Annotated in this window: 409 protein-coding genes, 10 tRNA genes and 3 pseudogenes (2 of these 422 cut by a window edge); 258 read left to right on the forward strand and 164 right to left on the reverse strand. The window is 62.9% G+C overall.

The window, feature by feature from the left end; genetic code table 11:
• Window positions 1-759, forward strand: partial view of an SMP-30/gluconolactonase/LRE family protein gene (locus tag ACN9MW_RS12775; protein WP_426171195.1) — the 3' portion only. The gene continues 333 nt to the left of window position 1, outside the view; the window shows 759 of its 1,092 coding nt (coding positions 334-1,092); the start codon falls outside the window, past its left edge; it ends in the stop codon at window positions 757-759.
• Here the strand turns inward: ACN9MW_RS12775 and ACN9MW_RS12780 are convergent.
• Window positions 732-980, reverse strand: a complete 249-nt coding sequence (locus tag ACN9MW_RS12780; protein WP_426171196.1) for a hypothetical protein — start codon at window positions 978-980, stop codon at window positions 732-734. The genes ACN9MW_RS12775 and ACN9MW_RS12780 overlap by 28 nt on opposite strands.
• Window positions 981-1,083: 103 nt before the next feature.
• Between ACN9MW_RS12780 and ACN9MW_RS12785 the strand changes: the two genes are divergently transcribed.
• The 3 genes from ACN9MW_RS12785 to ACN9MW_RS12795 are packed head-to-tail and all read left to right on the forward strand — an operon-like array spanning window position 1,084 to window position 5,463.
• A complete protein-coding gene (locus tag ACN9MW_RS12785) occupies window positions 1,084-2,985 on the forward strand; it encodes a TonB-dependent receptor plug domain-containing protein (RefSeq protein WP_426171197.1) in 1,902 nt (633 codons plus the stop codon).
• 4 nt (window positions 2,986-2,989) lie between these two features.
• On the forward strand, window positions 2,990-3,586 hold the full coding sequence (locus ACN9MW_RS12790) for a YfiR family protein (RefSeq protein WP_426171199.1): 597 nt from the start codon (window positions 2,990-2,992) through the stop codon (window positions 3,584-3,586).
• A complete protein-coding gene (locus ACN9MW_RS12795) occupies window positions 3,586-5,463 on the forward strand; it encodes an ATP-binding protein (RefSeq protein ID WP_426171201.1) in 1,878 nt (625 codons plus the stop codon). The genes ACN9MW_RS12790 and ACN9MW_RS12795 overlap by 1 nt, the downstream gene beginning before the upstream one ends.
• A 152-nt stretch (window positions 5,464-5,615) precedes the next feature.
• Here the strand turns inward: ACN9MW_RS12795 and ACN9MW_RS12800 are convergent, their stop codons facing one another.
• Entirely contained in the window at window positions 5,616-5,801 is a 186-nt protein-coding gene (locus ACN9MW_RS12800; protein ID WP_426171203.1) for a hypothetical protein, read from the reverse strand.
• A gap of 174 nt (window positions 5,802-5,975) precedes the next feature.
• Here ACN9MW_RS12800 and ACN9MW_RS12805 point away from each other — a divergent pair, with 174 nt between their 5' ends.
• The 14 genes from ACN9MW_RS12805 to ACN9MW_RS12870 all read left to right on the forward strand — a co-directional run bounded on the left by ACN9MW_RS12805 (window position 5,976) and on the right by ACN9MW_RS12870 (window position 18,574).
• A complete protein-coding gene (locus tag ACN9MW_RS12805; protein WP_426171205.1) occupies window positions 5,976-6,113 on the forward strand; it encodes a hypothetical protein in 138 nt (45 codons plus the stop codon).
• Window positions 6,114-6,180: 67 nt separating this feature from the next.
• Window positions 6,181-6,540 (forward strand): hypothetical protein, encoded by a 360-nt coding sequence (locus ACN9MW_RS12810; RefSeq protein ID WP_426171207.1) that lies wholly within the window; start codon window positions 6,181-6,183, stop codon window positions 6,538-6,540.
• Window positions 6,541-6,545: 5 nt separating this feature from the next.
• Window positions 6,546-7,409, forward strand: a complete 864-nt coding sequence (locus ACN9MW_RS12815; protein ID WP_426171208.1) for a class I SAM-dependent methyltransferase — start codon at window positions 6,546-6,548, stop codon at window positions 7,407-7,409.
• 156 nt (window positions 7,410-7,565) lie between these two features.
• Window positions 7,566-7,703: a hypothetical protein gene (locus tag ACN9MW_RS12820; protein WP_154668206.1), complete on the forward strand. Its 138-nt coding sequence runs from the start codon at window positions 7,566-7,568 to the stop codon at window positions 7,701-7,703.
• Between the two features lie 81 nt (window positions 7,704-7,784).
• A complete protein-coding gene (locus tag ACN9MW_RS12825) occupies window positions 7,785-8,759 on the forward strand; it encodes a TOMM precursor leader peptide-binding protein (RefSeq protein WP_426171210.1) in 975 nt (324 codons plus the stop codon).
• A gap of 3 nt (window positions 8,760-8,762) precedes the next feature.
• Window positions 8,763-10,091, forward strand: coding sequence for a YcaO-like family protein (locus tag ACN9MW_RS12830; protein WP_426171212.1), 1,329 nt, complete (start codon window positions 8,763-8,765; stop codon window positions 10,089-10,091).
• Window positions 10,088-10,954, forward strand: a complete 867-nt coding sequence (locus ACN9MW_RS12835; protein WP_426171213.1) for a SagB/ThcOx family dehydrogenase — start codon at window positions 10,088-10,090, stop codon at window positions 10,952-10,954. Before ACN9MW_RS12830 ends, ACN9MW_RS12835 begins: the two co-directional genes overlap by 4 nt.
• Window positions 10,951-13,275, forward strand: a complete 2,325-nt coding sequence (locus tag ACN9MW_RS12840; RefSeq protein WP_426171214.1) for an ATP-binding cassette domain-containing protein — start codon at window positions 10,951-10,953, stop codon at window positions 13,273-13,275. The genes ACN9MW_RS12835 and ACN9MW_RS12840 overlap by 4 nt, the downstream gene beginning before the upstream one ends.
• Window positions 13,272-14,381 (forward strand): ABC transporter permease, encoded by a 1,110-nt coding sequence (locus ACN9MW_RS12845; protein ID WP_426171215.1) that lies wholly within the window; start codon window positions 13,272-13,274, stop codon window positions 14,379-14,381. Before ACN9MW_RS12840 ends, ACN9MW_RS12845 begins: the two co-directional genes overlap by 4 nt.
• Window positions 14,382-14,404: 23 nt before the next feature.
• On the forward strand, window positions 14,405-14,848 hold the full coding sequence (locus tag ACN9MW_RS12850; protein ID WP_426172187.1) for a DUF2141 domain-containing protein: 444 nt from the start codon (window positions 14,405-14,407) through the stop codon (window positions 14,846-14,848).
• The gene (locus tag ACN9MW_RS12855; protein WP_426171217.1) at window positions 14,848-15,522 is read left to right on the forward strand and encodes an ABC transporter ATP-binding protein; all 675 of its coding nucleotides are present in this window, start codon (window positions 14,848-14,850) and stop codon (window positions 15,520-15,522) included. Before ACN9MW_RS12850 ends, ACN9MW_RS12855 begins: the two co-directional genes overlap by 1 nt.
• On the forward strand, window positions 15,519-16,748 hold the full coding sequence (locus ACN9MW_RS12860) for an ABC transporter permease (protein WP_426171218.1): 1,230 nt from the start codon (window positions 15,519-15,521) through the stop codon (window positions 16,746-16,748). The genes ACN9MW_RS12855 and ACN9MW_RS12860 overlap by 4 nt, the downstream gene beginning before the upstream one ends.
• Window positions 16,749-16,751: 3 nt before the next feature.
• Window positions 16,752-17,462 (forward strand): outer membrane lipoprotein-sorting protein, encoded by a 711-nt coding sequence (locus tag ACN9MW_RS12865; protein ID WP_426171219.1) that lies wholly within the window; start codon window positions 16,752-16,754, stop codon window positions 17,460-17,462.
• Entirely contained in the window at window positions 17,459-18,574 is a 1,116-nt protein-coding gene (locus ACN9MW_RS12870) for a hypothetical protein (RefSeq protein WP_426171220.1), read from the forward strand. Before ACN9MW_RS12865 ends, ACN9MW_RS12870 begins: the two co-directional genes overlap by 4 nt.
• An 85-nt stretch (window positions 18,575-18,659) precedes the next feature.
• On the opposite strand, the gene ACN9MW_RS12875 is transcribed toward ACN9MW_RS12870, so the two are convergent.
• Complete coding sequence (locus tag ACN9MW_RS12875; protein ID WP_426171222.1) at window positions 18,660-20,042, reverse strand: M16 family metallopeptidase; 1,383 nt, start codon at window positions 20,040-20,042, stop codon at window positions 18,660-18,662.
• Between the two features lie 3 nt (window positions 20,043-20,045).
• Complete coding sequence (locus ACN9MW_RS12880) at window positions 20,046-21,362, reverse strand: M16 family metallopeptidase (RefSeq protein ID WP_426171224.1); 1,317 nt, start codon at window positions 21,360-21,362, stop codon at window positions 20,046-20,048.
• A gap of 98 nt (window positions 21,363-21,460) precedes the next feature.
• On the opposite strand from ACN9MW_RS12880, the gene ACN9MW_RS12885 reads away from it, so the two are divergent.
• From ACN9MW_RS12885 to ACN9MW_RS12895, 3 genes are read left to right on the forward strand one after another with little or no spacing between them, the layout of a single operon-like run.
• Window positions 21,461-22,936, forward strand: coding sequence for a CheR family methyltransferase (locus ACN9MW_RS12885; RefSeq protein ID WP_426171225.1), 1,476 nt, complete (start codon window positions 21,461-21,463; stop codon window positions 22,934-22,936).
• Window positions 22,933-24,090 carry a PAS domain-containing protein gene (locus tag ACN9MW_RS12890; protein ID WP_426171226.1) on the forward strand — a complete coding sequence of 386 codons (1,158 nt, stop codon included), beginning with the start codon at window positions 22,933-22,935 and terminating at the stop codon, window positions 24,088-24,090. Before ACN9MW_RS12885 ends, ACN9MW_RS12890 begins: the two co-directional genes overlap by 4 nt.
• Before the next feature lie 28 nt (window positions 24,091-24,118).
• Window positions 24,119-24,601, forward strand: a complete 483-nt coding sequence (locus ACN9MW_RS12895) for an acyl-CoA thioesterase (RefSeq protein ID WP_426171228.1) — start codon at window positions 24,119-24,121, stop codon at window positions 24,599-24,601.
• A 60-nt stretch (window positions 24,602-24,661) separates the two neighbouring features.
• Here the strand turns inward: ACN9MW_RS12895 and ACN9MW_RS12900 are convergent, their stop codons facing one another.
• From ACN9MW_RS12900 to ACN9MW_RS12910, 3 genes are all read right to left on the reverse strand, one after another.
• Window positions 24,662-24,853 (reverse strand): hypothetical protein, encoded by a 192-nt coding sequence (locus ACN9MW_RS12900; protein WP_426171229.1) that lies wholly within the window; start codon window positions 24,851-24,853, stop codon window positions 24,662-24,664.
• A gap of 19 nt (window positions 24,854-24,872) precedes the next feature.
• Window positions 24,873-27,743 (reverse strand): bifunctional diguanylate cyclase/phosphodiesterase, encoded by a 2,871-nt coding sequence (locus ACN9MW_RS12905; protein ID WP_426171230.1) that lies wholly within the window; start codon window positions 27,741-27,743, stop codon window positions 24,873-24,875.
• Between the two features lie 61 nt (window positions 27,744-27,804).
• On the reverse strand, window positions 27,805-28,578 hold the full coding sequence (locus ACN9MW_RS12910; protein ID WP_426171232.1) for a transferase spermidine synthase: 774 nt from the start codon (window positions 28,576-28,578) through the stop codon (window positions 27,805-27,807).
• Window positions 28,579-28,732: 154 nt separating this feature from the next.
• On the opposite strand from ACN9MW_RS12910, the gene ACN9MW_RS12915 reads away from it, so the two are divergent.
• The 7 genes from ACN9MW_RS12915 to ACN9MW_RS12945 all read left to right on the forward strand — a co-directional run bounded on the left by ACN9MW_RS12915 (window position 28,733) and on the right by ACN9MW_RS12945 (window position 34,209).
• Window positions 28,733-29,008, forward strand: a complete 276-nt coding sequence (locus tag ACN9MW_RS12915) for a hypothetical protein (RefSeq protein WP_426171234.1) — start codon at window positions 28,733-28,735, stop codon at window positions 29,006-29,008.
• A gap of 21 nt (window positions 29,009-29,029) precedes the next feature.
• A complete protein-coding gene (locus tag ACN9MW_RS12920; protein ID WP_426171236.1) occupies window positions 29,030-30,199 on the forward strand; it encodes a GGDEF domain-containing protein in 1,170 nt (389 codons plus the stop codon).
• A 65-nt stretch (window positions 30,200-30,264) separates the two neighbouring features.
• Window positions 30,265-31,719 (forward strand): Ppx/GppA phosphatase family protein, encoded by a 1,455-nt coding sequence (locus tag ACN9MW_RS12925; protein WP_426172189.1) that lies wholly within the window; start codon window positions 30,265-30,267, stop codon window positions 31,717-31,719.
• A gap of 42 nt (window positions 31,720-31,761) precedes the next feature.
• Window positions 31,762-32,274: a hypothetical protein gene (locus ACN9MW_RS12930; RefSeq protein WP_426171237.1), complete on the forward strand. Its 513-nt coding sequence runs from the start codon at window positions 31,762-31,764 to the stop codon at window positions 32,272-32,274.
• An 83-nt stretch (window positions 32,275-32,357) separates the two neighbouring features.
• Window positions 32,358-33,113, forward strand: coding sequence for a GNAT family N-acetyltransferase (locus ACN9MW_RS12935; protein WP_426171239.1), 756 nt, complete (start codon window positions 32,358-32,360; stop codon window positions 33,111-33,113).
• Window positions 33,114-33,184: 71 nt separating this feature from the next.
• A complete protein-coding gene (locus ACN9MW_RS12940; protein ID WP_426171241.1) occupies window positions 33,185-33,655 on the forward strand; it encodes a DUF1348 family protein in 471 nt (156 codons plus the stop codon).
• A gap of 2 nt (window positions 33,656-33,657) precedes the next feature.
• On the forward strand, window positions 33,658-34,209 hold the full coding sequence (locus ACN9MW_RS12945) for a TetR/AcrR family transcriptional regulator (RefSeq protein WP_426171243.1): 552 nt from the start codon (window positions 33,658-33,660) through the stop codon (window positions 34,207-34,209).
• Window positions 34,210-34,276: 67 nt separating this feature from the next.
• Here the strand turns inward: ACN9MW_RS12945 and ACN9MW_RS12950 are convergent, their stop codons facing one another.
• The 6 genes from ACN9MW_RS12950 to ACN9MW_RS12975 all read right to left on the reverse strand — a co-directional run bounded on the left by ACN9MW_RS12950 (window position 34,277) and on the right by ACN9MW_RS12975 (window position 38,709).
• Window positions 34,277-34,564, reverse strand: a complete 288-nt coding sequence (locus ACN9MW_RS12950; RefSeq protein ID WP_055934583.1) for a hypothetical protein — start codon at window positions 34,562-34,564, stop codon at window positions 34,277-34,279.
• A gap of 135 nt (window positions 34,565-34,699) precedes the next feature.
• Window positions 34,700-35,380 (reverse strand): ABC transporter ATP-binding protein, encoded by a 681-nt coding sequence (locus ACN9MW_RS12955; protein WP_426171245.1) that lies wholly within the window; start codon window positions 35,378-35,380, stop codon window positions 34,700-34,702.
• 3 nt (window positions 35,381-35,383) lie between these two features.
• Window positions 35,384-36,172 carry a phosphonate ABC transporter, permease protein PhnE gene (gene phnE / locus ACN9MW_RS12960; RefSeq protein ID WP_426171246.1) on the reverse strand — a complete coding sequence of 263 codons (789 nt, stop codon included), beginning with the start codon at window positions 36,170-36,172 and terminating at the stop codon, window positions 35,384-35,386.
• Window positions 36,169-37,014, reverse strand: coding sequence for a PhnE/PtxC family ABC transporter permease (locus tag ACN9MW_RS12965; RefSeq protein ID WP_426171248.1), 846 nt, complete (start codon window positions 37,012-37,014; stop codon window positions 36,169-36,171). Before ACN9MW_RS12965 ends, phnE begins: the two co-directional genes overlap by 4 nt.
• A 3-nt stretch (window positions 37,015-37,017) precedes the next feature.
• Complete coding sequence (locus tag ACN9MW_RS12970; RefSeq protein ID WP_426171250.1) at window positions 37,018-37,839, reverse strand: phosphonate ABC transporter ATP-binding protein; 822 nt, start codon at window positions 37,837-37,839, stop codon at window positions 37,018-37,020.
• 3 nt (window positions 37,840-37,842) lie between these two features.
• Window positions 37,843-38,709 (reverse strand): putative selenate ABC transporter substrate-binding protein, encoded by an 867-nt coding sequence (locus ACN9MW_RS12975; RefSeq protein ID WP_426171251.1) that lies wholly within the window; start codon window positions 38,707-38,709, stop codon window positions 37,843-37,845.
• Between the two features lie 109 nt (window positions 38,710-38,818).
• On the opposite strand from ACN9MW_RS12975, the gene egtD reads away from it, so the two are divergent.
• Both egtD and egtB read left to right on the forward strand, forming a co-directional pair.
• Window positions 38,819-39,823 (forward strand): L-histidine N(alpha)-methyltransferase, encoded by a 1,005-nt coding sequence (gene egtD / locus ACN9MW_RS12980; protein ID WP_426171252.1) that lies wholly within the window; start codon window positions 38,819-38,821, stop codon window positions 39,821-39,823.
• The gene (gene egtB, locus ACN9MW_RS12985; RefSeq protein WP_426171253.1) at window positions 39,816-41,000 is read left to right on the forward strand and encodes an ergothioneine biosynthesis protein EgtB; all 1,185 of its coding nucleotides are present in this window, start codon (window positions 39,816-39,818) and stop codon (window positions 40,998-41,000) included. Before egtD ends, egtB begins: the two co-directional genes overlap by 8 nt.
• 94 nt (window positions 41,001-41,094) lie before the next feature.
• On the opposite strand, the gene ACN9MW_RS12990 is transcribed toward egtB, so the two are convergent.
• The 4 genes from ACN9MW_RS12990 to leuA all read right to left on the reverse strand — a co-directional run bounded on the left by ACN9MW_RS12990 (window position 41,095) and on the right by leuA (window position 46,493).
• Window positions 41,095-41,712, reverse strand: a complete 618-nt coding sequence (locus ACN9MW_RS12990) for a hypothetical protein (protein ID WP_426171255.1) — start codon at window positions 41,710-41,712, stop codon at window positions 41,095-41,097.
• A gap of 19 nt (window positions 41,713-41,731) precedes the next feature.
• Window positions 41,732-42,799 carry a HAMP domain-containing protein gene (locus ACN9MW_RS12995; protein ID WP_426171257.1) on the reverse strand — a complete coding sequence of 356 codons (1,068 nt, stop codon included), beginning with the start codon at window positions 42,797-42,799 and terminating at the stop codon, window positions 41,732-41,734.
• A 261-nt stretch (window positions 42,800-43,060) separates the two neighbouring features.
• On the reverse strand, window positions 43,061-44,689 hold the full coding sequence (locus ACN9MW_RS13000; RefSeq protein ID WP_426171259.1) for a methyl-accepting chemotaxis protein: 1,629 nt from the start codon (window positions 44,687-44,689) through the stop codon (window positions 43,061-43,063).
• A gap of 106 nt (window positions 44,690-44,795) precedes the next feature.
• Window positions 44,796-46,493 (reverse strand): 2-isopropylmalate synthase, encoded by a 1,698-nt coding sequence (gene leuA, locus ACN9MW_RS13005; protein ID WP_426171261.1) that lies wholly within the window; start codon window positions 46,491-46,493, stop codon window positions 44,796-44,798.
• A 277-nt stretch (window positions 46,494-46,770) separates the two neighbouring features.
• On the opposite strand from leuA, the gene ACN9MW_RS13010 reads away from it, so the two are divergent.
• Both ACN9MW_RS13010 and ACN9MW_RS13015 read left to right on the forward strand, forming a co-directional pair.
• Window positions 46,771-47,220 carry an Lrp/AsnC family transcriptional regulator gene (locus ACN9MW_RS13010; protein ID WP_426171262.1) on the forward strand — a complete coding sequence of 150 codons (450 nt, stop codon included), beginning with the start codon at window positions 46,771-46,773 and terminating at the stop codon, window positions 47,218-47,220.
• Between the two features lie 29 nt (window positions 47,221-47,249).
• A complete protein-coding gene (locus ACN9MW_RS13015; RefSeq protein WP_426171263.1) occupies window positions 47,250-47,888 on the forward strand; it encodes a hypothetical protein in 639 nt (212 codons plus the stop codon).
• Here the strand turns inward: ACN9MW_RS13015 and ACN9MW_RS13020 are convergent.
• The 3 genes from ACN9MW_RS13020 to senB all read right to left on the reverse strand — a co-directional run bounded on the left by ACN9MW_RS13020 (window position 47,866) and on the right by senB (window position 50,892).
• A complete protein-coding gene (locus ACN9MW_RS13020) occupies window positions 47,866-48,534 on the reverse strand; it encodes a flagellar brake protein (RefSeq protein WP_426171265.1) in 669 nt (222 codons plus the stop codon). The genes ACN9MW_RS13015 and ACN9MW_RS13020 overlap by 23 nt on opposite strands.
• A gap of 325 nt (window positions 48,535-48,859) precedes the next feature.
• Entirely contained in the window at window positions 48,860-49,909 is a 1,050-nt protein-coding gene (gene selD / locus ACN9MW_RS13025) for a selenide, water dikinase SelD (RefSeq protein WP_426171267.1), read from the reverse strand.
• An 11-nt stretch (window positions 49,910-49,920) separates the two neighbouring features.
• On the reverse strand, window positions 49,921-50,892 hold the full coding sequence (gene senB, locus ACN9MW_RS13030) for a selenoneine biosynthesis selenosugar synthase SenB (protein WP_426171268.1): 972 nt from the start codon (window positions 50,890-50,892) through the stop codon (window positions 49,921-49,923).
• 36 nt (window positions 50,893-50,928) lie between these two features.
• On the opposite strand from senB, the gene senA reads away from it, so the two are divergent.
• On the forward strand, window positions 50,929-52,131 hold the full coding sequence (gene senA, locus ACN9MW_RS13035; RefSeq protein ID WP_426171270.1) for a selenoneine synthase SenA: 1,203 nt from the start codon (window positions 50,929-50,931) through the stop codon (window positions 52,129-52,131).
• A gap of 65 nt (window positions 52,132-52,196) precedes the next feature.
• On the opposite strand, the gene ACN9MW_RS13040 is transcribed toward senA, so the two are convergent.
• Window positions 52,197-54,260 (reverse strand): prolyl oligopeptidase family serine peptidase, encoded by a 2,064-nt coding sequence (locus ACN9MW_RS13040; protein ID WP_426171271.1) that lies wholly within the window; start codon window positions 54,258-54,260, stop codon window positions 52,197-52,199.
• Window positions 54,261-54,336: 76 nt separating this feature from the next.
• Here ACN9MW_RS13040 and ACN9MW_RS13045 point away from each other — a divergent pair, with 76 nt between their 5' ends.
• Window positions 54,337-56,163 (forward strand): DUF885 domain-containing protein, encoded by a 1,827-nt coding sequence (locus ACN9MW_RS13045; RefSeq protein ID WP_426171272.1) that lies wholly within the window; start codon window positions 54,337-54,339, stop codon window positions 56,161-56,163.
• An 84-nt stretch (window positions 56,164-56,247) separates the two neighbouring features.
• On the opposite strand, the gene ACN9MW_RS13050 is transcribed toward ACN9MW_RS13045, so the two are convergent.
• The 5 genes from ACN9MW_RS13050 to ACN9MW_RS13070 all read right to left on the reverse strand — a co-directional run bounded on the left by ACN9MW_RS13050 (window position 56,248) and on the right by ACN9MW_RS13070 (window position 61,752).
• On the reverse strand, window positions 56,248-57,480 hold the full coding sequence (locus tag ACN9MW_RS13050) for a malic enzyme-like NAD(P)-binding protein (protein WP_426171274.1): 1,233 nt from the start codon (window positions 57,478-57,480) through the stop codon (window positions 56,248-56,250).
• A 106-nt stretch (window positions 57,481-57,586) separates the two neighbouring features.
• Window positions 57,587-58,870: a Glu/Leu/Phe/Val family dehydrogenase gene (locus ACN9MW_RS13055; RefSeq protein ID WP_057263199.1), complete on the reverse strand. Its 1,284-nt coding sequence runs from the start codon at window positions 58,868-58,870 to the stop codon at window positions 57,587-57,589.
• A gap of 230 nt (window positions 58,871-59,100) precedes the next feature.
• On the reverse strand, window positions 59,101-60,063 hold the full coding sequence (locus tag ACN9MW_RS13060) for a LysR substrate-binding domain-containing protein (protein ID WP_426171276.1): 963 nt from the start codon (window positions 60,061-60,063) through the stop codon (window positions 59,101-59,103).
• Window positions 60,064-60,073: 10 nt separating this feature from the next.
• Complete coding sequence (locus tag ACN9MW_RS13065) at window positions 60,074-61,327, reverse strand: MFS transporter (RefSeq protein ID WP_426171278.1); 1,254 nt, start codon at window positions 61,325-61,327, stop codon at window positions 60,074-60,076.
• Window positions 61,327-61,752: a MarR family winged helix-turn-helix transcriptional regulator gene (locus tag ACN9MW_RS13070; protein ID WP_426171279.1), complete on the reverse strand. Its 426-nt coding sequence runs from the start codon at window positions 61,750-61,752 to the stop codon at window positions 61,327-61,329. Before ACN9MW_RS13070 ends, ACN9MW_RS13065 begins: the two co-directional genes overlap by 1 nt.
• Before the next feature lie 98 nt (window positions 61,753-61,850).
• Between ACN9MW_RS13070 and ACN9MW_RS13075 the strand changes: the two genes are divergently transcribed.
• On the forward strand, window positions 61,851-62,387 hold the full coding sequence (locus ACN9MW_RS13075; protein WP_426171281.1) for a DUF882 domain-containing protein: 537 nt from the start codon (window positions 61,851-61,853) through the stop codon (window positions 62,385-62,387).
• A 1-nt stretch (window position 62,388) separates the two neighbouring features.
• Here ACN9MW_RS13075 and ACN9MW_RS13080 read toward each other — a convergent pair whose 3' ends face one another.
• The 3 genes from ACN9MW_RS13080 to ACN9MW_RS13090 all read right to left on the reverse strand — a co-directional run bounded on the left by ACN9MW_RS13080 (window position 62,389) and on the right by ACN9MW_RS13090 (window position 65,888).
• The gene (locus tag ACN9MW_RS13080; protein WP_426171282.1) at window positions 62,389-63,153 is read right to left on the reverse strand and encodes a M23 family metallopeptidase; all 765 of its coding nucleotides are present in this window, start codon (window positions 63,151-63,153) and stop codon (window positions 62,389-62,391) included.
• A 10-nt stretch (window positions 63,154-63,163) separates the two neighbouring features.
• Window positions 63,164-64,063 carry a L,D-transpeptidase family protein gene (locus tag ACN9MW_RS13085; RefSeq protein WP_426171284.1) on the reverse strand — a complete coding sequence of 300 codons (900 nt, stop codon included), beginning with the start codon at window positions 64,061-64,063 and terminating at the stop codon, window positions 63,164-63,166.
• Between the two features lie 103 nt (window positions 64,064-64,166).
• On the reverse strand, window positions 64,167-65,888 hold the full coding sequence (locus tag ACN9MW_RS13090; protein WP_426171286.1) for a DEAD/DEAH box helicase: 1,722 nt from the start codon (window positions 65,886-65,888) through the stop codon (window positions 64,167-64,169).
• Window positions 65,889-66,222: 334 nt separating this feature from the next.
• Between ACN9MW_RS13090 and ACN9MW_RS13095 the strand changes: the two genes are divergently transcribed.
• Window positions 66,223-66,786, forward strand: coding sequence for an ORF6N domain-containing protein (locus ACN9MW_RS13095; RefSeq protein ID WP_426171287.1), 564 nt, complete (start codon window positions 66,223-66,225; stop codon window positions 66,784-66,786).
• 71 nt (window positions 66,787-66,857) lie between these two features.
• Here the strand turns inward: ACN9MW_RS13095 and ACN9MW_RS13100 are convergent, their stop codons facing one another.
• Together ACN9MW_RS13100 and ACN9MW_RS13105 are read right to left on the reverse strand one after the other, a co-directional pair.
• Window positions 66,858-67,046 (reverse strand): hypothetical protein, encoded by a 189-nt coding sequence (locus tag ACN9MW_RS13100; RefSeq protein ID WP_426171288.1) that lies wholly within the window; start codon window positions 67,044-67,046, stop codon window positions 66,858-66,860.
• A gap of 6 nt (window positions 67,047-67,052) precedes the next feature.
• On the reverse strand, window positions 67,053-67,913 hold the full coding sequence (locus ACN9MW_RS13105; RefSeq protein WP_426171289.1) for an SPFH domain-containing protein: 861 nt from the start codon (window positions 67,911-67,913) through the stop codon (window positions 67,053-67,055).
• Window positions 67,914-68,020: 107 nt separating this feature from the next.
• Here ACN9MW_RS13105 and ACN9MW_RS13110 point away from each other — a divergent pair, with 107 nt between their 5' ends.
• Both ACN9MW_RS13110 and ACN9MW_RS13115 read left to right on the forward strand, forming a co-directional pair.
• Window positions 68,021-69,067, forward strand: coding sequence for an RNA-guided endonuclease InsQ/TnpB family protein (locus ACN9MW_RS13110; RefSeq protein ID WP_426171291.1), 1,047 nt, complete (start codon window positions 68,021-68,023; stop codon window positions 69,065-69,067).
• A gap of 159 nt (window positions 69,068-69,226) precedes the next feature.
• Window positions 69,227-72,067 (forward strand): VIT domain-containing protein, encoded by a 2,841-nt coding sequence (locus ACN9MW_RS13115; RefSeq protein WP_426171293.1) that lies wholly within the window; start codon window positions 69,227-69,229, stop codon window positions 72,065-72,067.
• A 2-nt stretch (window positions 72,068-72,069) separates the two neighbouring features.
• Here ACN9MW_RS13115 and ACN9MW_RS13120 read toward each other — a convergent pair whose 3' ends face one another.
• The 4 genes from ACN9MW_RS13120 to ACN9MW_RS13135 form a co-directional block, all read right to left on the reverse strand.
• A complete protein-coding gene (locus ACN9MW_RS13120) occupies window positions 72,070-72,810 on the reverse strand; it encodes a hypothetical protein (protein WP_426171294.1) in 741 nt (246 codons plus the stop codon).
• Window positions 72,807-73,343 carry a sigma-70 family RNA polymerase sigma factor gene (locus tag ACN9MW_RS13125; RefSeq protein ID WP_426171295.1) on the reverse strand — a complete coding sequence of 179 codons (537 nt, stop codon included), beginning with the start codon at window positions 73,341-73,343 and terminating at the stop codon, window positions 72,807-72,809. Before ACN9MW_RS13125 ends, ACN9MW_RS13120 begins: the two co-directional genes overlap by 4 nt.
• 264 nt (window positions 73,344-73,607) lie before the next feature.
• Window positions 73,608-74,399: an enoyl-ACP reductase FabI gene (gene fabI, locus ACN9MW_RS13130; RefSeq protein WP_426171296.1), complete on the reverse strand. Its 792-nt coding sequence runs from the start codon at window positions 74,397-74,399 to the stop codon at window positions 73,608-73,610.
• 96 nt (window positions 74,400-74,495) lie between these two features.
• Complete coding sequence (locus tag ACN9MW_RS13135; RefSeq protein ID WP_426171298.1) at window positions 74,496-75,809, reverse strand: transglycosylase SLT domain-containing protein; 1,314 nt, start codon at window positions 75,807-75,809, stop codon at window positions 74,496-74,498.
• Between the two features lie 172 nt (window positions 75,810-75,981).
• On the opposite strand from ACN9MW_RS13135, the gene ACN9MW_RS13140 reads away from it, so the two are divergent.
• Window positions 75,982-76,542, forward strand: coding sequence for a DUF1415 domain-containing protein (locus tag ACN9MW_RS13140; protein ID WP_426171299.1), 561 nt, complete (start codon window positions 75,982-75,984; stop codon window positions 76,540-76,542).
• The gene (locus tag ACN9MW_RS13145; RefSeq protein WP_426171300.1) at window positions 76,542-76,736 is read left to right on the forward strand and encodes a DUF1289 domain-containing protein; all 195 of its coding nucleotides are present in this window, start codon (window positions 76,542-76,544) and stop codon (window positions 76,734-76,736) included. The genes ACN9MW_RS13140 and ACN9MW_RS13145 overlap by 1 nt, the downstream gene beginning before the upstream one ends.
• 172 nt (window positions 76,737-76,908) lie before the next feature.
• Here the strand turns inward: ACN9MW_RS13145 and ACN9MW_RS13150 are convergent, their stop codons facing one another.
• Entirely contained in the window at window positions 76,909-77,424 is a 516-nt protein-coding gene (locus tag ACN9MW_RS13150; RefSeq protein WP_426171301.1) for a DUF1993 domain-containing protein, read from the reverse strand.
• An 87-nt stretch (window positions 77,425-77,511) separates the two neighbouring features.
• Between ACN9MW_RS13150 and ACN9MW_RS13155 the strand changes: the two genes are divergently transcribed.
• Entirely contained in the window at window positions 77,512-80,628 is a 3,117-nt protein-coding gene (locus ACN9MW_RS13155) for an EAL domain-containing protein (RefSeq protein WP_426171302.1), read from the forward strand.
• 10 nt (window positions 80,629-80,638) lie between these two features.
• Window positions 80,639-82,906 (forward strand): molybdopterin cofactor-binding domain-containing protein, encoded by a 2,268-nt coding sequence (locus ACN9MW_RS13160; protein ID WP_426171304.1) that lies wholly within the window; start codon window positions 80,639-80,641, stop codon window positions 82,904-82,906.
• Here ACN9MW_RS13160 and ACN9MW_RS13165 read toward each other — a convergent pair.
• Entirely contained in the window at window positions 82,892-83,314 is a 423-nt protein-coding gene (locus tag ACN9MW_RS13165) for a thioredoxin family protein (protein ID WP_426171306.1), read from the reverse strand. The two genes, ACN9MW_RS13160 and ACN9MW_RS13165, sit on opposite strands and share 15 nt — an antisense overlap.
• Before the next feature lie 40 nt (window positions 83,315-83,354).
• Between ACN9MW_RS13165 and tsaB the strand changes: the two genes are divergently transcribed.
• Genes tsaB through ACN9MW_RS13185 form a run of 4 tightly spaced genes read left to right on the forward strand, consistent with a single transcriptional unit; the run spans window position 83,355 to window position 86,743 of the window.
• Window positions 83,355-84,053: a tRNA (adenosine(37)-N6)-threonylcarbamoyltransferase complex dimerization subunit type 1 TsaB gene (gene tsaB / locus ACN9MW_RS13170; RefSeq protein WP_426171307.1), complete on the forward strand. Its 699-nt coding sequence runs from the start codon at window positions 83,355-83,357 to the stop codon at window positions 84,051-84,053.
• The gene (rimI, locus tag ACN9MW_RS13175; RefSeq protein WP_426172190.1) at window positions 84,053-84,523 is read left to right on the forward strand and encodes a ribosomal protein S18-alanine N-acetyltransferase; all 471 of its coding nucleotides are present in this window, start codon (window positions 84,053-84,055) and stop codon (window positions 84,521-84,523) included. Before tsaB ends, rimI begins: the two co-directional genes overlap by 1 nt.
• Window positions 84,520-85,782: a uracil-DNA glycosylase gene (locus ACN9MW_RS13180; protein ID WP_426171309.1), complete on the forward strand. Its 1,263-nt coding sequence runs from the start codon at window positions 84,520-84,522 to the stop codon at window positions 85,780-85,782. Before rimI ends, ACN9MW_RS13180 begins: the two co-directional genes overlap by 4 nt.
• Complete coding sequence (locus tag ACN9MW_RS13185) at window positions 85,766-86,743, forward strand: DUF1853 family protein (RefSeq protein ID WP_426171311.1); 978 nt, start codon at window positions 85,766-85,768, stop codon at window positions 86,741-86,743. The genes ACN9MW_RS13180 and ACN9MW_RS13185 overlap by 17 nt, the downstream gene beginning before the upstream one ends.
• Here the strand turns inward: ACN9MW_RS13185 and lplT (ACN9MW_RS13190) are convergent.
• Together lplT (ACN9MW_RS13190) and lplT (ACN9MW_RS13195) are read right to left on the reverse strand one after the other, a co-directional pair.
• Complete coding sequence (gene lplT, locus ACN9MW_RS13190; protein WP_426171313.1) at window positions 86,740-87,999, reverse strand: lysophospholipid transporter LplT; 1,260 nt, start codon at window positions 87,997-87,999, stop codon at window positions 86,740-86,742. The genes ACN9MW_RS13185 and lplT (ACN9MW_RS13190) overlap by 4 nt on opposite strands.
• 4 nt (window positions 88,000-88,003) lie before the next feature.
• Window positions 88,004-89,266 (reverse strand): lysophospholipid transporter LplT, encoded by a 1,263-nt coding sequence (lplT, locus tag ACN9MW_RS13195; protein ID WP_426171315.1) that lies wholly within the window; start codon window positions 89,264-89,266, stop codon window positions 88,004-88,006.
• A gap of 126 nt (window positions 89,267-89,392) precedes the next feature.
• On the opposite strand from lplT (ACN9MW_RS13195), the gene alr reads away from it, so the two are divergent.
• The 4 genes from alr to fliD all read left to right on the forward strand — a co-directional run bounded on the left by alr (window position 89,393) and on the right by fliD (window position 93,569).
• Window positions 89,393-90,481: an alanine racemase gene (gene alr / locus ACN9MW_RS13200; protein ID WP_426171316.1), complete on the forward strand. Its 1,089-nt coding sequence runs from the start codon at window positions 89,393-89,395 to the stop codon at window positions 90,479-90,481.
• A gap of 4 nt (window positions 90,482-90,485) precedes the next feature.
• Window positions 90,486-91,862, forward strand: a complete 1,377-nt coding sequence (gene radA, locus ACN9MW_RS13205; RefSeq protein WP_130313671.1) for a DNA repair protein RadA — start codon at window positions 90,486-90,488, stop codon at window positions 91,860-91,862.
• A gap of 66 nt (window positions 91,863-91,928) precedes the next feature.
• Window positions 91,929-92,249, forward strand: coding sequence for a PilZ domain-containing protein (locus ACN9MW_RS13210; protein WP_426171317.1), 321 nt, complete (start codon window positions 91,929-91,931; stop codon window positions 92,247-92,249).
• 27 nt (window positions 92,250-92,276) lie between these two features.
• Entirely contained in the window at window positions 92,277-93,569 is a 1,293-nt protein-coding gene (fliD, locus tag ACN9MW_RS13215) for a flagellar filament capping protein FliD (protein ID WP_426171319.1), read from the forward strand.
• Window positions 93,570-93,859: 290 nt separating this feature from the next.
• Here fliD and sixA read toward each other — a convergent pair whose 3' ends face one another.
• On the reverse strand, window positions 93,860-94,327 hold the full coding sequence (gene sixA, locus ACN9MW_RS13220; protein WP_426171320.1) for a phosphohistidine phosphatase SixA: 468 nt from the start codon (window positions 94,325-94,327) through the stop codon (window positions 93,860-93,862).
• 21 nt (window positions 94,328-94,348) lie between these two features.
• On the reverse strand, window positions 94,349-96,415 hold the full coding sequence (gene ppk1, locus ACN9MW_RS13225; RefSeq protein WP_426171322.1) for a polyphosphate kinase 1: 2,067 nt from the start codon (window positions 96,413-96,415) through the stop codon (window positions 94,349-94,351).
• 135 nt (window positions 96,416-96,550) lie between these two features.
• On the opposite strand from ppk1, the gene pstS reads away from it, so the two are divergent.
• The 15 genes from pstS (at window position 96,551) to ACN9MW_RS13300 (ending at window position 111,582) form a co-directional block, all read left to right on the forward strand.
• The gene (pstS, locus tag ACN9MW_RS13230) at window positions 96,551-97,594 is read left to right on the forward strand and encodes a phosphate ABC transporter substrate-binding protein PstS (RefSeq protein ID WP_426171324.1); all 1,044 of its coding nucleotides are present in this window, start codon (window positions 96,551-96,553) and stop codon (window positions 97,592-97,594) included.
• Between the two features lie 248 nt (window positions 97,595-97,842).
• On the forward strand, window positions 97,843-98,808 hold the full coding sequence (pstC, locus tag ACN9MW_RS13235) for a phosphate ABC transporter permease subunit PstC (protein WP_426171326.1): 966 nt from the start codon (window positions 97,843-97,845) through the stop codon (window positions 98,806-98,808).
• On the forward strand, window positions 98,805-99,662 hold the full coding sequence (pstA, locus tag ACN9MW_RS13240) for a phosphate ABC transporter permease PstA (RefSeq protein ID WP_426171327.1): 858 nt from the start codon (window positions 98,805-98,807) through the stop codon (window positions 99,660-99,662). Before pstC ends, pstA begins: the two co-directional genes overlap by 4 nt.
• Window positions 99,663-99,674: 12 nt before the next feature.
• A complete protein-coding gene (gene pstB, locus ACN9MW_RS13245) occupies window positions 99,675-100,439 on the forward strand; it encodes a phosphate ABC transporter ATP-binding protein PstB (RefSeq protein WP_426171328.1) in 765 nt (254 codons plus the stop codon).
• 24 nt (window positions 100,440-100,463) lie between these two features.
• A complete protein-coding gene (gene phoU, locus ACN9MW_RS13250) occupies window positions 100,464-101,162 on the forward strand; it encodes a phosphate signaling complex protein PhoU (protein WP_426171329.1) in 699 nt (232 codons plus the stop codon).
• Window positions 101,163-101,855: a phosphate regulon transcriptional regulator PhoB gene (phoB, locus tag ACN9MW_RS13255; protein ID WP_057263163.1), complete on the forward strand. Its 693-nt coding sequence runs from the start codon at window positions 101,163-101,165 to the stop codon at window positions 101,853-101,855.
• On the forward strand, window positions 101,852-103,165 hold the full coding sequence (phoR, locus tag ACN9MW_RS13260; protein ID WP_426171332.1) for a phosphate regulon sensor histidine kinase PhoR: 1,314 nt from the start codon (window positions 101,852-101,854) through the stop codon (window positions 103,163-103,165). Before phoB ends, phoR begins: the two co-directional genes overlap by 4 nt.
• A gap of 75 nt (window positions 103,166-103,240) precedes the next feature.
• Entirely contained in the window at window positions 103,241-104,221 is a 981-nt protein-coding gene (locus ACN9MW_RS13265; RefSeq protein ID WP_426171333.1) for a patatin-like phospholipase family protein, read from the forward strand.
• 18 nt (window positions 104,222-104,239) lie between these two features.
• Window positions 104,240-104,644: a heme-binding protein gene (locus tag ACN9MW_RS13270; protein ID WP_426171335.1), complete on the forward strand. Its 405-nt coding sequence runs from the start codon at window positions 104,240-104,242 to the stop codon at window positions 104,642-104,644.
• A gap of 49 nt (window positions 104,645-104,693) precedes the next feature.
• Entirely contained in the window at window positions 104,694-105,380 is a 687-nt protein-coding gene (locus ACN9MW_RS13275) for a substrate-binding periplasmic protein (RefSeq protein WP_426171337.1), read from the forward strand.
• Between the two features lie 2 nt (window positions 105,381-105,382).
• Window positions 105,383-106,024: a hypothetical protein gene (locus tag ACN9MW_RS13280; protein WP_426171339.1), complete on the forward strand. Its 642-nt coding sequence runs from the start codon at window positions 105,383-105,385 to the stop codon at window positions 106,022-106,024.
• A gap of 187 nt (window positions 106,025-106,211) precedes the next feature.
• A complete protein-coding gene (carA, locus tag ACN9MW_RS13285; protein WP_426171340.1) occupies window positions 106,212-107,375 on the forward strand; it encodes a glutamine-hydrolyzing carbamoyl-phosphate synthase small subunit in 1,164 nt (387 codons plus the stop codon).
• The gene (gene carB / locus ACN9MW_RS13290; RefSeq protein ID WP_426171342.1) at window positions 107,376-110,594 is read left to right on the forward strand and encodes a carbamoyl-phosphate synthase large subunit; all 3,219 of its coding nucleotides are present in this window, start codon (window positions 107,376-107,378) and stop codon (window positions 110,592-110,594) included. It abuts the gene before it with no gap.
• 98 nt (window positions 110,595-110,692) lie between these two features.
• Window positions 110,693-111,169, forward strand: a complete 477-nt coding sequence (greA, locus tag ACN9MW_RS13295; protein WP_426171344.1) for a transcription elongation factor GreA — start codon at window positions 110,693-110,695, stop codon at window positions 111,167-111,169.
• Window positions 111,169-111,582, forward strand: a complete 414-nt coding sequence (locus ACN9MW_RS13300) for a DUF4149 domain-containing protein (protein ID WP_426171345.1) — start codon at window positions 111,169-111,171, stop codon at window positions 111,580-111,582. Before greA ends, ACN9MW_RS13300 begins: the two co-directional genes overlap by 1 nt.
• A gap of 101 nt (window positions 111,583-111,683) precedes the next feature.
• On the opposite strand, the gene yhbY is transcribed toward ACN9MW_RS13300, so the two are convergent.
• A complete protein-coding gene (gene yhbY / locus ACN9MW_RS13305) occupies window positions 111,684-112,145 on the reverse strand; it encodes a ribosome assembly RNA-binding protein YhbY (RefSeq protein ID WP_426171346.1) in 462 nt (153 codons plus the stop codon).
• Between the two features lie 44 nt (window positions 112,146-112,189).
• On the opposite strand from yhbY, the gene ACN9MW_RS13310 reads away from it, so the two are divergent.
• The 6 genes from ACN9MW_RS13310 (at window position 112,190) to ACN9MW_RS13335 (ending at window position 117,426) form a co-directional block, all read left to right on the forward strand.
• The gene (locus tag ACN9MW_RS13310; RefSeq protein WP_130313709.1) at window positions 112,190-112,837 is read left to right on the forward strand and encodes an RlmE family RNA methyltransferase; all 648 of its coding nucleotides are present in this window, start codon (window positions 112,190-112,192) and stop codon (window positions 112,835-112,837) included.
• A 154-nt stretch (window positions 112,838-112,991) separates the two neighbouring features.
• Window positions 112,992-114,881: an ATP-dependent zinc metalloprotease FtsH gene (gene ftsH, locus ACN9MW_RS13315; protein ID WP_426171348.1), complete on the forward strand. Its 1,890-nt coding sequence runs from the start codon at window positions 112,992-112,994 to the stop codon at window positions 114,879-114,881.
• A gap of 62 nt (window positions 114,882-114,943) precedes the next feature.
• The gene (gene folP / locus ACN9MW_RS13320; protein ID WP_426171350.1) at window positions 114,944-115,768 is read left to right on the forward strand and encodes a dihydropteroate synthase; all 825 of its coding nucleotides are present in this window, start codon (window positions 114,944-114,946) and stop codon (window positions 115,766-115,768) included.
• Window positions 115,769-115,788: 20 nt separating this feature from the next.
• A complete protein-coding gene (gene glmM, locus ACN9MW_RS13325) occupies window positions 115,789-117,141 on the forward strand; it encodes a phosphoglucosamine mutase (protein WP_426171352.1) in 1,353 nt (450 codons plus the stop codon).
• 54 nt (window positions 117,142-117,195) lie between these two features.
• Window positions 117,196-117,272: transfer RNA gene (locus ACN9MW_RS13330), tRNA-Pro, on the forward strand.
• Window positions 117,273-117,349: 77 nt separating this feature from the next.
• A tRNA-Arg gene (locus ACN9MW_RS13335) sits at window positions 117,350-117,426 on the forward strand.
• A 594-nt stretch (window positions 117,427-118,020) separates the two neighbouring features.
• Here the strand turns inward: ACN9MW_RS13335 and ACN9MW_RS13340 are convergent.
• The gene (locus ACN9MW_RS13340) at window positions 118,021-118,155 is read right to left on the reverse strand and encodes a hypothetical protein (protein ID WP_426171354.1); all 135 of its coding nucleotides are present in this window, start codon (window positions 118,153-118,155) and stop codon (window positions 118,021-118,023) included.
• Window positions 118,156-118,378: 223 nt separating this feature from the next.
• Between ACN9MW_RS13340 and ACN9MW_RS13345 the strand changes: the two genes are divergently transcribed.
• Window positions 118,379-119,197: an RHS repeat-associated core domain-containing protein gene (locus ACN9MW_RS13345; protein ID WP_426171355.1), complete on the forward strand. Its 819-nt coding sequence runs from the start codon at window positions 118,379-118,381 to the stop codon at window positions 119,195-119,197.
• A gap of 10 nt (window positions 119,198-119,207) precedes the next feature.
• Entirely contained in the window at window positions 119,208-119,567 is a 360-nt protein-coding gene (locus ACN9MW_RS13350) for a hypothetical protein (RefSeq protein WP_426171357.1), read from the forward strand.
• A gap of 51 nt (window positions 119,568-119,618) precedes the next feature.
• On the opposite strand, the pseudogene ACN9MW_RS13355 reads toward ACN9MW_RS13350, so the two are convergent.
• From ACN9MW_RS13355 to ACN9MW_RS13375, 5 genes and pseudogenes are all read right to left on the reverse strand, one after another.
• Window positions 119,619-121,163: pseudogene (locus ACN9MW_RS13355) on the reverse strand (IS3 family transposase).
• Window positions 121,164-121,213: 50 nt separating this feature from the next.
• Window positions 121,214-122,263 (reverse strand): integrase arm-type DNA-binding domain-containing protein, encoded by a 1,050-nt coding sequence (locus ACN9MW_RS13360; RefSeq protein ID WP_426171358.1) that lies wholly within the window; start codon window positions 122,261-122,263, stop codon window positions 121,214-121,216.
• A gap of 86 nt (window positions 122,264-122,349) precedes the next feature.
• On the reverse strand, window positions 122,350-122,607 hold the full coding sequence (locus ACN9MW_RS13365; protein WP_426171360.1) for a hypothetical protein: 258 nt from the start codon (window positions 122,605-122,607) through the stop codon (window positions 122,350-122,352).
• 214 nt (window positions 122,608-122,821) lie between these two features.
• A complete protein-coding gene (locus ACN9MW_RS13370) occupies window positions 122,822-123,703 on the reverse strand; it encodes a DUF7305 domain-containing protein (protein ID WP_426171362.1) in 882 nt (293 codons plus the stop codon).
• Between the two features lie 142 nt (window positions 123,704-123,845).
• Window positions 123,846-124,496, reverse strand: coding sequence for an SOS response-associated peptidase (locus ACN9MW_RS13375; RefSeq protein WP_426171364.1), 651 nt, complete (start codon window positions 124,494-124,496; stop codon window positions 123,846-123,848).
• A 350-nt stretch (window positions 124,497-124,846) separates the two neighbouring features.
• Here ACN9MW_RS13375 and ACN9MW_RS13380 point away from each other — a divergent pair, with 350 nt between their 5' ends.
• Entirely contained in the window at window positions 124,847-125,479 is a 633-nt protein-coding gene (locus tag ACN9MW_RS13380; protein WP_426171365.1) for an NAD-dependent dehydratase, read from the forward strand.
• Between the two features lie 3 nt (window positions 125,480-125,482).
• Here ACN9MW_RS13380 and ACN9MW_RS13385 read toward each other — a convergent pair whose 3' ends face one another.
• Genes ACN9MW_RS13385 through ACN9MW_RS13395 form a run of 3 tightly spaced genes read right to left on the reverse strand, consistent with a single transcriptional unit; the run spans window position 125,483 to window position 128,569 of the window.
• Window positions 125,483-125,953, reverse strand: coding sequence for a Dps family protein (locus ACN9MW_RS13385; RefSeq protein ID WP_130313738.1), 471 nt, complete (start codon window positions 125,951-125,953; stop codon window positions 125,483-125,485).
• Window positions 125,954-125,987: 34 nt separating this feature from the next.
• Complete coding sequence (locus tag ACN9MW_RS13390) at window positions 125,988-128,003, reverse strand: spermidine synthase (RefSeq protein WP_426171367.1); 2,016 nt, start codon at window positions 128,001-128,003, stop codon at window positions 125,988-125,990.
• Window positions 128,004-128,011: 8 nt separating this feature from the next.
• Window positions 128,012-128,569 carry a LysE/ArgO family amino acid transporter gene (locus ACN9MW_RS13395; protein ID WP_426171368.1) on the reverse strand — a complete coding sequence of 186 codons (558 nt, stop codon included), beginning with the start codon at window positions 128,567-128,569 and terminating at the stop codon, window positions 128,012-128,014.
• A gap of 150 nt (window positions 128,570-128,719) precedes the next feature.
• On the opposite strand from ACN9MW_RS13395, the gene ACN9MW_RS13400 reads away from it, so the two are divergent.
• Complete coding sequence (locus tag ACN9MW_RS13400) at window positions 128,720-129,610, forward strand: LysR family transcriptional regulator ArgP (protein ID WP_426171370.1); 891 nt, start codon at window positions 128,720-128,722, stop codon at window positions 129,608-129,610.
• Window positions 129,611-129,686: 76 nt separating this feature from the next.
• Here ACN9MW_RS13400 and ACN9MW_RS13405 read toward each other — a convergent pair whose 3' ends face one another.
• Window positions 129,687-130,754: a type II asparaginase gene (locus ACN9MW_RS13405; RefSeq protein WP_426171372.1), complete on the reverse strand. Its 1,068-nt coding sequence runs from the start codon at window positions 130,752-130,754 to the stop codon at window positions 129,687-129,689.
• 83 nt (window positions 130,755-130,837) lie between these two features.
• Here ACN9MW_RS13405 and ACN9MW_RS13410 point away from each other — a divergent pair, with 83 nt between their 5' ends.
• The 10 genes from ACN9MW_RS13410 to ACN9MW_RS13455 all read left to right on the forward strand — a co-directional run bounded on the left by ACN9MW_RS13410 (window position 130,838) and on the right by ACN9MW_RS13455 (window position 139,966).
• Window positions 130,838-131,350, forward strand: a complete 513-nt coding sequence (locus tag ACN9MW_RS13410) for a DUF3305 domain-containing protein (RefSeq protein WP_426171374.1) — start codon at window positions 130,838-130,840, stop codon at window positions 131,348-131,350.
• Window positions 131,340-131,756 (forward strand): DUF3306 domain-containing protein, encoded by a 417-nt coding sequence (locus ACN9MW_RS13415; RefSeq protein WP_426171376.1) that lies wholly within the window; start codon window positions 131,340-131,342, stop codon window positions 131,754-131,756. Before ACN9MW_RS13410 ends, ACN9MW_RS13415 begins: the two co-directional genes overlap by 11 nt.
• Complete coding sequence (locus tag ACN9MW_RS13420) at window positions 131,731-133,836, forward strand: 4Fe-4S binding protein (protein WP_426171378.1); 2,106 nt, start codon at window positions 131,731-131,733, stop codon at window positions 133,834-133,836. Before ACN9MW_RS13415 ends, ACN9MW_RS13420 begins: the two co-directional genes overlap by 26 nt.
• Window positions 133,833-134,393 carry a TorD/DmsD family molecular chaperone gene (locus ACN9MW_RS13425; protein WP_426171380.1) on the forward strand — a complete coding sequence of 187 codons (561 nt, stop codon included), beginning with the start codon at window positions 133,833-133,835 and terminating at the stop codon, window positions 134,391-134,393. Before ACN9MW_RS13420 ends, ACN9MW_RS13425 begins: the two co-directional genes overlap by 4 nt.
• 68 nt (window positions 134,394-134,461) lie before the next feature.
• Window positions 134,462-134,659 (forward strand): hypothetical protein, encoded by a 198-nt coding sequence (locus tag ACN9MW_RS13430; RefSeq protein WP_426171382.1) that lies wholly within the window; start codon window positions 134,462-134,464, stop codon window positions 134,657-134,659.
• A 12-nt stretch (window positions 134,660-134,671) separates the two neighbouring features.
• Entirely contained in the window at window positions 134,672-137,638 is a 2,967-nt protein-coding gene (locus ACN9MW_RS13435) for a formate dehydrogenase subunit alpha (RefSeq protein WP_426171384.1), read from the forward strand.
• Window positions 137,639-137,648: 10 nt separating this feature from the next.
• Complete coding sequence (gene fdh3B / locus ACN9MW_RS13440) at window positions 137,649-138,251, forward strand: formate dehydrogenase FDH3 subunit beta (protein WP_426171386.1); 603 nt, start codon at window positions 137,649-137,651, stop codon at window positions 138,249-138,251.
• Window positions 138,248-138,469 carry a hypothetical protein gene (locus ACN9MW_RS13445; RefSeq protein WP_426171387.1) on the forward strand — a complete coding sequence of 74 codons (222 nt, stop codon included), beginning with the start codon at window positions 138,248-138,250 and terminating at the stop codon, window positions 138,467-138,469. Before fdh3B ends, ACN9MW_RS13445 begins: the two co-directional genes overlap by 4 nt.
• An 11-nt stretch (window positions 138,470-138,480) precedes the next feature.
• Window positions 138,481-139,626 (forward strand): formate dehydrogenase subunit gamma, encoded by a 1,146-nt coding sequence (locus tag ACN9MW_RS13450; protein ID WP_426171389.1) that lies wholly within the window; start codon window positions 138,481-138,483, stop codon window positions 139,624-139,626.
• Window positions 139,627-139,639: 13 nt separating this feature from the next.
• On the forward strand, window positions 139,640-139,966 hold the full coding sequence (locus ACN9MW_RS13455; RefSeq protein WP_426171390.1) for a hypothetical protein: 327 nt from the start codon (window positions 139,640-139,642) through the stop codon (window positions 139,964-139,966).
• A 49-nt stretch (window positions 139,967-140,015) separates the two neighbouring features.
• Here the strand turns inward: ACN9MW_RS13455 and ACN9MW_RS13460 are convergent, their stop codons facing one another.
• Window positions 140,016-140,567, reverse strand: a complete 552-nt coding sequence (locus ACN9MW_RS13460) for an FxDxF family PEP-CTERM protein (RefSeq protein WP_426171391.1) — start codon at window positions 140,565-140,567, stop codon at window positions 140,016-140,018.
• A gap of 477 nt (window positions 140,568-141,044) precedes the next feature.
• On the opposite strand from ACN9MW_RS13460, the gene ACN9MW_RS13465 reads away from it, so the two are divergent.
• The 5 genes from ACN9MW_RS13465 to ACN9MW_RS13485 all read left to right on the forward strand — a co-directional run bounded on the left by ACN9MW_RS13465 (window position 141,045) and on the right by ACN9MW_RS13485 (window position 144,268).
• Window positions 141,045-141,200: a hypothetical protein gene (locus tag ACN9MW_RS13465; RefSeq protein WP_426171393.1), complete on the forward strand. Its 156-nt coding sequence runs from the start codon at window positions 141,045-141,047 to the stop codon at window positions 141,198-141,200.
• A 163-nt stretch (window positions 141,201-141,363) separates the two neighbouring features.
• On the forward strand, window positions 141,364-141,720 hold the full coding sequence (locus ACN9MW_RS13470; protein ID WP_426171395.1) for a LiaF transmembrane domain-containing protein: 357 nt from the start codon (window positions 141,364-141,366) through the stop codon (window positions 141,718-141,720).
• Window positions 141,720-142,478, forward strand: coding sequence for a LiaF transmembrane domain-containing protein (locus ACN9MW_RS13475; RefSeq protein WP_426171397.1), 759 nt, complete (start codon window positions 141,720-141,722; stop codon window positions 142,476-142,478). Before ACN9MW_RS13470 ends, ACN9MW_RS13475 begins: the two co-directional genes overlap by 1 nt.
• Window positions 142,478-143,539, forward strand: a complete 1,062-nt coding sequence (locus ACN9MW_RS13480; RefSeq protein WP_426171399.1) for a sensor histidine kinase — start codon at window positions 142,478-142,480, stop codon at window positions 143,537-143,539. The genes ACN9MW_RS13475 and ACN9MW_RS13480 overlap by 1 nt, the downstream gene beginning before the upstream one ends.
• Before the next feature lie 3 nt (window positions 143,540-143,542).
• The gene (locus tag ACN9MW_RS13485) at window positions 143,543-144,268 is read left to right on the forward strand and encodes a LytR/AlgR family response regulator transcription factor (RefSeq protein WP_426171400.1); all 726 of its coding nucleotides are present in this window, start codon (window positions 143,543-143,545) and stop codon (window positions 144,266-144,268) included.
• A 71-nt stretch (window positions 144,269-144,339) separates the two neighbouring features.
• Here ACN9MW_RS13485 and ACN9MW_RS13490 read toward each other — a convergent pair whose 3' ends face one another.
• The 7 genes from ACN9MW_RS13490 to ACN9MW_RS13520 all read right to left on the reverse strand — a co-directional run bounded on the left by ACN9MW_RS13490 (window position 144,340) and on the right by ACN9MW_RS13520 (window position 156,712).
• Window positions 144,340-144,858 (reverse strand): hypothetical protein, encoded by a 519-nt coding sequence (locus ACN9MW_RS13490; RefSeq protein ID WP_426171402.1) that lies wholly within the window; start codon window positions 144,856-144,858, stop codon window positions 144,340-144,342.
• Between the two features lie 113 nt (window positions 144,859-144,971).
• Window positions 144,972-145,760 carry a hypothetical protein gene (locus ACN9MW_RS13495; RefSeq protein WP_426171403.1) on the reverse strand — a complete coding sequence of 263 codons (789 nt, stop codon included), beginning with the start codon at window positions 145,758-145,760 and terminating at the stop codon, window positions 144,972-144,974.
• An 836-nt stretch (window positions 145,761-146,596) separates the two neighbouring features.
• Window positions 146,597-147,169, reverse strand: coding sequence for a hypothetical protein (locus ACN9MW_RS13500; RefSeq protein WP_426171405.1), 573 nt, complete (start codon window positions 147,167-147,169; stop codon window positions 146,597-146,599).
• Between the two features lie 306 nt (window positions 147,170-147,475).
• Complete coding sequence (locus tag ACN9MW_RS13505; RefSeq protein WP_426171407.1) at window positions 147,476-148,066, reverse strand: SMI1/KNR4 family protein; 591 nt, start codon at window positions 148,064-148,066, stop codon at window positions 147,476-147,478.
• A complete protein-coding gene (locus ACN9MW_RS13510; RefSeq protein WP_426171409.1) occupies window positions 148,032-153,113 on the reverse strand; it encodes an RHS repeat-associated core domain-containing protein in 5,082 nt (1,693 codons plus the stop codon). Before ACN9MW_RS13510 ends, ACN9MW_RS13505 begins: the two co-directional genes overlap by 35 nt.
• A 6-nt stretch (window positions 153,114-153,119) precedes the next feature.
• Complete coding sequence (locus ACN9MW_RS13515; protein WP_426171411.1) at window positions 153,120-154,571, reverse strand: DUF2169 family type VI secretion system accessory protein; 1,452 nt, start codon at window positions 154,569-154,571, stop codon at window positions 153,120-153,122.
• A 2-nt stretch (window positions 154,572-154,573) separates the two neighbouring features.
• Window positions 154,574-156,712, reverse strand: coding sequence for a type VI secretion system Vgr family protein (locus tag ACN9MW_RS13520; protein ID WP_426171413.1), 2,139 nt, complete (start codon window positions 156,710-156,712; stop codon window positions 154,574-154,576).
• A 159-nt stretch (window positions 156,713-156,871) separates the two neighbouring features.
• On the opposite strand from ACN9MW_RS13520, the gene ACN9MW_RS13525 reads away from it, so the two are divergent.
• The 3 genes from ACN9MW_RS13525 to ACN9MW_RS13535 all read left to right on the forward strand — a co-directional run bounded on the left by ACN9MW_RS13525 (window position 156,872) and on the right by ACN9MW_RS13535 (window position 158,712).
• Window positions 156,872-157,438 (forward strand): dihydrofolate reductase family protein, encoded by a 567-nt coding sequence (locus ACN9MW_RS13525; protein WP_426171415.1) that lies wholly within the window; start codon window positions 156,872-156,874, stop codon window positions 157,436-157,438.
• Window positions 157,439-157,502: 64 nt separating this feature from the next.
• Window positions 157,503-157,934 (forward strand): hypothetical protein, encoded by a 432-nt coding sequence (locus tag ACN9MW_RS13530; RefSeq protein WP_426171417.1) that lies wholly within the window; start codon window positions 157,503-157,505, stop codon window positions 157,932-157,934.
• Between the two features lie 55 nt (window positions 157,935-157,989).
• Entirely contained in the window at window positions 157,990-158,712 is a 723-nt protein-coding gene (locus ACN9MW_RS13535; RefSeq protein WP_426171418.1) for an immunity protein Imm33 domain-containing protein, read from the forward strand.
• Window positions 158,713-158,752: 40 nt separating this feature from the next.
• Here the strand turns inward: ACN9MW_RS13535 and ACN9MW_RS13540 are convergent, their stop codons facing one another.
• The gene (locus ACN9MW_RS13540) at window positions 158,753-159,217 is read right to left on the reverse strand and encodes a hypothetical protein (protein WP_426171420.1); all 465 of its coding nucleotides are present in this window, start codon (window positions 159,215-159,217) and stop codon (window positions 158,753-158,755) included.
• A gap of 46 nt (window positions 159,218-159,263) precedes the next feature.
• Between ACN9MW_RS13540 and ACN9MW_RS13545 the strand changes: the two genes are divergently transcribed.
• Window positions 159,264-160,163, forward strand: a complete 900-nt coding sequence (locus ACN9MW_RS13545; protein WP_426171422.1) for a hypothetical protein — start codon at window positions 159,264-159,266, stop codon at window positions 160,161-160,163.
• Between the two features lie 48 nt (window positions 160,164-160,211).
• Window positions 160,212-160,703 carry a DUF4124 domain-containing protein gene (locus ACN9MW_RS13550; RefSeq protein ID WP_426171423.1) on the forward strand — a complete coding sequence of 164 codons (492 nt, stop codon included), beginning with the start codon at window positions 160,212-160,214 and terminating at the stop codon, window positions 160,701-160,703.
• Here the strand turns inward: ACN9MW_RS13550 and ACN9MW_RS13555 are convergent.
• From ACN9MW_RS13555 to ACN9MW_RS13580, 6 genes are all read right to left on the reverse strand, one after another.
• Complete coding sequence (locus tag ACN9MW_RS13555; RefSeq protein ID WP_426171425.1) at window positions 160,700-162,973, reverse strand: helicase C-terminal domain-containing protein; 2,274 nt, start codon at window positions 162,971-162,973, stop codon at window positions 160,700-160,702. The genes ACN9MW_RS13550 and ACN9MW_RS13555 overlap by 4 nt on opposite strands.
• The gene (locus ACN9MW_RS13560; protein ID WP_426171427.1) at window positions 162,970-164,610 is read right to left on the reverse strand and encodes a VRR-NUC domain-containing protein; all 1,641 of its coding nucleotides are present in this window, start codon (window positions 164,608-164,610) and stop codon (window positions 162,970-162,972) included. The genes ACN9MW_RS13555 and ACN9MW_RS13560 overlap by 4 nt, the downstream gene beginning before the upstream one ends.
• A gap of 61 nt (window positions 164,611-164,671) precedes the next feature.
• Complete coding sequence (locus ACN9MW_RS13565) at window positions 164,672-165,205, reverse strand: phasin family protein (RefSeq protein WP_426171429.1); 534 nt, start codon at window positions 165,203-165,205, stop codon at window positions 164,672-164,674.
• A gap of 49 nt (window positions 165,206-165,254) precedes the next feature.
• Window positions 165,255-165,455 (reverse strand): hypothetical protein, encoded by a 201-nt coding sequence (locus ACN9MW_RS13570; RefSeq protein ID WP_426171431.1) that lies wholly within the window; start codon window positions 165,453-165,455, stop codon window positions 165,255-165,257.
• Complete coding sequence (locus ACN9MW_RS13575) at window positions 165,452-167,587, reverse strand: ATP-binding protein (protein WP_426171432.1); 2,136 nt, start codon at window positions 167,585-167,587, stop codon at window positions 165,452-165,454. The genes ACN9MW_RS13570 and ACN9MW_RS13575 overlap by 4 nt, the downstream gene beginning before the upstream one ends.
• 12 nt (window positions 167,588-167,599) lie before the next feature.
• Window positions 167,600-168,007 carry a winged helix-turn-helix transcriptional regulator gene (locus ACN9MW_RS13580; protein ID WP_426171434.1) on the reverse strand — a complete coding sequence of 136 codons (408 nt, stop codon included), beginning with the start codon at window positions 168,005-168,007 and terminating at the stop codon, window positions 167,600-167,602.
• A gap of 82 nt (window positions 168,008-168,089) precedes the next feature.
• On the opposite strand from ACN9MW_RS13580, the gene ACN9MW_RS13585 reads away from it, so the two are divergent.
• Window positions 168,090-168,941, forward strand: coding sequence for an NAD(P)H-binding protein (locus tag ACN9MW_RS13585; protein WP_426171436.1), 852 nt, complete (start codon window positions 168,090-168,092; stop codon window positions 168,939-168,941).
• A gap of 72 nt (window positions 168,942-169,013) precedes the next feature.
• Here the strand turns inward: ACN9MW_RS13585 and ACN9MW_RS13590 are convergent.
• From ACN9MW_RS13590 to ACN9MW_RS13610, 5 genes are all read right to left on the reverse strand, one after another.
• Window positions 169,014-169,098 (reverse strand) — tRNA-Leu (locus tag ACN9MW_RS13590).
• A 33-nt stretch (window positions 169,099-169,131) separates the two neighbouring features.
• A tRNA-Leu gene (locus tag ACN9MW_RS13595) sits at window positions 169,132-169,216 on the reverse strand.
• 335 nt (window positions 169,217-169,551) lie between these two features.
• Window positions 169,552-169,636: transfer RNA gene (locus ACN9MW_RS13600), tRNA-Leu, on the reverse strand.
• A gap of 64 nt (window positions 169,637-169,700) precedes the next feature.
• Window positions 169,701-170,771 (reverse strand): NF038122 family metalloprotease, encoded by a 1,071-nt coding sequence (locus ACN9MW_RS13605; RefSeq protein WP_426171438.1) that lies wholly within the window; start codon window positions 170,769-170,771, stop codon window positions 169,701-169,703.
• 162 nt (window positions 170,772-170,933) lie between these two features.
• Window positions 170,934-171,018 (reverse strand) — tRNA-Leu (locus ACN9MW_RS13610).
• A 213-nt stretch (window positions 171,019-171,231) separates the two neighbouring features.
• On the opposite strand from ACN9MW_RS13610, the gene rnr reads away from it, so the two are divergent.
• The 11 genes from rnr to groL all read left to right on the forward strand — a co-directional run bounded on the left by rnr (window position 171,232) and on the right by groL (window position 182,830).
• A complete protein-coding gene (gene rnr / locus ACN9MW_RS13615; RefSeq protein ID WP_426171440.1) occupies window positions 171,232-173,793 on the forward strand; it encodes a ribonuclease R in 2,562 nt (853 codons plus the stop codon).
• 60 nt (window positions 173,794-173,853) lie between these two features.
• Window positions 173,854-174,585, forward strand: a complete 732-nt coding sequence (gene rlmB, locus ACN9MW_RS13620; protein WP_426172191.1) for a 23S rRNA (guanosine(2251)-2'-O)-methyltransferase RlmB — start codon at window positions 173,854-173,856, stop codon at window positions 174,583-174,585.
• Window positions 174,586-174,756: 171 nt separating this feature from the next.
• A complete protein-coding gene (gene cysE / locus ACN9MW_RS13625) occupies window positions 174,757-175,497 on the forward strand; it encodes a serine O-acetyltransferase (RefSeq protein WP_426171441.1) in 741 nt (246 codons plus the stop codon).
• A gap of 9 nt (window positions 175,498-175,506) precedes the next feature.
• Window positions 175,507-176,181: a YceH family protein gene (locus tag ACN9MW_RS13630; protein ID WP_426171443.1), complete on the forward strand. Its 675-nt coding sequence runs from the start codon at window positions 175,507-175,509 to the stop codon at window positions 176,179-176,181.
• A 102-nt stretch (window positions 176,182-176,283) separates the two neighbouring features.
• Window positions 176,284-178,170 (forward strand): methyl-accepting chemotaxis protein, encoded by a 1,887-nt coding sequence (locus tag ACN9MW_RS13635; protein WP_426171445.1) that lies wholly within the window; start codon window positions 176,284-176,286, stop codon window positions 178,168-178,170.
• A gap of 11 nt (window positions 178,171-178,181) precedes the next feature.
• Window positions 178,182-179,000, forward strand: coding sequence for an outer envelope protein (locus ACN9MW_RS13640; RefSeq protein ID WP_426171447.1), 819 nt, complete (start codon window positions 178,182-178,184; stop codon window positions 178,998-179,000).
• Between the two features lie 67 nt (window positions 179,001-179,067).
• Window positions 179,068-179,709, forward strand: coding sequence for a hypothetical protein (locus ACN9MW_RS13645; protein WP_426171448.1), 642 nt, complete (start codon window positions 179,068-179,070; stop codon window positions 179,707-179,709).
• A 105-nt stretch (window positions 179,710-179,814) separates the two neighbouring features.
• Entirely contained in the window at window positions 179,815-180,084 is a 270-nt protein-coding gene (locus ACN9MW_RS13650) for a hypothetical protein (RefSeq protein ID WP_426171450.1), read from the forward strand.
• 23 nt (window positions 180,085-180,107) lie between these two features.
• The gene (locus ACN9MW_RS13655; protein WP_426171451.1) at window positions 180,108-180,737 is read left to right on the forward strand and encodes a diguanylate cyclase; all 630 of its coding nucleotides are present in this window, start codon (window positions 180,108-180,110) and stop codon (window positions 180,735-180,737) included.
• A 144-nt stretch (window positions 180,738-180,881) separates the two neighbouring features.
• A complete protein-coding gene (locus ACN9MW_RS13660) occupies window positions 180,882-181,196 on the forward strand; it encodes a co-chaperone GroES (protein WP_426171452.1) in 315 nt (104 codons plus the stop codon).
• A gap of 29 nt (window positions 181,197-181,225) precedes the next feature.
• Window positions 181,226-182,830 carry a chaperonin GroEL gene (groL, locus tag ACN9MW_RS13665; RefSeq protein WP_426171453.1) on the forward strand — a complete coding sequence of 535 codons (1,605 nt, stop codon included), beginning with the start codon at window positions 181,226-181,228 and terminating at the stop codon, window positions 182,828-182,830.
• 101 nt (window positions 182,831-182,931) lie between these two features.
• Here groL and ACN9MW_RS13670 read toward each other — a convergent pair whose 3' ends face one another.
• The 4 genes from ACN9MW_RS13670 to ACN9MW_RS13685 all read right to left on the reverse strand — a co-directional run bounded on the left by ACN9MW_RS13670 (window position 182,932) and on the right by ACN9MW_RS13685 (window position 186,344).
• Window positions 182,932-184,029: an extracellular catalytic domain type 1 short-chain-length polyhydroxyalkanoate depolymerase gene (locus tag ACN9MW_RS13670; protein WP_426171455.1), complete on the reverse strand. Its 1,098-nt coding sequence runs from the start codon at window positions 184,027-184,029 to the stop codon at window positions 182,932-182,934.
• Between the two features lie 130 nt (window positions 184,030-184,159).
• Complete coding sequence (locus ACN9MW_RS13675; protein ID WP_426171457.1) at window positions 184,160-185,125, reverse strand: hypothetical protein; 966 nt, start codon at window positions 185,123-185,125, stop codon at window positions 184,160-184,162.
• A complete protein-coding gene (locus ACN9MW_RS13680; RefSeq protein ID WP_426171459.1) occupies window positions 185,122-185,979 on the reverse strand; it encodes an ABC transporter ATP-binding protein in 858 nt (285 codons plus the stop codon). The genes ACN9MW_RS13675 and ACN9MW_RS13680 overlap by 4 nt, the downstream gene beginning before the upstream one ends.
• A complete protein-coding gene (locus ACN9MW_RS13685) occupies window positions 185,976-186,344 on the reverse strand; it encodes a GntR family transcriptional regulator (protein ID WP_426171461.1) in 369 nt (122 codons plus the stop codon). Before ACN9MW_RS13685 ends, ACN9MW_RS13680 begins: the two co-directional genes overlap by 4 nt.
• A gap of 140 nt (window positions 186,345-186,484) precedes the next feature.
• Here ACN9MW_RS13685 and ACN9MW_RS13690 point away from each other — a divergent pair, with 140 nt between their 5' ends.
• Window positions 186,485-186,952 (forward strand): cupin domain-containing protein, encoded by a 468-nt coding sequence (locus ACN9MW_RS13690; protein WP_426171463.1) that lies wholly within the window; start codon window positions 186,485-186,487, stop codon window positions 186,950-186,952.
• 218 nt (window positions 186,953-187,170) lie between these two features.
• Here ACN9MW_RS13690 and ACN9MW_RS13695 read toward each other — a convergent pair whose 3' ends face one another.
• Window positions 187,171-187,947, reverse strand: a complete 777-nt coding sequence (locus ACN9MW_RS13695; protein WP_426171465.1) for a DUF72 domain-containing protein — start codon at window positions 187,945-187,947, stop codon at window positions 187,171-187,173.
• A gap of 47 nt (window positions 187,948-187,994) precedes the next feature.
• On the opposite strand from ACN9MW_RS13695, the gene ACN9MW_RS13700 reads away from it, so the two are divergent.
• The 10 genes from ACN9MW_RS13700 (at window position 187,995) to ACN9MW_RS13745 (ending at window position 198,057) form a co-directional block, all read left to right on the forward strand.
• Window positions 187,995-188,585 carry a DUF1439 domain-containing protein gene (locus ACN9MW_RS13700; protein WP_426171467.1) on the forward strand — a complete coding sequence of 197 codons (591 nt, stop codon included), beginning with the start codon at window positions 187,995-187,997 and terminating at the stop codon, window positions 188,583-188,585.
• A gap of 30 nt (window positions 188,586-188,615) precedes the next feature.
• Window positions 188,616-189,371: a hypothetical protein gene (locus ACN9MW_RS13705; protein WP_426171468.1), complete on the forward strand. Its 756-nt coding sequence runs from the start codon at window positions 188,616-188,618 to the stop codon at window positions 189,369-189,371.
• 20 nt (window positions 189,372-189,391) lie between these two features.
• Entirely contained in the window at window positions 189,392-189,775 is a 384-nt protein-coding gene (locus tag ACN9MW_RS13710) for a hypothetical protein (protein ID WP_426171470.1), read from the forward strand.
• Between the two features lie 56 nt (window positions 189,776-189,831).
• A complete protein-coding gene (locus ACN9MW_RS13715; RefSeq protein ID WP_426171471.1) occupies window positions 189,832-190,803 on the forward strand; it encodes a DinB family protein in 972 nt (323 codons plus the stop codon).
• A gap of 65 nt (window positions 190,804-190,868) precedes the next feature.
• Window positions 190,869-193,340, forward strand: coding sequence for an adenosylcobalamin-dependent ribonucleoside-diphosphate reductase (locus ACN9MW_RS13720; RefSeq protein WP_426171473.1), 2,472 nt, complete (start codon window positions 190,869-190,871; stop codon window positions 193,338-193,340).
• A 206-nt stretch (window positions 193,341-193,546) separates the two neighbouring features.
• A complete protein-coding gene (locus tag ACN9MW_RS13725; RefSeq protein WP_426171475.1) occupies window positions 193,547-193,798 on the forward strand; it encodes a hypothetical protein in 252 nt (83 codons plus the stop codon).
• Window positions 193,799-193,889: 91 nt separating this feature from the next.
• On the forward strand, window positions 193,890-196,160 hold the full coding sequence (locus ACN9MW_RS13730; RefSeq protein ID WP_426171477.1) for a nitric-oxide reductase large subunit: 2,271 nt from the start codon (window positions 193,890-193,892) through the stop codon (window positions 196,158-196,160).
• Between the two features lie 4 nt (window positions 196,161-196,164).
• Window positions 196,165-196,560 (forward strand): RrF2 family transcriptional regulator, encoded by a 396-nt coding sequence (locus ACN9MW_RS13735; RefSeq protein WP_426171479.1) that lies wholly within the window; start codon window positions 196,165-196,167, stop codon window positions 196,558-196,560.
• 10 nt (window positions 196,561-196,570) lie between these two features.
• Window positions 196,571-196,798 carry a DUF2249 domain-containing protein gene (locus tag ACN9MW_RS13740; protein ID WP_426171481.1) on the forward strand — a complete coding sequence of 76 codons (228 nt, stop codon included), beginning with the start codon at window positions 196,571-196,573 and terminating at the stop codon, window positions 196,796-196,798.
• Window positions 196,798-198,057, forward strand: a complete 1,260-nt coding sequence (locus ACN9MW_RS13745; RefSeq protein WP_426171483.1) for a permease — start codon at window positions 196,798-196,800, stop codon at window positions 198,055-198,057. Before ACN9MW_RS13740 ends, ACN9MW_RS13745 begins: the two co-directional genes overlap by 1 nt.
• Here ACN9MW_RS13745 and ACN9MW_RS13750 read toward each other — a convergent pair.
• The 6 genes and pseudogenes from ACN9MW_RS13750 to ACN9MW_RS13775 all read right to left on the reverse strand — a co-directional run bounded on the left by ACN9MW_RS13750 (window position 198,014) and on the right by ACN9MW_RS13775 (window position 203,248).
• Window positions 198,014-198,694: a Crp/Fnr family transcriptional regulator gene (locus ACN9MW_RS13750; RefSeq protein WP_426171485.1), complete on the reverse strand. Its 681-nt coding sequence runs from the start codon at window positions 198,692-198,694 to the stop codon at window positions 198,014-198,016. The two genes, ACN9MW_RS13745 and ACN9MW_RS13750, sit on opposite strands and share 44 nt — an antisense overlap.
• 80 nt (window positions 198,695-198,774) lie before the next feature.
• Window positions 198,775-200,175, reverse strand: coding sequence for a copper-containing nitrite reductase (gene nirK, locus ACN9MW_RS13755; RefSeq protein ID WP_426171487.1), 1,401 nt, complete (start codon window positions 200,173-200,175; stop codon window positions 198,775-198,777).
• A 177-nt stretch (window positions 200,176-200,352) separates the two neighbouring features.
• Window positions 200,353-201,087, reverse strand: coding sequence for a class D beta-lactamase (blaOXA, locus tag ACN9MW_RS13760; RefSeq protein WP_426171489.1), 735 nt, complete (start codon window positions 201,085-201,087; stop codon window positions 200,353-200,355).
• 11 nt (window positions 201,088-201,098) lie between these two features.
• Window positions 201,099-201,947, reverse strand: coding sequence for a class D beta-lactamase (gene blaOXA / locus ACN9MW_RS13765; protein WP_426172193.1), 849 nt, complete (start codon window positions 201,945-201,947; stop codon window positions 201,099-201,101).
• Between the two features lie 87 nt (window positions 201,948-202,034).
• Window positions 202,035-202,847: pseudogene (locus ACN9MW_RS13770) on the reverse strand (M56 family metallopeptidase); the annotation flags it as partial.
• A gap of 20 nt (window positions 202,848-202,867) precedes the next feature.
• Window positions 202,868-203,248: a BlaI/MecI/CopY family transcriptional regulator gene (locus ACN9MW_RS13775; RefSeq protein WP_426171491.1), complete on the reverse strand. Its 381-nt coding sequence runs from the start codon at window positions 203,246-203,248 to the stop codon at window positions 202,868-202,870.
• Between the two features lie 211 nt (window positions 203,249-203,459).
• On the opposite strand from ACN9MW_RS13775, the gene ACN9MW_RS13780 reads away from it, so the two are divergent.
• Window positions 203,460-204,926: a DUF6892 domain-containing protein gene (locus ACN9MW_RS13780; protein WP_426171493.1), complete on the forward strand. Its 1,467-nt coding sequence runs from the start codon at window positions 203,460-203,462 to the stop codon at window positions 204,924-204,926.
• A gap of 170 nt (window positions 204,927-205,096) precedes the next feature.
• Here ACN9MW_RS13780 and ACN9MW_RS13785 read toward each other — a convergent pair whose 3' ends face one another.
• Window positions 205,097-206,341, reverse strand: a complete 1,245-nt coding sequence (locus ACN9MW_RS13785) for an IS256 family transposase (RefSeq protein ID WP_426172194.1) — start codon at window positions 206,339-206,341, stop codon at window positions 205,097-205,099.
• A gap of 130 nt (window positions 206,342-206,471) precedes the next feature.
• On the opposite strand from ACN9MW_RS13785, the gene ACN9MW_RS13790 reads away from it, so the two are divergent.
• Window positions 206,472-206,822 (forward strand): hypothetical protein, encoded by a 351-nt coding sequence (locus ACN9MW_RS13790; RefSeq protein ID WP_426171495.1) that lies wholly within the window; start codon window positions 206,472-206,474, stop codon window positions 206,820-206,822.
• A 264-nt stretch (window positions 206,823-207,086) separates the two neighbouring features.
• Here the strand turns inward: ACN9MW_RS13790 and ACN9MW_RS13795 are convergent, their stop codons facing one another.
• From ACN9MW_RS13795 to ACN9MW_RS13810, 4 genes are read right to left on the reverse strand one after another with little or no spacing between them, the layout of a single operon-like run.
• Entirely contained in the window at window positions 207,087-207,683 is a 597-nt protein-coding gene (locus tag ACN9MW_RS13795; RefSeq protein ID WP_426171497.1) for a DJ-1/PfpI family protein, read from the reverse strand.
• 4 nt (window positions 207,684-207,687) lie between these two features.
• Window positions 207,688-208,425 carry a UDP-2,3-diacylglucosamine diphosphatase gene (locus ACN9MW_RS13800; protein ID WP_426171499.1) on the reverse strand — a complete coding sequence of 246 codons (738 nt, stop codon included), beginning with the start codon at window positions 208,423-208,425 and terminating at the stop codon, window positions 207,688-207,690.
• Window position 208,426: 1 nt separating this feature from the next.
• A complete protein-coding gene (locus ACN9MW_RS13805) occupies window positions 208,427-208,918 on the reverse strand; it encodes a peptidylprolyl isomerase (RefSeq protein ID WP_426171501.1) in 492 nt (163 codons plus the stop codon).
• 31 nt (window positions 208,919-208,949) lie between these two features.
• Window positions 208,950-209,633: a peptidylprolyl isomerase gene (locus ACN9MW_RS13810; protein ID WP_426171503.1), complete on the reverse strand. Its 684-nt coding sequence runs from the start codon at window positions 209,631-209,633 to the stop codon at window positions 208,950-208,952.
• 184 nt (window positions 209,634-209,817) lie between these two features.
• Here ACN9MW_RS13810 and cysS point away from each other — a divergent pair, with 184 nt between their 5' ends.
• From cysS to ACN9MW_RS13860, 10 genes are all read left to right on the forward strand, one after another.
• Entirely contained in the window at window positions 209,818-211,215 is a 1,398-nt protein-coding gene (gene cysS / locus ACN9MW_RS13815; RefSeq protein WP_426171504.1) for a cysteine--tRNA ligase, read from the forward strand.
• On the forward strand, window positions 211,215-211,862 hold the full coding sequence (locus ACN9MW_RS13820; protein ID WP_426171506.1) for a DNA-3-methyladenine glycosylase family protein: 648 nt from the start codon (window positions 211,215-211,217) through the stop codon (window positions 211,860-211,862). Before cysS ends, ACN9MW_RS13820 begins: the two co-directional genes overlap by 1 nt.
• 66 nt (window positions 211,863-211,928) lie before the next feature.
• On the forward strand, window positions 211,929-212,903 hold the full coding sequence (locus tag ACN9MW_RS13825; protein ID WP_426171507.1) for an acetyl-CoA carboxylase carboxyltransferase subunit alpha: 975 nt from the start codon (window positions 211,929-211,931) through the stop codon (window positions 212,901-212,903).
• Between the two features lie 108 nt (window positions 212,904-213,011).
• A complete protein-coding gene (tilS, locus tag ACN9MW_RS13830; protein ID WP_426171508.1) occupies window positions 213,012-214,334 on the forward strand; it encodes a tRNA lysidine(34) synthetase TilS in 1,323 nt (440 codons plus the stop codon).
• Between the two features lie 136 nt (window positions 214,335-214,470).
• A complete protein-coding gene (locus ACN9MW_RS13835; protein WP_426171510.1) occupies window positions 214,471-215,718 on the forward strand; it encodes an aspartate kinase in 1,248 nt (415 codons plus the stop codon).
• 91 nt (window positions 215,719-215,809) lie between these two features.
• A tRNA-Ser gene (locus tag ACN9MW_RS13840) sits at window positions 215,810-215,902 on the forward strand.
• A 66-nt stretch (window positions 215,903-215,968) separates the two neighbouring features.
• Window positions 215,969-216,475 carry a hypothetical protein gene (locus ACN9MW_RS13845; RefSeq protein WP_426171512.1) on the forward strand — a complete coding sequence of 169 codons (507 nt, stop codon included), beginning with the start codon at window positions 215,969-215,971 and terminating at the stop codon, window positions 216,473-216,475.
• Between the two features lie 76 nt (window positions 216,476-216,551).
• The gene (locus tag ACN9MW_RS13850; RefSeq protein WP_426171513.1) at window positions 216,552-216,911 is read left to right on the forward strand and encodes a hypothetical protein; all 360 of its coding nucleotides are present in this window, start codon (window positions 216,552-216,554) and stop codon (window positions 216,909-216,911) included.
• A 107-nt stretch (window positions 216,912-217,018) separates the two neighbouring features.
• The gene (locus tag ACN9MW_RS13855; RefSeq protein WP_426171515.1) at window positions 217,019-217,675 is read left to right on the forward strand and encodes a substrate-binding periplasmic protein; all 657 of its coding nucleotides are present in this window, start codon (window positions 217,019-217,021) and stop codon (window positions 217,673-217,675) included.
• A gap of 75 nt (window positions 217,676-217,750) precedes the next feature.
• Window positions 217,751-218,248, forward strand: coding sequence for a hypothetical protein (locus tag ACN9MW_RS13860; protein ID WP_426171516.1), 498 nt, complete (start codon window positions 217,751-217,753; stop codon window positions 218,246-218,248).
• A 32-nt stretch (window positions 218,249-218,280) separates the two neighbouring features.
• Here the strand turns inward: ACN9MW_RS13860 and ACN9MW_RS13865 are convergent, their stop codons facing one another.
• Window positions 218,281-218,529, reverse strand: a complete 249-nt coding sequence (locus ACN9MW_RS13865; protein ID WP_426171517.1) for a hypothetical protein — start codon at window positions 218,527-218,529, stop codon at window positions 218,281-218,283.
• Window positions 218,530-218,786: 257 nt separating this feature from the next.
• On the opposite strand from ACN9MW_RS13865, the gene ACN9MW_RS13870 reads away from it, so the two are divergent.
• The 3 genes from ACN9MW_RS13870 (at window position 218,787) to ACN9MW_RS13880 (ending at window position 220,756) form a co-directional block, all read left to right on the forward strand.
• Complete coding sequence (locus tag ACN9MW_RS13870; RefSeq protein ID WP_426171518.1) at window positions 218,787-219,866, forward strand: extracellular catalytic domain type 2 short-chain-length polyhydroxyalkanoate depolymerase; 1,080 nt, start codon at window positions 218,787-218,789, stop codon at window positions 219,864-219,866.
• 18 nt (window positions 219,867-219,884) lie between these two features.
• The gene (locus tag ACN9MW_RS13875) at window positions 219,885-220,358 is read left to right on the forward strand and encodes a hypothetical protein (RefSeq protein ID WP_426171520.1); all 474 of its coding nucleotides are present in this window, start codon (window positions 219,885-219,887) and stop codon (window positions 220,356-220,358) included.
• 107 nt (window positions 220,359-220,465) lie between these two features.
• Window positions 220,466-220,756, forward strand: a complete 291-nt coding sequence (locus ACN9MW_RS13880; RefSeq protein WP_426171521.1) for a hypothetical protein — start codon at window positions 220,466-220,468, stop codon at window positions 220,754-220,756.
• On the opposite strand, the gene ACN9MW_RS13885 is transcribed toward ACN9MW_RS13880, so the two are convergent.
• Window positions 220,753-222,888, reverse strand: coding sequence for a TonB-dependent receptor (locus tag ACN9MW_RS13885; protein ID WP_426171523.1), 2,136 nt, complete (start codon window positions 222,886-222,888; stop codon window positions 220,753-220,755). The genes ACN9MW_RS13880 and ACN9MW_RS13885 overlap by 4 nt on opposite strands.
• 219 nt (window positions 222,889-223,107) lie before the next feature.
• On the opposite strand from ACN9MW_RS13885, the gene ACN9MW_RS13890 reads away from it, so the two are divergent.
• The 6 genes from ACN9MW_RS13890 to ACN9MW_RS13915 all read left to right on the forward strand — a co-directional run bounded on the left by ACN9MW_RS13890 (window position 223,108) and on the right by ACN9MW_RS13915 (window position 233,998).
• On the forward strand, window positions 223,108-225,030 hold the full coding sequence (locus ACN9MW_RS13890) for a glycoside hydrolase family 97 protein (protein ID WP_426171525.1): 1,923 nt from the start codon (window positions 223,108-223,110) through the stop codon (window positions 225,028-225,030).
• Window positions 225,031-225,222: 192 nt separating this feature from the next.
• Window positions 225,223-226,485 (forward strand): hypothetical protein, encoded by a 1,263-nt coding sequence (locus ACN9MW_RS13895; RefSeq protein ID WP_426171526.1) that lies wholly within the window; start codon window positions 225,223-225,225, stop codon window positions 226,483-226,485.
• A gap of 37 nt (window positions 226,486-226,522) precedes the next feature.
• A complete protein-coding gene (locus tag ACN9MW_RS13900) occupies window positions 226,523-229,681 on the forward strand; it encodes a TonB-dependent receptor (protein ID WP_426171527.1) in 3,159 nt (1,052 codons plus the stop codon).
• 102 nt (window positions 229,682-229,783) lie between these two features.
• Window positions 229,784-230,914 carry an FMN-dependent L-lactate dehydrogenase LldD gene (gene lldD / locus ACN9MW_RS13905; protein WP_426171528.1) on the forward strand — a complete coding sequence of 377 codons (1,131 nt, stop codon included), beginning with the start codon at window positions 229,784-229,786 and terminating at the stop codon, window positions 230,912-230,914.
• Between the two features lie 81 nt (window positions 230,915-230,995).
• On the forward strand, window positions 230,996-232,633 hold the full coding sequence (locus ACN9MW_RS13910; RefSeq protein ID WP_426171530.1) for an alpha-L-fucosidase: 1,638 nt from the start codon (window positions 230,996-230,998) through the stop codon (window positions 232,631-232,633).
• 9 nt (window positions 232,634-232,642) lie between these two features.
• Complete coding sequence (locus ACN9MW_RS13915; protein WP_426171532.1) at window positions 232,643-233,998, forward strand: alpha-L-fucosidase; 1,356 nt, start codon at window positions 232,643-232,645, stop codon at window positions 233,996-233,998.
• A gap of 3 nt (window positions 233,999-234,001) precedes the next feature.
• On the opposite strand, the gene ACN9MW_RS13920 is transcribed toward ACN9MW_RS13915, so the two are convergent.
• Genes ACN9MW_RS13920 through ACN9MW_RS13940 form a run of 5 tightly spaced genes read right to left on the reverse strand, consistent with a single transcriptional unit; the run spans window position 234,002 to window position 238,639 of the window.
• Window positions 234,002-234,703, reverse strand: coding sequence for a FadR/GntR family transcriptional regulator (locus tag ACN9MW_RS13920; protein WP_426171533.1), 702 nt, complete (start codon window positions 234,701-234,703; stop codon window positions 234,002-234,004).
• Window positions 234,700-235,542, reverse strand: a complete 843-nt coding sequence (locus tag ACN9MW_RS13925) for an amidohydrolase family protein (RefSeq protein ID WP_426171535.1) — start codon at window positions 235,540-235,542, stop codon at window positions 234,700-234,702. The genes ACN9MW_RS13920 and ACN9MW_RS13925 overlap by 4 nt, the downstream gene beginning before the upstream one ends.
• Window positions 235,539-236,480 (reverse strand): sugar kinase, encoded by a 942-nt coding sequence (locus ACN9MW_RS13930; RefSeq protein WP_426171537.1) that lies wholly within the window; start codon window positions 236,478-236,480, stop codon window positions 235,539-235,541. The genes ACN9MW_RS13925 and ACN9MW_RS13930 overlap by 4 nt, the downstream gene beginning before the upstream one ends.
• Window positions 236,477-237,625 carry a mannitol dehydrogenase family protein gene (locus ACN9MW_RS13935; RefSeq protein WP_426171538.1) on the reverse strand — a complete coding sequence of 383 codons (1,149 nt, stop codon included), beginning with the start codon at window positions 237,623-237,625 and terminating at the stop codon, window positions 236,477-236,479. The genes ACN9MW_RS13930 and ACN9MW_RS13935 overlap by 4 nt, the downstream gene beginning before the upstream one ends.
• 3 nt (window positions 237,626-237,628) lie before the next feature.
• Window positions 237,629-238,639, reverse strand: coding sequence for a zinc-binding alcohol dehydrogenase family protein (locus ACN9MW_RS13940; protein WP_426172196.1), 1,011 nt, complete (start codon window positions 238,637-238,639; stop codon window positions 237,629-237,631).
• 115 nt (window positions 238,640-238,754) lie between these two features.
• On the opposite strand from ACN9MW_RS13940, the gene ACN9MW_RS13945 reads away from it, so the two are divergent.
• From ACN9MW_RS13945 to ACN9MW_RS13970, 6 genes are read left to right on the forward strand one after another with little or no spacing between them, the layout of a single operon-like run.
• Window positions 238,755-239,087 carry a UxaA family hydrolase gene (locus tag ACN9MW_RS13945; RefSeq protein WP_426171539.1) on the forward strand — a complete coding sequence of 111 codons (333 nt, stop codon included), beginning with the start codon at window positions 238,755-238,757 and terminating at the stop codon, window positions 239,085-239,087.
• The gene (locus tag ACN9MW_RS13950) at window positions 239,087-240,307 is read left to right on the forward strand and encodes a UxaA family hydrolase (RefSeq protein WP_426171541.1); all 1,221 of its coding nucleotides are present in this window, start codon (window positions 239,087-239,089) and stop codon (window positions 240,305-240,307) included. The genes ACN9MW_RS13945 and ACN9MW_RS13950 overlap by 1 nt, the downstream gene beginning before the upstream one ends.
• A gap of 1 nt (window position 240,308) precedes the next feature.
• Complete coding sequence (locus ACN9MW_RS13955) at window positions 240,309-241,322, forward strand: aldo/keto reductase (protein WP_426171543.1); 1,014 nt, start codon at window positions 240,309-240,311, stop codon at window positions 241,320-241,322.
• A 29-nt stretch (window positions 241,323-241,351) separates the two neighbouring features.
• On the forward strand, window positions 241,352-242,218 hold the full coding sequence (locus tag ACN9MW_RS13960) for a fumarylacetoacetate hydrolase family protein (RefSeq protein ID WP_426171545.1): 867 nt from the start codon (window positions 241,352-241,354) through the stop codon (window positions 242,216-242,218).
• Between the two features lie 59 nt (window positions 242,219-242,277).
• Complete coding sequence (gene fucP, locus ACN9MW_RS13965; protein ID WP_426171547.1) at window positions 242,278-243,591, forward strand: L-fucose:H+ symporter permease; 1,314 nt, start codon at window positions 242,278-242,280, stop codon at window positions 243,589-243,591.
• Entirely contained in the window at window positions 243,579-244,343 is a 765-nt protein-coding gene (locus ACN9MW_RS13970; protein ID WP_426171549.1) for an SDR family NAD(P)-dependent oxidoreductase, read from the forward strand. The genes fucP and ACN9MW_RS13970 overlap by 13 nt, the downstream gene beginning before the upstream one ends.
• A 12-nt stretch (window positions 244,344-244,355) precedes the next feature.
• Here the strand turns inward: ACN9MW_RS13970 and ACN9MW_RS13975 are convergent, their stop codons facing one another.
• Window positions 244,356-245,270: an FCD domain-containing protein gene (locus tag ACN9MW_RS13975; protein WP_426171551.1), complete on the reverse strand. Its 915-nt coding sequence runs from the start codon at window positions 245,268-245,270 to the stop codon at window positions 244,356-244,358.
• 78 nt (window positions 245,271-245,348) lie between these two features.
• Between ACN9MW_RS13975 and ACN9MW_RS13980 the strand changes: the two genes are divergently transcribed.
• Together ACN9MW_RS13980 and ACN9MW_RS13985 are read left to right on the forward strand one after the other, a co-directional pair.
• Window positions 245,349-245,678, forward strand: a complete 330-nt coding sequence (locus ACN9MW_RS13980) for an L-rhamnose mutarotase (RefSeq protein WP_426171552.1) — start codon at window positions 245,349-245,351, stop codon at window positions 245,676-245,678.
• Between the two features lie 81 nt (window positions 245,679-245,759).
• Window positions 245,760-246,518, forward strand: a complete 759-nt coding sequence (locus ACN9MW_RS13985) for a substrate-binding periplasmic protein (protein ID WP_426171554.1) — start codon at window positions 245,760-245,762, stop codon at window positions 246,516-246,518.
• Window positions 246,519-246,599: 81 nt separating this feature from the next.
• Here the strand turns inward: ACN9MW_RS13985 and ACN9MW_RS13990 are convergent, their stop codons facing one another.
• Complete coding sequence (locus ACN9MW_RS13990; protein ID WP_426171556.1) at window positions 246,600-248,945, reverse strand: hypothetical protein; 2,346 nt, start codon at window positions 248,943-248,945, stop codon at window positions 246,600-246,602.
• A gap of 231 nt (window positions 248,946-249,176) precedes the next feature.
• On the opposite strand from ACN9MW_RS13990, the gene ACN9MW_RS13995 reads away from it, so the two are divergent.
• The 4 genes from ACN9MW_RS13995 (at window position 249,177) to ACN9MW_RS14010 (ending at window position 252,945) form a co-directional block, all read left to right on the forward strand.
• Window positions 249,177-250,478, forward strand: a complete 1,302-nt coding sequence (locus ACN9MW_RS13995; RefSeq protein WP_426171558.1) for a GDSL-type esterase/lipase family protein — start codon at window positions 249,177-249,179, stop codon at window positions 250,476-250,478.
• A gap of 4 nt (window positions 250,479-250,482) precedes the next feature.
• Window positions 250,483-251,229: a GDSL-type esterase/lipase family protein gene (locus ACN9MW_RS14000; RefSeq protein ID WP_426171559.1), complete on the forward strand. Its 747-nt coding sequence runs from the start codon at window positions 250,483-250,485 to the stop codon at window positions 251,227-251,229.
• On the forward strand, window positions 251,226-252,149 hold the full coding sequence (locus ACN9MW_RS14005; RefSeq protein WP_426171561.1) for an alpha/beta hydrolase: 924 nt from the start codon (window positions 251,226-251,228) through the stop codon (window positions 252,147-252,149). Before ACN9MW_RS14000 ends, ACN9MW_RS14005 begins: the two co-directional genes overlap by 4 nt.
• A 115-nt stretch (window positions 252,150-252,264) precedes the next feature.
• Window positions 252,265-252,945 (forward strand): DsbA family protein, encoded by a 681-nt coding sequence (locus ACN9MW_RS14010; RefSeq protein ID WP_426171563.1) that lies wholly within the window; start codon window positions 252,265-252,267, stop codon window positions 252,943-252,945.
• A gap of 1 nt (window position 252,946) precedes the next feature.
• Here the strand turns inward: ACN9MW_RS14010 and ACN9MW_RS14015 are convergent, their stop codons facing one another.
• Window positions 252,947-255,079, reverse strand: a complete 2,133-nt coding sequence (locus ACN9MW_RS14015; RefSeq protein ID WP_426171565.1) for a beta-galactosidase — start codon at window positions 255,077-255,079, stop codon at window positions 252,947-252,949.
• Window positions 255,080-255,312: 233 nt separating this feature from the next.
• Here ACN9MW_RS14015 and ACN9MW_RS14020 point away from each other — a divergent pair, with 233 nt between their 5' ends.
• The 7 genes from ACN9MW_RS14020 (at window position 255,313) to ACN9MW_RS14050 (ending at window position 267,935) form a co-directional block, all read left to right on the forward strand.
• Complete coding sequence (locus tag ACN9MW_RS14020) at window positions 255,313-256,722, forward strand: glycoside hydrolase family 5 protein (protein ID WP_426171566.1); 1,410 nt, start codon at window positions 255,313-255,315, stop codon at window positions 256,720-256,722.
• The gene (locus ACN9MW_RS14025; RefSeq protein ID WP_426171567.1) at window positions 256,719-257,819 is read left to right on the forward strand and encodes an acyltransferase family protein; all 1,101 of its coding nucleotides are present in this window, start codon (window positions 256,719-256,721) and stop codon (window positions 257,817-257,819) included. Before ACN9MW_RS14020 ends, ACN9MW_RS14025 begins: the two co-directional genes overlap by 4 nt.
• 70 nt (window positions 257,820-257,889) lie before the next feature.
• Window positions 257,890-260,139, forward strand: coding sequence for a glycoside hydrolase family 3 C-terminal domain-containing protein (locus ACN9MW_RS14030; protein WP_426171569.1), 2,250 nt, complete (start codon window positions 257,890-257,892; stop codon window positions 260,137-260,139).
• 107 nt (window positions 260,140-260,246) lie between these two features.
• Window positions 260,247-261,455 (forward strand): helix-turn-helix domain-containing protein, encoded by a 1,209-nt coding sequence (locus ACN9MW_RS14035; RefSeq protein WP_426171570.1) that lies wholly within the window; start codon window positions 260,247-260,249, stop codon window positions 261,453-261,455.
• Between the two features lie 318 nt (window positions 261,456-261,773).
• Window positions 261,774-262,961 (forward strand): XylR family transcriptional regulator, encoded by a 1,188-nt coding sequence (locus tag ACN9MW_RS14040; protein WP_426171572.1) that lies wholly within the window; start codon window positions 261,774-261,776, stop codon window positions 262,959-262,961.
• 51 nt (window positions 262,962-263,012) lie between these two features.
• Window positions 263,013-265,394, forward strand: coding sequence for a VPS10 domain-containing protein (locus ACN9MW_RS14045; protein ID WP_426171574.1), 2,382 nt, complete (start codon window positions 263,013-263,015; stop codon window positions 265,392-265,394).
• A 192-nt stretch (window positions 265,395-265,586) separates the two neighbouring features.
• A complete protein-coding gene (locus ACN9MW_RS14050; RefSeq protein WP_426171575.1) occupies window positions 265,587-267,935 on the forward strand; it encodes a dockerin in 2,349 nt (782 codons plus the stop codon).
• A 36-nt stretch (window positions 267,936-267,971) separates the two neighbouring features.
• On the opposite strand, the gene ACN9MW_RS14055 is transcribed toward ACN9MW_RS14050, so the two are convergent.
• Window positions 267,972-269,528, reverse strand: a complete 1,557-nt coding sequence (locus ACN9MW_RS14055; protein WP_426171577.1) for a methyl-accepting chemotaxis protein — start codon at window positions 269,526-269,528, stop codon at window positions 267,972-267,974.
• A gap of 251 nt (window positions 269,529-269,779) precedes the next feature.
• On the opposite strand from ACN9MW_RS14055, the gene ACN9MW_RS14060 reads away from it, so the two are divergent.
• Window positions 269,780-270,721 (forward strand): substrate-binding domain-containing protein, encoded by a 942-nt coding sequence (locus tag ACN9MW_RS14060; protein ID WP_426172197.1) that lies wholly within the window; start codon window positions 269,780-269,782, stop codon window positions 270,719-270,721.
• Window positions 270,722-270,795: 74 nt separating this feature from the next.
• On the opposite strand, the gene ACN9MW_RS14065 is transcribed toward ACN9MW_RS14060, so the two are convergent.
• Window positions 270,796-272,475, reverse strand: coding sequence for a sodium:solute symporter family transporter (locus tag ACN9MW_RS14065; protein ID WP_426171578.1), 1,680 nt, complete (start codon window positions 272,473-272,475; stop codon window positions 270,796-270,798).
• Between the two features lie 341 nt (window positions 272,476-272,816).
• Here ACN9MW_RS14065 and ACN9MW_RS14070 point away from each other — a divergent pair, with 341 nt between their 5' ends.
• Window positions 272,817-273,650: a galactose-1-epimerase gene (locus ACN9MW_RS14070; RefSeq protein ID WP_426171579.1), complete on the forward strand. Its 834-nt coding sequence runs from the start codon at window positions 272,817-272,819 to the stop codon at window positions 273,648-273,650.
• Here ACN9MW_RS14070 and ACN9MW_RS14075 read toward each other — a convergent pair.
• From ACN9MW_RS14075 to ACN9MW_RS14085, 3 genes are read right to left on the reverse strand one after another with little or no spacing between them, the layout of a single operon-like run.
• Window positions 273,647-275,242 (reverse strand): family 43 glycosylhydrolase, encoded by a 1,596-nt coding sequence (locus ACN9MW_RS14075; RefSeq protein ID WP_426171580.1) that lies wholly within the window; start codon window positions 275,240-275,242, stop codon window positions 273,647-273,649. The genes ACN9MW_RS14070 and ACN9MW_RS14075 overlap by 4 nt on opposite strands.
• A complete protein-coding gene (locus ACN9MW_RS14080) occupies window positions 275,239-277,587 on the reverse strand; it encodes a TIM-barrel domain-containing protein (protein WP_426171581.1) in 2,349 nt (782 codons plus the stop codon). Before ACN9MW_RS14080 ends, ACN9MW_RS14075 begins: the two co-directional genes overlap by 4 nt.
• A gap of 22 nt (window positions 277,588-277,609) precedes the next feature.
• Window positions 277,610-278,506, reverse strand: coding sequence for an alpha/beta hydrolase (locus tag ACN9MW_RS14085; protein WP_426171582.1), 897 nt, complete (start codon window positions 278,504-278,506; stop codon window positions 277,610-277,612).
• Between the two features lie 182 nt (window positions 278,507-278,688).
• On the opposite strand from ACN9MW_RS14085, the gene ACN9MW_RS14090 reads away from it, so the two are divergent.
• From ACN9MW_RS14090 to ACN9MW_RS14115, 6 genes are read left to right on the forward strand one after another with little or no spacing between them, the layout of a single operon-like run.
• Window positions 278,689-280,257, forward strand: a complete 1,569-nt coding sequence (locus tag ACN9MW_RS14090; protein ID WP_426171583.1) for a GH39 family glycosyl hydrolase — start codon at window positions 278,689-278,691, stop codon at window positions 280,255-280,257.
• Complete coding sequence (locus tag ACN9MW_RS14095) at window positions 280,250-281,614, forward strand: glycoside hydrolase family 27 protein (RefSeq protein ID WP_426171584.1); 1,365 nt, start codon at window positions 280,250-280,252, stop codon at window positions 281,612-281,614. Before ACN9MW_RS14090 ends, ACN9MW_RS14095 begins: the two co-directional genes overlap by 8 nt.
• Window positions 281,614-283,578, forward strand: a complete 1,965-nt coding sequence (locus tag ACN9MW_RS14100; protein ID WP_426171585.1) for a sialate O-acetylesterase — start codon at window positions 281,614-281,616, stop codon at window positions 283,576-283,578. Before ACN9MW_RS14095 ends, ACN9MW_RS14100 begins: the two co-directional genes overlap by 1 nt.
• The gene (locus tag ACN9MW_RS14105) at window positions 283,575-284,324 is read left to right on the forward strand and encodes a polysaccharide deacetylase family protein (protein ID WP_426171586.1); all 750 of its coding nucleotides are present in this window, start codon (window positions 283,575-283,577) and stop codon (window positions 284,322-284,324) included. The genes ACN9MW_RS14100 and ACN9MW_RS14105 overlap by 4 nt, the downstream gene beginning before the upstream one ends.
• Window positions 284,325-284,348: 24 nt before the next feature.
• Window positions 284,349-286,247: a glycoside hydrolase family 97 catalytic domain-containing protein gene (locus tag ACN9MW_RS14110; RefSeq protein WP_426171587.1), complete on the forward strand. Its 1,899-nt coding sequence runs from the start codon at window positions 284,349-284,351 to the stop codon at window positions 286,245-286,247.
• Complete coding sequence (locus tag ACN9MW_RS14115; RefSeq protein ID WP_426171588.1) at window positions 286,244-289,165, forward strand: TIM-barrel domain-containing protein; 2,922 nt, start codon at window positions 286,244-286,246, stop codon at window positions 289,163-289,165. The genes ACN9MW_RS14110 and ACN9MW_RS14115 overlap by 4 nt, the downstream gene beginning before the upstream one ends.
• Here ACN9MW_RS14115 and ACN9MW_RS14120 read toward each other — a convergent pair.
• Window positions 289,162-291,144 (reverse strand): glycoside hydrolase family 2 TIM barrel-domain containing protein, encoded by a 1,983-nt coding sequence (locus ACN9MW_RS14120; protein WP_426171589.1) that lies wholly within the window; start codon window positions 291,142-291,144, stop codon window positions 289,162-289,164. The genes ACN9MW_RS14115 and ACN9MW_RS14120 overlap by 4 nt on opposite strands.
• A 131-nt stretch (window positions 291,145-291,275) precedes the next feature.
• Between ACN9MW_RS14120 and ACN9MW_RS14125 the strand changes: the two genes are divergently transcribed.
• The 5 genes from ACN9MW_RS14125 to ACN9MW_RS14145 all read left to right on the forward strand — a co-directional run bounded on the left by ACN9MW_RS14125 (window position 291,276) and on the right by ACN9MW_RS14145 (window position 300,938).
• Window positions 291,276-292,763 carry a tryptophan halogenase family protein gene (locus ACN9MW_RS14125; protein WP_426171590.1) on the forward strand — a complete coding sequence of 496 codons (1,488 nt, stop codon included), beginning with the start codon at window positions 291,276-291,278 and terminating at the stop codon, window positions 292,761-292,763.
• Window positions 292,764-292,786: 23 nt separating this feature from the next.
• Window positions 292,787-294,415, forward strand: coding sequence for an alpha-L-fucosidase (locus ACN9MW_RS14130; RefSeq protein ID WP_426171591.1), 1,629 nt, complete (start codon window positions 292,787-292,789; stop codon window positions 294,413-294,415).
• 314 nt (window positions 294,416-294,729) lie between these two features.
• Window positions 294,730-297,753, forward strand: a complete 3,024-nt coding sequence (locus ACN9MW_RS14135) for a TonB-dependent receptor (RefSeq protein WP_426171592.1) — start codon at window positions 294,730-294,732, stop codon at window positions 297,751-297,753.
• A gap of 58 nt (window positions 297,754-297,811) precedes the next feature.
• Window positions 297,812-299,455, forward strand: coding sequence for a DUF5597 domain-containing protein (locus ACN9MW_RS14140; protein ID WP_426171593.1), 1,644 nt, complete (start codon window positions 297,812-297,814; stop codon window positions 299,453-299,455).
• Window positions 299,445-300,938, forward strand: coding sequence for a tryptophan halogenase family protein (locus ACN9MW_RS14145; protein ID WP_426171595.1), 1,494 nt, complete (start codon window positions 299,445-299,447; stop codon window positions 300,936-300,938). Before ACN9MW_RS14140 ends, ACN9MW_RS14145 begins: the two co-directional genes overlap by 11 nt.
• On the opposite strand, the gene ACN9MW_RS14150 is transcribed toward ACN9MW_RS14145, so the two are convergent.
• Window positions 300,939-302,591, reverse strand: coding sequence for a DUF5597 domain-containing protein (locus ACN9MW_RS14150; RefSeq protein WP_426171597.1), 1,653 nt, complete (start codon window positions 302,589-302,591; stop codon window positions 300,939-300,941).
• Between the two features lie 105 nt (window positions 302,592-302,696).
• On the opposite strand from ACN9MW_RS14150, the gene ACN9MW_RS14155 reads away from it, so the two are divergent.
• From ACN9MW_RS14155 to ACN9MW_RS14175, 5 genes are all read left to right on the forward strand, one after another.
• Window positions 302,697-305,447 carry a glycosyl hydrolase 115 family protein gene (locus ACN9MW_RS14155; protein ID WP_426171598.1) on the forward strand — a complete coding sequence of 917 codons (2,751 nt, stop codon included), beginning with the start codon at window positions 302,697-302,699 and terminating at the stop codon, window positions 305,445-305,447.
• A gap of 138 nt (window positions 305,448-305,585) precedes the next feature.
• Window positions 305,586-307,253, forward strand: coding sequence for a sodium:solute symporter family transporter (locus ACN9MW_RS14160; protein WP_426171600.1), 1,668 nt, complete (start codon window positions 305,586-305,588; stop codon window positions 307,251-307,253).
• Between the two features lie 42 nt (window positions 307,254-307,295).
• Window positions 307,296-309,881: a TonB-dependent receptor gene (locus ACN9MW_RS14165; RefSeq protein ID WP_426171602.1), complete on the forward strand. Its 2,586-nt coding sequence runs from the start codon at window positions 307,296-307,298 to the stop codon at window positions 309,879-309,881.
• Between the two features lie 13 nt (window positions 309,882-309,894).
• On the forward strand, window positions 309,895-312,339 hold the full coding sequence (locus tag ACN9MW_RS14170) for a beta-galactosidase (RefSeq protein ID WP_426171604.1): 2,445 nt from the start codon (window positions 309,895-309,897) through the stop codon (window positions 312,337-312,339).
• Between the two features lie 13 nt (window positions 312,340-312,352).
• Complete coding sequence (locus ACN9MW_RS14175) at window positions 312,353-313,279, forward strand: Gfo/Idh/MocA family protein (RefSeq protein WP_426171605.1); 927 nt, start codon at window positions 312,353-312,355, stop codon at window positions 313,277-313,279.
• 10 nt (window positions 313,280-313,289) lie between these two features.
• Here the strand turns inward: ACN9MW_RS14175 and ACN9MW_RS14180 are convergent, their stop codons facing one another.
• Window positions 313,290-313,604 (reverse strand): hypothetical protein, encoded by a 315-nt coding sequence (locus ACN9MW_RS14180; RefSeq protein ID WP_426171607.1) that lies wholly within the window; start codon window positions 313,602-313,604, stop codon window positions 313,290-313,292.
• 184 nt (window positions 313,605-313,788) lie between these two features.
• Here ACN9MW_RS14180 and ACN9MW_RS14185 point away from each other — a divergent pair, with 184 nt between their 5' ends.
• A complete protein-coding gene (locus ACN9MW_RS14185; protein ID WP_426171608.1) occupies window positions 313,789-314,139 on the forward strand; it encodes a hypothetical protein in 351 nt (116 codons plus the stop codon).
• Here ACN9MW_RS14185 and ACN9MW_RS14190 read toward each other — a convergent pair.
• Entirely contained in the window at window positions 314,085-314,720 is a 636-nt protein-coding gene (locus ACN9MW_RS14190) for a cysteine hydrolase family protein (RefSeq protein WP_426171610.1), read from the reverse strand. The two genes, ACN9MW_RS14185 and ACN9MW_RS14190, sit on opposite strands and share 55 nt — an antisense overlap.
• A gap of 80 nt (window positions 314,721-314,800) precedes the next feature.
• Here ACN9MW_RS14190 and ACN9MW_RS14195 point away from each other — a divergent pair, with 80 nt between their 5' ends.
• Window positions 314,801-315,760 carry a GlxA family transcriptional regulator gene (locus ACN9MW_RS14195; RefSeq protein ID WP_426171612.1) on the forward strand — a complete coding sequence of 320 codons (960 nt, stop codon included), beginning with the start codon at window positions 314,801-314,803 and terminating at the stop codon, window positions 315,758-315,760.
• On the opposite strand, the gene ACN9MW_RS14200 is transcribed toward ACN9MW_RS14195, so the two are convergent.
• The 14 genes from ACN9MW_RS14200 to ccmA form a co-directional block, all read right to left on the reverse strand.
• Window positions 315,746-316,327, reverse strand: a complete 582-nt coding sequence (locus tag ACN9MW_RS14200) for a cytochrome c3 family protein (protein WP_426171614.1) — start codon at window positions 316,325-316,327, stop codon at window positions 315,746-315,748. The two genes, ACN9MW_RS14195 and ACN9MW_RS14200, sit on opposite strands and share 15 nt — an antisense overlap.
• An 11-nt stretch (window positions 316,328-316,338) precedes the next feature.
• Window positions 316,339-316,821 (reverse strand): nitrate reductase cytochrome c-type subunit, encoded by a 483-nt coding sequence (locus tag ACN9MW_RS14205; RefSeq protein WP_426171616.1) that lies wholly within the window; start codon window positions 316,819-316,821, stop codon window positions 316,339-316,341.
• Between the two features lie 5 nt (window positions 316,822-316,826).
• Window positions 316,827-319,322: a nitrate reductase catalytic subunit NapA gene (napA, locus tag ACN9MW_RS14210; protein ID WP_426171618.1), complete on the reverse strand. Its 2,496-nt coding sequence runs from the start codon at window positions 319,320-319,322 to the stop codon at window positions 316,827-316,829.
• The gene (locus ACN9MW_RS14215) at window positions 319,319-319,588 is read right to left on the reverse strand and encodes a chaperone NapD (RefSeq protein WP_426171619.1); all 270 of its coding nucleotides are present in this window, start codon (window positions 319,586-319,588) and stop codon (window positions 319,319-319,321) included. Before ACN9MW_RS14215 ends, napA begins: the two co-directional genes overlap by 4 nt.
• Before the next feature lie 2 nt (window positions 319,589-319,590).
• Window positions 319,591-319,752, reverse strand: coding sequence for a periplasmic nitrate reductase, NapE protein (gene napE / locus ACN9MW_RS14220; RefSeq protein WP_426171621.1), 162 nt, complete (start codon window positions 319,750-319,752; stop codon window positions 319,591-319,593).
• A 71-nt stretch (window positions 319,753-319,823) separates the two neighbouring features.
• The gene (locus ACN9MW_RS14225) at window positions 319,824-320,927 is read right to left on the reverse strand and encodes a tetratricopeptide repeat protein (protein ID WP_426171623.1); all 1,104 of its coding nucleotides are present in this window, start codon (window positions 320,925-320,927) and stop codon (window positions 319,824-319,826) included.
• Window positions 320,924-321,244, reverse strand: a complete 321-nt coding sequence (locus tag ACN9MW_RS14230; protein WP_426171625.1) for a cytochrome c-type biogenesis protein — start codon at window positions 321,242-321,244, stop codon at window positions 320,924-320,926. The genes ACN9MW_RS14225 and ACN9MW_RS14230 overlap by 4 nt, the downstream gene beginning before the upstream one ends.
• Window positions 321,237-321,764 carry a DsbE family thiol:disulfide interchange protein gene (locus ACN9MW_RS14235; RefSeq protein ID WP_426171627.1) on the reverse strand — a complete coding sequence of 176 codons (528 nt, stop codon included), beginning with the start codon at window positions 321,762-321,764 and terminating at the stop codon, window positions 321,237-321,239. Before ACN9MW_RS14235 ends, ACN9MW_RS14230 begins: the two co-directional genes overlap by 8 nt.
• Window positions 321,761-323,740: a heme lyase CcmF/NrfE family subunit gene (locus ACN9MW_RS14240; protein ID WP_426171629.1), complete on the reverse strand. Its 1,980-nt coding sequence runs from the start codon at window positions 323,738-323,740 to the stop codon at window positions 321,761-321,763. The genes ACN9MW_RS14235 and ACN9MW_RS14240 overlap by 4 nt, the downstream gene beginning before the upstream one ends.
• Window positions 323,737-324,186 carry a cytochrome c maturation protein CcmE gene (gene ccmE / locus ACN9MW_RS14245; RefSeq protein ID WP_426171630.1) on the reverse strand — a complete coding sequence of 150 codons (450 nt, stop codon included), beginning with the start codon at window positions 324,184-324,186 and terminating at the stop codon, window positions 323,737-323,739. Before ccmE ends, ACN9MW_RS14240 begins: the two co-directional genes overlap by 4 nt.
• A complete protein-coding gene (ccmD, locus tag ACN9MW_RS14250) occupies window positions 324,183-324,356 on the reverse strand; it encodes a heme exporter protein CcmD (RefSeq protein WP_426171632.1) in 174 nt (57 codons plus the stop codon). Before ccmD ends, ccmE begins: the two co-directional genes overlap by 4 nt.
• Window positions 324,353-325,123, reverse strand: a complete 771-nt coding sequence (gene ccmC / locus ACN9MW_RS14255; protein WP_426171634.1) for a heme ABC transporter permease CcmC — start codon at window positions 325,121-325,123, stop codon at window positions 324,353-324,355. The genes ccmD and ccmC overlap by 4 nt, the downstream gene beginning before the upstream one ends.
• 15 nt (window positions 325,124-325,138) lie before the next feature.
• Window positions 325,139-325,807 (reverse strand): heme exporter protein CcmB, encoded by a 669-nt coding sequence (gene ccmB, locus ACN9MW_RS14260; protein ID WP_426171636.1) that lies wholly within the window; start codon window positions 325,805-325,807, stop codon window positions 325,139-325,141.
• Window positions 325,801-326,421 carry a cytochrome c biogenesis heme-transporting ATPase CcmA gene (gene ccmA, locus ACN9MW_RS14265; RefSeq protein WP_426171638.1) on the reverse strand — a complete coding sequence of 207 codons (621 nt, stop codon included), beginning with the start codon at window positions 326,419-326,421 and terminating at the stop codon, window positions 325,801-325,803. The genes ccmB and ccmA overlap by 7 nt, the downstream gene beginning before the upstream one ends.
• A 144-nt stretch (window positions 326,422-326,565) precedes the next feature.
• Here ccmA and ACN9MW_RS14270 point away from each other — a divergent pair, with 144 nt between their 5' ends.
• Window positions 326,566-328,764 (forward strand): carbohydrate binding family 9 domain-containing protein, encoded by a 2,199-nt coding sequence (locus ACN9MW_RS14270; RefSeq protein ID WP_426171640.1) that lies wholly within the window; start codon window positions 326,566-326,568, stop codon window positions 328,762-328,764.
• A gap of 3 nt (window positions 328,765-328,767) precedes the next feature.
• On the opposite strand, the gene ACN9MW_RS14275 is transcribed toward ACN9MW_RS14270, so the two are convergent.
• Window positions 328,768-330,924, reverse strand: coding sequence for a TonB-dependent receptor (locus tag ACN9MW_RS14275; protein ID WP_426171642.1), 2,157 nt, complete (start codon window positions 330,922-330,924; stop codon window positions 328,768-328,770).
• Between the two features lie 92 nt (window positions 330,925-331,016).
• On the opposite strand from ACN9MW_RS14275, the gene ACN9MW_RS14280 reads away from it, so the two are divergent.
• From ACN9MW_RS14280 to ACN9MW_RS14300, 5 genes are all read left to right on the forward strand, one after another.
• Complete coding sequence (locus tag ACN9MW_RS14280; protein WP_426171644.1) at window positions 331,017-332,273, forward strand: PepSY-associated TM helix domain-containing protein; 1,257 nt, start codon at window positions 331,017-331,019, stop codon at window positions 332,271-332,273.
• Window positions 332,274-332,293: 20 nt separating this feature from the next.
• Window positions 332,294-333,298: a diguanylate cyclase domain-containing protein gene (locus ACN9MW_RS14285; protein ID WP_426171646.1), complete on the forward strand. Its 1,005-nt coding sequence runs from the start codon at window positions 332,294-332,296 to the stop codon at window positions 333,296-333,298.
• A 75-nt stretch (window positions 333,299-333,373) separates the two neighbouring features.
• Window positions 333,374-334,138: a TorF family putative porin gene (locus tag ACN9MW_RS14290; RefSeq protein WP_426171648.1), complete on the forward strand. Its 765-nt coding sequence runs from the start codon at window positions 333,374-333,376 to the stop codon at window positions 334,136-334,138.
• A gap of 10 nt (window positions 334,139-334,148) precedes the next feature.
• A complete protein-coding gene (locus ACN9MW_RS14295) occupies window positions 334,149-336,137 on the forward strand; it encodes a methyl-accepting chemotaxis protein (RefSeq protein ID WP_426171649.1) in 1,989 nt (662 codons plus the stop codon).
• The gene (locus tag ACN9MW_RS14300) at window positions 336,134-336,508 is read left to right on the forward strand and encodes a four-helix bundle copper-binding protein (RefSeq protein ID WP_426171651.1); all 375 of its coding nucleotides are present in this window, start codon (window positions 336,134-336,136) and stop codon (window positions 336,506-336,508) included. The genes ACN9MW_RS14295 and ACN9MW_RS14300 overlap by 4 nt, the downstream gene beginning before the upstream one ends.
• Here ACN9MW_RS14300 and ACN9MW_RS14305 read toward each other — a convergent pair whose 3' ends face one another.
• Window positions 336,509-338,188, reverse strand: a complete 1,680-nt coding sequence (locus ACN9MW_RS14305; RefSeq protein WP_426171653.1) for a diguanylate cyclase domain-containing protein — start codon at window positions 338,186-338,188, stop codon at window positions 336,509-336,511.
• A gap of 297 nt (window positions 338,189-338,485) precedes the next feature.
• Between ACN9MW_RS14305 and ACN9MW_RS14310 the strand changes: the two genes are divergently transcribed.
• On the forward strand, window positions 338,486-340,792 hold the full coding sequence (locus ACN9MW_RS14310) for an FdhF/YdeP family oxidoreductase (RefSeq protein WP_426171655.1): 2,307 nt from the start codon (window positions 338,486-338,488) through the stop codon (window positions 340,790-340,792).
• Here the strand turns inward: ACN9MW_RS14310 and ACN9MW_RS14315 are convergent.
• Together ACN9MW_RS14315 and ACN9MW_RS14320 are read right to left on the reverse strand one after the other, a co-directional pair.
• The gene (locus ACN9MW_RS14315; protein ID WP_426171657.1) at window positions 340,776-342,392 is read right to left on the reverse strand and encodes a sensor histidine kinase; all 1,617 of its coding nucleotides are present in this window, start codon (window positions 342,390-342,392) and stop codon (window positions 340,776-340,778) included. The two genes, ACN9MW_RS14310 and ACN9MW_RS14315, sit on opposite strands and share 17 nt — an antisense overlap.
• Complete coding sequence (locus ACN9MW_RS14320; protein WP_426171659.1) at window positions 342,389-343,138, reverse strand: substrate-binding periplasmic protein; 750 nt, start codon at window positions 343,136-343,138, stop codon at window positions 342,389-342,391. The genes ACN9MW_RS14315 and ACN9MW_RS14320 overlap by 4 nt, the downstream gene beginning before the upstream one ends.
• A gap of 192 nt (window positions 343,139-343,330) precedes the next feature.
• On the opposite strand from ACN9MW_RS14320, the gene ACN9MW_RS14325 reads away from it, so the two are divergent.
• The 10 genes from ACN9MW_RS14325 (at window position 343,331) to ACN9MW_RS14370 (ending at window position 358,534) form a co-directional block, all read left to right on the forward strand.
• Window positions 343,331-343,486: a hypothetical protein gene (locus ACN9MW_RS14325; RefSeq protein ID WP_426171660.1), complete on the forward strand. Its 156-nt coding sequence runs from the start codon at window positions 343,331-343,333 to the stop codon at window positions 343,484-343,486.
• A 23-nt stretch (window positions 343,487-343,509) separates the two neighbouring features.
• Complete coding sequence (locus tag ACN9MW_RS14330; protein WP_426171661.1) at window positions 343,510-344,016, forward strand: phage tail protein; 507 nt, start codon at window positions 343,510-343,512, stop codon at window positions 344,014-344,016.
• 12 nt (window positions 344,017-344,028) lie between these two features.
• Complete coding sequence (locus ACN9MW_RS14335; protein WP_426171663.1) at window positions 344,029-344,556, forward strand: phage tail protein; 528 nt, start codon at window positions 344,029-344,031, stop codon at window positions 344,554-344,556.
• A 10-nt stretch (window positions 344,557-344,566) separates the two neighbouring features.
• Window positions 344,567-345,094, forward strand: a complete 528-nt coding sequence (locus tag ACN9MW_RS14340; RefSeq protein ID WP_426171664.1) for a phage tail protein — start codon at window positions 344,567-344,569, stop codon at window positions 345,092-345,094.
• Entirely contained in the window at window positions 345,094-345,561 is a 468-nt protein-coding gene (locus ACN9MW_RS14345; RefSeq protein WP_426171665.1) for a GNAT family N-acetyltransferase, read from the forward strand. The genes ACN9MW_RS14340 and ACN9MW_RS14345 overlap by 1 nt, the downstream gene beginning before the upstream one ends.
• Window positions 345,551-345,970: a DUF6916 family protein gene (locus ACN9MW_RS14350; protein ID WP_426171667.1), complete on the forward strand. Its 420-nt coding sequence runs from the start codon at window positions 345,551-345,553 to the stop codon at window positions 345,968-345,970. Before ACN9MW_RS14345 ends, ACN9MW_RS14350 begins: the two co-directional genes overlap by 11 nt.
• A 9-nt stretch (window positions 345,971-345,979) precedes the next feature.
• Window positions 345,980-353,728, forward strand: coding sequence for a YDG domain-containing protein (locus tag ACN9MW_RS14355; protein ID WP_426171669.1), 7,749 nt, complete (start codon window positions 345,980-345,982; stop codon window positions 353,726-353,728).
• Between the two features lie 20 nt (window positions 353,729-353,748).
• A complete protein-coding gene (locus tag ACN9MW_RS14360) occupies window positions 353,749-355,461 on the forward strand; it encodes a ShlB/FhaC/HecB family hemolysin secretion/activation protein (protein WP_426171671.1) in 1,713 nt (570 codons plus the stop codon).
• Between the two features lie 121 nt (window positions 355,462-355,582).
• Complete coding sequence (locus ACN9MW_RS14365; RefSeq protein WP_426171672.1) at window positions 355,583-357,772, forward strand: NHL repeat-containing protein; 2,190 nt, start codon at window positions 355,583-355,585, stop codon at window positions 357,770-357,772.
• A 27-nt stretch (window positions 357,773-357,799) separates the two neighbouring features.
• A complete protein-coding gene (locus tag ACN9MW_RS14370; RefSeq protein ID WP_426171675.1) occupies window positions 357,800-358,534 on the forward strand; it encodes a substrate-binding periplasmic protein in 735 nt (244 codons plus the stop codon).
• Here ACN9MW_RS14370 and ACN9MW_RS14375 read toward each other — a convergent pair whose 3' ends face one another.
• On the reverse strand, window positions 358,535-358,834 hold the full coding sequence (locus ACN9MW_RS14375) for a putative quinol monooxygenase (RefSeq protein ID WP_426171677.1): 300 nt from the start codon (window positions 358,832-358,834) through the stop codon (window positions 358,535-358,537).
• A gap of 107 nt (window positions 358,835-358,941) precedes the next feature.
• Between ACN9MW_RS14375 and ACN9MW_RS14380 the strand changes: the two genes are divergently transcribed.
• On the forward strand, window positions 358,942-359,898 hold the full coding sequence (locus ACN9MW_RS14380; protein WP_426171678.1) for a GlxA family transcriptional regulator: 957 nt from the start codon (window positions 358,942-358,944) through the stop codon (window positions 359,896-359,898).
• Between the two features lie 6 nt (window positions 359,899-359,904).
• On the opposite strand, the gene ACN9MW_RS14385 is transcribed toward ACN9MW_RS14380, so the two are convergent.
• Both ACN9MW_RS14385 and ACN9MW_RS14390 read right to left on the reverse strand, forming a co-directional pair.
• On the reverse strand, window positions 359,905-362,316 hold the full coding sequence (locus tag ACN9MW_RS14385; RefSeq protein WP_426171679.1) for a CehA/McbA family metallohydrolase: 2,412 nt from the start codon (window positions 362,314-362,316) through the stop codon (window positions 359,905-359,907).
• Window positions 362,317-362,528: 212 nt separating this feature from the next.
• Window positions 362,529-362,972: a universal stress protein gene (locus ACN9MW_RS14390; RefSeq protein ID WP_426171681.1), complete on the reverse strand. Its 444-nt coding sequence runs from the start codon at window positions 362,970-362,972 to the stop codon at window positions 362,529-362,531.
• A gap of 99 nt (window positions 362,973-363,071) precedes the next feature.
• Here ACN9MW_RS14390 and ACN9MW_RS14395 point away from each other — a divergent pair, with 99 nt between their 5' ends.
• The 7 genes from ACN9MW_RS14395 to ACN9MW_RS14425 are packed head-to-tail and all read left to right on the forward strand — an operon-like array spanning window position 363,072 to window position 368,075.
• Window positions 363,072-364,088 carry an ABC transporter substrate-binding protein gene (locus ACN9MW_RS14395; protein WP_426171683.1) on the forward strand — a complete coding sequence of 339 codons (1,017 nt, stop codon included), beginning with the start codon at window positions 363,072-363,074 and terminating at the stop codon, window positions 364,086-364,088.
• Window positions 364,085-364,666, forward strand: coding sequence for an SCO family protein (locus tag ACN9MW_RS14400; RefSeq protein WP_426171685.1), 582 nt, complete (start codon window positions 364,085-364,087; stop codon window positions 364,664-364,666). The genes ACN9MW_RS14395 and ACN9MW_RS14400 overlap by 4 nt, the downstream gene beginning before the upstream one ends.
• Window positions 364,663-365,100, forward strand: coding sequence for a cupredoxin domain-containing protein (locus ACN9MW_RS14405; protein ID WP_426171687.1), 438 nt, complete (start codon window positions 364,663-364,665; stop codon window positions 365,098-365,100). The genes ACN9MW_RS14400 and ACN9MW_RS14405 overlap by 4 nt, the downstream gene beginning before the upstream one ends.
• Window positions 365,088-365,846: an ABC transporter permease gene (locus tag ACN9MW_RS14410; protein WP_426171689.1), complete on the forward strand. Its 759-nt coding sequence runs from the start codon at window positions 365,088-365,090 to the stop codon at window positions 365,844-365,846. The genes ACN9MW_RS14405 and ACN9MW_RS14410 overlap by 13 nt, the downstream gene beginning before the upstream one ends.
• Window positions 365,836-366,564 (forward strand): ABC transporter ATP-binding protein, encoded by a 729-nt coding sequence (locus ACN9MW_RS14415; RefSeq protein ID WP_426171691.1) that lies wholly within the window; start codon window positions 365,836-365,838, stop codon window positions 366,562-366,564. The genes ACN9MW_RS14410 and ACN9MW_RS14415 overlap by 11 nt, the downstream gene beginning before the upstream one ends.
• A gap of 1 nt (window position 366,565) precedes the next feature.
• On the forward strand, window positions 366,566-367,165 hold the full coding sequence (locus ACN9MW_RS14420; protein ID WP_426171693.1) for a glutathione S-transferase family protein: 600 nt from the start codon (window positions 366,566-366,568) through the stop codon (window positions 367,163-367,165).
• 22 nt (window positions 367,166-367,187) lie between these two features.
• Window positions 367,188-368,075, forward strand: a complete 888-nt coding sequence (locus tag ACN9MW_RS14425) for a LysR family transcriptional regulator (protein WP_426171695.1) — start codon at window positions 367,188-367,190, stop codon at window positions 368,073-368,075.
• A 12-nt stretch (window positions 368,076-368,087) separates the two neighbouring features.
• Here ACN9MW_RS14425 and gudD read toward each other — a convergent pair whose 3' ends face one another.
• The 3 genes from gudD to ACN9MW_RS14440 all read right to left on the reverse strand — a co-directional run bounded on the left by gudD (window position 368,088) and on the right by ACN9MW_RS14440 (window position 371,701).
• Window positions 368,088-369,428 carry a glucarate dehydratase gene (gene gudD, locus ACN9MW_RS14430; protein WP_426171697.1) on the reverse strand — a complete coding sequence of 447 codons (1,341 nt, stop codon included), beginning with the start codon at window positions 369,426-369,428 and terminating at the stop codon, window positions 368,088-368,090.
• A gap of 34 nt (window positions 369,429-369,462) precedes the next feature.
• Window positions 369,463-370,824, reverse strand: coding sequence for an MFS transporter (locus tag ACN9MW_RS14435; protein ID WP_426171699.1), 1,362 nt, complete (start codon window positions 370,822-370,824; stop codon window positions 369,463-369,465).
• Window positions 370,825-370,942: 118 nt separating this feature from the next.
• The gene (locus ACN9MW_RS14440) at window positions 370,943-371,701 is read right to left on the reverse strand and encodes a helix-turn-helix domain-containing protein (protein WP_426171701.1); all 759 of its coding nucleotides are present in this window, start codon (window positions 371,699-371,701) and stop codon (window positions 370,943-370,945) included.
• Between the two features lie 101 nt (window positions 371,702-371,802).
• Here ACN9MW_RS14440 and ACN9MW_RS14445 point away from each other — a divergent pair, with 101 nt between their 5' ends.
• Genes ACN9MW_RS14445 through ACN9MW_RS14470 form a run of 6 tightly spaced genes read left to right on the forward strand, consistent with a single transcriptional unit; the run spans window position 371,803 to window position 377,057 of the window.
• Window positions 371,803-372,747 (forward strand): 4-hydroxyproline epimerase, encoded by a 945-nt coding sequence (locus ACN9MW_RS14445; protein WP_426171702.1) that lies wholly within the window; start codon window positions 371,803-371,805, stop codon window positions 372,745-372,747.
• A 2-nt stretch (window positions 372,748-372,749) separates the two neighbouring features.
• On the forward strand, window positions 372,750-373,871 hold the full coding sequence (locus ACN9MW_RS14450; protein ID WP_426171704.1) for an NAD(P)/FAD-dependent oxidoreductase: 1,122 nt from the start codon (window positions 372,750-372,752) through the stop codon (window positions 373,869-373,871).
• Window positions 373,864-374,106: a 2Fe-2S iron-sulfur cluster-binding protein gene (locus tag ACN9MW_RS14455; protein WP_426171706.1), complete on the forward strand. Its 243-nt coding sequence runs from the start codon at window positions 373,864-373,866 to the stop codon at window positions 374,104-374,106. Before ACN9MW_RS14450 ends, ACN9MW_RS14455 begins: the two co-directional genes overlap by 8 nt.
• Entirely contained in the window at window positions 374,103-375,374 is a 1,272-nt protein-coding gene (locus tag ACN9MW_RS14460) for an FAD-dependent oxidoreductase (RefSeq protein ID WP_426171707.1), read from the forward strand. The genes ACN9MW_RS14455 and ACN9MW_RS14460 overlap by 4 nt, the downstream gene beginning before the upstream one ends.
• 1 nt (window position 375,375) lies before the next feature.
• Entirely contained in the window at window positions 375,376-376,287 is a 912-nt protein-coding gene (locus tag ACN9MW_RS14465; RefSeq protein ID WP_426171709.1) for a dihydrodipicolinate synthase family protein, read from the forward strand.
• 26 nt (window positions 376,288-376,313) lie between these two features.
• The gene (locus ACN9MW_RS14470; protein WP_426171711.1) at window positions 376,314-377,057 is read left to right on the forward strand and encodes a YoaK family protein; all 744 of its coding nucleotides are present in this window, start codon (window positions 376,314-376,316) and stop codon (window positions 377,055-377,057) included.
• On the opposite strand, the gene ACN9MW_RS14475 is transcribed toward ACN9MW_RS14470, so the two are convergent.
• From ACN9MW_RS14475 to ACN9MW_RS14485, 3 genes are all read right to left on the reverse strand, one after another.
• Window positions 377,054-377,458 (reverse strand): universal stress protein, encoded by a 405-nt coding sequence (locus ACN9MW_RS14475; protein ID WP_426171712.1) that lies wholly within the window; start codon window positions 377,456-377,458, stop codon window positions 377,054-377,056. The two genes, ACN9MW_RS14470 and ACN9MW_RS14475, sit on opposite strands and share 4 nt — an antisense overlap.
• Before the next feature lie 60 nt (window positions 377,459-377,518).
• Window positions 377,519-377,935, reverse strand: a complete 417-nt coding sequence (locus ACN9MW_RS14480; RefSeq protein WP_426171714.1) for a DoxX family protein — start codon at window positions 377,933-377,935, stop codon at window positions 377,519-377,521.
• 99 nt (window positions 377,936-378,034) lie between these two features.
• Window positions 378,035-378,490 carry a hemerythrin domain-containing protein gene (locus ACN9MW_RS14485; protein WP_426171716.1) on the reverse strand — a complete coding sequence of 152 codons (456 nt, stop codon included), beginning with the start codon at window positions 378,488-378,490 and terminating at the stop codon, window positions 378,035-378,037.
• Between the two features lie 79 nt (window positions 378,491-378,569).
• Here ACN9MW_RS14485 and ACN9MW_RS14490 point away from each other — a divergent pair, with 79 nt between their 5' ends.
• Entirely contained in the window at window positions 378,570-379,310 is a 741-nt protein-coding gene (locus ACN9MW_RS14490; protein ID WP_426171717.1) for an SDR family oxidoreductase, read from the forward strand.
• Here the strand turns inward: ACN9MW_RS14490 and ACN9MW_RS14495 are convergent, their stop codons facing one another.
• Window positions 379,311-379,730, reverse strand: coding sequence for an NUDIX hydrolase (locus ACN9MW_RS14495; RefSeq protein WP_426171719.1), 420 nt, complete (start codon window positions 379,728-379,730; stop codon window positions 379,311-379,313).
• Between the two features lie 230 nt (window positions 379,731-379,960).
• Here ACN9MW_RS14495 and ACN9MW_RS14500 point away from each other — a divergent pair, with 230 nt between their 5' ends.
• Genes ACN9MW_RS14500 through ACN9MW_RS14515 form a run of 4 tightly spaced genes read left to right on the forward strand, consistent with a single transcriptional unit; the run spans window position 379,961 to window position 384,946 of the window.
• Window positions 379,961-381,211 (forward strand): hypothetical protein, encoded by a 1,251-nt coding sequence (locus ACN9MW_RS14500; RefSeq protein ID WP_426171721.1) that lies wholly within the window; start codon window positions 379,961-379,963, stop codon window positions 381,209-381,211.
• A gap of 10 nt (window positions 381,212-381,221) precedes the next feature.
• Complete coding sequence (locus tag ACN9MW_RS14505) at window positions 381,222-381,644, forward strand: phosphate ABC transporter substrate-binding protein (protein WP_426171722.1); 423 nt, start codon at window positions 381,222-381,224, stop codon at window positions 381,642-381,644.
• Between the two features lie 2 nt (window positions 381,645-381,646).
• Window positions 381,647-384,292: a bifunctional diguanylate cyclase/phosphodiesterase gene (locus ACN9MW_RS14510; RefSeq protein WP_426171723.1), complete on the forward strand. Its 2,646-nt coding sequence runs from the start codon at window positions 381,647-381,649 to the stop codon at window positions 384,290-384,292.
• Between the two features lie 18 nt (window positions 384,293-384,310).
• Window positions 384,311-384,946, forward strand: coding sequence for an FABP family protein (locus tag ACN9MW_RS14515; protein ID WP_426171725.1), 636 nt, complete (start codon window positions 384,311-384,313; stop codon window positions 384,944-384,946).
• Here the strand turns inward: ACN9MW_RS14515 and ACN9MW_RS14520 are convergent, their stop codons facing one another.
• Genes ACN9MW_RS14520 through ACN9MW_RS14545 form a run of 6 tightly spaced genes read right to left on the reverse strand, consistent with a single transcriptional unit; the run spans window position 384,947 to window position 390,251 of the window.
• Entirely contained in the window at window positions 384,947-385,540 is a 594-nt protein-coding gene (locus tag ACN9MW_RS14520) for a hypothetical protein (RefSeq protein ID WP_426171726.1), read from the reverse strand.
• Window positions 385,537-386,214, reverse strand: a complete 678-nt coding sequence (locus ACN9MW_RS14525; RefSeq protein ID WP_426171728.1) for an SCO family protein — start codon at window positions 386,212-386,214, stop codon at window positions 385,537-385,539. The genes ACN9MW_RS14520 and ACN9MW_RS14525 overlap by 4 nt, the downstream gene beginning before the upstream one ends.
• Window positions 386,171-386,779 (reverse strand): c-type cytochrome, encoded by a 609-nt coding sequence (locus ACN9MW_RS14530; RefSeq protein ID WP_426171730.1) that lies wholly within the window; start codon window positions 386,777-386,779, stop codon window positions 386,171-386,173. The genes ACN9MW_RS14525 and ACN9MW_RS14530 overlap by 44 nt, the downstream gene beginning before the upstream one ends.
• Window positions 386,766-387,383 (reverse strand): cbb3-type cytochrome c oxidase subunit II, encoded by a 618-nt coding sequence (locus ACN9MW_RS14535; protein ID WP_426171732.1) that lies wholly within the window; start codon window positions 387,381-387,383, stop codon window positions 386,766-386,768. Before ACN9MW_RS14535 ends, ACN9MW_RS14530 begins: the two co-directional genes overlap by 14 nt.
• A gap of 1 nt (window position 387,384) precedes the next feature.
• Window positions 387,385-389,061, reverse strand: a complete 1,677-nt coding sequence (locus ACN9MW_RS14540) for a cbb3-type cytochrome c oxidase subunit I (RefSeq protein ID WP_426171733.1) — start codon at window positions 389,059-389,061, stop codon at window positions 387,385-387,387.
• Between the two features lie 2 nt (window positions 389,062-389,063).
• Window positions 389,064-390,251 (reverse strand): NnrS family protein, encoded by a 1,188-nt coding sequence (locus ACN9MW_RS14545; protein WP_426171735.1) that lies wholly within the window; start codon window positions 390,249-390,251, stop codon window positions 389,064-389,066.
• 93 nt (window positions 390,252-390,344) lie between these two features.
• Here ACN9MW_RS14545 and ACN9MW_RS14550 point away from each other — a divergent pair, with 93 nt between their 5' ends.
• Both ACN9MW_RS14550 and hmpA read left to right on the forward strand, forming a co-directional pair.
• Window positions 390,345-390,797, forward strand: a complete 453-nt coding sequence (locus ACN9MW_RS14550) for an RrF2 family transcriptional regulator (protein ID WP_426171737.1) — start codon at window positions 390,345-390,347, stop codon at window positions 390,795-390,797.
• 75 nt (window positions 390,798-390,872) lie between these two features.
• Window positions 390,873-392,054, forward strand: a complete 1,182-nt coding sequence (gene hmpA, locus ACN9MW_RS14555) for an NO-inducible flavohemoprotein (RefSeq protein ID WP_426171739.1) — start codon at window positions 390,873-390,875, stop codon at window positions 392,052-392,054.
• On the opposite strand, the gene ACN9MW_RS14560 is transcribed toward hmpA, so the two are convergent.
• Complete coding sequence (locus ACN9MW_RS14560; RefSeq protein ID WP_426171740.1) at window positions 392,051-392,887, reverse strand: HDOD domain-containing protein; 837 nt, start codon at window positions 392,885-392,887, stop codon at window positions 392,051-392,053. The genes hmpA and ACN9MW_RS14560 overlap by 4 nt on opposite strands.
• 130 nt (window positions 392,888-393,017) lie before the next feature.
• On the reverse strand, window positions 393,018-394,307 hold the full coding sequence (locus ACN9MW_RS14565; protein ID WP_426171742.1) for a D-amino acid dehydrogenase: 1,290 nt from the start codon (window positions 394,305-394,307) through the stop codon (window positions 393,018-393,020).
• A gap of 99 nt (window positions 394,308-394,406) precedes the next feature.
• Between ACN9MW_RS14565 and ACN9MW_RS14570 the strand changes: the two genes are divergently transcribed.
• The 6 genes from ACN9MW_RS14570 (at window position 394,407) to ACN9MW_RS14595 (ending at window position 399,060) form a co-directional block, all read left to right on the forward strand.
• Window positions 394,407-394,901 (forward strand): Lrp/AsnC ligand binding domain-containing protein, encoded by a 495-nt coding sequence (locus ACN9MW_RS14570; protein WP_426171744.1) that lies wholly within the window; start codon window positions 394,407-394,409, stop codon window positions 394,899-394,901.
• Between the two features lie 38 nt (window positions 394,902-394,939).
• Window positions 394,940-395,110, forward strand: coding sequence for a hypothetical protein (locus tag ACN9MW_RS14575; protein WP_426171745.1), 171 nt, complete (start codon window positions 394,940-394,942; stop codon window positions 395,108-395,110).
• A 54-nt stretch (window positions 395,111-395,164) separates the two neighbouring features.
• A complete protein-coding gene (locus ACN9MW_RS14580) occupies window positions 395,165-396,739 on the forward strand; it encodes a hypothetical protein (RefSeq protein ID WP_426171747.1) in 1,575 nt (524 codons plus the stop codon).
• A 111-nt stretch (window positions 396,740-396,850) separates the two neighbouring features.
• A complete protein-coding gene (locus tag ACN9MW_RS14585) occupies window positions 396,851-397,303 on the forward strand; it encodes a hypothetical protein (RefSeq protein WP_426171749.1) in 453 nt (150 codons plus the stop codon).
• Between the two features lie 54 nt (window positions 397,304-397,357).
• Window positions 397,358-398,656: an NAD(P)/FAD-dependent oxidoreductase gene (locus ACN9MW_RS14590; RefSeq protein ID WP_426171750.1), complete on the forward strand. Its 1,299-nt coding sequence runs from the start codon at window positions 397,358-397,360 to the stop codon at window positions 398,654-398,656.
• Window positions 398,653-399,060 (forward strand): hypothetical protein, encoded by a 408-nt coding sequence (locus ACN9MW_RS14595; RefSeq protein ID WP_426171751.1) that lies wholly within the window; start codon window positions 398,653-398,655, stop codon window positions 399,058-399,060. The genes ACN9MW_RS14590 and ACN9MW_RS14595 overlap by 4 nt, the downstream gene beginning before the upstream one ends.
• 3 nt (window positions 399,061-399,063) lie before the next feature.
• On the opposite strand, the gene ACN9MW_RS14600 is transcribed toward ACN9MW_RS14595, so the two are convergent.
• Complete coding sequence (locus tag ACN9MW_RS14600; RefSeq protein ID WP_426171753.1) at window positions 399,064-399,747, reverse strand: sensor histidine kinase; 684 nt, start codon at window positions 399,745-399,747, stop codon at window positions 399,064-399,066.
• A 115-nt stretch (window positions 399,748-399,862) separates the two neighbouring features.
• Between ACN9MW_RS14600 and ACN9MW_RS14605 the strand changes: the two genes are divergently transcribed.
• Window positions 399,863-400,357, forward strand: a complete 495-nt coding sequence (locus ACN9MW_RS14605) for a hemerythrin domain-containing protein (RefSeq protein WP_426171755.1) — start codon at window positions 399,863-399,865, stop codon at window positions 400,355-400,357.
• Here the strand turns inward: ACN9MW_RS14605 and ACN9MW_RS14610 are convergent, their stop codons facing one another.
• Both ACN9MW_RS14610 and ACN9MW_RS14615 read right to left on the reverse strand, forming a co-directional pair.
• Entirely contained in the window at window positions 400,358-401,443 is a 1,086-nt protein-coding gene (locus ACN9MW_RS14610) for a hybrid sensor histidine kinase/response regulator (RefSeq protein ID WP_426172199.1), read from the reverse strand. It lies immediately after the preceding gene.
• 228 nt (window positions 401,444-401,671) lie between these two features.
• Window positions 401,672-401,989: pseudogene (locus ACN9MW_RS14615) on the reverse strand (response regulator); the annotation flags it as partial.
• 123 nt (window positions 401,990-402,112) lie between these two features.
• On the opposite strand from ACN9MW_RS14615, the gene ACN9MW_RS14620 reads away from it, so the two are divergent.
• Entirely contained in the window at window positions 402,113-402,529 is a 417-nt protein-coding gene (locus ACN9MW_RS14620) for a hypothetical protein (protein WP_426171757.1), read from the forward strand.
• A gap of 47 nt (window positions 402,530-402,576) precedes the next feature.
• On the opposite strand, the gene ACN9MW_RS14625 is transcribed toward ACN9MW_RS14620, so the two are convergent.
• From ACN9MW_RS14625 to ACN9MW_RS14635, 3 genes are all read right to left on the reverse strand, one after another.
• A complete protein-coding gene (locus ACN9MW_RS14625; protein ID WP_426171758.1) occupies window positions 402,577-403,560 on the reverse strand; it encodes a diguanylate cyclase domain-containing protein in 984 nt (327 codons plus the stop codon).
• Between the two features lie 126 nt (window positions 403,561-403,686).
• The gene (locus tag ACN9MW_RS14630; protein ID WP_426171760.1) at window positions 403,687-406,431 is read right to left on the reverse strand and encodes an ATP-binding protein; all 2,745 of its coding nucleotides are present in this window, start codon (window positions 406,429-406,431) and stop codon (window positions 403,687-403,689) included.
• 47 nt (window positions 406,432-406,478) lie between these two features.
• Window positions 406,479-407,267, reverse strand: coding sequence for a response regulator (locus ACN9MW_RS14635; RefSeq protein ID WP_426171762.1), 789 nt, complete (start codon window positions 407,265-407,267; stop codon window positions 406,479-406,481).
• Window positions 407,268-407,675: 408 nt separating this feature from the next.
• Here ACN9MW_RS14635 and ACN9MW_RS14640 point away from each other — a divergent pair.
• From ACN9MW_RS14640 to ACN9MW_RS14665, 6 genes are all read left to right on the forward strand, one after another.
• A tRNA-Arg gene (locus ACN9MW_RS14640) sits at window positions 407,676-407,752 on the forward strand.
• 95 nt (window positions 407,753-407,847) lie between these two features.
• Window positions 407,848-407,924 (forward strand) — tRNA-Arg (locus tag ACN9MW_RS14645).
• Window positions 407,925-407,979: 55 nt separating this feature from the next.
• A tRNA-Arg gene (locus tag ACN9MW_RS14650) sits at window positions 407,980-408,056 on the forward strand.
• A 71-nt stretch (window positions 408,057-408,127) separates the two neighbouring features.
• Window positions 408,128-408,604 (forward strand): DUF3016 domain-containing protein, encoded by a 477-nt coding sequence (locus ACN9MW_RS14655; protein WP_426171764.1) that lies wholly within the window; start codon window positions 408,128-408,130, stop codon window positions 408,602-408,604.
• A gap of 70 nt (window positions 408,605-408,674) precedes the next feature.
• Window positions 408,675-409,052, forward strand: coding sequence for a hypothetical protein (locus tag ACN9MW_RS14660; RefSeq protein WP_426171766.1), 378 nt, complete (start codon window positions 408,675-408,677; stop codon window positions 409,050-409,052).
• Between the two features lie 229 nt (window positions 409,053-409,281).
• Window positions 409,282-410,178: a LysR family transcriptional regulator gene (locus ACN9MW_RS14665; RefSeq protein WP_426171768.1), complete on the forward strand. Its 897-nt coding sequence runs from the start codon at window positions 409,282-409,284 to the stop codon at window positions 410,176-410,178.
• 3 nt (window positions 410,179-410,181) lie between these two features.
• Here ACN9MW_RS14665 and ACN9MW_RS14670 read toward each other — a convergent pair whose 3' ends face one another.
• Complete coding sequence (locus ACN9MW_RS14670; RefSeq protein ID WP_426171769.1) at window positions 410,182-410,361, reverse strand: hypothetical protein; 180 nt, start codon at window positions 410,359-410,361, stop codon at window positions 410,182-410,184.
• Window positions 410,362-410,475: 114 nt separating this feature from the next.
• Here ACN9MW_RS14670 and ACN9MW_RS14675 point away from each other — a divergent pair, with 114 nt between their 5' ends.
• The 5 genes from ACN9MW_RS14675 to ACN9MW_RS14695 are packed head-to-tail and all read left to right on the forward strand — an operon-like array spanning window position 410,476 to window position 414,272.
• Entirely contained in the window at window positions 410,476-410,706 is a 231-nt protein-coding gene (locus ACN9MW_RS14675) for a hypothetical protein (protein WP_426171771.1), read from the forward strand.
• A gap of 12 nt (window positions 410,707-410,718) precedes the next feature.
• Complete coding sequence (locus ACN9MW_RS14680) at window positions 410,719-411,102, forward strand: response regulator transcription factor (RefSeq protein WP_426171772.1); 384 nt, start codon at window positions 410,719-410,721, stop codon at window positions 411,100-411,102.
• Window positions 411,099-411,833 carry a YaiO family outer membrane beta-barrel protein gene (locus tag ACN9MW_RS14685; protein ID WP_426171774.1) on the forward strand — a complete coding sequence of 245 codons (735 nt, stop codon included), beginning with the start codon at window positions 411,099-411,101 and terminating at the stop codon, window positions 411,831-411,833. Before ACN9MW_RS14680 ends, ACN9MW_RS14685 begins: the two co-directional genes overlap by 4 nt.
• Window positions 411,811-412,860, forward strand: a complete 1,050-nt coding sequence (locus ACN9MW_RS14690) for a HEAT repeat domain-containing protein (RefSeq protein ID WP_426171775.1) — start codon at window positions 411,811-411,813, stop codon at window positions 412,858-412,860. The genes ACN9MW_RS14685 and ACN9MW_RS14690 overlap by 23 nt, the downstream gene beginning before the upstream one ends.
• Entirely contained in the window at window positions 412,857-414,272 is a 1,416-nt protein-coding gene (locus ACN9MW_RS14695; RefSeq protein ID WP_426171777.1) for a glycosyltransferase family 2 protein, read from the forward strand. The genes ACN9MW_RS14690 and ACN9MW_RS14695 overlap by 4 nt, the downstream gene beginning before the upstream one ends.
• Here ACN9MW_RS14695 and ACN9MW_RS14700 read toward each other — a convergent pair.
• From ACN9MW_RS14700 to ACN9MW_RS14710, 3 genes are read right to left on the reverse strand one after another with little or no spacing between them, the layout of a single operon-like run.
• Complete coding sequence (locus tag ACN9MW_RS14700) at window positions 414,269-416,419, reverse strand: ATP-binding protein (protein WP_426171778.1); 2,151 nt, start codon at window positions 416,417-416,419, stop codon at window positions 414,269-414,271. The two genes, ACN9MW_RS14695 and ACN9MW_RS14700, sit on opposite strands and share 4 nt — an antisense overlap.
• Entirely contained in the window at window positions 416,416-417,366 is a 951-nt protein-coding gene (locus ACN9MW_RS14705; RefSeq protein WP_426171780.1) for a D-2-hydroxyacid dehydrogenase, read from the reverse strand. Before ACN9MW_RS14705 ends, ACN9MW_RS14700 begins: the two co-directional genes overlap by 4 nt.
• Window positions 417,363-418,310 carry a LysR substrate-binding domain-containing protein gene (locus tag ACN9MW_RS14710; protein ID WP_426171781.1) on the reverse strand — a complete coding sequence of 316 codons (948 nt, stop codon included), beginning with the start codon at window positions 418,308-418,310 and terminating at the stop codon, window positions 417,363-417,365. The genes ACN9MW_RS14705 and ACN9MW_RS14710 overlap by 4 nt, the downstream gene beginning before the upstream one ends.
• A gap of 167 nt (window positions 418,311-418,477) precedes the next feature.
• Here ACN9MW_RS14710 and ACN9MW_RS14715 point away from each other — a divergent pair, with 167 nt between their 5' ends.
• The 8 genes from ACN9MW_RS14715 (at window position 418,478) to blaSMB (ending at window position 427,557) form a co-directional block, all read left to right on the forward strand.
• A complete protein-coding gene (locus tag ACN9MW_RS14715) occupies window positions 418,478-418,645 on the forward strand; it encodes a hypothetical protein (RefSeq protein ID WP_426171783.1) in 168 nt (55 codons plus the stop codon).
• A complete protein-coding gene (locus tag ACN9MW_RS14720) occupies window positions 418,642-419,487 on the forward strand; it encodes an alpha/beta hydrolase (RefSeq protein WP_426171784.1) in 846 nt (281 codons plus the stop codon). The genes ACN9MW_RS14715 and ACN9MW_RS14720 overlap by 4 nt, the downstream gene beginning before the upstream one ends.
• Before the next feature lie 103 nt (window positions 419,488-419,590).
• The gene (locus ACN9MW_RS14725) at window positions 419,591-420,799 is read left to right on the forward strand and encodes an efflux RND transporter periplasmic adaptor subunit (protein ID WP_426171786.1); all 1,209 of its coding nucleotides are present in this window, start codon (window positions 419,591-419,593) and stop codon (window positions 420,797-420,799) included.
• Window positions 420,800-420,802: 3 nt separating this feature from the next.
• The gene (locus tag ACN9MW_RS14730) at window positions 420,803-423,982 is read left to right on the forward strand and encodes an efflux RND transporter permease subunit (RefSeq protein WP_426171788.1); all 3,180 of its coding nucleotides are present in this window, start codon (window positions 420,803-420,805) and stop codon (window positions 423,980-423,982) included.
• Window position 423,983: 1 nt separating this feature from the next.
• Window positions 423,984-425,423 carry an efflux transporter outer membrane subunit gene (locus tag ACN9MW_RS14735; protein ID WP_426171789.1) on the forward strand — a complete coding sequence of 480 codons (1,440 nt, stop codon included), beginning with the start codon at window positions 423,984-423,986 and terminating at the stop codon, window positions 425,421-425,423.
• Between the two features lie 107 nt (window positions 425,424-425,530).
• Window positions 425,531-425,965, forward strand: coding sequence for a hypothetical protein (locus ACN9MW_RS14740; RefSeq protein ID WP_426171791.1), 435 nt, complete (start codon window positions 425,531-425,533; stop codon window positions 425,963-425,965).
• A gap of 204 nt (window positions 425,966-426,169) precedes the next feature.
• On the forward strand, window positions 426,170-426,718 hold the full coding sequence (locus tag ACN9MW_RS14745) for a polyphenol oxidase family protein (RefSeq protein WP_426171793.1): 549 nt from the start codon (window positions 426,170-426,172) through the stop codon (window positions 426,716-426,718).
• Window positions 426,715-427,557: an SMB-1 family subclass B3 metallo-beta-lactamase gene (gene blaSMB, locus ACN9MW_RS14750; RefSeq protein WP_426171794.1), complete on the forward strand. Its 843-nt coding sequence runs from the start codon at window positions 426,715-426,717 to the stop codon at window positions 427,555-427,557. The genes ACN9MW_RS14745 and blaSMB overlap by 4 nt, the downstream gene beginning before the upstream one ends.
• A 65-nt stretch (window positions 427,558-427,622) precedes the next feature.
• Here blaSMB and ACN9MW_RS14755 read toward each other — a convergent pair whose 3' ends face one another.
• From ACN9MW_RS14755 to ACN9MW_RS14765, 3 genes are all read right to left on the reverse strand, one after another.
• Complete coding sequence (locus tag ACN9MW_RS14755) at window positions 427,623-428,474, reverse strand: transposase (RefSeq protein ID WP_426171796.1); 852 nt, start codon at window positions 428,472-428,474, stop codon at window positions 427,623-427,625.
• Between the two features lie 208 nt (window positions 428,475-428,682).
• Window positions 428,683-428,856, reverse strand: a complete 174-nt coding sequence (locus ACN9MW_RS14760; RefSeq protein ID WP_426172201.1) for a hypothetical protein — start codon at window positions 428,854-428,856, stop codon at window positions 428,683-428,685.
• 266 nt (window positions 428,857-429,122) lie between these two features.
• Window positions 429,123-429,506, reverse strand: coding sequence for a hypothetical protein (locus tag ACN9MW_RS14765; RefSeq protein ID WP_426171798.1), 384 nt, complete (start codon window positions 429,504-429,506; stop codon window positions 429,123-429,125).
• Window positions 429,507-429,696: 190 nt separating this feature from the next.
• On the opposite strand from ACN9MW_RS14765, the gene ligD reads away from it, so the two are divergent.
• On the forward strand, window positions 429,697-432,147 hold the full coding sequence (ligD, locus tag ACN9MW_RS14770) for a DNA ligase D (RefSeq protein ID WP_426171799.1): 2,451 nt from the start codon (window positions 429,697-429,699) through the stop codon (window positions 432,145-432,147).
• Window positions 432,148-432,347: 200 nt separating this feature from the next.
• Here the strand turns inward: ligD and ACN9MW_RS14775 are convergent, their stop codons facing one another.
• Both ACN9MW_RS14775 and ACN9MW_RS14780 read right to left on the reverse strand, forming a co-directional pair.
• Window positions 432,348-433,343 (reverse strand): Ku protein, encoded by a 996-nt coding sequence (locus tag ACN9MW_RS14775; protein WP_426171800.1) that lies wholly within the window; start codon window positions 433,341-433,343, stop codon window positions 432,348-432,350.
• Window positions 433,344-433,345: 2 nt separating this feature from the next.
• Window positions 433,346-434,329, reverse strand: a complete 984-nt coding sequence (locus ACN9MW_RS14780) for an SDR family oxidoreductase (RefSeq protein ID WP_426171802.1) — start codon at window positions 434,327-434,329, stop codon at window positions 433,346-433,348.
• 188 nt (window positions 434,330-434,517) lie between these two features.
• Here ACN9MW_RS14780 and ACN9MW_RS14785 point away from each other — a divergent pair, with 188 nt between their 5' ends.
• The 5 genes from ACN9MW_RS14785 (at window position 434,518) to ureB (ending at window position 440,436) form a co-directional block, all read left to right on the forward strand.
• Window positions 434,518-435,891, forward strand: a complete 1,374-nt coding sequence (locus ACN9MW_RS14785) for a diguanylate cyclase (RefSeq protein ID WP_426171804.1) — start codon at window positions 434,518-434,520, stop codon at window positions 435,889-435,891.
• Window positions 435,892-436,002: 111 nt separating this feature from the next.
• Complete coding sequence (locus ACN9MW_RS14790) at window positions 436,003-436,572, forward strand: TetR/AcrR family transcriptional regulator (protein ID WP_426171806.1); 570 nt, start codon at window positions 436,003-436,005, stop codon at window positions 436,570-436,572.
• Window positions 436,572-438,200 carry a SulP family inorganic anion transporter gene (locus ACN9MW_RS14795; protein WP_426171808.1) on the forward strand — a complete coding sequence of 543 codons (1,629 nt, stop codon included), beginning with the start codon at window positions 436,572-436,574 and terminating at the stop codon, window positions 438,198-438,200. Before ACN9MW_RS14790 ends, ACN9MW_RS14795 begins: the two co-directional genes overlap by 1 nt.
• Window positions 438,201-438,345: 145 nt before the next feature.
• On the forward strand, window positions 438,346-440,094 hold the full coding sequence (locus ACN9MW_RS14800; RefSeq protein ID WP_426171810.1) for a DUF885 domain-containing protein: 1,749 nt from the start codon (window positions 438,346-438,348) through the stop codon (window positions 440,092-440,094).
• A 69-nt stretch (window positions 440,095-440,163) separates the two neighbouring features.
• Window positions 440,164-440,436, forward strand: coding sequence for an urease subunit beta (ureB, locus tag ACN9MW_RS14805; RefSeq protein ID WP_057264856.1), 273 nt, complete (start codon window positions 440,164-440,166; stop codon window positions 440,434-440,436).
• Here ureB and ACN9MW_RS14810 read toward each other — a convergent pair.
• On the reverse strand, window positions 440,414-440,929 hold the full coding sequence (locus ACN9MW_RS14810; RefSeq protein ID WP_426171812.1) for a 1-acyl-sn-glycerol-3-phosphate acyltransferase: 516 nt from the start codon (window positions 440,927-440,929) through the stop codon (window positions 440,414-440,416). The two genes, ureB and ACN9MW_RS14810, sit on opposite strands and share 23 nt — an antisense overlap.
• Window positions 440,930-441,125: 196 nt before the next feature.
• On the opposite strand from ACN9MW_RS14810, the gene ACN9MW_RS14815 reads away from it, so the two are divergent.
• The 7 genes from ACN9MW_RS14815 (at window position 441,126) to ACN9MW_RS14845 (ending at window position 448,341) form a co-directional block, all read left to right on the forward strand.
• Complete coding sequence (locus tag ACN9MW_RS14815; RefSeq protein ID WP_426171813.1) at window positions 441,126-442,469, forward strand: sigma 54-interacting transcriptional regulator; 1,344 nt, start codon at window positions 441,126-441,128, stop codon at window positions 442,467-442,469.
• 255 nt (window positions 442,470-442,724) lie between these two features.
• The gene (locus ACN9MW_RS14820; protein WP_426171814.1) at window positions 442,725-444,521 is read left to right on the forward strand and encodes a hypothetical protein; all 1,797 of its coding nucleotides are present in this window, start codon (window positions 442,725-442,727) and stop codon (window positions 444,519-444,521) included.
• Window positions 444,522-444,534: 13 nt separating this feature from the next.
• Window positions 444,535-444,963: a hypothetical protein gene (locus tag ACN9MW_RS14825; RefSeq protein ID WP_426171816.1), complete on the forward strand. Its 429-nt coding sequence runs from the start codon at window positions 444,535-444,537 to the stop codon at window positions 444,961-444,963.
• Window positions 444,960-445,628: a C39 family peptidase gene (locus tag ACN9MW_RS14830; protein ID WP_426171818.1), complete on the forward strand. Its 669-nt coding sequence runs from the start codon at window positions 444,960-444,962 to the stop codon at window positions 445,626-445,628. The genes ACN9MW_RS14825 and ACN9MW_RS14830 overlap by 4 nt, the downstream gene beginning before the upstream one ends.
• Window positions 445,629-445,640: 12 nt before the next feature.
• Window positions 445,641-446,063 carry a hypothetical protein gene (locus ACN9MW_RS14835; RefSeq protein WP_426171820.1) on the forward strand — a complete coding sequence of 141 codons (423 nt, stop codon included), beginning with the start codon at window positions 445,641-445,643 and terminating at the stop codon, window positions 446,061-446,063.
• Window positions 446,064-446,100: 37 nt separating this feature from the next.
• Window positions 446,101-447,351 carry an acetate kinase gene (locus ACN9MW_RS14840; RefSeq protein ID WP_426172203.1) on the forward strand — a complete coding sequence of 417 codons (1,251 nt, stop codon included), beginning with the start codon at window positions 446,101-446,103 and terminating at the stop codon, window positions 447,349-447,351.
• 51 nt (window positions 447,352-447,402) lie between these two features.
• Window positions 447,403-448,341, forward strand: coding sequence for an MBL fold metallo-hydrolase (locus tag ACN9MW_RS14845; RefSeq protein WP_426171822.1), 939 nt, complete (start codon window positions 447,403-447,405; stop codon window positions 448,339-448,341).
• Between the two features lie 99 nt (window positions 448,342-448,440).
• Here the strand turns inward: ACN9MW_RS14845 and ACN9MW_RS14850 are convergent, their stop codons facing one another.
• The 3 genes from ACN9MW_RS14850 to ACN9MW_RS14860 form a co-directional block, all read right to left on the reverse strand.
• Window positions 448,441-449,496 (reverse strand): alkene reductase, encoded by a 1,056-nt coding sequence (locus ACN9MW_RS14850; protein WP_426171824.1) that lies wholly within the window; start codon window positions 449,494-449,496, stop codon window positions 448,441-448,443.
• Window positions 449,493-449,801 carry an ArsR/SmtB family transcription factor gene (locus tag ACN9MW_RS14855; protein WP_426171825.1) on the reverse strand — a complete coding sequence of 103 codons (309 nt, stop codon included), beginning with the start codon at window positions 449,799-449,801 and terminating at the stop codon, window positions 449,493-449,495. The genes ACN9MW_RS14850 and ACN9MW_RS14855 overlap by 4 nt, the downstream gene beginning before the upstream one ends.
• 80 nt (window positions 449,802-449,881) lie before the next feature.
• Window positions 449,882-450,241 carry a DUF1304 domain-containing protein gene (locus tag ACN9MW_RS14860; RefSeq protein ID WP_426171827.1) on the reverse strand — a complete coding sequence of 120 codons (360 nt, stop codon included), beginning with the start codon at window positions 450,239-450,241 and terminating at the stop codon, window positions 449,882-449,884.
• Window positions 450,242-450,364: 123 nt separating this feature from the next.
• Between ACN9MW_RS14860 and sugE the strand changes: the two genes are divergently transcribed.
• Entirely contained in the window at window positions 450,365-450,685 is a 321-nt protein-coding gene (sugE, locus tag ACN9MW_RS14865; protein ID WP_426171829.1) for a quaternary ammonium compound efflux SMR transporter SugE, read from the forward strand.
• Here the strand turns inward: sugE and ACN9MW_RS14870 are convergent.
• Both ACN9MW_RS14870 and ACN9MW_RS14875 read right to left on the reverse strand, forming a co-directional pair.
• A complete protein-coding gene (locus ACN9MW_RS14870) occupies window positions 450,682-451,470 on the reverse strand; it encodes a substrate-binding periplasmic protein (RefSeq protein ID WP_426171830.1) in 789 nt (262 codons plus the stop codon). The genes sugE and ACN9MW_RS14870 overlap by 4 nt on opposite strands.
• A gap of 39 nt (window positions 451,471-451,509) precedes the next feature.
• Window positions 451,510-452,454: a succinylglutamate desuccinylase gene (locus ACN9MW_RS14875; RefSeq protein ID WP_426171832.1), complete on the reverse strand. Its 945-nt coding sequence runs from the start codon at window positions 452,452-452,454 to the stop codon at window positions 451,510-451,512.
• Window positions 452,455-452,533: 79 nt separating this feature from the next.
• Between ACN9MW_RS14875 and ACN9MW_RS14880 the strand changes: the two genes are divergently transcribed.
• Window positions 452,534-452,893, forward strand: the beginning of a protein-coding gene (locus ACN9MW_RS14880; RefSeq protein ID WP_426171834.1) for an acyltransferase family protein. It continues 831 nt past the right edge of the window; the window shows 360 of its 1,191 coding nt (coding positions 1-360); its start codon is at window positions 452,534-452,536; its stop codon lies beyond the right edge, outside the window.

Raw genomic sequence — 452,893 nt, forward strand, 5'->3', positions numbered from 1 at the left:
GACTTCGACGCCGGCGGGCGCCTGATTGCAGCCGACGCGATGAAAGGCCTGCTGGCCATTTCCCCGGACGGCAAGGTCACCGTGCTGGCCGCGCAAGTCGCGCAAGGCGATCCAATCCGCTATGCCGATGGCGTCGTGGTGGCGCCCAGCGGCGTGATCTACTTCACCGACGCCTCGACCCGCTTTGCGCCCGCCGAGTGGGGTGGCACGTTCGAGGCCAGCGTGCTGGATATCCTCGAGCAATCGGCAACCGGCCGCGTGCTGGCCTACGACCCATCGAAGGGCAGTACGCGCGTGCTCGCCGGCGGTTTTTCGTTCGCCAACGGCATCGCGCTGTCGGAAGACGGGCGCACCCTGTTCGTCAGCGAAACAGGCCGCTACCGCATCTGGAAAATCGACGCGCAAAGCGGCAAGCGCGAAGTCCTGCTGGACAACCTGCCAGGCTATCCCGACAACCTGATGCGCGGGCGTGACGGCAAGATCTGGGCCGGCCTGGTCAAGCCGCGCAACCCGACCATCGACAAACTGGCGCAAAAGCCCTTCATGCGCAAGCTCACGCTGCGCTTGCCGCGCGCCCTGTGGCCGGTGCCGAAAGCCTATGGCCACGTGTTCGCCTTCAGCGAAGAAGGCAAGGTGCTGGCCGACCTGCAGGATCCTTCCGGCGCCTACCCGGAAGCCACGGCAGTTCTGGAAAGCCAGGACCGCCTTTATATCCAGAGCCTGCACGCAGCCTATATCGGCTGGATGCCACGGCCCTGACCGGCCGGCGCGTCGTCTGGCACCGCCGGCAGGGGCGCCTGCGGTGCCGGCGTCGGCACGACGATCGTCGTGGTATCGACGGCGCCGGTGACGCGCTGCTGGACGACCTGCATGGCGACTGCCTTGCGCGGCGGTTCGGGCCGGGGCGGTTTCGGGAACATGGCTTCTCCTGTCTGTGCGGTCCGGCCCATATTGGGCGCCCCTGTCAAATTTACAAGCACATACTGTTGCCAATATGGTCACAGCGAATCGTGCGCCGGATAGTTGTGTCTATAATTCCCTACGACAATTTTCCTCTTCGCCATGTACAGGAATCCCACTCCCTTGCTGTTGCTGGCCGTACTGTCCCTGGCGCCCGGCGCGCGCGCTACGGGCCTGGCCGATGGCGACATCGCCGACCTCACGCTGGAACAACTGAATGAAATTGTGGTCACCTCGGTCTCGCGGCAGGAAGAAAGGCTAAGCAAGGCCGCCGCTTCACTGTTCGTCATCAGCGCCACCGATATCCGCCGCAGCGGCGTGCGCTCGCTGCCGGAAGCACTGCGCCTGGCGCCAAACCTGCAAGTGGCGCGCATCGACGCGCGCAACTATGCGATCAGCGCGCGTGGTTTCAACGGCGCGTTCGCCAACAAGCTGCTGGTGCTGATCGACGGCCGCAGCGTCTACTCGCCATTCTTCTCCGCCGTGTTCTGGGACGCCCAGTCGGTGGTCATGGAAGACATCGAACGCATTGAGGTGATCAGCGGCCCCGGCGCCACCATCTGGGGCGTGAACGCCGTCAACGGCGTGATCAACATCATCACGCGCAGTGCGAAGGACAGCCAGGGCACGCTGCTGTCGGTCGCCGCGTCGAGTGGGGAGGGCGACGCCAGCCTGCGCTTCGGCGGGCGCCTGCCGCACAATGGCTACTACCGCGCCTACGCGCAAGCCATGGCTTCCGAAGACACCGAGACCGAAACCGGCCTCAATACCTACACCGGCATGCAGCGCCGCCAGGCCGGCTTCCGCGCCGACTGGGGACTGGAGCAAGGCAGCTTCGCCGTGTCGGGCGACGCCTACCAGGCCAACCTGGGCCAGCTCGGCACGCGCGATATCCGCCTGTCCGGCGCCAACCTGGTGGCGCGCTACATGCGCCAGCTGGGCGAAGACAGTGCGCTGCGCCTGCAGTTCGTGCTGGACCACACGGAACGCAACCAGCCCAACGCCTACGTCGACCGGCTCGATACGGTGGAGCTGGAAGGCCAGCACGACGTGCGCTTCGGCCTCCACAAGCTGTCGTGGGGCGGCGGCTATCGCCATTCGCGCGACGACAATACGCCCGGGCCGAACTTCGGCTTCTGGCCCTACGAGCGCAATATGCATTGGGGGAACCTGTTCGCACAGGACGAGGCGGCGTTGTCGCCGAACCTGCGCGCCACCGCCGGCGTGAAGGTGGAGCACAACACCTACACGGGCTCCGAAGTGCTGCCCACGCTGCGCCTCGCGTGGAGCCCGGATGCCAGGCAAACGGTCTGGGGCGCGCTGTCGCGCACGGTACGGGCGCCGGCGCGCGCCGACCGCGACTTCGTGCAGCCGCCCACGCCGGTCATGATCGGCGGCGTGCCGCGTTTCGCAGTCGGCGCCAGCCCCGAGTTCGAATCGGAGGTGGCCAAGGTGCTGGAACTGGGCTACCGGGCGCAGCCGGGGCAGAACTGGTCATACTCGGCCACGGCCTGGTACGCCGATTACGACAAGCTGCGCACCCTGGAGCCGAACGCCACGGCCGAACCTTACCGCGGCATCTTCGAATTCCGCAACCTGGCCGAAGGGCGCACGCGCGGCATCGAACTGTGGGCGCGCTGGCAACCGATGCTGCGCTGGCGCCTGAATGCCGGCTTGGTGGTGCAGGACATCGACACCAGGCTCAAGCCAGGCAGCAAGGACGCCAGCAGCATCGGCATCCTGATCAACGACCCGCACAGCTACTGGCAGTTGCGTTCTTCCCACGAAATTGGCGAACGCATCCAGTTCGACTGGACATTACGTTACAACGGCAGCATGCCTAAACCCCATGTTCCGTCGTATCATGAGCTGGATACGAACCTGGTCTGGAAAGCCAGCCAGCATATTGACGTCGCGCTCGCCGGACAGAACCTGCTGCATGCACGGCATGGCGAGTGGGGCGGCTACCCCGGCCGCAATGTGTTCGAACGGCGGGCGGTCCTGAAATTGACGATGCGATACTAAGGAAATGGTAAGCGCAAGCCTTACTTTATGGGCCGCGCCGCCGCTGGCGGCCGGCAGTTGGCGCAACCGCCTGCTGGCGCTGGCGCTGATGCTGTTCGCCTTCAGCTGCCTGGCGGTCGGCTCCCAGCAGAACGGCGCGACGCCGGTGCTCGAGCGCAGCGTCAAGGCTGCTTTCCTGTATAAATTCCTGGGCTATATGGAGTTTCCATCCGATCCCGGGCCGACGCTGGTGGTGGGCGTGCTGGGGGCGGACGAGGTGGCGGCGCAACTGGCGCAGATCAGCAGCGGCCGCAGCGTCGGCAACCGCAGCATCAGCGTGCGCAAGCTGAGCGAGGGCGATGCGCTGGGCGGCCTGAACCTGCTGTTCGTCGGCAGCGATGCCAGCCTGCCGGAAGCGGCGCTGCGCGCGGCGGAAAAGAACGGCACCGTCACGGTCACCGAGCAGGAAGATGGCTTGCAAAGTGGGAGTGTCATCAATTTCCGCCTGGTTGACGAGCGCGTGCGATTTGAAGTCTCGCTGCCGGCGGCCGAACGCTGCAATGTACGACTCAGTTCACGCTTGTTGTCGGTCGCCTATTACGTGCAGAAAGGCGGGCAGTAATGATCACCAGGGCGGCAGGATCAGTTCGCATCAAGCTGATCCTGACGGCACTGGCCACGACTTTTGTCGCGCTGGTGGTGACCACGGTGACCATGCTGGTGTACGACCTGCAAAGCTTCCAGCAAGGCTGGATCGATGACCTGACCACGCAGGCCGAACTGGTGGCTACGGCCTCGGCGCCGGCGCTCTCTTTCAACGATCCGCGTGCGGCGCGCCAGAACCTGGGGCTGCTGCGCGTGCGGCCGCAGATCGAGGCCGGCGCGATCTATGCCGCCAATGGCGCCTTGTTCGCATCCTATGTGCACGCGCCGTCGGAAATATCGGCCCTGCCGCAGAAGCCCGGCCCGCTCGGCTATTCCATCGAAGGCGGGCACATGGTGGTGACCCACCCGATCGTCGAGGAAGGTGAACGCATCGGCACGGTGTACCTGAGCGCCTCCTACCGCCTGCTCGACCGTGTGCAAAGCTATGCCCTGATCCTGCTGGGCGTGATGCTGGGCAGCCTGCTGCTGGCGGCCGTCGTCGCGCATCGGCTGCAGCAGGCCATCACGCGTCCGCTGCTGGCCATGACCGACGTGGCGCGCGCGGTGATGCAGCGCCGCGATTATTCGCTGCGCGTCGGCGAACGTGCCAGCGGCGAGATCGGCACGCTGGTCGACGCCTTCAATGACATGCTGGCCGAAATCGCACGCCGGGCCAATGCGCTGCAGGATGCCAACCTCACGCTGGAGCACGAAATGACCGTGCGCCAGGGCGCGGAGCGCGCGCTGCTGCTGGCTGATCGCCGCAAGGACGAGTTCCTCGCCACGCTGGCGCACGAGCTGCGCAACCCGCTGGCGCCGATCCGTACCGGCCTCGACATCATGCGCATCAATGCCAGCGACCAGGTGGCCTGCGAACGCGCCCGCTCCATCATGGAGCGCCAGTTGAAGCAGATGGTGCGGCTGGTGGACGACCTGCTGGACGTCTCGCGCATCAATACCGGCAAGCTGGCCATCCGCCGCGAGCAGCTCATGCTGCAGGACGTGGTGAACGATGCGCTGGAACTGGCGCGGCCTTTCATTGCTGCGCAGGGACATACCCTGCATGTGCAGGTGCCGGAGCAGGCGGTCTACCTGATCGGCGATGCCACGCGCCTGGCGCAGGTGATTTCCAACCTGCTGCATAACGCCGCCAAATACACCGCGCGCGGCGGCAGTATCGCGCTGGAAGCCGAGGCGCTCGCGGGCCAGGTCGAGCTGCGCGTGCGCGACAACGGCATCGGCATTTCGCCGGCGATGCTGCACGCTATTTTCGAGATGTTCATCCAGGCCGACTCCTCGCTCGAGCGCAGCACGGCGGGCCTGGGTGTCGGCCTGTCGTTGGCGCGCAAGCTGGTGGAGCTGCATGGCGGCAGCATCCGCGCCGACAGCGCCGGCGAAGGGCAGGGCAGCACCTTCATCGTCACGCTGCCGGCGCTGGCCGACGGCCATGCCGCAACGCCCGCGGCGCAAGCCTTGCCGTCCGATGCGCGCCTGCACCGCATCCTGCTGGCCGACGACAATGTCGACTTCGTCAATGGCATCGGCGGCCTGTTGCGGTCGATGGGCCACCAGGTGCATATCTCGCACGACGGCAAGCAGGCGCTGGCGGCCGCCGAAGCGTTCGCACCGGAATTCGCCTTCCTCGACATCGGCTTGCCGGAGCTGAATGGCTATGACCTGGCGCGGGCGCTGAAGCGCCTGCCGGCCCTGCGCCATACGGTGCTGGTGGCGGTGACGGGCTGGGGGCAGCAGAAGGACCGCCAGCAAGCGTTCGAGGCCGGCTTCCACCATCACCTGGTGAAGCCGGTCAGTATTGACCAGCTCCAGGAAATCCTGGCTCACGCTGGCCCTTGATATCCGGCGAAAACGCCCGATCTGCTTTGACAGGCAACGTTAATCGAGGAGTAATGCCATGCGAGCGCATATCACACCCGACCCGGAATCCCCTCCGCCCGAGCCGGAAAAAGATCCGCCGCCGGACGACCTGCCACGGCCGGCCGAGCCGCCTATCGAGGAGCCGGTGCCGAAGCCGCCCCCGATGCAGGCTTGACCCCCGCGTCGGGCAGGGGAGGAATCTGGCGAATCTGCTCGTCGGTATCCTGTTCGCCCGGCGTTTTCTCGCCGCTGCCGATGTCGGCTTCTTCAATGAAATGGCGGCCTTTTTCAGGCTGCGATTTTGCTGGCTGTTCCATGCTGGATCCTCCTTGTTGCCGATGCTACCAGCGCCCCACACCTGCTGTCGCTTGCTTGCTAAAGGGAAATAAGTGTTGTGCGCTGAGAATATATTTTGCGCTGTCACGAAAGCGTCACGATCCGCTATCTATAATAGGTCATCGACACACGCTTTTTCTTCGTCGGAGGCCGCGATGGGCAATTCCCTGCACAACAAGATCTACCTCAAACGCCGTATTGACCTGCACAGCCGCCGTCTCCAGGCGCTGGTCTGTGCGACTGCCGTGACGGGGCTGGCGCTGGCATGGCTGGCGCTGCGCGCGCTCAAGTAAGCTTGCCGCCTCCGGTGCAGGCGCGTACCATGATGGGTTGCAAAGGCACCATCATGGGATACGAGCAATGAAAAACGAAAAACTGAGCACCGACGAATTCAACGCACTGGAAGAGATTGCCCGCGGCATCAAGGGCAAGCCCAGCGCTTGCGTCGGGCGCAACAGCAAGCGCCTGTCCGGCATCAAGTTCATCAAATTCGAGCGCAGCGGGGCCATCATCCTGACCGATGCCGGCCGCCAGCAGCTGTTCCTGCGCCGCTGCGTGATGGCCTTGCGTGCGCTGGCCGTGGCGCCCGGTGCGGTGGCGGACAAGGACGTGGCCCTGTTCCTGGGCAAGAAGTCGCACATCGTGGCGACCGAAGGCGGTTTTGCCATCACTGAAAAAGGCCGCGAGTCGCTGGCCGATATCGAAGCGCAGGGCATGTAAGCCCCATGTCCAGCCACCTGCTCAGCGAAGGCCAGCCCAGCCGCAGCGCGCTGATGGTGGCGCGCTTGCGCGCAGCCCACCAGCTGCTGGACACGCCGGCCATTTTCGACGACCCGCTGGCGCTGCCGGTGCTGGGGCCGGAAGACTGCGTGCAAGTGCAGTCCAATGCGCGCGTCTACGACGCCGGCTTCAGCCGCATCCTGCGCGCTGCCATGGCCGTGCGCAGCCGCTTTGCCGAAGATGAACTGGCGCGCGCCGCTGCTGCCGGCGTGAGGCAATACGTGGTGCTGGGCGCGGGCCTGGATACCTTCGCCTGCCGCCGCCAGCATGACGCGGCGCTGCAGGTGTTCGAAGTGGACCACCCTGCAACCCAGGCGTGGAAGCGCAAGCTGCTGGCGGCCAGCAGCATCACCGTGCCGGACAGCCTGCGTTTCGTGCCGGTCGATTTCGAACGCGATGCGCTTGCCGATGCGCTGCGTGCGGCCGGCTGCCGCCTGGACCGGCCCGTGTTTTTCTCCTGGCTCGGCGTCACCCTCTACCTGACCGAACAGGCCATTTTCGACACCCTGGGTTTGGTCGCCAGCCTGCCTTGCGGCAGCGGCATCGTGTTCGATTACGGCATCAAGCCGGAGCTGCTCGATACGCTCGAGCGGGCCGGCGTCGAGTACTTCGCGCGCCGTTATGCCGAGCAGGGCGAGCCCTGGCTGTCGTATTTTGATCCTGCCGGACTGTGCGCGCGCCTGCGCGATTTGGGATTTTCCGCAGTGCAAGATTTTGGGCGCGATGCGCTGGAAAGCCGCTATTTTGCTGGGCGCGGGGACAATTTGCGCCTCGGCGGCGGCACGCATTTAATGCTCGCTAGCAACTAGAAAGTTAATATTTTTGGAATGTTTCTTCTACTAGATGTAGTTTAGTTTCATGCTACCTTCCGGAGCGGTCGTGCCCGATGCGGAATCCGCATTTGCTTATGCTGGTTTCGCATATGGCGCGGCCATTCTCTTAAAAACTCAAAAGGAAGCAGAGAAATGACCATTCTGATTGAAACCACCCACATCCAGATCACCGACTCCACCGAGCCGGAATACCTGATGGACGACATGAGCGGCGCCCTGGCCGACGTGAGCGTCTCCTGCTGCACCTGCTCCTGCTCTTGCTGCTGCTAAACGGTTAAGTCCGGACACCGGCGTCGTTGCCTCGTGCAGCAGCGCCGGTGCCACGCCTTTTTTCTGAGATTGGTTAAGAGAATGAGTGAGTCCCTGTACATCTCGCCGCTGGCCGAAGTGACCACGCTGGGCGAAGGCAAGATTGCCATTTCCGTCGTCGGGCGCCGCTTCACGGTGGAAGACCGGGTCGGCATCCTGAAAAGCATCCTGGCCGACGCCGCGCAAGGCGTCACGCTGAAAAAGCTGCTCGACGACCGCGCCGAGAGCTTCCCGCCCGAGGCGGTGGAAGCGGCGGTCAACGCCCTGGTCGAGGCGCGCGTGCTGCTGAAGCAGAACGGACGCAGCGGCGGCGATGCCACCTTCCACCACCTGCAGCACCGCCGCGAGCAGGACGGCATGTCCGGCCCGGCACAGCGCCCGCACTACGACAAGTCCAACTGGGTGCTGGCGCTGGCAGGCACCGGCTCCTGCGCCGATGCGCTGGCCGCTTCGCTGACCGAACTCGGCGTGCAGGTGGAGCGCGTGGTGCGCGACGGCCCCTTGCCGGACAAGGGCGAACGCCGCGCGCTGCTGCTGGTGGCGTCCGATTTCGACGACATCGCGCTGTTCCGCGCCATGAATGCCACGGCCGTTGCTGCCGGCTGGCCGGCGCTGTTCGTCGGCATCGACTGGAACACCGTGCATTGCGGCCCCCTGGTGCTGCCGAAAGCCACCGGCTGCTACGAATGCTATTTCCACCGCGTGCGTTCGACCCGCAAGTTCGTGGCGGAATTCGACATGCGCAGCCAGTCGGAGAACATCCTGTACCACGCGCTGCCAAGCCGCCTTGCCGTCCAGTTCGGCGTGGCCGAGGCGTCGCGCCTGGCGCTGCAGTTCCTGGCCGGCACGCTGGAAGGCCTGCAGCAAAGCGTGTTCAGCGAAATCGACAGCGCAAGCGGCGAGATCGTGCGTTCGCGCGTGCTGCGCTTGCCGCGTTGCCAGGTGTGCGGCACCGCCAGCACCGAGCGTCCGGTAGGCAGCGTATTCCAGCAGGCGCTGTTGCGCCGTCGGGCCTGAGCCATGGAGCGCCTGTCCGATGCGGGCCAGCTGGCCCTGGTGCACGACGCCCTGGTGCATCGCCGCCACGGCATCATCACGTCGCTGCTGGAAGAAACCGAGCACCCCGATGCACGCGGCCTGTTCGTCTTTAATGCCTTGATGGTCGACATCAAGAGCATGATGGTCGACCCGGCGCGCGGCAAGGCGAACAACCCGAACACCGATCGCGCCAGCCTGGCCGGTTCGGGCGCTGCGTTCGATCGCACCTCGGCCATGTGGGCGGCGTTTGGCGAAGCGGTGGAGCGCTATGCGGCGGCCGCGCATTTCGACGACCAGTTGCTGTATGCCTCGCAGGATTCCCTGGGCGACGCGGCGGTCGGCCCTGGCCAGTTCATCCTCTTCGCGATGGAGCAATATGGCGAGGGCTTCGAATTCGCGGCCGACGACACGTCGGTGGTGCGCGCCTGGGCGCCGGCTGCCGACCTGATGGACCCTGCGCGCGAGGCCTATGTGCCGGCGCAGATGGTCTACCTCGGCATGCAGGTCAAGGACAAGCGCGAGATCGTGATGCAATCCTCGTCCACCGGCCTGGCAACGGGCATGGACGAAGGCAGGGCCTTGCTGAGCGGCTTGGCGGAAGTGATCGAGCGCGACGCCTTTGCTGCCATGTGGCAGATGAAGCATGCGCCGCGCAAGCTGCTGGTGGCCCCGTCCACCATGGAACGCCTGCTGCCCGGCGTGCGCCGCCAGCTGGCGCACCCCAGCCTGGACGTGCATCTGTGGGACATCACGACCGATGTCGGCATGCCGGTGGTGCTGTGCCTGGCGCGTAGCCGCAACGACGGCACCATGTCGCTCGGCGCCAGCGCCCACCTCGACGTCGCCACGGCCATCAACAAGGCCGTGGTGGAAGCCTTCCACGGCTATGTGTGGGGCAGCTCCATCCTGGCGGCGGGCACGCCGCTGCCGGAGCAGGGCGCGATCCGCAACCCGGGCGACCATTTCGCCTTTTTCCTGGATCGTTCGCGCCAGGGGGCGATGGACTTCCTGTTCACCAGCGAGGCCACGGTTTCTTCCGACGACCCCGCGCTGCGCCAACTGGCCGGCATGGGCGACTTGCTGGCACGGCTGAAGGTCATGGGCCTGCGCGCGCTGGCGGTGGACGTGACTTCCGCCGACGTGGCCAGCCTTGGCTTCTGCGTGCTGCGCGCCTTCATTCCCGGCCTGCATCCGCTGCTGTTCGGCGACGGCCTGGTGAGCCGCGATGAGCGCCGCCTGCGCGCCATCGCTGCACACTGGGGCTTGCCGGGCGTGCCTGAACCTAACCTCGAACCGCATCCGTTCCCATGACCAAGACACTCCAGGAATTGCTGCCGCCGCAGGCCATGGCGGGCCAGTTCGACATCGACGACCCGGCCGAGATCCTGCATGAGCAGACCAAGTTCCACCGCGCCACCCTGATGGGTCAGGTGAAGAACATTGTGCGCTTCCTGCGCCATCCGGCGTATATCGCGCGCGGCGCGGCGGGCTATAACGCCTATCCGTCCTGCCCGGCGATTGAATTGCCGGAACCGGTGCTGGCGCTGGGCGAACTGGCGCAGGCCTTGGCGCAGCGCAAGAGCGCGCGCGCCTTTGCCGGCGCCATGACGCTGCAGGAGCTTTCCAGCCTGTTGCACCATTCGCTGCGCGTGCGCCGCATGGCCAAGAGCGATATCGCGCCGCATGTCAAGCTGGCGTTCCGCTCCTATCCGTCGCCGGGCGGCCTGTACCCGACCGAGTTCTATTTCTTCCTTAACCAGGTAGAGGGCATCGAGCCTTGCATCGCGCATTACGATGCGCGCAACCACTTGCTGCGCGTTTTGAAACCGCAGCAGGGCGACGCCTTCGGCAGCGCGGAAGTAAAGTCGGGCGAGTCGGGCGGGTCGGGCGTCCAGGCGCCGGTGGTGTGCGTGATGACCAGCGTGCCGCAGCGCGCGACCGCCAAGTACGGCGCGCGCGGCTATCGCATGTCGCTGCTGGAAGCCGGCCACGCTTCGCAGAACCTGTGCCTGGCCGCGCAAGGGCTGGGGCTGGGCTCCCTAGTCTACGGAGCCTATTATGACGACGAGCTGGCGGCCTTGCTTGATATCGATGGCGTGACGGAAACCGTGGCTTCCGTCATGCTGCTCGGCCGCGAAGCGCCGCTTGCACCTGCCGCCAGCGAGGACGAATGAACGACGCGCCGGGTTGGCAGGATAGTGAGTTGTGGCTGCGCGATGCGGCAGGTGCCGTGCTGCGCCTGGCCACGGCTGGCGATCGGGATGGCGCAGGGGATGCGCTGGAACGCCTGTTCGCGCTGCGCGGGCGCTTCCATGCCTATCCGGTCCTGCAGGACATCCTGGCCGGGCGGCGCGCCTGGCGTGCTTGCGGCAGCGTTTATGCGCTGGGCGAGCACGAACCGCCGCCTGCGCTGCTGCGCAATTTCGACGAGGCGGCCGCCGCCTGTGCCGCTTTTCTCGGCCTGCCGCCGCCGTGCATCCTGCTGCAATGCGTGCCGTCGGAGCGCGACATGCACCTGACGATGGAGAGCTTGCCGGGGCTGGCCATGGTGCGCCTCTCCACGCAAACTGAAGGCTATTCCGATGGCCTGCGCGCGGTGGTGTTCCATGAAGTCGCCCATTGCTTCCTGACGTGCGGCGTGCGCCTGCTCGACGAGGGACTGGCGCAACTGTTTGCCAACCGGTTCGGCGGCGCCACGCCGCTGCCGCAGCGCCCGGAACTTGCCCCGCCATTGCGCAGCATGCTGTCGCGCGACGGCGATGCCATGTTCGCTGCGTCGACAGGTGCCGGCATTGACGCCTACCGTGCTGCCTGCCGCCTCGGCGCCGACCTGCTGGATGCTGTCTGTGCCCGTGGCGGTGCGACGGCGATTGTTTCGCTGTTCCGTGCCGTCGCGCGCGCCGCCAGCGACGCACAGATCGCCGGGCTGGTGGAACAGGCCAGCGGCCTGGCGATTCCCGCCGCGCATGTCCAGGCCGTACAGCAGGCGGGGAACGAGACTACTGCCCAAGTGCAGCAAGCCATTTTCTCCGCGTGGAGCAGCAAGCGCGCCGAAGACCTGTCGGCCGGCATTGCTTTGCTTGAAGCGGAAGCGGTATTCACCCAGCCCGTGCTGCTGGACGCCTTGCTCAGCGCCCGCCTGAACCAGGCGTTGCTCCAGGTCCACGGCGGCGCCAGGCTGCCGGCCGAGCAGGAGGCAAGCATTGACGCGCTGCTCAAGGCTGCCGATATCCTCCCGGCGGGCCGCCAGTGGCTGTGGCGCGGCGTGCGCGCCATCCTCGCCATCCTGCTGGCCCAACCCAACATCATCAAGGTCGCGACGGCAGGGCAGAACGCCTTGCACGCCTTCGGCAAAGCGCAGGAATTGATTGCCGGCGACCCGGACCTGCTGATTCATCATGCTTCGCTGCTGTTGCATGCACCGCCCAATTACGGCGGTGATCGCGACCGCGGCGCCGGCATGTTGCGGCAAGCGATGCAGCACCCGCTGTACCGCGCCCACGCGCGCGAAATGCTGCTCGATAACGGCATCGATCCCGGCGACGAAGTCGTGGCCATCGCACCGTCGATACCCGAACCGGCGCCTTCCGCGACCGCGCACGCGCGCGAGCCCGCCGCCATCGCCCTCGAAGCGCTGGGCATCACGTTGCAGCTCCCGTCCGGCTTCAGGTTGAAACCAGGCGATCTGGCCCTGCGCAAGGGCGAGCGTGTCGCCATCGTCGGCCCCAATGGCAGCGGCAAGACCATTCTGCTGGAGACCCTGCTCGGCCTGCGCGCGCCCGACAGCGGCCAGATCCAGCTGGCCATCGGCGATCCGCGCGACGCCAGGGCAAGGCAGAAGCTGGGCGGCCTGCTGCAAAGCGCCGACCTGCCGGGCCAGATGCGCGTCAGCGAAGTCATGTCGCTGCACGAAACGATCTACGCCCGCACGGAACCGGCGGTGACCCGTGCCCTCGGCATGGACGAACTGCGCGGCAAACTCTGGCAGCAACTCTCGCGCGGCCAGAAGCAGCGCGTCATGCTGTGGCTCGCGCTATCCCACGTACCGGAACTGGCAATGCTCGACGAGCCATCGCTCGGCCTCGACGAATGGCATGCCCGCGCCCTGCGCGAGCTGTTGGCCGGCATGCCGACCACCGTGCTGCAGATCTCCCACGTCCCCGCCGACCTGCTCGGCATGGACCGCATCCTCTGCATGGAAAGGGGGGAACTGGTCGACGGCGGCACCCTGGACGAACTGCAGGCGCGCCGCGTCGGCCGCTTCAAGGCCCGCATCGGCCAGGCATTGCCCGGCGAGGCGGAACAATCCATGCACGCGCTGCCAGCGCTGCTGCGCGCCGAAGCAATGCAGGACGGCTGGCTGCTCCAGGGCGCACAAGGCTTCGACGCGGGATTCCGCCGCTTCATCGAGCAGCAAGGCATCGCCAACTTCAGTCTCGAAACTTCGACCATCGAAGACTTCCTGGCCGACCTGACCAAAGGTGGAACCGCATGAAAAACCTGCTGCACCTGGTGCGCGCCGACCTGGCGCTCTTCCTGCGCGGCCGGCTGGCCTTATTCTGGACCTTTGCCTTTCCCTTGCTGATGCTGATGATGCAGATGGCGCTGTTCGGGCAAGAGGCGAAGCTGGGTCCCGTCACGCTGGTCATCCATGACATGGACCGCAGCACGGAAAGCACAAGGTACGCCAGCGAGCTGTCGCGCGGCCTGCGCCTGCAAAACAGCGTTGAATTCCGCGTGGTCGCGCCATCCCGCACGGTAAAGCCCGACCTGGAGCTCACCATCCCCGCCGGTTTCGCCGAAGCCGTGCGCGCGGGCCAAAGCACCGAGATGAAGCTCGAAACCTCGCTCGCCGCCGGCCCCACGCTGGAAGCCAGTTACGGCATGCTGCGCGGCTTCAGCGACGGCTACAACCTGGCCGGCCTGCAGGACGAACCTCGCGTCGTGATGCCACCGCCGCCGGCGCCGGCCGCCGGCGCGCTGGACTACCGCCTGTTCCTGGTCAGCGGCCTGGCCGGCCTGGTCATCCTGTCCACCAGCCTGATGGGCTTCGCCGGGCCGCTGGTCGCCGCCCGCGAAGGCGGCATGTTCCGCCTCTACCAGCTGTTCCCGATGCCGACAGGCGTGGTGGTGCTGGCCTGGTGCCTGTCGCGCCTCGTCATCATCGTCCTGGCCAGTGCCACCATGTTTGCCGTGGCCTGGGCCGTCTATGGCGTGAAGCTGAATGCCGGTCCCGCCGGCATCGCGGCAGCTGGCGGCATGCTGGTCCTGGGCTGCGCCGCCTTCCTGGCATTGGGACTCTTGCTGGCCGCAGCGAGCCGCAGCGTGGCGGGCGTGACCATGGCCAGCAACCTGCTGTACTTCCCGCTGCTTTTTTCCGGAAACCTCATGATCCCGCTGGGCGGCTTGCCGCCGTTGCTGCGCGACGCACTCGAATTCCTGCCGCTGAATGCGATGATGGCCAGCATCCGGCACGCGCTGACCGGAAGCATGAGCTGGAAGGGCGACGCCTACAGCATCGTGGTACTGGCCGCAATGATGTGCGCCTGCCTGCTGCTGGCTGTGCGCCGCTTCGGCTGGACGCCGCGTGACCTGCACTGAGAAGGAGTCCTGGATTGAAGAAGATGAATATCCTGATGATCGCCGGCGTGCTGGCACTGGCCGCTGCCGCTGCCGCCTATGCCTTCGGCAACCGCCAGCCCTCGGCCTCCGGCACGGCAACGGTGAACGTAACCCTGGGCGGCGTCGCAGGGCAGAAGGGCGCGTTGATGGGCGCCATCTGCAACAAGGATTCCTTCCTGAAGACCTGCCAGTACTTCGCAGTGCAGCCAGCCATCGCAGGCAATGTGCTGAGATTCCCCGGCGTGGCGCCCGGCAGCTACGCCGTGATGGTCTACCACGATGAAAATGCCAACGGAAAGCTGGACAAGTCCGCCAACGGCATGCCGCTGGAAGGCTGGGGCTTCTCCCGCAACGCACGCGGCCATTACGGCCCGCCGGCCTTCGACGACGCCCGCATCGACATCACGTCCGGCGCCAACGATATTGCACTGGACATGGTGTATTGATGGCGCCCATTGTCGACGTCAGGCAGGTCAGCAAGCATTACCGGCGCGGCGAAGAAAGGATCGCCGCGCTGGACAGCGTTTCCTTCCAGGTCGGCGAGCCTTCGGTCGTGGCCATTGCCGGTCCCTCCGGCAGCGGCAAGACTACCTTGCTCGGCATGCTGGCGCGCTTCGAACGGCCGGACAGCGGCAGCATCCACCTTGACGGTGCTGCGCTGGATGCCTTGCCGGACCATGAGCTGGACACCTTCCGCAACCGCAAGCTCGGTTTCGTATTCCAGAATTTCAACCTGGTTGGCACCCTGACTGCGCAGGAGAATGTGGAACTGGCGCTGGCCACGTGCGCCTTGCCAAAGCGGGAACGGCGCAAGGCGGCAGCCGAAGCCCTGTCCCTGGTCGGCATGGAGCACCGCCTCGGCCACACCCCGGGACAACTGTCCGGCGGCCAGCAGCAACGCGTTGCCATTGCGCGCGCCCTGGTCAATCGCCCCAAGCTGGTGATTGCCGACGAACCCACCGGGAACCTGGACAGCAAGACCGCGCAACAGATGCTGGAGCTGGTCGATCGCCTCCACCGCGACCTCGGCACGACCTTCATCATCGCCACCCACGACCAGCGCGTGATGGACATGGCCGGCCAGGTGCTGCGCCTGGAAGACGGCAAGGTGGCGGCATGACGCAATGGCTGGTGCTCGCCCATCGCAACGTGCTGCGCAACGGACGCCGCTCGCTGCTGCTCGGCGGGACCATCGCCATCGGTACCCTGGCCTTGCTGCTGTTCGCCGCTTACATTGCCGCCTCGCTCGATGGCCTGCGCGAAAGCACCATCCGCGGAGGCCTGGGACACGCCCAGGTCAGCGCACTCCCGCCTGCTGACGGCTACGTGGAACAGCAGCTCCAGTATGGGCTGGACGATGCCGAGCGTAGCCGCATCGAGGGGCTACTGGGGAAAATGGACGGCGTGCGGCGCGTCGCCCCGCGCCTGCAATTCAGCGGCCTGGTATCGAACGGACCGCGCACGCTCACCTTCGAAGCCCAGGGCGTGGACCCGGTGCGCGAACTGCAGGCATTTGGCACTTTCCAGTTGCTGGCGCAAGGCGCACCGCTGCGCGCCGGCGACGAGGGGCGCTACCAGGTCCTGGTTGGCCGGGAAATGGCGCGCCGCCTAGGCGTTCGCCCCGGACAATCGCTGACGCTGATGACCACGACGGTGCAGGGCAGTGTGAACGCGATGGATGTCGAAGTCGCGGGCCTGCTCGCCACAGGCATTCCGGAGCGCGACCTGTATGCGCTGCAGATTCCGATCGAGACCGCGCAGGAGCTGCTGCGCACCAGGAAGATCTCCCACCTCTCCGTGCTCTACCAGGACACGGCCATCGCCGATGCGCAATCGGCCGCCATCGCACAGGCAATCGGCGGCAAGGTACGCCTTCAGCGCTGGCAGGAACTGGCGCCGCTCTATCCGCAGGTGATGGCCCTGTTCCGCAACCAGTTCATCGTCTTCGGCGCCATCATCGGCCTGATCGTCTTCCTTGGCGTGGCAGCGATGACCCTGGCCACCATCTATGAGCGCGGCAAGGAGATCGGCACGCTGCGCGCAATGGGCATTCCGCAAGCGATGGTGCGCCGCCTGTTCATGTTCGAAGGCCTGCTGCAAGGCGCCTTCGGCGCTCTGGCCGGCGGCACGGCTGCATGGCTTGCCACGTTGGCGATCAACGCCGCCGCCATCGAACTGGCGCCGCCGCCCGGCCGCAACGTCGGCGTGCCCCTGCACCTGCTATGGCTGTTCCAGCCAAGCCTGGTGATCGTGCTGGTATTGCCGCTGCTTGCGATGGCGGCAGCCTGGCTGACCAGTCGCCGCATCGGCCGCATGCCGGTGAAAGCCATCCTGACTTCCAACTAGACCATGCTGAAACGATTCCTGATCCTGATGGTGTACGCCGGTGCGGCACAAGCATCGCCGCCGGGCGCCACCGAAATCCTGCAACAGGTAGACCAGTACCGGATGCCCGTCAACAGCTTTGAAGCGAACGTGCGCATCGAAGCCGGCGACGGCCAGGAGCCAGGCACCTATGTGATCCGGGGCGCCAATTACAACCAGGTGCTGGTGGAAGCGACCAGCGTCGACCAGCGGGGCCAGAAGTTCCTGACTACGGACAGCGGACTGTTTTTCTATGCGCCACGTACGCGGCGCGCCATTCGCCTGACCCCCTTGCAAACACTGCTCGGCAAGGCAAATATCGGCGACCTGTCGCGCATCCGCTTCAGCCATGATTACGACGCTACCGTGCTGGAAGGCGAGACCGAGGGTTGCCCGGCGAAGTCCTGCATCGCGCTCGAACTGCGCAGCCGCAACGAAGCCGCCACCTATGCCAGGATCAAGCTGCTGGCCGCAAGGCAGGACGGGCGTTATGTGCCGCTCAAGGCAATGCTCTACGTCGCCAGCGGCAAGCTGCTGAAGATCGCCACTTTCGATGCAGCGCATGGCGGCCTGCCGCCGACCACGCGCTATGCCGACCCGCAACAGCCCGGCGGGGAGACGAGGGTGGTGTTTGAAAAGGTGAGGGCGGCTGAATTCCCCGCCAATATGTTCAACCCGCGCACGCTGGAGCAATGAAGCGCCTGCAATGCCTGCCGCTGGCGGCGGCCGTCGCTGCCGCCGCTCCAGGCGACGCCTCGGCCGGCGAAGACTGGACCGGCGGCTTCGTTCTGGGTGCGCAAGAGCGCACGATCTTGCAGAACACGCCGCTGAATCGCGACAACTTCCTCGGCATTGCAGGCAGCGGCACGCGAGCCGTCGCATTATTCGAGGGGCGCCAGCAGGACTTCACATGGCGCCTGCGCACCGAAGCACTGCGTACAGATCTTGACGGCACGCGCGGCAAGGCGGTGCTGCAGGAACTGAACCGCGTGTTCGACCTTGGCGCAGGCGCTTCGCTCTCGCTCGGCAAACGCCTGTATGCACTGGATCCCTCGTACATCAACCAGCCGCTAGGCTTCCTGCAAAAGCGCACGGACCTGAGCGACCCGCTGGACACGCTCGGCAATTCCGAAGGCATCCCGATGGCCGTCCTCTCCTGGAGCGGCGCGCGCGCCAGTGCAGCGGCCCTGCACGCCCGCGAAGCAGGCGGCCGCGTGCAAACCATCCTCAAATTCGGCTACGAATTCGACGCCATCAGCGCCGGCATGGTGCTGCGCCGCGCACATGGCGAACATGCCGGCATCGGCGCCACCATCAGTGCCGCGCCGGCCGATGCCCTATCCTGGTACGCCTCCGCCTACCGCGCCGGCGGTGCGGCCCGCTACACCCGCGCCACCGCAGGCCTGGTGCTGACACCCGCGGCCCTGCCGAAGCTGCAACTTGAATACGCCTACAATGGCCGGGGCATGCCGGACGGCGAATTCGAAGTACTCCAACAGCAAGCGCAATCAAGCCTGCCGCCCTATGTGCTGGCAACACTGGCGAGCCGCCTGCCCAGCCTGGGCGCAAGGCAGCACTACGCCAGCCTCACGATATCGAAAGCAGCAGGCGCCTGGGATGCCGGCGGTGGAATGTACCTGGGACTGGATGACAGCAGCAGGGTGTGGCACGGCCAGGTCGACTATGCCTTCAGCGCACGCACGCACCTGATGTTGTCAGCGATGCGCCAGCAAGGAAAGAACGGCAGCGAGCGAGCGCTCTCGCCGGTAAAGGAAACGCTGGCACTACGGTTACGCCATGCATTTTGAAAGTCGGGGTCAGGTCTGGCAATCCGCCACAAAACGCACGAACGTGCGTTTTGTGGCGGATTGCCAGACCTGACCCCGACTTTTATTATGGTTGGAAGCCGTCGGCGGTGATGTCGAGGTTGCTGACCTCGCCGTATTTGGCGGCGATCTTGCCGATCTCGGATGCTTTGCCTATCAGTACCATCTGCAGGTTTTTGCGCGGGAAATGTTTGTCTATCAATTGCCTGGCGCGCTCGGGCGTCAGGCTGTCGACGTCTTTCATGAAGTTGTCGATCTGGCTGCGGCCTACGTCGTTGGCATACATGTCGCCGAGCAGCGATGCCAGCTGTTCGCTGGTCTCATAGCGCGGCGGGAACTGGCCTTTCACGTAGGCCTTGGCGGAATCCAGCGTCGCCTTGTCGATGCCTTTGCTCCACAAACGGTCGTAGGTTTTCAGCGCCAGGTCCAGCGCGGCTTCCGTCGTCGGCAGTGCGGTGAAGCTGGAGATCGAGAACGTCCCGGTTTGCGACAGCGTGTTGAAGCCGGAATTGGCGCCGTAGGTCAGCCCGGAGTTCACGCGCAGTTCGTCGTTGAGCCATGAAGTGAAACGGCCGCCCAGCACGGTGTTCAGCACTTGCAGCGGCACGTAGTCGGGGTCGTTGCGCGCAATGCCGGCGCCGCCGATCAGGAACGTGGTCTCGATCGCATCGGACTTGTCCACCACCCAGACGCGTGCCTTGTCCGCTTTCACCGCTCCGTAATCGGCGTGTTGCGGGGCGGGGCCTTCGGCTTTCCATTGGCCGAACAGTGTTTCGACTTTCCTGCGCATCTCTGCCGGATCGAAATCGCCGACCACCACCAGCGCTGCGTTGTCCGGGCGGAAGTAGCGCTTGTGGAAGGCTTTCACGTCGTCCTGCTTCAACCCCGCCAGGCTGTTGACTGTGCCCGAGGGGGGATTGGCGTAGGGCGCATGACCGAACAGCATGGCGCGGTAATAGTTGCCGGCCACCATGCGCGGGCTTTCCTTGGCCTGTTTCAAGCCGTCGACCTTGCGCGCACGCAGCTTGTCCAGTTCCGCGGCATCGAAGCTTGGCTCCTGCACCAGTTCTGCGAACAGCGGCAGCAGGGTATCGGTGTCTTTGCGGGCGAAGTTGGCGGCGATGGTCGATTGCTCGACGCTGCCGCCACCTGCCAGGACGGCACCGCGGAAGTCGAAGGCCTGGTCGATTTCGGCCTTGCCATGCCTGGTGGAGCCGAGCAGCACGCCGTCGCCGGTCAGGTTGGCCAGGCCGGCCTGCGTGCCGTCGTTGACGGCGCCAGCCTTCACCACGGCGCGCACGGCGACCAGCGGCACGTCGTGGCGTTCCATCAGGTAGACGGTCAGGCCGTTTGGCAGCCTGGCGGTTTCAAACGCGGGCAGCTTGAATTCGGCGCCTTGTGCGGAAGCGGCAATTGCGCCGATGAGCGCGATGGAAATCAGTTTCTTCATCAATCAGTCCTCCTTCGCGGCCAGCACGCCGATGGTGCGCTGCGATTTTTTCAGGTACTTGGCCGCGGCGGCCTGGATGTCGGCGGTCGTCAGCTTTTCGTAGGCGGCAGGGGCGTCGAAGGCTTTCCTGTAGTCGCCGTTGAAGACTTCGTAATTGCCCAGCAACTGCGCCTTGCCGTTGATGGTTTCCTGCAGGCGGTAGATGCCCAGCAGGCGGGAATTCTTCACCTTTTGCAGTTCTTCCTCGCTCACGCCTTCCTTCACGACCTTGTCGATCGCTTCCAGCATCGCCTTCTCGATCCTGGACGGTTCGACGCCGGCGGCGGCCACTGTCATGATGTACAGCAGGCCGGGGTCGAATCCGTCGCTGCTGTTGGCGCCGACGCTGGTTGCCAGCTGGGTTTCCACCAGGGCTTTGTACAGGCGCGACGTCTTGCCTTCGGTGAGCACGGATTGCAGCACGTCCAGCGCGTAGGTGTCGGCGGAAGCCCGCTGCGGCACTTTGTAGGCCACGATCAGGTTGGCCGAAGTCGCGGACGGCTTGGCGACAAACAGGCGGCGTTCGCCTTTCTGTTCCGGCTCCACGGTGCGCACGGCGGGCGGCGCTGCGCGTTGCGGAATGCTGCCCAGGTATTTGGTGGCCAGCTTTTTCACTTCGTCCGCCTTCACGTCGCCGACGATCACGGACACCGCATTGTTCGGCGCATAGTAGGTGCGGAAGTAGTTCTCCAGGTCCTTCTGGGTCCAGGCCTTGATATCCGATTCCCAGCCGATGGTGGGAATCGCATAGGGGTGGGCCACGAAGGCGACGCTGTCCAGGTCTTGCATCAGCATCTGCACATTGGAGTTTTCCAGGCCGGTGCTGCGCTCGGACAGCACGACACCGCGTTCGCTGTCCACCATCTTCGGATCGATCGAGAGGTGGCCAATGCGGTCGCTTTCCAGCTTGAAGATGGTCTCCAGCGAAGAGGCGGGGAACCAGTCCTGGTATACGGTCACGTCGCTGTTGGTATAGGCGTTGTTGGAGCCGCCATGGGCTTCCATGGTGCGGTCGAACATTTTCGGCCCGTAGTGCTTCGAGCCGTTGAACATCATGTGCTCGAAGAAGTGCGACAGGCCGGTAATGCCCGGCGCTTCATTGCGCGAACCGACCTTGAAGTAAGTGTACATGGTCGCATTCGGAATGCTCGAGCTTTCCAGCACGATGAACTTCATGCCGTTCTTGAGCGTGAAGGTCTTGACCTGGTCGGCCGTCAGTGCGGCCTGGGCGTGCGAGGCGGCCGCGCAGGCCAGCACCGTTGCCAGCATTTTCAACCTCATCTGGGTTTCCTTTTCATGACAGAGTTGCCGAAAGAGTACTAGATCCATAGGGGAAATGCCATTTTTTCAGGAAGGGCTAGAATGGGCCAGGAGCTGAGATGCCGATGAATGCGCCGAATACACTGAAGGCTGAGATGGGCATGGCCAGCGTCACCTTTCCGCTAGTCGGGATTGGTGCGTCGGCGGGTGGCTTGGCGGCGCTGGAACGTTTGCTCCCAGGCCTGCCGGCGCAACCGGGTTTTTCCATCGTGGTCATCATGCATCTGTTGCCGGACCATCCGAGCCAGTGCGCCGAAGCCTTGCAGCGCTTCAGCAAGCTGCCGGTGTCGCAGGTGACGCAGCACCCGACCGAGGTGCTGGTCAACCACATCTACGTCATTGCGCCCGGCACGCTGCTGAAGGTGGAAGACCGCTACCTTTTCATCGATGAAGCCAACGCCGGGCATACGACGCTGGGCGCCATCGATTATTTTTTCCATTCATTGGCCTTGTCGCACCGCCAGCGCGCTGTTGGTGTGCTGCTGTCGGGCATGGGGCACGACGGTTGCGGCGGGCTGGCGGCCTTGCGCGAGCAGGGCGGCAGCACCATCGTCCAGTTGCCGCAGGACGCGCAGTTCGGCACCTTGCCGCAGGCGGCCATCAAGGCCAGCCAGGCCGACATCATCCTGCCGGCCAACGATATCGCGGCGCGCCTGCTAATGCTGTGCAATGCCGCTGTCAGCCCCGTACTGGTTGGCGACGGCACGGAAGCGGAAGCCGAGGCGCAAGCCTTGCAGGAAGTGCTGGAGATGGTGCACCGGCACACCGGGCACGATTTCCGCCATTACAAGCGGCCGACCATCCAGCGCCGCCTGGAACGGCGCCTGCATCTGCATGGGGTGCACAATGTGGCGGCCTATCGCACGCTGATGGCCAATGATGGCGACGAAGCGCGCAGGCTGATGAAAGACCTGCTGATTGGCGTGACCGGTTTCTTCCGCGACCGGCAGGCATTTGAGAAATTGCGCGAGACGGTGCAGCCGGCCGTGCTGGAGGCGCGCACCAAAGGCGAGTTCCGGGCCTGGGCTGCTGCCTGTTCGACCGGACAGGAGGCGTATTCCTTGGCCATGCTGCTGGCTGACGCGGCGCGCAATATGAGCGATCCGCCGCGCATCCACATTTTTGCTTCCGATATCGATGAACAGGCGCTGGGTGTGGCGCGTGCCGGCCTGTATCCGGCAACGATCCAGGACGAGGTGCCGCAGGAGAGCCTGGAGCGCTATTTTGTACGCTCCGGCAAGCAATACCGCGTGCGCCAGCCCTTGCGCGAACTGATCACCTTCGCCAGCCATAACCTGCTGCGCGATCCGCCGTTTTCCGACCTTGACTTGGTGAGCTGCCGCAACTTCATGATCTATCTCGACCGTGCGATGCAGAGGCATGTGCTGCAGCGTTTCCACTTCAGCCTGGGCCGCGGCGGCATGCTCTTTCTCGGCAGTGCTGAAACGGCGGGGGCGTGCCGGAACTGTTTTCACCGCTTGACCGCACGCACCGGATATACCGCGCGGGCGTCATCAAGAAACTCGCGCCGGTGACGGAACCAGGCGGCGAGGTGCTTGCCGCTGTCGAACCGCCGTTACCGCCTTTGCAGCACAACCCGCGCGCTGCCGGCATCTTCAGCCTGATCCCACGCGACGTGGGGCGCAGCCTGCTGGACATTACGAATCGCCTCGATTATCCCCAGCTCAAGGAGGACGTGCCCGCCACTTTTGGCAACCTGCAGCCGCTGGAGCGGGAAGTGGCCGCGACCGACGGCAATCACTACATTGTGCGGATGCGGCCTTACCGCACCGGGGAAGACGTCATCGCCGGCGCAGTAATGACTTTCTTCGACATCAGCCGCCGCCGCGCGGCCGAGGATGTGGCGCGCGCCCTGGCCAGCGACCAGGAATTCCTGCTGCAGCTGGGCGACATCCTGCGTCCCCAGTCGGACCCGATGCAGGTGCTGGCGCTGGGCTGCCGCTTGCTGGGCGAACGGCTAGCGGTGCCGCAGCTGGCCTTCGCCAGGATCCAGTCCGGTCGCTATGCCGTGCTGCCGGGCCACGCGGCCGGCGTGCCAGCGCTGCACGGCGAGGGCGAGGTGGAGGCGCTGGGGCAGCAGGCACTGGCCTGCTGGCGCGCCGGCGAGACAGCGGTGGAGGTGGACCTGTCGCGCGCCAGCGCCGGCGGCCTGGCCGAACTGGCCGGGGGGCGCGGCGCCTTGCTGGCGACCGCCTGCCGCAAGGGTGAGCAGTGGCTGGGCTTCTTCCTTGCCTGCCAGGCGGCTGCGCGCGAATGGAGCGCGACGGACATTACCTTGTTTTCCGAGGCGGTGGCCCGCATCGGTGTTGAATTCGAGCGTGCCCGTTCGCAGGCCGCCTTGTGCGCCAGCGAAACCCGCCTGCGCGACTTGCTGCGCGGGATCGCCAAAGTGTGCTGGGAGGCCGATGCCAGCGGCAAGGATGGCGAAGCCTGGCTCGCGGCTATCCATCCCGATGACCGAGCCCGCGCCCTGGCCATGTGGCGCGAGGCGGTGCGCACTGGCGGCAGCCGCGAAGCCGAAGTCCGGCTGGAAGATGCCGGCGGCGGCTGGAGCCGGGCCAGCGTGCTGGCCAACCCTTTGCTGGACGAGCAGGGCAACGTGCGCAAATGGACTGGCTGCATCATCGACATCGATGAGCGCATGCTCGCGCCATCGGGTAGCATATAGCCATCTATAACTACCCGTGGCAATAGCGATGGAAAATACGATGCACTGGTCGGCGCACGAGCTGTCGATGACGGTCTTGATGACGCCTGACATGGCAAACTTCTCTGGGAATGTGCACGGCGGCGCCATCCTCAAGCTGCTGGACGGCGTGGCCTATGCCTGCGCCAGCCGCTATTCGGGCAGCTATGTGGTGACGCTGTCGGTGGACCAGGTGATGTTCCTGCAGCCTATCCATGTCGGTGAACTGGTCACTTTCCTGGCCTCGGTCAACTACACCGGCACCAGTTCGATGGAAGTGGGCATCCGCGTCGTGGCGGAAGACATCCAGAAGCGCCTGGTGCGCCATGCGAACAGCTGCTACTTCACGATGGTGGCGGTGAGCCAGGACCGCAAGCCGCAGGCGGTGCCGCCGCTGGTGCCGCAGACGCCGGAACAGATCGCGCGCTGGGAAAAGGCAAAGCTGCGCAAGGCCGCGCGCCAGCAAGTGGCGGGCGCGGCCAAACAGGCTTAATTAAAAGCGACAGTAAAACCAGGCGGGTCTGGCCCTTGGGTCAGACCCGTCCAATCTGGCCTAGAGCGCGCGGCGGTGGGTCGGGTAGACCAGCGTGCGCAGCGCAATCGGCTGCGGCACGCCCATCGCGAACAGGAATTCGGCGGCGCGGCGCAAGCCCACTTCGGGCAGGGCGGCGACGGCCTGGTTGATGATGTCGCGCGTCCGGTGGTCGGTGCGCACTTGCTGCCGGTGCAGGTCTACGCTGTTCATGTCCACTCTCCTAATCTCCTCAGGCTCGCAGTCGGCGGGGCGCCGCGCTGGCTAGGTGCTTGCCTTCCTGCAACATCTGGCGCATGGCCGATGCGTCCACAGGACGGCTGAAATAAAAACCCTGGATCTCGTCGCAGCCATGGCGGCGCAGGAACTCAAGCTGCTCTTCAGATTCTACCCCTTCCGCAATCACGCGCAACTCAAGGTTGTGCGCCAGGGCGATCACCGACACCACGATGGCCGCATCGTCGGCGTCGGTGGCGATGTCGTTGACGAAGGAACGGTCGATCTTCAGCACGTCGATCGGGAAATTGCGCAGGTAGGACAGGCTGGAATAGCCGGTGCCGAAATCGTCGATCGACAGCGCCACGCCCAGTGATTTCAGTTCGTGCAGCAGGTTCACGCCTTGCGCCACGTCGTGCATGAACAGGCTTTCGGTCAGTTCCAGTTCCAGCGCGGAAGGCGGCAGGCCGGATTGCTCCAGCGCAGCGGCGATGGTGGACACCAGCTCCGGCTGCGCGAACTGGCGCGCCGACAGGTTGACCGCCATGCGCAAGTCCCTGAAGCCGGCATCGCGCAGCGTACGCGCCTGCTGGCAGGCCGTGCGCAGCACCCAGGCGCCGATCGGCACGATCAGGCCGGTTTCCTCGGCCAGGCTGATGAAGCGTGCCGGCGGCACCATGCCCAGTTCCGGATGCTGCCAGCGCAGCAGGGCTTCCATGCCGACGATCGCGCCGGAGGCCAGGTCCACCTGCGGCTGGTAATGCAGCACGAATTCATCGCGCTCCAGGGCATTGCGCAGGGCGCTCTCGATGCGCAGGCGCTCTTGTGCCTCGTCGTTCATTGCCGGCTGGTAGAACTGGTAGGTGTTGCGGCCCAGCTTCTTGGCCGAGTACATCGCGATGTCGGCGTGCTCGATCAGGTTCTGCGCCGGCGTGCCGCCGGCATCGTAGACCGCCACGCCGATGGAGCAGGTGACGAAGAATTCCTTGCCTTCCAGGAGCACCGGCTGCGCCAGGGCCTTCATCACCCGGTCGATGATGGCCGGCGACAGTTGCTCGTCCGGGTACTGGCTCAGGATCGCCACGAATTCGTCGCCCGACAGGCGCGCCACGGTATCGCTCTCGCGCACGCTCGATTGCAGGCGGCTCGCCACGGTCTGCAGCAGCTGGTCGCCGGCCTTGTGTCCCAGGCTGTCGTTGACGAACTTGAAGCGGTCCAGGTCGATCAGCACGACCCACATCGGCAGGCCGCTGCGGTTGGCATAGGCGATGGCTTGCTGCAGGCGGTCTTGCAGCAGTACGCGGTTGGGCAGGCCGGTCAGCACGTCGTGGTGGGCGATGTGCTGGATGCGCTGCTCGGCTTCCTTGCGCTCCGTGATCTCGCTGCCGGTGCCGCGGTACCCTTTGAATTCGCCCTGTGCGTCGTACACCGGCTCGCCGCTGGTGTTGAACCAGCGCGTCGCGCCGTCATGGCCGACGATGGCGTACTCGAAATTGGAGAAGGGCAGCCGGGCCTGTACCTTGTTGATGTGGTCGCGGCCGGCGCTGCTGGTGTACAGCTCCGGCGTGCATTCCCAACGGGTGCGGCCGAGGAAATTCTCCTTCGCCACATGGCCTTTTTCGAAGAAGCCGCCGGTGATATGGGTGAAGCGGAACTGCGTGTCCTGTTCCCAGTACCAGTCGGAGGACAGTGCCAGCAGGCGGCGGAAGCGGTGCTCGGATTCCTGCAGCGCGCGTTCGGTGCGCTTGCGCGAAGCGACGTCTTCGGCCAGGCGCTGGTTGGAGCGCTGCAGGTCGGCGGTGCGGGCATCGACCAGCCATTGCACGCGGCGCGAGCGTTGCACCAGGGTGTGCACGAAAGCCGCCCCCAGGGCGCTGAACAGCAGGCCGCCAAGCAAGGTGCCGAGCGAGCCGAGATGGTCGGCCAGGAAGGGGCGCGGCAAGTCGTCGCTGCGGATGTGCCAGGTGCGGCCCAGCACATCGAAGCTGCGCATTTCGCTGCCGTGGTAATCGAAGTCCAGCCAGCGATGCAGCCAGTGCTGCTTGCGGTCCGCCGGCAACGGGCCGTGGCGGTAGACCAGGGTGCCGTTTTCAGACGGGTCGCCGGCGTACACGCTCAGGCCCAGGCTTGCGTCGTCCAGCAAGCCGTTCTGCTGCAGGATGGTATGCACCAGGTGCGGCGTGCGGATCACGGCTGCCGTATCGCCAACCCAGGCCGCATGGCGCTCGTCGCGAGTGCCGGTCGGCATGCCGGGGCGGTACACCGGCATGATCATGATGAAGCTGTTGTGCTGGGCCGGGTCCTGTGCCAGTTGCAGCTGCTCGGTGGCGGAGGGGCGGCCGTTGTGCAGGATGCGGTCGATGGCGCCGCGCACATGCACGTTGTTGCCGGTATTCAGGCCCAGTGCAGGCTCGTTGCCGCGCATCGGCTCCAGGTATTCAACCACGTTGTAATAAGGCCGTTCCGGAGCGGGCACGGTCTTGCCTTCGGCAGAAAGCTCGGTGATCCGGAAGCCGGGGAAGCGCGCTTGCATGGAGGCTTCGAAATCCGGGCGCTCGGCTTGCGTCAGCACACGGTGGTAGTTGAAGGCCTGGATGAAAGGGTAGCGCTGCAGCAGCGGTGCCGAGAAGGTGTGGAATTGTTCACGGCTGACCGGTTGCACGGTGCGGAACAGTTCATTGATGACATTCAGTACTTCTTCGGCATCGGCCAGTCCGCGCTCGATGGCGGTCATGCGGGCATTGGCGCGCTGCTGGAAGCCCAGTTCCATCTTGCCGAATTCCAGGGCGCTGACGGAGACGAAAAGAACGGCAGTGGCCGCCAGGCCTGCGCCGAGCGTGAGTGCGGCTGCACCGTAGTGCGATAGTCTCCTGCGCCGACCTGCCATGGTGTCCCTTGCATAAAAAATGTAGTTTGTCACAATTCTCATGGCTTTGGGGCAATACCCATTAATTTCCCGTCAAATCTCCCTTGCGCAGGCGGGCAACGGTGTAAATTGCCAACAGTCGATTGGCCAGGCCAAAGCCAAGCCCGGGCGTCGGGCTGCCCCAGGCGGCCACGCGGCGCTGCATGGTGCTGGCCGGCGCACCGGGCGCGCGTCCTGGACGAATCGCAAACAGGATGTGGTTGTTGCCGGCGATGCCAGTGAACTGGCAGATGCGGTCATGGAAGGCATTGGACAGGCGCACCAGCACGCTGCGGTACTTGGGGTCATAGCTGAACACATTGGCCGCCAGCACGCCGTCCGGCCGCAGGGCGCGCCGGCAGTCGGCGTAGAAGTGCTCGCTCGCCAGGGCATTCGGCAAGCCGTCGGCATCGAAGCCGTCCACCAGCAGCACGTCGGCGCTGTCCTTCAATTCCTTCATGTAGCTGGCGGCATCGCAATGGATGACGCGGAAGCGCTCGCTGTCCGGCGGGATGGCAAAGCGTTCGCGCAGGGCGATGACGTCGGCGCGCAATTCGAGCACGGTAATGCGGGTGCGGGGCAGGTAACGATGGCAGAATTTGGCCAGCGAGCCGCCGCCCAGGCCCACCATCACGATATGCTCCGGGTTGGGCTTGAACAGGACAAAGCACATCATGGCCCGGGCGTAGGCCAGCACCAGCGCGTCAGGATCGGCCGGATCCATCTGGCTTTGCACTTCGCCGGGCGTGAATTCCAGCGACAAGCGACCGCGCCGGTGGCGAACCAGGGGACGGTGGTGGTCGGGGATGGAAGTCATTTTGTCAACTTGTTACGAGCCGTGATGATCTGCTAAGCTGCCGGGCTCCGGTTTCCTCCCCAGTGTACCGGATGAGCACTGCGTTTGGGCGCTCGCGTTTACATCGGCAACTTTTATAGGTACATTGCCAACATAGGCAGCTTGGAGACGATAAATGTTCTTAGACCATCCAACCATTACAGCGACCAACAGTTTTACCGAGCCGGATCGCATCGAGCGCCTGACCCGCGTGTATGGTTACGTGGCCGCACTGGCCGACCACGCCGGCAAGCAGCAGTTCATCGAAAAGGTCAGCCAGCTGCATGACCATAAAGGCACGCTGATCGTGTTCTGGCACGACGCGCCGACCGAAGACGAAAAAGAGTTCTTTTCCAAAGCCTGGGCCAGCAAGATCGGCGACGGCAGCAGCAACGTCGAACACGAAGTCTGATCGCGGCCCGTCCGCCAAGCAATGGATATCAAAACCCTGGTTCTCGCCCTGGCGCTGGGCAATCTCAGCCTGTGTGCAGCGCTGTTTTTCTTCGAGTATGAGAACAAGAAGTCGCTGACCCTGTCCACCTGGGCCATCGCGAAGCAGTGCCAGGCCGTGGGCTGGATCCTGCTGTATTTCCGTGGCGTGGTGCCGGAGCTGCTGGCCGGGCCGCTGGCCAATGCGCTGCTGCTGGCGGGCTTCGCGCTCGATGCCGGCGCCCTGTGGGAAGGCGTGGGCCGTCCGCGCTGGCGCAACATCCTGTACCCTGCGCTGTCGCTCGCTGTCGGCACGCTGCTGGCTTTCCACATCCTGGATACCTCGCCGGCGATCCGCATTTCCGTGGGTTCGCTGTTCGTCGGTTTCTTCTTCCTTGCCGGCGTGCTGGCGCTGGCGCGCGCTTGGCGCGGCGGCAGCATGCTGCGCCGCTACCTGGTGGTCGCCATGTTCGTGCTGGCGCTGGTGATCGTCGGGCGCGGCCTGCTGGCGGCGGCTTACCCTGAAGGCCTGTCCTGGATCAGCGCCAACGCGATGCAGCTGTTCGGCTTCGGCGGCTTCTACCTGATGATGCTGGTGAACGCTTTCGGCTACCTGCTGCTGTCGCGCGAAAAGCTGCAGATGGACCTGGCCCGCCTGGAAACCACCGATGCCCTGACGGACGTGCCGAACCGGCGCGGCTTCTACCAGGCGCTGGCGCCGTGGATGGCGCTGGCGCGCCGTCCCGGCCAGCCGACTGCCATGATCATCCTGGCGCTGGACCAGTTCAAGCGCGTCAACGACAGCTATGGCCATGCTGCGGGCGATGTTGCCCTGAAATCCATGGTGGAGACCTGCAAGAAGCAATTGCGCGATTCGGACCTGATGGGCCGCCTGGGCGGCGCCGAATTCGCCATCCAGCTGCCGCGCACGGAGCAGGAAGCCGCCATGATGGTGGCCGAACGCATCCGCCGCGCCATCGAGGCGACGCCGGTAAAGACCGAACGTGCGATTATCAAGCTGACCGCCAGCATGGGCGTCACCACCATCCGTGCCGACGACAGCACGGTCAGCCTGTTCAAGCGCGCCGACGAAGCATTGCAGGCGGCGAAACTGCGCGGCGAAAACCAGGTGGCGCAGCCGCCGGAGCCGCAATCCCTGGAGGCATTGTCATGACAGCGTAACACTGGCGGCGTACTGTGCTACCATTTTCGTTATAAACGATATAAATGGATTCCTCGATGTACGCCGCAGTGGACCTGGGCTCCAACAGTTTTCGACTCTCCATCGGCCAGCACGATGGAGGCAAGATCCGCGTGCTTAACAGCATGCGCGAACCGATCCGCCTTGCCGCCGGCCTGGATGCCGCCGGCAACCTCACCGACGAAGCCCTGCAGCGGGCGCTGATCTGCCTGAAGAATTTCCGCGTGGCGCTGGCCGCCTACCAGTTCGACGGCGTGCGCGTGGTTGCCACCGCCATCTTGCGCCAGGCGCGCAATGCAGCGGATTTCCTGCCGCAGCTGGAGCAGGCCATCGGCTACCCGATCGAGATCATTTCCGGCGAGGAGGAGGGGCGGCTGATCTACATGGGCGTGGCCAATGCGCTGGGCCAGCCGAACGAGAGCCGGCTGGTGGTGGACATCGGCGGCGGTTCGACCGAACTCATTCTCGGCCGCGGGCTCGATATCGAACGCGTGGAGTCGTTCAGCGTGGGCAGCGTCAAGCAGAGCCTGTCCTTCTTCGTCGGCGGCCGCGTCGATGCGCGCTCCTTCGAAGCAGCCGTGCTGTCGGCGCGCTCGCATTTCGAGGATGGCGCACCGCCTTATCATCCGGAGTACTGGAAGCGGGCCTATGGCTCCTCCGGCACCATCCGCGCCATCGGCGAGATCATCGAAAAGAACAAACTGGGCGAGGGCATCACCCTGGCCGCCCTGAATGCAGTGCGCAAGCGCTTCATTGAAATCGGCCAGGTGTCGAAGATCGACATGCCGGGCCTGCGGCCGGACCGCGCCAGCACCGTCATCGGCGGGCTGGCAATCCTGATTGCGGTGGTGCAGGAGCTGGGCATCGAAAAACTGGAGCCGATCGATGCCGGCCTGCGCATGGGGGTGATGTGGGACCTGTACCTGCGCTCGACCCGCCGCGACCGGCGCGACGAATCGGTGGGCGAATTCCTGGCGCGCTTCCATATCGAATCGGAACGCGGCGTTCGCGTGTCGGAGGCGGCAACCATCCTCTTCCAGCAGATGAAGCCCGCCAGCGACGCCTTGCTGCGCCACCTGTCCTGGGGCGCCCAGTTGCACGAAGTAGGGCTGGTGGTATCGCAGACCGGCTACCACAAGCATTCGGCCTACATGATCGAGAACGCCGACTTGCCGGGCTTCACCACCCGCGAGCAAAAGCTGATGGGGCGCCTGGTCCTGGCCCAGAAGGGCAATCTGCGCAAGGTCAGCGAGCACCTGGCCGACAGCGATTTCGCCAAGGCGGTCGTGGCTTTGCGCCTGGCCATCGTGTTCATGCACTGCCGCATCGAGGTCGACGATCGCGCCGTGCGCTTGCGCATGAAGAACCGCATCGACCTGGAATTGAAGCGCGACTGCGTTACCAGCCATCCGACCCTGTCCTACTGGATGGAGAAGGAGCAGGAGTTCTGGGATGAAATCGGGGTTGACTTCAGTGTTCGTACCGTTGCGTAATAATCGTATATACTGTTTATATTATTCAATAATGGAGTATCCATGAACGCAACCAAAGCGAAAGCCCCTGCCGCCAAGCCGGCAACCAGGACCACGGCCAAACCCGCCGCCAAGCGCGCGCCAGCCGCCGCGAAGGCCGCCGCAGCCGCCAAGCCGGCGCCAGTCAAGGCTGCAACCAGGCCGGCGGCAACCAAGCCCGCCGCCGCCAAACCGGCCGCGAAGGCTGCCGCCAAGCCTGCCGTGAAGCGCGCAGCCGCCGTCAAGCCCGCTCCAGCCCCGGCGCCAGCCGCCAAGCCGGCCAAAGTAGCCAAGGCCGAAAAACCAGCCAAGCAGCACAAGGAAAAACTGGTGCGCGACAGCTTCACCATGCCGGAATCTGAATACGCGGTGCTGGGCCAGGTCAAGAAGACCTGCCTGAAAAACGGCGTGGAAGTCAAAAAATCCGAGCTGTTGCGCATTGGCGTCGCCCTGATCAGCCGCCTGGACATGGCCACGCTCAGGGAAGTCCTGGCCTCCCTGCCGCAGCTGAAGACCGGCCGTCCGAAGAAGGCTTGATGTCATATTACTGACATGGAGTTGTCATGTTCGTGCAGCAATAGCGCAGCAAACTGGCTTCGTCACTACAGAAAGGACGAAGCATGCAAACTACGACGATTGCTACCGCCGAACAGCGGGTTTCCACCCCACGACTGGCATTGAGCATGGCAGCCACCCCGGAAGAGGTGCGCGAAGTCCAACGCCTGCGCTATAAAGTCTTCATCGAAAACCAGGGCCTGACCGCCCTGGCGACGCCGGATGGCCTGGATTGCGACGAATTCGACGCCGCCTGCGACCACCTGATCGTGCGCGACACCGCCACCCTGAAAGTAGTAGGCACCTACCGCCTGCTGAACCCCGCCGGCGCCCGCAAACTGGGCCGCCACTACTCCGAAAACGAGTTCGACCTCGGTCGCCTGAAGCACCTGCGCAGCCGCATCGTGGAAGCTGGCCGCGCCTGCATCCACCCGGATTACCGTGGCGGCAGCGTGATCATGCTGCTGTGGTCCGGCCTGGCCGAATACATGCGCCGCCACCAGTGCGAATACCTGATCGGCTGCGCCAGCATCAGCCTGGCCGACGGCGGCCACAATGCAGTTGCCGTGTACCAGCAACTGCGCGAGAAGCACATGGCGCCAATGGAATACCGCGTCACGCCGCACCTGCCTTTCCCGGTGGAGAAGGTGGAGTCGGCACGTGCGGCCCAGGTGCCGGCCCTGCTGAAAGGCTACCTGCGCTCCGGCGCCTGGATTTGCGGCGCACCGGCCTGGGACCCTGATTTCGAAAGCGCCGACCTGTTCGTGATGATGCCGCTGGCGAACCTGGACGGCCGCTACGCCCGCCACTACAACGTTTGAGAAAACGTGCTATTCTTTCTGTACCGATCGGTAAATTGTGATCCGATCGGTACATTTGAAAGGATAAAACCATGTCGGTCCGCCCACCTGTACCACCCTTCACCCGCGAAAGCGCCATCGAAAAAGTCCGCCTGGCCGAAAACGGCTGGAATACCCGCGACCCCGAAAAAGTCTCCCTCGCCTATACGGAAGACAGCTGGTGGCGCAATCGCAGCGAGTTCGCGCAAGGCCGCGCCGCCATTGTCGCCCTGCTGAAACGCAAGTGGGCGCGCGAACTGGATTACCGCCTGATCAAGGAATTGTGGGCCCATGACGGCAATCGCATCGGCGTGCGCTTTGCCTACGAATACCATGACGACTCGGGCCAGTGGTACCGCGCCTACGGCAATGAAAACTGGGAGTTCGACGAAAACGGCTTGATGCACCACCGCCACGCCAGCATCAACGAGCACCCGATCAAGCCTGAAGAACGCAAGTTCTTCTGGGATCGCAGCGGGCCGAGGCCTGACGACCACCCCGGCCTGAGCGAGTTGGGGCTGTAAGCATGGCACGCGTTGTCGCAGAACGGGAAGACGTCATCCCCCTGGTGGCGGAAGTGTTCCGCACCTATGGCTTTGAAGGCTCCAGCCTGTCCCGCATCACCGAGGGGACGAAGCTGGGCAAGGGCAGCATCTATCACTTCTTCCCAGGTGGGAAGGACGAGATGGCCGCGGCCGTGCTGGAGGAAATCGACCAGTGGTTCCGCCTGCACGTCTTCGAACCGCTGCGCGAGAGCGCAGATGCAGGGCAGGGCATCGCCGCCATGTTTGCGGAGGTGGAGCGCTATTTCCTGTCCGGACAACGTGTGTGCCTGGTGGGCGTGTTCGCGCTTGGCAATGAGCGCGACCGCTTTGCCGAAGCTGTGCGCGACTACTTCGAAGAGTGGATCGAGGCGCTGGCGGCAGCGCTGGTGCGCAGCGGGCGTAAAGGCAAAGAGGCCACGGCGCTGGCGGAAGAAGTCGTGGGCGGCATACAGGGGGCGCTGGTGCTGGCTCGCGCGTTCAACAGGCCGGCGACGTTTAGGGCGGCGTTGAAGCGCTTGCGGGAAAGGCTGTAGAACAGCCTGAAATGGCGCCGGTGAATGCGATGCCGGCGCCTGGCATCTATCTCAGTGTGAACCGAGCTCAGTGTACTGAGGCATTCGACAGCTCTTTGAGCTCACGGATAGAGAGCTCGGATTTCTCATGCATGCGCAGCAGGATGGTGGCCCCGACTGCGAGCTTGCGGTGACGGATCTTGCTGATAATAGGCGGTTGCACTTCCAGCACCCTGCAGAGTTCCGCATCATTCTTCAGGTGCATCTTCTCGATTAGCGTGTCGAGCAGTTTATTTGGTACGAAACTGGATGGCTCCAGCGCGCGCGCCCTGTTCATTGCCTCGATTAGTTCGAGTTTCTTCTGCCTGACGCTCATTTGCTCCTCCTTGACGTTGTTAACTACGTGGATAGAAAAAGCAGGCTTGCATCTTGTATTGATAACGAAGCAAGTTAATTAAATAATACTCCGCTTACCAAAAAAGCCAAGAATTTGTGAGAAAAATAATGAGTTTTATTGCGTGGCAGGGTTGACGACTGTTGTAACTTTGAGTCCATTTTTAGTGAGGCGCAGAACTTTGTCGGCGCGCGCAGCGGCGGCCGGCGAATGCGTCACCATGATGGTCGTTGCGCCGCTGGATTTAAGTTCCTGGTGCAACAGTTGCAGTATGGAATTTGCCGTGTCTGGGTCGAGGTTGCCGGTCGGTTCGTCCGCCAGCACCAGGGCCGGGCGGTGCACCAGGGCACGAGCTATGGCAACCCGTTGCATTTCACCGCCGGAAAGTTGATGGGGGTAGTCGTGGCCGCGGCCGCCGAGGCCAACGGCGTCGAGCATCTCGAGCTCGCGCCCTTGCGGCATGCCGTTCAGCAGCAGTGGCAGGGCCACGTTTTGCTGCAAGGTCAGGTGGGGCAGCACATGGAAAGCCTGGAAGATGAAACCCATGCGCGCCCGGCGCAGGCGCGTGGCGGCGTCGTCGTCGAGCGATGCGAGGGGCGTGCCATCGACGACGATCGCCGGCTCTTCGCTGGGGTCGGGCTGGTCAAGGCCGGCGATCAGGTTCAGCAACGTTGATTTGCCGACGCCGGAGTCGCCCATGATGGCGACGAATTCGCCGGGCTCGAAAGTCCAGCTCAGGCGATCGAGGACGCGCCGTTCGTTCGAGTAACTCTTGGTCAGGTTCTTTAACTGGAGCATGATTTAGCGGGTCAGGGAACGGCGCAGCGCAAAACTCAGGGCATCGACCACGGCCACCAGCAGCAGCATGGCCAGGATCACGGTGGCGGCGCGTTCCATCTGGAACAGCGACAGGTGATACTTGAGCATCTGCCCCAGGCCGCCGGCGCCCACCACGCCCAGCACTGCGGCGGCGCGGATATTGTTCTCCCACCGATAGAGCGTGTAGGACAGCATCTGCGGCAAGGTTTGCGGCAGCGTAGCGTAGAAGAAGGCCGCCATCGGGCTGGCGCCGTTCAGGCGCAGGCTTTGTTCCGGCAGCGGCGGGGCATTTTCCAGCGCATCGGCGAACAGGCGGCCCAATACGCCGGCGGTGTGCGCGGCCAGCGCCATGGTGCCGGCGAATGGCCCAAGGCCCGCCGCCACGAGCAGGATCGACGCCCACACCAGTTCCGGGATGGAACGCAGTACGTTCAGCATGCCGCGCACCAGCGCACGCGGCGCACGCCCAAAGCGCCCAGCGCCGGGAATTGCCAGCAACAGCCCGCCAGCAACCGCCAGCAAGGTGCCGAGCGCCGACATGGCCAGCGTTTCCATGGTCGCGATGCCGGTCTTGCGCAGGAAGCCGCTGGCCATCTCCGGCGGGGCGAAGCCGGCCAGGAATTCGCCCATGCTGCGCATGGCTTCAATGGTGAACAGGTCGCCCAGCTTGAGCGACAGCGTGGCGAAGCTGGCGATGACCAGCGCCATGAGCGCGGCGGCAAACAGCCAGCCGGACCAGTTGCGTGCAGGCGGTGCGGGCATATGGCTCATCCCAGCCTCCTGCGCAGGAACTTGGAAACCAGGTCGGCCGCGGCAACCAGCAGCACGAACACGATCAGCATGGTGGCCACTTCACCGCCGGCCAGCATCTTGGTCGATTCGTCCATGCGCTGCCCCAGGCCGCCAGCGCCGACAAAACCCATGATCACCGAGCCGCGAATCGCGCACTCCCAGCGATAAACCGTATAGGAAACGAGTTCGGAAGCCGCCTCCGGCAGTGCACCGTACAGCAGGGCTGCCAGCCGCCCGCTGCCGTTTTGCAGCAGGACTTCGCTGGCGTGATGGTCGGTCGATTCCAGGATTTCGGCGTACACCTTGCCCAGCATGCCGGCATAGGTCAAGGCGATGGCCAGCACGCCGGCGGTCGGCCCCAGGCTGAAGATGCGCACGAACAGCAGCGCCCACACCAGCTCCGGCACGCTGCGCAGCAGGACCAGCAGCCAGCGCACCAGCTGGCGCGCGGCGCGCGGGAAAGCAGCGATACGGCCGGTGCCGATGCGCGAGATCGACAAGCGCTCGGTGACGATCAGCGTTGCAGGGATCGCGCCGAGCAGCGCGAGCGTCAGGCCACAGGTGGCAATGGCCACCGTCTTCCATGCTTCGCGCGCCACCATGGCAAGGAATTCCGCGTCATGCGCCGGCTTCAGGAAATCGGACAGGAAGCGCCAGGTGGCCTGCAGGCTTTGCAGGTCGAACAGCGTCCACGGGTAGAACTCTGTCGCCACCACCAGCGGCCAGAGCAGCACGATGCCGACAGCAATAGCCGCCAGGCGCTGGCGCCACGCTGGATCGGGATGGTGGGGCGAAAGGGGAACGGCAGGAACGTTATGCATCGCTTACAGGCAGGCCCCAACGGCCAGCCTGGCTGCCATTTCTTCCGGTTGCGGCGAATTCGCCGGCGGCAGTTCGCCGAGATAGAGCTCATCGATCATCGCTTGCGTGACTTGCTCGCGCGGCAAGTCGAAGGCGACGCGGCCGTTTTTCAATGCCACGATGCGCGGGAAATAGGCCAGCGCCAGGTCGACCTGGTGCAGGCTGCACACCAGCAGCGCGTTGCGCTCGCGCGCTTCCTGCTGCAAGGTGTTCAGCGTCAGTTGCGACAGCGCCGGATCGAGCGCGGACAGCGGCTCGTCGACCAGCAGCGCCTGCGCTGACGACAGCAGCAGGCGTGCCAGGCCGCAGCGCTGGCGCTCGCCGCCGGACAGGCGGTCGACGCGCGAATACAGCTTGTCGCCAAGGTTGAAGCGCGCCAGCGCGCGGTAGGCCGCCTCCGGATCGGAGGGCTTAAACAGCGACAGCAGCGCCTGGCCCAGGCTCCACTTCGGCAGGCGTGCCGCCAGCACAGCCGTCACCACGCGCTGGCGCGGCGGCAGCGGCGGCGTTTGCGGCGCCAGGAAAAGGCGTGCCCGCATGGCGTGGCGCCCGGCGTCCGTCAGATGCCAGGGATCGGTGCCAAAGGCCTTGAAAGCGCCGCTATCGGGGCGATGCGAGCAAGCCAGGGTGGAGAGCAGGGTGGTCTTGCCGGCGCCCGAAGGACCGATCAGCGCCACCTGTTCGCCAGGCTCGAAGTTCAGCGAGATGTCTTGCAGCGCAAGGCCGCGCGAACCGCCGATATGGCGGACCGAGAGGCCTTGCAGTTCGTACCAGGCAGAAGACATTGATTACTTCAGCAGGCCGGCGTTCTTGGCTGCCGCTTCGATATTGGTGTAGTTGGCAGCCTTGGTCGGGATGAACTTCGACGCGCGCTGCAGGTCCAGGATCGCCTTGTCTTCAGGCTTGGCGCTGTCCAGCGCCAGGAAGGCGTCGGTGATCTTCTTTTTCAGCGCTTCCGGCATGTCGGAGCGGACGGTCCAGTTGTAGTCGTAGTAGGCCGGGGTGGTGTAGAACACGCGCACCACGGATGGGTCGACTTTCTTCTGTTCGTTCAGCTTTTCCCACACCGAGATATTCAGTGCGCCGGCATCGACCTTGCCGCCGGCAACGGCTGCCACGGTTGCATCGTGCGCACCGGAGAAGGAAATGCGTTTCAGGTCGGTGTCCGGGTCGATCTTGGCCGCCAGCAGGAAGGAGCGCGGCATCAGGTGGCCGGAAGTCGAGGACTCGGAGCCGAAGCTCAGGGTCTTGCCTTTCAGGTCGGCCAGCGAGTTGATCGACTTGTTGGTGGTCACGAAGACGGAGCGGAATTTTTCATCTTCCACACGCTGCACCAGCGGCACGACCTTGCCCTTGCTCATGTGGTTGGCCTGCACGAAGGTGAAGCCGCCGAACCAGACCATGTCCAGTTTGCCGTTCACCAGGCCTTCCACCGAAGCGGCGTAGTCGGTCACCGGGGTGAATTCCACTTTCATCGCCAGTTTCTTCTCGAGGTATTCGCCGAGGGGCTTGAATTTACGCTGCAGCTCGGTTGGCGCTTCATCAGGAATCGCGGAAACGCGCAGGACTTGCTGGGCTTGGGCGCCGGCAGCGGCGAAGAGCACACCGGCTGCAAACAGGGCCGATTGAATGGTGCGGAGGGAAAACAGGGACATGGAAGATCCTTTTTTATGTTAATGACGAGCCGCACGCCTCGGGCGAGGGTCCGGTACCTGGTCTTGGATATTCAGCTATGATAGCAAAAATGTCCCTGGAGCCTGAGCCATGACCTTGTCACGCACGGCTGCGATCCGCGTGGTCGCACCGGAAACGAGCAGTGTGTTGTCCCCCAGAACCGCCCACGGCGATGCCGCAACCATTGCAGAGATCAGCGCAGGGCTGCTGGCGCCGCAAGCTTCCACCTCGCCCAAATACTTCTACGACAGCCTCGGTTCGCACCTGTTCGAAGCCATCTGCGAATTGCCCGAGTACTACCCGACCCGTACCGAAGCAGCGATCTTCGCCCGCCACGGCGCCGACATGGCAGCACGCATCGGACCCGGCATGACGCTGGTCGACCTGGGCGCCGGCAATTGCGCCAAGGCTGCCAGCCTGTTCCCCTTATTGCAGCCAAGCCAATACGTGCCGGTCGACATCGCCGGCGAATTCCTGCAGCAGGCCGCCGCGCAACTGCGCCAGCGCTTTCCCGCCATCGAGATCACGCCGCTGGTGATGGACCTGTCGCAGCCCTTAATCTTGCCGCCGTCGTTGCCGGCAGCGCGGCGCCAGTTCTTCTATCCCGGTTCATCGATCGGCAACTTCACGCCCCACGATGCGGTAACCTTCCTGCGCCAGGTGCGCGAGAACGTGGGCGCGGACGGCGGGCTGCTGATCGGCGTGGACTTGGTCAAGGACCCGGCGGTGCTGGACGCGGCCTATGACGACGCGATCGGCGTCACCGCCGCCTTCAACATGAACCTGCTGCGCCACCTGAACCATCTCGCCGGCGCAGACTTTGATCCGGCGCAGTGGCGCCACGTGGCCTTCTTCAATGACGCGGAAAGCCGCATTGAAATGCACCTGGAAGCGCGCTGCGCATTGAGCGTGCACTGGTGCGGCGGCGAGCGCAGTTTCGCCCAGGGCGAGAGGATTCATACGGAGAACAGCCACAAATACACGCTGGAAGGCTTCCGCAGCCTGCTGTGGGAGGCCGGCTTCCGCGTCGACGGCACCTGGACGGACGATGCCCACTGGTTCGCAGTGATGCACGCCGCGGCGGCATATGCGTGACGCCAGCCCCTGGACCGAACGCTACGCGCAAGTGCGCGCGGCAACCATGGCGCTGGCCGCGCCGCTGTCCGACGAGGATTGCGGCGCGCAGTCGATGCCCGATGCCAGTCCGGTCAAATGGCACCTGGCGCATACCACATGGTTTTTCGAGACCTTTATCCTGGAACGCTTCGAGCCCGGCTTCCAGCCTTTCCACCCGGCGTTCAGGGTACTGTTCAACTCTTACTACAATGGCGTCGGCGACAAACACCCACGGCCGCATCGCGGCCTGCTGACGCGGCCCTCGATGGCCGAAGTGCGCGCCTATCGCGCCAATGTCGACGCCCGGATCGCGTTGCTGGCAACGCGGCTCGCGGCCACGGATTCCCGCCTCGCCGCGCTGCTGACGCTTGGACTGCAGCACGAACAGCAGCACCAGGAACTGATCCTCACCGACCTCAAGCACCTGCTGGCGCAGAATCCGATGGCGCCAGCCTACCTGCCCGGCCCGGGGCCGGCCGCGCCCGCTGCTACAGCCCTGTCCTGGCACCGCTTCGAAGGCGGCGTACAGGAAATAGGCCATCATGGCGACGGCTTCTGTTTCGACAATGAGCTGCCGCGCCACAAGGTCTTCATCGCCCCGTTCGAACTATCCACGCGCCTGGTGAGCAACGCGGAATACCTCGCCTTCATCGAGGCCGGCGGCTACCGCGACCCGAGCCTGTGGCTGGCGGAAGGCTGGGACTGGATTCGCGCCCAAGGCATCGAAGCCCCGTTGTACTGGCGGCGCGGGGAGGGGAGCGCAGGCTGGACCGCCTACACCCTGCATGGCCAACAGCCGCTGGAGATGGGGGCGCCGGCAAGCCACATCTCCCTGTTCGAGGCCGACGCCTATGCCCACTGGTCCGGCGCCCGCCTGCCGACCGAAGCGGAATGGGAGCACGCAGCCGGCGCCGGCGCACTCACGCAAATGTTCGACCATTGCTGGCAATGGACCAGCAGCAGCTACGCCCCATACCCCGGCTTCCGCCCGGCCGAAGGCGCCATTGGCGAATACAACGGCAAGTTCATGGTCAACCAATACGTACTGCGCGGCTCCAGCGTGGCGACCCCGCCAGGCCACGCCCGCTCCAGCTACCGCAACTTCTTCCCCGCCAGTGCACGCTGGCAATTCACCGGCATCCGCCTCGCAAAATAAAAGTCGGGGTCAGGTCTGGCAATCCGCCACAAAAGGCACGCATGTGCCTTTTGTGGCGGATTGCCAGACCTGACCCCGACTTTTTAGTTGCGAGTTACAGGCGGATGCCGAGGGCCTGGACGATCTCTGCCTTGAACTTGGCTGCCTGGTCGGCGTTAGGAATCTCGCCGGCCAGTTTCAATGCCAGCAGGCGCACGTCGGTGATCTCGTCGAAATAGTCCCCGCAGACGATCGCTGCCATCGGACCAATGTAGGTGGCCAGGGTGTTTTCGAAGATGCTGCGCTGCGCTTCCGTCAGTGCCGGCTTGCCGGCAGGCTTGCTGGCGGGGGCCGCTTCCGGTGCTGCTGCCGGGCGGCGTGCGACGCCGGCCAGCAGGGTGGACGCCGGGGAGCTGCCTTCCGGCAGTTCAGTGATGCTGCCGTACAGGTAGTCGAGAATCGCTTCGGTCGACCATGGCAGAGGCTCGTTATTGCCCACGCTCGGACGGTCCATGCTCATCCGTGCGCGCTGGATGGTGCGCAGGATGTCCAGGCCGTCACGGCCGCGGCGGCCGCGGCACAGGACGAACACGATGCGTCCGTTGTCGAGATGGATCTGCGCCATGCGGTTGTCATCGCTGACCAGCATGATGGTCGCGGTGTCGCCCTGGGCGCAGAAGCCGGCGATCTTGTCGAGCAGCTCTACGAAGGGAGTGAACTCTGGCTGTGCCATATCAGTTCGCCTTTATCAATTATTTCTTACGCAGGCGATCCATCGCCATCTGGATACTCACGCCCAGGCGTTCCACAGCACGCGCCAGCGAACCGATTTCGTCGCCGCGGCTGGTCTGTGGAATGGTCACGTCGAGCTGGCCCTTGCTGAGCTTCTCGGCGATGTCGGTCAGGTGGTTGATCGGGCGGGTCAGTTGCTTGCCCAGCACGAACGCCAGGGCGCCAACCAGGACGATAACGATGATGATCAGCAGGCGCGCTTCGCTGCGCATCTTGGTCATGGCAGCATAGGCTTCGTCGTAGCGCTGTTCAACCAGCACGGTCCAGCCTTGCGGCAGGTTGCGCACGAAGCCCACCATCTTCACGTCGCCGTCCATATAGACTTTTGGCTCGTCGGTGATGCCTTCCACTTGCAGGGCAGGGTGCTTGCTGAAGTCTTGCAGTGCGGATTTGATCTTGCTCGCGTCGCCGTGGGCGATGACTTTCTTGTCGCCGTCCAGCAGGATGGCGTGGCCGGTTTCGCCGATGCGGATGTCGGTGACGGTGCGCGATACCACGCCCAGGTCCATCGCCATCGCGAACACGCCGACGATGGTGCGGTTTTCATTGCGGATCGGGACGCCGATGTTCAGCGATGGCTTGCCGCTGGTCTTGCCGATTGCTACCAGGCGGCCTTCGTTCTTGCCGGACATGATGGCTTTGAAGTAGGAGCGGTCGCCGTAGTCGAGCATGGCGCTGCCGTCGCTGCGTGCCACGTCCTTGCCGGTGGTGTCCAGGGTGTGGATCAGGTACACCCATTCGTAGGACGCGGCGGTTGCCATCAGGACCGGGGTCTGGCGACCGGTGTTCATGGAAATGACGTCGTCCAGGCGGGCGGCCTGGCGCATGGCGCGCATATTGGTGTCGTCCCAACCGTTAACGCCAGTGGCCACGGTGTCCGTGGTGGCGATCAGGTTTTCCGAAATTTTCGTGGTCAATTCCTGTTCGGCGGAAGAATTGCCCAGGTACCAAAGGGCAAACAGCGGCACGAGGGTTACCACGAGCAGGGTGATCAGGACTTTTTGAAAGATATTAAGAGACAGTTTCATTTTTATAAATCGTTCGTAATAATCGAGCTGACACAACCGCATTCAGAATACGGACAACGTCTGCATTATGGCTGATTTCGAGGCAAAGCTGATGACTTGCCCGAGGCGGTTCGCAGCGCCAAGCACGCTACTTCGGGCATATGCCTGAGCAACTTTTTGTGAAACCACAGGCCGCTTCTGGGCCCTTGTTGGCGTGATTTCGCTGTTGCTCAGTTTATAAGTACACGATTATACATCAGCCGCTTTCCATGCGGAAATGATTTATGTGTCGCGCGAATTGGCCAGGCGCGGCGTGTTGCGCGCCTGCGCCGGCAGGGCCGGGCGCTGGCGTTGCTGGCCAGCTTCCCCGGACAGGCGGAATTGGCTGACCAGGTTCTCCAGCCCGACGGCCTGGTCGCTCATGGCCGCGGCGGCGGCCGCAGCTTGCTCCACCAATGCGGCATTCTGCTGCGTGGTCTGGTCCATCTGCATGATGGCCATGTTCATCTGCTCGATGCCGTCGGTCTGCTCGCGCGTGGCCAGGGAGATCTCGGCGACGATGCCGGTGACGCGCTGCACGGCCGACACCACTTCTTCCATCGTGGCGCCGGCCTGTGCCACAAGCCTGGCGCCGGCATCGACCTGTTCGACCGAGCTGGAAATCAGTTCCTTGATCTCTTTGGCGGCGCTGGCCGAGCGGGCTGCCAGGTTGCGCACCTCGCTGGCGACCACGGCGAAGCCGCGGCCTTGCTCGCCGGCGCGCGCCGCCTCCACCGCGGCATTCAGGGCCAGGATATTGGTCTGGAAGGCGATGCCGTCGATCACTGCGATAATGTCCACCACCTTGCGCGAGGAATCGTTGATCGAGCCCATGGTCGTCACGACCTGGGACACCACTTCGCCGCCGCGCTGGGCGATGGTCGAGGCGGAGCTGGCCAGCTTGTCCGCTTCGCGCGCATTGTCGGCATTGGCCTTGACGGTCGACGTCAGTTCTTCCATTGATGACGCGGTTTCTTCCAGCGCGGACGCCTGGTTCTCGGTGCGCGCCGACAGGTCCATATTGCCGGTGGCGATTTGGCCGGAGGCCGAGGCAATGGCGACCGTGCCATTGCGCACCTGCCCGACGATCTGCGACAGTGCATCGTTCATCTCGCGCAGGGCTTGCAGCAGCTGCCCGGCTTCGTCCTGCGAATGGGCCTTGATATGGCTGGTCAAATCGCCGGATGCGACGGTGCGTGCCACCTGCAGGGCATAGTTGATCGGACGCGTAATCGAACGGGTAACCCAGTATGCGCACGCAACGCCCAGCACCAGCGCCGCCACGCCCAGCGCGACCATCATGACCTGGGCGGAGCTGATGTGCTGCTTGATCTCGGCGCCGTTGGCGGTGACGATGCCGTCCTGCAGGTCGGCGAGTTTTTCCACGGTGGCCTGCAGCCTGGCCAGGCGCGGCATGGTGTCCGCCAGTGCGCGCTGCGTCGCCTGTTCGCGCTGGCCTTCCGCGAGCAGATTGAGCACGCCGGTAAACGATTGCACATAGGCGCTGCGCTCGCTGCCCACTTGCGCCAGCAGTTCGCGGCCGGCGGGCCGGTAGACCAGCTTGTCGAGCGTGGACAGGGCGGCTGTGATGGTGGCCTTGTTCCTGTCGACCTGCTTGCGCAGTTCCGCCGCTTGCGCGGCATCGGTCACCAGCAGCAGTTGCAGCACCAGCGCCGAATTTGCGCGGGTGGTGGCGGCAACGGTGGCGGCCGCATCTGCCTTCGCCCAGTCCTTGTCGATGATGGTGGAACTCAGCTCGCCGATACTGGAGAGGCGCAGGCTGGCTACGGCAATCAGCATGGCCATCAAGGCGAAGACAATCGCGAAACACAAGCCCAGGCGGGTCCCGATCTTCAGGTTGGCAATGCGCATGACTGCTCCTTCCGGCGGCGTGGAAAACGATTTACCAGTATAAATACTTGCCAAAAGGAGATAAATTCGGGGGCGGCGCGCAAGCCGTCCCCGAATGAAAAAGCGCTTAAGCTTCGGCTTGTGCGATGCTAGCCGAGGCCTCGGCCTTCAGCGCGATCTGGCGGTTGATGGCGCTGAGCACGGCCTTGAACGAGGCGGTGACGATATTGCTGTCGATGCCCGCGCCGAACAGGGTAGGGCCGCCGTCCAGGCGCAGTTCGACATAGCAGGCTGCCTTGGCGTTGGCGCCGTGGCCGATGGCGTGCTCGTGGTAGTCCATCAGCGTGACGTCCAGGCCGAGCGCGTCGACGAAAGCGTCGATCGGGCCGTTGCCGCCGCCTTGCAGGGACATTGACGCCTTGTTGTGCAGCAGGCCGATGTCGATCTGCACCGGCTCGTCGCTGGAACTGTCCTCCACCATCTTGTGCGATACGTAGGCGTATGGCGTGCCCTGGGCCAGGTACTCGCTTTCGAAGATCTGGTGGATGCCTTCGGAGGTGATTTCCAGGCCGGTCTGGTCGGCCACTTTCTGCACTGCGCGGCTGAATTCGATCTGCAGGCGGCGCGGCAATTCGAGGCCGTAATCCTGTTCCAGCAGGTAGGCCATGCCGCCCTTGCCGGACTGGCTGTTGACGCGGATGACGGCGTCGTAGCTGCGGCCCAGGTCTTGCGGGTCGATCGGCAGGTATGGGATTTCCCACGGCGCGCCTTCCTGTTGCTTGGCGAAGCCCTTCTTGATCGCGTCCTGGTGCGAACCGGAGAAGGCGGTGAACACCAGGTCGCCCACGTATGGATGGCGCGGATGTACCGGCAGCTGGTTGCACTCCTCGACCACTTTGCGCACGGAGTCGATGTCGGAGAAGTCCAGGCCAGGATGCACGCCCTGGGTGTAGAGGTTCAACGCCAGGGTCACCAGGTCGACGTTGCCGGTGCGTTCGCCGTTGCCGAACAGGCAGCCTTCGACGCGCTCGGCGCCGGCCATGACGGCAAATTCAGCGGCAGCGATGCCGGTGCCGCGGTCGTTATGCGGGTGTACCGAGATGATGATGGAATCGCGGCGCTCCAGCTTGCGCGACATCCATTCGATCTGGTCGGCGTACACGTTCGGCGTCGAGCATTCGACGGTGGCCGGCAAGTTGACGATCATTTTCCTGTCCGGAGTCGGCTGCCAGATGGCGGAGACTGCATCGACGATATGCTTGGCGAAATCCAGCTCGGTGGTGGAGAAGGACTCGGGCGTGTATTCGTAAGTCCAGTCGGTTTCAGGATGCTGGGCCAGCAGTTGTTTCACCAGCCTGGTGCCGTCCGTGGCGATCTTGGTGATTTCTTCGCGGCTGGCGCCGAACACCACTTTGCGGAATACCGGTGCGGTGGAGTTATACATGTGCACGATGGCGCGCTTGGCGCCAATGCACGATTCAACGGTGCGGCGAATCAGTTCTTCGCGCGCCTGGGTCAGCACGATGATGGTGACGTCGTCCGGAATGCGGTTTTCCTCGATCAGCTTGCGCACGAAATCGAAATCGGTTTGCGAGGCGGAAGGGAAGCCCACTTCGATTTCCTTCAGGCCCACCTTGATCAACAACTCGAAGAACTTGATTTTCTTTTCCACGCTCATCGGCTCGATCAGCGCCTGGTTGCCGTCGCGCAGGTCGGTGCTCATCCAGATCGGCGGCTTGGCGATGATGGCGTTCGGCCAGGTGCGGTCGCTCAAGCCGACGGTTGGGTATGGACGATATTTGGCGGCAGGGTTCTTCAACATCATGGTGATACTCCTGTGTTTTTCAAATTTTGGGAAACCGGGACGTGGCGCGAGGGAGGCCGACGTGGGGTACTGCAGGGGGAAATCAGGCGCGTGCCAGTAGTAGCGCGCCTGGTAGTAGGGCGCCTGGCAGGTGTGCAGAAATGTGCAAATGCGAGGTCATGTCGACCAATGTAAGGCACCGGATTTGACCTTGTCAAGAAAAAATCTCAACAGCAATTTGCGATGTTTTCGCACTTTATGCTGATAAAATGGTGGTCATGGCGAGGATAAATCGGATATGGATAAGATTGATCGAGAAATAATCGGACTTTTGCGCGATGATGCGAGGATAAGTTTTAAGGATCTGGGCGAGCGCGTAAGCCTCAGTGCGAACACGGTGGCGGACCGCGTGCGGCGCTTGGTGGCCGACGGCGCCATTCTCGGATTCGAGGCTCGCCTCGACCACGCGGCGCTCGGCCTGCACCTGCAAGCCTATATCGACGTCAAGCTGAAGTCGGGCACCAATACCCACGAGTTCGAGGAAATCGTCAAAACCATCCCCGGCGTGCTGGAAGTGGCGCTGCTGACCGGGAATTACGATGGCTTGCTTCGTGTGGCCTGCAAAGACCAGGCCCACTTGCTGCGCCTGATCGACACCTTGCGCGACCGGGCGGGCGTGCAGGATACCTACAGCCGCGTGATCCTGCACCAGACTCCGGTCAGCGCGCCGCTGACTGTGACAGAATAACGGCCCTGATGTTTGATTGCGGAATTCCGATGCAAAAGCTGAATGCAGAATTGACCCGGCTCTATCTCGCTCCACCGGCCGGTGGCACGCGCAGCATTTCCCTTGCGTTCAAGCGGCTGGCGGGCGACGGCGAGGCAGGACATTGGGAGCGCCTGTGCCAGGTGGCGAATGCACTGCATGCGGAGCTGGGCTTGCCGGCGCCTGCAGTGAGCATTTCGGGCGCCGGCGCTTTCGGGCTCTGGCTCTCGCTGGAAAAGCCGGTGACGGAGGCGCAAGCGCAGGAGTTTGCGGCGCTGCTTTGTCCCGAGGCCGAATCCGCTGCGGCAGCGCTGCCGCCATACCTGGACCAGGCGAGCGGTAAATGGGCGGCTTTCATTCACCCTGGCATGGGGGCGTCCTTTGCGGGCGATGAGGGCCTCGATATGCAGCCGCCGGAAGCGGGGCAGGTCGCCTTGCTGGAAGGGCTTGAGAGCATCGGCCCGGCCCCGTTTGCGCAAGCGCTTGACCAATTGCGGCGACCTGTTGGCACCGCGCTTCAGCCGTCCCCGCCAGCGCCCGAGGCCAGCGCCACGCCAGGAGGTTTGCTGTTGAAGGACGCGACGCTGGAAGACATCGTCAACTTCCTCCATTCAAAGAACATCGAGCCTACTTTCCGCTTCCTGAAATAAGCGGCAACTGCTCGACGAGTTGTGCTGTGGCCTCTGGCGTCATGTTGATGAATTTGCAGCCTATATGAAGCTGTTCGCCCAACAGGAAGGAGCGGAAACCTCGCGTGAAGCGCACTTCCAGCTCGGTGGGAATCTCAATGTCCGGCCCCAGCTCCAGTACCACGTCAGGAATCTTGCGGCCCTTGAGCAAACCCTTCGCTTCGATCTTCGAGCAGCGCAGCCCGATGCCGCCTAGCGAAAAATCGTAGATCGGCAGCTCGTAGCGGTGGCCGTTCAACTCGAAGGCGGCCATGAAATTCGCCCCCAGCGGCGTTTCCACGCGCTCTGATGCACGCCGGTTCAGGACCGTGCAGGTTTCAGGGAAGGTCATCGGAATGAGCTGGGGCTTGCCGGGCACCGGCTTCCATTCCTGGTCTGACAGCTTGAATTGCAGCTTCGCCGTGCGCAGCCAGCTTACAAAGGTGACCTTGCCCGGCTGAAGGACCGAGCCCGCGTTCAACTCCATCACGAAATGCGGCAACTGGGGATCGACCGACAGGATGCGGCCAAGGACCGGCTCACGGCTGCCGGGCACGTACATCGAGATCGCATCGCCGCTTGCGGCCAGCAGGGTCAGCGCGTCGCCGATGTCGTCTTCGCTCGTCATGTCAAACGAACTCGCGGAAGCGATGAATGGGGCTAACGCGTCCTGTGGCCGTGGCGGACCTTTGCGAATCGGGACCGCATGGTGCTCATTGAGCTGCATATCGCGTAGATGGGTCAGGTGATGACTTCATCATAGGACGTGAATTGCCAAATAGCAACCTAGTTTAAACCTTTGAAAATAAACTGGAACAAGCCCGCCCTGGCGGGCCTGCTGCATCAGGATGCGTAATTGCAGCGCTGCCTGACGTTCGCCCAGTTCCTTTTCCAGGGCGGGTGACGCGGCGAATGCCCTGCACCGGGGCGCGGCCTTCGGGAGCAGACGGTGCCTAGGCGGCGACCTGCACGCTTGCTTCGCCGGCGGCCATTGCGCCGATGACGGCGGCGTGTTCGAAGCCGTGGTTGCGGAACAGGGCCAGTACTTCGTCGACGCTCGCCGGATCGCAGGAGACCAGCAGGCCGCCGGAAGTCTGCGGGTCGGTCAGCAGGGTATGCTGCGGCTGGGTGATGTTCGGCGACAGCAGCACGTCCTTGCCGTAAGCATCCCAGTTGCGGCCCGAAGCGCCGGTGAAGAAACCGTCGTGCGCCAGCTTCTCAACCCCTGGCAGCAGCGGTATTTGCGACATATTCAGCTTGGCGGTCAGCTTGGCGCCTCGCGCCAGTTCCAGCAGGTGGCCAAGCAGGCCAAATCCGGTGACGTCGGTCAACGCATGCACGCCCGGCAGTTCGGACAAGGCCTTGCCCGGCTTGTTCAACTTGGTGGTGTTGTCGATCATGGCCTGGTAGCCTTCATCGCCGAGGACGCCTTTTTTCAGCGCTGCGGACAGCACGCCCACGCCCAGCGGCTTGCCCAGCACCAGCACGTCGCCGGCCTTGGCATCCGCATTGCGTTTCACTTTGGATGGATGCACCAGGCCCAGGACCACCAGGCCGTAGATCGGCTCCACGGAATCGATGGTATGGCCGCCGGCAATCGGGATGCCGGCTTCGTTGCAGATCGATTCGCCGCCCTTGATGATCTTGCCGATCACCTCGATCGGCAGTTTGTTGACAGGCATGCCGACCAGGGCTAGCGCCATGATCGGAGTGCCACCCATGGCGTAGACGTCGGAGATGGCGTTGGTAGCGGCGATGCGGCCAAAGTCGAACGGATCGTCGACGATCGGCATGAAGAAGTCGGTGGTGGCGATCAGGGCCTGCTCGTCGTTCAGTTTGTAGACGGCAGCGTCGTCGGCCGTTTCGATGCCGACCATCAGTTCCTTCGGCACTGGGAAGCCGTTGGTGTTCTTCAGGATCTCGGACAGCACGCCGGGCGCGATCTTGCAGCCGCAGCCGCCGCCGTGGGAGAAGGAGGTGAGTTTGATTGGTTCAGTGCTCATGATGGGGTCTTTCAGTTCGTATGGAGCAGATTATCCACCAAGTCGAGCAGGGCTGCCTGCTCGGCTTCGGGAGTGAAAAGCCTGGCGCGGCGGGCGCATTGCTCTTGCAGCCTGGCGTACCAGCCGGCGTCGTCGATGCTTTTGTCAACCAGGGCTGCCAGCGCTCGCGCGTCGCCCAGCGGGAAGTAGCCGAGGTAGTCGTCGCCCAGCATGCCGCGGTTGCCGCTGATATCGCTGGCCAGCACGGGCACGCCGCTGGTGACCGCTTCGATGATGACGTTGGCGCCCCCCTCCATGCGCGAGCAGATGGCCATGGCGTGGGCAGCTTTGAGCCGCTGGCGCGTTTCGGCATGGGGCAGGGGGCCAAGCCAATGGTAGCGTCCTGGCCAGGCCGCATTGGCTGCGGTGGCAGCCTCGCCCAGCGCGGGATCAAGCACGCCGCCGATATGCACCAGGCGCGCGCTGCGGGCGGTGACGTGCGAGGCGGCCAGCATGAACGTGCGCGGGTCTTTTTCCTCGCGCAGGTGGCCGACCATCAGGATGTCGTGGTGGTGCGGCGCCGCGGCACGGGCGGCCGGCTGGAGCGAGGGCGCGGATTGATAGATGACGCGGGCCTTGGCGCGCAGGTGCGGCGGCAGCTCGTCCAGGCCGGCCGGCTGCAGCAGGACCAGCGCGCTGGCGCGCTGCAGCGAAGCTTGCGCGTCGGCGTCGACGCGGATGTCGCGATACAGGTCGGTGCCGGTCAATACCAGGACCGTTGGACGCTCGGGATGCGCTGCGCAAAAATGCGCCAGCGGCGCCGCCGAGCGGCGCGCATGAAGGGCGATCAGCAGGTCCGGCGCGGCCTCGGCAGGCCAATCGGAAGCGATGTCGGCCTGGTAGCGCGGGCGCAGGAATTGCGCCCAGCGGCGCGCTGTTTGCCAGTTGCCGTTGTTGGCCTGTGCCAGCGCCGGGCTGACGATGCAGATTGTCTGCTTGCTCACTGGTGTAATTCGCTCAAATATCGCTACAATCGACCCATGAACGCCATCCATGCCTCGTTCCGGACCGCCCGAACACAGCAACTTGCCGATGCCATGCAGGCTGCGCGCAATTATACGCTGAGCCTTTTCGAATGCTTTGCCGCCGCCGGCATGGATGTACCGATGCGCGTGCCGCAGATGCGCATCGTCAATCCGCCGTTGTGGGAACTGGGCCATACTGCCTGGTTCGCCGAATGGTTCGTCTTGCGCGAAGCGATTTCCAGCCATCCGGCCGATGCGTTGTACATGTCCTTGCTGCGCAAGGGCGATGACTGGTTCGATTCCAACATGGTGCCGCACCGCAGCCGCTGGAGCCTTGACCTGCCCAGCACGGGCGGCGTGAAGACCTACTGCCACGAGGTCCTGGACCGCGTCCTGGACAAGCTGTCGCGCGAACCGAACACGGACGAAGCGCTGTACCCATACCGGCTGGCGCTGGCCCACGAAGACATGCATGGCGAGGCCTTCCTCTACACCTTGCAGACGCTGGGCTTGCAGGCGCCGGCGCACCTGACCCACGACGAACGTGCATCCGGCGCTCCCGGCGATATTGCTTTCCCAGGCGGCACGCTGCAACTGGGAAGCGCGCCGGAGACGGGCGGCTTCATCTTCGACAACGAAAAGTTTGCGCATCCCTGCTACGTGGCGCCATTCCGGATGGATGCCACGCTGGTCACCAACGCCCAGTATGCCGACTTCGTGGAAGATGGCGGCTACGAACGACGCGAGTTCTGGAGCAATTCGGGCGCCGACTGGCTGCTGCGGCAGGAGCGCTCGGCGCCGCGCTACTGGCGCCGCGACAACGGCCAGTGGCGCACGATGCGTTTCGGCCGGCTCACGACGCTGGCCGCGCACGAGCCTGTGCGGCACGTGTCCCTGTACGAAGCGCAGGCCTATTGCGCCTGGGCCAATCGCCGCCTGCCGACCGAGATGGAGTGGGAGTACGCGGCCTTGCACGGCCATCCTGCTTTCCGCTGGGGCCAGTTGTGGGAATGGACGGCATCGCCGTTCGAACCGTATCCCGGTTTTGTGGCAGACCGCTACCGCGAATATTCGGCTCCGTGGTTCAGTACCCACCAGGTACTGCGCGGCGCATCGTTCGCCACGCCATCCCGGCTTGGCTCCGCCAAGTTCCGCAACTTCTACCTGCCGGAACGGGACGACATCTTCAACGGCTTCCGCACTTGCGCATTTGAATAAGAAAGTCGGGGTCGGCAATTAAAATGGGGACGTACCCTTTGAAGGGGTACGTCCCCATTTAATTGTTACTTCTTCAGGTGGTCATCCAGCCAGCCGATCACGGTGTGGTGCCACAGGATCGAGTTGGCGGGCTTCAGGACCCAGTGGTTTTCGTCCGGGAACACCAGCAGCTTGGACTCGATGCCCTGGCGCTGCAGCGCCGTGAAGGTGCCCAGTGCCTGCGCGGTCGGGATGCGGAAGTCCAGGTCACCCTGTACCACCAGCATCGGGGTCTTCCACTTGGCCACGTGGTGAACCGGGTTGAACTTTTCGTAGCCGTTCGGGTTGGCGTAGTAGGTACCGCCATTGTCCCATTCAGTGAACCACAGTTCTTCGGTGGAGTAGGCCATGCCGCGCTGGTCGAACACGCCGTCGTGGTTGACGATGCACTTGAAGCCGTCGCTCCAGTTACCTTCGATCCAGTTCATCATGAAGCCGCCGTACGAAGCGCCCAGTGCGCAGGCGTTCTGGCCGTCCAGGAAGTCATACTTTGCCACGGCTGCCGCCAGGCCTTTCTGCAGGTCTTCCAGCGGCTTGCCGCCCCAGTCGCCGCTGATCGAATCGGTGAAGCCCTGGCCGTAGCCGGTCGAACCGTGGAAGTCGATGAACACCGAGGCGTAGCCTGCGCCGGCATACACCTGCGGATTCCAGCGGTAGCTCCAGCTATTGCCGAAGCTGCCCTGCGGGCCGCCGTGCACCAGGAAGGCGACCGGATATTTCTTGCCTGGCTCGTAGTTCCATGGCTTCATCACGTGGCCGTACACGGTCTCGCCGTTTGCGCCCTTGAAGGAGAACTGTTCGTACTCCGCCATCTTCACGTCTTTCAGGCGTTCGGCATTGGCCCAGGTCAGCTGCGTGCCTTTCTGCTCGGCGCCATCGGCCTTCAGCTTGACCAGTTGTGCGCCGCCGCCCAGCGAGGCTTGCGCGGAGATCACGGTGTCTTTCTGCACGTCGAACTCGCCGGCGTAGCCTTTGCCGGTCAGCGCGGTGACCTTGCCCGAGGCGACGTCCAGCGAGAACAGGCGGTGGTTGCCGATATCGTCGGCATTGGCCAGCAGGGCCTTGCCGTCAGGGCGCCATTTGTAGTCGGCGATGGAACGATCCCATTCCTGGGCCAGCACGCGCTTCTTGCCGGTGGCGACATCCATCAGCACCATATGGAAGCGGTCGGCTTCAAAGCCTGGGCGCTTCATCATCAGGTACGCGAGGGTCTTGCCGTCCGGGGAGAAGGATGGTTTGGCGTCCCATGCCGGGTTTTCGGCAGTCAGGTTGCGCGGGGCAGTGCCGCCGGCCGCAGGAACTTCGTACAGGTCGAAGTTGGTGGACCAGGATTCGGCCTTGCCGGCCACGCGTGCCGAGAACACGACCTTCTGGCCGTCCGGCGAGAACTGGTAGTCGGCGTTGTCGCCGAAAGGCTTGGAATGGACGTCGCCGTCCAGCGCGCCGCTCAGGCTGACCGGTGCACCAGCCTTGCCGCCGGCGTCGATCGGTGCCGAGTACAGCACGTTGCGGCGGCCGTCGGCCCAGGTATCCCAGTGGCGCACGAACATTTCGCTGTACAGCATGCCGGTGGCCTTGTTCCTGGACTTGTCGTCCAGGCGCTTTTTGGTGCAGGCCAGGTCGGCGCAATCGCGGAACACTTCGAAGGCCATGGCCAGGCGGTCACCTTTTGGCGACAGGCGGAAGCTCTCCACGCCCAGCGGGTAATCGGTGACGCGCACAGCTTCACCGCCGGCGTTCATTGGCAGGCGCCACACTTGCGCGGAGCCCGAACGGCCGCTCACGAAATAGAGCGCGTCGCCCGAAGGGGACCATTGCGGCTGGCTGCTGCTGGCATCGTTCTGGGTCAGTTGGACCGGGGCCGGCTTGGCGGCCCTCAGGTCGATCATCCACAGTTGCGTGATGCCGCGGTTCTTTTCCATATTGGTGGCGCGGACGGTATACACCACGCGGCTTGCGTCCGGCGACAGCACAGGGCTGCCAACACGGTCCATGCTCGCCAGGTCTTCGATGGTCAGGCCGCGCGGGGCGGCAACGGCATTGGTTGCCGCTGCGATGGCGGCGCCCAGTACCAGCAGGCGTAAGGTCATTCGGGATCTCCGGTCTGTTATCAAATCTGCCAGCGGGTGGCTGGCCAAGCGGGCATGATACTGTAATATTTCGCGCATGGAGATCAATACTAAGAAAATCGCGGTCTGGGGATTGACCGGCGCGACGGCTGTTTTGTGCGCCGGCGCCGTGCTGTTGACGCAAACGTGGTATTCGAAACCGCTCAAGCTCGAATGGTTTTACATGCGCGGTCTTGCAGCGGCCGCGCTGAAAAGCCCGGAGATGATGTCGCGGCTTCACGTGCTGCCGGGCTGGCTGGATTTTTCCGGCTCGCGGCTGGACGACGAATCGCCCCGGCGCCGGCATGAGTTTTACCAGGACATGAAAGACAACCTGGCCATGCTGGAGCGCTACGACCGCAATGAGCTGGGGCGCGAGGCCCAACTGTCCTACGATACGCTGCACTATTACCTGAACACCGTGACGGAAGGCGAGCGCTTCCAGCTTCATGAATTCCCTGTCAATCAGGTGCACGGCCTGCAAAGCGCGCTACCTGAATTCATGGCCGACGTGCACAGCGTGAGCTCCCGCAGCGAGGCCGAGAGCTATATCGCCCGCCTGCAGAAGTTCCCGCTCAAGTTCGAGCAGTTGATCGAGAGCCTGCGTGCGCAGGAAGCTGCCGGCATCTTGCCGCCGCAATTCCTCGTCGAGAAAGTGCTGCTGCAGATGCACGGCTTCGCGGGACGCCCGGCGCGCGAGAACATGCTGTACACCACCTTCAAAGCCAAGCTGGATGCGATCCCGCTGTCCGGCATGAGTGAGAAGGTGCGCAGCGAATTATTGCAAGGCGTGGGCGACGCAATCCAGAAAAGCGTCTATCCGGCTTATGCTGAACTGATCCGCCACTTCGTCGAATTGCAGGGGCGCGTTCGTTCCAATGACGGCGCCTGGTCGCTGCCAAACGGCGATGAATACTACGCCTGGTGCGTGCGCTATCACACCTCGACCAACCTGACGCCGCAGCGCGTGCACGACCTGGGACTGGCCGATGTCGATCGCCTCACCGGCATCATGGACCGCCTGCTGCGCCAGATCGGGTTGGAAGATGGGAGTATTGGCGAGCGGATGCAGCAACTGCAGCGCGATCCGAAGTACCGTTACCCAGACACTGAGGAAGGCCGCAAGGAAATGCTGGCCGACTACCGCGCCATCATGAAAGAAGCCGATGAAAAGTTGACCGGGGCCTTCCTCAAGCACCCCAAGGCTGCGATCGAAGTGCGTCCGGCGCCTGCCGAATCGGCCGCCACCGCGCCGACCGCCTATTACATGCCGGGAGCGATGGATGGCTCGCGTCCTGGCGTGTTCTATGCAAACATGCGCTCACTGAAAGACACGCCGAAGTACGGCATGCGCAGCACGGTATTCCACGAAGTCATGCCGGGCCATCATTTCCAGATATCGCTGGCGCAGGAGATGAAGGGTGTGCCGTTTTTCCGCCGGGTGATCGGTTTTTCTGCATACCAGGAAGGCTGGGGGTTGTACGCGGAACGGTTGGCGTCTGAAATGGGCCTGACGCCCGATCCGGTCGACCAATTAGGCCGCCTGCGCGACGACATGATGCGCGCCGCAAGACTGGTGGTCGATACCGGCATCCATTACAAACGCTGGTCGCGCGAAGAGGCCATCGACTACATGATGGACAACACCGGCATGGGCGAACAGGAAGCGACGGCGGAAGTGGAGCGCTACATCGTCTCGCCGGGCCAGGCGCTGGCATACAAAGTTGGCATGCTGTCGATCCTAGGCTTGCGCGAGAAGGCGCGCGCCGAATTGGGCGACAAATTCGACCTCAAGGAATTCCACAACGAAGTCCTGGGCCACGGCGCATTGCCGATGACCGTGCTGGAGCGTGTGGTGGACGACTGGATCGCCCTGCGCAAATGAAAGTCGGGGTCAGGTCTGGCAATCCGCCACATTTTTCGCATGGCGAAAAATGTGGCGGATTGCCAGACCTGACCCCGACTTTAATTACAGGAGCTGCTTGCCGAGCGCTTCCAGGCGCTCGAAGTAGGCGGTCATGTCCAGCTCTTTACGGGCTACGCCGCTGCGCATTGCTGCTTGCGCGATTTTCGGGGTGACGGTTGGCAGCAGGCGGTCGTCCAGCAGGCCGGGGACCACGTAGTCCTTGCCGAAGCGGGCGTCGCTATGCGCCAGGCCGGCCAGGGCGGTTACGCAGGCGCGCTTCATTTCCTGGTTGATCGTGGTGGCGCCGGTGTCCAGCGCGGCGCGGAACAGGTATGGGAAGCACAGTGCGTTGTTGATCTGGTTCGGGTAGTCGGAGCGGCCTGTGGCGATGATCGCGTCCGGCGCCACTTCGCGTACCAGTTCAGGGCGCAGTTCAGGCTCGGGATTGGCCAGGGTGAACACGATCGGCTGCTTCTTCATGCGCTGGACGTCGGCTTGCGACAGCACGCCAGGGCCGGATACGCCGAGGAATACGTCGGCGCCTTCCATCACGTCGGACAATGTGGTGGCAGTGGTGTCCTGCGCCCAGTCGGCTTTTTCGCCGGTCAGGTTGCGGGCCTTGGTCAGCACGCCTTTGGAGTCGCACACGAAGATGTTCTCGCGGCGCGCGCCGATGTCCACCAGCAGTTCCAGGCAGGCGATGGCTGCGGCGCCGGCGCCGGAGCAGACGATCTTCACGTCGGCGATGTCGCGGCCAGTCATTTCAACGGCGTTCAGCATGCCGGCGCCGACCACAATCGCGGTGCCGTGCTGGTCGTCGTGGAATACCGGGATCGACAGGCGTTCGCGCAGCTTGCGTTCAATGTAGAAGCACTCCGGCGCCTTGATGTCTTCCAGGTTGATGCCGCCGAAAGTGGGGTGCATGGCGGCGATGATGTCGACCAGCTTGTCCGGATTGGTTTCGTCCAGTTCGATGTCAAAGGAATCGATGCCGGCGAATTTCTTGAACAGGATGGACTTGCCTTCCATGACCGGCTTGCCGGCCAATGCGCCGATATTGCCCAGGCCCAGCACCGCGGTGCCGTTGGTGATGACTGCCACCAGGTTGCCCTTGGCCGTGTATTCGTAGGCCAGTGCCGGGTCACGCGCGATTTCCACGCAAGGCGCCGCTACGCCCGGCGAGTAGGCCAGGGCCAGGTCGTCCTGGCTGCCAACGCTCTTGGTCACTGCAATGGCCACTTTGCCGGGCGTGCCGGCCTTGTGGTATTCCAGTGCCTTTTGTTCAAGACTGCTCATTCTGTGCTTCTCCTTTAGTTCTGCGAAAAACGCCCGCTACAGGCCAGTTTAGCCTGTGCGGGCGTGCTTTGCAGGGCGCTACGCGGGCGCCCGGCTCAGTATTTGATTATGGATACAGGCCACGTACTTCGCGGGCAGCCAGCACGCGGGTGCATGCCAGGATGAAGGTTGCGGTGCGCAGCGATACCTTCTTCTCTTGCGAGACTTCCCACACGGAGTTGAACGCGTCCTGCATGATGCGGGTCAGGCGTGCATTGATTTCTTCCTCGCTCCAGAAGAAGGAGGAGAAGTCCTGCACCCATTCGAAGTAGGACACGGTCACGCCGCCGGCGTTACACAGCACGTCCGGAACGATCAGGATGTCTTTGTCGTTCAGGATGTCGTCCGCTTCAGGGGTGGTTGGGCCGTTGGCGCCTTCCAGAATGATCTTGGTGCGGATCTGGCCTGCATTCTTGGCGGTGATCTGCTGTTCCAGCGCTGCCGGTACCAGGATGTCGGACTCGATGCCCCAGAAGGAATCGCGGTCCTGGGTCGCTTCTGCGCCTGGGAAACCGGCCACGCCGCCGGTTTCAGCTACGTGCTTGTGCAGTTCAGCCACGTTCAGGCCGCCCTGGTGCACCACGGTGCCGGTGTGATCCTGCACGGCGATGATCTTGGAACCCGCTTCCGCGAACATGTTGGCAGCGATGCCGCCCACGTTGCCGAAGCCCTGGATTGCAATGCGTGCGCCCTGGATTGCCACGCCGCGCTTTGCAGCCGCTTCACGGCCGGTCACGAACACGCCGCGGCCGGTTGCTTCGCGACGGCCCAGCGAGCCGCCCATCGAAATTGGCTTGCCGGTGACAACGCCGGTCGACAGGTTACCTTCGATCATGGCGTAGGAGTCCATCATCCATGCCATCACCTGTTCGTTGGTGTTGACGTCTGGTGCAGGGATATCCTTGGTCGGGCCGATGATCAGGCTGATCTCGCTGGTGTAGCGGCGGGTCAGGCGCTGCAGTTCACCTTTGGACAGGGTCTTTGGATCGACACGGATACCACCTTTTGCGCCACCGTATGGCACGTTGACGGCGGCGTTTTTCACCGTCATCCATGCCGAAAGGGCCATCACTTCCGACAGGGTGACATCCTGGTGGAAGCGCACGCCGCCCTTGCCTGGGCCGCGAGACATATTGTGTTGAACGCGATAGCCTTCGTAGTGGGCGATCGAGCCGTCGTCACGTTCGATCGGAACGTCGACAACGAGGATGCGCTTAGGGCGCTTCAGGGTTTCAACCCAGCGGGACAGGCCGCCCAGGTGAGGGGTGACGCGATCAATTTGTTTCAGGTACTGGCCCCAAGGACCGAGATCTTCAGCGTTGAGGTAAGACGGCAAGGCGTGGTTGGTCATTGTGTGACTCGCTCAGGTTGTTCGGTAACGCGGCGAATCTTATTCCTGTGCAATTGCCGAGGCCAATGCCGAGTGCGCATTCGGTTATGCAAAATTTGCATAACATGTCTTTTTGGTATCGCTTGGTAGGCAAACTACAAACCGGTACCCCAGTGTCTGACCCGCGGGGTCAGACACTGGTACGCGGCCGCTGCGGGCTAGTGTCAGACCCTGTGGGTCGGACACCGGTTTTAGCGGTCCGAAGCCGGCACGCGCCGCTTCGCCGAAGCCGGCTTTTGTTTTTCCGCCAAATGCTCCCAAAGCCGCGCCACCACAGCCTTCCCAGGCCGCGCCGTGCTGGGCCGCTCGCGATAGAGCCGAATCTCCATCTCGATTTCCCACTCCGCCCGCCCGCCATCGGCCGGTGCCAGCAGCTTCTGTTTCACCTCGCGCGTCACCGCCGATTCGGGCAGGAACGCGATCCCGCGCCCCTCCAATGCCATCATCTTCAACCCTTCCGCCATATCGGTCTCGTAATGGGTCTCAAGGTGCAAAGCCTGCTTGGCATCGGACATGATCAGGTCGACCATGCGACCCAGGTAGGCATTGGTCGTGTAGGAAAGGAAGGGCAGGGGCGACGTCTTCCGCCCCGGCAGCACGAACTCCGGCTGCCTGGCCTTGTCGCAACGCGCATAGGCACGCAAAGCCTCGCGCCCCAGCACCAGCATGTCGTAGCGCCCCGGATCAAGCTGCACCGGCTGGCGCGGATGGTGGTAGCAAAGCAGCAGGTCGCAGCCGCCTTCCACCAGCTGCAGCACTGCATCGTGCACGTTCAGCGCCATCAGGCGCGAATTGATCGGCGCGAATTCCTCCTCGAGCTGCGCGATCCATTTCGGGATGAAGGTCAGCGACAGCGTGTGCGGCACGGCAAGATCGATGCTGTTCTGCGTCGCCGCCCGCTTGCCGCGCAACAGCTCGCGCACGCCGTTGATCTGGCTGAGCATCTCCAGCGCCTGCTCGTAGAACACCAGCCCCGCCGGCGTCACGCGCGTCGGGTAGGAGGTGCGGTCGATCAGGTCCATGCCCAGCCAGTTTTCCAGCGACTGGATGCGCCGCGAGAACGCAGGCTGCGTGACGTGGCGCAGTTGTGCGGAGCGGCTGAAGCTATTCGTTTCAACCAGGGAGATAAAGTCTTCCAGCCATTTTGTTTCCATGAACGAGATCCTAAGCAGCGGTTGCGATGCGGCGCATTGGCGTGAACAGCAGCGCAAGCGTAGCGCATACCACCAGGATGACGCCACCTCCAAAGAACATCTGCGGCAAGGTCGCGCTCTGCATGATCCAGCCGGTTGCGGCGGATGACAGCGGCGCCAGGCCGAACATGATGAACATGAAGATGCTCATCACACGTCCCATCATCTGCGGCGGCACACGCTTCTGGATCCAGGTGAACACGGCCACCTGCACCAGCCCGACCAGCGCGCCAAGCGAGAGCAGCAGCAAGCCGCCTTGCCACGCCGTGGTAATCAAGCCGAGCGGCATGATCAGCAGGCCGGCCATCGCATCGACCGACAAGGCGAGCAGGCCAATGCGCACCGGCTTGCCGGCATTGTACTTGGCCGTCATGCCGGAGAAGGCCATGCCCGCCAGCATGCCTGCGCCATGGACTGCCATCAGCATGCCAAAGGCCGAGCCGTCGTGCAGGCGCTCCTTGGCCAGCACCGGCAAGGCCACCTGCATGGTGCCGCCGATCAGTACCGATACCAGGCCCCAATAGGCGAAGCAGGTGCGCATCTCCACGTCGCGCCATACTGCCAGCAAGCCTTCGCCGACAGCATGCAGCACGTTTTGCGGCACCGCAGGTGCGCCGCCTGGCAGCGGCACCACGCGCGACAGGGTCCACGCGGAGACCACGAAGCTCAGGCTGTCGAACGCGAAGGCCATGCCCAGTGCGCGCATGCCGCCATCGGAGCCGCCGGCGTCGCCGATCGCCAGCAGCAAAGCGGCCAGCAAAGGACCCGCAAGCATGCCGACCTGGCGCACGCCCATGATGGCGCCGTTCGCTGCCTGCAGCAGGTCCGGAGGAATGGCGCGCGGCATGATCGAACTGCCGGATGGATAAGCAAACGCCTGCGCCAGCCCGATGCCTAGCGAGAGCGCATACACCAGCGGCAGCGTAGCTGCGCCGGCCAACGTCAGCACAGCCAATGCGCCTACCAGCAGCGCGCTGGCGTGCTTGGTCAGCATCAGTACGCGCTGGGGCGAATGGCGGTCCACCACGGCGCCGCCAATCAGGATGAAGATGGCGCGTGGTGTGCCCAGCAGGGCGAGTACCAGCCCGAGCGACAGCGGATCGCCGGTCAGTTTAAGCACGAGCCAGGGCAGGGCGATCAGGGTGAACTGGTCGCCTAGCATGGACAGGATGCCGCCGCTGAGCAGCCAGCGGAAATTGGCATTGTTTTTAAGCGTGGGAGTCATTATGGTGGTCCGATCAGGTTGGCGAGGACGGCGTTCAGCGGCGCCAATTCTTCATCCCTTGAATGGCGCAGCAGGTCCGTAGCGTATTCGGCGGCGGTGCGCTGGGCGTTATCCAGCAGTGCGTGGCCGGGCGCAGTGATGACGGCATAGCCGACGCGCGCATCACGTTCGTCAGCCTGGCGTGCCACCCAGCCGGTCTTTTCCAGCGGCAGCAGGGTACGGGTGACCCCTGATGCGGTCAGTCCCAGTCGGTCGGCCAGGTCGACGCGGCGCAGGCGGCCGCCTGGTGCGTTGGCCAGGCTTTGCAGCAGCATGAAGTCGCTGAAGCTCAGTCCATGGTGGCCGCCCAGGACGGTATCCAGGCGGCGAATAATGGTGGCGTGGGCCCGTGCGAGGCGCAGGCAGAATTCGAGTGCGTTATCCATGACTATTCATTGAAAAGTGCTTGAGTGATCAAGTATATCGAAACTTCTTGCTGCGCGCCATAAAAACTTCGAATCGGCGTCAGCGGTAGACTAGAGCCATGAATAAGCGCAGATCATTCCTCAAGAGTTCAGTCGCGGTGGCATCGGCTTTGGCGCTGCCGGCAATGGCTCGCGCTGCCATCGCTGCGCCGCACGAACGCAGCCTGCGCTTCTACAACACGCACACCGGCGAAACCTTGCGCACGATGTTCTGGGCCGAGGGGCAGTTCATTCCCGAGGCGCTGCAGGACATCAACCACCTGCTGCGCGACCATCGCAACGACAAGGTCGCAACCATCGATCCCGAACTGATCCTGCTGCTCGACCGCGTCAGTTCGCAATTCAGCAACCACGAAGTGATCCATGTGATTTCCGGCTATCGCTCGCCTGAAACCAACCAGATGCTGGCCGAAGCCAGCGGCGGCGTGGCGAAACACAGCATGCATATCGAAGGGAAGGCGATCGATGTGCGCCTCCCCGGACGCGACCTGGAACGCCTGCACAAGGCGGCGCTGGCGCTGAAGGGCGGTGGCGTTGGCTACTATCCCACGTCACAGTTCGTGCACATGGACACGGGACGCGTGCGTCACTGGTGAACTACTGGCGGCCCAGCAGCGGATAGGGATTGATTGGCTTGCCCTGCCACCAGTTCTTCTCCGGACCCAGTTCAAACATGGCGAAATGCAGGTGCGGCGCGGCGGGATCGGCATTGCCCGTGGCGCCTACATAGCCGATCAGGTCACCGCGCTTGACCTGCTGGCCTTCTTTCAGCGCCGTGGCGTAGTGGTCGAGGTGGGCGTAGTAATACGAATATTTTTCATTCGGATCGAACTGATAAATCGTCAGGCCGCCGGGCTTGCTGGTAAACAGCTTGGCGATCTTGCCGTCGGCTACTGCGTAGACTGGGGTCCCGACCGGTGCAGGGATGTCCAGCGCTTCATGCATCCGCTCCGAGCCGCGCGGCTGGGCGTAGGTGTCCTGGATCTGCTCCGGCTTCACGCCAGCCACGGGGATAAACAGGGAAGTGCCGCTGCCGCTGGCAAGCAGCCCGCCGGTGCCGCTGGTGTCGCCCGCGCGCATGCCGGCCAGCGAGTCGCCGGCCTTGCCGGTACCGGCGACATGCGGCGGATCGATCGGCGCCGCCTGGGCTGGCGTGAGCACCGGGGCTGTTGTTGTTGCTGGCTCGATGACTGGCGCGGATGCCGGCACGGTCTGCGGTACAGGCGCCGGCCGGTCGCCGGGAATCGTAATGGCAGCGGTCTCTCGGTTGTCCAGCGGCACGCGGCTAATCAGCAGCAGTGTGCCGCCGGCGCCAAGGACAATCCCGGCAATCAGGGTGCCGAATGCGCCTATGGGTCTCATGGCAGCCTCCTTATTCCTGTAGCACGGCTGGCGTTCCCGGCCCCACTGCATCGGCGACGCGCGCGGCGTCCCAGTTGGCGAGCCGGATGCAGCCATGCGACTGCGTTTGGCCGATCTTGCCCGGTTCGGGCGTCCCGTGGATGCCGTAATGGTCTTTCGACAAGTCTATCCACACGACACCAACCGGATTGTTCGGCCCGGGCGGGATGGTGGCCTTGCCGTCGCCCGGCTTCGCATCCCAGAATAGTTTCGGGTTGTAATGGAAGGGCGGATTCCGTGCCACGCCATTTATCTTCCAGTGACCGACCGGTAGCGGATCATGTTCGCTGCCGGAGGTGACGGGCATTTGTGCGATCACCTTGCCGCCGGCATCGAGCAGCGAAAGCGTGCGGTCGCTGCCGTCCACCACGATGCTGGCCGCTTTCGGCAGGGGCGGCGCGGCGCCCACGTTCGGCACCATGATTTGCGCGCCTGCCTGTTCGATGTCCCTGCCGGGGTTGAGCTTGCGCAGCAGCGCCGGGCTGGCGTGGAAGCGCTCTCCCAAGGCTTCGGCGGCGCTCGAGTAGCTCAGTGCCTGAAGCTTGGCCTTGTCGGCCATTTCTTCCGGTACCGGCACGAACGGTCCCGCGACGTCGGCATCGGTCACAGTGTAGGGAGCCAGCACTGGCTGGCCATCATCAAGCGCCGCCAGCGTAGCGTCATCTGCCTTGCCGGTCAGGGGCAAGCCGCGTGCACGCTGGAAGCCAAGCAAGGCTTGCCGCGTATTGCCGCCTGCGGTGCCGTCGATCTCTCCGACGGAAAAATTGGCCCGGTCCAGCAGCACCTGGGCGCGCACGGTTGGGGAGGGCGAGTCCTGGGCCGCATGCGCGCCCGTGCTGGCTAACAACAGGGCAATCAGGATTGTTCTCATGGGCGCAGTGTCGCGCTGATTTTGAGGCCGCTCCGTTCGGTAACGTACAAAAGAAAAAGGCCGCCAGGTTGCCCGGGCGGCCTTGCTCATTGCACGCTAATGATTAGCGATCGCCCCAAGGACGACGCGGCGCATCGGTGCGTGGACCCTTGAAGCCGCCGGCATCGCGGTCGCGGTTGCGGAAGTTGCTCTCGCCGCGCTCACGGAAACCGCCTTCTTTGCGGACGCCGCCTTCAGTACGCTCAGCGCGGAAGCCGCCTTCGGAGCGGAAACCTCCGCCATCGGCGCGATTGCGGAAACCGCCTTCGGCAGGACGCTCGGAGCGGAAGCCACCTTCATTGCGGTTGCGGAAGCCGCCTTCAGGGCGCTCGTTGCGGAAACCGCCTTCAGCACGGAAGCCGCCTTCGTTGCGATTGCGGTAGCCGCCCTCGCTGCGTTCACGGAAACCGCCTTCGTTACGATAGCCACCTTCCTTGCGCTCGCCGGCAAATGGATTGCCTTCGCTGCGATAGTGGCCGCCTTCCGAGCGCGGGTTGGAGAAGGAGCGCTGGCCCGGCTTGCTGTTGCGGCCATCGCCTGGCTTCCAGCCTGGGCGCGATGCGGAGCGCGAAGGCGCTGCGCGCTTAGGCTCGAAGCCCTCGATCACTTCGACCGGAATCGGCTGGCGGGTCAGGCGCTCAATGCGGCGCACCAGCATGTTTTCAGCGTGGTTCACCAGCGATACGGCGATACCGTTGCGGCCGGCGCGGCCGGTACGGCCGATGCGGTGCACGTAATCTTCCGGGAATTTAGGCAGGTCGTAGTTGAACACGTGAGTGATGTTCGGCACGTCGATGCCGCGTGCTGCCACGTCGGTTGCAACCAGCACTTTCACGTTACCGCGGCGCAGGCCGTCAAGGGTGCGGTTGCGCGCGCCCTGGTGCATGTCGCCATGCAGCGCAGCGGCGGAAAAACCGGCGATGTTCAGGCGGTCTGCGATGGTGTCTGCGTCACGCTTGGTGGCGGTGAAGACCACTGCCTGGTCCATGGTTTCGTCGCGCAGCAGGTGGTCCAGCAAGCGGTTCTTGTGCGACAGGTCGTCCACGAAGTGCACGCGCTGTGCAATGTTTTCGTGCTTGGTGGTCGCGGTGTTGATCTGGATGACCAGCGGGTCCTTGGTGATGCGGCGGGCCATATTGCCCACCACGCCGTCCAGGGTTGCCGAGAACAGCATGGTCTGGCGCGAATCAGGGGTGGCGGCAACGATCTTCTCGATGTCCTCGATGAAGCCCATGTCCAGCATGCGGTCGGCTTCGTCCAGCACCAGCACTTGCAATTGCGAGAAGTCGATCTTGCCCTGTTCCATGTGGTCGATCAGGCGGCCTGGAGTCGCAACCAGGATTTCCGGATTCTTCGCCAGCAGTTGCATCTGTTTAGGGTAAGGCATGCCGCCCAGGATCGCCACGGACTTGATGTGGCGCAGGTTGGCGCAGTACTTGGTGGTGTTGGTGGTGACCTGCAGGGCCAGTTCACGAGTAGGAGTCAGCACCAGCATCTTCGGCTGGGCAGGGCGGAAGCGCGGGCGCTCGCCGCGGGCACGCGCGGACTGCGCTTCCTGCGCTGGAGTCTTGCCGGCGCCGGTGAAAGGCGCGCTGGCCAGGCGGTGCAGCGATGGCAGCATGAAGGCCGCGGTCTTGCCGGAGCCGGTTTGCGAGGAAACCAGCAGGTCCTTACCCTCGATCGCGGCAGGAACGGCCTGCTGCTGGACTGCGGTCGGCGCGGTGTAGCCGGCTTCGGTCAGTGCGGAGAGGATGGACGCGTGGAGACCAAGTGCTTCAAAAGTCATGTAAATCTTTCGTAAAAAGCGAGAAAATAGCTACGCTAAACCAGAACGAAACGACTCTATTTGTATAGAAATTTCGGCACAAAAGCTTTGCGCCGGGACGGTGTCATTTGACTACGACACACAGGGCGGAGGGCTTTTTAGGCGGCATCCAGTGTTCAGGATGCGGCAGATAGTTTCGCGAAGCTGCTATTTGTGTTGTTATTTTCAGCTGCGTTATATGTGTTGCAGCGCACAAGCGTCGAATTATACATGGAATCCCGGTCGCGCGGTAGTTTTCTGTTGAGGTTTGCGGCAGAGCAAAATTGCAATGTTAGCCAAAAGGTAGAGTCTGGTGATGGACAATAAATCGCCGATTCTTGTCGAGAGCCGTATTTTGATCGTCCGTGGTCAGAAGGTGATCATTGATGCTGACCTTGCTCAGCTGTACGGTGTAACGACCAAGCGCCTCAATGAGCAACTCAGGCGCAACCTTGTACGGTTTCCCGCGGACTTTATGTTTTGCCTCACAACTGAGGAAAAACAAGAGGTGGTCGCAAATTGCGACCACATTGCGAAGCTCCGATTTGCCGCTTCTTTACCGCATGCTTTTACAGAGTATGGAGCGATTCAGGCAGCAAACATGCTAGCCTCTCCGTTAGCCATTGAAATGGGAATTCATGTAGTGCGGCCTTTTGTTCGGCTTCGTGAGCTGGCCGTGTCAAACACCGAATTGGCTTTGCGACTCGACGAGCTGGAACGGAAAACGGACTTGACCTCGTTCAAGCAAGATGTTTTCGAGCGCGATGCGCAACGCGAGTTCAAACGTATCATCGAGACACTCCGGCAATTAATGACTCCGCCTCAAATGCCGGCTAAGCGTCCAATCGGATTCGTAACACCTGACGACTCGCAACAGTAATGGCTGGTACGGTTCTGCGCTCAGTGGCCCAGCGGGCCGCCCAGCCGCCCACGGCGAGGCAAGTGATTAAATTACTCGTCATTGGATGACTCGCTTTTTGGTGCTTTCGGCTTGATGCCCCGGCGTGCAAGCGCCTCGCGCAGCAGGAACTCGATCTCCGCGTTCACGCTGCGCAGGTCCTGGGCAGCCAGACGTTGCAGTTCGTCCCACAACGCCGGGTCTATCCTCAGAGGGAAAGCTTTTTTGCCGGGGCTTGCCATCTTGCCTCAGTTATACAGTGTGCCTGTGTTGACGATAGGCTGAGTCTCTTTATCGGAGCACAGTACCACCAGCAGGTTGCTGACCATCGCCGCCTTGCGCTCCGAATCCAGCTCGACGATCTCACGCTCGGCCAGGGCATGCAGGGCGGATTCGACCATGCTGACGGCACCATGCACGATGCGGGAGCGGGCGCTGACGATGGCTTCGGCCTGCTGGCGGCGCAGCATGACTTGCGCGATTTCGGGAGCATAGGCGAGGTGGGTCAGCTTGGCGTCCACCGTCTCCACGCCGGCTGCTTTGAAGCGTTCCTGCAGCTCACTGCGCAGCGCAAACGAAACTTCATCCATGCCGGAACGCAGTGTCATTTCGCCTTTGGCGAGGTCTTCGCCGTCATCGTAGGCATAGCGCGAGGCGAGGTGGCGGATGGCGGCCTCCGCCTGCACCGCCACGTAGCGCTCGAAATCATCCACGTCGAAGATGGCCTGGGCCGTATCCTGCACGCGCCAGACGATGGCGGCTGAAATCTCCACCGGGTTGCCGCGCTTGTCGTTCACTTTCAGCGTTGGCGCATTGAGGTTGCGGGCGCGCAGCGACAAGCGCTGCTTGCGGTACAGCGGGAAGGCCCAGCGCAGACCCTCATTGCGGTCGGTGCCGATGTACTGGCCGAACAGGGTCAGGATGGCGCTTTCGTTCGGCTGCAGCATGTACAGACCTGGCGCGAGGAATACCGCCACGATGACGCAGGCTGCGGCCAGCAGCGGCTGAAATCCACGCAGCAAAAGGAAAGCGAATATCGCCAGCACAACGACAACGGTCAACGCCAGGTATCCACTGTAAGACGAAAACGGCTTTTCGGTTCGGTTCATCAGAATTGCTCCCAGAAACCCCGTCCTTCAGGGCGGGGAGTGAAAGGAGCCGGCCGCAAAGCGGCCGGGTTCCTTGAAATTAGTGAGATACTGTATAAAGTTACAGTATGATTATCGTCTACCGTTTCCGCGTGAAGTCGAAGAACGGGCTGCTTAATCAGCAAGCACGTAAAGTGAACTTCGTCTGGAATTACTGCAACGACCGGCAGAAGGATGCCTTGCGTTTTGGTCGTCCATGGCTGACAGGTTTTGATCTGAACAAGCTGACGACAGGCAGCAGCAAGGAACTGGAGTTGCACTCCGGTGTCATCAATGCTGTATGCGAGCAGTTCGCCAAGTCCAGAGCGCAGCACCATAGGCCTTACCTGCGCTACCGAGGCCGCAAATCGTTGGGCTGGGTACCGTTCAAAGGTCGCGACCTGCATCGGGAAGGTAACGCGTTTCGTTTTGCCGGCAATACCTTTCGTGTGTTTTACTCGCGCCCGCTGCCGGAAGGGAAGATCAAGGACGGCACGTGCTTCTCGCAAGACAGCCGGGGCAATTGGTTTCTCAATATTGTGATCGAGGTGGCCGAACCGCCGGTGTGTCCTCTTGAGCATGGTGTCGGCATTGACCTTGGCTTGAAAGATCTGGCCACTTTGTCCGAAGGCGAAAAGATTCCTGCGCCCTGCTTTTACCGCGCCGCCGAAGCGGCACTCGCTGTGGCGCAGCGTGCGCAAAAGCGACGCCGTGTGAAGGCTATTCAGGCGCGTACGGCTCGACGAAGACTGGATTTCCTTCACAAACGGTCGGCCGAGATCGTCCGCACCTTTGACCATATCGCAGTTGGCAACGTCAATGCCAGCGGACTCGCCCAGACCAGCCTGGCGAAGTCCGTGCTTGATGCAGGCTGGTCGTCCTTCCGGGCGATGCTGGCGTACAAGGCTGTTAAGCATGGCGCGCGGTACGTGGAAGTTGATGAGAGTTTTACCACCCAGACCTGCTCGAATTGTGGTGCATTGCCCGATTCGAGGCCGAAGGGTATCGCAGGCCTTGGAATAAGAGAATGGCAATGCAGCGACTGTGGTGTAGAACATGATCGTGATCGAAATGCTGCGTTAAACATTCTCCGTCGCGGACGTGCGACGCTGGAAGCAGGAATCCCCGTCGTTTAGGGCGGGGAGGACGTCAAGATCCATCCAGGTGGGTTAAATCAAAGTGATATCACTTTAGTCTCACTTTTTTGCGTTGTCAAATTATTCTCGTTTGTTTAACCCCTTTTTTCCCGCCAGCCCGATTCCTGTTCAGAAGCGTTCATTTTGAAGGGAGTAATCATGTTGGCAAGGCTCATCCTGGTGCTGTGCATGCTGGCCGGCGGCGCGGCCATGGCCCAGACACCACCATTAATCAGGTCGAACACGACCGGCGGCGAAGCGCCAGTCCGCGTACAAAGCGCGGCTGTGCAGACGGTCATTTCAGGCGGTATGGCGGAAACGACAGTGAAGCTGGTCTTTTATAACCCGAACCATCGCCAGCTTGAGGGAGACCTGCAGTTCCCGCTTGGCGAAGGCCAGCAGGTAACAGGCTTTGCGCTCGATGTCAGAGGGGAACTGCGCCCCGCAGTGCCGGTCGAGAAGGAGCGCGGGCGGCAAATCCTGGAGGCCGAAGAACGGCGCCGCATCGACCCGGCTCTGCTGGAGCAGACGCAAGGGAACAACTTCAAGCTGCGCATCTATCCGATCCCGGGCCGCGGCACGCGAACGGTGGAACTGAAATATGCGGCCATGCTGGTACGTCAACAAAAGAGCTGGAGCTACCGGCTGCCGTTGAAGCATTTCAGCATTCCGGCCGCGCTGGATGTCCGCGTCATGGAAAGCGAGGATGCGCCGGTCGCCATCGGCCTGCCGGAACGCTTCACCCGTGCGCAGGGCGGCTGGCAATTGGACGTGGCGAAGGCGAAAGGCGAAATCCTGGTGCGTGTGCCCGCGGCGCAGGACAAGCCGAAAACTTATGTGGAGGAGTTCAATGGCCAGCAATACTTCCTGGCGGAAGTGCCGGTGCCTGCCGAACGCAAGCCGCGTGCGTTGCCGAAAGTGCTTGGCGTGCTGTGGGATAGCTCCAGCTCCGGCGCGCACCGCGCCCTGAAAGCGGAATTGCGCGTGCTGGCGAGTTATCTCGATGCAGCAGGGAGCGTTGAAGTGCGCCTGGTGCGCCTGCGCGACAAGGCGGAGCCGGCCAAAGTTGTCAAAGTGGCGAAGGGGCAGTCCGGCATCTTGATTGATGAACTCGAATCGACCGTCTACGACGGCGCCAGCGCACTGGCCGACTGGCAGCCGCAGCCCGACGTCGACGAATACCTGATGTTCAGCGACGGCTTGCGAAACTATGGCACAGGCGCGTTCCCGCAGCTCGCCAAAGGCCGCCGCCTGTTCACCCTGAGCTCCAGTGCTGGCGCCGACACTGCACGCTTGGCGGCATGGGCCAATGCAAACGGTGGCCGGCATATCGCCATCGATCCGGTCGACGCACAGCACGCCTCGCAGGAACTGCTCACCGATGGCGTTCGGGTAAGCGGCGCGACCGGCATGCAGGCTGGCGATGTAGTGGTTGATGAAAGCCAGGTGCGTGCTGGCCTGCTGCGCGTGGCCGGCAAGGTTCGGGGCCGGGAACCGCTGGTTGTGACCCTGGATAACCAGGGCAGGAAATACGAGATTGCCCTCGATGCCGCAGGAAAAAGTACGCAGCATCCCCTGGCCGCGTGGTGGTGGGCCAACCGGCGCATTGCCCAACTGGAGGGCAACTACGAACTGAATCGGGCCGCGATCAGGCGCATTGGGCTGGAGTTCGGCCTGCCGACCCGCGAAACCTCCCTGCTCGTGCTGGAGCAATTGGAAGACTACGTGCGGCACGATGTGGCGCCGCCGGAGAAGTATCGCGCCGCCTTTGAAAAAATGAAGGCAGAAAACCGCAGCCAGATCGCCAGCCAACGCGTCAAGCACCTGGACAATGTGGTTCGGGAGTTCCAGGCCAAGGTAGCTTGGTGGGAGAAGCCATTTCCCAAGACCCGTCCGCCAGCGCCGAAGATGGAAACGACCGCCGACGGCACGGAAAAGCGGATTGTCGAGGCGCCGATGATGGAGGCAATGCCGGCGCCGCCGCCTCCGCCAGCTATGGCTGCGCGCGCTGCTCCTGCCGCGGCCCCGGTAGTAATCGACGAGCTGGATATCCCCGCAGATAAGCGAATCAACGGTGGTGTAAGCGTCCGTTTGAAGGCATGGCAGCCGGACGCGCCCTATACGGCGCGCATGCGCAAGGCAGCGGCAGGCGATATGTACCGCATCTATCTTGACGAACGTCCATCGCACTCGGGGAGCAGCGCCTTTCTGCTCGACGTGGCAGGGCTGATGCTGGAGCGCGGCCAGCGTGACCTGGGCCTGCGCGTGTTGTCCAACCTGGCCGAGATGGAGCTGGAGAATCGCCACGTGCTGCGCGTGCTGGCCTATCGATTGATGGAAGCAGGCGCTCCAAGATTGGCCGTTCCCTTGCTGGAGCGCGTGCAGGACATGGCAGAGGAGGAGCCGCAGTCCTTCCGTGACCTCGGGTTGGCGCTTGCCGCCAGCGGCCAGGAACAGCGAGCCATCGAACAACTGTACCAAGTAGTGTTGCGACCATGGGACGGGCGCTTTGCCGATGTGGAGCTGATCGCACTGTCGGAGCTGAATGCGATCGTTGCGCGCGCCAAAGCAGCCGGTCGCACGCTCGATACGCGCGGCATGGATTCACGCTTGTTGCGCAACCTGCCGGTGGACTTGCGGGTGGTGCTGACCTGGGATGCGGACAACAGCGATATGGACCTGCATGTAATTGATCCAGATGGCGAGCGCGCCTACTTTGGCCACCAACTGAGTTATCAGGGCGGCCGCATGTCACGCGACTTCACTGGTGGTTACGGCCCTGAAGAATTCATGTTGCGCAACGCCAAGCCGGGCATTTACCGCGTCGAGGTCAATTACTTCGGCAGCGGGCAGCAGATCGTCACCGGAGCTACCACGCTGCAGCTTCACTTTACGACCGGCTTTGGCACGCTGAAGGCGGATGACAAGATGGTCACCTTGCGCCTGAAGGAGCAGGGCAGCTCGATCCTGGTCGGCGAGTTTGAGGTAAAGCCGAAGTAGCGCTATTCGAGCGCGTTCAGGCGGCTTGCCAGGATATCCGGCACCGGATAGTCCGGGTGGGCTTTGCGGAAGCGCTTCCACTGCACGGCGGCAGACCCAGTGTCGCCGGCATCCAGCATGCGCTCGATGGCTTGCAGCCAGTCTTTCGGGCTTTCGGCATCCAGCGAACCTGAGGCTGGCTTGGGTGGAGGATCCAGTTCATCCATTTCACGGGCTTGCGCCGGTGGTGCGGCGCGCGGCGCTGCTGCGGGCACAGGAGGTGGCGGTGGCAGGGCAGCGGCTGCCGTCGGTTCCGCCTCCCGTATCGGCACTTCCGCTATCGGCACAGGCTGTGCCGGCTTCGCTTCAACAGTGGCGGATTCGCGTTTTTTGTCTGCAGCGGCGTCGGCATGGTCGTTGCTGATCATCGGCGCAGGCAGGGCTGCTGGCGCTTCTTCCGGAACGATTCGCACCTCAACAGGCTGCAATTCCTGATGCTGGTAGCTGCGCCAGACTGGGAACAGGATCGCGATGCCGGCCAGGCTCGCCGCAAATGCCAGCGGTGCGCGATAGCGATGCTTTGGTTTAGGGCGCGGGGCATCGGCAGCCGGATCGTTGGCTGCGGCAGGGCCGGGAGCCAGGTCTTTCTGGATTTGCGCGAAGATGGCCGCGTCGAGCTCTGCAGATGGCTCCGGCTGCGGCAGGGCGGCCAAGCGACGCGCCAGGTCCGCGTCTTCGAAATCGTCCTTGTCGACCGGCGTCATACCGTCTCCTCCTGCTTGAATTGCTCGCGCAGCTTACGCATGGCGTAGCGCAGGCGGCTCTTCACTGTCTCGGCTGGCGCGGCAACCACCAGCGCAATTTCGTCGATGCTCAAACCGCTGAAATGCTGCAGCACCAGTGCCTCCTTCTGCTCGGACGGGAGCTGGCGGATCGCAGCGTGCAACGCCAGGTTTTGCTGGCGGTCGAGTGCAGTGGCTTCGGCAGAGTCCTGCACCAGGCATATGTCGCCGCCATCATCGATATCGGGCTGGCGCTGCATATCGGCCAGCCGATTGCGGCCGATCTGGAACAGGTAGCTGCGGAAGCTGCCTTGCGCAGCATAGCGCGAGCGGGCATGGTGCACCGCCAGCCAGGTTTCCTGCGCCACCTCATCCGCCCACTCGGTACGCCCGCTGCGCCAGGCCAGGAAGCGGTACAGGCCGCGGCTATGGCGGCGATACAGTTCCTGAAAGGCCGACAGCTCGCCATCGCGGTAACGCAGCATCAATTCGTCGTCGGAATGGTCGGTGGGCATGCGGGGCGGGCAGCTTCTATAAGCAAAATCAAGGCGACCACTTTAGTCAATTCATTGATTCTGCGCAAGCCAGCTAAATTCGGGGTCAGGTCTGTCATTTGGACACGCGAGCATGAGCATTGATCTATCTCAAGACGCCCAAATAGCCGTTTTGACGTATTGAGATATATCAAAGGATTGGTTTGGGTGTCCAAATGACAGACCTGACCCCGAATTAAAAACAAAAGCCGCCCGGAGGCGGCTTCTGTTCTGCGGCGGGGATGATTATTCGTAATCGCTCGAGTTCAGGCCCATCACGTGCGAGAAGCCGCCGTCGACGTACATGATGTCGCCGGTGATGCCGGACGACAGGTCCGACAGCAGGAAGGCTGCGGCATTACCCACTTCTTCAATGGTCACATTTCGGCGCAGCGGTGCATGGCCGGCGGCAAAGCCGAGCAGCTTGCCGAAGTCCTTGATGCCGGAGGCTGCCAGGGTCTTGATCGGGCCGGCGGAAATGCCGTTGGAGCGGATGCCGTGCTGGCCCAGGTTCTCTGCCAGGTAACGCACGGACGCTTCCAGCGATGCCTTGGCCAGGCCCATGGTGTTGTAGTAAGGGATCGCACGAACCGCGCCCAGGTAGGACAGGGTCAGCACGGAGGAGCCTGGCTTCAGCAGCGGCAGGGCGGCTTTCACCATCGCTGGGAAGCTGTACGCCGAAATATCGTGGGCTACGCGGAAGTTTTCGCGGGTCAGGCCATCCAGGAATTCGCCGGCAATCGCTTCGCGTGGGGCAAAGCCGATGGCGTGCACGAAACCGTCCAGGCGGTCCCAGCTCTTGGCCAGGTCGGTGAACAGGTTGGCGATTTGTTCGTCGCTGGTCACGTCGCAGTCGAAGACCAGATTGCTGCCGAATTCGGCGGCGAATTCAGTGATGCGGTCTTTGAAGCGCTCGCCAACGTAGGTGAAAGCCAGTTCGGCGCCTTCGCGGTGGGCTGCCTTAGCAATGCCGTAAGCGATGGAACGGTTGGACAGGACGCCAGTAATCAGGATTTTTTTGCCTTGCAAGAAAGCCATATCTACTCCAATGGGGTTATACCGCAAGAACGGGATTGTAAACGTGCTGACGCTACCCCTGCAAGTTTGGCAAGGGGTAGCGTGTTGGCAACACGGTTAATTGCTGCGGCGGGACTTCGATTTGCCGGCTTCGTCACGCCTCACGCGTGCCTTGACCATGCTGACCGCTGGCTTGGAATCGCTGCGCGATGAGGAGGCTTGACGGTAGTTGCTGCGTTTTGGGCCGGAGCGTTCGTTTTCCACGGCCATCACGGCGTTTTCAATCACGTCGGTCGAAATGTCCGGGCCGGCGGCGGAGGCGGAAATATTCGGCACCAGGATGGTCGAGCCAGCCTTCAGCACCGACCGTTGCGGCATATTATTGGCCTGGCGGATGGCATCCGGGGTGGTGCCGAACTTGCGGGCCAGGGAGGCAATGCTCTCACGGGCGCTGGAAATCTTGTGGGTGGTCCAGCTCGACAGGGCGTGGGTCCACGAGGCCAGGTTGGCGGCGAACTTGGCGGCATTCTCGGTCGGCAGCAGGATCTTGGTCTGCTCGTTGCCGGTAATGACGGGTTTCTTGAACTGCGGGTTCAGGGCCTTGAACTCGTCGACCGAGATTTCGGCCAGCTTGGCAGCCAGCGCCATGTCGATGTCGCGGGTCTTGTCGATCGCGGTGAAATATGGCTCGTTGTCGATCACCGGCAGGTGTACGGCGTATTGCGACGGGTTGGCGACGATATTCTTCACCGCCTGCAGCTTCGGCACGTAGTTGCGGGTCTCGGCCGGCATGAGTTCGGCCAGGCTTTCGAAATTGGTCGGTTTGCCGGCGGCGCGGTTGCGCTGGACGGCTTTCTGCACATTGCCTTCGCCCCAGTTGTAGGCGGCCAGGGCCAGGTGCCAGTCGCCGAACATGGTGTACAGGCGCTGCAGGTAGCTCAAGGCGGCGTCGGTCGAGGCCAACACGGAGCGGCGGTCATCCTTGAAGGCGTTCTGCTTCAGGTCGTAGTCGCGGCCGGTGCCCGGCACGAACTGCCACAGGCCGGCGGCATTGGCGGTCGACAGGGCTTGCGGATTGAAGGCGGATTCGATGAAGGGAAGCAGGGCCAGTTCGGTCGGCATGCCGCGCTTTTCCAGCTCTTCCACCACGTGGTAGAGATAGAGCGAGGCGCGGGCGGTGGTGCGGTCGAGGTAATCCTGGCGGTCGGCGTACCACTTCACATGCTTGGCGACCAGCTCGTTGTTCACGTCGGGAATGGCGTAGCCGGAGCGGATGCGGCCCCAGACGTCGGTTTCCTTGTATTCTTCCACGGCAGGCACCTGCATCACCAGGGATTTCGCGGTGTCGGTGGAGGCCAGGGAGGAGGCTGCCGGGAGCGCGGCGCTCAGCGCCAAAGCGATCAGGACAGCACTTTTGATTCGTTCTTGCATAGCGTTTCGCAGTTGTCTTGTGGAAACAAAGGGCGGACTATCTAATGGCGGAGTGTAGGGTTGAAACCTTGTCGAGTCAAGGAAAAATTCGCTATGTGCCTGATTTTCTTGGATAATTATGTCGATCAAGCTATATAATTGGTGTCTTGGATAACGACTTTTGGATGTATAAATGAGCAACACCCCAGTGGATTACGAAGCCGTTATCGCGGCAACCGAGCAGTGGCTGGAGAAGGCGGTCATCGGTTTGAACCTGTGCCCCTTCGCCAAGGCCGTGCACGTGAAAAAGCAGGTGCGCTATGTCGTGTCGGAGGCTTCCTCGCCTGAGGAATTGCTGGACGACCTGATCAAGGAGCTGGAGTTCCTGGCTGAGGAAGATCCGGAAGTGGTCGACACGACCTTGCTGATCCACCCGCTGGTGCTGCAGGATTTTGGGGATTACAACGAATTCCTGGATGTGGCGGACGCAGCTTTGGAAGAGCTGAAGCTGGATGGCGAGCTGCAGGTGGCGAGCTTCCATCCCGAATACCAGTTCGCGGATACCGACAAGAACGATATTTCGAACTATACGAACCGTTCGCCTTACCCGACCTTGCACCTGCTGCGCGAGGCTTCGATCGACAAGGCGGTGGAGGCTTTCCCGGAGGCGGCCGATATTTTCGAGAAGAATATCGACACCATGGAAAAACTCGGCCATGAGGGTTGGGACAGGCTGGGCTTGCAGGTGAAGTGATGGCGGAAGAGAAATTACCTGAGCGGCCGGATACGCCTTGCGTGGCGGTTTGCTCGACGACCTTTGATGAGATCTGCCGCGGTTGTGGGCGCACTTATATCGAGGTGGCGCACTGGGTGGCCATGAGTGCGGAGGAGAAGGAGAAGGTTTGGCAGCGGATTCTGGCGCAGGGGTATCCGCGGCGGAATTCCTGAAACCGGTAATTCAGGGTCTGACCCGCAGGGTCAGACCCTTAACGGTTTCGCGGCCAGGGGTTAAGGTTGTCCGCCTTTGATCTTCGACGAACGTCAAAGGCCCAGAACCTACGCCCGAGGCCGACAATCTGACAGGGTCTGACCCTGCGGGTCAGACCCGGGTTTGCCGGTTTTACTCAGCCTTCCACGACCCAATAAAATCCTTCTTCCCAATCTCCAGCCCATTATGGCGCAGGATGTTGTACGCAGTGGTCGCATGGAAGGTGAAATGCGGCAACGCATAATGCATCAAATACTCCTGGCCAACCCACTGCTTGGCCTTTTCTCCGCTACCAGTAGTCACTGAACGTTGCGCAGAATCCTCAATCGCCTGGCGTGGCAGCGAGTCCAGGAAAGTCAGCGTGCGCTGGATGCGCAGTTTTAATTCACCAATGGTCTTTTCAGTATCTTCGTAAATCGGCACATCCGCGCCGGCCAGTCTTGCGCCTGCGCCCTTGGCAAAGTCAGCAGCAATCTGGATTTGACGGGTAAAAGGCAGCATGTCCGGGAACAAGCGGAACTGCAGCAGGGCATTCGGATCAATCTTCTTTTCCTCGATGTGGGCCTCGGTCTTGTCCAGGATGGCCAACAGGCTGCCGAGGATCTGGCGGAACACCGGAATCGAAGCGGAATACATGGAAAACGACATGGGTAAACTCCTCTGATATAGAGTAGCGATGATAGCGCGTTACGTGCATAATTGCTGCTGGATAATCTTTTCCACCAGACCCGCTGAATGGCTCGGAATTTTTATAACAAATTAAGGTCCCGCCTGAGCGCTCTGTATGGGCTGTCGATTTATGGCGCCTTGTTACTGGTGGTATTCGGCGGCCTGGTGATTCCTGCCATTATCGGCTCTTACCTGCTGATCGGGGTGCACGAACAGAAGTCCGCCCAGACCGCCCTCAACGAATCGCTGCAGCGCAACGCCGACATCCTGGCCCTGGGCATGCAGGAATCCCTGTGGAACATGAATGCGGAATCGGCTCACTCGCTGGTCGAATCCGTCATGCGCGACCGCTCGGTGCTGCAGGTGCAGGTCACCGGCCAGGCCGACACCCAGTTCATGCACGTCGAAGCGCCCAAGCGCGCCATCGGCAACGTGGTGCGGGCCGAGCGTGAAATCACGGTGCGCGGCGAAAAGATCGGCAAGATCATGGTCGAGATGGACGACGCCCGCAGCCAGCAGGAATTGCGCGAGAAGCAGCTTTCCTATGTCTTCGTGCTGGCGGCCCAGCTCACGGTGTCGCTGTTGCTGATCGTGCTGTTCCTGAACCAGCGCCTGCTGAAGCCCTTGCGCAAGCTGATGCGCTTCTCCGACCGCCTGTCGCATGGCGACTTCGAAACACGCATGGAGTTGAGCGGCAGCGATGAACTGGGGCGCCTGGCAGGCCAGCTGGACCAGATGCGAGTGGCGATCAAGCACCTGTTTGAAGATATTGCCCAGCGCGAGGAGCGCTTCCGCACCATCGTGACCCAGGTGCCGGGCGCCGTGTTCCGCTTCCGTCCCGACGGCCCGATCGATTTCGTGTCGGACGCCATCGAGGAGATCTCCGGCTATTCGGCGTCGCAGTTCATGCGCAGCACCACGCACGCTTGGGCCAACCTGATTTGCCCGGAAGACCGCAAGCGCCAGCGCCGCGTGGTGGTGCAGGCGATCCAGGACGGCAAGCCCTACGAAATCGAATATCGCATCATGGACTCCACCGGCACCGAGCGCTGGGTGGCCGAGAATGGCCAGCCGCAGGCGGTGGAGGCGGGCGGGGCGCCTTGGGTGGACGGCATCATCTCCGACATCAGCCAGCGCAAGCACAACGAAATGCGCATCGAAGCCCTGCTGGCCGAGCAGAGTGCGATCCTGGATAACGTGATGTTCGGCGTGATGTTCGTGCGCCACCGGACCATCGTCTCGGTCAACCGCCGCTGCGAAGAGCTATTCGGCTATGAGCCCGGCCAGATGATCGGCGCTTCCACCGCCATCGTGTTCCCCACCACCTTCGATTTCGAATCGGCCGGCGCGCGCCAGTATTCCACCCTGGGCAGCGGCGAGTACTTCAGCGAAGAGCGCAACTACCGGCGCCAGGATGGCTCGCTGTTCTGGTGCATGGTGTCCGGCTGCGCCATCGACCAGAACCGCCCGAACGAAGGTTCGATCTGGGTCTATGCCGACATCAGCGCCCGCAAGGAAGCGGAAGAAAAACTGCGCCTGTCGGCCACCGTGCTGGAACACATCGCCGACGGCGTGATGGTGATCGACGACAAGGGCACCATCGTGGCGGTCAACCCGGCCTTCACCCAGATTACGGGCTACACCGAAGCGGAAGCCTTGGGCCACGACGTTGGCCTGACGCGCTCCGGCCGCCACGACGAAGGTTTCCACGCCGAGTTGTGGAAAGAGCTGGTGGAGCATGGCTATTGGCGCGGCGAAATCTGGAGCATGCGCAAGAGCGGCGAGTTGTTCCTGGAGTGGCTGACGCTGACCGCGGTGCGCGATACGCGCGGCGTGACGACCCACTATGTCGGCGTGTTCAGCGACATTACCCTGGTCAAGCAATCGCAGGAAAAGCTGGACCACCTGGCCCACCACGACGCCCTGACCCAGTTGCCGAACCGCCTGCTGTTCCACGACCGCCTGCAGCACGCCATCCAGCGCGCCACGCGTGGCAACGAGCAGCTGGCGCTGCTGTTCATCGACCTGGACCGCTTCAAGAACGTCAACGACACCCTGGGCCACCACATCGGCGACGAGCTGCTGAAGCAGGTGGCGCATGCGCTGTCGGAAAAACTGCGCGAAGGCGACACCCTGGCGCGCCTTGGCGGCGATGAGTTCATCGTGCTGCTCGAGGATGTGGAAGGCCAGTATGGCGCCGGCCAGGTGGCTGAAAAGCTGGTGACGATGTTCGAACATCCTTTCATGGTGGCGGGCCACGAACTGTTCGTGACCTGCTCGATCGGCGTCTCGGTGTTCCCGACCGATGCGAGCGACCTGAATATGCTGATCCGTAATGCCGACGTGGCCATGTACCAGGCCAAGGCGCGCGGCCGCAACGGCTACCGTTTCTACCAGCCTTCCATGTCGGGCGAGGGCGTCGAGCGCCTGCGCCTGGAAACCTATTTGCGCCGCGCCATCGAGAAAGAGGAAGTGTTCCTGAACTTCCAGCCGCAGGTGGAAATCGATACCGGCAAGCTGCTGGGCGTGGAAGCCCTGGTGCGCTGGAACCATCCGGAACTGGGGCTGGTGCCGCCGAATCGATTCATCCCCCTGGCCGAGGATACGGGCTTCATCAGCCAGCTGGGCCAGTGGGTGCTGTACGAAGCTTGCCGGCAGATGGTGCGCTGGCAGGAGGCCGGCCTGCACGTGCCGAAGATCGCGGTCAACCTGTCCGCCAAGCAGTTCGAGCGCGGCAGCATGGTCACCACCGTGGCCGACATCCTGCGTGAAACCGGCCTGGAGCCGCATCGCCTGCAACTTGAAGTGACCGAGTCGGTAATCATGAATACCGGCGATGCGCTGGGCTTCATCAACGATCTGCACGCGGTTGGCGTGTCGCTGGCGATCGATGATTTCGGCACCGGCTATTCGTCCCTGGCTTACCTGAAGCAGATGCCGGTGCAGACTCTGAAGATCGACCGCTCCTTCATCAAGGACATTTCGACCGACGTCAACGACGAGGCGATCGCAATTGCCATTATCCAGCTGGGGCGCAGCATGAACCTGTCCGTTATCGCCGAAGGCGTGGAGACGGAGCAGCAGGCGGCCTTCCTGCTGCGCCACGGCTGCAACCAGGCGCAGGGATTCTATTACAGCCGTCCGGTCATGCCGGAGGATTTGCTGCAGCGCTGGCTGCCTTAACGAGAGTGCCATGCTCAAACCGAAGAAATTTTCCCGTCGCCGTTTCCTGCTGAGCGGCGTTGCCGTCGCCGGGGCGATGGTGGTGGGCTGGGGCGTGATGCCGCCGCGCCAGCGCGTGCGCGGGCAGGCGCCGCTGCCGCTTGAAAACGGCGCTGTCGCCCTGAATGGCTGGATCGCCATTGCCCCCGACGGCAGCGTACAACTGGCCATGCCGCGTGCGGAAATGGGGCAGGGCGTGCACACGGCGCTGTCCATGCTGGTGGCGGAGGAGCTGGATGTGAGCCTGGACGCGATCAAGGTCATCCAGGCGCCGGCCGACAAGATCTACGCCAACCTGGCGGTGATGCGTGAAACCCTGCCGTTCCATCCGGACGATACCGGCCGCTCGCGCGAGCTGGCGAGCTGGATGCTGGGCAAGGTGGCGCGCGAGATGGGCATTGTGATTACCGGCGGCTCGTCCAGCGTGAAAGATGCCTGGACTTCGATGCGCGAGGCCGGCGCCACGGCGCGTGCCATGCTGGTTGCCGAAGTGTCCCAGCAATGGAAGGTGCCGCCGGAGCAGGTGCGTGCCGAGAACGGCGTACTGTATCACGACATCAGCAAGAAATCGGTCGGCTATGGCGTGGTCGCCGCGCGCGCTGCGCTTGGCCAGCCGGGCAAGGTGACCCTGAAAGACCCGCACAGCTTCCGCCTGATCGGCACCAGCGTGCCGCGCCGCGATTCGCGCAGCAAGTCGGAGGGTACGGCGCTGTATGGCATCGATGTGCGCCCCGAGGGCATGGTGTATGCAGCGGTGCGCATGTCGCCCGTGGTGGGCGGCAAGGTCGCAGGCGTGACGCCGGGCGAGGTGGTGAAGATGTCGGGCGTGCTGTCGGTGATCGACTTTTCCAATGCCATCGAAGAGAACTATGGCGCCGGGGCCGGCGTTGCCGTCCTTGCGCGCAGCTACTGGCAGGCCAGGCAGGCAGCCGCCGCGCTGCCGATCCGCTGGGACGAAGGCCCGAACGCCAAGCTCTCCAGCGAGGAAATCTATGCATCGCTGACCAACGCCCTGGAGGCGGAGGACGGCGACAACTACCACAAGCGCGGCGACATGGCGCAGGCATCCAGCGCACTGCGCACCATCAAGTCGGTGTACCGCGTGCCTTACCTGGCGCATGCCTGCATGGAGCCGATCAACTGCACTGCGCAGGTCAAGGACGGCAAGGTCACGGTATGGGTCGGCACGCAGGCGCCGACTTTTGCCCGCGCCGCTGCCGCGCGCGTCGGCGGCGTCAGTGAAGCCAATGTGATCCTGCACGAATACCTGCTGGGAGGCGGCTTTGGCCGCCGCCTGGAAATGGACATGGTGGCGCAGGCGGTTGCCATTGCGCGTGAAGCCAAGGGCCTGCCGGTGCAGGTGATCTGGAGCCGCGAAGACGACACCACGCACGACGTGTACCGTCCGGCCGCGGTGGCGCGCATGACCGCGGGCCTCGATGCGGCCGGCAATATCATTGCCTGGGAAGCCAAGACGGCCGGCGGCGCGCTGACCCACCAGTTCACCAGGCGCAACCTGCGCATGCCCGCGGCAGGGCCGGATCGCTCGACTGCCGAGGGCGTGTACGACATGCAGTACGAAATCCCGAACCAGCAGATCAACCACGTCGTGGCGGACAGCGCCGTCCCGCTGGGCAACTGGCGTTCGGTAGGCCATTCGCAAAACGCCTTCTTCAAGGAGAGCTTTGTCGACGAAATGGCCAGTGCGGCCGGCAAGGACCCGGTGGAATTCCGCCGCACCATGCTGCTTGGCCACCCGCGCCACCTGGCGGTGCTGAACGCGGCCATCTCCAAGGCGGGCAAGGCGCCGGAAGGGCGCGCGTATGGCGTGGCGCTGCACCAGTCCTTCGGTACCATCGTCGCGCAGGTGGCCGAGGTGTCGGTGCAAGACAAGCAGATCCGCGTGCATCGCGTGGTGTGCGCGATCGACTGCGGCATCGCCGTCAATCCGAACATCATTGCGCAGCAGGTGGAATCGGGCGTGGTCTATGGACTGTCTGCGGCCCTGGGCGGTGAAATCACCATCAAGGACGGCAAGGTCGTGCAAAGCAATTTCGCCGACTATCCGGTGCTGCGCATGAACGAGGTGCCGCTGGTGGAAACGGTGATCGTGCTGAGCGCCGAGCCGCCGGAAGGCGTCGGCGAACCTGCTACCCCGCCGATCGCGCCGGCCGTGGCAAACGCGGTGTTCGCGCTGACGGGGCAGCGCCTGCGCAGCCTTCCTTTACGTTTGGCCTAACAGGGCGCGCAGGTTGCACTCCTGCTGCCATTGGCGGCGTTCCGGGGTGGACGCCGCCTGGCGTTCCAGTTCTTCGTCGGAGAGGTCGGCCTGGGTTTCGATCAGGCGGTGTGCCACCTTCGGATCGGGCAGCATGGTGCCGAAGAAGGCCACGTGCTCGTGGCGCTGGATCAGCAGGGTAGGGAAGTTTTCGACATCAAGGTCGCCGACCAGGTCGGCGTGGTCTTCGATATCGACCCACAGGAAGTATTTGTCCGGGTGGCGGCTTGCCAGTTCCTCGAAGACCGCGCGGTAGGATGCGCAGGTGCCGCACCAGGCGGCGCACAGGCAGGCCACGACCAGGTGGTCCTGCGCCAGCGCGGCGGCTACTTCGGCGCGGTTGTCGGCATGTAGGGTAGTGCTGTGCATGGGGTGCTATTGTACATGCCCACAGGGTAAAATACCGGCCATGGCTACCATTCTTGCAATCGAAACATCCTCTGAAATGGCTTCCTGCGCCCTGTTGCGCGGGGAGCGCGTGACTTTCCGCGAATCGTCCGGCGTGCGCACCCACTCGCAGGCAGTGCTGCCCATGGTCCAGGAATTGCTCGCCGAGGCAGGCATTGTCCTGCGCGATTGCGATGCCATAGCCTATGGCGCGGGCCCCGGTTCGTTTACCGGAGTGCGCACCGCTTGCGGCATCGCCCAGGGGCTTGGTTTTGGCGCTGGCTTGCCGTTGCTGCCCGTCGTCACGCTGGACGCCATGGCGCTGGCTTGCCGCGAACGCCACGGCTCCGGCGAAGTCCTCACGGTGCTCGATGCGCGCATGAACGAGGTCTATTGGGCCCAATACCGTTTTGAAGGCGGCCTGCCGGTTGCGATCCTGCCTCCGGCATTGTCGGCTCCTTCCGGTGTCGCTCCGGCCGGCCCGGCGCGCGCCTGCGGCAATGGCTTCGCCGCCTATGCCGAGGCGTTTGCCGGCCAGGCCTTTGCCGATGGCGCCGACGGCGAAGTGATGCCGCATGCGGTGCAGGTTGCGCAGCTCGGGCGTGCTGCTTTCGCCGCCGGCCACGCCGTGCCTGCGGCACAGGCGCAGCCGCTGTACTTGCGCAATAAGGTTGCCTATACCAAGGCGGAACGTGAAGAGATGAAGGCGTCGCAGGCATGATGCATCAGTTATGGGACCTGGCCCGGCTAATCTACGAGCCAATGCAGGAAAGCGACCTCGATGAGGTGGTGGCGGTGGAGCAGGAGGTTTACCCCTACCCATGGAGCCGCGCCAATTTTTCCGATTCGCTGTCGCAGGGCTATCACGCCTGGATTCTGCGCGCGCAGGATCGCCAGTTGATGGGATATTTCCTGGTGATGGGAATTGTCGACGAGGGGCATCTGCTGAATGTGGCCGTGTCGCGCAATTGGCAAGGCCGCGGCGTGGGACGGCTGCTGGTGAACCAGGCGGTCGCCTTGTCGCGCGGCCTTGGCATGGAGTCGATCTTGCTGGAAGTGCGGCCTTCCAACGTGCGCGCCCTGGAGATCTACCAGCGCTACGGATTTGCCGAAATCGGCCGCCGCAAAGGCTATTATCCCGCTGCCGATTCAACCCGCGAGGACGCTATCGTGATGCGTTTTGGCCTATGAGCGATCGCCGGTCTGCCGTGTTCCTGGAGGAGATGGGCGTGGGGCCGCAGTGGCGCCTGCGCAATCGCCCGGTTGCGGCTGATGCCGCCGGCGCCGGTGAAGTGGATGACGCGTTCGCCGACGCACAACCTGCGCCGGTCGCGGTGCAATTCGCTCCCGCTGCCGGCCAGCAATTGCCTGCCGCACAGCAGGAAGCCGCCGCCCTTGACCCTGCGCCGGCCGCAGGACTCGTTCCCGCCGCGCCACCGCGCCCGCCCGGCAACGCCCAATCGCCGGCCGCCGCCGCTGCCGCTGCCGCGCGTGCAGCTTCCAAGGCGCCAGGGGCGGCAACAAGCGCGCGCCAGGCGCCGCCGATCCCGCCTGCGCCTGATGCGCAGGCCGCTCCGGCTCCGGCCGCACCGGTTCGCGTGCCCGGCACGCCAAGCATTGCATCGACAGGCGAGGACATGTCCTGGTTTGACGACGCCCCAACGCCGGAATACAAGCCGCAGCGCAAGAAAGTGGCGGCTCCGGAGCAGCCCGCCGAAACGCCGCCACAGCGTCCTGCGCCGGCAGCAAGGCCCGCGCCAACGCCGCCGCGCACTGCCGGCGTCCCAGCCTACGACGATATCCCGATGGACGAGCCGCCATCCTGGTTCGACGAGGAGCAAACGCCGCGCGGCGCTGCCACGGCCGTCGCCAGCGCCCCGGCGCCCGGCGGTGCAACGGATGAACAAATCGCCCAGATGGACTGGCCTGCACTGCGAGCAGCAATCGCCTCCTGCACCCGCTGCGGCCGCTGCCAGTCCCGCCAGCAAGCCGTCCCGGGCCGCGGCGACGAGCAGGCGACCTGGATCGCCCTCGACACCGCGCCAGGCCAGGCTGAGGATGCGGAAGGTTACCAGTTCGCCGGCGATCCCGGCTACCTGCTCGACAACATGCTGAAGGCCGTCGGCCAGGTAGCGGAAAAGGGCGCCTACCTCACCAGCCTGGTGAAATGCCACGCCCCGCACGCGCCAGGCGCCGAAGAGTTGCAGGCCTGCCGCCCATACCTCCAGCGCGAATTGGAACTGACGCAGGCAAAAGTCATTGTCGCCTTCGGCCACAGCACCGGCAAAGGCCTGCTTGGCGGCGCCGCGCGCGGCCGCATCATGCTGCACGGCGCCGTGCCGGTCGTCGCTACTTACCACCCGGCCGACCTGCTGAAAAAGCCGGAAGAGAAGGCCAAGGCATGGCAGGACCTGTGTCTGGCCAAAGCCGCGCATGCCGGCCGACGCTAGGACATTCCACCGCAAATGGGGCCATCTCGCGCGGCCCCACGTCCGCGCGCTGGCTTGGCTGCTCGACTCGCCCGACCTGCTCGACCCGAACAGCCCGCACTGGCAGGGCAAGATCGCCACGCTCGGCCCCATGACGGCCGCGGTGGCAAACTGGCTGGACGACCTTGACGCCGATCCTGCGCCGCTCGAGGAAGCCCTTGGCAACCGTTTTTACTCGCGCCTTGGCCTGTATGCCGAGAAGCTGATGGCATTCTACTTCGCCCAGCACGGCGCGCTGGCTGCCCACGGCCTGCAAGTCCGCGACGGCAGGAACGGCACCATTGGCGAATTCGATTTCCTCCTGCGCGAGAAGGGCAGCGCCAACCTGCGCCATATCGAGTTCGCCACCAAGTTCTACCTGCTGGACGGCGATCCCGATACGGGCAACTACAACCGCCTGGTCGGCCCCAACCTGGCCGACACGCTGGGCCTGAAGATGCGCAAGATCTTCAACGCCCAGTTGCAGCTATCACAGCACCCGATCGCGCAAAAAGTCGCACCCGCGCCCGTCACCCGGGCCCAGGCCCTGGTCAAGGGCTGGCTGTTCTACCATGCCACCGAAGCTGCGCCGCAGATCGAAGGCATTTCGCCTGAACACTGCCGCGGCTATTGGCGCACCCACAGCGAACAAGCCGCCGCGCAAGGCGAGCAATTCATCGTCATGCCGCGCCTGCAATGGCTGGCGCCGCTGCGCACGCCAGTCCAGCGCAGCGAAAGCACGCCCACGCCGGCTCCGCTCACGCGCGCTGCGTTGCTGGACGTCCTGGCGGAAAAGTTCGTCGCCGATCCAGGCCCCGTGCTGGTGGCAACGGTGCGGGAAGAGGGCGGTTGGCTGGAAGAAGTGGAGCGCGGCTTTGTGGTGCCGGATGATTGGCGCGCCCGTGCCCAGGCGCGCCGCAGCGACGGAGGCCTGCCGTCCTAGTGGTGCTCGCCGATCAGGCCGAGCGAATCTTTCTTGCGCTGGTTGGCGGCATGCAGCGCCATGATGGCCAGCATCGATCCCGCCAGGAACAAGCCAAACAGCACGATGATGGTGTTCAGGCCCAGGCCAAGCTTCACCATCGTGGCATATACCGCCAGCATGGTAAGGATGGACAGGTTCTCATTGAAGTTCTGCACCGCGATCGAATGCCCGGCGCTCATCAGCACGTGGCCCCGGTGCTGCAGCAAGGCATTCATCGGCACCACGAAGAAGCCCGACAAAGCGCCGACCACCAGCAGCAATACATAAGCGATGCGCAAGTCGTGCACGAAAATCATCGACATCACGATCACGCCCATCGCGATCCCGAGCGGAATCACCGACAGCGCCTTGCGCAGGGTAATGAAGCGTGCAGACAGCACGGCGCCCAGCGCCACGCCGACCACCACGATGGCAACGGTGGTGGTGGCCTTGTTCAGCGGCATGCCCAGCGATTGCTTGGCCCATTCCAGAACGATGAACTGCAAGGTCGCGCCGGCGCCCCAGAACAGGGTGGTAACCGCCAGGGAAATCTGGCCCAGCTTGTCGCGCCACAGGATGCCGCAGCAGTCCGCGAAATCGCGCACCAGGCGGAACGGGTTGCGCTCTTGCCGCTCATAGACATAACCGGTGTCCGGTATGCGCAAGTTGAAAACGGTCGCCAGCAGGTAGACCACGCCCACCCAGGCCAGCGCTATCTCGCCGACCGTGTCGAAGCCGGTGTCGATGCCCGGCACGTCGAAGGCCAGCAGGCCCGCGGAGACCGGGCCGCCGATCAGGGCGCCGCCCAGCGCGGTGCCAAGGATGATCGAGCTGACGGTCAAGCCTTCGATCCAGCCGTTGGCTGCGACCAGCTTTTCGGGCGGCAGCAGTTCCGTGAGGATGCCGTACTTGGCCGGCGAATAGATCGCAGCGCCCAGGCCTGCGACAGCATAGGCGGCCAATGGGTGCACGTTGTAGAAGAACAGGGCGCAGCCGAAAATCTTGATCATGTTCCCGATCAGCATGACGCGGCCCTTGGGCAGGGCATCGGCAAAGGCACCGACAAAAGCAGCCAGCAGCACGTAGAACAGGACGAAGGTCTCCTTCAGCATCGGCGTCATCCACGCCGGCGCTTTCATGGCTCCCAACATATAGATTGCGATGATCAGCAACGCCGAATCGGCTAGCGACGAGAAGAACTGCGCCGCCATGATGGTATAGAAACCTCGTTTCATCGCCTTAGTGCTTATGCTCTCCGATCAGGCTGAGCGAATCGTGCTCACGCTGGTTAGCCGCATGCAGCCGCATGATGCCAAGCATGGAGCCGGCGACGAACAGGCCAAACAGCACGATGATGGTATTCAGGCTCAGGTGCAGCTTCACCATCAGCGAGTACACCGCAAGCATGGTCAGGATCGACAGGTTCTCGTTGAAGTTCTGGACCGCGATGGAGTGGCCTGCGCTCATCAGCACATGGCCGCGATGCTGCAGCAGCGCATTCATCGGCACCACGAAGAAGCCCGACAGCAGTCCGACGACCAGCAGCAGGGGATAGGCCAGGCGCACGTCATGCACGAAGATCATGCCCATCACGATCACGCCCATGGCAATTCCCAGCGGGATCACCGTCAGCGATTTGCGCAGCGTGATGAAGCGCGCCGACATGCCGGCGCCCACTGCCACGCCCACCGCAACGATGGCGATGGTGCTGGTCGCCTTGTTCAAAGGCATGCCCAGCGATTGCTTGGCCCATTCCAGCACGATGAATTGGAGGGTCGCGCCGGCGCCCCAGAACAGGGTGGTCACGGCCAGCGAAATCTGGCCCAGCTTGTCGCGCCACAGGATGCTGCAGCAGCCGGCGAACTCGGTGATCAGGCGCAGCGGGTGGCGCTCCTGGTGCTCGTAGACATAGCCCGTATCCGGAATGCGCAGGTTGAACAGCGCCGCCAGCAGGTAAGTGACGCCGACCACTGCCAGCGCGATTTCGGCCGTCGTGTCCAGGCCCGTTTCGATGCCCGGCAAATCGAAGTGGAGCAGCGCCGCAGCAACGGGCCCGCCGATCAGGGCGCCGCCCATTGCAATGCCGAAGATGATGGAGCTCACGGTCAGGCCCTCGATCCAGCCATTGGCTACCACCAGCTTTTCCGGCGGCAGCAGTTCGGTCAGGATGCCGTATTTGGCCGGCGAGTACACAGCCGCGCCAAAACCGACCACCGCATAGGCGGCCAGCGGGTGCACATGATAGAAAATCAGTGCGCAGCCGAAGATCTTGATCAGGTTGGAAATGAACATGACCCGGCCCTTCGGCAAGGCATCAGCGAAAGCGCCTACAAATGCTGCCAACAGCACGTAAAACAGCACAAAAGTCAGCTTCAGCAATGGGGTGACCCACGCCGGAGCTTGCATGGTCACCAGCAGGTCGATTGCCACGATGAGCAGCGCATTGTCTGCCAGCGACGAAAAGAACTGCGCGGCCATGATGGTATAGAAACCACGATTCATTCAGGACGCCAGATAATAATCTCGGCATGCTTTATACCATGGAAAGTAAGGTTTCCCAAGAATTCGGCCAGCATCCGGCAGGTACAAAAGGTAGAATGCTGCTTTCTTATTCTGCCGGTTTTAGACATGCCAAGGCCCATCGTCGCGCACATCCATCTCGCTGCAATGCAACATAACCTGGAGCGCGCCAAGGCCTGTGCGCCGGGCGCCAAGGCCTGGGGAGTGGTCAAGGCCAACGCCTACGGGCATGGGCTTGAGCGTGGCATGCGCGGTTTCGCCGCCGCAGACGGCCTGGCGCTGATCGAACCGGACAACGCGGTGCGACTGCGCGAGATGGGCTGGAGCAAGCCTGTTCTTCTTTTAGAGGGATGGTTCGACACCGCGGACTTGCTGGCAATGGCGGAACATAGTATCGAAGGCGCCGTTCACTGCATCGAACAGCTTGAAATGCTCGAGCGCACACCGCTGGGGCGCCCGCTCAATGTGCACCTGAAAATGAACACCGGCATGAACCGCCTCGGCTTCAAGCCAGGCGAATATGCCGCCGCCCACGCCCGCCTGCGCGCCATCCCGCACGTTGGCACCATTACCCTGATGACCCACTTCGCCAACGCCGACGAACTGCACCACCCGTGCATGCCGCTGGCGGAACAGGTGCGCCGCTTCAATGAGGGCACTGCCGGCTTGCCGGGCCCGCGCAGTTTGTGCAATTCGGCCGGCATCCTGCATATGCCGGAGCTGGGCGCCAGCCTGGCGACCGACTGGATCCGTCCGGGCATCATGCTGTACGGCGGCACCCCCGGCGGCCAGACGGCGGAAGAATTCGGCCTGCAGCCGACCATGACCCTCTCCAGCGAATTGATCGGCGTGCAGGAAATCGGCCCCGGCGACTATGTCGGCTACGGCAGCCGCTTCAAGGCCGAGCGCGCCATGCGCATCGGCGTGGTGGCCTGCGGCTATGCCGATGGCTACCCGCGCCACGCGCCGGTCGATACGCCGGTCCTGGTGGACGGCGTGCGCACCCGTCTCGTAGGCCGCGTCTCGATGGACATGCTGACGGTCGACCTGGGCAATATTCCAGATGCGCGCGTCGGCAGCAAGGTGGTGCTGTGGGGCGAAGGCATGCCGATCGATGACGTGGCGACGGCTGCCGGCACCATCGGCTATGAGTTGATGTGCGCCCTGGCGCAACGCGTGCGTGTGATCGAGGCGTAAGCAGATGGCCAAGGCAAAGACCAACTACACCTGCAGCGAATGCGGTGGCATCAGCAGCAAGTGGACCGGCCAGTGCTCGTCCTGCCAGCAGTGGAACACCATGGTGGAGACGGTGATCGAAGCCGCCGGCGCCAACCGCTTCTCGCAGGCCCAGCACCAGTCGCTGGCGCAGACCGCGCCCGTGCTGTCGCTGCAGGATATCGAAGCGCTGGACGTGCCGCGCTTTGGCACCGGCATTGAAGAATTCGACCGCGTGCTGGGCGGCGGCCTGGTGGCGGGCGGCGTGGTGCTGATCGGCGGCGACCCCGGCATCGGCAAATCGACACTGCTGCTGCAGGCGCTGGCCAATATGTCCAAGGTTAAGAGCGTGCTGTATGTCAGCGGCGAGGAATCCGGCGCCCAGATCGCGCTGCGCGCCAAGCGCCTGGCGGTCGATGCCAAGGACCTCAAGCTGCAAGCCGAAATCCAGCTGGAGAAAATCCTCGGCACGCTGGCCGACCTGAAGCCGCAGGTGGCGGTGATCGATTCGATCCAGACCCTGTATTCGGATGCGCTGGCCTCGGCGCCCGGCTCGGTGGCCCAGGTGCGCGAATGTGCGGCCCAGCTGACCCGCGTGGCCAAGATGAGCGGCACCACCATCATCCTGGTCGGCCACGTCACCAAGGAGGGCTCGCTGGCCGGTCCGCGCGTGCTGGAACACATTGTGGACTGCGTGCTGTATTTCGAGGGCGACAACCACTCCAGCTTCCGCCTGGTGCGCGCCATCAAGAACCGCTTTGGCGCGGTCAATGAACTGGGCGTGTTCGCGATGACCGAGAAGGGCCTGAAGGGCGTATCGAATCCTTCTGCGCTGTTCCTGTCTTCGCATGAAAACCAGGTGCCCGGTTCCTGCGTCATGGTGACGCAAGAGGGTACGCGCCCGTTGCTGGTGGAAGTGCAGGCCCTGGTCGATACCAGCCACCTGCCCAACGCACGCCGGCTGTCGGTCGGCCTGGAGCAGAACCGCCTGGCCATGCTGCTGGCCGTGCTGCACCGGCACGCCGGCATTGCGGCCTTCGACCAGGACGTATTCATCAACGCCGTGGGCGGGGTAAAGATCACCGAACCGGCCGCCGACCTGGCGGTCCTGATGGCGATCAATTCTTCGATGCGCAACAAGGCGCTGCCGAATGGCTTCGTGGTATTCGGCGAGGTGGGCCTGGCCGGCGAGATCCGGCCGGCGCCGCGCGGGCAGGAGCGCTTGCGCGAGGCGGCCAAGCTCGGCTTCTCGATCGCCATGATTCCCAAGGCGAATGCGCCCAAGCAGCCGATCGAAGGCATGACCATCATTGCGGTCGAGCGCATCGACGACGCATTCAATCGCTTGCGCGAGCTGCAGTAATGTAGATTTTTACGAAATATTGGCTACAATAACAGGCTCGATTCCAACCAGAAACCGGACAAGAAATTGTTAGTAGATTCAAGGCAAGGCGCCCGTAAAATCCTGCGCGTACGGGCAATGATCGTGATGGACGGCGGCGCGCCGATGGCGGCACGTACCTTCGACCTCGGCCTGGCGGGCATTTCCCTGACTTCCGAACATAAGGTGCAAGTCGGGGCCAGCGGCCAGATCGTGTTCGAAATGCTGGTCGATGGCAAGCCGCAAATCGTCAATACGCGTGGCAAGGTCAACAATTGCATTTTCAGCGGCGACGAATTCAAGATCGGTTTCACTTTTGCGCCACTCGACAACGAAGCAGCCGGAGCAATAACCAAGTTCATGCGCTAATATTAGGTTATGGACTATGTGAGCAGCTTGCTAAGCACAATGTACGGGACCTCGCTGGGCTTGGGGAATGCCAGCGTCATTGGTACGCCGTCGGAGGCAGTGCTAGCCCGGGTCGAACAGACGCTGGCGCCGCAGCGCAGTGCCGCGGCCAAGCTCAACGCAAGCATCAGCCTGACCCAGGCGCGTTTTTCCGGCCTGGGACAGCTGCAATCGGCTCTGTCGGTGTTCCAGGATATTGCAGAAAGCCTCGCCGGTACCGGCCTTAGCACGCGCGGCAGCAGTTCGGCGAGCGGCGTGCTGGGCGTGACGACTAGCGCCTCGGCGGCGGCCGGTTCGCATGATGTCAAGGTCAGCCAACTGGCCCAGCAGCAAATCCTCATCAGCCCCGAAGCGCAGACCGCTGATACGCGGCTCGGTACCGGCTCGCCGGCCGTGATCCGGATCGGCACCGGCGACAGCAGCAAGACCATCACGATTGATAGCCGCAACAACACCTTGCAGGGCATCGCCGATGCGCTCAAGGAGGCGGGCGTCGATGCCAGCCTGGTGCGCTCCAGCACCGGCACGGCGCTGCAATTGCGCAGTGCCAGCGGTGAAGCGAACAAGCTCAGCTTTTCAGTAGCAGGCGACACGACGATCCGCAGCCTGTTCAGCCAGGCGACCCAGACCCAGGCGGCGCAGGACGCCATCCTGACCGTTGACGGCAAGACCATCAAGAGCGCCGACAACACTGTGGAGTCGGCCATCGAGGGCGTCACGCTCAAGCTGACCGACGAAGGCGACACCACGGTCACCATCGCGCGCGACAACAGCCAGGTTGCCAAGAACGTGGAAGCTTTCGTCAAGGGCTTCAACGCGCTACAGGACCGGCTGGACAACCTGGGCAGAGGCGCGCTGCGCGGCAATCCGGCGCTGGGCCAGGTACGCACCCAGCTTGATCAGTTGCTGCGTTCAGCGGGCGGCAGCAGCGAGGCGCTGGCCAATGTCGGCCTGTCGATCGACACGAATGGCCGCCTCAAGCTGGATAATGGAATCCTGAATGCCGCGATGAACGCCAACCCCGATGCGGTGACCAAGGTCTTCACCAACGAGGGCAGGGGCTTGGCCGATGCCCTTGGTTCGCGCCTTGAAAGCCTCGGTGGCGAACGCAGCGTGGTATCGCGGGCCCTGGCGCAGGCCGACCGCGAAGTCGATACCCTGCAAAGCCGCAAATCCTCCATGGCCCAAATGCTCACGGTGCAAGCACAGGCACTGGTGCGCCTCTATACGCAGGACGAGCAACTGGGCGGCGCCTCGTCGCTCTTCGACCTGTTTGCCTGACCCCATAAAGACTGAAGGCCCCGACACCAGAATCCCGGAGGATCTGTTGCGGAGCCTCGCTTCTGCAGAAGCGCAAAGCTACTCGTGGTAGCGGTCGACCAACCTATGATGTCCGCCGCGATATTCAGCGACAATTTCGAACGCGATTAACGCGATCATGGCGCCGAAGATGCCCATGGTGAACAATACCCACATAACAAACCAGCCGACGTTTCCGGAGGCTGCTCCCTAGAGTTGATACAATTAAACTCTAGCATCCATTTAAGCAATTACAAGCCCAGCAGAAAGATCTATTTCGTCACGAGGTCAGGCTGCATCACTGCCTTGAGGTAAAAGCTCGATGGATCGCCCGCTTCACGCTGCACAAACCACCACGCAGCGCCTTTTTTCATCTCCCAATCGCTATCGTCGCCTGTCATCAACAGGGCTGCAGCCTGGCCCAGCGTAGGCTGGTGGCCAACAATGAGCACCGATTCCTTCGACGACGGCCAGTTGGCCGCCTTCAGGATATCGCCGGCGTCCGCCCCCGGCGCCAGGTCGGGGTGGACCTTGTACTTGCGTCCCAATCCCGCCACAGTCTGCACCGTGCGCGTGGCCGGGCTGACCAGGATGCGGCAATTTTCCGGCAATACGGAATCCAGCCACTGGCCCATGCGCCGCGCCTGCTTATGTCCTTTGGGCGTGAGCGTGCGTTCCAGGTCTTCCAGGCCGGGCTGGGATGGTTCGGCTTCTGCGTGGCGCCACAAGATCAAGTCCATGCTTCCTCCCGTGACCAGGCTTCAATCCGCCGGCGCATCGGCCGGCGTACCTAGTAACTCCATCAAATGCTGCTGGGCGCTGAAGGCCTTCTGCTTGCCGCGTGCTTTGCGGCGGTGATACTGGCCGTGCGAATCCAGCTCCCATGCGTTGGAGTTGTCCTTCAGGTAAGGCGTCAAACCTTCCGCAATGACACGCCGTTTCAGGCCCCGGTCCAGCACCGGGAACGCCACTTCAATGCGGCGCAGCAGGTTGCGGTTCATCCAGTCCGCGCTGGCCAGCATGACGTCATGGGCCAGGTCGTTGCGGAAGTAATAGATGCGGCTATGTTCAAGGAAGCGGCCGATGATGGAGCGCACCCGGATGTTTTCGGACAATCCCGGCACGCCCGGCATCAGGGTGCAGGCGCCGCGCACGATCAGGTCGATCTTGACCCCGTCCTTCGAGGCGGCATACAGCGCCCGGATGACCGGTTCATCGGTTAATGCATTGATTTTAGCGATAATCCGGCCCGGACGCCCGGATTTCGCGATTTTGGCTTCGTTCCGTATCGCTTTGATGATCTGGTCTTGCAGCGAGAACGGCGCCAGCCAGATGTGGTTCATGCGCTGCGGCTTGGTCAGGCTGGTCAGGTGCATGAAGACTTCGTTGACGTCGCGGCCCAGTTGCGGCTCGCAGGTCAGGATGCCGAAGTCGGTATAGAATTTGGTCGTGGTCGGGTGGTAGTTGCCGGTCCCGAGGTGGGCGTAGTAGCCGAGGCCGCCTTCATCGCGGCGGATCACCAAGGCGATCTTGGCGTGGGTCTTCAGGCCCACCACACCGTACACCACCTGGGCGCCGGCCTGTTCCAGCTTGTCGGCCCAGTTGATATTGGCTTCTTCGTCGAAACGCGCCATCAGTTCCACCACTACCGTGACTTCCTTGCCGCTGCGAGCGGCTGCAATCAGCGCTTCCATCAGGTCGGAATTCATGCCGGTGCGGTAGACGGTCTGCTTGATCGCCACCACCGCCGGATCGAAGGCCGCGCTGCGGATGAAGTCGATCACGGTCTGGAAGCTCTGGTATGGGTGGTGCAGCAGGATGTCATGCTTGCGGATGGTGGCGAAGATGTCATTGTTGACGGTCTTCGCTTGCACGCCCGCGATGAACGGCGGGAAGCGCAGCTCGGGCCGGCGCGCCTGCTCCACGATTTCGTTCAGGCGCACCATATTCACCGGGCCGTCGACGCGGTACAGGCGGCTCTGGTCCAGGCTGAACTGGTCGAGCAGGAATTGCGACAGTTCGGGCGGACAGTTCTTGGCCACCTCGATCCGGACCGAGCGGCCATAGGCGCGGCCTTGCAGCTCGCCTTTCAGCGCCTGGCGAAGGTTTTTCACTTCATCTTCATCCACCCACAGGTCGGAGTCGCGCGTGACCCGGAACTGGGAATACGCCATCACATCGCGCCCGGCAAACATTTCAGAGATGTGGGCATGGATGACGGAGGACAGCAGGCAGAACGACACGCCGCCTTCCTTGGATAGATGGTCCGGCAAGCGGATCACGCGCGGCAGCACGCGCGGCGCTTTAACAATAGCGATGGCGGTGCCGCGCCCGAAGGCATCCTTGCCGCTCAGCGCGACGATGAAATTGAGGCTCTTGTTTACTACTTGCGGGAAAGGGTGGGCCGGGTCGAGGCCGATCGGGGTCAGCAGGGGGCGTACTTCGCGGTCAAAATAATCCTTGACCCAGGCCCGTTGGGCTTCGTTGCGCTGGCTGTGGCGCACGATGTGGATGCCCTGGGCTTTCATTTCCGGCAACACTGCCGTATTAAATATTTCGTACTGGCGCTTGACCAGTTCATGACACTCGTGGCTGACCCGTTCCAGCGTGGCCGCGAGGGCAGGGTGATCGCCCAGGTCGCCATCGACGCTGGCGGCGGCCAGCAGGCTGGCGACCCTTACTTCAAAGAACTCATCCAGGTTGCTGCTGACAATGCACAGGTAGCGCAATCGTTCGAGCACAGGGATGGTGGCGTCTTCTGCCTGGGCCATCACGCGGCGGTTGAACGCCAGCTGTGACAGCTCCCGATCAAGGAATGCTGTTTTCATAACTAATAGTATATTTGAGAAATATGACAAGTTTGTGACCTTGTCCTAGACTTAATTTTGACGTGTCATAAAGCTGTCATATTGACGTCATACACTGCGCAGCATTCAACCCAACCCCTGAAAAGGACCTTTGATATGCGCATGAAACAGTTGTTGACCTCCTTCGTTGTTGGCGCTTCGGCGGCAATGGCATTCTCGACCGCTTTCGCAGCGGACATGACCGGTGCAGGCGCAACTTTCCCTTATCCGATCTACGCCAAGTGGGCTGAAGCCTACAAAGCATCCACCGGCAATGGCCTGAACTATCAGTCCGTCGGTTCCGGCGCAGGTATCAAGCAGATCAAAGCCAAGACCGTCGATTTCGGCGCTTCCGACATGCCGCTGAAAGCGGAAGAGCTGGACGCTGACGGCCTGATGCAGTTCCCGGCCATCATGGGTGGCGTGGTGACCGTGGTGAACCTGGACGGCATCGCTCCAGGCCAGCTGAAACTGACCGGCCCGGTTGTGGCTGACATCTACCTGGGCAAGATCACCCAGTGGAACGATGCAGCGATCGCTGCCCTGAACCCAGGCGTGAAGCTGCCAGCTGCTGAAATCACCGTGGTGCACCGCGCTGACGGCTCCGGCACCTCCTTCCTGTTCACCGACTACCTGTCGAAAGTGAACCCTGAGTTCAAGACCAAGATCGGTGCCGGCACCGCAGTGAAGTGGGTAACCGGCGTGGGCGGCAAGGGTAACGACGGTGTTGCCGCCAACGTGCAGCGTATCAAGGGCGCCATCGGCTACGTGGAATGGGCTTACGCCAAGAAAAACAAGATCGCTCACACCCAGCTGAAGAACAAGGACGGCAACTTCCTGCAGCCTGACGACGACAACTTCAAGGCCGCTGCCGCCAACGCAGAATGGACCAAGACCCCAGGCTTCGGCGTGGTGCTGACCGACCAGGCTGGCAAAACCTCCTGGCCAATCACCGGCGTGTCCTACATCCTGATGCACAAGCAGCAGGCTGATGCGAACAAGGGCAAGGAAGTCATCAAGTTCTTCGACTGGGCTTTCAAGAACGGCGATGCGGCAGCTGTCGAACTGGACTATGTGCCGCTGCCTGACACTGTTGTGAAGCTGGTGCAGGGTTCGTGGAAGGCTAACCTGAGGGATGCTTCGGGCAAGCCGCTGAACTGATCTTCTGAAACCGGCACCCCGGTGTCAGACCCGCAGGGTCTGACACCTAGGCCCGCGGCAGCCGCAGGCCAGGTGTCTGACCCTGTGGGTCAGACGGGGCGGCCATCCGATCGGGGTGCCGGTTTAAAGAGGAAGCTAAGCGGGGTGGCTTGAACAGAAGGCCTCCCCGGTTAGCTAAACCAAAAAACTAAATCATGAGTGCAGAAATCACCTCACCAGCTCCCCTCCAGTTATCGGAACCCGCCACCATGAGTGCCTCCGTTGCTGCCATGCAGTCCGTGGTGCGCAAGCAGCGCATCCAGGATTGGTTCTTCCACAAGATCACGATGGTCTTTGCGCTGACCGTACTGTTTGTACTGGTCGGCATTATCATTTCCCTGATCAATGGCGCCTTGCCTGCCCTGAAAGAATTCGGGCCTGGCTTCATCACCACCGTTGAATGGGACCCGGTCAACGACCAGTTCGGCGCCGCGATTGCCATCGTCGGCACCCTGGCCAGCGCCGGTATCGCCTTGCTGATCGCCTTCCCGGTCAGCTTCGGCATCGCGCTGTTCCTGACCGAGGTATGCCCGGTCTGGCTGCGCCGCCCGCTGGGCACCGCCATCGAGCTGCTGGCTGGCGTGCCATCGATTATCTACGGCATGTGGGGCCTGTTCGTGTTCGCCCCGATGTTCAGCGAATACGTGCAGCCGCTGCTGAAGTCCACCCTCGGCGCCTTGCCTTTTATCGGTGCGCTGTTCAAAGGCCCGACCATGGGCATCGGCATCCTGACCGCAGGCCTGATCCTGGCCGTGATGATCATTCCGTTCATCGCTTCCGTGATGCGCGATGTCTTCGAGATCGTGCCTGCCGTGCTGAAGGAATCGGCTTACGGCCTGGGTTGCACCCGTTGGGAAGTGGTGCGCAAGGTTGTGCTGCCGTACACCAAGACTGGCGTAGTGGGCGGCGTCATGCTGGGCCTGGGCCGCGCCCTGGGCGAAACCATGGCGGTCACCTTCGTGATCGGTAACGCGGCCAAGCTGCCTACCTCCCTGTTCTCGCCGGGCAGCTCGATCGCTTCGACGCTGGCCAATGAATTCGCCGAAGCGTCCAGCAAGCTGCACGTGTCCTCGCTGTTCGCGCTGGGCCTGCTGCTGTTCATCATTACCTTTATTGTCCTGTCCGGCGCCAAGCTGATGCTGATGGGCCTGTCGCGCAAGGAGGGCGTCAAATGATCCAGACCAAGAATCCTGTCTACCGCAAGCGCCTGTTCTTCCATCGCGTCGGCATGGCGCTGTCGGTCGGCGCCATGTCGGTCGGCCTGGTCGCACTGCTGTGGATCCTGGCGACGCTGCTGATCAACGGCTTCTCCGCCCTGAACGTGCTGATCTTCACCGGCGACACGCCTGCTCCAGGCAGTGATGGCGGGGGCCTGCGCAATGCCATCGTCGGCTCGCTGATGATGGTGGGCCTGTCGACGGCCGTGTCGACCCCGATCGGCATCCTGGCCGGCATCTACCTGGCTGAATACGGCGAAGAGAACAAGGTGGCGCAGCTGACCCGCTTCGTGACCGACATCATGTTGTCGGCGCCGTCGATCGTGATCGGGCTGTTCGTGTATGCGCTGTACGTGGCGAACGTGCAGCACTTCTCGGGCTACGCCGGCTCCATCGCGCTGTCGCTGATCGCGATCCCGGTGGTGGTGCGCACGACCGACAATATGTTGAAACTGGTGCCGAACTCGCTGCTGGAAGCGGCCTACGCCCTTGGCGCACCGCGCTGGAAAGTGTCCGTGATGGTGCGCCTGCGCGCCGTCAAGGCCGGCGTGATGACCGGCGTGCTGCTGGCCGTGGCCCGTGTCGCCGGCGAAACCGCGCCGCTGCTGTTCACCGCCTTGAACAACCAGTTCTTCAGCGCCGACATGAACCAGCCGCTGGCGAACCTGCCGGTCGTGATCTACCAGTTCGCCATGAGCCCATACGACAACTGGCGCGAGCTGGCCTGGGGCGGCGCGCTGATCGTGACCTTCAGCGTCTTGGCACTGAACATCCTGTCGCGCACCGTGTTTGCGCAAAAAGCACCAAAATAACGAGTACAGATCATGACCCAAGCTAGCAAAATCATTGAAATCTCCGGCCTGAACTTCTACTACGGTAAGACGCGCAGCCTGCACAACGTCAACCTCGACATCCACGAGAAGAAGGTGACCGCCTTCATCGGCCCGTCCGGCTGCGGCAAATCGACCCTGCTGCGCACCCTGAACCGCATGTACGACCTGTACCCGGGCCAGCGCGCCGAAGGCGCCATCCGCTACCGCGGCCACAACATCCTGGAAGCGGGCCTGGACGTGAACATGCTGCGCGCCAAAGTGGGCATGGTGTTCCAGAAGCCGACCCCGTTCCCGATGTCGATCTACGACAATATCGCTTTCGGCGTGCGCCTGTACGAAGACCTGTCGAAAGGCGAGATGGACGAGCGCGTCGAATGGGCGCTGAAAAAAGCCGCCCTGTGGGGCGAAGTGAAGGACAAGCTGGCCAAGAGCGGCCTGTCGCTGTCCGGCGGCCAGCAGCAGCGCCTGTGCATCGCGCGCGGCGTGGCGGTGAAGCCTGACGTCCTGCTGCTGGACGAACCGACTTCCGCGCTGGACCCGATTTCCACCTCCAAGATCGAAGAACTGATCTCCGAGCTGAAAGAGGACTACACGATCGCCATCGTGACCCACAATATGCAGCAGGCGGCGCGCTGCTCCGACTACACCGCCTATATGTACCTGGGCGAGCTGGTGGAATTCGGCGAAACCGACCAGATTTTCATGAATCCTGTGCGCAAAGAGACCCAGGACTACATCACCGGCCGCTTTGGCTAACCAGAAGAAGAGAGAGAAGAGATTATGATGGGCGAACATTCCTCCAAAGCTTACGACACCGAACTCGAAGGCATCCGCTCCAAAGTGCTGCTGATGGGCGGCATGGTCGAGACCATGTTCTTGGACGCGATGACCTGCTTCCGCATCGGCAACCTGGAGCGCGCCGAACGCGTGGTGGCCGAAGACGCCAACGTCAACCAGCTGGAAGTGCAGCTGGACGACCAGTGCAGCCACCTGATCGTCAAACGCCAGCCGACCGCCAATGACCTGCGCACCGTGATGGCCACCCTGAAGGTGATCACCGACCTGGAACGCATCGGCGACGAAGCAGCCAAGATCGCGCGCATCGCCAAAGCCCTGCACGGGCGCGGCGCCGTGACCCTGAACCACTATGAAATGGTGCGTACCATCGCCACCGCCACCAGCGACCTGCTGCACGATGCGCTGGACGCCTTTGCGCGCAGCGACGAAAAGGCCGCGCTGGACCTGATCGCCCAGGATGCCGTGATCGACCACGAATACCGCTCCATCATGCGCAACCTGATCACCTTCATGATGGAAGATCCGCGTACAATCTCGGCAGCGCTGGACACGATGTGGGTGGCCAAGGCCATCGAGCGCATCGGCGACCACGCCAAGAATATCGCCGAATACGTGATCTACGTGGTGGAAGGCAGGGATATCCGCCATTCCCACGGAGCGACCCAAGAAGCAAGCAAATAAATGGCATCCGACAAAACGACTGTACTGATTGTTGAAGATGAACCGGCGATCGTGGAGCTGGTGAGGTTCTCGCTGCGCGAAGCTGGCTGGAACTGCGTGGTGGCACAATCCACGCAGGAAGCCTGGGAAGTCATGCAGACCCGCACGCCGCAACTGGTGTTGCTGGACTGGATGCTGCCGGACCAGAGCGGCCTGCGCCTGCTGGCCCGCATCCGCGGCGACCGCCACTTCGCCGCCGTTCCTGTGATCATGCTGACGGCCAAGAGCATGGAAGAGGACAAGCTGGCAGGCCTGAATGGCGGCGCCGACGACTACATCACCAAGCCGTTTTCACCGCGCGAGCTGCTGGCCCGTGCCCGCGCACTGTTGCGGCGCAAGAGCCCCGAACTGGCCGAAACCCAGCTCAAGGCCGGTCCGGTGGTGCTCGATCCGGTCAGCTGCACCGTGTCGATGAACGACAACAAGATCGACATCGGGCACGCCGAATACAAGCTGCTCAAGTTCTTCATGGCCCACCCGGAGCGCGTGTTCTCACGCAGCCAGCTGCTGGACAAGGTGTGGGGCGACCATGTGGTGATCGAGGAGCGCACGGTGGACGTCCACGTGCTGCGACTGCGCAAGGCGCTGAAGGATGCCGAGCACCTGATCAAGACCGTGCGCAGCGTGGGATATATGCTGACCGAGAAGCCATGAATCCAAAAGTCGTGTTCTGGGTACCTGTCGCCATCCGGCTTGGCTTCCTGCTGGCAGGCGCGGGCCTGATGTGGTGGTGGTTTGGCCTGGCGGCCGGCATTGTCACCGCCTTTGCCGGCGTGCTGGCTGCCGTGTTCATTCAGCTCAAGTACCTCTATCAGCTGAGCGAATGGCTGGACAAGCCCGAGTCGGGCCGCCTGCCTGATGGCTGGGGCGAGTGGACCAATATTTTCTCGCGCCTGTACCGCCTGCGCCGCGACGACGAAAAGAACCAGGCCGAGTTGACCGAATGGCTGGCGCGCTTCCGCCAGGCCATGCACCTGCTGCCGGACGGCGTCGTGATCATGGACGACGTGCTGTTCCTCGAATGGTGCAATCCGGCGGCGGAAGAGCACCTGGGCCTGCAGCAAGCGCGCGACAAGGGCATGCGCGTGACCAACCTGGTGCGCAGCCCGGACTTCATGGATTACCTGATCCTGGGCCGCTACGACCAGCCGCTGACGCTGAACTTCCGCGGCCGCAAGCTGGTCGTGCACATCATCCCGTTTGAAAACCGGCGCCAGATCCTGGTCACGCACGACATCACCGAGACCCAGCGCGCGGAAATGATGCGCCGCGACTTCATCGCCAACGCCTCGCACGAGCTGCGCACCCCGCTGACCGTGATCGCCGGTTTCCTGGAAATCGCCGCTTCGATGGAGCTAGACGCGGAGACCCGCGCCGCCCACCTCAAGCTGATGACCGAGCAAAGCCACCGCATGCAGCACCTGATCGAGGACATGCTGACCTTGTCGCGCCTGGAATCGGTCGACCACCCGATGCGCCCGGAGCACGTCAACATCCCGGCCCTGCTGGAGCAGGTGCTGCACGAAGCGCGCGCGCTGTCCGGCGGCAAGCATGAAATTTCGCTGGAACTGCATGGCGGCGATGTCATGGGCAATATGGACGAATTGCACAGCGCCTTCGGCAACCTGGCCTCCAATGCCGTGCGCTACACGCCTGCGGGCGGCACCATCAAGCTGCGTTGGGAAGACACGCCGACCGGCGTGCAGTTCCAGGTGCAGGACACCGGCATCGGCATCAATCCGGAGCATATTTCCCGCCTGACCGAGCGCTTCTACCGCGTCGACAAGAGCCGCTCGCGAGAGACGCAGGGCACCGGCCTGGGCCTGGCCATCGTCAAGCACGTACTGCTGCGCCACAGCGGCAAGCTGAATATCAGCTCCGAGGCAGGGCAGGGCAGCACCTTCACGGTCAGCCTGCCAAAATCGCTGGTTTCCACTACCGTCGAACCGGCGCAAGCTGCCTGAGAAGAAAAATGGGGACGTACCCCATTTATTAGGTAAAATCTGCTCGCCTAAAAAAACGAGCAGATTAACCACTACATGCACTTGAAACGTTTCGCTTTTGCCATCCTGGCCGCCGCAGCGCTTGCCGGGTGCCAGACCAATCCCAATACCGTTACCACCGAACTCGATCCGCCGATCAAATCGACCGACGTGCCGCTGGTCTCCGTTGAACCGCCGGTGCAGCCCCCTGTGGTACCGCCGGTTGCGCCAGTGCAGCGCAAGGTGAAGATCGGCCTTGCCCTCGGTGGCGGCGCCGCCCGCGGTTTCGCCCACATCGGCGTGATCAAGGCGCTGGAAGCGCAGGGCATCGTGCCGGATATCGTGGTCGGCACCAGTGCCGGCTCCGTGGTCGGCGCCCTGTATGCGGCCGGCAACGATGCCAAGGCCCTGCAGAAGATGGCCGTCGACCTCGATGAATCGGCCATTTCTGACTGGGCGCTGCCCTTGTTCGGCAAGTCTTCCGGCGTGCTGAAGGGCGAGGCCCTGCAATCCTTCGTCAACAAGGCTGTCGGCAACCGCGTCATCGAGAAGCTGAAAATGCCGTTCGGCGCCGTGGCGTCGGACCTGAAGACCGGCCAGCCCATCCTGTTCCAGCGCGGGAATACCGGCATGGCGGTTCGCGCCAGCTCCGCTGTTCCTGGCGTATTCCAGCCGGTGAAGATCGGCGACCACACCTACGTCGATGGCGGCTTGGTGGCGCCGGTGCCGGTGCGCTTTGCGCGTGAAATGGGCGCGGAATTTATCATCGCGGTGAATATTTCGACCCAGGCCGAGGCGCAGGCCACCAATTCTTCGCTGGAGGTCATCATGCAGACCTTCTCCATCATGGGCCAGCGTATCAACCAGCTTGAACTGCGTGATGCCGACATCGTGATCCAGCCGCCGCTGGGCAAGATGGGTTCCGCGGAATTCACCAACCGCTCGGGCGCCATGCAGGCGGGCGAGCGTGCAACCCTGGCCGTCATGCCGCAACTGAAGCAAAAGCTGAAGGCGCGCCGCGAAACGCCGGCCCCATAATTATCAGGAAACGAGAGAATGATCACCAAGCCAGTGCTGTCCCTGGACGACATCAAGAAAATCGCCGCTGCCGCCGAGGCCGAAGCAAGCAAGAACAACTGGGCGGTCACCATCGCCATCGTCGACGACGGCGGCCACCTGCTGTGGCTCCAGCGCCTGGATGGCGCGGCGCCGCTGTCGTCGCACATCGCGCCTGCCAAGGCACGCCTGTCGGCCCTGGGCCGCCGCGAAACCAAGATCTATGAAGACATGATCAACGGCGGCCGAACTTCCTTCGTCGGCGTGCCGATGGTGGAAGCGCCGCTGGAAGGCGGCGTCAATATCGTGGTCGATGGCCACACCATCGGCGCGGTGGGCGTGTCGGGTGTGAAATCGAGCGAAGATGCACAAATCGCCAAGGCGGGTATTGCTGCACTGGCTTAAGTCTTGCAATTGAGGCAATGACTTCCTAGAATACAGGCAAGGGGGAGTTATGAGACTGCCGTTTGCCTTGCTGCTTTGTCCAATCATCCTGTCGGCGCCGCTGCGCGCTGAAGAGCTGCAGCTGTCCGTCATCTCGCGCAGCACCACGCATGCCGATTTGTGGAAGGCGGCGGAAGTCGCTTTCCAGCGCGCCGGCATCAATGCGGTGGTGCGCGAGGTGTCGCCCGAGCGCTCGGCGGTGCTGGCTAATGAAGGCACGACCGATGGCGACGTCGGACGTTCCTCCGGCCTCGAAAAAAACTACCCCAACCTGGTCCAGGTACCTGAGCCGATCTACCAATACGCGCCAACGGCGTTCTCTTATAAACGCTTCGACGTGACGGGCGGCTGGGAGTCCCTGCGCGCGCACACGGTCTGCATTCGCCGCGGCCTGCGCCAGACCGACCAGCGCACCAAGGACCTGGCGCGCCAGGTGCTTGCCGACGAGGCGACCATGCTGCGCATGCTGGCAGCCGGCGGTTGCGATGTCGCGGTCATGGAGCGCAATAATGCGCTGGCGCGCGCCGCCATGACGGCGGACCCGCCGCTCCAGCGCCTGCTGCCGCCGATGGAAATCATGCCCCTCTATATCTACCTGCACAAGAGCCATGCGGCGCTGGTGCCCAAGGTTGCCGCCGCCCTGAAGCAGATGCGGGCCGACGGCACCATGCATAAGCTGCTTGGCGAAGGGGAGTAGCGATGAAAGTCCTGGTCGCCTTGCTGTGCGCGCTGGCTTCAGCGCCCGTGCCAAGCCAGGACCTGCAGCTCTTCGTGATCCCCGATACGCCGGCCCATCTCGAGGCGTGGAAAACCGTTGAAGCCGCAGCCCACCGTGCCGGGCTGGGCGTCAAGGTGAGCGCCTTGTCCGCTGAACGCGGCATGGTGCTTGTCAATGAAGGCAAGCTGGATGGCGCGATCGGACGCACGATGCTGGCCGCCAGCAGCTATCCCCAGCTGGTGGCGGTTCCAGAGCCGATCTATATGTACGCGCCAACTGCCTATTCCTACAAGAAGATCGATGTGTCGCGCGGCTGGAAGTCGCTGCGCGGCCATACACTCTGCATGCGGCGGGGCTATAACTTCACGGAAGAGCGCACGGCCGGCATGCCGCGCCAGCGCCTGGACAACGATGCGTCCTTATTGCGCATGCTGAAGGCCGGCGGTTGCGATATCGCCATCATGGGCCGCAGCAACAAGGAGGTGCTGGCGATGCAGGGGCACGACCCGGACCTGCTGCAATTGCTGCCGCCACTGGAAGAAGTGCCGCTTTACCTGTTCCTGCACAAACGCCATGCGGCGCTGGTGCCGCGCCTGGCCGAGGGCCTCCGCCAAGGCCGGTGATGCTCCGGCAGGGGCTTGCCGTTGAAGGAACTTTGGGTTATAATTCAAAGGTTTAGCCAATTACCATTCGACCGTAGCGCCTACCTCACACATCCATCATCATCTGACCCGCGAGCCCGGCATTGCGCCCGTACACCCGTGGGTTGTCTGAGTGGCGTCGCTACGGTAACTTAATCAGGAGTTGCCCTTGCCGCCATTTTTTTCTGGCCCAGCCGTTCCAGCCATCCTGGCATTAGCCGACGGAACAATCTTTAAAGGTATTTCCATTGGCGCTGCCGGTCACACGACGGGCGAAGTCGTTTTCAATACCTCCATGACGGGTTATCAGGAAATCCTGACCGATCCATCGTATTCCCGCCAGATCGTCACCCTGACTTACCCCCACATCGGCAACTACGGTATCAATACCGAAGACGTCGAAGCTTCCAAAGTCCACGCCGCAGGCCTGATCATCCGCGACCTGCCGCTGATCCACTCGAATTTCCGCTCCAGCCAATCGCTGACCGACTACCTGAAGGCCGAGAACATCGTCGCCATCGCCGGTATCGACACCCGCAAGCTGACCCGCGTGCTGCGCGAGAAGGGCGCACAGGCCGGCGCCATCGTGACCGGCGTGCAGGGCAACGAGCCGTCCGTGCAGCAGGCACTGGAACTGGCGCGCAGCTTCCCTGGCCTGGCGGGCTTGGACCTGGCAAAAGTCGTGACCGTGCCGGAAGTGTACGAGTGGACCGAGACCGAATGGGAACTGGGCAAAGGCTATGGCAAGGTAGCTGACCCTAAATTCCACGTTGTCGCCTACGACTTCGGCGTCAAGCGCAACATCCTGCGCATGCTGGCTTCGCGCGGCTGCAAGGTGACCGTGGTGCCGGCGCAGACTTCCGCCGCCTACGTGCTGTCGCTGAACCCGGACGGCGTGTTCCTGTCCAATGGTCCTGGCGATCCAGAGCCATGCGATTACGCGATTGAAGCGACCAAAGTCTTCATGGAGAAGAAGATCCCGGTGTTCGGCATTTGCCTGGGCCACCAGATCATGGCGCTGGCGTCCGGCGCCAAGACCCTGAAGATGAAGTTCGGCCACCACGGCGCCAACCACCCGGTGCAGGACCTGGACAGCAAGAAGGTGATGATCACCTCGCAGAACCACGGTTTCGCCGTGGATGCGGACACGCTGCCGGCCAACTGCCGCGTGACCCACCTGTCGCTGTTCGACAATTCGCTGCAAGGCTTCGCCCGCACCGACGTGCCGGCATTCTGCTTCCAGGGCCACCCTGAAGCATCGCCTGGCCCGACCGACGTCGCCTACCTGTTTGACCGCTTCATCAACATGATGAATGCCGCGGAGAAGAAATAAATGCCAAAACGTTCTGACATTAAAAGCATCCTGATTATTGGCGCCGGCCCGATCATCATCGGCCAGGCCTGCGAATTCGACTACTCCGGCGCGCAAGCCTGCAAAGCACTGCGCGAAGAGGGCTACAAGGTCATCCTGGTGAACTCCAACCCGGCGACCATCATGACCGACCCGGAAATGGCCGACGTGACCTACATCGAGCCGATCACCTGGCAAGTCGTGGAGCGCATCATCGACAAGGAGCGTCCAGACGCGATCCTGCCGACCATGGGCGGACAGACTGCGCTGAACTGCGCGCTGGACCTGCACCGCAACGGCGTGCTGGACAAGTACAAGGTCGAACTGATCGGCGCCACCCCGGAAGCCATCGACAAGGCCGAAGACCGCGCCAAGTTCAAGGATGCGATGACCAAGATCGGCCTGGGTTCGGCACGTTCCGGCGTGGCGCACTCGATGGAAGAATCGTGGGCGGTGCAGAAGGAAGTCGGCTTCCCGACCATCATCCGTCCATCGTTCACCATGGGCGGTTCCGGCGGCGGCATCGCTTACAACGAAGAAGAATTCGAAGCGATCTGCAAACGCGGCCTGGAAGCATCGCCAACCAATGAGCTGCTGATCGAAGAATCGCTGCTGGGCTGGAAAGAGTACGAGATGGAAGTGGTGCGCGACAAGGCGGACAACTGCATCATCGTGTGCTCGATCGAAAACCTGGACCCGATGGGCGTGCACACCGGTGACTCGATCACCGTGGCTCCGGCACAGACCCTGACCGACAAGGAATACCAGATCATGCGCAATGCCTCGCTGGCAGTGCTGCGCGAGATCGGCGTGGATACCGGCGGCTCCAACGTGCAGTTCTCGATCAACCCGAAAGACGGCCGCATGATCGTCATCGAGATGAATCCGCGCGTGTCCCGTTCCTCGGCACTGGCATCGAAGGCCACCGGCTTCCCGATCGCCAAGGTGGCGGCGAAACTGGCCGTGGGCTTCACCCTGGATGAACTGCGCAACGAGATCACCGGCGGCGCGACCCCGGCTTCGTTCGAGCCTTCGATCGACTACGTCGTGACCAAGGTGCCGCGTTTCACCTTCGAGAAATTCCCGACCGCCGACCACCACCTGACCACCCAGATGAAGTCGGTGGGCGAAGTGATGGCGATTGGCCGCACCTTCCAGGAATCGTTCCAGAAAGCCCTGCGCGGCCTGGAAGTTGGCGTGGATGGCATGAACCAGAAGACCGTCGACCGCGAGAAGCTGGAAGAGGAGCTGGGCGAGCCAGGCCCGGACCGCATCTGGTACGTGGGCGACGCTTTCGCCCAGGGCTTCACCCTGGAAGAGGTGTACCAGCTGACCAAGATCGACATGTGGTTCCTGGTGCAGATCAAGGAAATCATCGACCTGGAACTGTGGCTCGACACCCAGAAGCTGGAAAACCTGGACAAGAACACCCTGTACAAGCTGAAACAGAAGGGCTTCTCGGACCGCCGCCTGGGCTACCTGCTGCAATGCGGCGACACCGCCGTGCGCAACAAGCGCCGCGAACTGGGCATCCGTCCGGTGTACAAGCGCGTCGACACCTGCGCCGCCGAGTTCTCGACCGACACCGCCTACATGTACTCGACCTACGATGAAGAGTGCGAGTCCAACCCGACCGACAAGAAAAAAATCATGGTGCTGGGCGGTGGCCCGAACCGTATCGGCCAGGGTATCGAATTCGACTACTGCTGCGTGCACGCCGCACTGGCGATGCGCGAAGACGGCTACGAGACCATCATGGTCAACTGCAACCCGGAAACCGTGTCGACCGACTATGACACCTCCGACCGCCTGTACTTCGAATCGCTGACCCTGGAAGACGTGCTGGAAATCGTCGACCTGGAAAAACCAGTGGGCGTGATCGTGCAGTATGGCGGCCAGACCCCGCTGAAGCTGGCGCTGGACCTGGAAGCCAACGGCGTGCCGATCATCGGCACCTCGCCGGACATGATCGACGCCGCGGAAGACCGCGAGCGCTTCCAGAAGCTGCTGCAGGACCTGGGCCTGCGCCAGCCGCCTAACCGCACCGCGCGCACCGAAGAAGAAGCGCTGGCGCTGGCACAGGAAATCGGCTACCCGCTGGTGGTGCGTCCTTCCTACGTGCTGGGCGGCCGTGCGATGGAAATCGTGCACGAGCAGCGCGACCTGGAGCGCTACATGCGCGAAGCGGTCAAGGTGTCGAACGACTCGCCAGTGCTGCTGGACCGCTTCCTGAACGACGCCATCGAGTGCGACGTGGACTGCATCTCCGACGGCGACACCACCTTCATCGGCGGCGTGATGGAGCACATCGAACAGGCCGGCGTGCACTCGGGCGACTCCGCCTGCTCGCTGCCGCCGTACTCGCTGTCGCAGGAAACCATCGATGAACTGAAGCGCCAGACCTCGCTGATGGCCAAGGGCCTGAACGTGGTTGGCCTGATGAACGTGCAGTTCGCGATCCAGAAGCAGGATGGCAAGGACGTCGTCTTCGTGCTGGAAGTGAACCCGCGCGCCTCGCGTACCGTGCCTTACGTTTCCAAGGCGACCGGCCTGCAGCTGGCCAAGATCGCCGCACGCTGCATGGTCGGCCAGAAGCTGGCAGAGCAGGGCATCACGAAAGAAGTCGTGCCGCCTTACTTCAGCGTCAAGGAAGCCGTGTTCCCGTTCGTGAAATTCCCTGGCGTGGACACCATCCTCGGGCCGGAGATGAAATCGACCGGTGAAGTGATGGGCGTTGGCACCACCTTCGCGGAAGCCTTCGTGAAGTCGCAGCTGGGCGCCGGTGTCAAGCTGCCGACCTCGGGCAAGGTATTCCTGTCGGTGAAAGCGTCGGACAAGCCGCGCGCCGTGAAAGTGGCGAAGGACCTGGTCGATGCAGGCTTCACCCTGTGCGCCACCAAGGGCACCGCCGCCGTGATCGAGGCAGCCGGCATTCCTGTCACCCCGGTGAACAAGAAGTCCGAAGGCCGTCCGCACGTGGTCGACATGATCAAGAACCACGAAATCGTCCTGGTGATCAACACCGTGGAAGAGAAGCGTACCGCGATCAACGACTCGCGCAGCATCCGTACTTCCTCGCTGGCGGCCCGCGTGACCACCTACACCACCATCGCCGGTGCTGAGGCCGCCGTGGCCGGTATCCGCCACCTGGACGAATTGCGTGTGTACGATTTACAAGGCCTGCATAAGTCTTTAAACTAAGACCCGGTAAAGTAGTACGCTTGACAATATAACCACAGAGCCCGCGCTGAAGCATGGCGCGGGCTCTGTGCTTTTTAGCAATTTGACTAGAGACAGATATGAATTCCGTTCCACTCACTAAATACGGCGCCGAACTCCTGAAAGAAGAGCTGCACCAGCTCAAGACCAAGGAACGCCGCATTGTCATCGATGCCATCGCCGAAGCGCGTTCGCACGGCGACCTGTCCGAAAACGCCGAATACGATGCCGCCAAGGAGCGCCAGGCCTTCGTCGAAGGCCGTATCGCGGAACTGGAAGGCAAGCTGAGCTCGGCCCAGATCATCGACCCATCCACCCTGGACGCGGAAGGCCGCGTGGTGTTCGCCTCCACCGTGGACCTGGAAGACCTGGAATCAGGCCAGAAGGTGAGCTACCAGATCGTCGGCACCGATGAAGCCGACCTGAAGATGAGCAAGGTGTCGGTGACTTCGCCGATCGCCCGCGCCCTGATCGGCAAATACGCCGGCGACGTGGTGGAAGTGCAGGCCCCGTCCGGCCCGCGCGAATACGAGATCATCGACGTACGCTACGTTTGATGCTGCTGGCGAAAGTACGCCTGCTGGTGGCCGCCCTGTGGGCTGGCAGCCTGTGGGCGGTCGGCTACCTGGTGGCGCCGGCCCTGTTCGCATCGCTGGACCGCGTACTGGCCGGATCGATTGCCGGCCTGATGTTCCATGCCCAGGCCATGCTATCGCTGGGTTGCGGCGCCGCCATGGGCGTGCTGCTGTTCTTTGGCACCCGCGACTGGACGCCAAAGCGCCGCCGCTCGGTGCTGCTGATCGTGGTGGCGATGGTGATGTGTACGGTGGTTTCGCACTTTGGCCTGCAGCCGATGATGGCTGCGGCGAAGGCTTCGGGCGACGGCAGCTTCGGCAAGCTGCATGGGATTTCGAGCAGTATCTACCTGGCGCAGAGCCTGCTGGCTGGCTGGCTGGTCTGGAAGCAGTAAAACCGGCAAGTCAATGTCTGACCCGCAGGGTCAGACACTTGGCCAGCGATCGTCGCGTGTCGGGTGTCTGACCCGGCGGGTCAGACACCGGACTACCGGTTTTAGGCAGCCGACTTCTTGGTGCCAACCTTCTTCTTGACGCGCTTGATAGTACCGCCGGCGGTAACGCGTTCGTTCCCCTTCAGCAGGACCTTGCTCACGGAAGGCTTCTTGGTGCCCGAAGCGCTAGGCTTGACGATGGTCACCATGCGCATGCCTTTGCCAGCCTTGCCGGTCGAAGCTTTCTCGGCTTCCACGCGCGGGCGATACAACACCAGCAGCTTGCCGATGTGCTGCACCGGCGCCGCGCCAGTTTTCTCGCAAATGGTTTCATACATTTCGATGCGGGCTTCGCGGTCATCGCCGAAAACGCGCACCTTGATCAAGCCGTGGGAATCCAGGCCCAGCTCGATCTCCTTCATCACGGAAGGGGTCAGGCCGGATTCGCCAACGAGGACGATAGGCTTCAGGCCATGGGCTTCGGCGCGCAGGACGCTGCGTTCGGCAGGAGTAAGGTTCAGCATAGTTATTTTTGGATAGGTTCTCTTAAAGGCAGTATTCTACGCTAATGGCTAAGAACAAAATAAACAAAAACTGGTTGCACGACCATATTAACGATCCGTACGTGAAAGCCGCCCAGAAGGACGGATACCGTGCCCGGGCAGCCTATAAGCTGAAAGAGATCGACGAAGATGCCAAGTTGATCAAGCCCGGCCAGGTGATCGTGGACCTGGGCTGCACGCCCGGCTCCTGGGGCCAGTACACCCGCCGCAAGCTGGCGGGCAAGGAGGGCGGGGGCATCAATGGCACCATGATCGGCCTGGATATCCTGCCGATGGAGCCGATTGCCGACATGCACTTCATCCAGGGCGACTTCCGCGAGCAGGCAATCCTCGACCAGCTGGCCGAAGTGCTGCAAGGCCGCAAGGCGGACCTTGTGCTATCCGATATGGCGCCCAATTTATCCGGTATTGCGGTAGCCGATGCTGCCCGTATGGAAGACCTTATCGATATCGCCATCGATTTCAGCCAGCATCATATGAAACCGGGTGGCGCTTTATTGGTGAAATGCTTCAAGGACCTGGGATTCAGCCAGATCGTCGAGAAATTCCGGCGCGAATTCAAGACCGTGGTGCAGAAAAAGCCGAAAGCCAGCCGCGATAAATCGTCGGAAATCTTCTTGCTGGGCCGCGGGCTGAAAAATCCGGTGGAATAATGCCATTTTCGCTCTTGATTTAGCTGGAAAAACCCACATATCCGGCGCAGGAGTGTGCACCATAGGGCCGGTTTGTAGCACGGCCCGGGTTTAACGAGTAAAATCGAATTTCTGCTACAGGTAACTGGTGCGCTTTCGCATCCAAGGAGTTTTCGTGAATAACATGTTTTCCAAATCGGCTATCTGGGTCGTTGTAGCCTTGCTGTTATTTATGCTGTTTAAGCAATTTGACAGCCACAGCATCGCCGGCGGCGCAAAGCCTATCGCTTATTCCGATCTGCTGGATGAGGTCAAAGCGAAGCGCGTGAAAGATGTCCTGATTGAAGGGCAGACCATTACTGCCACCCGTGTTGACGATTCCAAAGTCCGCACCACCTCCACCTTCCTCGACCGCGGCCTGATCGGCGACCTGCGCGACAATGGCGTGCGCTTCGACGTGAAGCCGCCGGAAGAGCCAGGCATCCTGCAACAGGTCTTCGTGTCCTGGTTCCCGATGCTGCTGCTGATCGGCGTGTGGGTATTCTTCATGCGCCAGATGCAGGGCGGCGGCAAGGGCGGCGCGTTCTCCTTCGGCAAGTCGAAGGCGCGCATGCTGGACGAAACGAATAACACCGTGACCTTCGCCGACGTGGCAGGTTGCGATGAAGCCAAAGAGGAAGTGACTGAGATCGTCGACTTCCTGAAAGACCCGACCAAGTTCCAGAAACTGGGCGGCCGCATTCCACGCGGCGTGCTGATGGTTGGTCCTCCAGGTACCGGTAAGACCCTGCTGGCGCGCGCCATTGCTGGCGAAGCCAAGGTGCCGTTCTTCTCGATTTCCGGTTCGGACTTCGTTGAAATGTTCGTCGGCGTGGGTGCATCCCGTGTCCGCGACATGTTCGAGAACGCCAAGAAGCATTCGCCTTGCATCATCTTCATCGACGAGATCGACGCTGTGGGCCGCCATCGTGGCGCCGGCATGGGCGGCGGCAACGACGAGCGCGAACAGACCCTGAACCAGCTGCTGGTTGAGATGGACGGCTTTGAAGCATCGTCCGGCGTGATCGTGATTGCCGCAACCAACCGTGCCGACGTGCTGGACAAGGCGCTGCTGCGTCCGGGCCGTTTCGACCGCCAGGTTTCCGTTGGCCTGCCGGATATCCGTGGCCGCGAACAGATCCTGAACGTCCACATGCGCAAGGTGCCGATCAGCACCGACGTGAAAGCCGACATCCTGGCACGCGGCACCCCGGGCTTCTCCGGCGCCGACCTGGCCAACCTGGTTAACGAAGCCGCACTGTTTGCCGCGCGCCGCAACAAGCGCCTGGTCGACATGATCGACTTTGAAGATGCGAAGGACAAGATCTTCATGGGCCCGGAACGCAAGTCCATGGTAATCCGCGAAGAAGAGCGCCGCAACACCGCTTACCACGAGTCCGGCCACGCCGTGGTGGCCAAGCTGCTGCCGAAGGCTGACCCGGTCCACAAAGTAACCATCATGCCGCGCGGCTGGGCCCTGGGCCTGACCTGGCAGCTGCCTGAGCACGACAATATTTCGGGCTACAAGGACAAGATGCTGGAAGAGATTTCCATCCTGTTCGGCGGCCGTATCGCGGAAGAGATCTTCGTCGGCCAGATGTCGACCGGCGCCTCCAACGACTTTGCCCGCGCCACCAAGCTGGCCCGTGCCATGGTCACCAAGTACGGCATGTCCGATGCGCTGGGCGTGATGGTATATGAAGACAGCCAGAACGACGGCTGGCTGGGCGGCGCCAACAAGACCATCTCGGAAGCGACCCAGCAGAAAGTGGATGCGGAAATCCGCACCATCCTCGACACGCAATACGCCCTGGCGCGCAAGCTGCTGGAAGAGAACCGGGAAAAGGTCGAAGTGATGACCAAGGCCCTGCTGGAATGGGAAACCATTGATGCGGACCAGGTGAACGACATCATGGCTGGCCAGGAGCCGCGCCCGCCGAAGGCTGGCACCACCATCCGCAAACAGCCAGGCGCTGACGGCGGCTCGGGTTCCAACCCGAACCCGAACGCCACCGCCCCAGCTTAATCGCCTTTCAAAAAAGGGGACGTAACACATTTAAATGTGTTACGTCCCCTTTTTCCGCCACTATGCCTCAACACAAGTTCGGCCGATTCAACTTCCCGACCAGCCGCGCGCTGGTAATGGGCATCCTCAACGCTACTCCCGACTCCTTCAGCGACGGCGGCCAATTCGCCAGCCTGGACTATGCGATCACCCACGCCGAGCAAATGATCCGCGATGGCGTCGACATCATCGACATCGGTGGCGAAAGCAGCCGCCCCGGCGCACCAGCCGTTCCCCTGGATGAAGAACTGCGCCGTGTCATGCCCCTGATTTTTGCGCTGCGCGATTGCGGCAAGGCGATCAGTGTCGACACCTATAAACCGGAAGTCATGCGTGAAGCAGTACTGGCAGGGGTCGACATGATCAACGATATAAACGGTTTCCGCTCCCCAGGCGCAATCGAAGCCGTCAAGGATAGCGATTGTGCGTTGTGCATAATGCACATGATTGGTAATCCGACAACAATGCAATCCAACCCCGAGTACAATGATGTTGTGCGTGAAGTCACGGATTTCCTGGCTGAGCGCATTACTGCCCTGACCGGGGCAGGCATCGACAGGGAGCGCCTGTGGATCGACCCGGGCTTTGGGTTTGGCAAAACGGTAGAACATAATTACGCACTGCTGAAGGCCGGCAAACAGATGGTTGCCGAGCTCGGCGTACCGCTGCTGGCCGGCCTGTCGCGCAAATCGATGATCGGGGCGATCACGGGCAAGCCGGTCGAGCAGCGCCTGGCCGGCAGTATCGGCGGCGCGTTGGCAGCGGTCGCGCATGGCGCCCAGATCGTCAGGGTGCATGATGTAGCTGAGACCGTCGACGCACTTCGTGTGTGGCAGGCGGCGCATTAAGAAAAGGAAGAGAAGACAATATGGCACGCAAATATTTCGGTACTGATGGCGTACGCGGCCTCGTCGGCCAGGCGCCGATAACCCCCGATTTCGTCATGCGCCTGGGCTATGCCGCAGGCAAGGTGCTGGCCAAGACTGCCGCGACTGGCACGGCGCGCCCAGCCGTGCTGATCGGCAAGGACACCCGTATTTCCGGATACATGCTGGAAGCTGCGCTGGAAGCAGGCTTTTCGGCTGCGGGCGTGGACGTCAAGCTGGCCGGTCCAATGCCGACCCCGGCAATTGCCTATCTGACCCGCGCGCTGCGCCTGCAAGCCGGCGTGGTGATCTCTGCGTCGCACAACCCGTTCCAGGACAACGGCATCAAATTCTTCTCCGACCAGGGCACCAAGCTGCCCGACGCAGTCGAGCTCGACATCGAAGCGATGCTGGAGCAGCCGATGGAATGCGTGTCGCCGGAAAAGCTGGGTCGCGCCCGCCGCCTGGATGACGCTCAGGGCCGCTACATCGAATTCTGCAAGAGCACCTTCCCGTACGAGCTGGACCTGCGCGGCCTGAAGGTCGTGGTCGACTGCGCCCACGGCGCCGCCTACAACATCGCCCCGCACGTATTCCACGAACTGGGTGCGGAAGTTGTCGCCATCGGCAACAAGCCTGACGGCCTGAACATCAACGACGGTGTCGGCGCCACGGCCCCGAAAGCCATGGCTGCCGCCGTGCTCGAGCACAAAGCCGACCTCGGCATCGCGCTGGACGGCGATGCTGACCGCCTGATCATGTGCGACGCAAGCGGCCGCCTGTACAACGGCGATGAGCTGCTGTATGTCATGGTGATGGATCGCGTGGCCAATGGCGGCGTAGCTGGTGCCGTTGGCACCTTGATGACCAATATGGCCGTCGAGGTGGCGCTGAAACAGAAGGGCATCGGCTTCGCGCGCGCCAAGGTTGGCGACCGCTACGTGCTGGAAGTGATGCAGGAAAAGGGCTGGATCCTGGGCGGCGAGGGCAGTGGCCACCTGCTGGCGCTGGACAAGCACAGCACCGGCGACGGCATCATCTCCGCGCTGCAAGTGCTGTCCGCGCTCAAGCGCAATGGCAAGACCCTGGCCGAAATCGCCGGCGAAGTCACGCTGTTCCCGCAAACCCTGATCAACGTGCGCGTGCCGGCCGGTTTCGACTGGCAGAAGAACGCAGCGATGGTCGCGGAAAAAGAGAAGGTGGAAGCCGAGCTGGGCGACACCGGCCGCGTGCTGATCCGTGCTTCGGGTACCGAGCCGCTGATCCGTGTGATGGTCGAAGCGCGCGACGCCGACGAGGCCCGGAGCATGGCGCGCCGCATCGCGGACAAGGTTGAGACGGCCCTGGCAGCATAAAGTTGCCGCCGCGACATTGACGGATGATGCCTCGCCGGGGTATTATTCGTTTATCGGAGTGTAGCGCAGCCCGGTAGCGCACCTGCTTTGGGAGCAGGGGGTCCAAGGTTCGAATCCTTGTACTCCGACCAGGAAATTCTCGAGCGGGTTGTCTTCGGACAACCCGCTTTTCATTTGCGGCATGGCTTTTTTTGCTTCGCCCGCGACTCTGCCCTTAGCTCAGTTGGATAGAGCATCGGCCTTCTAAGCCGAGGGTCGCAGGTTCGATTCCTGCAGGGCAGGCCAATAAAATCAAACACTTACACGACTTTTGTGCCTCGCAAAATGCGGCGAAAATGCTTTGCGTAGGCACTGCGTAGGCAAATTCCGTAAATGATTCGCCAGGCTTTACTAAGCATGGCCGTAGGGCGTCGGCCGCAAATTCTGGAATGAGGGGCAAAAAAGAAGCGGTACCGAACTGCCAGCTCGATACCGCCTTGTTTCCAATGACGAGAGGACGGGGCGGGAACCTTGCTGCGACGCGTGGTGTTAGCAGCCAATGGTCAAGGCCTGCGCTACGGCCGCTACAGGCCATAAAAGCAGCTTGCCACGCTTGACTGGGCGAACGCCAAAGCACTCGCCGGTCAGGCAATGGTTTTTGTGGACAGTTGCCACCGCGCGGCACATAGCGTGTGCGAATTCTTCCGTTCTGATGTAGTCGCGCCCTTGGGCTAATTCCGCCAAGCCAGGCGGAATGGTTGCAGGCGGATGGAATACTTTGTCTGGCATAGAAGTCTGGTCAGCCAGCGGGTAACGATCGCCGCCTATCCTGTGGGCGGGTTACCGTCGCCGCGTCACGCAGGTGGAATGAAAGTGGAGCCGCAACTAGTCTTATGGCCATCATATGCCACGGGAGTCCCCTCGAATCGATTGCTCGGAAACGCTTTCTAGAATCACGCAGGCGCGATGGCCAAGCAATGTGCAACTGCACTGATCCCCAACGCGGGTCACGGCGAGGTCGTCGACTGTGAACAAAGTCGCGCTGACGCTGACGATTGCTGCTCCATGAGAAGTCGGATCATTGCGGGGAACGGCGTTTGGTTATTGGGGCCAAATCTAGTTTAAAGACTGATGGATAAACGCCATTTTTTGAGGGACATAGAACGCTTCATCTTGCCGTGCGCCAAACGCAGGTCGGCAGGCTCCTTTTGCACATCGAAATCGATCGAGATCGAAGGCGTCAACACCATTGCATTAAGTGAAGGGTTTCGCGAAGCACGCCGAACTCGGTGTTGAGATTTACAATATCTATGCCGACCACATTGACGCGCCGCGTGTTATTACGTCGGCGACGTCGAAGGCAATGGTCTGGCGTTGGGACACTGCCGACCCATTCGGAGCCAGCATGCCAAATGAAAATCCGAACGGGGCCGGGATCTTTACATACAATCCGCGAATGCCTGGCCAGTTGTATGACAAAGAAACCAACCTCTTCTACAACTACTTCCGGGATTATGACCCGGCACTGGGACGCTATGTGCAGAGCGATCCGATTGGCTTGCGAGGCGGGATCAACACCTATGGATATGTGGGAGGCGATCCGGTTTCATTCGTCGATCCCGAGGGATTAGAGAAGATAGGCGTTTTCGGTACCTCACCGCACCCACCATACACTGCACCTGACAACCCTGTTTTCCAACAACGAGTGTCTGAATATACGGATCGTCGGGGCACCTTCTTTATTTATGGACACGGCTATCCTGGCGGAATTTGGGACGGCGTCAATAACCAATACATCACGACGCCTGATCAACTTGCAAATTTATTGAAGAAGAATGGTTGGAAAGTAGGGCAACCCGTTGTCATTTACGCTTGTCGAACTGGTAAGAAGCAAGATGATGGAAAGCCAGGGATCGCGGAACAGTTTGCGAAGAAATACAAGACCCCGACTCGCGCACCAACTCGTCAAGTCTGGTACAACCAAAATCCTTCTGCAAATGGCCCGAGTTGGATTTATGGGAAGAATAAAGATGGCTCGATGAATACCAATGACCCCGGCGAAATGAAAGACTTTTGAAATTCAGCTCATGAAAACAACTCTCTTGTTAATTCTCCTCAGTGGATTCGTAGGAGACAGTTTTGCTTACGACAATCAACTCAGTGACGCACCTCCGAAGGCCGAACAATACTCCGTTGAAGAAGTCGCCAAACTGCATGTTCGAGCAGAGAAAGGGGAGTTGCTTGCCGCGCAGTCGCTATTCACGCATTACTGCCTTGAGACGGATGATATGAAGTTGTGTGATTATTGGATGCTCAGAAGCGCACAGTTGGGTGACGAAAATATGCGTTGTTCGGTTATTCAGCAGTATCGTGAACTTGGAAAGTTCGCCAAATATAAAGCGGAAGTGAAAAAGCTAAGGAGGCGCGGTCAGTGTAAGCAGAGGTGAGTTGGCCGCATTGGCAAATCTCGGCGCGTGTCAAGGTAGTTGTCGCCCGATTCAAGCAGCAATTTGCTGAGTATGGCTCTCCTTTGCACTGGTGGAAACGACGTGATCGCGCTCTGGGTTCAAGGTAACGGCGCCACAAGGTGCCCAGTTGCGCGTATTACCCGACCAGCGGGCCGGATGGCGCGCCTGGGCGGCCAGATAGAGCTGATGCCGCGCTGCCAGAATAGCCTTGTCTTGCCCAGCATGGCGCTGTGCGGGGCTGACATAGCGAATGCCGCTGTGTCGATGTTCGACGTTGTACCACTGCACAAAGCGGGCGGCCCAGTCGCGCGTGGCGGCCAGATCGGCGAAGCCACCCGATGGGAATTCCGGGCGATACTTTGCGGTGCGGAACAGTGCCTCGGCGAACGCGTTATCGTCGCTCACACGCGGGCGCGAGTAAGAAGGCTTGATGCCCAGCCAATGCAGCATGGCCAACACCGTTATCGCCATGCACCACTGGCTTGTTGCGGTTCATAGCGACGCCTTCGGCCAATGCGGTGCGGCGCACCAAGTGACTGGCATGGTCGGCATCATCCTCGGCATGCACCTCCCAGCCAATGATCTTGCGGCTGTAGAGATCCAGGATCAAGTAGAGGTAAAACCAGCGGCCCGCCACCCGAGCCGGCAAATAGGTCATATCCCAGCACCAGACCTGGCCGGGCGCAGTGGCGATTTGTGTGGTCGGTGGCCGCTGCCGACGCGGCGCTTTGGCCCGACCGCGATGGCGAATCTGACCATGGGCGCGCAGGATACGACTGAATGTCGATTCGCTGGCCAAGTAGACGCCCTCGTCGGCCAGCATGGGGACGATGCGAGCCGGCGGCATGTCAGCAAAACGCGGTTCGTTCGCGGCGGCCAAAACGGCAGCGCGTTCGTTCTCCGTCAGCGCATGCGAAGGCAGAGGGCGTATTACCGTCGGCCGGCGGTCGCCGTTTTCCAAGCCGCCGTGCGCTTGCCAGCGTTGCAGGGTGCACGCATTCAAGCCGACTGTGGCACATGCCTCACTCAGGCGTGCACCGGCCTGGCAAGCGTCGGCGATATCTCGGGCCATGACTTGGCGATCTTCGAGTCCGATCATTCGTCCTCGGCCTTGTACTTGCTGAAGATCGCCTCGGCTTTTTTTGATAGCACGAGCAAAGCTGCCGTCTCCGCTAACGCCTTGTCCTTGCGGCGGATCTCGCGTTCCAGTTCCTTGATGCGGCGCCTGTCTTGCTTGGCCTCTGCCGCAGTCACGCGCTTCTCTCCAGGTTCGGCTAAAGCATTGATTGCATGCTCGCGCCACACTGCCAGCTCGTGCGGATAGACGCCATTACTGCGGCACCAAGCGCCTTTGTTTGCCTCGTCCATCATGGACGTCGCCAGCACCGCTTCAAACCGCGCGGCCGGCGTCCATTCGCGGCGTTGCGTCGGATTGGCCAGCGCTTCACTGCGCCAGCGTTCCAATGTCGATTCGCTCACGCCAATCGACAAGGCGACATCCTTGATCGACGCGCTCTCTGGCGGCAACAAACGCGCTACCGCCTTATCCTTAAATTCCTGTCCGTACCGTGCCACTTCACACTCCTGTTATCGCCCCCATTTTCTCAGATCTATCGGAGCGACAACTATTTTGACACTGGGGGCCAAGGCGAGGGTTCCCAGTGCTTGCCGGCCGCTGCCAGTTGTTGGATCCGTCGCTTAGTTGGTGGTGTTTCGTTCATTCGCTTTAGCGCCAGCAACAAGCTGGAAAAGTAGGGAGTGAGAGGAATTGTGCGGACACCTTCAATTTTGTCGCGGATGTTGAGGCTGCGCCATTTCAAGTCAACGTCCTCCCACCTAAGCAAGGCAAGTTCTTCGCGGCGTGCTCCGGTTAGCAATAGTCCTTGCAAATAAAAGCTGAATATTGGATTCGGGATCGCGCGCACTGCGGCGAACCAGTCCTTGAGTTGTTCACGCTGAAGGCAGTCGCCAGTTTTGGCGCGCGGCGGCGGCACGGCATCGCGCACCTTGCGCGCCTTGTAAGAATCGGCGGGAACAATACCGCAATACTCTTCCTGGCTGTCAGCCCAATGTATGAATGCCCTGAGCTTGCGGTAGCTCTGCGTGGTATTGGTAGGGCGGGCCGCAGATTCCTCAGCAGCCCATTCCGCCAGCACGGACGCGGACAAGTTCGCAAGTTTAAGCGGCATCAGTGGCGCAAGCGGGCCGGCCACCGTTTTCCCTTTGCCGCGCTTCTTGTTTAGGCCTCCCGGCGCGGCCAACTGGATATGGTCGGCGTAGTGTCGTTCGCTCCACCGGGGCTTTCTGTCCTCAAGATAAATCGGCCAGACCTCGCCAAGTGTCAAATCCCTGCGCTCAGCCTGAGATCTTGCCAATTCGTTCCTGGTGAGCTGCTCGACGCGCTGCTGGCGCGGATCGAGCCCAAGGTCGACCTGTGCTTTCAGGCGGGTCGCCTCTGCCTGTGCTTTGACCACGGTCCAGGTGCGAACGTCACCGATGGTTGTCCGTAATGTTTTGCCATTCAGGCGCGTCTCGAAGATGTATGATTTACTGCCGCCATCGCTGGCTCGGAGTCCCAACCCAGGGGTTTTTGCGTCCCAAAGCAGGGATTGTCGCTTACCTGGTTCGCATTGAAAGGCCGCGATCCGTTCTGTTGTGAAGTTGATTTTTGCCATGAGCCGATGGTCTGGAGCGCGCAGATTGCGTAGGCACTGCGTAGGCAAATTCTAGCAAAATAACGCCAAAAATCGGAAAGTATTGCTCAAGCGGCAAACCCTTTTTTCGCTTGTTTGTCGTTGAAAATCAAAGGTTTGTGAAGGAATCGGAAAACATTGAAAAGTGTGCAGGAGCGGACTTCTAAGCCGAGGGTCGCAGGTTCGATTCCTGCAGGGCAGGCCAATCTCAGCTTCGTTTCCAACTTGGAATTTTGGTATCCTCGCCCGATCGATAGATCATTGGCCAGAATTTGAACAAGTTGCGCTTTTTCGCCGCCTGTGCCGGCGCCCTTATTGTTTTCCAACCCATGCTGGCCAAGGCAACACCGCCACCAAGGCAGCCGCAGTGCATAGTCCCGCCTGCAGCAGCCCAGCCGATTTCAGCTGGCTATCGCTACAGTACGTCGCTGGTGGATGCGATGTTCAAGCGCTACCTGCAGGATTAGCCGAATTGTGCCGAGCTCCGCTTGGTCCTTGGCGAACCCAGTGGGCTGATCGGAAGCGAATTGAATGGGGAACTCAGCCGACGTTACGGCGGCGCAGGAGCGCCAGTGAAGCCAGGCCAATTGCCAGCAAGGGCAGTGAGCCTGGAACCGGCACTTTCGAGTTTTCCTCCGGCATGGCGGTCACGATGGTATCCAGGTCCAGCTGAATGTTCTTGCCTGCCATGAAGATGCCGCCCAGCTTGTTGCCCTGGTTGAAGTGCATATTGCTGTTGGCGCCGGAAGCGAACAGGGTGCCGAACCATTCACCCCAGGCGCCCTGCGTCCAGTTGCCAGTCGTTTCAGTGTAGATGTCGTTGGCGGTACCGTTCAGCATTTCGAAGTCGAAATTCGAGCCGATGTTCACGTGGTTTTTGATGAACAGCTTGATGGCGCCACCGGACAAGTCGAAGATGAACGCGCTCTCGGCACCGACAGTCAAGGAATCAAAGTAATACGTGCCTGCAGTCAGCTTCAGGGTGGAGTCGTACTCAAGGTTGACGTTGCCGTACTGGCCGCCCGCCAACACGGCCGTTGCGCCGGATTTGAGGCCGTATGCGTTTCCGCCCGACTTGAAATCGGTTGCAGGCGGCAAGGTATTCAGCGTTGGCGAATTCGTCTTGCCGGACACGTTGCCAGTCACATTGGCTTGATATTTCACTTCCACCTGGTTGCCGGCGGTGGCATTGCCTTTGATTTGCGAGTTCTGCTCAAGGGTGATGTTCCTGCCAGCTGCAACGTTGCCGGTTACCTGGGAGCCATACTTTACGGTGACGTTGCCTTTGGCGCCCACATCGCCAGTCACTTTGCTGCCTTGTTCCAGGGTGACGTTGTTGCCAGCGAAAAGGGTGAGTGGGGTGGCGTTAGCGAAAGCCGGGACCGTGAGAATGGCTGCGAGAGCGAGGAACTTTGGTTTCATGGATGGCATCTAAAATTTGCTTTTGGAAATTTTTAATAATCATAAGCAATTTTTAGGCCATGCATTTGTAAATCATTGATTTGTAGAGAAATGGCGTGGGTCAGGCATTCAGAAAGAATGCCGACTGTAAAGTTTCTCGACATTAAAAATCCAACAAAGATTGCTGTTTCTCTAATGTTGGCTTTTTCTTGGCAGCCGGGCGCGGATCTTCCCATGCCTGCATTAGTTCGTGCGGGTAGGGGCTGAGGAAGGCGCGGGCAACTTCAGGATCGCGGCAGGAGAGCCAGTCGCGGTAGGCTTCCGGGGGCACCACCACCAGGGTGCGCTTTTCCTCATCCGGCTTGTAGAAGCGCTTCAGTAAAGGGTGCTCATCGGCATTGATGGTCAGTTGCGTGAATGCGTGGCTAATGCTCCCGTCAGCTTCTTCCCAGCTGCGCCACATGCCGGCAACGGCAAAGGGGCTCTGGTCCGCCATGCTGATCTGCCAACGCACCGCCTTGCCGGACTCGTAATTTGGCTCGTAAAAACCGGTCATTGGAACCAGGCAAAGCTGGCTTGCACGCCAGTACTTGCTGTAGGAGCGCAGTTGGCCGATGGTTTCGCTGCGGGCGTTCATGGTGGTCAGCGATGGCATTGCGGCCGGAGCATGCCGGCGCGGCACAAAGCCGAAAGACGCGACCAGGCATTCCGGCTGGCCGTCGAGGCCAAGACGGATGATGGGGGCGTCGTAGTCCTTCCAGGTTTCATCGGGCCATTCCATGCCGGCGAGCGTGGAGAGGTCGAGATCCATCATCTCCTGCAGGAGGTCGCGTGAAGTCGGGCGGTAATTAGTGCACATCGGCCTATACTAACCGGGACGGGCTTGCTAAACTACTGTATATGCATACAGTTACACGAAAGCCGCTGACAGCCGCGCAACTTCGCGAAATCTGGCTTCGAAACCAGAATGAAGACATGCTCGCCGTGCTGTGGGAAGTCAAGCGCTTGCGTGGGCTGGTAGTGCGAGCGAGCCATCTGCATTGGACATTTCGCGATGAACTGAAGGACGAGCCGTGCTTGGAAGAGGATCGTCCGTTTGCCACGGAGAGGGAACTGCGGCGGCGGGCTAATGCAATCCGGAATGCGGACTGATAAGATCCCTGCATGAAAAAACTGCTCCTGGTGGGATCAACCGGCCTTGTCGGCCGTGAAGTGTTGAAGCTGGCGCTCGGCTCGCCGGAGGTTGGCCAGGTTGTCGCGCCTACGCGTCGCAGGCTGGAGCCGCATGCCAAACTGGTGGCGCCGATCGTGGACTTCGACCGGCTTCCGGCGCTGGAGCCCTGGTGGCAGGCCGATGCCGTGATCTGCACCCTGGGCACGACCATCAAGGTCGCGGGCTCGCAGGATGCCTTCCGCCAGGTGGACTACAGTTATCCGATGGCGGTGGCGCGATTGGCGCGCCAGCATGGCACGCCAACGTTTGTGCTGAATTCAGCACTGGGTGCGGACGCGGGATCGAGCGTTTTCTATAACCGCGTAAAGGGCGAGGCAGAGCATGGCGTGCGCTCGCTTGGCTTTGAAACGCTGGTGATTGCGCGGCCCGGTTTGATTGGTGGCATGAGGGAAGAATTCCGCCTCGGCGAAAAAATCCTGGTGCCGATCCTGTCGGCGCTTGGGCCGGTGCTGCCGCGCGCATGGCGCATCAACCCGGCCGGGAATATTGCCCGCGCCATGTTCGACGCGGCAATGCACCCGCAACCGGGTGAGCACATCATTACTTCGGACAGGATGGCCTGAGGCTCATTCTTCCAGCAGGCTGCGCAGCATCCACGCAGTTTTTTCATGCACGTCCAGGCGCTGGGTCAGCAGGTCGGCGGTCGGCTGGTCGTTGGCTTCGTCGACCACTGGCAGCAGCGAACGGGCTGTGCGGGCGGTTGCTTCCTGGGCGGTGACCAGGTGGCGCACCATGTCCATCGCCTTCGGCACGCCGGCCACTTCCTTGACGGTGCTTAGCTTGCCGAATTCGGCATAGGTGCCCGGCGCTGGATAGCCCAGCGCGCGGATGCGTTCTGCGATCAGGTCCAGCGCGGTCCACTGTTCGGTGTACTGCGTCATGAACATCTGGTGCAGGGAATTGAACATCGGGCCCTTGACGTTCCAGTGGAAGTTGTGGGTCATCAGGTAGAGCGAGTAGCTGTCGGCCAAGAGGCGGGACAGGCCATCGGCAATGCGTGCGCGGCTGTCGTCGGACAGGCCAATATCAATCTTCATTGCGTGTTCCTTTCGGTCAGTATTTGCCTGACGATTATTTCATGATTTCAAGCAGGCTGCTGTAATCGTCCGTCCATGGCCGCACATCCGGGGCGGGCGGCAGTTCGTGCAGGCCGGCGTATTGCAACAGCTTGTCGCGCTGGCCTATCAGCACCCAGGTGGCGGCGGTTGTTCCGCGCGATGGGTCGGATTTGTTCTGTGACAGGAAGGCCGTGCGGTGGAAGGTATCCGCAGCACGCCTCACAACGGGCGCCATGTCCAGGTAGCGGTTAGAGATATGAATGGCCAGCACTCCGTCCCGCTTCAGGTGGCGGAAGTAGATATTGAAGGCTTCCGTGGTCAACAGGTGTACCGGTACCGAGTCGCCCGAAAAAGCATCTACTGCCAGCACATCGAACTGCTGCGGCGCTTCGGCGCCCAGTACCAGGCGCGCATCGCCGAGGGCGATGTCTTTCCTGGCGGGGCAGTCGCGCAGGAAGCTGAAATAGCTTTCGGCGAAGTCGAGCACCAACGGATTGATTTCGTAGAAGCGGTACACATCGCCAGGCCGGCAATAGGCGGCCATGGTGCCGGCTCCAAGGCCGATCACGCCCACGTGTTGGGCGGCGCCATTGCGGCTGGCTGCGATGGCAATGCCGGCGCCGCTGTTGTTGCCGTAATAGCTTGTTGGCCAGCGCCGTTTCTGCGCTTCGAGAAACTGGCGTCCATGCACGATGGTGCCGTGGGTGAGCTGGCGGACCTGGCTTGGACCGGGTTCCGTATCCTTGATCTTGACCGTCCCATAGAAATTGCGGGCCTTGATGGTCGGTATCGCCGGCCAGATCGCGTTGGCGCCCCACAAGACGCCGACCAGGGTGGTGAAAAACACTGCCGCCTTGACGCGCGCGCCGCGCTTCACCGGCTCAGCGGGGCGGTGGTGGCATGCGGCTCCGACGATGCAAACGGCGGCAATGCAGGAAAGGGTCAGTTCGTAGTCGTCGTTGAACATGCGCGGCGCGAGCAGGCCGGTGAAGATGCCGCCGATTGCACCGCCAGTTGCGATCACCAGGTAGTAGCCGGTTAGCTGCGCGGGTTGCGGCTTGAGGCGCGCCAGCTCGCCGTGGCATGCCATGCAGAAGGTGAAAATGCTGGTGCTGAAGAGCAGGGTAGGCCACACAATCCCGCGTGGCATCAGGCTGGGGAACGTGGTGCAGGCAATCAGGAGCGGTGTCAGTAGTGCCATCAAGGGCAGGAACAGCCAGCGCCTGTACCAGCGCGCGCTTTCAAAGCAGAGGATGAACGTCAGGAGATAGATCACCAGCGGCAGTACCCAAAGCATCGGCACCGGGGCGATATTGGCTGTCAGGTGGCTGGTGGCTGCCATCAGGACCACCGTAGGCACGGCGGCCAGGCCACACCACAACAGGCTGTCGCGCAAGGTCGGCTTGCCCGCTATCGCATCTTCGCGCAGGGTATGGGGCACTGCGCTGCGGCCGCGCCCACTCAAGGCGAGGGCGGCGCAAAACAGGGCAAACAAGCCAAAGCCCGCCGACCAGAAAGTGGACATTTCCTTGACGGTAAAGCGTGGCTCGAACAGCAACGGGTAGCTCAGCAAGCCAAGCAGCGAAGCGAAGTTCGATAGTGCAAACAGCCGGTAGGGCACGCTGCCTGGGCGTTCCTGGGCGAACCAGTGCTGGACCAATGGCCCCGTGGTCGAAAGCAGGAAATATGGCAGGCCGATTGTTGCTGCCAGCAGGCCAAGCAGCAGGAAAGCCGGGTCGCTGCCGGTCGACGGCTTCCAGCTATCGCTCGGCATGATGGGAAGCGTGAGCGCTGCGGCCAGCAGCAAGCCTGCATGCAACCAGGCTTGCCGGCGCGGCGGCAGGTAGCGGCTGGTGAGGTGCGAGTAAAGGTAGCCCAGCAGCAGCGTGAACTGGAAGAACAGCATGCAAATCGTCCACGCAGCCGCGGATCCTCCGAACCATGGCAGGACCATTTTGCCGATAATGGGCTGCACCTGGAACAGCAGGAAAGCGCTGAGGACAATCGTTCCGGCGTAGAGAATGAGCATGCAAAATATTAACGCATGACGAGCCCCGCGGCGATGGTGAGCATGACCGCACCTGTCAGTCCTTCAATGCACTTCCAGGCCAGCGGGCGGCCGAACACGCCGGCCAGGCGCGTGGCGCCCCAGCCCAGTGCCGTGAACCACAGCAGGGAAGCGGTCATGGCGCCGGCCGAAAAGCCCACGCGCTGGCCGTCCGGATAGCTGCCGCCGACGGACCCCAGCAGCACGACCGTATCGAGATAGACGTGCGGGTTCAGCAGCGAAAGCGCGACGACGCTGGCCAGCGCCTGCCGGGCGCCCGGTGCCGGCGCACTGACGTCGACCGCCAGCGATTTTGGCGTCAACATCGAACGCCAGCTGCGCAGGCCATACCACAGCAGGAAGGCTGCGCCGCCCCAGCGCGCGGCCGCCAGCAAGAATGGCGAATCCTGGATCATCGCCCCGGCGCCAGCGACCCCCAGCGCGATCAGTATCACGTCAATCACGATGCAAGCGGCCACCGTCAACGCCACATGCTGGCGCTTGATGCCCATCCGCAGCACGTGCGCATTCTGGGCGCCAATTGCCATGATCAGACTCGCTCCGAGCCCCAAACCGTTCACATAACTCTGCATTTTTAACTCCTGTTGTGGAGCCGGAATTTTGCCGCCGCTAGCCACGCAAATGAAGCTGAATTAAGATGTTTCAGTGTTCATTAATTTTGCTAAAGGAGTGGTGCAATGATTCCGGACACGCGACAGGGCGAAGCTTTGCTGGCTGTGATCGATTCCGGCAGCTTCGAGCAAGCTGCCGCGGCCCTGCATTTGACGCCGTCGGCGGTGTCGCAGCGGGTCAGCGGGCTGGAGTCGGCAGTTGGCGCTCCACTGCTGATCCGCAGCCGCCCGATCCGCCTGACCAGCGCCGGGCAGCGCCTGGTGCAATACCTGCGCCGCAGCCGTTTGATGGAGCAGGAATTCCTGGCCGAATTAAAAGCCGATGAGGCCATGCCGCCGCGCATTCCGGTTGCGGTGAATAATGACACGCTCGGCACCTGGTTCCTGCCGGAATTGAGCGCTTTCCTGAATCGCGAAAACATCCTGCTGGAGATAATCCTGGACGATCAGGATCACACTTATTCGCTTTTTGAAAAGGGCTTGGTGCTGGCAGGGGTTTCCAGCGAGCCCCAACCAATGCGTGGTTGCCGCTCGCAGCACCTGGGTTTCATGCGTTATCGATTATTGGCGCAACCGGAATTCGTGAAGCGCTGGTTTCCGGAGGGGTTTACCCGAGAAGCAGCGCGTAAAGCGCCGGTCATGTTTTTCGATCGTAAAGATTCGCTGCAGGCGATATTCATCGAGCGTGAACTAGGGCTGCCGCTTGGGGCATACCCGGTCCATTACGTTCCTTCCAGCGACCCTTTCGTTGAATCCATCCGGCTGGGAATGGGCTATGGCATGCTGCCGCGCCAGCAATATAAAGATCTTCTGGAATCGGGAGAGCTGGTGGATTTGGTTCCAGGCAAATGTCTCGACATCCAGCTGTATTGGCATTCATGGCGCATTCAGTCGCCGAAGCTGGAGATGCTCACTGAACAGGTGCTTGCCGCCGCTGGGCGGGCACTGGATCGTTAGACTCGAAGTTGGTGCGAACGCGCCAATTGCTGGCGCGCGGCGGGCGTAAAAAAGCCCGCACTCGGCGGGCTATCGATTAATACGTGTAGAACATGCGCTGCAGTTCTTTGGTATTGCTGGTTTTGGTCATACCCAGCATCAGCAGGATGCGGGCCTTTTGCGGGCTCAGGGTATCGGAAACCACGAAGTCCAGTTCGTCGTCATTTGCTTCGCCATTACGAGCCAAGATGCCATTGCCAACGCGGCTGGCGCGAACAATAACAGTGCCGTTCTTGCGCGCTGCAATCAGTTCCGGTTTTACTTTGGCGGCCAGGCTGCCATCGCCAACGCCTGCGTGGACAATGCCTTTGGCCCCTGCGGCGATAAAGGCGTTCAGCGCAACCGCATTCATATTCGCATAGCCGTACACGATATCGACTTGCGGCAGGACGCTCAGGTTCGAAATATCAAATTCGGTGTCGACGGTATTTTTGCGAGTCGAGGTGCGATAGAAGAATGCCTTTGGACCTTGCACATAACCGAGCATGCCCAATTCCGGGGTCTTGAAAGAGTCCGGGGTGGAGGTATTGGTTTTCGTTACTTCGCGCGCGGCATGGATTTGATCGCCCAGGGCCACCATGACGCCTTTGCCAATTGCATCCTGGCTACCGGCAATCAATACCGCGTTGTACAGATTGATCGGGCCGTCTGCCGACAGCGCGGTACCCGGGCGCATGGCGCCAACCAGCACAACCGGCTTGCGCGACTTGACCACCAGGTTCAGGAAGTAGGCGGTCTCTTCCATGGTATCGGTGCCGTGGGTGATGACGATGCCATCCACGTTCGGTTGCGCCAGCAGCGTGTTGACGCGCTTGCCCAGGGTGAGCCAGTGCTCGTTGGTCATGCTTTCGGAAGCAATCTGGAACACTTGTTCGCCGGTCACGTTTGCAATCTTGGACAGTTCCGGTACCGCGTTTATCAATTGTTGGACGCCGACAGTCGCGGCAGTGTAGCCGACCGTTGTGGTGGAAGTGGCGCCCGAGCCGGCAATGGTGCCGCCGGTGGCAAGAATCGTGACGTTCGGCAGCTTCTCCGCGTGAACGCTGAAGGCAAGCAAGAAGGCAAACAGGGCAAAAATGAACTGCTTGGCTGTGTTACGTTGCATAAGTTCTCCTGTACTTAGTTTTAAGAATGTTGCGCATGTTACTAGATTTGGTGCAGTATGGCTGTAATTCCTAAGCAAGGACAATGCCAGTGGAAACAGACGAACTCAGTCTCGCTGTCGTTATGCAGCGCAAACCATTGAAGAGCACTTGGCAGCCATTCCAGTGGCTGCCCGCTGAGGTGGTGTTGTCTCCCTTGCCCGGTGGTGCTGCGCGCTGCCTGCGCGACGATCCTTCCGAGACGCTGTGGCTTTATCCGGGCATGTCGATGCGCCTGTATTCCGACGAGGCGGAAGGCTACTTCCTTAACCTGGATTCCGGCTCGCCGTGCTGGTTCATCATGTGGCGGCTGGAAGGCGAGGTCGGCGTGCCCCAGTGCGTGACCTTGTCGTATAACGAGGCTGCGCGCCTGATGGATGGGGGCGAGCAGGTCGATACGCTGCCTTTGCCGCCTTCGATGGTGGAACGGCTTGGCGCGTTCGTGGCGGAGTATTACCGGCCGGAGCCGAAAGGCAAGCGGCGCAGGCCGTCGTTCGAAGGCGGCGCCGCCGTTCAGCAAATGGCGCGCGAGGAGGGGGAGGGACGCCGTGGCCGCTGAAACCTTCTTCGCACGCTGGTCGCGCGTCAAGACCGAAGCCCAGGAGCAAACGGTGCGCGAAGCGGACGCCATCGTGTCAGGCGCCGAGGAGCAGCCCGCCGAGGCGCCCGCCGCACCGGTACCGGCTCCAACGCTTGAGCAGGTGGAGAGCCTGACCCCGGAGTCCGACTTCACGCCATTTATCGCGCGCGGCGTCGACGAAACGGTGCGCCGGGCAGCGCTGAAAAAACTCTTCGCCGACCCTCGTTTCAATGTGATGGACGGCCTGGACACCTACGTTGACGACTACAACAAGTTCGAACCACTGACGCCCTTGATGGTGGCAGCCCTCAACCACGCCAAGAACCTGATTGCGCGCGAATTCGCGGCGGAAGAAGACGATGAGCCAAAAGACGAGGATCTGTAACTGCAACAACACCATGCCGCTGGACGGTGCTGCCATCGGCAGTGCTTTGGGCGAAGCGCCACTGCCGATGGCCAGCCAGCTTTGCCGCCGCGAAGTCAACGACTACTTGCAAACGCTGGAGGGCGGCGAGCGCATCGTCATCGGCTGCACGCAGGAGGAGCCGCTGTTCCGCGAGCTGGCCGAAATGAAGTCCAGCGTGGCGCCGCTGCGTTTCGTAAACCTGCGCGAGACCGGCGGCTGGAGCGACGAGGCGCGCCACACCACGCCCAAGATGGCGGCCTTGCTGGCTGCTGCCCGCCTGCCGGACCCCGAACCGGTGCCCGAGGTCGAATACCAGTCCGAAGGCCGCGTCCTGCTGCTTGGTCCGGCGCGCCGTGTGCTGGCATGGGCGCGCAAGCTGGAGCGCCAGCTTCAGGTGAGCGTACTGCTCACCGATGGCGACGATGCGGCAATCGCAGGCCACTCCTGGCCCACCTTCAGTGGCAGCGCGCCTCGCGTGCAAGGCTGGCTTGGCGCATTCAAGGCCAGCTGGCAACAATCCAACCCGATCGACCTGGAGTTGTGCACGCGCTGCAATGCCTGCGTCAAAGCGTGCCCGGAAGGCGCCATCAGCATGGCATACCAGGTTGACCTGGACGCTTGCCGTTCGCATCGCGAGTGCGTCGCAGCGTGCGGTGCGGTTGCCGCTATCGACTTCGATCGCGCCGACAGGGATCGCGGCGGTGAGTTCGACCTGGTGTTCGATTTGGGAGATGCGCCGCTGCTGCGCATGCACCAGCTGCCGCAGGGTTATTTCGCACCCGGTGCCGACGAAGCGGCAACGGCCCTGGCAGCGATGCAGATGCTGGAGCTGGTCGGCACGTTCAGCAAGCCGCGTTTCTTCCAGTATAAGGAGAATATTTGTGCGCATAGCCGCAGCAGGCAACCGGGATGCAATGCCTGTATCGATATCTGCTCGGCGGAGGCGATATCGAGCGCGGGCGATCATATCAAGGTGTCGCCGCAGTTATGTGCGGGCTGCGGGGCTTGCACCACCGTGTGCCCTTCCGGCGCCCTGACGTACGCCTGGCCGCGCGCTCCTGACTTTGGCGAACAGATTCGGGCGATGCTGGCTACTTATGCGCGCGCTGGCGGCGCGCGGCCCGTGCTGATCGTGCATGGCGACGAGGAGGGCGGTGCGCTCGTACATGAACTGGGGCAGCTTGCGGCTGCCGGCGCTGCGCGCGGCGTGCCGGCGCGCGTGCTGCCTTTGCCTGTCCATCACGTGGCTTCGGTCGGGATGGATTTGTGGCTTGCCGGGGTTGCGTATGGCGCGGTTGGGGTGGCCGTGTTGGCCACTGGCTGCGAGGCGCCGCAATACCTGGATGCGATCGCGGAACAAATGACGTTTGCTCAGGCGATCCTCGATGGCCTGGGCCACAGCAGCATCCAGCTCCACCTGCTGCGCGCACGCGACGCCGCTGAACTTGACTGCGAACTGCAACGTTTCGCCGCCAGCGCTGGCGGCGTGGCGGGGCGGGGGGCGATGCTGCCGGCAGCCACTTTCCACGTTGCGGCGTCCAAGCGCGAGACGTTGGAATTCTCGATCACGCACCTGGCAAGGCATGCGCCAACTCCGCAAGACTGCATAGCCCTCCCACGAGGCGCACCGTTCGGAGCGATCGAGATCGACACAGGCAAATGCACGCTCTGCATGGCTTGCGTTGGCGCCTGCCCGGAGTCTGCCCTTTCCGATAATCCAACATTGCCGCAATTGCGTTTCACCGAGTCGAACTGCGTGCAATGCGGCTTGTGTGTGCGGACCTGCCCGGAGCGGGCGTTAAGCCTGCAGCCGCGCCTCGCGCTGGGCGCAGCAGCGAAGCAGGCGCGCGTTATCAACGAGGCTCAACCCTACCACTGCATCAAGTGTCAAAAGCCGTTCGGTACCTTGCAAATGGTGGAGAATATGGTCAGTAAGCTCGCGGGCCACGGAGCCTTCAGCGGCAATCTCGACCGCCTGCGCATGTGCCCCGACTGCCGCGTTATCGACATGATGCAGCCGGAGAAAGAAGTTTCCATCTTTGAGGTGAAACGCCAATGACCGAAGACGAAGAATATGCGCGTTCCGAACTGTACGGTGTGTTGTCCATGCTGTTCTACGGCCCGCCATCCCAGGCGGTGCTGGACTTGATCGAAGGCGCAGCCATCGAAGGCGACGGCGTGCTGGCCGACGCCTGGCGCGGCCTGCAAACGGCCAGCAGCAAGACCGATGCCGAGCGCGCGCGCGAAGAGTATGAAACGTTGTTCATCGGCGTCGGCAAGCCCGAGATCATGCTGTACGGGTCCTACTACCTGTCCGGTTTCCTGATGGAGAAGCCATTGGCCGCGCTGCGTGAAGACCTGGCGCGCCTGGGCCTGGAGCGCTCCGAGCACCTGTCCGAAAGCGAGGATCATTTCGCTGCCCTATGCGATGCAATGCGCCTGCTGCATGGCAGCATTGCAACACAGAAGGAATTTTTTAGCGCTCACATCCGGCCGTGGGCGCACCAGCTTTTTGACGCTATCGATGCGCATCCCGGGGCGGCTTACTATCGTGCAGTCGCAGGGCTGGCACGCAGCTTCGTCGAGGTGGAAAGCCAGGCGTTCGATATGGACTAGGCATTAGTGCATTGTTAAAACATTTGTGCTAGTGTTAAAAGAGAAACTGTTGTTGGTTATGGGAGACCATGATGTCAACGCAATCCAAGCCTGGAAGACGATCCTTTTTCGCTGGCATGGGGGCCGTGGCCGCCGCCGGCATCGCGGCAAAAATTGCCAGCAGTCCGCCTGACACGACGCCGCCTGCGGAACCGGAACCACCGCCGGGTTCCGGCTACCGCCTCACAGAACATATCCAGAAGTACTACCGCACCACCAAGATCTGAGTGGAGGGCAACATGACGCTCCTTACACGTAAAGGGCCTGCCGGCCCTCGCGCGTCTGGCCGTTTCGCATCCAGCCTGGAAGGCAGCCTGGCGCGGGCCTTGCCAACGATGGACCGGCGCGCGTTCCTGAAACGCTCCGGCATCGGCGTCGGCGTCGGGCTGGCGGCGTCGCAGCTTTCGCTGATGCGCAAGGCGCAGGCAAAAGATCCTGCCGCTGGTGATAGCGGTAGCAAGCAGGTCGTGCGGCGCACGGTCTGCAGCCACTGCTCGGTGGGCTGCGCGGTCGATGCGGTGGTGGAGAACGGCATCTGGATTCGGCAGGAGCCAGTGTTCGACTCGCCGATCAACCTGGGTGCGCATTGCGCCAAGGGCGCCGCGTTGCGCGAACATGGCCACGGCGAGTACCGCCTGAAATATCCGATGAAGCTGGTCAACGGCAAATACCAGCGCATCAGCTGGGACCAGGCCTTGCAGGAAATCTCAGCCAAGCTTCTGGACATGAAAAAGAAGGATGGCCCGGATTCCGTATTCTTCGTCGGCTCGTCGAAACACAATAACGAGCAGTCAGCTTTGCTGCGCAAATTCGTCTCCTTCTTCGGCACCAATAACTGTGACCACCAGGCGCGCATCTGCCACTCGACTACCGTGGCAGGCGTCGCGAATACCTGGGGCTACGGCGCCATGACCAACAGCTACAACGACATGCAGAACGCCAGGGCGGCCATGTATATCGGCTCCAACGCGGCGGAAGCGCACCCGGTGTCGATGCTGCACATGCTGCACTCGAAGGAAAACGGCTGCAAGATGATCGTGGTCGACCCGCGCTACACGCGCACGGCGGCCAAGTCGGACCAGTACATCCGCATCCGTTCCGGCTCCGACATTCCCTTCCTGTACGGGATGCTGTGGCATATTTTCAAGAACGGCTGGGAAGACAAGGAATACATTGCCGCCCGCGTCTACGGCATGGACAAGGTGCGCGAAGAAGTCACCAAGTGGACGCCGGACAAGGTGGAGGAAGCCTGCGGCGTACCGGAAGCACAGGTATTGCAGGCAGCGGAGACGATGGCAAAAAATCGTCCTTCCACCGTGGTCTGGTGCATGGGCCAGACCCAGCACTCGATTGGCAACGCGATCGTGCGCGCTTCCTGCATCCTTCAGCTCGCGCTGGGGAATGTCGGCAAGAGCGGCGGCGGGACCAATATCTTCCGTGGCCACGATAACGTGCAAGGCGCGACAGACGTGGGCCCGAATCCCGATTCGCTGCCCGCGTACTACGGCCTCGCAGCAGGCGCATGGAAGCATTGGTGCGCCGTCTGGGGCGTGGATTACGAATGGGTCAAGAGCCAATTCGCCTCGCAGGCCATGATGGAAAAATCCGGCACGACCGTATCGCGCTGGGTCGACGCGGTGCTCGAGAAAAACGAGCTGATCGACCAGGACAGCAATGTAAAGGCGGTCTTCTTCTGGGGCCACGCGCCGAACTCGCAAACGCGCGGGCTGGAAATGAAGAAGGCGATGGACAAGCTGGAAATGCTGGTGGTGATCGATCCGTATCCGTCCGCCACGGCTGCCATGGCCGCGATGAAAGTGGAAGGGCAGGAGGTCAACCCGAACCGCGCCGTCTACCTGCTGCCGGCGGCCACGCAGTTTGAAACCTCCGGCTCCGTCACTGCATCCAACCGTTCGGTGCAGTGGCGCGAAAAGGTGATCGAACCGCTGTTCGAATCGCGCACCGACCACATGATCATGTACCAGCTGGCCGAAAAGCTCGGCTTCGGCAAGCAATTGGTGGCGAAGCTGAAGCTTGTGCCGGGCAAGGGCAATCTGATGGAACCCGAGCCGGAATCGATGCTGAGGGAAATCAATCGCGGCAGCTGGACCATAGGCTACACCGGCCAGTCGCCGGAACGCCTGAAGGCACACATGCGCAATATGCACATGTTCGACGTGAAGACCTTGCGCTGCAAAGGCGGCAAGGATGCGGAGACAGGCTACGACCTGACGGGCGACTATTTCGGCCTGCCATGGCCGTGCTACGGCACGCCGGAACTCAAGCATCCTGGTTCGGCCAACCTGTATGACAACAGCCAGCATGTGATGGATGGCGGCGGCAACTTCCGCGCCAATTTCGGCGTGGAGCGCGACGGCGTCAACCTGCTGGCGGAGGATGGCTCGTTCTCCAAGGGAGCCGACATTACGACCGGCTATCCCGAATTCGACCACGTGCTGATGAAAAAACTGGGCTGGTGGGACGAGCTGACCGATGCCGAAAAGCTGGCGGCGGAGGGGAAAAACTGGAAGACCGACCTGTCCGGCGGCATCCAGCGCGTATGCCTGAAGGTACATGGCGTGCACCCCTTCGGCAATGCCAAGGCGCGTGCCGTGGTGTGGAACTTCCCCGATCCGGTGCCCTTGCATCGCGAACCGCTGTTCGGCACCCGGCCGGACCTGGTCGCCAAATATCCGACACACGACGACAAGAAAGCCTTCTGGCGCATGCCGACGCTGTACAAGACCGTGCAGCAGAAGGCTGTCGACGATGGCCTGGCGAAGAGATTCCCGATCATCCTGACCTCCGGACGGCTGGTGGAATACGAGGGCGGTGGCGAAGAAACGCGTTCCAATCCCTGGCTGGCCGAACTGCAGCAGGAGAACTTCGTCGAAATCAATCCGAATGCTGCGTCGGACCGCGGCATTCGCAATGGCGACTACGTGATCGTGTCGACGCCGACTGGTGCGCGCATCAAGGTGCGGGCGCTGGTGACGCAGCGCGTGGGCGTGGATACGGCCTTCATTCCCTTCCATTTCTCGGGCTGGTGGCAGGGCAAGGACATGCTGGAATACTACCCGGAAGGCGCAGCGCCGATCGTGCGCGGGGAGGCGGTCAACACGGCCACGACTTACGGCTACGACTCGGTCACCATGATGCAGGAGACCAAGACGACGATCTGCAATATCGAACGCTTCGCGGGCTGAGGAGATTGCCATGGCACGGATGAAATTCATTTGCGACACGGAGCGCTGCATCGAATGCAACGCCTGTGCGACGGCGTGCAAGAACGAGCACGAGGTGCCCTGGGGCGTAAACCGGCGCCGGGTAGTGACCATCAACGACGGCATCATCGGGCAGGAAAAGTCGGTATCGGTGGCGTGCATGCATTGCTCGGACGCGCCTTGCATGGCGGTGTGCCCGGTCGATTGCTTCTACCGTACCGAGGAAGGCGTGGTCCTACATAACAAGGATGCCTGCATCGGCTGCGGCTACTGCTCCTATGCCTGCCCGTTCGGGGCGCCGCAGTTCCCCTCCAACGGGACCTTCGGCCTGCGCGGCAAGATGGACAAGTGCACCTTCTGCGCGGGCGGCCCGGAGGAGAACGGCTCGCAAGCGGAATTCGAGAAGTACGGCCGCAACAGGCTGGCCGAGGGTAAGCTGCCGGCCTGCGCGGAGATGTGTTCGACCAAGGCGCTGCTGGGCGGCGATGGCGACGTGGTGGCGGACATCTTCCGTACCCGCGTTGTCACGCGCGGCAAGGGCAGCGAGGTCTGGGGCTGGGGCACTGCTTACGGCAAACCGGAGGCGAAACCATGAAGCTCTATCTGGTAGCGCTGCTGGCGCTGGCGGCCTGCGGCGAGGTCTCGCAGTCGAAGCAGGGCAGTGCGGTGAATCGCGGTGACGATCCGGCATACAAGGGCGCCAGCACGGCGCAGGTGGCCAAGGGATGGACGCCGGGCGAAAAGGCGTCCTGGGACAAGCAGGTGCGCGAACGCGGGCAGCTGCAGAATGAGTATGTGAAGACCAACCGGTAGGGAGGTTTGCCATGAAACGATGGTTGGCAATGCTGGCCGTGGCACTCGCCGCCGGCACGTCCCTCGCGGCGGATGCCACCGCGATTCGCCAGCAGGGCGCCGCCGCAAATGCAGCCAGCGCCCCCAACGCGGCGCCGCGCGTCGAATCGCTGGACATCCTCAAGCAGGACCCGGCCGAACGCACGCGCGACCAGCCTGGCAACAACGCGCCGGTGTGGCGCAAGGTGGTGGCCGGCGAAGCGCATTACAGCAGCCTGCCTTATCCCGAATCCGGCGTACTGATCCAACCCAAGGCCCAGCTCCCCGGCCAGCCCGTGGCAACGACGGCCGGCGAGGCCTGGCGCCGCTTCCGCAATGGGCCGATGATCAGCATTGGCGGCTGGCTGATTTTGGGTGTGCTCGCCGCGATCGCCGTGATGTACTTCGCCAAAGGCCCGATCAAGGTGCATGCGCCGCCAACCGGCCGCAAGATCCAGCGCTTTACGCCAACCGAGCGCTTTGTGCACTGGACCACCGCCATCACCTTCGTCGTGCTGGCTGTCTCCGGCCTATGCATGATGTTCGGGAAATTCGTACTGATGCCCATCATCGGCCACAGCCTGTTCGGCTACCTGACCTACGCCCTGAAAACCATCCACAACTTCGTCGGCCCGCTATTCACGGTCGCGATCATCGTCACCTTCATCCTGTTCGTGAAGGACAATTTCCCTATCGTGGCGGACCTCAAATGGCTGGCCCGGCTGGGCGGCATGTTCGGACAAGGGCATGCTCCCGCCGGCCGCTTCAACGCCGGTGAAAAGCTCTGGTTCTGGGGCGGCGTCACCTTGCTCGGCCTGGCCGCCAGCGGCTCCGGCTTCGTACTCGACAAACTGGTGCCCAACCTCGAATACACGCGCTTCATGATGCAGGGCGCGAACCTGCTGCACATCACAGCCACGGTGCTGATGATGGGCTTGGCGCTCGGCCATATCTACCTGGGCACCGTCGGGATGGAAGGGGCATACAAAGCCATGCGCGAGGGCTATGTGGACGACGCGTGGGCGCGCGAACACCACGACATCTGGTACCGAGAAGTAGTGGATGGCAAGGTGCCGCGCGTACGCGCCCCCGAACACGACGGCGAAGCAGTGCAGCCGCCTGCCCCCAAGACCATCTGAGGAGGAGTCAGCCATGAACAAGTCCCTATTCGCACTGGTCCTGCTGGCCGCCTGCACTGCCGTGCAAGCCAAGCTCGCCGCGCCCACTGAAGAGCAGAAGGCCGCCGCTGCTGCGGCCAAGGACAAGCAAGCCTGGACCGACAAAGTAGCCGCCTTCAAGCTTTGCCAGGCGCAGGATCGCGTTGCTGCCTATTATTTCAAAACCAAAGGCAGCGGCGGCAAGCCATCGGCGGCTCTGCCCGCATGCGTCGATCCCGGGCCATATGTGGCACAGGTGGCTGCCACCAAGGAAGTTGGCGTCGCCGATTCGAAACCTGTGCCAGAAGCCGGGAAGAAGTAGCAATGAAAAACCCGCCGCAGCGGGTTTCCACGGGGGGAGTGGTTGCGGCTTAGCCCAGCTTGTCGTTGGACTTGCGACGGGAAGCCAGGCCCAGCAGGCCAACGCCTACCAGCAGCATCGCATAGGTAGCAGGTTCCGGAATTGGAGCTGCCAGGCCCAGGTTACCGGCATAGGAACCGCCCAGACCTGCGATGGCGGTGCTGCCAGTGACCGTGAAGCCATAATTGCCCGACATCAGGGCATCGATCGGGAAGAACTCGATACCGGACGAAGTGTCGAAGGTCGTTGCCAGGGCGGTTTGGCTGCTGTCGGCTTCCACTTTGAAGAACTGGATACCCGTGATGCCATAGTTTGCCAGGCGGGAACCATCGATCCAGGTCTTGCCGACCACCACGTTACCGCTGGCATACGTGGCGTTGGTGTCGACTGAGAACAGATAGGTGTCGATATAGTCCCCGGCTGTTGCGTGCAGTGCGCCAAAGATGGCATTGCCCGCAGCATCAAAGGTCAACGTTGTCTGTGCCATGGCGCCCGAGCTGGCAAACAGCCCGGCCGATAGCATCAGTGTTCCGGCTACCTTGCTAAGAAACGCTTTCTTCATGTTAATACCCCTTGAGATAGTGTTGTTGTGAAGGTGAAGCGGTTTGTCAGCGCGCAAGAGATTGCCTGGTTATATCGTCAGTGGCCTGCTGAAAACATAACCTTTCCTGCTTGCCAACGACGATCAATATAGCCCACCCCCTCCGCCAATTAGTTCATTAGTGAAGTGTGTATGTTTTCAAGCGCACAGAGCTCGACGACGTTCGCGGGGCACGGGAAAAGCGCCGTAAAACGTCAAGGGAAAAATTTTTGCGTGCTCGAGGCCGCATGACTTGCAAACCACATTTCGTAGGCCGATTCCGACAGCAACAAGAGCCGAACTGACGGGGGAATTGTGAGCAAACGCACCGTATGCTAGCGGGGCGGGAAATAAGATGGAAGCGTGATCGAAGCGCCCAGCGCTCATCTACCAGACATCCTGGCCGGTTCCTTCCATAGCAAGGCACCCCGGCCCACAAACAGAATACGGAGGCCTATCATGACCCAGACCAACCACCCATCCAAGTACGTGGTAAGGGAGTACCTCGAACGCCGTTCTCAAGCCGTCAAGCCACCTCCATCGCCAGAGGAGATTCGCCGCCAGCTGGGCTGGGGCTTGATGCTGTTCGAGCCGAAGATGGAAACAGGGCGCTAGACCCCCGTACTGCCATATGACCCGCCGACTGGCGGGTTTTTTTTTCGCCGTTCGCTGAAATTTTCGCCATTCACCGAGCCGCCGCCGCCGTTCGCCGAAAAGCCGTTTCGCCGCCATTCGCTCCCCGGTATCGTTCATCCATCCAATCAACGGGGAGCAAGAAATGAGCAAAGAAATGCAATCGCGCAGCCAGCTGCTTTGGGGCCTGATCGTGATCGCCGTCGGCGTGCTGTTCCTGACCGATATCGACATTCCGCCAATTGGCCAGCTGTGGCGTTACTGGCCTTTCCTGGCCATGGCTTTCGGCGCCGTCAAACTGATCCCGCCGACCACGCCGAAGCATGTGGTGGATGGCCTGTGCCATATCGCCTTCGCCGGCTGGTTCTACATGTCGTTCGAGCATATCTGGGGCCTGACTTTCCACAACAGCTGGCCCATCCTGGTCATCATTGCAGGAATCTGCCTGCTGGTGCAGCCAGTTGTGATTAAATACAGCGCCAATAAAGAGGAGAACCAATAATGCGCAACCGCAGCCATCGCGAACGTAATACCGCATCCCAGATGCTGATCGGCGCCGCCGTCATCCTGGCCGGCTTCCTGTTCCTGATCGATAACCTGGGCTGGATCGACCTCGACATGCGGGTGCACTTCTGGCCCTTCATCCTGATGGTGGTCGGCGCCTCGACCCTGGCGCAAGCGCCGCGGCGCGGCAGCGGGGCAGCAGTGGCAGGGATCTTCATGATCGGCTTCGGCGCGCTGTCGCTGCTGAAAGGCCTCGGCCTGATCTACATCAGCTGGAAGGTCATCTTCCCGATCGGAATTATCGGCCTGGGCCTGATGATGGTGTTCCGTGCCAGCAAGCGCCGCAGGCAGCCGGACAGTGAAAGCTCTGTCGCCAGCGGCTTTGCCGACGATACGTCGCTGTTCGGCGTGTCGGAAGGCGAAACCAGTGAGCGCGTACTGGAATTGACGGCCGTTCTCGGCGGGTTCCAGCGCAAGGTGACCACCCAGGACTTCCGTGGCGGCGACCTGACCAGCATCATGGGCGGCATCGACCTCGATATGCGCACTGCGTCGCTGAACGGCGTTGCCGTACTCAATGTGTTCGCCTTGATGGGGGGCATCTCGATCAAGGTGCCGGCCGACTGGACGGTGGAGCTGGAAGGCACGCCGATCCTGGGCGGCTTTGAGGAAAAGACCATGGAGCCGAAGGACAACAGCAAGCGCCTGGTCATCCGCGGCACCGTGATCATGGGCGGCCTGGAAATCCGCAACTGATGCCGCGCGTGTTGACCAGTCGCAGCGGCGTGCTGCTGTACCTGACGGTATGGCTGCTGCTGGGGATCGGACTAGGCGGGGCTGTGGCCCAACTGGGCGACGAACCATGGCTGCGCGCCATGTTGTTTGCGGTGCCGGTGACCCTGCTGTTTTCGGTTGGCGCCGGGTTTTCGGCCTACTACATGTGCAAGGCCAATCCGTTGCGCGAGCGCAGCCCGTCGGTGATCCTGGTGTCGATGCTGACCGCAGCCGTCTGGGCCGGCTTCCTGTGGGTGTTCCTGATGCGCCTCTGGAACGTTGGGGCGGAATCGTTCGGCGCCGAAGGCATTGCGATCCGGCCCCAGTTGACGGCCTTGCTGTTTTCGCTCGGTGTCCTGATGTACGGCCTGCTGGCGAGCCTGAATTACCTGGTCAGCGAGTTTGTCCGGGCCCGCCAGGCTGAGCAGCGCGAACTGGAATCAAAGCTGCTGGCGCGCGATGCGGAATTGCGCATGCTGCGCACCCAGATCGACCCGCACTTCCTGTTCAACAGCCTGAACTCGATCAGCGCGTTGACCTCGATCGACGCCAAGCGGGCCCGCGACATGACGCAGCGACTGTCGGACTTCTTCCGCCAGAGCCTGGGGATTGAGGCGCAGGGCAAGATCACGCTGGAAGAGGAGGTGCGCCTGATCGGCCACTTCCTGGCGATCGAAAAAGTGCGCTTCGGCGCGCGTCTTGGCGTGCAGCAGGAAGTGGATGAAGCGGCGCTGCCATGCCTGCTGCCGCCGATGATCCTGCAGCCGCTGGTGGAAAACGCGGTCAAGCACGGCATCGGCGGCATGCCGGAAGGCGGCACAGTGCGCATCGACGCCCGCCGCGAAGGCTCGCTGTTGAAGGTTGAAGTCGAAAACGATACTGACCCGGACACGCCGCCCCGCAAGGGCAATGGCATTGGCCTGGTCAACGTGCGGGAGCGGTTGGCGGCGGCCTATGGCCACCAGGCCAGCCTGCACTGCAGGCACGAAAACAATAAATACCGGGTAGCCCTGACGCTGCCCGCCGAGACGAAGGAGTCCTGAACCATGCGCGTCATCATTGTCGATGATGAAGAATTAGCCCGCGGCGTCATGCGGGAATACCTGCGGGCCCACGCTGACGTGGAAGTGGTCGCCGAATGCGGCAACGGCTTCGAAGCCGTCAAGGCGATTGCCGAACTGGAGCCGGATGTCGTGTTCCTCGATATCCAGATGCCAAAGCTCGATGGCTTTGAAGTGGTGGAACTAGCGGGCAGCAAACCGCACTATGTGTTCGCCACGGCCTATGACCAGTACGCGCTGAAGGCGTTTGAGGTCCATGCGATCGATTACCTGCTCAAGCCCTATCCGCAGGAAAGGCTGGACCAGGCCGTGGCGCATGTGCGCACTCGCCTCGGTAGCGAGCGTCCGCCAGTGGCGCAGATGGCGACCGAGGCGGCGACCCGCAACGGCCCGCTGGAACGTGTGCTGATTCGTGACGGCTCTCGCGTGCACGTGATTGCCGCCGAGCGCATCGACACCATCGAAGCGCAGGACGATTACGTCGAGATCCTGGCCGAGGGCAAGCCATACCTGAAGAACCAGCGGCTGTCCGAGCTCGAGGAACAACTCGACCAGACCCGTTTCGTGCGGCTACATCGTTCGTGGATCGTCAATGTCGAGCGCATCGAGCGCATCGAGCAGGCCACCAAGGATAGCCATTGCGCCGTGCTGAAAGACGGGCGAAAGATTCCTGTGAGCCGCACCGGTTACCAGAAGGTGAAAGGGCTATAGCGAAGAATGTGCTTTTGCTGAAGCCTGTACAGGAAGTTGGCGAACGACTCGGCGGCAAAGAAAATGTTGCCTTAGTAAGGCTGGATTTCCGTATTGGCCTCTTGTTCGTGGTCCAGGTGGACTGCTGAAAATACTACCATTCGTCCTTCAGGATAGCGGCCCTCCCAGCCGCAAGGCATTCCTCCGTCAAGATAGGCTTGTTGTACTGCTTTCCACAGCTGATGCACGTCGCCGTAGGCATGGCAATGGAGTAACCTGGCAACATCGCCCTGCATATTGTTGATCAGGGTTTCGTTAAGTGCGCTGGGATACAGCTTGCTTGTCATCTGGTCAAGAAGCTCTATGGTTCTTCTTTCAATTTCACGAGGCATTTCCGGCCAAGCCGGCGTGACCGACTCCAGCAGGTCCTGCCAGTCTTCGAACCGTTCGCCAGAGTCATCCGTGGAGCGCGCGACAGCTTCTGATATGTCAAAAATTACCCGATGAGTTTTTAAGTCTCCAGTGTAAGGTTGGTCAAAGAAAGTAGGCCGGCTTAAGAAGTCGAGCAGTTGGCCTGCGGCAAGTCGGACTTCACTCCCATTTTTCTTCATGATTAATTGAACTATCTCGCTATGACCAGTCGCTTATAGAACTTGCAAAGACGATGTCTTCCGCCTGACGATCTTTTTCAAATGCAGCTCTGGCGTCGGATTCAATATTATAGTTAATGGGAGACCGGGTCTGGAAAGAAGATGCACAGCTTCCCGTTCGGAAATTCGCCTTTCCATCCACAGGGAAAGAAGCCGTTTTTGTAAGCTCTCCACATCTTTTTATACAAGTCCGGTTCGAAACCTACAAGTTTAGCCTTCGCGATCTGTATCAGGTCACCATAGACATCGTCAAAGAAGTGCATCATCTCGCCAGCTATGTTTTGCTCGCAGATTTCAACGATTTGGGATGCAATGCACTTATCAAAGGACTTTGTTTCTATCCCTTTTTCCCGGCAGTGCGAATACAGCTGGCGTGATGCATGAGCCCTCAATCCGTTCCAGGATTTAAATGGCTCTTCAATTCCTTGATGCCAGGCCAGCCACTGCGCTTGCTCGACGTCGTTGGTAAATATGCTATTGCGTAAGCCATTAGGATGTGCGCCAAAATCAAAAATGTGGCCCTTACGAATCAGGTTCATGAGGGCCTCCAGCTCGACATTGTCCAAGCTGGCGTCAATGGTGACGATGCTTATCTTTTTCTTGCAGACATATAAGGTGCCAAGAGCCCGATTTCTGACCTCAATTGAAATGTCAAGTTGCAAAAGACGTTCGAGCAACGGAATGGCTTCCGAATAAGCGCCTGTTTGATAACACAATTCAAGTGCAAGGATCGCCAGCAATAGAGCTTCCTGCTCGGTTCCTTGATACTGTTCAAGTAGCGAATAGAGCGAGCGACCTGCATCCACTACACGACCATATTTGATCTGGGTTCTGGTTTTCTTAATTGCGCAATCGAAATCCATAGAGGCAAAATCTTAAAACTATCAATAAATGGGGCGTCTAGGTCGTTTGGATAAAGAACAGGCCGCTTTCAGGTGAATCACACATTTGCCGCAGATACAGATACCCCAATGCATCAAGAATTCCAAATATATCCTTAAACTTTTCAGGAAAGTCTGAGCTTCTTAATCGAAGTACAAAGGACGTATCTTGCAAACCAAGAAATTCATCTTGAAGAAATTTGGGGTGCCACCGATTCTCGATCCGCAATCATTATCATCTGAACAAAATTCGCCCAGTTCGAACCGATGAGGTGGAATGCCAACGGATTGAGCTACGCAGGAGCCGGGACGATGCTGGAGTACTTTCGTGCCGCCGCGCCGCAAGCATTCAAGTTCTTCCCGAGTACCGTGGTAAGTGATTTCATCGAGAAAATAATCTACCTCCGAATAATACGAAAAGACAGAGGTGTAAAGATCAGGTGCAAGTCGAAGCCCGGTAGCATTTGAAATGAAGCTATTTGGTAATGATGCAACCAGAATTAATGGATTGCCTCTTGCATTTACAGGCCAACTTACAATCTCACCGATTAATGCTGGTCCTCCAATGCGGGGTTCGACGACGTCTGGCGTTGGCGAAGTAATTAATAGTTGTCTACCCAAAGTATAGCTCTTCCGTAACATGGGGGATGGACATTACTATTACGACTGAGCGCATGAAGTGCCCCTTGATTGTTCTGCCTCAGGACATCACCTCCATCTTTTGTCAAATAGTTTTTTACTTTCTGTGGAATCATAAAGAACGTCTCCTCACCGTTACGCTAAACAGAGGGCGATCTAAGACGGAAATAGGTCATGCTTCAATTATTTGAAAATACTACCAAATCACCTGATGGGTACATGCCATTCCAACCACAAGGGAAACCATCGCTTAGATAAACCTCCAATATCTCTGACCAGATTTTTGGGAAAAAGTCGTTTGCATAACAGTTTAGTAAAATCTTGATGTCCCTATGCATCAATTCATTAATTAGACAAACTCCAGAATCTGTCAACTTTACGTCTGCGCCGTTGAAATTTTTCTTTGATAGGTCGAAATAGTCGTTTTTGTTCAGGTTGTAGGTGATCCAGCTTTTCCATTCAAAGTTGTCCGGAAATATTTCAGATGAATCTGTTAACGACTCCCAGTCATCGAATCTGTCTCCCGAATCATCAATGGCGTAATCCATAGCAATACATGGGTCAGTGACGATGAGCCGGCCGGACGTAGTTCCCCAATACCTTACACGGTAAAATGAGTCACTCTCCAAATACGTTAGCAGGGGTAATGCGCGTACCAAAAGCTCGGCCCAGCCAATTTTCTCGTTAATGTCCATAATTGAAATTTGGATCAGAGGCCGAATCGTCGTTTTCCATATAGGGATCCTCAGCATGGTCGAATCATATTTGATCTTTATGTAAATAGGTCTAACTTGTCAAGTTGAAAAGCGCATAATTTTCCGGCTGGGTATTCACCTGTCCAGATAGACGCCATTCTCGACGGGTCTGCAAATTCGAGATCATTGCCAATATTCGTGCTCGATAGTCTTTTGCTGCAGTTGTACTCTCGTGGCTCGACCAAGTGATTCCATTGGCGATAGAGAATGCAGCCGTTTCTGTATTTGATCCACTTTGTAGTTCTGCCGCTCACTTGATCTCTAACAGATCCTGTTCTTCCGCACTTGGCTTTGAATATCTCATTATTGAAGTTTATTTAAAAATTCGGAGAAGGATTGGGCGACGATGGATATATTCTTAGCATATGGTTGATTTTCCATGTCAGCCTCTTGCTCGTGATCCCAGAAGAAGACTTTTCCGTAGTTTTGATCGTCGGCTATACCAATAAGGAAAAGATTTCCCGCTGGGTCATCGCCAATCGGAAGCATTGTTGTGGGAAGTCTGTTCCGATAAACTTCCAGGAAGTGCCCGATGGTGAATTGTTTTGACTGGTTCGTCAATGCATAGAGATGTTGAACGATTCTTTCCATATTGTCGTAAGTGCGTACTTTGGATTTGCTAGGAATTCCTCCGTTCTTTTCCAACAAGAATTTTCGGTAATCTCCTGGCAGCGGGTGACAAATTGCGTTTTCAAAGGCTGTGACCTGATGTTTTTCTGGTGGTGAACTTTTTCCTGCTGCAAGCATTTGCCTCTTTTGACGCTTATCATATTTCAGCCCAAGCTTAACTAGTTCGTTAAGTTCAATTTCGGTTGTGCCTAGCGGCTTGAAGGTAATCATTGTGATGGGTTGTAGGTATTTATCGAGTACGGCATCCTGATATGGAAGCTCCACCGGTGTGTTTTACTTCATCATGAATGTCTTGTGGAATTAATTGCAATTTCCCACTTTCTTGGTGGTGGTGCCACCTAAATCCTTCTGGGGCTTTATCGCCAAAAGGATTGCCTTTTCCAAAGGCAGCTTCATTAGCTTTCCTAAAATCGATGCTATCAGATTTGAATTGTTTAATGTTGACAGTTCGCGCTGCGTAGCGCGAAAAATCTGGGAAGCCAAGCATATTAAACGGTACTCCGTGCGGATACTTGCCTCTGATACTCACCGGAAGGTCATCCCCTTTCATTACCTTTCCAGCAAAGCAAGAGTTAATTGGCATCCGATTGTTATCTAGTTTCTTTGCATGATTCCCAGCAAAGGTTTCGTAGGATTTATTTGGGTTTAAACGCTTTCGTAATCCGAGTGGATCGATCCAAGTGACAGGATTTGGAGAATACTCGTACGTATTCACCCCACCATTGAGCCCAATCGGATCTTGCGACGTAAATCGTCCTACGTCTGGATCGTAATAACGGTGCCGGTTGTAATATAGCCCTGTTTCAAAATCCTCATATTGTCCTTGGAACCTGAGCGGTTGTGTCACCGCGCATGGCAAAGGCTGGAATATCCGTCCCCAGGCGCGATAGCGCCCCCTCCAAGCAACCGTGCCGTTCTCATCAAGCAACTGAAGTGGCGTACCCAAATGGTCGCATTGGTAGTGCAAGACACGGTCATTTTTTGCATTCATCTCTGAGCGTGCGAGCCGCCGCATCAAGTGGTCGGAATGTAGCTGAGCGAGATGAGCTTGGAGATGCAAATGCCGAGACTTCACATGTGCATCAGCGTCGTTTGGTGACGACGTTGGCTCCCATGCATCAACCTGCGGAATGTGTGTCGCGATTGACGGGTATTCGCAGCATCCATCTCCGGACTCAATTCGCGCGAGAGGAACAAAGCTGTCCGGTTCGTACAGATACGTGATGGTATTTCTCAGCTGAATCTCTTGCGCCAGAACGTCGCCATCCCAAATGAATAGAGTGAAAATGGCTGCGTGATTAGGTCCTGAAAACGGGGCAGTTTGACGGCCTTGCAACTGCTGTTCTTCGATCCGCTTGGCGATGCGACGCCCAAACGCGTCGTAACTGTAGCGCACCACCTGCCGCGAGTTTGCTAACGTGCGGGTGGCGGTGGTCAGACGGTTTTCCGAGTCATATTCGAACGCGAGGATACCCTCATCGTTGGCTCTTGTCGCTAGGCGAGGGCGTTTGATGACGGTATTTCCCTGCTCATCGTAGTGGTACTCATACCCGATGTACTGCCGAAGCAGGTTATGCGTGACTTTTGCAAGTCGAGGCGCAGCCGTACCGGGGGCGGGCTGCTCATCCAGCTCGCGTAATATCTGCCGTGTGCTGATGGGCTCTGCCATAGCGTCGGGATCGAGCAGGTTGCCGGCTGGATCGAAGGCGAACGTTTCGGTCAAGTCGGGCTGAATTGCAGAAAGCAATTGGCCTAACGGATCGTAGGTGTAGCGGATGCTGCCGCCGAATTTATCGTCGATGTGTACCAGATTGCTGGCTGCATCATATTCATAGCGGCGTTCGGCCAGGCGCTGGGCTCCTTTGTCGAGAGTGAACGAGTCCAGTCGCGACTGCGGATCGTAGGTGCGCCGCTCCGTAAGGCGTTCTTTGTCTCTACCCAACTGGCGCAGCGTCTCGCGGTGCAAGTGATCCCGCTCCAGGTCGACCAGCGATCTGCCTTGCCATAGGGTGCCGTGCCAGTGGCCACTGCCGTAACGCAGCGTATCAACCCTGCGGCCGTTCGGCAGGATGGTCTGGATACGATCGCCTAGATCATCGTAGGCGTGGGTCATCGTGAACGCAGCGATATATTCTTTAGGTTCGCCGGGTAGGCGCACAGGACCGGGAGAGTAGGCCATGCGCTCTTCCACGAGTTGTCCCACTGCGTCGTAGACGAAGCGATGTTCGGCTTGGGACGTGGCTGCGGCGGTGAGGCGGCCAAGCGCGTCATAGGCGTAACGTACTGCGCCGTCTGGGCTGCTTTTTGCGAGCAATCGGCCTAGTGCGTCGCGAGCGAAATCGGTGGTGATGCCTGCACTGTTGCTGGCCAGGAGATTGCCGGCGGGGCTGTACGTAAAGGTGGTGACCTTGCCGTCGAAACCAGTTTCGCTGACCAGACGACTCTCGGCGTCGTAGTTGAACAGGTAGGAGTCGCCATTGCCGTTGATAAGCTCAACGAGCCTCAGCGCCTTGTCGTACTTGTAGCGCAGAACCTGTTCTTTCGCATCGATCTTCTGGACCAGCGCGCCGTGTCCGTCGAAGTGGTAGCGCGTGCGCTGTCCTTTTGCATCGGTATGAGTAACCAGGTTGCCGTCTGCATCGTAAGCGAAGCTTTCAGTTGTGCCGTCGGGGTAGATGATCGACGTCATCTGACCGACTTGGTTGTATTGGTAACGGGTGGTGTTGCCAATGGCGTCGATGTATTCGCTCAGGCGTCCATTCGAGTCGTAGTTGTAGCGAGTAGTGAAGTTCGAACAGTCGGTGTATGAAGCAAGGCGGCCAGCAGCGTCGTACGACAGGCGCTTGTTGCCGCCGCGTGCATCTGTCACGATGGACAGGCGGCCTTTCGCGTCATAGTCATAGGCGGTGCGGCGGCCCAAGGCATCGGTGCGGTCGGCAATTCGGCCTGCGCCGTCATAAGCGGTGCGCGTGGTGTAGCCCAGCGCGTCCGTTACGGCGATCGGCTGGTTGTGCGCATCGTATTCGATTCTGGTTACATTCTGCTGCGCGTCAGTGATCGAAATGAGGTTGCCTGCGCTGTCGTAGCTATAGCGGCTGTCGTTGCCGTCGGCATCGATGTCGGCCAACAGCATGCCGTCGCGGTCCCATTCGCGCCTTCCCAGTGAGCGGGGGCTGCCGTCCGGGCCGATGCGGTGCACGCTGGTGGCCAGCCATTGTGAGTTGAACTGGTATTCCAGCACACCGCCATCGGGCTCGGTGACGCGGGTGGTGTCGGCGTCGATGTACGCGATCTGGACTTCATCGCGGCCGTCGGCCGTCGTGGTGCGGACGGCGCGGGCCTGGTAGCTGTTGCCAACTGTGATAGCGCAACGCTCGGACAGTTGCGCGTCGTCGAGGGCATTGTCGGCCCAGCGCTCGCGCAGGAAGGCGAGGCTGACCCATTCCAGGCCATGGGCGAAGCCGGAGTAGGTGGTGTAATGCACCAGCAAATGATGTTTGTACGTATAGCTGCGCGACTGGTCGGCGATATTGCTTTGCTCAACCAGGTTGCAGCGTAGCGGCAGCGCTTCGAAGGAGCCCGCTGGCGCAGTTGCCGTGACCAGGTCGGGCAGGTCGGCTTCGTAGCGGTAGCGCACGTGGCATAGACGGGTGCCATCCGGCAGCACTTGTTCGATGCTGCCGATGCGCGGCGCGGCGAACTGTGGCTCGGGGCCTGATTCAACCGGCAGGTAAGTGTCCCGCAGTGCTTCGATCGTCAGGCCGTCGTCGGTGCGCACGCGGAGAAGGACTTCGCCCGGCCGGGCCGCATGATTGCGCTCGATGGTGATGCCGCTGCCATCGCGTTCGGCGCGGCGAGCGAGGTAGTAGCGTTGCGTGCGAATGGGTGAGCGGGGCGCGAGCATGGCGTTGACGCCATCGTAGCCGTGCGGCAGCCATCCGTCAGGACCTGCGCTGAAGGTATCGGTGGCGCCGTCGCGCCAGGTCAGGGTGACTTGCTGGTCGCTGTCGCGCCGCAGGGTGAAGCCTTCGCCGCGGTGGTCGTGTTCCTGGCCGATGTCCAGCGTTGGCAGCCTTATTGCTCGGCCGCTGGCCTCGTGGTAGACGATGCCTTTCGCGCAAATGGAGATGCTGCTGGTGTAGGGCGTGCCCCAGCGTGCGCCCAGCAGGCCCCAATCTTCGGTCTCCGAGCCGGAACGGTAAGTGCGGGTCCAGGCCAGTGGCTTCGGTCCTTCCAGGACGAAGTCCGTTTGCGGCAGGATTTCCTCCCCGGTGCCGAAGTGTACGGGGTGGCTGCTCTTGACGGATTTGCCGCCAGGCGCGCCATCCTTGGGACAGCAGTCGGACGGCTTGTCGGACTTGGGTTCCTTGACCTGCTTGGTCTTGCCGCCGTCGTGACCGTCCTTGCCGTCGCCGCCGGTTGCCTTGGGCTGGGGTTTGGGCTGCGCCGGTGGTGTCGAGCCAGGCTTGGCTTTCTTCGTCGGCATGAGCTTCTTCAGGAAACTGCCGACCTTGGCGACCTTCTTGAATACCAGGTTTTCTGCCGCGCTGTAGGCCATGCCGGTTGCGGCGGTCACGATATCCGGCGTTTTGCCGGTGAGGATATAGTCGGCCGCCTGGTCCAGTACCGTGGCCGAGGTGTCGGCAGCATAGCCAGTCGCTGTCACTGCGCCGGCGGTTACGCCGCCGGCTGCCGCCGTCGTTTCCATCGCCGCGGCGACGGGCAGCCCGACGCCGGTGGCGCCGACTGCAAGTCCGCCTACACCCACGGCGGCACTGCCCATGGCGATGTCGCCGCCTTTGTCCATCGCGTCCTTGCCGAACTGGTGCAGGCTGTCCGATACGTTGTCCTTGTAGCCTTGGGCCGCGTCGTGCAGTGTTTCGCTTGCCGCTCTTCCAAGGTTTTGCAAGCGCGTGCGCGCCGCTTGCACACCGCGTTCGTAGATCCGGCCGATGGTGTTGCGGTTGTTCATCCAGACAATGCGCGACTCCTGGATGGTCTGCGTGCCGTTGGCGCCTTTGGTGGAACTGTAGTCTTTCGATTCAACCGTTTTGAGGTAGGTGCCGCTTTTGACGCCACCCAGCGTACCGCGTTCGTCGCCTTTGACGCTGGGGATCACGCTTTTGTTATGCAGGAAGACCGGGGCGCTTTGCGTCTTCACCGAGCGGGATACGTCCTTGGCATCCTTGAACTCCCCGGTAATCGTGTATGGGATGGGTACGACGGAATTGCCTACCGGAGTTTTGCAGATATCCGGAGTGAGGCTGACGCAGTAAAAGCGTTTGGACTTGGTGACGGTTTCGTGAGCCATGGAATCTTAGACGCTTTGCGTTTCGGTTTCGGCGTGCCAGGCATTCAGGCGCTCCAGCGCTTGCGGCGTGTTGGCATGGTGCAGTCGTACTTCCTGGAAGTCGTCGGCGGCGGAGATGGCGATGCGCCAGGTCAATTCAACTTGGCCGGCGTCGAGGTCGACCACCACCGTGTCGATGAGCATCGGCATGGCGGCGATGGCCGAATCGGCGTCGACCCCAAGCAGGAACAGGGATTCCTTCGGCATCGTGAAGGAGAGTGTGCTGTTGCCTTGGTCGTCAACGCGGGCGTAGGGAGCATTTGCAGCGCACAGGTTGGTGAGATGGAACTGCTCGCCGCCTTCGATGTATGGGCATTGCTGGTCGGCCGGGGCGCCGTTCCAGTAGCGGAAATCGAAATCCTTGGGCAGCAGGGGAACCTCGTCGTCTTTCCAGCTGGTTTTCATGTCGACCTGGCCTATCAGCTCCCGGCGCGGAAGCCAACCCCGGCCAACATAGCCCATTCCAGCCGGCGCTTGCGGCTTGCCGCCGCCCACCATTTGCCAGAACCCGCTGGCGGTAAAAGCCTGGTCAGAATATTCGATGCGCGGCGCAGGCAAGGATTCGGTGCGGCTGGCCTCCAGGTACCAGTTGGGGGCGAAGCCACGGCCAAGTGGATTTTGCTGGCAGCTGTCATGCGCCTCCGGAGCCGTTGCCGGGTCCGGATACGCTTGGCGTTGTTCTGTTGAGAGCCTGTGCTTGGCGGGAACCCGGCCGGCGTCGGCGCTGCCGGTTTCGATCCGGCAATTGCCGCCATAGGCTAGTTCGTAGCGCAGCGGCGTGCGTGCGGGGGCGCTGGCCGTGCTCAGGCGCCAGGGGACAGCATCCGCCATGCCCAGCGAGCACGCGCGCAAGGTGGATTTCAGCCAGCGCTCCGGAGCGGCGTTTCGGTATACGCGGCGTTCGCCGGTAACCCGCAGGGTCTTGTCGACCAGGACCTCGCCGGGCGTGACGGCGTTCTGCGCGGCGGCCACGCGCTGCAGCCAATCCTGCTCAACGTCGTGCGACAGGCGCATCATCGGATTGAGCGGCTGCGGGCGTTCCGGCAGCGGCGACGGCTGGCCAGGGCGCTGGACTCGCAGCGATACCTCGAACGCGCACACTTCAGCGCCGGCTGGCGCGTGGGCGTCGCCAACCACGACGATGTCGCATAGCGGCTTGAATGGCGCCAGGTCGCTTTCGTAACGGACGCTCTGCTCGATATCGTCCTCGTGATGAACATCGGTCACGTGCAAGGGCGCCGGCTCCTCAAGGGCGATCAGTTGAGCGCGGCCTTGCTCATCGCAGGGGCCAAGCGCGTAAGCCGTCTTGGCGGCGATCACATGGAAGAGCGCGCCATTCTGGTCGAGAGTATCGAAATGCAGCGCGTCGAACCCGGTGCGGTTGTCGAAGCGCAGGCTCGGGATTGCCGGGAGCTCCACGTTCAACCTACCGGATTGGTGTCGACGTCGTCGCCATGCAATTCGACTTTCTTCGAGCCGCGAATGATGATTTCCTTGCCCGAAATCTCGATGCGACCGTCCTTTTTCATGACGAAGGTGCTGGCGCCAACCTCAATACGGAACTCGTCGCCTGCGGTGTAGGAGATCTTCTGGCCGACCATCACCGTTTTCGACAAGCCCACTTCCTCGGCCTGCATCAGGGCCACGGTGGTGTTCATGGCCGCTCCGACCGAAGTCTGGTATGCGCCGCCGATGGTGACGATCTTTGCCAATCCCACGGTTTCAATTTTCATGTGGCCGATGGTGACATTGCGCGTGCCGCCGATGTCGATGGTCTCGTTCTTTCCAACGTCCTCGGTACGGTTGTCGCCGATGCTGATAGTTTCGTTATGATCGACGCGTTCCTTGCGGTCGTTGTGCACGGTGATGGTTTCGTTGTTGTCAACGGTTTCCGTGCGGTCGTGCTTGATGTGGCTGGTCTCGTCGTGGTCGATGGTTTTGCGCCGGTCGTTGCCGACCCACTTGTCCTCATCGTGTTCGACTTCGGTCAACTGGTCCTTTTCGGCGTGCAGCCAAAGCTGTTCGGCGCCTTTCTTGTCCTCGAAGCGGATCGCGTTCGCATTGTCGTAGCCACCGCCCGGCGTGGAGCGCGACAGGATGCCGCTTTGCGTCTTGTTGTCCGGCAGTGTCCACGGCGGCATGGTTTGCGCGTTGGGCACCATGCCTGTAATCAGGGGACGGTCGGGGTTCCCATCGAGGAACTGGACGATCACCTCGGTACCAATGCGCGGGATCGACGTCATGCCGAAATTCGGGCCGGACCATGCCGTGGCGACCCGCACCCAGGCGGAACTCTTTTCGTCATACTGGCCCACTCGGTCCCAATGGAACTGCACGCGCACGCGGCCATACTCGTCGGTATGGATTTCGTCGCCGGCCGGGCCAACCACGGTAGCTGTCTGCAGGCCATAGAGCTTGGGAGCTTCGCTGTTGAAGCCGCGTCCCGGACGCCATGGAACGTTCCTGCCGATGCAGGTCAGCGAGTTGCTGTAGTGGGCTGGGGCGAGGGCGCCGGTCTGGTAGTTATTGCTGGCACTGTGCCGCACTTCCAGGATCATGAACTCGCTGTCCTGGCTGTCGAAGTGCCCGGTCAGGCGGAACCAGCGGCCGGGTTGCGCAGTGCGGTCGTTGCCGCCGGCTTCGAAATGCTTGGCACCGGCTTCGATTTCTTCGGTGCGCCTGCGGGCTTGTGCGTCGCCGTCGTCGCCGGCCATGAATCCATACGCGCCCGTGTAGTCGTAAGTTTCGACCTGGTGCACCTTGCCTTGGTCGTTGAGCACGGGCAGGTTGGTCATCTCAGGGCGGGGGTTCTTGAAGTCGAAGCTGGCCAGCGCGACTTTGCCGGGAACGATGCGTCGCACTGGCGACCAGTCGCCGATGGCGTCGTCTTCCTGCGCCCCGGCTTCGCGCTGGAAAGGAATCTCTGGCGATTCGCCATCGATGGCGTCGGCGCGGGTCGTGTCGTCGGCCAGCACCAGGGTATGGCCGTCTGCACGGTGCTCATACCAGTAGTGCCAACCGCGTTCTTCCCAGCGGCGGTGAAGGTAGTTGTAATCGCTTTCCGCTGCCTGGCAGGCATCGGTCATCCCGGCGTCTTCGCCATGGATGCGCGCTTGCCAGTCCGCGACCGGGTAATCATTGAAGATGTCGGTGGTCTGTTGCTGGACCGTCTTGCTGTGGAAAAGGTAATAGTCGCGCCGGAGCCGCAGGTAGGATATCCATGGCGCCAATTGCATGCGGTAGAAAGCGTGGCCGCCGTCGGTCTTCACGAACTGGAATTCGAATACGTAGCCGTTGAAGTAGCGCAGGCTGCCGTCTTCGCGCACCAGCGATATGGTTACCATGCGTCCTTGTACGTCCGTGAGGGGTATGCTGGCGTCGTTCGACAGCACTTCTACGGTGAAGCGGAAGTCGCGCGACAAGCCTTCCTCGGCATCCAGCCGGTTGGCCAGCATGAGCGCGCGCGGACCATCCTCATGCGGGAAGGAAAGGCGTAACAGCCGGTTGGTTTGGGCCGTGCCGAGCAGGGCCTCTGGAACGGCGGCATTGAGGTAAGTCATGCTAGTTATCGATTTGATATCATTGGCGCAGAATTTAACATAGACCGGAAATGCATGGATCAGTTTCAATTCAACGGTGTGCGCCTTGTAGAGATTGGACGTACGCCCATTTCGAAAGTAGCGATTTGATTGTTAGTGTTTTGATGAGAGGAGGGCGCCATGGGGCTCTTGACCTTCAGTATCAACGTCACGCTTGACGGCTGCATCGACCATCAGGAAGGCATCGCCGACGATGAGACACACGCCTTCTTCACGCGGCTCATGGATGAGGCCGGAGCGATGCTCTGGGGCCGCGTCACCTACGAGATGATGGAGAGCTATTGGCCAGCGGTCGCCGGCGGCGACGTGGAGGCGGCACCGGCGATGCGCGAGTGGGCGGTCAAGCTGCAGGCCAAGCCGAAATACGTGGTGTCGTCGACGCGCAGGGATTACCCTTGGACCAATAGCCACCATATTCCGGGCGACCTGCGTGCAGGTGTTCAGAAGCTCAAAGACGGGACCCCGGGCGGAGTACTCCTTGGCAGCGGCAAGCTCGCGACCGAATTGGATCGGCTGGACCTGATCGATGAATACAAATTCCTCGTCCATCCCAGGATCGCCGGCCACGGCCCGACCCTGTACCAAGGCGGGCTGCCCAGCACGCGGCGGCTTGAGTTGATTTCAGCGGAGCCCTTGCGCAACGGTGCAATCGCCATGCACTATCGACGCGCGCAGCTTTCGTCGTGATGCGGTAAACTGCGTGGATTGCTAATTAACCAAACGCATAGGCTGGCCCTCTGCGACCGCCAACGTGATCCGAACCGATCGCATTCTCTTCGATTCTTTGGAGCCAGTTCCCGAAGGCTTCCTGGCATGCTCAGAGCTCGTTGAGGCTGATGTATCTGGCTTTTCCGTTCCTTATGGTCTGGTGCATATGAGGAAAGCCGCCTGGCCTGAACATGTGGAGCCTGATCCATTTTGGTCATGGAGCATGTCCCAGGACAGAAATCTTGATCATGGCGCCGGTAGGATAAGAGCGGTCGGGCCATCGGTACTGCAACGTATTCTGGGGACGATCGCGACTGGCCTCGCGCGAGCAAAGAAGTCGATGGATCTGCCGGAGCCGGCCAACGTTACTGAAGGATTTGTGCTTGAAGATGGATGTGAATACTGCTTCGGTCAGGTCTTGTTGGTGCGGGGGCGTGAGCATGCGCACTATTTCCACTACCACTGCGAGTCGTGATTGACTCGAATTCGCTCGTCGACGCGGCTCGTTTTCCCTTCAAACCACCACCCAAATGCTGAAGAATCTTTTACGCTTTATTTTCATCGCGGCCTTCATCGGGAGCGCTGCCGCCGCTCAAGACTATTCGACGACCCAGTGCACAAAGTACGGCCAGCCTGAATTTGTCTTCTCCGTGGATGATGGATCTTTAGGCGAAAAGGACGCGCAGTGGTTCCGTGAGACCTTGGAAGAGATGGTCGCAGCTGGCGAGAAGTTCAAGGCCGGCGAAACACTGCTCGTCGGCCCTGTGCCCCTGAAGCTTGAAGCTGCGGAGGATGGCAAGCTTCGGGTCCTGGAGCCTGACATGAAAACGATCCCGTTCAAGTTCGTGCCAAGCGTTACCAGGACGCTCAAGATCGTGCGGCGGCAGCGCTATGCAGCCGATAGCCTGGGCGCTACGAAGGCGATCCGGTTCGCGCCATTTCATCATCCCCTGATGGTGACGCCTGGTGCATTGCAAGCGCCTTCGATCATCATGATCCGGGCAAAGAAACAGGACGGCGTCACCGGCTGGGTCCTGACGGAATTGGGAACCAAGAGCAAGTCGAAGGACGATCTAGAGGTGATGTCCGTCTACGAGGCGATGCTCAAGCGGCCGGACATCATGGATTTCCTGGCACTCCCGGAGCAATTCTCGGTCGTCGTTTCAGGCCGCAAGAAGTTTGAAATATTCAAAGACGGCACTCCAGTCGAACCGCGCAAGGGCAGCTATCTCGACATGCGCTCAAAGCAATAACGAATCCGTTGCCGGGGACGCTGGTCTCCTCGGCTCTGGCCTACCTTGTCCCGCGTTCACGGCGGCATTGGGTTTCCAGCGTTTCGGTGCCGGATACCACGAGTCCCCGATAAACGCCGCAAGGCCAGACGAAGCCGCCGTATTGTTCCATGTACCAGTAGGGTGGCTCAGAGGCGCAAGGGTCCAGATGCTTGACGTGCCAGCCATCGTTCTTCTTTCTCAGCACAACCCACAACATACGGTCGAGATCCGCCCGGCAGGTGACGCTCTTGTCCCAATCGATGTACTTGCCAGGCGGTCCCACCAGGTTTCCAACCAGGACGGCCCAGCCGGAGTCGATATTTAAGGTGTTGACCTTGATCCTGACAGGTTGGTTGAGTTCTTCAGCAGCCAGCGGCCGGATGGCGTCCAGGATTTGTTGCCTGTCGCTTGGCCCCTTGGCATGTGCCGCGCCAATGATGGCAAACGCGACCAGCGTGCCGATGAGTGCTTTCAGGTAGTTCATTGTGTCGTGATAAAATTTGCAAGTAAGCAATTTTAAGGCAGATTCAATGAAGATGGGCCCGTTGGACCAGGACACCCTGGAGGATATTCGCTATAACGCCGAGTTCGTGGAATCGGTCATCAATAAGGCGCTTGGCAAGAAGGCCGGCTACAGCATGGAGGGCGTGACCTGGCTCGACGATTTCCTGCAGCGGCAACACGAGCAAGGGGACAAGAGCTATGTCGATCGTGTCGTCAGCGTCTACGGCTCCTATCTGGGCGAGTGCATCACACGGAACGTTGGCGGCCAGTGGGTAGAACTTGACGGCACCCATGCGATTGCGTTTGACGAAACGAATGGGACGTTCCCGTTCAATAAAGTGCACAAGCATCTTAAGAATGGGCGGGAAGGGGGCGATTCTGTGCTGGGCTACTACGACAGCGTTTCGGTGCTGTTCCAGTCATTCGCCCCGCCAGCAAAGATGGACATGAATGACCAAGCCCAGATGTACCTGAACGCATTCTTCACGAAGGCTGAAATCCCGGGCGGGCTCTCGTTCAGTACTGCGCTGGGCCAGTCGAACCTGGATGGCAGCCTGGAGAGCCTGGACCGCGTCGACCATTTGCTGGACCAGATCCGCATCAAGTTCAAGCCGGACTTCGACTCGTTCCTGGACAAGCACGCCAACCAGAATTTCCTGTACCTGCTGGCCTTCTACATGGGGCACGTGATTACCAGGTCCACCGGCGGCGCGGTCAAATGGCTGTCGTACGAAGACATGTTGAGGGAAATTCCGGACAACCGGGCGATGTTCCCCGAGTGCTTCCAGACGTCGGTCACGTGCATTACGCCGGCGATGTTTTTTGTTCCACTTTATTCCATCACCAGTCGCCTGTTTGATGAGGTGACGACCAAGAGCGTGAGAATGAGCGCGGAGCTGAACATTCGAGGCGGTGACAATGTGTGAGACACGGCAGGAACTGTTTTTCATATACTTCGCGTTATGAAAATCTTCTTGCTACTGATCCTCGCCCTGGCCGCCTTGCCGGCGCACGCACAACTCTATAAGTGGACCGATGCCGACGGCAAAGTCCATTATTCCGACCGTCCGCAGGACGGCGTCAAGAGCAAAGAGATTGCAGTGCAGCGCCCTGTGGCGAAGCCGGCTGCGGCGCCTGCCGGCGACTGGCAAAGGCAGGAACTGGAATCGCGCGAACGTCGTATCCAGCGTGAGGCTGCGAATCAGGAGGCAGCCGACACTGCGGCGCGCACCGCAGGGAAGGCGCCTTATAACCCCAGCCAGCACCGCAGCAACAAGCCGATGACTGACGATGAAGTCTGCAAGCGCGATGCACAGCAGATCGAATTTTCCGAGAAGGTCCCCAAGCTGGCCTTCGGCAATTCGAACGGATCGGTCAGTGTCAGTGAAGAAGAGCGCCAGGCCATCGTGCGCCAGCGCAAGGAGAATCACGCTTTACTGTGTGGCTCGGGCCAGCGTACGCGCTAGGACGCGCCGAGTTGCCACCAGGCGGGCAGCAGGGCCTGGACTTCAGGGCGGCCGAAGCGGTCGTCGATCAGGTGCACGGTGCCGCGGTCGCTGGTGGTGCGAATCACGCGGCCGGCGGCCTGCACCACTTTCTGCAGGCCGGGGTAGAGATAGGTATAGTCATAGCCGGCCCCAAATGCAGTTTCCATGCGGGCCTTGATTTGTTCGTTGACCGGATTGATCTGCGGCAGGCCGAGCGTGGCGATGAAGGCGCCGATCAGGCGGTCGCCAGGCAGGTCGATGCCTTCACCAAAAGAGCCGCCCAGCACGGCGAAGCCGATGCCTTCGCCGTCTTCCCTGAAGCGGGCAAGGAAGGCGTCGCGCGCGGTTTCATCCATGCGGCGCTCCTGGCGCCATAGCGGCACGTTCGGGTGGCGGGCGGCGAAAAGCTGGGCCACTTTTTCCATGTAATCGAAACTGCTGAAGAAAGCCAGGTAGTTGCCGGGCTGGCGCTGGTACTGCTCGCCCATCAGCGCGGCGATTGGCGCCAGCGAGCGCTCGCGGTGCTGGTAGCGGGTGGAGATGTGGCTGGCGATATGTACCTGCAGCTGCTGCGCGTCGAAGGGCGAGGCAACATCGATCCACGCCGTGTCGGCCGGCATGCCGAGCGTGTCGGCGTAGTAGTTCCACGGACTGAGCGTGGCGGAAAACAGGGCCACCACATGCGCGGCCTCGAAGCGTTGCTTGAGGAAGGGCGCGGGCAGGATGTTGCGGACGCAAAGCACCGAGTTTGCGCGTCCAGCCGCCGCGCCACGGCCCACGTCGGATTTTTCAATGTCGAACAGCGAGTGCTCGCCGAAGTTTTCCGCCAGGCGCCCGAACAGCAGGGCGTTGAAATAGAAGTCCAGCACGTCGGCGTCGAACCAGGCGGGGTGCTCGGCCATGTAGTCGCCGATCTCGGTGCAGGCTGTTTGCAGCGCGGCCATGAACTTTTCCGGCAGCTCGGCATGGCTGGCATATTCGGCTTCCTGCGCTTTTTCCAGGGCGCTCCATTGGCGATGTACGCGGTCGAGTGGCTTGCGCAGGGCTTCGGGCGCGGTCTTGCGCAGCACGCGCAGGCGCACGTGGTCCATTTCGGCGGAGTACATCTTGCGGGCGCGCGAGACCATATTGTGGGCTTCATCTGCCAGCACGCCGACCTTCCAGCCGTTCATCTGCGTCAGGCTGTACAGCATGGCGCTGATGTCGAAGTAGTAGTTGTAGTCGCCCACCACCACGTCGGCCCAGCGCACCAGTTCCGATTGCAGGTAGTAGGGGCAGACCTGATGGGCCAGGGCCACTTCGCGCACCGAGGCGCGGTCCAGCATGGGCTGCTGCAAGGCAGCTTCCCGGGCGGCCGGCAGGCGGTCATAGAAGCCTTGCGCCAGCGGGCAGGATTCGCCGTGGCAGGCTTTGTCCGGGTTCTCGCAGGCTGTGGTCTTGGCCGCCAGCTCGAGTGCGCGCAGCGGCAGCAAAGGCGCGCTGCGCTTGATGGTTTCGACGGCGCCAAGCGCCATGCTGCGGCCGCTGGTTTTCGCGGCGAGGAAGAACACCTTGTCCAGGCCATGCTCGGCGCTGGCTTTCAGCATCGGGAAAATGCTGCCGATGCTTTTGCCGATGCCGGTCGGGGCCTGCGCCAGCAGCGAGCAGCCGCGCGCGCTGGCCTTGAACATCGCTTCCGCAAGCTGGCGCTGGCCAGGACGGAAGTCGGCATGCGGGAAGCGCAGCGCGCGCAATTGCTCGTCGCGCGCAATGCGGTGCGCCAGTTCCTGTTCGGCCCAGGCGACGAAGCGGCCGCATTGCTCTTCGAAGAAGACGCGCAGGGTGGGGGCGTCCGCCTCTTCGGTCAATACGGTTTCTTTTTGCGTGCCAATGTCGAAGTAAACCAGCGCCAGGCGCAAGGCTGGCAGATTACGCGCGGCGCACAGCAGGTGGCCGTACACCTTGAGCTGGGCCCAGTGCAGGAGGCGGTGGTTGGCGGGCTGGCGCGACAGGTCGCCGCGGTAAGTCTTGATTTCTTCGAGCTGGTTCTGGCGCGGGTCGTAGCCGTCGGCACGGCCGCGCACGTGCAGCGGGCCGAAGTCGCCGGACAAGCCGAGCTCGCGTTCGTAGTCTTCGCCACGGCGGCTCGCGACGATGGCGTGGCCTTCGATGCCTTCCTGTGCGGTCGGCGTTGGGGTGAAGCGCAGGTCAAGGTCGCCTTGCTTGGCGGTGAACTCGCACAGTGCGCGAACGGCAATGGTGTAGCTCATTCTTGCCACGCCAGGTAGCACACGGACACCGGCATGCCATGCTCGGCGCAATAGTCGATCCAGCGCAGCTGGTTGTCCTGCAGGCGGTCGCCCGGGCCTTTGACTTCCACCATCTGGTAGCGTTGTTCCGCAGGCCAGAAGCGGATCAGGTCGGGAAAACCGCTGCGGTTGGCCTTGATGTCGAGCAGGATGCGCTCGAACCACAGCTTCAAATGCGCGGCGGGGATGCAGTCCAGCGCGAGGCCGAGCAGTTCCTCATCGATCGCGTCCCAGTAGACGAAGGGCGATTGCAGCCCGGCCTTGGCGGCGAAGTTGAGGCAGATCGCGTCGCGGTAGCTGCCGTCTTCCAGCCGCGCGAAGCAGGCCTGGAACAGGGCGGCGCGGCGGCGCTGGAAGTCGGCGCTGTGCAAATCCGCCGGGCCGTGGTGGAAGGGGTGGAAGAAGGCGCCGGGAATGGCGGCGAATACCGCGTCCCAGCACAGCAGCCCAAACAATGAGTTGGCCAGCGCGTTCTCCACGTAGAAGCAGGGCGCTTCGTCCCGCCACAGGTGGTCGCGCACCACGCCTTCCACCCACCAATCCTCGGCCGGCATCGGCAGCACCAGGTCGATGCGTTCGACCGGCGTCAGCTTGTGCGCCGGCTCGCGCATGTGGCCAAGCTTGCGGCGCAGCCGCGGCGCCATGCGCAGCAGCTGCTGGCGTTCGGCTTCGCTTTCGGGCGCGGCTTGTGCGCGCTGCAGCCATTCGTAGGCCAACCCGATACGCTCGTCTTTCTCCAGCACGCGGATGGCGCGCGCGCGGGCGCCGGGATAGGCGCATTGTTCGTACAGTTCGAAGGCGGCAGCCCAATTGCCCAGTTTTTCCAGCTGCTGGCCGAACTGGAACAGCATTTTCTGGCGGCGGCTATGCAGCCATTCGTTGTCATCGGCCGGCGCCGGCAGCTCGCGCGCCAACTGCAGCGGGTCTTCGCCTGCCGCGAATCGCTCGCGGCAGGCGTGCAGGGCGAGGTAGTCGTCGATGTCGCGGCGCGAACGGAAACCGCGTGCGGCGGGCGAGAATTCGACTTTTTCGTAGCGGTAGATGCCCAGGTTGGACAATACGAATTCCGACCAGTCCTGGTGGAAGTTACCGAAGAAGATCAGGCGCAGGCGGTCGCACAGGGGCTTCGACACAATGTGATAGACCTGGTCACCGGCGTCGGCATACCAGGACGTGAAGCGGTGGCTGCCTTCGTGGCGCTCGCGCAGGGCGGCCAATTGGTCGGCCTTGCGTGCGCTGCGTTCGGCGCCGCTGAGGGCGAACACACGGGTGATCTCGGGCTTTTGCAACAAGTCGAACAGCTCGTCCAGCGTCAGCTCGGGGTCTTGCACCACCCAGCCTTGCTCGACCAGTGGGCCGGCGGCGGCGATGGAACAGCCAATCTCGGGGTAGTTCAGCCTGGAGGCGCGGAACAGTTCCCCCTTGCGCATCACCATGCGCACGAACAGGGCGCGCGATGGCTGGGGCACGGTGGGGAAGCTGGCGAGGAACTGCGCTTCCTCGTCCGTCAACAGGTCGCTATAGCGCTCGCCAATCCAATGCAGGACCTGGTGGAAGTTTTCCAGGTAGTAGAACGGATTTTCAAGGACTGGGTTCATGCAGGCGAGGCGACGCGAAAACTGTATTTATATACAGTATAACGCGCCGCAGCCTGGATTGTCAGCCCTTCTTGCTGGCCGCGTTGGCTTTCTCGACCTGCTGCTCAAAGGCGGTGACGGCGTCGCGCGTGGCCTGCGTCACCTGTTCATAGCCTTTGAAGGCGTTTTCAATGGCGTTTTTGACAATCTCCACCGCGTTGTCCGAGCCGGGGCGCACGTTCTTGGTCACGTCGTAAATCAGGGCGCTCAGGTTGGATTTGGCCTCGGCCAGGTGGGCATCGGCCGCCTTGTGGAAGTCGTTCGACATTTCGGTCAGCAGGGCGCCCAGTTGCTGGTTATAGGCGTTGGTGGCGGCCATGCCGGGCTGCAGGCGGGCGTTGATCACATCCAGCGCTTCCTGGGGCGTGGCCGAGGCATTGACTTTGCGGCCCGCCTCGATCTGGTCATCCAGCGCTTTTTTCGCCGTGGCGATGTTCAGCGCCACCGCCTGTTCCACCCCTTGCATGGCGCGGTTGGTCAGGGTGTTGAAGGTCTCCAGCTGGAACTCAAACAGCGTCTTGGTGGCGTTGGCGAACTGCTCGGGATTTTGAAACATACGGTCTCCTTGTCGAGGTGGGATGGCGTTGCTTCTTGCTTTGACTTCATTATTTATTACGCACCAACTTTTCGCAATGGGCATCTTTAAACGGCCCGGCCATTTGCACCCAGCCTTCGCCCAGCGGGGTCTGCGAGCAGGCGCGCTGGCCGTCGATCCGGCTTTGGTACAGGTACCACCAGGCCGGGCGGGCGCTGGCGATGCCGGCTGCGGTGACGGCGATCAAGAGGATGGCGAGGTGTCGTTTCATAGCGGAGCAGTCGCCGGAAGGCGCATGGTGAAGGTGGTGCCCTGGCCGGGCGTGCTGGCCACGTCGATATGGCCCGCCAGGACGCCGGTCACGATATTGTGCGTGATGTACAGCCCCAGGCCCGACTGCCCGGCGCCAAGCCGCGTGGTGTAGAAGGGATCGAATACGCGGTGCAGGTGATCGGGCGCAATGCCGACGCCGTTGTCAGCTACCGACAGCAGCACGTCGCAGCCCTCGGCGCTGCCGGTAATGGTGACTGTTGGCTCGCCGCTTGCCGGGGCGCCAAAGGCGTGCACGATGCAGTTGTCGACCAGGTGCCCGATGGCCTGGGCCAGCGGAATCGGATAGCTGTCCAGCTGCAGGCCGGGCACCACGTCCAGCACCAGGTGGGGGCGCGGTTGCGGTAGGCTGGCCCACAGGGGCGCGAGCATTTCCTGCAGCAGCTGGTCGAGGAAGAAATGGCGGCGCTGGGCGTCGGTGGTTTCGACGGCGATCTGCTTGAAGCTGCCCACCAGGTTGGCGGCGCGCTGCAGGTTGCGCTGGATAATGTCGCCCGCCTCGCGTGCGCGCTCCAGGTAGGCGTCCAGTTCCGAGCGGCGAATGCCGGCGTCGACCTGGCTGCTCAAGGCTGCCGTGAGGTCGGCCAGCGTGGAGGCGGTGATCAGGCTGTTGCCGATCGGTGTGTTCAGTTCATGCGCCACGCCCGCCACCAGCGAGCCGAGGGCGGCCAGCTTGTCACGCCGTACCAGTTCATCCTGCGTCATGCTGAGGTTTTCCAGCGCAGCTTGCAGTTCTTCGCTGGTCAGCTCCGCATGCTGCTTGGCGCGTGTCAGTTCGGTAGTGCGGGCTTCCACCAGTTCTTCCAGGTGGCTGCGGTGGCGTGCCAGTTCCGCCTCGCGGCGCGCGCGCTCGATGGCGATGCTGGCCAGGTGGCTGGCGACGCCGATCAGGCGCTGTTCTTCCGCGTCCGGATGGCGTACGGTGCGGTAGTACATGGCAAATGAGCCCAGCACGGTGTTCTCGTCCTGCATGATCGGCATGGACCAGCAGGCGCGCAGGCCGTAGTCCCGGATCAGATCCAGGTATGGCGCCCATAGCGGGTCGTGTTCGATATCCGACACCACCACGGCTTCGCGGCGGTGCATGGCGGTCCCGCAGGAACCCACGCCGGGGCCGATTGCCATGCCTTCCAGCAGGGCGGCATACGAGGCGGGCAGGCTGGGACAGCAGGCGCAGCGCATATGCACGCCGTCTTCGTCGAGCAGCATGACGGAGCACAGCACGCCCGGCGATTGCGACTCGACCAGTTGCACCAGCTTGTGCAGCGTGTCTTGCAGCGGCACGCCGCGCGCCATCATCTCCAGCAGCTGTTCCTGGCCGATGCGCAGTTCGTCTGCGCGCTGCGTGCCGGTGACGTCCACCAGGCGGATGTGGAACAGGCGCCGGCCCGGCTTGGCGATCCGCACGCCCCGCGCGTTGCATTCGACCGCGCGCCCGCTACTGTGGCGGAAGGTGATGCGGTGCACGCGCAGCTCGCCGGCCAGCACGCTTTGCATCATCGCGTTCATTTCCAGCGGGTCGCAGAAGGCGGAAAACGGGGCGGTCAGCAGTTCCAGTGCGCTGCGGCCAAGCAGTTGTTCGGCGCGATGATTCAGGTCGACCGGGCGGCCGCTGTCCATGTCGATCAGCACCACTGCATCCGGCGAGGCGGCCGCCATCATATGGTAGTTCACTTCGAGGTCGAAGCCGCCGATGCGCTGGCCCTGCAGCGCGAACAGCACATGGTCAACCACGCTGGTGGTGGCCAGGGGCAGGGTGAAGTAGCCGTCGGCGCCGGCGCGGGCGGCGCGCTCCTTTTCGTCGTTCGACGGGCGATGCGACATGAGCAGCACCGGAATGCGGCGGTTGGCGTCAGCCTGGGTCAGCCGGCCGGTCAATTCCAGCGCGGCGCCGCCGGCCAGCGCGGTATCCAGCAGCACCAGCACCACGCCTCCGGCGGAAGCCACTTCCAGGGCGTGCTGGCCGCTGGTGACCGATTCGACGCGGTAGTCGTGCCGGGCGAGCGCCAGCTCCAGCGCCGCCACGTCGAGACTGGCGCCGGTTGCCACGAGGACGGTTTTGTTCGGTTCCACGCCGCCAGTGTATTACAAGCTGGACTCGGCCTCGACCTGCGGAACGAGGATGCGTGGCAGGTTGTCCTCAATCCAGTCGACCAGGACTTCCAGCCGCTCAGCGACTTCGCGGCCCAGCGGCGTCAGGCTGTACTCGACATGGGGCGGAATCACCGGCAGGGCAGTGCGCAGCACGAAGCCGTCACCCTCGAGCGCAACCAGGGTTTGGGCCAGCATTTTCTCGCTGACGCCGCCTACTTCCTTGCGCAACTGGCTGAAGCGGTGCATGCCGCCCAGGAGTACCACCAGCACCAGGACGCCCCAGCGGCTGGTGACGTGGCTCAATACCGCCCGTGACGGACACGCTGGCGCCAGCACATTGCCCGGTCTTGCCGAGCGGCGGGACAGCGAAGCCCGCAAGGATTTTGAAGTTTTTTCCATACTTACCAAAAAGTACGTACTTACGAAAAGTTAGTGTTGAGCCTATTATAGCCCTACATCGTTTTCAACCAAGGAGAAAAACATGATCGTCGTAACTGGCGCCTCGGGCGCATTGGGGCAATTGGTGGTGGAAGGTTTGCTGGAGAAAGTGCCGGCAGCGCAAATCGTGGCGGCTGTGCGTGATCCGGCCAAGGTGGCGCACCTGGCGGCGCGCGGCGTGCAGGTGCGCCGTGCGGACTATGAAGATCCGGCCAGCCTGGATGTTGCCCTGGCTGGCGCGGATCGCGTGCTGCTGGTTTCGGCCAACGAAGTGGGCAAGCGCACGGCGCAGCACCGCGCTGTCATCGACGCGGCAAAACGTGCTGGCGTGAAACTGCTGGCTTACACCAGCATCCTGCACGCAGACAGCTCGCCGCTGCGCCTGACCGAGGAGCACGTCGCCACGGAAGCAGCGATCCGCGCTAGCGGCCTGGCGTATTCTTTCTTGCGCAATGGCTGGTACGTCGAGAATTTCAATAGCCGGATCCAGGGCGCCGTCCAATGGGGCGAGCTGGTAGGGAGCGCAGGCGAGGGCCGCATTTCGGCAGCCGCGCGCGCCGACTATGCGGCTGCCGCGGTGGCTGTGCTGACGACGGAAGCCCCGCAGCCGGTGTATGAACTGGCCGGCAGCACCTCGTTCACGCTGGCGGAACTGGCCGCAGAGGCAGCGCGCCAGTCCGGCAAGGCTGCCGTGTACCGCGATGTCCCGCCGGCGGAATTTGCCAACGTGCTGGCTGGCGTCGGCGTACCTGCACCTTGGCCTGAATTGCTGGCCGATTCGGATGCCGGCTCGGCACTCGGCGGTTTGTTCGATGACGGGAAAGCGCTGGAGAAGCTGATCGGCCGCCCAACCCGCAGCCTGTCGCAAGCAGTGGAAGCGGCGCTGAACGCGTAAATGAAAAAAGCCCTTCAGCCTGAACGCGCTCTAGATCGCGCTCAGTGCAGAAGGGCTTTTTTGCGGAATTCTTGGTGCCCACGGAGGGACTCGAACCCCCACACCTCGCGGCACATGGACCTGAACCATGCGCGTCTACCAATTCCGCCACGTGGGCACTGGTACTGCATTTGTCTCAGAAGGTAGCGTTTGGTGCCCACGGAGGGACTCGAACCCCCACACCTCGCGGCACATGGACCTGAACCATGCGCGTCTACCAATTCCGCCACGTGGGCGCTAACTTCTTCAACTCTCTGTTGCGGTGTTGTGTGCAACAGAGGCACGCATATTAATGGTCGAGACCGAATCGGTCAAGCCTTAATTAATAATTTCGTGCAACTTTTTCCAATTCGGGGTCAGGTCTGTCATTTGGACAGCCGTGGCGCACCTTTGACATGTCTCAAGAGGTGGCGGAAAAGTCATGCTGCGGGTAGATTATTCGACTGCAGAAACTTGCAGATATGATTTGATGAAGATCAAATGCCTGGTCTCTGTGTCCAAATGACAGACCTGACCCCGAATTTGGCGGAAACAAAAAAGCCGCTTTTCAGCGGCTTTTCTGCGGAATTTTTGGTGCCCACGGAGGGACTCGAACCCCCACACCTCGCGGCACATGGACCTGAACCATGCGCGTCTACCAATTCCGCCACGTGGGCATTGTCGCGTTGTTCTGCAACGAGGCACGCATAGTAAAGGCCGGATCCACGCCCGTCAAGACATTTATGAAAGCTTGTTGGAGCGGCCACGCTGGCGCACCGCGAGCAGCATCAGTCCGGCGCCCAGCATGGCCCAGCCCGACGGCTCGGGAATCGCGGCCACGTTCCAGCCGATGGCGTCCATGGCCAGCACGTCATTGCCGGTAATCTGCAGCGTTTCGCCGAGGCCGGCGGTCGGGTCCATCAGGCCGATGAACAGGTTGTCCTTCCAGTGGCTGGCCTGGCGGCCGTCGCCAAAGTTGTCGCCAGTGGAGAACTGCGGCCCTACTGTCGTGCCGTCGAGCGAGAAGTATTTGCTGCGGTTGTCGGCGGTCCAGTCGATCACGCCATGCGCTGCGCTCATGGCGGAGTAGCGGAACAGGTCGAGCGCGGAGACGTAGGTGAACAGGTTGTCGTTGAACGGGCCGTTGTAGGGCGGTGAATTGCCGTCCAGGATGTCGACGCCGCTGATAAAGCCCAGCACGTGGCCGATCTCGTGCGCGGCTACGCCGACAAAGTCGAAGGCGTTGGCGTCCGTGCCGTTATTCGGATTGAAGTCGAAATTGAAATCGCTGTTGAACTGGATGAAGCCGTCGCAGTTGCCGATGCAGCCGGACAGGGTTTGCGGCGTGACGGCCAAACCGATGGCTTTGGCTTCGGCATTGGTGATGGAAAGGATCTGGTTGTTGGCGTCGCCGTCATTGTCGACATAGGGCAGGGCGCTGCCGGAGCCGTTGGGATTGTTGGCGGTGCGGTTGATCAGCATGCCGAAGCTTGAGCCGCCTGGGAGGTGGGCCACTGCCGTGGCATCAGCGGCGGAGGTGGCGTCGGCCGCCAGTGCATTGCGAACTGAGGCATAGGTGTGGAAGTCTTCGGCAGATGCTGCCTGTCCAAGAATGCCGCCGCCGAGGGAGTTAAAGCCGACCGTCAAATTTATCGTCACATTATCATTGAGCAAATTTGACCAGCGCGCGGCCGCGGCCTGGAATCCCTGCTGCGCCTGGAGCGAGGTGCCGGCGACGTAGTTGAAGTTGAAAACCGGGGCTGCAGATGCGGTGCTGGCAGCCAGCAAAAGGCTGGCGAGCAATGTTTTCATGGCGGTCTCCTACGGATTGGTGGGGTAGGGAGGATGCCGCAAGAAGTATGCGCGCCGCCGCTAGCGCGTGGCGCGCGACAGCCGGGAAGGCGGGAGCGTCAAGAAACTCGACGCCGGAAAACAAAAAAGCCGCTGAAATCAGCGGCTTCTCTGCGGAATTTTTGGTGCCCACGGAGGGACTCGAACCCCCACACCTCGCGGCACATGGACCTGAACCATGCGCGTCTACCAATTCCGCCACGTGGGCATTAGCAACAACATCTGCTATCATACTGCTTTGGAGAGTTTTGCGCCAGATGAACTTTCATTCCACGCTGCACATCGACTCGCCATTCCCGCATCGCTGCGAGAGCCAGAATTATAGAGGAAACTCTGCCGATGTCAAAGGGCCTGCGAAAGATTTTTGTGCACGGTCCTTCCTGTTACACTAACCACCAATAATAAGATTACTGAAGAACTTTTGAACTCCACTCATACCATTCCTAGCCGCGAAGAGATTCTCGGCATCTTCCGCAGCGCCAAAGCGCCGCTCGACCTGCGCACGTTGGCGCTGTCGCTCAAAGTCAAAGCCGATTCCCAAGCCGTCCTGACGCGCCGCCTGAATGCGATGGAGCGCGACGGCCAGATCCGTTCCGATACCAGTGGCTTCTATGTGCTGGCGGACCATTCCGAATTCATTGCCGGCCGCGTGTCCAGCCACCGCGACGGCTACGGCTTCCTGATTCCTGACGAACCGGGCGAAGACCTGTTCCTGGCCGAGCGCGAGATGCAGAAGGTGCTGCACGGCGACAAGGTGCTGGGCCGCATCATCGGCTACGACCGCCGTGGCCGTCCGGAAGGCACTATTGTCGAAGTGGTACAGCGCGGCACCACCCACATCATCGGCCGCCTGCTGAAGGAAAACGGCGTGTGGGTCGTGGCGCCGGAAGACAAGCGCATCAGCCAGGACATCCTGGTGCAGGGCGCCGTCGGCAAGGCCAAGTCGGGCCAGATCGTCAGCGTGGAGCTGACCGAGCAGCCGGGCCGCTTCAAGCAGCCGTCGGGCAAGATCGTCGAAGTGCTGGGCGACATGGATGACCCTGGCATGGAAATCGAAATCGCCGTACGCAAGTTCGGCGTGCCGCACATTTTCTCGGACGCCGCGCTGAAGCAGGCTTCCAAGCTGCCGGACGTGGTGCATGAAGCCGATTGGGGCGAGCGTGTCGACCTGCGCGACGTGCCGCTGGTGACCATCGATGGCGAAGATGCTCGCGACTTCGACGATGCCGTGTATTGCGAGCCGGTGAAAGTCGGCCGCAGCACGGCCTTCCGCCTGATCGTGGCGATCGCCGACGTGTCGCATTACGTGAAGCCGAACGACGGCCTGGATGGCGACGCCATCGAGCGTTCGACCTCGGTTTATTTCCCGCGCCGCGTGATCCCGATGCTGCCGGAGAAGCTGTCCAACGGCCTGTGTTCGCTGAACCCGCGCGTCGACCGTCTGACCCTGGTGTGCGACGCCGTGATCACCGCACAAGGTGAACTCAAGGCCTACCAGTTCTACCCGGCCGTGATCCACTCGGCCGCGCGCCTGACCTATACCGAAGTGGCGGCCATCCTCGGCAACACCAAGGGCCCCGAAGCGGCGCGCCGCGCGGAAATCGTGCCGCACCTGCAGAACCTGTACGACGTCTACCATGCGCTGCAGAAGTCGCGCCAGGAACGCGGTGCGATCGATTTCGAAACCACCGAGACCTACATCGTCTGCAACCCTGCCGGCAAGATCGAGAAGATCATCCCGCGCACCCGCAACGATGCGCACAAGCTGATCGAAGAGTGCATGCTGGCGGCGAACGTGTGCGCGGCGGACCTGCTGCTGCGCCACAAGCACCCAGGCACCTACCGTATCCACGCCGGGCCGACCAAGGAAAAACTGACCCAGGTCCGCGACTTCCTGAAGCAGCTTGGCCTGTCGCTGGGCGGCGGCGATACGCCGGTTGCCCGCGATTACGCCGACTTGATGAAGAAGATCAAGGAGCGCCCGGACGCGCAGCTGCTGCAAACCATGCTGCTGCGCTCCATGCAGCAGGCGGTGTACAGCCCTGACAATATCGGCCACTTCGGGCTGGCGTATGAGGCCTATGCCCACTTCACCAGCCCGATCCGCCGTTATCCGGACTTGCTGACCCACCGGGCCATCAAGGCGATCCTGGCGGGCAAAAAGTATGAGCCGAAGCTCGCCGACAAGTCGGTGCTGAACACCACCATCTCGAATGCGCAGCGCCGCCAGGCACTGAAAGACAAGCAGGAAGGCAAGGAAGCTAAAACGAAAGGCGACCAGACCATCTGGGACGCACTGGGCGTGCACTGCTCGGCCAACGAGCGCCGCGCGGACGAAGCCTCGCGCGACGTGGAGGCCTGGCTGAAGTGCTACTTCATGCAGGACAAGCTGGGCGAAGAGTTCAGCGGCATCATCACCGGCGTGACCAACTTCGGCATCTTTGTGCAACTGGACCAGCTGTTCGTCGAAGGCCTGGTGCACATCACCGACCTCGGCGCGGACTTCTTCGAATATGACGATGCCCGCCACGAACTGCGCGGCGAGCGCACCGGCAAGCGTTACCAGCTAACCGGCCGCGTGAACGTACAGGTGGTGCGCGTCGACCTCGAGTCGCGCAAGATCGACCTGCGCCTGGCCGACAGCGAAATCTCGACCCTGCCGCCGCAAGGCAAGAAGGGCTCGCGCAAGGGCGGCGGCCTGGTTGGCTCGCTCGGCGATTTCGACAGCTTCGATGATGAAGGCGAGAATCCAGCGGTAGCGCGCAAGCGCAAGGCAGCCCGCACTGCGCCGTCGATCTCGGCGCGCGACGAAGCGTCGACCCGCACTCCTGGCCGGGCACCGGCCAAGCGTGGCGCGGCATCTTCTGCTTATGCCCCCCCGGCTCCAGCTGCGCGCAAGGCAGCCAAGCCGAAGCCAAAGGCCAAGCCGAAAACCACCGCCAAGCGCGTGACCAAGGCTGCAAAGCCCAAGAAAAAACGATAAGCACCCGTCCGGCGCTTCGGCGCCGGACTTATTTTGAGAACTACGATGTCCAAGAACAAAATGATTTTCGGCTTCCACGCCGTTACCTCGCGCCTGCGCCACGAAGCATCCAGCGTTGAAGAGATCTTCTTTGACCAGGCCCGCGACGACCGCCGCATGAAAGACCTGATCGCCCACGCCAAGGCGGCCGGCGTGCGCGTGATGCCTGTGGAATCCGAACGCCTCGACAAGATCGTCGGCACCCGCCGCCACCAGGGCGTGATCGCGTTTGCCTCGCAGCTGGCGCTGGCGCGCAACCTGGACGAACTGCTGGATGCGGTGGAAGGCCCGCCGCTGCTGCTGGTCCTGGACGGCATTACCGATCCGCACAACCTGGGCGCCTGCCTGCGTGTGGCCGATGGCGCCGGTGCGCATGCGGTGATCGCACCGAAGGACCGCTCGGTTGGCCTGAATGCGACTGCGGCCAAGGTGGCTTCGGGCGCGGCGGAATCGGTGCCGTTTATTACCGTGACCAACCTGGCGCGCACCCTGCGCGAGTTGAAGGAACGCGATATCTGGCTGATCGGCACTTCGGATGACGGCGACAAGACCTTGTATGAAGGCGATTACAGCGGCCCGACCGCGATCGTGATGGGTTCGGAAGGCGAGGGCATGCGCCGCCTGACGCGCGAGACCTGCGATGTGCTGGTGTCGATTCCGATGTTTGGCTCGGTTGAGTCGCTGAACGTATCGGTCGCCTCCGGCGTCTGCCTGTACGAAGCGCGACGCCAGCGTATCGCACGCGAAGCCTGAAACCGGTAAACCGTTGCCTGACCCGCAGGGTCAGGCACCTTGGCCTGCGGCCGCCGCGTATCAGTGTCTGACCCTGCGGGTCAGACACTGGGGTACCGGTTTGACGGCCAGCAAACCACAGGCATATGCGCTATGATATTTGCCTGAACAACAGCATCCCAAAGCACCACCATGTTTGACCACCTCCGCGACGACATCCGCAGCATCATCGAGCGCGACCCCGCAGCTCGCAATGGCTGGGAGGTGCTGACCTGTTACCCCGGCCTGCAAGCCATCGTCATGCACCGCTGGGCGCACTGGTGCTGGACCCACGGCCTGAAATGGCCAGGCCGCTTCATCTCCTACCTGGCCCGCATCATCACCGGCATTGAAATCCACCCCGGCGCCACCATTGGCCGCCGCGTCTTCATCGACCACGGCTTCGGCGTAGTGATCGGCGAAACCGCGGAAGTCGGCGACGACTGCACCATCTACCAGGGTGTTACGCTCGGCGGCACCTCGCTGCATGCCGGCGCCAAGCGCCACCCCACGCTGGAACGCGGCGTCATCATCGGCGCCGGCGCGAAGATCCTGGGCGGCTTCACGGTGGGCGAATACGCCAAGGTCGGCTCCAACGCCGTCGTGCTGAAACCAGTACCGGCCGGCGCCACCGCCGTCGGCAACCCTGCCCACCTGGTACAGAAAGAGCACGCGCCATCGCCATCCTCGCGCTTCTTCTCCGCATACGGCGTGACCGCCAACGGCGACGACCCGCTGTCGAAGGCCCTGCATAGCCTGATCACCCACGCGGTGGCGCAGGAAGAACAGATTGAACGCCTGTCGGCAGCCATGAAGGCGGCGGGCTTGACCTGTCCAGACCTCAAGCCTTGCGACAAGCTGGATCAGGAAGAACTCAACAAACTGGTCGAATAAGGAAAAACCATGGACGACATTCTGGACCCGTTTGAAATCCGCGTACTCGCGGTACTGGCCGAAAAAGAAGGCCTGACGCCGGATAACTATCCGCTATCGCTCAACGCGCTGACCAACGGCTGCAACCAGCTCTCCAGCCGCGAGCCGGTCATGCAGATCAGCGAAGAAACCGTAGCCGACGTGCTGGCCCGCCTGGGCGAGCGCAAGCTGGTGGGCACCGTCAGCCAGTCCGGCGCGCGCGTGGTCAAGTACGAGCATCGCATGCGCATGAAGTGGACGCTGGAGCAGGACAAGCTGGCAATCCTGACCATCCTGATGCTGCGCGGCCCGCAAACGGCCGGCGAGATCCGCACCCGCACCGGCCGCCTGCACGAATTCAAATCAGTGGCCGAAGTTGAAACAGGCCTGCAATTCCTGATTGATAAGTATCCACCGCTGGTGCAGAAACTGCCGTTGGCGCCTGGTTCGCGCGAACCGCGTTACGGCCAACTTCTGGGAGGCGAAGAAGCACTGGCGCGCGATGCCACGGCAGGCGCCTACGGAGGCAGCGCCAGCAGTGCAGGCGAGGGCGGCGGCAGCCGTGCCGACCGCGTGACGCAACTGGAACAGGAAGTGGCCGCGCTGCGTGAAGAGGTGGCGGCCCTGGCAGCGCAAGTCGCCGAATTGAGGGCTGTAATCGAGTAGCAGTAGCTGTTGTGAGAATCCGCCATATTCGTTTGGATTGATTGTGGCGGCTCCCGGGCGTTGATATGCTGGACGCACAATATCAATACCCCGGGAGATCGAATGGAATTGCTGCACCGCTTGTCCATCCGGCACAAGCTTCTTCTCAGCATGGGCTTGACCCTCCTGCTGTTCATCATCATTTCCTCCACCCTCAGCATCATGAAGACCAGCCAGGCAGCGCGCGAACGCGTGCTGCGGCAGGAGCTTCCGGCGCAGGTAGCGGCCATCCGTAACGACGTGCTGCGCCAGATTGCAACTCCGCTGGCGGTCTCGCAAACGCTGGCCAACAACACCTTCCTGCATGCCTGGGAGGAAGCGGGCGTGCCGGACGAGGGCTTAAGCGCGTGGACGACCGAGGCGAAGAACCTCAAGGCCAAGAACAATGCCGCCACCGTCTTCTGGGTCTCGCGCTCCACCGGCAAGTACTTCACCGACAAGGGGTACGATCGCACGCTGAGCGAGAAAGCAGCCAGTGACCAGTGGTTCTACGGTTTCCTGTCCGGCAGTTCGCCCTACGCGCTCGACATCGACAAGGACGTCAGCGCCGACACTTATATGTTGTTCATCAATACCCGCGTGCAGACGGCTGGCGGCAAGCAGGCGGTGGCCGGCCTTGGCCTGTCCGTCAATGCGCTGGCGGAAGCGGTGCGCAACTACAAGCTGGGCCAGTCCGGCTACGTCTACCTGGTGCGCGCCAATGGCCTGATCCTGATCCACCGCGACCCGAAACTGGTCGACGGCAAGCATGCGCTGGCCGAGATGCCGGGCATGAACCCAGCGCTGGCCAAGCGCCTGCTGGGTGGGGAAGCCTTTGTCGCCGACAGCTTTAAAGCGACCGATGGCGAACACCTGGTGGCGTCGTCCTTCATCCCCGAGCTGAATGCCTACCTGGTCGCGCAGGTGCCGGAAGCTGAGGTGCTGGCCGGTATCGCGCGCGGCGCCGCCATGACTTCATTGATTGCTGCCATCATTGGCGGCGGCATCGGCATGCTGGCGATCTTCGTCATTGCCCGTGCAATCGCATCGCCGGTTGCACAGGCGGCCGAACTGCTGGAAGACATCGCCAGCGGCGGCGGCGACCTGACGCGCCGCATGCCAGTGCAGTCCCGGGACGAACTGGGCGCGCTGGCGGCGGCCTTCAACAAGTTTGTCGAATCGCTCAACGTCACCATCCTGCGCGTGCGCGACAGCAGCCGCGCCATCGGCGCCGCGACAGGCGATATCGCCAGCGGCAATATGGACCTGTCGGCCCGCACTGAAGCGCAAGCCTCCAACTTGGAGGAAACCGCCGCGGCAATGGAAGAACTGACATCGACCGTCCATAACAACACGGCCAACGCGGAACAGGCCAACAAACTGGTTGCCGGTACCGCCGATTCCGCCAAGCGGGGCGGCGTGGTGGTGGGGCAGGTGGTGGAGAAGATGGCCTCGATCACGGCCAGTTCGAACAAGATCTCCGACATCATCGGCGTCATCGACGGCATCGCGTTCCAGACCAATATCCTGGCGCTGAATGCGGCCGTCGAGGCGGCGCGCGCCGGCGAGCAGGGGCGCGGCTTCGCGGTCGTCGCCAGCGAGGTGCGCAACCTGGCCCAGCGCAGCGCCGCTGCGGCAAGAGAGATCAAGGAGCTGATCACCGAATCCGTACAACAGGTGGCCGACGGCGGCAAGCTGGCTGATTCCGCCGGCGAAGCCATGCAGGACATCGTCAAGTCCGTGCAGAACGTGGCGAGCCTGATGCAGGAAATCGCCAGCGCGAGCCAGGAGCAAAGCCTCGGCATCGACCAGGTCAACCAGGCCGTCACCCAGATGGACAACACCACGCAGCAGAATGCCGCGCTGGTGGAGGAAGCTGCCGCCGCCGCGCAATCGCTCAGCGAACAGGCCGCGCGATTGGAAGAAGTGGTCGGGCTCTTCAAGCTCGACGCCACCCCGAAATTACGCTAACAGGAGGACGCATGACCCGATTCGCACCGCTGGCGCGCACTGCCGCCGTTGTCTCCCTGGCGCTCGGCGCCGCCCAGCCGGCCCTGGCGCTGGACTGGATGGACAACTCCATCGGCTACCGCTTCGGCACCAGGTTCGCTGAACCGTACAACCCGCAGGACATCCGCAAGAACGTGATCAACCTGACCCACGCCAGCGGCTACCAGTACGGCAGCAATTACATGAACCTGGACATCCTGAAGTCCGACCGCAAGGACGACAGCGCAACCGAAACCTACCTGCTGTACCGACACACGCTCGATATCGGCAAGCTGTCCGGGAAGGAGTTCAAGGGCGCCGGCATGCGCGGTTTTGGCTTCACAGCGGGCTTTGACTGGAATCACAAGAACGACAAGGGCTACGCCTCGCGCAAGCAAATGCTGGTGGCCGGGCCGACCTTGATGGTTGACGTGCCGGGCTTCCTGAATATCAGCCTGCTGGCGCTGTGGGAAAGTAATGAACCGATCGGCGTATCCAAGCGCTATCACTACGACACGCACGCCATGCTGAACGCGGCCTGGGGCATCCCGCTGGGGAGCGGCTGGTCTTTCGAAGGGTATATGAATTACATCGGCGAGAAGGGCCGCAATGAATTCGGCGGGCCTACCTCGCAGGAGACCAACATCGATATGCAGGTGATGTATGACTTCAGCGCCGCAGCGGGACTGAAGCCGGGCAAGCTGAAGGCCGGCTTCGAGTATCAGTACTGGCGCAACAAGTTCGGAAATCCGTCGAATGTCCCGGGCAGCCTGGCGCAGACACCGATGGTCCGCGCCGAGTATCATTTCTAAAAGCTTCAGTGAATGGAAACCGATGGCGTGAAGTGGTCCTGCTTGAAATATTGCCATGTAGTTTCCCATGATGATTCTGTGCCAATATGGAATGGAAATGCAGAGACAAATACGAAATGCCATTCACTGCGCAATGCTATCCGCGCTTTGTGTGGGTACAGTGAATGCGACGGAAAGTCTGAACGTCGTCACACGTCACAATGCTCCCGAAGAGGTGGCGCTGAAGGCGCGGGTAGAAGCGGTCGTCGTTCGGTACCAGCTGGGGAAATGGCTGTATACGAAGGACATCAGGATAGATAAAGATGCGTGGCCCCCACATAGTCATCCTGTTCTGACGCTGGGCGTCCGCAAAGCGATGCCTGATGATGATCTCTATCTTGTCGGTAGTTTATTGCACGAGCAGTTCCATTGGCACATGGTATTGAACTCAAAGTTCATGCCCGACGAGACCAGAGCGCTTGTGCAAGCGAAATTTCCAGGGCTCGATCCCCGGCAGCCGAAAGGATCGGGCGACGAGTCGTCGACATACAACCACGTGCTGGTTTGCTATATGGAGTACAAGGCCCTGGCAGGGATTTTTGGCGAAGCAGCAGCGTTGAGTGCGATCAAGAGCCATCCGTTCTATACCGGCATCTATGCGCTCATAGCCGACAAACAAAATCAGGAAGTGATCGAAGACTTGTTGCGCCAGGAAGAGCTTAGCTTTTGACGCCTGGTGCGGAGGGCGCGCCGAATTTCGGTTCTTTCCGGCCTTGAAATTTCCGGAGCCGACCCAGAAATAATTTGCCTTGTTATGTGTTCTTAAGGAGTGATCATGGAACATAAAGAGGCATTGCTGGAAAGCCTGGCGGAATTGCGGACCGCGCATGACAAGGCCAGCCGGGCAATGGCGGAAATCACCGCCACGGGAGCGCGCGCACTGAAGGGCAGCGACAGCTTGCCGTCGCTGCACCAGCTGCGAAGTTACGCGCTGGCCCTGGCGCAGGCTCAGCGCCACCTTGCTTATTGCCAGGACCTGTTGCAGGGCAGGCCGCCCGTCGGCACTGACGCTGAGCAGGCAACTGGACGGTCTTACGTCCATTGACATGGCAGCTGGAGGACGTTGCCATGCATGTTTTTGATGCTGTGTCTGCGCAAATTTCTGCCATGGGCTTGCCGCTGTTTGCCGTCAGCGCCACGCGCGCCAACTGGCCCGATGCACCTTTGCTGTTGTTCCTCCACTGGCATGGCTTCCGGCGTGCTACGCCGCTGCAACTGCAAGGCGTGAACTTGCCGGCACGCGCGGTGGCCAGTTCGGCCTTGCAGTTTGACGGTCCCTGGGCCAGCAGTGCGGCGGCAGAGGATGCCTTGCTGGATGCGGCCTGGCGGCTTGGCGCCTGGCAGCTGGAGCGATTGCAACAGCGGGCCTGCAACACGGCGGGGGCTCCGGCCAGCGAGGCCTTCGCCTGCCGCCTGGCGTTTGGCGACAACGCTGCGGGCTACCCTGATGAACCGGTGCTGGGTGCAGACCAGGTTGCTTGCCTGGAGCAGATGGAACTGGCGGCCCGCAAGGGCTATCAGCAGTGGCTATTCCAGCCCATCAAAGGCGGCGTATGGGAGGGCATCGGTCCAGCGGATGACAGCCTGGCGGCGGACGGCGGGCGCCTTTCCGACTGCCCGGTGCGGCCCGTTCCGCCAAGTGCGGAGAAGCGTGTGGTCTACCAGCTGGGCCACCATGACCGCCTGATCCTGCCTTGAAACATTTTGTTACAAACTTGGCTGCGGCACCCATCTTGAAAATGAAAAAGCGAAAACATACTTTCGACGACGCTGAAGTCTGGCTCTAGCTTTGTCTGGACCGATTCACTTGTTAAATGATCTGACACCATTTGGAGATAAGAGATGAAAATTCGTCCCCTCTATGACCGGGTTATTGTTAAGCGAATTGAAAAACAACGCCAAACCGCGTCCGGCATCGTGATCCCCGATTCCGCTACCGAGAAGCCCGAGCAGGGCGAGGTGCTGGCGGTCGGTCATGGCCGCGCCCTGCCCGATGGCAGCGTGCGCCCGCTGGCTGTAAAAGTCGGCGACGAGGTCCTGTTCGGCAAATACGCCGGGCAGACCGTCAAGCTTGAAGGCGAAGAACTGTTGGTCATGCGCGAGGAAGACATCCTTGGCGTGATCGACCACGCTGCCGCCACTGCCAAAGCCGCTTGATTCCAGAACGTTTTAGGGAGATAAAAATCATGACTGCTAAAGACGTACAGTTCAACGAAGATGCCCGCGTCCGCATCGTCAAGGGCGTGAATGTGCTGGCCAACGCTGTGAAGGTCACGCTGGGTCCGAAAGGCCGGAATGTGGTGATTGACCGCAGCTTCGGCGCGCCGACCATCACCAAGGATGGCGTTTCGGTTGCAAAGGAAATCGAGCTGAAGGACCGCCTGGAAAACATGGGTGCGCAAGTGGTCAAGCAGGTGGCTTCGAAGACCGCCGATGTGGCCGGCGATGGCACCACCACGGCTACCGTGCTGGCCCAGGCCATCGTCCAGGAAGGCATGAAGTACGTGGCCGCCGGCATGAACCCGATGGACCTGAAGCGCGGCATCGACCAGGCCGTGGCCGCTGCCATCATGGAACTGAAGGCCATCTCGCGCCCCATCGCCACCAGCAAGGAGATCGCGCAAGTGGGCTCCATCTCGGCCAACTCCGACAGCGCCATCGGCGACATCATCGCCCAGGCCATGGAGAAGGTGGGCAAGGAGGGCGTGATTACCGTCGAAGACGGCAAGTCGCTGGAGAACGAGCTGGATGTGGTGGAAGGCATGCAGTTCGACCGCGGCTACCTGAGCCCATATTTCATCAACGATCCGGACAAGCAGCTGGCGCGCCTGGATGATCCGCTGGTGCTGCTGTACGACAAAAAGATCAACAATATCCGCGAACTGCTGCCGGTGCTGGAGCAGTCGGCCAAGGCCGGCAAGCCGCTGTTCATTGTGGCGGAAGATGTGGAAGGCGAGGCATTGGCGACGCTGGTGGTGAACTCGGTGCGCGGCATCCTGAAAGTGGCTGCGGTGAAGGCGCCGGGCTTTGGCGACCGCCGCAAGGCCATGCTGGAAGATATCGCCGTGCTGACCGGCGCCACCGTCATCTCGGAAGAGACCGGCCACACGCTGGAGAAGGCCACGCTGGAGCATCTGGGCAGCGCCAAGCGTATCGAAGTGCAGAAGGAAGCCACCACCATCATCGACGGCGCCGGCGAGCAGCGGCGCATCGATGATCGCGTGGCCACCATCCGCGCGCAGATCGAGCAGGCTACCAGCGACTACGACAAGGAGAAGCTGCAGGAGCGCGTGGCCAAGCTGGCGGGCGGCGTGGCTGTGATCAAGGTTGGCGCAGCCACCGAAGTGGAAATGAAAGAGAAGCGCGACCGCGTCGATGATGCGCTGCACGCGACCCGCGCCGCCGTCGAGGAAGGCATTGTGCCAGGCGGCGGCGTGGCATTGCTGCGCGCTCGCGCCGCCATCACCCAGCTGAAGGGCGCCAATGCCGACCAGCATGCAGGCGTGCAGATCGTGCTGCGCGCACTCGAGGCGCCGCTGCGCGTGATCGTTTCCAATGCCGGCGAAGAGCCTTCGGTGGTGGTGGCCAAGGTTGCCGAAGGCAAGGGTAACTTTGGCTATAACGCTGCCACCGGCGAGTATGTCGACATGGTGGAAAACGGCGTCATCGACCCGACCAAGGTGACCCGTACCGCGCTGCAGAACGCTGCCTCCATCGCTGGCCTGCTGCTGACCACCGAGGCGACCGTGTCGGACGCGGCGCCAGAGGAAAAGAACGCGTTGCCGGCCTGATGCCTGCTGGCGTATCCTGATGAGGGGGCGGTCGTGCCTGGTGGGCGACCGCCCTTGTGTTAAGAAGTCATCCGCGACCAGGACCTGGCTGTGAGGGAAAACTAGCGCCGGTGCTTCGCAAAGAAGTCCAGCATCATGCGGCTGGCATCCGGGCCTGCCGCTTCATTGAATTTGTAAGACGGGTCGCCGCCGCTCCAGGCATGCCCCAGGCCCGCAATGCTTGCAACGCGCAGCAGAATCTTGCGGCCGACGTGAAAATCGCGGATCTCGCAGGCATTCCGGCGAACGGTTTTCCCCTCGGGTTTGAGCGTTACTTGCGACGGCGTGTCGGCGCCCAGGCCGTTTAGCGCCAGCCATTGGCGCGCAAGATGCGCCTGGTTGACCGGCCGGACCACCTTGTCGGCTTCGCCCTGGATCAGGATTGCCGGCATCAGTTGATCCGCGCTACGGGCACCCGGCTTGGTTTGCAATGCGCGCTGGTGCAGCAGTTCGTGAATCACTCCCTCCGCGTTGAGGCTTGCCCCGTGGCGCATCACGTGCAACGCTTCGGCCGAGGACCTGGCAACGCCGGCCACCGGGCCGGAATGCAGGCCGATCGCGGCAAAAAGCTCCGGGTGCTGCAGCGCCATTACGGCGGTCATTCCTGCCCCGGCTGAGATACCGCATGCATAGATTCGACTGCGATCGATGTGATGCTGCTCGCAAATGTGGGCGATGAGTGAAGCAAGCTTGGCAGCGTCCCCGCTGCCTTCCTGGGTGGCCTGGCTATACCAATGCCAGCAGCGCTGGGCATGCGCGCTTACCGGCTGCTGCGGGTAGAGCACGGCATAACCCTTGTGTTCCGCCAGCAAATTCATGCGGGTGCCTTGTGCGAACTGGGTTGCGCTCTGGTGGCATCCGTGGAGCATGACAATCAGAGGCCAGCCATTTCGCGTGACGCTTTCAGGAACACGTTCAGGCAGGTAGAGCCAGTAGGCGAGAGAAGGGACGCCCGACGGGGCCGGGTAGCGCGCTGCCATCCATTTGCCGGGCGCCGCAGCCAGGCTGATTTGTGTTCGCCGTGCCGTGCGCCGGGGCTTTTTGGGCTTCGCTGTCTTCGGTGTCGAAGCGGTCAGGAAAGCGGTCAGCAATTTTTGCTGCGCCTTTCCTGCACGGGCCAGGCTGCGCAACAGGCGTACTCCTGGGGGCGACTTGGCCATCGGCAGCTCCTGTGTCGTGCGATCCCGGCACTATAGCGGTGAACCGATGGGATTTCAGTGCGCTGCCGAACGGGTGGCATGAGCGGCAGCTCGACGAGCATCGAGCTGCCGCGAACTACCGCCTGGCCGATCAGTTTTCTTCGCGCCAGCGGCGCAGCCAGATCGCGGCGGCAATCATCGCCACGCCTGCCGCGACACCAACCCACAGGGTCGGGCTGGCCAGCGAGCCGTATGCCTCGTTGAAGAAGGAAACAACCTTGGCTCCCTGCATGCCATCCATGTTTTCGGCATGGCGTATCGACTCCTGGGCCGAGCGGTCGAATATGAACCAGGCGCCCGGCAGCACGCTGCCCAGCAGGCGCAGCACCACTTGCGAGAAGAACCATTCGATGTTGAGGCCCATCTTGAATGCGTAGTTGCCCCAGGCCAGCAACGCACCGGTCATCAGCGGGGTGCCGACCGCCCACAGGAACGCCTTGCTGCGCGCCCAGCTCGACACCATCAGCAGCCAGCCCACGGTCGGCAGCGCCCACAGCAAGTACACTGGGATCAGCGACAGCACGCGGAACGGAGAAAGCCACAGGTTGGTGGAAGAGAGCAGGTCGCCAAACACGTTCACGCCGTGGAAGCTGAGGGCGATGGACGTCATCAGCATGATCGCGAGCGAAGCCACGAAGCCGATGGTTGCCACGATCAGCGGCGCGGCCACGGTTGCTACGGCCACTTTGGACAGCACGGTGGTAGTGTCCGACACCGGCAGCGACTTCCAGAACAGGATGCTGCGGTCGCGGCGGTCGTCGTACAGCGCGCCCAGGCAGTAGAAGAAGATCACGAAGCCCATCAGGATGTACAGGGGCGCGGCCATCATAGGGAAGGCGGCGCCAACGGCGCTGGCCAGTTCGTGCCGCTGCACGACGGTCATTTCATGGAAGCGCGACAGGCCTTCGCCGTCAAAGTGCAGTTCCATATTGTTGCCGATGATGAGCATCACGGCGAAGAAGGCGACCATCAGGCCGGCGACAATGGCAGGGGCCCAGAACAGCATGCCCTTGTTCTCCCAGTACTCGCGCTGCATCAGCCATTTCATCGTATTCATTGATATTCTCCTTGCATGCTGGCCACGAACAGGTCGGCCACGCTAGGGGTACGGGTTTCGCCAAACGTTTCCAGCTGCTTGCGCGAGACGCCGTCGAACAGCATCACTGCCTTGCCGAACACCGTGCGCTGGTGCAGCGGCTGCAGGGCGCTGGCCGCGGTCATGTATTCCGGCTGCACCATCACTTCGGTGTAGCGGTCGCCGATTTCGTCCATCGAGGCGGCGAGGGTGATCTTGCCGTCGCGGATGAACATCAGGTCGGTCAGGATGTTTTCGACTTCCTCGATCTGGTGCGTGGTGATCAGGATGGTCTTGTTCTCGTCGAAGTAGTCTTCCAGCAGCTGGTGGTAGAACTGCTTGCGGTACAGGATGTCCAGGCCCAGGGTCGGCTCATCCAGTACCAGCAGCTTGGCGTCGATCGCCATCACCAGCGCCAGGTGCAGTTGCACGATCATGCCCTTGGACATGGCCTTGACCTTCATGTCCGGCGACAGCTTGGTGTTGGCGATGTATTTCTCGGCGCGTTCGCGGTTGAAGCGCGGGTGAATGCCTTCGCAGAAGCTGATGGCATCCTTCACTTTCAGCCAGCGCGGCAGGATGGCGACGTCGGCGATAAAGCACACGTCCTTCATCAGTTCATCGCGCTGCTGGCGCGGGTCCAGGCCCAGTACATTGAGCTCGCCTTCGAAGCGGGACAGGCCGAGGATGGCTTTCAGGGTAGTGGTCTTGCCGGAACCGTTGGGGCCGATCAGGCCGACGATGCGGCCGGCGTTGATCTGGAAGCTGGCGTCATCCAGGGCCTTGGTGGCGCCGTAACGCTTGCTCAGGTTTTTCGCGGTGATGATCGCTGTCATGCCGGGGCTCCTTGTGGCGGCACATTCGTGCTGCGCAGCAGTTGTTCAATGTCCAGGCCCAGGCGGCGGATGCGTTCGACCATTGCGGGCCATTCTTCGCGGATGAAGCGTTCGCGTTCAGTGGACAGCAGTTTATCAACGGCGCCTTCGGTAACGTACATTCCTAATCCCCTTCTTTTTTCCACCAAGGTTTCGTCGACCAGCTCCTGATAGGCGCGGGAGACGGTAATCGGGTTCAATTGATAATCGGCCGCGACCTGGCGCACCGAGGGCAGGGCATCGCCGGGCTTGAGCAAGCCATCCAGCATCATGCCGACGACCCGCTCCTTCAACTGCAGGTAGATCGGGCGGTTTTCATTCCACATACATCGTTTCCTCCAGTGTTGGTGAATTAATGAACTGGTGTTGTAGTGAACTATAACACTGAATCTGTCCGCGGCAAGTGGTTTTTTTGCAAATGCGGACTATGATCAAACCTGGAGTACCCGTTTAAAAGGAGATTGCCATGTCCAGAATTACACCTCGCGCCCTGGCTGCTGTCTTTGCCGCTGCTGCTTTTGGGTGCCTGATTCCCGTTTCCGCTATGCATCTCGCCGATGAGATGAAATGGGGCGATGGCCCACCCACCTTGCCTAAAGGCGCCAAAGCGGCTGTGTTGCAGGGCGATCCCGGCAAGGCAGGTCCGTTTGTCATGCGCTTGCACGCCCAGTCGGGCTACAAGGTGCCGCCGCATATGCATTCGATGATGGAAAACGTCACCGTGATCAAGGGCACGCTGATGCTGGGCATGGGGGATAAGCTTGATGAAAAGGCGGCCAAGGCCCATCATGCGGGGGACTTTGTGGCGATTCCGGCCAAGACCAACCATTACGCGATCATGAAGGGCGACACCATCGTCCAGATCCATGGCGAGGGGCCGTTTGATATCACGTATGTGAACCCGGATGATGACCCGATGAAGGGGAAAAAATAGTATGTGGCATCAGGCTGGCGCGCATTTCAGCAGGAATTGGCCGATCTATCGGCAGGGGCTGGCAGGGATGGCCTGCCTCCTGGCGCTTTGGGGAGCTTTCGAACTGTTTCGGCAAAATCTGGATGTGTTCGGCCTGGGTGGAACCGATCCGGCGATCATCACGATGGCTTGGCTGGTTCTTTTGTGTGCCTGCTATGGCCACTTTGCGGGCAGGATCCTCAAGGAGGTAAAGAGGAACCCGGCGCGCGATGGGTGAGCAGGGCGTGAAGCTGCCTTGCCTGCCTGACCTGCGTGCCTGACATTGTGTTATCGAAGATGACCAGTGCGTTGCCGCGCTGGTTACGCAGCCAGGCGGCGACTTGCTCCAGCCGCTCGGGTTCGTAGCTTGAGCGATAGATCAGCGGGCTGCCGTGCAGGCGCACGTAACTGGCGTCATCGCGTGTCGGTATGAAAGGTCCTGGTTCTCCGGCGGGCGGATCGGCTACTGCCCGGATCACTTCCATGTCGCGCAGCAGCGCCGTGGCCTCGGCGCTAAACCATGTGCCGTGGCGGGCCTCGCAGGCCAGAAATACTGGCTTCTTGCCGCGGTCCTTGCCGCCAAAGCGCTCGCCGAGGGCCGTGAAGAGGGCTGCGGCCGCCGCTGGGTCGAAGCGCAGGCTGGGCGGCGTCTGCACCAATATCCATCCGAGCTTTTCGCCCAGCGCCCCGGCTTCGTCTGCGAAGCGGTCGAGGTCAGCACCGACATCCTGCAAGCGCTTTTCATGCGTGATGGAGCGCGGGAGTTTGACGGCAAAGCGGAAGCCGGCCGGCACGCTATCGGCCCAGCGCGCATAGGTTTCTGGCCGGTGAGGGCGATAGAACGAAGAATTGATTTCGACGGCGTCAAACACAGCGGCGTAGCGTGCCAGGTTGCTGCCAAAACTCGCCGGCGGAAACAAGTCCGCGTCAGCGCGCGGCAAAGCCCATCCAGCGATACCAATGGTTACAGGTTGCATATGCGATCCCCGTTATCATTGCTGCGACTATGACACAGGAGCCTGAAATGACCCCACACAGACGACTTGCCACGCGCGCCATCGCCGCTGCTGCGTTAGCCGCAGGAGGTGGCGCTGCCGTGCTGTTGTCCGGCTGCGCAAGCTTTGCCGGACCGCGCGATTACGAAGTCCCGCTGGCGCGCCTGCAACGCAATATCGACCAGCGCTTCCCGCTCGAGCACCGTGCGCTGGCAGTCTTTGAACTGCGGCTGGAGCAGCCGCGGCTTTCCACCTTGCCGAACGACCGGATCGCGCTTGGCGCCATGCTGTCTGTTTCGTCGCCGCTGATGCGGCAGCAAATTACCGGCAGCCTTTCGCTGTCGGGGCGCCTGAATATCGACCCTTCGCGCAATGCGGTCATGCTGGCCGATGCGCGCGTGGAGGACTTCACCCTGGACGGCCTGGATGAACGCACGCAGCGCCAGGTGGCTGGTGCTGCGCGCTTGCTTGCCGATAGCCTGGCGCGTGACACGCCGATCTACACCTGGCGTCCGGATGAGTTGCGTTATGCCGGCGTGCAGTTTGTGCCCACCGCTATCCGCACTTCAGCAAGCGGACTGAGCATTCATCTGGAACCCTTGCGGGACGGTCGTCTATAATCGAAACTTCAACTAATAGGAGAAAGAGAAATGCCGTTTTTCGGTCTGGGTCTGCATATTCTGGTTGCCATCTTTTTTGCCGTGCATGCGGTGCGCCGCGGGCGGGAATTGTATTGGCTGCTGATCCTGTTCTCCTTCCCACTGCTGGGTAGTCTGGTGTATTTCTTTGCCGTGTACCTGCCGAGTTCGCGCCTGGAAGTCGGTGCGCGCAAAGCCGTTGTGGCTGCCGGCCGCATGCTCGATCCGGGGCGTGAGTTGCGTGAAGCACGCGATGCGTTCAACTTCACCCCGACTGCGCAGAACCAGATGCGCCTTGCCTCGGCCTTGCTGGAAGCGGGCGAGGCTGCCGAAGCTGCTACCACGTACGAAGCTTGCCTGCAGGGTGCGTTTGGCTCGGACCTGGAAATTCGCCTTGGTGCGGCGCGCGCTAACCTGGCGATTGGCGCCCACGGCAAGACCATTGAGCACCTCGAGTTTATCCGCCGCGCGGATGCGAATTATCGTGCTGAGCAGTGCAGCCTGCTGTTGGCGAAAGCGTTGGGCGCGGCCGGTCGCCGTGAGGAGGCGCGCGCCGAGTTCGAAAACGCCGTCAACCGCTTCGGCAGTTTTGATGCGCGTGCCGAGTATGCGATCTGGGCCGCGGGCATGCGCGAGTACCAGCTTGCCCAGCGACTGCAGAGCGAGCTGCAACATACGATGGACCGCTGGAACCGGCACACGGCCTCGATGAATAACGATATGGTGCGGCGTCTGAATGCCGCTTTCGCGCAAGTGCCGCGTAGCTGAACAATGAAAGGAACATCAGAATGCATAGCCCGGTCCTGATGTTCCAGTCTTCCCGCTTCGAAATCGTCGCGGATGAAGACAAACTGACCAATCCCGGCATTTATGGCTTGCGCCTGGCCGAGTGGATGGCCCATGAACTGCCTACGCACGGCTTTCGCGCGCTCGGCGAGGTGATTCCCGAGGATTTCGCCTGGTGCGTGCCGGTGGAGGCTGAGGATTGCGAGCTGTACGTGGCTTGCACCAGAGCGGAAGAGGGCTGGCAGGCCTACGTCTTCGCTGACTGCGGCTTGATGGAGCGGCTTGCCGGCCGCGATCCGCGGGCGACGGTGGTGGCGCAGCTGTACACGGCGGTGCGCTCGATTCTTGAAGAAGCACCGGGCATCACTTATTTGCATATCCAATGACTTATCCAGTTTCAGTGAAGGGCGTGTTTTGCGCTCCTGACGGCAGGGTAGTGCTCTTGAAGAACGAGCGCGAGGAATGGGAACTGCCGGGCGGGCGCATAGAGGATGGCGAAACGCCGGCAGGCTGCCTGGTGCGAGAGGTCGAGGAAGAACTCGGCGTGCGCGTCCGCGTAGGGGCGCCGCTGGATAGTTACTTATTCGAGGTCGTGCCAGGGAAGACAGTGTTTATCGTCACCCATGCCTGCACTCTGGAGGGTAGTTTTGTACCGGTGCTGAGCCACGAACACAAGGAAGTCAGCTTGTTTGCTGCCGACGCGCTGCCAGGCCGGCTGCCGGAAGGCTATCGCGCCTCGATCGCCGCGTGGGCTGCGGCAGAGGCCGTGTCACCCTTCGCCCCTAGGGGCAACCCCAAGGTGGGACACGGGCTCGAGCGTAATCGGCTGTCGCGGCATTTGCTGGCTGAGGCGTATAACAATGGCTGGGCTAACCATCGGTTGCTGAGGGCTTGCGCGCGCTTGCCGCAGGAGGAGTTTGAGGCGCCGCGGTCGGGGTTTTTTCCGTCGATTAAGGCGACTTTGAATCACATCCTTACCGTGGACTGGTTTTATATCGATGCACTGGAGCGTGAGGCGCGCGGGGCGCCGCCGCATCCTGATTACTGCAGCGAGTTTTTCGCGGTGGAGGAGCCTTTTGATACCTGTGCGGCGCTTTGGGAGGCTCAGCGTGCCGCGGATCGCCGCCTGATCGCGTACTGCGAGGCTTTGCGCGATGAAGACCTGCGGCGGATCGTGGTCATTGATCGCGGCGAGGGCGAGTTCCAGCGCGATACGCGACAGCGTCTGCTAGCCCACCTTTTCGGGCACCAGATCCATCATCGCGGGCAGGTGCATGCCATGCTGTCGTCGACGCCCGTCGCGCCGCCGCAACTGGATGAATTCTTTTCTGTAGGCGAGGCGCCGCTGCGGGCCCAGGATTTCAGGGAACTGGGCTGGTCGGAAGAGGTGATCTGGCCGCCAAACTTATCCTGAATCAAGGAATTTACCCGGGCATTCGTGGATAGTCGGGCTCAGTTTTAACCTGAGCAGGACTATCCATGAATGCAAACGAAAAAATGTTCGGCAACCCCATGCCGCCCCAGGAAATCTCGCTGGACGTGCTGCGCGAAAAATACGCGAAAGGGGATGAGCAGGACATCATCGACGTCCGCCGCCGCGTAGCGCGCGCGCTCGCCGCGCTGGAGGCGCCGGAACTGCGCACCGAACTTGAAGAAAAATTCCTGTGGGCGCAGGAGAATGGCTTCGTGCCCGCGGGACGCATCAATTCTGCCGTTGGCCTGGGGCTGAAGGCGACCCTGATGAACTGCTTCGTGCAGCCGGTGGGCGATTCGGTGACCGGCGAGGACGATGGCCTGCCCGGCATCTACACCGCGGTGGCGGAAGCGGCGGAGACGATGCGCCGCGGCGGCGGCGTGGGCTACGATTTCAGCGCCATCCGTCCGGCCGGGGCCAAGGTGAAGGGCACCCAATCGCGTGCTTCCGGCCCGGTGTCGTACATGGACGTGTTCGACGCTTCCTGCAAGACAGTGGAATCGGCTGGCGCGCGGCGCGGCGCCCAAATGGGCGTGCTGCGCATCGACCATCCGGATATCGAGCGCTTTATCGCCGCAAAGGATGATGGGGGCTTCCGCAACTTCAACCTGTCGATCGGCGTGACGGACGCCTTCATGCGGGCGTTGGCTGCCGATTCCGGGTTCGAACTGGTGCACAAGGTCGAACCGGGCGATGAAGACCTGGCTGCCGGGGCATACCGGCGCGAGGATGGCCTTTGGGTGTATCGCCGCGTGCCGGCGCGCGAACTGTGGGACAAGGTGATGAGTTCCACCTACGACCACGCCGAGCCGGGCGTTCTGTTCGTGGACCGCATCAACGCCGAGAACAACCTGTATTACTGCGAGACCCTGCGCGCCACCAATCCTTGCGGCGAACAGCCGCTGCCTGGCTATGGCTGCTGCGACCTGGGTTCGCTCAACCTGACCTGCTTTGTGCAGCATCCTTTCACCGATCGCGCGAGCTTCGATTACGAGGCGATGCGCCAGGTGGCTGGCATCGCGGTGCGCATGCTGGACCTGGCCCTGGATGCGACCCAGTGGCCGCTGCCGCAGCAAGCGGACGAGGGGGCGGCCAAGCGCCGCATCGGCCTGGGCTTCCTTGGCCTTGGCAGCGCATTGGTGATGCTGGGCATGCGCTATGACTCCGAAAGCGGCCGCGCAATGGCGGCCAGCATTGCCGAGGCCTTGCGCGACGCAGCTTATACGGCCTCGGTGGCGTTGGCGCAGGAGAAGGGCGCTTTCCCGTTCTTCGACAAGGAGCAGTACCTTGAGGGCGCGTTCGTGCGCCGCTTGCCGGGCGCCTTGCGGGAGGCGATTGCAAGGCATGGCATCCGCAACTCGCACCTGCTGTCGATTGCGCCGACCGGCACCATTACGCTGGCCTTTGCGGACAATGCTTCCAACGGCATCGAGCCGGCGTTCTCCTGGGTTTACCAGCGCCGCAAGCGCATGCCGGATGGTTCGTCGCGCTCCTACGAGGTGGCGGACCATGCGTGGCGACTGTACCGCCACATGGGCTTCGACATGGGGCAGTTGCCGCCGCAGTTCGTCACCGCGCTGGATATGGCGGCGCTGGACCACGTGAGCATGATGGAGGCGGTGCAGCCTTTCGTCGATACGGCGATTTCGAAGACGGTGAATGTGCCGGAAGATTATCCGTATGAGGATTTCAAGGAGCTGTACACCGAGGCGTGGGTGGCGGGGTTGAAAGGGCTTGCGACTTTCCGTCCGAATACGGTGACGGGCAGCGTGCTGAGCGTGGCGCCGGAACCGGCGGCGGCTTCTGCGGCCGTTGCACCTGTGCTGCTTGATGACGATCCGCTGCGCAAGCGCTTCGATGGGCGTCCGTTGGGGGAACTGGAGTCGGTGACCTCCAAGGTCGAATACTGGACGCAGGAGGGCAAGAAGTCGGCCTACCTTACCGTGAGCTTCATCACCGTGGACGGCATGCTGGATGGGGCGCCGGTACGGATTGAGCGGCCGTTTGAGTTCTTCATGCCGGCGAACCAGCGTAGCGATGGCCAGCAGTGGATTACGTCGTCCATGCGCTTGCTGTCGATGGCGGCGCGGGCGGGCAGTTCGATCGCGAAGGCGCTGGCGGATATGCGCGAGGTGGCCTGGGAAAAGGGGCCGGTGCGCTGCGGCTTGCTGACGCGGGAGGATGGGGTGCAGGTGCCGGTTTATCACGATTCGGAGGTGGCGGCGATTGCGTTTACCTTGCAGCGGATTTTGATACGGCGCGGGTTCCTGGATGCTTTTGGCAACCAGGTGCCGGTGCCGCAACTGGCCTTGCGGTGCGCGTCGACGGGGCATGTGGCGCCCGAGGCGATGACGGCGGCGGGAGCGGCGCCGACGAAATCGGCGGGCAAGTGCCCGGAGTGCGGGGCGCGGGCGCTGCATAAGGTGGATGGGTGTACGCGGTGTGTTGAGTGCCACTATATGGGCGGGTGTGGGTGAAAACCGGTAAACCAGTGTCTGACCCGCAGGGTCAGACACTGTCTGCGGCGCGGCTGGTGGCGTAGGCCAGCAGCCGTGAGACCGTTGGGTGTCTGACCCTGCGGGTCAGACACCGATTTACCGGTTTTTGCTTAAGGTGCGTCAAGGACATCCCCTTCGCCACTCCATAAACTTCCTCCCACACTAACCCCGAGGAGGACTTACAAATGCATCATTCTTTCCAACTTGCTTCCGCCCTGGACGCCGCCAACGTCACCCGCGTGCTTGACCTGCTGCGTACCGTCCCCGGCATCCGCGGCGTGCACGCCCCAGCCGGCGCGGCCCACGTTGAAGTCGCCTTCGACGACTCCCTGACCAGCGTCCCCCAGCTCGGCAAACTGCTGGAAGAACACGGCTACCCGCCTGTGGCGCCGCAACAGCGCAGCCACACTTGCTGCGGCGGTTGCGGCGGCCATTGACCAAGACTTGACCTGGATCATGTGAGCTGCCCGAGTGGCGGCTGTATTCTGGCTAAAAACATACATTTGAAACACCACAAAAGGAGCTATCATGCACGCCACTAAGAAGTTATGGACGTGGCTCGCCATTATCTGCCTGCTATCGTTTACGGTACTGGGCTGGGTGGGCCGCGAAATTTACCTGAAAGCGCCTCCAATAGCGCAAGTCGTTGACGACACCGGTGCGGTGCTGTACACGCCTGACCAGGTCAAATACGGCCAGAGCGCCTGGCTGTCCGCTGGCGGCCAGCAACTGGGCACCGTCTGGGGCCATGGTTCCTACCTGGCGCCTGACTGGTCGGCCGATTGGCTGCACCGCGAAGCCGTCGCGCTGCAAGACCTGTTCGCACGCAAGAACTTCAACAAGGACTACGCCCAGCTCGAAGCCGGCGCCAAAGCCCACGTTGACGCCCTGGTGAAGACAGAGCTGCGCACCAACACCTACAACGCCGACACCAATGAAGTGAAGCTGTCGGCCATCCGTGCCGAAGCGGTGCGCACCGTGGCAAACCACTACGCTGGCCTGTTCGGCAACGCCGAGCAATACGACAAGCTGCGCGAACAGTACGCCATGGCGCCGAATTCGCTGCCTGAAGCGAGCGACCGCACTGCGCTGACCGGCTTCTTCTTCTGGTCGTCGTGGGCCGCCGCCGCCGACCGTCCAGGCGAAGTTGGCCTGAGCTACACCAGCAACTGGCCGCACGAACCGTTGATCGACAACACTCCGACCGCCGGCGCAGGCATCTGGTCGATTGCCTCGATCATCCTGATGATCGGCGCCATCGCCGGCATGCTGTTCTACCACGGTATGCACAAGGAGGAAGAAGATCCTGTGCCGCCGAAGAACGATCCGCTGTTCTCGCTGAAAGCCACGCCTTCGATGAAGGCCACCAAGAAGTACTTCCTGGTCGTGATCGGCCTGATCCTGGCGCAAGTCGGCATGGGCGTGATCACCGCGCACTTTGCGGTGGAAGGCTCGAGCTTCTTCGGTATTCCGCTGGCCAACGTGCTGCCGTTCACCGTCAGCCGCACCATCCACACCCAGTTCGCCGTGCTGTGGATCGCCACCGCCTGGCTGGCTACCGGCCTGTATATCGCTCCTGCGATTTCCGGCGTCGAGCCGAAATTCCAGAAGCTGGGCACCGATGTACTGTTCTACGCGCTGCTGTTCATCGTGGTCGGTTCGACCGCCACCGGCTGGCTGGGCACCCTGCAACACAAGGGCGTCGACTTCTCGTTCTGGCTGGGTAACCAGGGCCTCGAGTTCACCTCGATGGGCCGTGTGTGGCAGATCCTGCTGTTCGTCGGCCTGCTGTTCTGGGCCTTCCTGCTCGGTCGCGGCCTGTGGCCGGCTCTGAAGAAACCATCGGAAAGCCGCGGCATCATCGCCATGGTGTTCCTGGCTGCACTGTGTATCGGCGGCTTCTACGCTACGTCCCTGACCTGGGGCAAGGGCACGCACTACTCGATGATCGAGTACTGGCGCTGGTGGCTGGTCCACCTGTGGGTGGAAGGCTTCTTCGAAGTATTCGCAACCGCTGTTATCGCGCTGCTGTTCACCCGCCTGGGCCTGATCCGCGCTGCTTCGGCCAATAGCGCCATCATCCTGGAAACCATCGTGTTCCTGTTCGGCGGCATCCTGGGTACCTTGCACCATCTGTACTTCACCGGCACGCCTACTTCGGTGATCGCTATCGGCGCCATGTTCTCGGCCCTGGAAGTGGTTCCGCTGTCGCTCATCGGCATGGAAGCGTATCGCAACTACAAGCGCTCGAAATCGGCGCCCTGGATCGGCGCCTACAAATGGGCCATCCTGTGCTTCATCGCCGTCGGCTTCTGGAATACCGTGGGCGCTGGCCTGCTGGGCTTCTCGATCAACACCCCGATCGCGCTGTACTACATGCAAGGCCTGAACATGACCGCCGCCCACGGCCACGCTGCACTGTTCGGTGTGTACGGCATGCTGGGTATCGGCCTGATGCTGTTCTGCCTGCGCGGCCTGGTTGACCGCTTTGCATGGTCGGACAAGCTGCTGGCTTCGATGTTCTGGACCATGAATATCGGCCTGGCCATGATGGTGTTCATGTCGCTGGTCCCTGCCGGTATCTACCAGGCCGTGGCCGCGATCACCAAGGGCATGTGGTTTGCCCGTTCGCCCGAAGTCGTTCACTCGACCTTCATGGAAACCGCGGTCTGGCTGCGCGTTCCTGGCGACATCGTGTTCGCGGTTGGCTGCCTGTTCCTTGCCCTGTTCGCCCTGCGCCTGATCGGCAAGGCGAAGAAGGAAGAGACCGTGGCAGAAGGCGTGGCGCTGGAGAACTAGGCAAATGCGCCTCACGGGCCACACCGACTACGCCTTGCGCCTGCTGATGTACCTGGGCCGGCAGCAGGGCAGGTTGGTGACCGTGCAGGAGATCGCCAAGGCACACGGCATCTCCGAACATCACCTGCGCAAGGTGGCTCACCGGCTCGGCCAGGCCGGGCTGGTGGCCACCTGGCGCGGACGGGCCGGTGGCCTGCGCCTGGCGCAGCCGCCGGCTTCGATTTCGGTGGGCGCCGTGGTGCGCCTGGCCGAAGCCGACTTTACGATCGTCGAATGTTTCAATGCCACGCGCAATACCTGCCAGCTGGCCGGCGCCTGCCGCCTGCAGGAGGGGTTGCACAGGGCGACCGAGGCTTACCTCGGTCATCTCGACCGCCAGACCCTGGCGGACCTTATCTGAAGGAACCATCATGAGTGCGCCTGAAATTTTGTTAGAGCTGTGCGGCATGGTGCCGCCTGAACCGATGGAGCGCGTACTGGAAGCGCTCGACCTGCTGCAGCCCGACCAGCATATCCGCATGGTCATCGACCGTGAGCCGGTCCCTCTTTACCGCATCCTCGAGAAGAACGGTTACCGCTACCGCACGACGATGCGCGACGACTATATCTACGAAATCCTGATTTCCCAGAACGACTGATGCAACGCAAGCTGGCTTTCGAGCATACGCCCGGGCTGGCGCTGCCGCTGCGCTTCCTGCTGGCGGCGCCATGGTTCGGCGCCTTGGCTGGCCTGCTGCTGCTGTGGCAGGGCGCCGACGCAATGAGCACACGCTGGGCTCCGGCCACGCTGGCCGTGACCCATTTGCTGACGCTCGGTTTCCTTGGCATGGCCATGGCCGGTTCGCTGTTGCAGATGGTGCCGGTGGTTGCCGGCGTCGAGCTGCACTGGGCGCGCCGGCTTGGTCCCGTGATCTGGGGCGCCCTGGCCGGCGGCGCGCTGCTGCTGGCGGCAGGATTCCTGCATGGGTTGCCGTGGTGCCTGCGCGCGGCTGGCATCCTGCTCGCGGGCGCCTTCATTCTTCTTATTGCCGTCCTGGCGAGGGCGCTGTCGCAGCGCTCGGCGCCGAACGCATTGCCGGTCGTGGCGGGCATGCGCCAGGCCGTGGTGGCACTGGCCTGCGCCGTGACGATTGGCATGGCGCTGGCGGCCTTCCTGGTGGGCGCGGTGCGCCTGCGCGTGATGGAATGGACCAATGTGCATGCTGCCTGGGCCCTGGTGGGCTGGGTCGGCGTGCTGGTCGTATCCGTGGTGTTCCAGGTGGTGCCGATGTTCCAGTCCACCCAGCTGTTTCCGCGCCAGCTTGCCTTCACGCTGCCGCCGCTATGCCTTGGCGGCTTGGCGCTGTGGACCGCCGGCTACCTTCTTAACGCGCCATGGCAATGGATCGGGGCGGGGCTGGTGAGCGCCTGCCTGGCGCTGTTCGCGGTGTACACCCTGGTGCTGCTGTTCCGCCGCAAGCGCGCGGCCGACGTATCGACCTGGTATTGGTGGCTCTCGCTTGGCTCGCTGCTGGCCAGCGTCGCTGTCTTCCTTTGCCCGCGCGGCGTGGACAAGGCGCTGGTGCTTGGGGTGCTGTTTATCGGTGGCTTTGCCATGTCGGCAGTGAACGGCATGCTGTACAAAATCGTCCCGTTCCTGTTGTGGTACCACGGGCAGCATGCAGGCTGCGACGTGCCGGGCGTGCGCCAGTTGATGCCGGAGAGCGAACCGCGCGTGCAGTTTGCCTGGCATGCCGCCAGCGTGGTGATGCTGCTTGCTGCTGCCATCGCACCTGGCTGGCTTGCCCAGACGGCAGGTGCGGTACTGGCAGTTTCCTGCATGCGCCTGGGTTTCGACCTGGCGCTGGCTGCGATCAGCCTTCGTAAGCTCGCAAACGAGCAGAATCAAGAATCTTGATCTGGCGGCCGTTCACGGCAATCATGCCCTGGTCGGCCAGCTCGTGCAGCACGCGCGAGAAGTATTCCGGGGTCAGGTTCAGGCGCGAGGCCAGCAGCTTCTTGCTGACGGCCAGCGTAATCTCCGAACCGTCGGTCGCATCGTCATCCTTCAACAGATAGCCAATGATCCGCTGGCTGCCGGAGCGCAGCGAATAGGCTTCCACATCTGAAATCAGGCCGTGCAGGCGGCGGCTCATGCCGGCCAGCATGCGGCGTGCAAACTGCGGGTTGCGCGCCAGTTCGGCAAATACGGTGTGCTTGGAAATGTGCAGCAGCATGCAGTCGCTGACTGCGTGGGCGGTGACGATGTAAGGCTTTTCCATGAACATCAGCGCTTCGCCGAAACTGTGGCCCGGGCCGATGATCTCGACGATTTTCTCGTTGCCCTGGGCGGACAGGAAACTGAGCTTCACCTGGCCGAAGATGACCATGTGGAAGCCGACGCATGGATCGCCGCGCTGGAAGACGGCGCTGCCGCGCGGGATGTGGTGTTCGGTAGTGCCGGCAGCCACCAGCGTCAGCTCCTCCGGCGACAGGTCTGCGAACAGGGGCAGTCGCTTGAGGAACTCGCGGGGGTCGATTTTGGGGCTTGGCATTTGGTTCTCCTGAAATGGCAAAAGGACCCGCTGGGCGGGTCCTGTCCTGGTTAAGGTAATGTCGGTGTTAATCCTGTGGATCAGTGGCCCGAATCACCGTCAGGCTTGCTGGTGGTCCGGAAGATTTCCGGATTCTCCTTGCCGGTCACGTAGAGGAAGCCGACCAGGCCTTTCTCCATCCGCGACAGCGCGTGGTCGACCAGGATGAAGCGTCCCGGCACCTCGGTCTTGAACTCGACCATCGTTGCACCGCCTGGCGCCACGGTGGTGGTCTGCACGTTCTGCAGCGGAGGCGAGGTCAGGTCGCCCATGCTGTAGACGCGGTCGAACACTTCGCCGATCACGTGGAAGCTGGAGGTTGCGTTAGGACCGCCGACGCCGAAGAAGATACGGACGGTTTCGCCAACCTTGGCTTCCATGCGGTGGGTCTTGGTCAGCGCGTCATGGGTGCCGTTGAACATCAGGTGTTCCGGCTGTTCGGCCAGCAGTTTGTCCAGCGAGAACTCGGCTTCGCCTGGGGTGCCGTGCTTCTGCGCGGTGTACAGCTCGCCCTGCATCACGTAGAACTCGCGGTCCACTTTCGGCAGGCCGCCTTCAGGTTCGACCAGGATCATGCCGTACATGCCGTTGGAGATGTGCTGGGCAACCATCGGGGTAGCGCAATGGTACACGTACAGGCCTGGATTGATGGCCTTGAAGGTAAAGCTCTTGGCGCTGCCGGGAGCCGCCTGGGTTACGGCCGCACCGCCGCCAGGGCCGGTCACGGCGTGGAAGTCAACCGAGTGGATCATGTGGCTGTCCTTGGCGTTGGACATGTCCACGTTCACGGTATCGCCCACGCGAACGCGGATGAACGGGCCTGGAACCTTGCTGTTGAAGGTCCAGTATTTGTAGGTGGTGCCGTCCATCATCTGGCCGAGCACCTCGGTGGTATCCAGCTTCACGTTGACGGTTTGCGGGCCGCGTTTGCCGACCGGCGTGCCTACTTCCAATGGGCTGCGCGAAACATCGGCGCCTTTTGGCGCGGCTTTGAGTTCGCCTTCGCCCACGATAATCTTGCCGATCATGCCTGCCGCCACGTGGCCGGGCAGGGAGCAGATGTACGTGAATTCGCCCTTCTTGTCAGCCTTGAACACGACGGCGGTCGATGCGCCTTTGTCTTTCAGCTGGTTCGATTTGACTTTGAAATCGGGCACCGAAATGTCGTGGGTTGCGCCATCGCCGTTGACCAGGTTGATCTGCACCACAGCACCTTCCGGCACGCGCAAGGTCGGGTTAACCTTGCCCTTGGACTCGCCGGCGTCGCTGATGAAGACCAGCTTACCGTCTGCGATATCGGTATGCAGGGTAAAGGTCACGTCAGGACGATATTGGACGGCTGTGCTGCCGCCGTGCTGGCCATGTTGTGCATAAGCTGGCGCCAGTGTAGCGGCGCCGATCACCAGTGCTGCAATGGCTTTGGACATCAAGGTCGGTTTCATTTTCTTCTCACAGGTTTGTCCGGCACGGGATTGCGCCGTTTGACAACTAAATCTTATCTTTTACATGCATGTTATTGAATTGACGCAGGTCAAAAATTTGGAAAGAACTGCGTATTCTCAATGCAAGTCAGATATTTTTGATCTAGGTCAAGCGAGGAGAAGACCCGGCGCAACGCGCTAGGGGACCAACCGCGGCAAGCGTGCCAAAAAGTTATCGCGTTCGTCCATGCCGCTGGCGCTGCCGGCTTGCGCAAAGACGATGCGCTTGCCATCGCGTTCAATCCAGCCGACGTACCAGCCAACGTCTTTGCCACTGCCGGTCTTGCCGAAGACCTGCCAGCCCCCGGCAGGCTCAGGGCGCCGTACCAGAGCGGCGGACATGGCATAGGCTTGCGGCTTGACGCCGAGTTCACGATTCAGCACGCGGCGCAGGAAGCCGATTTGTTCGTCCGGGGAGATGCGCAACGAAGAGCCTAGCCACGATTCGGACAGACCGTTGTTCATGCCCGGATCGCCTCTGACATCTGCATTGCCGTAGCCAAATTGCTTGACGTAGCTGGCGAAGCGCTCTTCGCCCAGTTGCAGCGTAAGCTGCTGGGAGTACCAGACGACGGATTCCTTCATCCACGAGCTGGGATCATGTGCTTGCCGCCACGCGGGGCGCCAGTCCACGTAGCCTTCCTTGAAGGGCAGTACGGGCGAATGCTCATCCCACAGCACGCCAGCGTCGTAGCCCATGAGGGCGATCGGCAGCTTGAAGGTCGACATCGGCGGCAAGCGCTTATCGCACACGCCCTCGTGCACCAGCCACTTGCCGGTGGCCGCATCGGCCATCGCCAGGCAGTGTTCTGCAGAAAACGCGAGCAAAGGGAGGCCCAGCCCTGCAAGCAGGGCAAAGATTTTGCGTTTCATTTTGTTGGTCCTTAGAGTGCTTTGAGTTGTGCAGGCAGCTGGTTCAGGAAGGTTTCCTTGAGCCGCGGTCCTGCAGCGCCTTCCTCGAGTTTCTCGTCTTGCAGCAGGCGGGCGAACACGATGGTGCGTTCGCCATTAGTGGCCCAGCCTACGAACCAGCCGTAGGAGCGCGAGTAATCGTCCTTGCCGTCCGGGCCGAGGGGGGCGCCAGTGCCGGTCTTGCCAAAGACTTGCCAGCCGCCCGGCAGATCCTTCACCTTCAACAGGCCGGCTGTCTGCTCATAGGCGAGCGGCGAGAGGCCCAGCTCGCGCCGCACCAGACGACGCAGGAAAGTGGTCTGCTCGTCGGCCGAAATCTGCAGCGAGGAGCCGATCCATGACCAGGTCAGGCCGTTGTCCTTGCCCGCATCGCCGCTGGTATCGCCGTTACCATAGCCGAAGGCCTTTACGTAGCGGTTGAAACGTTCTCGGCCGAGATGTGTCGTGACTTGCTGTGCATACCAGGAAGCCGAGACGCGAATCCATTCTTGCGGATCGAGATCGCGCCGCCATTCGGGCCGGCCGGCATGGTAGCTGGCGAGGTAAGGCAGCGTCGGCGCGTGCTGGTCGCGCAGGAAGCCGCTGTCATAGCCCATCAGGCTGACGGCGATATTGAAGGTCGAAACAGGCGTGATGCGCGTCGAACAATCGCCCTTGCGCAGCAGGGCCTTTCCGGTGGCGGCATCGACAAAGCTGGTGCAATCGAGGGCTGCCATCGACTGCGCGGAAGGCGAGACGCTCCAGGCCAGCGCCGGCTGCAAAGCGAAATTCCCGGCCCCGATGGCAAGCAGTAGCGTGACGGTCGCAGCTCGGGCCCACATGGCACGGCGCGCGTTGCCTGGCGTGCGGATCAGCGATACGCGCTCGGTCAGCGTGTTGGCATCGATACTGCCGAATGCCAGGGCGCCTTGTGTGGGCACGTGCTGCAGTTTGAGCTGGGCTACCAGGGCGGCGGCATACGCCTTGCGCTGTGACGCTGGGCGACCGCGCAACACGTCACGGTCGCAGCCCAGCTCCTGGGCCCAGGTGAGGTTTGCGCGCAGAAACCGCATGAAGGGGTTGAACCACAACAGCGTCTGCAGCAAGACACCGGCGGCCATCCACTGCAGGTCATGGCGGCGCAAATGGGTCATCTCGTGTTCGACGATCAGCTCGCGCTGTAGCTGGTCAAAGCCGCCCAGATGGCGCGGCAGCAGCAAGCGAGGGCGCAACAGCCCAAGCAGCATTGGCGAAATCGGAGCGTCGATCTCAATGATGTCGGCATGTCCTGGCGCTTCCCCGGCGGCGCGCCTGGTGCCGCTGTCGGCAAGGCGTTCCAGCCAGCGCTGCGCACGGCGTAGATTGATGACCGCCCACGCCAGACCAATCAAGTAAATGGCCAGCCAGAACTGCGCGCCATGCAAAAGCCAGCCGCGCGCGTGAGTCGTGCCGCCTTCATTCTGTTCCGGCGCCGCTGCCGCACCGGTTGGCCGTGGCGCTTTGGGTGGCGTGATGTAATGCGTCACGGTTTCCGTTGCTATTTCGAGCGGTGGAATCAAGCGCACGCGCTCACTATGCGGCAGCAATAGCAGGGCGAAGGTCGCCAGCACGGTGAGTTGACCGAGCAGCCACAAGGACCGCTGCGCCGCCAGCGCCGGCAGGAAGCGCCGAAGCAGGGCGCTCAGCGCCCACACGCTGAAGCCTGCCGCAAGGCAGCCCAGGCTCGCGAGCAGGAAGCGCATCAACAGTAGGTCGAAGTCGCTCACTTTGCTTCATCCTCATCGGGCCAGTCGGACAGCATCTGCTCAAGCTGTGCCAGTTCGCTGGCATCAACGAGCTTACTGCCCGAGAACATGGTGACTGGCAGCGGTGACTCCAGTTCCATGATGCGGGTGCCGAAATCATGGGCATAAGCGGCCAGGGTTTCCACCTTGTCGAGCAAGGCTTCGTAGACCTGCACGCCGTGGCGGACGTGCTGCGCAACCATCTGTTTCTCCATCATCCGTTCCACCGTCTTACGCGTGGATGAGAACGACCAGCCCAGATCTTCTTCCACAGCCTCGTGGATTTCGCGCGCACTCAAAGGCGTTTGACGCCAGAGTGCTTTGAGTACGCATAATTCGGGGGTAGAAGGGATAAGCATGACAAAACGAGTCTGTGACGATTGATGTTAGTATGTGACATATGTCGCAAACATGTCAAGCATCTGGCAAAGTAACTGCATTGCAAAAAAACCATTGAAAATTGGCAACAGATAGCCCTTCAGTGCTACCATCGATTGCACGCGCAAGTTTGCTGCTCTTGTTCTACGCGAGCTGTGCAACGATATTCAGTCGATGGCGAAGTAAGTAAACATGATTAACAAAGACCTGATGTACGCGCTGCAGACCCGCAGCAAACAAATGATCCGGGTGTTGGACGATTTCGTGCAGGAATTGAAAAGCTACTCTCCTGAAGAGGGTTGGTCGGTGGTTGCCGAAACCATCAAGCTGGTAAAGGAGATTTCGCCGACCGAAGGCAAATACGGTCATTTGGTCAAAGCCGTCAATCGGGCATGGTTGGCGTTTGGCGAGACTTCCCCGGTTGCCGCTAATCGTCTGTACGACGACATCATCGGAAGACTGGAGGGCATCGATTGGACGAAGGCAGGTGATGCGCAAGTCGGGTACCAACTGGTCTTTTCATTCCACAAGAACCATCTCCGCTTTCCAGGGACGAATAACTGTTTGCATATCGCGCTATGGCAGCACTCGCCCAGGATCCTGGCTTTGATCAGGAAGATCGCTGCATATTCGACAGAAAAACTCTTCACCTCGCCAGTAAAGCCAGGCACCGGCACCGGTGCCGACGCGATTGAAATGCTGCTCGAGATTTACTTCTACCATGGCGGCCTTGGGCAAAGCGAAGAACTGCGGGCGGAAGCGGCCGAATTGATCTTGCCACTCGTTCGGGCGAATCCTGATATCGGCAACAACATTACGCTTTCCCTACTGGAGCATTGCGCCGAGCGTGCAACGATCCTGAGCCAGTTGATTAACCACTATCTATTCGCTGGCGTGCATGAGAAGCACGAGGGCATGTTCTTCGACATCATGCTGGCCCTGCTGGATAACGACGGCGGCAGTTTCATCTATGATGACCTGGACAAGATTGCGGCACAGCTTGAAGTAAGTTCGAGACAGTGGAATGCCAGCCAGTTCGACATATTTGCCGACCATGCCTTCTTCTATCGTTTGGATTCCGATGAGGACAGGCGCCTCCTGTTGACCAAATCGAAGAAAGCAAAGCGGCTGGCCAAGATGATCGTGGATAGCGGGCACTCTGGAGAGTACATCGACGAATTGAGGTCCTTGTATCAGTTAATTGGATTGCCTGAATCGGGTAAGGCTCCGGCCAATGCAGCAAGTCAGTTATTTAGTGACCTGAACTTCAAGCTGCTCGTCATCCAGGAGCTGATGTACGTGCAGGGTAAGCTCCTGCCGAAGTTTGAGGTCGAGGAATTCGTCCGCCGGTACACGGATCGTGAGATCCAGGTTAAGAAGGAAGGCTACGAAGTCATTCCCGAAGTGCTTGCCCACTTTAAGGAGTTACCGATTCCTCCATCGCTTTTGGCGCAAGTAGAGAAGCTTGACTTCGATGGCGGCAATGAGATCTATCGTCAAGTCTTCCCATACTGGGATGGGGAGTGCGACACGTTTGACGTGATATCTCCAGAGGACGTCAAGCTTGTTCCGAACTTGAAGCGCATGTCGTCCATGCCTACCGTGTTTGTCGCGCGACATGATGCAGAGTTGAACAAGAAATCGATCGAAGTGAGTTAATGGGAATAATGGAGCTCTGCCATACGTCCTTGGTGTCTATGTTTTCTTTGGATGCAATTCGAAAATCAACGGACCCACACTGCCTATATTCGGATGTGTCGAACATGGTAGCGGGATAGCTGGGGAGCGGGGACCTGTCAGGAATTTTGTGTGCCGGGGTCGCGGTTTAGTTAATTGATCGCGTTGGTAAAACGTTCCCCAAACAGGATGGCAAACTGGTTGGCGGCCATCTTCCAAGTCCGCTGCGGCATCTTCCAATCTTTTTCAATATTGCGCAAGGCCAGGTACAGTAATTTCGTCGCTGCCTCGTCGCTCGGGAAGTGTCCGCGGTTCTTGACGATCTTCCGCAAACGCATGTGTAGGCTCTCAATGGCGTTCGTTGTGTAGATGATCGAGCGTACTTCCGGCGGGTATGCGAAGAACGGAATCACTTGCTCCCACTGGCGCCGCCACATGGCGACCACGGTGGGGAAACGCTGGCCCCAAGGGCCCTGTGCAAAGGCATCTAGCGCCGCTGCGGCTGCATCAGCGTTGGCAGCCTGGTAGATTGGCTTAAGCGCTGCTGCGAGCTCCTTACGATCCTTCCACGACGCCAGCGTCATCGTGTTGCGGATCAGGTGCTCGATGCAGGTCTGGATATGTGCTTGCGGGAACACCGCTTCAATCGCTTCGGGGAAGCCGCGCAGGCCATCAACGACGGCGATCAGGATATCCTCCAGGCCACGGTTGCGCAGTTCGTTAAAGACCTTCAGCCAGAACTTGGCGCCTTCAGTTTGCTCAATCCACAGGCCCAGGACTTCTTTGCGACCATCGGCGCGAATGCCCAGCGCCAGGTACACTGCCTTGTTCTTGACGGTACCCTCGTCGCGGATCTTCAGGCGCAGCGCATCGAAATAGACAATTGGGTACATCGCTTCCAGCGGGCGCTGCTGCCATTGCGTCACTTCCTCCATCACTTCGCTGGTGATCGTGGAGATCAGGTCTGGCGACACCTCGGTGCCGTACAACTCCAGCAAATGGGCCTGGATTTCGCGTACCGTCATGCCACGGGCATACATGCCGATCACATGGTCATCAAAGCCCGGCATACGGCGCTGATGCTTGGCTACCAGCTTGGGTTCAAAGCTGGAAAGGCGGTCGCGCGGGATCTCCAGTTCCAGCTCGCCGCCCGGTGCCAGCACGGTCTTGCGGCTCTTACCATTGCGGTGATTTTTGGCGTCGCCTTCGGTGGCGAGATGGTGGGTCAGTTCGGCCGTCAGCATGCGCTCGGCGAGCATCTTCTTCAGCTGGCCGGCAAGGCCCGATTCGCCGAGAATCGACTCGGCATCCTTGTTCTCCACCTGGGCCAGCAACTGGTCAATCAGTTCAACGGGAAACGGGTACTGCTTCTTGGTTTTTGGTTTCTTCGTGGTCATTACGTCGGTCATGGACAATCCCTTTCGGTATTATTTCATGACCCCGGTCTCACACTAAATTTCTGACAGGCTCGGGAGCGGCGATGCACCTTGCCGGCCCCTGTTACACCTGTACACCTCGGACGTACGGTTGCAGAACCGGATCGACACGAAAACTCCGCGCACCATCCAGTTAGGGCTGCTGGTCGAGGTACTGACGTTCCTGAAGTACGTGCGCGCGTTCCGGGCGGACTTTATCCCGGGACTCGAGGCATTGAACAAGGAACTCAATTCGCCTCTAATGCATCTTGGCGTTGAGGGATATATCCAAATGGCCGATTTGGCCGTGCGCAGCGAGCGATTAATCGGAGAGAGCAATGATTTCCAATGCGCGTTGACGCCGGAAGCGTTGACCTATACGTGCAGGAGATATGCGGCATACCAACGGCAACCCTCACCAGCAACGGCGATCCGGGCGGACAAGGCATCCTGGGAATCATGAGCAGAGCAGACAAATTGGTGTATTGGGTCTACCGCGATAGCGGAGGGAATGTGTATAACTGGGGGAAGGTGATGTCTCCCCTCGAATGGCCTATCGATGGCAATTATGGATTGCGTGCGGAAGGGCTCGACCATGTTGGCTGCCACGTCTCGCTGTCCTGAGCGGGCGGTACATGGCGGCATTGACTTCTACCTTGATGCGGATAGGTGCAGCTTGGCTGTGCGCTTTTTGGCGGATTGCCAGACCTGACCCCGACTTTCGAATTTATAGGTAGGGGGTGATGTGGCTTAGGGCGCGGTCGGCGTAGCTGTCTTTTTCGCCGATGGGGGCGACATAGTGCAGGGCTGCGCGGGCTGACTCTGGGCCGTCAAGGCGTGCCAAAACCCAGGCTGCGAGATATTGGGAGGCGAGGCAGCCGCCGGCCGTGGCGATGTTGCCGCTGGCGTGGAAGGCTTGTGGCAGTACCTGCACACCTGCTTCGGACAGCCACGGGGCGGTTGTCGAGTCGGTGCAGGCGGGGAGGCCGGTCAGCAGGCCAAGGCGGGCCAGCAGCAGGGCGCCGGAGCATTGCGCGCCAATTAATTGGCGGCTTGGATCGAGTTGGAGCAGCGCCATCATCGCGGGATCGGCGGCGATGTCGCGGGTACGGATGCCGCTGCCAACCAGTACCGCGTCAGCCTGGCATGCGTCGGCCAGGCTGCACTGGCCGTGCAGCGTGACGCCATTCATTGAGGTCACCTGTTCGCTTGGCGTTGCCAGCGATACTTTCCAGCCCGGTTTCTTGTGCCGGTTCAGGATGCCAAGCGCCACCAGCGAGTCGATTTCGTTGAAGCCGTCGAAGGTGAGGATGGCGACGTGCATGGCGTCAGAGTATGGTGCCGTCGAGAGCGTGGCGGACGATGATGCCGTCGGTGGCGATGGAGATCCAGCCGCCGCGCGGGGGCGTGGATTCTGGCTCCCAGTCCGGCAGCACGTAGCGCCGGGTGCCGGCGACTTCGTGCAGGGCGGGGCGGTGGGTGTGGCCGTGGATCATGATCGCGGTGCCGGTTTGGGCGAACACGTCGGCAATCGCTTCGGGCGTCACATCCATGATTTCGTAGGATTTCTCGGCGTGGCCTTGCTTGCTCTGCTCGCGCAGGCCGGCAATGATCTGCTTGCGCTGGGCCAAAGGCATGGACAGGAACTGCCGCTGCCATTCCGGCTGGCGCACTTGCGCGCGGAAGGCCATGTATTTCACATCTTGCGTGCACTGGGCGTCGCCATGTACCAGCACGATGCGCTGGCCGTAGGCGTCGATGACCCAGGTTTCGGGCAGCAGGGTCAGGCCCGCTGCGGCGGCGAAGGCTTCGCCGACCAGGAAGTCGCGGTTGCCCGCGATCCAGAATAGCTGCACGCCCGCGTCGCTTACGCGGCGCAGGGCGGACACGATCTGCTGGTGGAAAGGATCGGGCAGGTCGTCGTCGCCTGCCCAATATTCAAAAATATCGCCCAGCAGGTAGAGCTGCTTTGCACCCAGCGCATGTTCGTCGAGGAAGCGCAGGAATGCTTCCGTCAGCACCGGCCGTGCCGGCTGCAAATGCAGGTCTGATACGAAGAGAATCAAATTAAGCCGCTTCGATCTTTTCGATGATGATGTCTTCCGCTGGAACGTCGGAGAACATGCCGGAACGGGTGGTTTTCACGCCCTTGATCGCGTCAACGACTTCGGTGCCCTGGGTGACTTTGCCGAATACGGCGTAGCCCCAGCCGTCCTGGCCTGGGTAGTCCAGGAAGCCGTTGTTCTTCACGTTGATGAAGAACTGTGCGGAGGCGGAGTGCGGTGCCGAGGTGCGTGCCATGGCCAGGGTGTATGGCTCGTTCTTCAGGCCGTTCTTGGCTTCGTTTTCCACGGTCTGGTCGGTTGGCTTTTGCTTCATGCCTGGCTCGAAACCGCCGCCCTGGATCATGAAGCCATCGATTACGCGGTGGAAGATGGTGTTGTTGTAGTGGCCAGCGTTCACGTAGTGCAGGAAGTTCTCAACGGTCTTCGGTGCCTTCTCTGCGTCCAGCTCGGCAACGATGGTGCCTTTGTTGGTGGTGATGGTGATGGTGGTCATCTTGTTGTCCTTTTGTGTTACTGAAAAAGAGTTATTTTACAGGCTCTGGCTGCGGAGCAGGAGTGGGCTCCTGAACCGGTGCAGGTTCCTGGGCTGGTGCGGGCTCGGCAACTGGCGGCGGCGGTGCCGGTGGGGCTGGCGGTACGATGCGGTTTTTGAGGACCGTGGCCGATTTGATCACGATCGGGTTGACCGGGATGTTCTGGAAGCCTGGCTTGTCGTCCACCAGCACGCCCTTGATCTTGTCGACGGTCTCTTTGCCCTGGATGACTTTACCGAAGACGGCATAGCCGTGGCCTTTCATGTTCGGGTAATCCAGGCCGATGTTGTCCACTACGTTGATGAACCATTGCGCATTGGCGGAGTTCGGCGAGTCGTGGCGCGCCATCGAGATGGTGTAGGCCAGGTTGGACAGGCCGTTCTTTTCTTCACTCTTGATGTCGGGGCGTAGCGGTTGTTTGGATTTCAGGTCGGCCGTATAGCCGCCACCCTGGATCATGAAGCCGTTGATCACGCGGTGGAAAATCGTGTCCTTGTAAAAGCCGCTCTTGACGTAGGCGAGGAAGTTGGCGGTCGTAATCGGGGCCTTTTCCTGGTCCAGTTCAACGATGATTTCGCCAACGTTGGTCTTGATCGATACTTGAGGGTTGTCGGCAGCTGCCGCGGCGCTGCCAATCAGCAGGCCGGCCAGCAGGGCAATCCATTTCTTCTGCATTCTTGTTTCCTTTATAAGAATTGCGACTCGCGTGCGCGAATTTTTCAGTGCTATACTTCGCCAGACGTTCCATTCTAACAAAGTAGAACTATAACAAAGGGACCAAACATCCCCCTGGTACACACCGAGCACCGGTGCGACGCCCCAGGCGCTTCGCACCAGTGACCCGTTTACTTCTAGTCCGATGAGCAATTTAAAGATCTTCAACACGCTGGCACGCGAAAAGCAGTCGTTCAAACCCATTGAGGCGGGCAAGGTCCGGATGTATGTCTGTGGCATGACCGTTTACGACTACTGCCACGTGGGCCACGGCCGCATGCTGATGGCGTTCGACGTCATTTACCGCTGGTTGAAGGCATCGGGCTATGACGTGCGCTATGCGCGCAATATCACCGACATCGATGACAAGATCATCAAGCGTGCGGTCGAGAATAGCGAGACGATTGGCCAACTGACTGGCCGCTTCATCAAGTACATGGATGAAGATTGCGAAGCCCTGGGCATCCTGAATCCGACCGACGTGCCGAAGGCGACCGAATACGTGCCGCAGATGCTGGGCATTATCGAGAAGCTGGAAGCCAAGGACCTGGCCTACAAGGCTGCCGATGGCGACGTTAACTACGCTGTGCGCCAGTTCGAAGGCTACGGCAAGCTGTCGGGCAAGTCGCTGGACGACCTGCGCGCGGGTGAGCGCGTGGACGTCAACACCGGCAAGCGCGATCCGCTGGATTTCGTGCTGTGGAAGGCCGCCAAGGAATCCGAGCCGGAAGAGGTGAAGTGGGATTCCAAGTGGGGCAAGGGCCGTCCGGGCTGGCACATCGAGTGCTCGGCCATGTCGTGCTCCCTGCTGGGCGAGACCTTCGATATCCACGGCGGCGGCGCTGACCTGCAGTTCCCGCACCACGAAAACGAAATTGCGCAGTCGGAAGGCGCTTCCGGCAAGACGCTGGCCAACTACTGGGTTCATAACGGTTTCGTGCGCGTGGACGGCGAGAAGATGTCCAAATCGCTGGGCAATTTCTTCACCATCCGCGAAGTACTGAAGCAGTTCGATGCGGAAGTGGTGCGTTTCTTCATCCTGCGCGCCCACTACCGCAGCCCGCTGAACTATTCGGACGTGCACCTGGAAGACGCGCGCGGCGCGCTCACCCGCCTGTACACGGCGCTGGATGGCGTGGAAGGTGACGGCCAGCCGCTGGACTGGAGCGAAGACAATGCCAAGCGCTTTGCCGAGGCAATGGATGACGACTTCAACACCCCGATCGCGGTGTCGGTGCTGTTCGACCTGGCTTCGGAAGTGAATAAGACCAAGTCGCCAGTTGCGGTGCGCCAGCTCAAAGGCCTAGCCGCCGTACTGGGCCTGCTGGAACGCAGCCCTGAGGAATACCGCAAGGCCGCACCGAAAGGAGCGGAAGGCGAGGGCATGGGCGAAGCGGCCATCGAAGCCGCCATTGCGACCCGTGCCGCAGCCAAGAAGTCGCGCGACTTCGCCACTGCCGACAAGGTGCGTGCAGACCTGCTGGCGGCCGGCATCGTCCTCGAAGACAAGCCTGACGGTACCACGAACTGGCGCCGCGCGTAATGGTTCTATCCAGGGATAACGGGGATCAGGCCCCGGTGCCGCCGTATTGGGAGGAAGCCAAGGCAGAGCTCATGAAGCGCGATCGCATCATGAACCGCCTGATTCCGCAATTCGGCGATTTGCACCTGGTCGGCCATGACGACCCGTTCATCACCCTGGCGCGCGCCATCGTCAACCAGCAGGTCACGACCCAGGTCGCCAATGCGGCGTGGGCCAAGCTGCTGGAAATCTGTCCCAAATTCACCCCGGCGGCGGTGCAAAAGGCAGGCGCCGCTGCGCTGGCAGGCTGCGGCCTCTCAAAGCGCAAGGCCGAGTACATCCTGGACCTGGCCGACCATTTCAAGAACAAGAAGGTCCATGCCGCCCAATGGGCGCAGATGGATGACGAAGCAGTGATCGCTGAGCTGGTTCAAATTCGCGGCATTACGCGCTGGACAGCGGAGATGTTTTTGATATTTAATTTGCTCCGACCCAACGTGCTGCCGCTTGATGACAGCCGGCTGATCAGTGGGATCAGCCAGAATTATTTTTCCGGGGAGCCCGTGTCGCGTAGCGATGCGCGCGAGGTTTCGGCCAACTGGGAACCCTTCCGGACGGTCGCTACCTGGTATTTATGGCGTAGCCTTGATCCGGTTCCGGTAAAATAGCGCAAATTCTCACCGGCAACCGCCAAAAGCAGTGTTGTCGGAGAAGCAAAAAACCTTGGAGGTACAATGATTAAAACGACTTTCCTCAATTTTGAGCAACCGATCGCGGAACTGGATTCCAAGATTGAAGAGCTGCGTTTCGTACAAGACGATTCGGCCGTCGACATTTCCGAAGAAATCGACCGCCTGGCCAAGAAGAGCCAACAGCTGACCAAAGACATTTACGCCAAGTTGACTCCTTGGCAAGTTTCCCAGATTGCCCGCCACCCACAACGTCCATACACCATGGACTATGTGAACGAAATCTTCACCGACTTCCACGAACTGCACGGCGACCGCACGTATGCGGACGACCAGTCCATCGTGGGCGGCTTCGCCCGTTTCAACGGCCAGCCATGCATGGTGATCGGCCACCAGAAGGGCCGCGATACCAAAGAGCGCGCCATGCGCAACTTCGGCATGCCGAAGCCGGAAGGCTACCGCAAGGCCATGCGCCTGATGAAGCTGGCCGAGAAGTTCAACCTGCCTATTTTCACCTTCGTTGACACCCCTGGCGCATTCCCTGGTATTGACGCGGAAGAACGCGGCCAGTCGGAAGCGATCGGCCATAACCTGTATGTGATGGCGGAACTGAAAGTGCCGCTGATCGCCACCATCATCGGCGAAGGCGGTTCCGGCGGCGCGCTGGCGATTGCCGTTGGCGATTCTGTGCTGATGCTGCAGTACGCGACTTACTCGGTGATTTCGCCTGAGGGTTGCGCTTCGATCCTGTGGAAGACTTCCGAGCGCGCATCCGATGCGGCTGAAGCGCTGGGCTTGACCGCGCACCGCCTGAAGGCCATGGGCCTGGTCGACAAGATCATCAACGAGCCATTGGGTGGCGCTCACCGCGATCCGAAGGAAATGGCCAAGCTGCTGAAGCGCGCGCTGGCGGATTCGCTGCGCCAGTTCCAGGGCGTGAAGACCAAGGACCTGCTGGCTGCTCGTCACGAAAAGCTGATGAGCTACGGCAAGTTCAAGGAAACTACTGCTTCCGAATAAAACCTGTAAAGCGGTGTCTGACCCGCAGGGTCAGAGACCGGACACGCGGCCGCCGCGTCTTAGGTGCCTGACCCTGCGGGTCAGGCACCGGTTTACCGGTTTTGAATTATGCGCGCCCAACAAATCCTCCTGCAATCCCTCGCCGAACTCCCGCAAGGCCCTACAGCCATCGCCTACAGCGGAGGCCTGGACAGCAGCGCCTTGCTGCACATGGCTGCAGCGAGCGGCCGCAAACTGTACGCCTTCCACATCCACCACGGCCTGAGTCCCAACGCCGATGCCTGGGAAGCCCATGCCCGCGCCGAATGCGAACGCCTGAACATCGCCTTCGCCAGCCGCCGCGTCACCCTCGACGACCGCAGCGAAGCCTCCGCCCGCAAGGCCCGTTACGCAGCCTTGGGAGCACTCTGCACTGAGCACAGCGTGCACCTGCTCCTGACCGCCCACCACCTGGACGACCAGGCAGAAACCATCCTGCTGCAACTGCTGCGCGGCGCCGGTCCGGCCGGCATGTCCGGCATGGATGCCTTCAATCGCGCCCCAACGTTGCTCGGCACCCCTGACGTGCTACTGGCCCGCCCGCTGCTGCAAGCCAGCCGTGCCGAACTCGAAGACTACGTACGCGAAAACGCCATTGCCTACATCGAAGACGAGTCCAACGCCGACACGCGCTACGCCCGCAACGCCTTGCGCCATGAAGTCATGCCGCGCCTGGCCGAAGCCTTCCCCGGGTACCAGGAGCGCTTCGCCCGCAGCGCGCGCCACGCGCAATCCGCGCAGCGCCTGCTGACCGAGCAGGCCGCCGAAGACCTGCGCGCCTGCCTGGCCGGCGAGGACAGCCTCGACATGGCCAAGGTCCGTACGCTCAGCGCCGACCGCACCTCCAACCTGCTGCGCCATTGGTTCGCCGAGCGCGGCATCCGCCTGCCATCGGCCAGCTGGCTGGCCGAAATGCAGGAGCAGGCCCTGACCGCGCGCGACGACGCCAACCTCAAGGTTACCCATCCCGACTGCGAAGTGCGGCGCCACCGCGACCGCCTCTACCTCGTGCCGCGCAAACCCGAGGCCGACGCCGGGCAGCGCGCAAGCTTCCGCTGGAACGGAGAGGGCAGCATCGACTTCCCGGCCTTTGGCGGCACGCTGCATGTTGAGCTGGCGCCGGTCGGCCTCGACCCCGACTGGCTGCGCCAGCAAATGCTGACGATCGAACTGCGCAAGGGCGGCGAAAAGCTCAAGCCCGCCCGCAACCGCCCCACGCGCACACTCAAGCAGCACTACCAGACCTTGGGCATCCCAGCCTGGGAGCGCGAGCGCCTGCCCATGGTATCGATTCCCGGCGATATCCTGTATGCCGCCGGTATCGGCATGGATTGCCGCAAACTGAGCTCGGGCGCCGGGCATCGTTTGGTGTTTCGCTGGGAAACCAAATAATTTTTGCCGACACCTGTCTAGACATATGAACTTATGCCAATTAGGTATGAGTGTATGAGCTTTTTGACTTGAGATTTTGCAACGCAGCATGTAGAGTAAAGGGCTCCCTTTATCACATCAATGCGGAAAAATCAGCATGGCTTTAATCGTTCACAAGTACGGCGGCACGTCGATGGGCTCGACGGAACGCATCAAGAACGTCGCGCGTCGCGTCGCCAAATGGCACGACGCGGGACACCAGGTGGTCGTAGTGCCGTCGGCAATGTCCGGCGAAACCAACCGCCTGATTGCCCTGGCCAAGGAAATCCAGAACCCGCCCGACCCACGTGAACTGGACATGATTGCCTCCACCGGCGAGCAAGTGTCCGTGGGCCTGCTGTCGATGGCGCTGCAAGCGATCGGCAAGGACGCCATTTCCTACACCGGCTGGCAAGTAGCGATTAAAACCGACTCCGCCTTCACCAAAGCCCGCATCCAGTCGATCGAAGACGGCCGCGTGCGAGAAGACCTGGAGAAGGGCCGCATTGTGATCATCACCGGCTTCCAGGGCGTGGACGAGAACGACAACATCGCCACCCTGGGCCGCGGTGGTTCCGATACCTCGGCCGTTGCGATTGCCGCCGCGCTGAAGGCTGACGAATGCCTGATCTACACCGACGTCGATGGCGTCTACACCACCGATCCGCGCGTGGTGTCCGAAGCGCGCCGCCTGAAAGCGATCACCTTTGAAGAGATGCTGGAACTGGCTTCGCTGGGTTCCAAAGTCCTGCAAACCCGCTCGGTGGAATTCGCCGGCAACTACCGCGTACCGACCCGCGTGCTGTCCTCGCTGACCGATCCGCTGATGGATCTGGCGGAAGAAGCCAACTCGGGCACCCTGATTTCGTTTGAGGAAGACCAAAACATGGAACAAGCAGTCATCTCCGGCATCGCCTTCAACCGCGACGAAGCCAAAATCACCGTCCTGGGCGTGCCAGACCGTCCAGGCATCGCTTACCACATCCTGGGCCCGGTGGCCGAAGCCAATGTCGAAGTCGACATGATCATCCAGAACCAGGCAGTGGACGGCAAGACCGACTTCACCTTCACCGTGTCGCGCAACGACTACCAGAAGGCGATGGACGTGCTGCACAACGAAAAGGGCGAGATCGGCCACCACACCCTGGTGGGCGACGCCAAAGTGTCCAAGATCTCCGTGGTCGGCGTGGGCATGCGTTCGCACGTCGGCGTGGCTTCCCAGATGTTCAAGACCCTGGCGGAAGAGGGCATCAACATCATGATGATCTCCACCTCCGAGATCAAGATTTCCGTCCTGATCGACGAGAAGTACATGGAGCTGGCCGTGCGTGCACTGCACAAGGCATTTGAACTGGAAAAAGAATAAATATTTCCAAAAAAACTTCCGTATTATCCTTGACCAAAGCGGTATCGGTCTTTAATATTGCGGTCGCGTTGACGCAGTAACAGTTCAACGAGGAGGCGTGGCCGAGTGGCCGAAGGCACTTCCCTGCTAAGGAAGCATACGGGCAAAACCTGTATCGTGGGTTCGAATCCCACCGCCTCCGCCAGATTCAAGCAAAAAGCCCCGAGGAAACTCGGGGCTTTTTGTTTTCATACTCAACAAAAGGAATGATATGAAGTTGATCTCTGCAATCTTGCTTGCCGCCTCGCTTGCAGTGAGCGCCCATGCAGCCAACCCGAATCCCGATGCCAGGCAGGTCAAGGCCACGCACGACCTCCTGGCGGCGATGCAAGCCGAGAAAATGATGCGCATGACCGCAGGCATGAGCCGCTACGCATCGGACGCTGAGCGCAACCGGGTGATGGACAAAGTGATGGCAACGCCGGCGGAAACCATCTACGCTGGACTGGCAACGCCGGTGGCCCGCCTCCTTAGCCCGGAGACGGTGACCGAGATGACGCGCTTCTACGAGTCCAGCTACGGCAAGAAGTCGCTGGACAGCATCTACAACAGCGGCGCCCAGCTTTACCCAGCCGTCCCCAAGGCAACGCCCGCCGAACAGGCCGCGATGAAGAAACCTGCCTACATCAAGGCCGATCGCGAATTCAAGGAGAACGAGCAGGCGATTCGCCACGAAGTGTTCGTGCTGCTGAAACAAATCATCAACCCGAAGAAGTAGGCCCTTGATGGGGCGCTTGCCGGGTGCGAAAATCGCGCGGCGCAGCGTCCCTTTTCAAATATTCGTGAGATTCTAAATGGCAGTTTCCAAAACCCGTCTCGATGCATCCCGCTTCTTCCTCCGCCTCGCCATTGGCGGCATGGCCATCCTCATGGGCTTCCAGGCCCTGCGGCATTCCGGCTTCCCATCCAGCCTTAACGGTGCCGGCTATTGGGCCTTGCACCTGACCGAGATGCTGTGCGGCGCACTGATCATGATCGGCCTCCTGATGCCTTACGCCAGTGCTGTCCTGACCCTGGTGGTGGGCTTGCCGATCGTGCTTGGCTGGATTCACGGCGCGCCCGTCCTGGGCAACCTGCATGCCCTGTTCCTCTTGCTCGTCGTGACTGCAACCGCGCTTGGCGGTGCAGGGCAGTGGTCGCTCGGCAAAGACTGAGGATTCTGCGCTATGCTGGAGTGATGCATTGGAAGTCACTCCTGGTTTGCTTACTCGCCGCACCGTGGGCGCGGGCGGAGACTATTACGCTCAGTAACGGCGAGTGGTTGCCTTACCTGTCCGAGACTTTGCCGCATTACGGCGCCGTGTCGCGCATCGTGTCCGAAGCGTTCGCGCTGGAAGGCATTACCGTCAAATATGTGTTCCGCCCCTGGCCGCGCGCTTATGCTGAAGCGCAGCGTGGGCTGGTCAACGGCTCGGTGGTCTGGAGCGTGGGGCCGTTGACGACTGAGCGGGCACGCGAATTCCTGTCCAGCGACACCGTGCTGGAAGCCCAGTCGGTGTTTTTCCTTCGCAAAGGCTACAACTTTACCTGGACCAAGGATGCCGACCTGGCCGGCCTGCGTATCGGCGGCGTGGCCGGCTACGAATACCGCTTCGAGGAAGTGCCGGGTGTTCGCCTGGACCGCGCCTCCACCGAAGAACTCAACTTGCGCAAACTGCTGGCCGGGCGCGTGGATGTCGTTCCTGCCAGCCTTGATGTGGGCCGCTACATCCTGCGCACGAAATTCAAACCGGAAGAAGCCGCCGGCATTACCGTGGCGCCGGGACGCTACAACAGCACCCAATACCGCCTGATCATGCGGCGGGCCGACGCCGAAAATGCCGGCTACATCGAGCGTTTCAACCGTGGGTTGCGTAAGCTGAAGGAATCGGGCAAGTACGACCAACACATGGCCGACCTGGCCGCCGGGCGATACTGATCGTGGCGCTACTTGCTGGAAATAAATAACTGTATATAATCACAGTATTTTCAGCAAGCTAACATTGGAGCCGCGATGATCGATGAATTGATGGAAGAGGAAGTGCTGGTGCAGGAAGACCGCGTCTGGCAGGACAACGGCTGGACTGCGCGCGTCATCAAGAATGAAGATGACGATGGCTGGGCGGTGGCGATGATCAAGGATGGCGAGGCGGAACCGGCGCTGGTCGGTCCCTGGACCATGGGCCGCGACAAGAAGAACCCGAAGCCGCTGGATGTGAATGCCTTCAACACCCTGGTGAAGACCGCCAGTGAAGTGATCCGCCGCCACGAGCAGCAACTGCACGCCCAACTGCACCGCAGCGTGCGCGTCCACACCGAGGGCGCCGCCTACATCACCGTCAACCTCGACATCACTCCGGATGAAGACGATCCCTTCGCAACCCTGACCGCCTTCGATCCATTTGGCGAAGAACAGGCACAGGTGCGGGTAGCGCCGAATTTCAAGCTGAGTGTCGCAAGTGCGACGGCGTGGATGGAATCGGGATACCGCAAGCCTTCCGGTTCGCAATAACTTCTCGCTTAGGAAATGAAATGCCCCGGCGGTCAATACAGGCCGAACAATTTGCCGCCGAGGCCAAGAATCATTGTCGTGTTGGCGAGCGTCAGCCCGATCATCCAGCGCTGGTTAATACTGATCTCGCGACGTATTTCTTTGAACCCATCCTCCAGGCGATCGGTTCGTTCAAGGATCAGCTTTCGCAGTTCAGTTATGGCAGCATACAGGCGATCAATGTCTTGTCGGTTGGTTTCCATAATTGCTTCAGTTCTCGCAATGCGTCCTTCGAAGTCCATGTCTTCCCCCATATATGAGTCTTAACTCTGACTCACCCATGAGCAACAGGATTTGAGATTAGACAGTACGCCGCGAAAAAAGTTCACGAGCTTAGCGCCCTGTTCGCAACAATGCGTGAACTTTCCAGTCGAATCCGCTGCTAATCTGGTTTGCGCAAGCTCAATTGTCGACGAGCCGCGCGACGATATAGTCGCTAGACGCCATTGCGGCGATTCCCATTCGGTCCATCAACCAACTGCTTATCAGGAGGCTCAGCATGGTCGCAAGCTCCAGCAGCAAGGTCGTCCAACTCGGTTCTTACAAGGCATCCAGGCGAAACAACTCGATCTCCGGCTTATCGTCAGGGGCATTCATGACGGTGCAGCTTCACCTGGCCCATTCGTCAAGCTTCGCTGGCGCGGGCATCATTGCAGGCGGGCCGTTCCGGTGTGCGGAGGTGTTCCGGCCGGACGACATGATGACTGCCGAAGATGCTTGCATCGAAAACTCGCTGTACATCTGCATGAATCCTCTGATCCCGCAGGTGTCGCCGGATGCGCATAAGCTCGCGGACATGGCCCGGCAGACGGCAAAGGCAGGGATGATCGATGCGGTGGCCAATCTTGCCGACGATCGCCTCTATATCTTCACTGGCAGCGCGGACGACGTGGTCGATTCGGACGTGGTGGCGCGGACCCGCAAGTTCTATGAGCTGCTGGGCGTGAAGCCGGCAAATATCCGTTACGTCGACAATGTGCCCGCAGGGCACAGCATCATCACCGACAACCCGGAGGATTCGGGCCTGTCCACCAACCAGCCGCCCTACATCAATAATGGCGGCTTCATGCAATCGCACGACATCCTGCGCCATATCTACAGCGACCTGCAGCCCGCGGCGGAAAGCCTTTCCGGCCAATTGCTGCGATTCGACCAGACCGAATTCTTTGCCGACGCGACTGACCGGGCCAGCATGAGCCAGTTCGGCTATATCTACATCCCGTCCAACGTCGCGGCAGGGAAGGTGAAAGAGCCGCGCGTGCACATCGCGCTGCATGGCTGCAAGCAGGGCTACAACTACACCGATTACGTCAACGGCCGCGCCGATATCGCCAACCAGCCGCCGTACGGCAACCGCTATTTCACCACCACCGGCTACAACCACATCGCGGAGAGCAACGACATCATCGTGCTGTATCCACAGGCCGAGGGTACGGACAATGACGCCGTGCAGAACCCGGATGGTTGCTGGGATTGGTGGGGTTATACCAGCGCTAATCCGCAAGCTCCCGACTACTATTCGCGCGAAGCGGTGCAGATCAAGGCGATCCACGCCATGCTCGACCGTCTTTGCGCCTGAGCGACCCTGGAGGACGATATGAGCAAACTTCCCGTTTCCGTCGGTTTGAAGTCGATCGATAAGCCAGGCGTTCCCGCCTTGCGCGAGTCCCGGGCCATCGCGCCGCTGGCTGTCTCAATCAAGGCCGGCAGGCTGGCGCAGCGGCAGGCATCGCGCATGCTGCACAACAGCGTATTGTCGGCGGGGCTGGCGAGCCGCTTCGGTGATCCGCAGGTCTGGAGCGAATGGCTGCAGCTGCAGGCGGCCGTCATGCAGCGCCTGCACCAGCAGAACCTCGATTGGCGCCAGGGCTGCGCCATCCTGGCCGAGGACTATGCCCTGATCCGCCATGCCAACACCATGTCCAAGATGGTGGAAAAGCAGGGCAACTTCTTTTCGCAATGGACGCTGCTGTTGACCAACCAGGCGACCAGCCTGTTTGAGCTGATGGAGAACATCCACGTCGATTACGGATATTGGGCGAGCCAGAAGACTTCAATCGAAGCAAGCTAGGCGTTATTGACAAGCTAATATCCGGCGACTTTCAGTTTCCGGATTTTAGATGCGTTACTTGTTCCTTGCCCTGATCGGCAAGGGACGGCTCACATCCGAAAAGGCCGTTGAAATGGACGCCTCCGGAAAGGCGATCCGGCTGGCCGATTCCGGTCGACGCCACTCCGGTCGCTGTGCGCGACAATCAGCTGATGTTCGAATATGGCGATAAGCGCTATTGGGTCGAGCCGGACGGAAAAGTCCAGCGCGCAGGCAAGCTTTCGCTGCCTGCGGTGACGGAAACGCAGTGCAAGACCGCCATTGAGTTCAAGGACGCCGACTACGTTCATTGCGAGGCGTTTCCCGATATGGGGACGCGCGCGCCGCGAACGATCGCTTATGAAGGCGCCTGCGCCTAGAAGCCCAGCGAATAGCCTAGTGTTACGCTGCGTCCACGTCCTGCGAAATAGCGGGCCGGTTCAACCAGGGCGCTTTGCGAATAGTAAGTGATGTAGTCCTTGTCGAACAGGTTGGCGATGCCGACGCGCAGCTCACCTTTACCCAGCTTGTAGCCGAGGGATGCGTCGGCCAGCGTATAGCCGCTGAATTCCTTGGCCGGATCGTCGAAGCTCTGGTTGAAGGCGTGCTGCACCTGGACGAAGGTGGACAGCTTGTCGCTCCAGTCGGCGCTCCAGCTTGCGATCAGGCGGTTGGGAGCCACGTTCAAGCCGTCCAGCTTAGCATCCAGGCTGCCGTCGCTGTTGCTGTCGTAGCGGCCCTTGGTGTAGGCGTAGGCAATGCTGGCGCGGTGCGCTTTGCTGAAGCGGTAGGTTGCGCTGGCATCATAGCCCTCCAGGCGCGTCTTCTCGCGCGCCATGTTGAAGACACCATTGACCGAAATCACGCGCGCGCCGAAATCGGAGTCGGAGCGGTAGTACGCGGCGTCCAGGTCCCAGTCGCCATTGCGCACGCGGGTGCCAAGCTCGATGCCCTCGGTCAGGATCGGCTCCAGGTTGCGCATACTGCTGATCTTCTGTCCGGGCGTGTTGATGGAACGCAGGGTGCGGCCGATGTCCGGCAGGCCGAAGCCTTCGGAATAGCTGGCATAGATGGTGACGTCCTTGGCGGGCGTGAGCACCAGGCCCGCGTTGGCCAGCGTTTCATTGAACTTGATCTTGCCGCCTTCGACGAAGGTATTGTTGTATGCGGCGAGCGTGCGGTAGCTGTCCACCTTCAGGTCGGCGTTTTCGCGGCGTACGCCGGCATGCAGGGTGAGGGTGTCGAACACCTTGTATTCGCCCTGGAGGAACAGCGAAAGATTGGTGTACTTCGATTCGGGCACGAAGGTGCGGCCGGTCAGGTACATGTCCTGTTTGCCTTTGTCGGACAGGGTATCGAAGCCTACGGTCAGCTTCATGCGGCCGTCAAGCAGGCCAGCCTTGGTCAGGCCGGTCTTGCTGCCGAACTTGGAAGCGACGGCGCGCGACTGATCGTATAAAGTGCCGCGCGGTGCGATCTTCACGTCCTGGAACGTAGCTGATCTGTCGGCGCCGAACAGGCCGACGAATTCCTGGTTGAAGACCATGGCGGACAATTCCATGCCCGCCAAATCGAAGTGGTTGTAGCTGGCGCTGCTGGTCGACACGTCGTTCCAGGCCGGAACGCCGGGCGGCGTGCCTTCCACCGAAGTGGAAGGAAAGCCGCGCGTGCGGTCGCCGGCCACGCCGAGGTAGCTGGCCTTTGACTTGATGCGGTAGCGGTTGACGGAGAACTGCAGCTTTTGCTGGTCGTCCGGACGGTAGCCGATCTTGGCCAGCACGTCGTAGCTGCGTGAGTCCATCAGGTCGCCCTGGGTGACGTCGACGCCGATGCTGCGGCCTTTGCCGTCCAGGTAAAGGCCCTGGTCTTCATAGGAAGCGGCGAACAGGTAGTCCAGCTTGTCCAGCCGGCCGTCAATGCGGTAGCTGGTCTTGTAGTTCAGGGTGTCGCCTTCGACATGCGTGGTCGGCGCGGTGACCTGCACGTCGACATGCTGGTTCATCGTTCCTTTTTCCGGGCGGCGCGTGATGATGTTGATGGTGCCGCCGGTTGCACCGAGGCCGTTGATGGCGTTCGGGCCCTGTACGATTTCGATGCGCTCCACCATGGAGTAGTCGATGGTGTGGGCTTCGCGGCCGGTCGGACGCACCGGATTCGATTGCGGCACGCCGTCGACCAGGATCAGCGGCGTGCGGCCTCGCAGCGTTTCGCCGGAGCCGTTCATCTTGCCGCGACTGGGCGTGTACGAGGGCAGGATGCTGCTCAATACATCGGACGAATTGCCCGAAATGGCCAACTGCCGTTCGATCTCCTTGCGGGTAATGACCACCACCGTTTGCGGCGCCTTGTCCGCTGCGACATTCGAGCGGGAAGCCTGGATGACGACGGTTTCGATAACGGGATCCTGCTGGTCCTGGCCCTTGGTTTGCGCCTGCGCTTGTGCGGACAGGCCAAACAGGACGGCTGCGGCCAGCGGGCGGTATTTGAACGGGAATGGCTGGTACGACTGCACTGGGAGCTCCTTGACGACTTGCGATGACCAAGGGCTGGCAGGTTGCTGGCTGAGGTGAGAATGTTTCTCATTATCATTCGCGCAAGCTGCTGCTGTCAACGCCGAGTGCGCGGGCCCCAGCCTGAAATATCGTTGTACGGCTCGGTGAATTTCGCAATTGTTTGGCGTGTGCCGTTGCTTGCACAATCCAGCCTACCGCCAATCTTCCCCCGAATCGACATGATAAAAACATCCTTGCCTGTAGCGCTGATCGCGTCCGCATTCTTGCCGCCGGCTTGCGCCGCGGCTGCACCGTTAATCGTTTCGTCGCCGGATGGGCGAACGGCAATCCGGATCGAACGGGATGCCAGCCGCTTCAGCGTTTCACGCGGCGGACAGACGGTGATTGCGCCGTCGCCGATCGGACTGGAGTTCGATGGCGTCCCTGAACTGGGCGCGCTCGTGCTGGAAAAGCGCAAGGACGTCAAAGTCGACCAGGTCATTCCGCTGATCGCTACCAAGTCGGCGCAAGCGGCGGACCGTTATCGCGGTGCGACGCTGGTGTTCCGCGAGCGGGGAGCTGCAGGGCGCCGCTTGTCGATCGACCTGCGGGCTTATAACGACGGCGTGGCCTTCCGATACCGTATTGATGGTACTGAGCCGGTGCGGCTGCGCGGGGAAAAGACGGCGTTCGTTCCGGCAGGCGATCCGGAATGCCTGGTGACTGTAGCGGACCGGGCACACGAAGCATCGTTCGAGCGCATGCAGCTGTCGCAACTGCGCGCCGGGCAGGCGTACGACGTGCCGGTAGTGTGCACCGCGCCTTCCAGCGGTACCGCCTACGCCATCACGCAGTCGAACCTGGGCGGCTACACCGGCGCATCGCTTATCCGCGAGGGCAATGCCCTGAAGCTGCGGCTGTCGGCGCCGCCGGAGCGCAGCGCGCCGGCCTTCGTCTCGCCGGCAGGACTGGCCACCGCGTGGCGCGTCGTGATGATGGGAGACCGCGTCGGCGACTTGATCGGCTCGCACCTGGTCGGCAACCTGAATCCGGCGCCGGCAGGGGACTTCAGCTGGGTCAAGCCGGGCAAGGCAGCCTGGGACTGGTATTCGGGCCCATTGGCCGGCATGAAGCCGGACATGGCGAGCTATAAGCGCTTCATCGATTTCGCCGCCGCCGCAGGATTGCCGTACTACCTGATCGATGCCGGCTGGGCGATGGGCAGCGGCCCGGAATGCTGGATAGCGCTGCCGGGCACCGATATCACCCGCGCGGCGGATGGCATCGACATGCCGGAACTGGTGCGCTATGCGGCCGCCAAAGGCGTGGGCCTGATTTTGTGGGCCCACTGGGAGCACGTGGCGCAGCGCATGGATGAAGTGCTGGACACCTATGCCCGCTGGGGCATCAAGGGCGTCAAGATTGATTTCATGAACCGGGACGACCAGGATATTGTGGCGTACTACTACCGGGTCGCGGAGGCGACGGCCAGGCGCAAGCTGCTACTGGACCTGCACGGCGCCTATGTTCCGGCCGGCTTGCAGCGCACCTATCCGAATTTCATTACCCAGGAAGGCGTGCGCGGCGCCGAGTGGAACAAGATGGACAAGAGCATCACGCCCCGTCATAACCTGATGCTGCCCTATACCCGCATGCTGGCCGGGCCGATGGATTACACGCCGGGCGGCTTCCGCAACGGCACGCCTGCCAGCTTCGCCGTGCGCGAGGTGAACCCGCAAGCGCAAACCACGCGGGGCCAGGCGCTGGCCATGTACGTGGTGTACGACAGCCCTCTGCAGATGGTGTCGGACGATCCCGGCGCATACCAGGATGCCGACGGCTTCGATTTCGTGCAGCGCGTGCCGACCGCCTGGGACGACACACGCTTCCTGTCCGGCACGCCGGGCCAGGACATCGTGCTGGCGCGGCGCAAAGGCGACAGCTGGTACCTGGGGGCGATGAGCGCGGAAGAGGGCGAGCGGGTCGAGCGCGTGGCGCTCGGCTTCCTGCCCGAAGGCCGCTACCGCGCCACCGTGTGGCAAGACGGCGACACGCCGAACGCGGTGTATCGCGTTGTGCGCGAGGTGACTTCACGCGATGTGCTGTCGCTGCGGCTGGCAGGGGCTGGCGGCGCGGTTGCGATCATCGAGCGCTTGCCTTGAGCAAAGGCAGCACGCCGGTCGCATGGCCGGGGGTGTTGAATTTCATCCATCGTTTTGCGAATTATCGCAATTGCGGCCGAGTACCAATGTTTGCAATATATAGTGAACCCGCGAATGGCTGCGGCCGTCGCGGGGGGACGCACAATTTAAACAAAAGCAGCAAACAGGGGATATTCCATGAGGAGACAAACGATGTGGTACCAGAATTCAGCATTCGCCATTGCCTGTGCCGCGATGCTGGCCGCCTGCGGCGGCGGTGGCGGCGGTAGCGATGGCGGAGCAGTGCAGACAATGGCTTTCAGCTTCCCGGGCGGCACCGAAGTCGCCATTCCACCTGAAGTGGCAAGTACTACCTTGAAGGCGACCGCCAGTTCCGGCGGTCCGGTCACGTTCACTTCGAACACGCCGGACGTTTGTTCGGTGAGCGGCGACAAGCTGTCGCTGCTGAAAGCGGGCGAGTGCTCGGTGACCGCCACCCAGGCCGGGTTCGAAGGCTACGCCCCGGTTTCGCAACGCCAGCTTTTCGTGATTCCCAAGCGGCCGCATATGGTCTCCTTCCGCAATCCGGGAGCGCAGGCGCTTGATTCGCAGCCGGTGGCACTGGCTGCAGTGTCCGACCTAGGCCGGCCCGTCACCTTCTCATCGAGCACGCCAACCGTGTGCACCGTCAGCGGCAGCACGATGACCAAGGTTGGCAATGGCCTGTGCACCATCACCGCCCAGTCGGACGGCGGCGATATCTATGCGACGGCGACCATGGTCAAGAATATTCCGATCGGTACCGAAAAGGCGCCGGTACTGACGCACTTCAGCGGCTTCAAGGACGCCTCGACCACCAAGGAAGGCGGAACCATCAACGGCTACGCGGGCGTGAACCTGAACGGCTGGTGGTGCAATGGCTGGTGCGACCAGGTCCTGTCGGAAGACGGCAACAATCTCAGGTTCACCTTCAACGTCAAGCTGGACAAGCCGAACGACGGCAGCTGGATTGGCGGCTACTACGGCTTGCATGTCCTGGGCGCCGGCCTGAAGGAAATCTCCAAAGTCGGCCCGATGATCAGCGGCGTGCGAATCGACTCGCAGGCGTCCATGAAGTTCCGGATCGCTCAGAACGCCGAATGGATCAACACCGGCAACAACACTGTCAACGTCGACCTGGTCCTCGGCCACTTTGCGCTAAAGAACGGCAAGGACGCCTGCAACGTGACGCTGCGCTCGAAAGTCAGGCCCGCCACCACCGACGCCACCGACTACACGGTCTCCTTGCGCGATGTGACGGTCGCCGAGTCGTGCGGCCTGAGCGACATCAACACCTGGAATGAGCTGCAGGACTACCCGATCGTCCAGGTCTCGTTCAACGCCGACAGCATGAACGTTTCGGTTTCCAGTACTCCGCTGGACAAGCCTACCTACCCGACCCGGATTACGTTGACCGGCCCGATTACCTTCCAGTGATGCGCCAGCAAGCAAAGCAGATAACAGGATAAATATAATGAAGAGAATAGAGACAACGAACGCCAGGCAGCCACTCAAGATGACCGCGCTGGCTTTCGCCGCAGCGCAGCTTGCAATGCTGTGCAGCAGCGCCGCGCAGGCCCAGGCCCAAGCAACGGAGCCGGCGGCCAAGGACACTCCGGCAGTGGTGGTGGTGACCGGCCAGCGCCGCCAGGTCGAAACCGCACAGCGCATCAAGCAGGAGTCTGAACTGATCGTCGACTCGGTGGTGGCCGACGAAGCCGGCAAGCTGCCCGACAAATCGATTACCGAAGTGCTGCAGCGCGTGGTGGGCGTCACCATGGACCGCAACCGCACGCGTACCGGCGCCAACCTGGCGGCCAATGGGCTGGGGTTCGACGTGGAAGGCTCGGGCATCCAGGTGCGCGGCCTGTCCTGGGGTTCCTCCACGCTGAACGGACGCGAAACCTTTTCGGCGGGCTGGCCCGGCCGTGAGCTGAGCTGGGGCGACGTGCCGCCGGAACTGATGGCGGGCGTGGACGTGTACAAGAACCCTTCCGCCGACCTGATTGAAGGCGGCATCAGCGGCCAGGTCAACCTGCGCACGCGGCTGCCGTTCGACACCAAGGGCCAGAGCGGCGCGCTGACCGTATCGGACAACTACGCGGTGCTGGGCAAGAAAAACTCGCCGGCTTATTCCGGCCTGTACTCGAACCGCTGGCAAACCGATATGGGCGAGTTCGGCGCGCTGGTGGATCTGTCGTACGGCAAGACCACCAGCCGTTACGACTCGATCGACCAATCCGTCTATTACCCGAGGAGCAACCTGGTTCCCGGCCGGACTGTGTGGGTGCCGGTGGGCGCGTCCTGGGGCACCAGCACAGGCGAGACTGAACGCAAGGGCTTCTACGGCGCCCTGCAGTGGAAAAAGAACGGCAAGGAATCGTCGCTGACCTATTTCGACTCTGCGTTTCGTTCCACGAACTTCGGCAACAATATTTTTACCGGGGGCGAAGATCCCTACCTGACGAAATATGCGGACGCCAAGTACGACAGCAATGGCGTCTTCCAGTCCGGCATCCTGAGCTATCCGATCGGCGGCAAGGGCGCAAACCAGTTCGCCGAGGGCGGCCTGCGCATGGGCACTACCCGCAATTACAGCGACGTGAAAGGGCGCACGCGCGAGCTGGCCTGGAACTTCAAGTGGCAGGCCAACGAGCGCTGGTCGTTCCAGAACGACCTTCAGTGGGTCCACTCCACCAATTCGGGCGATTTCGGCATGATCAATCTTGGCACCTTCGTGCCGAGCATGGGTGTGGACGTTTCCGGTGCGCGGCCTGCGTTCAATTTCGATGAGAAGGCGCGCAATTTCCTGGCCGATCCCGCCAATTATTACTGGGACATTTCGCAGCCTGACGTCAACAAGGCCAAGGCGGACCTGTATGCGTGGAAGGTGGACGGCAAATATGTCTTCGACCACCCGGTCCTGCGCGACGTGCGCTTCGGCATGCGCCTGACCAAGCGCTCTTCCAGGAAAGACAAGAACGCCGGGACCGGCTGGAAGTCCTTCTCCGAGGAATGGGGCGTAGCGACCACCAAGGTGGCGGGGCAATTGCCCAACCCGGCCGACCTGGGCTGGCAGCGCAGCAACTTCGGCTACCTGAGCGACCCGCGCTATGCGGCGCTCGGCAGCGTCGAAACCTTCGCTTTCCCGAACTTCTTCAATGGCCGCATGAGCTCACCGCCGACGATCGTGGTGCCGACCCGGGCCCTGATCCAGGACAAGCCGGCCGCCTACCAGAAATTGTTGACCGCCCTGCGCTATAACTGCGAGGACGCCAATGCGATCAAGGGCACCAGCACCGATTGCTCGCAGATGGGCAGCGACTGGGTACGCGATAGCTTCAGCGACGAGCCGAAGTACGTCAGTGAGCACAGCGAAGGCACGCAAGCGCTGTATGGCAGCCTGCGCTTCGGCTTCGACGACTGGAAATATCCGGTGGAAGGCAATGCCGGCGTGCGCGTGATCCGTACCAACACGGTGGCGCATGGCTATACGGTGTTCAAGCCTAGTTATAGCGATTCGACCCCGCCAAGCCTGCCGCGCTTCGGCACGATCGACGAGCCGATGGACCTCAAGTCGAATCACATCGACGTGGTGCCGAGCCTGAACCTGAAAGCCAACCTGACGGACAAGCTGCAATCGCGCTTGGCGCTGTCGCGCGGTATCTACCGCCCCGGCTTCGACCAGCTGCAGGAGTACATCACCCTGAGCCAGAACGTCACTATGGACAGCGGCGGCAAGAACATCAGCATGGTCACCTACACCGGCAAGAACGATGGCAACGTGAAGCTGAAGCCGCTCAAGGCGAACAACGTCGACCTTTCGCTGGAATGGTACCCTCAGAACGGGCAGTCGCTGACCGGCGTGGTGTTCTACAAGAACGTCAGGGACATCATCATGTCCGAGACTTACACCCGGACGATCAAGGACACGGCCGGCAACGAGCAGGACTTCGAGATCACCGGACCGGCCAATGCCGCCAAGCTCTGGCTTGCCGGCGTCGAGATCGCGGGCCTGACCTACTTGGACAAGCTTCCCGTCCTGGCCGAGCGTCTGCCGGAGTGGGCGAAAGGGTTTGGCGTGTCCGCCAACTTCACCTACACGCACGGCAAGCAGGAGCTGTATCACCCCTTCAATATGCCTTATTGCAATGCAGGCAGCCTGTCGATCGGCGGCAACCTGTATGGCTGCGACACCAACGGCTTGCCGTTCAAGGACTTGCCGGTGCCATACATGTCGAAGCGCGCCTTCAACGCGGCATTCATGTACGACCGCGGGCCGATCTCGGCGCGCCTGGCGTACAGCTGGCGTGACCGCACGCTGCTGGCGACCGGTGTGTACGGCGCTTCGGGCGACAAGGGCACCAGCGCCGATCCGGTGCGCATTGCCGCCAACGGCGGTGTCGCGCCGACGGACGTGGGCTGGGGCCTGCCGGTCTGGCAGGAGGCCGTGGGGCAGTGGGATGCCGGTATCAACTACCGCTTCGGCGAGCACTTGTGGGCCAGCTTCAACGTCAGCAACCTGACCAATGTCGTGACGCGGCAGACCAACCAGCAGGCCCCGGGCAACATGGGCCGCTCCTGGTACGACCCGGGCCGCAGCTATCGGGTGTCGGCAGGTTATACTTTCTGACGCTGATCGCCGCGCCGCCCTGGGCCGGCGCGGCAAGCGCTGCTGCCACTTGGCATAAACTTGGGGCATCGGCCCGTTGAAGGATTAACTTGCCGTAAATCGATGATCATTTCTTCTGCTACCGATTACCGGGAAGCCGCGCGCCGCAAGCTGCCGCCGTTCCTGTTCCACTACCTTGACGGCGGGGCCGGCACCGAAACCACGCTGCGGGCGAATGTCGACGACTTGCAGCAGGTGAACCTGCGCCAGCGCGTGCTGAAAGGTTCGGAGGAGCTTGACCTGTCCACCGAATGGTTCGGCGTGAAGCAGGACTTGCCTCTGGCGCTGGCGCCGGTCGGCCTCACCGGCATGTATGCCCGGCGCGGGGAAGTGCAGGCGGCCCGGGTGGCGGCGGAACGCAATATTCCCTTTATCCAGTCCACGGTTTCGGTCTGTCCCTTGAAGGAAGTGGCGGAACAGTCTTCCAGGCCGCTGTGGTGCCAGTTGTACGTGCTGAAAGACCGCGGCTTCATGCGCGATTACCTGCAACGGGCGCGTGACCTGGGCATCAAGACCCTGGTGTTCACCGTCGACATGCCGGTGCCCGGTGCGCGCTACCGCGATGCGCATTCCGGCATGAGCGGCCGTAACGGCCCGCTGCGCCGGGTGCTGCAGGCCATGCTGCATCCGCGCTGGGCGCTGGACGTGGGCCTGCTGGGCAAGCCGCTTGACCTGGGCAATATTTCGGCCTATCGCGGCAATCCCACCGGCCTCGCCGATTACCTGGGCTGGCTGGCCGCGAACTTCGATCCGGGCATCGACTGGAATGACCTGCAATGGATCCGCGACGAGTGGCAGGGGCCGATGGTCATCAAGGGCATTCTCGACGCGCAGGATGCGCGCGACGCCAGGTCCTTCGGCGCCGATGGCATCGTCGTCTCGAACCATGGGGGGCGGCAGCTCGATGGCGCCCTGTCAACGGCGCGGGCGTTGCCGGCCATCGCCGAAGCGGTAGAAGGGGACCTGACCATCTTCGCCGATTCCGGGGTGCGCACCGGCCTTGACGTGGTGCGCCTGCTTGCGTTGGGGGCGGACGGGGTACTCATTGGCCGTGCTTTCGTCTACGCGCTGGCGACCAGCGGTGCAGCGGGCGTGCGCAACCTGCTTGCCATCCTCGAGAAAGACATCCGTACCAGCATGGTGCTCACCGGCGTGAAGTCGGTGCGCGATATCGGCGCCGACATTCTCGCCTGAAGCGAAGCTGGTTTGGCCGGCGTTGCTTTTTCACGAGCTGCGTTGTACAGTATATATGCAAAACATAATCCAGGAGGAATAGTGAAGAGACGGGAAATACTGAAACACCTGGGCGCGGCCATTCCCGCATTGGCCGTGGCGCGCTACGGCCAGGCGGCGGCTGGCAGTGCACCGCAACATGAAGCCATGGCGCGCGGACCCTTCAAGCCCGACTGGGATTCGCTGGCTGCCTACCGCACGCCGGACTGGTTCTGGAACGCGAAGTTCGGTATCTGGGCGCACTGGGGGCCGCAATGCGAGCCCGAATTCGGCGACTGGTATGCGCGCGGCATGTACGAAGAGGGCAGCGATGCCTACAAATATCACCTGAAGAAGTACGGTCATCCATCGCAGTTCGGCTTCAAGGATGTCATCCATCAGTGGAAGGCGGAGCGCTGGGACCCGGACGCGCTGGTTTCCCTGTACAAGCAGGCCGGCGCCAGATATTTTGTGGCGCTGGCTAACCACCACGACAATTTCGACCTGTATGCCAGCAAGTACCAGCCGCAGTGGAATTCAACCCGGCTGGGTCCGAAGAAGGACCTGATCGCGGGCTGGGGCGTGGCTGCCAGGCGCCACGGCTTGCGCTTCGGCGTCAGTGTGCACGCGGCGCATGCCTGGACCTGGTACGAAACTGCGCAGGGCGCCGATAAAACCGGCCCATATGCCGGCGTCCCCTACGACGGCAAATTGGCTACAGCGGACGGCAAAGGCAAGTGGTGGCAGGGACTTGACCCGCAAGCGTTGTACGCGCAGAACCATGCTTTGAGCAAGACCCGCCATACCCACGAACTGTGGGATTGGGGGAACGGCGCCTCGGTTCCCGACCAGGCTTACTGCGAGAAGCTGTATGACCGCACCGTTGAACTGATCAACAACTACGACCCCGACCTGGTGTACTACGACGACAGCAAGCTGCCGCTCTGGCCGGTCAGCGACGTCGGCTTGCGCATGGCGGCGCATATGTATAACCGCAGCATCGCCAGGAAGGGCAAGCTGGACGCCGTCGTCAACGGCAAAATTCTCGATGAACAGCAGCGCAAGACCATGGTGTGGGACATCGAACGGGGCCAGAGCAATGTGATCGAGCCGTTGCCCTGGCAGACCTGCACCTGCATCGGTAGCTGGCATTACGATCGGCGCGTGTACGACAACAAGGCCTACAAGAGCGCGCAAACGGTGGTGCATACCCTGATCGATGTGGTCAGCAAGAACGGCAATTTGCTGCTGAGCGTTCCGGTGCGCGGCGACGGCACGATCGACGAACTGGAACGCGCCATCGTCGAGGAGATCGGCCGCTGGCTCGCAGTCAATGGCGAGGCGATCTACGACACGCGGCCATGGTCGGTGTTTGGCGAAGGGCCGTCCCTGGCCGAGTCGTCGCCGCTCAGCGGGCCTGGCTTCAATGAAGGCAAGAACAAGCCGTTCACTTCGGACGATATCCGCTTCACGACCAAGGGCGATGCGGTGTATGCCATCGTCATGGGCTGGCCGGCCAGCGGCAAGGTCGCCATCAAGGGCATGCAAAGCGGCAGCCCGCAGATGACGAAGGCGGTATCGCGGGTTGAACTGGTGGGTGGGAGCGCGCTGGCCTTCACGCAAGGGCCGGATGGTTTGCAGGTAGCCTTGCCGGCCAATGCGCCGGCGCTGCCATATGCCTTCGCGCTGAAAATTACCTGAAGGGGATGTATGAAGAAAGGTCTATTGGCTGCGGCTTGCCTGCTGTCGCTGCATTGTGCGCAGGGCTTGGCCCAGCAGGCGCCTGCGAACGCCACGGATGAAGAGCGCTCGGCGCTGAAGTCGAAGTCCGATTCGGGCAAGTTGGCTCCGGAATTGCGGCTGACTGCGGAAGACATGCGATGGTGGCAGGATGCGAAGTTCGGCATCTTCATTCACTGGGGGCTGTACGCCATCCCGGCCAAAGGGGAATGGCATATGCACAACGACAAGGTCGATCCCCAGGAATATGCCAGGCTGGCGAATCAATTCAAGCCAAAGCATTTCAATGCGGACAGCTGGGCACAGATGGCCAAGGATGCGGGCGCGCAGTACATGGTGATGACGGCGCGGCACCACGACGGCTTCGCCATGTTCGCCAGCAAAGCGAGCTACCGGAATTACGACTCCGGCCACTCGGCAGCGCACAAGGACTTCATCGCCGACTATGTCGCAGCGGTGCGGCGGCGCGGCATGCGGGTCGGCATCTATTATTCGCCCATGGACTGGCGCTTCCCCGGCTATTTCGATCCCAAGGGATTGCCGGACAACGCGGCCCTGATGAAGAGGCAGGGGTATGGCCAGGTGCGCGAATTGATGTCCAACTACGGCAAGATCGACATCCTCTGGTACGACGGGGGCTGGCTGGCGCATCGCGGCAGCGATGCCGATGCAGCCTGGTTCTGGCAGCCGGAGATCCTGAATGCGCAAGTGCGCAAGCTGCAGCCCAAGGTCGTGATCAATCCGCGTTCGGGGTGGCAGGGCGACTTCGATACCGAAGAAGGCGGCCAGCCCGTCACCGGACCGATACGCAAGAAACCCTGGGAGAAGACATTCTCGATCGGGCCGGCATGGGGTTACGTGGCGGGCGATGCCATGCAGCCGGGCCAGGTGATCCGCCTGGTGGTAGACGCCGTGGTAAGGAATGGCAATGCCCTGGTCAATATCGGGCCTGATGCGGACGGCCGGATTCCGGACAACCAGGTGCGGACGCTGCAAGGCATCGGCGCCTGGATGCGCGTCAACGGGGAGAGCATCTACAACACGCGGCCGGGACCTTTCCAGCCTGTTGACGGCGTCTATGGCTCGACCATGCGCGGCAAGAACGTCTATGTCCACGTGCTGTCCTGGCCTGGCGACAGCCTGAAGCTTCCTCCTTTGCCAGGAAAGGTGGTTTCGGCCAGCACCCTGGCTGGTACGCCGGTTCGCTTCAGCCAGAGCGGCAGCGGCATCGTCGTCAGCATGGAGGCCGCCAGGCACGATGCTGTCGATACCGTCATCAAGCTGGAAACCGATGCCGATCCTGGCATGGCCGCCGGCGCCGACTGACGATCAGGCGCTGCTGCCAGCGAAGGTGCGGCTCACCCGTTGCAGGTGCGCGCGCATGGCCTTGCGCGCACCTGCGGCATCGCGCGCAGCGATGGCGTCGAAGATGGCGCGGTGGTCGAGCAGGGTGGCCTTGCGCAGTTCTTCGGTTCGGTAGTGTTCCTTGAGGCGGTGCCACAGGTTGCTGCGCTGGCGCCAAAGGTAATCGATGACGCCGACCAGCGCTGCATTGCCGCTGGCGCGCGCAATCGCAAGGTGGAAGTTGCTGTCCGCCTGCTCGTTGGTGGCGCGGTCTTCGTGGCTGCGCTCCATCTCCAGCATGGCGGCCAGGATGGCGTCGAGCGCCGTCGCGCTGGCGTTCTTCGCCGCCATGGCGGCCACTTCGGTTTCGATGACGCTGCGGGCGGACAGCACCTCGAATGGTCCCGGGCCGGCTTCCGGCACGGCGGCCGGCGATGCCGCATCCTGGTTGACGTAGACGCCTGAGCCCCCGCGCACTTCGACTACGCCGCCCAGTTCCAGGGCAATCAGCGCCTCGCGCAGTGACGCTCGGCTGACTTGCAGCGAGGCGGCCAGCTCGCGCTCGGGCGGCAGGCGTGCTCCGGCGGCGATACCCTGTTGCCGGATCAGTTCCTGGATGCGTTCGGCGACCACCCGGTACATGCGGGCTTCCGGCTGGCGCGAAGTCGATGGCTGCGTGTCGGTCATGTCGTCATTCCTTCGATTCGGTAGAAGCGGCGGGCGTTGTTGCCGAACACCGCTGTCCGCTGCCGTTCATCCAGGCCTGCCAGCAAGGTTTCGCTGGCGTCGACCCAGGCCGCATAGTCGGTTGCCAGCAGCAGCACCGGCCAGTCGCTGCCCCACATCACGCGCTCCGCGCCGAACACCTGCAGCACGTGGTTCGCATAGGGTTGAAGCTGCTGCACGGTCCAGCCCGGGCCGGCTTCGGTGACCATGCCGGACAGTTTGCACTCGACTTGCGGCAGGGCGGCCAGGCGGGCCAGGTCGCGCAGCCATTGCGCATCCGGCATGCCGTCCATGGCCGGCTTGGCCAGGTGGTCGATCACGATTGGCAGCGCGGGGTAGCGCCGTGCGAAAGCGTATAGCGCAGGCAGCTGGCGCGGCAGCACCAGCGCATCGAAACCGAGGCCGTGGCGCAGCATGGCTTCCACCGCGGGCGCCAGGGCAGGATCGTCGATCCAGTTGTCGTCGGCCAGGTCCTGCAGCATGGGACGCAGGCCGCGCAGCCTGGGGTGGGCCGCCAGGGCGGCAATGCGCTGCGGCGCATCGGGCGCTTTCAGGTCGGTCCAGCCGACCACGGCCTGCACGAAATTGTGGCGGTCGGCCAGGTCCAGCATGTAGCGCGTGTCGGCCTCGTTGGGCATGGACTGCACCAGCACTGTGCCGGCAATGCCGCTTTCGCGCAGCAGGGCGGACAGGTCTCCGGGATGGAAGTCGCGGTGGATGGGCGCAAGCCCGGGCGGCGGCCAGGCGCCGTTGCGGGCGGCCAGTTGCCAGAAATGCTGGTGGGCGTCGATGCGTGTCATGATTCGGAGTCTAATAGGGCGGGGAGGGGCGGCATGGCGTGCGCCGGAATGATGGCGCCGTGGTGCATGACGACGGTGGCGGCAAGGGCGCAGGCGAATTCAGCAGCCTGGATGTAGGTTGCGTCAGCCAGCCGCTGCGCGAGATAGCCGGCATTGAAGCTGTCGCCGGCGGCGGTGGTGTCCAGCGCCTGGACTTGAACTGCAGGGACGTGCGCAGCGCGGCCACAGGAACCGCCAAGCAGGCAGCCGCCGGCGCCGAACTTGAGCACTACCTCCGGCACGCCCAGCGATTCGATGCGCTGCAACGCCCGCGCCGGATCGGCTGCGCCGTGCAGGACCACTTCGTCGTCAAGGCTGAACAGGGCATGGGTGCTGACGCGTGCGGCGCGGTCCATCCATTTGGCGGCGGTGGCGGCGTCCCACAGGGCGGCGCGGTAATTGTTGTCGAGAGCGACCCAGCCGCCAGCGGAGCGCACTGTTTCGGCCAGGGCCAGCAAGGCCGTGCGGCGGTCATCGTCCAGGATCGCCAGCGTGATGCCTGTTACCAGCAGGACGCGGCATTGGGCCAGCGCCGCGCCAAGTTGCGCCAGGTGCGCGGCGGACAGCATGGAGCGTGCCGCCGACTGGGCGCGCCAATAGGCGAAGCGGCGCTCGCCGCCGGCGTCGGTTTCGATCGCATACAGCCCGGGCGTGCCGCCTGGCCGCGTTTCGACCAGGCTGTCGTCGATGTGCTCGGCGTGCATGTGGTTGCGGATCAGGATGCTCATCGCGTCGTCGCCCAGTGCGCTGAGGTAGCGCACCGGCAGGGCAGGGACCAGCCGCTTCATGTAGACCGCCGTGTTGTAGCTGTCGCCGGCGGCCGCGTGGAGGATCGTGCCGTCCGGCTGCGGGCGCAGCTCCAGCATGCATTCGCCGGCCGACCAGAATTCGCCGTTCACGCTGCGTAATCCGTCACAGGCCGCGCAGCGGCAATGCGCAACGCTGCTCGCAGGCGCGGCTGGGCCAGCGGCAATTGCATCCGGTTGGCCAGCGCGAGCACGGGCAGCAGGCGGCGCCGCTTCTTCTCCTCGTGGTTCTGCGCGATATCGGCCAGGCGGTGGGCCAGGAAGGGATTGTTGAAGCGGTCGCGCACCTGCGCCAGGTAGGCGCGGGCGATATTGCCTTCGCCCCGCGCCTGGAACACGGGCAGCACTTCCTCTTCCCAGAGCGCCTCCAGTTCCGCACGCAATTTTGGATCGGACATGGCCTGCAGCACGGTTTCATCGTCGGGGCGGCCCCATTGCAGCCACTGTTCGGCCAGGAAGGTGTGACCCAGGTTCAGCAGGAACAGCTTACGTCGCTCATGCGGTTCCAGCTTGTCGGTCACCACGATCTGGGGATGAGTGCATGGCAGCACCATGTTCTCCTGCGCTTCGATGACCCAAATGGCATAGGGTTCGGCCACCGCGCCGGCCGGCTCGATCGGCTCGGAGACAATGCGGTCGACCAGCGAATTGACCCACACGCAAGTGTCCTCCAGGTAGGCCAGGAAGGCGTCGCCAAGCTGCCACTCGCGCGCCAGCTTGCAGACCAGGCCGCGCAGCACGCTGCCGTTATTGGCCACCAGTTCGCAAGGATACAGCGTGAGCGGCGCCGCGCCGTGCCGGAAGCGGTGGTGCAGCAAGTCCAGCAGCTTGGCGGGGTAGCTGCGTGGCGGCTCTGCGGCGCCGAGCAATGCCGGGACATCCTGCCCGGACAGCTCGTAGCCGCGGTCGCCTGTGTTGGAGATGATGACCTGCGCCGGTCCAGAAGCCAGCGCTCGGACTGCCGCCCAGTCGCGGTCGGCATGCAGGCCTGCTGCAATGGAATTGACGCGGTGTTCCTGGTCGACCACGGCGCCGCCTTCGAGGCCGCGGATGCGCACCGGGTAGCCGCCGGGCGCGTTGAACGCCGCCAGCCGCTGCGCGCTTTGGACGCTGCCGGTGGTCTGGACCACGGTGATCTTGCCAAGCGCCTTCTGCTGCTCCAGCGCCTGGTGCACGAACAGGTCGACGTGCGCCTGGAGGAAGCGGCTGGTGCCGAATTGCAGGATTGGAGTCGACATGGCTTATACCTCGACGATGGCCTTGATCACGCCGGCGGCGGGATCCATCCATTGCGGCAGCACGTCCACGAAATCGTCCAGGGTGGTGCGGTGGGTGTTCATCAAGCCGGTCGGAACCAGTCCTGCCTTCATTGCCGCCAGCACCGTGTGGAAGTCGTCCGCGGTGGCGTTGCGGCTGCCCAGCAAGCTGGTTTCGCGCTTGTGGAATTCGGGATCGGCAAAGGAAATGCGGTCCAGCACGATCGACACCAGCACATAGGTGCCGCCGTGGGCGACGAACTCCAGGCCGCGTTCCATCGCCTTCACATTGCCGGTGGCATCGAACACGACGTCGAAGAATTCGCCACTGGTCAACTCCGACAACCGGACCCTGTCTTCCGCGCCGACGGTGACTGTGTGCGGCACGTCGAGCGCCTTGCGGCAGAACGCCAGGCGGTCTTCGCGCGCATCCAGTACGGTCACCTTGCCGCCCTGGAGCTGGGCGAACAGGGCGGCGGCAATGCCGATCGGCCCGGCGCCGACCACCAGCACATTCTGTCCGGTACGGATATTGGCGCGGCGCACGGCGTGCGCCCCGATTGCCAGGAATTCCAGCATGGCGGCGTCGTCCAGGGAGATGCCGTCAGTCTTGAACACGAAGCGCTCCGGCAGCGCCAGGTACTCGGCCATGCCGCCGTCGCGGTGCACGCCCAGCACCTGGATATTGGTGCAGCAATTGGTCTTGCCCTGGCGGCAGGCGACACAGGCGCCGCAGGACAGGTAAGGCATCACATAGACCTGGTCGCCGGGCGCCATTTCGCTGCCGGCCGGCGCACTGACCACTTCGCCCGACAGTTCGTGCCCCATGACCCGCGGGTACTGGAGGAAGGGCTGGGTGCCGCGGAAGATATGCATGTCGGTGCCGCACAGGCCAATGCGGCGCACGCGCAGCAGCACCTCGCCTTCGGCGGGCTGGGGCAAGGGACGCTCGACCAGTTCCAGTTCGCCCGGCGACTGGCATACGACGGTTTTCATCATGGTTCTTTTTTCCGTATCGAAGTTTGGACGTGCTTGCATTGTACGGCATATATGCCATACAATCGAGACGTCAATGCAGCAATTTTGCCTATTTTTCCCGTAAGGAATTCTTATGCCTGACCCGACGCCTGCGGCGCCGCGCCTGCTGTTGATGGCTCCCGAAGATAACTGCCTGATTGCACGCATGCCGCTGTCTGCCGGCGAGGCGCTGGAGATCGATGGCGCGCCCGTCACCCTGCCGGAAGCTATTCCGCTTGGCTACAAGGTGGCGCGCCGCGCGCTCAAGGCCGGCGAGAAGGTGTTGCGCTATGGCGCCATCATCGGCACCGTGTCGGCCGACGTTGCGCAGGGCGCCATGCTCCACACGCATAATCTGGCCAGCGATTACATTCCAACCTATACACTGGCGTCGGACGCCCATTCTTTCATCGGGAGCACCCACTGATGCCGCAAGTTAAACTGCCAGCATTGTCCGGATACCCGCGCGCCGACGGGCGCAAAGGCATCCGCAACGTCGTCGCCGTTGCCTACACCGTCGAATGCGCGCACCACGTGGCGCGCCTGGTCGTCAATGCATTCCCGGGTCAGGAAGTGCACCTGATCGGCTTCCCGGGCTGCTATCCGAACGACTACGCCGACCGCATGATGAAGCGCCTGGCGACCCACCCCAACGTCGGCGCCGCGCTGATCGTGTCGCTAGGCTGCGAGAGCTTCAACCGGCGCGGCCTGGAAGAGGAGGTTGCCGCCAGCGGCCGCCCAGTGCATACCATCACCATCCAGCAGAACAGCGGCACCCGCACCAGCGTTGCCGACGGTATCGAGTGGGTGCGGTGGGCGCGCCAGTCGCTGGATGCGCAGGAACGCGTGCCGATGGGGCTTGATGAACTGGTGGTGGCGACCATCTGCGGCGGCTCGGACAGCACCAGCGGCATCACCGCCAACCCCGCTGTTGGCGTGGCCTTCGACCAGCTGGTGGCCGGCGGCGCCGCCTGCATCTTCGAAGAAACCGGTGAACTGGTGGGATGCGAATTCCATATGAAGCGGCGCGCCGCCACGCCTGAACTGGGCGACGCCATCGTCGCCTGCGTAAACAAGGCAGCCCGCTACTACACTGTTCTCGGGCACGGCAGTTTCGCCCCTGGCAATGCCGATGGCGGCCTGACGACGCAGGAAGAAAAATCGCTCGGCGCCTATGCCAAGAGCGGCGCATCGCCGATCAGCGGCATCCTGAAGCCGGGCGACCAGCCCGATGGCGGCGGCCTGTACTTGCTGGACGTGGTTCCCGATGGCGAGGTGCGCTTCGGCTTCCCGAACATTTCGGACAATGCGGAAATCGTCGAACTGATCGCCTGCGGCGCCCACCTCACGCTGTTCACCACCGGGCGCGGCTCGGTGGTCGGCTCGGCGATCGCACCTGTGATCAAGGTGTGCGCCAATCCCGATACTTACCAGCGCCTGTCTGAAGACATGGACGTCAATGCCGGCCGCATCCTGAGCGGCGAGGCATCGCTGGAGCAGGTCGGCACGGAAATCGTGCAACTGGTGGCCGAGGTGGCCGGCGGTGCGCAAAGCTGTTCGGAAGCGCTGGGGCACCAGGAGTTCATCCTCACCTATAAGCAGTTCGAGCCGTCCGGCCCCGGATGCTTTCCGTTGAAAGCGGCATGAGATGCAGGCGTACGACAAGCGCAGCCTGCCGCGCAGCGGCCTTCCGCTGAGCAGCCTGGGACTGGGCTGCGCCCAACTGGGAGGCTTGTACCAGGCGATGGGCGACGCCGAGGCGCGCGCCATCGTCGATACCGCCTGGGACCTTGGCATCCGTTATTTCGATACCGCACCATACTATGGCTACACGCTGTCGGAACGCCGGCTGGGCGCCGCGCTGCGCGAGCGGCCGCGTGACAGTTACGTGGTCAGTACCAAGGTGGGCCGGCTGCTGCTGCCCGACGCCGGCGTACAGCCCGGCGAAAACGGCTGGGCAGAACCGTTGCCGTTCCGTCCCCATTTCGACTACTCCTACGATGGCGTCATGCGTTCGCACGCTGATAGCTTGCAACGCCTCGGCATGGACCGGATCGACATCCTGTACGTGCACGATATCGGCCGGGTCACGCATGGCGAAAAACATGCCCATTACTGGGACCAGTTGACGCATGGCGGCGGCTTCCGCGCACTGGCCAGGTTGCGCGAGGAAGGCAGCGTCGCCGCCATCGGCCTGGGCGTCAACGAATGGGAAGTGGTAGTGGACGCGATGCGGGCCTGCGATATCGATTGCGCATTGCTGGCGGGACGCTACACCCTGCTCGAACAGGCTTCGCTGGCGCCGCTGCTGGACCGCTGCGTCGAGCGCGGTATCGGTATCGTGATCGGCGGGCCGTTCAACTCAGGCATCCTGGCCGGGACCGGGAAATTCAATTACGAGGACGCTCCGGCGGACATCATTGCGCGCGTCGAGGCCATTGCCGCCGCCTGCGCCCGGGCGGGAGCGCCGATCCAGGCGGCCGCGCTGCAATTTCCGATGGCGCATCCGGCTGTCGTGGCCTGCATTCCGGGCGCGCAAAGCCCGGCGCAACTGCGCCAGAACGCGGAATGGTTCGCGCAGTCGCTGCCTGCCGCATTGTGGGAAGCCCTGTCACAGGCGGGCCTGATCGACAGCCGCGCGCCGACGCCGCACGGCGCCTGACAATTTTGATAGACGTGTGAAGGAATGAAATGAAGCTGTTACGTTTCGGCCCCAAGGGCCAGGAAAAACCCGGCCTGCTCGATGCACGGGGCGTAGTACGCGACTTGTCCGGCCTGCTGCCGGACCTGACTTCGGCCCATCTCGGCAAGGCCTGGCTGGACCGCCTGGCTTCCGTTGACCCAGCGCAGTTGCCGCGCGTCGAGCAACCGGTACGTTTCGCACCTGTCGTGGCCGACATCGGCAAGCTGATTTGCGTGGGCCTGAACTACTCCGACCACGCCGCGGAATCGGGGATGGCGGTGCCGTCCGAACCTGTGCTGTTTGCCAAGGCGACCAGTTCGATCATCGGCTGCAACGACCCGGTCGTACTGCCGCGCGACTCGGTCAAGAGCGACTGGGAAGTAGAGCTGGGCGTGGTGATCGGCACCCGCGCACGCTATGTCGACATCAACAACGCGCTCGATCACGTGGCCGGCTATTGCGTGGTCAACGACCTGTCCGAGCGCGAATACCAGCTCGAACGCGGCGGCCAATGGGACAAGGGCAAGGGCTGCGACACCTTCGGCCCGGTCGGCCCCTGGCTGGTCACCGCGGACGAAGTGCCCGATCCGCAAAACCTCGACATGTGGCTGGACGTGAACGGCAAGCGCTACCAGGCAGGTAACACGCGCACCATGGTGTTCACCGTGGCGCACCTGGTCAGCTACATCAGCCGCTTCATGACGCTCAACCCGGGCGACGTGATCAGCACCGGCACCCCGCCTGGCGTCGGGCTGGGGCAAAAGCCGGAGCCGGTTTACCTGAAGCCGGGCGACCGCATGGCGCTGGGCATTGAAGGCCTGGGCCGGCAGGACCAGACCGTGCATGCCTGGGACCCTGCCTTGATCGATGGTTGAACGGCTGCTGGACCAATAAAACACCAAGGCGCAGAAAAAGCGCCGCACATGGAGACACCATGGCACCGACCGAACAAGCTGGCGGGCAATCCTGCAGGTTTGCCTTTGCGATGATCACCACGCTGTTTTTCATGTGGGGCTTCGTCCATAATCTCGACCCGATACTGATTCCCCACCTGAGGAAGGCATTCAGCCTGACCATGCTGCAGTCGGCGCTGGTCGATTCGGCGGTGTTCATTGCCTACTTCGTGATGGCGCTGCCGGCCGGCCTGCTGATCCGCAAGGCCGGCTACAAGAATGCCATGCTGTGCGGCCTGGGCCTGTTTGCGTTCGGCGCGCTGCTGTTCGTGCCTGCCGCCCAGACGCAGCGCTATGCCTTCTTCCTCGGCGCGCTGTTTATCATCGCTTGCGGCCTGACTGTCCTGGAAACGGCCGCCAATCCCTATATCACGCTGCTGGGACCAGCTGAAAAAGCTACGCAGCGTCTCAACCTGGCGCAATCGTTCAATGGCCTGGCCGCCACGCTGGCGCCGATTGTCGGCGCCCGTGTCATCCTGGCCGGCGGCAGCAGCGAAGAGCAACTGCAAGCCATGTCCGACAGCGCGCGCCAGGCTGCGCTGGCGGCGGAAGCGGCCAGCGTCAAGGCACCCTACATCTGCATCGCGCTGGTCATCATGGCGATCGCGCTGGTGTTCTATTTCCTCAAACTGCCGGCCGCCGGCGCCGGCGAGCGCGCGCAGGGGGCGCCCGGCAACGGCGCCATCCTGCGAGCCTTGCAGCGGCCATCGATCCGGCGCGCCGTGCTTGCCCAGTTCTTTTATGTCGGCGCCCAGGTCTGCGTATTCAGCTTCTTCATCCTGTACGCGGTGAAGTCGGCCGGCATTACCCAGGTCCAGGCGGCAGACTACCTGGGCTGGGGTTGCGGCGCGGCCTTCGTGGTCGGCCGCTTCGCCGGCACCTGGCTGATGCGGTTCTTCGCACCGGCGCGCCTGCTGCTGGCCTATGCGCTGGCCAGCATGGCGCTGTCGGTCGTGGCTATGGTCTCCGGCGGCCTGGCGAGCCTGGGCGCGGTGATCGGCATTGCGTTCTTCATGTCCATCATGTTCCCCACCATTTTCTCACTCGGCATCCGTAATGCCGGCGCCGACACCGAAATGGGCAGCAGCCTGATTATCATGGCCATCGTCGGCGGCGCGGTACTGCCGCTGCTGTTCGGCTTCATCAGCGACGCCACGCAAAACCTGCAATACGGCTTTGCCGCACCGTTCCTCTGCTTCATGGTGATCGCCTGGTTTGCGCGCGCCGAGCTGAAGGAAGCACGCGCGGCAGCCACCATCACATCCACAGGGAGTGTAGAAGCATGTTTGAATTGACCGGCAAGAAGGCCGTTATCACCGGCGGCGGCAGCGGGATCGGCAAAGCCATAGCCACGCTATTCGCGCAGCGTGGCGCGGAAGTCCACCTGCTCGATATCAGCGAAGCCGCCTGCGCGCAGGTGGCGGGCGAGATCCGGGAGGAGGGCGGCCGCGCTACATCGCACGCCTGCGACGTAACGCGCCAGGCCGACGTCCATGCCTGCCTGGGCGCGATCGGCCCGCTTGGCATCCTGGTCAACAATGCCGGCATCGCCCACGTGGGCAAGGCCGACAACACCGCCGAGGAGGATTTCGACCGGGTGATGAGCGTCAACGTGAAGGGCGCCTACAACTGCCTGCACGCCGCCATCCCGCTGCTGAAGGAAAACGGCGGCGGCGTGATCCTCAACATGGCGTCGGTAGCGGCCTGGGTGGCGGTGCCGGAGCGCTTCGCCTATTCGGCAGCCAAGGGCGCGCTGATGGCAATGACGCTGTCGGTGGCTAAGGACTACCTGCAGGACGGCATTCGTTGCAACTCGATTTCGCCGGGGCGTGTGCATACGCCCTTCGTCGATGGTTTCCTGGCGAAGAATTATCCTGGCAGGGAAGCGGAAATGTTCGAACGGCTGTCGCAAACCCAGCCGATCGGGCGCATGGCGCGTCCCGACGAAGTGGCGGCCCTTGCCTTGTACCTGTGCAGCGAGCAAGCCTCGTTCATCACCGGCAGCGACTATCCGATCGACGGCGGTTTCATCAAGCTGAACGCCTGACGCGCCGCGCGCTCAATCCTGCTGCGCCATGTTTTCCCGGTAGTGCAGGGCGTTGAGCATGGTGGAGCGGGAAGAGTGCAGGTGCGTGCGCATGGCCGCCAGCGCCGCCGTTACGTCGCCTTTGACCAGCGGCCGCAGGATGGCCAGGTGCTCCTGCACTGCGTACTGGTTGCGCGGCAGCTCGTCGCGCTTGTCCCACTGGTAGTGGTAGTGGTACACCATTGACACCGCTTCGTTCAGTCCTTCCGCGAAGCGGTTGTCCAGGAGGCTGATCAGGAAGGTATGGAACTCGCGGTCGAGCGCGGGGAATTCAGCGTGGCTCTCGGCTGATCCCTTGCCCAGGGCTTCGTGACGCGCCAGCAGCTCTTTCAGGCGGCCGAATGCCGGATCGCCCGGCGGCAGGGCGGCAATGCGTTCAATGGCCTTCAGCTCGAACATTTCGCGCACTTCGCCCAGTTCTTCGGCGTACTTGGTGTCAAAGGCGCATAGGCGCCAGCTGCCGCGCGGGGTTTTTTCGATCAGGCCATTGCGTGAAAAACCGATCAGGAACTCGCGCACGGCGATCGTGCTGACGCCGGCTGCGCGCGACAACTCGACCTCGGTGAACTCGGCACCAGGCGGCAGGTCGCGCTCGTAAATGCGCTCCATCAGGATTTGCTGCAGTTGCTCGGTGGCGCTGTGCAATTCCGCCACGTCGAAGTAGTCGGCAGCCTTTGGCTTGCGCAACAGGTGCCGTTCCTTCATGCCGGCGATCAACCCATGCTCCGCGAAATAAGCCAGGGCGCTGCGCACTACGGTGCGGCTGCTCTCGACGATTTCTGTCATGCGCATTTCAGTGGGCAGGGCGTCGCCGACCTTCAGGTTCCTGGAAACGTGGTCCAGCAGGAGGTTGATGCTGCGCCGGGTAGTGATTGGAAGTTTGGCCATGAAGCTATTTTACCTGCTCATTGAAGGTATTGAATATATACGATACACTGGGTTTTTCAAAAGAGTTGGGGATGGACAATGGAACGCATGGGCATGGTAATCGGGATCAAAGCCGGGAAGATCGATGAGTACAGGGCCTTGCATGCCGCTGTGTGGCCGGCCGTGCTGGCGAAGCTATCTGCCGCCAATGTGCGCAATTACACAATTTTCCTGCGGGAGCCGGAGAACCTGCTGTTCGGCTACTGGGAGTACCACGGCACTGACTTTGAGGCGGATATGCGCACTATCGCGGCCGACCCCGAAACCCGGCGCTGGTGGACGTTCTGCGGGCCTTGCCAGGAGCCGCTTGCCAGCCGCGCCGATGGCGAACACTGGGCGATGATGCGTCCCGTATTCCACATGGATTGAGCGCTTGCAGGGGATGCGTCCCGCTTCCTGCCAACTGCCTATAATTATGGGATTGGCACGAATAGCGATACGGGAGGGGACATGCGTCTGGCGGCACTGGGCATTTTTCTTGCCGGTTGCCTTTTCTCGTCCGGATGGGCTCAGGCAGAAGCGATCACCATTGCCACTGGTGAGTTTCCGCCCTGGACCTCTGAAAAAGAGAAGCATGGAGGCTTCGTCAATCGCGTCGTGGCCGAAGCGTTTGCGCGCGAGGGCATCCAGGTCAATTTCGTCTACCTGCCCTGGAAGCGTGTCGAAGCCGAAACAAGGCTGGGACGCTATGCCGCCAGCTCGTTCTGGTTTACCGGGCTCGGGCCGGAAGCCGATTTCCTGGTCAGCGATCCAATTTCCAACCATCGCGAGCTGCTGTTTCGCCTGAAGGAGCGGCCGCTTCCCAAATGGCGAACGCTGGCCGACCTGCGCGGCCGGAAGTTCGGTGCCACGCTGGGTTACACCTATACCAGTGAGTTCTGGAAAATGGCGAGGTCAGGGAAAATCAATGTCGAAGTGGCGTCGCACGACGAACTGAATTTCAAGAAGGTGCTGGCCGGGCGGATCGATGCCTTTCCGATGGAAGAAGTGTCGGGATGGATGCTGCTTGCAAACCCGGAGGCCTTCCCGCCCGGTACCAGGGAGCTCTTCGTCACCGAACAGCGGCCGTTGCGCGTGACCGAAGGGCACCTGCGCTTTCCCCGTCGCCTGGCCGGCTCGGCCACGCTTGCCGCCAGGTTCAACGCCGGCCTGGCCGAAATGAAAAAAGACGGAACCTACGACCGGTACCTGCAGGACTTGGTCAAATAACCCCTGGCCCGGATATCCTTGATGCGCGTTGCGCTGTATATCAAGCCGGTCGCATGGTTCCTCAAGGGCGCGAGCCCGTTGCTATTGCAGGTCGCCGACGATCACGCCGCCGCGGTTGGCGCCGATGTAGACCCGGCCGAAGATGCGCATATCGCCGGTTACATAGTTGACGCCGCCCCACTGGTGCTTGTCGTCGTTGATCCTGGCCCACGTGGCGCCGCGGTCGAGGGACTGGTAGATGCCGTACACATTGTTGATTTTGGCGGAGATGTAGACGGCTGGATAAGTCTTGCCGGCTGCAGCCTTGCCGAAACCTACACCGTACGCCGCCTGCACGTTGGCGATCTTCGCCGGCGCGGCGCTCGCACCATTGATGTGCCACAGGCCGTTCGGCGTCGCCAGCCACAGGTCTCGGCGCACGCTGCCCGGGACGGAGGCCAACTGGTGCTGGGAGGAATACGACGGCAGGATATCCAGGCCCTGGAAAATGGCCGTGAAGTCCTTGCCATTGTTGGCGCTCTCCAGGATGGTTCCCTTGGAGAAGTCGTAGGTATAGAAGTAGCCGTTGGCGACCTTGTCGGCAACCGGATTGAAGAAGCTGCCGGAATCGACCGCGCCCGTTACCGGATAGCCGGTCGAGCCGTTCCAGCTTGCACCGCCATCGGTCGAATAGAGGGCCGAAAGCCCACCCGGAACCCATAGCAGGGCGCTGCCGGCAGCCGATACCGCAACGCGGCCGGCATCGTAACCGGCGACGCTGGCCGCCTGGCGCCAGGTAACGCCATTATCCGATGAGAGCATGAGCGCACGGTTGTTGGCGGTTGTGCGCGCCACCACATTGGTGTTGAGGTCCGCTACATCGACGCTGTAATTGGAGTTATTCGGGCTGCTGTAGTAGCCGCTGATGCCGTTGAAGTTGGTGTCGTAGCGAGCCCCGGCCATGTCGCCAAGCGCGGTGAACAGGTGCGCGCCGCTGCTCGGGGAAACCAGCGGAGAATACAGGCCGCTTTCTTCGATGCCGTTGACATTGAAGCCCCATGCCACGCTTGCGCTGCCCAGGTTGTTGCTCTCCCACAGGCCGTAGCCGGTGTTGTACATGATGTTGTTGGAGTTGAACGGGTCGATGTCGACGTCGCTGATCCAGTGTCCCATCTTGCCCGCCAGCGAGCCGCCGTAATACGCCGTCATCCAGGGATATCCGGGCGCCGCGTGCGTGCTGATGGCGTTAAGCCCGGTCCAGGTGGCGCCGCCGTCGGTGGACTTGTACAGGTCATCGCCGGTAGACCAGCGGTCGATGGTCGAGACCACGATGGTATTGGGATTGCGGACATCGAGCGCCAGGCCGCCATAGCCGAACTGCCAGGAAGCGGTCGGCGCAGCAGGCGTGATATTGGCCCAGGTATTGTTCGCCGTCGTCAATTTGTAGACGGCACCGGCAGTGATGCCGTTCGGGCCCAGGCCATTGGCGTAGGTCAGCACCAGGCGACCGCTGCCATCCAAGGCGCCTTGCACCGGCATCAGGCCGGCCGGGCCGCCAGGTACCGGCGCCCAGGTCGTGCCGCCGTCGGTCGAGCGGTACAGCGTCTCGCCGCTGGTTGCTGCGACGCCGACGTACAGGGTCTTGCTGGCGATGCCGTTGCTGCCGCTGGCCTTGTCGAACAGGACGAAAGTGGTGCCGGCAGTGGTCGGGAAGCCGGGGACCTGCGACCAGGTCACGCCGGAATCTGTCGATTTGTACAGGCCATCCTGGTTGGTGCCGAGGAACAGGATCGAGCCTTTGTTCGGGTCCACCTGCAGCCGTTCGCCGGTGCCACGGCCGTCGGAGTTGCCGCCCAGGCGGATCGGCAGTTCGGTGCGCGACCATGTGGCGCCGCGGTCGCTGGAGCGCAGGATGGCGGCATTTCTGCCCCACGACGGCAGGTACATGCCGGCGGCCACATAGAGTTGTTGCGGGTTGTTCGGATCGAGGGCGATCGATTCGCCGCCATTTAGCTGGTTGTCGTCGCGATTCAGGTCGTCATTGAGCGGGATCCATGTCGAACTGCCTGGGTCGCGCCGATATACGCCGCCAACGTCGGTGCGGATGTAGGCCAGTCCCTGGACTGACGGATGATAGACGATGCCGGTAATGTAGCCGCCGGCGCCGAACAGCGCCGTCGACCAGGCATAGGCGCCGGTATTGGGCGAGGATGGCGTGGTTGTGCCGCCGGAGGCTGGCGGAGCGGTATTGCCGTCAGTGGGCGGCGCCGTCGTATCCGCTGTGGGCGGGGCGGTATTCCCGTTGGGCGGTGTTACCGTGACCGCGTTGGATGGCACTGCCGCATCATTGGCCGGATTGCCTGGCACACCCCTCCCACCACCGCATGCTGCCAGGGCAAGCGGCAGCATGATGATGCCGAGGAGGGCGGGATTGCTTGGCTTGTTCATTTCGTTGTCCTGCGCAATTCTAAAGGTCGGCATCTTGCCTGATATGTTTCCATGTGGCAATTATGAAATTTGCTAAACGCCGTTATATTTCCGCCTATTCGAAAGGGATCCTGGTGATGTGGGACGAAGAAAACAGCGGACCTGGCCTACTGAATTTCGTTCACCAGCCTGGCGGATTTCGTAATTGCCCGGCCTGTATCACGGCTGCAAAATCAGGTGATGAGGAATTTCATGCACCTATTCGCAGGCCTCACCCTGGCCGCGGCATCCGGGGCGACGCTTGCCGCTGAGCGCGAACTTATCCTCCACGGCGCCAGCACCTTGCCGTCCTGGCGTGTCACCATCGCGGGGTTCGAGGGGCCCGGGCAGGTACTGCAAGGTGATGCCGTCACGATTCCCAAGCCAGCGAATTCGCAGGTGCCCGGCGGTTCGGTGGGGGCGCACTCAGGCGAAGTGGCAGGCGTGCCCCAGGCACTCACCTTGCTATGGAAGGACGCCTGGTTTGCAGGCCTGCGGTTCGATGGCGCGTCGGCGCTGGATTTGCGGGCCTACGCAGCAGGCGGTACGCTGGAATTCGACCTCAACGTGCTGGACCTGGACCAGGGCGGCATCTATTTCAGCATGCGCTGCGGCCAGGAGTGCTACCGCAAGCTGCCTTTCGTAGCGGCGGCGCGCAGCATGCAGGGCAAGGGCTGGCAGCATCTGTCGTTCTCGCTGGCCTGCTTTGCGCGGGCCAACGATGACTTTGGCAAGGTGCCGGTTCCGTTTGCGCTGGAGGCGAACGGCAGCGGCCAGGTCGCCGTGGCCAACGTCAAATTCGTCAAGGGAGGCGAGCCGAATGCGGCCTGCCCGGATTACCGAACGCAGGCTGTGACACCGGAGCCGCTGTCCCATGCCTGGGCCTTGCCCCACTGGCTGCCGCGTCACCAGTTGAAACTCGAAGAAAACCGCAAACTGAAAGAGGCCGGGAAGAATCCGCAAGTGGTCTTCATCGGCGACTCGATCACGGAAGGCTGGGAAAAGGCCGGCAAGCGGGTGTGGCAGCGCTACTATGCGAACTACGATGCGGTGGCCCTCGGCTTCGGCGGCGACCACACGGAGAATGTGCTATGGCGCTTGCAGCACGGCGAAGTAGACGGCCTGGCGCCGAAGGTGGCAGTGCTGATGATCGGCACCAATAATGCCGGCGACCGCAATGACGAGCCCGAGGCGGTTGCGGCCGGCATCAAAGCCATCATCGATGATTTGCGCAAGCGTTTGCCTGAGTCGAAGGTACTTCTGCTTGCGGTGTTCCCGCGCGAAGAGCAACCGGCTGCGTTCCTGCGGCGGCTGAACGACAGAGTGAACACCCGTATCGCCGGATTTGCCGATGGACGCCACGTATTCTTTGCCAACCTCAATGCATCCTTCCTGAATCCCGACGGCACGCTGTCGCGCGAGGTGATGCCGGACCTGTTGCATCCAGAGGAGAAGGGATACGAAATATGGGCGCGCAGCATGGAACCGATCCTGCAAAAACTGCTAACGGAGTAGGCACGTGAACAAATCAAAGACGATGGCATGCTTCGCCGGGGCGCTTGTGTTGTGCGCCAGCGCTTCACAAGCCGCCTTCGCGGCCGCATGCGCCACCACGGCGGCGCCGCGCGCGGTCGAGTATCCCTGGATGTCTGTTGAGCGCTGGCGCCAGATGCATGCCGAGCAGGTGGTGCGGGCGGCGAAGGGCGACATCGACGTGATGTTCCTTGGCGATTCATTGACGGAGATGTGGCCCAAGCCGCTGTGGGAACGCAATTTCGGCAGCCTGAAAGCCGCCAACTTCGGCATCGGTGGTGACCACACCGGCAATGTGCTGTGGCGCTTGCAGGAGCCTGCAATCGCCGGCATCAAGCCCAAGCTGGTGGTCCTGATGATCGGCGTGAACAACATCAACCTTTGCAAGGAGCGCGCCGACGACGTGTTCAGCGGCATCCTGCTTGTCGTGGCAAGGCTGCGCGCGCAGTACCCGGCGGCGCGTATCCTGCTCAACGCCGTGCTGCCGGAAGGTGCACCGGATTCGGACGAACGCCGCCGCATCCTGGCGCTGAACCAGAAAATCAGGACAATGGACGATGGCAAGACGATCTTCTTCCATGATTACGGATCGCGATTCATGGATGCCGATGGCGTCTTGTCGAGGGAACTGCAGCCGGACCTGTTGCATTTTTCCGAGAAGGGCTACGGCATCCTGGCCGATGCGATCCGCCCCGATATCGAACGCTTGCTTGGGAAGGCGGCGCGCCCATGAAGCGCCGGTTCTTCCTTGCCTCCGCAGTGGGCGCCCTGGCAGGCGAGGCGGCGGTGCGCACGCTGCATGCAGCGCAGGCCTCCGACGATCCGGAACTGCGCGGTACAGCCAAGCCAGGCATCGCACTGGCGACGGACGACGTTGCCGCTTTCCCGGCCCCGCCAGCTGGATTCGATGACGAGCGCTCAGGCATTGCGCGCGGGGACGTCGTGGAGTTCAGCTACGCGTCGGCGGTGACTGGCACGCGGCGCAAGGCGCGCGTCTACCTGCCGCCCGGTTATTCCGGGAAACAGCGTTACCCCGTGCTCTATCTGTTGCACGGGATCGGCGGCAACCAGGACGAATGGCGTGGGTACGTGCGCGCCAATGTCGTCCTCGACAACCTGCTGGCCGATGGTGCCGTGGTGCCGATGATCGTGGTGATGCCGAATGGCCGTGCGCTGGCGGATGACCGCGTGCCGCCTGCGGAGAAAACCTTCACGCCGGATCATGTCGCCGGCTTTGCGCAGTTCGAGCGCGACCTGCTTGAATCCTTGATTCCTGCCATCGATGGCGCCTATCCGACCATGGCGGAACGCGGCAAGCGCGCAATTGCCGGACTGTCGATGGGCGGTGGCCAGGCCCTGAATTTCGGCCTTGGCCATCTCGATACGTTCGCCTGGGTTGGCGGTTTTTCTTCGGCACCGAACACGCGGGCCGGCACTGAATTGCTGCCCGATCCCGCCGCGGTGGCGCGCCGCCTTCAACTGCTCTACCTCTCGTGCGGCAAGAAGGACGGCCTGATCGGGACCTCGCAGGGCTTGCACCGCTACCTGCGGCAGCACGGGGTCAGGCACGTCTGGCATGTGGACGAGTTTGCGCACGTGAGGGAAAGCTGGGCAGAGAACCTGGTCCACTTTTCCAAACTGCTTTTCCGTTAGCAGCTGGGGCCGGGCGATTCGCCCGCCCTGTGCAACAGACTGTGTACCAGAAGTTCATATATCCGCGCGCCTTGCGCGAATAGAATCGGCGCTCCATCTTCAAGGAAGCACCGCAATGCAATCTGCCAGGTTGAAATACATATTTGATCCGCTCTGCGGCTGGTGCTATGCCAGCGCGCCTGCGTTGGAAGCGCTGTCCGAAGCGTATCCGGACCTGCTGGAGCTGATGCCCAGCGGCCTGTTTTCCGGTGCGGGCGCACGCGTCATGACGCCGGAATGGGCGCACCATGCCTGGAGCAACGACCAGCGCATCGAGGCCATGACCGGCCAACCGTTCAGCGCCGCCTACCAGCGCAACATTCTGCAAGGCCCGGGCACGCGCTTCGACCCCGGCGCAATGAACCGCGCCCTGACGGCAATCCATGCGCTTGACCCGCTGCTTGAACCCTTGGTGCTGCGCCGTTTGCAGTGGGCGCGCTACGTTGACGGCCTGGACACTTCGAACGCGACGGTTGTGGCGGCGGAATGCGCCCGCCAGGTCGCAGGTCTCGACGCCATCGAACTTGCCGGCCGCCTTGAGCATGACGCCGAACTGGCGCTACAGGCCACGGCCCGCATCAATGCAACACGGGACCTGATGCGTCGTGCGGGCGTGAACGGCGTGCCTGTCTTGCTGCTGCAAGGCGGGGAGGGCGAATACATCGTGAGCGGGGCGGCACTGTATGGGGACGGGGCGGAGCTGGTGAGCGGGATTGCACGGCTGCTGGCCGCGCCGTCCCCGGCCCGGGCCTGCTAGGTCAGCGGCCTTCTTCCACGATCGCCAGGTCCCATGGACCGAGGTACATTGTATCGTCCTCCTTCACCTGGCGCGACGTCAGCAAGTCGGTGCCGGGCTTGTACTGGTACCTGAAGGTGACCTGCGCCGCGGAATAGTTGAAGAGGTAGCGCACGTTGCGGCCGAAATCGTTGACGCCCTTGCGTGCGTGGACCTGGGGAGGCAGCTGCTGGTCGGGACCGGAAAGGCCGGCATCCTGCACGGCCGCCTTCAGCACTGCCTTCTGCAGCTTGTCAGACAGGTAGGTGCCTTCATAGGTCACCTTGCCGGCGCCATACTGGTTCTGCGTGATGGCCGGCCAGCGGCCGAAGAAGTGGTGGTCGTAGTAGGCCAGGGCTTTGGCGGTATCAAGTTGCAGGAACTCGGCCCAGTACTGCACCTTGTTGTCGCCGCCGGCATTGTATGGATCGCCTTTCAGCGTCAGCGGTTGCGCGAGATTGGAGAACTCCTGGTAGTGGAAGCCCAGCGCTTCGCGCAGCGGCCCGGGCGCCATGGTCCAGCGCACCGCCGTATTCTCGTTCGTGAAACCGCTCTTGAAAGTCATCACCACATGGCCGCCTTTGCGGATGTACTCCGAAATGCGCTTCAGCAGCGCATCGTCGGCCACGTACAGGGCCGGGACGATCAGCAGCTTGTATTGCGAGAAGTCCTGCACTTCAGGGAAGACGAAATCGGTGCCGACGTTCATGTCGTACAGTGTGCGGTGCATCTGCCTTACCAGGCTGCCGTAATCAGCCTTGCTGCCGTCGCCGCCCCATTGCGAATTCTTCGCGAACGGCATGTCGTTCAGCGCATTCAGCGAGTCGCGGCTCCAAAGGATGGCAACGTCGTTCTGCAGCTTCAGGTTCACCAGGCGCGGGCCGATCTTCTGCAGCTCGCGTCCCGTGTGGCTGATTTCGGCGTAGGCGCGGTTGGGTTCGAGGTCATGCGAGAGCACCCCTTTCCAGTAGGTCTCCTGGTTGGCATGGATCGAGGACCAGTGCCAGTATTCGACCATGTTGGAGCCGTTGGACAGGTGGGTGTAGACGTCTTCACGGAACTGTCCGTCATACGGCGGGTACTGGAATGAGGAGCTCCAGTCGGTCGACTGGGCATTGGTTTCCGTGACCAGGAAGTTGTTGCGCTTGAGCGAGCGGGTGAAATCAGCCTGCAAGGTCTGCTCGGCGCCATTATAGTACTCGCGCTGGCCCCAGTGATAGATGTTCACGGCCGGCATATCGAGGGCGGCCGACACGGCTTCCTCGTTGACGTCGGCGTGCATGGAGCCGGCAAAGTCGTGCGTGACGAACTGGCGCGGCGAAGCGTTTTCGCGCACCAGCCTGGCTTGCCAGTGCAGGAAGTTGGTTACGCGCATCTGGCCCCAGCGCGACCATTCCAGCTTGTAGCCCGTGCTCTGGGCGCCGTCCGGGCGCGGCAAGTCGGTCCAGGAATGCAGGTCCTGGCCCCAGTAGTTCAGGAACCAGGCCTTGCTCAGGTTCTCCGGCGTGCCGAACTTCTTCTCAAGGTGGTGCTGGAAGCGTACAAAGACATCCTCATTGGCCGCGCCGTAGCTGCCGGTCTCGTTGTCGACTTGCCAACCGATGACGTTCGGGTTGTCCTTGTAGCGGCTGACGATCTTGCGGATCAGGCGCTCCGCGTAGAAGCGGTAGGCTGCAGAATCGGTGTTCATGTTCTGGCGCATGCCGTACATATTCTGTGCGCCGTTGAACTTGCGGGCCAGGATTTCGGGGTTCTGCCTGGCCATCCAGGCTGGAATGGAGTAGGTGGGCGTGCCCATGATGACCTTGATGCCGGCCTTGCCCATGGCGTTGACCACGCGGTCCATCCAGGCGTATTCGAAGCGGCCATCCTCGGGCTCCCACAGGCTCCAGGTCGATTCACCCAGGCGCACCACGTTGAAGCCCGCGGCCTTCATCATCTGCACGTCCTTTTCCAGGCGCTCGGAAGGCATGTATTCATGGTAGTAGGCGGCGCCGTACAGGATGGTCTGCAGTGGCGGAACGGCCGTGGCGGGCGCTCTGTCGGCCGCCATGGCGCCGGTGGCAGCAGCGAGGGCGCAGGATAGTGCGCTCGCGAGCAGGGTGCGTTTCAGCATCGATTATTCCTTGGTTTTTTGACAGTGCCCCATTGTGCATAGCGACTGGCTGTGCGGGCAATGGCTTGCATGGAGGCTGTGCAATTTCATATTCCGCATTGGCGGTTTTTGCAATTGCGGCGCCGGGTTGCAGCTTCCACAATGCGTCCTATAAGAAAGCTGGTTGCCAACACTCCCAACCGCCCACCCACGGAGGAGACGCCGTGCGGGCACCTTCAAGGAAAGGTAGAACAATGAAGCCTGTGTTGATCAAGACCGTTCTGTCATTGGCGCTGTGTGCGGCGCCGTTTGCGCAGGCGCAGAATTGCGGCAGCGGCGGCGGCGCCACCGTCTGCCTGAGCGCCAGCGGTACCGGCAGCGACGTGCGTTTGAGCTGGAGTGTCAGCGGCAGCGTGAGCGGCCTGCAGGTGTATCGCGACACCGACAGCGATCCGAATGGACGCAGCCGGCTGGCGGTGCTGGGCAAGACCGCAACCAGCTACACCGACAGCAGTGCAAGCCCGGGGACGGTCTATTGGTACTGGGTCAAGTTCAGCGCAGGCGGCGGCAGCTTCAACTCGGGTACGGCGCACGCGGTGCGCGTAGGCGTGATGCGCAATATGACGAGCATGCAGATGTCGGGGCAGATGGCGCCGGGATGGAACCTGGGCAACTCGTTGGAAGCGACCGGTTCCTACGTCTGGGGCAGCACCAATTTCAACGAAACGGCATGGGGCAACCCGAAGGCCAGCCAGGCCCTGTTCAACAGCATCAAGGCGGCAGGCTTCAAGAGCGTGCGTATTCCGGTTGCGTGGAAACAGTATGCCGACGCCAACGACAACATCAGCCCGCAATGGATGGAGCGCGTGACGGAAGTGGTCAACTATGCCCACAACGCGGGGCTGGTCACCATGATCAATATCCACTGGGATGGCGGCTGGATGCAGCCGACCTATGCCCAGCAAGGCGTGGCCAACGCGCGGCTGACCAAGTTCTGGACCCAGATCGCCAACAATTTCAAGAACCACGACGACACCCTGCTGTTCGCCGGCACCAATGAAGTCATGGTTGACGGTAACTACAACCCTCCGACTACCGAATACTGCGACGTGCAGAAGGGTTTCAACCAGGCCTTCATTTCCGCAGTGCGGGCTACCGGCGGCAACAACAGCAACCGCCACCTCGTGGTGCAGGCATTCAACACCAACATCGATAACTCCATCAGCTGCAATGCGACCATGCCAAGCGACTGGGTGGCCAACCGCATGATGATGGAGATCCATTACTACGATCCGTACGACTTCACGCTGGACGCCAACAGCTCTTCGTGGAAGTGGGGCCAGGCCGCCAACCCGTCGGGATGGGCCAACGAATCCTACACCGATGGCCAGTTCCAGAAGATGAAAACCGGCTTTATCGACAAGGGCGCGCCGGTGCTGATGGGCGAGTATGCCGCCATCCTGCGCACCGAATACGATCCGGCCGGAACTTACCGCAAGCTGTGGGACCAGTACATTACCCGTGCATCCTTTACGCGCGGCATCGTGCCGATGTACTGGGATAACGGCTACGCCGACAACCATCAGATGGGCCTTTTCAACCGCAGCACCGGTGCGCAAGCCTTTCCTGACGTGATCAGCACCATTGTGAACGCCGCAAGATGAAATCGCACTACCACGTACTGGACGGCTTGCGCGGTACCGCTGCTTTCAGCGTGTTCGTCTTCCACATCCTGGAGATGCTGGTGCCAAGCCTGGAGCGGAATCCGATGCGGCATACGCATCTTGCAGTGGACTTCTTCTTCGCGTTGTCCGGTTTCGTGTTGGGCCATGCCTACGATGGCCGCGGCCTGGCGCCGGCGCAATTCTTTGCGCGGCGCCTGGTCCGGCTGCATCCGATGGTGGTGGTGGCGATGGCGGTGGGCCTGCTTGGCTACCTGCTGGACCCGTTCGTCGGCGATGCCCAACAGGTGGGCGTGGCGCTGTCGCCGGGCCGCCTGGCGCTGACGTTCTTGCTTGGCCTGCTGCTGTTGCCAGCGGCGACCCTGCCCAATTATTTCGGCGAGACGCACCCGGTCAACGGCCCGTCTTGGACCCTGTTCCAGGAGTACATCGCGAATATCCTGTTCGGGCTGTTTGCGGCACGCCTGGGGCGCCGCCTGCACATTGTCCTGTGCGTGGCCAGTGCGGGGGCACTGCTGTGGACCGCGAAAAAATTCGGGAACCTGGGCTTTGGCTGGGGCTGGGACCACTTCTGGGTGGCGCCGGTGCGCCTGGCTTGCTCCTTCCTGCTTGGCTTGCTGGTCTACCGCATGCGGCTGCGCATGGCGCTGCCAAGCCCGTTCATTGCATTGTCGCTGCTGCTGTTGCTGGTGTTTGCGGCGCCCGGCTTCGGCGCGGCCAACTGGCTGTTTGAGGTGCTGGCCGTGATCGTGGTCTTTCCCCTGGTGCTGGCGGCCGGCGCCGGCTCGCGTCAACCGGAAGGCCGTGCCGGGATGGTGACGCGCCTGGTGGGCGAGCTGTCCTACCCTGTCTACATTGTGCATTACCCGTTTATTTATGTTTTTGCGCACTGGAACTGGTCGACGCACCCGTCCAGGACCGAGCTGTCGATAGCCATCGTTGCGATCTACTGCGGCGTGACCCTGTTTGCACTGGCGCTATCGCGCTGGTACGACAGGCCGCTGCGCGCCTGGCTGTCGCGAACCTTGTTTGAACGTCCGGCAGGCCAAGGCCAGGCGAGCGTTCAGCCGATGCTGTAACCTGTAGTCTCCTCTACCTTTTCCGGTAGTTTTCGGGGCGGCCAAAGCCGCCCCTTTTTTCGAGGAAGCGATGAAATTGAAGAAAACGATCAGTCTCCTGTCCGCCGCAGTGGCAATGTGCTGCGGGACCGCGCTGGCCGCGCCTGATGGCAAACCCTGGATGAATACGCAGCTGGGCGCGGCGGAACGCGCCAGCCTGGCTGTGAAGGAAATGACGCTGGATGAAAAACTGAAGCTGGTCTTCGGTTACATGGGCGCGGACATGGAGCACAAGAAGTACAAGCGCCCCGAGGAATCCCACGTGCAATCGGCCGGCTTCGTGTACGGCGTGCCGCGCCTGGGCATTCCCAACCTGTGGGAGACCGATGCCGGCATCGGCGTGGCGAGCCAGGCCGGCCCGCACGCGCGTCCGGGTACCGCGCTGCCGTCTGGCCTGAATACTGCCGCCACCTGGGATGTGCAGACCGCCTACGCCGGCGGCGCCATGATCGGGGCCGAGGCGCGCGGCTACGGCTTCAACGTATTGCTGGCCGGCGGTGTGAACCTGATGCGCGACCCGCGCAACGGCCGCAATTTCGAGTATGGCGGCGAAGATCCGCTCCTGGCCGGCAAGATGGTCGGCGCCCAGATCAAGGGCATCCAGTCGCAGCGCGTGGTTTCCACCCTGAAGCACTTCGCCCTGAACGACCAGGAAACCGGCCGCACCACGCTGGACGTGAAGATCGACGACCAGTCGGCCCGCATGTCGGACCTGCTGGCCCTGCAGATCGCCAAGGAGGAGGGCAATCCCGGCGCCGTCATGTGCTCCTACAACCGCGTCAACGGTGTGTATGCCTGCGAAAACACCTACCTGCTGACCGAAGTGCTGAAAAAGGACTGGGGCTTCAAGGGCTGGGTGATGTCGGACTGGGGCGCGACCCACAGCACGATCCCGGCCGCCAATGCGGGCCTGGACCAGCAATCCGGCATGCCGTTCGACCTGGCCGACTATTTTGGCCCGCCGCTGAAAGAAGCCGTGATGAACGGCTGGGTGCCGCAAGCCCGCCTGGACGACATGGCGCGCCGCGTGCTGCACGCCATGTTCGAGCACGGCGTGGTGGACCACCCGGTGAAGGCTGAACCGGACAAGATCGACTTCAATGCCCATGCCGCGGTGTCGCTCAAGGACTCGCAGGAGGGCATGGTACTGCTGAAAAACAGCGGGGCGGTGCTGCCGCTGGATAAATCCGTCAAGCGCGTAGCGGTGATCGGCGGCTATGCCGACAAAGGCGTGCTGGCGGGCGGCGGCTCGTCGCTGGTGTACCCGGCCGGCGGCAATGCGGTGCCGGGCATGGAACCGAAGACCTGGCCGGGCCCGGTCATGGTCTACCCGTCCTCGCCTCTGAAGGCGATCCAGAAACGCCTGCCGTCGGCGACCGTTTCCTTCAACGACGGCGCCGACAAGGCCGCAGCCGCCAGGCTGGCGCAGGAAAGCGACGTGGTGCTGCTGTTCGCCACCCAGTGGACCGGCGAAGCCTTCGACGTGCCGAACCTGTCGCTGCCGAACAAGCAGGATGAACTGATTGCTGCGGTGGCCGCGGCCAACCCGAAAACCGTGGTGGTGCTGGAGACCGGCGGTCCGGTGACCATGCCGTGGCTGCCGAAGGTGCCGGCGGTGCTGGAAGCCTGGTATCCCGGCACCAGCGGCGGCGAAGCGATTGCCAGCGTGCTGTTCGGCGAAGCCAATCCTTCCGGCCACCTGCCGGCTACTTTCCCGGCTTCGGAGGCGCAGTTGCCGCGTCCTGCGCTGGACGGCTATCCTGAAGTGGAGAACAGGCGTTTCGAGGTCAGCTACCGCGAAGGCGCAGCAGTCGGCTACAAATGGTTCGAACAGAAAGGCCTGAAACCGCTGTTCCCGTTCGGCCACGGCCTCTCCTACACCGAGTTCGGCTTTTCCGGCCTGTCCGCCGGCGTGAAGGGCGGGGTGCTGCAGGCCTCCTTCACGGTGAAGAACACGGGCCGGCGCGCCGGCAAGGAAGTGGCCCAGGTCTATGTCGCGCCGCTGAAGGCAAAGTGGGAAGCGCCCAAGCGCCTTGCCGGGTTCCAGAAAGTCGACCTGCAGCCGGGCGCCGAGGCCAGGGCTTCGGTCACGGTCGATCCGCGCCTGCTGGCCATGTACGACTCGGCCAGCAAGACCTGGAAAGTCGCCAAGGGCGACTACAAGCTGATCCTGGCGGCCGACGCGGCCGAGGCGGACGACAACAAGGCGCTCAGCACGGTCGTGCACCTGGAGGCTGCCGCCTATGATGTGAACGGCAAGCCACTGCAACCGGCACGCTAGGGCGGGCGGGGCGAACGTGCCCCCCTTTCACTGGTTGAACTGTTATGATGCAACGAGCAAGCCCGGCAAGAGGTGTTGCAGAGAGACAGTTCAACCATCCTTAGACAATGCAACAGTTTTTCAAAAAAGCGCTTCTGGCGCTGATCGGCCTGGTCATTGCGGACGCATTGCTGGCCATTTTCATGATCTACAAGAGCTACTTGTCCGTCCCGCTGCTGGCAACGTCCAGGCCCGGGGCAGGCTGGCACTACATAACGAATTCGGATGTGGAAATTGGCGGCACGTCGACCGTTCGTATTCCCGACCGCCAGCGCCAGCAATTGCGCGTCGAGTTCAAGCTGACCGAAGTCGGCAAATACCCCTTCGCTTCCGCCGGCATGGCGATGCACGATGCGAAAAGCCGGCCGGCCCTGGTCGACTGGTCCAAGTACTCCGACGTCACTTTTCTTGCCAAGTGCAAGCCGGCGAATTCCATGGTGTTCGGCATTTCGACCTTCGATCCCAAGATTTCCAAGGTCGGGGATTACCTGACTTACCGCTCTCCCGTCACTTATTTTTCGTGCAATGAACGCGGCGTCCCGGTCTCGCTGGACCTGACCAGGCTGGCCATCCCCGATTGGTGGTTCTACCAGGTCAAGCTGGACCTGTCGCACCAGGGTTACGACCTGAGCAAGGTTTCGAAGTTCGTGTTCGGGTCCAGCAGCCAAAGCCCGCTGAATCTCGACTCCTACCTGGAGGTCAGCGAACTGATGCTCAATGGCCGCGACTATCGCTACATCGCGGCGCTGGTGCTGCTCCTGCTGGCGAGCTGGGTGGCATTTGCCTGGGCCTTCTTCCGCGCCCACGCGCGAGCGCTGACCGCCAGCCTGAATTCGAGGATGAAAAAAGACCTGCCCCTGGTCGCTTATCGCCAATTAACCCTGGAGCCATATAAAGATAAGGAAAAGGCAACGGTGCTGCGTTATATCGCCACCAATTACACCGATACTGAAATCGACCTGGAATCGGTGGTTTCTGCCACCGGAACCAATCGAAACAAGGTCAACGAAGTTTTAAAAACAGAGCTCGGCATGACATTTACGAGTTACCTGAATAAACTGCGGCTGACGGAAGCGGCAAGGTTATTGGCGGAGAAAAGCGGCGCCGCCATCGCTGAAATTGCCTATTCGGTGGGATATTCAAACGTTTCCTATTTTAATAAGCTGTTCAAGGAAGAATACGGCTGCACGCCCAAATCCTTCCGTTCCCTCGCGACCCAGCAGGATTCCCCCGCCGAGCCGGTCCCGGCCGAGATTTCCGGTAGCGAAGCCGGCTGATCCACTTGCACTCCCAGCAGAACTAATCGCAATTTCTGCATTTTGCTAGAAATTTCCCGCCTCGCGCTACCGTGCGGTAGCGCTCTCTCCCTATCCTAGTGCCCATGGTAGCTTAGCTTCCGCTAGCCACTGCGCTGCGGCAAATTTTGAAGTGACCCAGACCAGGGGGCGTATCGCGCCACCCCGGCAAGACGGAGACAAAATGATGAAAACCATGTTTGGCATTATTGCCTGCAGCGCAATGCTGCAGGCGCGTGCAATTCGGTTCGATTTCGAAACGCCGGCTGGCATTTTGAATACTGCCTGGTGAGCCGGTTTATGAATACTTCAAAAGCGCACCGTATTGCCCTGTTATTCAACGCTAACAAGAGTTTTGACCGCGAGGTTATTTCCGGGGTCGCCGCATATCTTGGCAGCACGCGGGCGGCCTGGGATTTATTTCTGGAAGAAGATTTCCGCCTGCGCCTGGCCGGCATTGAGAATTGGCAGGGCGATGGCATTATTGCCGACTTCGACGATCCGGCAGTGGCGGCCGCACTGTCGCGCTGCAACGTGCCGGTGGTGGCGGTCGGCGGCTCCTACGCCGACGAGGCGGAGTACCCGCGCGGCATTCCCTACGTGGCGACCGATAACTTCAAGCTGATCAAATTGGCGCGCGACCACCTGATCGACGTCGGCCTGCACCGTTTTGCGTTGTTCAGCCTGCCCAAGGCCAGGGAAAACCGCTGGGCACAGGAGCGCGAGACTGCGTTCCGCAGCCTGTTGCAAGCCGATAGCATGGAGCCCGAAATCTTCCGCGGCTGCGAGACCAGCGCCTCGGCGTGGGACGAGTCGGTGGAGGGGCAGATCGCCTGGCTGCGCAGCCTGCCGAAGCCGGTCGGCATCATTGCCGTGACGGACGCGCGTGCGCGCCAGCTGCTGCAGGCCTGCGTCATCGCCGGCATTGCGGTGCCGGAGCAGGTGGCCATCATCGGCATCGACAACGACCCGCTGGTGCGCATGCTGACCCGCATCCCGCTCAGTTCCGTGATCCAGGGCGCGCAGGAAATGGGCCGCACGGCCGCCCACCTGCTGGACCAAATGCTGCACGGCGTGCGCCTGTCCAATACCCGCATCCTGATGCCGCCGGCCGGAATCAATGTGTTCGCATCCAGCCAGCACCAGGCGGTGCGGCACCCCCATGTCGCCCGGGCGCGGCATTTCATCCGCCAATACGCCTGCCAGGGCATCAAGACGCACCAGGTGGCCGAGTATGTCGGCGTCTCGCGTTCCTCGCTGGAAGCCTATTTCCGGCAGGAGCTGGGCTGCAGCGTGCATGACGTGATCCTGCAGTTCAAGCTCGATGCCGCCAAGGCCGGGCTGGAATGCGGCGAACGCAGTATTGCCGATGTGGCGCTGGAGTGCGGCTTCACGTCGACCCAGTACATGCATCTGGTGTTCAAGCGCGAACTTGGCTGTACGCCGAGGGCTTACCGCGACAGGGCGCTCGCGGTGGAGCCGCAGTAAGCCAAGGGCCTTCGGGCCCTTTTTTCAGGAAGTCCATTTTTTGAGATAGACATGAAACAGAAGAATATCTTTGCATTGACTGCAATTGCAGCTAGCCTGCTGGCCGCGTGTGGCGGCGGCGGATCGGCAGGGACGGCGCCCGCGTCCGCGCCGCAAACCACGGCACCGGCACAGCAGCCGCCGGCGAACCCGCCGGTGAATCCACCAGTGAACCCGCCGGCAGATCCTCCGGTGAATCCGCCGGAAGCGCCGGCCACTGGCGCAACCACCTGGTCGAGCGTCAAGTTCGGCGGTGGCGGCTACGTCACCGGCCTGGTCTTCCACCCGACGACTGCCAACCTGCTGTACGCCAGGACCGACATCGGCGGCGCCTATCGCTGGAACCAGGCTACGTCGTCCTGGACCCCGATCACCGACGGCCTGGGCTTCGGCGCGACCGAGAGCCGCTTCCATGGCATTGAAAGCATCGCCCTCGATCCGAACAACGACCAGCTGGTCTACATGGCCACCGGCATGTACACGTTTGAAGGCAACGGCCGCCTGTACATCTCCAGCGACCGCGGCGCCACCTGGACCCATGTCGACCTGCCATTCCCGCTGGGCGGCAACAATCCCGGCCGGGCCATGGGCGAACGCCTGATGGTTGATCCGAACAAGCCGTCCACGCTGTTCTTCGGCTCGCGCACGGCCGGCCTGTGGACGAGTGTCGATTCCGGCAAGACATGGGCGCAGGTCACCTCGCTGTCGCCGGTCAAAATGACCGCCGACCAGATCAGCGCAGCCGGCGGCGGAATGGGTGTTGAACTGGTGGTCTACGATACCGGGACCAAGGGCACCGGCACGGCGACCCAGACCATCTACACCGCCATCGCTCCGGACTATGCCAGCGTGGCGGGCCTGGGTTCGAACATGTACAAATCCACCAATGGCGGCGCAACGTGGACGCCGGTGGCAACGCCGGTATCCGGCTACCACATCCCCCACATGGTGCGCGCCGATGACGGCATGTTCTACGTGGTGTTCACCAAGGATACGGGCCCGGGCGCGGGCGGTCCCGGGCGCCTGTACAAATTCGACGGCTCCAACTGGACCCTGCTCAAGAGCGTCGATCCGCAAACCGGCACCAACTTCGGCCTGGGCGGCGTGTCCGTCCAGGGCAGCGGCGCCACGACCCGCATCGCACTGGGCGTGACCAACTCCTGGGGCAACTGGAACGGCCAGCAGATCGTCCAGCTGTCGGACGACGCGGGCAAGAACTGGCGCGAAATCGAAGCGACCATGCCGGGCGAAGTCGCATCGGGCTGGGTCGACGACGTCGAGATCGACCCGGCCAACCGCGACCACATCCTGCACGTGCACGGCGGCGGCATCGTCGAGACCAGGAATGCATCGTCGTCCACGCCAAGCTGGCAAGGCGTCATTGGCGGAATCGAGGAGACCGCCACGCTGTCGCTCGCGACACCGCCGGCCGGCGCGCCGTACATCCTGATCAACAGTGCAGGCGACGTCGGCACCTGGGTCGACACGAACCTCGCGGCCACGCCAACGCTCAATCCTGGCCTGGGCTGGAGCAACGGCAACGCGGCCGACATGGCGTGGGCCGATCCGCTGTACATCGCCGGCATCGGCGTGGTCAATTCGACCAGCACGGCTGCCGGCTTCTGGTCGGGCGATGGCGGCAAGACCTGGTCCAGGTTTGCGAGCCTGCCCGCTGGCGCCGCGCAGAACACCAGCAGCGAAGCGAGCGTCGCGGTCACCGTGCGCAACAAGGCGGTCGTGTCACCGGCCAATTCGGTGCCGTCCTACACCACGGATAACGGCGCAAGCTGGAATGCGACCAACCTGCCGCCGCTGCCCAATGTGGCGCCAGGCTGGAACCGCGGCTACCACCTGGCTGCGGACCGCAAAAACCCGAACAAGGTCTATGCCTACGATTCGGGCGGCGCAACCTGGGGCACGGCGGGCAAGGTCTACGTCTCGACCGACGGTGGCCACAGCTTCACGCTGAGCCAGGGCTCGGTGGATGCCAAGCTTGGTCCTAACAGCTGGGGGGCAACGTCGTTGGCGGTGAACCCCAACGCAGAGGGCGATATCTGGCTGGCGGACGGCAGTGCCCTGTACCACTCGCTGGATTCCGGGGCCACCTGGACCAAGCTGGCGGCCTTCACGCCCGCAGCGGGTGCACAAGGCGCCACCCTGGTTGCGCTGGGCAAGGCAGCGAGCGGCGCCAGATATTCGGCGGCGGTATACGTGGTCGGCGTGGTCGGCGGCGTATGGGGCGTGTACCGCTCCGACGACGGCGGCGCCAGCTGGAAACGCTTTAACGATGACGCGCACCAGTTCGGCGGCATCGGCGTGATGGCGGCCGACCAGAACATCTACGGCCGGATCTACGTCAGCGGCACCGGGCGTGGCCTGATCTACAGTAACTGAAGGAGCCGGGCCGGCGGCTGGCAGCTGCCGCCGCCCGCCCGGAATAACACTGGCACGCCGACTTCTTCAAATTTCAGCAGAACACAAGCGCTCGACACGAAACTTCTATTCGAAAAAAACTGCTCTCAGTAGTCTGGGTTGGCCGCTATCGGCCACATTCAACCACAAATCCATTTCTTGGAGGAGCAGACAATGAAAGTGCATTGCAAGAAGTATTACGCCGGGCTCGCGCTGCCGGCCTTGTTGGCGACGCTGCTGGCCGGCTGCGGCGGCAGTCAGGAAAGCGGGACGCCTGCGGTCAGCACCGCGGCCACCAGCCAGGTCTCGGCAGCCGGCCTGGCTGCCGCCAGCTGGACCAGCGTCAAATGGGCCGGCGGCGGCTACGTCACCGGCCTGGTCTACCATCCGGTCAACTCAAGCCTGCTGTACGCCCGCACCGACGTTGGCGGCATCTACCGCTGGAACGCCAGCGATTCGCGCTGGATACCGCTGACCGACGGCATCGGGTTCGGCGGCGGCGACAGCCGCTTCCATTGCGTGGAGAGCCTGGCCCTCGACCCGAGCAACGACCAGCGCATCTACATTGCCACCGGCGACACCACCAGGCAGGGCGCCAATGGCCGCCTGTACATTTCCAGTGACCGCGGCAACAGCTGGACCTGGGTCAGCCTGCCGTTCATGGTGGGCGGCAACGATACCGGCCGGGCGATGGGCGAGCGCCTGAAAGTCGATCCGACCAATCCATCGATTCTGTTCTACGGCACCCGCACTGCGGGACTGTGGCAGAGCAGGGACGCGGGCCGGACATGGGCCCAGGTCACGGGGCTGTCGTCCACCACGATCAGCGGCAGCAACCCGCCGATCGGGGTCGAGCACCTGACGTTCGACAACTCGAAAGTGGGCGGCGGCGAGACGACCTGGATCATGTACGCCGCCATCGCGCCCGATTATGCCAACGCGGCGGGCCTGACCTCGGTCCTGTACAAGTCCGTCAACGGCGGCTTCTCGTGGACGCCGGTCCCGGTCCCGGCCCCGGTGGCCGGCTACCACATCCCGCACGTGGTGCGCGCCGCCGACGGCAACTACTATATGGTGTTCAACAAGAACGCCGGCGAAGGCCCCGGCGGGCCGGGCTACCTTTACCGGTTTGGCGGCGTGGTCTTCAACGAGAACTGGACCCTGCTCAGCAGCAGCACCACAGGCGGCTATAGCGGCGTCTCGGTCCATGGCACGGGGCCGAACGCCCGTATTGTGCTGGGTGTGACCGGCACCTGGGGCGACAATCCCGGCCAGGTCACCCAGCTGTCCGACAACGGCGGCAGCACCTGGCGCGAAATCGAGGCAAACATGCCGCATCTGGGCTCCACCGGCAACGGCTACTCGGGCTGGAACGATACCACCGTGATCGACCCTGCCAACCGCGACCACATCATGCACGTGCACGGTGGCGGCATCTGGGAAACCACCAACGCTTCCTCGGCAACGCCAAGCTGGAGCGCCAAGGACAATAACCTGGAGGAGACCGCGACCCTGGCCCTCGTCACGCCGCCGGCCGGCGCGTCCTATAAGTTCATCAACAGCGCGGGCGATATCGGCACCTGGATCAATACCGACCTGGCGGCGCGGCCGACCAAGGGGCCCATGAACTGGTGGAGCAATGGCAACTCGGCCGACATGGCCTGGTCCGATCCGCAATACATCGCAGCGAACGGTGTCGACAATGCGAACAACCACGTCGGCGTTGGCCACTGGTCCGGCGACGGCGGCAATACCTGGGCGAAGTTTGCAACCTTGCCTGCCGGCGCTACGACCGGTACCGACAGTTCGTCCAACCTCGCCGTCACCACGCGCAACAACGTGGTCTGGGCGCCCAACGACACAGTACCTTCCTACACTACCAATAACGGCGCAAGCTGGACTGCGACCAACCTGCCGGCGAAACCCGCAGTCGGGGTCCCGCGCAGCTACCTGCTGAAGGCCGATCGCAAGAACCCGAACAAGGTCTACGCCTATGATTCGGGCGGCGCCTGGTGGAACCAGTGGTCGGATAGCGCGCACTTCTGGTATTCAAGCGACGGCGGCAAGACGTTCACCGAACGCGCCGCGTTCAAGGCGGCCAGCCCAATGCTGACGTCCTTCAACAATACGTCGATGGCAGTGAACCCGAACGCGGAAGGCGATGTCTGGCTGGCCGACGGCAATACGGTGTACCACTCGCTCGACGCGGGCGCCAGCTGGACCAAGCTGACCGCCTTCTCTTCGATCTGGGGCAGCAACCAATGGCCCGACGTGCAGGGCGCCACCGTGGTAACCCTGGGCAAGGCGGCTCCCGGTGCGTCGTATTCGGCCGCGGTCTACGTGGTGGGCGTGATCAATGGCGTGTGGGGCGTGTACCGCTCCGACGACGCCGGCGCCACCTGGTCGCGCTTCAACGACGACGCGCACCAGTATGCCGGCATCTTCCACATGGCGGGCGACTGGAACACTTACGGGCGCGTCTACGCATCCGGCAACGGCCGCGGCGTGTTGTACACCAACTAAGCTGCCAGGCAGGGGGCCGGCCCAAAGGGTCAGGCCCTAGTGGCCGGACGCCGAACGGTAGCCGATGCGGAACCCGCCCCAATGCCTGCCGTTGACGTAGATCGGGGCGGACAAGTCGTGCATCACCTCGCCGGTGTCGCGCTTGTAGGTCTGCAGCAGGTAAGGCTTGGTGTTGGCCCCGCAGCGCGATCCGGTGCGGTCGTTGAAGATGCGCTTGGTGCGGTTGTTGACAAGGTCGGTGGCGTAGTCGCCGGTCAGGGGCTGCGAAAACTTCCTGTTGTGGGTCGGGAAGTAGCCGTTGTTGTCGACCGCGCCGGCAAAGGCCAGCTGCGGCATGGCCTTTAATACCGCCTCCTGCAAAGCGGGCAAGACGCGGTCGGTGAACTTGTCGAAGGCGCTATGGTGCTTGGGCGGGTTGGTATCCGGGATTGGAACGTAGCGGCGGTCGAACAGCGCAGCCTCGCTGATCTCGCCGCTGGCGATGGCTTTTTCGAACAGGTTGCCGACATCCCTGGCAGCTTGCTGCGCGACGGCGCGGATCGCGTCATGCGCGGTGGCGGCGTTGCTTTCCGTGGTGGCTTCGAACAAGGACTCGGCGCGTTCGGCCAAGGCCTGCGCGGAGCTGGCCGCGCGCGGCAACTCGGCCTGCATGCCCAGCATGCCGTCGCGGATCTGGCCGATGGCCTCGGCAATGTGGCGCGTCGATGCGGCATGCTCGCGCGAGGCCAGCGCGATCTTGTGGATTTCGCCGTGCGATTCGGCGGCGCAGCGTTCGATCGTGCTGAAGCTGGCGTGCACGCGTTCCACTTCCACCGCTGCTTGGGCGACCTTGCCTGTGAGCGAGGCCATGCCGGACGAGGCCCGCTCGGCCTCCACCAGGATCGCGGTCACCTTGTGGCCGATGTCGGCCGTGGCTTCGGCCGTGCGCTGGGCCAGCTGGCGCACTTCGCCGGCTACCACCGCGAAGCCGCGGCCATGCTCGCCGGCGCGCGCCGCTTCGATGGCCGCATTGAGCGCCAGCAGGTTGGTGCGCGTCGCGATTTCGGTGATCACCGCCGTGATGCCGTGGATGCTGCGCGATTTTTCCTGCAGGGCATCCATCAATTGCGAGGCAGCCTGCGCGTTGCCGCGCGCATCGCTGATCTGTTGCAACCCCTGGTCCACCGCGCCGCGCCCGGCCACGCTCTCGCGCCGCACCATGGTGGCGACCTCGGATGCCCGCTCGGCGTTGGCTGCGATTTCCTCCATTTCGCTGGCGCTGGACGCGGACCGGGCGGCGATCTGGTTGGTCGACTCGACGTCTCCGGAAATCCGCTTCCTGATCGAATCGACGAAGTAGGAGGTCTCTGCTGCACCGATCATGATGGTGTCGATTTCGCCCGCCACCTTTCCTGCCAGCGCATTCTGCTGCGTGCTGCCGTTGCGCAGCAGCAGCACGCTGGCGCCGGCACTGCCCAATGCCGCCAGGCTGGCCAGGGGGAGGGGCGCCAGTGCGGCGCCGGCCGCCCAAAAGCAGGCCATGGCGGCGGCAACGCCTGCAAGGGTTGCCACGGCGGGTGCGCCGATGCGGTGAAGCGGGAGGGGATTGTTCATGGCTATGCCGCGCTATCGGTTGTGGTTTTTATGGACGGACCTGTCTCTATCTTCATTTTCGGGACGAAACTTACGGTGTCCTTATATCATTGAAATTTGTATTGCCGTAAATACATGAGCGACCGGGGAAACGGTCTGTTTGCTCGCTCGACGGCTGGCTATGGCGCCCGCCAATGTATAGACTTCAAGAGTACGCAACGTGAACGGCAGGATGTATGGGATTGCCAATGCGGAGACGGTGCTTGTCGCTTGTGCTTGGGATGGCGGTTGCGGCCGCTTGCCTGGCCGAAGGCGCCTGGGCGGCTGGCGCGGAAGTCAACGTCGTGTTCATTCCCAAGTCGCGCGACCAGGAATTCTGGACCTTCATGCGGGACGGCGTGGACCGGGCCATCCGCGAGGCGGACGGCGTCAAGGTTGCGTTGACCTGGCGCGGGCCAGCCTACAACGACCAGGTCGATGTGCAGATCAAGCTGCTGCAGATGTACACCTCGCCGACGGTCGATGCGATCGTCCTGGCGCCGACCGATCGTGTTCGGCTGGTGGAGCCGGTCAGGCGGGCGGCAGCCATGGGAATCAAGGTGATTGTGGTCGATTCGGCGCTCGATGGCCGCGACTACCAGAATTTCATCGCGACCGACAATCACGCGGCCGGCGCACTGGCTGCGCAGCGCCTGGCGGCATTGCTTGACGCGCAAGGCGAGGTACTGATATTGCGAACGGTCGCCGGCAGCGCGTCGACCGACCAGCGCGCCGATGGTTTTGTGGAGTATCTGAGGAAGCATGCGCCGAAGGTCAGGATTGTCGCGGACGAATATGTCGGCGCCAGCCGCGGCAAGGTGTTCCACGAAGCAGGGCAGCTGTTGCAGCGCTTTCCGGCGGTGGACGGCATCTTTGCCGTGAACGAATCGTCGAGCGACGGCATGCTGCGTGCGTTGCGCCAGGCGGGCCTGGCCGGCAAGAAGAAGTTCGTAGGCTTTGACTCGACCACCTTCCTGCTGGATGGCCTGGAGCAGCAGGAAATCCACGGCCTGGTGGTCCAGGACCCGCGCCGGATGGGATATATGGGGCTCAAGGCGGCGCTGGCTGCGGTGAATAAAACCCCCATGGAGCCGCGCACCATTCTCATCGACGGGGTCATGGTGACCCTGGAAAATTACCGGAAGCCGGAAATTCGCGCGCTGCTGGTGCCGTGACTGCCAATAGGCCGAGACCCAGGGTGTGCACCCAAGGGGTGCGCACCCAAGGGGTGCGCACCCCGGAGCCGGTGTTACCACCAGGCGCCGTAGATGGTTGCCAGTGCCACGCAGATGACGGCGGAGCCGAGCGTGAATGCACCGTCAACGCGGAACAGGGACGTATCGACATGCAGGTGGTGCTGGTGCGCGCCATCGCGCTTGGCTTCGGCCATCTTGCTGATCACCACCATGCCGGCGATCACGAACCAGAACACGATGAACATGCGGTCCAGGAACGGGATTTCAGGAATGCCGGCTGCGTTGGCCTTGGCAAAGCCGATCGGCACCAGGAAGGACAGGTTCATCATCTCCGGCAGGAACTTGAGGATGATCGAGCCCACCAGGCCGCCCAGGGTGGCAAACATCGCCGCACCGGAGGTGGTTTTCTTCCAGAAGAAGCCCATCAGGAACATGGCCAGGATGCCAGGCGAGACGAAACCGGTGTATTCCTGGATGTACTGGAAGCCGCCTTTCTTGTCGATGCCCAGCAGCGGGGCGATCAGCACGGCCAGGGCCATGGCCACCACCACGCTGACGCGGCCGATCCACACCATGCGCTGCTCGGTGGCCTGCTTGTTGAAGGTCTTGTTGTAGATATCCAGGGTGAAGATGGTGGCGATGCTGTTTGCCTTGCCGGCCAGCGAAGCCACGACAGCGGCGGTCAGGGCGGCAAACGCCACGCCTTTCAGGCCGGGCGGCAGCAGGTTAAGCAGCACAGGATAGGCGCGGTCCGGATTCAGCTCGCCGCCCTGGCGCATGGCGTCGCCCAGGGCGCCGGACTTGTCCAGCGCATAAGCGGCAATACCTGGCAGCACCACGATCACCGGCATCAGCAGCTTGAGGAAGGCGGCAAACAGCAGGCCTTTGCGGGCCGTCGGCAGGTCGGCGCCCAGGGCGCGCTGGGTGATGTACTGGTTGCAGCCCCAGTAGTTCAGGTTGACGATCCACATGCCGCCCAGCAGCACGGACAGGCCCGGCAGGTCCATGTAGTTCGGGTCATCGCGCTTGAGCACCATGTTGAAGTGCTCGCCGGCCCGCACGAACAGGTCGGAGAAGCCCGCCATGGCGCCTTGCTTGCCGCCCAGTGCCGCCACCAGGTCGAGCGCCAGCCAGGTGGTCACCAGGCCGCCGACCACCAGGCAGGCCACCTGCACCACGTCGGTGTAGCCGATCACCTTCATGCCGCCCAGGGTGATGATGGCGGCGAATACGGCGAGGAACAGCATGCAGGGCAGCAGGGCGATGCCGGACAGGCTGGAGATCGCCAGGGCGCCGAGGTAGAGGATGGAGGTCAGGTTGACCACCACGTACAGGCCAAGCCAGAACAGGGCCATGGTGGTGGCGACCGCCTTGCCGTAGCGCTGTTCGAGGAACTGCGGCATGGTGTAGATGCGGTTTTTCAGGTACACCGGCATGAAGAACACGGCCACGATCACCAGGGTGGCGGCCGCCATCAGCTCGTAGACCGCGATGGCCATGCCGATCTTGTAGCCGGAGCCGCTCATGCCGATGAACTGCTCGGCCGAGATGTTGGAGGCAATCAGCGAAGCGCCGATCGCCCACCAGGTCAGCGAGCCTTCCGCCAGGAAGTAGTCATGCGAAGCCTGGCCGGAACTGTTTTGCTTGCGGCGGTAGATCCAGATGCCGTAGCCGGCAACGGCAATGAAGTAAATCAGGAAGACGATCAAGTCTACGGTTGAAAAGGTACTCATGCGGTGCTCACAAAGTAGGTTGTCTCTGGCCTGGCGCGCGTGGGCGGCGCACCGGCCTGTTTTTGGAATCGGTATCGGAAGATCGTAGGCGAAGGGGCCTTGCCATTTCCAATAACACTTTTGCGTTCAGCTATATCAAATTTGACATAGGACGGCGGATCTTGCCCGTCTCCCCGAGGCTGCGCTGGCATTATTGCCGATTCCGCGGCGCCGGAAACCCCCTTGCAGCGCTCTTGGCCAGAATCGTTCGATGGCTTGGTGATTTTAGTAATTGAATCGCCATGCGCCGGATTGCAGAATGGCATGGTGCCAATGGTGTGCACAGGAAGCCCGATCTTTTAATGATGACCAAACGTTTTTCAGGCACCGCGCCCGAGGCGGACGAATACCGCTTGTTTACACTCAGGAACGCCAGCGACATGGTGGCGACGATTACCGAACGCGATGCCGCCTTGTGGTCCTGGCGGGCGCCAGACCGCTATGGCCGGATGGCCGACGTGCTGCTGGCGCCCAAGGGCGCTGCCAACCCGGTGCTGTGGCAGGGACGCCACGCCGACGGCGGCGTGACGCTGTTGCGCACGGGAGGCGGCGGCGCGGTGGCCCAACTGGCGAAATACCGGCTGGACGATGACGGCTGCCTGAGCGTGGAGCATGAAGTGGTGGCCATGGCGCCCACGCCGCTCGACCTGGCAGCCTGTCCGACCTTCAACCTGAACGGCGGCATCGCCGATGTCGGCGACCATATGGTGCAGATCGATGCCGACTACTACGTGGAGGTGGACGCGGACGGCATGCCTTCCGGCGTGGCGGCGGTGGCCGGGACGGCGTTCGACTTCCGCCAGCCGGCCCCGATCGGGGCGCGTCTGCGCTGGCCCGACAGCCAGATCTGCGGGCGGGGCGGTTTCAACCATAGCCTGTTCGTGCGCAGCCATTTTGCCGGCGGCCAGGGGCCGCTGCGCACCGTGGCCCGCATCGTCGATCCGGGATCGGGGCGCTGCCTGCAGGTCCAGACCACCGAGGCTGCCGTGCAGTTCCGCGCCGGCCACCAGGGCGGTTTCAGCGTCGAGGCGCAAGCCCGTCCCGAGCTTGCCAGCGCGGCCTGGCCGCACGTGATCGTGTCGCCAGGGCAGGTCTACCGGCAGACCACGGTCTACCGGCTCACGCTGCAGGCCTAGGCCGGTTTCAGGCCGCGGTAGGTGAACTGCCGCGCCCTGACTTCGCCGGCGCCGGCGCTGTAAATGCCGACCTTGAGACTCATGAAGCCGCCGAACACATTGTGGTGGAAGCCCGACACTTCCATTTGCCATGGATGCCGGGTCCAGGCCACGCCGTCGCTGGAGTAGTGGAAGGTGATGATATTGGCGCGGTTCGCCAGCCGGATGTGGATGGTCCGCGCCGCGATTTTCTGCCGCATCCAGCGTTGCTCTTCGCTGTAGTGGTGGGTGAACATCTCGGTGGGGCTGAAGCCGATGCCGCAGTAGCCGCGCTGGCTGTAGTACAGCAGCAGGCCGCCTTGCCCGCCTTCCGCAATATCGAGCACCACCGACACTTCGTAATCGCGGTCGCCGACGATGCAGGTGAGGGGCGAGCAATCGGCCGGCGAACTGCCCTTGCCCTTGATGACCAGCCCCTTGCCGTCGTACCGGGCGCGCCGCATTTCCTCGGGGCCGGGCGCGAAGAAGCTCCACTGGACGCCGAACCTGTTGCTGGAAAAGTCGTCGGACAGCGCCTGGCCGGCTGGCGAGGCGCGGCCGCCCTTCGGCTTGCGCAAGGGCTTGTCCAGCGTGCCGCCACGCGCACGGAACCAGCCGTCGCTGGTCCATTCAATGGGTTCGAGGATGGTTTGCCGGCCCAGCGTGCGGAAGCCGTTTTCGTAGGCGTGGTAAATCATCCACCAGTCGCCGCCCGGTCCTTCGACAATGCTGGCATGGCCGCGCGACCACCAGGGCTCGTCGGCGCTGCGGGTGCGGACGATGGGGGTGCCGGGGCAGTCCTGCCAGGGGCCGTGAATGGAGCGCGAGCGCGCCACCGTGACCATATGGCTGGTGGGCGGGCCGGAAGTGCCGCCGACCGCGGCCACCAGGTAAAACCATTCGCCGCGCCGGAACAGCTTGGGACCCTCGGGAGCGAACATCTCCACCACCCAGTCTTCCGGATAGCGCCAGGGATGGTAGACGTGTTCCAGCGCGCCGACGGTGGACAGGCCGTCGTCCGCCAGTGCAATCCGGCGCACGCCGTTGAAGAACAGGTAGCGCTTGCCGTCTTCGCCGACCGCGTGGCCGGGGTCGATGCAGCCTTGGAGCCTGAGGTCGACGGGGGCGCTCCAGGGGCCGCGGATATTGTCGGCATGGATCACGAAGATCCTGTCGTCGGCCGGGATGTACAGGAAGTAGCGGCCGCCATGCTTGACCAGGTCCATTGCCCACACCGAGCCGATCGGCCTGGTCAGGGCGGCGCAGACGGGCGCCCAGTTGACCAGGTCGCGCGAATGCCAGATCACGGCGCCGGGGTAGGAGTAGAAGGACGAAAACGTCATGTAGTAATCGTCGCCGTCCTTCAGGATGGTGGGATCGGGGTGGTCGCCGGGCACGATCGGGTTGATGAACATGCCGTTGCCAAGGTCCGCCTTGCGCTGGCCTTCGGTGCCGTAGGCGGGCTGCAGGGCCGGGCCTGGGCGGCCGCACGGAGCCGCGCCGCCCAGGGGCGCGGTTGCCGCGCCGGCCCCGGCCAGGGCCAGCTTGAGCAGGCTGCGGCGGCCCCGGCTCACTTGCCCACCACTTTGGTGATGCCTGGCGCCTTGCGCGACAGCTCGCCGTCGCCGCTGACGCCCAGGCGGCCGGCGGCGTCGTTCCATGTCAGCCTGGACAGCATGCCCTTGCCTTTTTCGTAGTCGTACGAGACGCCATCGTCGTCATACAGGGCGAACTGGCCATCCTTGCCGGGGTACACCCGGATTTCGGCGATCGCCTGCTTGCTGGCGGTGGACTGGATCTCGGCGCCCAGCGGCACGATGGAACCGGCGCGCACAAAGACCGGGATCTGGTCGATCGGCGCGGCGACGCGCACCCAGCGCCCGCCGGCCACCTTCTCGTTGGTCCAGAAGTTGTACCAGTCGCTGCCGGCCGGCAGGTAGACGTCTTTTTCGGTCTGCCCCTGCTCGGTCACCGGGGCGACCAGGAAGGCGGGACCGAACATGTACTGGGTGCCGAGATTGGCCACCTGCGGGTCGCTTGGAAAGTCCATCCACAAAGGGCGCATGAACGGCGCGCCGTTGTCCCAGGTGGCTTTGGCCTGGCTGTAGATGTAGGGGATCAACTGGTAGCGCAGGCGGTCGTAGCGCGCCATGATGGTCTCTGCCTGCTGGCCGAACTCCCAGATTTCCGCGTGCTTGCGGTCGCCGTGCAGGCGCAGCGTGGGCAGGAAGGTGCCGTACTGGAACCAGCGGGTGAGCAGTTCCGGATAGTCGTGGTTCTGGCCGATGGTCGCCTCGGCGCCGCGCGGATCGACCAGCGGCGCCCTGGTGGCCTTGGTCGATTGCGGCAGCCATTGCCAGCCGCCGATATCGTTGCCCCAGTAAGCGATGCCTGAGGCGGTCATGTTCAGGCCCGTTGGCACCTGGCGCGCCAGCGCTTCCCACGAAGGGTGGACGTCGGAAGACCAGAACAGGGCGCCGGTGCGCTGCGAGCCGAGGTAGGCCGCGCGCGACAGGATCATGGCGCGCTTGTTGGGCTGCCAGGCGCGCATGCCTTGCTGTACGCCTTCCACGTGCAGCAGCGGGAACAGATTGCGATAGCGGTCGCCGCTGCCGATCGAGTAGAAGAAGCCATCCGGCACCAGGTCCGGTTCGGTCTCGTCCAGCCATGGGTAGTCGAAGCCTTGCGACAGGATGTTGTCGCGCACGCGCTCCCAGAACCACTGGCGCGCGGCCGGGTTGGTGGCGTCGATCAGGGCGCCAGTGCGGTCGGAGCGGAAGGGTAGGCCGTCGACGGTCTTGCCGTCCTTGTCCTTCAGGAAGTAACCCTTGGCATCGAGTTCATTGAAGTAGCGGCCTGAGGATTCGAAGCGCGGCCACACCGAGACGATGGACTGCATGCCCAGGTCGTGCAACTCCTTGTTCATGGCGGCAGGGGCCGGGTACTGCGCCGGGTCGATGTCGAGCTGGCCCATGCGGGTCCAGTAGAACCAGTCGACCACCATGATGTCGAGCGGGTACTTCTTCTGGCGGTAGGTATTCGCCACGCGCAGTACTTCCTGCTGGCTGTCGTAGCGGGCCTTGGACTGGATCAGGCCGAAAGCCGCCTTGGGCGGGATCGGGGTCTTGCCGGTAACACGGGCGTAGCCGGAATAGATTTCCTCCGGCGTGCTGCCGGTGATGACGAAGAAGCTGACACGTTCGCCAACGTTGGACTGGAAGGAGGTGCGGCCGTTGACGCCGGCGACGAAGCGGGTGGCCGAGGGGTTGTCCCAGACGATGCCGTAGCCCTTGGACGAGACCATGAACGGCACGCACACGGTTTCGCCGGCAGGGGCGTCATACCAGTGCTTGCAGTCGAGGACGCGTCCGCGCAGGTCGAGCGGGCCGGTCGACTCCTGGTTCTGGCCCATGCCGTAGTAATGCTCGTCGGCCGGGGCGCTGAAGCTGGCGCCGGCCTGGTAGGTCTTTTCGGTGTTGACGGTTTGCGGCGACAGCTCCCAGCCTGTCATGTCGAGCACCAGCTCGCCCTTTGCGTTGCGGACCTGCAGCGCCACCGGCGCCAGTTGCGGCGCGAAATATTTTTCCGACTGGGACGGGACGCGCGGCGGCGGCGCCGGGGCGACGCGCAGGTTCAGCGCCGGGGAGGCGAAGCTGTCGCCGTCCTTGCCGCTGGTATGGCGAAAGGCTGCATTGTCCGCATTCCTGGGCAGGATGCCGAAGCCGGGACCTTTCAGCGCCTCGGCCTTGTCGGCGGCGATGGTGATATGGACGACGTTCGGCCCGTAGGCTTCTACCGAGACCCAGGCGCCATTGCGGTCGAGGGTGGTGATCGGCGCTGCGGCGGCCATGCCGGCGGCGCCGAGTGCGGCGGCGGAAACTGCGGCCGCCATGGTCCGGCGCTTGTAATGCACGTTCATTGATGCTCCTGTGTTGTCGATGTTATGGAATCAGTTTCCGGTCGCGCAGCCATTCTTCGGCGCGGCGCGTCCAGTTGGTGGCAGTCCCGTTCCCGGTGCGCATGGCCATGCCGTGGCCGCCGTGTTCGAAGATGAACATCTCGGCCGGCACCTTGGCGCGCGTCAGGGCCTGGAAGTACAGGATGCTGTTGTCGGCCGGGACCAGGCCGTCATCCTGCGAGTGGATCAGCAGGGTCGGCGGGGTCGCGGCGCTGACCTGTTTTTCCACCGACGTGAGCTGGACCATGGCTGCGGATGGCTTGGAGCCCAGCAGGGCGTCGCGCGAGCCGGCGTGGACAGCCGGGGCTTCCATCGTGATCACGGGGTACATCAGGATGGCGAAATCGGGACGGGCGCTGACGGCATCGAGTGGGCCGCCGGCACGGCCGGTAGGGTGGTTGAACAGGGTGGAAGCGCTGGCGGCGAGGTGGCCGCCGGCCGAACTGCCCATCACGCCGATGCGGTCCGGTGCGATGCCGTACTTCGCCGCCTGCGAGCGCACCAGGCGGATCGCGCGCAGCACGTCCTGCAAGGGGGCGGGGTGGCCGTAGTCGGCCAGGCGGTACTTCAGGACGAAAGCGGTGATGCCAAGGCTGGACAGCCACTGGGCATACTGCTGCCCTTCGCGCGTATTGGACAGGAACTGGTAGCCGCCGCCGGGGCAGATGATAACGGCGGTGCCTGAAGGTCGGTCGAAGGCGGCTGGGTAGACGGCCAGCGTAGGCTGGCTGACGTTGCTGATGCGTTCGCCGTCGACCTTCTCGGGGCCGGCCTGCGCGCGCGCGTTGGGGACGCCTTCCGGCCAGACTGGAATGACGCTGGTTTGCGCGAACGCGCCGTTTGCGGCCACGAAGAACATGGCCATGATCCAGGATCGCATGGTCTTTTTATCCTACGTTGTGATAAACCAGGCCATCTTTGCAGACTGCCCGAGGCGCTGCAATTATGAAAATCACCGAGCCGCTGAATGATTTACCGCAAGAGGCGTGCCAGCTGTTCCCGCGACGATTTTGCAGTGCTAGCATCGCCCGGTCTATCAGTCGAAATGAGGAGCATGGAAGGATGAATCACCTGCAACGTATAGGTCTCGCAGCACTGGGCGCGGCCTGCTTTGTCACCACCGCTGCCAGCGCGGCGCCGCGCAAGGTGGTGCTCGATGCGGCGAGGGCGGAGCAGCCGCTTGACCGCTTCTTCGACCTGTCGGTCGGTTCCGATTACCCGGGCACGCTGCGGCGCGACGACAGCATGGCGCAGCTGAAGACCCTGGTGGACGAAACCGGCTTCCGCTACATCCGCTTCCATGCCATCTTCCACGACGTGCTGCAGACCGTGAAAAAGGAGAATGGAAAGCTGGTCTACGACTGGAGCGGCATCGACAAGCTGTACGACGACCTGTTGGCCCGCAAGATCAAGCCTTTCGTCGAACTGGGGTTCACGCCCAAGGCGCTGGCCACATCGAACGCGAAGATCTTCTACTGGGAAGGCAATACCTCGCATCCCGAGCTGAAAGGCTGGCGCGACCTGGTGACGGCGTTCGTCAAGCATTGCCAGCAGCGCTACGGCGAAGCGGAAGTGCGCAGCTGGTTCTTCGAAGTGTGGAATGAGCCGAACCTGGACGGCTTCTGGGAGCACGCCGACCAGAAAGCATACTTCGAGCTGTACGACGTGACCGCAAAGGCGATCAAGGCGATCGATCCGGCCCTGCGTGTGGGCGGCCCTTCCACCGCAGGGGCGGCCTGGGTGCCCGAGTTCCTCGACCATGTTTCGAAGAGCGGCGCGGCAGTCGATTTCGTGACCACGCACACCTATGGCGTGGACAGCGGCTTCCTGGACGAGAAGGGCGTGGAGGATACCAAGCTGTCGCCGTCGCCCGACGCCATCATCGGCGACGTGCGCCGCGTGCGCGGGCAGATCGCCGGGTCGAAGTATCCGCAGCTGCCGCTGTATTTCACCGAATGGAGCACCAGCTACAACCCGCGCGACAAGGTGCATGATTCCTACATCGGCGCCGCCTACATCCTGAGCAAGCTGAAAGGAACCAAGGGCCTGGTGCAGGGCATGAGCTACTGGACCTACACCGACCTGTTCGAGGAACCGGGGCCGCAGAACAAGCCCTTCGACGGGGGCTTCGGCCTGATGAATCCACAAGGCGTGCGCAAGGCGCCGTACTTCTCGTACAAATACCTGCATGCCTTGAGCGGCAAGGAGATTCCGGTCAAGGATGGCCAGGTGATGGCGGCCACCGACGGCAAGGCGATGCGCGCCGTTGTCTGGGACTTCCAGCAGCCGAAGCAGGACTTGAGCAACCGCTCCTTCTACAGCCGCGTGCAGCCGGCCAAGCCATCGGAACCCGCCGAGGTGCAGTTCCGCCATGCGCAGTCTGGCAAGTACCGCCTGCAGGTGCGCCGTACCGGCTTCAAGGCCAACGATGCCTATACCGCCTACCTGGAAATGGGCGCGCCCGACAAGCTGACAGCGGCGCAGCTCGAACAACTTAACACCCTGACCAAAGACGCGCCCGAGACAGACCGAGTGGTCACGGTCGGCAAGTCAGGTTCTTTCAATTTCAAGGTACCGATGCGCAGCAATGACGTGGTACTGGTGACGCTGGAGCCTATTACCCATGATTGACCTGTCCCGCCGCACACTGTTGGCCACTTCCGTTGCCGCAGCAGCTTCGGCTGCACTTCCCGCCGTGGGGTTCGCGGCTGTTCCCCAGGCCGTGCGCCGCAAACCGCTGGCGCCGACGCCGCCGATGGGCTGGAACAGCTGGAACTCTTTTGCCACCACCATCACCGAAGCCCAGGCCCTGGAAAACGCTCGCATCATGGTGCAGAAACTGCTGCCGTCGGGCTACGACATCTTCACGGTCGATATCCAGTGGTATGAACCGAACGCCAACAGCTATGAATACCGCAAGGACGCCGAGCTGACCATGGACGAATACGGGCGCCTGCTGCCTGCTCCCAATCGCTTCCCGTCGGCGGCGCAGGGCAGGGGCTTCAAGGCCCTGGCCGACCAGATGCACCGCATGGGGCTCAAATTCGGCATCCACGTCATGCGCGGCATCCCGCGCCAGGCCGTGCGCAGGAACACCCCGATCCTCGGCACGCGCTGGCATGCGCAGGATATCGCCGACACCAAGGCTGTCTGCGAATGGAATGGCGACATGTACGGTATCGACATGAGCAAGCCTGGCGCGCAGGAATACTATGACTCGATCTTCAAGCTGTACGCCTCGTGGGGCGTGGATTTCGTGAAGATGGACGACATGTCGCGGCCCTATGACCGCAACTGGCCCGAAGTCGAAGCCGCGCACAAGGCCATCCAGGCTTCCGGACGCGCCATCACGCTCAGCCTGTCGCCCGGCGAGATGGACCTGCGCTGGGCCGCCCACGTTCCGCACTACGCGCAGATGTGGCGCATTTCGGACGACTTCTGGGATGAATGGAAGCTGCTGAAAGAGCAGTTCCAGCGCCTTGAAAACTGGAACCCGACCATGGCGGAAAATTCCTGGCCCGATGCGGACATGCTGCCCCTCGGCCGGCTGGCGATGAATACGCGCGACACGAAGTTCACCCCGGACGAGCAGCAGACGCTGATGACACTCTGGAGTATCGCGCGCTCACCGCTCATCATGGGCGGCGACCTGCGGCACCTGGACGCGCCGACGCTGGCCTTGCTGACCAACCCGGAAGTGCTTGCCGTGAACCAGAAGAGCCGCGACAATCGCCCGCATCGCGCCGACGCCGGCACCCGCATCTGGACCGCCCGGCCGAATGGCTCCGACCGCGCTTGGTACCTGGCCCTGTTCAATACGGAAGATGCCCCGGTGGAGATTGACTTCGACCTGTCCCGCCTGGACCTCGGCGGCAAGAGCGTCGCAGTGCGCGACCTGTGGCGGCGCGCCGATCTCGGGCAGGTGCGGGGGCGTATCCGCCAGGCCTTGGCTCCGCATGCGTCGGTATTCCTGCGCGTGGGTGCCTGATGAAAGCTCCCAGCTTCAAGCTGCTTGCAAGCATAGGTGCGATGGCGCTCGCAGCAGGCGCTCCAGCGCTTGCGGAGGCAGCGGCGCCGGCTTTTGCCGGGATATTCAGCGACCACGCGGTCCTGCAGCGCGGCCAACCGGTTACGGTGTGGGGTAAAGCCGACCCCGGGGCCGTGCTGACGGTACGGCTGGGCAGCCAGGCGGTGCAAGCCAGCGCGGACAGCGCCGGCAAATGGCGCGCCGAAATGCCGGGCATGGAAGCCGGCGGCCCCCATACGCTGAGCGTGAGCTCGAACGGCGGCGGCAGCACCCTGGACGACATCATGATCGGCGATGTCTTCCTGTGCGGCGGCCAGTCGAACATGGAACTGGCGGTGGCCAATGCCACCAATGCGCCGATGGACATTGCGTACTCCGCCAATCCGAACATTCGCTTCGCCAATATCGTGCGCCACAGTTCCGCCGTCCGCGTCGACGATTTCAGTGAAGCCCCGAAGTGGCAGGTGGCGGGACCGCAAAGCACCGGCCAGGCCTCCGCGGTATGTTATTACATGGCGCGCGCGCTGCAGCGCCAGTACAGCGTGCCGGTGGGCTTCGTCAACGCCAGTTGGGGCGGCAGTTCGATCCAGAGCTGGATCAGTGGCCCGTCGATGGGCAAGTTGCCCGCATACCGCCAGGCGCTCGATGTGGTCGCCGCTTACGGAACCGATGTGGCGGCGGGAATGAAGGCCGAGGAGCAGCGCCAGGAGGCGTGGTGGGACAAGGCAGATCCGGCCGCGCGAGCACAGCGCGCGTGGTCCCGGCCCGGCTTTGACGACAGCCGTTGGCCGGCCATGGAAGTGGGGCGGCGCTGGAGCGAGTCCGGCATCGACGCGATCAGCAAGCATCGCGGCGTGGCCTGGTTCCGCACCACGGTCGAACTGGATGCGCGGCAGGCCGGCGCAGTCACGCAGCTGCTGCTTGGGCAGATCGCCACGGCCGACACGACCTGGGTCAACGGCGTGCGGGTCGGCGGATTGACCAACTGGTGGGCGGGGCGCGAATACGCCGTGCCGAAGGGCGTGCTCAAACCCGGCAAGAACGTCATCGCGGTACGGGTATTGGACGACGATAATGGCGGTGGCCTGGTCAGCCCGCCGGACCAGCGCGTGCTGCGCACGGCGGACGGCGCACGGATTCTGCTGCCTGTGCGCTGGAAGTACCAGCTTGGCTCCCACGTGAACGCATCGCAGCCGCCAACGCCGTGGGAGCCGCCGACCAGCCTGACAACCCTGTACAACGGCATGATCGCACCGCTGCAAGGCTACAGGTTCAAGCTGGTGGCGTGGTACCAGGGCGAGGCGAACGCTGGAGCAGCCCAGGAGTACCGCACTTTGCTGCCGCTGCTGTTTGAGGACTGGCGCCGGACGTTTTCCCAGCCGGAGTTGCCATTCCTGGTCGCCCAGCTGACTGCGTTCGGATCGGTGTCAACCAGGCCGGGCAATTCTGCGTGGGCCGAGCTGCGTGAAGCGCAATCGGTGGTGGTACGGAACGACCATCACGCAGGGCTGGCGGTCACGTTCGATTATGGCGACCGCTCCGATATTCACCCGGCGCAGAAGAAGATCGTCGGGGAGCGCCTGGCGCGGGCCGCTCGGGCCGTTGCCTATGGCGAGAAGGTGTCGCCAGGCGGACCGGAGGCGGTGTGGGCCAGCCGCAGCGGAGCCGACATCCTGGTCCGCTTCGTCAACACCAATGGCGGCTTGAGGACATACTCCTCCGACACCGCAATCGGCTTTGAAGTGTGCGGGCCGGCGGCGTGCCGGTATGTGCAGGCGACGGCAGAGGGCGACACGGTGCGGCTGAAGGACGCCGCGACCGCTGCCGTGAACAAGGTGCGCTACGCCTGGGCTGATGCGCCTTTCGTCAACCTGTTCAGCGCTGACGATATCCCCGCCAACGCCTTTGAAATGGAGCTCCAATGATGCGCGCCGCACTTCGGGCCGTCCTGCTGCTGTGGGCCGCCGCCGGGACGGCGTCCGCCTGCGCACCGGATGCCCTGGGCACTGCGCGCGTCCTGACGCTCAAGCGCGAACATGCGCGCTACGGGACGGCCCAGTACGGTCCCTTGCCTTTGCAGAAGGGCGAAGTGGTCCTGACCTTCGACGACGGCCCGGTGCCTGGGGCAACCGACAGGGTATTGCAGGCGCTTGCGCAGCAGTGTACCCAGGCGACCTTTTTCATGACCGGCGCCAACCTGTCGAAGTACCCGGAACTGGGTTTGCGCGTCGAGCGTGCCGGCCATGCCGTGGCGCTGCACAGCTTTGCCCACCCGTCGCTGAAATCGATGACCGGCGCCGAGCAACTGGCGGATCTTGAAAAGGGGACGCAGGCTTTTGCACGCGTTTTCGGCCATGAACCTGCGGCATACCGCTTTCCATACCTGGAAGAGACGCCGCCTATCCTGGCTGCACTCAAGGATCGTGGTGTGACGGTGGCATCGGTCGACCTGGGCATTGATGACTGGGCGCCCAATGACATGCGCGTCGATTCCATGGTGGCGCGGCTGCTGGACCGCCTCAAACAGGCCGGCGGCGGCATCATCCTGATGCATGACGCGAACGGGCCAACGGGCGAGGCGCTGCCGGCGATGTTAAAGGCAATCCGTGACAACGGCTACAAGGTCGTGTCGCTGCGCTGGGAAGACAGCGCAGGCTTATCTACTCCTTAAAAAGTGTTCATGATGATGAAGAAAATGAGTATCCTGGCAGCCCTGGCGGTAACCAGCGGCGCCGCGGTCGCGCTCGAGAGCCCGAACAAGCAACTGGATGTGTCGGTGACCGTCAATCCTGACCAGACCCTGTCGTATACCGTCAAGCGCAATGGCCAGGTAGTGCTGCTGCCATCGCCGCTGGGCCTTACCCTGGCCGGCGAGGATTTTTCGCGCGGCCTCAAGCTGGTGGCGACGTCGCCGGTCAAGCCGGTGTCGGAACAATACACAATGGCAGTCGGCAAGCGCGCCGCGATCCGTTACCAGGCCAACGAGCAGGTGTTCTCGCTCGCCAACGCCGCCGGGCGCAAGATGGACGTGGCATTCCGCGTTTCCGACGATGGTTTGGCGTTCCGCTACGTCGTCGCGGATCCGAAAATCGGCGCCAAGCGCTTTGTCAGCGAAGCGACGGGCTTTGCGTTCAGCTCCAAGGCCCGCGCCTTCCTGCAGCCGATGGCGGTGGCCAAGTCCGGATGGGGCAAGACCAATCCGTCGTATGAAGAGCATTACCAGGTCGATATTCCGGTCGGCCAGCCGGCGCCCCTGAAGGCCGGCTGGGTGTTCCCGGCGCTGTTCAGGAGCGGCGATACCTGGGTGGCGCTGACGGAAGCGAACATGGACGGCAGCTTCCACGCCTCGCGCCTCGCCACCGAATCGCCCGGTGGCGTGTACCGCATCGCCGGGCCGACCGCGCCGGAAGTGTTCACCAACGGCGGCCTGCTGGCGGAAACCGGCGGCACCCTGGCTACACCCTGGCGCGTGGTGGCCGTCGGAACGCTCAACACCGTGATGGATTCCACCCTCGGCACCGACCTGGCGGCGCCTGCCGTCCAGCTTGACGCGAAGCTGGTACAGCCCGGGCACGCATCGTGGAGCTGGCCGCTGCTGAAGGACGAAGCTACCGTGTTCGACGTGCAGAAGAAGTTCGTCGACTATGCAGTCGACATGAAGTGGGACTACACCCTGGTCGACGCGGAATGGGACAAGCAGATCGGCTATGACAAGATGGCCGAACTGGTGCGCTACGCCGCCGGCAAGGGCGTGGGTGTGCTGGTCTGGTACAACTCGGCCGGCGCCTGGAACGACGCTCCGCAGACACCGCGCAACAAGCTGCTGGCGCCGGAGGCACGAGCCAAAGAGTTTGCCCGCCTGCGTGAAATGGGCATCAAGGGCGTGAAGATCGACTTCTTCGGCGGCGACGGTGTGTCGATGATCCAGTACTACGTCGATATCCTGAAGGATGCGGCCAAGGCGGGCCTGCTGGTGAACTTCCACGGCGCGACCCTGCCGCGCGGCCTGGAGCGCACTTATCCCAACCTGATGACGGCCGAGGCGATCCGCGGCTTCGAGTTCACCACCTTTGACCAGCGCGACGAAGACGCGGTACCTGCCCACGCCGTGAATGCGGCCATGATTCGCAACCTGTTCGACCCGATGGATTTCACGCCGATGGTGTTTGGCGACAAGGCGCAGATCAAGCGGGTTACCCGCAACGGTTTCGAACTGGCTGAATCGGTGCTGTTCCTGTCGGGTATCCAGCATTTTGCGGAGATCCCGCAAGGCATGGCCGGCGTGCCGGAATATGTGCGGTCCTTCCTGCGCGACCTGCCGCGCCGCTGGGACGACAGCCGCTTCCTCGCCGGCTATCCCGGTTCGCATGTCGCCGTTGCGCGCAAGTCCGGCGACACCTGGTATGTGGCGGGCATCAATGCCGGCAAGGGTGAACGCAGCGTGGAGCTGGACCTGTCCTTTATCGGGGACCGCAAGGGCGTCATGATTACCGACGGCGTAGGCCAGCGCGAATTCAGCAAGGCTGAACTCAAGGCGGGCAAGGTGCGCGTGACGATCAAACCGCGTGGCGGCTTCGTGGCGGTGTTCCAATGAAACGGCGTCTCCTCAGCGTTGCGCTGGCAGGCGCGTTTGCCTTCTCAGCGAATCCGGCCTTGGCTGCCGCACTGCCGCAAAGTGGCCTGGACAAGAACGGCCACCTGCAGGCGGCGCCTGTCGCCGCCCAGGATGGTTTCGCTTATGTGCGCCTGTCGGATGGCGTGCAGTTCAGGGTCGGGGGCGTGACCAAGAACGTGATCTTCTATGGCCCTGCCACGGTGCGCGTGAACGCAAACCTGGGCAGCAACCACTGGACCAGCCCAAGCCTGGTCGTGGTGGGCAAGCCGGGTGGGGCGAGCTTCAAGCTGGAGGAAAGCCCCTCCGCCCTGAGCATCCGGAGCGCCAGGCTGCGCATCGACATCGACCGCAAGACCGGCGCCCTGAGTTTCATGGACAGCGCCGGGCGGCTCTACACGCGCGAATCGTCACAGCCGCAGTCGATCAAGCCGGTCGAGATCTCCGGCGCGCCGTCGTACGAAGTGGAGAACCGGCTGGTGCTCAAGCCTGACGAGGCGATCTTCGGCTTCGGCTACACCGACAGCGAAAAGGTCAACCGTCGCAACCAGGACCTGCTGCTGGTGCAGACCAACCTCGGCATCATCATTCCGGTCATGATGTCGTCAGAACGCTACGGCATCCTGTGGGACACCTATTCTAAGATGCGTTTCCAGGACGGGCCGGAAGGCGCGCGCCTGTGGGCCGAAAGCGCGCCGGGCGGCGTCGATTACTACTTCATGGGCGGAAGCTCGATGGACGACGTGGTGGGCGAGTACCGGCGGTTGACGGGGGAGGCGCCAATGTATCCCAAACAGGCGTTCGGCCTGTTCATGAGCAAGGAGCGTTACCCCACACAGTCCCGTATCGTCGAAGTCGCGGAGAAGTTCCGCCAGGAGCAGTTCCCCCTCGACTACATCGTGCAGGACTGGCAATACTGGGGCGGCGACAAGGACGGCACCTGGAGCGGCATGGCCTGGGACCCGGTGCGCTTCCCCGACCCGCGCGGCATGACCGACAGCCTGCACAAGCTGCACATGAAGCTGATGGTCTCGATCTGGCCGTCGATCGGCAACGATACGGCGCTGGCGAAGGAGTTGGACCAGCACGGCCTGCGCTTCGAGCCGCTGCACTGGATTTCGCGCAAGGCGCGCGTGTACGACGCCTATAGTCCGCTGGGCCGGAAAATCTATTTCAAGCATGCGAAGTCAGGCCTGTTCGACAAGGGCGTGGATGCGCTGTGGATGGATGGTACCGAGGTGGAAGTGGGCTCCGCCGCCTGGGATGCGGCGCAGAACGAGGCCGACATCAAATCGCTGGGCAGGAATGCCCTGGGCGACTTTTCCCGCTACCTGAACCCGTATACGCTGCTGACCACGCAGGGCACCTATGACGGACAGCGCGCGACCAGCGACAAGCGCGTCTTTACGCTGACGCGGTCGGCATGGGCCGGCGCACAGCGCACGGCCGCGGCCTCCTGGTCGGGTGACATCTTCGCCAATTGGGATACCTTGCGCAAGCAGGTCAGCGGCGGCGTCAATGTGACCATTACCGGCAACCCTTACTGGACCCAGGATACCGGCGGCTTCTTCGTCAGCCGTGACTATCCGCTCGGCGAAAAAGACCCCGCCTACCGCGAACTGTTCGCGCGCTGGTTCCAGTATGCGGCCTTCAATCCCATCATGCGGGTACATGGTACGGACATCGAGCGCGAGCCTTATGTGTTCAAGGGCCTCGACCCCGAAGTGTACAAGTCGCTGCTCGATGCGGCGCACCTGCGCTACCGGCTCCTGCCTTATACCTATGGACTGAGTGCAAAGGTCAGCAGCGAACATTACACCCTGATGCGCGCCTTGCCGATGGACTTTGCGGACGACAAGGAGACGTATGGCATCAACGATGCGTTCATGTTCGGACCTTCGCTGCTGGTGCATCCGGTGACGCGGCCGATGTACCGCATCCAGCCGCCGCCGCCGGCAACCATTCCCGCCGAATTCCTGCACACCCCGGATGGACGGCCTGGCCTGGCGGGCCAGTACTTCGAAGGGCGCAACTTCGAGGTGCCGAAAGGGCAGGTGATCGACAAGACCATTGACCACTCGTGGCCCGCGCCGCCGCTGGCCACGATTCCGGCCGGCCTGGCCGGGCTGGACGACTTCTCCGCGCGCTGGAACGGCACGCTGGAAGCCCCGGAGGATGGCGAATACGAGATCGGCGTGGAGGGCGACGACGGCTACCGCCTCTATCTCGACGGCGCGGCTGTGATCGAGCGCTGGGAGAATGGCGGCAAGCGGCTGGCCACCACGCGCGTGGCGCTGCGCAAGGGCCAGCGCGTGAAGCTGGCACTCGAGTATTACCAGGCCACTTCGGACCGCAGCCTGCGCCTCGCGTGGCGCACGCCGAGCGCCATGCGCGCCTTGGCGGCGGACAAGCCGGCAATGGACACGCAGATGCGCACCTACCTGCCGCAGGGGACCGCATGGTATGACTTCTGGACCAACCAGCGCTTAGAAGGCGGCCAGGCGGTGCAGCGGGACACGCCGCTGGACATCCTGCCCCTGTACGTACGCGCCGGCAGCATCGTGCCACTGGGACCGGTCATGCAATACGCCACCGAACAGCCGGCCGCGCCCTACGAAGTCCGGATCTATCCGGGCGCCGACGGCGGCTTTACGCTGTATGAGGACGATAACGAGACCTATGCGTATGAAAAGGGACAGTCCGCCCGCGTCCCGCTGCGCTGGAACGACAAGGCGAAGATCCTTACCATTGGCGCGCGTATCGGCAGCTATCCGGGCATGGCCCGGCAACGCACCCTGAACCTGGTACTGGCCGGGCCGGATAACGGCAAGGGCATTGCTGCGGCCCGGGCCAGCCGCATGGTGCGCTACACCGGCAAGCCGGTGGTGGTGAAGTTCTAGCGGGGCTGGTAGTGCCACTCGACGCTGTCGGTGGCGCTGCCGGCGGTGACATCGATGCGGTTGCTTCCTTCGGCCAGCCGCAGCTGCCATGTCGCGATGCGGCCGGTCACCGGCTGCGTGCCCATGTCGGCGCCGTTGAGGCGCAGGCTGGCCTTGTCCTGGTTGCTGTACACCTTGACTTCCACGCTGGCCTGCTGGCGTTGCGTGTGGCGCCTGGAAGTGATGTGCGCCATCGGCGCCGCGCTCCAGTTGGCCTGGTACCAGAAATAGGCATCCTTTTTCACGCTGCGGTCGAAGCTGACCAGTCCCTTGTCGTTGAAGCCTGGCGTATCGCCTTCATTCCGGCCCGCCGAGGGGAAGTCGAAGCCGACCCAGATGAAGTTCGCCCACAGCCATGTCCGGGCCTCCAGCTGGCGCCAGGCAGCTTCGTGGTACAGGGCTTGGTACTGCTCCGGGTGCCAGCGCCCGGCAGGCTTGGGCCGCTGCGGCGGGTCCTCCTGCTGCAGTGCGCTGGCCCCGGCGCCGTACTCGCTGACCGACAGCGCGGTGGCGGGCCGTTTGGCGTGATTCCCGTCCAGGAAGGGGCCGAGGTCGGCGAACTCGCCATCGTACCAGCCGAAATAGACGTTCGAGCCCACGGCGTCGGTATGCGAGGCTTGCGGACCATCGATCGGGCCGCAGCAGTTGGCGTAGACAGTCGGGCGGCTCGCGTCTTCCTCGTGGGCCAGGCGCTGCAGCGACGACAGCACGCGGGCGCTGTGCTCGTCGGACTGGTAGATCTCGTTGCCGAGCCCCCACACCATGACCGATGGATGATTGCTGTTCTGCCGCACCAGTTCGCGCAGCTGCTGCTCGCTGCTGGCCAGGAATTCCTTCGAACCGTTGACCGCTGCCGTCAGCGGCAGCTCGGTCCAGACCAGCCATCCGGCACGGTCGGCATGGTCGTAGGCGCGTTGCGGATGCTGGTAATGCGCGTAGCGCAGGCCTGTCACGCCGAGATCGGACAGGATGCGGTAGTCGGCATCGATGTCTTCGTCGCTGGCCGCGATACCCTTGCCGGGCAGGGAAGTCTGGTGCACGTTGACCCCGTGCACGCGGTAGCTGGCGCCGTTCAGCAGCAGGCCGCGCTGCGGGTCGAGCCGGATGTCGCGGATCCCGGCCGGGAACGAGAGCCGGTCGCGCGTGCCGGAGCCGCCTTCCGCTTCGGCCAACTCGGCTTCGCTGGTGTAAAGGTAGGGATCGCGCACGCCTTGCCAGAGATGCGGGGACGGCAGCGCCGCCTGCAGCGCGACCTGCACCGTGCTGTGCGGGGGCAGCAGCACCGGCTGGCGCGCCGAGGCCACTTCCTGCTGGCCGGCGTCGCGCAGGCGTGCGGTGATGACAGCATGCACGGCACGGCCGCTGTCGTTGCGGGCGCGTGCCGTCCACGACAGCGCGGCGCGCTGCCGCGACACGTCGGAAGCCTTGAAATACACGCCGGGGCCGCCGTAGTCGAGCATGTCGAAATGGATAGCGCTGGTCGAGACCAGCCGCACGTTGCGGTACAAGCCGCCGTATAGCGTGTAATCGCCCGCCAGCGGTGCCACGCTGCTGCCGGGTGCGTTGTCGACCCGTACCACGATCTCGTTGCCGCCATCCTGCAGCAGGTCAGTGATATCAAAACGGAAACGCGCGAAGCCGCCGGCATGGCGCCCTGCGGGGCGGCCGTTGACCCAAGCTTCGGTCACCAGCAGGGCGCCGTCGAACTCGAGGTAGTGCCGCTGTTTGTCGCGTGCATGCGACAGTTGCAGCGTGCGGCGGTACCATGCCGGTCCGCGGTAGCCGTCGAAACTGTGCGGCACGGTGACTGCTTGCCAGCCATGGTCGCCGGTCTTGTGGAAAAGCCACTCGCCGTCGAGCGGGATCGTTTGCCGCGCCTGGGCGCTGGCGGCCATTGGCGCCAGCAGCGCTATGCAAAGGCATGTATGGATCGGATTCATAGCGGGGCATTGTCCATGCTGCAGCCGCACACTTCAACTACCCTGCTAGATTTCATTGAACGCGTTGGTATTTTTCACAATTGCGTGCCGCCATGGCGCCTTGCAAAATCCGATGCCATAACGGAGACAAAATGATGACAACCGCATACAAACGCATCGTGGTCGTCGGTGGCGGTTCGGCGGGCTGGATGGCTGCCACGGCGCTGGCGACGGCGCTGCCCGGCAGCAGCGTGGAGCTGGTCGAATCGGAGGAGATCGGCATCGTCGGCGTCGGCGAGGCGACGTTCCCTTCGATCCGCGCCTTCCACCGCATCCTCGGCATCGATGAAGCGCAATTCCTGCGCGCCACCAACGGCACCTTCAAGCTGGGCATCCAATTCTGCGAGTGGCGCGCGGCCGGCGAGCAGTATTTCCACACATTCGGCGATATCGGTGGCCTGGGCGGCCCTCAGTCGCTGTGGGGCCAGTTCCGCCGGGTCGCCGATGCCGGCCTCGGCACGCTCGGCGAACAATGCCTTCCGAGCGTGATGGCCCGCGAAGGCAGGTTCCAGGGCGCTGCGTCGGAACAGGAGCGCCAGTTCAACTACGCCTACCATTTCGATGCCGTGCTGTATGCCAAGTTCCTGCGCAGCCTTGCAATGCAGCGCGGCGTGCACCGCACCGAGGGGCGGATCGTGCACGTCAGCCGGCGCGTCGACGGTGGCATAGAACAGCTCACGCTCGCCGATGGCCGCACGGTGGAAGGCGACCTGTTCATCGATTGCTCCGGCTTCGCCTCGCTGCTGCTTGGGCGTACGCTGGAAGAACCGTTTGTTGACTTCAGCCGCTGGTTGCCGGTGGACCGGGCCTGGGCCTGTCCTTGCGAACGCAGCCGCGCCGCGCTGATGCCCTACACGCGCGCCACCGCGCTGGAAGCCGGCTGGGCGTGGCGCATCCCGCTCAGCAATCGCACGGGGCACGGCCACGTCTTTGCGAGCCGCTACATCGACGAAGAGCGTGCCCGCGAACAGTTGCTGCAGCAACTCGACGGCGCTCCGGTCGCCGAGCCACGTCTGTTGCGCTTCACCACCGGCCACCGCGCGCGCTTCTGGTCGCACAATGTGGTGGCGCTGGGCCTATCCTCGGGCTTCCTGGAACCGCTGGAATCGACCAGCATCTTCCTGGTGCAAAGCGGCCTCGGTCGCCTGATCGAACTGTTGCTGAAAGACGGGCGCCCGGCCGAAACGGCTGTCGCTGCCTACAACACCGGCATGGTGCGCCAGTTCGAGCGCGTGCGCGACTTCATCATCCTGCATTACTGCCTGACAGGACGCCGCGACAGCCAGTTGTGGCGCGACATGGCGAACATGGAGCTGCCCGAAACGCTGGCTTTCAAGGTCCACGCCTGGCGCCAGGCCGGCGTGCTGCACCAGTACGACGAAGAAGGCTTCGACGCCACCAGCTGGCTGGCGATCCATGCCGGCATGGACCATTGGCCGCAGCGCGCCGATCCATCGCTGGGCGACATGCCGCTGGAGGACGCACAGCGCGCCCTGCGCCTGCGGCGCGACAGCATTGCGGCCGCGGTGGCGGCCATGCCAAGCCACGAGGAATATCTCGCCAGCGTGCTGGCGCGCTGAAGGAAAACCCTAAAGGAATCTTGATGAAACGCCGAGACCTGCTGAAACACCTGGGCGCAGCCATGCCTGCGGTCGCGCTGTCGGGAACGGCGCGCGCCGCGGCCGACGCCATTGCGCCGGAGGCCAGCCTGCCGATCGCTGCGGGCCCGTTCAAGCCGGAATGGGATTCGCTCGACAAATACCAGGTACCCGACTGGTTCCGTAATGCCAAATTCGGCATCTGGGCCCACTGGGGACCGCAATGCCAGCCGGAATTCGGCGACTGGTATGGCCGCCTGATGTACGAAAAAGATTCCGACGCCCACAAGCACCATGTGCAGCAATACGGCGACCCGGCGCAAGTTGGCTTCAAGGACATCATCAGGCAGTGGAAAGCCGACAAATGGAATCCCGATGAACTGGTGGCCCTGTACAAGAAGGCCGGCGCCAGGTACTTCGTGGCGCTGGCCAACCATCACGACAACTTCGACCTGTACAGCAGCCGCTACCAGCCGGAGTGGAACTCCACCAGCATCGGTCCGCAGAAAGACCTGATTGCCGGCTGGAGCAAGGCCGCGCGCGCCAACGGGTTGCGTTTCGGCGTCAGCGTGCACGCGGCCCACGCCTGGACATGGTACGAGCCGGCACAGAAATACGACGGCAACCTGACCCGGCTCGACGGCGCGGGCAAGTGGTGGGAGGGGCTGGACCCGCAAGGCCTGTATGCGCAGCGCCATCCGTTGAGCAAAGGCGGCGGCGAAGGCGGCGTATCGGACCAGCAGTGGCATTGGGGCGGCGGGGCCTCGGTACCCGACAAGGCTTATGGTGAAAAGCTCTTCAACCGCACGCGCGACCTGATCGACTCCTACGATCCGGACCTGGTGTATTACGACGATACCGTGCTGCCGCTGTGGCCAGTCAGCGATATCGGACTGCGCCTGGCCGCCCACATGTACAACCGCAGCATCGCCACCAAAGGCAAGTTGGAAGCAGTCGTCAACGGCAAGATCCTCAATGAACAGCAGCGCCGCAGCATGGTGTGGGATATTGAGCGCGGGCAGAGCAACCGCATTGAGGAACTGCCATGGCAGACCTGCACCTGCATCGGCAGCTGGCACTACGACCGCCGCGTCTACGATAACCGTGCTTACAAGAGTGCAAAGTCAGTGCTGCATACCCTGATCGACGTGGTCAGCAAGAACGGCAACCTGCTTCTCAGCGTGCCGGTGCGCGGCGACGGCACCATCGACAGCCGGGAGCGTGCCATCGTCGAGGAAGTAGGGCGCTGGATGGCAAAGAATGGCGAAGCGATTTACGACACCCGTCCCTGGGCCGTGTTTGGCGAAGGCCCGGTGATGGAGGAAGCGGCGGCGCCGATGTCGGGCGCCGGCTTCAACGAGGGCAAAGGCAAGCCGTTTTCCGCCGCCGATATCCGCTTTACCGCGAAAGGCGATGCGGTGTACGCGTTTGTCATGGGCTGGCCGCAGGATGGCAAGCTGACCATCAAATCCTTGCGCAGCGCCACGCCGCACCTGACCAGACGTATCGCGCGCGTCGAGCTGGTAAGCAGCGGACGGCCGCTGGCGTTTCGCCAGTCTGCGGACGGCCTGCATGTGACGCTGCCCGCGCACCAGCCGGCGCTTGGCTACGCCAATGCGCTGAAAATTACCTGAGCGTGCGGCCTTGCGTTTTTTTCGTTTGTTGTATTGGTGATTTTCGCAATTGCCGCTGCTTAGGACGAAAGGCAGAATGGTTTCATCGCAGAAGCGAGACAAAAAAATCAGATAGAGAGACAGTCCATGACCATCAAAATTCTTGCCGCGCACAGCGGCGAAATCGCAAGCGCCGCTTAGGCGCAGCGCGGGCGCCGGGCCAATCCCGCCTGGCATCCCACAGCAAAGCGCAGTCCACGGACAGACACGGTCGCGTGCTCGCGCAAATGAGCAAGCCGTCATTACACTTATAAGTTAGAACGAGAGGATTCAGAGTGAAACACTTGAAGAAGACAGCGATCGCCGTGGGGGCGGCACAAATCGCCTTGCTGGCAGCCGGTGGCGCCTTCGCGCAGACCGCATCGGAAAGCAAGGATAGTTCGAACACCGTGGTGGTGGTCGGCCAACGCGCAGCACTGGAGTCGGCACAGAAACGCAAGCAGGACGCCGAGGAGATCGTCGACTCGATCGTGGCCGACGACATGGGCAAGCTGCCGGACAAGTCGGTAACCGAGGTGCTGCAGCGCATGCCGGGCGTCACCATCGACCGCACCATGAACCGCCAGGACCCGCAGCAGGGCGTGGGCGACGGCATCATGCGCTTCGCCGCCGAAGGCACCGGCGTGTCGATCCGCGGCATGAGCTATGTGCGGTCCGAGCTGAACGGCCGCGACTCCTTCTCCGCCAACGGCGGCCGTTCGCTGAGCTTCGAAGACGTGCCGCCGGAACTGATGGCCGGCGTGGACGTCTACAAGAGCCCTTCCGCAGAGCAGATCGAAGGCGCCGTGGGCGGCCTGGTCAACCTGCGTACGGCCATGCCTTTCGACTTCAAGGGCTTCAAGGGCGCCGTCTCGGCGGAAGCCTCGCGTTCCAAGCTGCGCGGCGAGACCGCGCCATCGTACTCCGGCATGGTGTCGAACCGCTGGGATACCAGCTTCGGCCAGTTCGGCGCCCTGATCGACGTGGCGCGTTCGCAGATCAAGACCCGCAGCGACGGCATGTCCGTCTCGCCATTCATCCCTCGCACCGATGCCGTCTCGGGCGACAACAGCGGCGCGCTGCGCTGGATTCCGAACGGCGGTTCCTGGAACCGCGGTAACTTCGACCGCGACCGCGAGGGCTTGTATGGCGCCTTGCAGTGGAAAAAGGATACCCTGTCTTCTTCCCTGACGTACTTCCGTTCGAAGTATGAGCTGGACTCCACGGAAGCATCGCTGTTCCAGACTGCCAATCCGGCGACCATCGTGCTCGACCCTGGCGCAACCTTCGACGACAGGGGCGCCCTGTTGACCGGCACCCTGCGCGCACCGACCGAACCTGGCGTAGGATTCGGCACCAACACCCGTGCCGTCGGCCGTGCAGCCGATACCCGCGACGTGGCCTGGAACCTGACCTGGCGCGCCAGCGACCGCTGGGTGTTCAAGACCGACCTGCAGCACATCAAGGCAAAGACCGACGGCTTCGACAACACCGTCGGCCTGGGCGGCTACATGCCGAAGGAAACGCTGGACCTGCGCAGCTCGCCGCCGCAGTTCGGCTTCGACGCCGCGGATCGTGCCCACCTTGCCAATCCGGCCAACTACTACTGGGGCTTCGCCCAGGAGCACCGCGATGAGGCCGAGGCGACCCAGACCGCGGGCCGCCTGGACGCCAAATTCATCTTCGACAGCCCGGTGCTGCAGGACCTGCGCTTCGGCGTACGCTTCACCGACCGCGAGGCGGAAACCCGTTCGACGCACGATTCCGAATGGGCGCAGATCACGCAGCCCTGGGCAGTCGGCGATTCGTGGCAGCCACTGAGCCAGCTGGCCTACCTGAGCGACCCGCGTTTCGCCGGCGGCACCACGCCTGTCTCCTTCGGTAATTTCTTTGGCGGCAAAATGCCGACGCCACCCCAGTTCGTAGCACCTGACCTGTCCTGGTCCTTGGGCTCGCCGCCCGGCGGCTTCGCCAAGCTGCATAGCTACACCGACATGGTTTGCAAGTCCTCCCCTTGCTCGCAACACTGGACGCCTGCCAAGTTCGGTGACGACAAAGGCCTGAACGTACAGCGCGAACGCACCAAGTCGGCATATGGCCAGCTGCGCTTCGGCTCGGATAGCTGGCTGCCGTACCCGGTAGACGGCAACGTCGGCGTGCGCGTGGTGCGCACCGATATGTCTGCCGATGGCTATACGCTGTTCACCCCGCCGACCAATCCGATGCCGGGCGTGCCGATCATTCCGGCGCAGGCCGACAAGCAGACGTTCAAGAACAGCTACACCAACGTGCTGCCAAGCCTGAACCTGCGCCTGAAGCCAAGCAATGAACTGCAGTTCCGCGCCGCCTTCTCGAAAGGGATCACGCGTCCGGACTTCTACCAGATGCAGGCCTACACGACCCTGAGCCAGGACGTGAAGACGCACCAGGATCCGGTGACCAATCAGGCGGTGCTCGATTCGATCAGTTATAAGGGCGATGCGCGCGGCAACCCGAACCTGCGCCCGGTGCGCGCGAACAACTTCGACCTGACCGGCGAGTACTACTTCGGCAAGAGCAGCTCGCTCACGGTGGCGCTGTTCAACAAGAAGCTGAAAGACGTCATCATCGGCCGCACTTCGACCTATACGCTGACCGACACCGCCGGCCAGCCGCACGACTTCCTGATCCGTTCGCAGGTCAACGACGCATCGGGACGTGCACGCGGCGTGGAAATCGGCTACCAGCAGTACTTCGACAAGCTGCCTGGCCTGCTGTCCGGCTTCGGCATCTCGGGCAACTACACGTACATCGACAGTGTCATGAAACTGGGGCACCCGGTGACCAGCACCTGGTGTACGCCGAAAGACACGCTGGACGCCAACCTGGCGCGCGACCTGGCCGGTTGCGATACGGACGGCCACGTATTGGGCGGCCTGCCGATGGTGGGCATGTCGAAGAATGCGTACAACCTGGCTTTGCTGTATGACCACGGCCCGCTGTCGGCGCGTCTCGCATACTCCTGGCGCGGCAAATACCTGCAGGCGGCCAACGCCTACGGTACGGCCGACGGTTCCGGTATCGACCGCAATCCGGACAGCCCGAACAAGGGCCAGGCCTACTCGGTGAACTTTGCGCTGCCAACCTGGGGCGGTGCTTACGGCCAGCTTGACATGGGCCTGCACTACAAAGTGACGGAGAACCTGAGCTTTGCGTTCGAGGCGCAGAACCTGAACAACGCGCTGTACAAGCAGTATATGCAGCAAGGCATTGGCCTGATGGACCGCTCCGCGTTCTACACCGGCCGCCGCTACACGCTGCAGGCGCGCTACTCGTTCTAAGAAGTACCGGCAGCACACCCGCCCGGCGTGCTGCCGTTTTCACCTCATGGACAACCGCATGAAGAATTCCCCAAGCCGCCACCTGGCGGCGTTTTGCTTGTCGGCCCTGCTGGTGGCGCACGCCGTTGCCGGCCCGGCGCCGATTCCCCAGCTGCTGCACAAGGACGGTCGCTATGCACTGATGGTTGACGGCAAGCCGTTCACCGTGCTGGGTGTCCAGGCGCACAACTCCAGCAATTATCCCGCGGCGCTAGGCCAGGTCTGGGCCGCAGTCAAGGACGCTAACGCCAATACGCTGGAAATCCCGGTGGCCTGGGAGCAGTTGGAGCCGGTCGAAGGCAAGTTCGACTTCAGCTTTGTCGACACGCTGGTGGCGCAGGCGCGCCAGCACAAGGTGCGCCTGGTGCTGCTGTGGTTTGGCACCTGGAAGAACACCGGGCCGCAGTACACGCCGGAATGGGTGAAGTTGGACAACCAGCGCTTTCCGCGCATGCTCGGCAAGGATGGCAAAGGCATCTACTGCCTTTCGCCGTTCGGCGAACAGACACTGAAGGCCGACGCCAGGGCGTTCACCGCGCTGATGGCGCACCTGAAAAAAATCGACTCCGCACAGCGCACGGTGATCATGGTGCAGGTCGAGAACGAGGTGGGAACATACGGCACGGTGCGCGACTTCGGACCGAAAGCGGAAGCGGCGTTCCATCAGCCAGTTCCGGCTGCGGTGCTGGCGCGCAAGAAGCCGCCGGTTCCCGGTGCGGCCAGCGGCAGCTGGGCGGAAGTCTACGGGCCGTATGCGGACGAATACTTCCATGCGTACGCGGTAGCCAGCTATATCGAAACGGTCGCCAGGGCAGGGCGCGCGGTGTATGACTTGCCGATGTACGTCAACAATGCCTTGCGCGATCCGCTGGAGCCGATGGCGCCCTGGAAGGGGAATTTCGCCAGTGGTGGCCCAACCCATGACGTGATCGATATCTACAAAGCGGCCGCGCCGCACATCGACATTGCGGCGCCTGATATTTACCTGCCGGAGTCGGGCAAGGTCGATGCTACGCTGCAGCAGTTCCAGCGCCCGGACAACGCCCTGTTCGTGCCGGAGATGGGCAATGCGGCGGGCTATGCGCGCTACGTGTACCAGATTCTTGGGCGCGGCGCGATAGGCGTTGCACCGTTTGGCATCGATTACGCGGATTACAGCAACTACCCCCTGGGGTCGAAGCTGAAAGACAAGGCGATGGCGGAGCCCTTTGGCAAGATCTATGCTGCTTTCCGCCCTGTGGCGCGCCAGTGGGCGCAATGGTCGCTGGAGGGCCGCACTTACGGCATCGCGGAAGGGGACGACCGCAAGCCGCAATCGATCGTGGCCGGCGCCTGGAAGATCACCGCAAAGTTCCGCGAATGGCAATTCGGCAATGCCAACAAGGACGACCTGCCGCCCGGCACGGAGGCGCCCAATGGCGGCGCTGCGTTGGCCCAGGTGGGCGACGATGAATTTATCGTGGTCGGGCAGAACATCCGCCTCGGTTTCGAGCACAACGCGGGCAAGCCGTCGATGTACGCACGCGTGGAAGAAGGTCACTTCGACGCCGATGGAAAATGGGTCATGGAGCGCAACTGGAACGGCGACCAGACCGACTGGGGCATCAACCTGACGGCCCGCCCGACCGTCATGAAGATCAGGATGGGAACCTATGTCCAATAACGCAATCCGCAAGATCGTGATCGTCGGCGGCGGCACCGCCGGCTGGATGACGGCCGCGCCGCTGGCGCTCAAGCTGGGCAAGTCGTGCGAGGTGGTGCTGGTGGAGTCGCCCGAGATCGGCACGGTCGGCGTCGGCGAAGCGACCTTGCCGACCATCCGCTACTTCAACCAGGCGCTTGGCCTGGACAACGCCGATTTCGTCAGGAAAACGCAGGCGACCTTCAAGCTTGGCATCGAATTCAAGGACTGGGGCCGTGTGGGCAACCGCTTCTTCCACGGCTTTGGCGATTTCGGCCCGGCGATCGAAAATCGCTCGCCGGTGCAATACTGGTTGCGGCTGGCGCGCGAAAACAAGGACATGCCTTCCTATGAGGAGTGGTCGACGTCGACGGCCATGGCACGCAACAACCGTTTCATGCTGCCGTACGGCGACCAGCCCGCGGTCACCAATGCCTTCTCCTACGCATTCCATTTTGACGCCAGTCTGTATGCGGCCTACCTGCGCGACTATGCGACGCAGCGCGGCGTGCGCCGCATCGAAGGCATGATCACGGAAGTCGAACAGCACCCGGAGTCCGGTTTCATCACTGCGGTGAAACTGAAGGACGGGCAACGGGTGGAGGGCGACCTGTTCATCGACTGTTCGGGCTTCCGCGGCCTGCTGATCGAAGGCGTCTACAAGGCAGGCTACGACGACTGGAGCGCCATGCTGCCGTGTAACAGCGCGCAAGCCGTGCCGTGCGAAAGGTCCGATCCGCTGGTGGCTTACACCCTGTCGACCGCGCGCAGCGCCGGCTGGACCTGGCGCATTCCGCTGCAGCACCGCACCGGCAATGGCCATGTGTACTGCAGCGGCTTCACCAGCGACGAGGAAGCCGGCCAGGTACTAATGGATGGACTGGACGGCCGCGTGCTGGATACGCCTCGCCAGCTGCGCTTTACCACCGGCCGCCGCCGCAAGTCATGGATCAAGAACTGCGTGGCGATCGGTTTGTCGAGCGGCTTCCTTGAGCCGCTTGAGTCGACCAGCATCAACATCATCGAAAACTCGGTCGGCTGGCTGCTGCAGTATTTCCCCGACCGCGACTTCAGCCCGGCCCTGGCCAATGAGTTCAACCGGCTTGTGTCGCAGCGCTACGAGTTCGTGCGCGACTTCATCATCCTGCATTACAAGGTCACGGACCGCAACGACTCCGAATTCTGGCGCTATTGTGCCGCCATGCCGATCCCCGATACGCTGCAGCACCAGATCGAGCTGTTCCGCGAGACGGGCCGCATCGTCATATTTGACCCGGAGGGATTCTCGGTGCCATCGCACGTTTCCATCTTGATGGGACTTGGCGTCGTGCCCAAAAAGATCGATCCCCTGATCGATCTGATGGACCTGGGGCAGCTACAGGAGCATTTCTCCAGGGTGCGCGAAACCATCGGGCGCGCCGTCGGCGCAATGCCGGAACACGCCCGGTTCTTCGAGACCCAGTAGTCAATAAGTGCCCAGCCTGGCCTTGAGGATTGTGACGCGGTCGGTCAGGTTCAAGCCATAGTCGGTCTGGTCACCGTTCCAGTTGCGCTCCATGATCCATTTGCCGTTGGCATCGAAACGTCCTTCCTCGACGCGGGCCCACAGCGACGGCTTGCCTTCGTTGTTGCCGGTGCCTTCGATCTTCACGCGCGCGTGCTGGCCGACGATGATGAATTCGTTGTCGCCGATCTGGGCGATGGCGACGCCACCGCTCGGTGTTTCGGTGCCGGCCGGGTAATCCTTCATGTCCGGCTTCCACGAGCGATCGCCAAGTTGCCATTCGCGGAACGATACCGTGGCCTTCCAGTTTTTCATATTGACGGTCTGGGATTTGCGGTCGTCTCCTTCAGCAACGCCGTAGGTACGGCCCTCAAATGCCCATTTCGCCCACTGGCGCTCCATCGGCCGGAATGCCGCATAGACCTTGCCGAAAGGTTCGGCCATCGACTTGTCGGTATCCTTCGAACCAAGCGGGAAATTGGTGTAGTCGAAGTAGTCGACGCCAAACGGCGCGATGCCCAGCGCGCCGCGGCCCAGCACCTGGTAGACATAGCGCGCAAAGGGTTTTGCGTTGCCCATCTCCGGCACCAGCAGGGCATTGTCGGGGCGTTGGAACAGTTCGAGATTGGCGCTGAACTTGTTCGACTCCGACATGTAGATATCCGGCGCGGCGAGATCGATATGCGGCGCCGCAGCCTTGTAGATGTCGATCACGTCGAACGCTGGACCGCCGGAGATGAAATTGTTCTGCCATGGCGCCATCAGCGCGAGCGGGTCGCGCAGCGCGCTGTTGACGTACATCGGCAAGTTGTAGACGGCGCGGCCGGCCTTCGCGACTTCCTCGATATAGCTGGCGATGGCCCATGCATGGAAGTATTCCTCGGCATAGGGGCCGTAGACCTCAGTCCAGGTGCCGCTGGCGGCGCCAGGCACCGGCGACTTCTTGTGGGCCAGCACCGCAGGCGGCACTGCCTGATGGAAGGCTGCTTCGGCTTTGGCGCCGAAGTCGCGTACCGCGCCGATGGTGCCGACTTCGTTTTGTACCTGCACCATGATCACGGTGCGCTGTTCCTCGTCGACGGCTTTCAGGTGCTTCATCAGGGCGGTGAAAGCCTTCTTGTCGGCCTTCAGTGTTTCCTCCCCAAAGGGCGACATGCAATAAATGGATTTGCCGTCCTTGCCGACCATGCGCGGGAAACGCTGGTTGTTGAACTTCACCCATTCGGGGGCGTAGTTCGGATTGGTGTTCTTCCAGGTCGCGAACCAGAGCAGCACCACACGCACCTTGTTTTCGCGCGCTTGCTTCAGCAACGTGTCGACGTAGCTGAAATCGAACTTGCCTTCCTCCGGCTCGACCTGTTCCCATGCGACCGGGATTTCCAGCGTATTGGCGTGGACGTCCTTGACGGCGGCCCACACTTGCTTGAGCGCGTCCGGGTAGTTGCTGGAGTTGTGCGCCTGTACGCCAAGCAGAAGGTAGGGCGCTCCATCAACCATCAAGGCGTGCCGGCCGTCTTTCTTCACCAGTTCGGGAATCGGTGCGGCGGCCGTAGCGGCGCCCGCCCAAGCGGCAATGCAAAGTGCCGCGAGCGCGCGGCGGGTAATCTTCTTCATTCAGTCTCCACTTTTGTTTGCAAGATTGTTAGCGGTACCATATGCTAGCGAATCGGTTTCGCCTCCTGTATGCCAATTGTCGCTTCAGCTATCCCGAATCGCTATATGACCAAGCAATTGCTCACGTTGTTGATTGTTTTTGCCGCCATAACCAGCTCGGGCAAGGCCGTTGCGGAAGGACGGATCACGCTGAATCCCGATGGGCGGCTGCCCGCCATCGTGCATGAAGACCAAGCCGCGATGAAGCTCGCCGGCGACCTGCTGGCGCGCGACCTGGCAGCGCTGGCGGGCGGCGACGCGGCGCGGGGCACTGGCATCGAAGCGTGTACGCGGATATGCGTCGTGATCGGCCGCCACGATTCGCCACTGGTGCGGAAAGTGCTTGCGGAAGAGGGCATTGAGCTGCCGCGCCTGGAATGGGAAAGTTATGAACGTATTGCTATCGATTCGCGCCACCATCCTGGAGCGCAAATCCTGCTGATTGCTGGCGCCGACCTGCGCGGTACGGTGTGGGGCGTGATCGACCTGACGCGGGAACTGGGCGTCTCTGCCTGGGAGTGGTGGGCGGACGTTCGCCCGGCCCGGCGCGAGCGACTGGAAGTGTCGGCGGCCCGAGTCCATTCGGCCTCGCCGCACGTGCAGTATCGCGGCATTTTCCTGAACGATGAAGACTGGGGACTGCAGCCGTGGGCCGCAAGGCATGACCCGGTCCGGGATATCGGCCCTTCCACTTATGCGCGCATCTTCGAATTGATGTGGCGCCTGAAGGCCAACATCATCTGGCCGGCGATGCACGACTCCACCAGGCCGTTCTACCAGATCGCGGGCAATGCGGAGGCAGCGCGCGATTACGCCATCGTGGTCGGCACCTCCCATGCGGAGCCCATGATGCGCAATAACGTGCGCGAGTGGGACCATCAACAGCGCGGCGCCTTCAATTTCTTCAGCAACCGCGCGTCGCTGGTTCGTTACTGGGACGAGCGCCTGAAAGAAGTGAAGGACTTCGAAAACATGTACTCGGTGGGCATCCGCGGCGTGCACGATTCGGCCATGGAAGGCGCGCACAACGTGGATGAGGCGCGGCGTGGAGTGAGCGAGGCGATAGCTGTCCAGCGCGAGCTGCTTGCCAATGCTGCGCCGAAGGCGCCGCAGGCGCTGACGCTGTACAAGGAAGTGCTGGATATTTACAAGGCAGGGTTGCAAGTGCCGGAAGATATCACCCTCATCTGGCCGGACGACAATTACGGCTACCTGCACCAATTGAGCACGCCGCAGGAAGCGCGGCGGCCGGGCGGGGCGGGCATCTACTATCACATCTCCTATTGGGGCCGCCCGCACGATTACCTGTGGCTTGGGACGACGCATCCCGCCCTGATCCGCGACCAGTTGCAGCGGGCGACGGCGACTGGCGCGCGCAAGGTCTGGATCGTCAACGTCGGCGACATCAAGCCCGCCGAATACCTCACGCAATACTTCCTTGACCTGGCTTTTGACGGCAATACGCTGGAACGCCCCGCACGCGAGTACCTGGCCGGCTGGATGCGCGCGCAGTTTGGCGCGGACGAGGCCGACGAACTCGCGGACATCATGATCGGCTACTATGACCTGGCATGGGAGCGCAGGCCGGAGTTCATGGGTTTCAGCCAGACCGAGCCCACCACGCCGGTGAGGGCAACAGACTATCTTCGCTCAGGCAGCGGAGAAGCGGAACGGAGGCTGGCGCGTTACGAGGCTTTGGCAAGTCGAGCCGATGCCGTTGCGCGGCGGCTTCCGCCGCCGCTGGCCGACGCTTTCTTTCAATTGGTGCAGTACCCCGTGCGTTCCAGTGCCAACCTGAATACGCGGATATTGAGGCTGGAACTGGCCGCGCAGCATGCCCGCGAAGGCAGGCCTGACGCGAACTTCCAGGCAGCGCGTGCCCGGTCGGCGCAGGCTGCAATCGTGGCCGACACCGCGCATTACAACGCGCTGGGAAACGGCAAATGGCAGGGAATGATGGACGCAGCACCGCGCCGCTTGCCGGTATTCAGTGCGCCGACATTCCCCACTTACGCGGAAACTCCCCAGCGGGTTGGCTGCAGCATCGCATATGCGTTCCCGTTTTCAGGCGACGGCACGCAGCTCAATTTCTACTCGGGCCGGCCGGCAGTACGCACGGTCACGCTGGTCGGCAGCAGCGGGCAGGAACTGGACTGGCAGGCAAACGGGAACGGCGCATCGCTCACACTCGCGCCGGCAAGCGGCCGGCTGGACGCCGGCAATGGTTTTGAACAGCGCATTGAAATCCGCTACGACGGCCGCGCTGCAGCGCCTTCCATTGCACTGCGTTGCGGGGGCAAACCGCTCCCGCTCCGGCTGCAGGTACAACCCGATACTGCGCCAGGACTGCCGCTGGAGAGCGAAAGGATCGTGACCATTCCGGCGGTGCAGGCGGCGCCAGTGGCCGGCTGGTCCCTGGTCCCCGGCATGGGGAGCTTTGGCGCCAGCATGCGCTCGTCCCTGGCAGCAGGCGAGGGCAGCACGCTGGTTTACGGATTTGCGACCCTGTCGCAAGGACCGGCCCAGTTGAAAGTGGTGGCCGTTCCGGTGCACCCCTTGACGTCCCGCGACAAGCTTCGCATCGCCGTCAGCTTCGACAACGAACCGTTCAGGGAACTCGATTTCACCACCCATGGCCGCAGCGACGAATGGAAGGCTAACGTGCTGTCGAATACCGCGCTGCGCACCCTGTCGCTGGAAAACGTCGCTGCGGGCCGGCACGTACTGCGAGTACGCGCCCTCGATCCCGGCTTCGTCCTGGACCGGCTGGAACTGGCCTTCGACGGTGCACCGCAGTTTTACGGCAGGCCGGAATGATCAGGTCCTTGCGAGCTATTCCAGAAAGTCATAGCTCAATGCGTATTCCGCATAACTAAGGAATAGCCAATTCGTTAAGCTAAGCGTCTTAATGATAAGCAAATGTTGTCAACGCATTTGCAAACAGAGACGCTAGCCATGAAAATCACATCGCTCGATTCGGTTGTATTCCTGATCTATTTCGCGGTCGTTGCCGCATACGGCATCTGGGTCTACCGCCGCAAGAACAGCAGCTCCGGCTCGGCTTCGCGCGATTACTTCCTGGCCGAAGGTTCCCTGACCTGGTGGGCCATCGGCGCCTCGCTGATCGCCTCCAATATCTCCGCCGAACAGTTCATCGGCATGAGTGGATCCGGCTTCAAGATCGGCATGGCGATTGCGGTGTATGAGCTGATGGCGGCGGCAACGCTGGTCATCGTAGCCGTGTTCTTCATGCCGGTGTATCTGAAAAACCACATCTACACCATGCCGCAGTTCCTGGAGCAGCGTTACGGCAAGGGCGTGGCGACGACCATGGCGCTGTTCTGGCTTGGCCTGTACATCGTGGTCAACCTGACCTCCATCCTCTACCTCGGCGCCATCGCCATCAGCAGCATCTCCGGCCTGAGCGTGGGCGCCTGCATGCTGTTCCTGGCCGTTTTCGCGACCATCATCACGCTGGGCGGCATGAAGGTGATCGGCTACACCGACGTGATCCAGGTGGTGTGCCTGGTGATCGGCGGCCTGGTGACGACCTGGATCGCGCTGGACCTGGTGGCAGGCCTGGGCGGCGGCAAAGGCGCGCTGCAGGGCACGGCCGAACTGTTCGCCCGCGCCCGCGGCCACTTCGACATGGTGCTGACGCGCGACCATCCAAGCTATATGGACTTGCCGGGCCTGAGCATCCTGCTGGGCGGCATCTGGATCGCCAACCTGAATTACTGGGGCTGTAACCAGTACATCACGCAGCGCGCGCTGGGCGCGGACCTGCCTACCGCACGCAAAGGCCTGCTGTTTGCGGCCTTCCTGAAATTGCTGATGCCCGTGATCGTGGTGCTGCCTGGTATCGCGGCCTTTGCGCTGGACCAGGCGGGCACGCTAGGCGGCGCCCTGCGCCAGGGCGGCGAGCTGAATCCGGATCGCGCCTATCCGACGCTGCTGGCATTGCTGCCGGACGGCTTGCGCGGCGTGGCGTTCGCCGCCCTGACCGCCGCTGTGGTGGCCTCGCTGGCCGGCAAGGCAAACAGCATCGCCACCATTTTCACGCTGGATATCTATCGTAAGAAATTTGTACCCGCAGCGAGCGAAGAGCGCATGGTGTGGGTCGGCCGCCTTACCGTGGTGGCGTCGATGGCAATTGCGGTGCTGATCGCACCAATGCTGGGCATCGACAAGAAAGGCGGGTTCCAGTACATCCAGGAATACACCGGCTTCGTCTCGCCGGGCATCCTGGCCATGTTCCTGCTTGGCTTCTTCTGGAAGAAAGCGACCAACGCAGCCGCCATGTTCGCCACCGTGGGCGGGCTCGTGTTCTCCATCATCCTCAAGTTCCTGCCAACGATGATGGACCTGTCCTTCCTCGCGCCGATCGGCTTCGCCGCCGACAACGGCAGCGGCGTCTTCGAAATCCCGTTCATCGACCGCATGTTCCTGGTGTTCTGGGCAGTGGTGGCCGGCATGGTGCTGATCAGCCTTATGGGAAGGCGTGATGGCGAAGCCAAAGCCATGGTGGTCGACCGCCAGTTGTTCCGTGTAGACCGTGGCTTTGCCATCGGTTCGGCCGTGGTGTGCGTGCTGCTGGCCGTGATCTACGGGGCGCTCTGGTAATACAACAAATCACAAAAAAACTACGGAGAAAACAAAAGCATCATGAAGCAAAAGAAAATCAGCCTGCTGGTGAAGTCGCTGTTCCTGATCCCTGCCATTCCAGCCGCCTTTGCGCAGCAGGCAGAAGAACCGTCAGTCCAGAAGGTCACCGTTTCCGGTATCCGCGCCTCGGTGCGCAGCGCCCTGAGCGTCAAGGAAAACTCCAACAGCATGGTGGAAGTCGTCGCTTCCGAAGACATCGGCAAGCTGCCGGACACCACCATCGCCGAGTCGCTGGCCCGCCTGCCTGGCCTGGCCGCAGGCCTGGATCGCGGCAACGCCAGCCAGATCGTGGCGCGCGGCATGGGCGAGCGCTTCATCGGCGCTACCCTGAACGGCCGCGAACTGGCTTCGTCCGAGCCGAATCGCGCTGTGCGCTTCGAGCAGTTCCCGTCCGAATCGCTGTCCGGCGCCATCGTCTACAAGACCCAGAATGCGGACCTGGTGGAAGGCGGCGTCGCCTCCAGCATCGACCTGCAGACCGTTTCGCCGCTCAAATACAGCGGCCGCCAGGCGTCCCTGAAGGCCGACGCGCTGTACTACTCGGAAGCACGCGACCTCGACACCAAATCGGTTCGCCCGCGCCTGGGCGGCATCTTCATCGACCAGTACGCGGAAAAGAACGTTGGCGTGGCGCTGGCCTTCAGCTACCAGAAGCAGCCTTCGGTGGAGAAGCGCAAGAACCACTGGGGCTTCAACGAAGACCATTCCGCCGACATCAATGGCGACGGCAAGGTAGACAAGACGCCGTGGGGTTTTGAGACGGAACTCAAGCGCGGCACCAATGAGCGCGGCAGCGTGCTGGGTAAGGTGGAGTGGAAGGCCAGCCCGGATGCGATGATCACCGCCGACGTCTACTACGCCAAGAACAAGATCCGCGAACCGGCCATGTCGCACTGGACCGGCGACCTTGGCAACTGGGATGGCTGGCAGAGCGCCAACTACTCGAACCTCGACATCCGCAACGGCTACGTTGTCGGCGCCACCGTCAACAACGTGGGCCTGACCACCAATAGCACGCTGTGGACGCAGGATATGGACAACCTGGCCGCGGGCCTGAACGGCAAGTTCAATGTCGGCGACTGGAAAGTGGATGCCGACATTGCCACTTCCTCGGCCGGCCGCGACAGCGCCTGGCGCGACGTACGCCAGTTCGCCCTGAACAACGGCACCATCAAGTGGTCCTTCACCGGCGACGAAACCCAGGACTTCAGCTTCAGCCACGATTCGGGCAACCCGGCCGCCTTCGGCAACCCGACCCTGTACGTGGACACCGACGGCCACGTCGACGACCGCCTGAACTCGGCGCAACTGAGCGCATGGCGTCCGCTGGATGCGGGCATGGTGAGCCGCATCAAGTTCGGCGCGCGCTTTGCCGACCGCGAGAAGAAATACCACCAGACCACCTGGAACCTGGCTTCGAACAGCGCCATTCCGGCATCGGCCTACGAAACGGTCAATGTTTCCGGCTTCGCGCCATTCATCGTGCTGAAAGACTTCATGGGCTCCGCCACCAGCCTGTGGGGCGCAGATGCCTTGAGCCCGGACGGCCGCACCCCGACCGCGAACGACCTGCTGGCCGGCTGGAAGGTCAAGGAAAAGAACAGCAGCGTCTACGCCCAGGCCGACCTGGAAGGCGAATTGTTCGGCAAGACCTTCCGCGGCAATGCCGGCGTGCGCGTGGTGCACACCAAGCAGACCGGTACCGGCATGGAGTCGATCAACGGCGCCGCGCCGACCCCGGCTGAAGGTGGCGCTTCGTACACCCGCGTGCTCCCTAGCATGAACCTGATCTTCAACCTGGACCAGGCGCAGAAGCAGCAGATCCGCTTCAGCGTGGCGCGCGCCATGTCGCGTGCCCCGATGGATGAAATGCGCGCCTCGCGCCAGCTGGCAATCGACACCAATCCGGGTTCGCAGCAGCCGATTACCGGTAGCGCGGGCAACCCGGGCCTGCTGCCGATGATGTCGAACCAGGTGGACCTGTCGTGGCAGTACTACTTCGACAAAGGGTCGCTGGTGTCGGCCGGCGTATTCTACAAGAAGGTGTCGGACTACATCGGCATCACCACCGACCACACCACCGTCAACGGCCGCGCTGCGACCCTGACCCGTTCCGTGAACGGCGAGGGCGGCAACGTGCGGGGCCTGGAGCTGGTGGCGCAGCATGCCTTTACCGGCCTGCCGGCTCCGTTCGACGGCCTGGGCGTTGCTGCGAACTTCTCTTACAACGACAGCGACATCAAGGAATACACCAACAACTATCCGATGGTGGGCCTGATGAAGCGCAATGGCGGCCTGACCCTGTGGTACGAGAAGGCGGGCTACGAGGCGCGCGTATCGGCCAACTACCACAGTGCCTTCGTGCGCATGCCGCGCTGGACCGCCGGCTACATGATCGAGAATCCAGCCGAGACCTACGTCTCCGCCAACTTCTCGAAGTGGCTGACCCCGCAGTTGCAGCTGCGCCTGGGCCTGGACAACATCACCAACCAGAAAGTGCTGGAGACCCAGTCCAACAATCCATACATGCAGAACGTGATGGAATATGGCCGCCGCTACAACCTGGGCCTGAGCTACAAGTTCTGATTGAGGCATGCCGATGATCCGTAACACACTTTGCCTGGCCGCGATGGCGTTCGTTCACGCCGCCCAGGCGGGGCAGGTGCTGGCAGTCGATGCCAGCGCCCCCGCACCGGCGCCTTTGTCCGGCCATATCAAGATGGGCACGGCCGTCGCTCCCGGCGGCCATGTCCTTGGCATCAACAGCCGCTACCTGACGCGCGACGGCCAGCCCTGGCTGCCGGTGATGGGTGAATTCCACTACTCGCGCAGCCCGGCGGATAGCTGGGAGGCCGAGCTGGCCAAGATGAAGTCGGCCGGCATCAACGTGGTGGCCAGCTACATCATCTGGAACCACCACGAGGAAAAGGAAGGGAAGTTCAACTGGAGCGGCAACCGCGACCTGCGGCGCTTCATCCAGCTGGCCAACAAGGCCGGGCTGGAGGTATGGATCCGCGTTGGCCCATGGTCGCACGCGGAAGTGCGTTACGGCGGCATTCCCGACTGGGTGGTGGATGCCATGCCGACCCGCCAGGACGACCCCCAGTACCTGAAATACGTGGACCGCTTCTACCGAGCGATCGCGAAACAGGTCGATGGCTTGCTGTGGAAGCAGGGCGGCCCGGTGATCGGCGCCCAGATCGAGAATGAATACAACCTGGCGGGCCCGGGCCGCGGCGCCCAGCACATCGCCACGCTGAAAGGCATGGCCGTGAAGGCCGGCATCGACGTGCCTTTCTACACGGTGACCGGCTGGGACCAGACCTTGTATCCGTCCGGCGAAGTGGTGCCGGTGTTCGGCGGCTACCAGGACGAGCCGTGGGCCACCAGCAAGACCGAGCTGCCGCCGAAGGAAACCTACGCCTTCCGTTTCGACACGCGCGTCAGCGGGGACCTTGGCGCGCAAACCCGCGCCACCCAGCAAGGCACGGCGGAAACCGACATGGACCGCACGCCATTCCTGGGTGCGGAGTACGGCGCCGGGCTGCCGGCCATGTACCGCCGCCGCACGCTGGTATCGCCTGACGATATCGCATCGACCCTGCCGGTGCAGATGGGCTCAGGAGTGAACCTGATGGGCTATTACATGTTCCATGGCGGCCGCAATCCGGTCGGCATGACGACCATGGAAGAGAGCACGCGCACCGGCGGCTACAACGACACGCCTGCCATCAACTACGATTTCAATGCGCCGCTGGGCCCTGACGGCCAGCAGCGCGACGTGCTGGCTCACCTGCGCCCGTTCCACTACTTCATGAATGACTTCGGCGCGCGCCTGGCGCCGATGGCAGTGCACAAGCCGTCGCTTGTGCCGGCCGACCCGGCCGACTTGTCGGCGCCGCGCTGGTCAGTGCGCAGCAAGGGCGAACAGGCCTTCCTGTTTTATAACGGACATGTGCGGCAATATGCGCTGCCGGCGCAGAAGCAGGTGCAGTTCGCGGTGAAGCTGGACGGGCAGGCGGTTACGTTGCCGCACCAGCCGGTCGATATCGCGGCCGGCAGCTACTTCTTCTGGCCGATCAATTTCGACATGGACGGCTACCGCCTGCAATACGCCACCGTACAGCCGGTAGCCCGGCTGGAGCGCGGCAAGGCGGGCAGCGTGTACGTGTTCGCGGCGCGGGACGGCATTGCGCCTGAATTCGCGCTGGACGCGGCGGCCGGCGCCTGCCTCAAGACGCAGGGCAAGGCAGCCAATGCGGACGGCGGCGTGCTGGTGCAAGGCATCCAGCCCGGCCTCGATGCTGCGCTGACGCTGGACTGCGCCGGCAAGCGGCCGGTGACGGTGCTGGTCCTGTCGCAGCAGCAGGCGCGCCAGATGGCAATCGGCCAACTGCAGGGCGAACGCCGCCTGGTGGTCAGCGACAGCCAGGCACACTTTGCCAATGGACGGCTGGTGCTGCGCTCCTCGGGCAACCCAGCCTTCCGTGCGGCAGTATTCCCGGTTTTGCCGCTGCCGCTGAAGGGCAGCTCGGCGCTGCAAGCGAGCGGCAGGGATGGCCTGTTCCAGGTTGTCGAGGCAGCGCTGCCGAGCCAGGAACTGGCCGTCACTGCGCGCAAGTTGCGCGCCGCACAGCCAGTACCTCCGATTAAAATTGGCGGCAACGCCAAGGCGGCGGTCCAGCCGGATGCGGAAGTCTTCGGCAATTCCGCAGCATGGGAACTGTCGCTGGGTACGACCCGTCCGAAAGGAGTCGACGGCGCCTTGCTGGAAATTGATTTTGTCGGCGACGTGGCCCGCCTGTTCGACGGCACGCGCATGGTGGACGACTGGTATTACAACGGCCAGCTTTGGCAGTTCGGCTTGGGCAACCTGCCGGCGCGCGAACGTGCTGCGCTGACGCTGACGGTACTGCCGTTGCGCGCCGACGCCCCGATCTACCTGCCGAAAGAACATCGTCCCACGTTCAACGGGCAGGCGCAGGTGGCGGAACTGCGCGGCGTCAAGGTCACGCCGGTGTATCGTGTAGAAATTGGCCGCTGAACGGAGTTTGAATATGGCATTGAAAATTGGTCTCGTCGGCCTGGGCAAGATTGCGGTCGACCAGCATATCCCCGCGATTCGCGGCAACAAGGGCCTCGAGCTGGTGGCGGGCTGTTCGCCTGCGAGTGCGCCGGAAGGCGTGCTGCGTTACCCAGACATGGGCAGCATGCTGGCCGCCCATCCTGAAATCGAAGCGGTGGCGATCTGTACGCCGCCCCAGGTGCGGCACAAGCTCGCCAGCGAGGCAATTGCGGCAGGCAAGCACGTATTCCTGGAAAAGCCGCCAGCGGCAACGCTGGGCGAGGCCGCGTCCATTGCTGCCATGGCGGCGCAGCACGGCGTGACGGCGCTGGCAGGCTGGCATTCTCGCTTCGCACCCGGCGTGGAAAGTGCACGCAACTGGATGCTGGCGCGGCCCATCAAGTCCATCCAGATCCGCTGGAAGGAAAACGTGCGGCAATGGCACCCTGGCCAGAAATGGATCTTCGAGGCAGGCGGCATGGGCGTGTTCGATCCCGGCATTAACGCCTTGTCGATCCTGACGCACCTGTTGGGGGGCTATGCGCTGGTGCGCAAGGCAGCCCTGCACGTGCCGTCGAATTGCAGCGCGCCGATCCAGGCTGAGTTGGAGATGGTGAGTGAACGCGGCGTTCCGATCGATGCGGAGTTCGATTTCCTGCAGACGGGCCAGCAGACCTGGAGCATCTTCGTGGAGTCGGCGGCTGGCGATACCATGGCACTGCACCTGGGCGGCCGCATCATGGAGGTAAATGGCAAGGTAGTGCTGGACGAGCCGGAGCGCGAATACCCTTCGATGTACGAGCATTTCCGGCGCCTGGTAGCCAGCAAGAGTTCCGACGTCGACTTCACGCCGCTGCAGGCGGTGGCTGATGCCTTCCTGGTCGGCAAACTCACGAGCGCCGAACCGTATATTGAGTAGGCGAACCAGGTCAATACAGGCCGAAGATCCTGCCGGAGAGTCCCAGGATCATCGAGGTGTTGACCAGGGTTAGCCCGACCATCCAGCGCGTGTTGGCACTGGCTTCCTTGCGTTGCGCGTCAAGGCTGGCCCGCAGTTCGGCGAGGCCGTTGTCGGTATGTAGTCTGAGCTCGGCGAGCCCTTTGTCCGTGTGTTGCCGAAGCTCGGACAGGCTAGTGTCAATGTGCTTCTTCAGGCGCTCAACCGCGTCGTAGAGCCGATCTATGTCTTTCTTGATGGTATCCACAAGTGCCTCAACTTTGGCAATTCGTTCGTCATAGTCCATGGCCGCCTCCGCGATGATTGAGCTCGACTTTGCGGCCTGCCGCGTGGACTGGTATTGAGATTTGACAGGAGACTGCGAGAAAAGTTCCTAGGCCTTGTCCTACAAAACTGCTTGCTCCGCGCCGATAGTTGCGGTGCGGGCAGCGGCGCACCATGTGCCCATGATACGTTCGAAGGAGAGAACGATGAGCACAAGTAAGGAGAAAATGAACCCGATCGCGCCCGACAGCCTGAAGGCGCGTGCGTCTGGCGTCGAACCCGGCAACGAGCAGAGTGGCGAGACGCTGCAGCGGGATACGGACGGGGTAGGTGAGCGGGGCGGCGTGGCCAGCCAGCAGACCGGCTGGGCGGCGCGCCAGTCGGCGGAGCGGATGCGCCAGCGCAGCGACACCGCCACTGCGGGAAGCGCCGGCGGCGGCAGCCTGCAGCAGGACCAGCATGCCGGCTCGCAGGAGTCGGCCACCGGTCCTGCCGGCAAGCGTCAGACCGACGAAGCGCGGCCCAAGCTTTCACGGGCGCGTGAGTTGGACAAGTAGATATTGTCCTTCGACAGCGCGCGGTTGGCGCTGACGGCGTCGGCCCAATCGCGCGTGGTCGTCACGGCGGCGAAGTTGGAATGGAATACCACGCTGAATATGCGATGGATCTCTTCCGCCGTGGCTCGGCCGGCTGCGTTCTCATACGGCAGCGAACCGGTGGCGTCGGACAGGTATTCCACGGCCAGCCCCCTATGCGCAGCCTCGATGATGGTTGAGGCATTGCAGTTGTGCGTCATGTAGCCCGCAATCGCCAGGGTGTCGATCTTGTTATCGGCCAGCCATTGCGCGAGGCCGGTGCCGGTGAAGCTGCTGGCCAGCTTTTTATTGACGACATAATCGGCGCCCAGCGCTGCCACTTCCGGATGCAGTTGCCAGCCGTCGGAGCCGACGGCAAACACTGGTGCGCCGGCTGGCGTGTCGTGCTGCACCACCACCACAGGTACGCCGCTTTCGCGCGCCACCTTCATGGCCTGGACAATATTCGGCAGCGATTGCTCGACCGGCGGGTATTCGATCGGCAGCTTGCCGGTGAAGTATTCGTTTTGTACGTCGATCACGATCAGGGCGCGGCGTGGCATGGTATTTCCTCCGTTTGGGTTGTTGATGGGATCCATTGTGCGGTCCGCACCGATTTCGCGACAGTGGCCCAAGAGACAACATGCGATATAATCGGGCCATGCGTAAAAAAGTGGCCATTATTGCCTTCGACGGCATCACTCCGTTCCACCTGTCCGTGCCTTGCCTGGTATTCGGCGGCCCGCATGCCGAGCATTTGTACGAGGTGACGGTATGCGCAGCAGAAAAAGGTCCGATGCGCACCACCGCTGGCTTTGAAATCTCGACCAGCAAGAGCCTGCGCGCCCTGGACAAAGCGGATATCGTCATCATGCCGACCTGGCACGACGACTGCCGGCCCTCGCCGCCAGCGCTATTGCAGGCTCTGAAGAAGGCCCACGCGCGCGGTTCAACCATCGTTGGCTTGTGCCTTGGCGCCTTTCCAGTGGCGGAAGCGGGCCTGCTTGATGGCCGCACCGTCACCACGCACTGGGCCTTTGCCGGCAAGTTGGCGGAACGCTGCCCGCTGGTGAAGGTCGATGACGAAGTGTTATATGTGGACGAGGGCGACGTGCTGACGTCGGCCGGCGCGGCGGCCAGCCTGGATTGCTCGCTCTACCTGCTGCGCAAGCTGCAGGGCGCGGACTACGCGAACATGGTGGCGCGCCGCCTGCTGGTGGCGCCGCACCGCGAAGGAGGGCAAGCGCAGTTCATCAACCGCCCGCTGCCGGTTACCGCCAGCGACAGCCGCCTGGCGCAGGTGCTGGACTGGGTGCAGCATCGCCTGGCCGAAGAACACAGCCTGGATGCGCTGGCGGAACGGGCGGCCATGAGCCGCCGCAATTTCACGCGCCATTTCCGGCAAGCCACCGGAACCTCGTTCAAGCAATGGCTGCTGACCCAGCGCCTGGCCCACGCCCAGCGCATGCTGGAAACCAGCGACGCTTCGATCGAAGCGGTGGCGCAGGCGGCAGGTTTTGGCAGCGCGCTATCGTTAAGGCAGCACTTCCGCGCTGCCTTCCATAGCTCGCCGTCGGCCTACCGCAAGCTATTTGACGCCTGACATGTCCGGCAGGGTATGCGCGATGCCCTTGTGGCAGTCGATGCAGGTCTTCTCGCCGCTGGCCAGCTGGGTCGAGTGGGCGTCCACCGCGCGCTTGCTCTGGCGGGTGAAGTCCATCGAATCGAACTGGTGGCAGTTGCGGCATTCGAGCGAGTTGTTGGCCTTCATCCGCCGCCACTCGTTGCCGGCAAGCTGGATGCGGTGCGCTTCGAATTTTTCGCGGGTGTCGATGGTGCCGAACACCTTGCCCCACACCTCCTTGGATGCCTGCATCTTGCGGGCGATCTTGCTGGTCCACTCGTGAGGCACGTGGCAGTCGGAGCATTTGGCGCGTACCCCGGTGCGGTTGGAGAAGTGAATGGTGCGCTGCAGCTCCGGATAGACGTTGTCGCGCATCTCATGGCAACCGGTACAGAATTTCTCCGTATTGGTGGCTTCCATGGCGGTGTTGAAGCCGCCCCAGAACACCACGCCAGCCACGAAGGAACCGATCACCAGGAAACCCAGGCTAAGGTGCATGCTTGGGCGGCGCAGGACGTTCCAGTAGTTTCTAATCAGCCTGAACATGGCGGCACCCTTTATTTGTGCTTGGCCGGCGTTGCCGGGGTGGCTGGGTTCAGCATCGTGTCGACGTCCTTGAACTGGTTGGGCACCAGCGGCTCAAGGTTCGCTTGCGGCACGTGGCATTGCAGGCAGAAATAGCGCCGCGGCGAAAGCTCGGCGAGGAAGTTGCCATCGCGGTTCTGGAAGTGCGTCACGCTGATCATCGGCGCCTGGCTTTCCTGGGTGCGGGTGCGGGCGTGGCACATCATGCAGCGGTTGGCGCTTTTATCGGTCTGGTAGCCCTCGATCTTGTGCGGAATGACCGGTGGCTGCATGGAGTAGTTGCGCACGCGCCGGATATCGCTGTTGTCGGGATTGACCATCGGCGCCGGCTTGGTGGTCTCGGCCAGCGGCGTCGGGCCGCGCATATTGTCGAGGGCGCGCGGCGCCGGCACCTGGGCCAGGACGGACAGCGGCAGAAGAAGAGCGAGAAGGAATGCAAATTTTTTCATGGCCATGGCTCCTAGACCTTGCGGATGCTGACTGCGCACTTCTTGTAGTCAGTCTGCAAAGAGATTGGGCAGGTAGCGTCCAGCGTCACCTTGTTCACAAGCTGGCTGGCGTCGAAGAATGGGATGAATACCAGTCCGCGCGGCGGGCGGTTGCGGCCGCGCGTCTCCACGCGGGTCTGGATCATGCCGCGCCGCGACTTGACCTCGATCAGGTCGCCGCGCCGTGCACCGAGCGCCTTGGCGTCGTCAGGATGCATGAAGCAGACTGCATTCGGCACGGCGCGATAGAGCTCCGGCACGCGGCGCGTCATGGTGCCGGTGTGCCAGTGCTCCAGCATGCGTCCGGTGGACAGCCAGAACGGGTATTCCTTGTCCGGCGATTCGGCCGGTTTCTCGTAAGGCAGCGCAAAGATCACAGCCTTGCCGTCCGGGTGGCCATAGAAGCGAACGTCTTCGCCCTTCTTGACGTAAGGGTCCAGGCCTTCGCGGTAGCGCCAGAGGGTCTCCTTGCCGTCGACCACAGGCCAGCGCAGGCCGCGTGCCTGGTGGTACATGTCGAACGGCGCCAGGTCGTGCCCGTGGCCGCGGCCGAAGCTCGCATATTCCTCGAACAGGCCTTTCTGCGGATAGAAGCCAAAGGCCTTGGCTTCATCGTTCTGGTAGCCGGCTTCGATTTGCGAGGCAGGATATTTGTCGACCTGGCCGTTGCGGTACAGGACATCGAACAGGGTCTTGCCCTTGTAGGCCGGCATGGCGGCGAGCAGCGGCGCCGGCCATACCTCTTCCATCTTGAAGCGCTTGGAAAATTCCATCAGCTGCCACAGGTCGGAACGTGCTTCGCCCGGCGCGCTCACCAGCTGGTGCCAGAACTGGGTGCGGCGTTCCGCGTTGCCGTAGGCGCCTTCCTTCTCCACCCACATGGCAGTCGGCAGGATCACGTCGGCCGCGGTGGTGCTGGCGGTCGGGTAGGGATCGGATACGACGACAAAGGCGTCCGGATTGCGCCAGCCGGGGAGGATCTCGCCCATGATGTTCGGGCCGGCCTGCATGTTGTTGTTGCACATGACCCAGTAGGCATTCAGCTTGCCGTCCTTGAGCATGCGGCTTTGCAGGACCGCGTGGAAGCCTGGCTTTTCGGGGATGGTCCCCGGCGGCAGCTTCCAGATCTTTTCTGCGATCTCGCGGTGCTTGGGATTAGCCACCAGCATGTCGGCTGGCAGGCGGTGCGAGAAGGTGCCGACTTCGCGTGCCGTGCCGCAGGCGGAAGGCTGTCCGGTCAGCGAGAACGGGCTGTTGCCTGGCGAGGAGATTTTACCGGTCAGCAGGTGGATGTTGTACAGCAGGTTGCTGCACCAGGTGCCGCGCGTGTGCTGGTTGAAGCCCATGGTGAAGAAGGAGGTCACCTTGGTCTTTGGATCGGCATACAGTTCGGCCAGGCGTTCCAGGCGGTCGCGCGGCACGCCGCTCAGCTTGGAGACGGATTCAACGTCATAGGCGCTGACGAACTTGGCGTATTCTTCGAACGTGCTTGGCTTGCCGCCGCCGACATCGCCGGCGTTGGTGGCAGCCTTCTGTAGCGGGTTGTCGGGGCGCAGGCCGTAGCCGATGTCCTTGTTGCCCATCACGAAGCGCGTATGCTTGTTGACGAAGTCCTTGTTGACGCGATTATTCTTGATGATGTAGTTCGCGATGTAGTTCAGGATCGCCAGGTCGGTCTGCGGCGTGAAGACGATAGGCTGGTCGGCCAGCTCAAAGCTGCGGTGCTCGTAGGTCGACAGCACCGCCACTTTCACGTGCGGGTTCGACAGGCGGCGGTCGGTAATGCGGGTCCACAAAATGGGGTGCATTTCCGCCATGTTGGAGCCCCACAGCACGAAGGCGTCGGCGGCTTCGATGTCGTCGTAGCAGCCCATCGGCTCGTCCATGCCGAACGTGCGCATGAAGCCCGCCACGGCGGACGCCATGCAGTGGCGCGCGTTCGGGTCGAGATTATTGGTGCGGAAGCCGGCCTTCATCAGCTTGGAAGCCGCGTAGCCTTCCCAGATGGTCCATTGGCCGGAACCGAACATGCCGACGGCGGTCGGGCCTTTCTCGTTCAGCACTTTCTTGAACTGTTTTGCCATTTCATCGAAGGCGGCATTCCACGATACCGGCTGGAATTCGCCGTCTTTCGCATACTTACCGTTCTTCATGCGCATCAGGGGCTGGGTCAGGCGGTCGGCGCCGTACATGATCTTCGACAGGAAGTAGCCCTTGACGCAGTTGACGCCGCGATTGACTTCGGCGTTGATGTCGCCATGTGTCGCTACCACGCGTCCGTCCTTGACGCCGACGTTGACGCCGCAGCCCACGCCGCAGAAGCGGCAGGGCGCCTTGCTCCATTTGAGCTGGGTCTTGGCGGCGTCGGTGACGACGTTGGAGGCGGCGGCAGGCAGCTGGATGCCGGCGGTGGCGGCTGCCGTGATCGCGGCAGTCTGTGTGATGAAATCACGGCGAGTCTGTTTCATTGTAATTCCTCGTCCATTGAGTTGGCGGGTTCGGCATGCTGGTAAACCAGGGCGACGTTGAGGACGCCGGGCAGGGCCCGGATGGCATCCATTGCGTCGAGTGTTCGGGGTGCGCTTTCCGCTTCCAGCGTGACGATCAGTCGACCGTCCGCTTCAGCGGCGTGCACGATGCAGCGGGGCAGGATGGCTAGCTGGGCACGCACTTCCGCCACTTGTGCGGGCGTGACGTGGACGATGACGCCGGCGATGTGGATTTCGGCGGTCATGGTCATGCACCTGGCAGGCGGCCGGTGAGCATTTGGTACATCCACACGATGAATCCATAGCCGCCTACCGTTGCTACCGCGAGGATCGGAGCCAGGACCACAGTCATGAACAGGAAGACCTTCAATTCTTGCGCCTTGCTGGCGACGGGTTCTTTGTTTTCCATTTGCTCACCATTTTACGGAGAAAGGTGCTTCATAAAATTAGCGCAGGTTAAGCGCTTTGCCTGATACAAAACTATTTCGCCGGCGGGCGGACGGCGAGTTCGATCGCCAAGCCGCCGGCGCCTGCGGCGACCGGGCCGGCTTGTCCTTCCAGGTCGCCCGCCTGCGGCGTGGCGCTGCGGCTGGCGGAAATTCGTGCGCCCACGATCAACGGCCCCGCGTCGGCCAGGTGCGTTCCGGCCGACAGCGCATGACTGTCGTCCAGCACAAACTGCAGCGGAAAGTCGCCGACGGTACGCTTGATCGCCGCCAGCGGCATCAGCGATCCATTTGCGGCACGGGCGTAGATGAACAGTGTCTGGCCAGGCTCCGGCGCCGCGCTTCCGGTGGCAAGCCGAATCGTGCCCGAAAGACGCGTCGATGCAGCGGCCGCGGTTGCCGGCTGCGCCGTCACTGTCGTGTCGACTGGCATGCTCTGGCGTACTCGCGCCTCGGCGATGCCGGCCTGCGTCGAGCGGGCGAATTCGGAATCCTCTGGCACCAGGGGCAGGACGGTCTGCCATTGCTTTTCTGCGCGCGCGAAGTCGCCGCGGGCGAAGGCTGCACTGCCGGAGAGGGCAAGCGCTTTCGGTTGCTGCGGGTCGATGGCGAGCGAGCGCTCGATCAGCCGTTCAGGCTCGCCGGCCAATGCGCCCCCCTGTGCAGTAGCCAGTGCATCAGCGTAGTCGGCCAGCACCCCCGCGTCCTGCGGCAGCAGCGTGGCAAGGTGGCCGAAGGCCTTGGCGGCATCTGCGTAGCGGTTCATGGCGCTGTAGGAGCGCGCCAGCATGTGCCAGCCGTCGATGTCCTGTGGTTGCGTGCGAAGTCGCTCGGCAAGGCGCTCAACCATGGCCGGAATGTCTTCCTCCGACGGCCCGTGGTCGGTTGGCGTGGCGGCAGCGGCCAGCAGCTCGGGCGGCATGGTGAGCGCGTCGGGACGGCCAACCTGCATGTAAATGGCGACTGCCGCTGCCGGCAGCAGCACCGTGAGCGCCAGCGCCATGCGCGTTTGCGGTCGCTGGCCGCCCGGTGAGCCGGGAGCGTGCGCTTCGCCGGCGCTGCGGCGCATCAGCGGCGGCACGACACAGGCCAGTGCGATGGCGGACATGATGCCGACGATGGCGATGAACATGCTCATTGCTTTGCCTTCCAGAATCCACGCAGCGCCAGGAAACCGGCTGCGAGCAGCAGTAAGGGGCCGAACCAGAGCAGGGCGGTGCTTGCGTTCAGCGGCGGCTCGTACAAAACGAAGTCGCCATAGCGCTGTACCATGAAGTCCACCACCTGCTGCTCGCTGCGGCCTTGGGCCAGTTGCTGGTGGATCTGCTGGCGCAAGTCCAGCGCCAGCGGGGCGTGGGAATCGGCCAGGCTCTGGTTCTGACAAACCAGGCATCGCAGTTCGCCCGCGAGCGCCATGGTGCGCGCGTCAAGCGTGGCGGCGTTGACATCAGCCATTTGCCAGCTCCTTCACCTTGCGGGCGACGCGTTCTCGGGCTTCCGGCAACGACAGCGGACCGATATGCTTCATGCGGATGATCCCGTGGCGGTCGATCACGAAAGTCTCCGGCACGCCGTACACGCCGAAGTCGATGCCGATGCGGCCATCGTGGTCGAAGGCGATATGGCGATATGGGTTGCCGTTGTTCTGCAGCCAGCGCAGGGCGTCGTCGCGCTGGTCCTTGTAGTTCAAGCCGATCACCGGCGCGTCAACGGCGCGCGACAGGTCCAGCAGGTCCTTGTGTTCGATGCGGCAGCCTTCGCACCAGGAAGCCCAGACGTTCAGCACCCACACGCGCCCCTGCATCTTGGCGGGAGACACCGTGTCGGCAGGGTTGTCCAGCATCTGCGCCGAGAACTGCGGCACCGGCTTGCCGATCAGGGGCGACGGCAGCTCGCGTGGATTGCGCTGCAGGCCGATGCCGAGGAAGGCAAGCAGCACAGCGAACAGGCCAATGGGAAGAATGAAGCGTTTCATTGGGGCTCCGGCAGCAAGGAGGAGGCGGCCAGCGCAGGCGCGGCTGCGGTATCGGGCATGGCACACTGCGACTGGCGCGCGCTGCGGTAGCGGCGGTCCGACGCGGCCAGCAGGCCGCCGATGGCGAACAGCACGCAGCCGCCCCAGATCCAGCCGACAAAAGGCTTGAGCTGGATGCGCAGCAGCCAGCGGCCGTCGCCGGCCGAGTCGCCAAGCGATACGTACAAATCGCGCAGCAGGCCGCGGTCGATGGCGGCTTCGGTCATGGTGTCCTGCGCCACGGTATAGCGGCGCTGCTCCGGTTGAAGCCGAGCTACCGCCTGTCCCTGGTGCGCGACCGTCACGCTGGCGCGCAAGGCAGTGTAGTTCGGCCCTCGTGTGTTTTCCAGCTTTTGCAGGGTGAAGCTGTATTCGCCGAGCGACGCCTGCTGGCCCGGCGCCAGTACCACGTCCTGCACCAGCTCGTGGCCCTTGACCATGGTGACGCCGATCACGAACACGCCCAGTCCGGCATGAGCGGCCATCATCCCCCACCATGAGCGCGGCTGGCGCGCCAGCTTGCGCCGTTGCTGGATCACTTGCCAGGCGGTGCCAAGCAAGACCCAGGCAGCCAGCAGCAGGCCGAGCGAAGACATGAGAGATCCCCGTACCAGCAATGCCGCGCCGAGGCCAATGCCAAGCGCCATGGCGGCCGGCCAGCGCAGGCGGCGCGCCAACTGGGCCACCGTACCGTTGCGCCAGCCGGCGAACGGGCCAGCCGCGACAAGCAGCAGCACCGGCAACATCATCGGCAAGAAGACTTTTTCAAAGTACGGCGGCCCGACGGAGATTTTGCCTGCGCCGAGGGCGTCCAGCACCAGCGGGTACAGAGTGCCAAGCAACACCGTGCCGGTTGCAGCCAGCATGACGACGTTCTGCAACAGCAGCAGCGACTCGCGCGACATCGGAGAGAAAACGGTACGCTGGCGCAGGCGTGGCGCGCGCCATGCATACAGCAGCAGCGAGCCGCCGACCACCACCGCCAGGTAGGCCAGGATGAAGGCGCCGCGGCGCGGATCGGTGGCAAAGGCGTGCACCGACGTCAGCACGCCAGAGCGCACCAGGAAAGTGCCCAGCAGCGACAGGGAGAAAGCCAGGATCGCCAGCAGCGCGGTCCAACTGCGGAAGGTGCCGCGCTTTTCCGTCACGATCAGCGAGTGCAGCAGCGCCGTGCCGACCAGCCATGGCATGAAGGAGGCGTTTTCCACCGCGTCCCAGAACCACCAGCCGCCCCAGCCCAATTCGTAATAGGCCCAGAAGCTGCCCATTGCGATGCCGAGAGTCAGGAAGCTCCACGCGGCCAGCGCCCACGGCCGCGACCAGCGCGCCCACGACGCATCGAGCCGGCCGCCCAGCAGGGCGGCGATGGCGAACGCGAAGGTCACCGAGAAGCCGACGTAACCCATATACAGCAAGGGCGGGTGCGCGATCATGCCTGCATCCTGCAGCAGCGGATTCAGGTCGTTGCCATCCGGCGCGGCAGGCAGCATCCGCAGGAAGGGATTGGACGTCAGGATCAGGAACAGCAGGAAGCCCACGGCCACCAGGCCAAGCACGCCCACCAGGCGCGCCTGCACCTCGCGCGGCAGCTGCCGCGACAGGCTGGCGGCGGCAAAGGTCCACGCGGAAAGCAGCCAGGTCCACAGCAGCAGCGAACCTTCGTGGCCGCCCCAGGCCGCGCTCAGGCGGTATTGCCAGGGCAGCAGGGTATTGGAATGCTGGGCCACGTAGCGCAGCGAGAAGTCGTTGGCGTACAGGGCGTAGAACAGGCAGCCGAAAGCCAGCGTGCTGAAAATGAACTGCCCCGCGGCGGCCGGACGCGCCAATGCCATCCAGCGCACATCACCGCGCCGGGCTCCGGCCAGCGGCAGGATGCCCTGAACGGCGGCCAGCAGCAAGGCAAGGACCAATGCGAAGTTGCCTGCCTCCGCGATCATGGCATGCCTTTCAGGGAAGCGGGCGCGCGGCCCTGTTCCAGCGCGTGCGCGGCTTCCTTCGGCATGTAGTTTTCATCGTGCTTGGCCAGTACTTCCTGCGCCAGGAACAGCGCGCCCTGGCCAAGGCGGCCTTGTGCCACGGCGCCTTTGCCTTCCTTGAACAGGTCGGGCAGGGTTCCCTTGTAATGCACCGGCACCTTCTGCACATTGTCGGTGATGACGAAACTGACGGTCAGGCCGTCATCCAGCCGCCGCACGCTGCCTTGTTCCACCAGGCCGCCGATGCGGAAGATGCCGTTGCGCGGCGCGGCCCCGGCTACCACCTGCGAGGGCGTGAAGAAGAACACCAGGTTGTCGCGGAAGGCGGACAGCACCAGCGTTGCCGCGATGCCGCAGGCCGCCAGGCTGGCGCCGATCAGGGCGAGGCGTTGGTGGCGCGGCTTCATGCTGCACCTTCGTCATCGTGATTGGTGACGGAGGCCCGGGCCTCGCGTTCGCGTCGGCCGAGCGCCCATATCTCCAGCATCATCAGGCCGAAAACCACGCTGAAAGAACCCCACACATAGCGGCCATAGCCGCCCATGGCGAGGAAGTCCTGCAAGCTGTTCCAATTCATTTCGTCCTCCGGCGCAGCCAGGCAGCGCTGCCGTGCCGTTCCAGCACGATGCAGCGTGCGCGGCGCAGCGCGACTGCAATCCCGTAGCACCAGAACGCCGCCACCATCAGCAGCATGGCCGCCAGCATGGCCGGCGCCATGCTTGGTGCCTTGCCAAGGGTGACGGATGGTCCCTGGTGCAGGGTGTTCCACCAGTAAACCGAGAAATAGATGATCGGGATGTTCACTGCACCCACCAGGGCCAGCACCGCCGCAGCGCGGTCGGCGCGGCGCGGATCGGCGATCGAAGCGTGCAAGCCCATGTAGCCCAAGTAGAGAAACAGCAGGATCAGCTCCGAGGTCAGGCGCGCATCCCAAACCCACCAGGCGCCCCAGGTCGGCTTGCCCCACAGGGCGCCGGTCCATAAGGCGAGAAAAGTGAATAGGGCGCCGGTCGGCGCCAGCGCGCTGGCCATGATCGACGAGACGCCGGTGCGGTAGGCCAGGCCGAAACCGGCCCATCCCGCCATCGCCATATAAACCAGCATCGACATCCATGCCGCCGGTACGTGGACGAAGATGATGCGGTAGGCGTCGCCTTGCTGGAAGTCGGTCGGCGCAACTAGCAATCCAATAGCCAAGCCGGCCAGTGCGGTCAGCACTCCGAGTGCCGTGAACCAGGGGATGAGCCGTCCGGCCAGATCGTAGAAGTTGCGCGGGGACGCGAAAGTGAAAACAGTGAGGCGACGCCGGGCGCCGTTTGCGGTGGAATAATACGGTTGATTCATATGATGAACTCCGTCCTACTCGTGTGCAATCCGCAGCGCTGCGGCAGTGGCCCAGGGAGCGGCTGCCAGCGACCCCGCCAGCAGGGCCCCCAACAACATCAGGTGGGGCGCACTGCCGGTACCGTCGCTGGCGGCTACAACCGAGGAGCTACCAAGAATTAGTAAGGGAATATACAGGGGCATCAATATCAGTGCAACCAGTACGCTGCCGCCGCGCGCGCCAAGCGCCAGGCCTGCGCCGATGCTGCCAAGGAGGCTCAGCACCGGCGTGCCAAGCAGAAGGCCGAGCCACAGCACTGCCATCGGTTCGGCGTCGAGGCCGTATTGCAGGGCGACCAGCGGCGCCAGTACCAGTAAGGGCAGGCCCGACGTCAGCCAGTGCGCCAGCACCTTCGCCAGCACCAGGATTTCAAGTGGCTGCGGCGACAGCAGCAACTGCTCCAGCGAGCCGTCCGCATGGTCGTCGGCGAACAGTCGCTGCAGGCCAAGCAGGGAGGCCAGCAAGGCCGCCACCCACACAATGCCGGGGGCGACGCTGTGCAGCAGTTTGCTGTCCGGTCCGATCGCCAGCGGGAACAGCGTGGTCGTGACAAGGAAGAAGGCCAGCGGCATCAAGGCGTCGCTACGCCGGCGCATGGCCAGCAGCAGGTCGCGTTGCATCAGCTGGCGAGCAGCTTTCAGCATGGTGCGCCCAGCTGCAATTGGCGTGCGCCCGGCAGGTCCGGGTCCTGGTGCGTGGTCAGGACCAGCATGCCGCCGCGCGCGCAATGCGCCTGCAGGACCTGCCCGACTTGTGCCGCGGAGTCCTGGTCCAGCGCCGCTAGCGGTTCATCGAGGATCCACAAGGGGCGAGCAGGCGACAGCAGCAGCCGGGCAAGGGCAACGCGCTTGCGCTGGCCTTGCGAGAGCAGGCGCACTGCGCGCTGGGCCTCGGCCCGCAGCCCGATTTCATCCAAGGCCCGCATGGCGTCTTCACGGCTGCACCGCTCGCCCGGCAGGCCGCCCAGCGCCAGGTTTTCCCACGCCAGCAGGTCAGGCTTCAAGCCGTCTGCATGCCCGATGTGGAGCAACTGGGAGTGGTATTGGGCACGCGCGGCGAGAATAGGCTTGCCCTGCCAATGCACGGCGCCGCGGTCGGGCAGGGCGAGCCCGCACAGGGAGCGCAGGAGAGTAGTCTTGCCGCTGCCATTACGGCCCTGCACCCATAGCGCTTCGCCGGCTTGCAGCGAAAAGCTGACGCCAGCGAACAGGGTGCTGCGGCCGCGACGGCATGTTAGCTGTTGACAGGTCAATCCCATGAATCCCCTCATCGAAGTGGCCATCATCCTATCACCCGTATGTTCGCTTGCCAGGGCCAAATTGGCAAATCTATAATCTAGATCATGTATGCCCGAAATTTTCTGCGCTTCCTGGTTTTTTCCCAGTTTGCTGTATCCATCCCATTGTTTGCCGCCGAAAGCGAGGAGCTCAAGCGCCGCAGCATCGCCGCGCATGTGGCGCCGCAAGCGCTTGCGCTGCAGCTTGACGGCCGCCTTGACGATGCGGCCTGGGAACTGGCGCCGGTCAATACGCGCTTCTACCAGTTCCAGCCGGAAGATGGCCGAGACGCGCCGGAACACGTGCGCACCACGGTGCGTGTACTGGTCGACCGGGATGCGCTGGTCTTCGGCATCCGCGCCTGGAATGGCGACCCGAAAACCCTGAACGGCACGCTGGCGCGGCGCGACAAGGTTGACCGCGACCAGGACTTCATCGGCATCTGGATCGACCCTAGTGGCCATGGCCGCTCGGCGCAATTCGTTCGCGTCAACGTGGCTGGCGTCATGAGCGACGGCATTTACCGCGCCGACGAAGACGAAGAAGACCTGGGCCCCGACTACCCGGTCGAAAGCGCAGTCCACCTGCTGCCCGACGGCTATACCATGGAAGTACGCTGGCCGCTATCAAGCCTGCGCTTCCCGTATGGCGAAGGCAAGCCGTGGCGCCTGATGGTGGAGCGCAGCGTGCCGCACGAAGACAATATGTTGCTGCTAAGCGCGCCGCTCAAGAAAGAGTCGCTGCATTTCATCGCCGAGATGGAGGAGATCGAAGGCATGGCTCAAGTACTGCCGACAGTGCAGGACCGGGCTTTTTGGGAGTTCCGCCCCGAACTCACGCAGCGCTTCAATCGCGGCTACGGCCAACGCAGCAGCGAGACCAGCCTGGGCATGGATATCAGCGCCCGTCCACGCGCGGACTGGGTCTTTAACGCCACCCTGAATCCCGACTTCTCGCAGGTCGAGATCGACGCGCCCACCAGCAACGGCACCAACCGCATTGCCCTGAGCCTGCCGGAGAAGCGCGGCTTCTTCCTCGAAAGCGCGGACGTGCTGGGCATGCGGCTGCCGGCGTTCTACTCGCGCACCGTGGCCGATCCCCGCTGGGGCCTGCGTGCAACCTGGCGCGGCGCCGACGCCGACGCCACGGCCCTGGCGCTGGATGACCGCGCCGGCGGCGTCGTGATGCGCGGCAGCCCTTACGAAACGCAGGAGCACGTCAGCGCCGGCGACAGCAAGGCGACGCTGCTGCGCGCACGCGGCCATGGCGAGCAGGCCGTGGCTGGCGCCTTCCTGTCCGACCGCGACTACGGCGCCGGTGCCCGCAACACCGTGCTGGGTACCGACGGCCAATGGCGGGCACCGGCAAACGGCGACGGCCACATCCAGCTTGCGTGGACCGCCATGGCCTCGCGCACTACCGCGCGATTCGATAGCGAAGGCCGTGCGCTTGCCAGCGAAGCGCGCAACAGCGGCTATGGCTACGGCAGGCTGAATTACAGTTCCGACGACTGGCTGAATGTCGCACAGCTGGAAGTTATCGGCACAAACTTCGCCAACGATAACGGTTTCGTGCCGCAGGCGGGCATCATCAAAGGCGAAGTTGAGATCAACCGCCGTACCGGCGCGCGCGACCTGGCGCTGTTCGAAGCTTACGAAACGGAGCTGCACCTCGGCCTGCACGAAATCCGGACGTTGTCGCATGAAACGGTGCAGCGCTGGGTGCGCCCCGGCATCTGGTTCTACGCCGGCCGGCAGACCCGCTATTGGGCCGACCTGGGCCTCGACCGCCAGCGCGGGCGCTCAGGTGCGAAACTGCACAAGACGCCCGCGGCGCACATGGGCATCGAAAGCACGCCATCCTCATGGTTCGTCAAGCTGAAGGGTGAACTGACGCTGGGCCGCCAGCTCGACGTGGAAGCGGACCAGGTAGGCAAGGGCGGCAACCTGGAACTGGAAGCGAACCTGCGCTTTCCGCTGCCCGGCAACTGGAGCCTTGAGTCCGACCATCGCTGGAACCGCTCCTGGGTCAAGCACCGCAGCCTGCAGGATTTCAGCGACAACGGTTGGCGCTGGGTCGGCACCCTGCACGCCACGCCGCGCGATGCGCTGCGCATGATCGTGCAGAACACTTCGTCAGGGCGCCAGGATCTGCCGCCGCAATTGCTGGAGCCCTGGAGCGAGCGTTACCGCCATCGTTCGCTGCTGTACAAGCGCACCACGCGCCACGACCGCATCGTATCCATTGGCGCCACGACGGACGCCAACGGCGCCTTGCCGGGTTCCAGCAAGGGCCTGACGCTCAAGGTCCAGTGGGGAATTTGAGGCTTAGAAGCTGCGGGTCAGGCTGACCGACAGGGTGCGGCCGCGACCGGCGAAGTACGAGGAAGAGTCCTTGTAGCTGACCGCAGTTTGCGCGGTGTAGTTGACGTTGACCGACTGCGGGTAGTAGCCGACGTACTGGCGATCGGTCAGGTTCTCAATGCCTACGCCCAGCTTGCCCCATGGAGAATCGTAGCTGCCTGCCAGGTCCAGCAAGGTGTAGCCGTTGAAGTGCTCTTCCAGGGTGGTGGTGCCCACCTTGCGGTCGATATTGATGTCACGGTCGAACAGGGTGGTTGCCTGCAGGCGCAGGTTCGCCTTCGGCATGAATTGCCAGTTCGTGCCGGCCACCAGCTTGCCAGGGCCCTGCGAGCGCGCGCCCAGTTCCACGTCCATCGGTGCGCCGGCGGTAGTTGCGGTCTTGCCCATGGTGCGGGCGAAGGAGCCGAAAGCCGACAGTGTCTTCGATGCACGCAGTTCACCTGAGATTTCCCACCCGCGCACGGTGGTCGGCACGCGGTCCAGTTGGCCGATGCCGGCGGCGTTCACGCGCAATGCGGTGCCGAGCTTGGAACGCGAGTCATAGAACGAGGCGCCCAGGCTGCCCATGGCGCCGCGCCAGTTCACGCCGATTTCGTTGTTGCGCGTGACGACAGGCTGCATGTCGAACAACTGGTCCACCGACTGTCCCGGCTTGTTCACGGCGCGCAGCACCAGGCCCACGTCCGGCAGGCCAAAGCCTTCGGCGCTGGAGACGAAGGCGGACCAGTTCTGGTTGAAACGCCACACTGCGCCGATGTTCTTGACGTTCTTGGTGAAGGAGCGCTGGCCGCCTTGTACCAGGCGGCTGCCGTAGGCGGCCAGGGTAGTGTAGGTGTCCACGTTCAACTTCGCATCCTCATGGCGAACGCCGCCGCGCACCGTCAACGGGCCGATTTCATACTCAAGCTGGGTGAATGGGGCCAACGAGGTGAAGTCGAGCGTCGGCACCCAGGTGCGGCCGGTGCCGGCCAGCCATTGCTTGGTACGATCGCGCAGGTAATCCAGGCCGGCGGTAAATTCCATGCCTTCGACCAGGGTGTTCGGGCGCACGAAGGTCATCTTGGCGCCATATTTGTCGGCCACCACTTCGGACTGGTCGTACAGGGTGCCTTTCGGAGCAATCGCAGCGTCCTGGAAGGTGGTGGTGTTGGTGGCGCCGTACAGCGAGGCAAAGTCCTGCTTGAACACCTGCGCGTTGAAGCTTCCCCCCAGCAGGTCGTTGTGGCGGTATTCCAGGCTGCTGGTCTTTACATCGTTGCGTGGAGGCGCCCCCGGTGGCGTGCCCGGGGTCGAGCTGGTTGGCGTGCCGGTGGCGAAGTTGGCGTTGACTGGCATGTAGTCGCCATCGCCTTCCATGCGGAAGCGGTTGACAGTCAGCTGCAAGCGCTGGTCGCCGAAGTTCTTGCCGATCTTGAAGAACAGGTCGGTGCCTTGGGAATCCATGGTATCGCCTTGCACCGCTTCGATGCCCAGCGGACGGCCCTTGCCGTCGTAGCCCAGGCCGCGCTGCTGGATGCTGCCGAAGGCAAGCAGGTCGAAATCGCCCGATTTGTGCTGCAGGGTGTAGCCGGTCTTCCAATCCAGGCTGTCGTGGCGCAGCTGGGAAGCCATGCGCACATTGATCGACTGCGTGGTGCCGTCCGCTTTCGGCGACTTGGTGATGTAGTTGATGATGCCGCCGGTAGCGCCCATGCCCTGCATGGCGGAGGCGCCGTTAATCACCTCCACGCGCTCGATGATGGCGGTATCGGCCACATAGCCTTCGCGCATGCCGCCGCGCAGCGGGTTGGTTTGCGGTACGCCGTCCAGCAGGATCAGGGCGTTGCGGCCACGCAGCGATTCGCCGGTGGAGCTCATCTTCTGGCGGCTCGGGGCGTAGCCGGGGATGTAGGTGGCCAGCGCGGCGGAGGGATCGTCGGCCAGCAGGTATTGCGTTTCCAGCTCGCGCGGCGAAATCACGGTGACCGCGCCGGGGATCTTGTCCACGCTCTTGCTGTTGCGGGTTGCCGTAACGACCACTTCCTTCATCGGCTCCCCGGCACTTTGTGCCAATGCTGCGCTCCCGGAGAGGGCGAGGCAGGCCAGTGCTACGGCACGGGTGAGGGGATTCAGCGCGGTCATACAGTGACTCCTAAACAGAAAGATACAAAAGAAAGCAGCAATGATAATCATTCTCATTTATAATTTCAAACACTTTATTGCTGACATAAAAAATGCTGACCGGTTTGCTGCGTGCGCGGCTGCGCGATATCCATCTGTATGTGTCCCTGGTTTTCGGGGCGATCTTCGTCATTGCCGGCCTGACCGGGGTGGTGATCGCCTGGACACATGAACTGGATGGGGCGCTGAATCCGGGCCTGCTGCACTCGCGCGGCGCCGAGGGCAAGGCCGATGTCGCGCCATCGCCGGCCCAGGCGCAGGCCGCAGTCGACCGCCTGGCCGAGGCGCCTGGATATGGCAAGCCGACCATGCTGATGCTGCCGTATGAGGCCGACGACGTGTACGTGGCCTGGTACCGCAAACCGAACAAGGACAAGGGCAGCTTCGATACCGATGTTTCGCGCCAGGTCATGCTGGACCGCTACACGCTGGACATTCTCGGGGAGCGCAATTACGGCGAATTCGGCCTGTCGCGCGAGCTGCTGATGCCGACCCTGTTCCTGCTGCATCGCTATATGTTTGCCGGCGACGTCGGCAAGACGGTGATCGGCATCGCCGGCTTGCTGCTGACGATTACCTCGCTGCTGGGCTTTGCTCTCTGGTGGCCGAAGCACACGCTGGCCAGCCTGCGCAAGGCGCTGGCTGTGCGCGGCGCCGTCACCTCGCGCCAGTTCAATTACAGCTTCCACCGTTCGGCAGGCTTTTTCATGACCCCGGTGCTGGCCGTGCTGGGCTTTACCGGCCTGGCGATGAATTTGCCGGACTGGGTGCGCCCGGTGGTCGGCGCAGTGGCTACGCTGGAGCACAACGGCAAGGTGGCCAATGGCCCGGACCAGGGCCGCAAGCCGATCAATGTCGCGGCGGCGATGGAGATTGCCCAGCAGCGCGTGCCGCAGGGCCGCCTGTCGCGCGTGTCGCTCGCTTCGGCCAAGGCGCCTTATGAAATCCGCCTGCGCCAGCCCGGCGAGATCCGCGAGGGCGACGGCAGTACCCGGGTCAGCGTGGATGCCGTCAGCGGCGCGGTGCTGCGCGTGCGCGATCCACTGAATGCAGCATCGGGCGATACCTTCATGAACTGGCAATTCCCCCTGCATACCGGCGAGGCCTTCGGCATGGCGGGCCGGGTGCTGGTGTCCTTCAGCGGCCTGGCACCGCTAGCCTTCATGGTCACCGGCCTGGTGTTATGGCTGGGCCGCCGCGCGATGCATCGCAAAGCGCGTGCCGTCGCTGCAAAAGCTAGCATAAAAGAAGCTAAAAAAGTTGCCAAACGGTCACAAATGCATCACACTGAAAGCTGTGAAAATGTGTGAGATTTTGTGGTCGTGGCACGATGGATGCGCTGAACCTTAATCCGGCGGTATTGCTGGAGATTATCAACTTACAAACCGATATTGCACGCCGGGGCCTGGACCTTGGGGGCGTGATGCACCTAGTGTGCCAGCGTGCCGGCGCCCTGTGCGGCGCGACAGCCGCCGTGGTGGAACTGGCCGAGGGCAACGACATGGTGTACCGCGCCGCCGCCGGCGTCGCCGAAGGTGCCCTCGGCTTGCGGCTGAAACGCGAAGGCAGCCTGTCCGGCCTGTGCGTGGCGCAGGACCGGATCCTGCAATGCGACGATTCCGAAACCGACCCCCGCGTCGACCGCGCCGCCTGCCGCAAGGTCGGCCTGCGTTCGATGCTGGTGGTGCCCTTGCGCCACGAAGGCGAGAGCGTCGGCGTGCTCAAGGTCGGCGCGCCGCACGTCAATGCCTTCGATGCTTACCAGGCGCAGATCCTCGGCCTGCTGTCGGAACTGATCGGCGCCGCCATCTACCATGCCGTGCAATACGAGTCGAGCGACCTGTATTACCGCGCTACGCACGACGCGCTGACCAGCCTTGCGAACCGCGCCCTGTTTTACGACCGCCTGCGCCAGCAACTCGCCCAAGCCGGGCGCGCTGCCAGCAGCGTGGCGGTGGTCAACATCGACATGGATGGCCTGAAGGCGATCAACGACAACCTGGGCCATCGTGCCGGCGATGCCGCCATTCGCCAGGTGGCCGAACGCATTTCGCGCGAGCTGCGGCAGGAAGACCTGGCGGCGCGCCTGGGCGGCGACGAATTCGGCATCATCCTGTGCGGCGTGCGCGACCGCGATGGCGTCGGCAACAAGTGCAACAGCATCACCACCGCGATCGGCGCGCCGTTTGAATTTGAAGGCCGCGCCTTGCGCCTGGGCGCCAGCATCGGCTACGCCATCAGCCCGGAAGACGGGCAGGATATGGACCGGCTGATGGAGCTGGCCGACCAGGCCATGTACCGCGTCAAGCACGCACGCAAGGCTGTTGCAGCGTAGTATCGTTTGGAGCTACTCCGCATAGCCTGATAGTATTGTTTGCATCTCCCCAAACAATAAGAAAGCGAGGGTGTGATGAAACGCTGCTTCTGGTTGGCGGCCTTGCTGCCGCACGCGGTCATGGCGCAGGAAGCACCAGCGCCAGCGCCTACACTTACCACTACCGTTACTTTTGCCAGCCAATATGTCTCACGCGGCATCCGGCAAACGTGGGACAAGCCGGCGTTGCAAATTGGCGTCGATTATGTCCATCCCAGCGGCTTGGTCGCCGGCACCTGGGCCTCGAATGTCAGCGACAAGTTTATTGAAAATGCAAAGATCGAATGGGATCTGTACGCCGGCTATTCGGTTACCAGGGGCGATATCGGCTACAGCCTGATCCTGTATGAGTACCTGTATCCGGGCGCCAAGGTCAGCGCCACCGATACCACCTTCAACTACACCGAGTTGTCGCTGGGCCTGACGTATAAGTCTGCCTACGTCAAATACAACTACACGGTCAGCCCGCATTTCTTCGGCATCACGCACGGGCGCGGCACGCGCTACCTCGATATCGGCCTGAATCAGGACCTCGGCAACGGCTATACGCTCAACCTGCATGCGGGCGATGCGCGCGTCGGCGGAGCCGGCAACGACATCTGGGACTGGCGCGATGCCAAGGCCGGGGTGACCAAGGCGCTGGAAGGGGGCTGGTCGGTTGCTGCCGCCGTCACGCGCGGCTGGGGCGCCACCAATGTATACCGGGAATACACCAGCGGCGTGCCCGATGCCAATGGCCACCTGGCCTTTTCGAACACGGAGAAAGCCACTTTTGTCCTGACTGTCGCCAAGACCTTCTGAGGAGCGTCGCATGTTGTCGAACCTCTCACTGAATGCCAAGATCAATATCACGGCTACGACGCTGGTGGTGCTCAGCCTGGCCATTACCGCCGCAGTGACCGGGTACGAGGCCAGCCGCACGGCCGAACGCGATGCGATGAACCTGGCGCGCACCCAGGCCGCAGCGGCTGCGTCGGCCCTGCAGTCGCGCATCGTCCGCAACCTGGCGACCGTCATCCAGCTTGGCGCTACCCAGCGTGCCACGCGCGGCGCAAACCTGCCGCTGTCGCGTGAACAAACCGGTGAGATTACCAAGACCGTGGTGCTCGGTTCGGAAGACTTGATTGGCGCCGCCGTCACCTGGGAACCGAATGCGCTGGACAGCAAGGATGCCGAATACGCCGGCAAGAAGCCTGAATTCGACGCCAGCGGGCGCTACATGCCTTACTACACCAAGGCGGCGGGCGGCGGCACCAATGTGGAGCCGATCGTGTTCGATCCCAAGCCGGGGGCCAACGACTGGTACGACATACCGAAGCGTACCGGCAAGGTGTTCTTCACCGAACCGTATTCCTATCCGGTGAACGGCAAGGACGTGCTGATGGCGTCATTGGTGGCCCCGATCATGATCGGCGGCGAATTCCGCGGCACAGCCAGCGCCGACTTCATGCTGACGCGATTGGGTGAAATCCTCAAAGGCCTGAAGTCGATCGAAGGCGGGCGCCTGGCGCTGGTGTCGAACGGCGGCCTGTATGCCAGCAGTCCCAGCGAAGCCTTGATCGGCAAGGCCGCCTCCGACATCCCGAAGGAAGGCCTGGAAGCGATCCGTACCGGCCAGCCTTATGAGTACACCGACAAGGGTGACATGGTGCACCTGATTCAACCGTTGACGCTGCACCCCGATATCGCGCCGTGGGCGGTGAAGATGAGCTTCCCGCATGCGGTGGCAACTGCGCCGGCGCGCGAACTGCTGAAATACACGTTGCTGGTTTCCCTGGTCTGCGCAGTGGCAATGGGGCTTATCCTGGTGACCGTGCTGTTCCGGCTGATGCGGCCAGTGCGGGAGCTGGCCGACGCGATGACTGGCCTTGCCAGCGGCAATGCCGACCTGCGTGCGCGGCTGGAGGTGCGCGGCAACGATGAGCTGGCCGTCATTGGCACCGGCTTCAATACTTTCGTGGCCAAGATCCATTCGGTGCTGGCGCGGGTGCGAGAATCGTCGGAGAGCGTGGCCACGGCCAGCACTGAAATCCGGCAGGGCAATACCGACCTGTCCTCACGCACCGAGCAGCAAGCCAGTGCGCTGGAGGAGACTGCCGCCACGATGGAACAGTTGACCAGCACCGTGCGCCAGAACGCGGACAATGCGCACCAGGCCAACCAGCTCGCTGCGCAGGCATCCGAGGTGGCTATGCGGGGCGGCCAGGTGGTGTCGCAGGTGGTCGACACCATGGCCTCGATCAACAATTCCTCGCGCAAGGTGGTGGACATCATTTCCGTGATCGACGGCATCGCGTTCCAGACCAATATCCTGGCCCTCAACGCGGCGGTGGAGGCGGCGCGCGCCGGCGAGCAGGGGCGCGGCTTTGCAGTGGTGGCCAGCGAGGTGCGCAACCTGGCCCAGCGCAGCGCTGCCGCGGCGAAGGAGATCAAGGAGCTGATCGGCAGCTCGGTGGGCGAAGTGGATGCGGGCAGTGCGCTGGTGGCGCAAGCCGGCACCACGATGGACGAAGTGGTGGCCAGCGTGCGGCGCGTCAGCGAAATTGTGCACGAGATCAGCGCGGCCAGCGGTGAGCAGAGCACCGGCATCGGCCAGGTCAACCAGGCCATCAGCCAGATGGATGGGGTGACGCAGCAAAACGCCGCCCTGGTCGAGCAGGCTGCCGCCGCGGCGGAAAGCTTGCAGCAGCAGGCGGCAACGCTGGTGGCCCTGGTCGGCGAGTTCCGCATGGAGCAAGCTGTGCGCGCCCCAAGCCCCGTGAGTGCTAGTCTGGCCCTTTCCGAAAGGAGGCCATCATGACCCAGCAACAGTACCAGAGCTGCATCGAAGCCTGCAATGATTGCGCCGCTGCCTGCGACCACTGCGCCGCCAGCTGCCTGCAGGAGCAGGACGTGGCCAGCCTGGCCCATTGCATTGCCACCGATATCGATTGCGCACAGGTGTGCCGCGTATGCGTCGGCCTGATGCAGCGCGGCAGCAAGCTGGCGTCAAGCCTGTGCGAAGCCTGTGCCGATATATGCGACGCCTGTGCCGACGAGTGCGAACAGCACACGCACGAGCATTGCAAGGATTGCGCAATCGCCTGCCGCCGCTGCGCCAGCGAGTGCCGCAGCATGTCCGGCATGGCGCAATCGCAGGTGCGGCCTGCGTCGATCCCGTCGCCGCATTGATCAGAAGCGGCTGGACGGCCAGCTCTTCTTCTCGCCCTTGTCGGCCTTGGCAGGCGCTGCAAAATCGCGCACCGACAGGATGCGCTCGGCGCCGACAGTATTGACGGCAAAGCCGTTGCGGCCGGCGGCCTTGACGCAATACAGGGCCTGGTCGGCGGCCAGCATCACCTTGTCGACGTCGGCCGGCAGCTCGGTGGTGAGGGCGATGCCGATGCTGGCGGTGACGTTCAGCGGCCGGCCGTTGACCACGAACGGTGCCTGCATGGCCGCTACGATTTTCTGCCCCAGCAGGTTGACGTCGTGGCCGGCCTCCAGATGTTCGAACACGATCACGAATTCATCGCCGGCGATGCGCGCCACGGTATCGGTGCTGCGCACGGCATTGCGCAGGCGATCGGCAAACTGCACCAGCACGGCGTCGCCGGCCTGGTGGCCGAAGTTATCGTTGATGCCCTTGAAATAGTCGATGTCGAGCACGGCCAGGCCGATCTGCTGGCCGGCGCGAATGGCGCGCTTCAGCGCCTGCGGGAAGAATTCATCGAACATGCGGCGGTTGTGCGCGCCCGTCAGCGGATCGGTAGTGGCCAGGCGCTGCAGGTTACGCTCGGCCATCTGCTGCTGGCGCGCAACCTGGTAAAAGGCGCGGCTCAGGTGGCCGAATTCATCGGGCTTGCCGGAGTTGAATTGTTCGATATCGATGGTGCCGCGGCCGAAGGCACGCACCTGGCCATACAGCTTGTACAGGGGCGACAGCAGGGCGCGCATCAGCAGCCATGCCGCCAGACCAGCCACCAGGGCCACCACCGAGGCGGCCAGCAGGGCGCGCCAGCGCAGGCTGGCCATGGAGGCGAAAGCATCGCGGACAGGAAAGGAGACGGCAATCGTCCAGTCAGCCTTCTTCAGGCGCTTGTGCGCCAGCAGCACCGGCCTGCCGTCATCGACGGCGTCCTCCCGCCAGCCATCCGCATCGGCCAGCACGACCTGGCCAAGCGTGCCCGGCCCGGCCGCCTGGGTCAGCACGCGGCTCTGGTCGGGATGGTAGAGCATTGTGCCGTCCGCGGTCAGGATGAACAGATAGCCTTCGGCCTTGCCGCGCAGGGCGTTCAACTGGCCGGCAAAGGCAGGGCGCTGCAGGTCGATGGTCCCCACCAGAACGTAGTCGATATTGCCATCGCGGCGGAACACCGGTTGCGTGATTGCCAGCACCGGCCGGCCGGACAGCACGCTGCGGAACGGCGCCGAGACGATGCCTTCCTGGGCCGCGATGGTGTCGCGGAAGTACTGGCGGTTTTTGCTATTGAGTTTGCCAATCATGCGGCGGTCCTGCAGGTTGGCCACCAGCTTGCCGTCGGGATCGTAGGCCGTGACGTTGAAGAACTCGTCGCGCAGCGCCCCGCGCAACTCGAGCTGCGCCTGAACCTTGGCCGGCGCGATTGGCTCGGCCTGCAAGCTCTCAGCCAGCACCCGCAAAACTTGCTGTTTGGAAGTTATGTCGCGGTCGAGGTAGGCAGCGGCACTCGACAGCATGGACATCTCCTGCGCGGCGATCACCTTGCGCATCTCATGCTCCGCCACCAGCAAGGAAACGCCGGCAACCAGGGCAGTGGCGACCATGACCATCAGCACCAGCAGGGCTGAAATCTTGAACTTGAACGTCTGGATTCTGGGAATTTGGCGCACAACCATCTCCTGAAAGGAGAACATGCCAGGCGAGGGTTTGGCCAGTAGGAAACGTTGCGCGGGTATAAGGCGCAGGCGAAGTATAAATCAAACACGACCGTCCCAGCTACCGCGCCGCAGGCCTCGTTGTCACAAGGCAACTCAACAGTAGCAAGCCAAAAGTCGGGGTCAGGTCTGGCAATCCGCCATTCTCTGAACGCTCGTGCGCTTTTTGTCCGCTTTTTGTCCGATTGCCAGACCTGACCCCGACTTTCATATGTTAACATCGCGGGCTTGACAGAATGGCCGGAGATTCTTGTGCAGCATCCGATTCGCTTCTACGACAAACCCGCTGGCGGCCTTGGCTCGCTGCATGGCACCGCCAAGGCATTGCGCAGCAACAGCCCGCTGCCGGCGTTGAAAGTACTGCCGCAATTGAACCAGCCGGGCGGGGTGGATTGCCCGGGTTGCGCCTATCCGGATTCGCCCAAGGACAAGGCGGTCGATTTCTGCGAACAGGGCGCGTGGGCGATTGCGCATGAATCAACGGCACGCCGCGCCACCCCGGAATTCTTTGCGGCCAATCCTGTGGCGGCGCTGCGTACCCGCGCCGAGTGGGAGCTGGAGGGTTTTGGCCGCCTGACCGCGCCCATGCTGTACGACCGTGCCAGCGATACCTACCGCGAAATCGAATGGGATGAGGCGTTCAAGCTCGCTGCGGGCGCGCTGCGTGCACTCGATGCGCCGGGCCGCGCCGTGTTCTATGCGTCTGGCCGCAGCAGCAACGAGGCTGCGTTCCCCTATCAATTGTTCGCGCGCGCGTTCGGCACCAATAACATGCCCGACTCGTCCAACTACTGCCACGAGTCGTCCGGCATGGCGCTGGGCACGACACTGGGCGTGGGCAAGTCCACCGTCACGCGCGAGGACTTCGAGCATGCGGAGGCGATCTTCGTATTCGGCCAGAACCCTGCCACCAACCATCCGCGCATGCTGGGCGACTTGCGCGAAGCTTCGCTGCGCGGATGCCGCATTGCTGCCTTCAACCCGATGCTGGAGCCGGGCTTGCGCGGTTTCGCCGATCCGCAATCGCCGCTCGAGACCCTGACCGGCCGCGGCACCCGCATCGCCAGCGAGTATTTCCAGGTGCGCGTGGGCGGCGACCTGGCGGCCATTACCGGCATGTGCAAGGCCGTGTTGGAGGCGGAGGATGCGGGCGGCAAGGTGCTGGACCGCGATTTCATCGCGCGCCACACCAGCGGTTTCGACGAATTCGCCGCCGCCGTGCGTGCGCAGTCGTGGCAGCAGGTGGAGCAGGATAGCGGCCTGCCGCGCGAGCAGATTGAAAAGGCGGCGGCAATCTATATCGCCTCCAGGGCCACCATCGCCACCTGGTGCATGGGCCTGACCCAGCACGAGCATGCGATCGAGACGATCCAGATGCTGGTCAACCTGATGCTCCTGCGCGGCAATGTGGGCAAGCCGGGCGCCGGCCTGATGCCGGTGCGCGGCCACTCGAACGTGCAGGGCGACCGCACTGTCGGCGTGACCAACCGGCCAAAGAAGGAATGGCTGGAGGGCCTGCAACGTGTGTTCGGCTTTACGCCGCCGGCCGAGCATGGCCTCGACGCGGTAGCGGCCATCAAGGGCATCATGGACGGCTCGGTGCATACCTTCCTTGGCCTGGGCGGCAATTTTGCCGTGGCCGGGCCGGATACGCCGCGCGTGCTGCAGGCGATGGAGCGGTTGCAGTTGACGGTGCATATCGCGACCAAGCTGAACCGCACCCACCTGCATCCGGGACAGGTCGGCTTGCTGCTGCCTTGCCTGAGCCGTACCGAGCGCGACGAGCAGCAGGGCGGCCGCCAGTTCGTCAGCGTGGAAGACACGGCCAGCATGGTGCACGCCTCGGCTGGGCGCAGCGACCCGGCCAGCGCCAAGCTGCGTTCGGAGCCGCATATCGTCACCGAGCTGGCGCGCCATACGCTGGCGGCAGGCGCGCCGACGCCCGGCATCGACTGGCAGGCCATGGGCAGCGATTACCGCGTGACGCGGTCGCTGATCGAACAGGTCGCCAGCACCGCCGTGGCGGGCTTTGAGCAATACAACGACCGCATCGCGCAGCCGCGCGGCTTCCACCTGCCGAACAGCGCGCGCAACCGCGACTGGAAGACTGCCAGCGGCAAGGCGCAATTCACCGCTATCGCGCTGCCGCAGGACACCATCATGGGCCGTGCCCGCGCATCCTTTGGCGACGAGGTACTGTGCCTGGCCACTGTGCGCGCGCACCGGCAGTACAACACCACCGTCTATCGCGACACCACGGGCGAGGTGGACCGCTATCGCGGCGTGCACCACACGCGCAAGGTGCTGTTCATTTCCGCTGCGACGATGGCGCGCCTCGGCCTGCGCGACGGCCAACTGGTGGACGTGCACGCAGCATCCCCGGACGGCATCGCGCGCACATGCAGCGGCTACCAGCTGGTGCAGTATGACGTGCCCGATGGCGACGTGTTCGGCTATTTCCCCGAACTGACGCCGCTGATTTCCCCGGAGCTGGTGGCGCGCGGTTCGGCCACGCCGGCCTTCAAGGAAGTGCCGGTCCTGCTCAGGCCCGCGGAATAATCGGTTCTTCGTGGTGCATCGGCGCATCCAGCGGGATCGTGATGCGGAAGGTAGTGCCCACGCCGGGCATGCTGTCGACGTGGATCTTGCCGCCCAGGATGGTGGTGACGATATTGTGCACGATGTTCAGGCCCAGCCCTGAACTGCCTTCGCTCATGCGGGTGGTGAAGAAGGGATCGAAGATGCGATTGAGGTGGCCGGACGCGATGCCGGCGCCGTCGTCGCTGATGACGATCTCGGCCTGCTCGCCGGAAGGCACCGGCACGGTGATCGACAAGCGGCCGTGATCGCGATTGTAAAAGCCGTGCATGATGGCGTTGTTCACCAGGGCTGCCAGTACCTGGCCCAGCGGGCCGGGGTAGCTGTCCATCGCCACCAGGGCAGCAACGTCCACCGTGATCTGGTAGGGCGTCTTGCGCAGCACCGGCGACAAGGTGTTCATGTTCTCCTGGATGACCGCGCCAAGGTCGAACTTGCGGCGCTGGGAACTGGTGCGGTCCACAGCCACCTGCTTGAAGCTCGATACCAGGCTGGCCGCGCGCTCGATGTTGCGCGTCAGGAGCAGGCCGATGCCGTCGGCTTCGTCGAGGAACTGCTGCATGTCCGAGCGCCGCAGGCCGCCCTCGAAACGCCGGCCCAGTGCATCGATCTTGTCGTGCAGGGTGCTGGCGGCAACCAGGCTGTTGCCGATCGGCGTGTTGAGTTCATGCGCAATGCCGGCCACCATCGAACCCAGGGCCGCCAGCCGCTCGCTGCGCGCCAGTTCGTCCTGCGCATGCCGCGCCGCTTCGGTGCGTTCGGCCACGCGCCGTTCCAGCGATTCGTTGAGGACGGCCAGTTCTTCGTACAGCACGGCCCTCTCCGACAGCCCGGTCAGGATGTTCTCGCGCATTTCGTTGATCTTGTTGGCCAGCAGGTCCAGTTCCGTGTTGCCTCCATGTTGCAGCTGCAGCGGCGTGCTGCCAAGATTGTCGATGTTCAGGTGGCCGACATAGTCGCTCAGTTGCTGCAGCGGCTTGCCCAGCCAGTGCCGCACCACCAGCACGAAGATGAACCACAGCGCCAGGGTCTTGATCACTGAATTCACCAGGATCAGGAAGAAGCCGTACTCGACCTGGCCCAGGATGATGCGCCGGTTGGAATAGACTGTCCACTTGCCGATTTCCTGCGGCGTGCCGTTTTCAAGCTTGTACGAAATCGGGAATTCGCGGCTGAAGATCTGGCCGAACAGGCCGTCGTTGCCCGACGGCGGCGCCAGGCGGCCGTCGGGTTGGGCCTGCATATGCCTGCCTTGGTCGTCGAGCACGGTGCCGACAGCGCGAACCAGCTTGCCCTGGTCGTCGACGACCTTGATCCCCACCACGATCGGCAGCTCTTTCATGCCGGCCAGGATGCCGCGCATGATGTCATCGTTAAAGCGCCACATGGCGTCGGCGATGCCGGGGCCGAAGGTGTGCTGCATGGCTTCGATTTCGCTCTCGACGCGGGTACGGGTATGCCTGTACTCCGCGGTGAGCTGGATAACGGTCACCACCACCGTCACGATGAAGTAGCAGCCGAAGATGATGCGCAACAGGCGAGCGGCGATCGAGCGGGTCATTTGAACCACCGGTTTTCGATCTGCTTGTAGCGCGGCGAATTGAGCAGCCTGTCGTAGCCCTGGTTGAATCGCTCCAGCATCTCGCTGCTGCCCGGCGCGGTCTTGCTGAAAGCGATGAACAGGTCGGGGGTAGCGACTGTCCCCACCAGCGTGAAACGCCCGGCGAATTCACCTGGCTTGCTGCGGAACAGGGCGTTGGCAATACGCTCTTCGGCCGCCATGTACTCGATGCGATTGGCCATCAGCATGCGGAATCCATATTCGTTCTTGTCCACCACGCGGCGGCGGATCCGCGTGTTGACGTCGAATTCCTCACCGTACTCATAGTCCCGCTGTACGCCGACGGTGTGTCCCTCCAGGTCTTTGGCGCGCAGGCCACGCTGGATCGAGCCCGAGCGCGCGTAGATATTCATACGGGTCGAAAACAGCGGCATCCGCGGCCACAGGTAATGCGGCCTGATCAGGCTATTCGGCACCGCGTCAAAGCATGCTGTCAGTTGGCCGGTACGCGTTTCAGCCATGCAGCGCGAATAGGGCAGGGCTCTGAACTCGACCTGGACTCCTGCCAGGGCAAAGGCTTCGCGCACCACGTCCACTGCGAATCCCTGCGCGTGCTGCCGGGGCGCCGACGAATAGGGGGCCCAATCATCCTCGGCCCCGATGACGACTGTGGAGGTGGCGTACACCAGCCGTGCATAAATGGCAAGTGAGGCGCCGAAACAGGTGGCCAGGAAATTACGGTTCATGACGATTCACGCCGTAGGAGAGACGGACTACATCCCGGCAAGTATAAACTTTGCAATCACTTGCGTTTCACTATTTGAAACCGTTGTTGTAGCAAAACCATATCGGTTTATGTCAAAAATGTAATCCAGCTTAAGGAAATTTCATCGTACAATGTGAAGTTTTTTCAATATTAGAAAGCAATCAGGATTGCCGTGTCGACAGTTGTAAGCTACTTCCAGGCCCGCCTCGGGGCCGCATTCTCCATCGCCGCCACCCCGCTGACGCTGACCCTGCCGGAAGTCGCGCCGCCGGCCAATCCGGCCGGCTGGCCGCGATGGCAGCCGTGTGCAATACCACGCCACATTTAACAATTAACCCACCAGGAGTTCTTATGGCAGAGCCATACCTGAGCGAGATCAGGCTCGTCTCATTTAACTATGCGCCCAAAGGCTGGGCGAAGTGCGATGGGCAATTATTGCCAATTAATCAAAACCAGGCCCTGTTCTCCCTGCTGGGGACCACCTATGGCGGCGACGGCCGGGTCAATTTCGCGCTGCCGGACCTGCGCGGCCGGATGCCGGTGCACGACGGCGACACCATGATGCGCGGCCAGGCGGGAGGCGAGTTTGCGCACACGCTGACCCAGGCCGAGCTGCCCGCCCACAGCCATCGCTTGAACGCCAGTACGGCCCTGGCCAGCAGCAGCGACCCGAATGGCGCGCTGTTGGCGCGCAAGGGCCGCCTGAGTGCCGATGTCTTCAACGGCAGCCCCAATGTCGGCCTGGTACCGACCCAGGTGTCGAGCATCGGCGGCTCGCAGGCGCACGAGAACACGCAACCCTATCTGGCGCTGAATTTCATCATTGCGCTGCAGGGCGTATTTCCTTCATCTACTTAATCGGAGGCGATCATGTCTGATCCCTATGTCGGCGAAATTCGCCTGTTTGCCGGTAATTTCGCGCCGGCCGGCTGGGCCTTCTGCGACGGCCAGCTGATGGCTATTTCTGAAAACGAGACGCTGTTCCAGCTGATCGGCACCACGTATGGCGGCGACGGCCAGAGTACTTTTGCCTTGCCGGACATGCAGGGGCGGGTGCCGGTGCACAACGGCACGCTGTCGGGCCGCAGCATCCAGATCGGCGAGAAGGGCGGCGCCGAGTCGGTGACCCTGACCGTGCAGCAGATCCCGAACCATACGCACACCATCGTCGGCAGCAGCGAGCGCGGAAGCGGGGCCTTCACCAACTTTACCGGCTTCCCCGCCGCGACCGTGACGAGCGCCTCGGCCATCTACGGCCGTTCCGACAACAATGTGCAGCCCATGGCCGCCAACGCCATCACCCCGGCCGGCGCTTCGCAGCCGCACGACAACATGGCGCCGTACCTGGGCCTTCATTTCATCATTTCGTTGTACGGGGTCTTCCCGAACCCTAACTGAGGAGCGTCCGATGACGTCAGCATTTGTAGCAGAAATCCGCATGTTCCCCGGCAGTGTCGTGCCGCAGGGCTGGGCCAGGTGCGACGGCCAGATCATGTCCATCGCGCAGAACACGGCGCTGTTTTCCCTGCTGGGCACCACTTACGGCGGCGACGGCAAGAGCACCTTCGCCTTGCCCGACCTGAACGGGCGCACGCCGCTGCATCCGGGCCAGGGCGCTGGCCTGTCGCCGCGCTACCTTGGCGAAAGCGGCGGCAGTGCATACGTCACCCTGCAGGAAACGGAAGTGCCGGCGCATAGCCACAATCTGCAGGCGACGACGGTGGCGGCCGACCAGATGGCTCCTGGCCCTTCCAGCGGCTTTGCCAAATCGGCGGTGTCGAACCAGGTGTACAGCAAGACCACCAGCGGCATGCAGCCGATGCGCCCGGATGTCCTGGCCACGGCCGGCGGCAGCCAGCCGCATAACAATTGCCAGCCTTACCTGGGCATGGCGTTCTGTATCGCGTTGCAGGGCGTGTTCCCGCCGCGTTCCTGATGGACGTGACGTTGCGCCCCGAGTCGGGCGGGGACCACGAGTTCCTGCGCGGGCTGTTCGGCGCAGTGCGGCTGCACGAGTTGCCCGGCCTGGCGCAGCCGATGCTGCAGTCCTTGCTCGACATGCAGTTCGTCGCGCAGCGGCACTCATACCTGCAAGACTTTCCGGACGCCCGCTTCGACATCGTTGAATGCGAAGGCGCCGCAGTCGGCCGGATGGTGCTGGCGCAGTCGGGCGGGGCGCTTTGGCTGGTCGACATTGCACTGTTGCCGGCATGGTGCGGACGCGGCATCGGCAGCGTGCTGCTGCACGGCCTGCAGCGCGAAGCCTGCGGCGCGGGACTGCCGCTGCGCCTGCACGTAGCACTGAATAATCGGGCCGGGACGCTGTATAGGCGCCTCGGCTTCAAGGAAACTGGAATGTCCGGCATGCACCGGACCATGGAATGGGAGAACAATGATGACTGATCGAGTGACTTCCCGGCGCACCCTGTTGAAGGCGGGCGGCGGATCCTTGCTGGCGGCGGGCCTTGGCCTGGGCGCACCGGCCGTGCGCGCGCAAGAGGGCGGCAGCGGCTTTGCCTGGAGCCGCGGCGCCGCGGAAAGCCTGGTGGGGCGGCAGTTCTGGCTGAACCATCCGGAGTACCGCGCGCTGCCCATCATGGTGGAGGCGGTTGTGAGTTCCAGGCTCGCACCGGAGGGCGCGGAGGCCAGGCAATTTACGGTGGTGTTCTCTGCCGCCGCCCAGCCGGCCGTCAAGGCAGGCAGCTATGAAATCGAAAATGAAGCGACAGGCCGCCAGCTGGTGTACCTGCAGCCGGCGGCGCGCCAGGGCGCCCGCGTGACGCTGCGCGCCGACTTCAACCTGCACGTTTAAGGAAACACCATGCACAAACACGCCTCCGCCAACCGTTTTTACCGCCTCGTCTGGAGCACGCTGCACCGCTGCTGGGTCGCCGTTGCCGAAGGCTCGCGCAGCCACGGCAAGGGCGGCGTTCGCCGCCGTGCCGTCGCCGTGCTGGCGGGCAGCCTCGCGATGGCGGGAGCGGCCAATGCCGGGGCGCCGCCGGCCAACGCACTGCCGAACGGCATGCAGCTGGTGGCCGGCCAGGCGGGCGTGAATGTGCAGGGCAACAGCATGACTGTCAGCCAGGCCACGCAACAGGCGATCATGAACTGGCAGGGTTTCAACATCGGGGCCGAGGCACTGGTGCGTTTCAACCAGCCCAACGCATCGGCCGTGGCATTGAACCGCGTGGTGGGCGGCGAGGCAAGCGCGATCTTCGGCAGGCTGTCGTCCAACGGCAAGGTGTTCCTGGTGAATCCGCAGGGCGTGCTGTTCGGCGCTGGCGCCCAGGTCAACGTGGGCGGCCTGGTTGCCACCAGCCTTGGCATTTCGGACCAGTCCTTCCTGTCGGGCAGCTACAACTTCAGCGGCAGCGGCATGGCCGCCGTGCGCAATGCGGGCAGCATCAATGCCGACGGCGGGATTGTCGCGCTGCTGGCGCCGGCAGTCTCCAATACCGGCGCCATCAAGGCGCAGGGCGGCAGCGTTGCGCTGGCGGCGGGCAATGCGATCAGCCTGGACTTCCGCGGCGATGGCTTGATTGCCGTGCGCGTGGAAAAGGGCGCGCTTGATGCGCTGGCTGAAAACAAGGGCCTACTGCAAGCCGACGGCGGCCAGGTGGTGCTGACAGCCAAAGCTGCCGATGCGCTGGCGCGCTCCACCGTCAATAACGCCGGCCTGGTACAGGCGCGAGGCTTGCTTGCCGACGGCGGAACGATCCGCCTGGTCGGCGACGGCCAGGTGCACGCAGGCCAGCTTGATGCTTCGGCCAGCCGGGGGCAAGGGGGCAGGATCCAGGTCGAAGGCGGTTTCGTCGCGCTCGATCTCGCCGTTCGCAGCGACGGCGCGCGTGGCGGCGCCATTGAAGTGAAGGCGGAGCGCGACCTGTCTGCGGCGTCGGCCTTGTCCGCTGCGGGCAGGAACGGGCTGGGCGGCAATATCAGCCTGTCCTCCGGCGCCAGCTTGGTGGAGAGCAATGCGGCGTCGGCCGACGCCAGCGGCGCAACGGACGGCGGCACCGTGTCGCTGCGCGCGGGCGGCAGCCTGTTGTCTTCCGGCCGCCAGGCGGCACGCGGCATCGCAGGCAAAGGCGGCCGCGTCGACATCAGCGGCGCCGACGTGCGCCTGATGGGCGCCACAGTCGATGCTTCGGGCGCCACCCAGGGCGGCCTGGTACGCGTAGGCGGCGCATTCCAGGGCGGCGCCAGGCGCGACGATGCGCCGGATGCGGATCGCTTTACCGCCCGCTGGGGGAGCACGGCCGGCATTGGCAATGCCGACGCCACCTTCCTCAACGACAGCACCGTGCTGGACGTCTCGGCGCGCGGCTGGGCAGGCCAGGGCGGCACCGCGATTGTCTGGTCGGACCGGCAGACCACCATGCTGGGCGCCGTCAAGGCCGGCGGCCAGTCGCGCGGCGGTGCGGTGGAGATCTCTTCGCATGAGGACCTGCGCCATGTGGGCCTGGAGCGGCTCGAGATCGGCAAAGGCGGCAGCCTGCTGCTGGACCCGAAGAATATCGTGATCGGCAGTTTCGCCAACCAGTGGACCTTCGAGGCGGCAATCGGCAAGGGCTTCAGCGGCGGCAAGAACCAGGATGTGGCCGGCCTGAACACAGGCGACACCTTCGGCTCCAGCGTGGCGCTCACTTCCGACGGCAAGGGGCTGGCCGTTGGCGCACCATTCGACGCCGGCAACGGCGGCGCTGCCGGGGTGACCTATGGCGCGGTGCGCCTGTTCACCTTCAGCGACGACAAGTTCAGCGGCGGCACGCTGGCGGGAACCATCGGCTATGGCTACACCGGGGGTAACAACTACAATATGTCGGCCAAGCTGACCGGCAACGATTCCTTCGGTACCGCGGTCGCGCTGAACGGCTCCGGCACGGTCATGGCTGTGGGCGCGTTGGGCGAAGACCTGGCGGGCAAGGTCTATACCTTCGCCTTCGGCGGCAGCTTCACGGCGCCCGTATTGAAGCAGACCATCACGGCTGTCGACCCGGGCGGCAATGCCTTCGGCGTGTCGGTCGCCCTGAACGGGGCCGGCGACAAGCTGGCAGTCGGCGCCTTGTACAACAACAAGGTTGAACTGTACAAGGCCACGGCAGGCACCTTTGCGTATGCGCAAACCCTGAGCGGCGGTACGGCGCCCGACGTTCAGTACGGTACGGCCGTGGCGCTGAACGATGCCGGCACCCAGCTGGCAGTCGGAGCCCCTGGCGAGAATAATGCCCGCGGAACGGTTTACCTGTACACCACGCCGTTCGATACACCGGTGTTGGCCGGCACGATCGGCCAGGGCGGCAGCAAGCTCGATATCGCCCTGGTCGAAGGCGAAAGTTTTGGCGCTTCCCTCGCCATGAACGATGCCGGTACGCGACTGGCAGTCGGTTCGCCGAGCAATGGCGGACTTGGCAGCGCGACCACCGGTCCGGGCGCGGTGCGCATCATCGATTACAGCGGCAACTTCGTATCCCCTGCCGTGACCGCGGTCATCGGGCGCGAATACCTGCAGGGCGCAAATGCCAGCCTGGATATCGACGAATTCGGCAACTTCGGCTTTGCCGTCGCCATGAACGGGGCCGGCGACGCCATGGCGATCGCGCAGCCGCGTGCCAGTGCGGCCGACGGCAACGATCCGTGGACCGGCGCGGTCAGCCTGTTCCGCCTGCTGCCGGCCCCGGCCGGCGGGTCCCTGGCATTCAATCAAGGCTATCCCAAGGCGGGCGTCAACGCCGCAGTGGACGCACAAAAGCTTGCAGCGGCGCTGGCCGACGGCACGGACATCACGCTGCAGGCGAACAACGACATCACCTGGGATGCGGGCAACGCGATCAATGCCGCAGGCAATGGCCGGCTGACCCTGCAGGCTGGCCGCAGCGTCGACCTGAAGTCCGACATCACGATGGGCGGCGCGCTTGACGTCGTGGCCAATGCCGGTACCGCCGCCGGCGTAGTCAACGGCTACCGCAGCGCAGGCAAGGCGGCGATCACGGTGGCGGACGGCACAGCCATCAGCGCCGGCGACGTCAACATGACCATCCATACGGGCGCCGGCCAGGCCAACCATGACAGCGGCGACATCACCGTTGGCGGCGCAGTGAGCGGCCGGCGCGTTACGGTGATCAACCGCGGGACGAGCGCAGGCAGCGATATCGTGATCAACGCGGGCGGCAGCCTGGTTGGTTCTGCTGGCAGCGGCGTGACTGTCACCGTGGCTGCCCATGGTTCCTCGGGCGGCAGCTTCATCAACAACGCGGGCAGCAGCGCGCTGCAGGGCGGCGTCAACGGCTACTACCACGTGTATTCCGATACAACCCAGAATACGCTGGAGGGCATGAGCGGCTACAGCAAGCACTACAACCAGGCGTACGACACCGTCGCGCCGGCTTATACGGCCGGTGGCGGCAACTGGTTCATGTACAAGGAATCGCCAACCCTCGTCGTTACTCCGCAATCGGCATCCAGGGTGTACGACGGCACCGGTGCCTTGCCGGCGTTTGCCAATAACGTCAAGGGCTATATCGATGGCGACTCGTACGACCTTACGGGTTCTGCCGGCGCTACCGGATTTACCAGGAACGCCGGCACCTATGCCCTGAACCAGGGCGACCTGGCGAGCAAACTGGGTTATAACATCACGTTCAATGGCGGCGGCCAGCTGACAGTGACCCCGAGGCAGCTGAGCGTGACGGCGACAGGCATCAACAAGGTCTACGACGGCCTGGATTCCGCATCCGTGACGCTGGCCGATAACCGGATTGCCGGGGACCAGTTGAGTGCAAGTTACACGTCCAGCAAGTTCTTCAACAAGAACGCGGGCTACGGCAAGGGCGTGACGGTCGCTGGCCTGTCGCTGTCCGGCGCCGACGCCGGCAACTATTCGCTTGGCTCGACCACCGCAACCACCAGCGCCGACATCACGCCGCGCATGCTGCACGTGAACGCCGCAGCCGCCGACAAGGTGTACGACAGCTCGGCCAATGCCAATGCCTCGTTCAGCGACGATCGCCTGGGCAGCGACGCGCTTGCCGTGAACTACGCCGGTGCTGAATTCACGGACAAGAACGTCGGTGCCGGCAAGGGCGTGCAGGTGAGCGGCCTTTCGCTGTCCGGCGCCGATGCGGCCAATTATGTGCTGGGATCGACCTCCGCTTCGGCCACGGCCAGTATCACGGCGCGCCAGCTGGTGGTTGGCGTCAGCGCCTCCGATAAAGTGTACGACGGCGGCGTGTCGGCAACTGCAACCTTTGCCGACGACCGGCTCGGCAGCGACGTGCTGACGGTTTCGGGCAATGCCGTATTCGCCGACAAGAACGCAGGCACCGGCAAAACCGTTACGGCCAGCGGCCTGGTACTGACCGGTGCCGACGCGGGCAACTATTCGCTGGCCGCGCCGACTGCCAGCACCACGGCCGCGATCACGGCACGCACGCTGCATGTGACGGCGACCGGCCACAACAAGGTGTACGACGGCACGCAGGCTGCTACGGTGGCATTCGGCGACGACCGCGTGGCCGGCGATGTGATGTCGATCGGCGGCAATGCCGCATTCGCCGACAAGAATGCGGGCAACGCCAGGGATGTCAGCGTGACCGGCATTTCCCTGTCGGGGGGCGATGCGGGCAATTATGTGCTCTCGTCCAGCCTGGCCGCAACCAAGGCGGATATCGTGCGCCGCACGCTGAATGTCAGCATGACCGGCGGCGGCAAGACCTATGACGGGACGAGCGATGCGGCAGTCGGTCTGGCAAGCGACGCCTTGAACGGCGACATCGTGTCGCTGGGCAGCGCAGGCGCCAGTTTCGCCAACAAGGATGCCGGCACCGGCAAGACCGTCAACGTGAGCGGCATTTCCATCACGGGCGGCGCCGATGCGGGCAACTATGTGCTGGCGTCCGGCACTGTCACTGGTATCGCGGATATCGCGGCACGCACGCTGGTGGTGACGGCCACCGGCGTGAACCGCGTGTACGACGGCAGCCGCGCTGCGGCAGTGGTTTTTGGCGACGACCGCGTCGGCGGCGACGTGCTGTCGGTGAGCGGCAACGCGACATTTGCCGACAAGAACGTGGGCATCGCGAAGGATGTCGGCGTGAGCGGCATTACGCTGTCCGGCACCGATGCCGGCAACTACGTGCTGGCATCGGGCTCGCTTGCCACCAGGGCCGACATCGGCGCACGCACCCTGAACGCAACGGCCACCGGTGTCAACAAGGTGTATGACCAGGGCATGGCCGCTGCCGTGACGCTGGGCGACGACCGTGTGGCCGGCGATGCGATCTCGCTTGGCTATGGCAGCGCAAGCTTCGCCGACAAGAATGCCGGCACTGGCAAAGCGATCAGCGTCAGCGGCATTTCCATCGGCGGCGCCGATGCCGGCAACTATGTGCTGGCATCTTCCAATGCCGCTGCCACCGGTGGTATCACTGCACGTTCGCTGACGGTGGGCACGCTGGTTTCGAACAAGGTGTATGACGGCAACTTGTCCGCCAGCGCAAGCTTTACCGACAACCGCATGGCTGGCGACCAGCTGTCGGTGGGCGGCAATGCCGCTTTCGCCGGCAAGAACGCGGGCAGCGGCAAGACTGTCGTTGTCAGCGGCCTGGTGCTGTCAGGCGCCGATGCCGGCAACTATGCGCTGGCTTCGAATAGCGTCAGCGCCACGGCAGATATCACGCCCCGCACGCTCAACGTCAGCGCGCAGGGCAGCAAGGTTTACGATGGCGGCACCGCGGTAGCGGCCAGCTTCGGGGACGACCGCGTGGCGGGAGACGTGCTGGCAATCGGCGGCAGCGGCAGTTTCGCCGACAAGAATGCCGGTAACGCAAAGGCGTTGACAGTGGCCGGGCTGGCCTTGTCCGGCAGCGATGCCGGCAATTACCAGTTGGCTTCCACCACATTGGCCGGCACCGGCGCCATTACGCCGCGCGTCCTGACTGCCAACGTCGCTGCAACCGACAAGATCTACGACGGCAGCACCGCCACCTCGGTGACCCTGCTGGGGGACGACCGTGTGGCAGGCGACCAGCTGGCACTGACTGGAGGCATAGGCAGCTTTGCCGACAAAAACGCCGGCAGCAGCAAGGCAGTGGTCCTGTCCGGCCTCAGCCTCGGCGGCGCAGATGCCGGCAATTACGCCGTATCCTTCGTTGCCAATGCAACGGCAAGCATTGCTCCGCGCGCATTGGTGGTCAGCGCGGCCGGCCTGGACAAGGTGTACGACGGTTCGCTGGCTGCAAGCGTGACCTTTGCCGACGACCGTCTTGCAGGCGACCGGCTGCAGGTAGGCGGCAATGCCGGTTTCGCAGACAAGAACGCGGGCAACGGCAAGGCGATTTCCGTTTCCGGCATCGCGCTGGCCGGCGCGGATGCCGGCAATTATGTAGTCAGCAACAATAGCGCAACTACCGTGGCGTCGATTACGCCGAAGGCATTGGCTGCCGTGGTCAACGGCGTTGCGGGCAAGGCGTACGACGGCGGCACCTCAGCCCTGGTGGCGGCGGGCCAGGTCGGCCTGGCTGGCTTTGCAGCCGGCGAGGGGGCCTCGGTCGGTGCGCTGCAGGGGCAATACAACAGCGCCAACGTGGCAGGCGCCAGCAGCGTCAAGGCAAATCTGGCCCCCGGAGCGGTGAACGCCAACGCCGGCACCGCCCTGTCGAACTACGTGCTGCCGGCGGATGTGACGCTGGCGGGCCGCATCGATCCACGCCAGGTGTCGATCAGTGGCGTGAGCGTGGCGAACAAGGCCTATGATGGCAGCAGTAATGCCGTCCTGTCGAACGTCGGGACCTTGTCCGGCCTGGTCGACGGCGAAAGCCTGTCGCTGCACGGGCCGGCGAGCGTGCAATTCGATAACCGCAACGCCGGCACCGGCAAGCAGGTGATTGCCAGCGGTTACCGCCTTGCCGATGGCAGCGGGCTGGCATCGAACTATGTGCTGGCAGACAGCTCGGTAATTGCCCGCGGCACGATCACCCAGGCGCAACTGATCGTGAAGGCGGACGACCAGGTGCGCGCCTATGGCGAGAGCAACCCGTCCCTGACGTGGCAGGCCAGCGGCTTCGTTGGCGGCGATACGGCCGCGTTGCTGGGTGATGTGCGCACCAGTACCGCTGCGGCCCGCGAGTCGGCTCCTGGCGGCTATGCGATCGTCATTGAGGGCAACAGCCTGGCCAACTATGCGGTCAATTACGTCAACGGCGTGATGACCGTGAAACGCGTGCCGCAGCAGATCGAGAACCTCATCGGCAATACGGCAAGGCAGTCCTTGCCAGGGCAGCAAGGCTCGCTGGGGCAGGGGGCGCACGTGTGGACGCAACTGGCCAGCGACAGCGATCCCCTGGTCGAGGCGCCGGTCGCAGCCGTCAACAGCGGTGGCGGCACGGCGACCCTGGACAAGTGGGGCTGGCTGTCGGACTTGCTGCAGCGCGCGAAAGTGCGGGCCGCGAACAATGCAGCCGCCGCCACGCCGCAAAACGCGGGCGAAACGCGTGAGTACACCATCGGCGGCGGCAGCCGCGTAACGGTACGCGGCGGCGGCGTGAACGGCGCCGGCGCACCTAACTGATAAGAAGCAGGGAACAAGAAGTGCAGAAACATACCAAGAACAGCCTGGCGCTCGCCATCCTCGGCGCCCCGGCCCTCGCATTGGCACAGTCGCAAGCCTTGCCGGACGCTGGCCGCATCCTCGAACAGAACCGCCCGCCGGCCCTGGTGCGCCAGCCGTCGGCGACCGGAAAAGTGGTGCCGGATGCGGCCCCCGTGCCGGGCCTTGCCCCGGAAGGTGCGCAGAAAGTGATGGTGCGGCGCTTTGCGCTGCAAGGTGCAAGTGCTTTCGATCCGTCCGAGTTGCAGCGCGTCCTTGCGCCGTTTACCGGGCGTGAACTGAGCTTCGCCGAATTGCAGCAGGCGTGCAACGCGGTGACGAGCCATTACCGCACGCACGGCTATTTCGTCGCCAGCGCAGTCCTGCCGGCGCAGGAAATCGGCGGTGGCGAGGTGACCATCCAGGTGCTGGAAGGTAGGATTTCCCAGCTGCGGCTGGTGCCGGACGGCGCTGTACGCCTGCGGCCGGAGATCGCGCGGCGCTACCTCGATGCATTGGTGCCGCCGGGCCAGCCGGTGCAGGAGCAGCGCCTCGAGCGCGCCCTGCTGCTGACGCAGGATTTGCCAGGCATGGGCGCGCGCGCCGAGTTGAGCCAGGGAGAAGGCCTTGGCGAGTCGGACCTGGCCGTGCAATTGAGCGAAGGACCGCTGGCCAGCGGCGCCCTGAGCCTGGACAATTCCAGCAATCGCTATACCGGCGCCACGCGCCTGACCGGCAACGCTGCATTGAACGACCTGGGCGGCCATGGCGGCCAGTTGTCGCTGCTCGCCTCTACCGCCGGCGACGGCTTCCGCTACGGCCGCGCAGGCTATGTGGCGCCGATGGGCTTCAAAGGCCTGAAAGCCGGCGCCGCCTTCTCGCGCATGCGCTACAAGCTGGGCGAGGACTTCAAGGCGCTGGACGCGCACGGCACGGCGTCGGTGGCGCAACTGATCGCCACCTATCCGCTGCTGCGCAGCCGCAGCACCAATGTCCAGCTGCGCACCGGCTTTGACGACAAGCGTTACGAGAACTTTGCCAATGGCGTGCAGAGCAGCGACAAGCATGTGAAAGTACTGCCGATGGCAGTGACTTTCAGCCGCCAGGAGCAGGACGCCATGACCCAGGCCAGCCTGGAACTCAGCCTGGGCCACCTGGATCTCGGCGGCAACGCCGCGTCGGCCGCCGCCGATGCCGTCGGCGCTCGCACGGAGGGCCGTTTTTCCCACCTGGCTTATTCGCTCGGCCGTTTCCAGCGCCTGGCCGGCAACTTCGGCTTGCTGCTGAACGCCAGCGGGCAGTTCGCGTCGCGCAACCTGGAATCGGGCGAGAAAATTTCGCTGGGTGGCCCGGGACGCGTGCGCGCTTACCCGGCAGGCGAGGCCAGCGGCGACGAAGGACACGTGTTGGCCACGGAGCTGCACTACGAGTTGCAGCAGCTGCGCACCGACCTATCGGCCTTCGTGGACGTTGGCCATGTGCGCCTGAACAAGGGCCTGTATGCTGGTGCGCTGGCCGAAAACGGGCCGGGCAACAGCTACACCCTCAAAGGCGCGGGCCTGGGGGCGAACTGGCGCGGCGTGAACGGTACCGTGCTGCAGTTGCAGGTGGCGCGCAAGATCGGCCGTAACCCGGCGCCGGGGGCGAAGGGGGAAGATGCCGATGGCAAGTCATCCAACGTGCGCGCCTGGTTCACCGCTACCGTACCATTTTGAGTCCACTCTCCTAGCCATTTGATAGCTCGCCGTCCTTGCCGTTAAGGGCTTTCCTGCCAATGTTGCCTATTTTCCGGGCGACCCGGATACTGGAATGCTCCATAAACAGGCAGGGATGGCCATGAGCAAATTTCATCATATTACGCACTACGGCGAGCTCGTCATGCCGGGCACCACGGCGCGCGGCGAACTGCCGGACGACTTCACCATGAATTCCCCGGTCGGCATTGCGCGCGACCATTACGACCATGTCTGGGTGTGCGATACCGGCAACAGCCGCGTGCTGGTGTTCACCGCCGACCTGAACACGCTGCTGCACGTGATCGACACGCCGGGCGAGGGCAGCGAGCAGGCGCGCCGCCTGTTGATGCCTTTCCATCTTTGCCCGCATCCGGAACAGGACCTGATGTATTGCACCGACATGGGCAACGGCCGCATCGTGGTATTCGAATACGACGAGCACTCGGTCGACTTCCAGTTCGCTTTCGGCGACGCGGCCGATGGCATCAACGGCAAGGGCTTCGTGCCACTGAGCGATCCGAACGGCATCGCCTTCGTGAAGGAGGCCGGCGGCGAACATTTTGTCTACGTGTGCGATGAATTCTTCCACACCGAAGGCGATGACCGCAGCCGCTGCGTCAAGTTCACGCCAGAGGGCAAATTCGTGCTGCAGTTCCGCACTATCGACGATGCCAACAGCGTGCACGACCTGCTGTGGCCACAGGGCCTGGCGTCGGACTCGCGCGGCAACCTGTACCTGGCCAACACCGGTCACTACGAAGTGCTGAAGATCGATACCGCCTGGCCGATCAAGGACGAGCGCGTGCAATGCCCCGGCGAGACGTCGCTGCTGCACAGTTTCGGCAACCCGGCCGGCATCGGCAAGTTCAACGTCATGCGCTCGGTGTGCGTGATCAATGACCGCATCTTCGTGCCGGGGCAGGTGGAGGATTCGATCACGGTCTACGATACCGACGGCAAGCTGCTGACGGTGGTCGAGGGCATGCTGCCGCTGTGGAACCACAAGCCGCAAGTGGCGCATTCGATTTCCGACCTGGTGTACGGTTCGCTGGAAGATGCCGTCTTCGTCGGGCCATACCAGATCTGCGCCGCGGCCGACGCCAACGTCTACTACGTGACCGAGCCGTTTGCATCCACGGTGCTGAAGATGCGCATCGCGCCCGATCGCGATGGCGGCGACCAGGATGCGATCCTGCTCGATGCGGTCGGCCACCGGCGCGACAACCAGGCGGCAAAGGCGGTCACCTCCCAATTCAACTGCATGACGGCGGTGATCGGGGTCGACCCCAAGCGCGAAGGCAGCGGCACCTTGCCGCAATCGAACTGGATCGACAGCTGGGCCAGCGCCACCGCCAACATCTACAAGTACTGGTACGACCAGTTGAAGCACCATGCGCGCCTCGATCCGCTGGCGGGGGCCGCCACGTCGTCCTACAACATCGATTCCGGCAACTGGTGCATGAAGACCTTCAACACCTCGGCCGACCCGATCGCGCAACTGCAGGACATGATGCGCGGCTTCTTCATGCCGGGCGGGCTGGCGATGGCGGTGTATTACCCTTCGCAGCCGCTGCTCGGGCAAATCTGTCCAGGCACGCCGCTGGTCTTTGTCACCAACTTCAACGCCTGCACGGTATCGATGTTCCAGTTCGGGCCGGGCGGGCACCTGCTGAACTACGGCCTGCCGTTCGGGCGCGAGGGCCTGGGCGGCAACGGCACGCTGAAGGCGCCGCAGGGACTGGAAGTGAACAGCCATGGCGAAATCTACATCGCCGACTCGCTGAACAACCGCATCTCGATGTGGCAGTTGCAGCCTTCCGGCCTGGTTTCCTTCGTCAGGAATTTCCAGTGGATGGAAGACGGCGAGCCGCTGGCCAGCTTCGCTCCTTGCGACGTGGCGATCGACGCCCAGGACCGCGTCTTCGTATGCGACCAGTTCAACAACTGCATCCGTGTCTTCGACCGGCAGGGCAACAGCCTGTGGAGCTATGGCCGCGCGGGCTATTGCGACGACCTGGAAAAGGATGCCGACAAGTTCTACCTGCCGGCCAGCCTGTGCGTGGACCAGGAGGGACACCTGATTGTCAACGATTTGGTAAACCGTGCGCTGAAGATCTTCCGCATTGGCGAGGACACGCTAGAATACGTAACGGGAGAGCTTGTATTTAAGAAGTATCCCGAAGTAGGCGGCGTCTGGATGCCGTTCTTCATCTACGCGCGCGACCGGCGCGTGTACGTGCCCGACACCACGTTTAACGTCGTCAACATCTACGCCTACCAGCTTGAATGACGGGGGTGCGCCATGTGGAGAGGGTTGTTGGCCGGGTTGCTGCTGGCAGGCGCCGCACAGGCGGCCGACAAGAAGATCTTTTCCGTAGGCGTTGAGGATTACAAGAACTGGCTGCCGTATTCGGAAGTGAAGAACGGCGTGTACGGCGGCTTGGGCAAGGACATCCTCGATGCCTTCGCCCGGCACATGGGCTACACCTTTACCTACGAATCCTATCCCCTGAAGCGGCGCGACCGTCTGTTCGTCGACGGCCAGGTCGACCTGTCGTTTCCGGACAACCCGAACTGGGTGGTGGAGATGAAGAAGGAACTGAAAATCAGCTACGCGCCGGTACTGGAATTTACCGACGGCGTGCTGGTCCGGCCTGAAAACCTGGGCAAGGGCGTGGGCCGCCTGAAAACCCTCGGCATTCCGCTGGGCTTCACGCCTTACCCTTACCAGCAGCTGATGTCGGCCGGTTCCCTGCGCATCGAGGAGACGGCCGATTACGATGCCCTGTACGAAAAGCTGATCATGCGGCGCGTCGACGGCGCCTACATGAACACGCGCATCGCCCGTCATTACTGGACCAAGATTCGCAAGCTGCCGCAAGTGCCGGTGCTGTACGACCCGGACTTGCCGCATGCTTCCGGCCAGTGGTACCTGTCGTCGCACAAATATCCGAAGGTGGTGGAGGAATTCCGCCGCTTCATGCAAACCAACAAGGCGGAAGTGGAGGAGTTGAAGAAGAAGTACAACTTCGTCTCCTCCGACGACCAGTAGTTACGCCGCTTTCAGGCCGAGCACCTCGATCGGCTCGATGCTGGGCGGGGTGGCGAACAACTCCGGCGCTTGCGCCATCAGGGCTTGTGCGATCGGGCCGTTCAGGTGGCCCTGGCGCGCTTCCTCGGTCTCGAATGCATCGAACACGCCGAATACGCGCTCCGACAGGCGCAGGGCGAACCAGTACCTGGTGCCTGCTTCCTGCTTGGCCAGCGCCAGGCCGGTGTGCAGGAAGTCGGCAACGGCGGATTCCTTGCCTGGCTTGGCCTCAAAACGGGCGAACAGTGCGTACTTGATCATGTCTATCTCCTTGTTGAAATCATCGCGAAACTGCGATGGAGGTACTTTACTGGCGCTGCGCATGCGGTTAAATTGGCGCGATTGACATCTTTGGTATCAATCGCGCCATGAATATCACCGTGCTCGCGCTAGACAGCGTGTTCGACACAGGGCTTGCCGCTGTATTGGACGCCTTCACCACGGCCAATGAGCTTGCGCCCATGCTGGAGGCGCCGCAGCCGGTCTTCAATGTGACGCTGGCCGGCATCCGCCCCGCAGTGCGCAGCGCCCAGGGCATGCAATTGCCGGTGCAGCCTTTGGCATCGGCGCCTGTGCCGGACCTGCTGATCCTGCCCGCCATCGGGCACAAGATGCCTGTGCCGCTGGAGGCTGCCCTGTCGTCGGCGGAAGTGGCTGATGCCGGCGACGCGCTGCGTGAACTGGCCGGGCAGGGCGTGCGCATTGCAGCCGCCTGCATCGGCACCTTCGTTCTGGCCGAAAGCGGCCTGCTGGATGGCGAGGAAGCGACGACGACCTGGTGGCTGACGCCCATGTTCCGCCAGCGTTATCCGCTGGTGCGGCTGGATGCACAGCGCATGGTGGTGGCATCGGGACGGTTCGTCACGGCGGGGGCGGCGCTCAGCCACCTGGACATGTCGCTGGCCCTGATCCGCCAAGCGAGTCCGGAACTGGCGGCTATGGTGGCGCGTTACCTGGTGGTGGATGCACGGCCGGCGCAGTCGGCCTATGTGATTTCCGACCACCTGGCCAATGCCGATCCGCTGGTCGCGGGTTTCGACCGTTGGGTGAGGCAACACCTGGCGGAGGGATTCAAGCTGGAGGCGGCAGCAGCGGCGCTGGCAACCAGCAAGCGCACGCTGGCGCGGCGCCTGCAGGAGGTGTTGGGCAAGACGCCCGTGAATTATGTGCAGGATTTGCGCATCGAACGCGCAGTCCACCTGCTCAAGACCAGCGGCGAGAACGTCGATCGCATCGCCGAGCAGGTGGGTTATCGCGACGGCGTCACATTGCGCACGCTGTTGCGGCGCAAGCTTGGCAAGGGCTTGCGCGAGATCCGCAACTGAGCAGGATTACTGCACGTTCAGCGTGACGTCATCCACGATGAAGGAAGTGGCGACGGTGGAGCCTTCCACGCCTTCGAAGTAGACGCGCACGGTCTGGCCCTTGTACGCGCTCATGTCGAAGGTGCGCTGCACGTAGCTCGAACCCTTGTTCAGGTTGGAGTAGGTTGCCAGCGTTGCCAGCACGGTACCGCTGCTGTTGCGCACCTGAACCTTCAGCGTGTCGTAGGCCTGGGTCGTGGTGGTTTCGTCGGACGTGATCTTCAGCCAGAAGCCCAGGGTGGCGCTGGTGGCGGTCGACGGGATGCTCACTTGCTGGTACAGCGTGTCCGTGTGGGCGCTGCCGTAGCCGTTCATCCAGGCTTTCCAGGTGCCGGCGTGGGCCGAGACGGACGAATCGTTGGTAATCACGCCGCTGCTCGCGCTCCAGCTGGTGCTGCCCGATTCAAAGCCGCTGTTCAGCACCAGTTGTTGCGTGGTGGTAGTGTTGTTCACGCTGAAGTTGACCGCCGAAGACGTCGCATTGTTGCCGGCGGCGTCGAAGGCCTTGGCGGTCAGCACGTGGGTGCCGTTGCTCACGCCGGTGGAGTTGAAGGCATACGACCATGGCGAAGCGGTGTCGCTGCCTTTCAGCGCGCCGTCCACGTAGAACTCGACCTTGGTCACGCCCACGTTGTCGGTGGCCGTGGCGTTGAAGGTGATGGTGCCGCTGCTGCCGCTGCTCGACGCGCTGACTGCAGGCGCCACGGTGTCGCCGCCGGTGGAACCCTGCTGCGTCACCCAGACCGGCGCCGACCACAGGATGTTGCCGTCGTCCTGGGTGACTTTGGCGTAGTAGAAGTGGGCGCCGTCGGTCGGGGTGATGGTGGTGTTGGCGCTGGAGGCGAGCAGGGTGACGGTGCCATTGCGGCCCGGGACGCCTTCGTAGAATTCCGAGGTCGATACGGTCTTGCCGGAGCTGCTGGTGAAGTTGGCCACCAGGTTCAGCGGGCCGCTGTTGGTAAAGCGCTCGCCCATGACATGGCCGTTGGCGGTCAGCACCAGTTGCGAAGTCTTGTCCATCGTCGCAAAGACGCGGCGGGCGCGGATCGCGTCCATGAAGCTGGCCGTGCTCAGCGCGGTGCCGTTCGGGATCAGCACGCCAGTGCGGTTGGTGTAGGAAGCGCCCCAGTTGGCGCAATGGTTGTCCTGGTCGGTGCTGAAGGCGACGTGGAAGCCGGCTTCCAGCGCCTTCTTGCAGGCGCCCTCGTAATTGCTGCGGCTTGTTTCGGTTTCGGTGGTGTTGGTGGAGAAGGCGGAAGTATTCATCACTTCGCACAACGCCATCGCTTCGTCGCCGTCAGCAGTGTAGCCAAGCGGCACGCTGTTGACCAGGAACTGGCCGCTGGACGACGGGTGGTTGAACTGGCCCAGCCAGCCGCGCTGGCGCATCAGGGTGTACAGGCTGGCGTAGTCGTTCTTGGCGGTGTAGGTGTCGGCGATCAGTTGGCCGGAGCTGTTGCTCTCCCATCCCAGCAGCTCGTTCGAGTTCAGGATGTTCATGTGGCCGCCGTTGTTGATGACGCCCCATTCCATGCCGTAGATCGCCAGGAAGTTCGGGTTGGCGCTGTTGAAGCTGGCCGCTTCCGACAGGCCGGCCTGGTACAGGGCCCTGGCCTTGGCCGGGTCGGCGGAAGTATTGGTGGAGTCCGAACCGTCGTACATGTGGTTATGTTCGGAGGCCATCAGGAAGTCCAGGCCCTTGTTCTTCGCGTAGTTGAAGGCGTCGGTCGGGCCGTAGGCAGCCGATTGCGGGTTTTGTGCGCCGGTGCAGGCGGACAGGTCGCCGCCGCCGTCGCTGTGATTGGTCTGGCTGTGCATATTGCCGAAGTAGACCGTGTACGGCAGGGACGACGGTGCCGCGGCGATGGACATCAGGCTCGGCGCAGTGGAAGCCTTGGCCTGCGGCTGCTGGCCGATGGCGATTTCCCATTCCTGGTCGTGGATTTCGCCGTCATGGCCGGCGATGCGGCGCAGTACTGCGTCGGCGCCCGAGGCCAGGCCGCGCTGCGCGTCTTCGGAGATGGCGCGCAGGCGCGCCTTGTAGATGCCGTTCGGCAGGGCATTACGGCGGTTGCGGCCGGCCCATTCGACGTTGACGCTGACAGGCTTGTCCTGCAGGCGTTCGACGCCGGTCCAGCGTTCCACCACGCTGCCGTTCGGCGCGACGACTTCCAGCACCCAGCTCACGGACTGGGCGCCCTTGACGTAAGGGTAGCTGAAATCGAGCTTGAAGCTGCGCGCTTCATTGGCGCCGGCGACAGCGCGGTAAGGCGCGTGCAGCGTGGCTTCGAACTCGTGGTGGTCGGCGGTGGAGGCCTGGGCGGTGCCGATGGCTGCCAGTGCGGCGGCCATCGCAAGCTTGCGAAATGCGAAAGTCATGGTTTTCCCCGTGCTGTGATAATGCGCGAGAATATGCGGCAGCACGGGAGCGGCGACAAATACGGAAAAGCTTTGCGATTAAGACGCAGGCCTTATATACCGGTTTGAATTGTCCCACTTTGAACAATTCTGGTGATTTGTCCGGATTTGAAAGCCTTATGTGACGGGGGCGTCATAAATCTCTTGGCAACTTGTGGCGTTTTTGCCTCAGTTTACTGGGGCCGGAACACCAGCACCGGCACCGGTGTGTTAAGCAGCACGCGGTGCGTCTCGCTCCCCAGCAGCATGCCTTTCACGCCCTTGTAGCCGTGGGTCGCCATCGCGATCATGTCGCAGCCGTAGTCGATGGCGGTGGCGACAATGGTTTCGTAGGGCTGGTCGGAGCGGCGCTGCACCACGTCGCATGGCACGTTGTAGTCTCTGGCGACCTTCGATACTTCGTCCAGCACGGCGCTTGAGTGGACTTCGCTGTCCTTCAGGTAGACGCCGCGCGTGTCTTCCAGCATGTCGGGGTGGTAGGTGAAGATGTGAAATTCCGGGATCACGTGCAGCGCCGTCACACGCGCGCCGGCTTCCTGCGCAAACTTGATGGCCGAATGCAGGGCGGCGCCGGAGGCCGGCGAACCGTCGGTAGGGAACAGAATGTGCTTGAACATGGCTTGCTCCAGTGGTGGATTGTTGCATCCAGTCTGCACATTGGTACCGATTCCAACCATGACCTGGGTCAAGTTTCTGGCCAGTGCTAGAATGATCGAATGTCAACCTTGATTGAACATGAACACTTCTTGCGCCGCCGCCAGTTGCTGGGCGGCGCCTTGGCGCTTCCGGCGCTGGGGCTGGGCGGCGCCATGCTGCCTTCGCTGGCGCAGGCGGCGGATCCGCTGGTGGTGGGCGGCTTGCCGGTCACCTGCAACCTGACCTTGCCGATCGCCTGCAGCGCGCGCGGCGGAGCCTTCGAATTCAGCAAGTACAGCGGCTGGCCGGAGATCAAGGAGTCGCTGATGACGGGCCGGATCCAGGCTGCCTACATGCTGGCGCCGCTGGTGATGGACCTGGCCGACAGGAGGATCCCGCTGAAAGTGGTCTCGCTCGGCCATCGCTCCGGCGCCGTGATCATGGTGCGCACCGACTCGGCGCACAAGCGCTTCGCCGACCTGCGCGGCAAGCGCATTGCGATCCCCAGCCGTTTTGCGGTGGATTACCTGTTCCTGCGCAAGATGCTCGCGCGGGAGAACATGACGCCGAAAGATGTGCAGATCATCGAAATGGCGCCGCCCGACATGCCGGCGGCGCTGTACGCCAACGCGGTGGATGCCTACTGCACCGGCGAGCCATTTGGCGCGGCTGCGCAGAAGGCCGGCTATGCCCGTCCGCTGTCGATGACGCGCGATGAGTGGCGCAACTATATCTGCTGCGTGCTGACCGTGCGCGAGGAGCTGATCAAGTCCGACCGCCCGCTGGTGCAGGACCTGGTGAACCACGTGCAGGCAGCCGGCAACTGGCTCGATGCCACGCCCGTCAACCGTGCCAAGGCAGCCAGGATTGCCTCTACCCGCAAGTTCTTCAACCAGGACCCGAAAGTGATCCAGTTCGTGATGGACAACCCGGCCGACCGCGTGACCTACGGCGACCTGCGCATGATCCGCGCCGAATTCGATGAGCTGATGAAGCTGTCCATCGAAGCCGGCACGCTGAAACGCCCGGTGGCCTTTGAGACCTATGTGGACGAGAGCTTCGTCAAGTCCATCAAGCCGGTGAGCATCGCGCTATGATCCGGCCATTCCTGTTAGCGCTGTCATTGACGGCTGCCGGTGTTGCGCACGCTGCCGGCCAGCTCAAGTCGGGGACCTTCGATCCTCCCCGCTTGGCGCCGCAGATCGCGCAGAAAGCTGCGGACGGCAAGGCCTTCGCGCTCGACAAGTATCGCGGCAAGGTGGTGGTGCTGGAATTCGGCTATACGAGCTGCGCCGACGTTTGCCCCGTTTCGCTGGCCCTGCTGAAACAGGCCCGCGAGCGCCTCGGCCCCTTGGGCGACAGGCTGCAAGTGGTGTTCGTCACCGTGGACCCTCAGCGCGACACTGCAGCGAAGCTCAAAGCCTACCTCGAGCAGTTCGACAAGAGCTTCATCGGCCTGACCGGCAGCGAGGAGCAGATGGCCGCCATCCGCAAGGCCTACGGCATCTCGGCGACGAAGAAGATGGTCGAAGGCAGCAAGTCTGAATACACGATGGGGCATTCCTCCTACCTGTATTTCATCGACCCGCAAGGCAGGCTGCGCGCGCTGATGCCGTTCGGCCGTCCGGCCGACGACATCGTGCATGACGTGACCCTGCTTGCCAGGGAGCAATGAAGCGCCGGCTGCAGGTCATTGCGCTGTTGCTGGCGGCTGCCGTTGCCGGCGCGCTTGCCTGGTCCGCGTATGCACCGATCCACCCGGCTTCGCGCGACGCCCTGTTCGAGATCCCCAAGGGCACCTGGGCGCGCCGCATGGCGGGGGAGAAGGCTGAGATCCTGCCCGACACCATCACGCTGGTACTGGGCGTAAACGACGTACTCCTGCTGCGCAACAGCGATACCGTGCCCCAGGTTTTCGGTCCCGTGCTGATCATGCCGGGCCAGGATTTCCGCCTGCCGTTCGAGCAGGCGGGGGAGCATCCCTTCGCCTGCACCGCCCATGCCAGCGGCCAGATGACGGTCGTGGTCAAGCCCACGCCGCCGGCCGGTTGGCAGCGGCTGCAATGGCGCCTTCAAACCTTGTTAGCCAAAGCCCCATGGAGAGACTGAACAAGATATGGCCGCCGCTGGCGGTGCTGGTGGCGATTGTCGCCATCTGGTGGTACGTGGTTGTCGCCACCGAGAGCCTGATTTTCCCGACGCCTGCGCAGGTGGTCACCGGCACCATGGAGCTGGTGGAAGACGGCAGCCTGTGGGAACACATCGGCGCCTCGCTGATGCGGGTAGGCATGGGATTCTCGCTGGCGATCCTGGTTGCGGTGCCGACGGGCTTGTGGATGGGACGCGTCGATGGCGCCTTCCGCACGCTGAATCCGGTGTTCCAGATCCTGCGGCCGATCTCGCCGATTGCCTGGATTCCGGTCGCGATCCTGTGGTTTGGCGTGGGCAATGCCTCGCCGGTCTTCCTGATCTTCATCGCCGCCGTGTTTCCGATGATCGTGCAGACGGCGGCTGGCGTGCATACGATCGAGAAGCGCTACCTGCGCGCGGCGGAAAACTTTGGCGTATCGCGCTCCAAATTGTTCAGGCAGGTGATTGTGCCAGCCGTGCTGCCGGAAATTATCGTCGGCATGCGCATTTCGCTCGGCGTGGCCTGGCTGGTGGTGGTGGCGGCGGAGATGATCGCGTTGCGTTCCGGGCTTGGCTACCTGATCATCGATTCGCGCAATGCGGGCAACCGCTATGACCTGGTCATCGCAGGCATGATCATCATCGGACTGATTGGACTGGCGCTGGATGGCATCATGCGCCTGCTGGAAAAACTCAAGGTCGTAAGGTGGCGCTATGGACGCTAAGATTTCCGTCAACAGGATCAGGAAGAAGTTCAATGCGCTGCCGGTGGTCGATGGCGTCGATTTTTCAGTTGCCGACGGCGAGTTCGTGGCGATTGTCGGGCCTTCCGGCTGCGGCAAGTCGACGCTGATGAAGATCGTGGCCGGTTTCGAGCATCCGGATGAAGGTTCGGTGGCCATCGACGGCAAGCCGATGACCAAACCCAGCCCCAAGGGAATCGTGATTTCGCAGCATGGTTCCGTTTTCCCGTGGCTGACGGTGCAGCAGAACCTGATGTTCGGCCTGAATGGCGACCACCATGGCGACAAGGCGGCCCTGGCAGATCACTATGCCGAGATGGTCGGGCTGAAAGGCTTCGAGAACGCTTATCCGCACGAGCTGTCGGGCGGCATGCTGAAGCGCGCCGAGATCGCCCGCGCACTGGTGGTGAAGCCGGAAATCCTGTACATGGACGAGCCATTCTCCGCACTGGACGCGCTGATGAACCTCAAGATGCGCAACGAGCTGCTGCGCGTGCTGTCCGAGGAGCGCCATACCGTGCTGCTGATCACGCACGACGTGGAAGAAGCCATCTACCTCGCTGACCGCATCCTCGTGCTGTCGCCGCGCCCGACCCGTATCCAGGCCAGCTTCAAGGTCGAGCAGCCGCACCCGCGCAAGCTGTCGACGCCGGAATTGCAGCAACTGAAGGAAGAAATACTTTCCCAACTGGGGTTATGACATGCTGAAGCTGATTGGAAAACCGACAAGTATCAATGTGCGCAAGGTCTTGTGGACGCTGGCGGAAACCGGCGTCGCATACGAGCGGATCGAATGGCAACCGGAACATGTCGCGCTGAATCCGAATGGCCTGGTGCCGGTGCTGGTGGATGGCGACTTTGTGCTGTGGGAGTCGAACAGTATTTGCCGCTACCTGTGCGGCAAGGCTGGCCGCCACGACTTGCTACCTGCTGATCCGCCCGCGCGCGCCCGCGTCGAGCAATGGATGGACTGGCAGGCCACCGACCTGAACGCCTCCTGGCGCTACGCCTTCATGGCCCTGGTGCGCCAAAGCCCGGCGTTTGCCGATCCGGCGCAAGTCGCGGCCAGCGCTGCCGCCTGGAACCGCAACATCGGCATCCTGGACCGCCATTTGGCCGCAAGCGGGCCTTTTGCCGCCGGCGAGCAATTTACGCTGGCCGATATTGTACTCGGCCTGTCCCTGAACCGCTGGCTGATGACGCCCATCGAGCGTCCGGATTACCCGGCAGTCGCCGCCTATGTCGAACGGCTGCTTGGCCGTCCGGCCTACCGTGAATTTGGCCGGAACGGCGTGGCCTAGTTGCGGCGGAGGATGCTGAACCGTGTTTGAGATCAGCCAGCTGCGCTGCTTTATTGCGGTCGCCGAGGAACTGCATTTCAGCCGCGCTGCCGAACGGCTGAACATGACGCAGCCGCCGTTAAGCCGGCAGGTCCAGCTCCTCGAACATAGCGTCGGCGTGCAATTGCTGGACCGCAGCAGCCGCGTCGTACGGTTGACGGCGGCCGGCAAGGCTTTCCTGCCGGAGGCGGTGCGCATCATCCGGCTGGCGGAAGAAGCTGGGCTGATGGCGCGCCGCGTGGCGAAGGGGGAGCAGGGCAGCCTTGCGATCGGCTTTACCTCGGCATCGGGATATGCGCTGCTGCCGGAGGTGGTGCGCCGCTTGCGCGAAAGGACGCCTGAACTGGCGCTCACGCTGAAGGAGCTGGTCAGCACAGCGCAGGTGGAAGCGCTGGACGCCGGCCAGCTGGATCTTGCCCTGATGCGCCCCCTGGCCCTGCATGGCGAGCTGGTAAGCCTGCCGATCGCGCAGGAAGGGCTGTTGCTGGCGCTTCCGGCCAACGAGGCCGGCCGCTGGCCGCAGGAGCCAACCCTGGCCTGCCTGCACCAGCGGCCATTCATCATGTACTCGCCGCACGAAGCACGTCCCTTCTACCAGATGCTGACCAGCCGCTTCGAACGTGAAGGCGTGGTGCCGGACGTGGTCGAGCATATCGGGCAGGTGCATACCATGCTGGCACTGGTCAGCGCCGGCATCGGGGCGGCCCTGGTATCGGAAGCCTGCGCGCGCCTGCATTTCGATGGCGTGGTGCTGCGCAGGATGAAAACCGAACCGGTAAGTACCGTCTGCACTTACCGGCGCGATAACGAGAATCCTATCCTGCAGCTGTTCATCAAGGAAATCCTGCCCGGCTTTCCGGGCGCCCGCTGAGGCGCGCCGGGCTTAGCGCAGCAGGCAAGGCCGCTTGTTGTCGAACTTCCAGCCTGGCACCAGGAACTGCATGGCGACGGCGTCGTCGCGCGCTCCCAGTCCCATGTTCCTGTAAGCCTGGTGCGCCTTTTCCAGCTCCGCTTCGTCCAGTTCGATGCCCAGGCCGGGGCGCGTCGGCAACTGCACCTTGCCGCACTGGATCTTCAGCGGTTCCCTGGTGATGCGCTGCCCATCCTGCCAGATCCAGTGGGTGTCGATGGCCGTCACCTTGCCTGGCGCAGCGGCGCCCACGTGGGTGAACATTGCCAGCGAAATGTCGAAATGGTTGTTCGAATGCGAACCCCAGGTCAGGTCGAACATCTGGCACAACTGGGCCACGCGCACCGATCCCTGCATGGTCCAGAAGTGCGGATCGGCCAAAGGGATGTCAACCGACTGCAATTGCAGCGAATGGGCCATCTGGCGGAAATCGGTGGCGACCATGTTGGTGGCGGTCGGCAAGCCGGTGGCGCGGCGGAATTCAGCCATGACTTCGCGTCCCGAGAAGCCGTCCTCGGCGCCGCATGGGTCCTCGGCATAGGCCAGGATGCCATGCTTGTCGCGGCAGACGCGTACAGCTTCCTTCAGCGACCAGGCGCCGTTCGGGTCGAGCGTGATGCGAGCATCGGGAAAACGTTCGTGCATGGCGACGATGGCCTCCATCTCTTCGTCGGCCGATAGCACGCCGCCTTTCAGCTTGAAGTCGTTGAAGCCATAACGCTCGCGCGCGGCCTCGCACAGGCGAACCACGGCCGCGGGTGTCAGGGCTTCCTCATTGCGCAAGCGGAACCAGGCGTCGCCGGCATCGGGCTCGCTGCGATAGGCCAGGTTCGTTTTGCCGCGGTCGCCGACGTAGAACAGGTAGCCCAGCATCTCGACGGACTGGCGCTGGATGCCGTCGCCCAGCAGCGCCGCGACGGGGACGTTGAGGAACTGGCCGAGCAGGTCAAGCAAGGCCGATTCGACGGCGGTCACGGCATGGATGGTTGTGCGCAGGTCGAAGGTCTGGTTGCCGCGCCCGCCGCTATCGCGGTCGGCGAAGGCCCGGCGCATCGCATTGAGGACGTTGTTGAATTCCCCCAGCGTTTTCCCGACGACCAGCGGGCGCGCGTCCTCGATCGTCTGGCGGATTTTTTCGCCGCCGGGAACTTCGCCCAGTCCGGTATTGCCGGCGTTGTCGGTCAGGATGACGATATTGCGGGTGAACCAGGGGCCATGGGCGCCGCTCAGGTTCAGCAGCATGCTGTCCTGGCCGGCGACAGGCACGACGCGCAGGCTGGTGACAATCGGGGCGTTGGTGACGGTGTTGTTCATGATGTCTGGGTGCGGTTTGAATGGAACGGGTGGATCATTGGTTCAGCGAGGACACCAGCTTGACGCGCTTGATGTCACCCACGACGAACAGGTAGCAGGCAATGGCCAGCGCCGCGTTGGCGCCGACGAAGACCAGGGCGCCGGCAAAGGAGCCCGTGGCTTCGACGATGTAGCCGATGACGATGGGCGTCGTGATGCCGGCGGTATTGCCAAACGTGTTGAACAGGGCGCCGCTCAGGCCACCAGCCTCCTTCGGCGAGGTGTCCGATACCACCGCCCAGCCCAGGGCGCCGACGCCTTTGCCGAAGAAGGCCAGCGACATCACGGCAACGACCAGGGTGTCGGCCTGGAGGTAGTTGCAGGCGATCATGCTCATCGACATCAGCATGCCCAACACGATCGGTACCTTGCGCGACACCGACAGCGAATAGCCGGCCTTGGCAAGGCGGTCCGACAGCCAGCCGCCGAAGATGCCGCCGAGGAAGCCGGCAATCGCGGGCAGCGAGGCGACAAAGCCTGCCTTCAAGATGGTCATATGGCGTTCCTGCACCAAGTAGACAGGGAACCAGGTGAGGAAGAAGTAGGTAAGCGTGGTGATGCAGTACTGGCCGATGTAGACGCCCAGCAGCATGCGGTTCGACAGCAGTTCCCTGATGCAGGCGACAGTGTTCACGGCTGCTGCCTGCTTGCCGCGGTTTCCGCTTTCCAGGTCGACCAGCGCGCCGCCTTCCTGGATGTAGCGCAGTTCGTCCGCGTTGATGCCGGGATGGTCTTTCGGGCCGTGAATGGTCTTCAGCCAGACGAAGGCCATTACGATGCCCAGGCCGCCCATCACGTAGAACACGCTGTGCCAGCCGTAGCTGTGCACCAGCCAGCCCATGATCGGGGCAAACAGCACGGTTGCGAAATATTGCGCCGAGTTGAAGACCGCCGCCGCCAGTCCCCGTTCGTGCGTCGGGAACCAGGCCGACGCGATGCGGCTGTTGCCGGGGAAGGAGGGCGCCTCCGCCGCGCCGACCAGCATGCGCAGCGTGAACAGGACGGCGACCGCTGCGCCGCCGGCGAAGAAGCCGGCGGCGCCAGTGAACAGCGTAAAGGCCGACCACAGGAAGATGCTGAAGAAGTAAGTGATCTTCGAGCCGAAGCGGTCGAGCAGCCAGCCCCCGGGCAGCTGCGCCACCACGTAGGACCAGGCAAAGGCCGAGAAAATGAAGCCCATCTGGACTGCCGACAGCCCCAGTTCCTTCTTGATTTCCGGGCCGGCGATGGAGATGGTGGCGCGGTCGGCGTAGTTGATGGTCGTGATGGCGAACAGCATGGCGAGGATCGTCCAGCGCGTGCGGGTCTGGACGCGGGCGGCGCCGGCCGCCAGGGGGATGGCTGCATCATTCTTCATACGGTCTCCATGTGTGATGTGTTATGGAGTCGATCATAGGTGGGGATCAATACCGCATCAAACCAAAGAGTGTATGCATCAATTCAGGAATTGAATTGATTGCGCCTCGCATGGAAGGTCAGCTGTCGTTCCGCAGCAGCAGCCGGTATTCGCTTGGCGTCACGCCGACCGTGGCGCGGAACTGGCGCGTGAAGGCGCTGTGGTCGGCGTAGCCGCAGGCCTGGGCGATGTCGGACACGCTGGAGTTCCCCGCCAGCATGCGTGATGCGGCTTCGAGGCGGGTCTTGATGATCATCTGGCGTGGGGTCAGGTGGAAAATGCGTTCGAAGTAGCGCTCGATCTGCGCGACCGACATGTTGGCGGTGCGCGCCAACTGGGGCAGGGTCAGGGTCTCGCCATACTTGTCGTGGATCAGCCGGACCGCATCGGCAACCTTGTGGTACGCAGGGTTCTTGTGGTCGGCCATGGCCAGGTCGCGCGACACCCCGGCCAGTCCGATAATCGCCCCGTGGGCATCGCGCAGGGGACGCTTTTGTGTCAGGCACCAGCCAGGATCACGGTTGGGATAGAGGTGCAGTTCCAGCTGGTCCTCGATCTGCATCCCTTCATCCAGCACGGACTGGTCCTGGGCCTGGAAACGTTGGCCGAGCGGGGCGGCAAACACCTCGTTTGCTGTCTTGCCCAGCAGCCCGGCCTTGTCCTTCATCCCGCAGCGGCGGGCCAGGGTCTGGTTCACCACCACGTAGCGCCCGGCGCGGTCCTTGACGAAGAACACCACGTCCGGCAAGGCATCGAACAGGGGCTCGGCGAAGAAGACGTCGCCGATCCTGGCGCCGAGGTCGTTGCGCGCGGCGCTTTGCAAAATATGTACTGTCATGGTGCCCTCCTGCTGGTTTTGTCCATTTTTACACGATTGTGCGGATTTCGTCATCATCGGCGGCCGAGCAATGCAAGACGGGAGTGCAGGGAAGGCATAAGATGGCAAGCATGAAAACCATAGCCATTATCGATTCCCACACCGGCGGCGAACCGACCCGCCTGGTGATTGACGGCGGCCCTGACCTGGGCACCGGTCCCCTCAATGAACGCCTGGCCCGCTTCCGCGAAGAGCATGACGGCTTCCGTTCCGGCGTGGTGTGCGAACCACGCGGTTCGGATGTGCTGGTGGGTGCGCTGCTGTGCCAGCCGCATGCGCCGGATTGTGCAGCAGGCGTCATCTTCTTCAACAACGTCGGCTACCTTGGCATGTGCGGCCATGGCACCATCGGACTGGTGGCGTCGCTCGCCTACATGGGCCGCCTGAGCCCGGGCGTGCACCGCATCGATACGCCGGTGGGCGTGGTGGAAGCGCAGCTGCATGAAGACGGCAGCGTGACCGTGAACAATGTGCCGGCATGGCGCAAGGCGGCCGGCGTGCCGGTCGACGTGCCGGGCTACGGCGTGGTGCGTGGCGATATCGCCTGGGGCGGCAACTGGTTCTTCCTGGTGTCCGGCCATGGAAGGCGCCTGGAGCTGGGCAATGTGCGCGAATTGTCGGCCTACACCACGGCGATCAAGGATGCGCTGGAAGCGCAGGGCATCACGGGCGACAACGGCGCGCTGATCGACCACGTCGAACTGTTTGCCGATTCCCGCAGCGGCTTGGGCGACAGCCAGAACTTCGTGCTTTGCCCAGGCAATGCCTACGACCGCTCGCCCTGCGGTACCGGCACCAGCGCCAAGCTGGCTTGCCTGGCGGCGGACGGCAAGCTGGGGGAAGGCGAAGTCTGGCGCCAGGAAAGCATCGTTGGCAGCGTGTTTGAAGCGTCCTATCGCCGCGATGGCGAGCGCGTGCTGCCCAGCATTCGCGGCAAGGCCTGGGTGAACGCCACCTCGACCCTGGTGCTGGACCCGAGCGATCCATTTGTCTGGGGCATTCGTTGAGCATGACACCGGACGTCCTGATCGTCGGCGCGGGGATCATCGGCGCCGCTTGCGCCGATGCCTTGTCAGCGCGCGGCTTGCGCGTGACCGTGGTCGAACGCGATGCGGTCGGCAGCGGCGCCACGGCAGCCGGCATGGGACACCTGGTGGCGATGGACGACAACGCGGCGGAACTGGCCCTGAGCGCCCATTCGCTGGAACTCTGGAAGGAACTGGTGGAAGGCCAGCCGCAGCGTCACGAATACAGCCGCTGCGGCACCATCTGGGTCGCAGCCGACGACGAAGAGCTCGACGCAGCGCGCGCCAAGGCCGTCACCATGCGGGCCCACGGGCTGGAATGCGACGTGATCGGCGCCCAGGACTTGTACCGCATCGAGCCGAACCTGCGGCCTCACCTGGCCGGGGGCTTGCTGGTGCCGGGCGACGGGCTGGTGTATCCGCCCAAGAGCGCGCGCATCCTGCTGGCCCGGGCGGTCGCGCGAGGCGCATCCCTGCTCATGGGCGAGGCGGTCGCGCTGGAAGACGACGGCGTCCTGCTGGCGGACGGCTCGCGATTGTCTGCGGGGCGGGTGGTGCTGGCGGCCGGCACGCGCTGCCTGGCGCTGGCGCCGGACCTGCCGCTGCGGCCCAAGAAGGGCCACGTCATGATTACCGACCGCTATCCGGGATTTTTACGCCACCAGCTGGTGGAGCTTGGCTATATCAAGAGCGCGCATGCATCGGAAGGCGAATCGGTGGCGTTCAACCTGCAGCCGCGTCCTACCGGGCAGGTGCTGATCGGCTCCTCGCGGCAGTTCGATACCACCGACCTGGCGGCCGAACCGGCAATGATGGCGCGCATGCTGGCCAGGGCAGTCGAATACACGCCGGCGCTGGCAGGCTTGAACATCCTGCGCTGCTGGACCGGCTTGCGTGCAGCGACGCCGGATGGCTTGCCGCTGATCGGCCCCGACCTGTCGCGCCGCAATGTATGGCTGGCCACCGGCCACGAGGGGCTTGGCATCACGACTTCGCTGGCGACGGCGGAATTGCTGGTCGCGCAAATGACGGGCGGGCAGGCTGGGATCGATGCGCGTCCTTACATGCCGAGCCGTTTCAATCCGCAGGGGAGGGCCTATGGCTGATTCCATCAGTCTGACGATCGACGGCCATGGCGCAACCGTTGCCGCCGGCACCACCGTCGCCGCCGCCATTGCAGGCGTGACGCGGCGCTCGGTCAGCGGGCAATTGCGCGCACCCCTGTGCGGCATGGGCGTTTGCCAGGAATGCCGCGTGACGATCAACGGCCGTGCGCATGTGCTGTCCTGCCAGACGCTCTGCCGCTCGGGCATGGACGTGCAGACGGGAGCCTCGGCATGACGCAACTCTTTGACATCCTGATCGTAGGCGCCGGCCCGGCCGGCCTGGCCGCAGCCCACGCGGCGGCCAGCGCGCAAGATGCACGCCGCATCGCCATCATCGACGACAATCCGCTGGCGGGCGGCCAGATCTGGCGCGGCGGCCCGGCCAGGCAGCAGGACCAGCGCGCGCGCCGGCTCTGGCAGGCCCTGGAGTCCGCAAGCAACGTGAGCTTCCTGCCCGGCACCCGCGTACTGATGCAGACCCAGCCCGGCGAACTGCTGGTGCAGGACGCGGAGCAGGCACGCACGATCCGCTACAACCAGTTGATCCTCGCGACGGGAGCCCGCGAATTGCTGCTGCCGTTCCCGGGCTGGACGCTGCCCGGCGTCACCGGCGCCGGAGGCCTGCAAGCACTCGCGAAAGGCGGCTACCCTGTGCAAGGCAAACGCGTGGTTGTTGCCGGCACCGGCCCGCTGCTGCTGGCCGTCGCTGCGACCTTGAAGGAGCGCGGGGCGCTCGTCGCCGCCATTGTTGAACAAGCGAGCTTCCCGGCCCTGGCGCGATTTGCCGCAGGCCTGGCGCTGACGCCGTCAAAGGCGCTGCAAGCCGTCAGGCTTGGCGCGGCCCTGCGCGGCATTCCTTACTGCGCCAACAGCTACGTGACGAGCGCAAGGGGCGACGTGCAAGTGACATCCGTACAAGTCCAGCGCAAGGGGGCAAGGCTCGATATCGATTGCGACTATCTCGCCTGCGGTTATGGCCTGCTGCCGAACACCGAGCTGGCGCGCGCACTCGGTTGCGCCATCGAACAAGGCGCAGTGAAGACCGACCCCTGGCAACGCACCTCCGTGCCGAATGTGCTGTGCGCGGGCGAGGGCACCGGTGTCGGCGGCGTGGACCTGGCGCTGGTCGAAGGCCGCATTGCTGGCCTGGCAGCCTGCGGCGAGGGCGTGACGCCAGAGCTCTTCACCGAGCGCACCCAATGGCAGGGCTTTGCAGCCCGGCTGGCGCGCACCTTCGCCCCGCGTGAAGAACTGCGCACGCTGGCGCAACCCGACACCATTGTCTGCCGCTGCGAAGACGTCTGCCACGACGAACTGCGCGGGCAGCCGAACTGGCGCAGCGCCAAGCTGCAAACCCGCTGCGGCATGGGCCCTTGCCAGGGCCGCATCTGCGGCAACGCAACCGATTTCCTGTATGGATGGCGTCCGGACGCCGTGCGTACACCGATCTCGCCGGCACGTGCCGGCAGCATTATCACCCTCGAACCTCACAAGGAGACTTGAAATGGCAGCAATCAAATGGGAAGGCGTATTCCCTGCAGTAACCACCAAATTCCACGCGAATGAGGAGCTGGACCACGCAGAAATGGAGAAGCACTTCTCCTTCATGATCGACAGCGGCTGCCACGGCCTGGTCACCTGCGGTTCGCTGGGCGAAGCCAGCACCCTGTCTTTCGAAGAGAAGCTGGCGGTCGCCAAGACCGCCGTCAAGGTCGCCAACGGCCGCGTGCCGGTGCTGGCCAACGTCAGCGAAACCCGCACCGCCAACGCCGAACGCTATGTGCAGGAAGCGCGCGACCTGGGCGTGGACGGCTTCATGGTGATGCCTTCCGTGCTGTACGCGGCGGACGCGTATGAAGCCAAGGCCAACCTGCGCACCATTGCCAAGGCCGCCAAGCTGCCGATCATGGTGTACAACAACCCTGTCACCTACAAGGTCGACCTGACCCCGGCCGACTTCAAGGAGCTGTCCGACTGCGAGGAACTGGAAGCGATCAAGGAATCGACCGACAATATCCGCCGCGTGACCGACCTGCGCAACGCCGTCGGCGACCGCTACGCCATCTTCATGGGCGTGGACGACCTGTCCTTCGAAGGCCTGGCAGTTGGCGCCGACGGCTTGCTGGCCGGCCTGGTGGTGGCTTTCCCGAAAGAGACCGTGGCCCTGTACAAGCTGGTCAAAGCCGGCCGCCTGGCCGAAGCCCTGAAGCTGTACCAGTGGTTCATGCCGCTGCTGCACCTCGACGTTTCGACCAAGCTGGTGCAAAATCTGAAACTGGTGGAAGCACTGGTCGGTGTCGGCAACGAAAACGTTCGCCGCCCACGCCAGCCACTGCGCGGCGCTGACCGCGAGTTCGTGGTGCAGGTGGTGCAGCAGGCACTGGCAACCCGTCCCGACGTCAGCGCTTACCTGTAAGAGGTTCGATCTTATGCCGAGGACGAATGCCGATCAATTATGTAAGAAGCCTGACCGGACGGCAGCGCGCCGCCGCTGCTAATCGCCACCTCGGCATCGCCCTGGCCTTCGTGGCCGGGGCGGCCAACGCGGGCGGCTTCCTGGCCGTCAAGCAGTACACCTCCCACATGACCGGCATCCTGTCGTCCGCCGCCGACGACCTGGCGCTGGGCGCCATCGACGCGGCTCTCGACTGCGCCGGCGCCTTGCTGGCTTTCCTGGCCGGCGCGGCCTGTTGCGCCGTCATGGTCAATTTTGCACGCCGCCGGCATCTTCACAGCGAGTTTGCCTTGCCGCTGCTGGTGGAGGCAATCCTCCTGCTGGCATTTGGCGTCATGGGAACGCGCCTGCAGGCGATCGACGTGATCGTGCTGCCGGCAACGGTGATGCTCCTGTGCTTCATGATGGGGCTGCAGAATGCCGTCATTACCAAGCTCTCGAACGCCGAAATCCGCACCACCCATATGACCGGCATCGTGACCGACCTTGGCATCGAGGCCGGCAAGGCGCTTTACTGGAACCGCGACGACCAGGCGGTGCCGCGCGTGGCCGCGGACTGGAAGCGCGTGCGTATCCTCGCTGCGCTGGTGTCGTCGTTCTTTGTCGGCGCCGTGGCCGGGGCCTTCGGCTTCAAGGCCGTTGGCTTTGGTGCCGTGCTGCCGCTGGCGTGCGTGCTGCTGGCCATGGCGGCGGTGCCGATCTACGACGACCTGGTTGCCGTGCGCCGTTAGCCCTCGCGGAACACCAGCACCGGAATCTTGCTGTGCGTGAGCACTTTCTGCGTCTGGCTGCCCAGCATCAGGCTGGCCAGCCCGCTGCGCCCGCGCGAGGCCATCGCAATCAGGTCGCAGTTACGCTGCAAGGCGGTGGAAACGATGGCCGAATGCGGCTGGTCGGCGTGCACTTCCAGCGTGGTGCAGTCCACGTTCAAGGTGCTGGCCTGGCGCGCGATATCGGCCAGGATCGAGTTCTCGGCTGGCGCGGCGGCCACGCTGGCCAGCGCCGGTTCTTCCGGAAGCACGTGAACCGCCGTGACGCGGGCGCCGCTTTCGCGGGCCATGCGCAGGGCGGCGTTCACTGCCAGTTGCGATGCGGCGGAGCCGTCGCTTGGAATCAGAATGTGGCGAAACATCTTTTCAAGTCTCCTTCAGGTGCCGCAGTCTAAAGCGTCCCGCCACAGTCCTGCAAGCAGTCAGGCGGTGCGCAGCGCATTCGTGGTGCGGCGGGCATCGAGGCTCAGGCTGCCGGCGCCGAACGCAGCAATCTGCAGCAGGCCGCCGGCCATCGCCAGGTTCTTCATCAGGTGGATCATCTGGTTCTGGTCCGCGATCGCGCTGTGGAAGACCAGGCCGGTCACGACCGAGAACGCGGCCAGCGCCAATGCCACAGGGCGGGTGTACAGGCCGGCCACCAGCAGCAGGCCGCCGAGCACTTCGATGCCGATGGCGCCCGCCAGCGCCAGTTCAGGGAATGGCAGGCCCATGGCGTTGATGTAGCCGAGGGTGCCGGCCGGATTGGCGATCTTGCCGATCCCGCTCATGACGAAGATGGCGGCCATCAGGATGCGGCCGGCAAGTGGCAGGAAAGCGTTGTTGGTCTGTGTGTTCATGCGATGACTCCTTCAAGGAATGTGTTGTTGACGAAGTCATCTTATGCCGCAGAGACATATTCCGGAAGCCAATATATTTGGATGCAATGTATCGTTAAATCAGATGGATTGCTCTTGCAGCAAGAGCGCCAGCTGCTGCCGCAGCTTGGCGCTGGGGGGCTGGGTATGCGGGTGCCCTGCGTTCTCCACGGCGACCGCCAGCGGCAAGTCCATCGCGCTCAGGTGGCTAAGGAACCAGCGCGGCAGGCGCTCCAGCAGGGTGCGCGCTCCGGCCGGATCGGCCTGCGCAACGGGCAGGGCGTGCTGCAGTGCGGCCAAGGCCCGCCGGTGGGCGGCCCGGTGTTCGTGCTCGGTGGGATAGTAGAGCTGGTCCATCAGCGCCTCTTCCTCGGCGAAATCGAGGGCCAGGGCGCTGAGCAGTCCGGCGATACGGCTGGGCAGGGAACCATCGTCGGCGTCGATGGTTGCGTGAATGGCTTGCAATAAGGCGCGGTGGGAGGCATCCATCTCGGCCACGCCGGTTTCCAGCAGCGGACTCCATTCGAGGCGTTGCATTGCGGTCTCCTTGTCTATCCCTCAAGTCTGGCCGGACAGCCGTTCAGAATCCATGACCCAAATCAAATAGAATATGGCTATGAAAAAAATAGTGATCGTAACGGGCGCCAGCCGCGGCATTGGCGCTGCCATTGCGCGCCGGGCGGCGCAGGATGGCTGGGTGGTGGCCGTGAATTACCAGCGCGATGCCGAAGCGGCGGCGCGCGTAGTGGCGGACATCGAAGCGGCCGGCGGCCGGGCGCTGGCGGTGCAGGCGGATGTGGCGCGCGATGAAGATATCGAACGCATGTTCGCCACCGTCGAACGAGAGCTGGGGCCGGTGTCGGGGCTGGTGAACAATGCCGGCATTACCGGCGGGCTGGGGGCCTTTGGGGATACCGCGCCGGCGACCGTGGAGCAGGTGTTCCGCACCAATGTGCTGGGCCTGATGCAGGCCAGCCGCCTTGCGCTGGCGGCCTTCCGCTCACACGGCAAGGGCGGGGTGATCGTCAATATCAGCTCCACCGCGGCGACGGCGGGCAGCCCGAACGAATACGTGGCTTACGCGGCCAGCAAGGCGGCCGTCGACACCTTTACCATGGGCCTCGGCAAGGAAGTGGCGCCGGAGGGCATCCGCGTGTGCGGCGTGGCGCCTGGCACCACCCAGACCGATATCCATGCCACGTCCGGCGATGCGGGAAGGCCGGCGCGCGTGGCGGCCCGCATCCCCATGGGACGGGTGGGCGAGCCGGATGAAATCGCGGAAGCGGCGGTGTGGCTGCTGTCGCCCGCGGCGCGCTACCTTACCGGCACGACGATCCGCGTTTCCGGCGGCGCGTGATCACCACGCTATTGAAAGCAGCCGCGACGCCATGCGCGGCCAGCACAGGGAACTCAGTTCATCGCGCGCAGCCCAGCGGAAGCCGTCTGCTTCGGGCGTCGGTTCGCCGGTGCGCTGGTGCGGGAAAAAGCTGGTGCAGCGCAGGTGGTCGAGGTTGCACAACTGGTCGCCGACTTCCACCTTGAACAGGTGCAGGCGCTTGTCCGGGCGATAGCTGAATTCCCCGAGGTCTTCGAACAGGCCGGCCTCGAAATCCAGGCCGGCTTCTTCAAACAGCTCGCGCCGTGCCGATTGCAGGGGCGTTTCGCCCGCATCCTGCAAGCCCTTGGGAATGTCCCAGCTTGCCGTACCCGTGACATGGCATAGCAGCACCTGGCGAGCGCTATTCACCACCAGGGTGCCGCATGAAACCTGCTGCATTGCTTCGTTCCTTTGCTTTTATTCACAGTTAAATATTTCCCAAGAGATAGTAAAGGTACTCTAGGGAAATTTCTCGACAGTTACAGGTCGCTGTTATAAAGTGTGAGAATTCAAAAAGCGCCTTTCCCGCGCTGAGTCTTACCAGTCCAATCCCACACCTGACGCGAACGCATGCCGGTACGGCAAGCGGCGCTGTTTTATTGCCGACGTTTCTTGCCAAGAGTGCCATTATGCCAAAGCTGCACCAGACGCCTGTCCTGTTCGCCATTGCCGGAACGCTGCTCCTGCAGCCGGCTGCGCACGCCGGGCACACGGCGGCGCAAGACGGCAGCTGGACTTTTGGCGGTTTCGGCACCCTGAGCGCCGTCCATTCAAGCGAGAAGCAGGCAGATTATGCGGCCAATCCCCTGAATCCGGGCGAGGCCGGCGCCACGCGCGACTGGAGCTACGCGGTGGACAGCCGCCTCGGCGCCCAGCTTGCCTACAACTCCGGCGGCCACTGGTCGGCCGTGCTGCAGGTCGTGGCGGAACGTCATCTGACCCATTCGTGGACGCCAAAAGTCGAATGGGCCAATGTGCAATACCAGGTATCGCCGGAATTGAGCCTGCGCGTTGGCAGGATTGCATTGCCGCTGTTCCTGTCCGGCGACTACCGCAAGGCCAGCTATGCGCTGACGTCGGTGCGCACGCCGGTCGAACTGTATGCCGCGCTCCCGATCAGCAACAGCGACGGCATCGACGCCAGCTACCGCTGGACCTTCGGCGATGTGAAGAACACCACGCAGGTGCTGTACGGCGGCACCAGCGTGCCCTTGTCCGACACCACCCGCGTCAGGGCGCACAAGCTGGCGGGCATTTCCAGCACCAGCACCGCCGGCGCGCTGACGGTGCGCGCTACCGCCATCCAGGGCGAGCTGGAAACCCCGCTGCTGCAAGACCTGTTTTCCGCCATTCGCCAGTTTGGCCCGCAGGGCGAAGTGCTGGCGCGCCGCTACGAGCCTGACCGCAAGCGTGCCACGGTGCTTAGCATCGGCGCTTCCTACGACCCCGGCAACTGGTTCGTGATGGGCGAGATAGGGCGCGTCAACGCCCGTTCCATGCTGGGCGACAAGACCGCGGGCTATGTCAGCGGCGGTTATCGCCTGGGCAGCTTCACGCCGTATGGCACCTTCAGCAAGGTGGTGGCGAACACGCCGAACCGGGTCGCAGGCCTGGACCTGTCGACGTTGCCGCCGCCGTACCTGCCGGCTGCCCGGCGCCTGAACACGGAGCTGAACGGCTTGCTCAGCATGATCGCGGAACAGGACAGCAACAGCCTTGGCCTGCGCTGGGATGCCAGCGGCAATGCCGCCGTCAAGCTGCAATTCGACCATGTGCGGCCGCGCAACGGTACCAGCGGCACGCTGTCGAACATCCAGCCCGGCTATCGTTATGGCCGCAGCTTCCGCGTGTTCAGCGCGTCGGTGGACTTCGTGTTCTGAAGGGCAGGCCATGATCAGGAAATTCCTTTGCTGCCTGCTGCTGGTGACGCTTGCCGGCGCCACTGCCGCCGCCGAACTGGTCGTGGTGGTGTCGGCGCGCAGCCCCATCACGACGCTGCGCGCCGAGCAGGTGGCCGATATCTTCCTTTCCGAAGCGACGCGCTTCCCCGATGGCGGCGAAGTGGTAGCGCTCGACTTGCCGATCGGCTCCCCGCTGCGCGACGACTTTTACCTGAAGGTGGCCAACCGCAGCCCGGCGCTGATGAAGGCCTACTGGACCAAGAAGATTTTCACCGGCCGCGGCCAGCCGCCGCGCGAACTGCCCAACAGCCAGGCAGTGCGCAAGCTGGTGGCGGATAATCCAACCCTGATCGGCTATATCGATCGCAGCGCGCTCGATGCCAGCGTGCGTCCGGTCCTGGTGGTGCATTGAACATGAAACGCTGGTTGCGCATGTGCCTTGAGACGCATGTCTCGCTGCCCCTGTTCACGCTCGTCCTTTTGGCCGTGGTGTGGGGCACCACGCTGCATTTCATCGACAGCGAAGCCGCCGCCTCGCGGGAACTGGCTGCCGAATCGGCCAGCGAATTGATCGCGACTTATGAAGCTCAGGTGGCGCGCAGCATCAACGGCATCGAGCAAACCTTGCAGGTATTGAAGTACAGCGCCGAGAGCCAGGGCGCACGCGGCGCCTTGCCCGAACTGCAGGAGCATGGCCTGCTGCCGTCCGGCCTGGTTTTCGTGGTCAGCATCGTCGACGCCCAGGGCAATACGGTCGCCAGCAACCCCGCTGCCCGCCCGATCAACGTCGCGCAGCAGGAGTATTTCAGCTTCCATCGGCAGCACCGCAGCAATTACACCTTCATCTCGCAGGCGATGCGCGACGAGGCAAACCCGGACTGGCACCTGCATTTCACGCGCCGGCTGGACGACAAGCACGGCGAATTTGCCGGCGTGGTCATCGTGGAAGTCGATCCGGCCTATTTCACCAGCGGCTATGAACGCAGCCGCCTGGGCGAGCAAGGCATGCTCGGCCTGGTCGGCGACGACGGCGTGGTGCGTGCGCGGCGCGTCGGCGACAAGCAATCGTTCGGCCAAAAGCTGGACCTGGCGGCGCTGCAGGGGCGCCGTGGCGTAGCGGTCGCCAGCAGGATCGACGGCGTCAAGCGCTATACGGCGGTGCGCCAGCTGGCCGGCCTGCGCCTGAGCGCCATGGTCGGCCTGTCGGAGCAGGAACAGATGGCCGGCTTCGCGGCCCAGCGCCGCCAGCTGCTGTGGGAGGCAGGCGTCGCCAGCGCGGTACTGATCCTGCTCGCTGCCCTGGTCTGGGCCTGCGTCTGGCAGGGCGCCAAGGCGCGCCGCCGCATCCGCCGCGCGCAGGAAACCTATGCGGCCGCGTCTGAATCGAACATGGATGCCTTTTTCGTGCTGCGCGCCATCCGGGACAAGGATGGGCTGGTGGTCGACTTCAAGTTCGCGGCGGTCAATTCGCGCGCCGAACAACTGACTGGCCGCAGCCGCAACGAGCTGCGCGCGCAAACGCTGTGCGGGTGGATGCCGGCGGCACGCCACAACGGCATGTTCGAGCGGCTGGCGCAGGTGACCCGGAATGGCGGCGTGCACCAGGAGGAAGGCCCCAACATGGTGCCGCAACTGCAGGCCGAATGGCTGCACTGGCAGGTGGTGGGCGTGGAAGGCGGCGTGGTCGCGATCGTGCGCGATATCACGGAGCGCAAGCGCGCCGAGGAGCGCATCTACCACATGGCCCACCATGATGCCCTGACCGGCCTGCCCAACCGCAGCCTGATTTGCGACCGCCTCGGGCAATCGATCGCGCACGCTGAGCGCAACAACGAATCGGTGCTGGTGGCCTTCATCGACCTCGACAGCTTCAAGCTGGTCAACGACTCGCTGGGCCACAACGCCGGCGACGAACTGTTGAAGGAAGTGGCCGGCCGCATGGTGGGCTGCGTGCGGCGCGAGGATACCGTGGGCCGTTTCGGCGGCGATGAATTCGTGCTGGTGCTGCCGCACGTGAACGACAACCCGCAGGTGCTGGTACCGCTGCTGAACAAGATTCTGGAATCGGTGGTGCAGCCGATCATGCTGGAAGGGCAGAAGATGCAGGTGAGCTGCTCGATCGGCGTCGCCGTCTACCCGCGCGACGGACGCGATGCCGACACGCTGATGATGCATGCCGACGCGGCCATGTACCGCGCCAAGGACAGCGGCAAGAACAACTGCCAGTTCTACACCCGCGAGATGAACGCCGGCCTGGAGGAAAAGCTGGCATTGACGGAAGGCTTGCGCAAGGCGCTGGAAGAGCAGCAGCTGTCGCTGGCATACCAGCCAAAGGTGAACCTGGAATCGGGGCGCATGTTCGGCGTTGAAGCCTTGCTGCGCTGGCAGCATCCGCAGCGCGGTGCAGTGTCGCCGGCCCAGTTCATCCCCTTGGCGGAAGAGCATGGCCTGATCATCGCGATCGGCGAATGGGCCTTGCGCGAAGCCTGCCGCCAGGCCTGTGCCTGGCAGGACGCGGGACTGCCGCCGCTGGTGGTATCGGTCAACGTATCGGCGCGCCAGTTCGACGATCCGCGCCTGGTCGAACGCGTGGCGGCGGCCCTGGCGTGGAGCGGCCTCGATCCGCAATGGCTGGAGCTGGAAGTCACGGAAAGCATGATCATGCGCGACACCGCGCAGTCGGTGGCCAAGATGCGCCAGCTGGAAGCGATGGGCATCGCGCTGGCGATCGATGATTTCGGCACCGGCTATTCCAGCCTGGCGGCGCTCAAGTCCTTTCCGATCAGCCGCCTGAAGATCGACCAGAGCTTCGTGCGCGACCTGGTGGCCAACCCGGATGACCAGGCCATTACCTGCGCCATCATTTCCCTGTCGCACCAGCTCGACATGCGTGTGATTGCGGAAGGGGTGGAGACCGAGCAGCAGCGCAGCTTCCTGCAGCAGCATGGCTGCGACGAAGTGCAGGGCTATCTGTTCAGCCGTCCGGTGCCGCCGCAGGAGATCACCGCCATGCTGCTCGGCGAAGATTCGGGTGCCGAGGTTACAATGCTTGCTCCCTGATTAATGAGCAAGCATGCAATGAGCGAATACAGCAACGACATTTACACCGAACCTTCCAATATCGACATGGACACGCTGGCCAACCTTGGCCCGCTGGCCGCCATGGCCGGCATCTGGGAAGGGCAGCGCGGCCTCGACATCAAGCCCAAGGCGGACGGCCCGCGCAAACAGGCCTATGTCGAGCGCATTGAACTGCAGCCGATCGATCCGGTCACCAACGGGCCGCAATTGTTCTACGGCTTGCGCTACGTCCTGATCGTCAACAAGCCTGACAACGTCAAGACGTACCACGAGCAGGTCGGCTACTGGCTGTGGGAACCGGCCACCAATACCGTGATCCAGACCCTGGCCATTCCGCGCGGCCAGATCGCCATGGCATCGGGCATTGCGGCGCCGGATGCGAAGACCTTCGAACTGGTGGCGCAGCGCGAGCAGGATACTTATGGAATCTGCTCCAATCCCTTCCTGGAGTTCGGCTTCAAGACCACCGAGTACCGCATCAAGGTCACCATCAACGACGACGGCACCTGGGGTTACGAGGAAGATACCGTCATGCTCTTGCGCGGCAAGGAGTCGGAGCCGTTCCACCACGTTGACCGCAATGTGCTGCACAAGGTGGCCGAGCCAACCCCGAATCCGCTGGCACGCAAGTAACTAGGCCCGTTCCCTTGCCTGGTTTGCAATGGCCGGCAGTTGCCACACGCACCAGGCAGCAGCGATGCCGATCGACGCCACGACCAGTCCGACGCCGGTAACCACCTGGTCGTCCAGGCTGTAGGCATTGCACAGGCGTTGCGCCATATCCTGGTACAGCATGCCGGCGATGGCCATCATGGCGCAGAAATTGCCAAGGAAGAAGAGCTGGATGACCACCGCCGCGCGCGCAAGTGCACCCGGCAGCAGGAAGCCGAGCAGGAACAGGCTGGCGAATTTGCCCGCTTCAGACAGCGGCATCGTCAGCGACTGCTCGAGCGCCCGTGGCACCATCCAGTAGGCGCTGGCCAGCAGCAGCCAGGCCAGGCCTGCCAGCCCGTGCGCGTCCCAACGCGCCAGCGCGCTCGCCAGGCGTGCCGCATGGCGCTCGGCGGCGAGGCCGGCCAGGGCGCCGCCCACCGCGATCATTGGCAGCTGGAGCACCATATGCAGGGCCATTGACGACTCCAGCGGTGCGCGCAGCAGCAAGGCCGCCGCCAGCAACGCGGCGGACGCCAAGGCCAGGCGGCCCGCGCCGCGCGTCGCCGCGTTCATCGGGCAAGCTCCAGCGCCGCCGCCAATGCCGCTTCCGGCTGCTCGTAGTCGACCACCTGCGCCAGCCGGCCATCCGGCGTCACGATATGGAAGGCGGCGTTGTGCTGGAATTCTCCCATCTCGGCCGGCAGCACGATAATCCCGACCTGCTCCAGCAAGGCCTGGCGCTGCGCCGCATCGGGCACGGCCGCGAATTGCCAGGCTTGCGCATCGGCCCGCATGCGCGATGCATAGTGGGCCAGGTCGTCCAGCGAATCGCGTGGATCGAAGGAAATCGTCAACAGGCGCAGCTTGTCCTGCCAGCCCCGGGCAAGGATTTCACGCTGCATCTGCTGCAGTTCGGTGCCCTGGACGGAGCAAACCGCATTGCAGCGCGCATAAAAGAAGGTGACGATGGCCGGCCGCTTGTCGGCCGCCAGCAGTGCCGGCAAGTCGATGCGCCGTGTCGAAGCCATGGCGCCCGGCAGCGCAAGGTCGACACGGGGCAGTGCCAGCGGGGCCTCGGCGATGGCAAGCCGCCGTCCTGCTTCGGTGGAAACGACGCGAAATCCCATGGTGGCCTGCCACAGCGCCGCTCCCGCGACAGCAACCATCCCGGCAAGCAGCGCCAGGGTGCGCGGCAAATCCCCTTTAATTGGCTGGCCTGGCGAGTTTGGCGAGATCGTCGTCTCCATTGAACGGGTCCTTGCGCGCAGCCGTCGCGTCACGCGCCGCCTTGACTGCCTCCGGCGCCACCCTGGCTGCGCTATTGCCGAAATTGCTGCGGATATGGCTCAACACTGCAGCGATTTCCGCGTCGCTCAATTTGTCCTTGAACGATGGCATCTGTCCGTTATATGCCGAACCTTTCACGCTCAGCTTGCCCGTCACCCCGTGCAGCAGGATCGCGGCGGCAACGTTCTCCGCACCGGTCACCCATTCCGAACCGGCCAGCGGTGGAAACACGCCCGTCAAGCCGGCGCCCGTGGCCTGGTGGCAGGCCACGCACTGAGCCGCATACACCTGGGCACCATCGACTGCGCCGCCGGCGCCGGCCGCGGTGCCGGCCTTGGCCTGCAGCGTCGACATGGTGCGCCGGTCGCCCAGGGCCGGGTCGTCGTCGCGCACCGTGAGGATGTAGCTGACCGCCCACGCCAGTGCTACCCCGACGCCAAGCAAGACATACCATGGAATCGGCCGGTCCTTCTCCGTCGGGTCGGGATGCTCGCGCTGCTGCGCGCCAAAGTCATTTTGCGGCATTGGGCGCTCCTTCCTTCCTGGCCTGCGGCGCCGGCAGCACGGGATAGGTATGGTCAAGCGACTGCAGGTACGCCACCAGGTCCAGGACTTCCGGCTTGGCCACCACCACCTTGCCCAATGGCTTGAAGCCTGGAGGCAGGTTGACCACGCGGTCGCCGGGTTCCGCCGCCTCCTTGTAATCGAACAGGTAAGGGTAGGAGGGCATGATCGAGCCCGGCACATAGGCGCGCGGCTGGAACATGTGTCCGAGGTGCCAGTCCGCGCTCGGCTGGCGCGCGCCGATATTGAACAGGTCCGGCCCGGTGCGCATGGTGCCCAGCAGGTGCGGCGTATCGTAGTAATAGTCGGCCGCCACCGAGGCGCGTCCCCAGCCGCGCTGGTCATCCGGCGCCTGCGCCTTGTCGCGCGGCTGCTGCGAATGGCAGTACACGCAGCCGTTCCTGATATACACCTCGCGACCGCGCAGCTGCTGCGCCGTGTAGGGCTTCAGGCCGGCCGGCGCTTCGCCGGCGCGCAACTGCACGTGCGGCACGATCACCAGCGCGGACGTGGCCAGGGCCAGCGTGACCATGGCGCCGCCCAGGAGTTTGAGTTCGTCTTGCATGTCAGGCCCCCGCCAGGTTGCTGGCCGGCGCCGGCGCATCGCTGCGGGTGTGCAGCAGCGCGGCCCCGGCGCGGCGGGGGCCGTAACGCAGCGCCATGGCAGCGAAATGCCAGGCAAAGACCAGGTGGCCGGCAGTCATGATGGCGCCGCCAACTGTGCGGCTCTTCAGCCATGGGATCGTCACGTTGACCGACTCCATGAACGGCCGCCCCGCATCCAGCATGGCCAGCCCCTGCAGCCAGCCGCCAATCGACAGGCCGACAAAGTAGATCCCGAAGCCGAGCACCACCAGCCAGAAATGCAGGGCAATGAGCTTGGGATAGGGCCATTCCCAGTCCATGACGCGCGGCATGACGAAGTAGATCGCGCCGAACATCACCATGGAAAAGAAGCCGTACAGCCCGAGGTGGGCATGCGCCACCGTGAAGTGCGTGAAGTGCGCCACCGTGTTCACGCTGCGCAGCGCCTCGATCGAGCCCTGGATCGAGCTGAGGGTGTACATCATGCCTCCCAGGACGATGAAGCGCAGCGTCGGCGAGTACACCAGCTTCGAGAAATGCCCGCGCATGGTCATGTGCTGGTTGATCGAGAACGAAATGACCGGAATGACCATCATCACGCTCTGCACGATCGACAGCGTGATCAGCCAGCCCGGCACGGGACCGCCGATCAGGTGGTGGCCGCCGACCTGGCCATAGAAGAAGGCCAGCGTCCAGAAGCCCAGCAGCGACAGGTTATACGACTGCACCGGCCGCCCGATGATCTTGGGCAGGAAGTAATACACCGAGGCCACCGCCATCGGCGTGTAGAAAAGGCCCAGCACGTTATGCCCGAACCACCAGTTCATGGCCGCCTGCTGCACGCCGAAGTGCACGGCCGGCAGGTTCCCGACCAGGAACAGGATGGGGAACCAGAACAGGGCAGCGCCCATGTACCAGATCGACACGTACAGGTGGTGCACCTTGCGGCTTTGCAGGGTGTACACCAGCGGCAGGCCGACCAGGGCGCCGCCGGCCACCAGCAGCAAGTCCACCTGCCATGGGATCTCCAGCCACTCCAGGCCATCGCTGATGCCGGCCGCAATGCAGCCCAGGCCCGCAATCAGGCCCGCGTTCCACAGCATGGCGCCAAAAATGGCAAAGCGCCCGCCGACCAGGTGTGTCTTCAGCAGGCGCGGGAGGAGCCAGATCGCAATGCCCAGCGCCGCCATGGGCGCCCAGCCATAGGCGACGGCATTCAGGTGGATGGTGCGGATGCGGCCGAACGTCAGCCAGGGATACTGCACCAGCCAGTCCGGCTCATGCAGCTTGATGGAGCTGGTCAGGCCTGCCGCCGTGGCCACCAGCAGCCACACCACGGAGCAGGACAGGAAAACAAAAGTGACAAAAGCGCTCGAGCGGTCCGCCTCCACGCGCTCCGCCAGTTCCTGCTGCATGGCGGCCCGCTCGGCGGCGCTGGGCGCGCGCCGGTCCTGCCCGGCCACCGGCAGTGCCAGCCCGGCGCGCTGCTGCGGACTTGCCGCCGGTTCCTCGCCGTGGCCGATCTCGCCCGGCGAGAAGATCACATTGGCCGCGGCCGCGGTGGCGTTGAACAGTCGGTGCCGCAGCGACCAGATGAACACCAGCAGGCCGCTGACTGAAAGTATGAAGGAAGACAGGAGCAGGGTGACGGTGTCCACATTTAACCTTCCCGCCCGTCAATGCGGGCCTGGCTTAAGTAAGGCGCATATACGAACAGGTAGAGCAGGAAGGCGACCGACCAGGCCAGTGCCGAGCCCAGTAACAGGAAGTCACGCATTCCGGCAGGAAGAATATTGGCACACAAACGGCCCAGGGCTCCAGCTTGCAGTAAAAGATACATTGCGCTTTCGGCACGGCCGGCGCGCAGCATGCGGCCAGTGTGACCCAGCGCGGTACGGGTGATCATGCCGAGGATCAGGCCCGACATGCCGCCCACGGCCAGGGCGTGGAAGGCGCTGCTGGGGGAACCGATGCCCAGCGCCGCAAAGCCCAGCAACAGCAGGCCGGCCACGATCCAGGCATAGGCCAGGTGCAGGATCCACAGCAAGGGAACGCGCACGGTCGCAAAGGGCACCCAGCCAAGCAGGCGGACGGCATTGATGGCTGCCGCCGCAAAAGCCACCGGCGCCGCCACGAAGCCTGGCAGGCCCGCCACCCATGCCAGCGCCGTCGCCAGCAACAGGGCAATGCTGGCCTTTTCGCGCCACGCCACGGTCACAGGCTGGCTGCCGGGCGCGCCGTTGCGGGTGAACATCGGGATCACACGGCCCCCGATCACGGCTTCCAGCACCGTGATCATCAGGATCGCGCCATGCACGGGAGTCAGCGCCGACAGGGAAATCCAGCCGTTGGCCGCCGCATGGAACAGCAGGTTGGCGATCGACAGCAAGGCCAGGATGCCGCAGATCGGGTAATTGCGCTTGCTTTGCGCCTGGTAAAGCACGCGGCCGAACGCGATGGCGCACAGCGGCAGGAACAGGCCGTCGACCAGCAGCGCCGGCACGCCGGGCGCCAGCAGCATGGCCAAGCGGCCGGCGATCCACAGCACGGCCAGCCCTGCGAGCTGGCCGCCGGCCGGCGTTTGCAGGTTGGTCCAGTTGCGGCCCGCTGTAAACAGGAAGCCGACGATCACAGCGCCGCCGAAGCCGAATACCATTTCATGCATATGCCACAGCATGTTGGCGGCGGGCAGGGCGGGCAGCATGCCCTTGTAGGCCAGCAGCCACATTGGTATCGACAGCATCGCCAGCGCTGCGGCCAGCAGGTAGAAAGGACGGAAGCCCAGGCGCAGCAAGGGATGCGGTTGCCCGGCTGGCGTTGGCTCGGTGGGAATATGGATGCTGCGCATGGCTGGCCTCATGTTCTTAAGATGTATAATGAATGCTACATTAGGCCTGTGGCTAAAGCAATATTCTGAATGCATCTTTATATGACGTAGATCATGAGACTGACATCCTTCACCGACTACACCCTGCGTTCGCTGATGTACCTCGGCATGAACCGCGACAAGCTGGTCACGATCCAGGAGATCGCCGACCTGCATGACATCTCGAAGAACCACCTGACCAAGGTGATCCACCAGTTGGGCGCCAGCGGCATGGTGGAAACCGTGCGCGGCCGGCACGGCGGCCTGCGTTTGAACCGCGAACCGGAAGACATCAATATCGGCGAAGTGGTGCGCGACAGCGAATCGGATTTCTACATCGCCGAATGTTTCGAAGCTGAGCCTGGGCACTGCGCCTTCCTGCGCGATTGCGCCCTGAAACGCAAGCTTGGCGAAGCGACGGAGGCCTTCCTGCATGTACTGGATGGCATGACGCTGGCCGACATCCTGCCGGGCCCGAAGGGCAAGGGCGGTGCGCAGCCGGTGATCCTTCAGAAAATGCGCATTTGATCTGCATCTTTATTGACGCAGTTTAAGGTAAACATGTATTATGGGTGCATGTTTATCCGAGAAGGAGCCATACCCATGCTGTCCGCAGAACACCGTGCCATCGTCACCGCCACCGTCCCAATCCTGGAGCAAGGCGGCGAAGCCCTGACCCGCCACTTCTACCAGACCCTGTTCGCCGACTTCCCGCAGGTGAAACCGTTCTTCAACCAGGCCCACCAGCACAGCGGCGACCAGCAGCGCGCCCTGGCCAACGGCATCCTGATGTACGCCAGGCATATCGAGCGCCTGGAAGCACTGGGTCCGCTGGTCAATACCATCGTCGCCAAGCACGTTGCGCTGCAGATCCAGCCGGAACACTACCCGATGGTGGGCGCCAGCCTGCTGAAAGCCATCCGCGAAGTGCTCGGCGCCGAAACCGCTACCGACGCGGTGCTCGAGGCCTGGGGCGCGGCATACGGCCAGCTGGCTGAAATCCTGATCGGCGCCGAAGGCAAGACCTATGAGGCCGCGGCGGCAGCACCGGGCGGATGGATGGGGGCGCGCCAGTTCGTGGTGGCGGCCAAGCGTGTCGAGAGCGACGAGATCACCAGCTTTGTCTTCCGTCCTGTCGACGGCAAGCCGGTGCTCGGTTTCACGCCGGGCCAGTACATCGGCATCCGCGTGGTGGTGGATGGGGAAGAGCAGCGCCGCCAGTATTCGCTGTCGGCGGCGCCGAACGGCCAGACTTACCAGATCAGCGTCAAGCGCGAGGAAGCCGGCAAGGTTTCGGGCTTCCTGCATGAGCAATTGAATGAAGGCGATACCGTGGACCTGTTCCCGCCGACCGGCGCCTTCACGCTGGCCGAAGGCAGCCGCCCGATCGTGCTGATCTCCGGCGGCGTCGGCATTACCCCGACTTTGGCCATGCTGGACCAGGCGCTGGAAACCGGCCGCGAAATCCGCTTCATTCATGCAGCCCGCCACGGCGGCGTGCACGCCTTCCGCGACCACGTCGACGGCCTGGCCGAACGCCACCCGCAGCTGAAGCGCCACTACATCTACGCGGAAGACCGCGACGGCCAACCGCAAGCCGATGCTGTCGGCCTGCTGGGCAACAAGGAACTGGGTGAATGGCTGCCGCAATCGCGCGACGTCGACGCCTACTTCCTCGGCCCGGTGCCGTTCATGCAGGCGGTAAAGCGCAGCCTGCGCGAACTGGGCGTGCCGGAAGCGCAGACCTACTATGAGTTCTTCGGCCCGGCCAAAGCGCTCGATTAAACCAGCAGCGCAGCGTTCATGGCGGAAGCATCGGCTTCCGCTTCTTCCAGCATCTGCTCGCGCTTCTCGGCGTCGATGAACAGGTCCATTACGGAATCCTCATGCGGCGGCTGTTGCTGCTCCGGGGCCAGCGGCGAGGTCACCGGCGCGAAGTGGTTGGCCAGCAGCAGGGTGTCGAGCAGGGTCTCGGGCGGGATCTGCAGCATGCCGCTGCGCAGGTTTTCAATGGCTTCCGCCACCTCGGCCGGGATGCCCAGCTTCTTCAGCACTTCACGCGTGATGATCTCTTCGCTCGCAGTCTGCCAGTTCTCCGGATCGGGCTCCAGCAGGCCGGGGAATTCGTCGGCGCGCGACAGCAGGTAGAAGCTGCCCACTTCATGCACGATGGCCGCAAACAGGGCGGTGTCCGGATTCACGCCGGTGACTTCACGCGCGATGATGCGCGCCAGGCAGGCGACGTGGATGGTGTGCTGCCACAGCTGCTCGGCCTTGGCGCGCAGTCCGGGATCGGTGATCTTGCTGCCGAAGGCGCGCACCACCATGGCCGCAGCCAGCGCGTACAGGTTGTGGTAACCCACGCGCATGATGGCATTGCGAACGTTGGTGATATCCGGCCCGCCGGTGCGGTTGAACATGGCGGAGTTGGACAGCGAGACGGTGCGCGCGGCCAGTTGCGGCTCGGCCAGCACCAGCTTGATGGCATCTTCCATCGGGCAGTCCGGATCGTCCAGGGCGAGCTGCACTCGCAGGGCGGCATTAACGCTGGTAGGAAACACGAGGTCTCCGCGGATCGCCAGCGCGGCGACGTGTCCGAAGGCTTCCAGTTTATTCATGCCGAAAATTATACGGCCCCAGCTGCGATACTGCCAAATGAAAGTCGGGGTCAGGTCTGGCAATCCGCCATCTTTTTCGCCATGCGAAAAAGATGGCGGATTGCCAGACCTGACCCCGACTTTTAATTTGTTAGGCGCCGGCCAGTTGCGGCTGGCGGGCTGGGCGTTCCTGGCTGTAACGTGCTACCGACAGGTCGTCGGCGAAGATGGCGGGGCGCTTGGCGGACATGATGTCGGCCAGCAGTTGCGCCGAGCCGCAGCTCATGGTCCAGCCCAGCGTGCCGTGGCCGGTGTTGGTGAACAGGTTGTGGATGGAGGTGCGCCCCACTACCGGGGTGCCGTCCGGGGTCATCGGGCGCAGGCCGGTCCAGAAGGTGGCTTCGGCGGTGTTGCCGGCGCCCGGGAACAGGTCGTTCACCACCATTTCCAGGGTCTCGCGGCGACGCGGGTTGAGCCTGGTGTTGTAGCCGGCGATTTCCGCCATGCCGCCAACGCGGATGCGGTCGTCGAAGCGGGTCACGGCAATCTTGTACGTTTCGTCCAGGATGGTCGAGGTCGGGGCTTTGTCGCCGTCGACGATCGGCACGGTGATCGAGTAGCCTTTCAGCGGATACACCGGAATCTCGAACAGCTCTTTCAGGAACGGGGTCGAGTAGGCGCCCAGCGCCACCACGAAGGAGTCGCCTTCCACCAGCTCGGCGCCGCACTGCACGCCTTTGACCTTGTCGCCGTCGGTCACCAGCTTGTCGATCGATACGCCGTAGCGGAACTTGACGCCCAGTTCTTTCGCCATCGCTTCCAGGCGGGTGGTGAACATCTGGCAGTCGCCGGTTTCATCGTTCGGCAGGCGCAGGCCGCCGACCAGCTTGTGCTGCGATGCGGCCAGGCCTGGCTCGGCCTTCATCAGGTCGGCGCCGGTCAGCAGTTCGTAAGGGACGCCGGTTTCCTTCAGGACTTCGATGTCCTTGGCGGCGCCGTCCAGCTGGGCCTGGGTGCGGAACAGCTGGGTGGTGCCTTGCTGGCGGCCTTCGTATGCGATGCCGGTGGCGGCACGCAGCACTTTGAAGCAGTCGCGGCTGTATTCGGCCAGGCGCACCATGCGTTCTTTGTTGATGGCGTAGGATTCGGCATTGCAGTTGCGCAGCATCTGCCACATCCACTTCAGCTGGAAGGTGGTGCCGTCGGGCGTGATGGACAGCGGCGCATGGCGCTGCAGCATCCATTTCATGGCTTTCAGCGGAATGCCCGGGGCCGCCCATGGTGAGGCATAGCCCGGCGAAATCTGGCCGGCATTGGCGAAGCTGGTTTCCAGGGCAGGGCCCGGCTGGCGATCCAGTACGGTGACATCGTGGCCGGCCTGGGCCAGGTAATAGGCACTGGTGACGCCGATAACGCCGCTGCCAAGGATAACTACGCGCATGAATTGCCTCCGGAATATTTGTTGCGGATTATTTTGCTAGGATAACTAAGTTTTCCTAGTATTTGTTACTATATGAAAAGGCTAAAACAGTAAAAATTCATGCGAATTCAAAAAGAATCGACCCGGGGGCTGGACAAGATTGACCGCAAAATACTGCGCATCCTGCAGGAGGATGCGCGTATTGCCATGAAGGACTTGAGCGAGCAGGTCGGGCTGTCGATCACGCCGACCATCGAGCGGGTTAAGCGCATGGAGCGCGACGGGGTGATTGCCGGCTATCACGCGCGGCTCAATCCGCGTGCGCTGGGCGCCAGCTTGCTGGTGTTTGTGGAGATCACGCTGAACCAGAAATCGGCCAGCCATTTCGAGCAGTTCCGCCGCGAGGTGCTGCGGATTCCGGAAGTGCAGGAGTGCCACCTGGTGTCGGGCGATTTCGATTACCTGATCAAGGCGCGCATCCATGAGATGGCAGAGTACCGCAAGCTGCTCGGCGACATGCTGTTGAACCTTCCGGGCGCGGCGCAATCGAAGTCCTATGTCGTCATGGAAGAAATCAAGGAAACCTTGATTTTGCCCACGGAGCCCGCTCCATAGCCGCGGGACAATGACGCTTTCTGACCAAGGAGCGTAACATGTCCTCAAACAAACCCGATCCGGTGGCGCATATGTCCGATCTGGTGGAACTGAAGCAGGAACTGCTGCTGGCGATGGAGCGGCAGAAGTCCGAAATCCTGCATTGGATGGTGATACAGACTGCAGCTAATGCGGCGCTGACTGCTGCAATCGTGAAACTGTTTGGGTGATGAGCTCACTTGGTCTAGAATGCCATTAGCCTGGACTGAGCGAACGGAGTATTTGTGCAAAGCACTTATGGAGCCGCGAGCGTCACCACACCAGCCGCCCCCGCGCCGGCTGCACCCGAGCACGCTGTGCTGTTGCGTGGCCTCGACGAACATCTTTCTTCCGACCAGAGCTTCACTTCCAACCTGGCCCGCACCGTCGGCGCCATCGCCGGCACCGAAGGCGCGCTGACCCTGGCTCAATTTGCCGCCGTGACCGACCTGGCCGGCGATGGCCGCGCTTCCGCCGTCTTCACCGCCATCATGCTGAACGCGATCGAATGCGGCATTGGCGTGGACTGGGCTTTGCAGGCCCTGGCCCGTTCCAGCCCGACCGTCGCGGAACAGGCGCGCCACAAGGCCTTTAACCTGATGAAGCCGTTGTTGGCGCTGCAAGGCACCGCCGCCCGGCCGCTGGCGCAAAAGGTCGCCAAGGCCCTGCACATCAAGCTGGCGCCGGAACAGTTGTTTGGCCTGCCGCCGGAAGAAGAGCGCCGCTTGCTCAGCAACCTGGGCAACCAGGCGCGCAAGCTCGTCAAGGGCCGCGGCCTGGCCGATGCCGTGGCCGACTTCGGCCGTGCGATGGGGCACGCCGAATTGCTGAACCATGCCCGCGGCTACAACGGGGGCTTGATGAGCCAGGAAGAGCTGCATACCGCCGTCGAGCGTGCGGTGACCACCATCTGCCAGGGGATCGAGAGTTACCGTGAGCACGAGAGTTCCCCGCTGGCCTGCGAGGCCAGTGCGGCCGGCTTGCTGGCCACCGCACAGCAATTGCGCCAGCAGGTGCAGCAGCGGCTAGCCCTGGTCGATGCGCGCATCGCCTACGAGCGCCGCATGCTGAACCAGGATATCGACGACGTCGTGCATGACGCCGGCAACGCGATCGAACTGGCGCTGGCCTGCCATCCGGAAGCCAATGAACGCGCCAGCGGCGAGCAATTCGGCAAGGAAATGGAATCGCGCCTCGACCGCGTGGTGCGGCGCAAGGAAGAAGTGCTGGACTTGCTGCAGCACGACCTGTCGCTGTTCCAGTCCGACATCCGCCTGACCCAGAGCACCGTCTTTGAGCGCCAGCACCACGCCACCCTGGCGCGGCTGATGCCGCGCATGCGCGTCGGCACCCGCCTGGCGCAGTCGGTCGACACGGCAGCCAATTTCACCCTGATGGGCAGCGCCGTGGCGGCCGCCGGTACCGGTACCGCGGCTTACCTGTTCGGCGTGGCCGTGGTGCTGCCGGTAGTGGCGCCGGCAGCGCCTTTCGTTGGCGGCGCCGTGCTGCTGGCCGGCGCCTTCAAGTGGTTCGCCGATGCCGGCCGCCGCAAGCGCTCCGAAATCCAGGATCGCCGCCGCGCCTTCGAGGAAGAGCTGCGCAAGCGCTTGCAGGAAGTACAGGCCGCTTTCGGCCGCCAGCTGGACCGGATCGCTTCCAGCTTCCACGAATCGGCCACCCAGCTGCTGACGCCGCTGATGCTCGAGGCCGAAGCTGCCGGCCGCGTGCAGGCAGTCCGCAAACGTATTGCCGATAAGGTCATTTCACAGGCCCAGGGCGCAATCTCGCGCTTGCGCTCCGCCATGGCGGCCCACGCCTGAAGTGTTGCGCGAAGGCAATGTATGTGCGTTACCGTACGAAAGTCACTGTCTTGCTTTGGTACAATAACCTGCGGACAACGCACTTTTTCAACTACTTATATAATCACGACCATGAAGACCCAGCTCTTAGCCGCCGCCATGCTGGCGCTCAGCACTTCTGCTTTCGCCACCGATGTTGGCGTTTCTGTCACCGTCGGCCAGCCAGGCTTCTACGGCCGCATCGACCTTGGCAATATGGCGCCGCCACCGGTGCTGTACCCGCAGCCAGTGATCATCCAGCGCCCGGCACGCGTCATCGCCGAGCCGCTCTACCTGCGCGTCCCGCCAGGCCATGCGAAAGATTGGGCAAAACATTGCGGCAAATACAATGCTTGCGGCCGCAATGTCTACTTCGTACGCGACGAGTGGTACACCAACGAATATGCACCGCGCTATCGCGATGACCACCGTGGCGGCGGCCGCGACTATGACCGCGATGATCGCGGCGATCGCGACGACGATCGCGGCCATGGGCACGGTCACGGCAATGGCCATGGCCATGGCAAAGGCCACGGCAAGCATTAATCCGGTAGCGTAACCGGGCCTGGCCCGCTCGCTACCGACATTTGGGAGAACTGTTTGCAGAGCAAATATGTGATCGTAGGGGGAGGGGCGGGCGGCCTGGAGCTGGCCTGCAAACTGGGCCGCAAGCTGGGCCCGCAACAGGTGATGCTGGTCGATAGCCGGCTTTACCACATCTGGAAGCCTTCGCTGCACGAGGTGGCGGCCGGTACCCTGGATATCCACCAGGAAGGCCTGTCCTACCAGATGCTGGCGCACGACAACGGCTTCACCTATGTCTATGGCGCCATGACGGCGCTGGACAGCAAGAGCAGGCACATCACCGTGGCGGCCATTACCAGCGAGGGCGGCGAGACTGTCCTGCCGGAGCGCAGCATCGGCTACGAGTCGCTGACGATAGCCGTCGGCAGTACCTCCAACTATTTCGGCGTGCCTGGCGCGGCCGAAAACACCATTTCCCTTAACGCGACCGAAGATGCGGAACGCTTCCGCCTGACCCTGCTCAAGCTGCTGACGCGCGCCGCGCTGCAGAAAGGTGCGCAGCAGGGCGCTTCCGGCGTCGACGTCGTGATCATCGGCGGTGGTGCGACCGGCGTCGAGCTGGCGGCCGAATTGCGCGAAGCCAGCGGCGTCTACACCTCGTATGGCTTTGGCCACCTCGACCCGGTTCGCGACGTGCGCATCACCTTGCTGGAAGGCGCGCCGCGCATCCTGGCGCCCCTGCCTGAACGCGTGTCGAACGCTGCGCTGAAGCTGCTCAACGAACGCGGCATCAAGGTCGTCACCGATTGCCGCGTGACCGCGATTGCCGAAGACCATGTGTCGGTCGGCGAGCAGAGCTATCCATCGGATATCGTGGTGTGGGCGGCCGGCATCAAGGCGCCGGCCTTCCTGGCCTCGCTTGGCTTGCCGACTGCCAAGGGCGGCCAGATCGAAGTGACCGGCGAGCTGCAGGTCAAGGGCGTGCCCGGCGTGTATGCATTGGGCGATTGCGCGCAGTGCATCGGCGCCGATGGCAAGCCCGTGCCGCCGCGGGCCCAGGCTGCGCACCAGCAGGCGGACTACCTGCTGCAGACCTTCCTGCGCCAGGCAAAAGGCAAGGCGCCGCAAGGCAAGCCTTACGCCTACCGTGACTATGGTTCGCTGGTGTCGTTCGGCCAGTCGACCTCGGTCGGCAGCCTGATGGGATCGCTGCGCGGCTTCAGCTGGTTCGTCGAGGGCTTCTTCGCGCGCATGATGTACGTCAGCCTGCACCTCTTGCATCACCAGGCCGTGCTCGGGACCATCCGTACCGGCGTGCTGGCCGTGGCGCGTTTCCTTGTCAAACGGGCCACGCCGCTGGTCAAGCTGCATTGAGGGCGCTGCTCGCTGGCGCTGCCGCAGCGGCGTTGCTGGGCGGATGCTACAACCGCGCTAGCGAACTTGCCGAACTGACGCGCCACCATGCGACGGTGGCGGGCCGCGTGGCTGTCCTTGAATGCCATAACGATGGCCGGTGGTGGTATGACTTCGCGCTGGAAGGCAAGCGCCGCCGTGGCGCGGTGCACGAGCCGGGCGGCTGCAGCCAGCGCAAGCTGGGCGACACCATCACCGTGTACTACAACCCTGCGGCGCCGGACGTGCACCGCGCCGTCGCACCTGCGACGGCGTATCGGCAGGAACACGGCTTCCATGTGCCGGTCTGGCTCTGGTTTGGAATCGGCGCCCTGGCGCTGCCGCTCTCGGCCTGGATGGCGCTCAAGCGCGGCAGCAAGCGCTGATGCTCAGCTGGAGGGCGGCTTGGGCAGGGTGACGGTCAGCATGGCGCCCTGGTTGCCGTTGGCGGCCAGCAACAGCGAGCCGCCCAGGAAGATGGCGCGCTCGCGTATCATGCGCAAGCCGTGGTGTTCCTGCCAGTCGCCGTCCGCGACCGTGGGCGGCCGCAGGCCGATGCCGTCGTCCTTCACCACCAGGGCAATGCTGTCCTCCATATCGTCGACAATCACGTCGACCTTGCTGGCGCGTGCGTGGGTGGCCACGTTGCGCAAGCCTTCTTCCGCAGCGCGCAGCAGCACCACGCGGTGAGCGCGTGGACAGGCCGGTTCGTCGTCCGGCAGGCTGCAGTGGGCCTTCACCAGGTGTTCGGCGCCGAACTGGGCGACCAGCTCGCCCAGCGCCACCCGCAAGCCGAGAAATTCCAGCTTGTCGTTCCACAACTTGTGCTGCATGCCGCGGTTGGCTTCGATGATGTTGTGCAGCAGGTTCTTCATCTGGGCAGCGCGGTCGAGCAGGGCTGGCTCTTGCGGCAGCTTGGCCGTCAACAGGCCGAGATGCATGGTCAGGGCCGTCAGCGAAGAACCGAGGCTGTCGTGCATCTGGCGCGACAGGGCGCGCCGCTCTTCGTCCCAGCAATTGTTGACGTAACCCAGCAGCTCCCGCAGTTCGGCGGCGTCCGTGTTAGCAGACATATGTTTGGTGGTTCATGTTTATTGCCTTGATCATACATGAGGATGGTCGTGGGGTGGCGCACATACAGCCAGCAGTGCGCCTGTCAATCTGGCAGCTCACCAGAGGAGATGAAAAATGAAAGACGCCATTGCTTTGTTGAAACAGGACCATGCCAACGTCAAAGCCATGTTCAAGGAGTTCGAGGGGCTGGGCGAACGTGCCTTCACCAGCAAAAAAAAGCTGGCCGACAAGATCTGCCTGGAACTGACCAGGCACGCCACGGCGGAAGAGGAGCTCTTTTATCCGGCTGTGCGCGCGGCCTCGAAGGAGGCCGAGGACCTGGTCGACGAGGCGACAGTCGAACATTCCAGCGCCAAGGACCTGATCGCGCAGATCGGCGAAATGGACCCGCATGACGAGCTGTTCGACGCCAAGGTCAAGGTGCTGGGCGAATACATCAACCACCACGTCAAGGAAGAAGAGGGTGAGATGTTCCCGCTGGCGAAGAAGGCCGAGCTTGACCTGCAAGCCCTGGCGCGCGAGATCGAAGCGCGCAAGGAGGAAATCGAGTTCGTGCCGCCGCGCATGCCGCCAGCGCGCGGCAGCCAGGCCGGACGCGTGCGTGCCTGATCAGGAGCGCATGGTGGCCGGTGCACGTGCCAGGCATTGGTCGATGGCGCGCAAGAGCTGCTCGACGTCGACCGGCTTTACCAGGTGCATGTCGAAGCCGGCATCCATCACGCGGCGCTGGTCGTCCGCCAGGCCGTAGCCGGTCAGGGCGATCAGCCGGATGTGGTGGGTTTCCGGGTTGGCGCGCATGCGGCGCGCCACTTCATAGCCATCGATGCCGGGCAGGCCGATGTCGACCAGGGCGATGTCGGGCCGATCCGCCGCTGCCTTGGCCAGGCCCTGGAAGCCGTCGGCCGCATGCTGCACCGGATAGCCGTAGCAGCCCAGCATCATGGCCATCATTTCGCGGCCGTCGTCGTTATCCTCGACCAGCAGCACGGCTGGTTTCGGCTGTTCGCTTGTGTCCATGGGGATTGCCTTTGGTTCAGTCACATGCTCGATGCAGGGTAAGTGCAGGGTGAAGGTGCTGCCTTCGCCCGGGCCGTCGCTTTCAGCATACACATTGCCGCCATGTAGTTCCACCAGCCGCCGCACCAGCGACAGCCCGATGCCGAGGCCGCCTTGCGCACGGTCCAGCGTGCTGGCCCCTTGCACGAAGACGTCAAACACCTGGGGCAGCAGTTCGGCCGAAATCCCGACGCCGCTGTCGTGCACGCTGATCGTCACCTCGCCATCGTCCACGTCGCTAAGCAGTTCAATGCGCCCGCCGGGCGGCGTGTATTTCAGCGCGTTGTCCAGCAGGTTGCTGATGACTTGTTCAAGGCGCGTCGCGTCGCCATTGACCCAGCAGGGCGCGATGTCGACGGCCACGTGATAGTCATCAAGCCGGCCGGTGGCGCGAAAGGTTTCCAGCGTGGTCCTGAGCAGGGCCGACAGATCGAGCGGCAGGCGATTGAGCAGGATCTTGCCCGACATGGCACGACTGAGGTCAAGCAAGTCGTCCACGATACGGCCCAGGTGCCGGCTCTGGCGCTGGATGATTTTTTTCGCGTGGCTCACGCTGTCCGCGTTCACGCCCGGCAAGCCGATCAGCGAAGCGGCGCTGCTGATGGCCGACAGGGGGTTGCGCAACTCATGGCCCAGCATGGCGAGGAATTCGTCCTTGGCGTGGCTGGCGCGTTCGGCGGTCTTGCGCTCCTCGATCTCGCGCAGCAGGCGCTGGTTGCTGGCGATCAGGTCGGTGGTGCGCTGGCTCAGCTGGCGCGCCTGGCGCCGTAACTCTTCGTTCTTGGTGGCGAGCGAGACGAAGACGCTGATCTTGGCATACAGGACTTGCGGAATCACCGGCGTGAACAGGAAATCGACCGCGCCTTTCTGGTAGGCCTTCAGGCGGTCCAGTTCATCGGCCACGAAGGCAGTGATGAAGATGATGGGAATGTCCGAAGAACGCGGGCGCTGGTGGATCGCTTCCGCCGTTTCAAAGCCGTCCATGCCCGGCATGTTCACATCGAGCAGGATCACGGCGAAGTCGTGCGTGAGCACCTCGCGCAAGGCTTCCTCGCCAGAGCGTGCGGCGACGACTTCGTAGCTCTCTTGCGCTGCCCACTGCTCAAGCAGGTTGGTCAGCGCGAAGAGACTGTTGGCGTCGTCATTGACGACGAGGATCTTGGGCTTGTCCACCAGTCTGATCATAGCCGCGCCCCTTTACTGTGTCAAAAGAACACATGCCAATTGAACACGTCCTGTGTACGCACGCGCACAGTCAGGCGGCAGCCCTGCTGCCATAGTGAAAACTCGTCCAATGGAGGAGTGACCATGAATATCGACACCATCGTTGACAAAGAGTATGTGGACAAGAGTTTCCGTGAATTGGCCGATGCTCCCGTGAGCGCCTTGCGCGGCCTGAGCCCGAAAGATGCCAAGGCGCTGCATGCCGCGTTCGGCGTGAGCACCGTGCGCGAATTTGCGCAGCTCAATTTCGTGCGCTGGGCATGTGCCATTTCAATCCTGGCCGACGAAGAACAACTGGCGCCTGCCGAAAAGGCCAAGGAAGAATTGCTGGACGATGCAGTCGAAATGACTTTCCCGGCCAGCGATCCGATCTCGGTCGATGCCGGCATCACGCGCATTGAAGTGGCGCCGGAGAAAGTCGACGCACAGCAAGACCACCAGCACGCCGGCAAGGTTGAGGAGTCGACAGAGATTGGCCGCGAGGCGGAAACCACGTCGTGACGGCCTGGCGGCCTGGCCTTGCAGGCCGCCCGCATCGGCTGCCGGCATCACGCAGCCGTGACCTGCGCCTGCGCCTGCGCCTGCGGCGAAAGCGCCGCGTCGGTGTGCGCGGCCGCGCAATAGCGGTTCTTGCCGGTGCGCTTGGCTTCGTACAGCGCGGCATCGGCCACATGCATCAGGTTGTCGACCGTGCTGGCATCGTCAGGGTAGAGCGCGATGCCGAGGCTGGTCGATAGCTGCAGCGTCAGGCCATTCACCATATAAGGCTGGGCCACCACCTCGATCAGCTTGCTGGCCGGCTCTTGCGCATCGGCCAGGGTGCCGACATCGCCCAGCACGATCACGAATTCATCACCGCCGATGCGCGCCACCGTATCTTCCTTGCGCGCGGAGTTGACCAGGCGCTGCGCTACCTGTTTGAGGATTTCATCGCCATAGGCGTGGCCATGGGTATCGTTGACGGCCTTGAAGCCGTCGAGGTCGAGGTACATGACCGCGGCGCGGCGTTGCTGGCGCGCGGCGTGTTGCAGGGCGGTAGCAATGCGGTCTTCCAGCAAGCGGCGATTGGGCAGGCCGGTCAGCGGGTCGTGCAGCGCCAGTTCCTGCTGTTGCTTGCTGTAGGAGGCGAGCTCCTTGTACAGCAGGCGCACTTCCAGCATGTTGTGGATGCGCTTGTGCACTTCGAGCAGGTCAAAGGGCTTGCTGATGAAGTCGCGGGCGCCGGCCTCCAGCGCCGCGATCTTGAAGCTGGGCTGGGCCGTCAGGGCCAGCACCGGGAGGTAGCCCTCCTGCTCGATTTCCTTCAGGCCTTTCATGACCTGGAAACCATTCAGTTCCGGCATTTGCAGGTCAAGCAAGATCAGATCGTAACGATGCTGGCGGTGCAGGGGGCAAACCTGCTCCGGCAACATGGTGGCCGTCACATTGGTGTAACCGGCATCGCGCAGGATCTCCAACATCAGGTCGATGTTGTCGGCGCAATCGTCAACTACCAAGATCTTGGCATTCAGGATCTCATCAGGGCTTGGCATGGCGGTCTCGGGAACTGGACTCTCAGTGTATCTTGCGACAGTTTGCCGCGGCGCACGTGTCATTAACCAGTCTAGCAAAGATTTCGCCAGTTTCTTGTAGGACATTTTCCCGTGCTCGGGTAGTCCTCAACCACTCTTGCTGGCATGGCAGACGCGCTCAATAGTGGCTACCAGTTCAGAAGGTTCTATGGGTTTGGGCACATGGTCGAGGAAGCCTGATTCGAGCGCAGTGAGGCGGTCTTCCGGCCGGGCGAAGGCGGTGAGGGCGATGGCGGGCAGGGCGCCGCCGCGGGCGGGGCCGAGCGCGCGAATGCGTGACAACAATTCAAATCCGTCCACATCGGGCATGCCGATGTCGCTGACCAGCAAGTCATAGCGGCTGGCGCGGGCCAGGGCAACGGCTTCGGCGGCATTGGCCGCTGGCTGCACTTCGCAGTTGCAATCGCGCAATATCCGGCTGATCAATTCGCGCGCATCGGCTTCGTCGTCCACCAGCAACACTTTCAGGCCGCCCAGGTCGCGCAAGCCCAGGTCGGGCAGGGGTACGCTCTCGCTGCGCGGCGGGCTGTGCATGCGCGCGGCGCGGATCTCGCCGCTGGCCAGCGGCAGCCGCACGCTGAAGCTGGAGCCCATGCCTTCGCCTTCGCTGGCTGCCGAGACCGTGCCGCCGTGCTGCTCCACCAGGTGCTTGACGATGGACAGGCCCAGCCCGAGCCCGCCGTGCCGCCGCGTGGTCGAGGCGTCGGCCTGGCGGAAACGCTCGAAGACATAGGGCAGGAATTCGTGGCGGATGCCCAGGCCGTTGTCGGTGACCGTGATGTCGACGTGGCCTTCATGCGCCCAGATCGAAGCGCGCACCGTGCCGCCGCGCGGCGTGAACTTGAGCGCGTTGGTGAGCAGGTTCCATACCACCTGCTGCAGGCGGTTGGCGTCGCCCGCCACGTGGCCGGTGGAGGAGAAGTCGCGTTCCAAGCGGATGCCCTTGGCTTCGGCGGCCGGGCGCACCGCATCCAGCGCGGCATCGACCACTACGGAAGGCAGCAGCAGCTTCATGTCCAGCAGGACTTTGCCGGAAGTGATGCGGCCCATGTCCAGCAAGTCCTCGATCAGCTGGGCCTGGGCGCGTGCGTTGCGCTCGATGGTTTCCAGGCCGCGCAACTGTTCTTCCGGCGTGCGGTTGCCGCGCCGCAGAACCTGCGCCCAGCCGAGGATGGCGGTCAGCGGCGTGCGCAGTTCGTGCGACAGCGTGGCCAGGAATTCGTCCTTCATCTGGCTGCTGCGCTCGGCTTCGGCGCGCGCGTTGCGTTCGCGGTCCAGCAGCACCTTGCGTTCTTCGGCGGCGCGCTGGGCGGCGTCGACCATGCGCGCATTGTCGATCGCGATGCCGGCCTGCGCGGCCACGCCGCTGACGATGCGCTCGGTGCGCTCGTTGAACATATTCGGTTCGGGGTGGCCGAAAAACAGCGTGCCGACCACTTCGCCGGCGCGGGCCAGCACCGGCACGGCCAGGCCGCTGCGCACTTGCGGATGCGGCAGTCCCTGGAAGTCGTCCGGCGGAGCGCCCGACAGCGTGTGCATGGCCTGCTTGGCGTCGTCGCCATCGGCGCCATGGTAGAAGAAGGCGCCAAAGCGCGCGCCGGAAATGCTGGTGGCGGCATCGGTGACATCCTGCAACAGCGAATGCAGGTCGCGGTTCTGCACCAGGGCGGTGCCGGTGCTGTTCAGCAGCTCCAGGATATTGGTTTCATCGCGCAGCTGCTCCTGCACCCGCTTGACCTGGTCGACGTCGGTGCTGGTGCCGAACCAGCGCAGGATGCGGCCGCTGGCGTCGCGCATGGGGTTGGCGCGCGTCAGGAACCAGCGGTACTGGCCATCGCGCGCGCGGATCGGGAATTCCATTTCGAAAGGGCGGCCGGTTTCCACCGAGAGGCGCCAGTGCGCCAGCATGGCGGGGATGGCTTCCGGCGCATACACCTGGCGCCAGCCATCGCCCAGCATGTGCTGGTCGTCCGTGCCGGTGTATTCCTGCCAGCGCTCGTTGTACCACATCATGGCGCCATCGCTGCTGGCGATCCAGGCCAGTTGCGGAATGCTGTTGGCCAGCGCTCGCAATTCCTCTTCGCTGTTGCGCAGGGCGTCTTCGGTGGACTTGCGCGCCGTGATGTCCTGCATCATGCCGATCACGCCGCGCAGCTGGCCATCTTCGCTGAAATCGCCATGGCCGATCACGGACAGCCAGCAGGTCGCGCCATCGCGGTGGCGGATGCGGCATTCGACATTGAAATCGCGCCGCGCCTGGACGGCATCGGTGAAGGCCTGTTCGACCACCTCGAAATCCTGCGCTGCAATGCGGTCGCGCAGCACCGGCCAGGTAATCGGGATCTCGGCTGGCAGCTCGAAGATTTCCGCCGCGCGGCGGCCCAGGCGCACCAGGTTGGTGGCGGCATTCCATTCCCAGTCGCCGAGGCGGCCGGCGGCCAGCGCCACTTGCAGGCGGTTGGTGCTTTCGCGCAGGCCGCGTTCGTGCAGCTTGCGCTGGTGGATGTCGAGCAGCAGGCAGGTCATGCCCAGCGGCGATGGCCAGGCGCGTACTTCCAGCCAGCGCTGGCTGGGCTGGTAAAGCAGTTCGCAGGTGGCGGGCAAGCCCTGTTCGAGGGTGCGGCGCAGCGGCGCCTCCAGCGCGCCGCCAGCCAGGGCAGGAAAGGCGCGCCACAAAAGCTGGCCGCGCGGATCGTGCAGCACGGGAACCTGCGGCTGCAGCATGTCGGCCGCTTTCGGGTTCAGGTATTGGACGGTCCAGTCCCTGGCAATGACGGCAAAGCCGTCACCCATGCTATCCAGTACGTTGTGCGTGCGGGGATCGGGACTCATAACGTTCGATTGTAGCCTTGACAAGCAACTTGCCGACGCACTATTGCTTAGTGCAAACCTTGCAATACCTGCTGGAGCTGCTCGATGTCATACGGCTTCTGCATCGATACGGCGGGGAAGTCAAGGTGGCTGGTCAAAGACTGGCTGTAGCCGGACGCAAAGATGATGCGCAGGCGTGGCTGGCGCTTGAGGGCGGTGCGGCCCAGTTCGACGCCGCTCATGCCGGGCAGGCTGACGTCGCTGAACAGTACGTCATACTCCCGCTCGGCCAGCAGTTCGAGCGCGGCTTCGCCGTTGGCTGCTGCGCTGACCTCATGGCCGAAGGCGCGCAGCATTTCGCACACGAGGTATTGGGCGTCCTGGTTATCTTCCACCACCAGGATGCGCAAGTGGCCGTCATTGGCAGCGGCGGCGGGCAAGGGCGCAGCGCTGGCCGGGGCCAGCGTGCACAAAATGCCGACAACCGCGCCATCGGCTTCGCGCACGGGGGTGTAATGCAGGTCGAAGCTTGCTTCGGCCATGCGGCCGTCGCGCCACAGCTTGAGCGGCTGGCGCGGAAAGACCAGGCTTTGCCCGGCCCAGGCTTGTTCGATCGCCGGCGGGTTCCAGCTCCAGGCCGAAGGTGGCACGGCAGGGACGGTGCCGCCGGGCGGCACTGCGCTGGCGGTGCCGACATTGCTGGCGTAGGCCTGGTTGTAGAGCATGACTTGCCGGCGGCTCCACATCAGCAGCATCGGCAGCGGCGTATTGAGCATGATGTCCAGCACCAGGCGCAAGGCCTGGGGCCAGGTCTCCTGCGGGCCGAGGTCGGCGCGCGACCAGTCCTGGGTTGCCATGCTTTCACCTGCGATTTGCGCCATGTTGTATCAGTGCCGGGATGTCAATATGGGCAATGCTACACCAAGGACGACAAAAAAAAAGGCCCGCTATCTGCGGGCCCGAATTCTATTTTCTTGGAGGAGAATAGAGGAGACAGGTGAATGATGCTGCATCGCGGAATAAAGATCCAATTTCGATTCATGATGAGAGAAATAAGTTTCATGAATGAAGTAATAATGTCTGGAAGGCAATAAAAGAAAATGTTTCGCGAGACTGGACAAGCGGGAAACACCCACATATAATGCTGCCTCCTTGCACAGGATACTGCGCAGGAAAGAGCCGGAAACGCTGGTTTCGCCTTGGAAAGTTGAGTAGAACGTAAGCTTTCCAAAACGAAATTCATGCGATATAATCCTGCTTCTTAAGCGGCTGTAGCTCAGCTGGATAGAGTACTTGGCTACGAACCAAGGGGTCGTGGGTTCGATTCCTGCCAGCCGCGCCAGAATTTGTTGTAGAAGTTTGTGCCCTTTGCTGTCGAGCGAAGGGAGTAGCAGGAAGTTGGTAGTATGCATAACTGACTGTTATAATTTAGTTTTTGCGGCTGTAGCTCAGCTGGATAGAGTACTTGGCTACGAACCAAGGGGTCGTGGGTTCGATTCCTGCCAGCCGCGCCAGATTTTGTAAGTGTTGTACCCGCCGCTGTCGAGTGGCGAGGAAAAAGCAGTTTTTGCGGCTGTAGCTCAGCTGGATAGAGTACTTGGCTACGAACCAAGGGGTCGTGGGTTCGATTCCTGCCAGCCGCGCCAAATTGAAAGGGTCCATACCGGGAGGTGTGGACCCTTTTTCCTTTTTGCCGTTTGCGGCATATACTTCAGGCATGAACCAGCTCACTCATGCCACCGGCGCCGCCGTCCTGCTGCTCGCTTCGGCCAGCGCCTTTGCCGCCGCCACCGTCAGTTTTGTCGATATCGGCAAGATGACCGACGTGCCGCACGACTTCCAGAAGCGCGAAGACATGCAGTTCCTGTTCCGCGAACACCTCGCGCAGCTGTCGGAAAAACTGCCGGCAGGGCAGGTGCTGAAAGTCGATTTTCTCGACATCGACCTGGCCGGCGATGAATTTCCCCGCGTCGCCGTGCGCGACATCCGGGTACTGAAAGGCCAGGCCGACTGGCCGCGCATGCACCTGCGCTACAGCATCGAGCAGGATGGCAAGGTCATCAGCAGTGGCGAAAGCAAGCTGTCCGACCCCGGCTACCTGATGGGCACAAACAGCTACAACCGCGACCTGTACGGCCACGAAAAGCAAATGCTCGACGATTGGTTCCGGAAGGAAGTCCTCAAGCAGCGCTGACCTTCGTCAAATCCGCTCCGCCATTCCGCGCGCAGAATCGTACTTGTGCTTGCTTGACGGAGAATGAGCCATGCCCAAAGATGAAAGTATGGACGTGCGGATTGCAGTGCTCGAATCGAAGGTCGACGATTTGCTAGGCAAAGTGGCAGAGTTGCAGCAGGCGATGGCAACCAGATCGGACATTGCCAGCTTGCAGCGGCAGCTTGATGGCTTGCAGCGGCAGCTTGATGGCTTGCAGCGACAACTCGATAACTTGCGAAGCGAGTCTGAGCGCACTCGCGTCGAATTCGAGGCGCGCATCGAGCAGCGTTTTGAGTCGGCCTTCAAACATTTTGCCACCAAAGCCGAAGTGCGCAAGGAACTGCTTACTTTTGCCCTTGGCATCGTCACGGTGCAAACCGCGATCAATGCGGCGATGATCTCAGCGGTGGTGCAATTCCTGCGCTAATTTGCAGGAATTGCGGCGGGCACGTTATGCGGCAGGTCAGCAGGGCAATCCTCCCGCCCTGAAAACCAGGCCAGCCAGCAGCTTGCACAGTTCATCAAAAAGGTTGGGTTCCTTGTTGTTCATTTGCGTTTCCTTTCTACTAAAGGTCTAAGTAAGCGCATTGTGAACTGTTTCATTGTTGGGATAAATGCTTATAATTGAATTGAGTATCCCAAAAATGGAGCAATGAATGGATAGGCTGCACCATATGCGCCTTTTCGTCGAGGTCGCCAAGCGCAAGAGTTTCCGCGCCGCGGCCGAGGCGCTGGACATGTCGAATTCCACCCTGTCGCGCAATATCGCGGAACTGGAAAAGTCCATCGGGCTGCGCCTGCTGCACCGCTCGACGCGCAAGGTGGAACTGACCGAGGCCGGCGAAGCCTATTTCAAGCGCTGCCAGGGCATCGTGGAAGAAGCCATGAGCGCCCACGAGGCGCTGCTGGACTGGTCGGAAAAGCCCGCCGGCATCCTGCGCGTGACCATGACTTCCAGTTTCGGCGTCGGCTACCTGGCGCCGGTGCTGACGGAATTCGCCGACATGTACCCCGACATCAAGATGGAGTTCGATATTTCATCGCGCACCGTGGACCTGCAGTCGGAACCTTTTGACGTGGCGATCCGCATGGGCCAGCCGCCGACCGCGCCTTCGACGCTGGTGGTGCGGCGCATTGCGATGATGCCGCGCTACCTGTACGCTTCACCGGTCTACCTGGCCAGGATGCCGCCGCTGGAACACGCCTGCGACCTGGTGCAGCACACCATGTGCGGCCGCTCCTTCTCCAGCCGGCTGCCCGATATCTGGCGCAAGCTGTATCGCGGCGAGGAAGTGGTGGAGGTGATGGCACACTCGCGCTACGCCACCAATAGCGCGGCGCTCAGCATGTCGTTTGCGGCCAATGGCCTGTGCATTTCGGCGCTGGACCCGCTGCTGGCGAAGCAGGAAGTGCAGGCCGGCCGCCTGCAGCGCGTGCTGCCGGACTGGCATATGGAGCCGATCATGGTGCATGCGTTGACAGAAACGCGCCACCTGCCGGCGCGCACGCGGCTGTTCATCGACTTCCTGCGCCAGCGCCTGGGGGCGGGTTAGCATTCAGCCGCCGCCGATCCCTTCGATAATGCGTCCGCTGCCGCCGCAGTTGGGGCATTGCTTGCCGTCCGGCGTCTTGCCGGAGCCGCTGCAGACGGGGCAGATGCCTTCACCGCTGCCGGGTGTTCCCGGCGCCGCTTCGTCGCCGGGATTGAGGGGCTGCTGGGTGGCTGCTTGGTTCATGGCTGCGATCCTCCTCGCTGCAGACTGCCATGTGCAACAGATTTCGTCTGTTGCTTGGCTAACGGAGCGCAATCGGCATTACAATGCCTGCATCACCCGACTGGAGAATGCGCCATGGCCACGCTGATCCGACACCGAAAGACCCGCATCATCACGCTTGATGCCGGCGATGACTTGCACGAGCATTGCAAACCAAAGGACATTGCCCTGGTTCCCGACCCGGCGGGATGGTGGACCTACTTCATCGGCGAGGACGGCTCGGTCGAACGCTACGACATCCCCTTCGCTACCTACAACGAGGCGCTGTGGTCGGCCAAGGCTGCCGCAGAATTCGACGCGCAATAAGCCCGAGAACCTATGCCCGACACCTCCATCCTGGTAATCGAAGACGACGAACATATCGGCCAAATCCTGACCTTCATCCTGCAGCGGCAAGGCTACCAGACCACTCTTGCCGCCGATGGCCTGGCGGCGCGCAAGGCCATCGTCTCAAGCCCGACGCCACCTTCGCTGGTGCTGCTGGACGTAATGCTTCCCTATATCGACGGTTTCGAACTGGTGCACATCATTCGCCAGCGCGAAGGCTGGACCGAAGTGCCGATCGTGATGCTGACCGCCAAGCATACCGAAAAAGACATTGTGCGTGCGCTCGACGCGGGGGCCAACGATTATGTCGTCAAGCCCTTCCAGCCGAATGAATTGCTGGCGCGCGTGCGGCGCCACCTGAAGGATCAGCAATGAAGTTCGCCATCCTCCCTGCACTGGCTGGCGCTGCCTTGCCGGCTGCCGCCCAGACCACCATCGGAATCAGCCACGGGATTGACAACCTGAGCGGGCCGGCATCGAACTGGCATGAGACTTCGCTGGCCGTGCGCCACCAGCTTGCGCCTCGGCTGGGCTTTGGCGCAGGCGTCACCCGCATCGAGCGCTTCGGCATCAGCGAAACCCAGTTCGGCGCCGGCACCGACATGCCGCTGTCCGACAGCCTGACCGCCTCGGTTGACGGCAACGCCAGCAGCGAGCACCAGATCCTGGCGCGCCACGCCCTGGGCGCGACCTTGCAGTACGAGTTTGCCAAAGGCTGGCTGGTGCATGGCGGAGGGCGCAGCAGCAGCTACAACGATGTGCACGTCAACCAGAGCCTGCTGATGCTGGAACGCTATGTCGGCAATTACAGCTTTTCCGGCGCATGGCGCGCGGCGCGCGCCTTCGGTACGACAGCGCACAGCGGCGAGCTGCGCGGCAGCTATTACTACAGCGACCGCAGCACGGTCGGATTGTCTTTTGCAGTGGGCAAGGAAGCAGCAAATATCGCCGGTACCACGCGCCTGACCAGCGTGCAGTCGGCCGCCCTGGTGGGGCGGCACTGGTTTGACCAGCGTTGGGCCGTTACTTATGCCCTGGCATCTACGCGCCAGGGCGACTTCTACGTGCGCAACGGGGTCAATCTTGGATTACAGGCTGCCTTCTGATGTCTATCTGCAGGTCGCATTCTGGACCGGTGCCGGCGCGCTGGCGTTGACCGTACTGGTCGGGCTGCAGATCATCTGGCTGCGCCTGTCGATGCGCCGCATGCAGCGCCGTGAGCAGGAGCTCACCCTGAAATGGCGCCCTTTGCTGAATGCCGCCATTGCGGGCGAACCGGTGGGCAACCTGCCCGAACTGCCCCAGCGCGACGGCCTGCTGTTCATGAAGCTGTGGCTGCATTTGCAGCAGGCGGTGCGCGGCGAAGCAAGCGAAGGCCTGAACGGCATTGCGCGCCGCCTGGGTTGCGACGAACAGGCGAGAGGGTTGCTGGCGGGCGGCAACCGAGCCGAGAGGCTGCTGGCGATCCTGGCGCTCGGGCATATGCGCGACAAGGAATCCTGGGCGGCGCTGGCCCGTACCGCGCACAGCGCCGACAGTGCTTCCTCTGTTCACGCACTGTGGGCCATGGTGCAAACCGATGCCGCGCGGGCGGCGCATGAAATGGCGCCATTGCTGTTGCGGCGCGACGACTGGCCGCTGTCCCAGTTGGCCAACATCCTGCAAAATGCGCGCGCCGAATGGCAGCCGGTGCTGGCGGAGGCCCTGGCGCGCGTGACGCCGACCGAGCTGCCGCAAGCGCTGCGCCTGGTGGCAGCCTTGCGCATGCACCTGCCGCAGGCCCAGTTGCGCGGCTACCTCGCCAGCAAAGAACAGGAAGTCGTGCTGGCCGCGTTGCGCATGGCGCATGTGCCCGGCGTGGTGGACGAAGTGCGCCGGCACCTGGCCAGCGAAGATTGGCGCGTGCGCCTGCAGGCAGTCCGTGCGCTGGGTGAAATGGGGGACCGCAGCGACGTGGCGCGTTTCCGGTCCTTGCTGTCGGATCCGCAGTGGTGGGTACGCTATCGCGCGGCGCAGGCCCTGCTGGCATTACCCTTCCTGACAAGGGAGGAGCTGGCCGAATTGCGCAATGCCGGCGACCGCTACGCAGCCGACATGATTGCGCAGGTGACGGCGGAACAGGAGGCCGCATGACGCCCAATCCGCTTTTCATCCAGATTATCTCGATCAGCGTGCTGGTGTACTTCGTGCTGCTGAACGTCGGCTACCTGATGCTGAATTTCCTGGCGATGTATGCGCTGCGCCGGCGTTCGCAGGAAGCGATCCTGGACGACCTGCCGCAGGTATATTCGGCGCTGGAGCCGCCGATCAGTATGATCGTGCCGGCCTATAACGAGGAAGCAACCATCGTCACCTCGATCCGCTCGATGCTGCAGCTTTCCTATTCGGAAATGGAAGTCGTTGTGATCAATGACGGCTCCACCGACCGCACCCTGCAGGTCATGATCGACGAATTCGGCCTGGTGCCTTTCCCGGAGGCTTATCGCATCCAGCTTGAGACCAGGCCGGTGCTTGGCATCTACCGTTCCACGCGCTTCCCGAACCTGCGCGTGGTGGACAAGGTCAATGGCGGCAAGGCCGATTCGACCAATGCCGGCATCAATGCGGCGCGCTACCCGCTGTTCTGCTGCGTCGACGCCGATTCGATCCTGCAGCGCGATAGCCTGCAGCGGCTGGTGCGCCCGTTCCTCGGCGACCCGCTCATGGTGGCGACCGGCGGCACGGTGCGCATTGCCAACGGCTGCGAAGTGCGCGGCGGTTTCCTGACCCGCGTCGGCATGCCGAAAAATCCGTGGGCGCTGTTCCAGGTGGTCGAGTATTTGCGGGCCTTCATGTTCGGCCGCATGGGCTGGTCGGTGATCAACGGCATGCTGATCATCTCCGGCGCTTTCGGCCTGTTCCGCAAGGACACGGTGGTGGCCGTCGGCGGCTACAACCCGAAGGCGATTGGCGAAGACATGGAACTGGTGGTGCGCATGCACCGCAAGCTGCGCGCCCGCGGCGTGCCGTACAAGATCGAATTCGTGCCCGACCCGGTGTGCTGGACGGAAGCGCCGGAAGACCGCAAGCAGCTGCGCAACCAGCGCATCCGCTGGTCGCGCGGCCTGTCGGAGAGCCTTACCACCAACTGGGGCCTGATGTTCAGCCGCCATGGCGGCGTGGCGGGCTGGCTGGCTTTCCCGTTCTTCGTGCTGTTCGAGTGGCTGGGGCCCTTCGTCGAGCTGTTCGGCTATATCTTCATGGCGGTCGCCTCGTGGCAGGGCTGGGTGTCCTGGGAATCGTTCGGGATCTTCCTGTTCCTCGCGATCGGGCTGGGGATCCTCTTGTCGGCCTTCGGCCTGCTGCTGGAGGAAATTTCCTTCCACCTTTATCCGCGCCCCAGCCATCTGCTGATCCTGGCGGCAGTCGTCGTCGCCGAGAACTTCGGCTACCGGCAGATCAACAGCTGGTGGCGGCTGGTCGGCTTGTACAAATGGGCGATCCGCGAGGAGGCCAGGTGGGGCGTGATGACCCGCAAGGCCGACTGGCAGCGCGACATCAGTTAAAGGGCGGGCAGGGTCACATGGAAGGTCGTGCCGCGGCCTTCTTCCGTGTCGAAGCCTATGGTGCCGCCATGCTGTTCTGCGATGGCACGGCAGATCGCCAGCCCCAGGCCGGTGCCGCCTTTCAGGCGCGAGTCGGAACTGTCGGCCTGGGCGAATTTTGCGAAGACGCGCGCCTGGAATGCTTCCGGAATCCCCGGGCCGTTGTCGCTGACCGCTAGCCTGATACCTGCCGGCACTTCACTGCAGGCCAGGGTCACGGAATTGTATTGGGGCGAATACTTGATGGCGTTGGACAGCAGGTTGACCAGCAACTGCACCAGGCGGTCATGGTCGCCGCGCACGCGCAAGCCGCGACCGCTGCCCGCACGTTCCAGCGCTACCGGGCGCTGGGCCGCGCTGCCGCGCACCGCGTCGATGGCTTCGTCCAGCAGCGTTGCGATCTCCAGTTCGTCGCTGCGAAATGCCATCTTGCCGGCTTCGATTTTCTCGATATCGAGGATGTCGTTCACCAGGCGCACCAGGCGTTCGCTGCTCTGGTAAGCGATATTGACCAGGTGCTGCACGTCCGGCGGCAGTTCGCCGGCGCCGCCGTCGACCAGCATGGACAGCGAGGCGCGGATCGACGTCATCGGCGTGCGCAGCTCGTGCGAAACGGTGGCGATGAACTCGTTCTTCATCTCTTCCACCTGGCGGCGTTCCGAGATATCGTGCAGGAAGACGCAGAACAGGCCGTTGGCCGGGCGGCTGATGCTGGCCTCCACGGTCAGCTCATCGCCGTTGCGCCGGATCAGGGTGCGTTGCACATGGCGGCCGAAAGCGGGCGCCTCACTGCCGCCGGCGGCCGCCAGCGCCGCCTCCTGTTGCGCACGGAAACGCTGCGGCACCATCAGGTCGATATAGCTCTTGCCTACAGCTTCCTCGCGCGACCAGCCGAACATGTGCTGGGCGGCGGGGTTCCAGTCGGTGATATGGCCGTCCGGACCGACAGCGATGAAGGCATCCTGGGCGGTTTCGATAATGGCGGCGATGCGCTGCATGGCATCGCGCAACTGGCTGGTGCGGGCGCTGACGCGGCCTTCCAGGTTGGAGACCAGGGAATTGAGGGTGCGCGACAGCGCCTGCACCTCGGCGTAGGGGGCGAGCAGCGGCAATTCGGCGGCCGCGCCGCGGCGGATATGGTCGGCTGCGTCGGCCAGTTCGCTCAATGGACGCGCAATGCGGCGGGCAAGAGGGAAGGCGAGCAGCGGGAACAGGGCTGCCATCGCCACGCCCAGCCACAGGGCGCGTTTCTGCAAGGCCCGTACCGGCGCCCAGGCAGTGTTGACAGTCTGGCGCACCAGCACCGTCCAGCCCAGGCCCGGATAGGCAGCGTGGCCGCGCGTGCGCGCATAGCCGACCAGATATTCGACGCCATCGGACCAGCGTTCCACCAGGTAGCCGTTACCCTGGCTTGGCGGCGGCAGGCTCCTGCCCAGCAAGTCCGGTGGCCCCAGCAAGACCGTGCCCCGCCGGTCGACGATGAGGGCCTGCACTTGGCGGTGTGCGCTTGCCGGTTCAATCACCGAGCGTTCAAGTTCGCGCGCCCATTGCCATGACAGGTGGGCGCCCAGGATGCCGCTGCCGTCGGCCAGCGGGAAGGCCAGGTCGACGAAGCGCTGTGTTTGCGAATCGGGTGCCGGCAACAGCTTGGCCAGCATGACGGCATCGTGCACGTCGCCGACGAAGGTCCCGGCCTGGGCGTTGCGGTACCAGGGGCGTTCACTGACGTCGATATTTTCCAGCAGGGAGCCGGTGGCGGCCAGCACGCGGCCGCTGCGGCCGGTGACGCCGATCCAGGCATAGTGGGGGTAGCTGTGCTGGTGCTGCTCCAGGGTGGCGCGGCGCGCCGCTGGCGCCGCGGCGGCGCCCATGTCGGGACGCTGCGCCAGCAACTGCACCTCGCGGTAGCGCTCGAACATATTGCGATCCAGCTTGTCGGCGGCTTGCTGCGCCAGGTCGGACAGGGCGCTGCCAATATCGGCCTTGACCTGGTTGCCGGCCGTGCGTGCGATGACGGCGGCCAATATCGCTCCCATGGCGATTGCTAGCGCGCAGAAAGCGACGGCAAGGTAGGTGCCGATTCCCGCCTTGGCGCGCGCGCGTTTCATGCGACGCGATTGGCCGGGCGGCCCGCAATGAAGGCTTCTATATTGTCGATCAGCTGGTCGGCCAGGCCCTGCATGGCCTGGCCGCTGGCCCAGGCGGAATGGGGCGTGAGCAGGAAATTCGGCAGGCGCAGGCGCAGCAGCGGATTGTCGGGCACCGGCGGCTCTTTCGTCAGCACGTCAAACCCGGCGCCGGCGATCACGCCACGCTGCAGGGCATCGGCCAGCGCTGCTTCGTCCACCAGGCCGCCGCGCGCGGTATTGACCAGGATGGCGCTGGGCTTCATGCGTTCCAGTTCGGCCGCGCCGATGATATTGCGGGTGGCATCGGTCAGCGGAGCGTGCAGGCTCAATACGTCGGATGTCTCCAGCAGTTCGTCCCAGCTAACGTTGCGCACGTTCGGGTCCTCGGCCGCGGTGCGGGTATGCACGACGACTTCCATGCCGAAGGCGCGGCCAAGGTGCGCGACTTGCTTGCCCAGGTCACCGTAGCCCAGCAAGCCCAGGCGGCTGCCGTGCAGGTCGCGGATGGGATGATGGAACAGGCAGAAGCGCGGCGATTTCTCCCACAGGCCCGCTTCGACGTCGGCGCGGTAGGCCAGCAACTGGCGGCGCAGCGCCAGGATCAGGGCGAAGGCATGTTCCGGCACCGAGGCATGGGCGTAGCCCTGAATATTCGACACCACGATGCCGCGCTCGCGCGCCGCCGCCAGGTCGATGATGTCGGTGCCGGTGGCCGCCACCGCGATCATTTTGAGGCCGGGCAGGGCGGCCAGCGCTTCGGCGCGCAGCGGCACCTTGTTGGTGATGGCGATGGTGGCGCCACGCAGGCGTTCGATCGCCTCTGCGGCCGTGGAAGCGGGATGTTCGGCCCATTCGTGGGCAAACGATGGACGCCGGATGTCGGCAATGATGCTGTCGCGGTCCAGGAAAACGAGTCGTTCGGTCATACAGTCAGCTCCACAGGGAGGGAAGCGGCCAAAGGACGCAGCCGCATTTGGGGATGGCTGGCCATCAGGTCCGCCACCCATTCAACGAACACCCGCACCTTGGCCGACAGGTGACGGTTTTGCGGGTACACCACGTGGATCGGCAGGGGATCGGTGACCCAGTCCTCCAGCACGCGCACCAGGCGGCCGTCCCTGCCGTGGCTCCCCAGTTGTACATCCGTCATCATGATGATGCCCAGGCCCGCCAGCCCGGCTTGCAGGTAGGCGTTCGAATCGTTCAGTGCCACCACGCCCGGCAGCATCATTTCAATGCGCTCGCCGTCGCGCGTGTAGTCCCAGTTGTATATTTTGCCAGTCTTGGACGAGAAATAGTTCACGCAACGGTGCCGTTCCAGGTCGCGCGGGTGGGTGGGCGTGCCGAAGCGCTCCAGGTAGGAGGGCGCCGCGCAGGTCACAAAATTGAGCAGGCCGACGCGTCGCGCAATCAGGGTGGAATCGGCCAACTGGCCACCCCGCACTGCACAATCGACGCCTTCCTCGATCAAATCGACCGGACGGTCGCTGCAACCGAGTTCCAGCTGGATATCGGGGTATTGTTCAAAGAAGGAGGGCAGGGACGGCACCAGGATTTCGTTCGCGAGCCCGGTCGGCGCGTCGACCCGCAGCCGGCCGCTCGGGCTCAGTCGGGTGCGCGACAGCGATTCCTCGGCATCCTTCACGTCGGCCAGGATGCGCAGGCATCTTTCATAGTAGGCAGCGCCGTCGGCGGTGACGGAAACGTGGCGCGTGGTCCGGTGCAGCAGCTTGACCGACAGCGCCGATTCGAGGCTGGCCACCAGGGTGGAAACGGTCGCCTTGGGCAGCTGCAGGGTTTCCGAGGCGCGCGTGAAGCCTCCGGCGTCGACCACCTGTACGAACACTTCCATTGCTTGGAGCTTATTCATGAGTCCACCTTCATTGTTCGAGATTCTGAACAATCAATTCAACATTAATGTATTTTTCTTATTCTAGTGGAAGTTTATTATTACCGTATTGCAGCATGAAAAAGCCCTTAACCTCCCGCGGTGGGAAAGTTTAAAGTGGCTTTCGGTAACACAGGAAAGGAGCAGTCATGAGTAACCGGGATGGATTCTTTGCAATGGTATCGCTGGCGCTGGGCGCGATCGCCCTGGCAGGCGTCCTGTATACCGACGAATACTCGTACGGCGCGCAAGTCGGCTTTGGTGCGGCCCCGGCGCGCACCTTGCTGGCTTCGGCCAGCTCGGAGGCGAAAGAATGACGGCGCAGGCGCCGGCGGACCTGAAGATCCGCGAACTCGAAGTGCGCGGGGCCCAGGGGCCGCTCGCCGCACGCCTGTACCTGGCCGGGAATTCGTCCGCCAAGCGCGATGCGCTGATCGTTTTCTTCCACGGTGGCGGCTTTGTAGCCGGCGACCTGGAGGAGGCGGACGAATTCCTGCGCCACCTGGTCGCGTGCAATCCTGGCCACGTGATCCTGGCCACTAATTACACCCTGGCCACCGTCAGCCCGTTTCCGGCAGCGGTGGAAGATGCCCACGCCGTGCTGGCCTGGGCCAAGAAGAACAAGGCCAAGCTGGCCTGGAGCGGCAAGCAGCTGCTGACCGCCGGCATCGAGGCAGGCGCCAACCTGGCAGCCGTGTCGGCGCTGATGGCGCGCGACCGCGGCGGCCCGGCCCTGGCAGGGCAGATCCTGATCATGCCGATGCTCGATCCCGGCCTGTCCACCTGTTCGATGCGCGAGCTGCCGAACTGTCCGGACCAGATGAAGGTAGCAAATAACTGTGCCGCCGCCTATCGCGGCTACCTGCCGAATGCCGCCGACCGCGCCCACCCTTACGCGTCGCCGCTGCAATCGAGCCGATTGAAGAATTTGCCGCCGGCCCTGATCCTGTCGGCCGAGGACGACCCCTTACGGGATGAAGCAGAACAATACGGGGCGAAACTGATCGCCTGCGGAGTAAAGACAACAGTCAGACGCATGCCACCGGCGCCATTGCAGGAGCCGGGAGCCAGGAATGAATGCGCGTGCAGGGGCTTTGCACTGAGAGAGATGGCCAGTTTTATCGGCGCCATCGACGGGCCGGAAACACCCGCAGTGTAAGGCTGTATCAATAAAACAGAAGTTCAGAAAAAAGTGCCTGCGAGGCACATGGGCCCCTTTTTGCTCAAATTTCCCACTAATTTTCACCCCCAAGAGGTTAACAATGAAAAAGATGAATCAAATGTCCACTCTTGTGCGGCCGCTGGTTGCCGCATTGGCGATGGGCGGGCTGGCGGCGGCCATCCTGTCCGGTTGCAGCGCCAATAGCAAGCCGGCCGAAAGCCAGGGCCCTGCAGCGGGCGGTCCGCCGGTTTCGGCAGCCGTCGTGGTGCAGAAGTCCGTCGCCGAAACCCAGGAATTCTCCGGCCGCCTGGAAGCCATCGACCACGTGGAGATCCGTCCACGCGTCAGCGGCTTCATCACCGCGGTGAACTTCAAGCCTGGCAGCGAGGTGAAAAAAGGGGACGTGCTGTTCGTGATCGATCCGCGTCCATTCCAGGCTGAAGCCAGCCGCGCCGACGCCGCAGCCAATTCGGCCAAGGCCAAGGCCGACCTGGCCAAGCTGGAGCTGGCCCGTGCCGAAAAGCTGCTGGCCGATAAAGCGATCGCCCAGCGCGAATTCGACGAACGCGCTTCGGCATTGAAGGAGCTGGACGCAACCGCCCGCGCCGCCGCTTCGGCCGCCGAAGCAGCGCGCCTGAACCTGTCCTACACCCAGGTGACGTCGCCGATCAACGGCCGCGTGTCGAAGGCGGAGATCACCCTCGGCAACCTGGTAGACCAGAGCGCCGTGCTGACCAGCGTGGTTTCGCTGGACAAGATCTACGCCAGCTTCGACGGCGACGAAGACACTTTCCTGCGCGTCGGCGGCCAGGCCTACAAGGGCCAGCCGGTGACCGTGAAGGTCGGCCTGGCCAACGAAGCTGGCTTCCCGCATGAGGGCAAGCTGGAATTCGTCGACAACCAGCTCGATACCCGCACCGGCTCCGTGCGCATGCGCGCCACCTTCGACAACAAGGACCGCGCGCTGGTGCCCGGCCTGTTCGCCCGCGTCCAGCTGGACGGCGGCACCGCCACCCAGCAAACGGTGCTGATCAACGATCGCGCCGTCAGCACCGACCAGGATCGCAAGTTCGTCTACGTGGTCGGCGCCGGCAACAAGGCGGAATACCGCCCTGTGGTGCTGGGTCCGAACGTCGACGGCCTGCGCGTGGTACGCAACGGCCTGAAAGCAGGCGAAAAGATCGTCGTCAACGGCCTGCAGCGCGTGCGCCCTGGTGCGCCGATCACGCCGCAAATGGTCGACATGACCTTTGACCCGATGGCAGCAGAAAAAGTGGCCGCCGCCGATGCCAAGAAAACCAAGGAATAATCCATGAATTTTTCACGCTTCTTTGTCGATAAACCGATCTTCGCGGCGGTTCTATCGATCATTGTCTTCGTAGCGGGCTTGATCTCGATCTTCAAGCTGCCCGTCTCCGAATACCCGGAAGTGGTGCCGCCATCCGTAGTGGTGCGCGCCGTCTACCCGGGCGCGAACCCGAAAGTGATTGCGGAAACCGTCGCCGCGCCGCTCGAAGAGCAGATCAACGGTGTCGAGAACATGCTGTACATGTCCTCGCAAAACACCTCCGATGGCGCGCTGATGCTGACCGTGACCTTCAAGATCGGCACCGACGTCGACAAGGCTGAAACCGCGGTGCAGAACCGCGTCCAGCGCGCCTTGCCGCGCCTGCCGGAAGAAGTGCGCCAGATCGGCGTGACCACGGTGAAGTCTTCGCCTAACCTGACGATGGTGGTCCACCTGCTGTCGCCGAACGGCCGCTACGACGACCTGTACCTGCGCAACTACGGCGTGCTGAACGTAAAAGACCAGCTGGCCCGTATTCCAGGCATGGGCGACGTGCAGATCTTCGGCGCCGGCGACTACGCCATGCGCGTCTGGCTCGACCCGCAGAAGGTCGCTGGCCGCAACATGACTGCGTCCGACGTGGTCGATGCGATCCGCGAGCAGAACGTGCAGGTGGCTGCCGGTGTGGTGGGCGCTGCGCCTTCCAAGTCGGCCGACTTCCAGCTGACCGTCAACACCCAGGGCCGTTTGAGCTCCGTCGAGGAATTTGGCGACATCATCGTCAAGACCAATGAAGACGGCGCGCTGACCCGCCTGAAAGACGTGGCCCGTATTGAAATGGGCTCCAACAGCTACTCGCTGCGTTCGCTGCTGAACAACCATTCCGCAGTGGGCCTGGGTATCTTCGAAGCACCTAACAGCAATGCGCTGGAACTGTCGGCCAACGTGCGCGCCAAGATGGAGGAACTGAAGAAGGACTTCCCTGAAGGCGTGGCCTACGACATCGTGTACGACCCGACCCAGTTCGTGCGCGAGTCGATCAAGTCCGTGATCCACACCCTGCTGGAAGCAGTGGCACTGGTGGTGATCGTGGTGATCATCTTCCTGCAGACCTGGCGCGCATCGATCATTCCGCTGCTGGCGGTGCCTGTATCGATCGTCGGTACCTTCGCGGTGATGATCGGCTTCGGCTTCTCGATCAATACGCTGTCGCTGTTCGGCCTGGTGCTGGCCATCGGTATCGTGGTCGACGATGCGATCGTGGTGGTGGAGAACGTCGAGCGGAATATCGCCAACGGCCTGTCGGCCCGCGATGCGACCATCCAGGCCATGAAGGAAGTGTCGGGCCCGATTATCGCTATCGCCCTGGTGCTGTGCGCCGTGTTCGTGCCGATCGCCTTCGTGTCCGGCCTGACCGGCCAGTTCTACCGCCAGTTCGCGCTGACCATCGCCATTTCGACCGTCATTTCGGCACTGTGCTCGCTGACCCTGGCGCCCGCCCTGTCGGCATCGCTGCTGCGTCCTCACGATGCACCGAAAGACGCGCTGACCCGCGTGATGGACAAGATCTTCGGCCGCTTCTTCGCCTGGTTCAACCGCTTCTTCAACCGCGCTTCGCACAGCTATGAAACCGGCGTGCAAGGCGTGCTGAAGCGCAAGTCCGCATCCATCGTGGTGTATCTGGTGCTGGCTGCCGCCGCAGGCATCATGTTCAAGGTCGTGCCGAGCGGCTTCGTACCGGGCCAGGACAAGCAATACCTGGTGGGCTTCGCCCAATTGCCTGACGCCGCATCGCTGGAACGCACCGAGCAGGTGATCCGCAAGATGTCCGACATCGCCAAGGAAATTCCTGGCGTGGACGCTTCGGTTGCCTTCCCGGGCCTGTCGATCAACGGCTTCACCAATGCGCCGAACGCCGGTATCGTATTCACCACGCTGAAGCCATTCCACGAGCGTACCGACCCGTCCCAATCGGGTGCGGCAATCGCAGCGGAGATCAACAAGCGCATGGGCGCCGTGCAGGACGCGTTCGTGATGGTGTTCCCGCCGCCGCCAGTCAACGGCCTGGGTACCACCGGCGGCTTCAAGATGATGATCGAAGACCGCAACAACGCAGGCTACGACGCGCTCTACAAGACCGTGCAGGAAATCCAGATGAAGGCGTGGGGCGACAAGCGCCTGGCCGGTGTGTTCTCCAGCTTCCAGATCAATGTTCCGCAGCTGTTCGCGGACATCGACCGCGCCAAAGCCAAGCAACTGGGCGTGCCACTGCAGACCATCTACCAGACCTTGCAGATCAACCTCGGTTCGCTGTACGTGAACGACTTCAACCAGTTTGGCCGTACCTACCAGGTGCGCGTGCAGGCTGATGCCCCGTTCCGTTCGCAAGCCGAGCAGATCGCGCAGCTGAAAGTCCGCAACAGCAAAGGCGAGATGATCCCTCTGTCGTCGCTGATGCGCGTGAAAGACAGCTACGGCCCTGACCGCGTGGAGCGCTACAACGCCTACGTCTCGGCCGAGATCAACGGCGCTCCGGCTCCAGGCTTCTCGTCCGGCCAGGCCCAGGCTGCGCTGGAAGAAATCACCAAGGCGACCCTGCCGAAAGGCATGGGCTACGAATGGACCGAGCTGACTTACCAGGAGATCCTGGCCGGTAACACCATGATCTACGTGTTCCCGCTGTGCGTGCTGCTGGTGTTCTTGGTGCTGGCTGCCCAGTACGAAAGCTGGACCCTGCCGCTGGCCGTGATCCTGATCGTGCCGATGTCGATCCTGTGCGCCCTGATCGGCGTCAAGTTGACCGGCGGCGACAACAACGTGTTCACGCAGATTGCCTTGTTCGTGCTGGTCGGGTTGGCGTCGAAGAACGCGATCCTGATCGTGGAATTTGCGCGGGAGCTGGAAGACCACGGCCGCACCATCCTGGAAGCGGCGCTGGAAGCCTGCCGCCTGCGTCTGCGCCCGATCCTGATGACGTCGATCGCCTTCATCATGGGTGTGGTACCGCTGGTGTTCTCGGTTGGTGCAGGTGCTGAAATGCGTCATGCAATGGGTGTGGCGGTGTTCGCCGGCATGCTGGGCGTGACCTTCTTCGGCCTGTTCCTGACGCCGGTGTTCTACGTCCTGCTGCGCACCCTGGCCAAGCGCCTTGAGAAGAAATCCCCGGCAGCCGACGCTGCCCCGCAACTGGAAGGGACCCACTAATATGAAAAGTATGATTGCCAAGGGCGTCGCCCCGCTGCTGGCAGCGCTGCTGCTGACCGCATGCGCCGCGCCTGAATTAAAGCAACCGCAAGTCGACACCCCGGCCGCCTTCAAGGAGCCGCAGGTGATGACTGCCGAAGACGGCACCAGTTGGAAGCCGGCCCAGAACGCCGAGCGCCAGCCGCGCGGCGAGTGGTGGCTGGCCTTCAGCGACCCGGCCCTGAATGAGCTGATCGCCGAAGCGACCCGCAACAACGCCAACCTGGCCGTGGCGGCCGCCCGCGTCAAGCAGGCACGCGCCATCGCGGGCATCGCCGAAGCGGACCGCATTCCGCAAATCGGCGTGGGCGTTGGCGCCCAGCGAGCCCGCAATTCGGCCCTGTCGCTGGGCGTGCCGGCCGGTACCGACATTGCGCCGCAGACCACTTACAACGCGAACCTGACGGCGAGCTATGAAGTGGACCTGTTCGGCCGCGTATCGAGCAATGTGGCCGCGGCCCGTGGCGACGCCGCGCAGGTGGAAGCGAATTACCGCTCCGTCCTGCTGTCGCTGCAAGCCGACGTGGCACAGACCTATTTCCGCCTGCGCGCCACGGACGCCGAATTGGCGACTGTGGAGCAGACGGTCCGTTTGCGCGAAGAGAGTGTGAAAGTCAACCAGCGCCGCTTCGACCTGGGCGACATCGGTGAATTCGACCTCTCCCGCGCCAAGACCGAGTTGTCGACCACCCGCTCGGAAGCGATCGGCCTGCAACGCCGCCGCGCCACCACCGAGCACGCGCTGGCAGTCCTGCTGGGCAAGCCGGCGGCAGCCTACACGGCGGGCAACAGCCCGCTGCTGGATTCGACGCTGCTGCCTGCGATCCCGACCGGCGTGCCGTCCGCGCTGCTGGAACGCCGTCCTGACATCGCCGCCGCACAGAAGGCGATGGAAGCGTCGAACGCCCGCATCGGCGTTGCGCGTTCGGCCATGTTCCCGGCGCTGAACATCACCGCCAATGGCGGCGGCGCTGCCGGCCATTTCAGCGACGTGTTCAAGTGGAGCAGCCGCTCGTGGGTGCTGGGCGCCTTGCTGTCGATGCCGTTGATCGACGGCGGCCGTAACAGCAACAACGTCAAGCGCAGCGAAGCGGCCCTGGAAGAATCGGTTGCGGGCTACCGCCAGACCTTGCTGGGCGCCTTCGCCGAGGTGGAAGACAACCTGGCCGGCCTGCGCATCCTGGGCGGCCAGACCGCGCAGATCGACGAAGCCTTGGTATCGGCCCGCCGTTCGGCCGACCTGGCGCAGAAGCTGTATGACGCCGGCCGTTCCAGCTACCTGGACCTGCTCGATGCACAGCGCAACCTGGCAGCCGTCGAACGCAGCGCAGTCCAACTGCGCGGCGACCGTGCGGTGACTACCGTCGCCCTGATCCGGTCCCTGGGCGGCGACTGGAACTAAACATTATCGATCAGCCCTTAACGGCGCTCCGCATTCGCGGGCGCCGTTTTTTTTCGTCCGTTGCAGCCAACGTATAATCACGTGCTTTGGCTCGCACTCCTGATCAAATGCCTTTATTACACAAGGTGACGATTTCCCTGCTCACCATCTTTATTGTCGTCTGGTCCTACCTGGCGTTCTTTCCCGAACCTGTGCTGAACAAGCGAGCGCTCGGGCACGAAGCAAAAGACTTCGTCAGTCAATCGCTGAAGGAGTTTTGCGCGGGACTGTACACCGATGGCATCTGCCCGAAAATCGCGATCGCTGGAAAACAGCGATGGGTGGCGAGCACCTATCTTGGTGGCTCGGATATCCCGACGCAGCAGACCGATAGCATCCTGGCGGGGCTGGGATGGCAGAAAATGCCGGCCGATTACGAACGGACGACCATGTTCTGCAAGCAGGGCTATTCTGCCCGCTATGACTATAAGGCTGACTATGTAGGGACTTTATCGTTCGCTGCCGGCAGCCACGTCTGCGAAAAAGTCGTGCAAACTAACTAAGAAGACCGCACACCGTCACTTGGCACGCTTGCAAATCGGCCTGGATCAGCCTATGATTGTGACAAATGTCACACAAAGGCTAAAATGGTCACAAGCAGTTTGTTAAGCAGTATTCGGGGAATCCGTCATGGATTCGGCAGCGCTTTCGCGCTCGTTCCGTTCCAACTGGCATCAGTGTGGGAATCAAGGCCGGCAAAGCGCCAAGTGCACGGCACACGCGTCGTCGCGATCCACGAGCCGCAGCAGCAGGCCGGTGAAGCGGATGGCTTCCACACCGCCGTGAGCGGCCTGCCGGTCAGCATCATCACAGCCGATTGCATACCTTTGCTGCTGGCACGCCGCGACGGCTCGCAGATCGGTGCAATTCACGCTGGTTGGCGCGGCCTGTACGACGGCATCATTCCTGCGGCGCTGGCCGAAATGGGAGAGGGGGCGCCGATCGTTGCCGCCGTCGGCCCGACCATTTGCGCGTCCTGCTACGAGGTTAGCAAAGACCTGGCAGAAGAGTTCGCACAACGCTTCGATGCCTTGCCGCGCGACGTCGTATTGCCAACGTACCGCCATCTTGACCTGCGCGCCATCGCCGAACACCAATTGCGCGCCGCAGGTGTTGAAGAAATCGAACATGTCGGCGGCTGCACGTGCTGCGCCCGCAATGCCGCCGGCGAACCCATTTACCGCAGCTACCGGCGTGGCGACCGAGGGTCGCAAATGCACTCCGGCCTGTACCTCACCACCAAAGGAGAAAAATGAAGGTCATCGCATCCCTCGTCCTGGCCGCCTTCGCGACCGTCGCCAACGCGCAAGACCGTAGCTGGAGCGCGCCGGAGAAGCCATTTACGATCTATGGCAACACCCACTACGTCGGCACCGCCGGCATCAGCGCCATCCTGGTCACCTCGCCGCAAGGGCACATCCTGGTCGACGGCACCACGGCCAAAGGCGCCGAAGTCGTGGCAGCCAACATCCGTACACTGGGCTACAAGCTGGAAGATGTGAAATACATCCTCAGCTCCCATTCGCATGAGGATCATGCGGGCGGCGTCTCGGCGCTGCAAAAGCTGACCGGGGCCACTGTGCTGGCAGGCGCCGCCAACGTCGAAGCCATGCGCACTGGCGTTTCGCCGAAAATTGACCCGCAGTTCGGCAGCCTGTCGAACTTCCCTGGATCGGCAAAAGTGCGCGGAGTGGCAGATGGAGAAGTGATCAAACTTGGACCGCTGGCAGTGACAGCGCACAGCACTCCCGGCCATACCCCAGGCGGCACCTCCTGGACTTGGCACGCCTGCGAAGCAGGGCAGTGCAAGAATGTGGCGTTTGTCGACAGCGTGACTGCCGTATCGGCCGACAGCTACCGCTTCACCGACCATCCCGAGGTTGTCGCCCAACTTCGTGGAAGCTTCACCACCGTCGAGAGCCTGGCCTGCGACATCGCAATTGCCGCGCATCCGGAAGTGAACGACATGTGGGGCCGCCAGCAGCGCGCAGCGAAAGAAGGCAGCGTCGCCTACGTCGACGCAAAAGGCTGCCGCACCATCGTCGAAGCAGGCCGCAAACGCCTCGAAACCCGCCTGGCCAGTGAAAAGCGCTAAAGTCGGTGCCAAAAGTCGGTGCCAGGTCTGTCATTCGGACAGCAATTGCACACGACTAAGATTGCTCATGGCCCCTTCACAGTTTCTCTGAACTGCAAAATCGCTCGGCTGACAGTCTTAACTGAAACCCCCGCATGCTGGGCGATTTCAGACATTGAATAGCCGAGAGAGAAATACGCGCGCGCCATCGCCTCCTTTGTATTCCGATACTCCGCGAAATATTCATGCAGAGGACGCGTGACGGCGCGTCGCTGTGCTCGCTTGATTTCGAAAGGATTCCCTTCGATAGGCAGGCCAACGACGCGAGCTTGGAAATTTTCGTCACCCAGAACCAAGTGATTTGATACTGCGGTCAAGGGACTTTCGCCACCTATACCCGCCATCACAAAATCTTGATAGGCTCGCCTCGCATCTGCCTGGTTATCGCCGAAATGAGCGAGCACGATATTGGAATGCAGCCATTTGGGGCAATCGACGACTCCCATAATTGCCGCATGACTGCTCCATAGCCAGTTAAGTGGGTGCGCGGCGATCTTTGCTCGAACTGGATTGAGTTCGATATAGCGGCAGAGCTCGTCCTGGTACAAATCGCTTTGGCAGAGGATGGCTTTGTACCTACCTTGGAAGACATGTCCCACGAGGCCATGCGCACGGTTGAAGTAGCGCGAGTATTTTCCATTTAGGTGACACATGCCTCGGCCGAGCTGCCCAGTGATGGCCTCCAGAAGGATATGAAAATGGTTGGTCATCTGGCAGTAAGCGCGAACCGAAAAATTGAACCGCTCGCATGTCTCGCCGAGGAGAGAAAGCCAAGTGAGCCGATCATTATCAGACAGATAGATTGCGCCCTTGCGGTCGCCACGCGCAGTGATGTGATACAGCGAGTTGTCGAGTTCGATTCGCAGAGGTCGGGTCATGGAGCAAGTGTATTTCGTTCGCAATCACTCCTAATTGCGCTAACGCAATTTCAGCGGGCGTTGGGCGAAATTTTTCTCAATGCTTTGACGAATCTCAAAGATGTGGCCTCCCTGTCCAAATGACAGACCTGACACTGACTTTGTTGATGAATCTTAAAGATCAGGACTTTCTGTCCAAAAGACAGACCTGGCACCGACTTTTACGGTCCTAGTTGGCGATGGGTGCCGACTTTGGCTTGTTCGAAGCGTCAAGCTTGGCGCAATTCGCTGAAAGAATTGATCGCTCAAGCGCATCGGCGACTTGCTTGATCGCCTCAGGCGTGCAATTTGCCGCGACAGGCTTTGATGGAATTTGTGGCGGTTGGCGTGTGAAACTCTTCACAGCAACAGCTGCAAGGACTGCGGCGGCGATGACTGCGATAACCAGGTTCGTGCGAGGCTTCAAGGGATTGTCCGTATCGGTTGTCAAGTATTGTCAATGATACGGCGCTTCCCCCGCTGAACGCAAAAAGCCCGCCTGGTCAGCGGAGAACCCTGCCAGGCCGGGAAGAAAGATGCCACGATTGGTCCCCGCTCGGCCAGCGCGCCATTCCGGTTTGGAGGCGGATTCGGGAGGCGCGCTGGCGGCTGGGGAATCGGCAGTCTGGATTACTTAGCCGGTGCGGCTTCCTTGGCAGCGGCTACTTCTTTGGATGCAGCGGTTTTTTTGGAGTGCTTGGTCTTTTTCACTTCCTTGGTGGCGCTGGAGTGCTCGTGCGATGCGGCCGGGGCAGCAGCGGTGGCCGAGGAGGCTGGGGTCGCAGCTACGGCTGGGGTAGCAGGAGTTGCAGGAGTCGCCTTGCTGCCTTTTTCAGCAGGAACCGCCGGGGTAGCTGGAACAGCTGGAGTTGCTGGCGTTGCCGGAGCAGCTGCGGTAGCAGCAGGCATCGGGGCAGCGGCAGGCTTGGCTGCGTGGCCGCCGGCAGCCGGGGCTTGGGCGAAGGCAGCGGTTGCGAACAGGCCGGCGATCAGGGTGGCGATGGTCTTCTTCATGGTCAAGCTCCTCGGAGAGAATGGGGTAAATCGTTTGGGGTGTCGTGCACTATTGCCGTGTCACTGAGCCTAAAAACGATGCCAAAGACGCGCTAGTTGACGGCCTTTACACATGGTTACATCTGCCAAAACTGCTTACAAAGTGCGGCAGGTAACCGTGCCGGCGCGGCGCTGCCCGTACAGTGCTTACATGAAGGACGCACTCAAGACTTACAAGGCGAAGCGGGACTTCAGCATCACGCCGGAACCCGCAGGGGGAGGCCAGCCGGGACGGGGGCGGCTGGCCTTCGTTATCCAGAAACACTGGGCGCGTCGCCTGCACTACGATTTCCGCTTGGAGCTCGACGGCACGATGAAAAGCTGGGCCGTGCCGAAAGGCCCCAGCTACGACACCCATGACAAGCGCATGGCGGTGCACGTTGAGGACCATCCGATTTCCTATAACGAGTTCGAGGGCACCATTCCCGAAAAACAGTACGGCGCGGGCAAGGTGATCATCTGGGACCGCGGCACCTGGGAGCCGGTCGACGACCCGCGCAAGGGCTACCGGGCGGGCAAGCTGGTGTTCAACCTGCACGGCCACAAGATGCATGGCCGCTGGGCCCTGGTTCGCATGCGCGGCAAGGGCGAGGACAAGGAGCCGTGGCTGCTGATCAAGGAGAAGGACGAATACGTGCGTCCTGCCGCTGAGTTCAGCGTCGTCGATGAAATGCCTGACAGCGTCAAATCGCTTGGCGCAGCGGCTGCGGCGCCGGTCGCCGAGCGCGCGGCGGCGCCGCGCATCAAACGCCTACCTGCGGAGCTTGAACCGGAGCTGGCTACATTGGTCGACGGCCCGCCTTCGACACCCGAAGACTGGCTGTTCGAAGTCAAATACGACGGCTACCGCCTGCTGGCCCGCATCGAAGGCGGCGACATCACCCTTCACACCCGCAACCGCAACGACTGGACGCACAAGCTCGAACCGTTGCGCGCGGCGCTGGCCAAGGCCAGGCTGCCGGACGGCTGGTACGACGGCGAAATCGTGGTCCACAACGAAGAAGGGCGCCCTGATTTCGGCCTGTTGCAGCAAGCCTTCGACGGCCAGCGTGCGAAGGATATCGTCTACTTCCTGTTCGATGCGCCTTACCTTGGCGGTGAGGACTTGCGCGGCCTGCCGCTCGATGAGCGCCGCGCCAGGCTGGAGGCGGCAATGGCCAAGGTCAAGGGCGACACTGTTCGCCTGAGCGCCGTCCTGCAGGCTTCGCCGGACGAAATGCTGGCTGCCGCCTGCAAGATGGGGCTTGAAGGCGTCATCGGTAAACGCCGTGACTCCACCTACACCGAGCGTCGTTCGCGTGACTGGATCAAGCTCAAATGCGCGCAGCGGCAGGAGTTCGTCATCGGCGGCTACACTGACCCGCAGGGCAGCCGTACCGGGATCGGTTCGCTGCTGCTCGGCGTCTATGGCAAGGATGGCGAACTTCATTACGCCGGTAATGTCGGCACGGGTTTCAATGACAAGACCCTGCGCGATCTTGCGGATAAACTGAAGCGCCTGAAGGCAGACGAAAGCCCATTCGCCGCCAGCAAGGCCATTGCCCGCAAGGCGCACTGGGTCAAGCCGCAGCTCGTGGCGGAAGTCAGCTTCGGCGAATGGACGCGTGGCGGGGCGATCCGTCATTCCGTATTCCAGGGCCTGCGCAAGGATAAAAAGGCCGGTGAAATCAGTCGCGAAGTGCCAGCCCACGTGGAGGAGGAAACCGTGCAAAGCAAACTGCCCGCCTCACTCAAAGTCACCAATCCGGACCGGCTGGTCGACCCGGCCAGCGGCATGAAGAAGATCGACATGGTGCGCTATTACGCCCTGGTCGCCGACTTGATGCTGGAGCACACCAAGGGGCGCCCCGTGGCTCTGCTGCGCGCGCCGGAAGGCGTTGGCTCCGAGCTGTTTTTCCAGAAGCACGCCGATGTCAGCAAGCTGCGTGGACTGAAGGAGTTTCCCCGCGAGCTAGACCCCGACCACCCGCCGATGCTGGAAGTGGCCACCACCCAGGCCCTGCTGGCGGCCGCCCAGTTCAATGTGATCGAATTCCACACGCAGAACGCGTTCGGCCGCACTTACGAGAAACCAAACCGCATCCTGTTCGACCTCGACCCCGGCAGCGGCGTTGAGTGGGCGCAGATGCAGGAGGCGGCGCAACTGGTGCATGCCTTCCTGGATGAACTGGGGCTGCCGTGCTTCCTCAAGACCAGCGGCGGCAAGGGGCTGCACGTGGTGGTGCCGATCAAGCCGTACTACGATTGGGATACGGTGAAAGCCTTCAGCAAGCAGGTGGTGGAGCACATGGCGACGACGCTGCCGGACAGGTTCGCCTTCAAGAGCGGGCCGAAGAACCGGGTTGGCAAAATCTTCATTGACTACCTGCGAAATGGGCGTGGCGCGACCACCGTGGCCGCGTGGTCGGCCCGCGCGCGGCCCGGGCTTGGGATTTCGGTGCCTGTGGCCTGGGATGAACTAGCCGCCTTGCGCGGCGGCGATCACTGGACGGTTGCAACGGCTCACACGCGGCTGGATGTCGGCAATGCGCCGTGGGCGGATTATGCGAAGGCCGCCGTTGGCCTGGCGCCGACGATGAAGGCGATCGGGGCTGTCGAGTAACTGGGGAGCCTGTTACGGCACGCGGCAACGTGCGATCGGGGTCTGACCGCTTGGGTCAGACCCAGGTTTACCGGTTTTCCTGGTTGCTTTAGTGTCTGGATAAAGTCGCGGGCGGCGCAAGCGCATGGTAAACCGGTAAACCAGGGGCAGACCCAAGGGTCAGACCCGATTTTTGTTGGCCGCTGACTTGCGAACTGTGTTCAGGCGGCTTTGCGACGGGGGCTGCTTGTTTTGGCGGTGGACTTTGCCGCGCTGGTACGTTTGGCGGCTGGCTTGCTGGACGTTGTGGTCGAGCGCGACGAGGTTGTGCGGGTCTTGCTTGCGCCTGTGCTGGTACTGCGACGCGCGCGCGGTGCGCGTGGCGCTGCCTCTTCCTCGTCTTCCTCCTCGTCAGCAGGGGCTGCCGTGCGGCCTTTCGATCCAAGGCTTTGCTTCAGCAGGGCGACCAGGTCGACCACATTGCTGGCTTTCGGCACCGGCGCTTCGCCAGTCGGCTCGGTCAGCGTGTGGGTCTGTCCGGCCTTGACCTTTTTCTCAACCAGCTTGAGCACGTCTTCGCGGTAAGTGTCGTGGTATTCCTTGGGGTTCCATTTCTCGCTCATTTCCTCCACCAGCGAAAGGGCCATCTTCAGTTCCTTGTCGGTGATGCCGGAATCGCCCGGCAGCTTGAGGTCTTCGGGATTGCGGATTTCGGTCGCGTAGCGCAGCGTGTTCATGATGATGCCGTCGCCGACCGAGACCAGCGCGCAAAGGTGCTGCCGCGTGCGGATCACGACTGTCGCAATCGCAATCCTGCCCGCCTTGCTCAGTGTCTGGCGCAGCAGGGCGTAGACCTTGTCGCCGCCGCGTCCGGGCGAGAGGTAGTAGGGCGTTTCATAGAACGTCAGCGGCACTGAATCGGCATCGACGAAGGCCATGATGTCGATGGTCTGCGTCGCCTTCGGGTTCGCCAGCCGCAAGTCTTCGTCGCTGAGCACCACGTACTCGCCATCCGAATATTCGTAGCCTTTGACGATATTGTCCCAGGTGACTTCCTTGCCGGTGCCCTTGTTGTAGCGCTTGAATCCGATCGGCGAGAAGTCGCGCTTGTCCAGCATGGTCAGGTCAAGGTCGTGCGACTCCACTGCCTTGTGCAACTCCACCGGGATGTGCACCAGGCCGAAACTGATTGCGCCTTTCCAGAGTGCTCGCGCCATCTTTACTCTCCGATGCTGCCGGTGATCGGCAAGACGATACCGGTGATATAGCTGGCGCACGAAGGCGCTGCCAGGAAGACGAAGGCCGGCGAAATTTCTTCAGGCTGTGCAGGGCGATGCATATCGGTCTGCGCGCCGAATTCCTTGATCTTGTCGGGCGACTGGTCGGCCGGGTTCAGCGGCGTCCACACCGGGCCGGGCGCCACTGCGTTGACGCGGATGCCCTTCTCGAGCAGGTTGGATGCCAGCGACATCGTGAAGGCGTGGATGGCGCCCTTGGTGGTCGAATAGTCCAGCAGCTTTTTCGAGCCGCGCAGGCCCACCACCGAGCCGGTATTCAGGATCGAACTGCCGCTTTTCATATGCGGCAGTGCCGCCTTGGCCATGTGGAAGTAGCCGTAGATATTGGTCTTCATGGTCAGATCGAAGCGCTCTTCCGACAGGTCCTCGAGCGAGCCGGCATGTTCCTGGAACGCGGCGTTGTTGACCAGGATGTCGACCTTGCCAAAGCCCCGCAGGACTTCGTCGATGGCATGACGGCAGAAGGCAGGGTCGCGCACATCGCCTGGAATCAGGAGGCAGCGCTGCCCTTCGGCCTCGATGTATTTCCTGGTTTCTTCCGCATCCTGCTGTTCCTCGGCCAGGTAGACCAGCGCGACATCCGCGCCTTCGCGGGCATACAGCACTGCGACCGCGCGTCCGATGCCGGAGTCGCCGCCCGTAATCACGGCAGCCATGCCGGCGAGCTTGCCGCTGCCGCAATAGCCGGGCGCCATGAATTGCGGCTTCAATTGCATCTGGTGTTCAAGGCCGGGCTTTTCCAGGTGCTGCCCGGGCAGCGGCGGCGCCGGGAATTCGTGCGTCCCGGCCTGTGCCGGCTGTTTCTTCTCCTCAGCCTTTGGCTTGGCCGCGTCGCGCTGGTCCTGTTCTTGCTGGACGGTGCGCTGTTCGCTGCCCGCGCCAGTCTTTTGTTGCGAATTGCCCATGACTTCCTCCTGTGCTCGGAAGTCCAGTATTCGCCGCAGCAACGTTGCTAACCGTGCGCTCCCACACATAAATAGGGATGTTGTCCGCAGTGAACTTGTGGCAAACTAACCCAATGCCTACTGCTGCGGGCCGCCGTCAACGCACCGGCCTTTTCCTCCATCCCGATCCTGCGCGACGCCAGGAATTCATGACCGCTTGCGCTGAGTCGTTCGATCGTTTGCTGACTGCGGACAGCATTGCCAGCGCACGCCATGCGATGGCGCATAACAAGATTTCCCTGCTCATCATCGACCTCGATGGCCCTGCGATGGCGGCCGGCAATGAGCTGGCGGCGCTGGTGCGTAGCCGCGCCGGCGCGCCGGTGCTGGTGCTGTGCCCCTACACCCGCTCCTCGACCATGGCTGAGTTGATGGCGCAGGGGCCGCTGGCTTACCGCATCACGCCCATCGCACCGGAGGCACTCCGCGAGGCCGTGACTGCGCTGCTGGCTCCGGCCGCCAATACCAAGGCGTCGACCCAGCAGCACTTGCTGGACCTGGAAGCGGACTTGAACGATTTGCTGGCGATCCAGCGCAGCTTGCAGCGTGCACTCTACGGTTCGGAAGAAATTGAACGGATGGGCGCCCGCATCTGCAATGCACTGTGCAGTTATCCCGGCATTTGCCATGCATCCTTGCTGCAGGCGGTCGATGAGGGGGCGCTGCGGCTGGTGGCCCAGGATGGACGCGTCGACCTTGATATCAAGGAAGTGCTGGGCGGCCGCGATGAACTGCTGGAAGCGCCTGTGCGGCGCGGCGAAATGGTGCTGCTCGATGCGCCGTCCAAAACGGGGGACGCGGAGCTGACGGAAATGCTGGAAGAGCAGGGCGTGCACATGCTGCTGGCCTTCCCCTTGCGCGGCGAACCCGGCGGTCCGTTGCTGGGCGCCATCTGCATGCTGTTCGACCGGCCGCTGGTCATGAGCCGCGAGCATTTCAGCTGCTTCGGTTCAGCCGCACAATTGATCAGCTTTGGCATGGTGATGAGCGACCTGCGTCACCAGAATAATGCGCTGGGCCTGGAAATCACGCAGATTACGCCGTTTGATGGCCTGACAGGCGTATCCAACCGGCGCCAGGGCGAACAGGTGCTGGACGGGGAAATCCGGCGTGCGCGCCGCTACGCCGTGCCGCTGGCGGTGATCGCTTTCGACCTTGATGGCTTCCGCACCATCAATGAACTGCATGGCTATACGACGGGCGACCGTGCGCTGGCCGTGCTGTCTGCCACGGTGCAGTCGCGCCTGCGCAATTCGGACACGATAGCGCGCATGCGCGGCGAACAATTCATGATCATCGCCACGCACACCGTGGCAATCGATGCCTACAAGCTGGCTGAAGAATTGCGCGAGACGATCGCCGCCACCGAACTGCCCGGCGGCGATACCGTCACGGCCAGCTTCAGCGTGGCCCAGCTGGCTCCCGACGAAGGTGCTTCCGAGCTGGTGACGCGGCTGGAGGCCGCGCTGCACCGCGCCAAGCGGGCAGGGCGCAATTGCGTCGAACTGGCCATGGCACGCTAAAAAGCCGGCGGCTCGCCCTGGCAAGCCGCCGCAAAGCACGATAGATAGATGATGATCGTCATCCACGTGTGATATATTACATCCATAATAAAAATAATCAAGGAGAAGATCATGCGTGTCAGTAGGGAACAGGCGGCGCAGAACCGCGAGCGCATTGTTGAAACGGCATCGCGCTTATTCCGGGAAAAGGGCTACGACGGCATCGGCGTGGCGGACCTGATGAAAAGCGCCGGCCTGACGCACGGCGGCTTTTACGGCCATTTCGCCTCGAAGGAAGACCTGCTGGCCGAGGCTTTCGGCAAGGCGATGGAGAATTCCGCCAAGCGCTGGAGCGAATTGCTGGCCGAGCAGCCGGCCAATCCGCGCGCTGCACTGGCCCATATGTACCTGACTTCCAAACACCGCGACAACCCCGGCAAGGGCTGCGCACTGGCGTCGCTCGGTCCCGATGTTTCGCGCGTCGGCCCGGAAGTGCGGCATGCGATGGACGAGAGCTTCCAGGCGCAGCTAGAGGCGCTGGCGCAGGCGCTGCCCGGCGAACCGGCGCAGGCGCGGCGCGATGCCATTGCCACCTATGCCGCCATGGTCGGCGGCCTGGTCCTGGCCCGTTCGGTGGCGGATAAAAAGCAGTCGGACGAAATCCTGGCAGCCGTGCTGTCCTCGCTGGAACAGGCGCGCTGATGCTGGCCTGGCTGCGACACTACCGGCGCGCAATGCTGCCGGGCGATATCAGTGCGGGCATCGTGGTGGCAATGATGATGATCCCGCAAGGCATGGCCTATGCGCTGGTGGCCGGCCTGCCGCCGGTGACGGGCATTTACGCCAGCATCCTGCCGCCCGTTGTCTACGCAGTATTCGGCACCAGCATGACGCAATCGGTCGGGCCGATGGCCATTGTGTCGCTGATGACGGCGGCGATCATCGGCCCGATGGCGGCTGCCGGTTCCGGCCTGTATTCGGTGCTGGCGGCGCAACTGGCGCTGGTGGCGGGGACGGTGCTGCTGCTGTGCGGCCTGCTGCGGCTTGGCTTCCTCGCCAATTTCTTCTCGCGTCCTGTGATGAGCGGCTTTACCGTCGGTTCCGCGCTGGTGATCGCCTGGGGCCAGCTCAAGCCTTTGCTGGGCGCTGAACTGCCGCACTGGCACGGCCCGAGCGCGGCCATGGGCATAGGCTCCGTGCTGCTGCTGGTGCTGTCGCGCAGCCATCTGGCGCGGCTGCTGCGCTCCCTCGGCATGAAAGCGGCGGGCGCCGACATGGCAACGCGCCTGGCGCCGATGCTGGTCGTGATGCTTGGCCTGGTGCTGGTGCAGCTGCTGGGACTGGAAGCGATGGGCGTGCAAACCACGGGCGAGGTGCCGAGCGGCCTGCCGCAACTGAATCTGGCCATGTCGCAGGCGCACTGGCAGCAGCTTGCGAAACCGGGCCTGCTGGTCGGCTTCGTGGTCTTCATCATGAGCATGTCGGCGGCGCAGTCGCTGGCGCTGAAGCGCAATGAAAAACTGGTCAGCAACCGTGAGCTGATTGGCTTGGGCGCTGCCAATGTGGCCAGCATGGTATCGGGCGCTTTTCCCGTCACCGGCAGCATGTCGCGCTCCGCGGTGAATTTTGCGGCCGGCGCGCAAACGCCTTTGGCCAGCATCATCACCGCCGGCTTGCTGTCCCTGGCGCTGGTGGCCCCAACCGGCTGGCTGGCCCTGCTGCCGATGCCGGTGCTGGCCGCAACCATCATCGTCGCCGTGCTGGGCATGCTGGAACTGGGTACCCTGCGCACGGCCTGGCGCTATGACCGCGGCGATGCATTGGCGTGGTTTGCCAGCGCGGCAGGCGTGGTGGCGCTGGGCGTGGAGGCTGGCGTGCTGGTGGGCGTGGCGCTATCGATGGGGACCCTGATCTGGCGCGCCAGCCGGCCGCATATCGCGGTGCTGGGCCGCATCGCCGGAAGCGAGCATTTCCGCAATATCGAGCGCTATCCTGCCGAGACCCGGCCGGAGCTGCTGGCATTGCGCATCGATGCCAACCTGTTTTTCGGGAATGTGGAAGCGGTGCAGGAGCGCATCGAGGACGAGTTGCGCAGCCATCCGGCCGCGCGCCACCTGGTGCTGGTGATGACGGCGGTCAGCTCGATCGATACGTCGGCGCTGTTCGCGCTGTCGGAGTTGAACCAGAGCCTGGCGCGGCGCGGCATCGGCTTCCACCTGGCCGAGGTCAAAGGTCCGGTGATGGACCGGCTGCGCCAGTCCGACCTGCTGCAAACGCTGAATGGCCAGGTCTTTCTCAGTATCGACATCGCCGACAAGCATCTGCAGTAGCCTGCGGATCGGGCATGGGCGCCGCCTCGGTTGATTCCATCCGCGGCCTGATACGTTCCGGCACAATCCCGCCATTGACGCCGCCAGTCCTTTGGCCGTAAGGTACACTCCCGGAACCGTTACCAACCTGAGCTTCGGGAGCACCATGAAACAGATTGTCGCAGCACTCGCCATCGCAGCAGCCTTCAGTTCTCCATCCTTTGCAGCAGCCAAACCCGGTAGTGCCGACGCCCGTTTCACCGCCATCCACCAGGCGGAGTGGAAGTGGCGCCTGCAGCAAAGGCTGGAAGACGATGAGGACGATGTGCGCGGCGTCGAGAGCAGGCTGCCGAACGTCAGCCTGGCGGTGCAACTGGAGCGCCAGAAGAAATGGGAAGAGACGCTGCGCCAACTCGAAAGCATCAAGCCCGAACAGCTTTCGAACAAGGAGCGCATCAACTACCAGGTGTACCGCGCACAGGTCGCGGCGCTGCTGGATAACCAGCGCTTCCGCGAATACGAAAAACCGCTGAACGCCGATTCTTCGTTCTGGGGCAACCTGGCGGGCGAGGCGCGCAAGTCCTTCCGCACCGCCGAAGACTATCGCAACTACGTGGCGCAGCTGAACGACGTGCCGCGCTACTTCAGCGAGGAGATCGCCAATATGCGCGCTGGCCTGGCGCGCGGCTTCACGCCGCCGAAGATCACGCTGGAAGGCCGCGACAAGTCGATCACCTCGGTCACCGAAGCCAAGCTGGAGGACGTGGTGTTCTTCAAGCCGTTCAAGGAAATGCCGAACGTGATCCCGGCCGCCGAACAGGAAGCGCTGAAGGCGCAGGGCTTGCAGGCGATCCGCGAAAAAGTCATCCCGGCCCACGCGGCGCTGCTGAAATTCATGCGCGAGGAATACGTCCCGAAAGCCAAGGAAACCCTGGCTGCCGAGAGCTACCCTGACGGCAAGGCGTATTACCAATCCAAGATTGTCGAATTCACGACGACCAACCTGACGGCCGAGCAGATCCACCAGATCGGCCTGGACGAGATGGCGAAGATCCGCGCCGAAATGCAGGAGGTGATGAAACAGGTCGGCTTCAAGGGCGACCTGCCGGCCTTCCTGCAGTTCCTGCGCACCGATCCGCAGTTCTACGCCAAGACGCCGGAAGAACTGCTGATGCGCGCGGCCTGGATCGCCAAGAAGTTCGACGGCAAGGTGGCCGACTACTTCGGCCGCCTGCCGCGCAGCCGCTTCGCCATCATCCCGGTGGCGCCGGAAATCGCGCCGTTCTATACCTCGGGACGCGGCGGACCTGGCGGCTACTGGGTCAACACCTACAACCTGCCGGCCCGCCCGCTGTATTCGCTGCCGGCGCTGACGCTGCATGAATCGGCGCCGGGCCACGCCTTCCAGATGCCTATCGCGCTGGAGCAGAAGGGGCGTCCGCCGTTCCGCAACGCCTATATCTCCGCTTATGGCGAGGGCTGGGCGCTGTATTCCGAGCGCCTGGGCACCGAGATGGGCATCTACGAGACGCCATATGAAGTGTTCGGCATGCTGAGCTACCAGGCCTGGCGCGCCTCGCGCCTGGTGGTGGACACCGGCGTGCACGCCAAAGGCTGGACGCGCGAGCAGGCGCAGAAGTACCTGATGGAGAATACCGCGCTGTCCTCGCACGAAATCATGACCGAGGTCGATCGCTATATCTCGTGGCCGGGCCAGGCGCTGTCCTACTACCTGGGCGAAATGGCGATCTTCGAAGCGCGCAAGAAGGCGGAGCAGGCCCTGGGCAGCAAGTTCGACATCCGCGCCTTCCACGACACCATCCTGGAACTGGGCTCGGTACCGCTGCCGGTGCTGCAGGCGCGCATCGATGAATTCATCGCCGGCGGCGGCAAGAGCCCTTATCCGAAAGAATAAGCGCACCTGCGTGGTGCATTGCCTTATGCTGGTGCAAAAAAAGTGAGAAAATCACTTGAAATTACTGGCATGAGTCTTGCAGATATAGGTCACATGACTGATCGCACTACGCTTACCGTAACAAACCAGGGGAACCGTCCTATCCAGGTCGGCTCCCATTTCCACTTTTTTGAAGTCGATTCGGCGCTGCAGTTCGAGCGCTGGAAGGCCTATGGCATGCGGCTCGATATCGCGCCGGGAACGGCGCTGCGTTTCGAACCGGGCAAGGCGCACACCATCACGCTGGTGCGCCTCGAGGGGGATGCGGAGGTGGCCGGCTTCAGCGCTGGCGCAAGACGATAGGCGCCATCAGCTCGGGATGCTTGCCGAGGTGGCCTTCGAAACCGGCGCGAATGGCCGCCATGTCCTGATCTTCATCGCCGGTCAGCCAGACGTGCTCGACCAGCCCCAGGGTCTTGTTCGGATAATCCATATAGACCAGCACCAGCGGCACCTTGGCGGCCAGCGCCAACTGGTAGAAGCCGCTTTTCCAGTAAGGCTTGTAGCCGCGCGTGCCTTCCGGCGTGATGCCGACCCAATACCAGTCTTCCTTCATCATCGCATCGGCCTGGGCCTGGATCAGGCCTTGCGGCGCGCTGCGGTCGACCGGCGCACCGCCGAGGTAGTAGAACCAGCGGCCCAGCAGTGGAATCTTGAACAGGCTGTCCTTGGCCAGCCAGCGGAACGGCAGGTCCAGCGCCCATTTGCCCAGTACGCCGATGATGAAGTCCCAGTTCGACGTGTGCGGGTAGACTACGGCGATGCCGCGCGGCCCGGGCAGCGGCTTGAACTTCATTTGCCATCCGAAAGCATGCAACATGCGTAAGGCGACGCGCTGCTTTAGTGTTGGCAGTTTGTCCGCCTCTAGCTTATATTGATCCATGCCTTCCCCATTGTTTGAATTGCACCATTAAGAGTTTGTAACTTCTGGTGCTGAAAATTTGTGCGGCGGTATTCTATCCTGCCGGTCCTCGGGGCAGCAAGGTGAAATTATGACAAGGCAAGTGTTGTGCGTCGCCGCTACAACGGCAGCGCTGCCGGCGGCGTTGCTTGCCGCAGGCCAAACGTTCGACGTCTGCCACGTATGCGGCCTGGCCGAGGCGGCGGCGGCCTTGCGCGAACAGCATTTCCCGGTGGGCTTGCTGGTGCTGGACGATTGGACCGCCTCGCTTGCCGAACTCGATCATTTTTTGCGCCGCCACAGCCGGCCGCGCTGGGTTGCGGTCTTCCTCCCCCAGGCATTGGAAGAGGCCGCCTTCCGCCAGCTGGTGCATGACCATTGCGTCGACTTCCACACCTGGCCGCTGGATGCCGAGCGGCTCAGCCATACCTTGGGCCACGCGCTCGGACTGGCTGCGCTTTCCGGCCTCGGCCATTTGCCGGAAGCATGCCAGGCGATGCGGCTGACCGGCACCAGTACAGCCATCACCTTGCTGCGCCAGCGGATACTGAAAGTAGCGAGCGCCGATGCGCCCGTGCTGATCTGGGGCGAAAGCGGGACCGGCAAGGAGCTCGTGGCGCGTGCCATCCACGAGCATTCGGGACGGCGCGACGGGCCCTTCGTGCCCATCAATTGCGGCGCGATCCCGGCCTCGCTGGTGCAGTCGGAATTGTTCGGTTACGAGAAGGGCGCCTTTACCGGCGCCGGTCCCGGCAAGTGCGGCTTGATCGAATCGGCCAGCGGCGGCTCCATTTTCCTTGACGAGATCGGCGACCTGCCGCTCGAGCTGCAGGCCAACCTGCTGCGTTTCCTGCAGGAGAAAACCATTTACCGCGTGGGCGGGACGCGCAGCGTGCCGGTCGATGCGCGCGTGATTGCCGCGTCGCACGTCAAGCTGGACGATGCGGTGAAACGCGGCTTGTTCCGGGAAGATTTGTTTTACCGGCTCAATGTCCTGACCTTGCAAGTGCCGGCCTTGCGCGAGCGGCGCGATGACGTGGTGGCGTTGGCGCAAGAAGTTTTCCACAGTTATGCCACGGAACGTGCACGGCGCGTGCGCGGCTTCAGCAATAGTGCGCTGCGGGCGCTGCGCGCGCATGACTGGCCGGGCAATGTGCGCGAGCTGTTGAATCGCGTGCGGCGCGCGGCCGTGATGGCCGACGGCGCCCTGATCCAGCCGCACGACCTCGAGCTGGATGGCAGCGACAGCGCGGCCGCTGCCGAAGATCTCGGCGCCGCGCGCGCCAGCGCCGAACGGACGGCCCTGCAAGGCCGTCTCGATGCCGGCCACAGTATCACTGCCGTGGCGCGCGAGCTTGGCGTATCGCGCATGACGCTGTATCGCCTGATGGCGAAACACGGTATCCAGCGGCCCTCGCGCCGCGGCGAAGACTGAGCTGGCGTACAGCCGCGTAACACCGATGTGACACTGTCCTGCAAGCCTTGTCTCCCATGGAGAAAGGCACTGCGTGGCCACGCTTGTGTCACAGATGCGTGACAAACTTGCCTCAATCATGCACGCCACTTGCTGCACCGCCGCACCAAAGTCGAGCAATTTCAACAGCTTAGGACAGGTGGCATCAAGCTTGCGATATGGGTTCTGGCCCCAGCATTGCGGGCACTTGAAGAACACGACATCAGCGAGGACGAGATGAAGAAAACTTTGCTAGCAGCAGCCATTGCACTGGCGTTGGGTAGTGCATTCGCGCAGGAGACACCGCCGCCCAATGTGAGCCAGACCGGGCCGGGCGCCCAGGCCAATGACAATTCCACGGCGACACAGGACAGCAGCCAGGCCAACGCCAACAACAACAGTACCGGCGCCGCCGATGCGGCCGCAGCCGGCGCCGCGGCAGCCAACAACGGTGCGACAGCGACATCGTCGATGACCAACGCCTTCAATACGTCGACAGCGACTGCGGTCAGCACGCTGACCGGCACTGTCACCAACAATACGATCAACAATATCGGCAACGTGGCCAGCAACGGCGGCAATGCCAATGGCGGTGCGGGTGCGGCTGCCCTTGCCGGCGGGGCCGCGGGCGGTAATGCCAATGGTACCGGCGGCGCTGGCGGCGCCTCGAACGGCGGCGCCGGCGCGGCAGGTGCGACCGGCGGCGTGGCGTTCAATGGCAGCGCGGTCGGCGGCAATGGCAGCGGCGGCGGCGGCTCGGGCGGTGCAGCCATGGCCGGGGCGGGAACCGGTGGTACCACCGGTGCTGGCGGACTGGCTGCCGGTGCGGCAAGCGGCCGCGGCGGCGATGGTGCGCGCGGCGGTGAAGGCGGCGCCGGTGGCGCAGGCGGCATTGTGGTCGCTGGCGCTGGCGGGGCCGGTGGCGCAGGCGGCGCGGCAGCAGGCGGCGCGGGCGGCCTGGTTGGCACTGCAGGCAGCGGTGCTGGCGGCGCCAGTGGCCCAGCGACCGGCGCCCGCGGCGGCGACGGTGGTGCGACTGGTGCAGCCGCCGGCGGTGCGGGCGGCATGGGCGGCGCTGGCGGAGCGGCGGGCGCCGGCGGCATGGCAGGGGCTACCGGCAGTGTCGCAACCGGTGCTTCGACGTCGAGCCAGACTTCGACCGGCGGCGCCGCATCGAGCGGCAGCGCGGGCTCGAGCAATACTGCGTCGAACGGCACCAGCGGCACCGAACCGCTGACCATCCCCGGCATGGGCGACCAGAACAGCACTGGCGGCACCACCGGCACGGCTGATGGCCGTTCGGCCAATACCGGCAACGCATCGACTTCCGGTGCCGGCACCAGCGGCGCGGGCGGCACGGGCGGCGCGGGCGGCGGCGGCGGTGCCGGCGCAGCGGGCGGTAGCGGCGCGGCAGCCAGCAATACGGCAGGCAACGGCGCTGCAGGCGGCGCCAACAGCTCCGGTGCCGGCGGCGGCAGCGGCGCAGTGGCTGCTACCGGCGGTGCGGGTGCTGCCGGTACTGGCGGCGCAGGCGGCGGCGGTGCGGCTGGCGGCAATGGCACCAGCACCGGCGGTGCTGGTGCGGCCGGCGGCAACGGCGGCAACGGCGGCTCCAGCGGCCTGGCCAGCAATACTGCCGGCTCGAGCGGCGCTGCGGGCGGCGGCACCGGCGGAGCGGCGACCGGCGGCAGCGGCACCGGTGCGGCGGGCACTGGCGGCGCGGCGACCAACGGCAGCGCCACGGCCGGTGACGGCGGCGCTGGCGGTGCCGGCGGCGGCGGCAATGTGGCCGGTGCGGGCGGCGACGGCGGCACCAATACCGCGGGCAATGCGACCGGCGGCAATGCCACGGGCGGCAACGGCGGGGCTGGCGGCACCAACAGCGTGACGGCGGGCACCTTCGACATGTCGAACACCATGAGCGGCGTCGGCCAGTCGGCTGCGGGCATCATGGTGATCAGCCAGAACAACGGCATGTCCTCGCTGGTGCAGCAGAGCGTGAACGTGCAGGCCAACCTGGCCGTGGGCAAATAGCCGGCACAGCATCATGCGAAGCTTAGGCAGGCCAGTGCAAGTCCTGGCCCTGTGCGCCGCATTGGTGCCGGGCCTGGCGGCGGCGTCCCCATGGGTGGGTGCGCTGCCGCTGGGCCCGCTGGCTGCAGCGGCGGGCCCGTCCCCGCAGGAAATGCCGCCCGCGCTGCAAGTGGCCACGCCGGTTCCGGCGCGGGACGGCAACGAGCGCCCCGCGCAGGATGAGCGGCTCGAACAGATGCGCGGCGGCAGCGATGCGCCGTGGAGCGATATGCGGCTGGCCGGTACTGTGGCCAACAACAGCGCGGTGAACGTCGTTACCGGCGCCAATATCGTGACTGACGGTGCGTTCAGCAACGCATCGGGCATGCCGATGGTGATCCAGAATTCCGGCGCCAACGTGCTGATCCAGAATGCAACCATCGTCAACGTGCAGATCAAATGAGAGGCCTCATCAGCGTTCTGGCATTGCTGCCGGCATTTGCCGCGCAGGCCGCCGACTTTTCAGCCGGCGGCGCCAGTTTTGTGCTGCCGGTGACCAGCCTGAAGGAGGCGCGCTTCCGCACGACGGTAAGACAGCAATACGATTTCAGTTGTGGTTCGGCGGCGCTGGCGACTTTGCTCAGCCACCACTACGATTTCCAGGTCTCGGAGCAGGAAATTTTCCGTGACATGTTCGTGCGCGGCGACCAGCCGCGCATCCGGCGCGAGGGCTTTTCGCTGCTGGACATGAAGCGCTACCTGGCCACGCGCGGCTTCACTGCGGACGGCTTCGAGCAGCCGCTGGACAAGCTGGCGCAGGCCGGCTTGCCGGCGATCGTGCTGGTGGCCGACAACGGCTATCGCCACTTCGTCGTGGTCAAGGGCGTGCAGGGCGAGCGCGTGCTGCTGGGCGATCCGGCCGGCGGCACGCGCGCCTTGTCACGCCAAGGGTTCGAGGCGATCTGGCAGAACCGCCTGCTGTTCGTGATTCATGGCCGGCCCGGCAAGCCGCGCTTCAATGAAACCGCGGACTGGCGTGTGGCGCCGCAGGCGATGCTGTCGGAAGGGATCATGCGCGACAGCCTGCGCGACGTGACGGTGCCGAAGCTGGGCGCCGGGGATTTTTGAAGGGAGGGCGGCATGAAGCGAAGAATCGGCGTCAGCGGCTTGTTGCTGTTGCTGGCGATGCCTGCCATGGCGCAGGGACAGGGGCCGCCTGAAGGCTGGGCGCCGGCGCCGGAGGCGCGTCTCGAAGAGGCCCGTGGCGGCTTTGAGAACGGCAACGGCCTGCTGGTCGCGCTGGGCGTGGAGCGCATGGTCGAAGTCAATGGCGTGGTGGTGGCGCGCAATCGCGTTGAACTGGCCGATGTGGCGCGGCTGGCCTATGCGCCTGAAGCCGGGGCAGCGCTGGCGCCGATGCTGGTACAGAACAACACAAACGGGCAACTGATCCGCAGCCTGACCACCATCGACCTCACCGTCAACGCGCTATCGACCTTGAAAAGCCTGAACCTGGAGGGCAACCTGCGCCAGGCCTTGTCGAACGTGATTGTGCCCCGCTAGGGAGGGAGCGATGCTTTCAAAGACATTCGCAGCCGGGATGCTGATTGCCGCCAGCCAGGCAGCGCTGGCGCAGGCGCCGTCGGCGCAGCGCAGCAACGCCGAACTCGCAGCCGAGCTGACCGAGCTGAAAAAGGCGCTGGCCGAGCAGAGGGCGTTGCTGGAGGACTTGCGGCGCCAGGTGGCTGAGGAGCGCCTGGCGTCCGCGCGCGGCACTGGCGGTGCGGGAGCAGGGGCCGCGCTGGGCACGGAACAAAGCCAGCCGCAACCCAACGTCCCGCCGCCGGCGCAGCCGGCACTGGCCGTGGGCCAGCCGCCGAAGCGCGATAGCAAGCCGCCTGAAGTGGCGCCTATCTTTGAAAGCCCGGGCGTCCTGACCGGGCGCGGCAAGCTCGTGCTCGAACCGGCCTTCCAGTTCGGCTATTCGTCGAGCAACCGCGTCGCCCTGGTGGGCTACACCATCATCCCCGCCTTGCTGATCGGCCTGATCGACGTGCGCGAAGTGAAGCGCAATACCAGCACCGCCACGCTGAGCGGGCGCTATGGACTGAGCAACCGCACTGAGCTCGAACTGCGCCTGCCTTACATTTACCGCTCGGACTCGACCGTGAGCCGCGAAGTGTTCACCGGCTCGGCGGTGGAAAAGGTATTTGATGTGAGCGGCCGCGCGCTGGGCGACGTCGAACTCTCGCTGCGCCACCAGCTCAACGATGGCGGCGCCGAAAAGCCCTATTACGTCGCCGGCCTGCGCTTCAAGACGCGCACCGGCCGCGATCCCTTTGAGGTCGTGACCGACTGCGTGCGGCGCTGCATTGGCGAAAACGCCACCGGCACCGGCTTGCCACTGGCGCTGCCAACCGGTTCCGGCTTTTATGCCTTGCAACCCAGCCTGACCTGGCTGTATCCGACCGACCCCGCCGTGCTGTTCGGCAGCGTCAGCTACCTGCACAACTTCCAGCGCAAGAACCTGAGCCGGCTGGTGCTCGATGGGGAACGCGAGCCGCTCGGCACGGTCAAGCCGGGGGCGGTCATCGGCTTCAATTTCGGTGTCGGCTTGGCGCTGAATGAAAAGGCCTCCCTCAGCTTTGGCTGCGACCACAGTTCCATTGCCCGCACCAGGCAGAATGGCGTGCCGGCGCCGGGCTCGGTGCGCACGCAACTGGGTACCTTGCTGGTCGGCTTTTCCTACCGGCTGAACCCGAAGCAGACGGTCAATGTCTCGGTGGGCGCAGGGCTGACGCGGGATACGCCGGATGTCTCCGTCATGCTGCGGGTACCGACGAGCATGTAGTTGCCGTTTACGCTAATCTAGCGTTTTGGCAACTAACAAGAAGGAGATCGAATGATCCTGAAAAAGCTCGCCGTACCGTTCGCAATTGCCGCCATTGCAGGCGCCGCCCACGCTGCAGCGCCGATGGCCAAGACCCAGGCGCCCGGCTTCTATCGCATGAATGTGGGCGACTTCGAAGTCACCGTACTGAACGACGGCACGATCGACCTGCCGATGGACCAGCTGCTGAACCAGAAGCCTGAGAAAACGACCAAATCCCTGGAGCACAGTTTCCTGAAGTCGCCGGTTGAGACTTCGGTCAACGCTTTCCTGGTCAATACCGGCTCGAAGCTGGTGCTGATCGATACCGGCGCCGGCAGCCTGTTCGGGCCGACCCTGGGCAATATCCTGACCAGCCTGAAAGCAGCCGGTTACCAGCCGGACCAGGTTGACGAGATCTACATCACCCACCTGCATGGCGACCACGTCGGCGGCTTGGGCGGACAGGACAAGCCGGCGTTCCCGAATGCCGTGGTGCGCATGGACAAGCGCGATGCCGACTTCTTCCTGAGCAAAGCGAACCTCGATAATGCCAGTGCCGAGGCGAAGGGCAATTTCCAGGGGCCGATGAGCGCGGTGTCCGGCTATGCGGGCAAGGTGAAGCCGTTCGAGGGCAATACCGAACTGGTGCCGGGCGTGCGTTCGACTTCAAGCTATGGCCATACGCCGGGCCACACCACCTATGTGGTGGAAAGCAAGGGGCAGAAGCTGGTGCTGATTGGCGACTTGATGCACAATGCGGCGGTGCAGTTCCCTGATCCGGGCGTGACGATCCAGTTCGACAGCGATTCGAAAGCGGCCCTGGCGCAGCGCAAGGCGGCGTTTGCCGAGGCGGCGAAGCAGGGGTATTGGATGGGGGCGGCGCACTTGCCGTTCCCGGGGGTGGGGCATTTGCGTAGTGAGGGGAAGGGGTATAAGTTCTTCCCTGTGAATTATTCGGCGAACCGTTAAACCGGCAAACCGGTGTCAGACCCGCAGGGTCCGACACCTGTACGCGACGGCCGCGAGTCAAGTGTCTGACCCTGTGGGTCAGACACAGGTTTACCGGGTTCAGGCCAAGGCTGGATAGTCGGTATAACCTTCCGCCGACGGGCCGTAGAACAATTCAGGGCGCTGCGCATTCAGCGCGGCACCGGTCTGCAGGCGGCGCGGCAGGTCCGGATTCGCGATGAAGTCCTTGCCCCAGGCAATCGCATCGGCGCGGCCTTCTGCCAGCGCAGCCTGCGCCCCCGCCACATCAAACTTCTCGTTGGCGATATAGACCCCGCCAAACTCACGCTTCAGCAACGGACCCAGCGAATCATCGCCAACGGCCTCGCGTGCGGCGATGAAGGCAATGCCGCGCTTGCCCAGTTCGCGCGCCACATAGCCGAAGGTCTCGGCCGGGGTCGAATCGCCCATATCATGCGCATCGCGGCGCGGCGCCAGGTGCATGCCGACGCGGTCCGCACCCCAGACGCCGATCACCGCATCGGTCACTTCCAGCATCAGGCGGGCACGGTTCTCAACGCTGCCGCCGTATTGGTCGGTGCGCTGGTTGGTTGAATCCTGCAGGAACTGGTCCAGCAGGTAGCCATTGGCGCCGTGGATTTCCACGCCGTCGAAGCCGGCCTTTTTGGCATTCTCGGCACCCTTGCGGTATGCCTCGACGACGCCCGCAATCTCCTCGGTATCCAGCGCGCGCGGCACGGAATAGGGGCGCGGAGGGCGCAGCAGGCTTACATTGCCCTTGGCGGCGATTGCGCTTGGCGCGACAGGCGCCTGGCCATCGAGCAGGCTAGGGTCGGAGATTCGGCCCACGTGCCACAGTTGCAGCACGATCTTGCCGCCCTTGGCATGCACCGCTTCGGTAATCAACTTCCAGCCTTCGACCTGCTCATCGGACCAGATGCCAGGGGTGTTTTCATAGCCCACGCCCTGCGGAGTCACCGAAGTGGCTTCGCTGATGATCAGGCCCGCGGAGGAGCGCTGCGCGTAATACTCGGCCATCAAAGCATTTGGCACGCGCTTGCCGCCGGTGGCGCGCGAGCGGGTCAGGGGAGCCATGACGACGCGGTTCTTCAGGGTCAGCGCGCCGATAGTGATGGGGTCGAACAGGGTGCTCATAAGGTTTTCCTCTCATGCTCAATAAATTGCAAGATGACCTCCTCATTGCGCTTGAAGAAATTCCACTGGCCGACGCGCTGCACCGTCACCAGTCCCGCCTTCTGCAGGATGGCGAGGTGGCCGGAAACGGTCGATTGTGAGAGACCGGCCTGCTTGTCGATCATGCCGGCGCAGACGCCCAGCGACAGCGGTGCGAGCTGCTCGCTGAACCAGGCGTCCGGCTCTTTCAGCCAGGACAGTATCTGGCGCCGGACCGGGTTGGCCAGGGCCTTGTGGATTGCATCAATGTCAATGGAGTCAGTCATATTTCGGTGTTTCACGATAAGTATATCGGAAAAATTCGATACGTATATCGGAGCATATCGATGGATTTCAAGCCTTGTCTTTATGCCAATCGGTAGAGCACCAGCGCTACGATGGCCGGCACGGTCTGCACGAAGATGATGCGTTTGCTGACGGTCAGGCCGCCCCAGATGCCCGCCACGGCCACGCACAGCAGGCCGTAAGTGATGAAGGCGGAACGCACTGCCGGCTCGCCATGCAGCAAACCCACTGCCAGCGCCGCCACCAGGAAGCCGTTATAGCAGCCCTGGTTCGACATGGCCGGCTTGACGATGGCTGCCTTTTCCGCCGACAGGCCGAACACGCGGCGGCCGCGGGTATCGAAGAGGACGGTTTCCAGCAGCACGATATAGACGTGGATCAGCAGGACGATGGCAACGGCGATCTGTGCGAACAGCAGCATTGGGGGGCTCCCTGAAAGTTTGGACCCCAATGATATACTGTCGGCCTTCTCCCGCGGGGACGACCTCGCCGCAAGACCAGGGAGCCAGGCGGGGACGACCCCGTCATGACTTGGGAGAACATCATGCACTGGATCGTCCTGTTACTCGCCGGCCTGCTGGAAGTCGTCTGGGCCGTCGGACTCAAATACACCGAAGGTTTCACCAGGCTGGTGCCGAGCGCCGTGACGCTGGCCGCCATGGCCGGCAGCGTGATCCTGCTTGGGCTGGCGCTGCGTTCACTGCCGCTGGGAACCGCCTACGCCATCTGGACCGGCATCGGTACCGTGGGCACCGTCATCTGGGGCATCATGGTGCTGGACGAGCCGGCCAGCGTGGCGCGGCTGATGTGCATCGCCATGATCGTGCTGGGCATTGCCGGGCTGAAAATCCTGTCGCCGCATTAATCGTTGCGCGGGCCGACGCCCGACTCATCCGACCAGCGCGCATAAATGCGTGCCAGTTCGCCGCTGTCGCTGAGCTTCTTGATTGCCGCGGCCAGCAGCGGCGCCGCCTGTGAGGGCGCCTTCTTGCTCAACCACAAGAACATGGAGTCCTCTTTCAGCACGGCTGGCATCAGCTTGATCCTGTCCTGCAGTTTTTGCTCGCGTATCAGCCAGTGCAAGGTCAACTCATTCATATAGAAATAGCGCCCATGGCCGGCCAGGATCTTGCGCAGGTTGGTCACGTTGCTGCCGGTGCTGTCGTCGACCGTGATGCCGAGCGCGCGCAACTGGTCGATATAGGCCGCGCCGCGTGAAGTGGTGACCAGCGGCTTCAGGCGAGCAAGGTCGTCCAGCGAATTGATTTCGGCCGTGTCGTCGGCGGCAGCGGCCAGGCGCTGGCGCGAAACGTACAAGGGTTGCGGAATGGCGATGGCGATATGGCGGCGCAATGGGGTGGAGACCAGGGCGCAGGCAATTTCGGCGTTGCCGAGGCGCAGGTTCTGTTCGATCACCAGGACCGAACGGATGTCGTCCAGTCCCGTGAAACGAAGGCGCGGTTCAACGCGGGAGATGGCGGCAAGGATGTCGGGGCAGACCCCGGTCGAAGCGCGCCCGTCCTGCTGGATCCATTTTGGCGGCAAGCTTTCCTGGCCGGTGACGCGCAGTACAAATTCAGTGGCGACTGCCGCTATGGGGAGGGTCGCGAACAGGAGCGTGCCAAGCGCGGTAAGCGGGAATATATTCATCTTGTTACCCCCTTACCGCGATTTTAAAGCTAATGGCTATCAGACAAAAGAGTCACTCACTTTGGCGAGGTAGAACCATTCGGCATTCGGCTTGGCATTGACGTCCGGGAACAACATATAGGCGTCAAACGGCGCCAGCACGGCGCTGCCATCGGCGCGGCGGCCGATTTCGTCACCGGCTTGCAGGCGGTCGAAGCTGGACCAGGTGCGGCTGAAGGCATCGCCGGTGTCCAGCTTGTCGTGCACCTCCACCATCGACAGGTATTCCATGTCTTCCAGTGCGATCGGCTGCGGCTTTGGCGCCTCGATCAGGCCAAAGTGGGCCAGCACGTTCATGATGGCGCGGTAGGCGACATCCGGCGCTTGCGGGTCGAAGTGCTGGCCGCATTCCAGGGTCAGGGCCATGCCGCCGGTGCTGCGCATGTACTCGGTGGTGCCGACGCCGTATTTCAGGACGGTCTGCACTTCACTGTCGTCGCGCAGGCGGCGCTGCACGCCGGCGCCGTAGGTGGCCATCCAGCCGTCGACGAAGCGCTTGACGCCGAGGATGCGGGCCATGGCGCGTTCTTCGGCTTCGTGTCCGAACGGTTGCAGGGTGCCGTCGTTGTTGCGCGGGCCGACCATGACGAAAGGCTGGCTCTGGGCGTTGAAGGAATGCAAGTCCAGCAGGATTTCGTGCTGGCCGAGCAGGGGGCACAGCCAGTTGGCGATATGGTCCTCGAAGTCTTGCGGATTTTCGGTCGGGAACAGGTTCCGGTTCAGGTTACGGTCGCCGGAACGCTGGCCTTTCTGGTACGCCAGCGGATTGGTGACCGGCACGAAGGTCACGCTGCCGTTCAGGATGTGAAGTTCGCCTTTGTCCAGTTGATCCATCACGCGCAGGATGCCTTTGGTGCCGCAGGTTTCGTTGCCGTGCACGGCGCCAGTGATGATCAGGCGGCGGCCCTTGCCCTGGCCGGTGTAATTGACAGATTTAAAATGCATTTTGCTGGCGTCGGTCATGCTGTTCCTTTAAGGCTTGGCGAATAAGTGGCCAATATTCTAGCTCAGGTAGAATTCGCGCATGAATCGACTCTCCCGCGTCCATGGCCTGGACACTCTGCGCGCGCTGGCCATCATGCTGGTGTTTGCCAACCACTATATGGGCTTCGTCAGTCACGAGCCGACCTTTGGCTGGTTCAGCGAAATCGGCTGGGCCGGCGTGGACTTGTTCTTTGCGCTTTCCGGTTACCTGATTGGACACCAGGTGTTTTCCGCCTTGCGCGGGCCAGGCCTGTCGCTGCCGCATTTTTATGCGCGCCGCTTGTTGCGCACCTTGCCGGCTTACCTGGCAGTGCTGGCGCTGTATGCCTGGTGGCCGTATTGGGCCGGCAACCTGCCGCATGCGCCGTGGTGGAAGTACCTGACCTTTACCCTGAACATC

This window comes from Pseudoduganella sp. R-34, assembly GCF_049904655.1.
Lineage (GTDB): Bacteria > Pseudomonadota > Gammaproteobacteria > Burkholderiales > Burkholderiaceae_D > Rugamonas.

Bases quoted from the DNA above. Each gene is read 5' to 3' on its own strand.
- ACN9MW_RS14070 (WP_426171579.1), top strand. From the start codon at position 272,817: ATGATGACCAAACGTTTTTCAGGCACCGCGCCCGAGGCGGACGAATAC.
- ACN9MW_RS13370 (WP_426171362.1), bottom strand. From the start codon at position 123,703: ATGAAACCAAAGTTCCTCGCTCTCGCAGCCATTCTCACGGTCCCGGCT.
- ACN9MW_RS13810 (WP_426171503.1), bottom strand. From the start codon at position 209,633: ATGCAGAAGAAATGGATTGCCCTGCTGGCCGGCCTGCTGATTGGCAGC.
- ACN9MW_RS13270 (WP_426171335.1), top strand. From the start codon at position 104,240: ATGATCACCAAGCCAGTGCTGTCCCTGGACGACATCAAGAAAATCGCC.
- pstC (WP_426171326.1), top strand. From the start codon at position 97,843: ATGAGTGCCTCCGTTGCTGCCATGCAGTCCGTGGTGCGCAAGCAGCGC.
- ACN9MW_RS13185 (WP_426171311.1), top strand. From the start codon at position 85,766: ATGCCGGCCGACGCTAGGACATTCCACCGCAAATGGGGCCATCTCGCG.
- ACN9MW_RS13780 (WP_426171493.1), top strand. From the start codon at position 203,460: ATGATTAACAAAGACCTGATGTACGCGCTGCAGACCCGCAGCAAACAA.
- ACN9MW_RS14100 (WP_426171585.1), top strand. From the start codon at position 281,614: ATGAAAGCTCCCAGCTTCAAGCTGCTTGCAAGCATAGGTGCGATGGCG.
- ACN9MW_RS13095 (WP_426171287.1), top strand. From the start codon at position 66,223: ATGGACAATAAATCGCCGATTCTTGTCGAGAGCCGTATTTTGATCGTC.
- ACN9MW_RS14530 (WP_426171730.1), bottom strand. From the start codon at position 386,779: ATGCCGCAAAATGACTTTGGCGCGCAGCAGCGCGAGCATCCCGACCCG.
- ACN9MW_RS13825 (WP_426171507.1), top strand. From the start codon at position 211,929: ATGATTAAAACGACTTTCCTCAATTTTGAGCAACCGATCGCGGAACTG.
- ACN9MW_RS12900 (WP_426171229.1), bottom strand. From the start codon at position 24,853: ATGAACAGCGTAGACCTGCACCGGCAGCAAGTGCGCACCGACCACCGG.
- ACN9MW_RS14390 (WP_426171681.1), bottom strand. From the start codon at position 362,972: ATGTTCAAGCACATTCTGTTCCCTACCGACGGTTCGCCGGCCTCCGGC.
- ACN9MW_RS13960 (WP_426171545.1), top strand. From the start codon at position 241,352: ATGAAGCTGTTACGTTTCGGCCCCAAGGGCCAGGAAAAACCCGGCCTG.
- ACN9MW_RS14420 (WP_426171693.1), top strand. From the start codon at position 366,566: ATGCTGAAGCTGATTGGAAAACCGACAAGTATCAATGTGCGCAAGGTC.
- ACN9MW_RS13940 (WP_426172196.1), bottom strand. From the start codon at position 238,639: ATGAAAACCGTCGTATGCCAGTCGCCGGGCGAACTGGAACTGGTCGAG.
- napE (WP_426171621.1), bottom strand. From the start codon at position 319,752: ATGGAAAACAAAGAACCCGTCGCCAGCAAGGCGCAAGAATTGAAGGTC.
- ACN9MW_RS14450 (WP_426171704.1), top strand. From the start codon at position 372,750: ATGACACCGGACGTCCTGATCGTCGGCGCGGGGATCATCGGCGCCGCT.
- ACN9MW_RS14470 (WP_426171711.1), top strand. From the start codon at position 376,314: ATGCCGATCAATTATGTAAGAAGCCTGACCGGACGGCAGCGCGCCGCC.
- ACN9MW_RS14080 (WP_426171581.1), bottom strand. From the start codon at position 277,587: ATGAACGTGCATTACAAGCGCCGGACCATGGCGGCCGCAGTTTCCGCC.
- ACN9MW_RS12875 (WP_426171222.1), bottom strand. From the start codon at position 20,042: ATGAAGAAACTGATTTCCATCGCGCTCATCGGCGCAATTGCCGCTTCC.
- ACN9MW_RS13435 (WP_426171384.1), top strand. From the start codon at position 134,672: ATGACGCTCCTTACACGTAAAGGGCCTGCCGGCCCTCGCGCGTCTGGC.
- ACN9MW_RS13995 (WP_426171558.1), top strand. From the start codon at position 249,177: ATGCACCTATTCGCAGGCCTCACCCTGGCCGCGGCATCCGGGGCGACG.
- ACN9MW_RS14525 (WP_426171728.1), bottom strand. From the start codon at position 386,214: ATGGAGACGACGATCTCGCCAAACTCGCCAGGCCAGCCAATTAAAGGG.
- ACN9MW_RS13975 (WP_426171551.1), bottom strand. From the start codon at position 245,270: ATGGCCAAACTTCCAATCACTACCCGGCGCAGCATCAACCTCCTGCTG.
- ACN9MW_RS13555 (WP_426171425.1), bottom strand. From the start codon at position 162,973: ATGAGCTACACCATTGCCGTTCGCGCACTGTGCGAGTTCACCGCCAAG.
- ACN9MW_RS14440 (WP_426171701.1), bottom strand. From the start codon at position 371,701: ATGACAGTACATATTTTGCAAAGCGCCGCGCGCAACGACCTCGGCGCC.
- rlmB (WP_426172191.1), top strand. From the start codon at position 173,854: ATGATTTTCGGCTTCCACGCCGTTACCTCGCGCCTGCGCCACGAAGCA.
- ACN9MW_RS14830 (WP_426171818.1), top strand. From the start codon at position 444,960: ATGAGAGGCCTCATCAGCGTTCTGGCATTGCTGCCGGCATTTGCCGCG.
- ACN9MW_RS13405 (WP_426171372.1), bottom strand. From the start codon at position 130,754: ATGCAACGTAACACAGCCAAGCAGTTCATTTTTGCCCTGTTTGCCTTC.
- ACN9MW_RS13380 (WP_426171365.1), top strand. From the start codon at position 124,847: ATGAAAAAACTGCTCCTGGTGGGATCAACCGGCCTTGTCGGCCGTGAA.
- ACN9MW_RS13870 (WP_426171518.1), top strand. From the start codon at position 218,787: ATGGTCGCAAGCTCCAGCAGCAAGGTCGTCCAACTCGGTTCTTACAAG.
- ACN9MW_RS14685 (WP_426171774.1), top strand. From the start codon at position 411,099: ATGAAGTTCGCCATCCTCCCTGCACTGGCTGGCGCTGCCTTGCCGGCT.
- ACN9MW_RS14300 (WP_426171651.1), top strand. From the start codon at position 336,134: ATGACCCAGCAACAGTACCAGAGCTGCATCGAAGCCTGCAATGATTGC.
- ACN9MW_RS14055 (WP_426171577.1), bottom strand. From the start codon at position 269,528: ATGAACAATCCCCTCCCGCTTCACCGCATCGGCGCACCCGCCGTGGCA.
- ACN9MW_RS12905 (WP_426171230.1), bottom strand. From the start codon at position 27,743: ATGGCAGGTCGGCGCAGGAGACTATCGCACTACGGTGCAGCCGCACTC.
- ACN9MW_RS14585 (WP_426171749.1), top strand. From the start codon at position 396,851: ATGAAGACCCAGCTCTTAGCCGCCGCCATGCTGGCGCTCAGCACTTCT.
- ACN9MW_RS13455 (WP_426171390.1), top strand. From the start codon at position 139,640: ATGAACAAGTCCCTATTCGCACTGGTCCTGCTGGCCGCCTGCACTGCC.
- ACN9MW_RS14040 (WP_426171572.1), top strand. From the start codon at position 261,774: ATGAATACTTCAAAAGCGCACCGTATTGCCCTGTTATTCAACGCTAAC.
- ACN9MW_RS14020 (WP_426171566.1), top strand. From the start codon at position 255,313: ATGAAGCCTGTGTTGATCAAGACCGTTCTGTCATTGGCGCTGTGTGCG.
- ACN9MW_RS13745 (WP_426171483.1), top strand. From the start codon at position 196,798: ATGCAACGCAAGCTGGCTTTCGAGCATACGCCCGGGCTGGCGCTGCCG.
- ACN9MW_RS14130 (WP_426171591.1), top strand. From the start codon at position 292,787: ATGAAACGCCGAGACCTGCTGAAACACCTGGGCGCAGCCATGCCTGCG.
- ACN9MW_RS14875 (WP_426171832.1), bottom strand. From the start codon at position 452,454: ATGCATTTTAAATCTGTCAATTACACCGGCCAGGGCAAGGGCCGCCGC.
- ACN9MW_RS13820 (WP_426171506.1), top strand. From the start codon at position 211,215: ATGGTTCTATCCAGGGATAACGGGGATCAGGCCCCGGTGCCGCCGTAT.
- ACN9MW_RS14825 (WP_426171816.1), top strand. From the start codon at position 444,535: ATGCGAAGCTTAGGCAGGCCAGTGCAAGTCCTGGCCCTGTGCGCCGCA.
- lplT (WP_426171315.1), bottom strand. From the start codon at position 89,266: ATGAATCGTGGTTTCTATACCATCATGGCCGCGCAGTTCTTTTCGTCG.
- ACN9MW_RS14025 (WP_426171567.1), top strand. From the start codon at position 256,719: ATGAAATCGCACTACCACGTACTGGACGGCTTGCGCGGTACCGCTGCT.
- ACN9MW_RS14605 (WP_426171755.1), top strand. From the start codon at position 399,863: ATGAAAGACGCCATTGCTTTGTTGAAACAGGACCATGCCAACGTCAAA.
- ACN9MW_RS12970 (WP_426171250.1), bottom strand. From the start codon at position 37,839: ATGTCTTCTGCCTGGTACGAACTGCAAGGCCTCTCGGTCCGCCATATC.
- ACN9MW_RS14155 (WP_426171598.1), top strand. From the start codon at position 302,697: ATGACCAAGCAATTGCTCACGTTGTTGATTGTTTTTGCCGCCATAACC.
- ACN9MW_RS12945 (WP_426171243.1), top strand. From the start codon at position 33,658: ATGGCACGCGTTGTCGCAGAACGGGAAGACGTCATCCCCCTGGTGGCG.
- ACN9MW_RS14600 (WP_426171753.1), bottom strand. From the start codon at position 399,747: ATGTCTGCTAACACGGACGCCGCCGAACTGCGGGAGCTGCTGGGTTAC.
- ACN9MW_RS14275 (WP_426171642.1), bottom strand. From the start codon at position 330,924: ATGACCGCGCTGAATCCCCTCACCCGTGCCGTAGCACTGGCCTGCCTC.
- ACN9MW_RS13700 (WP_426171467.1), top strand. From the start codon at position 187,995: ATGACCCCACACAGACGACTTGCCACGCGCGCCATCGCCGCTGCTGCG.
- ACN9MW_RS14520 (WP_426171726.1), bottom strand. From the start codon at position 385,540: ATGAACGCGGCGACGCGCGGCGCGGGCCGCCTGGCCTTGGCGTCCGCC.
- ACN9MW_RS14660 (WP_426171766.1), top strand. From the start codon at position 408,675: ATGCCCAAAGATGAAAGTATGGACGTGCGGATTGCAGTGCTCGAATCG.
- ACN9MW_RS14630 (WP_426171760.1), bottom strand. From the start codon at position 406,431: ATGAGTCCCGATCCCCGCACGCACAACGTACTGGATAGCATGGGTGAC.
- ACN9MW_RS13730 (WP_426171477.1), top strand. From the start codon at position 193,890: ATGCACGCCACTAAGAAGTTATGGACGTGGCTCGCCATTATCTGCCTG.
- ACN9MW_RS14775 (WP_426171800.1), bottom strand. From the start codon at position 433,343: ATGGCGCGAGCACTCTGGAAAGGCGCAATCAGTTTCGGCCTGGTGCAC.
- ACN9MW_RS14455 (WP_426171706.1), top strand. From the start codon at position 373,864: ATGGCTGATTCCATCAGTCTGACGATCGACGGCCATGGCGCAACCGTT.
- ACN9MW_RS14850 (WP_426171824.1), bottom strand. From the start codon at position 449,496: ATGAGCACCCTGTTCGACCCCATCACTATCGGCGCGCTGACCCTGAAG.
- ACN9MW_RS13490 (WP_426171402.1), bottom strand. From the start codon at position 144,858: ATGAAGAAAAATGGGAGTGAAGTCCGACTTGCCGCAGGCCAACTGCTC.
- ACN9MW_RS13735 (WP_426171479.1), top strand. From the start codon at position 196,165: ATGCGCCTCACGGGCCACACCGACTACGCCTTGCGCCTGCTGATGTAC.
- ACN9MW_RS13560 (WP_426171427.1), bottom strand. From the start codon at position 164,610: ATGAACCCAGTCCTTGAAAATCCGTTCTACTACCTGGAAAACTTCCAC.
- ACN9MW_RS14125 (WP_426171590.1), top strand. From the start codon at position 291,276: ATGATGACAACCGCATACAAACGCATCGTGGTCGTCGGTGGCGGTTCG.
- ACN9MW_RS13525 (WP_426171415.1), top strand. From the start codon at position 156,872: ATGGGGCTCTTGACCTTCAGTATCAACGTCACGCTTGACGGCTGCATC.
- ACN9MW_RS13645 (WP_426171448.1), top strand. From the start codon at position 179,068: ATGATGATTCTGTGCCAATATGGAATGGAAATGCAGAGACAAATACGA.
- ACN9MW_RS14410 (WP_426171689.1), top strand. From the start codon at position 365,088: ATGGAGAGACTGAACAAGATATGGCCGCCGCTGGCGGTGCTGGTGGCG.
- ACN9MW_RS13390 (WP_426171367.1), bottom strand. From the start codon at position 128,003: ATGCTCATTCTCTACGCCGGAACGATTGTCCTCAGCGCTTTCCTGCTG.
- greA (WP_426171344.1), top strand. From the start codon at position 110,693: ATGAATTCCGTTCCACTCACTAAATACGGCGCCGAACTCCTGAAAGAA.
- ACN9MW_RS12940 (WP_426171241.1), top strand. From the start codon at position 33,185: ATGTCGGTCCGCCCACCTGTACCACCCTTCACCCGCGAAAGCGCCATC.
- pstB (WP_426171328.1), top strand. From the start codon at position 99,675: ATGACCCAAGCTAGCAAAATCATTGAAATCTCCGGCCTGAACTTCTAC.
- ACN9MW_RS13160 (WP_426171304.1), top strand. From the start codon at position 80,639: ATGCTCAAACCGAAGAAATTTTCCCGTCGCCGTTTCCTGCTGAGCGGC.
- ACN9MW_RS14320 (WP_426171659.1), bottom strand. From the start codon at position 343,138: ATGAACCGTAATTTCCTGGCCACCTGTTTCGGCGCCTCACTTGCCATT.
- ACN9MW_RS14840 (WP_426172203.1), top strand. From the start codon at position 446,101: ATGCTGATTGCCGCCAGCCAGGCAGCGCTGGCGCAGGCGCCGTCGGCG.
- ACN9MW_RS14755 (WP_426171796.1), bottom strand. From the start codon at position 428,474: ATGACCCGACCTCTGCGAATCGAACTCGACAACTCGCTGTATCACATC.
- ACN9MW_RS14185 (WP_426171608.1), top strand. From the start codon at position 313,789: ATGAGCACAAGTAAGGAGAAAATGAACCCGATCGCGCCCGACAGCCTG.
- ACN9MW_RS13890 (WP_426171525.1), top strand. From the start codon at position 223,108: ATGATAAAAACATCCTTGCCTGTAGCGCTGATCGCGTCCGCATTCTTG.
- ACN9MW_RS13465 (WP_426171393.1), top strand. From the start codon at position 141,045: ATGACCCAGACCAACCACCCATCCAAGTACGTGGTAAGGGAGTACCTC.
- ACN9MW_RS13500 (WP_426171405.1), bottom strand. From the start codon at position 147,169: ATGCTGAGGATCCCTATATGGAAAACGACGATTCGGCCTCTGATCCAA.
- ACN9MW_RS14635 (WP_426171762.1), bottom strand. From the start codon at position 407,267: ATGGCAACCCAGGACTGGTCGCGCGCCGACCTCGGCCCGCAGGAGACC.
- cysE (WP_426171441.1), top strand. From the start codon at position 174,757: ATGTTTGACCACCTCCGCGACGACATCCGCAGCATCATCGAGCGCGAC.
- ACN9MW_RS14235 (WP_426171627.1), bottom strand. From the start codon at position 321,764: ATGAAACGCTTCATTCTTCCCATTGGCCTGTTCGCTGTGCTGCTTGCC.
- ACN9MW_RS13300 (WP_426171345.1), top strand. From the start codon at position 111,169: ATGCTGCTGGCGAAAGTACGCCTGCTGGTGGCCGCCCTGTGGGCTGGC.
- ACN9MW_RS14495 (WP_426171719.1), bottom strand. From the start codon at position 379,730: ATGCAGCAGGTTTCATGCGGCACCCTGGTGGTGAATAGCGCTCGCCAG.
- ACN9MW_RS12870 (WP_426171220.1), top strand. From the start codon at position 17,459: ATGAAGCGCCTGCAATGCCTGCCGCTGGCGGCGGCCGTCGCTGCCGCC.
- ACN9MW_RS13545 (WP_426171422.1), top strand. From the start codon at position 159,264: ATGAAGATGGGCCCGTTGGACCAGGACACCCTGGAGGATATTCGCTAT.
- groL (WP_426171453.1), top strand. From the start codon at position 181,226: ATGACTGCTAAAGACGTACAGTTCAACGAAGATGCCCGCGTCCGCATC.
- pstA (WP_426171327.1), top strand. From the start codon at position 98,805: ATGATCCAGACCAAGAATCCTGTCTACCGCAAGCGCCTGTTCTTCCAT.
- ACN9MW_RS13635 (WP_426171445.1), top strand. From the start codon at position 176,284: ATGGAATTGCTGCACCGCTTGTCCATCCGGCACAAGCTTCTTCTCAGC.
- ccmD (WP_426171632.1), bottom strand. From the start codon at position 324,356: ATGAATTGGAACAGCTTGCAGGACTTCCTCGCCATGGGCGGCTATGGC.
- ACN9MW_RS14665 (WP_426171768.1), top strand. From the start codon at position 409,282: ATGGATAGGCTGCACCATATGCGCCTTTTCGTCGAGGTCGCCAAGCGC.
- ACN9MW_RS13655 (WP_426171451.1), top strand. From the start codon at position 180,108: ATGCATGTTTTTGATGCTGTGTCTGCGCAAATTTCTGCCATGGGCTTG.
- ACN9MW_RS13695 (WP_426171465.1), bottom strand. From the start codon at position 187,947: ATGCAACCTGTAACCATTGGTATCGCTGGATGGGCTTTGCCGCGCGCT.
- ACN9MW_RS13360 (WP_426171358.1), bottom strand. From the start codon at position 122,263: ATGGCAAAAATCAACTTCACAACAGAACGGATCGCGGCCTTTCAATGC.
- ppk1 (WP_426171322.1), bottom strand. From the start codon at position 96,415: ATGAAAACAGCATTCCTTGATCGGGAGCTGTCACAGCTGGCGTTCAAC.
- ACN9MW_RS13275 (WP_426171337.1), top strand. From the start codon at position 104,694: ATGAGACTGCCGTTTGCCTTGCTGCTTTGTCCAATCATCCTGTCGGCG.
- ACN9MW_RS13125 (WP_426171295.1), bottom strand. From the start codon at position 73,343: ATGCCCACCGACCATTCCGACGACGAATTGATGCTGCGTTACCGCGAT.
- ACN9MW_RS12930 (WP_426171237.1), top strand. From the start codon at position 31,762: ATGAACGCAACCAAAGCGAAAGCCCCTGCCGCCAAGCCGGCAACCAGG.
- ACN9MW_RS13425 (WP_426171380.1), top strand. From the start codon at position 133,833: ATGACCGAAGACGAAGAATATGCGCGTTCCGAACTGTACGGTGTGTTG.
- gudD (WP_426171697.1), bottom strand. From the start codon at position 369,428: ATGAACAACACCGTCACCAACGCCCCGATTGTCACCAGCCTGCGCGTC.
- ACN9MW_RS13450 (WP_426171389.1), top strand. From the start codon at position 138,481: ATGAAACGATGGTTGGCAATGCTGGCCGTGGCACTCGCCGCCGGCACG.
- ACN9MW_RS13310 (WP_130313709.1), top strand. From the start codon at position 112,190: ATGGCTAAGAACAAAATAAACAAAAACTGGTTGCACGACCATATTAAC.
- ACN9MW_RS13680 (WP_426171459.1), bottom strand. From the start codon at position 185,979: ATGACAGCGATCATCACCGCGAAAAACCTGAGCAAGCGTTACGGCGCC.
- ACN9MW_RS13970 (WP_426171549.1), top strand. From the start codon at position 243,579: ATGTTTGAATTGACCGGCAAGAAGGCCGTTATCACCGGCGGCGGCAGC.
- fabI (WP_426171296.1), bottom strand. From the start codon at position 74,399: ATGGCTTTCTTGCAAGGCAAAAAAATCCTGATTACTGGCGTCCTGTCC.
- ACN9MW_RS13925 (WP_426171535.1), bottom strand. From the start codon at position 235,542: ATGACACGCATCGACGCCCACCAGCATTTCTGGCAACTGGCCGCCCGC.
- ACN9MW_RS13135 (WP_426171298.1), bottom strand. From the start codon at position 75,809: ATGCAAGAACGAATCAAAAGTGCTGTCCTGATCGCTTTGGCGCTGAGC.
- ACN9MW_RS14680 (WP_426171772.1), top strand. From the start codon at position 410,719: ATGCCCGACACCTCCATCCTGGTAATCGAAGACGACGAACATATCGGC.
- ACN9MW_RS12795 (WP_426171201.1), top strand. From the start codon at position 3,586: ATGATCACCAGGGCGGCAGGATCAGTTCGCATCAAGCTGATCCTGACG.
- ACN9MW_RS14315 (WP_426171657.1), bottom strand. From the start codon at position 342,392: ATGACCCGCTCGATCGCCGCTCGCCTGTTGCGCATCATCTTCGGCTGC.
- ACN9MW_RS14720 (WP_426171784.1), top strand. From the start codon at position 418,642: ATGACGGCGCAGGCGCCGGCGGACCTGAAGATCCGCGAACTCGAAGTG.
- ACN9MW_RS12830 (WP_426171212.1), top strand. From the start codon at position 8,763: ATGGAGCGCCTGTCCGATGCGGGCCAGCTGGCCCTGGTGCACGACGCC.
- ACN9MW_RS13875 (WP_426171520.1), top strand. From the start codon at position 219,885: ATGAGCAAACTTCCCGTTTCCGTCGGTTTGAAGTCGATCGATAAGCCA.
- ACN9MW_RS13140 (WP_426171299.1), top strand. From the start codon at position 75,982: ATGAGCAACACCCCAGTGGATTACGAAGCCGTTATCGCGGCAACCGAG.
- ACN9MW_RS12995 (WP_426171257.1), bottom strand. From the start codon at position 42,799: ATGAAACTGTCTCTTAATATCTTTCAAAAAGTCCTGATCACCCTGCTC.
- ACN9MW_RS13475 (WP_426171397.1), top strand. From the start codon at position 141,720: ATGCGCAACCGCAGCCATCGCGAACGTAATACCGCATCCCAGATGCTG.
- ACN9MW_RS14340 (WP_426171664.1), top strand. From the start codon at position 344,567: ATGACGTCAGCATTTGTAGCAGAAATCCGCATGTTCCCCGGCAGTGTC.
- ACN9MW_RS14140 (WP_426171593.1), top strand. From the start codon at position 297,812: ATGAAGAATTCCCCAAGCCGCCACCTGGCGGCGTTTTGCTTGTCGGCC.
- ACN9MW_RS12835 (WP_426171213.1), top strand. From the start codon at position 10,088: ATGACCAAGACACTCCAGGAATTGCTGCCGCCGCAGGCCATGGCGGGC.
- ACN9MW_RS13375 (WP_426171364.1), bottom strand. From the start codon at position 124,496: ATGATGGATCTCGACCTCTCCACGCTCGCCGGCATGGAATGGCCCGAT.
- ACN9MW_RS13900 (WP_426171527.1), top strand. From the start codon at position 226,523: ATGAAGAGAATAGAGACAACGAACGCCAGGCAGCCACTCAAGATGACC.
- ACN9MW_RS13445 (WP_426171387.1), top strand. From the start codon at position 138,248: ATGAAGCTCTATCTGGTAGCGCTGCTGGCGCTGGCGGCCTGCGGCGAG.
- ACN9MW_RS13630 (WP_426171443.1), top strand. From the start codon at position 175,507: ATGGACGACATTCTGGACCCGTTTGAAATCCGCGTACTCGCGGTACTG.
- ACN9MW_RS14620 (WP_426171757.1), top strand. From the start codon at position 402,113: ATGAATATCGACACCATCGTTGACAAAGAGTATGTGGACAAGAGTTTC.
- ACN9MW_RS14465 (WP_426171709.1), top strand. From the start codon at position 375,376: ATGGCAGCAATCAAATGGGAAGGCGTATTCCCTGCAGTAACCACCAAA.
- ACN9MW_RS13920 (WP_426171533.1), bottom strand. From the start codon at position 234,703: ATGACCGACACGCAGCCATCGACTTCGCGCCAGCCGGAAGCCCGCATG.
- ACN9MW_RS13150 (WP_426171301.1), bottom strand. From the start codon at position 77,424: ATGTCGTTTTCCATGTATTCCGCTTCGATTCCGGTGTTCCGCCAGATC.
- leuA (WP_426171261.1), bottom strand. From the start codon at position 46,493: ATGATGTTGAAGAACCCTGCCGCCAAATATCGTCCATACCCAACCGTC.
- ACN9MW_RS14150 (WP_426171597.1), bottom strand. From the start codon at position 302,591: ATGAAGAAGATTACCCGCCGCGCGCTCGCGGCACTTTGCATTGCCGCT.
- ACN9MW_RS14395 (WP_426171683.1), top strand. From the start codon at position 363,072: ATGTCAACCTTGATTGAACATGAACACTTCTTGCGCCGCCGCCAGTTG.
- ACN9MW_RS13385 (WP_130313738.1), bottom strand. From the start codon at position 125,953: ATGAAGATTGATATTGGCCTGTCCGACGACAGCCGCGCACGCATTGCC.
- ACN9MW_RS14505 (WP_426171722.1), top strand. From the start codon at position 381,222: ATGATCAGGAAATTCCTTTGCTGCCTGCTGCTGGTGACGCTTGCCGGC.
- tsaB (WP_426171307.1), top strand. From the start codon at position 83,355: ATGGCTACCATTCTTGCAATCGAAACATCCTCTGAAATGGCTTCCTGC.
- ACN9MW_RS14725 (WP_426171786.1), top strand. From the start codon at position 419,591: ATGAAAAAGATGAATCAAATGTCCACTCTTGTGCGGCCGCTGGTTGCC.
- ACN9MW_RS14215 (WP_426171619.1), bottom strand. From the start codon at position 319,588: ATGACCGCCGAAATCCACATCGCCGGCGTCATCGTCCACGTCACGCCC.
- ureB (WP_057264856.1), top strand. From the start codon at position 440,164: ATGAGTCTTGCAGATATAGGTCACATGACTGATCGCACTACGCTTACC.
- ACN9MW_RS14655 (WP_426171764.1), top strand. From the start codon at position 408,128: ATGAACCAGCTCACTCATGCCACCGGCGCCGCCGTCCTGCTGCTCGCT.
- ACN9MW_RS13580 (WP_426171434.1), bottom strand. From the start codon at position 168,007: ATGGAAAAAACTTCAAAATCCTTGCGGGCTTCGCTGTCCCGCCGCTCG.
- ACN9MW_RS14105 (WP_426171586.1), top strand. From the start codon at position 283,575: ATGATGCGCGCCGCACTTCGGGCCGTCCTGCTGCTGTGGGCCGCCGCC.
- blaOXA (WP_426172193.1), bottom strand. From the start codon at position 201,947: ATGTGGGCCCGAGCTGCGACCGTCACGCTACTGCTTGCCATCGGGGCC.
- ACN9MW_RS13080 (WP_426171282.1), bottom strand. From the start codon at position 63,153: ATGAGACCCATAGGCGCATTCGGCACCCTGATTGCCGGGATTGTCCTT.
- ACN9MW_RS13670 (WP_426171455.1), bottom strand. From the start codon at position 184,029: ATGGCCAAGTCGCCCCCAGGAGTACGCCTGTTGCGCAGCCTGGCCCGT.
- ACN9MW_RS14195 (WP_426171612.1), top strand. From the start codon at position 314,801: ATGCGATATAATCGGGCCATGCGTAAAAAAGTGGCCATTATTGCCTTC.
- ACN9MW_RS12885 (WP_426171225.1), top strand. From the start codon at position 21,461: ATGCCGATGAATGCGCCGAATACACTGAAGGCTGAGATGGGCATGGCC.
- ACN9MW_RS13395 (WP_426171368.1), bottom strand. From the start codon at position 128,569: ATGGCAATTGGCGCCCAGAATGCGCACGTGCTGCGGATGGGCATCAAG.
- ACN9MW_RS13805 (WP_426171501.1), bottom strand. From the start codon at position 208,918: ATGACCACCATCACCATCACCACCAACAAAGGCACCATCGTTGCCGAG.
- ACN9MW_RS13585 (WP_426171436.1), top strand. From the start codon at position 168,090: ATGATCGTCGTAACTGGCGCCTCGGGCGCATTGGGGCAATTGGTGGTG.
- ACN9MW_RS13090 (WP_426171286.1), bottom strand. From the start codon at position 65,888: ATGACTTTTGAAGCACTTGGTCTCCACGCGTCCATCCTCTCCGCACTG.
- ACN9MW_RS14015 (WP_426171565.1), bottom strand. From the start codon at position 255,079: ATGCTGAAACGCACCCTGCTCGCGAGCGCACTATCCTGCGCCCTCGCT.
- ACN9MW_RS13410 (WP_426171374.1), top strand. From the start codon at position 130,838: ATGCCAGTGGAAACAGACGAACTCAGTCTCGCTGTCGTTATGCAGCGC.
- ACN9MW_RS13640 (WP_426171447.1), top strand. From the start codon at position 178,182: ATGACCCGATTCGCACCGCTGGCGCGCACTGCCGCCGTTGTCTCCCTG.
- ACN9MW_RS12925 (WP_426172189.1), top strand. From the start codon at position 30,265: ATGTACGCCGCAGTGGACCTGGGCTCCAACAGTTTTCGACTCTCCATC.
- lldD (WP_426171528.1), top strand. From the start codon at position 229,784: ATGATCATTTCTTCTGCTACCGATTACCGGGAAGCCGCGCGCCGCAAG.
- ACN9MW_RS13495 (WP_426171403.1), bottom strand. From the start codon at position 145,760: ATGGATTTCGATTGCGCAATTAAGAAAACCAGAACCCAGATCAAATAT.
- ACN9MW_RS13650 (WP_426171450.1), top strand. From the start codon at position 179,815: ATGGAACATAAAGAGGCATTGCTGGAAAGCCTGGCGGAATTGCGGACC.
- ACN9MW_RS13485 (WP_426171400.1), top strand. From the start codon at position 143,543: ATGCGCGTCATCATTGTCGATGATGAAGAATTAGCCCGCGGCGTCATG.
- ACN9MW_RS12935 (WP_426171239.1), top strand. From the start codon at position 32,358: ATGCAAACTACGACGATTGCTACCGCCGAACAGCGGGTTTCCACCCCA.
- ACN9MW_RS14160 (WP_426171600.1), top strand. From the start codon at position 305,586: ATGAAAATCACATCGCTCGATTCGGTTGTATTCCTGATCTATTTCGCG.
- ACN9MW_RS14280 (WP_426171644.1), top strand. From the start codon at position 331,017: ATGCTGACCGGTTTGCTGCGTGCGCGGCTGCGCGATATCCATCTGTAT.
- ACN9MW_RS13740 (WP_426171481.1), top strand. From the start codon at position 196,571: ATGAGTGCGCCTGAAATTTTGTTAGAGCTGTGCGGCATGGTGCCGCCT.
- ACN9MW_RS13120 (WP_426171294.1), bottom strand. From the start codon at position 72,810: ATGACGCCGGTCGACAAGGACGATTTCGAAGACGCGGACCTGGCGCGT.
- ACN9MW_RS14230 (WP_426171625.1), bottom strand. From the start codon at position 321,244: ATGGCTGATGTCAACGCCGCCACGCTTGACGCGCGCACCATGGCGCTC.
- ccmC (WP_426171634.1), bottom strand. From the start codon at position 325,123: ATGAATCAACCGTATTATTCCACCGCAAACGGCGCCCGGCGTCGCCTC.
- ACN9MW_RS12955 (WP_426171245.1), bottom strand. From the start codon at position 35,380: ATGCTCCAGTTAAAGAACCTGACCAAGAGTTACTCGAACGAACGGCGC.
- ACN9MW_RS13775 (WP_426171491.1), bottom strand. From the start codon at position 203,248: ATGCTTATCCCTTCTACCCCCGAATTATGCGTACTCAAAGCACTCTGG.
- ACN9MW_RS12860 (WP_426171218.1), top strand. From the start codon at position 15,519: ATGACGCAATGGCTGGTGCTCGCCCATCGCAACGTGCTGCGCAACGGA.
- ACN9MW_RS14550 (WP_426171737.1), top strand. From the start codon at position 390,345: ATGAGACTGACATCCTTCACCGACTACACCCTGCGTTCGCTGATGTAC.
- ACN9MW_RS12840 (WP_426171214.1), top strand. From the start codon at position 10,951: ATGAACGACGCGCCGGGTTGGCAGGATAGTGAGTTGTGGCTGCGCGAT.
- ACN9MW_RS14675 (WP_426171771.1), top strand. From the start codon at position 410,476: ATGGCCACGCTGATCCGACACCGAAAGACCCGCATCATCACGCTTGAT.
- ACN9MW_RS13710 (WP_426171470.1), top strand. From the start codon at position 189,392: ATGCATAGCCCGGTCCTGATGTTCCAGTCTTCCCGCTTCGAAATCGTC.
- ACN9MW_RS13075 (WP_426171281.1), top strand. From the start codon at position 61,851: ATGAATAAGCGCAGATCATTCCTCAAGAGTTCAGTCGCGGTGGCATCG.
- ACN9MW_RS12950 (WP_055934583.1), bottom strand. From the start codon at position 34,564: ATGAGCGTCAGGCAGAAGAAACTCGAACTAATCGAGGCAATGAACAGG.
- ACN9MW_RS14115 (WP_426171588.1), top strand. From the start codon at position 286,244: ATGAAACGGCGTCTCCTCAGCGTTGCGCTGGCAGGCGCGTTTGCCTTC.
- ACN9MW_RS13725 (WP_426171475.1), top strand. From the start codon at position 193,547: ATGCATCATTCTTTCCAACTTGCTTCCGCCCTGGACGCCGCCAACGTC.
- ACN9MW_RS14385 (WP_426171679.1), bottom strand. From the start codon at position 362,316: ATGACTTTCGCATTTCGCAAGCTTGCGATGGCCGCCGCACTGGCAGCC.
- yhbY (WP_426171346.1), bottom strand. From the start codon at position 112,145: ATGCTGAACCTTACTCCTGCCGAACGCAGCGTCCTGCGCGCCGAAGCC.
- phoB (WP_057263163.1), top strand. From the start codon at position 101,163: ATGGCATCCGACAAAACGACTGTACTGATTGTTGAAGATGAACCGGCG.
- ACN9MW_RS14085 (WP_426171582.1), bottom strand. From the start codon at position 278,506: ATGCGATCCTGGATCATGGCCATGTTCTTCGTGGCCGCAAACGGCGCG.
- ACN9MW_RS14050 (WP_426171575.1), top strand. From the start codon at position 265,587: ATGAAAGTGCATTGCAAGAAGTATTACGCCGGGCTCGCGCTGCCGGCC.
- ACN9MW_RS14710 (WP_426171781.1), bottom strand. From the start codon at position 418,310: ATGAATAAGCTCCAAGCAATGGAAGTGTTCGTACAGGTGGTCGACGCC.
- folP (WP_426171350.1), top strand. From the start codon at position 114,944: ATGCCTCAACACAAGTTCGGCCGATTCAACTTCCCGACCAGCCGCGCG.
- ACN9MW_RS12805 (WP_426171205.1), top strand. From the start codon at position 5,976: ATGGGCAATTCCCTGCACAACAAGATCTACCTCAAACGCCGTATTGAC.
- blaOXA (WP_426171489.1), bottom strand. From the start codon at position 201,087: ATGAAACGCAAAATCTTTGCCCTGCTTGCAGGGCTGGGCCTCCCTTTG.
- ACN9MW_RS13865 (WP_426171517.1), bottom strand. From the start codon at position 218,529: ATGGACTTCGAAGGACGCATTGCGAGAACTGAAGCAATTATGGAAACC.
- ACN9MW_RS14445 (WP_426171702.1), top strand. From the start codon at position 371,803: ATGGCAAGCATGAAAACCATAGCCATTATCGATTCCCACACCGGCGGC.
- ACN9MW_RS13845 (WP_426171512.1), top strand. From the start codon at position 215,969: ATGAAGTTGATCTCTGCAATCTTGCTTGCCGCCTCGCTTGCAGTGAGC.
- ACN9MW_RS13795 (WP_426171497.1), bottom strand. From the start codon at position 207,683: ATGCACGTCGCCATCCTCACCTTCGACGGCTTCAACGAAATCGACTCG.
- ACN9MW_RS14500 (WP_426171721.1), top strand. From the start codon at position 379,961: ATGCCAAAGCTGCACCAGACGCCTGTCCTGTTCGCCATTGCCGGAACG.
- ACN9MW_RS13955 (WP_426171543.1), top strand. From the start codon at position 240,309: ATGCAGGCGTACGACAAGCGCAGCCTGCCGCGCAGCGGCCTTCCGCTG.
- ACN9MW_RS14175 (WP_426171605.1), top strand. From the start codon at position 312,353: ATGGCATTGAAAATTGGTCTCGTCGGCCTGGGCAAGATTGCGGTCGAC.
- ACN9MW_RS13470 (WP_426171395.1), top strand. From the start codon at position 141,364: ATGAGCAAAGAAATGCAATCGCGCAGCCAGCTGCTTTGGGGCCTGATC.
- fucP (WP_426171547.1), top strand. From the start codon at position 242,278: ATGGCACCGACCGAACAAGCTGGCGGGCAATCCTGCAGGTTTGCCTTT.
- ACN9MW_RS14030 (WP_426171569.1), top strand. From the start codon at position 257,890: ATGAAATTGAAGAAAACGATCAGTCTCCTGTCCGCCGCAGTGGCAATG.
- ACN9MW_RS14625 (WP_426171758.1), bottom strand. From the start codon at position 403,560: ATGCCAAGCCCTGATGAGATCCTGAATGCCAAGATCTTGGTAGTTGAC.
- ACN9MW_RS14345 (WP_426171665.1), top strand. From the start codon at position 345,094: ATGGACGTGACGTTGCGCCCCGAGTCGGGCGGGGACCACGAGTTCCTG.
- ACN9MW_RS14870 (WP_426171830.1), bottom strand. From the start codon at position 451,470: ATGAATATATTCCCGCTTACCGCGCTTGGCACGCTCCTGTTCGCGACC.
- ACN9MW_RS13065 (WP_426171278.1), bottom strand. From the start codon at position 61,327: ATGACTCCCACGCTTAAAAACAATGCCAATTTCCGCTGGCTGCTCAGC.
- ACN9MW_RS14570 (WP_426171744.1), top strand. From the start codon at position 394,407: ATGCGAATTCAAAAAGAATCGACCCGGGGGCTGGACAAGATTGACCGC.
- ACN9MW_RS13180 (WP_426171309.1), top strand. From the start codon at position 84,520: ATGAGCGATCGCCGGTCTGCCGTGTTCCTGGAGGAGATGGGCGTGGGG.
- ACN9MW_RS13720 (WP_426171473.1), top strand. From the start codon at position 190,869: ATGAATGCAAACGAAAAAATGTTCGGCAACCCCATGCCGCCCCAGGAA.
- ACN9MW_RS12915 (WP_426171234.1), top strand. From the start codon at position 28,733: ATGTTCTTAGACCATCCAACCATTACAGCGACCAACAGTTTTACCGAG.
- ACN9MW_RS12800 (WP_426171203.1), bottom strand. From the start codon at position 5,801: ATGGAACAGCCAGCAAAATCGCAGCCTGAAAAAGGCCGCCATTTCATT.
- cysS (WP_426171504.1), top strand. From the start codon at position 209,818: ATGAGCAATTTAAAGATCTTCAACACGCTGGCACGCGAAAAGCAGTCG.
- ACN9MW_RS13915 (WP_426171532.1), top strand. From the start codon at position 232,643: ATGAAGAAAGGTCTATTGGCTGCGGCTTGCCTGCTGTCGCTGCATTGT.
- phnE (WP_426171246.1), bottom strand. From the start codon at position 36,172: ATGAGCCATATGCCCGCACCGCCTGCACGCAACTGGTCCGGCTGGCTG.
- ACN9MW_RS14205 (WP_426171616.1), bottom strand. From the start codon at position 316,821: ATGGCCATGAAAAAATTTGCATTCCTTCTCGCTCTTCTTCTGCCGCTG.
- blaSMB (WP_426171794.1), top strand. From the start codon at position 426,715: ATGAAGGTCATCGCATCCCTCGTCCTGGCCGCCTTCGCGACCGTCGCC.
- ACN9MW_RS13705 (WP_426171468.1), top strand. From the start codon at position 188,616: ATGCCGTTTTTCGGTCTGGGTCTGCATATTCTGGTTGCCATCTTTTTT.
- ACN9MW_RS13945 (WP_426171539.1), top strand. From the start codon at position 238,755: ATGCCTGACCCGACGCCTGCGGCGCCGCGCCTGCTGTTGATGGCTCCC.
- rimI (WP_426172190.1), top strand. From the start codon at position 84,053: ATGCATCAGTTATGGGACCTGGCCCGGCTAATCTACGAGCCAATGCAG.
- ACN9MW_RS14460 (WP_426171707.1), top strand. From the start codon at position 374,103: ATGACGCAACTCTTTGACATCCTGATCGTAGGCGCCGGCCCGGCCGGC.
- ACN9MW_RS13860 (WP_426171516.1), top strand. From the start codon at position 217,751: ATGATCGATGAATTGATGGAAGAGGAAGTGCTGGTGCAGGAAGACCGC.
- ACN9MW_RS14095 (WP_426171584.1), top strand. From the start codon at position 280,250: ATGATTGACCTGTCCCGCCGCACACTGTTGGCCACTTCCGTTGCCGCA.
- ACN9MW_RS13115 (WP_426171293.1), top strand. From the start codon at position 69,227: ATGTTGGCAAGGCTCATCCTGGTGCTGTGCATGCTGGCCGGCGGCGCG.
- ACN9MW_RS13430 (WP_426171382.1), top strand. From the start codon at position 134,462: ATGATGTCAACGCAATCCAAGCCTGGAAGACGATCCTTTTTCGCTGGC.
- ACN9MW_RS13015 (WP_426171263.1), top strand. From the start codon at position 47,250: ATGCAAAAGCTGAATGCAGAATTGACCCGGCTCTATCTCGCTCCACCG.
- ACN9MW_RS13660 (WP_426171452.1), top strand. From the start codon at position 180,882: ATGAAAATTCGTCCCCTCTATGACCGGGTTATTGTTAAGCGAATTGAA.
- ACN9MW_RS14005 (WP_426171561.1), top strand. From the start codon at position 251,226: ATGAAGCGCCGGTTCTTCCTTGCCTCCGCAGTGGGCGCCCTGGCAGGC.
- ACN9MW_RS14780 (WP_426171802.1), bottom strand. From the start codon at position 434,329: ATGGGCAATTCGCAACAAAAGACTGGCGCGGGCAGCGAACAGCGCACC.
- ACN9MW_RS13935 (WP_426171538.1), bottom strand. From the start codon at position 237,625: ATGTCGACTCCAATCCTGCAATTCGGCACCAGCCGCTTCCTCCAGGCG.
- ACN9MW_RS14485 (WP_426171716.1), bottom strand. From the start codon at position 378,490: ATGCAACGCCTCGAATGGAGTCCGCTGCTGGAAACCGGCGTGGCCGAG.
- ACN9MW_RS14035 (WP_426171570.1), top strand. From the start codon at position 260,247: ATGCAACAGTTTTTCAAAAAAGCGCTTCTGGCGCTGATCGGCCTGGTC.
- ACN9MW_RS13570 (WP_426171431.1), bottom strand. From the start codon at position 165,455: ATGAAACGACACCTCGCCATCCTCTTGATCGCCGTCACCGCAGCCGGC.
- ACN9MW_RS14400 (WP_426171685.1), top strand. From the start codon at position 364,085: ATGATCCGGCCATTCCTGTTAGCGCTGTCATTGACGGCTGCCGGTGTT.
- ACN9MW_RS13040 (WP_426171271.1), bottom strand. From the start codon at position 54,260: ATGACCTTACGCCTGCTGGTACTGGGCGCCGCCATCGCAGCGGCAACC.
- ACN9MW_RS14295 (WP_426171649.1), top strand. From the start codon at position 334,149: ATGTTGTCGAACCTCTCACTGAATGCCAAGATCAATATCACGGCTACG.
- ACN9MW_RS12825 (WP_426171210.1), top strand. From the start codon at position 7,785: ATGAGTGAGTCCCTGTACATCTCGCCGCTGGCCGAAGTGACCACGCTG.
- ACN9MW_RS14715 (WP_426171783.1), top strand. From the start codon at position 418,478: ATGAGTAACCGGGATGGATTCTTTGCAATGGTATCGCTGGCGCTGGGC.
- ACN9MW_RS13020 (WP_426171265.1), bottom strand. From the start codon at position 48,534: ATGACGAGCGAAGACGACATCGGCGACGCGCTGACCCTGCTGGCCGCA.
- ACN9MW_RS14855 (WP_426171825.1), bottom strand. From the start codon at position 449,801: ATGACTGACTCCATTGACATTGATGCAATCCACAAGGCCCTGGCCAAC.
- ccmE (WP_426171630.1), bottom strand. From the start codon at position 324,186: ATGAAGCCGCGCCACCAACGCCTCGCCCTGATCGGCGCCAGCCTGGCG.
- ACN9MW_RS14435 (WP_426171699.1), bottom strand. From the start codon at position 370,824: ATGAAGAATGATGCAGCCATCCCCCTGGCGGCCGGCGCCGCCCGCGTC.
- ACN9MW_RS14065 (WP_426171578.1), bottom strand. From the start codon at position 272,475: ATGAGTACCTTTTCAACCGTAGACTTGATCGTCTTCCTGATTTACTTC.
- ACN9MW_RS14740 (WP_426171791.1), top strand. From the start codon at position 425,531: ATGCCTTTATTACACAAGGTGACGATTTCCCTGCTCACCATCTTTATT.
- nirK (WP_426171487.1), bottom strand. From the start codon at position 200,175: ATGAAACCGACCTTGATGTCCAAAGCCATTGCAGCACTGGTGATCGGC.
- ACN9MW_RS13540 (WP_426171420.1), bottom strand. From the start codon at position 159,217: ATGAACTACCTGAAAGCACTCATCGGCACGCTGGTCGCGTTTGCCATC.
- ACN9MW_RS14190 (WP_426171610.1), bottom strand. From the start codon at position 314,720: ATGCCACGCCGCGCCCTGATCGTGATCGACGTACAAAACGAATACTTC.
- ACN9MW_RS14795 (WP_426171808.1), top strand. From the start codon at position 436,572: ATGCTGGCCTGGCTGCGACACTACCGGCGCGCAATGCTGCCGGGCGAT.
- ACN9MW_RS13060 (WP_426171276.1), bottom strand. From the start codon at position 60,063: ATGGAAACAAAATGGCTGGAAGACTTTATCTCCCTGGTTGAAACGAAT.
- ligD (WP_426171799.1), top strand. From the start codon at position 429,697: ATGAAGGACGCACTCAAGACTTACAAGGCGAAGCGGGACTTCAGCATC.
- ACN9MW_RS14110 (WP_426171587.1), top strand. From the start codon at position 284,349: ATGAGTATCCTGGCAGCCCTGGCGGTAACCAGCGGCGCCGCGGTCGCG.
- ACN9MW_RS14090 (WP_426171583.1), top strand. From the start codon at position 278,689: ATGAATCACCTGCAACGTATAGGTCTCGCAGCACTGGGCGCGGCCTGC.
- ACN9MW_RS14330 (WP_426171661.1), top strand. From the start codon at position 343,510: ATGGCAGAGCCATACCTGAGCGAGATCAGGCTCGTCTCATTTAACTAT.
- ACN9MW_RS14290 (WP_426171648.1), top strand. From the start codon at position 333,374: ATGAAACGCTGCTTCTGGTTGGCGGCCTTGCTGCCGCACGCGGTCATG.
- egtD (WP_426171252.1), top strand. From the start codon at position 38,819: ATGACCTTGTCACGCACGGCTGCGATCCGCGTGGTCGCACCGGAAACG.
- pstS (WP_426171324.1), top strand. From the start codon at position 96,551: ATGCGCATGAAACAGTTGTTGACCTCCTTCGTTGTTGGCGCTTCGGCG.
- ACN9MW_RS14145 (WP_426171595.1), top strand. From the start codon at position 299,445: ATGTCCAATAACGCAATCCGCAAGATCGTGATCGTCGGCGGCGGCACC.
- ACN9MW_RS14225 (WP_426171623.1), bottom strand. From the start codon at position 320,927: ATGAGCATGTTCATCGCCATCGTCGGCATCATGTCCGCCATCGCACTG.
- ACN9MW_RS14120 (WP_426171589.1), bottom strand. From the start codon at position 291,144: ATGAATCCGATCCATACATGCCTTTGCATAGCGCTGCTGGCGCCAATG.
- ACN9MW_RS14860 (WP_426171827.1), bottom strand. From the start codon at position 450,241: ATGCTGCTGTTCGCACAGATCGCCGTTGCCATCGTCCTGCTGATCCAC.
- ACN9MW_RS13105 (WP_426171289.1), bottom strand. From the start codon at position 67,913: ATGAACCGAACCGAAAAGCCGTTTTCGTCTTACAGTGGATACCTGGCG.
- ACN9MW_RS12975 (WP_426171251.1), bottom strand. From the start codon at position 38,709: ATGTCCCTGTTTTCCCTCCGCACCATTCAATCGGCCCTGTTTGCAGCC.
- glmM (WP_426171352.1), top strand. From the start codon at position 115,789: ATGGCACGCAAATATTTCGGTACTGATGGCGTACGCGGCCTCGTCGGC.
- ACN9MW_RS13950 (WP_426171541.1), top strand. From the start codon at position 239,087: ATGCCGCAAGTTAAACTGCCAGCATTGTCCGGATACCCGCGCGCCGAC.
- ACN9MW_RS14365 (WP_426171672.1), top strand. From the start codon at position 355,583: ATGAGCAAATTTCATCATATTACGCACTACGGCGAGCTCGTCATGCCG.
- ACN9MW_RS13685 (WP_426171461.1), bottom strand. From the start codon at position 186,344: ATGTGGAATGAAAACCGCCCGATCTACCTGCAGTTGAAGGAGCGGGTC.
- tilS (WP_426171508.1), top strand. From the start codon at position 213,012: ATGCGCGCCCAACAAATCCTCCTGCAATCCCTCGCCGAACTCCCGCAA.
- ACN9MW_RS14415 (WP_426171691.1), top strand. From the start codon at position 365,836: ATGGACGCTAAGATTTCCGTCAACAGGATCAGGAAGAAGTTCAATGCG.
- ACN9MW_RS13980 (WP_426171552.1), top strand. From the start codon at position 245,349: ATGGAACGCATGGGCATGGTAATCGGGATCAAAGCCGGGAAGATCGAT.
- ACN9MW_RS14735 (WP_426171789.1), top strand. From the start codon at position 423,984: ATGAAAAGTATGATTGCCAAGGGCGTCGCCCCGCTGCTGGCAGCGCTG.
- ACN9MW_RS14695 (WP_426171777.1), top strand. From the start codon at position 412,857: ATGACGCCCAATCCGCTTTTCATCCAGATTATCTCGATCAGCGTGCTG.
- ACN9MW_RS13400 (WP_426171370.1), top strand. From the start codon at position 128,720: ATGATTCCGGACACGCGACAGGGCGAAGCTTTGCTGGCTGTGATCGAT.
- ACN9MW_RS13835 (WP_426171510.1), top strand. From the start codon at position 214,471: ATGGCTTTAATCGTTCACAAGTACGGCGGCACGTCGATGGGCTCGACG.
- carB (WP_426171342.1), top strand. From the start codon at position 107,376: ATGCCAAAACGTTCTGACATTAAAAGCATCCTGATTATTGGCGCCGGC.
- ACN9MW_RS14285 (WP_426171646.1), top strand. From the start codon at position 332,294: ATGGATGCGCTGAACCTTAATCCGGCGGTATTGCTGGAGATTATCAAC.
- ACN9MW_RS12815 (WP_426171208.1), top strand. From the start codon at position 6,546: ATGTCCAGCCACCTGCTCAGCGAAGGCCAGCCCAGCCGCAGCGCGCTG.
- ACN9MW_RS14575 (WP_426171745.1), top strand. From the start codon at position 394,940: ATGTCCTCAAACAAACCCGATCCGGTGGCGCATATGTCCGATCTGGTG.
- ACN9MW_RS14565 (WP_426171742.1), bottom strand. From the start codon at position 394,307: ATGCGCGTAGTTATCCTTGGCAGCGGCGTTATCGGCGTCACCAGTGCC.
- ACN9MW_RS13605 (WP_426171438.1), bottom strand. From the start codon at position 170,771: ATGAAAACATTGCTCGCCAGCCTTTTGCTGGCTGCCAGCACCGCATCT.
- ACN9MW_RS12790 (WP_426171199.1), top strand. From the start codon at position 2,990: ATGGTAAGCGCAAGCCTTACTTTATGGGCCGCGCCGCCGCTGGCGGCC.
- egtB (WP_426171253.1), top strand. From the start codon at position 39,816: ATGCGTGACGCCAGCCCCTGGACCGAACGCTACGCGCAAGTGCGCGCG.
- ACN9MW_RS13280 (WP_426171339.1), top strand. From the start codon at position 105,383: ATGAAAGTCCTGGTCGCCTTGCTGTGCGCGCTGGCTTCAGCGCCCGTG.
- ACN9MW_RS13750 (WP_426171485.1), bottom strand. From the start codon at position 198,694: ATGCCAAGCCCCAAAATCGACCCCCGCGAGTTCCTCAAGCGACTGCCC.
- ACN9MW_RS13055 (WP_057263199.1), bottom strand. From the start codon at position 58,870: ATGACCAACCACGCCTTGCCGTCTTACCTCAACGCTGAAGATCTCGGT.
- selD (WP_426171267.1), bottom strand. From the start codon at position 49,909: ATGAGCACTGAACCAATCAAACTCACCTCCTTCTCCCACGGCGGCGGC.
- ACN9MW_RS14165 (WP_426171602.1), top strand. From the start codon at position 307,296: ATGAAGCAAAAGAAAATCAGCCTGCTGGTGAAGTCGCTGTTCCTGATC.
- lplT (WP_426171313.1), bottom strand. From the start codon at position 87,999: ATGAAACGAGGTTTCTATACCATCATGGCGGCGCAGTTCTTCTCGTCG.
- ACN9MW_RS14800 (WP_426171810.1), top strand. From the start codon at position 438,346: ATGAAACAGATTGTCGCAGCACTCGCCATCGCAGCAGCCTTCAGTTCT.
- ACN9MW_RS14845 (WP_426171822.1), top strand. From the start codon at position 447,403: ATGATCCTGAAAAAGCTCGCCGTACCGTTCGCAATTGCCGCCATTGCA.
- ACN9MW_RS14730 (WP_426171788.1), top strand. From the start codon at position 420,803: ATGAATTTTTCACGCTTCTTTGTCGATAAACCGATCTTCGCGGCGGTT.
- ACN9MW_RS12810 (WP_426171207.1), top strand. From the start codon at position 6,181: ATGAAAAACGAAAAACTGAGCACCGACGAATTCAACGCACTGGAAGAG.
- ACN9MW_RS14355 (WP_426171669.1), top strand. From the start codon at position 345,980: ATGCACAAACACGCCTCCGCCAACCGTTTTTACCGCCTCGTCTGGAGC.
- ACN9MW_RS13480 (WP_426171399.1), top strand. From the start codon at position 142,478: ATGCCGCGCGTGTTGACCAGTCGCAGCGGCGTGCTGCTGTACCTGACG.
- ACN9MW_RS13895 (WP_426171526.1), top strand. From the start codon at position 225,223: ATGTGGTACCAGAATTCAGCATTCGCCATTGCCTGTGCCGCGATGCTG.
- ACN9MW_RS13165 (WP_426171306.1), bottom strand. From the start codon at position 83,314: ATGCACAGCACTACCCTACATGCCGACAACCGCGCCGAAGTAGCCGCC.
- alr (WP_426171316.1), top strand. From the start codon at position 89,393: ATGCCAAGGCCCATCGTCGCGCACATCCATCTCGCTGCAATGCAACAT.
- ACN9MW_RS14480 (WP_426171714.1), bottom strand. From the start codon at position 377,935: ATGAACACACAGACCAACAACGCTTTCCTGCCACTTGCCGGCCGCATC.
- ACN9MW_RS13085 (WP_426171284.1), bottom strand. From the start codon at position 64,063: ATGAGAACAATCCTGATTGCCCTGTTGTTAGCCAGCACGGGCGCGCAT.
- ACN9MW_RS14815 (WP_426171813.1), top strand. From the start codon at position 441,126: ATGACAAGGCAAGTGTTGTGCGTCGCCGCTACAACGGCAGCGCTGCCG.
- ACN9MW_RS14045 (WP_426171574.1), top strand. From the start codon at position 263,013: ATGAAACAGAAGAATATCTTTGCATTGACTGCAATTGCAGCTAGCCTG.
- ACN9MW_RS14790 (WP_426171806.1), top strand. From the start codon at position 436,003: ATGCGTGTCAGTAGGGAACAGGCGGCGCAGAACCGCGAGCGCATTGTT.
- ACN9MW_RS14350 (WP_426171667.1), top strand. From the start codon at position 345,551: ATGATGACTGATCGAGTGACTTCCCGGCGCACCCTGTTGAAGGCGGGC.
- napA (WP_426171618.1), bottom strand. From the start codon at position 319,322: ATGAAACAGACTCGCCGTGATTTCATCACACAGACTGCCGCGATCACG.
- ACN9MW_RS14475 (WP_426171712.1), bottom strand. From the start codon at position 377,458: ATGTTTCGCCACATTCTGATTCCAAGCGACGGCTCCGCCGCATCGCAA.
- ACN9MW_RS14700 (WP_426171778.1), bottom strand. From the start codon at position 416,419: ATGAAACGCGCGCGCGCCAAGGCGGGAATCGGCACCTACCTTGCCGTC.
- ACN9MW_RS13675 (WP_426171457.1), bottom strand. From the start codon at position 185,125: ATGAATACGATGAAATGGCTGATGCAGCGCGAGTACTGGGAGAACAAG.
- ACN9MW_RS14405 (WP_426171687.1), top strand. From the start codon at position 364,663: ATGAAGCGCCGGCTGCAGGTCATTGCGCTGTTGCTGGCGGCTGCCGTT.
- ACN9MW_RS13850 (WP_426171513.1), top strand. From the start codon at position 216,552: ATGGCAGTTTCCAAAACCCGTCTCGATGCATCCCGCTTCTTCCTCCGC.
- ACN9MW_RS12895 (WP_426171228.1), top strand. From the start codon at position 24,119: ATGGAAAATACGATGCACTGGTCGGCGCACGAGCTGTCGATGACGGTC.
- ACN9MW_RS13420 (WP_426171378.1), top strand. From the start codon at position 131,731: ATGAGCCAAAAGACGAGGATCTGTAACTGCAACAACACCATGCCGCTG.
- ACN9MW_RS12910 (WP_426171232.1), bottom strand. From the start codon at position 28,578: ATGACTTCCATCCCCGACCACCACCGTCCCCTGGTTCGCCACCGGCGC.
- ACN9MW_RS12855 (WP_426171217.1), top strand. From the start codon at position 14,848: ATGGCGCCCATTGTCGACGTCAGGCAGGTCAGCAAGCATTACCGGCGC.
- ACN9MW_RS13785 (WP_426172194.1), bottom strand. From the start codon at position 206,341: ATGACCACGAAGAAACCAAAAACCAAGAAGCAGTACCCGTTTCCCGTT.
- ACN9MW_RS13350 (WP_426171357.1), top strand. From the start codon at position 119,208: ATGAAAACAACTCTCTTGTTAATTCTCCTCAGTGGATTCGTAGGAGAC.
- hmpA (WP_426171739.1), top strand. From the start codon at position 390,873: ATGCTGTCCGCAGAACACCGTGCCATCGTCACCGCCACCGTCCCAATC.
- ACN9MW_RS14670 (WP_426171769.1), bottom strand. From the start codon at position 410,361: ATGAACCAAGCAGCCACCCAGCAGCCCCTCAATCCCGGCGACGAAGCG.
- ACN9MW_RS13565 (WP_426171429.1), bottom strand. From the start codon at position 165,205: ATGTTTCAAAATCCCGAGCAGTTCGCCAACGCCACCAAGACGCTGTTT.
- ACN9MW_RS13010 (WP_426171262.1), top strand. From the start codon at position 46,771: ATGGATAAGATTGATCGAGAAATAATCGGACTTTTGCGCGATGATGCG.
- ACN9MW_RS12820 (WP_154668206.1), top strand. From the start codon at position 7,566: ATGACCATTCTGATTGAAACCACCCACATCCAGATCACCGACTCCACC.
- ACN9MW_RS14240 (WP_426171629.1), bottom strand. From the start codon at position 323,740: ATGATCGCGGAGGCAGGCAACTTCGCATTGGTCCTTGCCTTGCTGCTG.
- sixA (WP_426171320.1), bottom strand. From the start codon at position 94,327: ATGGACTTGATCTTGTGGCGCCACGCAGAAGCCGAACCATCCCAGCCC.
- ACN9MW_RS14335 (WP_426171663.1), top strand. From the start codon at position 344,029: ATGTCTGATCCCTATGTCGGCGAAATTCGCCTGTTTGCCGGTAATTTC.
- ACN9MW_RS12880 (WP_426171224.1), bottom strand. From the start codon at position 21,362: ATGAGGTTGAAAATGCTGGCAACGGTGCTGGCCTGCGCGGCCGCCTCG.
- fdh3B (WP_426171386.1), top strand. From the start codon at position 137,649: ATGGCACGGATGAAATTCATTTGCGACACGGAGCGCTGCATCGAATGC.
- phoR (WP_426171332.1), top strand. From the start codon at position 101,852: ATGAATCCAAAAGTCGTGTTCTGGGTACCTGTCGCCATCCGGCTTGGC.
- ACN9MW_RS13070 (WP_426171279.1), bottom strand. From the start codon at position 61,752: ATGGATAACGCACTCGAATTCTGCCTGCGCCTCGCACGGGCCCACGCC.
- sugE (WP_426171829.1), top strand. From the start codon at position 450,365: ATGCACTGGATCGTCCTGTTACTCGCCGGCCTGCTGGAAGTCGTCTGG.
- ACN9MW_RS14375 (WP_426171677.1), bottom strand. From the start codon at position 358,834: ATGATCAAGTACGCACTGTTCGCCCGTTTTGAGGCCAAGCCAGGCAAG.
- ACN9MW_RS14785 (WP_426171804.1), top strand. From the start codon at position 434,518: ATGACCGCTTGCGCTGAGTCGTTCGATCGTTTGCTGACTGCGGACAGC.
- ccmB (WP_426171636.1), bottom strand. From the start codon at position 325,807: ATGCTGAAAGCTGCTCGCCAGCTGATGCAACGCGACCTGCTGCTGGCC.
- ACN9MW_RS14820 (WP_426171814.1), top strand. From the start codon at position 442,725: ATGAAGAAAACTTTGCTAGCAGCAGCCATTGCACTGGCGTTGGGTAGT.
- ACN9MW_RS14180 (WP_426171607.1), bottom strand. From the start codon at position 313,604: ATGGACTATGACGAACGAATTGCCAAAGTTGAGGCACTTGTGGATACC.
- senA (WP_426171270.1), top strand. From the start codon at position 50,929: ATGAACGCCATCCATGCCTCGTTCCGGACCGCCCGAACACAGCAACTT.
- ACN9MW_RS13050 (WP_426171274.1), bottom strand. From the start codon at position 57,480: ATGAGCAGTCTTGAACAAAAGGCACTGGAATACCACAAGGCCGGCACG.
- ACN9MW_RS13520 (WP_426171413.1), bottom strand. From the start codon at position 156,712: ATGACTTACCTCAATGCCGCCGTTCCAGAGGCCCTGCTCGGCACGGCC.
- ACN9MW_RS14545 (WP_426171735.1), bottom strand. From the start codon at position 390,251: ATGCGCAGCATCCATATTCCCACCGAGCCAACGCCAGCCGGGCAACCG.
- ACN9MW_RS12850 (WP_426172187.1), top strand. From the start codon at position 14,405: ATGAATATCCTGATGATCGCCGGCGTGCTGGCACTGGCCGCTGCCGCT.
- ACN9MW_RS14610 (WP_426172199.1), bottom strand. From the start codon at position 401,443: ATGCTGGGCCATGAGTTGCGCAACCCCCTGTCGGCCATCAGCAGCGCC.
- ACN9MW_RS12965 (WP_426171248.1), bottom strand. From the start codon at position 37,014: ATGCATAACGTTCCTGCCGTTCCCCTTTCGCCCCACCATCCCGATCCA.
- ACN9MW_RS13145 (WP_426171300.1), top strand. From the start codon at position 76,542: ATGGCGGAAGAGAAATTACCTGAGCGGCCGGATACGCCTTGCGTGGCG.
- ACN9MW_RS12920 (WP_426171236.1), top strand. From the start codon at position 29,030: ATGGATATCAAAACCCTGGTTCTCGCCCTGGCGCTGGGCAATCTCAGC.
- ACN9MW_RS14510 (WP_426171723.1), top strand. From the start codon at position 381,647: ATGAAACGCTGGTTGCGCATGTGCCTTGAGACGCATGTCTCGCTGCCC.
- ACN9MW_RS13985 (WP_426171554.1), top strand. From the start codon at position 245,760: ATGCGTCTGGCGGCACTGGGCATTTTTCTTGCCGGTTGCCTTTTCTCG.
- ACN9MW_RS14705 (WP_426171780.1), bottom strand. From the start codon at position 417,366: ATGACCGAACGACTCGTTTTCCTGGACCGCGACAGCATCATTGCCGAC.
- ACN9MW_RS12865 (WP_426171219.1), top strand. From the start codon at position 16,752: ATGCTGAAACGATTCCTGATCCTGATGGTGTACGCCGGTGCGGCACAA.
- ACN9MW_RS13460 (WP_426171391.1), bottom strand. From the start codon at position 140,567: ATGAAGAAAGCGTTTCTTAGCAAGGTAGCCGGAACACTGATGCTATCG.
- ACN9MW_RS14765 (WP_426171798.1), bottom strand. From the start codon at position 429,506: ATGAAGAAGACCATCGCCACCCTGATCGCCGGCCTGTTCGCAACCGCT.
- ACN9MW_RS13155 (WP_426171302.1), top strand. From the start codon at position 77,512: ATGGCTCGGAATTTTTATAACAAATTAAGGTCCCGCCTGAGCGCTCTG.
- ACN9MW_RS14835 (WP_426171820.1), top strand. From the start codon at position 445,641: ATGAAGCGAAGAATCGGCGTCAGCGGCTTGTTGCTGTTGCTGGCGATG.
- ACN9MW_RS14010 (WP_426171563.1), top strand. From the start codon at position 252,265: ATGCAATCTGCCAGGTTGAAATACATATTTGATCCGCTCTGCGGCTGG.
- ACN9MW_RS14490 (WP_426171717.1), top strand. From the start codon at position 378,570: ATGAAAAAAATAGTGATCGTAACGGGCGCCAGCCGCGGCATTGGCGCT.
- ACN9MW_RS13265 (WP_426171333.1), top strand. From the start codon at position 103,241: ATGCACTTGAAACGTTTCGCTTTTGCCATCCTGGCCGCCGCAGCGCTT.
- ACN9MW_RS13990 (WP_426171556.1), bottom strand. From the start codon at position 248,945: ATGAACAAGCCAAGCAATCCCGCCCTCCTCGGCATCATCATGCTGCCG.
- ACN9MW_RS14515 (WP_426171725.1), top strand. From the start codon at position 384,311: ATGAGCGAATACAGCAACGACATTTACACCGAACCTTCCAATATCGAC.
- ACN9MW_RS14380 (WP_426171678.1), top strand. From the start codon at position 358,942: ATGAATATCACCGTGCTCGCGCTAGACAGCGTGTTCGACACAGGGCTT.
- ACN9MW_RS13110 (WP_426171291.1), top strand. From the start codon at position 68,021: ATGATTATCGTCTACCGTTTCCGCGTGAAGTCGAAGAACGGGCTGCTT.
- ACN9MW_RS14560 (WP_426171740.1), bottom strand. From the start codon at position 392,887: ATGAATAAACTGGAAGCCTTCGGACACGTCGCCGCGCTGGCGATCCGC.
- ACN9MW_RS13690 (WP_426171463.1), top strand. From the start codon at position 186,485: ATGTCCAGAATTACACCTCGCGCCCTGGCTGCTGTCTTTGCCGCTGCT.
- phoU (WP_426171329.1), top strand. From the start codon at position 100,464: ATGATGGGCGAACATTCCTCCAAAGCTTACGACACCGAACTCGAAGGC.
- ACN9MW_RS12845 (WP_426171215.1), top strand. From the start codon at position 13,272: ATGAAAAACCTGCTGCACCTGGTGCGCGCCGACCTGGCGCTCTTCCTG.
- ACN9MW_RS14810 (WP_426171812.1), bottom strand. From the start codon at position 440,929: ATGAAGTTCAAGCCGCTGCCCGGGCCGCGCGGCATCGCCGTAGTCTAC.
- ACN9MW_RS14170 (WP_426171604.1), top strand. From the start codon at position 309,895: ATGATCCGTAACACACTTTGCCTGGCCGCGATGGCGTTCGTTCACGCC.
- ACN9MW_RS13100 (WP_426171288.1), bottom strand. From the start codon at position 67,046: ATGGCAAGCCCCGGCAAAAAAGCTTTCCCTCTGAGGATAGACCCGGCG.
- radA (WP_130313671.1), top strand. From the start codon at position 90,486: ATGGCCAAGGCAAAGACCAACTACACCTGCAGCGAATGCGGTGGCATC.
- ACN9MW_RS14535 (WP_426171732.1), bottom strand. From the start codon at position 387,383: ATGCAAGACGAACTCAAACTCCTGGGCGGCGCCATGGTCACGCTGGCC.
- ACN9MW_RS13510 (WP_426171409.1), bottom strand. From the start codon at position 153,113: ATGGCTCACGAAACCGTCACCAAGTCCAAACGCTTTTACTGCGTCAGC.
- ACN9MW_RS14200 (WP_426171614.1), bottom strand. From the start codon at position 316,327: ATGTTCAGGCTGATTAGAAACTACTGGAACGTCCTGCGCCGCCCAAGC.
- ACN9MW_RS13000 (WP_426171259.1), bottom strand. From the start codon at position 44,689: ATGCGCATTGCCAACCTGAAGATCGGGACCCGCCTGGGCTTGTGTTTC.
- ACN9MW_RS13535 (WP_426171418.1), top strand. From the start codon at position 157,990: ATGCTGAAGAATCTTTTACGCTTTATTTTCATCGCGGCCTTCATCGGG.
- ACN9MW_RS13045 (WP_426171272.1), top strand. From the start codon at position 54,337: ATGGAGATCAATACTAAGAAAATCGCGGTCTGGGGATTGACCGGCGCG.
- ACN9MW_RS12990 (WP_426171255.1), bottom strand. From the start codon at position 41,712: ATGGCACAGCCAGAGTTCACTCCCTTCGTAGAGCTGCTCGACAAGATC.
- ccmA (WP_426171638.1), bottom strand. From the start codon at position 326,421: ATGGGATTGACCTGTCAACAGCTAACATGCCGTCGCGGCCGCAGCACC.